This window comes from Bacillus sp. LQ01, from assembly GCF_057624735.1.
The window spans coordinates 400,704-858,141 of the sequence record NZ_JBYEZL010000002.1; the positions used below are offsets into that span (position 1 = coordinate 400,704).

Here is a 457,438-nt window from a genome sequence, read left to right on the forward strand (position 1 = left end):
GAGCGGAATAACTTTCTGCATCATATTCAATATTTGAAGGAGAAAGGTTTTTCAAATTATGTACCTATATATCATGCGACGGATGGAAGTTATATTTTAAGTGACGGGACGTATAATTATTATTTAATGCCTTGGTTAGAACGTGCAGAAGGAAACGGTGAGGACAATGATCAATACCATAAAATGTTTCAGACACTTGGAACGTTGCATCAAAAAACTGTGAAGGAAGAAACGTATACGGAAGAAGATTTAGAAAAACATTATACAAGTATATCCGATCGTTGGGAAAATGATGGTGAGATGTTAGAAGAGTTTCTCGTAGAATCTGAATCAAAATGGTATATGTCCCCGTTTGAATTGCAATATTGTACGTACTATCATCATGTAATGAGAGCGCGTGAATTTGCAACGAAGCAATTAAATGAGTGGAACGATGCGATGAAAGAAAAAGAGAAAACGCGTATTACTTTTGTGCATGGTAATGTGTCACTTAATCATTTTTTATTTGACTATGAGCGGAATGGCTATTTTATTAGTTTAGAAAAATCGAAGTTTGCAACGCCTGTGCAAGATATAGTAGGTTTTTATTCACGGTCTTTAAACACATATCCAATCGCAAGAAGTGATCGGTTTGAATGGTTTCAAATGTATCAAAAAAATTTCCCTTTTACGAAAGAAGAGCAACTACTTATGTTTGCGTATATGACGTATCCATCGCAATTTATTCGGCAAATCCAGTCTTATAAGAAAAGAAGAGATAATCGCAACGAGGAAAATGAACTGCGCGGAGTAAAGAGTTTGCAACAATCGCATTGGCTCGTTAGCAATATAGAATATTTCCTGTCGCAATTACAAGCTGCCCAGCAAGGGAACGGATAAAGTAAAGGCATTCTCCGCTGATGATTAGCCTTCACCAATTGGGCGTTTACGGGCAGCAGGGCTCCCATCTAACTTTTTTGCTTCAGCTGAGTTTTGAGGTGGAGGTCTTACTGCCCGCAAATAGCGGGGGAAAGAAGATAAGTAGAGGATTCTACTTATCTTCTTTTTTTGCACGAAAAGCTGTAGTTTTAAATTTATCTTGACGAATAAGGTTTCGTTTTTTACACTATTGTATATAATAATTAACAATCATATAAATGCCTTGAAGGGGAAGAGTATAACATGAAACGTCTTCAGAGAGGAGAATCATTAGCTGAGAGATTCTCTAGATAGTTATGTTAGAAGGTAGCCCTGGAGCATCTTTTCTGAACGGAATAGTTCTTATTAGGAAAAGACGGATTTGTCCGTTATCAAATTAAGAGTATAAGCAAATTATGAATTTGTTTGTAAATAAAGGTGGTACCGCGATGTCCCTCGTCCTTTTTGGATGAGGGACATTTTTTATTTTAAGGAGGGAAAATAATGTCAAACACGGAAAAGAATTTACCAACTAAATATGATCATATGTCCGTTGAAGAAGGCCTTTATCAATGGTGGCTTGAAGGCAAATATTTTGAAGCAACAGGAGACGAGAAGAAACAACCGTATACAATTGTAATTCCACCTCCGAACGTAACTGGTAAGTTACACCTAGGTCATGCTTGGGATACAACTCTTCAAGATATTTTAACTCGTACGAAGCGTATGCAAGGATACGATGTACTATGGCTTCCAGGAATGGACCATGCTGGTATCGCAACACAAGCGAAAGTAGAAGGAAAACTTCGTGAAGAAGGTATTTCACGTTACGATCTTGGCCGTGAAAAATTCCTTGAAAAAGCTTGGGAGTGGAAAGAAGAGTACGCTTCTCACATTCGTCAACAATGGGGGAAAGTTGGTTTAGGACTAGACTATTCTCGTGAACGCTTCACATTAGACAAAGGTTTATCAGATGCGGTTAATAAAGTATTCGTTCAATTATACGAAAAAGGCTTAATTTACCGTGGTGAATATATCATCAACTGGGATCCAGCAACACGTACAGCTCTTTCTGATATTGAAGTAATTCATAAAGAAGTTCAAGGTGCATTCTATCATATGAACTATCCGTTAACAGATGGTTCTGGTCACATTCGTCTTGCGACAACTCGTCCAGAAACGATGCTTGGTGATACAGCAGTAGCAGTTCATCCAGAAGACGATCGTTACAAACATTTAATCGGAAAAACAGTTACACTTCCAATCGTAGGCCGTGAGATTCCGATTATTGCTGATGAGTACGTAGAAAAAGATTTCGGAACGGGCGTTGTAAAAATTACACCAGCTCATGACCCGAATGACTTTGAAGTAGGTAACCGTCATGACTTACCACGCATATTAGTAATGAACGAAGATGGAACAATGAACGAAAAAGCTGGTAAGTATAACGGTATGGATCGTTTCGAATGCCGTAAAGAATTAGTAAAAGACTTACAAGAAGCTGGCGTATTAGTAGAAATCGAGCCACATATGCATTCAGTAGGTCATAGTGAGCGTAGCGGTGCAGTTGTTGAGCCTTATTTATCAACACAGTGGTTCGTAAAAATGGCTCCACTTGCTGAAAAAGCAGTAGCGCTTCAACAAAAAGAAGAAGAAAAAGTAACGTTCGTACCAGAGCGTTTTGAAAACACATATTTACGTTGGATGGAAAATATTCATGACTGGTGTATTTCTCGTCAATTATGGTGGGGACACCGTATTCCAGCTTGGTACCATAAAGAAACTGGTGAAGTATACGTAGGTACAGAAGCACCAGCAGATATTGAAAACTGGAATCAAGATAACGACGTACTTGATACATGGTTCAGTTCAGCGTTATGGCCATTCTCAACACTTGGTTGGCCAAATGAAGATTCAGCAGATTTCAAACGTTACTATTCAACAGATGCACTAGTAACGGGTTATGATATCATCTTCTTCTGGGTATCTCGTATGATTTTCCAAGGTTTAGAGTTTACAGGAGAGCGTCCATTTAAAGATGTATTAATTCACGGTTTAGTTCGTGACGAGCAAGGTCGTAAGATGAGTAAATCTCTTGGTAACGGTATTGACCCAATGGATGTTATCGAGAAGTACGGTGCAGATGCAATGCGTTTCTTCTTATCAACAGGAAGTGCACCAGGTCAAGATTTACGTTTCAGCATGGAAAAAGTAGAATCCACTTGGAACTTCATTAATAAAATTTGGAACGCATCACGTTTCGTATTAATGAACATGGATGATATGAAGTATGAAGAAATCGATTTAACTGGTGAAAAATCAGTAGCAGATAAGTGGATCTTAACGCGCTTAAACGAAACAATCGAAAGCGTAACACGTAACATGGATAAATATGAGTTCGGTGAAGCTGGTCGTTCATTATACAACTTCATTTGGGACGATTTCTGTGATTGGTATATTGAAATGGCGAAACTTCCACTATACGGTGAAGATGAAGCAGCTAAGAAAACAACTCGTTCTATTTTAGCTTACGTATTAGATCAAACAATGCGTCTATTACACCCATTCATGCCATTCGTAACAGAGAAAATTTGGCAACATTTACCGCATGAAGGCGAGTCTATTACAGTAGCTGCGTGGCCAACAGTTCGCGAAGATTTACAAGATACGGAAGCTGCGGCAGAAATGCACCTTCTAGTTGATATCATTCGCTCTGTTCGTAACATCCGTGCAGAAGTAAATACGCCAATGAGCAAAAAAGTTCAAATGCAAATTAAAGCAAAAGATGAGGCTGTACTTGCTCAACTTACGAAAAACAGCTCTTACATTGAGCGTTTCTGTAACCCAAGCGAATTAACAATTCAAACAGACTTACAAGCGCCAGAAAAGGCAATGACTGCAATCGTATCAGGTGCAGAGTTATTCTTACCGTTAGCTGATCTTATCAATCTTGATGAAGAGAGAGCTCGTCTTGAGAAAGAACTTGAGAAGTTCGATAAAGAAGTAGAACGTGTACAGAAGAAACTTTCTAACCAAGGTTTCGTAGCGAAAGCTCCTGCAGCGGTTATTGAAGGAGAGCGTGCGAAAGAGCAAGATTACCTAGAAAAACGCGAAGCAGTTCGTCAACGTCTAGCAGATCTTGAAAAGTAAAAATGTTTTTAGAGACTCACTATATTGGTGAGTCTCTTTTCTTTGCGTATAATAGAACTATGAAAGTTGTCTATTGAAAGGGGAAAAACATACGTGATACATACATACGAAGAAGCGATAGGGTGGATCCATAGCCGATTGAAATTTGGAATTAAACCAGGATTAGAAAGAATGAGATGGATGTTAGAAGAACTTGGAAATCCAGAGCGTCATATAAAATGTGTTCATCTTGCTGGTACAAATGGAAAAGGTTCAACGTTAACATATATGCGTTACATGTTAGAAGGCGCGAAATATAAGGTAGGAACGTTTACCTCTCCTTACATCGAATCATTTAATGAACGCATTAGTGTGAATGGAACACCAATTGCAGACGAAGAGATTACTGAACTTGTAAAGATGGTAAAACCAGTCGTTGAAAAACTAGATGAAACGGATTTAGGGGAAGCGACAGAGTTTGAAATTATTACTGTTATGGCGATTTGCTATTTCGGTAAAGTCAATTTCTGTGATGTTGTTTTATTTGAAACAGGGCTTGGTGGACGTTTTGACTCTACCAATGTTATACACCCTGTCCTCACGATTATTACGAATATCGGTCACGATCATATGCATATTTTAGGAAATACACTAGGGGAAATTGCATATGAAAAGGCGGGGATTATTAAGTCTGGCGTGCCGGTAATTACTGGTGTACAAGATGAAGAAGCTTTGCAAGTCATTCAAAATGTTGCAAAGGAAAACCATGCAAACTTATACGAACTTAGCAAGCATTTTACAGCGTTACATAAACAGTCTAATGAAGATGGGGAACAGTTTGATTTTACTTGTCCTTTTTCCGCATTTGAAGATTTGCAAATCTCAATGAAAGGCATTCATCAAGTAGGAAATGCAGCGTTAGCACTTATGGCAGTAATGTATGTAAAAACATATTTATCATTTTTAATTGAGGAAGAGGAAATAAGAACGGGATTACTGGAAGCATATTGGATTGGGCGCTTTGAAAAGCTGCAAAGTAACCCGGATATTATTATAGATGGTGCTCATAATCCAGAAGGTATCGAAAGCCTTGTGAAAACAGTAGAAGCGCATTACAAAGATAAAAATGTAATAGTGTTATTTACTGCCCTTGGTGATAAACAATTACATAACATGGTAGGCCAATTAGAAACCATTGCAGATGAAATTATTTTTACAACATTCGCCTTTGATCGTGCTATTTCTGCTGACAAGCTTGCATCATATTCACAGAAAGAATCAAAATTAGTTTTTGAAAATTGGAAAGAGGCAATTGATACAAAAGTTGAAAAGATAGCAGAAAATGATGTTTTTATCATAACGGGTTCTCTTTATTTCATTTCTGAAGTACGAAAATATATTCGCGAGAAAAACTAGATAGTCTTTGCTATCTAGTTTTTTTGTTCTACAAATGAAGTCAAATGCATACATATAAGATAAATATATAGGGTTATTTGGCGAATTCCTCTGACAAATATCTCGTTTTTTTATGAAATGAATATGATATGATGCGGACAACGATAAGAGGTGAGGTGTGAGTGTATGGACAAGCAATCACGAACGATCTCAGTGAAAGTGAATGGAACAGAAGCGAAGTATGAGGAAAAAAAGAAAGATGAATTTGAATGGATGGTAGTAGAAAGTGAACGACCGAAAAATGTTGTTCCGTTTCAAAAAGCGAAATCAATGTCTGTGGAAAAATACCGAAAGAAGTGGAGTAATACATTAATTGTAATCGTTGCAACTGCAATCATTATCGGTACGGCGTTTGGAATGGGGATGCTTCATTTACTTACTGGACAAGGAACGACAGGAGGAAGTGAAGTGACAGCTTCAAGGCCGACTGGAAATGGAGAATCAAGGGTGGGTGGAACGGCAGAACAAACACCAGCACCGAAAGAAGAAAAACAAAAAGCACAGGCAGGAACGTCATTGGATCCGATGAAATTATTTTTTGTTCAAGGGGGGCTTTATTCTTCTGAAGAAAAGGGACAGGCAGCTCTTGAAGAATGGAAAGGCAATGGGGGCATTGGTGCTTTGAGACCGAGCGGTGATAAGTATGCAATAGTTGTTGGTATTGCTAGCGATGAACAGTCTATAAATCAATTAATGACTAAGTATAAAAATGATGGTGTCTCCGTTTTAAAAAAGAGCTGGGATATAACAGATAAAGCATTGCTGAAAGATGATAAAGAAGTAGGGACATTTTTAACAAAAGTGCAGCCATTATACACTCATTTAGCAAAATATGCTTCTAGCGTACAAGTTGGTGGAAAAAGCAGCCCAAAAGATATAGAAGCAATTGAAAAAGAATGGAAAAAGGTTGAAAAAGAAGGGGAAAGTATGAAACGAGAAGAAGCAAAGAAACTGTATATGTATACGTCGGTAGCTGTACAAACAGTAAAAGATGGGAAGATGGATAAGGAATCTTTGGCGAAATTAAATCAAGTTATTATTGATGGTTTACTCTCGTATGAAAAAATTGTTTCGTAGAAAGTGAAATGATAGGATAATAAAATGAGTAAGAAAGAAGTACATGTACTTCTTTCTTTTCTTTTGAATTTAGAGCAAAGTGCTTTCTCTATGATGGGAATATAATCGTATGCAATAAAGAAGTGTTATTTTAGTTAGAGAAATTAATATTTCTTTCATTTGTGGGCAAACTATTCCTTTGATACGATTAATATAAATTGTTCTGCTTCATGTGAGAAAGGAAGGAGAAAATATGAGAAAAATAATTTTAGCTTCAGGATCACCTCGGAGGAAGGAATTGCTTGAGTTAGCTAGTGTGCCATTTGAAATCGTTGTAAGTGAAGTAGAGGAAACAATTGGTGCATATTCATCGCCTTCTGATATTGTAATGTCGCTTGCCTTGCAAAAAGCATCAGCGGTGGCAGAAAATAATAGTGATCACATTGTGTTAGGTGCAGATACAATTGTTACATATGAGTCGCGTATTCTTGGTAAGCCTTCTAATGAGGATGAGGCGAAAGAGATGTTACAATTACTATCAGGGAAAACACATGAAGTGTATACAGGTGTTGCGATTATAGCAAAAGAAAAAACGGTTACTTTTTATGAGCGTACAGAAGTTACATTTTGGGAGTTAACAGAAGAGGAAATTGATACATACGTCGCGTCGAAAGAACCTCTTGATAAAGCCGGTAGTTATGGGATTCAAGGTAAAGGATCTATTTTCGTTCAAAATATTCAAGGGGACTACTATAGTGTAGTTGGCTTACCAATCGCACGCCTCGTTCGGGAATTAAAACAATTTGATATTGATGTAACCCATGCGTAAAATTGCATGGGGTTTTCTTTGAGAGAACAAATAAAGGGGTGGAGAGATGAACGGTATTCGTGATGTTGTAAGAGAAGAACAGCCACGGGAGCGTTTATTGTTAGAAGGTGCTGGAAGTTTATCAAATCGAGAGCTTCTCGCAGTGTTACTCAGAACAGGTTCTAAAGAAGAAACAGTTTTAAAGTTGTCAGATAAAATTTTACACCAATTTGATGGCTTACGTATGTTGAAAGATGCAACATTAGAGGAGCTAATTAGTATACATGGTATTGGGATTTCAAAGGCATCGCAACTTATGGCAGCCTTTGAACTAGGCAGAAGAATGGTACGTTTAGAATATCAAAATAGATATAGTATTCGAAGTCCAGAAGATTGTGCGAAATACATGATGGAAGAAATGCGTTTTTTACAACAAGAGCATTTTGTTTGTTTATATTTAAATACAAAAAATCAAGTTATACATAGGCAAACGATCTTTATTGGAAGTTTAAACACGTCAATTGTACACCCGAGGGAGGTTTTTAAAGAAGCCTTCCGTCGTGCAGCAGCCTCTATCATATGTCTTCATAACCATCCCTCAGGAGATCCCACGCCGAGCCGTGAAGATATTGAAGTAACAAAACGCTTAGTAGAATGCGGCCAGATTATCGGAATTGAAGTGCTTGATCATATTATAATAGGTGACCATAAATTCGTGAGTTTAAAGGAAAAAGGTCATATTTAAGACTATGCTTTTTACTTATTTTGTTTTATAATGTGATTTATGAGTTTTTTGTAGAAATTTATCTACAAAAAGGATAAAGATATAAAAAACGTACTGTTTTTATAATATAAATTAAGAAAAAATGAGTCCGTGAAAACAAGAAAGGAAGATAAATAATATGTTTGGATTTGGTGGATTTACTCGCGATCTTGGAATAGACTTAGGAACTGCGAACACGCTTGTATATGTAAAAGGAAAAGGTGTAGTTTTACGTGAACCTTCAGTAGTGGCGTTACAAACTGATACGAAACAAATCGTTGCTGTAGGTAGCGACGCAAAACAAATGATTGGTCGTACACCAGGGAACGTTGTGGCACTTCGCCCGATGAAAGACGGTGTAATTGCTGATTACGAAACAACTGCAACAATGATGAAATATTACATTCAACAAGCTCAAAAATCAAACGGTTTCTTCTCACGTAAGCCGTATGTAATGGTATGTGTACCATCTGGTATTACAGCTGTAGAAAGACGTGCAGTAATCGATGCGACTCGTCAAGCGGGTGCTCGTGATGCTTATCCTATCGAAGAGCCATTTGCAGCAGCGATTGGTGCAAACTTACCTGTTTGGGAACCAACTGGTAGTATGGTTGTTGATATCGGTGGTGGTACAACAGAAGTTGCAATTATTTCTCTAGGTGGTATTGTAACAAGCCAGTCAGTCCGTGTTGCTGGTGATGATATGGACGATTCAATCATTCAGTACATTAAGAAAAGCTATAACTTAATGATCGGTGAAAGAACAGCTGAAGCATTAAAATTAGAAATTGGTTCTGCAGGCGAGCCAGAAGGTATCGAGCCTATGGAAATTCGCGGTCGTGATTTAGTAAGTGGTTTACCAAAAACAGTACTAATTCAGCCAGAAGAAATTGCAGATGCATTAAAAGATACAGTAGATGCGATTGTAGAATCAGTTAAAAATACGTTAGAAAAAACTCCACCTGAATTAGCGGCTGATATTATGGACCGCGGTATCGTATTAACAGGTGGCGGGGCATTACTACGTAATTTAGATAAAGTAATTAGTGAAGAAACGAAAATGCCAGTTCTTGTTGCAGAAGATCCATTAGATTGCGTAGCAATTGGAACAGGTAAAGCATTAGACAATATCGATCTTTTCAAAACTGCTGCTCGATAATATTGCAAAATAAAAATCAGTGAAATTAAGAGGGTGTGAACGTGCCACAGTTTTTCTTAAACAAAAGATTAATTGTTTTGTTGGTTAGTATTATTCTTCTCGTGGCATTGATTGGAATCTCATTGAAAGAACGGAACAGTTTAACATGGCCAGAGCAGTTTGTTAAAGATACTGTCGGTGTTGTAGAACGTGTATTCCAAAAGCCAGCGAAATACGTAGCTGGATTCTTCGAAAATGTAGAGGATGTAAAGCGCACGTATGAAGAGAATAAAGAATTAAAAGCAAAATTAGATAATTATGCAGGTCTATCAGGGAAAGTAAAACAATTAGAAGATGATAACAAGAAGCTACAAGAGCTAACTGGTAAAAAAGAGTTAAATAGCGGGTATACTGAAATTCCAGCTACTGTTGTTTCTCGTAATCCAGATAAATGGTACGATTTAATTGGAATTGATAAAGGGGCACAGCAAGGAATTAAAAAAGATATGGCTGTAGTAACTTCACAAGGGTTAGTTGGAAGAGTGAAAAGTGTATCTCAGTTTACATCATCAGTAGAATTACTAAGTTCTATGAGCCGAACAAATCGTGTTTCTGCTATTGTACAAGGGCAAGAGAAAATCTTTGGATTGATTGAAGGTTATGACAAAGAAAAGCAATTACTTCTTTTCACAAAGATTGGCTCTGATGCACCGGTAGTGAAAGATCAACTAGTTGTAACATCTGGACTGGGTGATATTTTCCCGAAAGGTCTTGTAATTGGAAAAATCGTTGAAGTTCAGCCGGATGCATATGGCTTAACAAAAACAGCTTATGTAAAACCTGCCGCTGATTTAAATGACGTAGAGCATATTACGGTTGCTAAACGTGCAACACCTTCAGCGCCATTAGAATAGGAGGAGAAGAAGAGATGATGAAGATATTAAAAAGAGCAGCTCTTCCTCTTTTGCTCCTTTTTGTGTTTCTATTTGAAAATATGTTTGCTACTGTTGTTCCAACGGATGTGTTTTGGAAAGACAGCATAGCAGCACCGCATTTCTTTATAATCGTCTTATGTTTTATTACAGTGTATTATAGTCCGGTCCAAGGGATTTATTACGGACTATTATTTGGCTTCTTATTTGATACCGTATACACAGAACTTGTCGGGATATATATTTTTGCTTATCCGATTTTAGCTTATTTAGTATATAGTGTGATGAAAGTACTACAATTGAATTTATTTATTGTTGTTTCTATCATATTAGCTAGCATTGTAGCACTAGAGTATTATGTGTATGGATTCTTAACTTTATTAGGACGTACTCATATGCCAGCGTATGTCTTTTTCACAGATCGTCTCCTTTCTACTTTATTGTTAAATGCTATTTTCTTATTGATAGTTTGTTTCCCACTGAGACGATATATAGTGCGTCTTTCAAAAGCGATGGAAGAAAAAGAAAAAAGGATTTTCTAATTTTATGTCGAATTGAATCGGTGGGGTGAACTTTAGTGGAAGAAAAAAAGCAACAAAATGTAACGATAAAAGGGACAAAAGATGGGATAACGCTTCATTTAGATGATTGTTGTTCATTCTCAGAATTATTGGTGGAATTAGACGAAAAACTTTCTACACATTACTACGATGGTGATGGGCGCTCTTTAATTGAAGTGCATGTGAAAGTAGGAAATCGTTATTTAACAGAAGTCCAACAAGAAGAGATTCGTACGTTAATTCGTAATAAAAAGAATCTTGTTGTGGATTCAATTGAAAGTGATGTTATCACTAAAGCAGAAGCAATAGCTTGGAAAGAAGAAACAGAAATTGTCCCTATTTCCAAAATTGTTCGCTCTGGACAAGTTTTACATGTAAAAGGAAATTTGTTGTTAATTGGAGATGTTAATCCAGGCGGAACGGTTATCGCTGGGGGGAATATTTTTGTCGTAGGATCATTAAGAGGAATTGCACATGCTGGGTATTATGGGGATTCGGATGCTGTAATCGCTGCATCTGTTATGAACCCGATGCAACTTCGAATTAGTGATGTGGCAATGCGGGCTCCGGAAGAGAAAGAAGACGGAGCGGAGGCGGCAGAATGTGCGTATATTAATGAGAACAATCACATTGTTGTCGATCGCCTGCAACTTCTCACTCATCTTAGACCTAATTTAACAAAGTTAGAAAGGGGAATTGTATAGCTGTGGGAGAGGCAATAGTAATTACATCTGGAAAAGGCGGAGTAGGTAAAACTACTACATCTGCGAACATTGGTACGGCCCTAGCGTTATCTGGAAAGAAAGTGTGCTTAATTGACACAGATATCGGTCTTCGAAATTTAGACGTAGTAATGGGGCTGGAAAATCGTATTGTATTTGATCTTGTTGATGTCGTTGAAGGGCGTTGCCGTTTACCTCAGGCTCTTATTAAAGACAAACGTTTTGATGATCTTTATTTATTACCTGCAGCACAAACGAGTGATAAATCAGCGGTAACACCTGAACAAATGGATGAATTAATACAAGTATTACGTCAAGATTATGATTACATATTAATCGATTGTCCTGCGGGGATTGAGCAGGGATTTAAAAATGCGGTAGCTGGTGCGGATAAAGCAATCGTTGTTACGACTCCAGAAGTATCCTCAATGCGCGATGCGGATCGTATTATTGGGCTTTTAGAAAAAGAGGATATTGAACCACCGAAACTTGTTATTAACCGTGTACGTAGTCATATGCTTCATGAACAGGATATGTTAGATGTTGATGAAATTGTACGTACATTGTCAATCGAGCTTCTTGGTGTTGTCGAAGATGACGATGAAGTTATTCGAGCTACAAATACAGGTGAACCTGTGGCGTTGCAACCAAGCGGAAAAGCAGCGTTGGCTTATCGTAATATTGCAAGACGCTTGTTAGGTGAGAATGTACCATTACAAGCATTTGAACAAGAAAAGGTATCGGTATTTGCAAAGGTGAAAAACTTCTTTGGAATCCGTTAAGAGCACTTCGCACATATGCGAGGTGCTTTCTTTTTTCTTCACACGAATATCTTTCTTTCTTAGCTCATACATATGTACAAACTGTATACAACTGTTTCTAATGAAATTAGCTTAACGAAAGAAAGGAGACAGTATGAAGAATAGACGCGTAGAAGAAATTAAAAAGCGGATTGCAAAAAGGAAGGCCGAGCAAGAAAGGATGGAGGAAGAGCAGTATTTTAACGGAGGGAATTTCGATAGTGAAGCGGTATTTATTGAAGATGGAGAAAAGGAAATGCATCCTTTATTTCGAAAGGAAGTCTTTTTCTTCAAAGTTTTATTATCAGCAATATTAGTTCTTTCGGTTGCTATTTTATATAAGAATGCTCCTTCTTCATTCAATGGAGCTAAAGCTGTTACAGAAAAAGTGATGAAAGAGGAATTTCAGTTTGCTACTGTAGCGAAATGGTATGAAAAGCAATTTGGAAAACCGCTCGTATTCTATTCGCCGAACGAGAAAAAAGAAGGAAGTATTCAGCAAAAGGATTATGCAATTCCTGCTTCTGGAAAGGTAATGCAAGGGTTTCAAAAAAATGGCCAAGGTGTATTTGTCCAAACAGCTACAAATGCAAAAGTGGAGTCAGTAAATGAAGGGTTAGTTGTTTTTGCAGGCAAGAAAGAGGAACTTGGAAATACAGTTCAAATTCAACATGCAGATGGTACGGAGTCATGGTATGCAAACTTAAACGATATGTCAGTGAAATTATATGATTACGTTTCAAAGAAACAAAAAATTGGAACGGTGAGTAATGATACAAATGATAAAAATGGAAAGTTTTATTTCGCGATAAAAAAGAATGAAAAATTTATTGATCCGATCCAGGTGATATCATTTGATTAAATATAGGGACGTTTTAACGAAAATTTCCGTGCATCCATTATTTTGGGTTATTATTGTCATTGGTATTTTTACTGCGCGTTTTAAAGAGTTACTACTGTTATTTTGTATTGTTCTTATTCATGAACTTGGGCATGCTTTTGCAGCAGCACACTATAATTGGCGTATAAAAAGAATTCAACTTTTGCCGTTTGGTGGCGTGGCCGAGCTTGAGGAACATGGTAATAAGTCATTGAAAGAGGAACTTGTTGTCGTAATTGCAGGACCGATTCAACATGTTTGGATGATGCTGGTAGGTTATATGTTGTTCGAAGTCGGTTGGCTGAATACAGATTTATATTATTTCTTTATGTGGAATAATATAATTATTTTAGCATTTAATTTACTCCCTATTTGGCCGTTAGATGGCGGGAAAGTATTGTTTAATGTATTATCATATCGTTTCCCTTATTTACAAGCACATGAAAAGATGATGCAATTGTCATGTGTTTTTTTTGGTGTAATATTAGGATGGCAGTTACTCTGGAATAGTAACAATATTATGATGTGGATACTACTCATATTTTTAGCAGTGTCATTATATCAAGAGTGGAAACAAAGACGGTATGCATTTATGCGTTTTTTATTAGAACGTTATTATGGAAACAAAAGAGGAATCGAAAAGATTGCACCTATTGAAGTGCAAACGGAAGATCGTTTATATACGATCTTCACAAAATTTCGTAGAGGATATAAGCATTCTATTATCGTCCGTGGAAAATATAAAGAGCATTACACATTGGATGAAAATGAATTGCTCTATGCATATTTTACTGAAAAACGAACAACTTCATCAGTTGAAGAATTAATCGGTTAGTGTTGACGATAGCACTAACCTTTTATTATTGTAAAAGCAAAGAAGATTATAAAGTGAGGAAATAATTTTGAAAACGTTATATGTGAATTACGCTGGTTCGGAAAAGCGCGTTGCAATTGAAGAGAAGAAAAAAATTGTTGAGTTTTTATGGAAACGTAATGAAGAGCAAGAGATTGTTGGGCATATTTATGTTGGACGTGTCGTAAGAACAATTGCTGGAATGAATGCAGCTTTTGTAAACATCGGTTTAGAAAAACATGCTTACCTTTCATACGATGATGTACCATCTTCTTATCGTATACATGAAGGGCAAGCGATACTCGTACAAGTTGTGAAAGAGGCAATTGATACGAAAGGGCCTAAATTGACAGCGAATATAGAATTTACCGGGAAATATGTCGTTTATATGCCGTTTGATGAGATGCGCGCTGTTTCTCGAAAAATAAAAAATAATAAAAGAAGACAACAGTTACTCCAAATTGAAATAGAGGGAACGGGGGGATACATTTTCCGCTCTGCTTCTGAAAAAGGAGCAATTGAAGAAATACAAGCTGAAATGCAAGGGTTACAACAGTTGTATGAAGAGTTAAAAAGAAAAGAGGGCCAAGGAAAGGCGCCGTTATTACTTCATCGACCGGCGACCTTTTTAGATCGTGTATTTCAAGAGAATCCAATTGAAACCATTGAAAAAGTAGTTGTAGATACAAGAAGTATAGTAAAAGAATTAGAAGACAAAGTTGGAAAAGAAAAAGTATCTTTTTATAATGAAAAGTCTTCGATGTTTAACCATTTTGGAATAGAGCGTGAAATTGAGAAAGCACTCCAAAAAATTGTGTGGCTTTCAAATGGGGCTTATTTAATTGTAGAACAAATGGAGACGATGACTGTAATTGATGTGAATACGGGCAAGTTTACGGGAAAACAAAATTTACAAGATACAGTACTTCGCACAAATGAGATGGCAGCTGAAGAAATTGCACGCCAATTAAGACTTCGTGATATTGGTGGTATGATATTAATTGATTTTATTAATATGAAAAAAAGAGAAGATAAAGAAAATGTAAGAGAATGTCTCATAGCTGCTATGCAAGATGACCGCACATATACAAGGGTGCTCGGCTTTACGGAGCTAGGGATTTTGGAAATGACACGTAAACGTAAAAAGCATTCTTTACGGGACGTATTATTAAAAGAGTGTGTACCTTGCAAAGCGACGGGTTATGTGATGTCGCATGAAACAATTGCGTATGAGTTAGAGAGAGAACTGATCACATATGGCAATATAGAAGATGAAGCGGTATTAATCGCTGCGCCTAAAGAACTGCAAAAACAGTTTTTGCAAAAAGAATTACAAAAAAATATTCCATTTGAAATTTATTTCAAAGATGATAATATCGAAAAGTATGCTATCGTTCGTTTTGGAAGTAAAAAAGAAATTGTAGAGCGGAAAAAATAGTTAGCAGAACATTTATTGACAACCGTCTATGATTCATGATAACATCTTTATGTTATAGTTTATAGCACCTAAACGGCTATATGCTACAACCGCACAAGACAGGTTCCCTAAAGGCATTTATGTCTACCTCGTTTTTGGCGAGTCTTAGTAATTAAGAGGAGGTGCAAGTATGTACGCAATTATCGAAACAGGTGGAAAACAAATTAAAGTTGAAGCTGGTCAAGCAATCTACATTGAAAAATTAGATGTTGAAGCTGGTGAAACTGTTACTTTTGACAAAGTTCTTTTCGTTGGTGGCGAAAACGTTAAAGTTGGTAGCCCAGTTGTAGAAGGTGCAACAGTTACTGCGAAAGTTGAAAAACAAGGTCGCGCTAAGAAAATTATCGTTTTCAAATACAAAGCGAAAAAGAACAATCGTAAGAAACAAGGTCATCGTCAACCTTACACTAAGCTAGTTGTTGAAGCTATCAACGCTTAATTCTGGTTAACATGATTAAAATTACGATAAGTCGCACGAAATTAGGAAGTATCCAATCATTTAAAATGACTGGACATGCCGATTATGCGCCACATGGACAAGACCTTGTCTGTGCTGGAACTACAGCGGTTGTGTTTGGTTCTATAAATGCAGTGGAAGAACTTTGTAATGTGCAAGCAACTATTGAACTCGGAAGTGATGGCGGATTCTTAACGTATGAATTGCCTAATGATTTAGACGTTCATACCGCAGAAAAAGCACAAACGCTTTTAGAAGGATTAGTTGTTTCGCTTAAGACGATCGAACTTGATTACGGAAAGTATATCCGTTTAATAGAAAAAGTGCAGGAGGTGTAACGTATGTTAAGATTAGATCTTCAGTTTTTCGCATCTAAGAAAGGTGTAGGTAGTACAAAGAACGGTCGTGACTCTCAGTCAAAACGTCTTGGTGCTAAACGCGCAGATGGTCAAACGGTTACAGGTGGTTCAATTCTTTACCGTCAACGCGGTACAAAAATTTATCCAGGTGTTAACGTTGGTCGTGGTGGCGATGACACTTTATACGCGAAAGTTGACGGCGTAGTACGCTTTGAGCGTCTTGGTCGTGACCGCAAACAAGTGAGCGTATATCCTGTTGCTCAAGAAGCATAAGAACTCACGGAAAACTCTAACCTGAGTGCAGGTTAGAGTTTTTCTATATTAAGGGGTATCTAAATGAATGAAAAATGGACAATTATAGATGCATTGCGCCATTCAAGACATGATTGGCTCAATCGTATGCAGATGGTGAAAGGAAACCTTTCCCTTGGAAAAGTGGAAGAAATTCATAGTCTCATCGATCGTTTTGTCCAAGAAGCGAGACAAGAATCCAATCTGATGGGGCTATCAATGCCTTTATTTTCAGAATGGATTTTAACATATAATTGGAAACAGCAGCCGTGCTTATTGGAGTACGAAGTATTAGGGAAATTACATAACTTATCTCACTTAGATGAGACTGTATGTACATGGACGAATCAATTTTTCTCGATGCTTCAGCATAGTTTAGACGTATATGTTGAAAATTATGTTTGTATCACAATTGAATGTGACGCGGATAATGCTCGTTTCTTTTTTGATTTTCGTGGTAAGCTAACGAGTGTAGAAGAACTACAGAATTGGCTTGCGACCCAAAACAATAAATGGTATTCCATTTCTTATACAGTACGAGACGAAGAAGTCTCAGTTATATTACAACCAATTGAAAAAAGTGTGGTGAAATAATGTTTGTAGATCAGGTCAAGATATATGTAAAAGGCGGCGACGGTGGTAATGGTATGGTTGCGTATCGTCGTGAGAAGTATGTACCAAAAGGTGGCCCAGCAGGTGGCGACGGTGGTAAAGGTGCAGATGTTGTTTTCGTAGTTGAGGAAGGCTTACGTACATTAATGGACTTCCGCTACCAACGTCATTTCAAAGCTGATCGCGGTCAGCACGGAATGAGTAAAGGTCAGCACGGACGTAAGTCTGAAGATTTACTTGTAAAGGTTCCGCCAGGAACAGTAGTAAAAGATGAAAAAACTGGTCAAATTCTTGCCGATTTAGTAACGCATGGACAAACTGCTGTAATTGCAAAAGGTGGCCGCGGTGGCCGTGGTAACTCACGTTTCGCAACAGCTACGAACCCAGCGCCAGAAATCGCTGAGAACGGGGAACCAGGTCAAGAGCGTGATGTTATTCTAGAACTTAAAGTACTAGCAGACGTTGGACTTGTTGGATTCCCAAGTGTAGGTAAATCTACATTATTATCTGTTGTATCATCAGCGCGTCCGAAAATTGCAGAGTATCACTTCACGACAATCGTTCCGAACCTTGGTGTTGTTGAAACGGGTGATAACCGCAGCTTCGTTATGGCTGACCTTCCAGGACTAATTGAAGGCGCACATGCTGGCGTCGGACTTGGACACCAATTCTTACGTCATATTGAGCGTACACGTGTAATCGTGCATGTTATTGATATGTCTGGTTTAGAAGGCCGTGATCCATATGAAGATTACGTAACGATTAATAATGAATTAAAAGAATACAATCTTCGCTTAACTGAGCGTCCACAAGTTGTTGTTGCAAACAAAATGGATATGCCAGATGCAGAAGAAAACTTACAAGCATTTAAAGAGAAAGTGGGAGACGAAGTAAAAATCTTCCCAATCTCAGCTGTAACAAGACAAGGTGTTCGTGACTTACTGTTTGAAGTAGCGAACTTAATAGAAACAACACCAGAATTCCCAATACATGAAGTTGCGGATGAGTCTGATACAAGTGTAATGTACAAATTTGATACTGAAGGTGTTAAATTTGAAATTACACGTGAAAGTGATGGCACGTTTGTTATCTCTGGTTACGATATCGAGAAAACATTCAAGATGACAGACTTCTCACGTGATGAATCTGTACGTCGTTTCGCTCGTCAAATGCGCGGAATGGGTATTGATGAAGCGCTTCGTGCACGTGGTGCAAAAGACGGAGATATTGTAAAAATTCTTGAATATGAATTTGAATTTATCGATTAAGACTGCCGAAATACGGCAGTCTTTTTTTTATATCGTAAAAATTGGATTTATATAGGAAAAAATCCCCACTAATTAAATTTTCAATTTATAATAAAAAGGGGAGTGGTTTTAGAAGAATTTTTTTATGGGGAGAAAACGAACATGTATAAAATATTAATTGTAGAAGATGATGAGAAAATCGCGGGAATATTAGAAGAGCATTTAGAAAGGTATGGCTATCAATCATTTAGAGCAAGTGATTTACGTCAAATAAAAGATGAGTTTGTAAAAGTGAATCCTCATCTCGTGTTACTTGATATTAATTTACCGTACTTTGACGGTTTTTATTGGTGTCGTCAAATTCGTACTGTATCGAATGCACCAATTATTTTTGTTTCTGCAAGAACAGGAGAAATGGATCAAGTAATGGCGATTGAAAATGGCGGCGATGATTATATTACGAAGCCATTCCATTTAGATATCGTAATGGCAAAGGTGAAGAGTGCACTTCGCCGTGGTTACGGAGAGTATGCTTCTGCTGCTGAGAGTGATTGTTTAGGTGTAAATGGACTGTTGTTATTCCCGTCTCAGCATATTGTTGAGTGGCAAGGACAACAAACTGAACTGACAAAAAATGAGTTTTACTTATTAGAGTGTTTAATGAAACAGGTGAATCAATATGTAACGCGCGAAGAACTGTTAGAAGCTCTATGGGATGAAGTAGCATTTGTGGATGATAATACATTAACCGTAAATGTAAAACGTGTAAGGAAGAAACTAGAGGAGTTAGGCATTAAAAATGCAATTGTAACGAAACGTGGATATGGTTATGCGCTTTTTACGGAGTGGGGCGAAGGGCATGAAGGTTAAAAATTACCTTATGGACCGCTTTTCTTTAATTCTTTCTTATATTGTTAGCCTTTGTTTATTTGGGCTCGTTTTACAGCTGCAAAGTCTTTTAGAAAAGAAATCCATTGATTGGAGTACGTGGTTATATGGACTTTTATTAGGAACAGTTGTGTTTACTGTATACCTCATTTACGATTACCGAAAACGGAGTGTGTTTTTAAAGAGGATCGAAAAGTATGTTACTGATGGAAATACATTACATGACTCTTTACTTATTGATGAATCTTATACATCAGAGCAAGAAATGGTCGTTGAATCTTTTACGTTATTAAGACAGCAATATATGAATGAAGTTCATAAACAGCATGCGAAAGAGCAACAGCAAATGATATTTATGAACCAATGGATTCACCAAATGAAAACACCAGTATCTGTTATTGAATTATTGCTGCAAAAGTTTGGCAAAGAGCATCGTGAGGCAAGAGCAACAGTTGAAAGTATTCGTGAAGAAAATAACCGTATACTAAATGGTTTAGATTTAGCGTTACATATGGCAAGACTAGAGCAGTTTGCGAAAGATTATAAGATAGAAGTAGTAAATGTTATAGATGTCGTGCGAGGTATTATTAATGAAAATCGGAAATCCTTTATTCAATCGTCTGTATTTCCGAAAGTGATGTTTGAAGAAGATACTTGTATGGTTGCATCTGATAGAAAATGGCTGAGTATTGCTATAGGTCAAATTGTTGTAAACGCAATCAAGTATACAAAAATTTCAGCGGCAGAGAAAAAAGAAATTCAATTTCAAATTGAAGAGAAAAATCAAAAGGTGTTATTACATATTAAGGACAATGGAATTGGTATTCCAGAGCAAGACGTAAAGCGCATATTTGATCCATTTTTTACGGGAATAAATGGACGTAAAACGAGAGAAGCGACTGGGATGGGCTTATATATTACGAAGGAAATTTGCGATAATTTACATCATGGAATGTATGTCCAATCGGCTGAAGGAGAAGGGACAACATTCACGTTCCAATTTGCAAAAGATGAAGAATATCATACATTGATGAGAAAAATGACAAAACTGTAAGATAACAAAACGTTTTGTAAGGGAAATCACTCGTTTCTTTTTCTTATTTTTCTTATAGTAAATGTAAGAAGAAAACACGTAGGGGGATTAGAAATGAGTGTTCTTGAAGTAAAAGGATTAACGAAGGTGTACCAATCAAAAGGTTCAGTAGCGACGACTGCTTTAAACGATATAAATTTTAAAATAGAAGAAGGCGAATTTGTAGGGATTATGGGTCCTTCAGGAAGTGGGAAAACGACGCTTTTAAATTTATTAGCAACAATTGATAAGCAAACTTCAGGTCATGTGCTTGTAAATGGTGAAGAAATTAATCAAATGCGTGCTGCAAAATTAGCGGAGTTTCGCCGTACACATTTAGGGTTCATCTTCCAAGATTTTAATTTACTTGATACGTTATCCATTAAAGAAAACATTATTTTACCACTTGTAATGGCGAAGAAATCTGTAAATGAAATCGATGCGAAAGTACTAGAAATTGCGAAGTTTTTAAACATCGAAGAAATTTTAAATAAAAAAGTATACGAAGTATCTGGGGGACAACAACAACGTGCAGCAGCAGCGAGAGCAATCATTCATGAACCGACGTTAATTTTAGCAGATGAGCCAACTGGAAACTTAGACTCGAAGTCAGCAAAATCGCTAATGGGCGCTCTGCAAGATTTACACGAGCAAAAGAAAGTAACGATTGCAATGGTTACGCACGATCCAGTAGCGGCTAGTTATTGTGAACGTATCCTTTTCATACGCGATGGAGAAATTTTCTCGGAAATACATAAAGGAAGAACGAAACAAGCCTTTTTCCAAGAAATCCTGGACGTACTTGCGATGCTAGGAGGAGAATATCATGAACTTTCGCCAGCTCGCGCTTAATAACGTAAAAGGAAATTGGCGTAACTATAAAGCGTTTCTTATAAGTAGTTGTTTATCGATTGTCGTATTTTTCATGTATGCTTCTTTTATTTATCATCCAGATGTCGTAAGCGGTAATATTAGTATGAGAAAGATGATCACAAAAGGATTAGAATCGATGAATTATATTGTGGTCATCTTCTCGGCACTCTTTATTTTATATGCAAATTCAACGTTTTTACGAGCAAGAAAAAAAGAGTTTGGTCTACTAACATTAATAGGCGGAACGAAATCGCAGCTCGGCCGAATGATTATATTAGAGCAACTGATGTTAGGTAGTATTGCAATTGTAGTTGGTATTGGGGTTGGGATGCTTTGTTCAAAATTATTTTTCCAAGCGTTAAGCGTATTATTAAAAATAGATAAGACACTTCCACTTGTTTGGAATAGTAAAGCAGTTCTTATTACAGCTGGTGTATACTTTATTCTATTTTTAATCCTATCATTGTTTAGTGTTTGGACAGTAGGACGCTTGCAAATTATTGATTTATTAAGAGAGGCAAGAAAGCAAAAAGTAGAGCCGTTTGCATTTACATGGTTATGTGTAGTTGGTATAGGATGTATTATTGTTGCATATGTACTTAGCTTCCAAGTAACGTTTCTGAATTTCCTCATCCTCTTTTTACCGGTGGTAGGACTGACAATTGGCGGAACGTATTTACTATTTACACAAGGTAGTACAGTTGTATTAAAAGCATTACAAAAAAGAAAGCAATCTTTTTATACGTACCCAAATATGTTCGTCCTTAGCAACCTTATTTATAAAATGAAAGATAATGCTCGTTTTCTATTTGTAATTTCTATCATTACGGCGGTAGTATCTTCAGCGGTGGGTACACTGTACGTATATTTTGAAAATATGAGTGCGAAAACGGTAGAACTTACACCACATGCTATTTCATATGAGGAAAAGGGGTTAAATACGCATAACCTTATTAATGAAGAAAAGGTACAGGAGCTTGTGAAGAGACACGGGTTTGAAGATGCGCGAAAAGTAACATACGTTAAACTACCGGCAACACAGAAAATAACGTTGTTTAATAGTGAACATGAAGTACCGATGACGATTATTTCAGAAAAAGAATATAATGCAGAAGTGCGCAAACAAAAGAGAGAGCAACCTACAGAAGTTCATAATGCACCAGGTAGTGCAACGATGGTTATGGTTGATATGTCAAATGAGCTGATGAAGATAGATCGTACGAAACCGTATGAATTTATAATTGACGGACAAAAGCAGTCTGTTCAATTAAATAATCCAACGCAGTATTCTGTTTTTAATGATAGTGAATATCTCATTGTAAATGAACAAGATTTTGAGAAATATGCAAAACTCGTACCAGATGAAGAAAAGACGAAATATTACGGTTATTATATTGAGGATTGGAAAAGTACAGAAAATCTTGTATTAGATTTGAAAAATGAAATTGTACCAGAAAAGCAAGGGGAATTGAGAAATTCAGTGTTTGCGTATAAGGATATAAGAGAAGGTGGAGCAATTACAATGTTCATCGGTTTCTTCGTAGCGGTACTGTTCTTCTTCTTCGCTTGTAGTATGACATACTTTAAATGGTTTAACGATAAAGAACAAGATCGTATTCAATTTAAATCGTTAAAGAGAATTGGTATGACAGATAAAGAAATTCGCAAAATTGCGATTCGACAAATGGGAGTTATCTTCTTTATCCCAATTTTAATCGGTTCCATTCATAGTGGATTTGCTCTTCATACGTTAGGAAAAATGCTTTATATTAATTTGTGGAAATCAGGTGCGCTTGTAATTGGAGCATACATTTTAGCTTCTGCCATTTACTTTATGATCGCGCAAAGAGGATATTTAAAACACGTAAAAAGCTAGGGGAACCTCTAGCTTTTTGCCTATGTAGTAAGTTACAGGAGGACGATAGATGAACATTCGGCAACTAGCGCTGCAAAATATAAAAGGAAATTGGCGTAATTATAAAGTGTTTTTCTTAAGTAGTTGTTTTGCAATATTTGCTTCTTACGCATATATGTCTGTCATTGTGCATCCATATATGCAAGAGACGATGTGGTATCAAAACGTACGCTGGGGACTTATCATATGTAATGTTATAATCATTTCTTTTTTCGTCATATTTATTTTGTACTCTACTTCTATTTTCATAGAAGCACGTAAGAAAGAATTAGGGTTATATATGTTAATGGGAGCAACGAAGTCTAACGTAATAGGAGTGATTATGACCGAGCAAATTTTAATCGGGGTCTTCGCGAATATTTTCGGTATTGGGCTTGGTATGATATTTTTAAAGCTCTTTTTTATGGTATTTAGTATGTTACTGGGGCTTCCGAAAGAACTCCCTGTCATATTTGACGTAAGGGCGATTGGTGTAACATTTATTACATATATGGTCGTTTTTATTTTGTTATCTTTTATAAGTGCTTTACGTATATGGAATATAAAAATCATTCGGTTATTGAAAGAATTTCGAACAGATAAAAAAGAGAAGAAAACATCAAAGTGGCTCTGTTTATTCGGTTTTGCTTGTTTAGTGGGCGGGTATGCATTGGCGCTACAAGTGACGATGGCTACGATAGCGATATACTTTTTCCCTGTGTCTATACTTGTCTTTTTTGGAACGTACTTTTCTTTTACACATGGAGCTACCCAAGTGTTAGAAATAATAAAGAGAAATAAAAAGATTATGTATACATATCCTTATTTATTTATATTGAATCAATTGTCACATCGAATGAAGGAAAATGGTCGCTTTTTCTTTCTGATGTCTATGGCAACGACGTTTGTAGTTACAGCAACAGGTACGGTGTTCTTATATTTTTCTAGCATGCAAGATATGTGGCGAACTGGAGGGGTACACTCGTTTTCGTACATAGAAAAAGGTATTTCTACTCATGAAGTCTTTGAGGAAGGTGCGGTTGAAAAATTACTGCATCAATATGGGTATGACGATTTTCAATATATGAGTTTTGTTGGAGTGTATGCATCCTTTCAGTCTAGTAAAGGAGAAACAACAATAGTACCGCTTATAAAAGAAAGTGAATATAACCAAGAAGCAAGGAAACAAAAACAGAAAACGTATCGTCCTAAAAAAGGTACAGTGACACTTGTTTATTATAATAAATACAATAATTCGAATGTATATAATCAAAAAGAGATTGAATTGCAAGTAATGAATCAACCATATCAATTCGTATTTAACGGTCAGAAAGAAGGGGTTCAATTTAACCATCACCCTTCGTACATTAATGGTCTGTTCTTCGTTATGAATGATGAAGATTTTGATAGTATAGCAAATCAGGTTCCTGATTCTGAAAAAATGATATATAGAGGCTACACATTACCAAATATCGAAAAGACGAAGAAATTAAATGAAGATTTACGGAAACATATGAAACAAGATAATAATAATGCATTTCGAAGCAATATGGAGTTGTATGTAAATATGAAAGAAGGCGGCGATATTACTCTATTTGTAGGCTCATTTATTAGTATATTATTCTTTCTTACTTCATGTAGTATCGTTTATTTTAAATGGTTCCATAATATTGCATCGGACCGAAAGCAGTATGGTGCACTCTCTAAACTTGGAATGACGAAGGAAGAAGTATGGAAAATTTCTCGTTGGCAATTATGTATGCTATTTTTTGCGCCAATTATAGTAGGGAGTATGCATAGTGCAGTTGCGTTATATACGTTTCATAATACGCTTTTTATGGATGGATCATTAAGAAAAGTAGGTTTGTTCATTCTGTTTTATATCGCAGCATGTATCATTTATTTCTTCTTCGCTCAAAGAGAATATAAGAAACATTTAGACTAGCGAACGCTAGTCTTTTTTTAATATTCGAAATTTACATAGAAGAATATAAAAAAGTATGGTATAACAGTAAGAAAACGAAAAAGAGGGGAAAAGACGATGATTCGAGTAGGATATTTAGGACCAGAAGCAACATTTACAAATATGGCGGTGAGTCGTTTTTTTCCGGAAGCAGAGCATGTACCATATCGAACGATTCCAGATTGTATAGATGCAGCTGCAAATGAAAATGTAGACTTCGCAGTTGTACCGTTAGAAAATGCAATAGAAGGTTCAGTGAATATAACGGTTGATTACCTTGTACATGAGCAGCCGCTTTCCATTGTAGGAGAAATTACAGTACCAATTCAGCAGCATTTACTTGTACATCCGCAGTATGCAGAAGTATGGGATGAAGTATATGCAGTGCATTCTCATCCGCATGCCATTGCACAGTGCCATAAATTTTTAAATGAAGAATTAAAAGGAGTAACTGTTCGAGATATGACATCTACAAGTGCTGCTGCGCAATATGTGAAAGAACATCCTGAAGAGAAAATTGCCGCTATTGCAAATGAAGCGGCTGCAGAAAAATACGGATTAACAATTGTGAGACGTAGTATTCATACGCATAAAAATAATCACACACGTTTCTTGGTACTCCATAAGAAAAAGAAAGCAGTACTCCCGAATAACGGAGAGAATCGCGGAGAGAAAACGACGCTTATGATAACGTTACCTGCAGATTATGCAGGTGCCCTATATCAAGTGTTATCAGCTTTCGCATGGAGAAAATTAAACTTATCAAAAATCGAATCGCGTCCGATGAAAACAGGTCTTGGAAATTACTTTTTCTTAATCGATGTTGATAAAGCATACGATGACGTATTATTGCCAGGCGTAACGATGGAACTTGAAGCACTCGGTTTTTCTGTTACTGTGCTGGGGAGTTATTCTTCTTATTGGTTGTAGAGGGGAGCTGTTGTTAAAGTTGTTTGAAATGAAAAGCTGTTTCTCGGTTTGAGGCAGAGTAAGCTATCAATTCTATTGAAGTAAGTGATTAATTAAGCTAGCAAAATAAAGAAGCCGTCCTAAAAGATATTTAGGACGGCTTCTGTTAGGAATAGATAACTCTTTTGTCGGGTTTTTAGTACGCATCATTACAACTATTATAATAATAGGATTCATCATTGTTCGAATTACTGCAGCAAATACAATTCGTTTGTTGTATTAATAGATTGAGTGTAGATGGAGCTACAGTATCTGAGAAAGTAATACTCTCAACATCTTCTACTAAAAATGTTTTAATATCTCCTGGTGTTAAGGTAAATGTAAGTGGAGAGCGATGGTTTAATCTTGCGATTGTTAATCTAATCGTTGTTGCAAATGCAGGACTGAAACTAAATTTAATAAGTGTCTTATTATGATTTTTAGTGAAGTTTTCAAATACAGTTCGAGGAATTCCAGTTGTTATATCAAGATCTTGAGGGGTATTTCCCGTACCGAAAATAGTATAGTTCTGTATAAAACAGTTATTTGAATCTGAATTTGAAGAATTACATGGGCGATCATTTTTCTTATAATATTTTTTTCCATTTTTTAAGAAGTAATCCGCCATAATTAATCACTCCCTTCACATATAAGAATTAAAGGTTGTCCATATATAATATGAAATATATTTTTATATGTTTGGACGTGAAGGAAGAGAAAATAAAAAGAGTCCATCTGGTATGATGGACTCAATACTGTTTTACCTGGTGTGATTCTTTATTTTAACTTCGCAAGACGATCTTCTAACTGACCACGCCAAATATCAGCTAGTTCTGGAACAGCAAGAATTTTTTCAATGCCATCTTTATCTTTTCTATTATGAAAATAAATTTCGTTAGAGAACAAAACAGAAACATTGCTCGGTTGACGTTTTAGTAATGTAATTTTAGAATCTTTACGTACAGTACCTTCTTGAAGAACGCGGCATAGGTAGCCTGTAAATCCAGTTGCTACAATGCGTGGCAGTATGCCAGGGATGCCGAGGCGTTTTGAAATAGTGCTACAAGGAACGCGAGCTTGTGTCACTTGAATGATTGCTCCACCTAGTTGATATGTATCTCCGATGCAAACATCACGCTCTAACATATTTGTTACGGTAATGTTTTCGCCAAATGTGGAAGCTGGTAGCGTAGTTTGAAATTCCTCTTCCCATAGTGCGTAATGCTCGTGTGGGTATACACAAACAGCTCGATCAGGACCGCCGTGATGTTTTAAATCCGCTACGTCATCACCACGAAATCCGTCTTTTGAGAGAAAGGCCTCTTCTGTAGGATCTTTACATATACCTGTTATCATTTCTTTATCTTCGCCATATTTCATTTGTTTCGGTTTACCAGTACTAAAGTGAACGAGTTCAATTCCCATATTTGATCTCCTTTACGATTGATTACAATATTATAGCATTAAAAAAGCACAGAGAATGATAAAAACTCTGTGCCTTACATTAATAAACAAGAAATCCTGCTTTATCTAACGCCTCACAAGCAGCATCTAACTTCTCTTTAGAATCTGCTTCAATTGTATGTAAGTGAATACCGTCTGTTAGTTGCGATAGATAGGAAGCATTTGTGTTTTCGATTTTTTGTAAATATTGCTCTACATCAAAGCGATTGCTTACCATAATGGATGCTGTTAGGTCACCGTATACAGGATGCTCAACTTTTACGTCTTTAATCGTAACGCCGTGGTCAACAAGCATTGTAAGTTCTTGACGTACTTCTGCTGGTTTGTGCTGGCATACGATTACGCGTTCAAAAGCTTGTTGTTTCTCTTGTGGCTTTAAATATAAATAGCCTTGGGCAGTCGCAATAATTGGTTCGTTTCGTGCTTTAAGCAAGGAAATATCTTGCACGATAACTTGTCTACTTACGTTTGTCTTCTTCGATAGTTCATTCCCAGATAACGGCTCATTTGCAGCGAGAAGCCACTGAAGGATAAGCTGTCGTCTTTCTTCACCTAAAATCTTTTTTTGGTCATTTTGTTTCATTATGATTTAACACCTCTATAAAATTGATTTCCAATTGTGTGTAGTGCATGAATAGTAGTATCAATTTGATCTTTCGTTGTTTGTTGTCCGAAAGAGAAGCGGACATATTGTTTGGCCTCTTCATACGTTTTTCCAATTGCAAGCATAGTTTTCGAAGGTTCTTGTTTACCGACTTGGCAAGCACTTCCGGTGGAAATGGCGATACCATGGCGATTACATTCTAGCATAGTATATTGACCTTCTATTCCTTTTATTGTAACCCCAACAATATGTGGTAAACAAGAAGTAGAATGACCTTCTACTTCAATTTCTAGCGGAAGTGTTTGTATTTGCTCTAAAAAGTAGGATCGTAACTCTTTAAAACGTAAACTTTCTTCCCATTGGGTTTTTAATATATTTTCAGCAGCTGTTAAAAAAGATGCGATGCCGGGAACATTTACTGTGCCTGGGCGAAATCCTTTTTCGTGAGAAGTTCCTGGAAATACTTGCTCCCAGCGAGATTGCGGATTTATGTAGCAAGCGCCGACACCTTTTGGTCCGTATATTTTATGTGCTGAAACAGAAAGACTATCAATCCCCATCTCAAAAACATGGATAGGCAGTTTACCAAACGTTTGCACACAATCCGTATGAAATAAAACATTATATTTTTTTAAAAGTGCCCCGATTTCTGTAATGTTTTGAACGGTTCCGATTTCAGAGTTTCCATGCTGTATACTTGCTAGCACAGTATCTTCTGTAATAGCTGCCTCTAAATCTACTAAACAAATGAGTCCATTTTTATCAACAGGAATTTCAGTGATCGTATAGCCTTTTGATTTTAGAGATTGAAAATAACTTCGAATGGATGCATGTTCCATAGGTGTCGTAATAATATGCTTCTTAGTTCGGGGATTTAGAAGTGATTGGATCGCAAGATAGTTTGATTCCGATCCGCCACTTGTGAAAAATACTCCTTGTTCTTTTCCTCCAATCATTTCCGCAAATGTTTTTCGGCAAACTTGTAATAAAGAAGCAGCTGTTCCTCCAATATCATGTAAACTTTGTTCATTTCCGAAGTATTGCGACGCTGCTTTCATATATGTTTGTAACGCCTCCTCGCTCATAGGTGTAGTAGCTGCATAGTCAAGATATATCATCATGTAAGTTCCTCTCTCTAGTAAGAGTTACAGTTCTTTTACTTTTTAAATGGTAGTGAAAATAAGAATTATAAAAAAACTCTTGTCATTATTTTAAAACTATGTAAATATAGGTGTCAAGACAGTTGAAAAGTGTAAAGTAGGAGGCAACAATTATGCCAAGTGCAGATGTCTTAATTATTGGAAGTGGTGTTGCGGCACTTCGTGTTGCAAAAGAGATTTGTCACGAAAAGAATGTGATTATTATCACAAAGGAGACGAAACGTAATAATAATACACATTTAGCTCAAGGTGGAATTGCCGCAGCGGTAGCTACATATGACAATCCCAATGATCATTTTGAAGATACATTAGTAGCAGGGTGTCATTATAACAATGAAGAAGTGGTCCGTTATTTAGTCGAGGAAGGACCGAAAGAAATTAATAACCTTATTGAAAGAGGAATGAAATTTGATGGAGATGAAACAGGTCCTCATCTTGGAAAAGAAGGAGCCCATCGAAAACGTCGTATTTTACATGCAGGTGGCGATGCAACAGGAAAGAATTTATTAGAGCATCTTATTCAAGAAGTAGCTCCATACGTTACGGTAGTGGAACAGGAAATGGTGCTCGATTTTATTATAGAAAAAGATAAATGTGTTGGGGCTTTAACTCGCAACAATAAAGGAGAATTGAAACGTTACAATGCAGATTATACGGTGTTAGCTTCAGGCGGTATTGGCGGTTTATACACCTTTACTTCTAATGATGAGACGATTACAGGCGATGGACTTGCAATGGTGTACCGTGCAGGCGGAGAGCTTGTAGATTTAGAGTTTATACAATTTCATCCGACGATGTTATACGCGGGTGGGTGTTGTTCCGGCCTCGTGTCCGAAGCTGTTCGCGGAGAAGGAGCTGTCCTTATAAATGGAAAAGGGCAGCGTTTTATGATGGATATACATTCCGAACAGGATTTAGCACCTCGTGATGTAGTCGCACGGGCTATTCATGAACAGCTACTTGCGGGTGAAAAAGTGTACTTAAACATCGAAATGATTCAAAACTTTGAACAACGCTTTCCGACCGTGTCATCGATATGTAAAACAAATGGAGTCGATATAAATAAAAAACTTATTCCAATCGTGCCCGGTACTCATTTTCACATGGGCGGCGTGAAAACGAACTGTGATGGAGAGACGTCTATTCCGAACTTATACGCAGTCGGTGAAGTAGCTTGTAACGGGGTTCATGGTGCAAATAGATTAGCGAGTAATTCATTATTAGAAGGTCTTGTGTTTGGAAAAAGAATCGGACGACACATTTTATCTAGAGAGACAAAAGAAAAGGTGAACATGCTAGCCGAAAAGGAAGCAAAGTTTATCGTTCTGAATCATTTACCGACGAAAGAAGAAATACAAAAATGCATGATGAAATATGTTGGGATTGTGCGAACAGAGCAAAGTTTATCTTATGCGAAGAGATGGCTTAGTAAGTATGGTGTTCGAAATATGATATTACAACATGATGTTCTTACGAATGAAGAGATAACGCTTATTAATATGTTAACGGTTTGTGAGCTTATAGTTGTATCAGCCTTGCAAAGAGAAGAAAGTATTGGCGGGCATTACCGGAGTGATTATCCAGATAGAAATATAGGAAAGAAAGAGATTGTTCGAGTAAAGAGAAAACGACAACTTGTGTGATGAGGGGAAGAGAGGCTTTATGAACACGATAAAAGTTAAAGAAGCATTAAATCGATTTTTTTTAGAAGATATAGGGGAAAGAGATGTAACATCTCAGCTTATTTTTCCAGATAACTTGCTTTCGAAAGGAACGTTTCTTGCGAAGGATACAGGGGTCTTTGCAGGACGTTTAGTAATTGAATCAGGATTTAAATTAATTGATGAGAGAATTGAAGTAGAGCTTCATAAAAAAGATGGGGATCTTGTAGAAAAAGGCGAAATCATTGCAACAGTGCAAGGTCCAATTGCATCGTTATTAACAGCAGAGCGCGTTATATTAAATGTTATTCAGCGTATGAGCGGAATAGCGACGATGACGCGTAAAGCGGTTCTTGCTTTAGATAGCAGTCATACTCGCATTTGTGATACGCGAAAAACGATGCCAGGACTACGTATGTTTGATAAGTATGCAATCGTGTGCGGCGGTGGATTTAATCATCGCTTCGGTTTATATGATGGTGTCATGATTAAAGACAATCATATTGCTTTTGCTGGTTCTATTACAAAAGCTGTTACATCAGTGAAAGAAAAGTTAGGACATATGGTGAAAGTAGAAGTAGAAACAGAAACTGAGGAACAAGTGAGAGAGGCTGTTGCTGCTGGTGCGGATATTATTATGTTCGATAATCGTACGCCAGATGAAATCCGGGAGTTTTCAAAAATTGTACCAAGCGCTATCGTTACAGAAGCTTCAGGGGGCATCACAATTGAAGATTTATCAAAATACGGAAAAACAGGGGTAGATTATATTTCACTTGGAGCGTTAACACATTCAGTGAAAGCACTTGATATTAGTTTCAATATTGAAGAGTAAGGAAAGTGGCTTAGAGGGGGAGAAACGTATATGAGTATTTTAGAAAAAGTACAGCCAATTGAAACGATGTTACCAGAGGGTTATTACACAATGCCAACGGAAGATATGGAAAAGCGTGTTCGTGAAATTAAAGAGAAAATGGGGAAAATGTTATTTATTCCAGGGCATCATTATCAAAAAGATGAAGTGGTACAATTTTCAGATGCAGCAGGGGATTCACTTCAGCTTGCGCAAGTTGCAGCGAGCAATAAAGACGCAAAATACATTGTGTTTTGCGGGGTACACTTTATGGCGGAAACAGCAGATATGTTGACGACAGATGATCAAGTTGTCATCTTACCAGATATGCGTGCAGGTTGTTCGATGGCGGATATGGCAGATATTGAACAAACAGAAAGAGCATGGACAGAGCTCACTAAATTATTTGGAGATACGATGATTCCGTTAACATATGTGAACTCTACAGCTGCAATTAAAGCGTTTTGTGGTCGTAACGGAGGAGCAACAGTAACTTCTTCTAATGCAAAGCAAATGGTATCTTGGGCGTTTACTCAAAAAGAACGTCTCGTCTTTTTACCAGACCAACATTTAGGGAGAAATACAGCGTATGATCTAGGTATCCCGTTAGATAAAATGGCAGTATGGGACCCACACACAGATTCATTAGAGTACGATGGGGATATAGAAGAAATTCAAGTGATTTTATGGAAAGGACATTGTTCTGTTCATCAAAATTTTACAGTGAAGAATATTGAGAGTGTACGAAAAAATCATTCTAATATGAATATTATTGTACATCCAGAATGTTGCCATGAAGTTGTAGCTGCTTCAGATTATGCAGGCTCAACGAAATATATTATTGATATGATTGAATCAGCGCCATCTGGTAGCAAATGGGCGATTGGTACAGAAATGAATTTAGTAAATCGAATTATTAAGCAACATCCAGATAAAGAAATTGTTTCGCTTAATCCATTTATGTGTCCGTGCTTAACGATGAATCGAATTGATCTGCCTCACTTATTATGGACACTTGAAACGATAGAAAGAGGAGAAGAAATTAACGTTATTAGCGTAGACAAACAAGTAACGGCAGAAGCAGTTCTTGCATTAAATCGTATGTTAGAGCGTGTGTAAAGCAACGGTATTCCCGTTGCTTTTTTTCATACATATAATCATAACGAGAACGAAATGGGCATACATTGTTTTGAAGAAATCATTGTGGTTCTTTATGCTTATTCCACTTCGAATGATATTAAAAATCGAAGAAGTGATAAAAGTGAAAAGAAGTTAATGTTATTTAGAAAGAGTTACTTCATGAGATTTGTTATTTATAGATAAGTTATACAGGAGGGGGAAAATTTGAAAATTCATATCGTGCAAAAAGGGGATACCCTTTGGAAAATTGCGAAAAAGTACGGAGTGGATTTTGACACGTTGAAAAAAACAAATACACAACTTAGTAATCCAGATTTAATTATGCCAGGTATGAAAATTAAAGTGCCATCAAAGAGTGTTCACATGAAACAACAGGCTGGAGCAGGTTCAGCGCCTCCAAAGCAATACGTAAAAGAAGTGCAGCAAAAAGAATTTGCAGCAACACCAACTCCGCTTGGAATAGAAGATGAGGAAGAAGTTACGTATCAATCAGCACCAATTACACAGCAGCCAGCTATGCAACAAACACAAAAAGAAGTGCAAGTAAAACCGCAGAAAGAGATGCAGGTAAAGCCACAAAAAGAAGTGCAAGTAAAACCGCAGAAGGAGATGCAGGTAAAGCCGCAAAAAGAAGTACAGGTGAAACCACAGAAGGAGATGCAGGTAAAGCCGCAAAAAGAGGTGCAAAAAGAACAGCCAATTCAAAAAGAAAAACCAGTTGAAAAACCGTCTGTTATTCAAAAACCACCTGTGATAGAGAAACAAAAACCGGCGGAAAAAGAAAACACGAAGTTTTCGGTAAATGTATTGCCGCAGCCGCCACAACCACCAATAAAACCGAAAAAAGAATATAAAATTTCAGATGTAATAAAAAAAGGAAGCGAGTTAATTGCTCCTCAAATTAGTAAAATGAAACCTAACAATATCATTTCTCCGCAAACGAAAAAAAATAATATAATATCGCCGCAAGTGAAGAAAGAGAATGTAGGGAATATAGTATCGCCGCAAGTGAAAAAAGAAAATGTAGGGAATATAGTGTCGCCGCAAGTGAAGAAAGAGAATGTAGGGAATATAGTGTCACCGCAAGTGAAGAAAGAAAATATAGGAAATATAGTATCACCGCAAGTGAAAAAAGAAAATGTAGGGAATATAGTGTCACCACAAGTGAAGAAAGAGAATGTAGGGAATATAATATCGCCGCAAGTGAAGAAAGAGAATGTAGGAAATATAGTGTCACCACAAGTGAAGAAGGAAAACTTAGGGAATATAATATCGCCAAATGTATCGAAAGAAAATGTAGTTATTCCACAAGTCACACCGCCAAATATTCAAATGCCAAATATAATGCCAATTATGGATAACAATCAAATGCCGAATATAATGCCAATTATGGATAACAACCAACCACCGAATATAATGCCAATTATGGATAACAATCAAATGCCGAATATGATGCCAATTATGGAAAATAACCAACCACCGAATATAATGCCAATTATGGATAACAATCAAATGCCGAATATGATGCCAATTATGGATAACAACCAACCACCGAATATGATGCCAATCATGGATAATAACCAAATGCCGAATATGATGCCAATTATGGATAACAATCAAATGCCGAATATGATGCCAATCATGGATAACAATCAAATGCCGAATATGATGCCAATTATGGAAAATAACCAACCACCGAATATAATGCCAATTATGGATAACAATCAAATGCCGAATATGATGCCAATTATGGAAAATAACCAACCACCGAATATAATGCCAATTATGGATAACAATCAAATGCCGAATATGATGCCGATTATGGATAACAATCAACCACCAAATATGATGCCGTATCAACAGCCCATGATGCCGCCGAATCCGTATTATCAACAATCAAATCCATATCAAATGCCATATCAGCAAGGAGCGCCGTTTGGACCGCAACATACGTCTATGCCAAACCCGAATATAATGCCAATGGATAATAACATGCCGCCGCTTGTGCAGGGTGAGGAAGATTGTGGGTGCGGAGGAGAAAGTAGACTATATAGTCCACAACCAGGCGGTCCGCAATATGCGAATCCTTTATATTATCAACCAACTCAGTCTGCATATGCACCACAGCCAGGAACGATGTATTATCAACCAGATCCACCAAATGTATTTGGAGAGCCTGTTTCAGAAGAAGAGGACGAAGAAGAAGTTTAAAAAGGCGGGAGTATTCCCGCCTTTTTTGCATTCCTGTTAATTAAGAAAAGGCAGTTTTTTTATTAAGTGCTAGAAAATTCCCAGTGAAATATTAACAGTGTAAAAACCTTCTCTGTTACTCATCATAAGAGGGAGCTTTTCAGTAGAGAAGCTCATTCTAACAGAGGGGGTTTTTGTATTGAATACGAAAGTAAAAGTGATTGCTGCTTCTTTGTTAGTTACTAGTGCATTAGCTGCATGTGGTACACCAAAAAACAATGCAATGGATGGACGTAACTACAATTACGAGCGTACATCTTATAATGATACACACCAGTATCGTGATAATGTGACGCGTAATGATCGTTATACAGATTATGTAACATATAGAAATGGTCGTAACGATACAGGATACAATTATTACCGTGATGTAAATTATAATGGACAAATTGCTAATCCGCATCCAACTCGTAATATTACAATGAACAATTCATACATTAACAATGATGGTAAAACAGCTGAAAGAATAACAAATCGTGTGAAACGTATGAATAACGTAGACCGTGTGTCTACAGTTGTATATGGAAACGATGTAGCTATTGCGGTAAAACCTCGTAACACAGTGACAAATGAAACGGCGATGGCGAACGAAATTCGTCAAGCGGTTTCAAATGAAGTTGGAAACAGAAACGTATATGTTTCTGTAAGAAATGATATGTTTACTCGTGTCGATGCAATGAGTACGCGTCTACGTAACGGTACAGTTACAAACGATTTTAATCGTGACATAGTGAATATGTTCCGAGACATTCGTTACGGTTTAACTGGTACAGTGCGATAGCAAAACAAAAGAGGAAGGGATAGCCCTTCCTCTTTATTCATCGTTGTCTTGTAAACGACGTTTTTTAATAAAATAACTAACGGAATAAGAAACTAAAAAGCAGATGAAAAGAATACTACTTGTTAAAATAGCTTCAAATAGAGGTCTTTCTGGACTGAAAATAATATAAATAATAGCCATAACGATTCCTACAATAAGGGAGCGGAAGACAAGTTTATAATAAGGAGTTAACTTTATTTCCTTTTCGCCATCTTCTACATCGATTGAAACACTTAACTGTAAATAAGCAAGTAAAATACTTGTAAGCATAAATAATAGCCACAATGGAGATTTCGTAATTTGATCAATGCCTTCAGTGAATCCGATATAGCCTAAAATTCCAACTATGCCAATGTATTGAAAAAGAAAGACAATACGTATGTTTTTTAACCTTTGAAGAATGAGACGTTCATCCTTTATTTGTTTCATAATATCTATCTCCCGTTTATTATGATTTCGCTGTCACATTTATTGTAACATATATATTGCAATTATCAATTTATAATTTACATAGAATAATTTGGATAAAAGAGGAAATAAAATATTTTTATAAACATGTTGCACTTATACTTTATTAATGTTATATTAGCAAAGCGATGAGCTAATTTACGTAAGACGAGAGATATGCTTAAGTGCTAAACACGCGAATGTGGTCGCCTGGTCTCTCGCCGTAAACGCATCAAGACGCCTGCTTTGCAGGCGTCTTTCATTTTATATGAATGTAATGGGAAGAATGGAGGAATCCAATCTTCCTTTTTTGATTAGAATTAAAGTCAGAAAATAAAGTTATTTACAATTGTATATGAAAGAGTTACTATTTAATGGTAATATATTACATGTTTTTTAGACATAAAAGGTTGGGATGAATAGGATATGGAGAATTTTGAATGTAGAAATACAGAAGTTGTATTAGAGAAATTTCAGGTTGTAACACCTATATTTCAGGCGTTAGGAGATGAGAATCGCCAGCAAATTATTATGCTATTATTAGAAAGCAAACAGATGAATGTAACACAAATAACAGATGAAATGGGAATTTCTAGACCGGCTGTTTCGCATCATTTAAAAATTTTAAAACAAGCAGAACTAGTTGAAGCCGATCGAAATGGAAAAGAAATTTTTTATTCTATAGTGGCTGGAGAGTTTTTAAAACAGGTAAAAGATTTAATTCAAGCGATAGAGTCAAATTATTAATTTTTTTTGATTGATAAGTAAACAAGTTTAAACTTATAAACGTGTTTTGTGGAAAAGGGGTAATAAAAATGAATAGTATAAATCGAATGTACGTAATTATGTTACTTGTTCCGTTGTTTTGGGGTGGCTCTTTTGCGACAGCGGAGCATATTATTACGGAGATTCCACCAATTACTGCAGCAACAATTCGTTTTGGTTTAGCTGGTTTTATTTTAATAGGCATAGTTTTTATGAAATCTGAGTGGGATACAAGTTTGTTATTAAAGAATTGGAAAGGGCTGTTATTTGTATCGTTAACAGGTATTTTTGGCTACAATGTTTTTTTCTTCATGGGACTTAACTATACTTCCACTCTGAATGGCTCACTTATCATTGCTACAATGCCCGTTTTTGTAACATTGGGAGCAATATTGTTTTTTAAAGAGCCTTGGAGTATAAAAGTCGGAATAAGTTTAACTTTGTCCCTTGTCGGTGTAATAGTTGTTATTACGGGTGGTTCAATGCATATACTTATGTCTTTGGCATTTAATAAGGGAGATCTTTTATTTATAGCTGCTTTAACCTGTGGGGTTTTATATAGCTTAACAGGAAAAAAAGTTATGAGTGGTGTCTCCCCTTTGTTAACTACAATGAGTATGACGGTATTGGGTACTGTGTTTTTAGCAGGCCTTTCTCTATATGAAGATGGATGGGGAAAGGTTGTAACATTTTCTTTACAGGGATGGATAGAAATGTTGTATATGGTCATATGCGGGACATTAATTGGATATATCGTGTTTAATAAAGGAGTAGAAGAGCTAGGTGCAAGCAAAGCGAGTGTGTATTTAAATCTAACACCTATTGTAGCTACTGGTATATCAGTTGTCTTATATGGAGCAGCTGTTACGTGGCAACAAATAGTTGGAATGATAATTGTACTAATGGGGGTTTATATTGTAACAGTACAATCAAATAAAGATATAAAGAAGCTTTCGCATAATCAATGTGTTTCCAAATAGATAAAAGTAATTGAACACTATAATTCTTAATGATGGCATTCTATGAATTAGGGATAAAACCCCCATTTCCGGAAAAACTACTAATGAAAGTATGATCTTGCCTAAAAGAGGTGAACGGAAATGAAATGGATACTGATTGCGATGCAAGCTTTCGTTATGATGTTTTGTTTCGTTTATGAAACGAATGTGAAGGCGGAAGGGCCAGTACCAGAAGTGACGAAAAAAGAACCTGAGGTTACAATTTTATTAGAGCGTATGTATGTTGATGGCGAAGTAAGCGAAGAAATACTTACAGAAAAAGTGACGGATTTAGAAAAGTTTTTACAGCAGTATAAAGAATGGCAGCTCGTTGATCGTGATGATGTACAAATTGTATTGCAAAAGAAAGTTGATGATATTTCTCCGTTATTGAAAACGAGCGGGTATTTTGGTGTTTCAGAGGAAGGGATATTACAAATTTTCAAAGGTGTGCCAAAAAATGATAATGCGATCCATTCTTTCTTTCAAATTGATATGAAAAAGCTTGAGAGCTATGAACGTGCGAAATTGAAACGTGGCATTCGTATTAAATCAAAAGAAGGTTTTGTGAAGACGATTGAAAAAATGAAGCAATACGCAGTTCAAAGTAAGAAAAAAAGCAGCTCATGGTGAGCTGCTTTTTTTCTTATTTATTTTTAGCTAAAATTTCTTTTGCGATTTCATCAATTAGCATATCTTTTCCGATTGGATTGAATGCTTTCGTATTGAAGACTTCATTTGATACTTCATATACGTGATTATTTTTAACTGCTTTATTGTCTTTCCAAACGGCACTGTTTTTGTAGTCTTCGTAAACTTTATCAGCTTCGCCGCCGAAGTTTACAATAAACATTTGGTCAGGCTGGAATGCAACTAGACCTTCTAGTGATACTTGCGCCATCGTTTGTTTTAAATCCGTACCTTTTGTTGCTGGAAGTTTTAAGTCATTAAAGATGATGTCACCGTATCCGAAGCTACCGTATACACGGAAGTTTTGTGGTGTAACTGCAACGAACATAAAGTTCTCATCTTTTGTTTTCTCTTTAATTTTTTTAGATAAAGAGTCTGCTTTCTTATCGTAGTCTGCAATCCATTTGTCTGCTTTCTTCTCTTCGTCAAATAGCTTACCTACTTCTTTAAACTTACCACGCCAGTCTTCTAAGTTTGTTTCTAGAACAACTGTAGGTGCAACCTTTTCTAGTTGATCATAAATTTTTAATTGACGGTTGTTTAAAATAATTAAGTCTGGTTTTAAAGCAGTAACAGCTTCTAAATCAACTTTAGGTGCCCAGTACCAACCTACTGCTTTTACTCCATCTAACTTGTCTGTTAAGTGATTTTGGATTTTATCTTTATATGTATTTGCTGTACCAACAGGTTTATGTCCAAGAAGTAATAGTTCTTCTGTTGATCCAGATAAGTCAACAATTCTCTTTGGATTTACTGGAATTGTAGCTTCACCTTTAGCATGTTTTACAACTTTTGTTTTCGGTTGTTCTTTTGCTTTCGATTCTTCTTTTTGAGAAGAACAGCCAACGATAGAAAGAACAACAAGCATAATAGTAAATAAAATAAATAGCTTACGTTTCATCCTGATGTAACCCCTTTAATTAGTATTGATAATCATTATCGACTTCTGTATATTAAGGTGCTTTAACCTTTCTGTCAATGGAAAATAACAGAAGTTTCAAGTGGAGAACATTTGTTGGGGCAGTCTCGCTTTTCTATCATTAAATATGTTAAAATGGAATACATGATTTAAGAGGGAGAGATCGTATTTTGTTTGAATATGTTACAGGTTACGTGGAGTATGTAGGGCCGGAATATGTCGTAATTGATCATAATGGAATTGGTTATCAAATTTTCACACCAAATCCGTATGTATTTCAAAGAAGTAAGCAAGAAATCCGTGTCTATACATATCATTATGTGAGAGAAGATATTATGGCACTTTACGGTTTTAAAACACGTGAAGAGCGTTTATTATTTACAAAGTTGTTAGGCGTGTCTGGCATTGGGCCAAAAGGCGCTCTTGCAATTTTAGCTTCTGGTCAAACAGGACAGGTCGTTCAAGCGATTGAGCATGAAGATGAGAAGTTTTTAGTGAAATTCCCAGGCGTCGGAAAGAAAACAGCACGCCAAATGATTTTAGATTTAAAAGGAAAACTAGCAGATGTCGTACCAGATGCATTTGTTGATTTATTCTCAGACACAGAACGTTTTGATGAGAATAAAGGTTCATCAGCTGAGCTTGATGAGGCACTGGAAGCTCTGCGCGCACTTGGATACGCAGAACGCGAAGTTTCTCGTGTTGTACCAGAGTTATTAAAAGAAGCATTAACGACGGATCAGTATATTAAAAAGGCACTTAGTCTTTTACTAAATGGTAAGAGGTGAGTATAATGGACGAACGTCTCCTTTCAGGGGAATCTGCATATGAAGATGCGGATTTAGAATATTCATTACGGCCACAGACGCTCCGTCAGTATATTGGCCAAGATAAAGCGAAACATAATTTAGAAGTATTTATTGAAGCGGCGAAAATGCGTGAAGAAACGTTAGATCACGTGCTTTTATATGGACCACCAGGTCTTGGTAAAACGACGCTTGCGAATATTATTGCCAATGAGATGGGCGTTAATGTTAGAACAACTTCAGGTCCCGCAATTGAAAGACCAGGAGATTTAGCTGCTGTATTAACAGCGCTTCAGCCAGGTGATGTATTATTTATTGATGAAATTCATCGTTTGCATAGATCAATTGAAGAAGTATTGTATCCTGCGATGGAAGACTTTTGCCTTGATATTGTAATTGGAAAAGGGCCTTCAGCACGTTCTGTACGCCTAGATTTACCGCCATTTACATTAGTTGGAGCAACGACACGTGCTGGAGCATTATCGGCACCGCTTCGTGACCGCTTCGGTGTACTTTCAAGGTTAGAGTACTACACAGTAGATCAGCTTTCTGCGATTGTTGAACGTACAGCAGAAGTATTTGAAGTTGAAATCGATTCGTTAGCTGCATTAGAAATTGCAAGACGTGCTCGTGGTACACCTCGTATTGCGAATCGTCTTTTAAGACGTGTACGTGATTTCGCACAAGTTCGTGGTAATGGAACGGTTACGATGGAAATTACACAAATGGCATTAGAGCTACTGCAAGTAGATAAATTAGGTCTAGATCATATTGATCATAAATTACTGCTTGGTATTATTGAGAAATTCCGTGGCGGTCCAGTTGGATTAGAAACGGTTTCAGCAACAATTGGAGAAGAATCTCATACGATTGAAGATGTGTATGAGCCGTATTTATTACAAATTGGCTTTTTACAACGAACGCCGAGGGGCCGAATTGTAACGCCGCTTGCGTATGAACATTTCGGAATGGAGATACCAAAAGTATGACGGAGATGCCAAAGCTGCTTATTACAGCCGGGATCTTACTCATCGTTGTTGGATTAGCTTGGAAGTTCATTGGAAGGCTTCCAGGCGATATTTTTGTGAAAAAAGGAAACGTTACCTTTTATTTTCCTATCATTACATGTATTGTGTTAAGTATTGTATTATCTTTTATTATGTATATAATAAATCGATTTAAATAAGAAATAGGTGGATATAGCTATGGATATAAATCTGTTTGATTTTCATTTACCAGAAGAACTTATTGCACAAGTCCCGTTAGAAGAGCGTGAAACATCAAGATTAATGGTGTTAGACCGTGAAACAGGTGATATTGAGCATAAACATTTTACGGACATTCTTTCTTACTTACATGAGGGGGATTGCTTAGTTTTAAATGAAACGAAAGTTATGCCTGCTCGTTTGCACGGTGTGAAAGAAGATACAGGCGCGCACATTGAAGTACTTCTTTTAAAACAAGAAGAAGGTGATAAGTGGGAAACGCTTGTAAAGCCAGCGAAACGTGTAAAAGAAGGAACTGTTATCTCTTTTGGCGAAGGGAAATTAAAAGCAACTTGCACAGGAACTGCAGATCAAGGTGGACGTCAGCTTGAATTTTCATATGACGGCATCTTCTATGAAATTTTAGATGAACTTGGGGAAATGCCACTTCCTCCATATATTAAAGAGACGCTAGAAGATCGCGATCGCTATCAAACAGTATATGCGAAAGAAATCGGTTCAGCAGCAGCGCCGACTGCGGGACTTCACTTTACAGAAGAGTTACTTGAGAAGTTAAAGCAAAAAGGCGTTCAGTTAGCATTCATTACACTTCACGTAGGACTTGGAACATTTAGACCAGTTTCTGCAGACACGATTGAAGAACACCATATGCACGCAGAATATTATCATATGTCTGAAGAGACAGCGGCATTATTAAATCGTGTGAAAGAGAATGGTGGACGTATTATTACTGTAGGTACGACATCAACTCGTACGTTAGAAACAATTGCAACAGATCATGAAGGTAAGCTTTGCGCCGCTTCTGGATGGACAGATATTTTCATGTATCCGGGATATGAATTTAAAGCAATTGATGGTTTAATTACAAACTTCCATTTACCGAAATCAACATTAATTATGCTTGTAAGTGCATTTGCAAATAGAGATAATGTACTTCATGCTTATAATGAAGCAGTAAAAGAAAAATATCGTTTCTTTAGCTTCGGTGATGCAATGTTTGTTGCATCTCACGCTAAAATGAGAAACAAATAAAAGGAGTAAGTTATGACAGCAATTCGTTATGAATTTATTAAGACATGTAAACAAACGGGTGCCCGTTTAGGTCGTGTGCATACGCCGCACGGTTCATTTGATACACCAACATTTATGCCAGTTGGTACACTTGCAACAGTTAAGACAATGTCACCAGAAGAATTAAAAGCAATGGATTCTGGCATTATTTTAAGTAATACGTATCATTTATGGCTACGTCCAGGTCATGAAATTATTCGTGAAGCAGGCGGCTTGCATAAATTTATGAACTGGGATCGTGCAATCTTAACAGACTCTGGTGGTTTCCAAGTATTCAGTTTAAGTGACTTCCGTCGTATTGAAGAGGAAGGCGTTCACTTCCGCAATCACTTAAATGGAGATAAATTATTCTTATCACCAGAAAAAGCGATGGAAATCCAAAATGCATTAGGTTCAGATATTATGATGGCATTTGATGAGTGTCCACCATTCCCAGCTACTTTTGAATATATGAAGAAATCTGTAGAGCGTACGAGCCGCTGGGCAGAACGTTGCTTAAAAGCGCATGAACGTCCGCAAGATCAAGGTTTATTCGGTATTGTACAGGGGGGAGAGTACGAAGAGCTTCGTCGTCAAAGTGCGAAAGATCTTGTTTCAATGGACTTCCCTGGTTACGCTGTAGGTGGTTTATCTGTAGGCGAACCGAAAGATATTATGAACCGTGTACTTGAGTTTACAACACCACTTCTTCCAGATAATAAGCCTCGTTACTTAATGGGTGTAGGTTCTCCTGACTCGTTAATCGATGGCGCAATTCGTGGTATTGATATGTTTGACTGCGTACTTCCAACTCGTATCGCTCGAAATGGTACATGTATGACAAGTGAAGGTCGCCTCGTTGTAAAAAATGCGAAATTCGCAAGAGACTTCGGTCCGCTTGATCCAAACTGTGATTGCTACACATGTAAAAACTACTCTCGTGCGTACATTCGTCACTTAATGAAATGTGATGAAACGTTCGGAATTCGTTTAACGTCTTATCACAACCTTCATTTTCTGTTAAACTTAATGGAGCAGGTGAGACAAGCTATTCGTGAAGACCGTCTTGGCGATTTCCGCGAAGAGTTCTTTGAACAGTATGGCTTTAATAAACCGAATGCTAAAAACTTCTAATACATAATTTAAAAGGAGGAACAAAAGATGAATGCAGGTATGATGAATATCGTTATGATCGTTGCGATGTTTGCGATTTTCTATTTCTTATTAATTCGCCCGCAACAAAAACGTCAAAAAGCAGTTGCTCAAATGCAAAGTGAGTTAGCAAAAGGTGATGCTATCGTAACAATCGGTGGTTTACACGGTACAATCGAATCAGTAGATGAGACGAAAATTGTTATTAAATCTGGTGGTTCACACTTAACGTTCGATCGCAATGCGATTCGTGAAGTTGTGAAAAACTAATTTGGAAGGCCCTGCATGAAATATGCAGGGCCTTTTTTAGTTACTTTGCTTTGACATATTTACACCGAAAATACCACCGAGTGTACTCGCCCCCATTAATGCTAATTGATAAAGTAATTGTGAGTTCGATAAAGTTTGAGAAAAGCCTAAATAGTTAACTAGAAAAACGAGTATAGTGAACGTGAGACCTGTTGTGAGACCTACTAGCCAACCTTTTCCTTGAGCCTTTTTGCCGGCAGTAAATCCAGACATAAGCATAGATAAAAGAGCGAGTATAAAAATAGTAACGGTTAATGTCCCTTCGTTTATATTCGTAAACTTTAATAAAAGAGCCATAATCATACTAGTAATAGATGCGAGAATTAGTAGTGTAACAATACCGAAGCCAATTGCAGTTGATAATTTTTTCGTTCCATCCATTTATGCATTCCCCCTTTTTAATACAAGCATATTTTCCTTTTGTCTAAGTTAGACTAGTTTCTTTTTTATAGGGGAGTCTATACGTAAAAAAGGAGATGTAGAAATGGAATGGATATCAATAATTGGACGGACAATGCTTTTGTATATCATCATCTTAATTATTTTTCGTCTTATGGGTAAACGTGAGATAGGAGAGCTAAGTGTATTAGATTTAGTCGTATTTATTATGCTTGGAGAAATGGCTGTAGTGGCAATTGAAAATACCGATAAATCACTTTGGCATCAATTAGTTCCGATGACTTTTCTTATGTGCATCCAAATTATTTTGTCAGTCATTTCCCTAAAGTATCAACGCTTTCGGCATTTAATAGAAGGTGAGCCGGCTATTCTTGTAAACGCGGGAAAGATTGATGAAAAGAAGATGAGAAAGCAACGTTATAATATAGATGATTTAATGATGCAATTAAGGGAACAAGGAGTTGGAGATATTCGGGATGTAGAATATGCTATTTTGGAACCGTCTGGGAAGTTATCTGTCTTTCAAAAACAAAAAAATAAACAAGATACATTGCAGTTTACGCTTCCTCTTATTATTGATGGAGAAATTCAATCTAGTCATTTACAAATGATTGAACATACAGATGCATGGCTTATTGAGAAATTAAAAAACTTAGGTTATAACGATGTAACACAAATTTTATACTGTAGTTTTCAAAACGGAAAATTTTTTGTTGATGTAAAAGAAAATTAGAGACTTATTCTTTGAAAGAGTAAGAATGATTAGTGTAACTAATAATCAGTGGAGATTACCCCACTGATTAAAGTTTCACCTTATTTCAAAAATGAAAGTTTACGAATGATAGGGAGACGACTTAACTCTTCTTTTCGAATGAGTTTGAAAGTGAAGAGAAGTACGATATAAACAATTGTTGTTAAAGTGATTTCCCATAATGTTTGTATGCCAAGGGCATGAGAGAAAATAATATATTTATGAAGATAAAAACCGAAGGCGCCTGCGATACCGATGGCAAGTCCGCCGAAAATATAGTCTTTTGCGTAAATGGTAAATGTAATCTTTTTTAAAACAGTAGCGTAGTGAAGAAATGTTACTGTTACAATATTTGCTGCAATAGCGAGAGCAACCCCCATCATTTGAAATTCTGGCCTTGATGCTAGTACAAAAATAACGATTAATTTCACGATGGCTCCAATAAATGTATTCATCATTGCAGCTCTTGCTAAGTTTAAAGCTTGCAAAACAGAGGTAAGTGGACTTTGGAAATAATGAAATAAAAAGCAAGGCGCAAGAAGTTGAATGAATGCTGTTGCGCTGTCTGATCCATACATAAGAGTTAAAACAGGAGAAGCGAATACGTATAATATAACGACAGACCATCCGCCGGTAATTAATGAAATTCGAAGTGCTTGTTGTAAACGGTGCTCCACTAATTTATGTTGTCTTTTTGCCATTGCTTCACTAATAGAAGGGACGAGCGCTGTAGAGAGAGCGTATGTAATAAAGGCGGGTAGTGATAGAAGCGGGAATGCATAACCGTTTAATATACCGTATTGCTGGGTTGCAACAGAAGCAGCGACACCAGCGATTGCTAAGCTTTGCATAACGACAATAGGTTCAAAAAAATATGAAACGGAGCCGATTAAACGACTTCCTGTAGTTGGAAGGGCAATATCCATCAGAGAATAAAATGTCCCTTTGCTTTCCTTTACAGTAGTGAAAAATCCAGAGCGTATTGATAAATGTTTTTCTCGCTGAAATAACGTGAGTAAAAATAATAACGATGCAACTTCACCGAGAACAGCTGATAACATAGCGCCGGCTGCAGCGTATTCTATGCCGTAAGGTAAAAATAATTGAATGCATATAGCGATAATGGTAATGCGGACGACTTGTTCTAGAACTTGCGCATAAGCGCTAGGTTTCATGTTTTGTTTCCCTTGAAAATAACCACGCAAAACAGAAGAAACAGCAATAACAGGAACAACGGGCAAAATGGCCATTAATGGATAGTACGTTCTTTCGTCGGTTAATAATGTTTTTGCTAAAATAGGTGTGAGGAACATAATTCCGATTGTTAAAATGATACTAATAACGGATGTAACAGCTAGTGATACGGTTAATATTTTTTTAACTCTTTGTTTATCGTTCACAGCTTCCGCTTCTGCTACAAATTTTGCGATTGCGACAGGAAGACCAATTTGTGTCAATGTAATTGCTAAAATGAATGTAGGAACGGCCATCATATAAAGACCAACGCCTTCTTCTCCCAAAATACGTGCCATTACTATGCGGTTGATAAAGCCGAGTATTTTTGTAATAAAGCCGGCTATCATTAAAATAAATGCGCCTTTTAAAAAGCTTTGTCTCGTCATGTTCTTCTCCTACCTTCTCAAAATCAATGGAATGATTTACAATAATTTATATGCACGTACGAGACAAGAATGACAAGCATTTAAGAGAGTGAAATATGATAGTGCTCTTGAAAGTAGTTATTGCTGTCCATTAGAGCGGGAATAAAAGCGACTTTTCGTGCGAAATAAGAAGGAGATGTTATAGATGTTAGATAGAGAGGCTTTGGTAGAATCATACCGCGGACAGTTACAAGTCGTTTTAGAAAGTAAAGTAGAAGAGTTTCAAATGTTCGGCTACGACAGAGTGACAGATGATGACATTTGGAAGTTTCTTAAAGTGAAAAAGTGGAAGAAGATAGACAGCGATGTTAGATTGTATGAATTAGTTAATGACGTATTAACAGTAAGTGCTAATGAATATATGACATATTTAACTGTTGAAGCATATCAAGCGCCACTTTGGTCATTTGATGAATATGAAAATAAATAACCGACTGCAATTGGTTTGTTCTTCCTTTTGCAGTATAATGATAGGTATTGATAATCAGGAAATAATTATGTCTAAGATCATATATAAAGGAGGTAGTGAAGAGAGAAAACAAATAATGAAAGTGCAGGTATCGTGAAAACGTACCGGCACAGCTAGTGATGAGCTAGCAAAATTATAGAAAGGAAGTCTACTAACTAGACGTATGCACACGTGTAAAAGTGAATCGTAAGAGATTTATTTAAAGTGTTAGTAGCGGAAAGAGGGTACATATGGCAAAGCGTGGTACGAGAATTGCCGCCTTTTTCCTCATCGTTTTATTAATCGGTGGAGTAATTGGTGCGGCAGGAAAAGACATAGCAAAAGGAATTAGTCTAGGACTAGACCTTCGCGGTGGTTTTGAAATTCTGTATGAAGTAAAACCAGCCAAAAAAGGTGACAAAATCGATCGAGACGTACTTGTAAGTACAGTAGGTGCTCTTGAGAATCGTGTCAATGTTCTCGGTGTAAGTGAGCCGAACATTCAAATCGAAGGGCAAGATCGAATTCGTGTACAGCTTGCTGGTGTACAAGATCAGCAAAAAGCACGTGAAATGTTATCAACACAAGCGAAATTAACATTCCGTGATGTAGATGATAATCTTCTTATGGACGGAACGGATTTAAAAGGCGGCGGAGCGAAGCAAACATTTGATGAGCAAGGCCGTGCGAGCGTAGGTCTTACACTAAAGAGCGCTGAAAAATTCCGTGAAGTAACTGAAAAAATTTCAAAAATGCCACCACCAACGAATTTAATGGTAATTTGGCTTGATTTTGAAGAAGGAAAAGATTCGTACAAAGCAGAATCTGCAAAACCGAATCCGAAGTTCTTATCAGCAGCAACAGTAAACCAAGTATTTAACCAAGCTGAAGTATCTATCGTAGGTGGAAACTTCACAGTTGAAAGTGCGAAACAACTTTCATCTTTATTAAATGCAGGTGCACTTCCTGTTGATTTAAAAGAAATGTATTCAACATCTGTTGGAGCGAAATTTGGTCAACAAGCGTTAGAGCAAACGATTTTCGCTAGTGCGATTGGTATCGCTCTTATTTTCTTATTTATGCTTGTATTCTACCGTTTACCAGGACTTGTAGCGGTTATTATGTTAGGTTTATACATTTTCGTTACATTACTTGTCTTTAACTGGATGCATGCAGTTCTTACGTTGCCAGGTATTGCGGCGTTAGTGCTCGGAGTAGGTATCGCAGTTGATGCGAATATTATTACGTACGAGAGACTGAAAGAAGAGTTGAAAATTGGTAAGTCCATGATGTCGGCATTCCGCGCTGGTAATCATCGTTCATTAGCAACAATTCTAGATGCAAACGTTACAACTCTTGCAGCAGCTGGTGTGTTATTCGTTTATGGTAATAGCTCTGTAAAAGGATTCGCAACAAGTTTAATCGTAAGTATTTTAGTTGGTTTTATTACGAACGTCTTCGGTACTCGTTTCTTACTAGGTTTACTTGTAAAGAGCCGTTACTTTGATAAAAAACCAGGATATTTTGGTGTGAAACAAAAGGATATTATTCCATTAACAAAAGGGGTAGTACATCCGCCAACGAGATTTGATCGTATTAATTTCGTAAATATCGGTCATAAATTCCTTATCTTCTCGATTGTAGTTGTAATTGCGGGTGCAATTATCTTACCAATTTTCAAATTGAATCTTGGTATTGACTTTGCGAGTGGTACACGTATCGACTTGCAATCAAAACAAGCCGTTACTGTGTCTGATGTTCATAAAGATTTTAAAGAATTGAACATTGATGTGAAGGAAGAAAATATTGTACCGACTGGAGATGACAATAAAGGTTTCGCAGTTCGTACATTAGGTGTTTTATCAAAAGATGAAATTGCGAAAACAAAAACATTCTTCCACGATAAATATGGTACAGATCCAAACGTAAGTACAGTTTCACCGACAATTGGTAAAGAAATTGCACGAAATGCATTTATCGCAGTATTAATTGCTTCTGCGGTTATCATTTTATACGTAAGTATTCGTTTCCGATTTACGTATGCGTTATCTGCAGTGCTTGCATTATTACATGACGCATTCGTTATGATTGTTATGTTTAGTATTTTCCAACTAGAGGTAGACTTAACGTTTATCGCTGCAGTACTAACAATCATCGGTTATTCTATTAATGACTCGATTGTTACATTTGATAGAAACCGTGAATTATACAAACAGAAAAAACGAGTGCGCGATATAAAAGATCTAGAAGAAATCGTAAATGCAAGTATTCGCCAAACGCTTGGTCGCTCGATTAATACCGTATTAACAGTGTTATTCCCAGTAATTGCACTGCTTATCTTCGGTAGTGAGTCACTACGTAACTTCTCGTTTGCCTTACTTGTTGGATTAATTGTAGGTACGTACTCTTCTGTTTTCGTTGCCTCTCAAATTTGGTTAATGCTTGAAAACCGTCGTTTGAAAAAGGGAAAAAACAAGAAGAAGGTTGAGAAAGTAGAATCTGAACCGCAAGTATAGAAAAGATGATGTCTCTTTATGAGGCATCTCTTTTTTCGTTTGTGGATACAATAAGATAGCAACTTTTTAACAGAAAGAAGATGGAAGAAAGTGGTGGTGTTATCGCTGTTTTTGTTAAAATAAAAAGATAGGTTAAGAAAAGAAGGGATTTTAATTATGGAAAAAGATGAACGTTTTAAACAGGCCGAGTTTGGTGCTATTGTCGGGATCGTTGGTAATATTATATTAGCGATTGTAAAGGCAGTAATTGGTTATATTGGGAACAGTAAAGCGTTATTAGCGGATGCCGTGCATTCTGCATCAGATGTAATAGGTTCGCTAGCTGTACTTTTTGGACTGCGAGCGGCAAAGCAGCCACCTGATGAGGATCATCCGTATGGTCATGGTAAAGCGGAATCGATTTCAGCGATTATTGTTGCGGTATTATTATTTATTGTGGGACTTGAAATCGCGATTTCGTCTATAAAAGCTTTTTCGCAAGAACTAGAACCGCCGAAAGGAATTACGATATTTGCTGTTGTTCTTTCAATCGTCGTGAAAGAAGGAATGTTTCAATATAAATTCCGATTAGGGAAAAGAGTAAACAGTGATGCAATTATTGCAAATGCATATGAGCACCGTTCGGATGTATTTTCTTCAATTGCAGCTTTAATCGGTATTTGTGCAGCTATAATCGGTAGTAAGTTTGGTATAGACTGGCTCGTATATGCTGATCCGATTGCAGGATTAGTTGTTTCACTTCTTGTTGTAAAAATGGCATGGAGCATTGGAGCGGAAGCAATTCATGCAACGCTTGACCATGTTCTTCATGAGGAGGATGTTATTCCGCTTAGAGAGGCCGTTCTTCAAGTAGATGGTGTGAAAAAAATTGGTTCTTTATATGCACGGGAGCATGGTCATTATGTTATTGTCGATATTAAAGTGTCTGTAGATCCATACATTACCGTAGAAGAAGGACACCGTATTGGAAAACATGTGAAAGAAATACTTATGAAACAAGATAATGTACAAAATGTATTCGTACATATAAATCCGTATTCTCCAAATTAAACATCATTAACATTTTAGTATATAGATGTTGCATCGTAGTTTGCATTATATTGTCACCCCTTAATCTGTCTTGTATAATGAACAGGTTAAGGGGTGATTTCGTGTTACAACCGAAGACGCGTTGGAAAGAAAAAGAATATAATGACGAGCGAGTGAGTGAATTAGCAAGTAAATTACAGTTATCGCCACTTGTCGTTTCATTATTCCTCGGTAGAGGACTAGATACAGAAGATAAGATTTTAGATTTTTTAAATACAGAAAATCAAGAATTTCATGATCCATTTTTATTAGAAGGAATGGATAGAACGGTAGAACGTGTAAATAAGGCGATTCAAAATGGAGAGCAAATATTAATATTTGGTGATTACGATGCGGACGGAGTAAGTAGTACGACGGTTTTATATCTTGCTCTTCAAGAATTAGGTGCAGAAGTAGAATTTTACATTCCAAATCGTTTTACAGAAGGGTATGGACCGAACGAAGAAGCATTTCGTTGGGCGCATAGTGCAGGTTTCTCACTGATTATTACTGTCGACACTGGCATCGCAGCAGTACATGAAGCGAATGTAGCGAAAGAGCTTGGAATAGATCTAATTATTACAGATCACCATGAGCCACCGCCAGAATTGCCAGAAGCGCTTGCGATTATACATCCGAAATTAGAAGGTGGCGTATATCCGTTTCACTATTTAGCTGGTGTAGGTGTTGCGTTTAAAGTTGCGCATGCACTATTAGGCCGTGTACCAGAACATTTATTAGAGATTGCAGTAATCGGTACAGTAGCCGATTTAGTATCACTTCATGGTGAAAATAGGTTGCTAGTGAAACGCGGTTTAAAACATATGCGTATGACGAGAAATATTGGTTTGAAGGCATTGTTTAAAGTTGCTAACGTTTCGCAAAGTGAAATTACAGAAGAGAGTATTGGCTTCTCAATTGCACCTCGTATTAATGCGGTTGGGCGTTTAGAAGATGCTGCGCCGGCTGTACACCTTTTATTATCAGATGATCCAGAGGAAGCGAAAGAGTTGGCCGAAGAAATTGATGAGCTGAACAAACTGCGAAAAGATATTGTAAAGCAAATTACAGAAGAAGCTATCGCTGAAGTTGAAAATAACTTCCCGCCAGAAGAAAACAAAGTATTAGTACTTGCAAAAGAAGGCTGGAACCCAGGGGTAATTGGAATTGTTGCTTCTAAATTAGTTGAACGTTTTTATCGTCCGACGATTGTATTAAGCATCGATCCTATAAAAGAAACAGCAAAAGGCTCAGCACGTAGTATTGCAGGATTTGATTTGTTTGCAAACTTATCAGATTGTAGAGAGTTATTGCCACACTTCGGAGGGCATCCGATGGCAGCGGGAATGACGCTACATATGAATGATGTAGATGAATTACGTCGCCGATTAAATGAACAAGCAGATGCGATTTTAACAGAAGAAGATTTTATTCCAATTACAGCAGTTGATGTTTTTTGCAAAGTAGAGGATGTAACGCTAGCGGCAATTGAAGATATGCAAAAACTAGCCCCGTTTGGTATTGGAAATCCGAAACCACGTATTGCAGTAAAAGATGCAGAGTTAGAAAGCATTCGCGCAATCGGATCAGATGGTTCTCATTTAAAAATGGCTCTTCGTGATGGACAAGCAACACTGGATACAATTGGATTTGGTTTTGGTGCATATGCGAAAGAAATCTCTCCAGTTGCAAAAGTATCTGTAATAGGAGAAGCATCCATCAATGAATGGAATAATTTTAAGAAGCCACAACTAATGGTACAAGATATTGCTGTAGAGGCGTGGCAATTATTTGATTGGCGTAGTATGCGTAATGCAGAAGCAAATTTAGCAGAACTTCCGAAAGAAAAAATAACAATGGTGTATTTTTCTGAAGAGGTATTGAATAAATTTTCTTTAGAGAGCTATAAAGAAAAGCTCATGCATGCTTCAGAAGTAACGCATTTAGATGATCAATATATCGTGTTACTTGATTTACCAAAAGGAACCGATGAATTACGTGAGTTATTTAAGGCAGGATTCCCAGCGCGAATTTATACGCTATTTTATCAAGAGAATAACCACTTATTTAGTACAGTTCCGACGAGAGAACACTTTAAATGGTACTATTCTTTCTTAAGCCAAAAAACACCATTTTCTTTAAGACAATATGGAGAACAACTATGTCGTCATAAAGGTTGGTCAAAAGATACAGTAAATTTTATGACACAGGTGTTTTTTGAGTTAGAATTTGTTACAATAAAAGATGGCGTCATTTTTATGGCAGACAAAAAACAAAAGCGTGATTTAATTGAATCGAACACATATCGTGAGAAAATGAACCACTTACAATTAGAAAAAGAATTGGTTTATAGCACATATCAGCAACTATATACATGGTTTGAAACGATTCGTAATCATAAAGAAGTAGAACAGTTAGGGTAAAGGATTTGTATTTACAAACCTTTTAGATCTGAGGAGGATTCAGAAATATGGATTTCAAGCAACATATCGCAATTGTACCGGATTATCCGAAAGAAGGTATTGTGTTTAAAGACATTACACCTTTAATGAATGACGGTAAAGCATACAAAGCAGCAACAGATGCAATCGTTGAATACGCAAAAGAAAGAGATATCGATGTTGTAGTAGGACCAGAAGCTCGTGGTTTCATTATCGGTTGCCCAGTTTCTTATGCGTTAGAAGTAGGATTTGCGCCAGTTCGTAAATTAGGAAAATTACCACGTGAAGTAATTACAGTTGACTACGGTAAAGAATATGGTAAAGATGTTTTAACAATCCATAAAGATGCAATTAAGCCAGGTCAACGCGTATTAATTACAGATGACCTATTAGCTACAGGTGGAACTATTGAAGCGACAATTAAGCTAGTTGAAGAACTTGGCGGAGTTGTAGCAGGGATTGCATTCTTAGTAGAGCTTACTTACTTAGATGGTCGTAAAATGTTAGATGGTTACGATGTATTAGTATTAGAAAAATACTAATCACTATATAGGTAAAAATACGGTGATAAAAAGTACCCGTGAATCTCTTGGAGAGGAGCGGGTACTTTTGTATAATTGAACAAAAAATCATGGTGAAATGTCAGTAAAATCTTTTCCTTTTCACAATTCACAATCATTGGGTTATAATGATAGAATATAATTTATTCTATTAAATAAAGATAAAGTCAATTTTCAATAAAAGGTGATTCGATGGCAAATGAGCAGGTACTAACAGCTGAACAGGTACTCGAGAAAGCAAGTCAATATTTAGTGGATGAAGATATTGAGCTAGTAGCACGTGCCTATGAATATGCACGCGATGCGCATAGCGAACAATACAGAAAATCGGGTGAACCGTATATTATTCATCCAATTCAAGTTGCAGGTATTTTAGTTGATTTACACATGGATCCAGCTACGGTATCAGCAGGTTTCTTACATGATGTAGTGGAAGATACAGAGATTACGTTAGAAGATATTGAACGGGAATTTAACAAAGAAATTGCTATGCTTGTTGATGGTGTTACGAAGCTTGGGAAGATCAAATATAAATCTCACGAACAACAACAAGCAGAAAACCATCGCAAAATGTTTATTGCAATGGCTCAAGATATTCGAGTTATTTTAATTAAACTAGCTGATCGTCTTCATAACATGCGTACATTGAAACATTTGCCTCAAGAGAAGCAGCGTCGCATAGCGAATGAAACGCTAGAAATCTTTGCACCTTTAGCACATAGACTCGGAATTAGTACTATTAAATGGGAGCTAGAGGATACGTCACTTCGCTATTTAAATCCACAACAATATTATCGTATTGTAAATTTAATGAAGCGTAAACGTGCAGAACGTGAAGAATACTTAGACGAAGTAATGACTGGTATTCGTGAGAAATTAAAAGAAGTTGCAATTCAACCTGAGATCTCTGGAAGACCGAAACATATTTACAGTATTTATCGTAAAATGGCACTGCAAAATAAACAGTTCAATGAAATTTACGATTTATTAGCTGTACGTGTTGTTGTAAATAGTATCAAAGATTGTTATGCAGTGCTTGGAATTATTCATACGTGCTGGAAGCCGATGCCAGGTCGTTTTAAAGATTATATTGCAATGCCAAAAGCAAATCTATATCAATCTCTTCATACGACTGTAATTGGACCGAAAGGTGATCCACTTGAAGTGCAAATTCGTACGAAAGAAATGCACGAAATTGCAGAATTCGGGATCGCGGCACACTGGGCATACAAAGAAGGAAAAACAGCAGAAACAACAGGTACATTAGAGAAGAAACTCACGTGGTTCCGTCAAATATTAGAATGGCAAAATGAAGCTTCTAATGCAGAAGAATTTATGGAGTCATTAAAAATTGATTTATTCTCTGACATGGTATTCGTCTTTACACCGAAAGGCGATGTAATGGAATTACCACTTGGATCGGTTCCAATTGATTTCGCGTATCGTGTCCATTCGGAAATTGGGAATAAAACAATTGGTGCAAAAGTAAACGGGAAAATGGTAACGCTGGATTATAAATTAAAAACCGGCGATATCATTGAAATTTTAACGTCGAAACATTCATATGGCCCAAGTCAAGATTGGGTAAAACTTGCTCAAACATCTCATGCGAAAAATAAAATTCGTCAATTCTTTAAGAAACAACGTAGAGACGAAAATATTGAAAAAGGCCGTGAACTTGTTGAAAAGGAAGTACGTGGTCTAGAGTATGAGATGAAAGAAGTATTAGCGCCTGATAACTTAAAACGCGTCGCTGAGAAATTTAACTTTGCAAATGAAGAAGATATGTTTGCAGCAGTTGGATATAGCGGAATTACAGCTTCGCAAATTGTTACGCGACTAACGGACAAGTTCCGCAAGCAACGCGAAGAAGAAGAAATTGTTGAAGTTAAAGAAGTTCGTAAACCGATGAAAATTCGAAAATGGGATTCTGGTGTAAAGGTAAGCGGTGCTGATAATTTATTAATCCGTTTATCGAAATGCTGTAACCCAGTTCCGGGTGATGATATCGTTGGGTATATTACGAAAGGCCGAGGTGTATCGATTCACCGCCGTGATTGTGTAAATGTTCATACAGAAGAAGCGATAGAACGTTTATTAGAAGTTGAGTGGGAAGGTAGCCCTGAAAAAGAAATAGAGTATAACGTTGATATTGAAATTTCAGGTTACGATCGCCGCGGTTTATTAAATGAAGTACTGCAAGCTGTTACAGAGACGAAAACATACATTTCAGCTGTTTCTGGTAGAAGTGACCGTAATAAGATGGCAACAATTAATATGTCAATCTCGATTCGTAACTTACAACACTTGAAAAAAGTAGTAGAACGCATTAAACGCGTTCCAGAAATTTATGCAGTACGACGCATGATGCATTAATAGGGAGTGTAGAAAGATGAGAGTTGTTTTACAACGATCAAAGAAAGCGTCTGTCACAGTAGACGGTGAGATCGTAGGACAAATTCCGTTCGGTTTAACATTACTAGTTGGCATTACGCACGAAGATACAGAAAAAGATGCAACTTACATTGCGGAAAAAATTGCAAACTTACGTATTTTTGAAGATGAGAGCGGAAAGATGAATCATTCTGTACTTGATGTAGAAGGACAAGTTCTATCTATTTCGCAATTCACATTATACGGAGATTGCCGCAAGGGAAGACGTCCAAACTTTATGGATGCTGCGAAACCTGATTATGCAGAGCGTTTATACGATTTCTTTAATGAAGAAGTTCGTAAACAAGGATTACATGTGGAAACAGGGAAGTTCGGAGCAATGATGGATGTTTCTTTAATCAATGATGGTCCGGTGACCTTAATTGTAGAAAGTAAATAGTGTTGATAAAAAAGAGAGGGTTATATAATCCTCTCTTTTTTATACATTGTTGTATGTTTTGTTCATTTATTTGGAATTAATAGCAGTTTTGGTTATGTATAACTCTTTCATCAATATGGAACAATAAAAAGTAAAACATCCATATTGAATGTGAGGGATATACGTATGCGTATGAATGAAAAAGGGCATTCTGTTACAAATGGTGCAAATCAACTATTTAACGTGAATTTTCATGATTTTATTTCAAAAGAGCAAAACAATACTTCAATGGAGCTTGCTTCCGAGTTTGGGATTTCTCTTCAAGATGTAAAGCGTTTAAAGAAGCAGATTGAACGTTCTTAGAGCACTTGACAATCCTACTTAACAAACGTATAGTAATTTTATATTTACATATGAATATAACCGTTGATAGAGAAGAGTAAATGAGACACACATGGAAAGAGAAGGAATGTCTTAGGCTGAAAACATTTCTACATGATGACTGATTGAATGACACTCTAGAGGTTTCAACTTGAACGGCATATACGCTTAGTAGGGATGAACGCATATTTAAGCGTTATTAAAAAAGTGGAAGCATACGTGCTTCAATTAGGGTGGCACCACGGGTATAATACTCTCGTCCCTACTGTTCAAACAGTAGAGGCGGGAGTTTTTTTATTTTTATTAAGATTAAAACAATTTGAGGAGGAACTGAATATGTCTATTCAAATCCCACGCGGAACGCAAGATATTCTTCCAGGCACTGTTGAGTTATGGCAGTATATCGAAGGGCAAGCACGCGAAATTTGCCGTCGTTACAATTATAAAGAAATTCGTACACCAATTTTTGAGCACACTGAGCTATTTTTACGCGGTGTTGGTGATACGACAGATATCGTACAAAAAGAAATGTACTCATTCCAAGATCGTGGAGAGCGTAGCTTAACATTACGTCCAGAAGGTACTGCACCTGTTGTACGTTCTTACGTTGAAAATAAAATGTTTGGTGATGCAACACAACCAACGAAATTATACTATATCGGTCAAATGTTCCGTTATGAAAGACCACAAGCAGGTCGCTATCGTCAATTCGTACAATTCGGTATCGAAGCAATCGGCAGTAATGACCCTGCAATTGATGCAGAAGTAATTGCACTTGCTGTTGAATTTTACCGCGGCATGGGCTTAAAAAATATTAAAGTTGTATTAAACAGTTTAGGTGACGCAGCGAGCCGTCAAGCACACCGTGATGCATTAATCGCACACTTTGAGCCACGTATCGGCGAATTCTGTTCTGACTGTCAATCTCGCTTAGAAAAGAATCCACTTCGAATTTTAGACTGTAAGAAGGACCGTAACCATGAATTAATGGGAACAGCACCATCTATTACAGAATACTTAAACGAAGATTCAGCAATATACTACGACAAAGTTCAAGAACTATTAACGATGATGGATGTTCCGTTTGAAAAAGATCCGAACTTAGTGCGTGGTTTAGACTACTACCAACACACTGTTTTTGAAATTATGAGTGAGGCAGAAGGTTTCGGTGCGATCACTACATTAAGCGGTGGTGGCCGTTATAACGGACTTGTACAAGAAATCGGTGGACCAGAAATGCCAGGTATCGGTTTTGCAATGAGTATTGAACGTTTAATTATGGCGCTAAAAGCTGAAAACATTGAATTACCACTTGAACATAGCATTGATTGTTACGTTGTGGCGCTTGGCGAAAAAGCGAAAGACCATGCTGCAAAAGTTGCGTTCGATCTTCGTAAAGCTGGATTGTCAGTTGAAAAAGATTATTTAGATCGCAAAATGAAAGCACAATTTAAATCAGCAGATCGTCTAAAGGCGAAATTTGTAGCTGTATTAGGAGAAGATGAGCTAGATAAAGGCATCATTAACTTAAAAGATATGGCAACAGGTGAACAAGAAGAAGTAGCGTTAGATGTATTTGCTTCATACGTAGCAGAGAAATTAATATAGGGGGAACTTACAGTGGCTGAAAGAACACATGCATGTGGAAAAGTAACAGTAGAAGCTGTTGGACAAACAGTTCAATTAAAAGGTTGGGTACAAAAACGCCGTGACTTAGGTGGATTAATCTTTATCGATTTACGTGACCGTACAGGTATCGTACAAGTTGTATTTAACCCAGAAACATCAAAAGAAGCGTTAGAAGTAGCAGAAACAATTCGTAGCGAGTACGTATTACACGTAGAAGGTACAGTTGTTGAACGTGGTGAAGGCGCAATTAATGACAATATGGCAACTGGTCGTATTGAAGTACAAGCAACGAAAGTAAATGTACTAAATGCAGCGAAAACAACGCCAATCATCATTGCTGATGATACAGATGCATCAGAAGATGTGCGTTTAAAATATCGTTATTTAGACTTACGTCGCCCAGTAATGTTTAACACATTCAAAATGCGTCATGACGTAACGAAAACAATTCGTAACTTCTTAGACACAGAAGAGTTCTTAGAAGTAGAAACACCAATTTTAACGAAAAGCACGCCAGAAGGAGCTCGTGACTATTTAGTACCAAGTCGTGTGCATGATGGTGAATTCTATGCACTACCACAGTCACCACAGTTATTTAAACAGCTTCTTATGGTCGGCGGATTTGAGCGTTACTATCAAGTAGCACGTTGTTTCCGTGATGAAGATTTACGTGCGGATCGTCAACCGGAATTCACGCAAATCGATATCGAAGCTTCATTCTTAACACAAGATGAAATTTTAGATATGATGGAGCGTATGATGACGAAAGTTATGAAGGATGCAAAAGGTGTAGAAGTTAGTGCACCATTCCCTCGTATGAAATATGCTGATGCAATGGCTCGCTACGGTTCTGATAAGCCAGATACACGCTTTGAAATGGAACTAACAGACTTATCTGAGTTTGCAGCAGGTTGTGGCTTTAAAGTGTTTACAAGTGCTGTAGAAAGCGGCGGACAAGTAAAAGCAATCAATGCAAAAGGTGCTGCAAGTAAATATTCTCGTAAAGACATCGATGCATTAACTGAATTCGTGAAAGTATACGGTGCAAAAGGTTTAGCTTGGCTTAAAGTTGAAGAAGACGGTTTAAAAGGACCGATTGCAAAATTCTTCGGTGAAGAAGATGCAAATGTGTTAATGAGCACATTAGAGGCTACTGCTGGCGACTTATTACTATTCGTAGCAGATAAGAAGAGCGTTGTTGCAGATAGCTTAGGTGCACTTCGCTTACGTCTAGGTAAAGAGCTTGAGTTAATTGACGAAAGTAAATATAATTTCCTATGGGTAACGGATTGGCCACTTCTTGAGTACGATGAAGATGCAGATCGTTACTTCGCAGCTCACCACCCATTCACAATGCCATTCCGTGAAGACGTTGAGTTACTAGAAACAGCACCAGAAAAAGCACGTGCACAAGCATATGACCTTGTATTAAACGGTTATGAGCTTGGTGGTGGATCACTTCGTATTTACGAGCGTGACGTACAAGAAAAAATGTTCAAAGCACTTGGATTCTCACAAGAAGAAGCGCAAGAGCAATTCGGGTTCTTATTAGAAGCATTCGAATACGGTACACCACCACACGGCGGAATCGCATTAGGTTTAGATCGTCTTGTTATGTTACTTGCAGGCCGTACGAATCTTCGTGATACAATTGCATTCCCAAAAACAGCAAGCGCAAGCTGCTTATTAACAGAAGCTCCAAGCCCAGTTGCAGAAGCACAGCTTGAAGAGTTAAACTTAAAATTAAGCTTAAAAGAAGAGAAGTAAGAATAGGGTCTAGATGGTTATACTATAACCGTCTAGACTTTTTTTGAGAGGTTGTTTAAAAAGTCCGGTTTAGATAACTGTCGCATCTCATCGTTGCTTCGCCAGTCCGGTGCTCGAGTAGTATTTTTCTACACTGCGCTCCTCCTGGCTTCAGCGCCTCGATCTGCTTGGTTCTCTAAATCCTCCTTTTTAAACGTGTATTTAGGAAGAAATGAAATTCTGGTCTATGTTTTCATTTTCGAAATATGTATTTTTAGGAATTCTATAACTTTTTCTATACAAATAGTCGGAAAAACGCTAGAATACATGGTAGACCATTTTTGTAATAGGAGTGTAGAGCTGAATGTTACATCAATTTTCACGTAATGAATTAGCCTTCGGTAAAGAAGGACTTGAAATATTAAAAAATAGTACAGTCGGTATTTTAGGAATTGGCGGCGTAGGCTCTTTTGCAGCTGAAGCGTTAGCACGTTCTGGCGTTGGACGTCTTGTATTAGTTGATAAAGACGTTGTAGATATTACAAACGTAAACCGTCAAATTCACGCTTTAGTATCTACTGTAGGACGTTCAAAAGTAGAATTAATGAAAGAGCGTATCGCAGACATTAACCCAGAGTGTGAAGTAATTGGACTTGAAATGTTTTATACAGATGAAACATATGAAGAGTTCTTTAAGCACGGTTTGGATTTCGTAGTGGATGCATCTGATACGATTACGTTCAAAATTCATTTAATTAAACAATGTTTACGTCGTAAAATTAAAATTATCTCCAGTATGGGTGCAGCAAATAAAATGGACCCAACTCGTTTCCGTATTGCGGACATTTCTAAAACACACACAGATCCGATTGCGAAAGTAATTCGTACGAAGCTTCGTAAAGAGGGTATTAAAAAAGGTGTAAAAGTTGTCTTCTCTGACGAAAACCCAATCGTAATTCGTGAAGAAGTACGTAAAGAAATCGTACCAGACGAAAATGCAAAAATTCGTAAAGCGAAATTACCGCCTTCATCAAATGCATTCGTACCATCTGTGGCAGGCTTAATTATGGCAAGTCACGTTGTACGTGAACGTATTAAAAATGTAGAAGTGAAACGTGTAGGGCAAGAATAAAAGAAAAGCATATATCCATTTTGGATATATGCTTTTTTATATGTATTAAAGAAATATGGATATTTGCATTACTACTAGTTCAAATGTAAGTAACGCTAGTAAGTAATGATCATATTTATCTGATGTATAGGCGGACGTCTTTTTTAAACTGTTAATGGTGAAAAGAGCCAAAGTTAGGACGAGAACACCGAGTGTTATTTTGAAGACTATTAAAGAAATAGCAACCATCCCCCTTTAAAGGTATATGTTTATAATAACATTTTAGTAAAAAATATCTAATCCGTTTTAGGAGTTTCCTTGTATGACAAGGAGGAATGTTATTGTCAATCTTTGTCGTTAAATCGATATCCTTTATTGAATCGTTGATATATTGCAAGTTGTGATAGATATATTCGAAAAATCGTTGATATATTGCAAGTTACGATAGATATATTCGAAAAATCGTTGATATATTGCAAGTTACGATAGATATATTCGAAAAATCGTTGGGATAATTTCATTTACCGACATGTATATATATGATTTACCGAAAACAAACAAGGATGTCACTCAGTTAAAAAAGTGACATCCCTGTTTTTAATTCTCAGCAGAATAAATAATATCTAAATTCCCGTTTTGATCGGTTTTGAAAATCGGGGCAATTTGCTCTTCTTGCTCTTCGACTGAAACAAGTTTTCGAGCACGATCCATAATTCGAACAAGCATCGCGTAATCTTCTTCGATTGCTTGTTGTTTTTTTGTGAGTACCGCTAATTTCGTTTCAAGTTCATGATTCGTTTTTTGCAGAGAAGTGAGCTGAGCTTGTAATACATCATTTTCAGTTTGCAACTTTGCGAGTGAAGGGTTATTATGCTCCAAGTTTTGCAAAAATGAGATGACATTTTGCATCGTAAGTTCTTGTTTACTTGGCATAATATCTTCAGAAAACTCAGCATCGATTACGAGTTGTTTCGTTTTCGTGAACTGATTTTTTTCTATTTTAGCTTCAGAGCGCTTTAATTCTTTACGTTGTTTCTTCGCAAGCTGCACAGCATCTTCGTAATTCGGTCTTACTTCAGCATTCCATCTAAAGCCGCAAGCTGCTGAAGTCCGGTTCAACGTATCGCCGACTTCATCAAATGCTTTTATTTGTGTACTTCCGCTGCGAATATGTCGTAAAACAGTTTCTGCTAAAAGGAGATCATCTTCTTTTGTCCATGCATCTTGACGTGTTTTCATAAGCGAAGCCTCCATAATGGTGACGTTTTCGTTTATGTTACCCTTTATTTTTCGTCTTATTCGAAGTTTGTAATCTTTCATAAACAGTAGAAAGTGCTTGCTCAAATTTCCCTGTCGTTTTCGGTTTATAATATTGCTTGTTTTTTATTTTATCAGGTAAGTATTGTTGCCTTACCCAGCCGTTTGGATGGTCGTGTGGATATAAATATCCAATGCCTCTTCCAAGTGATTCTGCGCCTTTGTAATGACTATCTTTTAAATGGCTTGGAATGTCACCTGTTTGACCGTTGCGTAAATCGTGTAATGCAGCATCAAGTGCTTTATAAGCTGAATTTGATTTTGGTGATAAGCATAGCTCGATAACGGCATTTGCAAGTGGGATGCGTGCTTCTGGGAATCCAACTCGTTCAGCTGATTCAATTGCAGCTAGTGTACGTGGTCCAGCTTGTGGGCTAGCAAGTCCAATATCTTCATAAGCCATAATAAGAAGGCGTCTGCCAATACTTTGTAAATCACCTGCTTCAATAAGGCGTGCTAAATAATGGAGCGCTGCATTTACATCACTTCCGCGCACTGATTTTTGAAATGCTGATAATACGTCATAATGAGCATCGCCGCCTTTGTCGTGAACGAAGCTCTTCTTTTGTAAGCATTCTTCTGCAATCTTGAGTGTGATTTCAGCCGCTTGATCGTCTGTAGTAAAGCTAGATAATACAGCAAGCTCAAGTGCGTTATAAGCAGAACGCATATCACCACCAGAGGCGTTTGCAAAGTGATGTAGTGCTTCATCTGTTACCGTTACAGCATATTCTCCAAGGCCTTTTTCTTTATCTTCTAAAGCTCTTTTTAACCCAATTAAAATATCATCTTCTGTTAGTGCGTGTAATTCGAAAATTTGACACCTGCTTCGAATAGCGGAGTTTATTGCATGGAATGGATTACTTGTCGTTGCACCAATTAAAGTAAGAAGTCCGCTTTCTAAGTGAGGTAATAGAAAGTCTTGCTTTGCTTTATCTAGACGGTGAACTTCATCTAAAATTAAAACGAGGTGTCGATGCATCTTCGCTTCTTGTACGACAACTTCCATATCTTTTTTATTGTGAGTAACAGCATTCAATAGACGAAACGGGGTACCGGTACTTCCAGCAATTGCACTGGCAATGGATGTTTTTCCTGTACCTGGAGGACCGTATAAAATCATAGATTGAAAATGATTGGCTTGGACCATTCGCCATAAAATCTTTCCTTCACCAACTAAATGTTGTTGCCCAATAATTTCTTGAATATTTGTAGGGCGCATTCGATGTGCGAGTGGTTGTTTCATTTGGACCGTCTCCCTTAATATATAATCTCGTTCTATCGTATCATTTTTTTCTACGAAATTTGAAATAGGATGCTGTTTTATGGGAAAAATAAAGGGTAATATTTTCATTTTTCTTTCAATTGTAATAATTCCCGAGTTTTTCAATGTGATTTTATGTTATCATTTTGATACACAAGTTGAAATTTCTTATAATACTATATTATGCTATAATTTCATAGGATTTTAAATTGTGTTCTTTTTATAAATAAGATATAACCAATAGAAGTGAAAATTTGAAAAGAGGTGCAAAATAGATGAAAATTTCAACGAAAGGCCGCTATGGCTTAACAATTATGATTGATCTTGCAAAAAAGTTTGGTGAAGGTCCGATTTCATTAAAATCAATTGCGCAGGCACATGACTTATCGGAACATTACTTAGAGCAATTAATTTCACCACTTCGTAACGCGCGTCTAGTAAAGAGTACGCGGGGAGCATATGGCGGATATGTACTATCAGATCAGCCGGCTAACATTACAGCTGGAGATGTAATCCGTGTATTAGAGGGTCCGATTAGTGTTGTAGAAATGATAGAAGAAGAAGAACCAGCACAACGCCAATTATGGATGCGTGTTCGTGATGCGGTGCAAGAAGTGTTAGATAGTACAACGTTAGAAGATTTAGTACGTTATGAGGAAGAAAATCACGGGGGCTATATGTTTTACATTTAATTCCTTGTGAAACGATTTGGAAAGAAGGAGATTTAATGGAACGCATTTACTTAGATCATGCTGCGACATCTCCGACTCACCCAGAAGTGGTCGAAAAGATGATTCCATATATGACAGAAATATTCGGGAACCCGTCTAGTATTCACTTTTATGGACGTCAAACTCGTCACACAGTAGATGAGGCGAGAAGAGTGTGTGCACGTAGCATTCATGCGAATCCGAATGAAATTATATTTACGAGCGGTGGTACAGAAGCTGATAATTTAGCGCTTATCGGTGTAGCACGTGCGAACCGTCATAAAGGTAACCACATTATAACGACGCAAATTGAACATCATGCGATTTTGCATACGTGCGAATTGTTAGAGCGTGAAGGGTTTGAAGTGACATATTTACCTGTCGATGAAACAGGGCGCATTCAAGTTTCTGACATACAAAAGGCATTAACAGAAGAGACGATTCTTGTATCTGTTATGTTTGGGAATAATGAAGTAGGAACGATGCAACCGATTGTGGAAATAGGAAAGCTGTTAAAAGAGCATCAAGCGTATTTCCATACAGATGCGGTACAAGCTTACGGTTTAGTAGAAATTAATGTGAAAGAGTTTGGTATTGATTTATTATCAATTTCAGCTCATAAAATTAACGGGCCAAAAGGTGTAGGTTTCTTATACGCTGGTGCAAATGTGAAATTTGAACCGTTATTAATAGGCGGAGAGCAAGAAAGAAAACGCCGTGCTGGTACGGAAAATGTGCCTAGTATTGCTGGGCTTCAGTATGCAATTCTTATAGCTGAAAAAACTCGTGAGCAAAAAAATGCCCAATATGAAGAGTTTAAAGATATAATGGTATCTGTCTTCAAAAATGAAGGCATTACTTTCGAGGTAAACGGAAACTTAGAACATCGCTTACCGCATGTACTTAATGTAAGTTTTACAGGAATGAACATTGAACCGTTTCTTGTGAACTTAGACTTAGCTGGTATTGCAGTATCAAGTGGTTCTGCTTGTACAGCTGGTTCGATTGATCCATCACATGTATTAGTAGCGATGTTTGGAAAAGACTCCGATCAAATACGTTCATCCGTACGCTTTAGTTTTGGACTTGGAAATACGAAAGAGCAAATTGAAAAAGCGGCGTACGAAACAGTGAAAATCGTGAAGCGATTAACACAAAATTAGTATGGGAGGTGACATGATGAACAAACTACCTCACGAAACACGCGTTGTCATCGGAATGTCCGGTGGCGTCGATTCATCTGTAGCAGCACTTTTATTAAAAGAGCAAGGTTATGATGTAATCGGAATTTTTATGAAAAACTGGGATGATACAGATGAGAATGGTGTCTGCACAGCAACAGAAGATTACAATGATGTAATTGAAGTGTGTAACCAAATTGGTATTCCGTATTATGCAGTAAACTTTGAAAAACAATACTGGGATAAAGTATTTACGTACTTCTTAGATGAGTACCGAGCTGGTCGCACACCAAACCCAGATGTAATGTGTAATAAAGAAATTAAATTTAAAGCATTTTTAGAGCATGCAATTGCGCTTGGTGCGGATTATGTGGCAACAGGCCATTATGCACGCGTTGCTTATATGGACGGCGAATATAAAATGCTTCGCGGTGTTGATGACAATAAAGATCAAACATATTTCTTAAATCAATTAAGCCAAGAGCAATTATCAAAAACAATGTTCCCGTTAGGTGAATTAAAGAAACCGCAAATTCGTGAAATGGCGAAAGAAGCTGGCTTAGCGACAGCGGCGAAAAAAGATAGTACAGGTATTTGCTTCATTGGTGAGCGTAACTTTAAAGATTTCTTAAGTAACTACTTACCGGCACAACCAGGTGTAATGCAAACATTATCTGGTGAAGTGAAAGGGAAGCATGACGGTTTAATGTATTATACAATTGGACAACGTCATGGCCTTGGAATTGGTGGTAATGGTGATCCATGGTTTGCTGTTGGGAAAAATCTAAAAGAAAACATTTTATATGTTGATCAAGGATTCCATAACGAACTTCTATATGGTGATGAAGTTATTGCTACGAATGTAGGATGGGTAAGTAACAAAGAAAAAGAAACAGAATTTAAGTGCACGGCGAAATTCCGTTATCGTCAAGAAGACAATAAAGTAACGGTTCAAATCGTTGATGAAAATACAGTTCGTATTCTTTGTGATGAGCCAATTCGTGCAATTACACCAGGACAAGCAGTCGTTTTCTATGATGGAGATGAGTGCTTAGGCGGTGCTACAATTGATGAAGTATACCGTAGTGGTAAGAAATTGGATTATTTAGGATAAATGAGAAGCCTCTGCCGATTAGCGGTTAGAGGTTTCTTTTACATAAAGCGAATTTTCGTTCGCTTGGAAAATACATTCTTTGTTATAATTTGTTGTAGAGGTGAAGGACATGTCAAACAAACTTGAAACAGGTATTCAATATATGCAAGAAGGAAACTGGGAAGAAGCAGCTAAAAATTTTACAGAAGCAATCGAAGAAAATCCGAAAGATGCGCTTGGGTACATTAATTTTGCAAATTTATTAGACGTATTAGGTGATAGCGAGCGAGCGATTTTATTTTATAAACGTGCACTAGAGTTAGATGATAAATCTGCAGCAGCCTATTATGGTTTAGGAAATGTATATTATGGCCAAGAGCAATTTACTGAAGCGAAAGCTGTATTTGAACAAGCAATGCAAGCTGGATTACAATCAGCTGATGTAACATTTATGTTAGGTATCACACATGTACAGCTTGGAAATGATCGTCTTGCACTACCATTCTTACAAAGAGCAACAGAATTAGATGAAAACGATGTAGAAGCTGTATTCCAGTGCGGACTTTGCTTCGCGCGATTAGAACACGTTCAAGAGGCGAAACCTTATTTTGAAAAGGTATTAGAAATGGATGAGGAGCATGCAGATGCGTATTACAATTTAGGTGTTGCGTACGTATTTGAGGAAAATAATGAGAAGGCTCTCGCTTTATTTAAGAAAGCAACTGAAATTCAGCCAGATCACTTTTTAGCGGGTAATGGCGTTCGTTTATTAGAGCAAGAAGCTGAATAAGATAAAAATATAGTTTAATGGGTAGTTATCCCTCATCTAAAAAGGTGGGGGATGTACTGCTCATTAAAGTGAAAATACCGGAAAGGAGAGGAAAAATGGGAAATCAACATGCAATGGATTTGTTTGAGGAAGAGAAAAAGTTTATAAAAGCGCAAGTTCTTCATACCATTTTCCACAACGAAGAAAACCTCTATTCCGTTGTCAGTATGAAAGTCATTGAAACGAATGAAACGTATGACGAAAAGAAAGTAATGATAAACGGTCATTTTCCCCGCATGCATGAAGATGAAGTGTTTACATTGACAGGTCATTTTAAGGACCATCCAAAGTATGGAAAACAATATATGGTTGAAACATTTAAAAAAGAATTGCCGCAAACAAAAGCAGGTATGGTGCAATATTTAGCGAGTGATTTATTTAAAGGGATAGGAAAGCGTACAGCTGAAAAAATTGTGGACCATCTCGGAGAACATGCTATTTCTAAAATTATGGATGACCCTGAGGCATTAAATGGTGTCGTTAATAAACAAAAGGCTCAGGAAATATATGAGACAATTGTTGAACATCAAGGGCTAGAGAAAGTAATGAGCTTTTTAAATGGCTACGGTTTTGGAACGAAACTTTCTATTAAGATTTACCAGCAATATAAAGAGATGACATTAGAAGTGATTCGTAATAATCCGTATCAACTTATCGAAGAAGTGGACGGGATTGGTTTTGGAAGAGCGGATGATATAGGGCGTGCGTTAGGGATATCGGGTAATCATGACGACCGTGTACGCGCAGGATGTTTTTACACATTAGAGAATGTCTCATTACAACTTGGTCACGTTTATATGAGGAAAGATCAACTTGTAAGAGAAACGATGTCACTTTTAAACAATCAAGAAGGAAGAGTGACTGAGGAAGATATTATAGGTTGTATTGAAACGATGCAAAGTGAAGGGAAAGTCATCATAGAAGAAGAACGAGTGTATTTAGCAACGTTATTCTACTCTGAGAAAGGTGTTGTAAAGTCTATTCGCAGGCTTATGAATCAAGAAGAAACACCTTCATTTCCAGAAGCAGAAGTGTTAAAAACGTTAGGTGAAATTGAAGAACAACTGAACGTACAATATGCACCGTTTCAGCAAGAAGCAATTCAAACGGCACTTCATAAACCGATGATGTTATTGACAGGTGGACCAGGAACAGGGAAAACAACAGTTATTAAAGGGATTGTTGAAATGTATGCATCACTACACGGGTTATCGTTAAATCCGAATGAATACAGTGATGATAATCCATTTCCAATACTATTAACAGCTCCAACAGGAAGAGCAGCGAAGCGGATGAGTGAATCGACAGGACTTCCAGCTTGCACAATTCACCGTTTACTTGGTTGGACGCCAGAAGGATCTTTCCAGCGTAATGAAACGGATCCTGTCCAAGGTAAGCTCCTTATTATCGATGAATTTTCAATGGTTGATATTTGGCTTGCAAATCAGCTATTTAAGTCGTTGCCGACGAACATTCAAGTTATCGTTGTAGGTGACGAAGATCAGTTGCCATCTGTAGGACCTGGACAAGTATTAAAAGATTTATTAAATGCAGGCGCAGTTCCGACAGTGAAGCTTACTGAAATTTATCGTCAAGCGGAAGGCTCATCAGTGATTCAACTTGCCCATGCGATAAAAAATGGAACTCTACCACCAGATTTAGCACAAAATCAAAAAGATCGTTCATTTATCGGCTGTACAGGAGCTCAAATTGTTGAGGTTGTGAAAAAAGTTTGTGAAAATGCTAAAACAAAAGGCTTTAGCGCAAGAGATGTACAAGTATTAGCACCGATGTACCGCGGGCCTGCTGGTATTAATGTATTAAACGAAGCGCTGCAACAAGTATTTAATCCGAAGAGGGAAAAGAGTAAAGAAATTGCTTACGGTGATGTTGTGTACCGAAGAGGCGATAAAGTACTGCAACTCGTGAATCAGCCGGAGAGCCAAGTGTTTAATGGTGATATTGGAGAAATTGTTTCGGTGTTTTATGCGAAAGAAAACGTTGAGCAACAAGATATGATTATCGTTTCATTTGACGGAATTGAGGTAACGTATACGAAGCCCGATTTAAATCAAATTACGCATGCATATTGTTGTTCCATTCATAAATCACAAGGTAGTGAATTTCCGATTGTTATTATGCCAATCGTGAAAAGTTACAACCGTATGTTACGTCGTAATTTAATTTACACGGGCATTACAAGAAGTAAGAAGTTCCTTATTATTTGCGGAGAGGAAGCAGCTTTCCAATCTGGTGTAAATCGCCTTGATGATGCAATGCGTCAAACAACCTTAGCTAGTCGCTTGCAAGAATCACAAGAAGAAGTACAGATGGTCACAGTTAATGGCGAGGAAATGGACGTGGAAAACATTTCACCGTATGATTTCATGTAACAAGGTGAAATTATATAGTGAAACTTTCAAACGCATAGCGTTGAAAGGCTCCAGTAAAATGTATAAATGAATGCAGTTTGGACATAATGGCGAATAGAATCTGGGAGACTGTAAGGAGATGAAAGCCATATGTTTATTTGTCCAAATTGCAAAGGGAAAGACATTGGAAAAATAGGTGTCAACCAATTTTATTGCTGGAATTGTTATATCGAATTATCGGTTTCAAAGGGGAAAATCCATACGCATCAAGTTGAGGAAGATGGTTCACTAAGCTCTCTTGATGATTTATTTGATGAGAATGAAAGAACGATCGGATAACGAAAAGGGGGATTTACTTTGAATCTACGCAATTCATTAATCGCATTAGGTGTTGGAGCTGCAGCATATCAATATGCTCGTAAGCAAGATGTATTTTCAAAACGCAATATGAAAAAAGCACGTAAGATGATTAAGTCTTACTTATAATCATTTCGATAAAGTGAAAAACTCCCTTGTAGACAAGGGAGTTTTTTTATGCACCCATATGTAAATAAAAAAGTCCGATCTCTGAGAAAAGATAAGATAGACCGTAGCAGCCAACGCCAAGTATTCCATACTGCCATAATTGCTTCGCTTTTTCTTTACGTGAGGAATGAATAAAGAACCCCTTCCAAATACCGAACCCGATACAAATCCATTCAAGAATCATAAAAAGTGCTGATAATCCAAGCATAAACAAAACCATAATTAGCCCTCCTGATTATATTAATTCATGCTGTATTCTCAGGGGTGGTTGTCCTTGTTATGTTATTTATATGTACGTCTTTAAAAAACAGTATGGTCCGTATGAAAAGATTTTAAAAGTTTCGCACATAACCTACCCCATTTATTTTCAAAATAAAGGTGGAGGAGGTTTTTCATGTGAAGAATCTTAAAATCATTTGGATATATCGTTTAGGATTATTGTTACTTGTTTTTCTTTGTCTGCTCGTCTTTTTAAAAATTAAGCCGCTATGGGCACCGATTATTTTTGTATTTAAAGTAGCAATCACGCCGTTTCTTATCGCGTGTTTTATTGCGTATTTATTGCACCCTTTAATTGAAAAAATTCATAAGGAAGGGATGCCCCGTACACTTGCCATTTTGCTCATTTATATCCTTTTCTTTGGCGGAATTGGTTATGGGATTTATAAAGGAACACCAGTCGTTATTAAACAGTTACAAGAGATTAATGAACAATTTCCGCAGTTTACAAAAATGTACGATTCGTGGATGGATGGCGTTACAGAACAAACGGCGAATTTCCCTTCGTTCATTCATGAAAAGGTGAAACAACTTTTTGTGGGTGTGGAAACGAAGATTCAAGCGCTTTTAAATAAAGTGATGAGTACAGCTCGTGGTGTACTCGATTCATTGCTCATTATTTTCTTAATACCGTTCATTGTATTTTACATATTAAAAGATTATGGTGAGTTTTATCATATCTTTTGGAAACTAGTCCCAAGTAAATGGCGAGGTACGGGGCAAATGCTTGCGAAAGAAATTGATAAATCACTTGGAAGTTATATTCGAGGACAGTTATTTGTTTGTTTAGTATTAGGGGGAGTATCAGCTCTTTCCTTTTGGTTTATCGGTATGAAATATCCATTATTGCTTGGCATTATTATTGGGGTAACGGATATAATCCCGTACTTCGGTCCTATTTTAGGAGCAATCCCGACGTTAATGATTGCAGCAACAGTATCAACGAGTTTACTTATTAAGGCGGGGATTACAATTGCGATTTTGCAATTTGTGGAGAGTAACATTTTATCGCCTTACATCGTTGGTAAGTCACTTCGTATGCATCCCGTTATTATTATGCTTGCCTTACTAGTTGGGGGAGAGGTAGCTGGGATTGTAGGATTGCTAATATCGGTTCCGATTTTAGCAGTTATTCGCACTGTCATTGTTCATGTGAGACCGCTCTTGAAAAAAGAAGATGTGTAAGTATAGAAGCCCTCTATGTAAGAAATAGAGGGCTAATCATATATTTATTTAGAAAGCTGCTCGTGTATCTTTTGAACGAGGGAGCTCACATCATTTGTTTGAATATGTTTTATTTTTTTCCATTCGTTATCATACATAAATACAATTTGATTGTTGAAAAGCCGCTTTTGTTCTTTTAGATTAGAAATTTTTGCGAAAGAGTACTCTTCAAATATTGGATTCTTACTTACATCTGGCCCATAAAAGAATAGCCTTTTGTTCGTTAAAATTAGCATTCCTGGCCTTGCGACGGAACGATAAATAAATATGTCTAATGAACATGCTGCGTAAAATAATATCGTTTCGTCAGTCGCTAATATGTTTTTAGCTTTGCTAAGTAAGGTTGTCATTGTGATCGCTCCTTTATTTTATTAACAATAATTTAATTATAACAAAAAAAGTAATATTTAGAAATTTTTATAAATTATTCTTATAAGGAGATTCCGATTTATTAATAAATGCATACTATATGAAAAGGCTGTTAAGAATGAATAGTAGAATACTTATGATTAATAAGTAATTAATCCAATATAAATGATTATCTACATTGACAAACTTAAGAGAATTCTATTATATTTAGTCATATAATACATTAAATCAATGACGGAACAAGTACGTTACAGTCCATTTATAGAGAGAAGCTTCCATATGGCTGAAAGAAGCTTTAAATGAAGGGTAACAGAAAGCTAATCCTGAGAGCAGCTAATCACTGCCGTCTTGCCACGTTACGGCACCATGAGGTGATGAATTGATTGTTATTGTAATCAATTCATAATTAGGGTGGTATCGCGAGTTAACTCTCGTCCCTTTTATAGGGACGGGAGTTTTTTATATTTAAGGAGGAAAATACAATGAAACAACTAACAGGCGCACAAATTCGTCAAATGTTTTTAGACTTTTTCCAAGAAAAAGGACATGCAGTAGAACCTAGTGCATCACTAGTTCCGCATGAAGATCCATCTCTTCTATGGATTAATAGTGGTGTAGCTACATTAAAAAAATATTTTGATGGACGTGTAATCCCACAAAATCCACGTATTACAAATGCTCAAAAATCAATTCGTACAAACGATATTGAAAACGTAGGGAAAACAGCTCGTCACCATACATTCTTTGAAATGTTAGGAAATTTCTCAATTGGTGATTACTTCAAAGAAGAAGCAATTACATGGGCTTGGGAATTCTTAACGAGCGACAAATGGATCGGATTCGATAAAGAATTACTATCAGTTACAATCCATCCAGAAGATGAAGAAGCATTCACAATTTGGAATGAGAAAATGGGCGTTCCAAAAGAGCGTATTATTCGCTTAGAAGAAAACTTCTGGGATATTGGTGAAGGACCAAGTGGACCGAATACAGAGATTTTCTATGACCGCGGAGAAGCCTACGGTAATGACTTTAGTGACCCAGAATTATATCCAGGCGGAGAAAACGAGCGTTACTTAGAAGTATGGAACCTTGTATTCTCTCAATTTAACCATAATCCAGACGGTTCATATACACCACTTCCTAAGAAAAACATTGATACAGGGATGGGTCTAGAGCGTATGACATCTATCGTTCAAGATGTGCCTACAAACTTCGATACAGACCTATTCATGCCGATGATTGGTGCAACAGAAACAATTTCTGGTGAAAAATATCGTAATGGCGATTTAGAAAAAGATATGGCATTCAAAGTAATTGCTGACCATATCCGTACAGTAACATTCGCTGTTGGTGACGGTGCTCTTCCATCTAACGAAGGCCGTGGTTATGTATTACGTCGTTTATTACGCCGCGCTGTTCGTTATTCGAAGAAATTAAACATCAATCGTCCATTTATGTTTGAATTAGTACCGGTTGTTGGAGAAGTAATGAAAGACTTCTATCCAGAAGTACTTGAAAAGAAAGATTTCATTGCGAAAGTTGTGAAGAACGAAGAAGAGCGTTTCCACGAAACACTTCATGATGGTGAAGCAATTTTAGCTGAAGTAATTGCAAAAGCAAAAGAAGAAAAAACAACTGTTATTTCTGGAGTAGATGCGTTCCGTCTATATGACACATACGGTTTCCCAATTGAATTAACAGAAGAATATGCAGAAGAAGCTGGCATGACAGTTGATCATGAAGGCTTTGAAAATGAAATGGAAAAACAACGTGAGCGTGCACGTGCTGCTCGTCAAGACGTTGATTCTATGCAAGTTCAAGGTGGTGTCCTTGGAGAAATTAAAGTAGCGAGCGAATTCGTTGGTTACGGTACAGTTGCAACAGAAAGTAACGTTGTTGCACTTGTGAAAAATGGCGAATACACAGACAGCTTACAAGCTGGTGAAGAAGGACAGTTAATTCTTGATGTAACACCATTCTATGCTGAGAGCGGTGGACAAATTGCAGACCGTGGTTACCTTCTTGCTGATGGCGTGAAAGTTCTTGTAAAAGACGTACAAAAAGCACCAAACGGCCAAAACTTGCATAAAGTTGTTGTTGAAGAAGGAACATTAACGAAAGATGCGGCTGTAAAAGCTATTATCGATACGAAAAATCGTAGTAGCGTTGTAAAAAATCATACAGCAACTCATTTACTACACCAAGCATTAAAAGACGTACTTGGAACACACGTTAACCAAGCAGGTTCTCTTGTAACTTCTGAACGTCTACGCTTTGACTTCTCTCACTTCGGTCAAGTACAAGCTGACGAATTAGAAAAAATTGAGCGTATGGTAAACGAGAAAATTTGGGAAAGTATTGATGTTGAGATTTCTCAAAAAGCAATCGAAGAAGCGAAAGAAATGGGCGCAATGGCATTATTCGGTGAAAAGTACGGAGATGTTGTACGCGTTGTACAAGTTGGCGATTACAGCTTAGAGCTTTGTGGTGGTTGTCACGTTGAAAATACAGCTTCTATCGGTATTTTCAAAATCATTGCTGAGTCTGGTATCGGTGCAGGAACTCGTCGTATTGAAGCAGTAACTGGTAAGTCTGCATACGAATTAATGAACGATCAAGTAGGTTTATTAAAAGAAGCAGCAGGAAAAATGAAAACAAATCCGAAAGATATTTTAACAAGAGTTGATGGTCTATTTGCTGAAGTGAAACAACTGCAAAAAGAAAATGAATCTCTTGCTGCGAAATTAAGCAATATCGAAGCTGGAAACTTAACTGATTCTGTAATGACAGTTGATGGTGTGAATGTATTAGCAGCGAAAGTAAATGTTGCAGATATGAACAACTTACGTACGATGATGGATGACTTGAAAAATAAATTAGAGTCAGCAGTTGTTGTATTAGCGTCTGTTAATGACGATAAAGTAAACATCCTAGCAGGTGTAACGAAAGACTTAATTAGCCAAGGTTACCATGCTGGTAAACTTGTGAAAGAAGTAGCTTCTCGTTGCGGCGGTGGCGGTGGCGGCCGTCCTGATATGGCACAAGCAGGGGGTAAAAACCCAGCTCAAGTCGAAGAAGCTTTAGCATTTGTACAAGAGTACGTTAAATCTGTTTCAAAATAAAGAGATAGTAGTGTACAATGGTAGGGAGAGGAGAAGTTCTTCTCCCTATACTTACTATATAAGTGAGGTGCTTGAAATGGACGGTTTTGATAAAACAATGAAGTTTAGCATTCAAGATGAAAAACAGAGTGTCCATGTAAATGATGTACTTTTAACTGTGTATGATGCACTTCAAGAAAAAGGCTATAATCCGATTAACCAAATCGTCGGTTATTTATTAAGTGGAGACCCAGCATACATACCTCGCCATAAAGATGCACGTAGCATCATTCGCAAGCTTGAACGTGATGAGTTAATTGAAGAGCTTGTGAAGTCTTACTTGAAACATCATCGTGAGGAGTAGTTTATGCGGATATTAGGTTTAGATGTAGGTACAAAAACAGTCGGAGTTGCAATTAGCGACGAAATGGGCTGGACAGCACAAGGATTAGAAACAATTAAGATTAACGAAGAACGAGGTCACTTTGGTTTTGATCGTATTTCTGAGTTAGTAAAGCAGTACAATGTGGACAAGATAGTAGTAGGTTTACCTAAAAATATGAATGGTACAATTGGCCCGCGTGGTGAAGCGTGCCAACAATTTGCAGAAAACCTACGAGAGCTGTTACAATTAGACGTTGTAATGTGGGACGAGCGTTTGTCAACAATGGCAGCGGAACGTCTGCTCATTTCAGCCGATGTAAGCCGTAAGAAGCGAAAGCAAGTAATCGATAAGATGGCTGCAGTCGTAATCTTACAAGGATTTTTAGATAGAAAATAAGAGGTGACCAAAATGGAAGAACGTCAAATTACAATTGTAGACGAAAAAGGTAACGAACATTTATGTGAAATTATTTTCACTTTTGATGCTGACAAATTTGGTAAAAAATCATACGTAATCTTCTCTCCAATCGGTGAAGTAGATGAAGATGGAGACCCAATTTATGATGCAATGGCTTATGAGCAAAATGAAGAAGAGGGCGGAGTTTTACTTCCAATCGAATCTGAAGAAGAGTGGGAAATGGTACAAGAAACGTTTAACACTATTGCTGATGAGCAAGAAGCTGAATAATAAGTACTGAAAAGATGGACGATATACAGTCCATCTTTTTTTGTATTTATATGTAAAATGAAAGATTTTTTGTCGAAACTGTGTAAGTCTTTGTAGTATAATGAGACGGATTGTAGAAAAATAAAGTGTCAATTAAAAAAGATAAGTAAATTTTTAGCGTTTTTACATCGTGCTGTATAGAAAGGTGTACATACGGTCTACAATTAAGTAAGGAGGAAATGTTTTGATAGAGAATCAAGTGAAAAAGAAGCGTAGACGCATCTTTTTATTTTCGATTATTGCACTGCTTTTAGTTTGTGGTTCAGTCTATGCGTATATTTCATCCGCATTAGGACCAGTTGATAGCGGGAATAAAAAAGAGATTGAAGTAGAAATTCCGAAAGGATCATCTACAAGTAAAATTGGAGAAATTTTAGAAGAAAAAGGCGCTGTAAAAAACGGTACAGTTTTTAGTTTTTATACAAAGGCTAAATCGAAAAGTTTACAAGCAGGTACATATTTATTAAATCCTTCAATGAATGCTGAAGATGTGATTGAACAAATGTCATCTGGCAACGTGCATCGTCCAGCTCTTTATAAAGTGACGATTAAAGAAGGGGCGCAAGTAACTGAAATTGCAGAAACGATTGCGACAGAACTAAAGTGGAATAAAGATGATGTTACGCGTCAATTAAACGATAAAGCATTTATTCAAAAAATGCAGCAAAAGTATCCGAAGTTATTAACGGATAAAATCTTTGATAGCAATATTAAATACCCATTAGAAGGTTATTTATATCCTGCAACGTATTCGTTTTATAAGAAAGATACGACGTTAGAAGAAATTGTAATTCCAATGCTTGAGAAAACAAATGCAATCATTGTTCAAAATGAGGCGAAAATGAAAGCGAAGAATTGGGATGTTCATCAGCTTTTAACATTATCTTCACTTATTGAAGAAGAGGCAACTGGTTTTACAGATCGTCAAAAGATCTCTAGTGTCTTTTATAATCGTTTAGCAAAAGGTATGCCGCTTCAAACGGATCCAACGGTATTATATGCACTTGGAAAGCATAAACAACGTGTATTATACGAAGATTTAAAGGTCAACTCACCGTACAATACGTATGTTGTAAAAGGATTACCGGTAGGGCCGATCGCAAACTCTGGTAAACATTCAGTAGAAGCTGCGTTAGAACCTGCGCAAACAGATTATTATTATTTCTTAGCTGCACCAAGTGGTGAAGTGTACTATGCGAAAACATTAGAAGAGCATAATGCATTAAAGCAAAAATACATTACGAAAAAATAGTGAAATGGGGAGGGATAGCGAAAAAAGTCGCACATCCCTCTTTTTTGTGGTAAAATATATCGGGTTAAAAACTGGCAGAAGAATCGTTTTTAATATCAAAACGGGACGTACAAGCTAAGGATAAAGCTGGCTTGTATTTTTATTGCATTCTATGTGTGAAAAGACGTCATAGAGGCACTTCTCCATGTAAATAAGGAGGACCATTTATGGAGGATGCAGTTAACGAGTACCTATTATCATTTATTGATCCGAAAGATAAATTAATTCTTGAAATGGAAGAATATGCAACAGAAAATCATGTGCCGATTATGGATCGACTTGGAATGGAATTTATGCTGCAATTTTTACGTTTAATTGGACCGAAAAGCATTTTAGAACTTGGAACAGCAATCGGTTATTCTAGTATTCGTATGATGCAAGCTATTCCAAATTCACGTATTGTGACAGTTGAGCGCAATCGTGAGCGATATGAAAAAGCACTTGAATATATAGAACGTTCCCCAGTAACAGATCGTATTTCAGTTATTTACGGTGATGCGTTAGAGACAGGTGAACAAGTAAAAGAACACGGGACATTTGACGTTATTTTTATTGATGCAGCAAAAGGACAGTATCGTCGCTTTTTTGACTTATATGAACCGTTATTAAATCCTGGTGGCGTAATTATTTCAGATAATGTTATGTACCACGGTCTTGTAACGACAAAAGAGAAAATTGAAAACAGACGTACACGTGGTTTAATCCGTCGTATTAAGACGTACAATGAGTGGCTTATGAACCATGAAGGATATGATACAACGATTTTCCCAATTGGTGATGGAGTAGCTGTTAGTAAAAAGAGAGGGTGACCAAGGTATGAAGAAACCTGAATTGTTAGTAACGCCAAGAGCGGTGGCGGATATCGAACAACTTGCGAAAGCAGGAGCAGATGCGGTAATGATCGGTGAGCAAAAGTTTGGTTTACGTTTAGCAGGGGAGTTTTCACGTGAAGATGTAAAACAAGCTGTGAAGATTGCACATGAAAATGGTGTGAAAGTATACGTAGCCATGAACGCTATGTTCCACAACGATAAAGTAGAAGAATTAACAGATTACGTTTCATTTTTAAACGAAGTAAATGTAGATGCAATTGTTTTCGGAGATCCAGCGGTATTAATGGCTGTTCGTGAAGTAGCACCAAATATGCAGTTGCACTGGAATACAGAAACGACAGCAACAAACTGGTTCACTTGTAATTACTGGGGACAAAGAGGATCAAAGCGTGCTGTATTAGCTCGTGAGCTTAGCTTAGATGAAATTGTTGATTTAAAAGAAAATGCTGAAGTGGAACTGGAAGTACAAATTCACGGTATGACTTGTATGTTCCAATCGAAGCGTTCATTAGTAGGAAACTACTTTGAGTATCAAGGACGTAATCTTGACATTGAAAAGAAAAAATATGAAGAGAATATGTTCTTATATGACCCAGAGCGTAACAATAAATATCCAATTTATGAAGATGAAAATGGTACTCACATTATGAGTCCGAACGACATTTGTTTCATCGATGAATTAGAGGAACTAATCGATGCTGAAGTTGATAGCTTAAAAATCGACGGTGTACTAAAAAGCTCTGAATACATTATTGAAGTAACGAAGAAATATCGTCAAGCGATTGATTTATGCGTAGAAGATCGTGATGCATATTATGACGTGAAAGATGATCTATATAAAGAAATAGAAGAAATGCAACCAGTAAATCGTCCGTTAGATACAGGATTCTTCTTTAAAGAAACGGTTTACTAAACGAGGAGGGTGTAGGAAATGACTGTACAAGAAATTTCACGAGTGATCGATGGCAAACGTGTTATTGTGAAGAAACCTGAACTGTTAATCCCTGCGGGTAACTTAGAAAAATTAAAAGTAGCTATCCATTACGGGGCAGATGCTGTATATTTAGGTGGACAAGAATTTGGTCTTCGTTCGAATGCAGGTAACTTTACGCTAGAAGAAATGGCAGAAGGCGTTGAGTTTGCAAAGAAGTATGGAGCAAAAATATACGTAACAACAAATATCTTTGCACATAATGAAAATATGGACGGGCTAGAGGAATATTTAAAAGGGATTGAAAAAGCTGGCGTAACGGGAATTATCGTTGCTGATCCGCTTATCATTGAGACTTGTAAACGCGTAGCGCCTTCTGTTGAGGTGCATTTAAGCACACAGCAATCACTATCCAACTGGAAAGCAGCACAGTATTGGAAAGAAGAAGGTTTACATCGTCTTGTATTAGCTCGTGAAGCAAGCTATGAAGAAATGAAAGAAATTAAAGAAAAAGTGGATATTGAAATTGAAGCGTTCGTCCATGGTGCAATGTGTATCGCATATTCAGGAAGATGTACATTAAGTAACCATATGACAGCGCGTGATTCTAATCGTGGTGGTTGTTGCCAATCTTGCCGCTGGGATTATGATTTAGTTCAAACAGTATCACAACATAAAGATGCAAAAGAGCTTCCTCTATTCCAAGAAGGAGATGCTCACTTTGCGATGAGTCCAAAAGATTTAAATTTAATTTTATCAATTCCAAAAATGATTGAAATCGGAATCGATAGCTTAAAGGTAGAAGGACGTATGAAATCAATCCATTACGTAGCGACTGTAGCAACTGTATATCGTAAAGTAATTGATGCGTATTGTGCGGATCCAGACAACTTTGAGTTTAAACAAGAATGGTTAGATGAGCTTGATAAATGTGCAAATCGTGATACAGCTCCTGCATTCTTTGAAGGGGTTCCAGGACATCAAGAGCAAATGTTTGGAAATCATAGTAAGAAAACAACGTATGATTTTGCTGGTTTAGTGTTAGATTATAATGAAGAAACGGGCATCGTAACGATTGAGCAACGTAATCATTTCAAACCAGGACATGAAGTGGAGTTCTTTGGACCAGAAATAGAAAACTTTACGCAAACGGTGGAGAAAATTTGGGATGAGGATGGAAACGAATTAGATGCAGCGAGACATCCGTTGCAAATCGTGAAATTCAAAGTGGATCAACGAGTGTATGTGAATAATATGATGCGCAAAAGCATACTTCAATAAGAAAGAGTGATAGTCGAATGGGGACGAATAAGCCTGTTGTAATTGGAATTGCTGGTGGTTCGGGATCAGGTAAAACGAGTGTAACGAAAGCGATTTTTGACCATTTTAAAGGTCATTCTATTTTAATCTTAGAGCAAGATTATTATTACAAAGATCAAAGCCATTTACCAATGGAAGAGCGTTTAAAAACAAATTATGATCATCCGCTTGCGTTTGATAATGATCTGTTAATTGAACATTTGCAGCAGTTGCTTGCATATGAGCAAATTGATAAGCCTGTATATGACTATACATTGCATACGCGTTCAGAAGAAATTATTCCGGTTGAGCCGAAAGATGTAATTATTTTAGAAGGAATTCTTATTTTAGAAGACCCACGTCTTTGCGAGTTAATGGACATTAAATTATTCGTTGATACGGATGCTGACCTTCGTATTCTGCGCCGCATGCAACGTGATATTAAAGAGCGCGGTCGTACGATGGATTCAGTTATTGATCAGTACGTAAATGTTGTACGTCCAATGCACAATCAATTTATTGAGCCTTCTAAGAAATTTGCGGATATTATTATCCCTGAAGGTGGACAAAACCACGTTGCAATTGATATTATGGTGACAAAAATTGCAACAATTCTTGAACAAAAAGTAAATTTGTAATAGCATAGTAAAAGATATACGGTAGGAAGGGATTTTTTCCCTTCTTATCGAATACAATGAAACATGCAACCTCATCTATATATAGGTGAGGGCATATTTATATCAACTTTCCATACATATCTTCTTTATATAAAGAAGAATTGGAAATACGGGGTTGTATGTGACAACTCCGCTAGTGCAAGGGTACTAGAAACCTCCGCTAACAATGGAAGCGGAGGAGTTTTCATATGGAACTCCTCTTTTTTTCAGGGGATTGGTATATAAAAGGAGTGGAAAATATGTCAACAGAAAAAACATACCCTATGACGCAAGAGGGTAAGCAAAAACTAGAGAACGAACTTGAGCAATTAAAAACAGTAAGACGTAAAGAAGTAGTAGAACGTATTAAAATCGCACGTAGCTTCGGGGATCTTTCTGAGAACTCTGAGTACGATGCAGCGAAAGATGAGCAAGCGTTCGTAGAAGGACGTATTACACAATTAGAAAATATGATTCGTAACGCAGTTATCATTAAAGATACTGGCGAAGTATCTACTGTTGTTACATTAGGTAAAACAGTAACATTTAAAGAATTACCAAACGGAGATGAAGAAGCGTATACAATTGTAGGTAGCGCGGAAGCTGATCCATTCGAAGGAAGAATTTCTAACGATTCTCCAATCGCAAAAAGCTTATTAGGTAAGCAAATTGGTGAGAAAGTAACAATCCAAACACCAGGCGGAGAAATGCAAGTAGAGATTGTCTCTGTAAAATAAAAAAAGATTCTCCTATCGGGAGAATCTTTTTTTTCTGTAGAATGAAAAAAATTGTGTAAACCTTAGAGTGATTCGACAAAAAATGTCAAAAAAACACTTTAAGCTTTGATATCATAATTAGAGACCATAGGTTTTAAAAGGGAAAAGGGGCTAATTATGAAACATAAAATCTTTACAGGATTGGTTTGTAGTATCTCCATATTAGGACTTGCTGCATGCGGAACGAATGAAGAAACTACATCATCAAAGGGAGAAAAAGTGAAGCAAGAAGAAAAAAAGGATATTAAAGCAACTGAGAGTTCAAAAGCCTTAGAAAATCCACAAGATAAAAAGGAATTTAATGATTTTGATGTAGCGTATCAATTAGCAATTGTCATGAAAATATTTCAAGATGTAACGATTAAGTATGATTACGCAATTGGGAATCCAGATTATTTATTGCGAGATTCGATGGATCAAAAAACAATAGATGATATGAAGAATATGTTACAAGAACAGGCGAAGAATAATGATAAAATTTTAAAAGATGAAGTGAATCAAGCATATACATATTTAAAACAATCGAAAGTAAGTAATAAAGATGATATTCAAAAAATAATAGATGCACAAAATAATTATTTACATATTGTAGATAAGATGATTACTTGTATTGATTCTGTAACAGTTGAGAATGCAAAAGAAAAAAGAAATGAAATGGATAATCTTAGTAAGGATTATTTAAAAATAGCGGCTAATGTAACAACCACTGTAATTGAAGTTGCTAAAAACACTGGAGTGAATGAAACTGAATTTAGATCGCTTCTTATGAAATTTTTAGAGAAGCCAAAGAAACAATAATAGCCTTATATAATATCTGTTTTTGTTTTGGAGATTGTATAAATAAAATAGTACCTCGTCTAAACTACAATAGACGAGGTGTTTTTTATGAAAATAAAACGGAGAATTACAATTGTTTTAATTTGTTTTATGAGCGTTATGTTTGTATTGCTTTGTCGTTTAATCCAAATTCAAATTATAGATACAGAATCATTTACTGATCGCAAAATAAATTTAATTGAAAAAAGTGTTACGCAACGCACACAATCCATTACAGTAGACGATGGACGTGGGCAGTTTATAGATCGTAATGGTAAAAAAATAGGTGAGGAAAAATATCCTGTTTTAATTATTTTTCCATTTTTACAAATAAAAAATGACATGTTAGAGAAAATCGCGCATATCATTGGTGTGTCGAGACAAGAGATTAGAAGACAAATGAAAAATAATAAAAATGCATTTACACTACAAGGAGAAACTGCTCCATTTCGAGTGACACGAGAGCAGATGGAGAAGGTAAATGAATTACATGTATTAGGTATTGTAGCAGCTGAAGTGCGATTAAAACAAACTGGAGAGATAAATCATTTAATTGGTGATGTAGGGGAGAACGAAAGGGAGTTTCAAAAGCGATATGGAGAATTGAAAAGAATCTCAAAACAAACGCCGATAGGTATTTCAGGATTACAGCAATCATTTGATGAATTTCTATTGACTGATGGAGAGGCAAAAGTATTATATCAAGTAGATCGGCAAGGAGAACCAATTTTCGGAAAGCAAGCGAAATACACTTCACCAGGAAATCCATTTTATCCAGTTAGGATTCAAACTACTTTACATAAAGAGTTGCAGCAAAAAGCAGAAGAAGTGATTGAAGCGAACGAAATAAAGAAGGGGGGACTAGTATTACTTGATGTAAAGACAAATGAAATATTAGCGATGGCTAGTAAGCCGTCTTTACAAGTAAGGGATGAGAATTTATATAAAACTACACTTGAAAATCAAATGTTAACGCCACATTTTCCAGGCTCTGTTTTTAAAACAGTAGTTGCAGCTGCAGTCATTGATCAAAAAGTAAATTTGTTTAATCGGACATTTAACTGTAATAAAGATTTATATGGTGAAAACGACCCGCAAGTTAGGATGGGTACACTTAACTTTAAAGAGAGCTTTGCTAGGAGCTGTAACAGGACATTTTCCGAGTTAGGTAACGAGCTATTACAAAAGGATAAGACGGTGCTAGAAACATACGTAGCAGCTTTAGGAGCAAATGAAAAGGTTGGATGGAAAGGTTCTGTATTTCATACACCTCATTTTGAGCAAATGCCAGAAGAAAAGGGTACTACTATTTGGGGGAATGAAGAAAATAAAAATAGTAAAAAAGCGGTAGAACAAACAGCAATTGGACAGAAAGATGTACGTATATCACCTCTAGCAATTGCAAATATGATGGCGACGATTGCAAGGAATGGAGAAAAGATGGAAGTGAAAGCAGTTGAAAAAATAGTATATAAAAATGGAGCGGATTTTTTTACATTTGAGAGCCATACGTTAAATGGAAAACAGCTTTCGTATGAAACAGTGAAAACATTACAAGAGTTATTAAGAGGCGTTGTAACAAGGGAGAAAGGAACAGGAACGGCATTCCGTTCGTTGCCACTAAGTGTCGCTGGAAAATCCGGGACAGCGCAAACAGGGAAAGGGACGAGGGTGAATCGCTGGTTTGCAGGTTATTTTCCGTATGAGAATCCAAGATATGCTTTAGTTGTTGTTGATCTAGAGACTGATAGCAAAGTGAATAAAGTTACACCTATTTTTAAAGATATGGTAGGAGCAATCTATCAATTGGAGAATGAAAAGTAATCTTGCAATTTATAGTGAAATGTCTTCATTTCATGAAAATATCATTGTAAATGTTCAACCTTTCTAGATTTAATGTTACAATAGCAATTAGGAAAAACTGCATGGAGGTTTGGAGAATGGCAGGAGGATCAAGATTCCAACAGAAACAACAAAAACGTCGTCAAAACGGTGTTTTAAATATTGCAATCGCTATTGTATTACTATTAGTAGCTATTGTAGCATATCAATTGTTCGTTCCTAGTACGAAAGAGCAAGCATCTTCTACTGATAAGAAAGTCTCTCAACAAACAACAAAGAATGAGAAAGCTGGAAAATCAGAAGATAAAGAATCTGCTAAGAAAAAAGAAAAAGAACAAGAGCAAGCAGAAGCTAAGAAAAAAGCTGAAGAAGAGAAGCTAAAGGCTGAAGAAGAACAGAAAAAAGCTGAAGAAGAAGCGAAAGCTAACGAGAAAGTATCAGCTGAGAAAACTGTATCTAAGGCAAAAGAGGCGTATACAAAACCTTCTTGGAAAGCTGTAGGAACAGAACAAGGTTCATCACCAGCGATGACGTTTAAACAGGGTTCATCAGATTGGAATGAGATGCAAAGTGCAATTGCTGCAGGTGTTGAAGTACCGAAAGAGCAATTAGTATTCCATTTTGTTGGAAGAGACAAAACTGGAAAGAGCAAAGCTTATGGTGATGTTCAAGATAAGCAAAGTGGGAAAAGATATTATGTAAATATTGATTGGGTAGACAATGAGGGCTGGAAACCAGTACTTGTTCAAACTCTAAACTAAAAAAGAGAGGCTCCTTAGGAGCTTCTCTTTTTTGTTAACGCAATTTCTTTAATTTAAAATGAACAACCGTGCTATAATACGGTCTTTTGCTTTCAGGATCCATAACCATTTGATGTGAGATGTGATGAACTTCAAGCATAAGTGCTTTATTATTATCAATTTGTTCACTAATTTTTCGTTCTAAAGAAGCTAAGTCTCCCGCTTCAAAAAACTCTACTTTATCTTCTAACATTTCAAAGGTAAATGACATGAAGACGGCCCCTCTCCTATGTAATCAACTATAGTGTAACAAAGAAAAGAAGGAAATACCATGTACATTTCAATTGACATTTTTAGAAAGAGGGAATATCATACTGATAAAACCGATAAGAAAAAGGGGAATTTTTATGGGTACAGAATTTAATGGTTTATTTGATGAGTGGGCTCATACGTACGACTCATTTGTACAAGGCGAAGATATACAATATAAAGAAGTTTTCGCCCATTATGAGGACATTCTAGAGGATGTAGTTAACAAGTCATTTGGTAATGTATTAGAATTTGGTGTCGGTACAGGTAATTTAACAAATAAATTATTACTTGCTGGCCGCACAGTTTACGGTATAGAACCGTCGCGTGAAATGCGCATGATTGCAAAAGAGAAATTGCCAAAAGAATTTTCAATTACAGACGGTGATTTTCTTTCGTTTGAAGTTCCAAATTCAATTGATACCATTGTAAGCACCTATGCATTTCATCATTTAACAGATGATGAAAAAAATGTAGCGATTGCGAAGTATAGTCAATTGCTAAACAAAGGTGGTAAAATAGTGTTTGCTGATACGATATTTGCAGATCAAGATGCATATGATAAAACTGTTGAAACAGCAAAACAAAGAGGTTTCCACCAGTTAGCAAACGATTTGCAAACGGAATACTATACACGTATTCCAGTTATGCAGACTATTTTTGAAAACAATGGCTTCCATGTAACGTTCACGAGATTAAATCATTTCGTTTGGGTAATGGAGGCAACTAAGCAATAGAAAGAGGGATTAGATTGAGAATTGCTGTAATTGGAGCAATGGAAGAAGAAGTACGTATTTTACGTGACAAATTAGAACAAGCAGAGACAGAAACGGTTGCAGGTTGTGAATTTACGAAAGGGCTATTAGCAGGGCATGAAGTAATCTTGTTAAAGTCTGGTATTGGTAAAGTAAACGCAGCGATGTCAACGACAATTTTATTAGAAAAATATAAGCCTGAAAAAGTAATTAATACTGGTTCAGCTGGTGGATTCCATCATTCTCTAAACGTTGGTGATGTAGTTATTTCCACTGAAGTTCGTCACCATGACGTAGATGTAACAGCATTTAACTATGAATATGGTCAAGTACCAGGAATGCCGCCTGGATTTAAAGCTGATGAGGCGTTAGTTGCATTAGCTGAGAAATGTATGCAGGCTGAAGAAAATATTCAAGTTGTAAAAGGTATGATTGCAACAGGTGATTCATTTATGAGTGATCCGAACCGCGTTGCAGCCATCCGTGATAAATTTGAAAATCTTTATGCGGTAGAAATGGAAGCAGCAGCTGTTGCACAAGTATGCCACCAATATGAAATTCCGTTTGTTATCATTCGCGCACTTTCTGATATTGCTGGTAAAGAATCAAATGTTTCATTTGATCAGTTTTTAGATCAAGCAGCTCTTCATTCTACAAACTTTATCGTAAAAGTGTTAGAAGAGTTAAAGTAATGTAACAAAAAGGCAACTGTCTCATATAAAGAAAATACATACAGTTGCCTTTTCTTTATTGGCAAACAAGGGGGAGAACACGATGAATGTATATCGTGGAGTTCATGAGTTAATTGGTCATACACCAATTGTAGAAATTACTCGTTTTTCACTTCCGAAAGGAGTCCGTTTATTTGCAAAGCTTGAATTTTATAACCCAGGCGGAAGCGTTAAGGATCGTTTAGGAAGAGAATTAATCGAAGATGCGCTAGAAAAAGGGCTTGTGACCCAGGGTGGAACAATTATTGAACCGACTGCTGGGAATACTGGTATTGGACTGGCACTTGCAGCATTAGAACATGATTTACGTGTTATTGTTTGTGTACCAGAGAAATTTAGTATTGAAAAACAAGAATTAATGAAAGCACTAGGTGCAACGGTCGTGCATACACCGACTGAGCAAGGAATGACCGGTGCAATTGCTAAAGCAAAAGAGTTAGTAAATGAACTACCGAATTCATACTCTCCAAGTCAGTTCGCAAATGAGGCAAATCCTCGTGCATATTTTAAAACACTAGGACCTGAACTGTGGGACGCATTGAATGGAGAGATTAACATATTTGTTGCTGGAGCAGGAACTGGCGGTACGTTTATGGGGACTGCATCTTATTTGAAAGAAAAAAATATAGATATTAAAACAGTTATCGTAGAGCCAGAAGGATCTATTTTAAATGGTGGTAAGGCTGGTTCACATGAGACCGAAGGAATTGGACTGGAATTTATCCCGCCATTTTTGAAGACATCTTATTTTGATGAAATTCATACGATTTCTGATCGAAATGCATTTTTACGAGTGAAAGAATTAGCGCAAAAAGAAGGACTTCTCGTTGGGAGCTCTTCAGGAGCAGCATTTCATGCGAGCTTACTGGAGGCAGAGAAGGCAGCACCAGGTACAAATATTGTAACGATTTTTCCTGATAGTAGTGAGCGCTATTTAAGTAAAGACATATACAAAGGATGGGAATAAAAAATGAGAGCAAAGACAAAGTTAATTCATGGTATTCGCATAGGAGAACCTTCAACTGGATCTGTAAACGTACCGATTTATCAAACAAGTACGTACAAACAAGAAGCAGTTGGTAAGCATCAAGGATATGAATATTCACGTACAGGTAACCCAACACGTGCAGCTTTAGAAGAAATGATTGCTGTATTAGAAAATGGGCATGCTGGATTTGCATTTGGTTCAGGAATGGCTGCTATTACAGCGACAATTATGTTGTTCTCAAAAGGTGACCACGTTATTTTAACAGATGATGTTTATGGCGGAACATACCGCGTTATTACGAAAGTATTAAACCGTTTCGGTATTGAGCATACATTTGTAGATACAACAAACTTAGAGGAAGTTGAAGAAGCGATTCGTCCAAATACGAAAGCAATTTATGTGGAAACACCAACGAACCCACTACTAAAAATTACTGATATTAAGAAAATATCTACTCTTGCTAAAGAGAAAGACCTATTAACAATTATTGATAACACATTCATGACGCCATATTGGCAGTCGCCGATTTCTTTAGGAGCAGATATTGTGCTTCATAGTGCAACGAAATATTTAGGAGGTCATAGTGATGTAGTTGCAGGTTTAGTAGTTGTAAATAGCCCACAACTAGCAGAAGATCTTCACTTTGTACAAAACTCAACAGGAGGTATTCTTGGGCCACAAGATAGCTTCTTACTACTTCGCGGTTTAAAAACATTAGGAATTCGTATGGAAGAACATGAAACGAATTCACGTGCTATTGCTGAGTTCTTAAATAATCATCCAAAAGTAAATAAAGTATATTACCCAGGTCTTGAATCACATCAAAATCACGAATTAGCAACAGAACAAGCAAACGGGTTTGGTGCTATTATCTCATTTGATGTAGATAGTGAAGAAACATTAAATAAAGTACTTGAGAAACTACAATACTTTACACTTGCTGAAAGCTTAGGAGCGGTAGAAAGTTTAATTTCTATTCCATCTCAAATGACACATGCATCAATCCCAGCTGATCGCCGCAAAGAATTAGGAATTACAGATACATTAATTCGTATTTCTGTCGGTATTGAAGATGGTGAAGATTTAATTGAAGATTTAGCACAAGCGCTAGCATAATAAAAAATGCACTGCTCTATATTAGCAGTGCGTTTTTTTATTACGTCTTTTTGTGAAACATTTCACAAAATAGACATACACAAACGAAATGATTTCATGTATATTGAATTCAGGAAACGTTACTCACGAACAAACTTGTGAAACTTTTCACAAACAATGAAATTCATGTAGGAAAGCATCTCTATTTTTTTGTGTTAATTGGGACTTATTTTGACCTACAGGGACATATAAGGACCGTAATAGTAGAATAGGAGGAAATTCACATGGTAGTCAAAGAGAAAGTTGTAAATGAAATGCAGGAAGTAAAAAAGATGATTGATACGCTAGTAAATAATGGTCAACAAGCTTTACAAGCATTAGAAAGTTTTACACAAGAGGAAATTGACAACATTGTTCATGAAATGGCATTAGCAGGTGTTGATCAACATATGCCGCTAGCAAAATTGGCAGTTGAAGAAACTGGCCGTGGTGTATATGAAGACAAATGCATTAAAAATATTTTTGCCACTGAATATATTTGGCATAGTATAAAGCAAGATAAAACGGTAGGGATTATTCACGAAGATCCTCATGAAGAAATAATAGAAATCGCGGAACCTGTCGGTGTAGTAGCTGGAGTAACACCAGTAACGAATCCAACGTCGACAACAATGTTTAAAGCGTTAATTGCGATAAAAACAAGAAATCCAATTATTTTCGCATTTCATCCTTCCGCACAAAAATGTTCTGTGGCAGCAGCGAAAACCGTATATGATGCAGCGATGAAAGCTGGTGCACCAAAACACTGTATTCAATGGATTGAAAGACCGTCTGTTGAAGCGACGAAACAATTGATGAACCATGATGGTGTAGCACTCGTTCTAGCAACTGGAGGCGCTGGTATGGTGAAATCAGCTTACTCTACTGGAAAACCAGCGTTAGGCGTTGGTCCTGGTAATGTACCGTGTTATATAGAAAAATCAGCACATGTAAAACGAGCTGTTAATGATTTAATTTTATCAAAAACATTTGATAACGGTATGATTTGTGCATCGGAACAAGCAATCATTGTCGATAAAGAAATTTATGATGATGTTAAAACAGAAATGATTGAAAACAGTTGTTACTTTGTAACAGAAGAAGAAAGAAAAAAATTAGAAAAGCTCGTTATAAATGAAAATACATGTGCAGTAAATAGTGATATTGTAGGGAAATCCGCACAGTATATTGCCGATTTAGTTGGGATCACTGTTCCTGGACATACAAAAATGCTTGTAGCTGAAATTCAAGGTATCGGAGCAGCATATCCGTTATCCCGTGAGAAACTGAGTCCAGTATTAGCTTGTGTGAAGGCAAATTCATTAGAAGAAGGATTTACATATTGCGAAGAAATGTTGAACCTCGGTGGTTTAGGACATTCAGCAGTTATCCATTCTACAAATAAAGATGTGCAAAAGCAATTTGGGTTACGTATGAAAGCTTGCCGTCTCATTGTAAATGCACCTTCATCACAAGGTGGAATAGGGGATATATATAATGGATTTATTCCATCACTTACACTTGGTTGTGGTTCATACGGAAAGAATTCAGTTTCCCAAAATGTAACAGCGACTCATTTATTAAATATAAAAAGGCTGGCAAATAGAAAAAAGAATATGCAGTGGTTCAAACTGCCACCAAAAATTTATTTTGAAAAACATGCTACAGCTTATTTAGCAAATATGCCTAACATTTCACGTGCATTTATTGTAACGGACCCCGGAATGGTTGAACATGGCTATGTCGATACAGTCGCGCACTATTTAAACAAGAATGCAAATGATGTGAAAGTTGAAGTTTTCTTTGAGGTCGAACCAGATCCATCAGATGAAACTGTTTTCAAAGGTGCGGAAATGATGAAAAGCTTTAAGCCAGATGTAATTATCGCACTTGGTGGTGGTTCAGCTATGGATGCAGCAAAAGGAATGTGGTTATTCTATGAGCATCCAGAAACGACATTCTATGGTATTAAACAGAAATTTTTAGATATAAGAAAACGTACATGTAAATATCCGGAATTAGGAAATAAGGCGCAGTTTGTTGCGATTCCAACGACATCAGGAACGGGATCAGAAGTGACACCATTTGCGGTTATTACAGATAAGAAAAATAATATAAAGTATCCGCTCGCAGATTATGAATTAACACCAGATGTAGCAATTGTTGATCCACAATTTGTAATGACAGTACCACCACATGTAACAGCAGATACTGGTATGGATGTTTTAACACATGCAATTGAGGCGTATGTGTCTGTTATGGCAAATGACTATACAGATGGATTAGCATTAAAAGCTATTGATCTCGTATTCAAATATTTACCGAGAGCATATAAAGATGGAAATGATGAAGAAGCAAGAGAAAAAATGCATAACGCTTCTGCAATTGCAGGGATGGCATTTGCAAATGCTTTCCTCGGTATTAATCACAGCTTAGCACATAAGATTGGACCAGAATTCCATATTCCGCACGGACGCGCAAATGCCATTCTAATGCCGCACGTAGTCCGCTATAATGCTATTAAGCCAAGAAAACACGCATTGTTCCCAAAATATGAGCACTTTGTGGCAGATGAAAGATATGCACATATAGCGAGAATGCTCGGGCTTCCAGCAAGTTCGGCAGCAGAAGGGGTGGAATCACTCGTCCGAGCAATTATTGAGCTTGGAAAAAGCTTAAATATTAATATGAGTATTGCGGGACAAGGAGTCGATAAAGAGCAATTTGAAGAGGTTGTTGGAGTATTAGCAGAAAGAGCTTTTGAAGATCAATGTACAACTGCTAATCCAAAGTTACCGCTTATTTCAGAGCTGAAAGAAATTTATATGGAAGCATATAAAGGTGAATAATGATAAAAAAAGAGCCGCAGTAAAAGCGGCTCTTTTTTTATTGGAAAACATCTCCCAGAATGGCTGTATTTACTGGTCTTTCAGTTTCATAGAATATGATACAGTGAAATGGAGGAGTGAGAATATAATGAAAGAATTAAAAGGAAAAATAGAAGATTATACTCGGTTTGGACAAATGCTTCTCGCTGTAAGTACATTGTTAATGGTTGGCTTATTGATTCCGAGTGGAGCAAAAGAGACAATCCAATTTTTTGTTATGATGGGGAGCATCGTTATATTTTTAAGCTTATCGTTCTTTTTCTTTCAGCGTGTGAAAGTGATGCGTGACCAGCTAGAGGAAAATGAATGTGAATAATATTGTTAACTAGAGCGCAGCGAAAAGAAAAAATCTTTTTGTCGCGCTTTTTGTTTTTTTGTAGGAAAATATATGCGTTTCGTGTTGACAATGATAATCCTTATCAATTAAAGTAGAATAGTAGTTAATGATTATCATTATCAATTAGAGGTGAAGGAATGAAAAAATCTATTACGCTATTTACAGCGATTTTATCTATTTTTTTCTTGTTAATAGGTTGCAGTGCCAAAGAGGACGAAAAAGCGTCTGCAATCAAAACAGAAAAAGGAAAAGAGAAAATCGAAATTACCGACCTATCAGGAAGAAAGGTAACATTCGATAAAGTGCCAGAAAGTTTTGCAACATTAAGTATGGGGGACATGGATATTATTGATGTTTTAGGTGGAAAAATAGTAGGTCGCCCGGATACGAAATTAACTCTTCCAGATGAGCTAAAGAAAGCACAAGTAATTGGGAATGCACATCAACCGAATTTTGAGCAAATTGCTAGTTTAAAGCCCGATGTACTTGTTGCTAACAATGGATTCCAAAAGAATGTGCCAACGGTTGAAGGACAAGGAACGCAAGTTATCATTTCTTCTGCGAATTCTGTACAAGATATTCAAAAAAATATTGAATTATATGGAACGGTAATGAAGAAAGAAGATAAAGCAAAAGAAATTAATCAAAAAATGAATGATCAAATGAAGAAATATGAGAAAAAGAGCGATGTGAAAGCATTGCTAGTGTATGGCGCACCAGGAACTTATTTAGCGGCATTACCAACATCTTTATCAGGTGATATTTTAGAAAAAACAGGCGGAAAAAATATTGCTTCTGATTTTCCAGAAACGAAAGAATATCCGCAATATGCACAGCTAAGTGTAGAACGTATTATTGAGGCGAATCCAGATGTGATTTATTTAATTACACACGGAGATCCAAAAAGTGTGAAAAAAGCATTCGAAGGCGAAATGATGAAAAATGAAGCGTGGAAAAATTTAGAGGCAGTAAAACAAAACCGCGTAGTTATTTTGCCACCTGATTTATTTGGATCTAATCCTGGTACAAAAGTTACAGAAGCAATGGACTTTATGTATAAAAGTATACAAGATGTAAGGAAATGATACTATGGAAAGTAGTGAAGTAGTAAGAGAAAAGGAACATCCTTTTGCGAAAAAAAGATGGATAATAGCAGTTACTTTAGTTGTATTAACAATCCTAGGTCTCTTTTACGGTCTTTTCGCAGGAAGTTTATCCTTTTCTGTACGAGATATTCTAACGGGTATACAAGATGAAGGTTCGACAGTTCATCGAATTGTATGGGATCTTCGCATACCGAGAGTGCTCATTGGGTTTATAGTAGGAACATGTTTAGCTGCATCTGGTACACTGCTACAAGGAGTTATGAGAAACCCTCTTGCAGATCCTGGTATTATCGGAGTTTCATCTGGGGCAGGCCTTGTAGCAATTGTCATCATGATTTTATTCCCACAGCATCTAGCTTTTTTACCACTAGGGGCGTTTTTAGGATCTTTCATAACAGCGATGGTTATTTATGCTTTATCATGGCAAAAAGGGGCACCACCTTCAAAAATCGTCTTAGTAGGGGTGTCGATCAATGCATTAATTGGTGCAGCAACGTCAGCATTAATGTTATTACATAGTGACAAAGTACAATCGGTGTTACCGTGGCTAGCGGGTGGTATTGGTGGTGTAAGTTGGGCACATTTAAATATGATTATTTATTATGCAATATTCGCCATTATATTAGCTTTCTTTGGTATTAAGCATATTCGAGTGTTAATGCTTGGAGATGAAATGGCAAAGTTATTAGGACATAACGTGGAAAAAAGTCGGTTTTATTTAATCGTAGTAAGTACATTATTAGCTGGAATTGCAGTAAGTGTGTCTGGTCTTATTGGATTTGTCGGTCTTGTCGTACCACATATGCTACGTTTATTAGTTGGAAATGATTATAGATATTTGCTACCTTTATCATGCCTTGGCGGCGGGGTATTACTTGTTTTTGCGGATGCAATAGCTCGAAGTTGGTTTGACCCAATCGAATTGCCTGTTGGTATTTTACTGTCCTTCTTAGGTGGTCCGTTCTTCTTATATTTAATTCATAGAGGAGGAAAACAAAGTGATTTCCGTTAACAAAGTGTTTTACGCACACTCTGAAAGATTTCAAATGCAAAATATGAATGTACATATTAAGGCTGGAGAAATCGTTAGTTTAATTGGTCCGAATGGATCGGGAAAATCTACTTTGCTTCGTTTAATAGCAAGGCTACTGAAACAAAGCGAAGGGGACATCATTTTAGATGGGAAAAATATTCATATGATGAAGAGTGCTGATGTAGCGAAGCAATTAGCAATGTTACCACAAATGCATGATCATCAATTAGATTTAACAGTGAAAGAACTAATTGAGTTCGGAAGAGGTCCACATAAATCATGGAGTAGCCACTTAAATAAAGAAGATGAAGAAATTGTTGATTGGGCATTGTCTGTTACAAATCTTGAAGGGTATGAATATCGTCTTTTACATTCTTTATCAGGAGGGGAACGGCAACGTGCTTGGATTGCGATGACGCTAGCGCAACGTACAAATGTCTTATTATTGGATGAACCAACAACCTTTTTAGATATCGTTCACCAGTTGGAAGTAATGGAACTTGTGAAACGATTAAATGAGGAGTTTGGAATGACAATTATAATGGTTTTACATGACATTAACCAAGCTGCTCAATATAGCGATCGTTTACTTGTATTAAAGCGAGGAAAAATTCAGTATGATGGTATACCAGAAGAAGTACTATGCCATGAAATGTTTCAACATGTATTTGGCATAGATGTAGATATTTTTCAGGGAAGTGACAAGCCTTTTTTTACACCGAAACGAATTTCTAAAAGGGGAGAAGAGCGATGCAAACAGAAGAGCGTATTACCATTGAATTAGTAAGAGAATTTGTTATGGCAGCTCACGGGGATTTAGAGAAAGTACAAGAGCTATTGGTTGAATCACCAAGCTTACTTCACGCCTCTTATAATTGGGGTGGATCAGATTGGGAAAGTGCGTTAGGCGCATCGGCACATGTAGGTCGTAAAGATATTGCTCTTTATTTACTAGAAAAGGGTGCTCGGATGGATATTTTTGCAGCAGCTATGCTTGGTGAATTAGAAGTTGTACAAGCTATTTTAGTAGCTCAACCAGAAGCATTGCGCGCATCTGGTCCTCATGGTATTTCTCTTCTTCAACATGCACGAATGGGTGGAGAGAAATCTAAGCGTGTATATGATTATTTAGCAATACTATCTTAATGAACGAAGGAAGTTCTTATGTGCGGTAAACTTTTCACTTGAAACAATTGGAAAGTTTACCGCCCGTTAGAACGGGATAAGTATCTAGTATATTTGAAAATCCTACACCCCCCTCAATTGTAGTTTTCTTTATGCTAGTTATGATATGGATGCAGTGGACAATATTTGTCTACTGCTTTTTTTGTTTCTATAAGATTGAATATTCTGTGTTATGTGGTTGATTCATTTATAATAAATGGTAACACTTATTGTGCATACAAAATATGATTGTGAAATTAAGAAGAAATTAGTAGAAAGGAGTGAAGGAATGTTTCATACAGACCGTTTACAAATTCGTAAATATACAATGGATGATTTACAGTTCTACGCTTCACTATGGGGAAACGAAAAAGTAATGCGCTATATTGGAAATGGGAATTTAAAAACATATATGCAATGTAAAAAAAGTTTGGAAGAGTGGGTAATTCCTAGCTATAAAAACGGCCTCGGTTTATTTGTATTAATTGAAAAGGAAACGGGGATACGGATTGGTCATGCAGGATTAGTAAAGCAGCAGATAGATGGAAAAGAGGAAATTGAAATTGGTTATTGGTTATTACCTCAGTATTGGGGAAAAGGCTATGCGAGAGAAGCAGCGGCAGCATTTCGAGACTATGGCTTCCAAGCGTTACGAATGAATAAATTGATTTCTCTTATTAATCCGGACCACCCCGCCTCAATCTTTGTTGCTAGAAAAACGGGGCTTAGTTATGAGAAAACAACTTCATTTCATGGGATGGATGTTCTCGTTTATTCCATTAGGCGCGTTGGATGAAAAAAGGTTAATTGCATTTTTTGAAGAATGGTATATAAAAATAAAGGGGGGATTACATGTACATTTATCATAATGGACTTATTATTCGTGAGGGGACGAATGGTGTACCTGCATATGCAATTAAGACTTTATTCGAAGATGCCGGTTGGAGCAATGATAATATCCCTTCTTGGCAAATTGAAAAATTCACGATAGCATTTGAAAATTCAACATGGGCATTCACAATTTGGGATGAAGAAGAGATGATTGCCATGGTTAGAGTCATTTCTGATGGAATCATGGTCGCGAACATAGTAAATTTAGTTGTGAAATGTGAATATAGAGGGAAGGGATTAGGTAAGAAACTTGTCGCTCTTTGTTTGCAAAAGCTACCACATGGTGACTGGTTTGCACATACTTCTGCGAACAATTTTGATTTTTATAGAAGCTGTGGATTTGAAGTTAGAGAGCTATCGAGAAATGGAACATGTGCGTATTATGGATATCAAGTCGCGAAAAGAGATGGTCACCGATAAATGAATGAAAAGTAAAAGTTTAGCGAGGTAATTTTGAGGATTTGATAATAGAGAATGGATTGAGGCACATTTTATGATAAAATAAAAGAAAATTCTGTTTATTATTAGGGGGATAAAAATGAGTATAAAAGTTGGGGATGTATTTAAATATGAAAGAAGATTTACTGAGGAAGAGGTGTTTGAATTTGCAAATATTACCGGAGATAAAGGTAGACACCATGTGGAATATGATGAAAATGGAAGATTAATGGTCCATGGTTTATTGACTGCTAGCATTGGAACGAAAGTAGGCGAAGAATTACATTACATAGCAAGAGAATTAGTAAGTGAGTTTATTAGACCAGTTTTCACAGGAGATACAATCACTTGTGAATTAACTTTAACAAATGTTGAGCAAATGGAAGGCTATAAAAAAGTTTCAATCGAGTCAGTTTATCGCAATCAACACGAAAAGACTGTACTAGTGGGGACAAGTTATGGAATTATAAGGGGATAAAAAAGAAGCCTGTTTAGCAGGCTTCTTTTTTATTATTTAGTAAACACGTTTTCGATTTTCCGCATAACTAGAGATGAGTAGTAATGCAGTTTCTTCTCCTATATTACGAACAATATGAGGAACGCATGCATTCCATGAGAAAGAATCACCTTCTTCTACAATTGCAATATCTTCACCGTGCTGAACTTCTAGTTTTCCGCGTAATACAAGGTGACATTCTTCCCCTTCATGGGCATTTGGTGAGTTTTCTTTCGGGAATCCAGTAGGGATTTCTACTAAAGATAGGCGAAGGCCCCCTTGCTCCGCAACATGTTCAATTCTTTGCTCATCTTTGCCGTATACACTGTATTTCCGTTCTTCTTTTTTGACAATTTTTAATCGATCTTTTTGCTCTAACAATAAATAGGGAAGGGGAACGTTTAAAAAATTGGAGATCGTTTCTAAAGTTGAGATAGATGGTGATGTTTTATTATTTTCAACCTGACTCATAAATCCTTTAGAAAGACCTGTTCCCTCACAAATTTGTGCGATTGTTATGCCCCTACGTTGACGAATTTCACGTATTGCAGAACCAATATTCATAAAATCAAGCTCCTTTTTGTAAACAACTATTTGTATCATAGCAAAAAAAATATATTTTTTCCCAGTGAAAATGAATTGACGAATAAAAAAAATTAGTGTATGTTTTGTAATGTAAATAAAAGTTTTGTATAAGAAAACTATAAAGGAGAGAAAGAAATGAATCAACATATTGGTAACTTAATTATTCGTATCGTGTTAGGGGTAACATTCTTCATGCACGGTTTAACAAAATTCCAATCAGGAATTGACAATATTGCAGGGTGGTTTACAAGCATTGGTTTACCAGGAGGACTTGCATACGGTGTAGCAACATTTGAATTAGTTGGAGGCCTATTATTAATTCTAGGTTTAGGTGTAAGATATATTGGATTATTATTTGCACTTGTTATGGTTGGAGCAATCGTAAAAGTGAAATGGTCAGCTGGTTTATTGGGAGATGGAAAAAATCCTGGTTTCGAATTAGAACTTGCATTATTAGCAATGGGTGCATACTTATTTGTTGCAAAAGCTGATGGTTTTGTAGATAATTTCTTAAAAGAAAAAATGTCAAAGAAGAACTAATTTAAATGGGGGGCTAACAAGATGAGTTTTCAACTTCATCCCGATACAACACTGGATGTTGTTCATTTATACGTATCTAATGTAAAGAAATCACTAGAGTTTTATACGGAAGTACTAAGTATGAAGGTACTAAAAGAAGAAAAAGCAGTCGTTACATTTGGGAATGAAAATGATGAACCACTTCTTATCATTGAAGAAAAGAAAGAAGCTTTTCCGAAGCAAAGAGGAAGAACAGGGTTATATCATTACGCAATTTTATTACCAAGTAGGCAGGATTTAGCGAATGTTCTTCGTCATCTTGTAGAAATGGTATATCCACTACATGGCGGGGCCGATCATTACTTTAGTGAAGCTCTTTATTTAGCTGATCCAGATGGAAACGGGATTGAAATTTATCATGATCGACAAAAAGAAGTTTGGCGTGATGAGAATGGAGAGCTCCCATTTGTTAGTAACCCGTTAGCTGGTGAAGAATTATTGCAGCAAGGAAGTACATGGAGTGGATTTCCAGCTGGTACTGTGATGGGGCATATTCATTTCCATGTAGCTGATTTAGAGGAAGCGAAACGTTTCTATGTTGATGGTCTTGGTTTTGAAGTAACAATCCCAGCTCGTAATGGAGCGTTGTTCGTATCAGCAGGTGGCTATCATCACCATATCGGTTTAAATACATGGCAAGGTGAAGGGGTACCACCGCAAATGCCAGGTTCTGTTGGTTTAAAATATTTCACAATTGTATTAGCGGATGAAAAACAAAAAGAGCAAGTATGTGAAAGCTTAAAAAATATTGGTAAGATTGCTACGTACAAAGATGGAATATTACAAGTCGAGGATCCATTTGGACATTGTATCCATTTCCAAATAAAAGGAGAAGCCTAAAAAGGCTTCTCTTTTTTATTTTCTTATAATTGCATTTTCGTTTTGTAAAAATAGTTCATCAAATTGTTTTGCAAGCTCAAAATCTAGTTTCGTTAAACCTTTTGCATTCCAAGATGACAAAGTAATAATAACTGCTTTATACTGGATAAGGATAAATGGATGGTGATTATGTTCTTCTGATAGTTTGGCGGCTTCAGAGACAAATTCGACTCCTTTTAAGTAGTCGGAAAACATATATTTTCGTTCAATCCATTTCTCATCTTTTACCATCCATTTATCTACCTTCAATAATTCCTCGTGAACTTCTTCTTCAGTTAATCTTAGCATCATTTTTCACATCCTTTATTGGAAGTAACGCAAGACCATTGTTAATAAGGCGTGTTACAGCTTCGTCAGTTGTGAAAGTAGAAAGTTGATGTAGTAATGCTGCAGATGTTTCATGCCCTTTGTTATGCTCTAAAAGTAACTCTAATACTTCAAGGCGCAGCAACCATTCTTTCGCATAAAATTTATTTAATACTTCTTGGATTGCTACTAATTGATCGATATGCGCGTCGTGTAAAATCCCCTCACTTCGAATATCTCGAACTGTTTGATACATACGCTCGAGTTCATTCAGTACAAGCGGAGCAGGAATTTCTTGAACTTCTTCATCCATTGGGAAAAATGCTGCTGCATCTGCGGCACCTGGGAATACTGAAGTGATTTGTGAGCCAACAGCCATATCAAATGCGCCCCATGAAGCATCAAATAAAACGCGGGCGTTATAAGTAACTGTGCAATCGATAAAGGAAATAAGAGCAATTTTCTTATCATTTTTCACAATATCTGTTACTGTTCCTTTTACATGAATACCACTTGCAAAAGTAAACTCAGCGATAGTTCCAATTTTAATTCCTAATGATTGTAGTTGTTCGTCTGTACAATTTTCTAATGCAATATTTTCAGTAAGTAATCCAATCGGTGTTCCAAATCCGTCACTGTGTACAGAAGTAGAATGATTCGCTAACTGTTTATTATGAAGCGCTAATGCCGTTGGCGAATTTGTTCGCATGTAAATTAATTCACCTGCATCGTTTTCAATTGTCTCGCTAAATGTACCTGTAATTTGTAATCCACTATTTAGCTCAGCTGTTGCATAGTTCTCAGAGCGAATTGCTTTTTCTAAACCTTCTTTTCCACCTGTTTTAAAGGCCATTGTTTTAGAAAATGTTTCAAGCGCATCTGTTAATTCTTCAAAGGATTCACAAACAAATAGTTGTGGTTGCATTTTTGTTACGTCATAAGTTGTCCCTGTACATGCTTCGATAGAAAATGGAACCTTTTCTACAGCGTCTGTTAAGCAATGTTTGCTTTCGCCAACAGAAGAAAGGAGACCAGCACCATATATCTTTGGATCATCTATATTTCCGATCAATCCATATTCTACTGTCCACCAGAAAAGACGTGAAATTTGTTCAGCTTCCGATAAACCAGAAACTAACTTTTGTTTTTCAATTACAGCATTTTCAGCAGCCTTAACTTCATCAGGAGTAGAAGTAGGGCTTTCTTTTACTATCGTTAATGTACGAACAGCTTCAAATGCATCATGTTCTTCTTTTGTAGAGAAAGCTTTTGCACCAATTTGCCCAAAACGTTTCACATATTTTGCATATGTAGGATCAAGTAAAATCGGTGCGTGTCCTGCGGCTTCATGTACGATATCTGGAGCTGGTGTGTACTCGATATTTTCTACTTTCCGGATATCTGTTGCAATCGGTAGTAATCCGTGTCCTTGAAAATCGAAGAATGCTACGCCAGGAATAAGTCCGTCAATTGTTACAGCGCCCCAGCCGCTTGGTGCCAAACACTCATTCATTTCTTCTACTTTTGGAATTGCATCTATATTAATACCAGATGATTGTAGTCCGTTCACATAGGCTGGATGAGCAACGTCTTTTAAGAAGCTATGATTTTGTCTCATAATGTAACGCCACACAGCGTGATTCACCGGTGTGTATTGATCATAATGTTGTGTGGATACAAATGGTTTTAAATGCGATGGAATTTCTGTTTTCTTTGTCATTTAGACATCCTCCTTTTTTTCAATAAAATTGAATATCGATTTCGTATAGCTTGTATCACCCCCTTTCATTTTTTGTAAGCGCTTATAAAATTTTATCATAAGATTCGGAATTATTTAACATATGTTTCTGTGATAAATAGAAAAAGCCCCTATCGGAAAATCCGATAGGGGCGAAAGCATCGCGGTACCACCCTATTTGTAAGTGAAAATATACTTACATCTCAATTAATGATAACGGAAAAATTCCGTCTTTTCCTTCATGCATAAAAGCACTACGAAAAAGAAGCTCCAGAATTGTAATTCATACTTATATATGTGCTAATTTCCACCGACCATTAGCTCTCTGTAACAGGGATATAAGATACTACTGCGATTCTTTCAACGCGTATATATGAAATTGTGTAAGAGGATGGATGCAAAAAAGTCCCTATCGGAAAATCCGATAGGGACGATAAAAATCGCGGTACCACCCTATTTGTAAACAACTAATTGTTTACCACTCACTTTACGATAACGGAAAGATCCGTCTTTCTCTTCATGCATAAAAAGCATTACGGGAAAGAAGCTCCAGAATTGTAATTCACGCTTGTATATGTACTGATTCGCACCAACCATCAGTTCTCTGGGACAGTGATATAAGTCGCTACTAGCATTCCTTCAAAGCTGATATATAATTCGTTAAACTAAACTATGTTTTGTATTATAAAACTATATTAAAAAAATTGTCAACAAAAATTTTTTATCCCGTGTTAATGAGCAGTAAAATTCCTACCTCAAAATTCGGTGGGAGAATAACTGCCCGTAACCCCCGATTGGTGAAGGCTAATAATCAGTGGGGATGAACAAAATCTCTACTGATTAAGGCTTCACTTTATTTCACTTCTAAATTAACAGTTAAATTAGAGGTATTGCCAGCTGCATCAGTTGCTACAATGTGAATAGTATTTTTTTCTTCGTGTAATTGAGTGCGATCGAAATAAATGTCATAGCTTTTCTCCCAAGGGTTCAGGAATGCCTGTTCCCATACACCATTTCCGTTAATTTCATATTGCATTCTCACTGGAATACCAGGTGCTTTTTTTAGCTCAGCATGATAAGACTGAGCATTACTATTTTGTAAATCTGGAGCATGCTGAATATTACTTTGAGCAGCGAGAGGTGCATGTTGCAATTCTACAATTACTGATATTTCTTTTGTTGTTTTCGTTTCAACATTTTGAGCAATTTTATGTTCTCCCCACTGTTCAATCGTTGTTTTTAATTGTGGACTAAATTGCTTCTCCTTTTGTAGTGATTCAGCATGAGCGCTTAAAGCTCCAAAACTAGAAAAGACAAGCGCCATGCTTAATAGTGTAGAAGTAGTTTTTTTCATTGATACTCCCCCTAATAAAAAGTGCCAATATTCAGAAATGAAATCTTACATTTTAGTTATAACTTATAAATATAAATGTTGGCTAAACTATACTTTCGACATAATTCATACCAATCCTCTATGAATTGAAAATTTCTTGGGGAATTTTTTCTGATTATGTCGAATCGATATTTTTCACATATTGTAGGAAGAAAGTGAGGAATGCTATGAGGGAAATGGAGTGATGGTATGAAAAGGCTAATAGTAAGTGGTAGTGTAGTGTTGTTTATGTTTTTGTGTTCTATCACTATTACTAGCGCAGAAAATAATAGTGTGAAAGTTGCTTTTATTCGTCATCATAACCTTTGGATTAAAGTTGAGGGGAAAGAAAAACAACTTACAAAAGGAGAGAACATAACAGGGCCAAAGTGGTCACATGATGGAGAATGGCTGGCATATGTAAAAGGGAAGAAACAAAATATTCTTGAGTTATATCGGCTGAAAGATGGAAAGAAAGTTACGCCGTTTCACTCAGAAGCATCGAATTATCAATGGTCACCAACAGAAAATATAATTGCATTTATATTTACAGGTACATTAAATACATTTGATGTAGAAAAAAAGAATGCAGATTTTGAAAATGTATCGGCTGGTGTAGGGGATTATGCATGGTACCCCGATGGAAAGAACTTTCTTGTATCCTCTGAAGCGCACTTACTTCCAACAGGATGGACAGGGGCTCAGCTATATGAAGTGCAAAAAGATGCACATATGAATCCTCACAAAATGAAGCATTTGTATGCATTGCCAAATGAACATGATGATTTCCTAGCCCTAGTAGCAAGTGGCTTTAAGTGGTCACCAGATCAAAAGTGGATTTCATTTTTAGCAGTACCGACAGCTTCATGGTCAGCTGATAGTAATACGCTTTGCTTAGTTCGTGCAGATGGCAGTCGGTTTGAAAAAGTAGATCAAATGTTACTAAACGCACAATGGTTTCAATGGGCACCATCAAAAAATATATTAGCTTATATTGAAGGGAGCGGAAGAGTTGCATTAGAAAATAAGCATTTAAAAGTAAAGGAATTGCCAGCACTTCAGCAGAACATATTTACGCCGAAAGGATATGTTGATTGGGATTTTGTATGGAAGAACGATAGAGTAATTATCGTTTCACGAGCAAAGGAGGCAGGGATAGAAACTCCACCAGAAAAAAGGCCACTACCATCTTTGTATGAGGTCGATAGTACAAGTAATGCACAGCATCAAATCACAAAGAAAAAGAACAAGCAAGGGGATTACCACCCGATCTTCATGAAGAAGAGTAATCAATTAATTTGGATACGTTCAGACCGTAAGAAAGCGGATGTATGGCTTGCTCATAAAGATGGGAAACAGGAAAAGAAGTGGATTGAAAATATAGATGTACCAGCGTGGTATTATGAGAAATGGAATTGGGAAAATGTCATCTCGGTGAAATAACAATAAAAAACTGCCTAAAAGATCATTTTAGGCAGTTTTTTATTGTTATTTATGCGTTTTATTTGGCTTTTTTTTCGCTGGGTTTCCGTTCCCTTGGCGCTTTCTATTTTGTTCATCTTTTGCTTGTTTTTCATGTAGTGTATCTAAAAATTCATTCGAGTTACTCATTTTTCTATCGCTCCTTTCATTTCGTCCTAATTACTATAACCATTTAGGAGGATAATCATGAGTTAGAAGTTAGGCACTTAATTTTCTTCGATAATGTAAGTAAAATATTCCATACATAACAAATAGCATGAGTAAAACTTGTAACTCTACATTTTCCTTTAAAATAGCTGCGATAGGGTCTGGTAAGTACGGTGATTTATCGTTTGTGCTTAAACCTAACCATTTATTTAAGAGGCTAATGGTACAAAACATAAAAACACCGGACCAGCTTGCCGTAATTGCTTTTTGTTTAATTTTTGTTTCACGTTCATCATCTGTAATCCAGGGATTAGCAGTTTGATCACTACTAAAGAAGCCGTTTATATATCCCCATACAATCATTCCAATAAAGACAATTATCCATTTCATATATGTAATTCTCCTTTCGGTGTAAAAAGTATTTTACATGTAATGTTGTAATATTTTACAAATGTTAGTGTCAAATGTTTTTTACATATCGGTTTTTATACAGCAGGAATAAAGAATGCAATAGGGAAGAAATATGTGTGAGGATTTTATAGTAAGAGGAGGCTGAATATGAAAATCGTTTTTGTTCGGCATGGTGAAGGTGAACATACAACGGATTTACCAGAAAGTCGTTTTAACTAGATCAGATTTTTTGAAAGAAACGGGCATATATGAAATGGATTTATCCCATAAAATTCTGATTGATAAGGGCTGATTATAGGATGGGGGTTGTATGTTGAATATTGCATTAGTAGTTGGTTTTAATTCGGATTTAGAAGCGCAATCAATTCGAGCATCTCTTGAATATTTTGGTGCAAGGGTTGTGACATATTGGATTGGTAGACCGAAAGATTTTGTGGAAGTTCTTTCTGGAAAGAACTTATTTAACAATATTAATTATATTATTTTTTGCTTTCATGGTGAAGAAGGGAAGTTTGTCATAGAAGAGTTAGGCGAAGAAGTATATGAACAAGATGAACCGAGAGGGTATTTTGGTACAGAAGAAATTTATAAATATGCAAAATTGCATAATACACATATTGTAAATAGCGGGTGTACGTTAGGGGAGCAAAATCTAGCAAAATCTTTTTTACATAGTGGTGCGAAATCATATATTGGATCGATTGATTACGTAGATGGAAATGCAGCACTTATGTTTACTATACGCTTATTTTATGGGGTTATTAACCATGGGAAAACGTTAGAAGAAGCGTTTCAAGAAGCGAGTTTAATTGATGAGGAGACACATACATTTCGATTCTATAATTAGTGTGAAACACGTTTATTCTATATTCGAATAAACGTGTTTCACATTTAACTCACATTTTTTTTACATTTTTTCAATGAAAATGGTTATCACTTGTGGTATGATATGTTCAAGTTTTTACAGGTAATAAAAGTTACTATATAAACGTTAGTTTTTAATGTTTCATACGCATGTCACAGATTATTCATAATTAACGTTTGAAAAATAAGTAACTAATGTTATTATATTATCTGTAACTAACTTAATTACAACTTTAGGAGGAAGATATGGTTATTCAATTTTTAAGAGAAAACAAAGCAGTTTCTTTTGCATTAGCAGTAATTCGAGTATATCTTGGTTACACATGGTTAATGGCTGGAATCGGTAAACTACAAGGAAAAGGATTCGATGCAACAGGTTATTTGCAAGGGGCAATTGAAAAATCTAAAGGTGCACAACCGGCTGTTCAATCTTGGTGGGCATCATTCTTACAAGAATTTGCAATTCCAAATGTAGATTTGTTTAATACACTTGTAACATGGGGAGAAATTTTAGTCGGAATTGGTTTAATTGTAGGCTGTTTAACAAAAACAGCGGTCTTTTTTGGTCTTGTAATGAACTTTTCCTATATGTTTAGTGGGTCAATTGGTGTGAACCCTGAGATGGTTATCTTATCTATGTTTGTTCTTGTTTCCGGTATGAACGCTGGGAAATTTGGAATGGATGGCTTCGTTATCCCGAAAGTATTAGGATCAAAAACTCCAAAACGCCAAAAGCAAGCTGCTTAATATATGAAAACGGGTATCTCATTTTGAGATACCCGTTTATGTTATTTTTCAACTTTAATCGGATTGTTCTTAAAGAAATCTTTTACATACCCGACAAATTCTTGTGGTTCTTGGCGAAATGGTGCATGATAACCTTTTTCAATAATATGTAAAGTGCTATTTTTTAAGAATTGATGATACGTTTCTCCTTCTTTCCAGGAAACGCTACTATCATTTCTGCCCCATATAATTAAAGTTGGCTGTTTTATTTCATTTGCATTAATTTTAAGACGTCTAGGCCATAATTTCATTTTATTATAATGCTCTTCATCATTACGTTTGAATTTCACTTTGCTTTCATCATAATCTGTAATAGAAGAAACGGCATTTAAATCAGTCGACAATTGTGGTTTTGGTGAGCCTTGTTTATTAACGAATGTATGAGGGCCACCTGTAGCATCAGTTAAAATAAGGTGAGTAACTGCTTCAGGATATAAATATGTTAAATTTAGAGAAATTTCTCCCCCCATGGAATGCCCCAGTATTGCGAATGAATCATACCCTAGTTTTTTCATTAATTTATAATACAAATTTGCATGAGTTGGAAAAGAATAATAAAAATCCATTGGCTTAGATGAGCGCCCGAATCCTAAAGCATCTACAGAAATAATTGTATGATCTTTTGCTAAATCGGAGTAAATCTTTTGAAAACCATCTGATGACCCTCCAAAGCCATGAATCATAAGTAAAGGTGGTTTTTCATTACCAATCTTTTTAAAGTAAATGGTTTGACCATCTATTTCTACCATTTTTTCCTCGGTAGCTAGTTTCGCTGTAATTGTATTTTTAACTTGTTTTACTTGTTCTACTGGCTTTTCTGCTGCACTACATCCTACTAATAGTGTAAGAGTAAGACAACCTACCATAAAATAGCTAAATCGCTTCAATTAGGTGTCTCCTTTCTAACATAACGCTGTATCTATCATAGCAAATAGCATATTACGATTTCCAGGAAGTTGGCTACCATTTTTTATCATAAGAGGTGAAAGGAGCGTTTCTTGGAAATTTTCTGTTTGAAGAAATTGACGAAATGTAAATTGTGAGTGTGGAACATCAATTCGTACTATACCATTCCAACATTCACATATCTTTTTTAATAATTGGATAGCATCTTCTTCTTGCTTGGCGATAAGTGGATTGATACATAATATATTGCCCTTTTGTATGCATAATGAAAAAGCTTCTATACAGTTATTTCTTTCAATTTTAAAAGAGTGTACGGCCCTTGGTAATAGCAAAGAGTAAAGTAGAGAACGATTCATACCAGTTGCAATTTGATCCAGAGAAGTAACAGATATAAGGTCTTCTTCTTGTACTTGTTGTAAGTGAGAAGGGTACGTCTTAATAGTTTGCTTTTCAAAACGATGAATCGTTGTTGCTGTTTGAAATCCGCATGATGTGTATAGAGGTTCGCCAGCTTTTGTCGCAATAAGTGCAATGGGTTGTTTTGGATGAATTTGTTCCAAGCAATGATTTAGCAACATGCGCCCTATTCCGCGTCCTTGAAAATTAGGGTGAACGATTAACATACCAATGGAAGCGAAGTTACTTGTAAAGGGAAATACTCCTCCAGTCGCAATGAGTTTGTTTTCATGAATGTAACCTACAAGTGTGCCGATAGAAAGATACATTTCGAATTGTTTTTTCATAAAAATTTCATCGTGTAACCATCCAACAGATTTGCAAAGATTAAGTAATTCAAAAATAAAAGATTCATTTAGCTTTACTATTTTCATAAAGGCTCACCGCATTTCTATTTATTTTCATAAACATAGAGTCAAAATGTAAAAAAAGAGATTTACGTTAAATGAAATCCAACTTGTTTATATTTAAATTGTAAAGGGCGGAATGATTGATACAAAAAGACAAACTTATACAAATTATAACTGATATTTACATAAGTTAACAAAAAATTTACATACAGCTAATTTTCTCTTAATAGTCTTCCATTAAATTTGATAGTGGGAAATGAATAACCTAATTAGGGGGACAAGACAGTGAAAAAGTTTGTGAAAAAAGCATGGCCATTTGCAGTTGTGGCATCATTAGCAGTTACTTCGGTAGCAACATGGAATTTTACTCGTTCTAGTGAGGTTAATGCAGATGAGAACGGAAGCAATGCAAAGATTAAAAATGTTATCGTATTAATTGGGGATGGTATGGGTCCTTCATATATGACGGCTCACCGTTATATGAAAGATAATCCAAAAACCTTTGAAATGGAATCTACAGAATTTGATAAGCATCTTGTAGGAACACAAAAAACATACCCAGAAGATGAACATGAAAATATTACAGACTCTGCATCGGCAGCAACAGCTATGTCAGCAGGAATTAAAACATATAATGCTGCAATTGCAGTTGATAATGATAAAGCGGAAGTGAAAACAGTTCTTGAGCAAGCGAAAGAAAAAGGGAAATCAACGGGACTCGTTGCAACTTCTGAAATTACACATGCAACACCAGCTGCTTTCGGTGCGCATGACATTAGCCGTAAAAATATGGATGCAATTGCAAATGATTATTTTGATGAGAAAATTAAAGGGAAGCATAAGGTAGATGTTATGCTTGGCGGCGGCGTAAAGAACTTTGTTAGAAAAGATCGTAATCTTACAGAAGAGTTTAAGAAATCTGGTTATAGCTATGTAACGGATCGAGATCAATTGTTAAATGATAAAAATGATCAAATTCTTGGTTTATTTGCACCAGGTGGATTAGATAAAATGATTGACCGCAATGAGAAAACACCTTCATTAGAAGAAATGACTAATGCAGCAATTGAGCGTTTGAACAAAAATAAAAATGGTTTCTTCTTAATGGTGGAAGGAAGTCAAATCGACTGGGCTGGACATGATAATGATATTGTTGGTGCAATGAGTGAAATGGAAGACTTCGAAAAAGCTTTCAAAGCAGCGATTGAGTTTGCGAAAAAAGATAAAAATACGTTAGTTGTTGCAACGGCAGATCACGCTACTGGTGGCTTATCTTTAGGTGCCAATGGCGAGTATAACTTTAAAGTAGATCCAATTAAAGCTGCAAAACGCACACCAGACTTTATGGCAAATGAGATTGCAAAAGGTGCAAATGTAGAAGAAACATTGAAAAAGTATATTGATTTACAATTAACTCCAGAAGAAATTCAAGCTGTAAATGATATAGCTCCGTCAAAAGATGTAACAAAGATTGATAATGCAATTGAAGATATTTTCAATAAGCGCTCGGTTACAGGCTGGACAACAGGTGGACATACAGGGGAAGATGTGAACGTGTATGCATTTGGTCCAGGTAAATACTTGTTCTCTGGCGTTCAAGAGAATACAAATATAGCGAAACGTGTCTTTGATATTGTTGGCGGTGGTGATCCGAATAAAGGAAGACGCTAATTAAGAGCGAAAGTGAGGCGAACTGCCTCGCTTTTCTTTTTAGGAGTTGGAAATATGAAAAAAATATTTGCGAAATTAAGATTCCTTCTAGCATTTGTAGTATTACTAGTTGGATGTCAACAAGAAGAGAATAATGTAGCACAAAAATCTACTACTAAAAAAACTGAGGAAAAGGTACAAATAACAAAAGAAGAAGAGAAATCTATTCAAGATATTATTCATACATTTGTGCGAACGACCAATGAAAAAAATCTTGCAGAACATATGGAGTTATTTTCAAAGAAGATGCCTAGTGCTGAAGACTTAAAAACACAAAAAGAAGCCGCATTTCAAAAGGGAAATAAGAAAATTGAATTGGAACATATAGATATGAATGTTAGTAAAGTAGGGTATGTTATTGTTGAAACGAAAGAAAAGGAAGTAGACGACAGTATTACTCTTCAAAAGAAAGTACAGTATGCCCTTGGAAAAGAAGAGGGTAAATGGAAGATTGAAGAGGTTCGAACAATAGAGAAAAAATAACGTGAAACTTTAATAAGTGTGGAGTCGTACTTCCCAAAAATGATAGAAAAAAGGTTCTCATTGGCGAGAACCTTTTTTTATAGTGGTAGCATAATTTGATTTGAACATGCCTCAATATCATCAATATCTTGACGAATTGTGGCCATTTTATTATCCAGATCTTCAGCTTTCATTGCTGCATCATGTAGTTCATCTTTTAAATACTCCGGTATTTTTCCTTCATATTTATAATAAAGTTTGTGTTCTAAACTTGCCCAAAAGTCCATTGCCAGTGTACGTAACTGAATTTCTGCAAATACATCTTTTGTACCAGAATTTAGTGATAAAGGGTATTTAATGATCATGTGTAAACTTTTATATCCGTTTCGTTTTGGGTTAGCGATATAATCTTTTACTTCTATGACTTCCATATCTTCGCGTTTTTGAATGACTTCTTTCAAATGATAGATATCTTCTACGAAGCAACATGTAATACGAATACCAATAATATCTTGTAAATGTGTTTGAGCATTTTCAACTGTTGGTAATAAGCTTTTGCGCTCTAGTTTTTTAATAATACTTTCAGGTTGTTTTAGTCTTGTTTTTATATGTTCAAACGGGTTGTAATCCTCTAGAAATTGAGCTTCCCGGTTCATAATTTCAAATTTAGTTTTTAACTCTTCTAAAGCAAATGTATATGGTAATACAAAAGCTTTCCAGTAGTTAACTGTTGATTGATTATATTCCATTTATATACACACCTTTTCCTATTTGCAAGTGAGGTCGTTATTATACTAAATACCAAATCATATAAGCGCAAGCAGCAAATGATGAGATCATAAAGCGATATTTAGTTTTCATACTTTCAACTCCTTTCGAGTAAGATTTTATATAAATAAACGTGATTGTTAATAAGTTCACTATGTACAGTTTCTATAGTAATAGATTCGTGTGAATTTCGTATGAACTAATTGTTTCAGCTTTTTGTCTTTTTTGCTGTTAATCATAATTATTATTCGGATTTAAAGTGTTTTTATTTGATTTATCTATTTGTATAAATTAATGTATATTTAAATTTACAGTTATCGAGGAGGATATATGGTGAACTTTGAAGAATTAGCAATTGCTAGACGTTCTGCAATGAAATTTATACAAGGTATAGAAATCCCTGATGAGGATTTTAAAAAAATATTTGAGTTAACTAAGCTTTCTCCATCTTGCTATAATTTGCAGCACACACATTATGTTGTAATTCGTGATCAAGAGCGAAAAGAAAGATTAAAAGAATTAGCTTTCGGTCAATATAAAGTATCGAGTGCATCAGCGGTAGTGCTCGTTTGTGGTGATAAAAAAGCATACCAAAATGTTGAAAATATTTACTTCGGTATGAAAGTTTTAAAAATGATTGATGAATGTGAATATGAAGATACAATTAGGCAAACGAAAGGTTTATATGAAGGAAAAGGAGAGCGTTTCATGGAGGATGAAGCGATTAGAAATGCTTCGTTAAGCGCGATGACTTTTATGTACGCAGCTAAATATTATGGCTATGATACATGTCCAATGATTGGTTTCGATGAAAAAGCAGTACAAAGTGAATTAAATATGCCGGAGCATATAGTACCTGTTTTAATGATTACGATAGGAAAAAGTGATACGACTAAAACTCGCCTACGAGGATATCGAAAGCCGATTAGTGAGTTTGTTACATACGAATCGTTTTAATAAAGTGAAACTTTTAATCAGTGGGGGTCTTACTGCCCGTTAATGCGGGAGAAAATTTATTTAACTATAAAAACAAGGGGATTCTAAATGGAATCTTCTTGTTTTTGCAATTGACAAATGGAATGAAGTTTTATAATATATAAATCGTAATCATTACGTTTTAGTTGCGATTTTTGAAAGAAAGGAGAATTAAATATGCGTGTAAATATTACATTAGCTTGTACGGAGTGCGGTGATCGTAATTACATTTCTAAAAAAAATAAACGAAACAATCCAGAACGCATCGAATTAAAAAAATATTGTCCACGATTAAAGCGAGTAACGTTACATCGTGAAACGAAGTAGAAGACTAGAGATATCTCTAGTCTTTTTTTATAGTTCTTTGGTTTTGTTTGTTATAATTACCTTAAATTGTAATAAAGGGAGCGGTATGATGAATCAAAAAGATAAAGAAAGAAAAGAGCAAGTGGCTCATATTATTAATATTCCAGATGAATATAGTCTTGTTGTAGATGATCAAGAAGGGGTTGATGACCCGTATCATCTATTATGGTGGGAGCATAAAGGGGATCAGGAGAGAACGATACAAATTACATTGAATAGACATACTGGTAATTTAATTGAATTTAGGATAGATGATGAAAATCCTTTTTCAAGTGGCAAGGAAGCGATAGAGGAGAAGAAGGCAAGAGAGATTGCAAATGCGTTCTTGAAAAAATATACAAAAGAAGGATATGAATTCTATACATATGTAACGGTTAAGGACGACAGGCGCGGTTGGAAAGAAGTAAATTATATGCAAGAAGTGAATAGCTATCCATTGCCGAATACAGGGTGCGTTGTGCGAGTGCACTCTTCAGGTAATGTTGTGCATTTTCATTACAATGGACAAAAAGCTATAGAGAAAAAACCGTTATGGCCAAGTGAAATTGTTGAGGAGAATATCGTTTTAGAAAATTTGAAAGCTAGACAAGATATGAGACTTGTATTTATAGATTTAACATACTCTTCATGTGAGTATGAAAACGGGGAAGAAGTAAAAGGGTACCATCTTGTATATGAACCAGAGCCTAGTCATGCGTTTATTGATGCAAGTACAGGTAAAGATTTATTTGGACCAGATCATTATAAATTGCCTTCGGCTGTAGCTGTTGAAAAATCGAAAAAAGGTAACGAACGAGGTGAAGTATTCGAATTATTTGACTGGAATAAAGAAGGTTTTACAAAAGTAGATGAGACAGAAAATGATGATGAAATAAGGATGAAATTTGTTCCGAAAGAGGAATTACAAAAACAGAAAGAAGAAAAGAATCCATATTTAATGAATGAATTCTTTAAAAAGCATTTACCGATGTTGAAATATAATAATTTAGTTAGCGTTACAATTGATAAATTAACCAATGAATTAACTGGTTTTATAAAACTGACAGATGATAAAGAAGTAAAGCAAATACTGTCTAGAGAGGAATGTTTACAAAGAGCACTTCAATTTTTAGAACGAGTTATTCCAGATATCACACAATATCTGCGTCTTTGGGAGGAACGTGAAGAAGCAGAAGATGGGATTGAAAGATTTATCTTTTCTGTATATATAAATGATATTCCGGCAGAGTATAACCAATTTATGATTAACATCAATGCAGAAAATGGTGCTGTTATGCACTACTCGGGGGAGTCTAGCAACTTTATAAAAGAATTGCTCACATATGAAATAACACCAAAAGTAACTAAAGAAAAAGCGTTAGAAATATACAGAGAGGCTATCCGAGTTAAATTAGAATGGTTTTTAGATCATGATGCAGAGGAAACGAAATACAAACTACTTTACAAACAAACGACAGATGAAAAACATAAAGAACCTTTTAATTGTAGGCGGGAAATTCGTTATATTGATGCCCAAGCGGGGAGAAAGATTTGGAGTAAGTAAAATAAAAGAGTTATTTTTCAAAGAAAATAACTCTTTTTATTTTTATACTTTGCCTGTTCGTTTTTCAAAAGTAAATGTGATAGGAAGATTGGAATAAGAACTATCACTTTTAAATATTACTTTCCATTCTTTAGTATGGGCTTTAATTTCAAAATTAAGAAGATTCATCGCTCTACGTTTATCTATTTCTAAAAACATATTATGAATCTCTGGTTCTTGCTGTAAATTAAGAGCCTTTAGTGTGACTGTAAATGTGAAAAAATTCTGTCCTTCATATACTATTTTTGATATTTTTGTTTTTTGTTTATTTAACAGCACATAAAAACGGTCTGATGGAGTTAATTGTACAGAGTCATCAGTAATTTCATTTTCGCTATTATGAAGTTCAACTAAGTAAGATGTACTATGGGAAGAATCTTTTTTGCTTGTAATCTGTAATTCAGTAGGAATCATCGGTATTTCATAAAAATCATTTCTTATTATGTTGTTGTAATCCTCTGAAAATTTACGAACTTCTTTTGGAAAAGAGTCATCTTGTGTACTTAAAAAAGTTTTGTTTTGCTTTGGAATTTTTTTACTAAAATTTAATGTTTCTTTAAAGTAATAATTGGATCCAGTTAAAAATAAACAACTACAGATTAATAAAAAAATTCGATACGGATTTTGAAAGTGAAAGAATAATAGTATACATGTAATAATTCCAATTACATAGAAAATAAAGATAAGTAGTTCTAGTTTTGAGTGAAAGGAGAAACCATAGTTATGAAAAAATTTTATTCCAGTTATAATTTGAGCTCCAAAAAATAAAGAAATTCCAAATTGAAAAAATAATAAATCAGGCCCTCTTTTAATAACAAAAGTAATGAACGAAATGAAAAGTAAAAATACCCCTAAATAAATTGTTACATTTAATAATCGTTCTAATGTAATCATGAATAGTGTCCCCTTTAATAGCATATTCATATATAAATAACAATTTTATTTAATTATAATATAACGATAAAATATTTTAAATGTTAGAAGTGTTGAGTTTTATAAATAAACTGTACAGACACAAACAACCTCACGCCCACATACACATAATAAAGACCACTATTTTGGCGGAGGTGAAAGGTTTGAGTCTATTCGCCGCAATTGGATATATGGTTCGAGAAGTGTTTGTCTTTGTTTCTTATGTGAAGAACAATGCGTTCCCGCAGCCGTTATCATCAGATGATGAGAGAAAGTACTTAGAGTTAATGGAGCAAGGTGATGCTCAAGCGAGAAATCTTTTAATTGAACATAATTTACGGCTTGTAGCTCATATCGTTAAAAAATTTGAGAACACAGGAGAAGATGCAGAAGATTTAATTTCAATTGGTACAATCGGGCTCATTAAAGCGATCGAGAGCTATTCTGCAGGAAAGGGAACGAAGCTTGCGACGTATGCAGCACGCTGTATTGAAAATGAAATTTTGATGCATTTACGTGTACTAAAGAAAACGAAAAAAGATGTTTCACTTCATGATCCGATCGGGCAAGATAAAGAGGGCAATGAAATATCGCTTATTGATATATTAAAATCAGAGTCTGAAGATGTAATTGATATGATTCAGCTTAGTATGGAGTTAGAAAAAATTAAAGAGTATATCGATATTTTAGACGAAAGAGAAAAAGAAGTGATTGTGAAACGTTTTGGACTTGGGCTAGATAAGGAGAAAACACAGCGGGAAATCGCTAAGGCGCTTGGTATTTCTAGAAGCTACGTATCACGGATTGAAAAGCGTGCTTTAATGAAAATGTTCCACGAGTTTGTAAGGGCAGAGAAAGAGAAAAAAGCGAAAGAGTAAAGTGTATTAGAAGCAGCCATATTTAAAATGGGCTGCTTTTTTTATTGTAAATAAGAAAAGAAAACGCGTTATGCTAAGAAGAAATACACGTTCACTGTTGAAAATGACGGATTCTATCTGTAATATTAGAAGGTGCTAAATAATTTAAGAATAATACCATACTTAGTTTTCTGTATATATAATAAGGCTGCTTTATATGATATGTGGGAATAAGAACCAATTTTACATATGATATAGAAAGAAAAGAAGGGAAAACTAAAGTTATAGACTGATTAGGGGGTTTCGCAATTTGCGACGTACATTATATCGACTTATGATAGAACTTACAAATGGTCGCTTTACTTCTTATATATTACGTAAATTTGCACAATCTCGTTTGAGCTCTATCATTATTCCATCGTACGCGAAAGTTTTTCAAATTAATCAAGATGAGATGGAAAAGGGTTTGAAGGAATATAGAACATTGCATGAATTATTTACGCGTAAGCTAAAAGAAGGAAAGCGTAGTATTGATACAGATGCATCGAGTATCGTTAGTCCTGTTGATGGTGTTTTTGCAGATCATGGTCCTATTGAGGATACAAAAACATTTGATATTAAAGGAAAGCGCTATTCAATCGTGGATATGCTAGGTAATGAAGAACGTGCAACGCGATATGCAGGCGGTACATATATGGTAATTTATTTGAGTCCAAGTCATTATCATCGCATTCATAGTCCGCTTTCTGGTTCTGTGACTGAAAGATTTGTACTCGGTAGAAAATCATATCCGGTAAATGCAGCTGGTATGGAATACGGGAAAGAACCACTGTCAAAAAATTATCGTTCTGTTACAGAAGTAAGCAGTGATGGCGAGCATATGGCTCTTGTAAAAGTAGGTGCTATGTTTGTTAATAGTATTGAGCTTTTGCATGAGAGAGACACTGTTCAAAAAGGTGAAGAAATGGCATACTTTACATTTGGTTCAACAGTTGTGTTATTGTTTGAAAAAGATATGATAGAAGTAGTGCAGGAATTAAAGAGTGGACAAGAGCTTCGTCTTGGTGAAAAAATAGCTACTCGCTTAGCTCATAAATAAAGAAAAGCTTTTATAACCGTAAGTAAGAGTTATGGGCAAAGATACTTAATGATGAAATCCCCTAGATGGGAGTACTTGTTTATTCGAGAGCCATCGTAGGATGGCTCTTTTTACAGGGCATCTAATAATTTATCCTTTAACTGTTTGATTGGTAAGGGCTGATTAAACTTTCACTTTATATGTAATCAAGATGATTTGACAAGCTTGTCCTCTAATGAGCGTCTAATGATTTCTTGTTTTATAAGTAAAATGAAGTCGGGATTTAATTTTAGTTCTTTTGCTTTATAATAAGACTCAGTGAGTAACTCAGTGGATAACTGTTCCATATGTTTTGTTTTCAAGGTGAGTCACCTCCTAATAATATAAGGATTGATTCGTTGATGCATTTAATGTACCAAAAAAATATGACAGTCACAAACGAGTGGTTATCCACATACCTAGGTGGATAAAGTGTGTATAGTTTGTTAGTAAATTCCAAATTAACTGCAAAATTAATGTGGAAAATGTGTACAATTTTATCCACAGGTTATATATCGAAAAATGTTGTCGAAAAATTTTATGAAAAATCCTCAAAGAGGTGAAAGAAATTGAAACTATTTTTACCAAATGAATATGTGAAAAATGTATATCATGTTCAACCAGAAGATTTAAAAAAACGTGGGATTAAAGGCGTTATTACTGACTTAGATAACACTTTAATTGAATGGGATCGTCCCAATGCAACGCCGCAACTTGAAAAATGGTTCTTGGAAATGAAAGAGCAAGGCATTCAAGTAACGGTCGTTTCAAATAATAATGAGCAACGTGTGAAAGATTTTGCTGATCCATTAGGTATTCCATTTATTCATAGTGCACGTAAACCATTTGTTCGCGCATTTAAGCGTGCGATACAAGAGATGCGTTTGCAGCCAGATGAAGTTGTAGTAATTGGAGATCAGTTACTGACTGACGTGCTTGGTGGAAACCGAGTAGGCCTTCATACAATTTTAGTTGTACCGGTAGCACAAACGGACGGATTAGTAACGCGCTTTAATCGAAAAATTGAACGAAGAATTATGAAAAATATGAAGAAAAAAGGTTTAATTAACTGGGAGGAATAAAGTTTGACTGAAACAATTAAATGTATTGGTTGCGGTGTAGAAATTCAAACAGAAAATAAAAACGAAGTGGGGTATGCTCCTGCCTCATCTTTAGAGAAAGAACAAGTCATTTGTCAACGTTGTTTTCGCTTGAAGCATTACAATGAAATTCAAGATGTATCGTTAACAGATGATGACTTCCTACGCATTTTAAATGGAATTGGAAAATCAGATGCATTAGTAGTCAAAATTGTAGATATTTTTGATTTTAATGGTAGCTGGTTACCTGGCTTACATCGTTTCGTAGGGAATAATAAAGTATTACTTGTTGGAAATAAAGCTGATTTAATTCCAAAGTCAGTAAAACATGATAAAGTAAAACATTGGATGCGCTATAGTGCAAAGCAGCTAGGATTAAAACCAGAAGATGTCTTTTTAATTAGTGCAGCGAAGGGACAAGGAATTGCTGAACTAGCAGATGCTATTGAGTATTATCGCGGCGGCAAAGATGTTTATGTTGTTGGATGTACGAATGTAGGAAAATCGACATTTATTAATCGTATGATTAAAGAATTTAGTGATGAGACTGAAAATGTAATTACAACATCTCATTTCCCAGGAACAACACTGGATTTAATTGATATTCCATTGGACGAAGAGTCTTCTTTATATGATACGCCAGGTATTATTAACCACCACCAAATGGCTCATTATGTTGGAAAGCAAAGCTTAAAGCTTATTACACCAACAAAAGAAATTAAGCCGATGGTATTCCAATTAAATGAAGAACAAACGTTATTCTTTAGTGGATTGGCACGTTTTGATTATGTAAGTGGTGGTCGTCGTGCATTTACTTGTCACTTCTCGAATCGCTTAACAATCCATCGTACAAAGCTTGAGAAAGCAGATGAATTATATAAAAATCATGCCGGGGATTTATTAAGCCCACCAACGCCAGAAGAATTAGCAAATATGCCTGAGCTAGTGAAATACGAATTTAATATTCGTGAACCTAAAACGGATGTTGTATTCTCTGGATTAGGATGGGTTACTGTGAACGAACCAGGAGCAAAAATTGTTGCACACGTACCAAAAGGAGTAAGTGTTTCACTACGTAAATCTTTAATTTAATATGGAGAGGGATTTATGAAACAATTATATGGTGTAATCGGAAATCCAATTGGACATTCATTATCACCCGTTATGCATAACGATGCATTTGAACACTTGAATATGGATGCCCATTATCATGCGTTCCTTGTTGAAGAGGAATTGCTAGGGGAAGCAGTAAGAGGTTTAAAAGCATTAGGTATTTCAGGATTTAATGTAACAACTCCGCACAAGGTTGCTATTATGGAGTATTTGGATGAGATTGACCCATTGGCAAGGAAAATCGGTGCAGTAAATACAGTGGTTCATAAGGATGGAAGATTAATTGGCTATAACACAGACGGGATTGGTTTTGTTCGAGCGCTGCAGTCAATTAGTAATGAACCACTTCAAGGGAAACGTATTTTGTTACTTGGTTCAGGTGGTGCTAGCCGAGCTATTTATTTTTCTCTTGCTGATGTAGGTGTAAAAGAGATTGATGTAGCCAATCGTACAGTAAATAAGGCGAAGGAACTTATTGCTGCACGTACGGCCGATGTTAATTCTGTTGCTTTGTCGTTAGAAAAAGCGACAGAAGAACAAGGAAATTATGATATTATCATTCAGACGACAACGATAGGTATGCATCCGCACGTAGAATATACGCCATTACAAATTTGTTCGTTAAAAAAAGGAACGATTGTATCAGATATAATTTATAATCCATTTGAAACGAAAATTTTATGTGAGGCAAAAGAGCAAGGTGCAATCATTCAAAATGGTATTGATATGTTTGTTTATCAAGGAGCACTTGCATTTGAAATGTGGACAGGACGCACCCCAAATATCGAGAGAATGAAACAATTAGTTATAGAAAAGCTTGGAGGCTAACATATATGTTAACAGGAAAACAAAAAAGATTTTTACGTGCACAAGCACATCATTTAACACCAATTTTTCAAGTAGGAAAAGGCGGAGTAAATGAAAATATGATTAAACAAATTGCAGATACTTTAGAAGCTCGTGAGTTATTTAAAGTAAGTGTATTACAAAACTGTGAATTTGATCGCCGTGAGGTTGCGGAAGAACTTGCAAAAGGTGCACGTGCTGAAATCGTTCAAGTAATTGGAAGCACAATCGTTTTATACAAAGAATCAAGAGAAAATAAACAAATTAAGCTTCCTCGATAAAAAGATTAGCATGGGCTATTTTTATCGCTGATGCGTAATGATGTAGAGAGCGAAACCAATTGAACTTTTATTAATAGCAACTCTCTTCATTTCTAACCGAGGAGAGTTGCTGTATATAAAAGGAAGGGGCGTTTCTTTTGAGGAAAATTGGCATCATTGGCGGTACATTTGATCCGCCTCACTATGGACATTTGCTAATTGCAAATGAAGTATATCACGCTTTGAACTTGGAAGAAGTATGGTTCTTGCCAAACCAGATTCCCCCACATAAACAAGGGCGGAATATTACAAGTGTAGAAAGTCGTTTACATATGTTAGAGCTCGCGACTGAGGCAGAAGAACACTTTTCTATTTGTTTAGAAGAGCTAAGTAGGAAGGGCCCATCTTATACGTATGACACTATGTTACAATTGACGAAGAAGTATCCGGATGTGCAGTTTCACTTTATTATTGGTGGGGATATGGTTGAATATTTACCGAAGTGGTATAACATTGAAGCTTTACTTAATCTTGTAACGTTTGTTGGAGTTGCAAGACCTGGGTATACATTGCATACACCATATAAGATTACTACAGTGGAAATTCCGGAATTTGCAGTTTCTTCATCCTTATTACGTGAGAGATATAAAGAGAAGAAAACGTGTAAATATTTACTTCCTGAAAAAGTACAGGTATATATCGAGAGGAATGGGTTGTATGAATCGTGAGAATGCACTGCATATTGTCAAACAACAAATGCATGAAAAACGTTATATACACACAATTGGTGTAATGGAGACAGCGATTGAGCTTGCTAAGTTATACGGTGTGGACGAGAAAAAAGCAGAGATGGCAGCTATATTCCATGATTATGCGAAATGTAGAGCAATTTCAGAAATGGAAGAGATTATTAAACGTGAAGATTTGCCGAAAGATTTACTTTGCTATAACAAAGAGTTATGGCATGCACCTGTTGGGGCATACTTAGTAGAAAAAGAAGTAGGCATTACGGATTCTGAAATTTTGCAAGCTATTACATATCATACAAGTGGTCATGAGAATATGACGATGTTAGATAAAGTGATTTATGTAGCTGATTACATTGAACCTGGGCGAAAGTTTCCAGGAGTGGAAGAGGCTCGTAAACTCGCATATACGGATATAAATCAAGCCCTATTATTTGCGTTAAAGAGAACAATTCAATTTTTAATGGAAAAAGATCAGACGATTTATCCATTAACATTCCAAACATACAATGCAGTTATCAAGGAGGAAATGAGTAAATGAACGATAAAGAATTATTAGTATTAGCGGCAAAAGCAGCTGATGATAAGAGAGCAGAAGATATGGTTGTCCTAAATATGCAAGGTATTTCACCAATTGCAGATTATTTCATTATTTGTCACGGAAATTCAGATAAACAAGTGCAAGCAATTGCACGTGAAATTAAATCAAAAGCACATGAGTTCCAAATCGACGTACAACGTATGGAAGGGTTTGACGAAGCACGTTGGGTATTAGTTGATCTTGGAGATGTAGTTGCTCATGTATTCCATAAAGATGAGCGTAATCACTATAATTTAGAGCGTCTATGGGGCGATGTGCCACGTGAAGATATTACAGAAGAGTTAGGCCAATGAAATACGAACAATTTGCATTGTTGTACGACGAACTAATGAATGATGTCCCTTATGATAAATGGGTGGAATTTACAGAGGGAAGTTTACAGCAGGCAGGTATGAAAGAGGCAAAAATTCTTGATGTAGCATGCGGTACAGGTAATGTAACCCTGCCGCTTGTGCAAAAGGGTTACGATTTAATAGGTGTCGATCTTTCAGAAGAAATGTTAACAGTCGCTCAGCAAAAACTAGGCGGAGAAGGGCATTTTATTCCTTTTTACCAACAAGATATGCGCGAGCTTGATGTTCCGGGTGAGTTTGACTGTGTAACGATTTTTTGTGATTCATTAAATTATGTATTGCAAGAAGATGGAGTACAAGAAACATTTAGAAGAGTATTTCACCATTTACGTCAAGATGGTTTGTTTTTATTTGATGTACACTCTTTATATAAAATACATCATGTATTTCAAAATGAAACGTATACAGTGAATGGAGAAGAAATATCTCTTATTTGGAATTGCTTCCCTGGTGAAGAATCAAATAGTGTAGAGCATGATTTAACATTCTTTGTTCAAGATCCAGAAGAAGATGTGTACCATCGGTTTGACGAATGTCACGTGCAACGTGCATATCAAGTGGAAGAGTTAACGAAATGGCTTGAAGAAGCAGGTTTTACAGTGCTTCGTGTAACAGGTGATTTTGAGCGACTTGAAGTTACAGAACAAACAGAGCGTATTTTCTTCATGGCGAAGAAAAACGGATAAAAACAAAAGCAACCGAGAAGGTTGCTTTTGTTTTATAAAGAAGATGTATTTTTAGTTCTAGCATAATCTAAAGATCGTATGCGTAAAGTGTGGGAATAGTAGTTGAAGTGAAAATGTATTGTAAAAAAGTAAGTATTTATAAAAAGGATTTGGAATGAAAATGACGTATTTATTATGTGTGTTTATTGAATTGCTGATCAACGCATTCTAAATCTTCATCAAATTTTTCATGTGTTCGCTCGATTAACTTATGGAACATATCTCCAACGTGTTCTTCTAAAACCCGAATGCCTTCCCCAGTAACGCCGCCTTTCACGCAAACCTTTTCTTGTAAGGTAGGTAATGTGAAGATTTCTTTTTCAAGTAATTTCCCCATCCCCACGACCATTTCACTTACTAAAGTAGTAGCCTCTTCGTGTGTAATATTTGTTTTATCTACCGCAGCGTTAATGAAGCATTGTAGTAAATAACTAAAGAAAGCAGGACCGCAACTTGCTATATCAGATGAAACGCGCGTTATATCTTCTTTTATTACAAGAGGTGTAGAAATGTTTTTGAATAGACGAAGTAGTTTTTGTTGCCATTCTTCAGAGCAATTATCTCCAAATGTAAATAGTGAGGCGCCAGAGAGAGCGCGATTTGTGATACTTGGAATGATACGCGCGACGTGGCAAGGTACGAGAGTCTCTAATTGTGATGGAGATATTGGACTTGTAATAGAAACTAAGCACGTTTCATCAGAAAAATGTTCAGCGTATTTTTTTAGGATAGGGTATATATCTATCGGCTTAACACAAATAAAAATAAGTTGTGATTGTTCGATTACTTCCGGGATTGTTTTTGCTATCTGAACAGAAGGGTATTTTTCTTTTATATGATATGCTTTTGCGGGCGTCCGATTAATGATTGTAAGGCAAGAAGGTTTGACAGCACGGGTTTCTAAAAATGCATCGATTAGTATATTTCCCATGTTTCCTGTCCCTATAATTCCTATGTTCAAAGTTTCATCCCTCCTTCGTAACAGCTTTCTCCTAAACAATATGAATGATGTTATAAATTTATGATTAGAGGTGTAAAATGATGTGGGATTTTCCGAAAAAGTGGTTAGGTTTAGTAGCTATTATTGGAACTTTACTTTTTCTTGTTTTTTGGAAAACGAATCAGAATGTAGAACGAACGCCTATTACAATGAATGTACAAGAGAAGGAGATAGAAAAAAAGGGTAAACCGAAAATATCGGATACAAAGGAACAGAAAAGAACAATTATAATTGATGTGAAAGGAGCGGTTAGTAAAGAAGGGGTATATGAAATGAAGGAAGGAGATCGCGTAAAGGATGCGGTTCAAAAGGCTGGTGGTTTTTTATCAGAAGTAGATATGAAAAAAGTAAATTTAGCACAAATTGTACAAGATCAAATGCTTCTTTATATACCGAGTAAAAATGAGTCAGAACAAGGGGTGCTTACTTCTTCTAAGGAAGATGGCAAGATTCGAATAAATACAGCGGCGAAAGAACAACTAGAAAAAATTACAGGGATTGGCTCTCGAAAAGCAGAAAGTATTTTGAAATATCGAGAAGAACATGGTCCGTTTCAGAAAATAGAAGATTTATTAGAGATTGATGGGATTGGTGCGAAGTCTCTTGAAAAGATAAAAGGTCAAATTATTATTCCGTAAAAGATTGACGAAGTTTTTCTTCTTTCGCTACACTACAAGTAGACAAAAAAGTAGGTGAAAAATATGGAACGAATTTCATGGGATCAATATTTTATGACGCAAAGCCATCTACTATCTTTGCGTAGTACATGTACAAGGCTTGCGGTAGGAGCGACAATCGTTCGCGATAAACGAATTATTGCTGGTGGGTATAATGGTTCAATTAAAGGTGGCGTACATTGTATAGATGATGGTTGTTACGTAATCGATAATCATTGTGTTCGGACAATTCATGCCGAAATGAATGCTTTATTACAATGTGCCAAGTTTGGTGCGAAAACAGAGGAAGCAGAAATTTACGTTACGCATTTTCCTTGTTTACAATGTTGTAAGGCAATTATTCAAAGTGGTATTACAGCGGTTTATTATGCGCAGGATTATAAAAATCATCCATACGCCATAGAGTTATTTGAACAAGCGAACGTAACAGTGAAGCACGTTCCGCTAGAATATGATATTGCTGCATTAGAGGAGCAAAAACGTTATACAGAGTTGAAAGAATTATTTGCGTCTTTAGAAAAAGATAATTTATCAATGGAAGAATTACAGCATGTATTCACGAAAGCAAAAATGATGCTATAAGGAGTGAGTATAAGTTGCAGGAACAATGGGGGTATGTTGCAATCTCATTTATAATAGGGATTGCAATTGCCTTTTCCTCGTCACTTTTATTGATAGTTTTTTGCCTCTTTTTAAATGTTTTCTTCTGTTTATATCGCACTTCGCGTAAAACCTTCATTTTTTGTATTGTAGCGTGCTTTAATAGCGCCATATACACTTCCTATGTTCAAACGTGGAATAAGCCTCTAGGGGAGTCCTATGGAGTTACAAGAGGGGTTATACAAAATACACCGCTTGTTAATGGGGATCGCCTATCTTTTCAATTTGAAGATCAGAATAAAAATATAGTGCAGTTAAGTTATAGAATCAAATCAGTCTTGGAAAAGAAAAAAATGCAACAATTATACGCAGGGATATCATGTGTATTCGAGGGTGAGAGGAAAGAACCGGAAACAGCTCGGAATTTTCATGGTTTTAATTACCGTGATTATTTATACAAACAACATATTCATTTCACATTTGAGGCTACATATATTTCTGAATGCTATAAAACATCACTGTCGCTCACGCAATGGATTCTTCTTTTGAGGCAACAAGTAATCTCGAAAGTTACAGAAATGTTTCCAGAGCAATCAGGTGCTTTTATGAATGCATTACTATTTGGTGATAGACAACAAATGACGTTTGAAGTGGAAGAGCAATATCAACAATTTGGTCTTGTACATTTGTTAGCAATTTCAGGTTCGCACATTGTACTGTTAATGGTGATAGTATATTTTATTTTGCTAAGAAGCGGTGTGACAAGGGAGGTAGCAACAATTTGCCTTATCGTTTGTATTCCTTTGTATATGGTTTTAGCAGGGGCGTCACCCTCTGTTATAAGAGCTTCTATAACAGGAGTTTTGATGTTAATTGCTTTTATGTGCTCGATTCGTTTATCTAGTTTAGATGCTTTAAGTGTAACAGCTATATGCATGCTTATATATGACCCTTATCTTGTTTTTAATATTGGATTTCAGTTTTCTTTTGTAGGTAGCTTCGCTTTACTTTTGTCTGCTCCGTTATTGTTAGAGAGTAGCAACGGAGTAATCCGAAATTCTATTTATATTTCTATCATTTCACAGCTCGTTAGTACTCCGATTTTGTTATACCACTTTGGTTATTTTTCTCCATATAGCATTCTCCTCAATCTCTTATACGTTCCGTTTTTATCTATCATTGTATTACCATGTAGCATTATTATTTTACTGTGTATGCCAATTGTCCCGTTTCTCGCAAAAGGATTTGCCGATGTATTATCAATAGGCTTGAGTATGTCTAATGATTTTCTAAGTTATTGTGAAAGTTTACCATTTACCCAGCTTATCTTCGGGGAAACGCCCTTCAATCTTGTAGCTGTATATTGCGCCAGTATTGTCAGCATATTGATGGTTTGGGAACGGAGAGCGCCGAAAAAAATAGTTTGTATAGTTGCGAGTGTATTTCTTTTTATTAGCACATGTCATTATACATATCCATATTTTAGAGGCGGCGGAAGTGTAACATTTATTGATGTTGGACAAGGTGATGCAATATTAATTCGCCTTCCGTATGATAAAGGGATTTATCTTATTGATACAGGTGGAACGCTTCGTGTGAATAAGGAAGAATGGCAACAAAAAAAGCATGAATTTTCTGTTGGAAATGATGTTTTAATACCCTTTTTACAAAAAGAAGGTATTAAAACAATTGATAAATTAATCGTAACGCATGGAGATGCAGATCATATAGGTGCCGCGCAAGAATTATTATCATATATACCTGTAAAAGAAGTGGTATTTGGCCGAAAGGGAAAAGATGCAGTATTAGAAAAAGTAGTAAAGAAACAGGCATTAGAAAAGGAAATGAAAATAACTGAAGTGGGGGAAGGGGAGAGTTGGAGTGTAAATGAAGCGGAATTTTTCGTTTTAGCTCCAAAAGGAAAAGAAAAAAGCGAAAATAACGCTTCAATTGTAATATGGGCAAAATTTGGAGGGTTGAAGTGGCTATTTACAGGCGATTTGGAAGAAGAAGGGGAAAAGATTTTAGTAGAGGCATATCCAGATTTACAAGTGGATGTTTTAAAAGTTGCTCATCATGGGAGTAATACGTCATCTATAGAGCCTTTTTTGAACGTCATACAGCCTCGTGTAGCGATTATATCTGTTGGTAAGCAGAATAGGTATGGACACCCGCATAAAGAAGTGATAGAGCGTTTTGAGAAGATGGGGAGTGCGATATGGCGCACGGACAAGCAAGGTGCTATTTCCTATGTTTTTAAAGGGGAAAATGGAACCTTTAAAAGTAAAATCACATATGATAAAACACATAATAGATGAAAAAGAGAAGACTGCCATGAAGTGGCAGTCTTTAAGAACCGATAAATTTAATAACAGTTGCAATGATGAAAAGTGTTGCGAAAAAACCAAATGAGACGATAAATCCTACCCCTGAATCAATAGCGTCATTGCGTTTACTTTGAACGTTTTGTTCAAAATCATTCATTTAGAATCCCTCCCCAACATTCCACTTTAGTATAAAATATTGTCAGAAAAAAATCTACAATTTCCATATGAAGAGAAAACGAGCTTTTTTGTTACTTGTAAATCATGAAGTAATGTGAGTTTTTCGTTTCCAAGCATGTTAACAGTTGGCACTTATACTCAAATTTTTATTGTGAATAATAAAGGGAAGGTGATTACCGCACACCAATAAGAAACCCGGGGCTTATTGCGTGGCGTTTAATATAAATAAAGGGACGGGTTATAAAGCCTGTTCCTTTGTACTTGTAAAACAAAAGCTAGGGCATTAGTATAAATATATATTGCCAAGTTAGGGAGTAGGAAAAAGTATGAGTGATATACATAAAAAAATTAAAAAGAAACAGTTTGCTCCGTTATATTTAATATATGGAACGGAAGCTTTTTTTATAAATGAAACGATAAAGCTTATTACGACAGAAGCACTTGAAGAAGAAGATCGAGAGTTTAATGTTGTGACATACGATTTAGAAGAAGCGTATTTAGAAGATGTGGTTGAGGATGCGCGTACGCTTCCTTTCTTCGGAGAACGGAAAGTACTGTTAATAAAATCACCGCTATTTTTGACTTCGCAAAAAGAAAAGTTAGAGCAAAATATAAAAATTTTAGAAGAATACATTGGTGAACCTTCTCCATTTTCTATTCTTGTTTTTGTTGCGCCTTACGAAAAACTTGATGAGCGAAAAAAAATTACAAAACTATTAAAGAAAACAGCAGATGTAGTAGAAGCGAATGCGATGCAAGTACAGGATGTTCAGAAGTGGATTGTTGCTCGTGCAGATGAAGTGCATGTGCATATTGATAACGCGGCTGTTAGTTTGTTGCTAGAGCTTGTGGGAAGTAATGTAACGATGTTGGCGAAGGAAATGGACAAGTTAACGTTATACGTTGGTATGGGTGGAGAGATTACGACGAAACTTGTTGCAGAGCTTGTGCCAAAATCAGTTGAGCAAAATGTATTTGCTTTGACAGAAAAAGTGGTGAAAAAAGATATTGCAGGTGCAATGCAAATTTTGGATGGATTATTTACGCAGCAGGAAGAGCCGATTAAATTGCTTGCGTTATTAGTGAGTCAATTCCGCTTGTTGTATCAAGTGAAAGAGCTACAGCAACGTGGTTATGGACAAAATCAAATTGCGTCTCATATTGGTGTACATCCGTATCGTGTAAAGTTAGCAATGAATCAAACGAAGTTTTTTTCTTTTGAAGAGTTAAAAAAAGTGATTATAGAATTAGCGGAAGCTGATTATAGTATGAAGACGGGAAAGATGGATAAGAAGCTTGTGCTCGAATTTTTCTTAATGCGATTAAATCATATGTGATGACACAAAAAAGTTCATGCACTTAGTGCATGAACTTTTTTGTATATAAAAAAACGATCCAAATGGATCGTTTTTTAAACGCCTTACGCGTTTACTTGTTTCGCTAAGCGAGATTTTTGACGAGCTGCAGCGTTTTGGTGGATAAGACCTTTACGAGCTGCTTTGTCAAGTTTTTTAGAAGCAGTTTTGAAAGCTTCTTTAGCATTTTCAAGATCGTTATTAGTAACTAAAGCTTCTACAGTTTTAACAGCAGAACGCATGTCAGACTTGATAGAAGCGTTATGTGCACGACGCTCTTCGCTAAGTTTAGCGCGTTTGATAGCAGATTTGATGTTTGCCATACTTTTCACCTCCCTGGTGCAATCGAATGACTCGATTCTTACATAGAACAAGTGATATTCTATCAAACGGTGAAGAGAATTGCAATAGTATATCCATGAAATTTCACGTAAAGGAAAGAATGACCTTATATAACTTTGGGAAATCTAACGATATTTACTATGAATTACGGAGGAGATACGATGAAAGAACCATTAGATTTAAGTAAATATAGCATTAGAACTGACCTTGCTGTAGAAGCTCATCAAATGTTGCAAGAAAGCCAAGAAGAACAAAAAGGGATACAGGGAGTTATTGTAAAAGAGAGAGAAGAAGAAGGTACTATAATTACAAAAGTAACGATTGATGAAGCTGCCTCTGAAGCGATGGGGAAAAAACCTGGAAATTATTTAACACTTGAAGTACAAGGGATACGTCAGCAAGATACAGAACTTCAACAAAAAGTGGAGCGTATTTTTGCAAAAGAATTTTCTTGTTTCTTAGAAGAGGTTGGAGTTACAAAAGAAGCAAGCTGTTTAATTGTAGGTCTTGGGAATTGGAATGTAACACCAGATGCTCTTGGACCGATAGTTGTAGAAAATGTATTAGTAACGAGACATTTGTTTCAATTGCAGCCTGAAAGTGTAGAAGAAGGATTTAGGCCTGTTAGTGCAATTCGGCCGGGGGTAATGGGGATTACAGGAATCGAAACGAGCGATGTTATTTATGGAATTATTGAGAAGACGAACCCGGACTTTGTAATTGCAATTGATGCATTAGCTGCTCGTTCTATTGAACGAGTAAATAGCACGATACAAATTTCTGATACTGGAATCCATCCTGGATCAGGGGTTGGGAATAAACGTAAAGAACTAAGTAAAGACACATTAGGTATCCCTGTTATCGCAATTGGTGTTCCGACTGTGGTCGATGCTGTTTCGATTACAAGTGATACGATTGATTTTATTTTGAAACATTTTGGTCGAGAGATGAAAGAAGGAAATAAACCTTCACGATCTTTGTTACCAGCGGGATTTTCATTTGGAGAAAAGAAAAAATTAACAGAAGAAGATATGCCGGATGAAAAGAGCAGAAATATGTTTTTAGGTGCTGTTGGTACGTTGGAAGAAGAAGAAAAAAGAAGGCTGATTTATGAAGTGCTATCTCCTCTTGGTCATAATTTAATGGTAACCCCAAAAGAAGTAGATACTTTTATTGAGGATATGGCGAATGTAATAGCGAGTGGTTTAAATGCAGCGCTACATCATCAAATTGATCAAGATAATACGGGAGCATATACACATTGAGGGGAACAGATGATTATGGTTTGAGTCGCTTTGCGCTTTTGTGTATATGTAGTGTAGCTTTATGTTTACTTATGATGATAGCAGGAGTGGCACTTGCTAATCATGGTTTGAAAAGTATGAAAGGCTATCAGCAATTGTCATATGAACAAATAGCTCATATGACAGGGACAGAAAGTACAGGTGCTGAATCAGAAATTTTGGGTAGCTCGTTTTCGGCCTCAGAAAAACAACAGCAATTAGAACGTTTAAGAAGTTTTAATGTTGTAGAAGGAATTGGGATGGCGGTAGCAAGTGTAGCTTATGAAATGACGAAGTTCGGGACGGATATAGTTGTTGGGAAAATAAAAGGAATTTTTAGCTAAGAGTAACATGGGAGGCGGTTGTTTTACTGATTTGTAGGACAGCCGTTTTAAAATTTGAAAAGGGTTTGTCTCTTATGGTTTATTCGCATAAGATATAGATAGAATGATTTGTATCGTAAGCAGCACGAGTTTTCATTGAATCTTTGTTGCTCTATTGATATAATCAGTGCTAGTGTATATTGGCGAGACTATTAGGAGTTGAGAACATAGATGAATAAAGAAGAAAGAGCAAAAAGACAGTCCAAAATTCGTAATTTCTCTATTATTGCTCATATTGACCACGGAAAATCAACGTTAGCAGACCGTATTTTAGAGAAAACAAACGCGTTAACACAACGCGAAATGAAAGCTCAGTTGCTTGACTCTATGGATTTAGAGCGTGAGCGTGGTATTACAATCAAATTAAACGCAGTACAATTAAACTATAAAGCAAAAGATGGTGAAGAGTATATTCTTCATTTAATTGATACACCAGGACATGTCGACTTTACGTACGAAGTATCTCGTAGTTTAGCGGCTTGTGAAGGCGCGATTCTTGTAGTAGATGCAGCGCAAGGTATTGAAGCGCAAACGTTAGCAAACGTATACTTAGCGCTTGATAACAATTTAGAAATTTTACCAGTTATTAATAAAATCGACTTACCAAGTGCGGATCCAGAACGTGTACGTCAAGAGGTAGAAGATGTAATTGGTTTAGATGCATCAGAAGCGGTACTTGCTTCTGCGAAAGCTGGAATTGGTATTGAAGAAATTTTAGAACAAATTGTTGAAAAAGTACCAGCTCCGTCGGGTGATTCAGAAGAGCCATTACAATGTATGATTTTCGACTCTTTATATGATCCGTACCGCGGTGTAATTGCTTATATCCGTGTTGTAAATGGAACAGTAAAAGTTGGCGATAAAGTACGTATGATGGCAACGGGTAAAGAATTTGAAGTAACAGAAGTAGGTGTATTTACACCGAAAACTACGCAACGTGACGAGTTAACAGTAGGTGATGTAGGTTTCTTAGCAGCATCGATTAAAAATGTTGGTGACACACGTGTTGGTGATACGATTACACATGCGAAACGTCCAGCTGCAGAGCCGTTAGCAGGTTACCGTAAGTTAAATCCGATGGTATTCTGTGGTCTGTATCCAATTGACTCTGCTCGTTATAACGATTTACGTGATGCATTAGAAAAATTAGAGTTAAACGATTCTGCTCTTGAGTTTGAACCAGAAACATCTCAAGCGCTAGGATTTGGTTTCCGTTGTGGTTTCTTAGGGCTTCTTCACATGGAAATCATTCAAGAACGTATTGAACGTGAATTTAAGATTGACTTAATTACAACAGCGCCAAGCGTTATTTATAAAGTTTATTTAACTAACGGTGAAGATGTTATTGTTGATAACCCATCTAATATGCCAGATCCACAGTCTATCGATCGTGTAGAAGAGCCGTTTGTGAAGGCTTCAATTATGGTTCCGAATGACTATGTTGGAGCTGTAATGGAGATTTGCCAAGGTAAACGTGGAACGTTTATTGATATGCAATATTTAGATGAAACGCGTGTTACATTAACATATGAAATCCCGTTATCAGAAATCGTATATGACTTCTTCGATCAATTGAAATCAAATACGAAAGGGTATGCATCATTTGACTACGAGTTAATTGGCTATAAACCATCTAAACTTGTGAAAATGGATATTCTTTTAAATAATGAACAAGTGGATGCTTTATCATTTATCGTACACCGTGATTCAGCGTATGACCGTGGTAAAGTAATCGTAGAGAAATTAAAAGAATTAATTCCGAGACAACAATTTGAAGTGCCAATTCAGGCGACTATCGGAAATAAAGTTGTAGCACGTTCTACAATTAAAGCGATGCGTAAAAACGTACTTGCAAAATGTTACGGCGGTGACATTTCTCGTAAGCGTAAACTTCTTGATAAGCAAAAAGAAGGTAAAAAACGTATGAAGTCTGTTGGTTCTGTAGAAGTACCGCAAGAGGCATTTATGGCTGTACTGAAAATGGATGACAACTAATATTTGAAATAAAAAAGAAGTCGTTTGTGCGGCTTCTTTTTTCTGTATAATTACTTTTTAGACATCTGAGCAGCTCTCATTTACAATAATGAGAGAGCTTTTTAGTTCATATAGAGTTAGGAGATTGTTAATGTCCGAAAATATTCGAAAAGATATTCAAGATAAAATACAAAATGGTAATTTTAATTGTGAAAAGGAATTGACGCTTTCTATTATTAGTGGAAAGTGGAAAGTTGTGATACTGTGGCATCTTGGTGTGGAAGGACCACATCGTTTCAGTGAATTACAACGGTTATTCCCAAGCATTTCTCATAAAGTTTTGTCGAACCAATTAAAAGAGTTAATGGAAGATGGAATTGTTGATCGGACAGTATATCCCGAAATTCCTCCTCGCGTTGAGTATTATATGACGGAACTAGGCATGTCACTTTTACCGATCGTTGAAATGATGTATGATTGGGGAAAAATGCGAATGGAACAAATTCGTAATACGTTAGAGAAGTAGAGAACCCTCCGGAGTGCGGAGGTTTTCTTTTTAGAAAGGTAGGAGTTATATTTGGTACAAGCTGCATATATTCATATTCCGTTTTGTCAGCACATTTGTCACTATTGTGATTTTAATAAAGTGTTTATTGAACGCCAACCGGTTGATCAATATTTAGATTATTTAGAGAAGGAAATAATAAATACGGTTCAAAAAGTTCCGTTTGATAGTATAAAAACGATTTTTGTGGGCGGGGGAACTCCGACAGCGTTAAATATGGAACAGACAAAAAAATTACTCGAGATTATTAATCGTCATTTGCGTCCGTTCGCCCAAAATTGTGAATTAACATTTGAAGCGAATCCAGGAGATCTGCCGAAAGAGAAGTTGAATGTACTGCTAGAAGGTGGAGTGAATCGAATTAGTTTTGGTGTGCAAACGTTCCGTGATGAACTGCTTGAGAAAATCGGGCGCAAGCATACGAGGGAAGATGCATTCCTCGCGATTCGAGAAGCACAGGAAGTAGGATTTAAAAATATTAATGTAGATATTATTTATGCTTTGCCAGGACAGACGATAGAAGATGTAAAAGAAACATTAGATATTGCTTTTACGCTTGGTGTACAACATTTCTCTGCATATTCATTAATTGTGGAACCTAAAACAGTGTTTTATAACTTAATGAACAAAGGGAAATTGCGTCTTCCGGGTGAAGACCATGAAGCGAAAATGTATGAAATAGTAATGGATGAAATGGAGAAACACGGTTATAACCAGTATGAAATTAGTAATTTCTCAAAAGGTGACAATAAAAGTAGACATAATCTCACATACTGGAATAATGAAGAGTATTATGGATTTGGAGCTGGAGCTCATAGTTATGTGAACGGGGAACGTATTCAAAATGTAGGTCCGCTGAAGCAATATTTTAATAAAATTGATGAAACAGGATTTCCGTATTTAGATGTTCACAAAGTGACGGAGAAAGAAAGAATGGAAGAAGAGCTGTTCTTAGGGCTTCGAAAAACAAAAGGTGTTTCTAAAACGGCGTTCCGCAATAAATTTAATGTAGAGATGGATCAAGTTTTCGCGAAGCAGTTACAAAGCAACCAAGAGCAGGGATTGCTTGAAGAGGAAGATGGACATGTGCGTTTAACGCGAAAAGGAAAATTATTAGGGAATGAAGTATTCCAATCATTTTTGATTGACTAATTAAATGTTCCATAGGCGTGAAAAAGTTTCATTATTTCGTGACGTTTCCGTTGACAATTGAATGTCAATTTTGGTAAGTTATTAATAGATTTAGCACTCAAAGACAAAGAGTGCTAACAGAGGTGATGATGAGATGCTTACGGAACGTCAGCTCTTAATTTTACAAACAATTATTGATGACTTTATTGGATCAGCGCAGCCCGTTGGGTCTAGAACGTTGGCTAAAAAAGATGAAATTACATTTAGTTCAGCTACTATTCGAAATGAAATGGCGGACTTAGAAGAATTAGGTTTTATTGAAAAAACGCACAGTTCTTCTGGACGTGTTCCTTCTGAGAAAGGCTACCGATTTTATGTAGACCATCTTTTAGCACCGCAAAACTTACCGAACGCTGAAATTGTACAAATTAAAGATTTATTTGCTGAAAGAATTTTTGAAGCGGAAAAAATTGCACAACAATCTGCTCAAATTTTATCAGAACTTACGAATTATACGGCCATTGTTCTTGGACCGAAGTTAAGTACAAATAAACTTAAAAATGTACAAATTGTGCCGCTTGATCGTCAAACTGCTGTCGCTATTATTGTAACCGATACAGGGCATGTACAAAGTAAAACGATTACCGTTCCGGAATCTGTTGATTTATCAGATTTAGAAAAAATGGTTAATATTTTAAATGAAAAGCTATCTGGCGTACCGATGGAAGAACTTCATAATAAAATCTTTAAGGAGATTGTTACAGTTTTACGTGGGTATGTTCATAATTACGATAGTGCAATAAAAATGTTGGATGGTACATTTCAAGTTCCGTTATCGGAAAAGATATACTTTGGAGGAAAAGCAAATATGCTTTCGCAGCCAGAGTTCCATGACATTCAAAAGGTTAGATCTTTACTTACCATGATTGATAATGAAGCCGAATTTTATGACATTTTGCGTCATAAACAAGTCGGGATTCAAGTGAAAATTGGTAGGGAAAACTCTTCGACGGCTATGGAGGATTGTAGTTTAATTTCTGCAACATATTCAATCGGCGAAGAGCAACTTGGAACAATTGCTATTTTAGGTCCTACGAGAATGCAATATTCTCGTGTAATTAGTTTGTTACAGTTATTTACGAGACAATTTACTGATGGACTTAAAAAGTAAATGAGAGTAATACATTCGCTCAAGTGATGAAATTTTCATTACTGTGTGTAATATATAATGCTTAGGTAATCATGCTATGCATGATACCTAATACCTTTTAAGGAGGTGAATATTGTGGAAGAGCGTAACGAACAAGTGGTAGAAGAAGTAAAAGAAGCGCAAGTTGAAGAAGCTGTCACGCCAGAAAACAGTGAAGAAACTGTAGAAGAAAAAAGTGAGGCTGCTCTTTTACAAGAAAAAGTAGATGAGCTACAAGCGAAACTAACGGAAACGGAAGGTCGCACATTACGTCTACAAGCTGATTTTGAAAATTATAAGCGCCGTGTCCAAATGGATAAACAGGCTGCTGAAAAATATAGAGCACAAAGTCTAGTTTCAGACATCTTGCCAGCTCTTGATAATTTTGAAAGAGCAATGCAAGTGGAAGCGACTGATGAGCAAACGAAATCCTTGTTACAAGGTATGGAAATGGTGCATCGTCAATTGTTAGAAGCGCTGACTAAAGAAGGTGTGGAAGTGATTGAAGCTGTTGGTAAACAGTTTGATCCTAATGAACACCAAGCTATTATGCAAGTGGAAGATAGTGAATTTGAATCAAACGCGGTTGTGGAAGAATTCCAAAAAGGTTATAAACTAAAAGACCGTGTGATTCGCCCATCAATGGTAAAAGTAAATCAATAATTTACATAAAACTAGGAGGATTCGCCATGAGTAAAATTATCGGTATTGACTTAGGTACAACAAACTCTTGTGTAGCTGTTATGGAAGGTGGAGAACCAAAGGTTATCCCAAATCCAGAAGGAAACCGTACAACACCTTCTGTTGTAGCTTTCAAAAATGAAGAACGTCAAGTTGGGGAAGTTGCAAAGCGCCAAGCAATTACAAACCCAAATACAATCATGTCTGTTAAACGTCATATGGGTACAGACTACAAAGTAGAAGTTGAAGGTAAAGATTATACACCTCAAGAAATTTCTGCAATCATTTTACAAAACTTAAAAGCTTCTGCTGAAGCATACTTAGGTGAAACAGTAACGAAAGCTGTTATTACAGTACCTGCATACTTCAACGATGCAGAGCGTCAAGCAACGAAAGATGCTGGTCGTATCGCTGGTTTAGAAGTTGAGCGTATTATTAACGAGCCAACAGCAGCAGCACTTGCTTACGGTTTAGAAAAACAAGACGAAGAACAAAAAATCTTAGTATATGACTTAGGTGGCGGTACATTTGACGTATCTATCCTTGAGTTAGCAGACGGCACATTCGAAGTTATTTCAACTGCTGGTGACAACCGTCTTGGTGGCGATGACTTTGACCAAGTTATCATCGATCATTTAGTAGCTGAGTTCAAAAAAGAAAATAACATTGATTTAAGCCAAGATAAAATGGCGCTTCAACGCTTGAAAGATGCAGCTGAAAAAGCGAAAAAAGATCTTTCTGGTGTAACACAAACTCAAATTTCATTACCATTCATTAGTGCTGGAGCTGCTGGTCCATTACACTTAGAATTAACGTTAACAAGAGCGAAATTCGAAGAGCTTTCAGCAGGTCTTGTTGAAAGAACATTAGAGCCAACTCGTCGTGCATTAAAAGACGCTGGTTTTGCTCCAAGCGAATTAGATAAAGTTATTCTTGTTGGTGGATCTACTCGTATCCCAGCTGTACAAGAAGCTATTAAACGTGAAACTGGTAAAGAGCCATATAAAGGTGTAAACCCTGATGAAGTTGTAGCATTAGGTGCTGCAGTTCAAGGTGGCGTACTTACTGGTGATGTAGAAGGCGTTCTATTATTAGACGTAACTCCACTTTCTTTAGGTATTGAAACTATGGGTGGCGTGTTCACGAAATTAATCGAGCGTAACACTACAATTCCAACAAGTAAGTCACAAGTATTCTCGACAGCTGCTGATAATCAACCAGCAGTAGACATTCACGTATTACAAGGTGAGCGTCCAATGTCAGCTGACAACAAAACGTTAGGTCGTTTCCAATTAACTGACCTTCCACCAGCACCACGTGGTATTCCACAAATCGAAGTAACATTCGATATTGATGCGAACGGTATCGTTAACGTACGTGCGAAAGACTTAGGAACAAGCAAAGAGCAAGCTATTACAATCCAATCTTCTTCAGGTCTTTCTGATGAAGAAGTAGAACGTATGGTACAAGAAGCGGAAGCAAATGCTGACGCTGACCAAAAACGTAAGGAAGAAGTAGAACTTCGTAACGAAGCTGACCAACTTGTATTCCAAACAGACAAAGTTGTAAAAGATTTAGAAGGTAAAGTAGATGCAGCTGAAGTTGCAAAAGCAACAGAAGCGAAAGAAGCATTACAAGCTGCAATTGAGAAAAACGAGCTTGAAGAAATTCGTGCGAAAAAAGATGCTTTACAAGAAATCGTACAACAATTAACTGTTAAATTATACGAGCAGGCTCAAGCAGCTGCCGGTCAAGCAGAAGGTGCGCAAGGTGCACAAGACGCTGGCGCAAAGAAAGACAATGTAGTTGACGCTGAGTTTGAAGAAGTAAAAGAAGACAAGTAATTCAACTGTAAACATAATAAGTAAGATGACAAAAAGTCAAAGTCAAGCGTGCCTTGACTTTGGCTTTTTTCACGAATGAGAAGCGATGTGTGAGGATCTTAAGTTTTTCGCTTTGCATACTGTAAGTGAGGAAACTTTGTTGCAAAGCACTTTCTTTCGGTGTTAAAATTACGTTTATGTGAAAGATTCGGGGGTTGTAAATTTATGAGTAAACGAGACTATTATGAGGTCCTTGGACTTAGCAAGGGCGCTTCAACAGATGAAATTAAAAAAGCGTATCGTCGTTTGGCTAAAAAATACCATCCAGACGTAAGCAAAGAAGAAAATGCAATTGAAAAGTTTAAAGAAGTACAAGAAGCATACGAAGTGTTAAGTGATGATCAAAAGCGTGCACAGTACGATCAATTTGGTCATGCTGGTGCAAATCAAGGATTCGGTGGATTTGGCGGCGGAGGAGACTTCGGCGGTGGCTTCGGTTTTGAAGATATATTTAGTTCTTTCTTTGGCGGTGGCGGCGGCAGACGTCGTGATCCAAATGCTCCGCGCCAAGGTGCTGACTTACAATATCAAGTCACTTTAGATTTTGAAGAAGCTATTTTTGGTAAGGAATTAAATGTGGAAATTCCAGTAGAAGATCCATGTGATACTTGTAAAGGTAGTGGAGCAAAACCAGGAACTTCAAAAGAAACATGTAAACATTGTTCAGGCTCTGGTCAAGTGAGTGTAGAACAAAACACACCGTTTGGTCGTATCGTAAACCGTCAAGCTTGTGGTCATTGTTCAGGAACTGGACAAATTATTAAAGAAAAATGTACGACATGTCACGGTTCAGGTAAAGTTCGTAAACGTAAAAAAATCAATGTTAAAATTCCAGCGGGTATCGATAATGGTCAACAAATTCGTGTGTCTGGAAAAGGTGAAGCCGGCGTAAATGGCGGACCAGCAGGAGACTTATATGTTGTCGTTCATGTAAGAAATCATGAATTCTTCGAGCGTGAAGGAGATCACATTATTTGCGAAATGCCATTAACATTTGCGCAAATGGCGCTTGGTGATGAAGTGGAAGTTCCTACTGTTCATGGTAAAGTGAAGCTGAAAATTCCAGCAGGAACACAAACTGGAACAGAATTCCGCTTAAAAGGAAAAGGTGCTCCGAACGTACGTGGATACGGCCAAGGAGATCAATATGTAGTCGTTCGTGTTGTTGTACCGACGAAATTGACTTCGCAGCAAAAAGATTTATTACGTGAATTTGCAGGACAAGAAGAGCAGGATGATAGTTTATTCGGAAAGCTTAAACGTGCTTTCAAAGGGGAATAATGGAAATAAAAAATGGAGTTGGTAAATTGTGAAATGGTCAGAAATTAGTATTCATACAACAGAAGAAGCAGTAGAAGCTGTCTCTCATATTTTACATGAAGCTGGTGCTAGTGGAGTTGCGATTGAGGATCCAGCGGAGTTAACGAAAGAGCGCGAGCAACAATATGGTGAAATTTATGCATTGAACCCAGATGAATATCCGGCGGAAGGTGTATTAATAAAAGCGTATTTCCCGCAAACGGATTCTTTACATGAAACGATTGCAGGTGTAAAATCATCTATTGATGTGCTTCCATCTTACGACATCGAAATTGGTACTGGAAATATTACCGTTAACGAAGTCAATGAAGAAGATTGGGCTACTGCTTGGAAAAAATATTACCATCCAGTACAAATTTCTGATACATTCACAATCGTACCGACTTGGGAAGAATATACACCATCTTCTCCTGATGAAAAAATCATTGAATTAGACCCGGGTATGGCGTTTGGTACAGGAACTCATCCAACAACAACGATGTGTATCCGTGCTTTAGAAAAAACAGTACAGCCAGGTGACACTATTATTGATGTAGGAACAGGTTCTGGTGTACTTAGTATTGCGGCTGCAAAATTAGGTGCGTCTTCTGTTCAAGCATATGATTTAGATCCGGTTGCGGTTGAAAGTGCAGAAATGAATGTACGTTTAAATAAAACAGATGATATCGTGTCTGTTGGACAAAATAGTCTTTTAGAAGGCATTGAAGGTCCTGTTGATTTAATCGTAGCTAACTTATTAGCAGAAATTATTCTATTATTCCCTGAAGATGCAGCAAGAGTTGTGAAGTCAGGTGGATTATTTATTACATCGGGCATTATTGCTGCGAAGGAAAAAGTAATTTCTGAGGCGTTAGAACAAGCTGGATTTACAATTGAAGAAGTGTTACGAATGGAAGATTGGGTAGCAATTATTGCACGAAATGCGTAATATAGATTTTAGTCTATAATGAAAAGGGGAGTCTCTCACTATAAGGTGAGAGACTTGCCGTTTGTTATATGAAAAATGATAACGTTTCGTTCTTTTCGTAAGTGTTGACTTACGAAAGGAACGAAACTCTACTAAGGTGATTATATGCAACGTTATTTTGTAGAAGAGAAATATGTAAATGAGACAAGTATTCGCATTGTAGGTGATGACGTACATCATATCGCAAGAGTGATGCGTATGTCAGCTGGTGATCATATTTATTGCTGTGTAAACGGAAAAACAGCAGTATGTTCAATTGATGAAATTACCAGTGAATTTATTAATACGGCTATTGTAGAATGGGTAGAGGCGTCAAGTGAACTTCCTGTTTTCGTGACGATTGCAAGTGGACTGCCAAAAGGAGACAAGCTAGAGTTAATTTTTCAAAAAGGAACTGAGCTTGGGGCAGCTGCATTCTTACCATTTCAAGCATCTCGCTCTATCGTAAAATGGGATGCGAAAAAAGCTGATAAAAAAGTTGAGCGTTTAAGAAAAATTGTGAAAGAAGCTGCGGAACAATCACATAGAAGTGAAATTCCAGAAGTACATGCTCCGGCATCATTTAAGCAATTGCTTTCAATGAGTGGTGAGTATGATGTTTGTCTTGTTGCTTACGAAGAGGAAGCAAAACAAGGTGAGAAATCTAATTTTGCGAAAGCTTTAACGACAATGAAACCAGGTCAAAAGCTATTGATTGTATTTGGCCCAGAAGGCGGTTTAGCTGAGGAAGAGATTACAGCGCTTCGTGAACATAAATTTGTACCATGTAGTTTAGGACCAAGAATTTTAAGAACAGAAACGGCGCCGTTATACGCGTTAAGTGCTGCTTCGTATCATTTTGAATTGATGGGGTGATGATCAATGTCAACTGTTGCGTTCCATACGTTAGGTTGTAAAGTAAACCACTATGAAACAGAAGCCATTTGGCAATTGTTTAAACAAGGTGGTTATGAAAGAACAGAATATGAAAAGAAAGCTGATGTATATGTTATTAACACATGTACAGTAACGAATACTGGGGACAAAAAAAGCCGTCAAGTAATCAGACGTGCTGTGCGTCAAAATCCAGATGCAGTTATTTGCGTAACGGGATGTTATGCACAAACATCTCCAGCTGAAATTATGGCGATTCCGGGTGTAGATATTGTAGTTGGTACACAGGATCGTGAAAAGATGTTAGGTTACATCGAAGAATTCCGTAAAGAGCGTCAACCAATTAATGCTGTCCGTAATATTATGAAAACACGTGTGTACGAAGAACTTGATGTACCTTATTTCACGGATCGTACACGTGCGTCTTTAAAAATACAAGAGGGTTGCAATAACTTCTGTACATTCTGTATCATTCCTTGGGCGCGTGGTTTAATGCGTTCTCGTGATGGAAAAGAAGTTATTAAACAAGCACAACAATTAGTGGATGCAGGCTATAAAGAAATCGTATTAACGGGTATTCATACAGGTGGATACGGCGAAGACATAAAAGATTATAACTTAGCTGGATTACTTCGTGATATGGAAGCGGAAGTAGGCGGATTAAAACGTCTTCGTATTTCTTCTATTGAAGCGAGTCAAATTTCAGATGAAGTAATTGAAGTGTTAGATAAATCTGAAGTAGTTGTACGCCACTTGCATATTCCGTTGCAATCTGGTTCTAATACTGTATTAAAACGTATGCGTCGTAAATATACGATGGAGTTCTTCCAAGAGCGTTTAGATCGTTTGAAAGAAGCGTTACCAGGCCTTGCGATTACATCTGACGTAATCGTTGGTTTCCCAGGTGAAACAGAAGAAGAATTCATGGAAACATACAATTTCATTAAAGAGAACCGCTTCTCTGAGTTACATGTGTTCCCTTACTCAAAACGTACAGGAACACCTGCAGCACGCATGGAAGATCAAGTTCCTGAAGATGTGAAGAATGATCGTGTTCATCGTTTAATTGAGCTATCTAATCAATTAGCGAAAGAATATGCATCAGCGTTTGAAGGTGAAGTGCTTGAAATCATTCCAGAAGAGCAATTTAAAGACGGCGACCGTGAAGGGTTATATGTAGGGTATACAGATAACTACTTGAAAATTGTATTTGAAGGATCAGAAGAATTAATTGGTAAGCTAGTGAAAGTGAAAATTACGAAAGCGGGTTATCCATATAACGAAGCGCAATTTGTTCGTGTTCTTGAAGATGATGTAAAAAAAGAATCAGCTAGCGCATAAAAAGAGCGTGCAACCGGAAACGGTTTGCATGCTTTCTTTATTTGAAGCGGTTAAGTACTATAAGGTGGGGAGGCGTTTCATGCATCCCTGTATGAAAAAAGATGAAATGATAAAAATATAGTTGTCTTCATCAGTAAAGGATACTAGCTATTTGCATAACTTTTGAAAAGGAAATGCTTCTATTCTTCTTTTATTCTGCCAAATAGTTGACCTGAAGTGATAAAATGTATTATAATCGTAAAAGACATGCTGAAGAAGTGTTTCTTTTTGCATGCTGAAGTTAGTATGTAAGTGTGATGTTTCGGAGGGAGGGAAAGAGAATGTCAAAAACAGTCGTTCGTAAAAACGAGTCTTTGGAGGATGCACTTCGCCGTTTTAAAAGATCGGTTTCTAAAACTGGTACACTTGCTGAAGCAAGAAAGCGCGAGTTTTATGAAAAACCAAGTGTAAAACGTAAGAAGAAATCTGAAGCGGCAAGAAAGCGTAAATTCTAAGAGAGGGTGTAAGTTATGAGTCTTCTCGGTCGTTTAAACGATGATATGAAACAAGCGATGAAGAATAAACAAAAAGAAAAATTAACCGTTATTCGTATGGTTAAGGCTGCTTTACAAAATGAAGGTATTAAACTGCAACATACTCTTACTGAAGAAGAGGAAATAACAGTTTTAGCTCGTGAAGTAAAACAGTATAAGGACTCCCTCCTTGAATTTAAAAAAGCTGGTCGTGAAGACCTTGTTAATAAACTGCAAAGTGAAATTCAGATTTTAAGCGCATATTTGCCAGAGCAATTAACTGAAGAAGAACTAGTTGATGTAATCAAGCAAGTTATTTCTGAAGTTGGTGCGACTTCTAAAGCAGATATGGGTAAGGTGATGACTGCTGTTATGCCGAAAGTAAAAGGTAAAACAGACGGATCACTTGTGAATAAGCTGGTTATCCAGCTATTAGCGTAAAAAAACGTCTCATTTCGTATGAGACGTTTTTTTATTGTTCTTATTAAGGAGAAACGCTATATTGCTTAAAAAGGGTTTCTATAAGTGATAGAAACCCCTCTAGTTAAAGTTTCAATTTATTATTTCCTTGTATAATTCCGATTCTACACCTATTCTTACTTCCTTGACTAAAACTTCTTTCGCAAATAAAAGCTAAGTACCGAACCTTCTGAAAATCAGATTGAAGTTTTATAGCTTGCTCTTCAGCATAATCCTCAAAGGTAACGAAAGAGATTCTAACTATTTTAGATTTTGCATCAGTTGCATAAAATGGCCGGATATTACTGTCGATAATTTGTTTTATAACATTCGAAATTTCTTGACTAAAGCCAATTTACTTTCGTATTTCCTCATTTATTAATTCATTTTTTAATGAACCCTAATATTTTTTGAAATTCATATAACAACCATCTATAAAATATTCTTACTTACAACGTAACATTCAGAGTGGAGAAATTTTCTTTTTTTTGATTTTATCCCTCATTAACGGGCAGCCCGATTGGTGAGGGGGGATTAAAGTTTCACTTTATCTCATTTGTCCAATAAATGACAACTACTTATTCTATGGTCAGTATGTCACATCCAGAACGAATTGTAACAGTTTTTTTCAAGTTTCTAACTTCTCGCTAGGCTCAATTTCTTAATGTAACTTGTACTGATATCCTGTAGGGGCGCATATTCTTGTATTAATACTTCTATTATTAAAGGTAACATCCTCTGATCCATCATTGTCCTGACAAATATGATTTCATATAGCGACTGTTTTAATTAACATGATATGAACTCTTACAGAATATAGTTATGTTAGTGAAGACGTTATAACACGATAGGCACTTGTGAAGAAATACATATATATGGGATGAGAGGGGGTCTTTCGAGATGAAGAAATTAGAACAAATGAAAAATTGGTTGACAAAACAAGTAGACCTACCAGTGGATGTATTAATGGATCTACCTCGGATTACTCTTGTTGGGCAAATACATATTTATATAGAAAATCATCGGGGGTTATTAGTGTTTTCAGATAAAGAAGTGCGATTACTTTTAAAACACGGTCAATTATTAATTAAAGGACAATCCTTTGTTATTAAAACGATTCTTCCAGAAGAGCTTTTGCTCGAAGGGATAATTGAGCAAGTAACATTTTTAGAAAATGAAAAAAAAGGTGATTGAAGTGAAACTTCCATTTGTGAAGTTTTTCTTCTTTATCCTGTAAAAGTTCCGTTGATAGAGACTGATTACAGTTTTACTCGGTTTCATTTTAGTACGAGCTATTTTAATGTTTCAAATAAAAAGTAGTATATCTACTTTTAGAAAGGTAGTGAAGGTGGTAAATGAAAAATAAATGGTTTATAAAGTGGCTTGGATATGTAAAAGTGCGAATTGAAGGTAGAGGAGCGGAACGGTTTGTTAATGAATGTGTACGGAGGAATTTATTAGTTTGGGATGTTAAAAAGATAGCTGATGAAACGTTAGTTTTTTGTATGTTGTTACGCGATGTGAAAAAAATAAAACCAATTTATAGAAAAAATGAATGTAAATTATATTTTATTGGACGTTATGGTTTTCCTTTTTGGAATAAGCGTTTAATTAAAAATAGTGGATTTTTAATTGGTTTTTTAATTTTCTTTTTTGGTGTAATTGCAATGTCAAATATGGTTTGGAAAATTGAAATTACAGGAGCAAAACCTGAAACGGAATATATATTGATGAAAGAATTGGATAAAATGGGTATTAAAAAAGGGAAACTACAATTTCAAATGCCGAATGTAGAAGATGTACAACGCCATTTGACAGATAATATTAATGCCATTACTTGGGCGGGACTAGAAGTAAGAGGAACGACGTATCATTTTAAAATTGTTGAAAAAAACGAACCGAAGAAAGAAAAGGAACAAAGGCCGCAAAATTTAGTAGCAAAAAAAGAAGCGATTATTACAAAGACGTTCGTAGAAGTTGGAAAGCCGGTTGTACTGAAAAATGATCATGTAGAAAAAGGGCAAATTCTCGTATCAGGAATATATGGTAATGAGGAAAGTCCGACGATTGTTTCAGCGAAAGGTATTGTGTATGGAGAAACGTGGTATACATCTAAGGTGGATGTCCCGTTAAAGACGCAATTCCAAGTGTATACTGGTAATGTATACAATGAACATTTTCTTAAATTTGGGGATACGAAAATAAAAATATGGGGATTTCAGCATGATAAGTATAAACGCTCTCGTACTGAAAGTGTAAAGCATGATGTGAAATTATTTGGTTTTACACTGCCGATTGCATATGAAAAAGATGTTGTGAGAGAAGAGGAAGAAGCGAATCGAGAATATACAGAAAAGCAAGCGCTGAAAGTAGCGAAAGAGATGGCCGAAAAAGAACTAAAGAAAAAATTGGATGAACATGCTATGATTGTAAGTGATAAGATTTTGAGTAAAGAGGTTGAGGCGGGTCAACTAAAGGTCACATTGCATTATACTGTGGTTGAAAATATTGCAGAGCCACAACCAATATCCGAATCCGATATTCAAGGAGACTGAGTAATGGCAGAACAATTAGTAGAAATGAACCAACAATTGGAAAATACTAACGAAGCAATCGCTCTTTTTGGAGTCAATGATGCACATTTAAAAGTAATTGAACGAGAACTGAATGTATCGATCGTAACTAGAGGAGAAACTGTTCATGTATCTGGGGCAGTTGAAACGGTGACACTCGTAGAAAAAATCTTACAGCAATTACTTGTTGTAATTCGTAAAAGTATATCAATTTCAGAGAGAGATGTTGCGTATGCAATTCAGCTTGCACAACAAGGGAAAATTGCTCAATTTGAAGAGTTATATGAAGAAGAAATTTTCAAGACTGCAAAAGGTAAATCCATTCGTGTAAAAACAATGGGGCAAAGACGATATATTCATGCGATGAAGAAGAATGATATTGTCTTTGGGATAGGGCCTGCAGGAACTGGAAAAACATACTTAGCTGTAGTAATGGCTGTGAGGGCTTTAAAACAAGGGTATGTAAAGAAAATTATTTTAACAAGACCTGCTGTAGAAGCTGGAGAAAATTTAGGTTTTTTACCAGGGGATTTGAAAGAGAAGGTAGATCCATACTTACGCCCATTATATGATGCCTTACATGATATTCTTGGACAAGAATATACGCAGCGTATGATGGAGCGAGGAGTAATTGAAATCGCGCCGCTTGCTTATATGAGGGGGCGTACGCTTGATGATTCATTTGTTATTTTAGATGAGGCTCAAAATACAACGGGTGCTCAAATAAAAATGTTTTTAACAAGATTAGGTTTTAGTTCTAAAATGGTTATTACAGGGGACCCTTCACAAGTAGACTTGCCAAAAGGGGTAAAATCAGGGCTATCTATAGCTGCTAATATTTTATCTGGTGTATCAGGTCTGTCATTTATTACATTAGAACAAACGGACGTTGTGAGACATCCATTGGTGCAACGTATTATTGAGGCATATGATAAAATGGAATGATCCTATTTGTCAGGATCATTTCTTTTTGTATGATAAGGTTGGCGAACGTCATATTTTTTACTATCATGAAAGATAAGGAAAATAAACTATAGGTACTAGTGTATAAAATGTTGCCTCAAAGTATCGTTTGGTAGAAGAAATGAAAGCTATAAATAGTTTCACTTTATTTCTGGAGAGGAGAAGGTATTGAAATCATGTCAAGATCTCAAGAAATTTCTAAGTGGTTTCGTAATTTACAACATTCGAAAAAACTAAGTTGGATTTCTTACGTTGTATTAGGAGCAGTGCTGTTTTTTGCGCTTATGAATAATGTAAAACCAGAGCAATTAGATGTTAATATGTATTCTATTGCGAAAAAGACAATCCATTCTCCTATAAAAATTGAAGATAAAGTTACAACGGATAAAAAGAAAAAAGAAGCCGCTACAAAAGTTGAAGATCAATATACATATAAAAGTGAGTATAAACAAAACAAAGTTGATATTGTGAATGACGTCTTTGCTAAAGTGGATGAAGTGGTGCAAGAGATTAAAGCTGTTGGACCGGATGATCAAAAAAAGATGACTGATGCTGAGAAAGTGGAGAAGTTAAAAAAGAAACTACCCGCTGACTTAACGAAAGAATTATCTGATTCAAACTTACTAAGTTTGATTAATGCAGATTCGAGCCAATTAGTATTAGCGAAAGATGCTGCGGTCACAGCGATTAATAGTATCATGACTGAGCATATTAAAATGGACGAATTGAAAGATGCGAAAGAACGATATGTAAGTGAGATGAATAGTGTTAATGTTGATAATGGTTTAAAAGAGTCAATTAAGGCGCTAGGAAGATATGCAATTTCAGCAAACTATTTTTATGACCCGATCTTAACGAAAGAGAAGAGAAAAGCAGAGGAAGATTTAGTTCCACCTGTTTATATTCTTCAAGGACAAGTTCTTGTTAGAGAAGGTGAAACAATTTCAAGTGATGTGTATAATCAGTTGAAATTAGTTGGTTTGTTAGAAAAAGGGAACGGCTTTCAACCTTATGTTGGATTAGCGGTACTCATTGGTGTGTTACTATACTTTATGCATAAACAATTTGAATTATTTTTAAAGAGAAAAAGAGAAGATAGACCGTATGTTTTAGCGTATATTACAATTTTGTCTATCACAATCGTCTTAATGAAAATCATTAGTTTGTTTCAAAAACTTGAATACGCGGGGATTGCATATGTTGTCCCAGTTGCGATGGGAACAATACTTGTAAAACTAATGATTGGTGATCGATTTGTCTTTTTAACGAGTATGATTTTTTCTGTATGCGGAAGTATTATGTTTAATGAAGGAGTAACGAGTACATTAAATTATAGTGTAGGGATTTACGTATTGTTAAGTTCATTATCGGTTAGTATTTTCTTGCGAGAAAAAAATCGTCGTACAATGATTTTACAAGCTGGTATACTCGTTTCTGTATTAAATGTAGTCGTATTGGCGGCGCTCTTATTATTACGTAATGGGAATTTTTCGCCTCTTGAAATTGGTACGCAATTATTAATGGCTTCACTTTCAGGGATTATATCATCCGTTTTGGCTATGGGGATTTTACCATATTTAGAAAGTGGACTTGGAATCGTATCAAGCATGAAGCTTATGGAACTATCAAGTCCAAATCATCCGCTTTTACGCAGAATTTTGTTAGAAGCGCCAGGGACATATCATCATAGTGTAATGGTAGCGAATCTTTCTGAGGCTGCTTGTGAAGCAGTCGGGGCAAATGGTGTATTAGCGCGTGTAGGGGCATATTATCATGATGTAGGAAAAACAGTACAACCGCAATTTTTTATTGAAAACCAAATGGGAATTGAAAACCCGCATGATAAATTAGATCCTGTAACGAGTAAAGATATTATAATTGCTCACGTAACGGATGGAGTAAGAATGCTCGAAGAATATCATATTCCACAAGAAATTATTGATATCGCTGGGCAACATCACGGTACAACGTTACTGAAATATTTTTATTATAAAGCTATTAAAGAAGATAAAGAAAAATATACAGAAGAGATGTTCCGTTATCCAGGTTCAAAAGCAACTTCGAAAGAATCGGCAATTGTTGGTATTGCTGATAGTGTAGAAGCTGCGGTACGTTCTATGAATCACCCAACGCCAGAACAAATTAATAATTTGGTGCAAAGTATTATTAAAGATCGACTACAAGACGGTCAATTTAGTGAATGTGATTTGACGTTTAAGGAACTACAAATCGTTGGAAAAACGTTGTGTGAAACGTTAAATGGTATTTTCCATTCGCGTATTACATATCCGGAACTTCCGGAAGAAAAGGAGAAAGAATGAGTTTGTTAATTGATTTTATTGATGAAACAGAAGAAGTAAAAGAAGCGTATATGAGTTTAATTCGTGAAGTGTTAGAAAAAGCAGCTCAAATGGAAAATATCGAGGATGGTGCGGAGGTATCGGTGACATTTGTAGATAATGAGCGCATTAGAGAAATTAATCGTGATTACCGAGATAAAGATCAACCTACAGATGTAATATCCTTTGCGATGGAAGAAATGGGAGAAGGAGAAATGGAGATTGTTGGTGCAGAGATGCCACGCATGTTAGGTGATCTTATTATCTCTATTCCAAGGGCGAAAGAGCAAGCTGAAGAGTACGGACATTCTTTCGATCGTGAACTTGGATTTTTGGCATTACATGGCTTTTTACATTTACTTGGTTATGATCACATGACAGAAGAAGATGAAAAAGAAATGTTCGGAAGACAAAAAGAAATTTTAGAAGCTTTTGGATTAGGACGATGAAAAAAGGAAAACTTATAGATAGTTTTGGATATGCTATAGCTGGTATATTCTTTTGTTTTCGTCATGAGCGAAATATGAAAATCCATTATTTAGCCGCAGTCATTGTTATATGCTGCGGCTTTTATTTCCATATTACGAGAACAGAGTGGATGATATTACTTATTGTAATAGGGAGTGTAATGAGTTTAGAAATGGTAAATACGGCTGTGGAAAAAACAGTAGATTTAGCGACTGCCGATATTCATCCATTTGCAAAAATTGCAAAGGATGTTGCGGCAGGAGCGGTTTTATTGTTTGCAATTATAGCTGTTATAATTGGTGCTATTATCTTTTTACCGTATATGGTATAGTTGCATTCCGAAGCTTTTATTAAGCTTTGGAAGTGCCGTAAGGGGCTTTAATGAGAGAGTGTACCTCTTCATAGCTGTGAACAGGAAGGATGCGGGAATATGAATAGTAAACAATTAATTCTAGAAGCAATCGAAGCGCGTAAACAAGCGTACGTACCATATTCTAAATTTCAAGTAGGTGCAGCACTATTAACGCGCGATGGAAAAGTATATCGTGGATGTAATGTTGAGAATGCATCATATGGCTTATGTAATTGTGCTGAAAGAACAGCTTTATTTAAGGCGGTTTCTGAAGGAGATAAAGAATTTGTAGCCATTGCGGTTGTAGCAGATACAAAGCGCCCAGTACCTCCTTGTGGAGCATGTCGACAAGTTATGGTAGAATTATGTAAACAGGATACGAAAGTATACTTAACAAATTTACATGGTGACGTTCAAGAGACGACAGTCGGAGAGTTGTTACCAGGAGCATTTTTAGCGGAGGATTTACATGAATAGAAAAGGTTATAAATCAGGTTTTGTCTCTATTATTGGCAGACCGAATGTTGGGAAATCTACATTTTTAAATCGTATTATCGGCCAGAAAATTGCTATTATGAGTGATAAGCCACAAACGACTCGTAATAAAATTCAAGGTGTATATACAGAAAATGATGCACAAGTTATTTTCATTGATACACCAGGAATACATAAACCTAAACATAAACTAGGCGACTTCATGGTGAAGATGGCGCAAACGACATTAAAAGAAGTTGATATCGTTCTGTTTATGGTTAATGCTGTCGAAGGCTTTGGTCGTGGTGAAGAATTCATCATCGAGAAGTTAAAAGAAACAAAACAACCAGTATTTTTAGTAATTAATAAAATTGACCAACTTCATCCAGAGCAATTACTAGAGTTAATTGATCAATATCGTAAACTACATGAGTTTGCAGAGATTGTACCAATTTCTGCGTTAGACGGTAATAATGTGGACGCTTTAATTGGAACAATTAAAAAGTATTTACCAGAAGGACCACAATACTATCCAGATAATCAAGTAACGGATCATCCGGAGAGATTTATTATTGCAGAGCTTATTCGTGAGAAAGTACTACATTTAACACGTGAAGAAGTGCCGCATTCTGTGGCTGTTGTTATCGATGCGATTCAAAAGCGTGAGGGCGGGGCAGTTTATATAAATGCAACGATTGTTGTTGAACGTGCATCACAAAAAGGAATCATCATCGGAAAACAAGGGAAAATGTTAAAAGAAGTTGGTAAGCGAGCTCGTTTTGATATTGAAGCGCTACTTGGTTCTAAAGTATTTTTAGAAGTATGGGTAAAAGTGCAAAAAGATTGGCGTAATAAAATGTCTCAGCTTCGTGACCTAGGTTTCCGCGAGGATGAGTACTAAAATAGAGTCAAGCTGTAATCAGTGGATGGTTGGTTCATCCACTGATTATTGGTTTTTATGAACTTTGATAAATTAGGAAAAATTTTTCTCACATGAAAATGGACAAAATGGGTCAATTTAATAACAACAAAGGAAATTGGTTTATAGGCTACGCTTATTGAGAAAGGTGGATTCTTATGCTAGATTTTACCTGGAAGTTTTTCTCCAAAACAGGAAGCATTGAAACGTACTTGCTTTTGAAAGAAATGGAAAAAGACGTAAACGATGAGATGGATCAACATGAAGAGGAGCTAGCGCATCTAGACTCTCCAATTTCTTGACCCGTTTTGTTCAAACCTTGGATGGTGACGAACATGTTTCAAAAAGTTGAGGGCATCGTTATCCGTACGACAGATTACGGAGAAACGAACAAGATTGTTACAATATTCTCAAGAGAACTTGGTAAGGTAAGTGCAATGGCAAGAGGGGCAAAAAAACCGAAAAGCCGATTAGCATCTGTGTCGCAATTAATGACACATGGCCAGTTTCTTATTCAAATGGGATCTGGGCTTGGAACATTGCAACAAGGCGAGATTATTTCAACTATGAAAGAAATTCGCGAGGATATATTTTTAACTGCTTATGCATCATTTATTGTTGAATTAACTGATAAAGCAACAGAAGATAAAAAACATAATCCGTATTTATTTGAAATGTTATATCAAACGTTGCATTATATGTGTGAGGGTGTTGATCCAGAAGTATTATCATTAATTTATCAAACGAAAATGCTTCCGGTATTAGGGATGCGCCCGTACTTTGATACATGTGCGATTTGTCATCAAGAAACAGACTTTGTCGCCTTCTCCGTTAGGGAAGGCGGTTTTCTGTGCTCACGTCATGCAGAGCAAGACCCGTATCGTATACCGGTAGGAGAAGCTGTTCATAAATTATTACGTCTTTTCTTCCATTTCGATTTACATAGGCTCGGAAATGTATCGGTAAAGGATAGCACAAAAAAACAAATGCGTTTAGTATTGAATACATATTATGATGAATATTGCGGAATTTATTTGAAATCAAGACGTTTTTTAGAACAACTTGATAAGTTTCAAATATAATTTTGGGCCGTATACGGTCCTTTTTACATACTTTCTTTTTCGAATAGCATATTTAGTATATAATATTTAAGAGATAGTATAACTTTTTTCGTTGTGCATTAAAGGTGGTGATTATCATAGAGCTGAATAAACGGCAAGAACATATCATTCAGATTGTAAAAGATCACGGTCCTATTACAGGGGAATCAATTGCAGCGCAATTGGGTCTAACACGTGCGACGCTAAGACCAGACTTAGCAATTTTAACGATGGCTGGTTATTTAGAAGCACGTCCACGCGTAGGTTATTTTTATACGGGTAAAACTGGGGGGCAGCTATTATCTGAAGCTGTTAAGAAAATTAAAGTACAAGATTATCAATCTAGACCGGTTGTAATTGATAAAAATGTTTCCGTATACGATGCAATTTGTACGATGTTTTTAGAGGACGTTGGTACATTGTTCGTTGTAGATCAGATGACTCTATTAGTTGGTGTTGTGTCTCGTAAAGATTTATTAAGAGCGAGCTTAGGAAAGCAGGATTTAACCTCTCTTCCGGTTAATATTATCATGACAAGGATGCCAAACATTGCGATGTGTCGTAGAGAGGATTCTTTATATGATATTGCGATGGAATTAATAGAAAGACAGATTGATGCAATGCCAGTTGTAAAAGATACGAAACAAGGTTTAGAAGTGATTGGGCGAATTACAAAAACAAATATTACACGTGCGTTTGTAAATTTAGTAAATAACGAATAAGTGTAATTTGTTTAAAGTGAGGTAATGTAATGGATAATAAAATCGTATATGTCGTATCTGACTCTGTAGGGGAAACGGCTGATTTGGTTGTTCGAGCAGCAATGGGGCAATTCCCGTTTGCTCCTGATATTAGACGTGTACCGTATGTAGAAGATACAGGGACATTAAAAGAAGTGATTTCGATTGCTAAGAGTAATCAAGCACTTATATGTTTTACGTTAGTTAAGCCTGATATGCGCAAATATTTAGTAACAGAGGCTGCAAAAGAAGGGGTAGAGGCATACGATATTATCGGCCCTCTTATTGATCAAATTGAAGAAATTACGGGGCAAGTGCCGAGATATGAGCCAGGCGTTGTCCGTAGGTTAGATGAAGAATACTTTAAAAAGATTGAAGCGATTGAGTTTGCTGTGAAGTATGATGACGGCAGAGATGCACGAGGTATTTTAAAAGCGGATATCGTGTTGATTGGTGTTTCGCGTACATCAAAAACACCACTTTCCCAATATTTAGCTCATAATAAACGCTTGAAAGTTGCGAATGTACCACTCGTGCCAGAAGTTGACCCACCTGAAGAACTATATCAAGTGGCAAAAGAAAAATGTTTCGGTTTGAAAATTACGCCAGATAAGTTAAATCATATTCGAAAAGAACGATTAAAATCACTTGGATTAAGTGATGGAGCAACATATGCAAATATTAATCGTATTCAAGAAGAAATTGATCACTTTGAGGAAGTAATTAGTAAAATAAATTGTCAAGTAATCGATGTATCGAATAAAGCAATTGAAGAAACAGCAAATATTATTGTGAATGCAGTGCAAAACCAAAAAATGTTTTAGCACATTTACCAAAGGTGAATGTGCTTTTTTCGCTCGTGTGAAATATGGTACCTATGGATTTTGTAATAGATTGTAGTGTAATGGTTATACTTATACTCCTTTGTCTTTTAGTATATTCAAGGTGTGAGTTTGTCATCCTGAAATGTAAGATGAAAAAATAAAGGGATATGTAGCGTAGTTGAAGAAAATATATTATAATAAAAAATTGTGATAAAAACCTATATTTTACGTTTAGACTTTAATTTTTCAGAATAAACTAGGGATAGGATTTACGAAAAAGACATGTAATTACGTTAAATCGACAAAATCTATACAAGAAAACGCACATTATGGAAGGATTCACAGAAGGGATGTAGAATACAGAAATATGCAAAGCATTGACAACATATTAGTTGGTGTAGATGTATATCCCGTGAAGGCTGAAATTGTGCAAGTTGGAGCGGAATTTCATGTCAGAATTTTGTTTGTCGCATCATATGCTCATCCTTTAAGGAAATAGCAAGGCAATTGGATCTTTGTAGATACTGAACAAAATGGAGTTGATCGTTATATGGATCAACATGAAAAAGTTACAAATCTCAAGATCAAACAGTATATGTAGCTTGCTACTCTTCTTATAAAAAGGTGTGTATGTATTGTTTCTAAGAGATACATTTGTAACAGATGAGCAAATGTATACAATTTTATATAGCAAGTATGTATATGCGATTTATGCAGATAAAGGACCTATAGGAAAGGTTCAAAATCGTTTATACAATGTAATCGGCAACACTTTCTAACAAGTTTAGAAAAATATTGTCGAATTATAAAGGAATTTTTTAATTTATATCGAATACAAAATACGACACGGAGATGGAGTTATGGGGAACAGAATTCCCGAAGAAGTTGTTGAACAGATTCGGACATCATCCGATATTGTAGAAGTCATTGGTGAATACGTTCAACTTAGAAAACAGGGGCGTAACTATTTCGGCCTTTGTCCATTTCATGGTGAGAATTCTCCTTCATTCTCTGTTTCATCTGATAAGCAAATTTTTCATTGCTTCGGATGTGGAGAAGGTGGAAATGTATTTTCCTTTCTAATGAAAATGGAAGGACTGGCTTTTACCGAGGCTGTTCAAAAGCTAGGCGAAAGAAATGGAATTGCGGTTGCAGAGTATACATCAGGGCAAGGACAACAAGAAGACATATCTGATGACACTGTCATCATGCAACAAGCTCATGAATTATTGAAAAAGTATTATCATCATTTATTAGTAAATACGGAAGAGGGAAATGAAGCACTTTCATATTTATTAAACCGTGGTATTACGAAAGAGATGATTGAGAAGTTTGAAATTGGTTATGCATCACCTGCTTGGGATGCAGCGACGAAAATTTTACAAAAAAGAGGTTTATCGCTGTCTAGTATGGAACAAGCTGGCCTTCTAATAAGAAGTGAGAAGGATGGTAGTCATTATGATCGCTTCCGTGGAAGAGTTATGTTCCCGATCTATACGTTACAAGGTAAGGTGATAGCGTTTAGTGGAAGGGCGTTAGGAGATGACACTCCGAAATATTTAAATAGCCCTGAAACACCGATTTTTCACAAAAGTAAATTGTTGTATAACTTCCACCAAGCAAGACCGTTTATTAGAAAGCGTGGGCAAGTGGTTCTTTTCGAAGGATATGCCGATGTACTAGCTGCGGTAAAAAGTGGTGTGGAAGAAGCTGTTGCGACAATGGGAACAGCTTTAACTGAAGAACAAGCAAAACTTCTGCGACGTAACGTTGAAACTGTTGTTCTTTGCTATGATGGTGATAAAGCAGGGCGAGAAGCGACGATGAAAGCAGGGCAATTATTGCTAAAAGTTGGTTGCCAAGTGAAAGTCACATCCTTGCCAGATAAGCTTGATCCTGATGAATATGTGCAACAATATGGGACTACTGCTTTTGAAAATCTTGTGAAATCAAGTGTGAGTTTTGTTGGTTTTAAAATAAATTATTTGCGTTTAGGGAAAAATTTGCAAGATGAGTCTGGCAAAGAAGAATATGTGAAGAGTGTTTTAAAAGAGTTATCGTTGTTACAAGATGCGATGCAGGCAGAGTCATATTTGAAGTCATTATCGCAAGAATTTTCGTATTCAATGGAAACACTTTTGAACCAATTGCACCAATATCGCAAAGAACAAAAGGTACAGCAAAAACAAATAAAGCAGGTTGCTAAACCGTCTCAAGTCGTTCAAACAAAACCGAAGTTAACAGGTTTTGAAAGAGCGGAAAGAGAAATTATTTACCATATGTTGCAAAGTGCAGAAGTAGCTGTTCGTATGGAATCCCATATAGAAGATTTTCATACAGAAGAACATAAAGGGATTTTATATGAACTATACGCATATTATGAAAAGGGAAATGAACCTTCAGTTGGAACATTTTTAAGTTGGCTCTCTGATGAAAAGTTGAAAAATATTATCACTGATATTTCGACGGATGAATTTATTAATCCAGAATACACAGAAGAAGTGTTGCAAGGCCATTTGGAGACGCTTAGACGGCATCAGGAAAAACTTGAAAAGATGGAAATTATCTTTAAAGTGAAACAAATGGAAAAAACAGATCCTGTAGAGGCTGCTAAATATTATGTAGCATATTTACAAAATCAAAAAGCGAGAAAATAGCTTTTTTGATAAAGTTTTAGTATAATGAATGTTTGTATCTCGCGTAAGGAGGGGAACAGATGGCTGACAAACCAGCTCGTTCTAAACAAATTGAAACTGAAATGACCCTTGAGCAAGTGAAAGAACAACTCACTGAGCTCGGAAAAAAACGTGGCGTTCTTACATATGAAGAGATTGCAGAACGCATGAATGGATTTGAAATTGAATCCGATCAAATGGATGAATACTATGAATATTTAGGTGAACAAGGCATTGATTTAGTTGGTGATAATGACAACGAAGAAGGCCCTAATAATCGCCAAATTACAAAAACAGAAGAAGAGTTTGACCTCAATGATTTAAGTGTACCACCTGGGGTTAAAATCAACGATCCTGTTCGTATGTATTTAAAAGAAATTGGTCGTGTAGACTTACTATCTGCAGAAGAAGAAATTCGACTTGCAACGCGTATTGAAGAAGGCGATGAAGAAGCGAAACGTCGTCTTGCAGAAGCAAACTTACGTCTTGTAGTAAGTATTGCAAAGCGCTATGTAGGCCGTGGTATGCTTTTCTTAGACTTAATTCAAGAAGGTAATATGGGTCTAATTAAAGCTGTTGAAAAGTTCGATTATCGTAAAGGTTTCAAATTTAGTACGTATGCAACTTGGTGGATTCGCCAAGCTATTACACGTGCCATTGCAGACCAAGCGCGAACAATTCGTATTCCAGTTCATATGGTTGAAACGATTAATAAGTTAATTCGTGTACAACGTCAATTATTACAAGATTTAGGTCGCGAACCATCTCCTGAAGAGATTGGTGAGGAAATGGATCTTGCTCCAGAAAAAGTACGTGAAATCTTAAAAATTGCACAGGAGCCAGTTTCTCTTGAAACACCAATTGGTGAAGAAGATGACTCCCATTTAGGTGACTTTATTGAAGACCAAGAAGCAACATCGCCTGCGGACCATGCAGCCTATGAATTGCTAAAAGAACAATTAGAAGATGTGTTAGATACACTAACAGATCGTGAAGAAAATGTTCTACGTCTTCGTTTCGGTTTAGATGATGGACGAACTCGTACGCTTGAAGAAGTTGGGAAAGTATTCGGCGTAACGAGAGAGCGTATTCGTCAAATTGAAGCAAAAGCACTTCGCAAATTAAGACATCCAAGCCGTAGTAAGCGTCTTAAGGATTTCTTAGAATAGGTTATTTTTTAAGTTTACTTCACTTTTGTGAAGTAAACTTTTTTATTTTGTTAATTTTTGTTAAAATTTAGCTATGGGCAACGATTACAATTTCTTGTAATTTATTTTACAGAATTGTCTTTTGATTTGCAAATGCTCATTTTTCGATTTTTCGATTAATTTTGTTTATTATATACAAAAATATATGTAGAAAAGCGAAAAATATGATGAGAAACGTTAATAATTATCGAAATAATAAGCGATATGACAATAAAAAACAATAAACTGAATTTATGGAATATTTTTAACAAGTAGTAGTTTGCTCTTTTCTGATAGAGCGTTTTCAAGTACAATATAAATGACTGAATCATCTAACTATTTAGGGGTATAGAGGGGGGAGAAGAGATATGAAACGTAATCCGCTGATTCCGTTCGCTCTTATTGCAGCATTGGGTATTATCGTTATGTTTGTATTTTCATTTCAGGGGCTAAATAAATCTAAAGAGTTAGCTGATGCAAAAAATGGCGGGAAGCCAGCACAAACGGCATCAAAACCAGAAGATATTGTGAAGCAAAGCTGTACGAGCTGCCATGGTGATCAGTTACAAGGGGCAGTTGGACCTAACTTACAAAAAATTGGTGGGAAACTTTCAAAGGATGAAATTAAAGAAATTCTTTCGAAAGGAAAAGGCAATATGCCTGCCAATATAGTTCCAGCTGATCAAGCCGCTAAAGTAGCTGATTGGTTATCGAAGAAAAAATAAAGTTCCGTATGACAAGCCTTTTGCTTATGCAAAGGGCTTGTTTTTCTATATTTTCTAAAATACGATGAATGATAGAGCGGTGAATTGTTGTTATGGGCTTGCAACAACTACTATAAATTCATTATCATGGAGACAGACTGACAAGAGAAGGAGTAATGGAAATACATGAATGAAGTAAAGCTTTCAAAACGATTAGAAGAAGTTGTACGTGAAATACCAGTAGGATCTACAGTTGCTGATATTGGATCGGATCATGCGTATTTACCGTGTTATACAATTATAAATAATATTGCTACAAAAGCAGTTGCAGGAGAGGTTGTAGATGGACCATTTCGCTCTGCGCAAGCAACTGTAGCTGAAAGTGGTTTACAAGATAAAGTAGATGTGCGTAAAGGGAATGGATTAGCTGTTATCGCACCAGGAGAAGTAGATGTAATTACGGTTGCCGGAATGGGCGGAGCGTTAATTCGTGACATTTTAGAAAGTGGTAAAGAAAAATTAGAAGGTGTAACACGTTTAATTTTACAGCCTAATATTGCAGCGCATCATATTCGTGAATGGTTTATTGAGAATGGTTGGGAGCTTATCCATGAAAAAATCGTAAAAGAAGATGGGAAAATTTATGAAATTTTAGTAGGGGAGCGCGGAAATGTTGTAGCGCCTTACTCTGAAAATAAACAAGCTGAATTGTTTATGGGACCATTTTTAATAACAGAAAAAAGTGAAGCCTTCGTTGAAAAATGGGAAGGAGAATTAAAAAACTTCCAAAATATTTTAAAACAGTTAGAACGTGCGGCTGATTCTGAAGAAACAAAAGCGAAGCGTGGGGAAGTAGAAGCGAAAATGAAAATGATAGGGGAGGTTTTATCATGAGTAAAATTCCAAACGGCCATGAAATTATTTCTTTATTTGAAAGTATGTATCCGAAGCATTTGGCAATGGAAGGAGATAAGATTGGTCTGCAGATTGGAGCGCTTAATAAACCCGTGCAGCACGTATTGATTGCGCTAGATGTAACGGAAGAAGTTGTGGATGAAGCAATTCAATTAGGGGCAAATGTCATTATTGCTCATCATCCTTTAATTTTTAACCCGTTAAAAGCGATTCATACAGATAAGGTGTATGGGAAAATTATTGAAAAGTGTATTAAAAATGATATTGCAATCTATGCAGCGCATACAAATGTGGATGTTGCTAAGGGCGGGGTAAACGATTTACTTGCTGAGGCGTTAGGATTGCAAAATACAGAAGTTTTGGCACCGACATATGCAGAAGAAATGAAAAAAGTTGTTGTGTTTGTGCCAGTCACTCATGCAGAAGAAGTAAGGAAAGCATTAGGAGACGCAGGTGCTGGTCATATCGGCAATTATAGCCACTGTACGTTTAGTAGCGAGGGTACAGGCACATTTGTACCTCAAGAGGGGACAAATCCTTATATCGGGGAAACTGGACAGTTAGAACGTGTAGAAGAAGTGCGAATCGAAACGATTATTCCAGCTTCCTTACAGCGGAAAGTGATTAAAGCAATGGTAACGGCGCACCCTTATGAAGAAGTAGCGTACGATGTGTATCCGCTTGATAATAAAGGTGAAACGTTAGGCCTAGGAAAAATAGGATACTTACAAGAAGAAATGACGCTTGGCCAATTTGCAGAACATGTGAAACAATCATTAGACGTGAAGGGCGCAAGAGTTGTCGGTAAGTTAGATGATAAAGTGCGTAAAGTAGCTGTACTTGGTGGAGATGGTAATAAATATATAAACCAAGCGAAATTTAAAGGAGCAGATGTATATGTAACTGGTGACATGTACTATCATGTTGCTCATGATGCGATGATGCTCGGTTTAAATATAGTTGACCCGGGACATAATGTTGAAAAAGTAATGAAACAAGGTGTGCAAAAGCAATTACAAGAAAAAGTGGATGCAAAGAAACTCAATGTACACATTCATGCTTCGCAGTTACATACAGATCCATTTATATTTGTATAAGAAAAATAAAAACCGTTGCTCATGTAAGCAACGGTTTTTATTATTGTTCTTTTTTCACTTTCACGCGAGGTAATATTTTTTGTAACGGTACTTTTCGAACTCTTTCCCATGTAGCGGGATTCATTGGGTCATATTGCTCTAAGAAAGCGATAACTTCTTTCGTAATTGGCGTTGGAGTAGAAGCACCTGCTGTAACAGCTACGTTTTCTACACCTTGTAGCCACTCTAATTGAATTTCGCTTACATCAGCAACTCGATATGCTTTTGTACCCGCGATTTCTTGTGATACTTGTGCTAAGCGATTTGAATTGTTACTTTTCGGATCACCAACAACAATTGTTAAGTCTGCAACATCAGCTTGTTTAGCGACAGCTTCTTGGCGAACTTGAGTAGCTAAACAAATTTCTTTATGGAATTCTGCTGTTGGGAATTTTTTTTGAATGTCCTCCATTAAATGTTGAACATCCCATTGACTCATCGTTGTTTGATTTGTTACTAAAATTTTATCTGTTGGGATTTCTAATGTTTTTAAATCATCGGCTCTTTCGATAAGGTGAACGATGTCAGGTGCAATACCAACTGCGCCTTCTGGCTCTGGATGATTTTTTTTACCGATATAAATGACATGATACCCTTCCGCTTTCTTAGCTTCGATAAGGTCATGCGTCTTGGTAACATCTGGGCAAGTGGCATCGATTGTTGTTAAACCTTTTTCTTTTGCGCGTTGTTTAACTTCTGGAGAAACACCGTGTGCTGTGAAAATAACAGTACCAGAATCAATTTTATCTAAAATTTCTAAGCGACTTGGACCGTCTAATGTGATGATTCCATCTTCTTCAAAAGCGTCTGTAACATGTTTATTGTGAACAATCATACCTAAAATATAAATGGGTCTCGGCAATGATTTATCTAATGCAGCATTACGTGCAATTACCATTGCATCGACAACACCGTAGCAATAACCACGAGGGGAAATTTTAACAATTTTCATATGAGTAATCCTCTCCTTCTAAACAAGGGATACTTTTGTGCATAGTCTTTTACATTATAAAGGAGGAGTGGATAGAAAACAAAGGATTGTTACACATATAGTTTTGGTTTTGTTGCTGTTTGTTGAACTGGTTCTTTCGGTAACTCTTTTTCTATTACAGGTTCAATCACTATTTTCTTTCGTTTTCGTTTCTTTTTTTGAGGTGCAGGAGGCGGACTTTCTACCTCAACTGGCTCTGTTACATTTTCCGTTTGATTTTCTTCCGTACTTTTTCCAGAGGTGAGGATTTTAACAATGCTTGGTAGACTACGCATAATAGGACCATACTGTTCGACGACAGGACCTACAGATTGAACGACTTGGGATACTTTTTCGATGTTGTTTATCATATTAGTGGGATTTGAAATTAAGTTCGAAAAGAAACTGCCGATGCCACTGCTTGCTGTTGCCGCAGCTGTAGTTGCGCCGCCGCGCGTTTCATTTGATTCATACATTTGAGGCGGTATCATTTGCTCAGGGTGTTGCTGCATGTATGGTTGATATTGTGGATGTTGCTGCTGATATTGTTGGTGGTATTGCTGCTGATATTGCTGTTGATATTGTGGCGGTGGTGGTTGCTGATGCATCATCGGTTGCCCCTCCATTTGTCGGTAAGGTGGAACCATTTGCATAAAAGGCTCGGTTGGATCGTGTTTTTTAAAAAGCTTAGCAAGAAAACCTTTCTTTTTTTGTGCCATTGGTGGTAGTTGTGGAATTGGATATGGTGTATAAGGTTGTTGCCCTGGATTCGGATACATTTGCCTTGTAGGGGATTTCGGAAACATGTGAGAAATCCTCCTTTCTTCAGTTAGGTATATACACATACAATATGCAATAAAAGGGAAGAAGGTTAGTTTTTGAAGTGAAAACCTAAACTAAAGATGGATTTTACTTGTAGATTTCGATATAATGTAGACTTGACTGATTTGTGCGCGCAGTAGAAATTTTAGAAAGAAGGTGTAACTTATGACACAACAAACTTTTACACAGTATGATTTTAAACCATTTTTAATAGATGCAGTTCGTGAACTACGCTTTACAGAGCCGACAGGAATTCAGCAGAAAATTTTCCCGGTCGTGAAAAAAGGTGTAAGTGTAATTGGACAATCCCAAACAGGTTCTGGGAAAACACATGCATACTTACTTCCTACATTAAACAGAATTAATGCAAGTCGTGAAGAAGTACAACTTGTTATTACAGCGCCTACTCGTGAGTTAGCACAACAAATTTACGAAGAAATCGTGAAATTAACAAAGTTTTGTGCGGAAGACCAAATGATTACAGCACGTTGTTTAATTGGTGGAACTGATAAACAACGCTCAATTGAAAAGTTGAAAAAACAACCTCATATCGTAGTTGGAACACCAGGACGTATTAAAGATTTAGTAGAAGAGCAAGCATTATTTGTTCATAAAGCAAATACGATTATTGTCGATGAAGCAGACTTAATGCTTGATATGGGATTCATTCATGATGTAGATAAAATTGCAGCACGCATGCCTAAAAACTTGCAAATGTTAGTTTTCTCTGCAACAATTCCTCAAAAACTAAAACCGTTTCTGAAGAAGTATATGGAGAATCCAGAGCATATTCATATCAATCCAAAACAAGTTGCAGCTGGAAACATTGAACACTATTTAGTGCCTTCTAAACATCGTAATAAAATTGATTTAGTGCATAAAATGCTACTTCAATTTAAACCGTATTTAGCAGTTGTTTTCACGAATACGAAAAAGATGGCAGACCAAGTTGCTGATGGATTAATGGAACGCGGCTTAAAAGTTGGACGAATTCACGGGGATTTATCACCACGTGATCGTAAAAAAATGATGAAACAAATTCGTGACCTTGAATTCCAATATATTGTTGCGACTGATTTAGCAGCACGTGGTATTGATATTGAAGGGATTAGCCATGTTATTAACTATGAGCTACCATCAGATTTAGATTTCTTCGTTCACCGCGTTGGAAGAACAGCACGTGCGGGGCATTCTGGTATTGCAGTGACGATATATGATCCAGCAAACGAAGAAGCGTTAGATAGTTTAGAAAAACAACGTCATATTGAGTTCAAGCATGTAGATTTACGCGGAGATGAGTGGGCCGATTTAGGTGAGCGTCGTCGTCGTAAGAGCCGTAAAAAACCAAATGACGAACTTGATGTTATGGCAACGAAAGTTATTAAAAAACCGAAAAAAGTAAAACCAAACTATAAACGTAAACTTGCAACAGAACGTGACAAAGTGAAGAAAAAATATGGCAATAAAAAAAGATAAGGGGTTTCCCTTATCTTTTTTTTATCCCGCTATTTGTGGGAGGTGTAATCAATATGGATAGAAAAGTATTGATTAAAGTTTCACTTAATCCAGCTAATTTAAATGAAAAGTATAGTCTGTATAAATAGTCATATAAATTTGTGTAGTGCATCTTTTGTGAACAAACAATTCACTACATATTTCTACAAATTATGCTATCATTATATCTATTGTATATTGAAGAGGTGATTGTATGTTAAAGATTGGATCTCATGTTTCCATGAGTGGTAAGAAAATGTTATTAGCAGCAAGTGAAGAGGCTGTTTCATACGGTGCAACAACGTTTATGATTTATACAGGTGCACCGCAAAATACACGAAGAAAACCAATTGAAGAATTGAACATAGAAGCAGGAAGAAAACATATGGAGCTGAACGGAATTGAGGAAATTATCGTCCATGCGCCGTATATTATTAATGTTGGGAATACGACGAAGCCAGAAACATTCCAATTAGGCGTAGACTTTCTTCGCATGGAAATTGAAAGAACATCGGCATTAGGTGTAGCGAAACAAATTGTTCTTCACCCAGGAGCGCACGTTGGTGCTGGAGCGGATGCTGGTATTCAACAAATTATTAAAGGGCTTAATGAAGTATTAACGCCAGAACAGACGGTTAACATTGCGTTAGAGACGATGGCAGGAAAGGGAACAGAATGCGGTCGTAGCTTTGAAGAAATTGCAAAAATTATTGATGGTGTAAAATATAATGAAAAGCTATCTGTATGCTTTGATACATGTCATACGCACGATGCAGGATATGATATTGTAAATGACTTTGACGGCGTATTAAACGAATTTGATAAGATCGTTGGTATAGATCGTTTACAAGTACTTCATATTAATGATAGTAAAAATATACGCGGAGCAGGAAAAGACCGTCATGAAAACATTGGATTTGGTCACATTGGGTATAAAGCATTGCATCACATTGTACATCATCCACAGTTAATGCATGTACCAAAAATTCTTGAAACACCGTATGTAGGGGAAGATAAAAAAGATAAGAAGCCGCCATACAAATTGGAAATCGAAATGCTGAAAAACGGCACTTTTGATGAAGGGCTTCTTGAAAAAATTAAAGCGCAATAAGGAGGGGGAAATCCCCTCCTTATTTTAGTAGTTGCTGAAATAATGTATTTACTTGTTGGGCAGTGGCAGGGGAAGTTACTTTTGCGATTTGTTTTAAGAGCTCTAGTCGCTCGTTGTTATCGTAAATATTAATATTTTTACCCTTCATAAGTAAAACGATTTGATCAGCTTGTGCGGCTGTAATGGGAACTTCATATTCTTTGCTATATTTTAATAACTCTTTTGTAGAAATATGATTTAATTTTTTATTAACAATTTGTTTAATGAGGTTCATCTTATTATCCTCCTTCACGCGTTCTTCTATCGAAATATATGAGCATATAGCTTGTACATATTCGTATGGAGTTTCTTTTTTCATGAGGAAAAGAAGCGTATGTTATAATATAAGGACAAAACTACAGAAAAAGAGTAAAGGGAGGACTTATGGAGCAAAAGCAACATCGAAAAGAAAGTGTTATTCATCTCATTTATCGTTTAGTTATGATTATTTTTGGAGCAGCATGCGCGGCGGTAGCAATTGAACTATTTTTAATGCCAAATAAAATTATTGATGGTGGAATTATTGGTATTTCTCTTATATTAGATTATCTTACTCCTAACATTTGGTGGTTAAGTTTTTCTACTTTAGTCGTTGTTCTCAATATCCCATTTATGTATTCCGGTTATAAGCAAATTGGAAAAACATTTATGTTATCTTCGACATTTGGTATTGTAGCATTAGCTTTCATTGAGTCAACGTTACATGCGGTACCACCATTTACAACAGAACCTATTTTAGCGACAGTGTTTGGTGGTCTTATTTTAGGTCTTGGTGTAGGACTTGTAATTCGTCATGGTGGATCGCTAGATGGAACTGAAATTATGGGGATTTTATTAACGAAGAAATTACCGTTCTCTGTTGGTGAATTCGTAATGTTTGTGAACTTATTTATTTTTGCATGGGCAGCATTTGTGTTTGGTGTGGAACAAGCGATGTATTCTGTTATGACGTACTATATCGCATTTAAAACGATCGATACAGTAATTCAAGGGCTAGATGAAACGAAGGCGGTTTTAATTGTATCTGATCAATATGAGGAAGTATCAAACGCGATTTTGCATCGTCTTGGCCGTGGAACTACAAAGCTTGTAGCGAAAGGTGGTTACACGGATAAAGAAAAAGAAGTTATTTATGCAGTTGTAACGCGTCTAGAAGTGACGAAGTTAAAATCAATTGTGCATGAAATTGATGAAAATGCGTTTGTTACGATTATGAGCACGCAAGAGACAAATGGTGGTAAGTTTAAATCGGCTATTCACTAAAAAGTTTATAGGAATATTTTTCGAAAGCAGAGAATTTTTCTCTGCTTTTTGTTATAATAGTAAGGTTTCTTGAAAAAATAGATATATTTTAGGCAGATTGGTTTACAACTATAATAAGCTGTACTATAATTCAAATAGATATAAATCGGAATCATTCTGAATTAAAATAGGTGAGATGCTATGAATAATATATTAGAAATTGAAGGTTTAACATTCCGATACGAAGATCGGAATGTGTTAGAAAATATTAATTTGCAAGTTCCGAAGGGAGCTTTTTTAGGTTTAGTGGGACCGAATGGTTCAGGTAAATCAACTTTACTTAAGTGTTTATTAGGTGTTTTAAAGCCAAAAGAAGGAAGCATTCGCGTGTTTGGCGTTGATAGTAAGAAGTTTAAGGAATGGAACAAAGTTGGTTATGTATCCCAAAAGGCAAATAGTTTCAATTCTGGTTTTCCAGCAACTGTTTCTGAAGTTGTGTCAATGGGACTTGTTTCGAAAAAAGGGCTTTTTCGCTTTTTCACAAAAGAGGATAAGAAAAAGGTAGAAAAAGCAATTGCTGATGTAGGGATGAGTGAGTTTCAAGGTCGTAACATTGGAGAGCTTTCTGGTGGACAGCAACAGCGTGTATTTATTGCTCGTGCGCTCGTTAGTGATCCTGAATTGCTTATTTTGGACGAGCCTACTGTTGGAATCGATGTGAAAAATGTGGAAAGTTTTTACGAAATATTAGAGGATTTAAACAAAAGGCTCGGGATCACATTAATTCTTGTTACTCATGATATGGGAGCTGTTACTGAAAAAGTAACACATGTTGCATGCCTAAACCAACATCTACATTTCCATGGAAATGTAGAGAAGTTCCGAGAGTTAGAAGATGCAGAAATGTCCGTCTTATATGGACATCATGTTCATCGTTTAGAACACGAACATGAGCATCACGGGAGGATATAATGATACAAGATTTTTTACAATATGACTTTTTACGTAATTCTTTATACGCAGGTATTTTAATTGGACTTGTTGCACCGCTAATTGGTGTGTTTGTTGTTATTCGTCGTTTATCTCTTATTGCGGATGCATTAAGTCACGTGACGTTATCGGGTATTGCAGCAAGTTTATTACTTGAAAAAACCATTTTTACAGGTGGGTTTTTAAACCCCTTATATATGGGGATGATTTTCTCGATTGGTGGAGCGCTACTAATCGAAAAGTTACGAACTGTATATAAGCACTATCAAGAATTAGCAATTCCAATTATCCTTTCGGCAGGTATGGGGGTTGGAGTTATTTTCATTTCACTTGCAAATGGATTTAACACAGACTTATTTAGTTATTTATTTGGTAGTGTCAGTGCTGTAACAAGTACAGATTTAATTATTATTGGGATTGTAGCAATTGTTGTTGTTGCGACAATTATTTTATTATATAAAGAGCTGTTTCTATTATCATTTGATGAGGAATACGCAGTATCAACTGGTTTAAGAGCGAAATGGATTCACTTTATTTTCATTATATTAGTTGCTCTTGTCATTGCAGTATCAATGCGTGTAGTGGGGGTTCTTCTTGTATCATCATTAATGACGTTACCAGTTGCAGCAAGTATTCGTATTGCTAAAGGATTTAAACAAACAATTTTCTTTTCCATTTTATTTGGTGAAATTGCAGTAATTGGTGGAATGTTTGCTTCGTATCAACTTGATCTAGCGCCAGGTGGTACAATTGTTATGATAGCAGTTCTTATTTTAATCGGTGCGATTTTATGGAAGAAGAAAAAAACTGCATAAAGTAGGGATAGGTATGAATCTAACAGAAGCTTTACGCCTAATGAAAGAAAAAGGATACAAACATACTGGAAAAAGAGAAGAGATGCTCAGATTATTTGCAGCACATAATCGTTATTTAACTGCGAAAGACGTTTTAGAGCATATGAAGGACGATTATCCGGGGCTTAGTTTTGATACGATTTATCGTAACTTAACAGTTTTTGCTGAGATTGGTGTTTTAGAACAAACGGAATTAAATGGTGAAAAACATTTTCGTTTTACTTGTTCTATTATGGAACATCATCATCATTTTATTTGTTTGGATTGTGGGGGAACGAAAGAGATTACTTCCTGCCCAATGGATTTTATGAATAAAGATTTTACCGGTTATGAAGTAACGGGTCATAAGTTTGAAATATATGGTCGTTGTCCAAAATGTGCAAAGTAAAAGCTCGTCGGTTAAACTGACGAGCTTTTTTACGTAGAAAAGAAGGTTGCTCACAAATATTGTGGCAACCTTCTTTTTATTGTTCTTGTGTCTCTTTTTCTTTTTCTCGTTCAGCAGCCATTTCAGCAGCAATTACGTCGATTTCTTTTTTCAGTTCTTCTACCATTGTTTCTTCTGGTACTTTACGAACGACTTGCCCTTTACGGAATAATAATCCCTCTCCACGTGCACCGGCAATACCGATATCAGCTTCACGAGCTTCACCAGGGCCATTTACAGCGCAACCAAGTACTGCAACTTTAATTGGTACTTGAAGTGTAGAGATGTATTCTTCCACTTCGTTAGCGATGCTAATTAAATCAATTTCAATACGACCACAAGTTGGACAAGAGATAAGTGTTGCTGCGTTAGACGCAAGACCGAATGATTTTAATAGTTCACGAGCAACTTTTACTTCTTCAACTGGATCAGCACTTAATGAAATACGTAGTGTATTTCCGATGCCTTTATTTAAGATTGCTCCAAGACCAGCAGCACTTTTTACAGTTCCGGCAAACAATGTTCCAGATTCTGTAATACCTAAATGTAATGGATAATCAAAAGCACGAGCAGCTTTCTCGTATGCTTCAATTGCTAAGTTAACATCAGAGGCTTTCATAGATACGATAATATCGTGGAAATCTAGGTCCTCTAAAATTTTAATATGATGTAGCGCGCTCTCAACCATACCATCTGCAGTTGGGTACCCATACTTTTCTAAAATATGACGCTCTAATGAACCAGCGTTTACACCAATACGGATTGGAATACCGCGCTCTTTTGCTGCATTTACAACAGCTTCTACTTTATGGCGACGACCAATGTTACCTGGATTGATACGTACTTTATCAATGCCGCCTTCAATTGCTTTTAAAGCAAGGCGATAATCAAAATGAATATCAGCAACAAGTGGAATGTTGATTTGTTTTTTTATATCAGCAATAGCATCTGCTGCGCGTTCATCTGGAACGGCAACGCGGACGACTTGACAGCCGGCTTCTTCTAAACGCTTAATTTCAGCAACTGTTGCTTCAACATCATGTGTTTTTGTTGTTGTCATACTTTGTATAATTAATTCATTATTACCGCCGATTGTTAAATTACCGACTTTAACTGGACGTGTTTTTGTACGATGAGTCATTTCATTCACGAATAGATCGCTCTCCTTATAAAAGAAGTTTCTTATTTAGTCCCTCATATCAATGATAGTATACGTGATATAGGGCTATAGAAACCGAAGTACTCGGTTTCACTTTTACTATTGTATCAGCGCCTTTATGTAATTGACAAGGATTAAGTGATAGCTTATTGATATAAGGGGAATTTATAAGACTTTCCAATTTGTATTTTTGTAGCAGATGTACTTTTGTTTAATTGTTTAAAGTCGTCAATGACTTTTTCTATGGAAGGAATTTTTTTCTTGCTAATTTGTTCTGTAATAGAAAGAACTGTCTCACCAGTTTTTACTTCAATTGTTTTATAAGATACATCCGTTTCTTTTTCTGTTTTGTTCTCTTTATTCTGCTGACTGTCTGTGTTTTCTTTTTTAATCGTTTGAGCAGCAGTTGTTTTTTTATATGAACTTAACATCGGTAAAGTACCGATTTTTATATCGTAATAAAATATATAACCGAGAACAAGCACGAATAGGAATATACCTAATCTCTTCATATTCTTCACTCCTTTGCTAGGAATATATGCTTGTCCAAAAAAAAAATGCCTATTTAGGCATTTTTTTTCGTTCTTATTTTTCTTTCGGTTTTGGAACTTCTTTAATCGTTAAGTACAGAACAATTAAAACAACTGCGATATAGATGAATGTTGATCCAGGTACGACAATCTTACATGCATCCATAATCATAAAGAAGATTGTTGGGATTGTGTAGCTGTATGCAGTTAGTGTCCAAACTTGTTTATAGGATAGTTTACGTTGACCGCTCATAGCAGAACCGATGAACGCAAGTAAAGTCACACCTACAAAAGTGATGAATAATTGGAATAGGTACACTAAGAATCCAATAACAAATAATAAAATTGGATAAATATTATCGAATAAAGAAATAAATTCTTGTAGATCTTTTTTCTCAAGAGATGCACCTAACAAATCGTTATAAGAATACGTTTGTATTTGACCATTTCCCATAGAGACTACTTTATCTTTTAAAACAAATAAACCTGTTTTATTTTGATATTTTTCTAGGTCTGTTGAATTTGGATCAAATACGAAAAGTGCATTTCCTTCTTCTTTTTCAATAGGTTGATCAATATCGGCTTTTAGTTCGCCATTTTCAATTTTAAAATCAGGTAAATCTTTATCGATGACTTGATTTACCATGCTTACACCATCTTGGATAAAACTACCGTACAAAAAAGTTCTTGGAATAGTAGTAATTAAGCAAAGTAGCATAATATACAAAATGGTTTTACCGATTTTTTGAAAACGGAATAGCGCCATATCTTTAGGCGAGTATATGCTTTTTACGAATTGGGTAAATATGGACATAGATTCACTTCCTTTATGTATGTATAAAATCATTGTAACGTAGTAATCTAGAGAATCTCAAGATATATTATATTTACATATAGTGGAGATAACTAAATTTCTTTTATTAACTTTCTTCTTTTAAATAAGAAAAATACAATTGACACTTTTCTTTTCTATATGGTAAATTTATCTTACATTTCTTAAAGAGCATATCCGATAGGAATTCCTTTATTTGATATGTTGTTACATACATAATTGTGGACCCTTAGCTCAGCTGGTTAGAGCAGACGGCTCATAACCGTCCGGTCGTAGGTTCGAGTCCTACAGGGTCCATATCCATTTCACATGTTTATTATGTTAGCAGGAAGCTTCCTTGTAGAAGGAAGCTTTTTTTACGGAATATATGAGCATTTTAATTGAAAAGAAGTGGGAATTTTGCTACTTTAATGATAGCAAGACAATGTGATTTATTTGTTTGCACCCTATGGCAATTAGGGTAGAATGAAGTTGTATGTCACTTAAGTGGCAATACATAAACTGGGAGGAATATAACAATGGCAAAACACGAATTACCAAATTTACCTTATGCGTATGATGCTTTAGAGCCTCACTTTGACAAAGAAACAATGAACATCCATCATACAAAACATCACAACACGTACATTACAAACTTAAACGCTGCTTTAGAAGGTCATGCAGAATTAGCTGACAAAAGCGTAGAAGAATTAGTTGCAAACTTAAACGAAGTACCAGAAGGAATCCGTACAGCAGTACGTAACAATGGTGGCGGACATGCTAACCATACATTCTTCTGGACAATCCTATCTCCAAATGGCGGAGGACAACCTGTAGGTGAACTTGCAACTGCAATTGAAGCAAAATTCGGTAGCTTCGATGCATTCAAAGAAGAATTCGCAAAAGCTGGCGCAACTCGCTTCGGTTCTGGTTGGGCTTGGTTAGTAGTAAACAATGGTGAGTTAGAAGTAACAAGCACTCCAAACCAAGATTCTCCTTTAACTGAAGGTAAAACGCCAGTTATCGGTTTAGATGTTTGGGAGCATGCTTACTACTTAAACTACCAAAACCGTCGTCCAGACTACATCGGTGCATTCTGGAACGTTGTAGATTGGAACGCTGCTGAAAAACGTTACCAAGAAGCAAAATAATTGTAACAAATATAGAATAAGCTAGGGGAGAGCCCCTAGCTTTTTTCTATGCTTTCCTTTTACATAATTGGGCTTGTCTTTGGAAGACTAGAACATGAAGTAAAGGAGAGTTGTGTATGAAATGGAAACATATAATTGGTGACGTTGAAGTGAATCGGGATTTAGTGTTATTGCTCCTTATAGGAGGTTTATACACGCTCGCAATTTCTTTATCGAATACGTTTGTAAATATTTATTTATGGAAACAAACACAAAATTATGTGAATCTTGGCTTGTATAATTTAGCCAGCGTGGTATTACAGCCTCTCACATTTCTTGTAGGGGGGAAATTAGCGAAACGTATCGATCGCTCGATTTTATTACGAATAGGGGTAGGAACGCTCGCAATTTTTTTTATCGTTGTCTTAGTAGCAGGGAAAAGTGCTTCTCAGTATATTCTATTAATGGGGGCTCTTTTAGGAGTAGGATACGGTTTTTACTGGTTGGCTTTTAACTTATTGACATTTGAAATTACAGAACCAGAAACAAGAGATTTCTTTAATGGGTTTCTTGGACTTCTTACATCCTTCTCTGGGATGATTGGACCAATAGCAGCAGGATACACAATTTCACGTATGGAGAAATGGAGTGGCTATACTGTTATATTCTTTCTTTCATTAGTTCTATTTGCAATTGCTGTCGTCTTAAGCTTCTTTTTATCTAAAAGAGAATGTGAAGGGCGTTATGAAATCGTGCAAGTATTGAAAGAACGACGGATTGATAAAAATTGGGGAAAGATTACACGAGCTCATTTTTTCCAAGGATTGAGAGAAGGAACGTTTATTTTTGTCATTTCAGTATATGTTTATTTAGCAACTAATAGTGAGTTCGCATTAGGGAAATACAGTTTAGTGAACTCTGCTGTATCCTTTGTATGTTATTACTTAGTTGCTCGTATGTTAAAGAAGGAGTGGCGAAAAAAAGCAATTTTACTTGGAGGCATTATTTTATATGCTGTCGTCTTTTTAGTTATTTTCAATGTTACATACACGAAATTACTTATTTATGCGGCATGTATTGCAATTGCATATCCTATTTTACTTGTTCCGTACGGATCAATGACATATGACGTAATTGGTAGAGCAAAAAATGCGAGAGAATGGCGTGTGGAATATGTCGTTGTTCGGGAGCTGTGGTTAAACGCCGGAAGAATCTGTTCCATTTTAAGTTTTTTATGTGCTGTACTATTCTTTCCACCTGAAAAAAGTTTACCTTACTTATTATGTATTTTAGGTGCTGGACATTTTCTTATTTATTTTGCAGTTAAAAATGTCAAATATGATGAGGGAAATGCGAGTAAAACAAGTGTTGTAACGCAAGGGAACGCGCAAAACCAAACTGAACCAGAAGGTTAACTTCTCGTTTGTTTTATGCTAGAATAGAAAAAGATGTAAGACAGCAGTGAGGACACCTGTATGAGGGTGTCCCTTTCACATTACATAGCTGTTGGTAGAGGGGGTTTGTATGAGCAAGAAGCAGAAGCAAAATAAGAAAAAGACCCACGTTCCTTTTCGATTAAACGTGTTGTTTTTCTGCGTGTTTTTAATGTTCTCCGCGGTTATTGTAAGGCTCGGATATGTACAAATTGTTCGCGGTGAAGAATATAAGAATGAAGTGGAGAAGAAAGAAAACTCAACGATAAGTAATCCTGTACCGCGTGGGAAAATATTTGACCGTTATGGGCGACCTGTAGTAGATAATGCAGCCATTCGTACTATTACATTTACAAAAATGAAGGGATCAACTGCAGAGGATCGCTTAGAAACAGCGAAAAAGCTAGCAGATTTGATTGAAGTACCGACAGATAAATTAACAGATCGCGATAAAAAAGATTATTGGCTTGCTATGCATAAAGAGGAAGCTAAAGAAAAAATTACGAATAAAGATCGTCAAGAGTTTAAAGATAAAAAAATTGATGATAAAGAATTAGACGAGCGTCAGCGAAGTCGTGTAACAGAAGAAGAGATTAATCAATTATCCGCCAAAGATCTAGAAATACTAGCGATTAAGAGTAAGATGGACGGCGGATATGCAATGACACCTCAGGTTATTAAAAAGGATGCTACAGAAAAGGAATATTCGATTATTAGTGAAAACCTAGCAGCATTACCAGGTGTAGATACGAATGTTGATTGGGAGCGAAAATATACGTACGATGATTTATTCCGAAGTGTACTTGGTGGGGTGTCGACATCTGATGAAGGCTTACCGAGAGAAAGACTAGATTACTATCTTGTTCGTGATTACAATCGAAATGACCGAGTAGGAAAAAGTTATCTTGAACAACAGTATGAAGATAGCCTGCATGGTACGAAAGCAGAAGTTAGAAATGTTACAGATAAAAACGGTAATATTTTAGAAACGATTAATGTATCAAAAGGACAAAGTGGTAATGACCTGAACTTAACAATTGATATGGAATTACAAAAGCGCGTGGAAGATATTCTTGCGAAGAATTTAATGAGGTTTAAAGGAAGTGAACCTCTTTTAGATCGCGCATTTGTTGTAATGATGAACCCAAAAAATGGTGAAGTTTTATCTATGGCGGGGAAACAATTAGTTAACGAAGATGGTCAAACGAAAGTAAATGACTTTGCATTAGGTACCATGACAAGTTCTTATCCGATGGGGTCAACTGTAAAAGGTGCAACAGTACTTACTGGATATCAAACTGGTGCGATTCAACCAGGGGCAGTACAATTGGATGAACCAATTAAATTAAAAGGTACACCTACGAAGTCGTCTTGGAAAACGATGGGATACATTAATGACCTTACAGCTTTAAAAATGTCTTCTAACGTTTATATGTTTAAAACAGCGATGAATATCGCCGGTGTTCCATATGTGAGAGGTGGTACGTTAGATATACCTCAAAAAGCATTTGATACGATGCGTTATTATTTCGGACAGTTTGGACTTGGTGTAAAAACAGGAATTGATTTACCGAATGAATCTGCTGGTCAGATGGGTAAGAGTAGTCAACCAGGTTTCTTACTAGATTTATCAATTGGACAGTATGATACGTATACACCGCTTCAATTAGCGCAATATATTTCGACGATTGCCAATGGTGGATATCGTATGCAACCACAAGTTGTAAAAGAAATTCGTCAACCGGCAGTGAAACCAGATGAAGTTGGGAAAGTTGTTCAATCTATGGAACCGAAAGTATTAAATCGTATTGATATGCCAGAATCCCAAATTAAACGTGTTCAAGAAGGATTTAGACAAGTGTATAATGATTCAGGTGGTACAGCTACAAAGTACTTTACAGGTGCAAAATATAAAGCTGCTGGGAAAACTGGTACAGCTCAAACTGTGTATGGTGGAGATAAAGAGATTGGTAGAAATGCAAAAGGTGAACGTGTGGAAACATATAACTTAACATTAGTAGGTTATGCGCCACTTGAAGATCCAGAAGTAGCATTCTCTGTTGTCGTTCCATGGGTACATGATGATAAGACTGGTATTAATGGATATATTGGTCGTGAAATTATGGACGCTTACTTTGATTTGAAAAACAAAGAAGTAAATGGTGAAGCTCCAAAAGATGATAAAGACAATAAAAACAAAGATCAAGATGATGAATAAAAAAGTTGTAAAAAAGCACACTATATGAAAAGATAGTGTGCTTTTTTTTATGGTTTATGCATATCGTGTAATAAATGTGGACAAGTATACAACATTTAAAAAACGCGGCCCTATAAATGATACTTGTATATGGTGGGATAGGGGATAAATATTTTATAGGGAAATCATCAGAGGAAATGAATAGCTACTACTGAATTAAAATTGTATCGTATGTTGATTTTTGTGGAACTTTACAAAACTTTTACAAACAATTAAAACCGAATTAATAGTTTAGCAGTATTCTTATATCTGTAATCCTGTTATTTCCGGTTACTTCTAGGAGGAAGAACACGTGAAATGGATGCGTACACCGATTAAGATTTTCGTATTATCAATATGGTTCCTCTGTTTTGAAATGTCTACTGCATTTGCTTTAAATGATACGGGAGAAGTGAGAGTTGATGGATCCTCAACGGTTTTTCCTATTATAGAAGCAGTAGCGGAGGAATATACAAAGGTGCATCCAGACGTGAAAATTTCCATCAGTATTTCTGGAACTGGGGGAGGATTTAATCGTTTCAGTAAAGGAGAAGTAGATATAAATAATGCTTCGAGAGTAATGAAACAAGTCGAGAAAAATGAAATGAAGAAAAACTCTATTCAGTTCACACCTTTTGAGGTTGCTAACGACGGTCTTACGATTGTTGTGAATCGCCATAATACATGGGTAGACGATATGTCAGTAGACGAGTTACGACTACTTTGGAGTGAAGATGGAAGAGAGAAGCGATGGTCACAAATTCATTCAACATGGCCACGTGAACAAGTGAAGTTTTATGCACCAGGCGTAGACTCTGGTACGTATGATTATTTTCAAAATGTCATCTTACAAAATCATCGCATTGTAAAAAAAGTCTCTTTGTCTGAAGATGATCAAGTTATTATGCAAGGGGTAATGAATGATAAACATGCCATTGCTTTTGTAGGATATGCTTATTATATGGCTAATCGAGATAAGGTGAAAGCAATAAAAGTAAATGGTGTATTTCCGACGAAAGAGACCATTCAATCAGGTAAGTATAAGCCGTTATCTAGGCCGCTACTTGCTTATGTGAATAATGCATCTATCCGAAATAAAATGAATGTAGCAAACTATGTTGAGTTTATGATTCAGCATGTCGGTAACCTCGCTGAAGAGGTCGGGTATGTAAAATTACGAAAAGAAAAATACAATGAACAGCTGCGTATGTTAACAGAAATAAAAAGGTAATGTCAGGGTGGAAAGGGGTTTTCATCTTTGGCTCATAATGACAAAAGTCAAATTACATTTTCTGTACAACATTTGATTGAAAGAAATACAAAACAAAGAAAAAAAACGCAGCGAATCAATCGAATAGTGCCTTTATTACTAAAAATAATTGCTAGCGTTTCTATTGTGACGACACTTGGAATTGTTTTTACGCTCTCTAATGAAACAATCATGTTTTTTCAAAAAATATCATTATACTCCTTTTTGACGGAGAAAGAATGGTTACCATTTTTTGAAGACCCTAAATTCGGTATATTACCACTCATATGTGGAACGTTCCTTGTAACAGCAATCGCTATGTTTGTAGCAATTCCTATCGGTTTAGCGTGTGCCGTATTTTTAAGCGAATATGCTTCAAATAGTGCACGGAAAATATTAAAGCCGATGTTAGAGCTATTAGCAGGTATCCCGACAATTGTATATGGTTTTTTTGCATTAACAATTGTTACGCCGCTTTTACAAAGGATTATACCAGATTTGCAGTTTTTTAATGCGATTAGTCCAGGAATCGTTATCGGATTTATGATGATGCCTACAGTTGCATCTCTATCTGAAGACGCGATGAGAGCTGTGGCGAAAGGGACGAAAGAAGCTTCATTAGCACTCGGAGCGACGCGGTTTGAAATGGTAAAACAAGTGGTGTTTCCGTCCGCTTTTACAGGGATTATGGCAGCGATTATATTAGCGGCTTCTCGTGCAATTGGTGAAACGATGATTGTTGTAATTGCAGCAGGATCCACACCAAATGTATCGCTTGATCCGACACATTCAATTCAAACGTTAACAGCCTATATTGTGCAAGTAAGTTTAGGTGATGCTCCGCATGGAACGATTACGTATTACAGCATGTATGCTGTAGGTGCAACGTTATTTTTGTTTACCTTTATTATGAACATCATTTCGCAGTCTATTATGCGCCGTTTTAGGAGGATGACATAATATGCGAATGTTGAATCATAAAAAAATACAAAAAAACATGGCATCACGCTTTTTAAAAGATCGAATTTACAAATTGTTATTTTATATAGCAATTTTATTTTCAATCGTAATTTTGTTTTTGTTACTGTTTCAAATTGTTGAAAAAGGTATAAGTTATCTTTCAATAGATTTCTTTACAAATTTCGCTTCACGTAATCCGAAAGAAGCTGGTATTGCTGCAGCTTTGTCAGGGACAATATTATTTATGAGTATTGTTATACCTGTTTCTTTTATATTTGGAGTTGGAACAGCACTTTATTTAGAGCAATATGCGAAGGAATCTCTATTTAAAAAAATAATAGAGATTAATAATCAAACGTTAGCAGGAGTACCATCCGTTGTATTTGGATTGCTTGGTTTAACTATTTTTGTATATGCTCTTCATTTAGGAGAGAGTATAGTTGCAGCAGCGCTGACGATGAGTTTACTCGTTTTACCAACAGTTGTTGTGGCGAGTCAAGAAGCAATTCGATCAGTACCAAGTGTATTATTAGAGGGTTCTTACGGATTAGGTGCTACGAAGTGGCAAACGATGTATCAAATTGTATTGCCATATGCTTTCCCAGGGATTATAACGGGCTGTACGTTAGCGATATCAAGAGCAATTGGAGAAGCTGCACCACTATTAGTTATTGGGGCACTTGCGTTTGCAAATTATGTTCCATTTAGTATGTTTGATAGATTTACAGTTCTACCAATTCAAATTTTTAATTGGATGAGTAGGCCACAAGAAGAATTTCAGTATGTAGCAGCAGCTGGGATGATTGTTTTGTTAGGTTTGTTGCTATTTATCAATATATTTGTTTTATGGTTACGAAATCGAAAATAAGTTGGAAATGGATGAAAGGGGAATTCAAATGGTAGCAACAGTAGTAAATGTACAGGTGAAAAACGAAGAGAAAATCGAGACTGCGCCAAAGAAGGTAGTATTTGATACGAAAAACTTAAATTTATGGTATGGGGAAGACCATGCTTTAAAAGATATTAATTTAAGTATTCATGAGAATGAAGTTACAGCCATTATCGGTCCAAGTGGCTGTGGTAAATCAACTTACTTAAAAACATTAAATCGCATGGTAGAATTAGTACCGATCGTTCGAACTACAGGTGTAATTGAGTATAGAGAACGCAATATATTTGATAAATCATATCCAGTTGAAGAATTAAGAACGCATGTAGGAATGGTGTTCCAAAAGCCAAATCCATTTCCAAAATCTATTTATGAGAATGTAGCATATGGTCCAAAAATCCATGGTATTCGTGACAAAAAGACATTAGATGAAATTGTTGAAAAAAGTTTACGTGGAGCAGCGATTTGGGATGAGTTAAAAGATCGTTTGTACGATAATGCATACGGTTTATCTGGTGGACAGCAACAGCGTCTATGCATCGCACGCTGCTTAGCTATTGAGCCAGACGTTATTTTAATGGATGAGCCAACATCGGCATTAGACCCAATTTCAACATTAAAAGTAGAAGAATTAATTCAAGAGCTAAAGAAAGATTTTAGTATTGTTATCGTAACGCATAATATGCAACAAGCAGCGCGTATTTCAGACAAAACAGCTTTCTTCTTAAGCGGGGAAGTTGTGGAGTATACAGATACAAACAAATTATTTACGACTCCTTCAGATAAGCGTACAGAAGATTATATTACAGGTCGCTTTGGTTGATATCGTTTCAAAGCTAAGAGCAAGTGCCCTCTTAACAGAGGGCATTTCTTATTTTATCTTACTGTTAATAGAGAACTAATACTTCTCCTTATCTTAAGGTTTATTACAAGCGCAAGAGGCTATGTAGGAGATTTACCCCGCTATTTGCGGGCAGTAAGACCCCCACCTTAAAATTTAGCGAAAGCAAAGAAGTTAGGGAGGGGATCTTGCTGCCTATCAAATCCCGATTGATGAGGGTTGATTAAAGTTTCACTTTTATATAATGGCACATAATATTGAGGGGGAAGAAAAATGGTAAGAGAACAGTTTCAAGGTGATTTAAAAGCGTTACAGCAAAAGGTGATCGAGCTTGGAGAATTAGCAAATGCGGCTTTATTGATGGCTATGGAAGGTCTGCATACAAGGGATGTAGAGAAAGCGTTAGAGGTCATTGATGGTGATTACCGCATGGATAATTTAGAAGAGGAAATAAACGATCTTGCGCTTATGCTCATTACGAAGCAGCAACCTGTAGCAAGTGACTTAAGAAGGATTTTTATTTCAATTAAAACAGCGACAGATTTAGAGCGTATTGCAGATCATGCTGTTAATATTGCAAAGGCTACAATTCGTCTTGGGGAAAAAGAAGTGGCTGTTAGTTTGCACAACCTGGATGAAATGTTTGCGGTTGCAAATGAGATGTTGCATTTAGCGTTAGAAGCATATGAACAAGAAAATTTAACTTTTGCGAAACAAATTGCTGAAATGGATGATTCCGTTGATGAAATATATGGAAAAGCAATTCGTGAGTTTATATCGTCGGTTCCGGAACAACCAGAAGCAATTACGCAAATTACACAATTATCATTTGTCGCGAGATATATTGAGCGTGTAGCAGATCATATTACAAATATTGCTGAAAATGTCTTTTATTTAGTAAAAGGAAAGCATTATTTATTGAATGAGTAGGAATAAAAGCAGGTGATGAGAAATCACCTGCTTTTTTTAGTCAAAACATGACAAAAAAAGCTCGTTGTTTCCTTTAGTTTATGATGATAAGATGTATCATAATGTAATGGAAAAATTAGTATATATGTTTGTCGTTAATAAGTATTATTTACCAATTTATAGTAAGCGCTTTCTTGTTGTTTGAAACATACGTTTTTATAGGTGAGAAATTTAATTATATGGTCTTCTAAATGAGGATTTGTTTAACTAATCAAGTTTATGCTGCTAGTTCATGTGGGATAGGGAATATACATATGGTATATGGAGTTACTGAACATTATATAAGTGGAGGCTGAAGTATATGAAGGGGGTTATTTTAGCTGGAGGAAAAGGAAGACGCCTTAGACCATTAACATGCAATACTCCAAAGCCGATGTTACCATTATTAGAAAAACCAGTTTTAGAATATAATATTGAGTTATTACGTCAGCATGGTATTCGTGAAATTGCAATTACTGTTCAATATATGAGTACGACCATTAAGCAATATTTTGGTGACGGTAGTAAATGGGGAGTTAACTTGTATTATTTTGAAGACTCTCCTCCGCTTGGCACAGCAGGGAGTATTAAACAAGCAGAACAATTTTTAGATGAAACATTTGTTGTGATAAGCGGGGATGCATTAACTGACTTTCAATTATCAGAAGGAATTAGGTTTCATGAACAAAAGAAAAGAATGGTAACAATGTTTGTGAAAGAAGTAGAAAATCCACTCTCATTTGGATTGGTTGTAATGAATAAAAACCAGGAGGTTACACGATATATAGAAAAGCCGGGCTGGAATGAGGTAGTATCTAATGTTGTGAATACAGGCATATATATTATGGAGCCAGAAATCTTTTCTTACATACCGCCTAGGCAATTTTTTGATTTCAGTCATGATGTGTTTCCATTATTGGCAAACAAAAATTTGTTATTCGCATATTTGTCAGAAGGTTATTGGTTAGATATCGGCACATTTAATCAATATCGACAAGCACAATTTGATTTGTTAACGAAAAAGTTACAAGTACCTATTCCTTATACAGAAGTATTACCTATGGTATGGATGGGGGAAGGGGTGACGATTGGTAAAGGGACGAAAATTCATGGCCCCTCTTTTATTGGAGAAGGAGCAAAGATTGGTACAGGAGCTGTAATTGAGCCATATTCTATTATTGGGAAAAATAGTATCGTTTCAAGTTATTCTCATCTTCAAAAAAGTATTGTTTTTGCGAATGCCCACATTGGGAAGTATTGTGAACTATTAGAAACGACAATAGGAGAGCGTACAATAGTTGAAGATGATGTTACACTGTTTCAAAAAAGTGTTGTAGCGGATCACTGTCATATCGGGAGAAGTACGGTAATTAAGCAAAAAGGAAAACTATGGCCTTATAAGGCGATTGATAGTCATTCGATAGTAGGAGCGGCTGGTATTCAAGAGAGTGAAATGAGTGCAGGGTGGTTACAAAAAAGCCGCATTGTAGGAAGAGGGAATGTTGAAATTACTCCCCAGTTTATCGTGAAGATTGCGATGGCGTATGGTTCTCTTTTTGAAAAAGGAGAAAGTATATTAATTGGAAGTCAAGAAAATATAGAAACAACCTCTTATAAAAATTTATTTTTACATGCTATTCATGGTATAGGGATTCATACGATGGAATGTAAAGAAATGAACGAGTCACTTTTTCAATATAGTGTTCATCATTTGCAATGTGCAGGTGGTGTTTTCATTCAAGTGGAGAATGAGAATGAGATTGTTATAAAGTTATACGGTCAAGCTGGCATGCCGTTAACGTATAAGCAGCAAAAAGAGATAGAACAAATATATATGTCCGAATTGTTTTATTACGTGCAGGAGAAAGAAATGGGGCGTAATAAGCTCGTTCATGTTTCTATGAATGAGTATATAGAAGTTATATTGGAGCATATTGATATCGAGAAAATACAGATGCAGAAGTTTCATCTTCTTATTAATAAGAGAAATGATACGTTGCAACATTTACTTATGCTCTTTCTGCAAAGACTTGGTTGTACAGTTACATGGATTTATGCAAGCGAACAAAAAGATCATGTGAAAGCTTTGATGAAATCAAGTAAAGCGAATATGGCTCTTATGTTTTCGGAGAAAGGAAATCATTTCGAGTTATACGATAAACATAGTAATATTTACCAAGGTACAGATTTTGAAGAGGTAGATATTCCAGATTTCTTGCTCGAATCGACAGGAAATATTTACCCAATGTCTTTGAAGTTAGGAGAATGTTATCTTCTATTTTATACGCAGGATGAAAGAAAATCGTTTCAAGTGAGGTGGAAGCGAGATATTTTATATCGGATTGGAAAATTATTCGAGCTAATAGCATTGCAAGGAAAAACGTTTCTCAGCATAGTAGAGCAATCACCTCCGCTCTATTTACTTTATGATGAAGTGGTATGTTCATGGAATGAAAAAGGGGAAATTATGAGGAAATTATTGGATGATATAGAAAGGAAGGGAGAAGGGATATTTGAAGGAGTGCAGTTCAAATATACTGAAAAAGAGTGGTCTTATATCGTTTCTGACATAAAACAACCAAAATTTTTGGTGTATTCACATGCTAGAAACCCAGTAATAGCAAGGGAAAATATGAAAAATCTTATAGAAAAAATTAGACAATATCAAAAGGTGTAGAATTTTTATTTTAAAAGTGGTATTATAGTATAGTCTGATTTAAGTTATTAGTACTGGAGGGAAATAAGAATGCGTGTGAATATTACTCTAGCATGTACAGAATGCGGAGATCGTAACTATATCTCAAAGAAAAATAAACGTAACAACGCTGAGCGTATCGAGCTTAAAAAGTATTGCAAGCGTGACAAGAAGTCTACGTTACACCGTGAAACAAAGTAAGCAGTAGGAATATTTTCCTACTGTTTCTTTTTTTATTCGATTCCTATGTTAAAAGTGATACACTATCAGCATAGAGTAAAGTGTCACTGTAAGGGGGAGAATGTGTGAAAGCAGAGAAAGTACGTTTGCGTAAACAAATAATAGAACACATGAATTCTTTATCAGAAGAACAGTATACAACTTTATCAGAACAGATTGCATTTTCGTTGTATGCGCAAAAAGAGTGGGTTGAAGCTAAAACAATTGGAATTACTCTTTCAATGGAAAATGAAGTGAATACATATCCTATTATCGAAAAAGCTTGGGAAGAAGGAAAGAAAGTTGTAGTTCCTAAGTGTAATAAAGGAACAAGAACGATGTCCTTCCGGCAAATTAATAATTTTGATCAATTAGAAACGGTGTATATGAATTTACGTGAACCGATTCCCGGGCTTACGGAAGAAGTGAATATGGATGAAATTGATCTTCAAATTGTCCCAGGCGTAGCTTATACAGAACGAGGAGAGCGAATTGGGTACGGCGGTGGCTATTATGATCGTTATCTCGTGCATTATAAAGGGAAAACGCTGTCATTAGCGTATGATTTTCAAATGGTAAAACACATTCCGGTAGAGCCATTTGATAAAAACATAGAAAAAATTATTACAGAAAAAGGAACACTGCTTACAAATAAGCTTGTATAGACAAATAAAAATTGACGAGACTTTTTCTTCTTGATTATAATAAAATATGTGAACGTTTTCTTATTATAATTTTTTATAGTAAGTGAGCATAGAGGGTGATGAAATGGTATCTATTTATGATATTCAGCAATTGCTAAAGAAATTTGGTACGATTATTTATACGGGAGATCGAATTGCAGATTTACAATTAATGCAAGATGAATTGCGTGAATTAAATCAATCACAGCTAATCGATCCACAAGACTATCAAACAGCTTTATTTTTATTGAAGCAAGAAATTCAAAAAGAGCTAAATAAGAATTAGATAAAGGTAGGTAAGCAACATGGAAGAGAAATGGTTAGTTGGTGTTGACCTTGGTGGTACAACGATTAAATTAGCATTTATTAATGTGTACGGTGAAATTTTACATAAGTGGGAAATCCCTACGAATACAGGTGAGCAAGGAAAACATATTACACTTGATGTTGCGAAAGCAATTGATAAAAAGCTAGAAGAATTAGGCGAATTGAAGAGCAAGTTAATTGGTATTGGTATGGGAGCTCCTGGTCCTGTACATGTGGCGTCTGGAATGATTTATGAAGCGGTTAATTTAGGATGGAAAAACTATCCGCTAAAAGATTTATTAGAAGTAGAAACAGGATTACCTGTTGTTATTGATAATGATGCAAACTTAGCAGCGCTTGGTGAAATGTGGAAAGGTGCTGGTGAAGGTGCAAAAGATTTAATCTGTATGACACTTGGTACGGGCGTTGGTGGTGGTGTAATCGCCAATGGTGAGATTGTACACGGCGTGAGTGGTGCTGCTGGTGAGATTGGACATATTACAGTCGTTACAGAAAATGCTTTCCCATGTAATTGCGGGAAGTCTGGTTGCTTAGAAACAGTAGCATCTGCGACAGGTATTGTACGTGTTGCTATGCAAAAAATACAAGAGACTAATAAAGAGAGCATGTTGCGTTCTATGTTAGCTGAAGAAGGACGTATTACATCAAAAGATGTCTTTGAAGCACTTGGACAAGGTGATGAATTAGCAGGTGAAGTAGTAGAAAAAGTAGCCTCTTATTTAGGATTAGCTGTAGCGAACCTTTCTAGTACATTGAACCCAGAGAAAATTGTTATTGGTGGAGGCGTGTCTAAAGCTGGAGATGCGCTATTAGAACCAATTCAACGCTATTTCGAGCAATACGCTTTCTCACGTGCTGTAAAGAGCACGAAGTTAGCTATTGCAACACTTGGTAATGATGCAGGTGTTATCGGAGGAGCTTGGCTTGTAAAAAAGCACAAATACGAAGCGAAGATGATATAAGTTGTGAAATATGAAAAGAGGAAGGGGGAACCCTTCCTCTTTTTGTGTGAAATCTCGATGAAGAATAAAGTGTAAACGAATTAAGCTGCTGGTGGATACCCGTTATATAGAACAGTCATGATCGTAAACCATCCGAAAACGAGTACAGTTGCAATTGCAAAGCCGCTCGCGAAAAAGTTTTTTTCACGAAGTGTTCTAAGCGTAGCAAATACAGCTAACAGAGTGACAAGTGTAAAAATAATAACAAGGCCCATACAATATCCTCCTCTGTCTACCCATTTCTTATTATGAGTTTTTGGAATATTTACTCTTTTATATTGTACATGTTTTAAAAATGATTGTCGAGATAGCATCCTTTCTTTTCCTCAGAGAAAGAAATGTTGTATCATTAAAAGTAAGTTTAATAACTGGAGGAGATTTTCATATGAAATGGATACAAATGCCGTTAGGCCCATTACAAACAAATGCTTATATTTTAATGAACGATCAAAAAGAGTGCATTATCTTTGACCCTGGTCATGAAGGTGAAAAGCTCGTTACATATTTACAAGAAGAACAATTAAAACCATTAGCTGTTTTATTAACACATGCTCACTTTGATCATATCGGTGCTGTTGATGCGGTAAGAGACACTTTTCATATTCCTGTGTACGTACATAAAGAAGAAGCAGATTGGTTAGGAGATGCAACTGTAAACGGCTCTCAAATTTTTATGATGAACCGCAGTATTACAGCAAAACCAGCGGATCATATTATTGATGCAGAAGGTACATTAACAATTGGATCATTTAATTTTGAAATTTTTGAGACACCAGGACATTCTCCAGGAAGTATTTCTTATTATAGTAAAGAGGCGAATGCTGTATTCTCAGGAGATGTATTGTTCCAAATGAGCATTGGAAGAACAGATTTACCTGGTGGAAGTTTCGCTGAATTAATTGGAAGTATTGAAGAGAAATTATTTGTATTACCAGATGAAACAGCGGTTTTATGTGGACATGGTCCAGAAACAAGCATTGGCTTTGAAAAAGAAAATAATCCGTTTTTACAATAAGGAGTCATTATGGGAATGGAGCTCATTTTAAGAGAATGGATGGGGAAAGAAAAGGATTATTCAATTTCATATAGTACGTATATGAACCTTGTATTGTATACAGAAGGTCATGGATATTATATGAAAGAACGTGAAAAGATTGGAAGACAAGGGGATTTTTTTACAAGTAGCAACGTATCCTCTGTGTTTGCAAAAACTTTTGCTAAACTTTTTATTCGTCTTGTTGAAAATGGTGAAGTTGCTCCGAATATTTGTGAAATTGGCGGAGGAACAGGGAAGTTTGCCTATGATGTTTTACAAGAATGGAAGCAATTATCTCCAAAAACCTTTATTGATTTAAACTATTCAATGATTGAAGTGAGCCCTTTTCATAGAAAATTACAGCAGGAGCACCTTGGCTCATTTTCTAATGTATCGTACTATACCTCCTATAGTGAAATGGGAGATTCTTTCGAGGGAATTCTTTTTTCGAATGAGTTGTTTGATGCATTTCCTGTTGAAATAATTGAGAAAAGAAATGGTATGTTGTATGAAGTACGTATTACATATACAGAGGAAGGAAACCTTTCAGAAGTATGTAGGCCGTTAGATAAAAGAATTGGTCGCTATTTATTGAAATATAATATTTATATTGCTGAAGGGCAACGTTTTGAAGTACCAATTGTGATGGAGGAGTATATAAAAGAAATTGCGAAATGGTTTCAAAAAGGTATATGTATTACAGTTGATTACGGATACACAAAAGAAGAATGGATGCATCCAGCACACCGTGAAGGAAGTTTGCGAGGGTATTATCAGCATAAGCTAATACGTAACCCACTAGCGCATCCAGGTGAAATGGATCTTACTACTCATATTCATTGGGACGAGCTAAAGGAGATGTTTAGTATGCAAGGAATGAGTGCAGTATGGCATAAGAAACAATCTGAGTTCTTGTTAGCTGCAGGGATATTAGAACAGCTTACGAGCCATCAAGATATGAATCCTTTTTCTGAAACGCAAAAACAAAATCGAGCCGTTCGTTCTATGATTTTGAATGGAGGAGTAGGGAGTGCATTTGATGTTGTTATACATACAAAAGATATGCAACATTTACATTTGGATCGATATGTAACAATATAAAAAACAAGACACAGTATATACTGTGTCTTGTTTTTTAATACGACTTATGTAGTATTATATATTTCCTCTCATGATATATATTTATATTAAAGATATGAGATGAAAAATATAGAATACGTTCTTTTTCTTCGATTATTAGTCCCTAACCTAATAATACGCGAACGAGTTGAATGATTGTTTCATTCTCTACTTTGTAATAAATTTCCAATCCTTTTCTTTCACTAGAAACGATTTTAGCGCTTTTTAATTTTGCTAAATGCTGTGAAATTGTAGATTGTGGCATGTTTAAGCCAGTATACATTGTAGAAACGTTGCTTGGACCGCGCTCGATTAATCCTTTTACGATACATAAACGAACAGGATGAGCTAGCACTTTTAATAATTCTGCATTACTTTCATATAGTTCTAATTCTTTTTGAAAGGTTTCTAACATGTTCTTTTCCACCTCCGTGTGAGCTATTATACCATACTATACATACCAAAAATTTAAAGAAAAGAAAATAGTTGTTGCAGAAAAAAAGTCCTAAAGTAAAGAAATTGTAAGAAAAGAGACCCTGATGTAAATAAAATAGGTAAATTAGCATGTTTTTGTAAAATGACATTTTTGGGTGAAAATTTCGATGCGTTTTAAAAATTGAAAGATATAGATATATTTGTAACACAATTTTATCATGATTTTCTTATTCTTTCAAATGAATATACGAAATTTTTAAAATAATATGACAAAGGAATTATAATGATATATATAGAATATAAAACAGGTTAAAAGAAAAGAAGCTGAATGTAATTCGCTTCTTTATGGTGATAATGAAATATTTGCTTACGGCTGATAAATCTTAGGATGATCAAGTCATTAGTCATTTATTCTAAAATTCATCTTTTAGCAACGTTAAAAACCTGTGATTCCATATGTTCTCATAAAAATCAATTGTCTCTTTTGCGGACATAAAAGGATTATTCAACGTAGAGGTTGTTTTCTGTACCATAAAGTTTTCGTATCCTAGTCCGTGGGCAAACTTAATCGTAGCATCCATACAGTACTCTGTTTGGGCGCCACAAAATTCAATGCAATTTACAGATAATTGATCTAAAATTTCTTTTAAGTTTGTTTTATAAAATGAATTTGCATGTGTTTTTCTTACAAAAAAATCTTGTTCTTGAACATCTAGATCGGTATGAATAGCCCAAAGTTCTTTCTCGGGTACTAAATCATCATCACAATGTTGAACAAAAAGGATTGGTTTATTTAATTTTCTGTATGAATAAATTCTTTTATTTACTTTTGTTAGTAAGTTCTGTAAATCAAATAAATGCTCCTCGCTATAACATACGCCATTTTGTAAATCGATAACGATTAAAATATCTGAACAAATATCCATTATTTTCACCCCTTTTTATTTCTTAATATATCAATTAATCCATTATTTAGAAATAGATGATATACTTTTATTTTTTTATGGACTATAAGAAAAGAAGAAATTCAAATGAATATAACTAAAACGCAGAAAAAGAAGATATGAAAACCTAATCTCATATCTTCTTTTTCTCTATGCATTTACAGGTTCTTCTACATAAGAAAGGGCATTTTCAAAATCGGATATTAAATCGTTAACATTTTCAAGACCGACTGATAACCGAAGTAATGAATTAGAGATTCCTCTTTCATCACGAGCTTCTTGCGACAGTGCTGCATGTGACATTTTTGCTGGATAAGAAAGAATTGACTCTACAGCTCCTAAACTAACTGCAAAAACAGGTAATTTTACTTTTGATAAAAATTGGCGGAGTGCATCTTCTGACTGCAAAGTAAACGATAAGACCGCTCCAGCTGATGTTGCTTGAGATTGTTGAATATCAAATCCGAGATGTGTTTGTAATCCCGGATAATAGACATTTTGTACTTTAGCGTGCTCTTGTAAATAATGTGCGATTTTATTGGCATTTTTAGCTGAATGCTCGAGGCGTACGTGCAATGTTTTTAGACCGCGAAGTACGAGAGAACAATCTTGAGGTCCTAAAATAGCACCGAATGCATTTTGTAAAAATCCAAGCTTTTGAGCGAGTTCTGCATCTTTTACTACTGCTAATCCGGCAGTAACATCACTATGACCAGCAATAAATTTTGTAGCACTATGAAGAACGACATCAGCTCCAAGTTCAAGTGGTTTTTGGAATAGTGGTGTCAAAAATGTATTATCAACAAAAGTAAGAGCGCCAATAGATTTTGCGAGTTTAGAAACCTCGCGAATATCTGTCACTTTTAAAAGTGGGTTAGAAGGTGTTTCTACATAAAAGAGCTTTGTATTTGGTTTCATGTTTTGTTTTATTTCTTCTAAATTGGTCATATCAACAAATGTATGTGAAACACCGTAACGGGAGAGTACCTCAGTTATCACTCGGTAAGTGCCTCCGTACACATCTTCTGAAATGAGTACGTGATCACCTTGTGAAAGAAGGAGGAATGCAGTGGAAATCGCTGCAATGCCTGATGCAAAGGCGAATCCTTTTGTTCCGCCTTCTAATAAAGCAACGATATCTTCAAGAGCTTCACGAGTTGGATTTCCTGACCTGCTATAGTCATATTTTCCGAACGTATCTACATCAAACTGGTGAAAAGTTGATGTGTTATAAATAGGAACGTTCACAGCGCCTGTTTGCGAGTCATGTTTATATTGGTTGTGTAGTAAGAGTGTATCTATAGAATAGCTCATATTCTTACACCTTCTTTTACGAGTTTAATGGCTTGCTTTAAGTCTTGAATTAAATCGTTACTATTTTCAATGCCAACTGAGAATCGAAGAAGACGATTGCATACGCCGTTTGCTGTTCTAATTTCTTCAGGAATATCAGCATGTGTTTGCGTTGCTGGATAAGTCATTAAACTTTCTACACCACCAAGACTTTCGGCAAATGTAATTAAGGATAAAGATTGTAAGAATGGATTAATCCAAGCTTCATCTTTAAGGCGGAATGAAATCATGCCGCCTCTTCCTGGATAAAATACATCTGTCACCCCGTCTTCATCATTTAAATACGCAACAACTGCTTTCGCATTTTCTTCATGTTGTCTCATGCGAAGCGCTAACGTTTTCATACCGCGAATTAATAACCATGAGTCAAATGGGCTTAAAACTGCACCTGATGCATTATGATAATGAGCGATTTCCTCGCAAAGTTCCTTTCCTTTTGCAACGACAAGCCCGCTTAGTACATCGTTATGTCCCCCTAAATATTTCGTTGCGCTATGAAGTACAATGTCAGCACCTTCTGTTAATGGTTGCTGTATATAAGGTGTGTAGAATGTGTTGTCTACAATAAGAAGTAGTCCGTGCCTTTTCGCTACAGTTGCGACAGCAGCAATATCAGTAACTTGCATTAATGGATTAGTTGGAGTTTCTATGAAAATAGCCTTCGTTTCAGTTGTGATAGCTTGCTCAATTTGTTTAATAGACTGTGTATTTACGTATCTACATCGAACATTCCACTTTTTTTCATGCTCAGAAAATAATCGATACGTTCCCCCGTATAAATCTTCAGATACAATAAGTTCGTCTCCAGAGCGGAATAGAGAAAGGACGAGGAGAACAGCCGCCATCCCTGAACTACAGGCATAACCTTTTTCGCCATATTCTAAGTCTGCGATCGCCTGTTCTAAAAGACCGCGAGTTGGATTGCCAGTTCGTGAATAGTCAAAGCCAGTAGATTTACCAATTCCTTCGTGGCGATAAGCGGTTGAGAAATAAACTGGTGGATTAACCGTTCCAGTTGTAGTTTCACTACGATTTCCGATTTGTGCTAGTTTTGTTTCGATTGTTGACATGTGAAAATTCCTCCTTTTTAAATTGAAACATTAAGTGAATATAAAATAAAAAAAGCCTTCTAAGAAGAAGGCTTTCGGTTTGAATAGAGTCTTCTTCTCATCTGTCAAATCTTTCACAATTTGCTGGAATTAGCACCTTATTAACAAAATGTTAATGGTTGCTGAGGCGTCACAGGGCCAGTCCCTCTACCTCTCTAGATAAGAATGTTCGTATGAAATTTTTATTATGTTTTTAACTTTACAATAAAAGATAATTGAATTGCAACTTTATTTTAAATAATTTTTATTTTTCCGCAAGTGTCATTGACTTTTAATTTTGTGCATGCTAAATTTATTAAAAAATTAACAAACATTGTTAAAAGGGGAACGCATTTCCTTTTAGCTACATAAATAAAATAATAAAGACAACTCTTATTGAGAGCGGTGGAGGGAAAGGCCCTGTGAAACCCGGCAACCTTCAAACGAAATGTTTGAAACGGTGCTAATACCTGCAAAACGAATGTTTTGCATAATAAGAGGAGGAACAATTATGTCCCCCTCTTCAAAGTGAAGAGGGGGTTTTTATATTGATAGAAATGAGGGAGATTCGTGAAATTACTAGATTTATTATCAAAAGGAATTGTAATAGGTGATGGTGCGGTTGGAACGTTATTGCATTCACATGGTTTGCAAAGTAGCTTTGAAGAATTGAACGTATCTGATCCAGATCTAATTATATCCATTCATAAACAATATGTAGCTGCTGGAGCAGATGTAATTCAAACGAATACGTATGGAGCAAATGAGGCGAAATTACGTATGTATGGTTTAGAAAATCAAGTTACAAAAATTAATAGAGCGGCAGTGAAATTGGCGAAAGCATCTGTGACAGATAAAAATGCAATTTTAGGAACAATTGGTGGTATGAAACATATCGGAGCTGTTACAACGACTGATATGGAAAGGGAGTTTATGTTACTTGAACAGGCGGGGTCTTTACTAGAAGAACAGGTTGATGGATTACTATTAGAAACTTTTTATGATGAATTTGAATTACTTCATGCTGTTAAAGTGTTGCGTAAGCAAACGAATATTCCGATTGTTGCGCAATTAGCGTTACATGAAGCAGGTACGACTCAAAATGGAAATGATGTCAATGAAATATTAAAGCAGTTTATAGATTACGGTGCAAATGTTGTTGGATTGAATTGTCAACTGGGGCCGCTTCATATGACGGAAGCTTTCAAAATGATATCGATTCCGCAAAATGGCTATTTATCAGCATACCCAAATGCAGGTCTCCCGAATTATGTAGAGGGACGTTACGTATATGAGGGAAGTCCAGCTTATTTTGAAGCAATGACACCGAAATTTATTGAGCAAGGTATTCGGTTATTGGGTGGCTGTTGTGGTACGACTCCAGAACATATTCAAAGTATGAAGCGCGCTGTTGCGAATATTACCCCTGTAATAGAAAAAGAAACGATTCAAAGGCCAAAAGTCGTTCATACGCATGAGGAACGTTCGAAGGCTCACGTCACTCTAGCAGAGAAAGCAAAAAAACAAACGACAGTTGTAGTGGAATTAGATCCACCGAAAACGTTAGATACACAGCGTTTTTTTGAAGGAGCAAGAGCGTTAAAAAGAGCGGGAGCAGATGCTATTACTCTAGCAGATAATTCATTAGCATCGCCTCGTGTCTCTAATATGGCGATGGGTGCGTTATTAACGAAGCATGATATCCCAGTATTGACGCATTTAACGTGTAGAGATCATAACGTCATTGGACTACAATCTCATTTGTTAGGTTTATCGGCGTTAGGGATGGAAGAAGTGTTAGCTTTAACTGGTGATCCAGCGCGCGTTGGTGATTTTCCCGGTGCCACTTCTGTATATGATTTATCCTCTATTGAGCTTATTAAAATGATTAAAGAAATGAACGATGGACGTTCAATTTTAGGGAAATCAATTGGACCGGCGACAAGGTTTTCTGTAGGCGGCGCATTTAATCCTCACGTGAGGCACTTAAAAGCAGCAGTTAAGCGAATGGAACGAAAAATAGATGCTGGAGCGGAGTATTTTTTAACTCAGCCAATTTACGATATCAAGTTAATTGAAGAAGTGTATGAAGCGACAAAGCATTTGGAACAACCTATTTTTATTGGAATTATGCCGTTAGTAAGTAAGCGGAATGCAGATTTTCTTCATTTTGAGGTGCCGGGTATTACTCTTCCTGAAGAAATAAGAGAGAGAATGGATGGACATGAAACGAAAGAGGCAGCAATTGAGGAAGGGATTCGCATTTCACAAGAATTGGTCGACGCAGCGATGAAATATTTTAATGGTATTTATCTTATTACACCATTTTTAAAGTATGAAATTACAGAACATCTTGTTAAATATGTAAGAGAAAAGCAAGAAGTGAAAGAAGGTATTAATTGATGAAGTGTATAGAAGAAAAATTGAAAAATAGCATTTTAATATTAGATGGTGCAATGGGGACAATGATTCAGCAAGAGGATTTAACTGCTGAAGATTTCGGAGGAGAAGAGTACGAGGGCTGTAATGAATATTTAGTGGAAACAAGACCAGACGTTATTTTAAAGATTCATAAAGCTTATATTGAAGCTGGAGCGGATATTATTGAAACAAATACATTTGGGGCAACGAATATTGTACTAAGTGATTATGAGCTGTCTCATTTAGATGAAGAACTAAATGAAAAGGCAGCACTTTTGGCGAAGCAAGCTGTTAAAGAAAGCGGGAATGAAGTATATGTTGCGGGAGCGATGGGACCAACAACGAAAGCAATTAGTGTTACTGGTGGTGTGACTTTTGAAGAATTGATTGAGGCTTATACAAGGCAGGCACGAGGATTATTAAAAGGAGAAGTTGATGTATTACTCGTTGAGACGAGTCAAGATATGCGTAACGTGAAAGCAGCTTATATTGGAATTCAAGCTGCTTTTGAAGAACTGAAAAAAACGGTTCCTATTATGATTTCAGGTACGATTGAGCCAATGGGAACGACTCTGGCTGGGCAAACAATTGAAGCTTTTTATTTATCAGTAGAACATATGAAACCATTATCTGTTGGGTTAAACTGTGCGACTGGTCCGGAGTTTATGAGGGACCATATTCGTTCACTATCTGATTTATCGGAGTGTTACATTTCTTGTTATCCAAATGCAGGTCTTCCTGATGAAGATGGACATTATCATGAATCTCCATCTTCTCTTGCTGAAAAGGTGAAGCGATTTGCTGAAGAAGGGTGGGTTAATATTATTGGTGGTTGTTGTGGCACGACACCAGAACATATAAAAGCAATGAAATCCGCGCTAGCATCTCTTAAGCCTCGTGACCATCATGAGAGAGAAGGACATGGAATTAGTGGATTAGAAGCACTGCAATATGATGAGTCTATGAGACCGTTATTTGTAGGTGAAAGAACGAATGTTATTGGGTCACGTAAATTTAAACGATTAGTAGCAGAAGGGAAATTTGAAGAGGCTGCTGAAGTGGCAAGAGCGCAAGTGAAGAAAAATGCTCATATTATTGATATTTGTATGGCAGATCCTGATCGCGATGAAATAGAAGATATGGAAAACTTCTTAGCAGAAGTTACGAAAGTTTTAAAAGTACCGATTATGATTGATTCAACAGATGAAAATGTGATGGAGCGAGCTCTTACTTATATTCAAGGAAAAGCTGTTATTAATTCAATTAATTTAGAAGATGGAGAAGAACGATTTAAAAAAGTGACACCGCTTCTTCAGAAGTATGGTGCTGCTATAGTTGTAGGAACAATTGATGAAGACGGTATGGCGGTTAGTGCGGAGCGAAAGATAGAAATTGCGAAAAGAAGCTATGAATTACTTACAAAGAAGTATGGGATACGCCCGTCAGATATTATTTTTGATGCACTTGTGTTTCCGGTAGGGACAGGTGATGAAGAATATATTGGTTCAGCAGCAGCGACTATAGAAGGAATTCGCCTTATTAAAGAAGCGTTACCAGAGTGTTTAACGATTTTAGGGGTAAGTAACATATCATTTGGTTTACCACCGGCTGGACGTGAGGTATTAAATTCAGTCTTTTTATATCATGCTACGAAAGCAGGGTTAGATTACGCGATTGTGAATACGGAAAAATTAGAACGCTATGCGTCGATTCCAGAGGAAGAAAAACGCCTTGCAGATGCACTACTGTTTGAAACGACGAAAGAGACGTTAGAAGAATTTACAAACTTTTACCGAGTTGCTAAAAAGAAAGATATCGTTGTGCAAGAAACGTTAACGCTTGATGAAAGACTAGCAAATTATATTGTAGAAGGTACGAAACAAGGATTACACGAGGATTTAAGTCTTGCGCTTGAAGAAGGAAGAAAACCTCTTGATATTATTAACGGTCCGCTTATGAAAGGGATGGATGAGGTAGGACGACTATTTAATAATAATGAACTTATTGTTGCTGAAGTATTGCAAAGTGCTGAAAGTATGAAAGCTGCTGTAAGCTATTTAGAGCCACATATGGAATCTAGTGATAGTGCGAAAAAAGGGAAAGTATTATTAGCAACTGTAAAAGGTGACGTGCATGATATTGGGAAAAATCTCGTTGAAATTATTTTAGCAAATAACGGATATGAGATTATTAATTTAGGAATTAATGTACGTTCGGATCGAATTGTTCAAGAAGTACAAGAAAAGAAGCCGGATATTATAGGGCTTTCCGGTTTATTAGTAAAATCAGCGCAACAAATGGTAACGACTGCTGAAGATTTAAAAGCGGCAAATATTGATGTTCCCATTGTTGTAGGTGGTGCAGCGTTAACGAGAAAGTTTACAGATAATCGGATTTCACCATCATATAAAGGGCTCGTTTGTTATGCGAGTGATGCGATGACGGGGCTCGATATTATTAATAAGCTTCAAAAAGAAGAAGAGCGTGAGAAGATGAAACAGGATAAAAAAGAACGTCATCTTCATATCGTAAAAAAAGAGGAGAAGAAAGTAGAAATTCCAGCAGTAATTGAGCCATTACCGAAGGCTGAAGTTATCGTGCCTGATTCAACAAAACGAATTGTATTACGCGATATTCCGGCCCTTCATCTCGCTCCATTTTTAAATAGACAAATGCTACTTGGGCATCACCTTGGATTAAAAGGAAATGTGAAGAAGCTTTTGAAAGAGGGAGATAAGAGAGCACATGAATTAAATGATTTAATAGATGAATTATTGCAGGAAGGACAATCTTGGTTAAAGCCGAAAGCAGTGTATCAATTTTTCCCAGCGCAAAGCGACGGACAAAACATTGTAATATATGATCCAGAAGATCATACGCGTGTTATAGAGCGTTTCACATTCCCTAGACAAGGAAAGGCTCCCTATCGTACTTTAGGTGATTATTTGCGCCCAATAGGAGATGAGATGGACTATGTTGCTTTCTTATCTGTTACGGTTGGGGAAGGAGTTCGGGACATTGCTGAAGAGTGGAAGGCGAAAGGTGATTACTTACGTAGTCATGCCATTCAATCGTTAGCGCTTGAATTAGCGGAAGGACTTGCTGAAAAAACACATATGCTCATTCGTGACCGCTGGGGCATTCCGGACTCACCTGAACTGACGATGGAAGAACGTTTCCGTACGAAATATAGAGGAATACGAGTGTCATTTGGTTATCCGGCGTGTCCAGAACTTGCAGATCAAGAAAAGCTATTTCGCTTAATTCATCCAGAGGAAATAGGTATTTCATTAACAGAAGGATTCATGATGGAGCCAGAAGCGTCCGTAACGGCTATGGTATTTTCTCACCCTGAGGCAAGATATTTTAGTGTATTATAGTCTAGAAGGGGGAGACGTATGAAGAAAATAGTCTTTACAGGTGGCGGTTCGGCAGGACATGTAACACCTAATTTAGCCATTATCCCATATTTACAGGAAGACAACTGGGATATCTCTTATATTGGTTCTCATCAAGGTATTGAGAAAACGATTATAGAAAAGGAAGGCATTCCCTACTATAGTATTTCGAGTGGAAAGCTACGTCGTTATTTTGATTTGAAAAATATAAAAGATCCTTTTCTTGTAATGAAGGGTGTTATGGATGCGTATGTAAGGATTCGAAAACTAAAACCAGATGTAATTTTTTCAAAAGGCGGTTTCGTATCTGTACCAGTCGTAATTGGAGGATGGCTAAATAGAGTACCAGTTTTATTACATGAATCTGATATGACACCAGGACTAGCAAATAAAATTGCGCTTCGTTTTGCTTCGAAAATATTTGTTACATTTGAAGAAGCAGCGAAACATTTACCGAAAGAAAAAGTAATATATACGGGATCTCCTGTACGTGAAGAAGTGCTGAAGGGAAATCGTGAAAAAGGTTTAGCGTTTTTAGGTTTTTCACGTAAAAAGCCAGTTATTACGATTATGGGAGGCAGCTTGGGCGCGAAAAAAATTAATGATACGGCTCGAGAAGCATTACCAGAACTTCTTAAAAAATATCAAATTGTTCACCTTTGCGGAAAAGGTAACCTTGATGAAAGTTTACAAAATAAAGAAGGATATAGACAATTTGAATATGTACATGGAGAACTGCCAGATATATTAGCGGTAACAGATTTTGTTATTTCACGCGCGGGCTCCAACGCAATTTTTGAATTTTTAACATTACAAAAGCCGATGGTTTTAATTCCATTATCGAAATTTGCAAGCCGTGGAGATCAAATATTAAATGCAGAGTCCTTTGAAAGGCAAGGGTATGCCTCCGTATTATATGAAGAAGATGTAACTGTAAAATCTCTTATAAAGTATGTCGAAGAATTGAATCAAAATAATGAGAAGTATAAAACAGCACTAAAAAAATATAATGGAAAAGAAGCAATTAAAACAATCATTCAAAATATTTCAGAGGCATGATGAAACAATCATGCCTCTTTTAGTAGGGTGAAAGATTCCAAGAATTGATATTTTTATGTTACAATAAAGTGAAACTTTAATCAGTTGGGTTCATCCCACATCTAACTTCTTTACTGTTACTAAATTTTGAGGAGGTAGTCTTACTGCCCTCAAATAGCGGGATAACAAATGGGTTAATAGGGAAATTCCAATTAATGAGGCGTGAAAATACGAATGGATTAGGAGTGACTGTGTTGGAGCTAAGTCTCTATGAAAATACTGCACTTATTATATGCTTTGTGTTGTACGTTGGTAGTGTTATTGTTTATATTTCAAGGAAATTTTCGCAAGAAAGAGAGCTTGAAAAGTCAGAGATAACAGCTGAACTAGAAATGTTAGCTGATGAAAGTTATAAAAAACAAAAAATAAAAGAAGACCATGAAGCATCCCATCATTTAAACGCAAATAAGTTTTAAAGATGGGGATTTTTTTTGAAATTGTTCTTTATTATAGCTATAACAAATAACGCTAAAAAGGAGTTTCCCCATACACAATGAAGGAGTGTATATAAATGAATTTTTATATCGCCTCAGGTTTCCAAAATAAACATCTTGTACATTCCGTAGCAAATGAACTGAAACATGCAGGATGGCACCATACATATGATTGGACCAAAAATGAAAGAGCAGCGAATGAAGAACAATTAAGAGAAATTGGTCAGGCAGAACGAAATGCTGTAAAAGAAGCGGATGTATTTTTACTTATATTAGATGGCGGAAACGGGAGCCATACAGAGTTTGGAATGGCGATTGCACTAGAGAAAACGATATATGTATATCATGCAGGAAACCCGCTCCAAACAACGTTCTATCACTTGCCAGAAATAAATATTTTTGAAGGAGATGTAGCTGAGTTTGCATCTTTTGTTATGAATCATGTGAAATAATAGTAACTACCTAAAAGGTTATAAAAGTGATCTTTTGGGTACAGTGATGATAAGAAACGTATATAAAGGAGTACATAATATGAAATTAGAAAATGGATGGGAAACGAGCTTTTTAGAAGTCGTACAAAATAGTGAATTTAAGAAAGAGGCACTTCTTAGTCAATTGCTTTGTCAGGATAGTGAAGAAGTAGAAGAGCTTGTGGATGATTACGGCTACGAAGAACTTGTTGAACGTGAACATGATGATGAGTTAGCTGAAATCTTAGGAGAAGAACTTTTTAGTGAGATAGAACGCCAAGTATTCTTATCTTCAAACCCAGAAGAAAAACTTATTTCATTCGTCAATGGATTAGGTTTTCATGTGCTAGATTGGATCGTTCTTCTTGAAACAGAATTTGGCATTGATAGTGCAAACTTTACATCAGATGCTGTGAAGGTGTTAGAAAAGCGTTTCAGACAGTTTCCATACATAGAGGACAAGACAATTTTTGATATGACATTTGGAGAATCGATGGATGTATTAGAATCTGTTACAGGATTACAACTAAAGGAAAAGATGAACGTATAATGAAAAAAGAACGTGATTGGATCACGTTCTTTTTTTACATAATAATAATTTTATCATCTAGTTTTGTCTGCCCGGTAAGAAGTGCGTTTAAATATTCCACTTTTCTTATACAAGCTTGTATATGTCTTTCAATCTCTTGTAACTCTGCTTGGTGATGCGTTTCAATTGGATGAATTTGTACGTTGAATTTTTCAAATTGACTACTATATGTTATTTCTGCATAGCCGCTCATAATATCGGTTTCGTTATGAAATAAAAATTGCTTCGTTTTGTCACAGAATGATACATCCTGAAAGCCATATACTTTTAATGCTTCAATTACTTTTTTAATCATTTTTGTATTCATTTTTTAACCCTCTTTACGAAGTTCTACTTATATATTATAACATAAAAAAATACATAGAAAGCGCTTCCAAGTGTATTTTATTATAAACTTTACGTTTCAATCACAAAAATGAAACAAAGAAAAAATAATTGTAAAGAAGGAAGGACTCTTTTATTGTTTCGTCATATATATAGAGAAATAGTGCAATGAAAGGAAATTTTCCGAGGTGGAGATCGTATTTCCAATTTGAGCGCAGTAAAAGAGGTGAGAATTTTGAACTTTGATATTGTAGGACAAAAAGCATATATAAAAGATGGACCGCATCGGAACCGAATTGGAATTGTAAAGAAAAACGAGACAAAATTAGCATCGCAGTTTGCTATTGTAATTGGAGAACAAATCATTGATGTAGAGCTAAAGGATATCGTGTTAGTTGGAGTAGACGTAGGACAATTTCATAAATGGTGCGAACAAAATGGTTATTTGTGAAAAGGACGGGCTGTGAGATAATGAAATATATTTGAGGAAAGAGGATATGTTATCATATTCTCTTTTTCTATGTTTCAGGAGGCGAAAATGAAATATAAAGAACAGGAGTTTACGTTGGAGTTAAAAGAGAACATTCAATGTATGGAGAAGGAAATAGAGCGAATATCACTTAAACTGCATAAAGAGTATGCGCATTTATACATAGAAAAACACATGGAATTAGATATGGGATTTGCAAGAGAAAAAGAGAATCCCTTTGAGGTGGGTTATTATTCATCAGTTGCCATAGCTATATTAGATGAAGAAAAAGAGATGATTGAATTTCACTATATTCCAATTTGGAAATGCGAAAGAATCTTTTTAGGAATGTCAATTCAATCAAACATTTTTGGGAGTAAGAAAGTAGGGGAACTTGTTGATGAATCTTGTTATGAGATTGAGGAGGAGTTAAAAGAGCAACTAGAAGAATACTTGGAGTAAGAATTCTCAAGATAAAATCTATAAAGAGGGAACGGAATAAAAAAGACGCTAACAATTGTATGTTAGCGTCTTTTTTTCATTATGAAGCAATTTCACCAGTTTTTGTATCATCTTGATTGTACGTATCTTGATCTAATTCACCAAGCCATTTACTTGAAATAAGACCTGCTGTCATAGAACCACTTACGTTAAGAGCTGTACGCCCCATATCGATTAATGGCTCAACCGAGATAACTAGAGCAACAATACCGATTGGTAAGTTCATTGTAGATAGTACGATTAAAGCTGCGAATGTTGCGCCGCCACCAACTCCGGCAACACCGAATGAGCTAATAGCGATAACAGCGATTAAAGTTAAAATAAATTGTGGTTGTAATGGATCAATTCCTACAGTTGGAGCGACCATCATTGCAAGCATTGCTGGATAAATACCTGCGCAACCGTTTTGTCCGATAGATACCCCAAATGAAGCTGCGAAGTTTGCAATTCCTTCGGAAATACCAAGCTTTTCTTTTTGAGCTTCAATATTTAATGGCATCGCACCAGCACTAGAGCGAGATGTGAATGCAAAAGTTAGTACAGGGAACACTTTTTTCAAATATTGAATTGGATTTAAACCAGACAATGCAATTAATAATAAGTGAATGATAAACATTACGATAAGTGCTACGTAAGAGGCTAACACGAAGTTACCAAGTTTTAAAATAGCATTTATATCGCTACCAGCAACTGTTTTTGCCATAAGAGCTAATACGCCGTATGGAGTAAGGCGTAAAATTAATGTTACCATACGCATTACGATTGCATATACAGCATCAAGCATTTTCTTAAATAGTTCTGCTTGTTCTGGATATTTTCGTTTTACACCTATAAAGGCAATGCCGATAAAGGCTGCAAATATTACGACAGAAATTGTTGATGTTGGACGAGCGCCTGTTAAATCAAGAAACGGATTTGTAGGCAATAGCTCTAATAATTTATCTGGAATTGTTGTCTTTTCAATAGAAGTAAATCTTTCTTCAACTAGTTTCAGACGAGCAGATTCTGCATCACCTTGTTGCAAGCCTGCTGCAGATACATCAAATCCTGCACTTGCAGCGATACCGACAGCTGCAGCGATTCCTGTAGTAAGAATTAAAATTCCGATAATAAGACCACTGATTTTACCAAGGTTTTTCGTTAACTGTAATTTTGTAAAGGCTGAAATAATAGATACTAAAATAAGTGGCATAACGATCATTTGAAGTAATTTCACATAACCGTTACCGATTAAGCCAAACCAAGTATTTGATTCAATAATTATTTTAGAAGTTGGTTCATAAATAAATTGTAATATAAGACCGAATATAATTCCGACTCCTAAAGCAGTAAATACACGTTTATTAAAAGATACATGCTTACGTTGCATATAATATAATACGCCAACTAAAATGAGCATGACTGCAACGTTAATTCCGACAAGCAGTGTATTCATGTTGATTCCCCCTAATTCCAATCTGTTATATAGAATATAAGGCAATAAAACCTATAAGTCAACTAGGAAATTCCGGAATTAAAAAAAGATGGCAAAATGCCATCTTTTAATGTCCAGCCCCAGGGACAAGTAAAAACGTCGTGTAGTATGTAAATCCTATGAAGAAAACAGTTAAATATGCCCCAAATACGTATATATACATACGCTCTGTTAATTTTAAATAGCTTAAAAGTACGAAGAAACCTGTTTGTCCTAAAAATAGTAGTGCGGTCTGTTGCATATCCCCTACGTAAAACATAACCGAGAAAATTCCAGTCCAAAAGCCGAGAACGCGAAACATGCGCTCCATGCCATCTCCCTCCTTTTCTGAAAAAAGTAAACCTCACCTCATTATAGTTTATTTTTCTTACTATTGTAAATATTCATTCATATAAAAAGAAGCCAATTATTATTGGCTTCTTTTTATATGAGAAATTAAATTGTTAGTTTATAATTACAAGATTTACATCCATCTAATAGACTATCATTTCGAGTTAATTCCATGTTAGGGAATAGGATTTCAAAAATTCCTTTCATCATATCTCCGTGCATGTTACAAATTTCAGTTGGATGATGAACAGCAACTTCTTTAAATGGACAATTGTGTACATCATAGAAAATTTTTGTTCCATCTGCACTTAATTCAAATGCAGGTGATAAGCCAGCTGTTGAGAAAGCTTCTTTTGCAATTTGAACTTTTTGTTCCACTGTTAAAGCATCTTCACTCACATTTAAACGTTGCATATGTTGTTGCATTAATTCAGCTCCGAATTGTTTTCCTGTTTCGTATAGCGCTTTCTCACCAGCAGCGCCAAGGCTAAGTAAAGAATTAAATGCGATTCTTGCTAACAATTGATAATCACGGAATGGAAATTGTAATTGGATAACATCTTCAGATAAGACATACAATCTGCTCGGTCGTCCGCCTTTTCCAGTTTTCTTCGTTTCCGATTTTAGCATATGAACATCTTCTAATTTAGATAAATGTAAACGCGCTACGTTTGGATGAATGTCAAACTCATCTGCAATTTCTTGTACCGTTACGTAACTATGTTTTTGCGAAATATATTTATAAATGTAATAACGAGTTGGGTCAGATAATACACCTGTAATTTTTAAAGCTTGTTCCATGAGGATCTCCACCTTTATCACTTTATCCAAGATAATAACATTATAATACAGATAAACATGAGTATAGGTAATTTCAGACAATAATTCGGAAATTGTTCATAATTTCACAAACATATTTTTCCTTTTTCCTCTATTGAAAATAAAAAAGTCCAAATTTTTATTGCGAATGTTTTCATGCTATATACATAGTGAGGAGGGAAAAGTGATGAATGGGATTGAAATTTTCGCGAATACAATTTTAAAAGAAGCGTGTAGGGTACAAGCGTCAGATTTACATATTGTGCCCCGGCAGAAGGATGTAGCGGTGCAACTACGTATAGGAAAAGATTTAATGACGAGCCAGTGTATTGAAAAGGAGTTTGGAGAAAAACTTGTCTCACATTTCAAATTTTTAGCATCTATGGACATAGGAGAGAAACGGAAGCCACAGAATGGTTCGCTGTATTTGCAAATTGATGGACAAGAAGTGTATTTACGCCTTTCAACACTTCCAACAGTATATCAAGAAAGTCTCGTTATTCGCCTTCATTTACAAGCATCTGTTCAGCCCTTATCACATCTTTCGTTATTTCCAAGTACGGCAGCAAAACTACTCTCGTTTTTACGCTATTCACAGGGGCTACTCGTGTTTACTGGACCGACTGGATCTGGGAAGACGACGACAATGTATGCATTATTAGAAGTAATTAGAAAAAAGAAAACACGTCGCATCATTACACTTGAAGATCCGGTTGAAAAAAGAAGTGACGATGTATTACAAATTCAAATAAATGAAAAAGCGGGTCTCACATATGAAACAGGATTAAAGGCTATTTTACGTCATGATCCAGATATTATTTTAGTCGGTGAAATCCGGGATGAGGAAACAGCAAAAATAGCTATAAGGGCAAGTTTGACAGGACATTTAGTAATGACAACGCTGCATACGAATGATGCGAAAGGAGCAATCATTCGTTTCATGGATTATGGTATAACGAGGCAAGAGATTGAACAGTCTTTATTGGCTGTAGCTGCACAGCGACTTGTCGAATTGAAGTGTCCGTTTTGCAGAGGAAAGTGCTCAACTTTATGTAAATCAATGAGGCAAGTAAGGCAAGCAAGCATTTATGAGCTACTATATGGACATGAGTTAAAACAAGCACTTAAAGAAGCAGATGGAGAATGTGTTACTTACAAACATGAGACTTTAGAATCGTCAATACGAAAAGGATATGCTTTAGGTTTTTTAGAAGAAGATGTTTATGTTTAAGAAAACTTGGAGTTTAAGTGATCAAGTAGTATTGTTGAAACGTTTAGGAGAATTATTAGAAAAAGGCTACTCTCTTTTACAAGCATTAGAATTTTTACAGTTTCAATTACCTGTAGAAAAGAAAGTACAATTGCAGCGCATGATTGAGGGGTTAAAAGATGGGAAAAGTCTACACGATTCTTTTCATCAGTTAAAGTTTCATCAGGACATGTTAAGTTATCTATTTTATGCCGAGCAACATGGTGATATTTCTTTTGCTTTGCAACAAGGAAGTGCACTTCTTTATAAGAAAGATAAGTATAGGAAAGACATGATGAAAATAATGCAGTATCCTATGTTCTTGATGTTTTTTCTACTAATCATGCTTTTTATTTTTAACCTCATTTTATTACCTCAGGTTGAAATGGTTTATAGTTCGTTCGGTTCTAATACACCACTACTTACAGAACAAATTTTAAGTGCAATAAAACTGCTACCATACATTATTTTAACCGCTATTTTAACTGTTATTATTGGATGTAGTTTATACATGTTGTATTTTAGGAAACTGCCACATATTAGACAGGTAAAAATCATGCTTCGTATTCCTCTCATCAAAACATTTCTTATTTTAAAGCATTCACATTATTTTGCTACTCAGTTGAGTGGTTTATTAAATGGTGGACTATCAGTATGCGAAGCTTTAACAATAATGATGGAGCAAAGATATCATCCGTTCTTTCAATATGAAGCGAATCGGATTGAAAGACAATTAATTGGAGGAGAACAGTTACAATCTATCATTGCTAAAAGTGGGTATTACGAGAAAGAACTTTCTTATGTTATTACGCATGGACAAGCAAATGGCAATTTAGGGATTGAATTAGGTGACTATAGCGATCTTATTATGGAAAAGATGGAACGAAAAATTAAACATATGTTAGTTATCATTCAGCCTATTTTATTTACATGTATTGGAGGAATCGTTGTCCTTATGTATTTAGCGATGATTATGCCGATGTTTCAAATGATGAATTCTATTTAGGGGGCATTTGTATGCAGAATGAGGAAGGATTTACTCTGTTAGAGATGCTATTAGTAATGGTTGTCATAACCATATTATTACTATTAATTATTCCAAATGTAGTTACACAGCGTTCATCGGTCCAAGGAAAAGGGTGTGCAGCTTACGTGAAATCTATAGAAGCGCAAATACAAGTATATCAATTACAACATAATAAAATTCCATCGTTAAAAGAACTGGCAGATGAAAAGTATATTACAACTGATAAGTGTCCGAATGGCGAATCTATTCATATATCAGATGATGGCACAGTATCAATTAGGGCATTGTGAAACAACAAGGGTTTACTTTTTTAGAAATGTTACTCGTTTTATTTGTTATTTCTGTATTAAGTATAGTTACGTATTTTAGTGTTCATTCCTTATACGAGCGACAAAAAGTTGAACAATTTTTGAGACAGTTTTCAAATGATATTTTGTATATGCAGCAATTAGCGATAAACCATCAAAAGCACTACACATTACGTTGGCATAAAGATAGAAATATGTATGCTATAAAAGAGTCAGGTACAAAGTATTATATCGTCAAGCGAGAGTATGAAGAAGATATACAAATTGATTTGCATACGTTTCCAAATCCGATGACATATAACCCAAGTGGAAATATTAATAGAGGTGGTACGATTATAATTTCGTATAGAAATTATAAATATGAAATTGTATTTCAGCTTGGAAGAGGGAGATTTACGTATCGTGAAATGTCAAAAAGGATCCATAATGGCTGAAATGATTGTATCGTTAAGTGTTTTAATGATGGCTGTATCGTTACTACTACCGCAAACAGTATTAGTTATGCAAGAAAGAAAAAATATACAAATTCGTTATAAGGCAACTGGATTATTAAAAAAAGAAGCAGCTATATATATGTATGGAAATGAAGAAAAGCGAATAATAGAAAAGAATATAAATGGAATTGGGTATTACACATATTGGGGAGGCAATGAAGTTTGTACCATGTGGAAAGATGTGAAAGACAGAATGATGGAACAATGCTTTTATGTAGGAGAAAAAATAAATTAGAATTTGGTTTTTCATTAATAGAAATGATTGTATGTCTGTTTCTATTATCAATATTTTTTTTGCTCTTTCCCCGCCTACATTTCATTGAAATGGAAAATAAACAGTCGAAAGGGTTAAATGATTGGGAGTGGGATGTGTATTTAGGGCAAATGCAATTGGAGTTTCGTGAAGTATCATCTGGAGAACAGCTAGCATTTGAAAATGGAGAAAGTATTTTACAATTCCGATCGCGTAATGGGAGTGAAGTATCGTATGAAAAAGAGAATAGTCGTCTTATAAGAAAGGTAGATAGGCGCGGGAGGGAAGTTGTTTTACAAAATATTGGAACGGTTTCTTACAAACTAACACCTCATGTACTCATTATAAATGTGAAAGATACTAGTGGGAAAATATATGAAGGTGTAGTTATGCGATATAGCGAAATAGGAATAAACGTATGAGAAAGCAAAAGGGATTTACAATGCCTGGAACGATTATCTTTCTTATTTTATTAACTTCTTTTTTTATATACGAAACAAATATGTTGTTTACAGATAAAAATTTTTATATAGGAATAGAACAAAAATTTTTATTGGATGAATTACTTAACCGATCTATTACAGATATAAAAAAAGACTTACAGCAAAAAGAAAAAGAAGGTACGTTTTTCTTTCAGTATGAAAAGGGAGAAGCGAGTGGAAATTATGTCTTTGAAAATGATTTAATTCTCGTTGCTTTGCAGTGTACACTCAAACAGGAAGCTTTCTATACGGTGAGTTTTCGGTATAGAAAAAAGGATGGGAAAATAGTCGATTGGATAGAAGGATAATATGTAAAATATATATATAGATAAACCAGGATTTCCTATTGTAAATTGAATTGATTTTTTAGAAGAAATGGACAAATATAATGATCAAAAGTTTAAATTTTCTCAAAAAAGAGAAAGGTAGAAAGAATATGATATATTCATGCTATCCAATCATTATTTTTAGGGAGAATAGGGAAATGACAAACAACAATCAAATAGGTGAAAATAAGGAACAAACTATTTTTGATCATAAAGGAAATACGATTATGACAGAAGATAGAGAAATACACATTATTTCAAAATTCGAAGAACCTCTTATTGTCGTATTAGCAAATGTACTAAGTGATGAAGAGTGTGATGAATTGATTGAAATGTCTAAAAATAAAATGGAGCGTTCTAAAATTGGTTCATCACGTGATGTAAATGATATTCGAACAAGTAGCGGTGCATTTTTGGAAGACAATGAACTTACTTCAAAGATTGAAAAACGAATTTCATCTATCATGAATGTTCCGGTGGCGCACGGAGAAGGATTGCACATTTTAAATTATGAAGTGGATCAACAATATAAAGCACACTATGATTATTTTGCGGAACATAGTAGATCAGCTGCTAACAATCGTATTAGTACGCTTGTAATGTATTTAAATGATGTAGAAGAAGGCGGAGAAACGTACTTCCCAAAATTAAATCTTTCTGTACACCCTAGAAAGGGAATGGCAGTATACTTTGAGTATTTTTATCAAGATCAATCACTAAACGAGCTTACGTTACACGGAGGGGCACCTGTAACGAAAGGCGAGAAATGGATTGCAACGCAGTGGGTGAGAAGAGGTACTTATAAGTAAAAGCGAGTGTTACGTTTTGTTCTTTATAGTATAAGAACAAAACGTTTTTTTATTAAACAAAGTAGCATCTTTCGTTATAATAACAATTAATAAATGACGATTGAGAGGACAAGAAATGAAATCTATATACATAACCGGCTACATGGGAGCAGGGAAAACAACAATTGGAAAAGCGTTAAGTAAAGAACTTCAAATGGATGTTGTAGATACTGATCAAAAAATCGAAGAGAAGCAAGAGAAGGCAATTCGAAAAATTTTTGCCGAAGAAGGCGAAATGGCTTTTCGGGAATATGAAAGCGAAATGTTACGTGCGCTACCAGTCCATAATGTTATTATTACAACTGGTGGGGGAATTATTGAACGAGCGGAAAATCGCAAGTGGATGAAAGAGAACGGAACTGTCGTGTATTTATATTGTGATCCGCATGTAATTGCAGAAAGGCTTCGTGAAGATACGACACGTCCACTATTTCAAAAGAAAGATATAGATGCATTCGTAAAGAAATTTGAATCACGCCGAGCTTATTATGAAGAGGCTCATATTCATATCGATACGACAAATAAGTCTGTAAAGCAAATTATGAATGAATTAAAGGAAAAGATTAATGTATAAAAAAGTGGACATACTAATCAAGTAGAGGTGATGATAATATGTCTACTAATGATTATGTTCGCTTTGTGACGCAGCAGTTTGTGTCGTATATGGATGCTCCAAAAGAAGATCGAAAACAAAAGAAAGAACAACGCCGTGCTGAAAAAGAGCCATTTATGAATAAGTGGTTTGGTGTTATGCCGCTGAGTGCTGCTTTGTTTTACCGAAATGTAAAAAGTAAAAGAAAAAAATCAAGTTAAATTTTAGTCATATGTTTAGCAAACCAAAAATCCCCTAGTGTCGTATTACACTAGGGAATTTTTATTTACTGCACGGATTCTTGTTCTTCCGTAACGGCATGTATTTTATTGTTCACCCATACGAACCCTATTCCGATACAAATAGAAATGCCCCAGCCGACAGCGGTCATAATCGCTCTCATTTCACCATAGCCATCTACACCAAAAACAGAGATGAAATAAATTTTTAAAAAGCTTTTTAATATAAATTGCAGCCCGAAAAATAGCGTTAAATATTGCAGTGCTGGATATATACGACTATCACGATAAAGCTCACGACTTTTATCGCGATCATGGCCTTGCAGTGCGGCAATATCCGCAGCGAAATATAACATAAGTGGTTTCTTTATAAAAATTGTACATATGACGATAATACCGAGTACGATGTGATAATATGCATCATTCCACAACATTCGTTCAGCTGACCCAGATAATAAATCTACCGTGGTATTAGAAATGAGTGTAATTAAAATAAAGAACCCTGTCACGTTAAACTGTTTTTCTTTTTTAAAGGTATACAGTGTATAAATAATCCCCGGAACAGAGGAAAGTAACATCGCGTAATAAGGATCGATATAAGGTTTTGCAAATTTCCAAATGAGGAATGGGATTACGAGATAAAAGACAAGATCTAATATAGCTTTTTTATTTTGATTCATACAAAGCCTCCTTAAGTCATACATATATTTTATAATATAATTTCTGAAAATTGTATAAGGTTTAATGGGAAAAGAAAAAATATATCAATTTTCGAGGGGGGAGTAAATTGAAAAAAATTGCCCCTAGCGTAGTAAGTTTTTTTAGTATATAATAAAGGAAACGCTTTCATTTTTAATTTGTTCACAAAATGGACGGAAAATCACATATTTACTATCGATATGTTGCTTTATAATGAAACTAATTAAATATACATGCATACAATATTGTGAAATAAATAACATAAATAATCTATATAAATGTAAACGTTATCAAAATAGAGAGGTGGAGACAATGAGTAAATTTTTCTTCAATCATAATCCAGCAACAGTAGAGGATGGAAGGCTTGTTAAATATGCTGAAATTATTTATGGAGAAGGTGGCCGTTCTGTATTAGAAAATTTAATGGTGAAGGCATCTATCAGATTGCGTGATCGTTATCCGAATAAATCTGACGAGCAGATCTCGAACCTAGTAAATAAAGGCATCCATGATATGTTTCAAAAATATGTGAGCGAGTAAGAGTGGCCAATGGCTGCTCTTATTTTTTTGTATAAGGATTGTAACTCTAGCTGAAAATAAACATGTATTCTGAAAAACGTAAAAAGGAGTGGGAAAGATGAGCAATGGAATTGGACGTTCGAAAGAAAATCTTCCAACTGATGCAAATCATGTGAGCGCGAAGGATCGTGCGTATCAAAAACGCATGGCAAAGCAAAAACAACAAGAGCGTAATGAGGATAGAGAATAACTCGAAATAAAGCTCCTTCTAAAGCAGAAGGAGCTTTATTTTGATAGAAAATGATTCGCGGTAACATAAAAGAGTCCACCGTTAATAATTTGCACTGTAATACGTGGTTCATACTGTTCTTGCAGAGCTTGTTTTTCAATTTCATAGCTCTCAGGAAGTTCGTCACTTTCTTCATAAAAACGGTTTAAAAGGTCTAAATCATGATTCCAACGCACTCTTGCTTCTTTTGCCCACGTATGGTCATCTTCTGCAATTATATTTTTTAAAGCGTCTTCTATGCGTTGTAAACCACTTTGAGGTTTAATGATGGGCGAGAGCGTAAAACAAAAATCAGGTATTTTTGGTGTAAGTTTAATGTTTGTTAATGTTTCATGAAAGTTTGCCATCATTGTTCCAGAAATGAGATGAATACCAATCGAGTGAAGGATGTCTTTTTTTCGATCACATTGATAGGAAACTTTTATATTAATACCGAGCCAAGGGTGGAGCGGTGTATGTGTTGCCCCATTATGTCTTACATCCTCATATAAACGTATGTATGAGCCTAATTCTTTTGTCGTTTGGAAAATTTGATGTAGACGTGGTGAACCGTAGTGAATAAGCTCACCATCATTTTCTTCATTTTCTGGATTTGTAATAAGAGTAAGGCGCATCGGATTCGGTACGCCTCCTGTTTTCTCAAGATAGTGCCAATAAAAAGGGCGATTCATTAATAATTTATCCATCTCAATTGTTAACTGTACATCTAATAAATGAGGAGAACGTTCTAAAATTTCACAGTTATTCGCCTCAAAGAAATTGTATAAGTAATTATGAATTTCATGTTGCTGCATAGCCTTGCACCTCAGCTTCATTTCGTTTCGCAAAGTCGATAATAGATGTTAAGTTTTCCATCTTAATTCTAATTTCACCTTCGCTTTTTGATTGCGCGAAAATTTCTTGAATGTGCGCGTCGATGTTTTTCATATTAATTCTCGTTAAAATTTCATCGAGTTCACCGATAACACGCTCGAATAAGTTGATTTTTTCATATAACAGTTTCAGAATATGTTCTTCAACAGTATGCTTTGTAGCTAAGTTATAAATATGAACATCATTTTTTTGACCGAGACGGTGAATACGTCCGATTCTTTGCTCAAGACGCATTGGATTCCATGGCAAATCATAATTGATCATATGGCTACAAAACTGTAAGTTAATCCCTTCACCACCAGCTTCAGTTGCAATTAATACTTGTGCGTGGTTTTGGAAAAGCTCCTTCATCCAATCTTTCTTCCCGCGTTTAAACCCGCCGCGGAATGGAACGGAAGAAATACCGTGTTGTTGTAAAAACCATTGTAAGTACATTTGTGACGCTCGATATTCTGTGAAGATAACGACTTTATCGTCAATTTCTTTTATAAGCTCAAGAGCTTTATTTGCTTTTGAGTTGAAAGGAATATGATTAATTTTGTCCATTAGCACATCGATATGTGGATCTTTTATATAATGTTCGTTTTCTTTCTGTCTTTTTTCTACATGCTTTTTCAATGAATAGTAAACAGCCTCACGACTACTACACGCTTCCCGTTTTAAAGTTAACGATGAGAAAGCAGATGTGAAGGCGTCTTGTCCTCGCCAATTTTCGATATCATTATATAGAGCTTGTTCTTGTTCATTAAACTCAACAAAAATTGTACGTACATGTCTCTTCGGCCAATCGATACCGGTATTATGTCGTCTATTTCGCACCATTACTTTATTAATGAGAGCTTTTAAGTCTTCATCTGATTCGGCTGAGCGATTTTTGGAAGCGTAATATTCTTCAAAGTTGGATTGATTGCCTAAATGTCCTGGCTTTAATAAAGAAACAAGGTTAAAAATTTCATCAATCTTATTTTGAACAGGAGTAGCGGTTAGTAATAAACAAAACTTCTTTTTTAATCGTTGTGCAAATTCATAGTTTTTTGTTTTATTATTTTTCAGTTTATGTGCTTCATCGATAATAATAAGGTCATATTCCAAGTTCAACACGATATCGCGATGTGGTGAACGTTTCGCAGTATCAATTGATGATACGATTACGTCAGCTTGTTCCCATGAGTAGCTTTTCTTTTGTGCTACAGCGGGAATGAAAAACTTTGTATTCAGTTCGTATGCCCATTGTGATACGAGAGAAGCTGGGACAAGTATAAGTACCTTTTTCACAAGCCCGCGGACCATATATTCTTTCAAAATAAGTCCAGCTTCGATTGTTTTTCCAAGGCCTACTTCATCTGCTAGAATCGCTTTACCGTTCATTTGTTCAATCACATTTTGAGCGACTTCTAATTGATGCGGAAGCGGTGTGAAATGGGATAAATGTTTCGGTGCTTGTAGTCCATCAAAAGTAGGAACAAGTAACGATTTTTCTGTTTCATAAGCTAAGTGATATAAATCCCAGTTTGTCCAAGGACCATCTTCGTCAATTCTATTTAAAAAATTGTTTTGCCATGTCCGATCTACGGAAATATCGACATTCATTACAACTCTCCCACCTTTTATAAACTAAAGTAATTATTTTTTAATGTATGATGATTTGCCTTAAAAGAAGGCATAATTATCGTTATTAAAGGCTATATGATAGACAATAATAAAGTATTAAATCTCAAAAGCTGTATTTATTGTGTTTTAACATAAAAAATTCTAAATTATTTTTTATGCTAGAATATTGATGAAATATAGCGAATGATGTTAGGATAATGGTGTGAAATGTGTGGAATCTTTCGTATTTTATCCAAGAAAGTGATTTTTTATTTACGCTTTCATAAAAAAATATAATGAGATTCCGTATATCCTATCTTTTCAGAATGAAAATGTTTAGAAAAGGGAAGCAACTTTTATTGATTTGTCAAAGCATAAGGGGGAGAGAGCATGATTACATTACAACGTACACCGTTATTTGATGTATACGCGAAGTATGGTGGAAAAACAATCGACTTCGGTGGTTGGGAATTACCAGTTCAATTTTCAAGCATTAAAGAAGAACACGAAGCTGTACGTACAGCTGCAGGTTTGTTCGATGTGTCTCATATGGGAGAAGTTGAAGTAAAAGGTGTAGATAGTTTAGCATTTTTACAACGTGTTGTTACAAATGACGTATCTACCTTAAAGGTAGGGGGCGCACAATATACAGCTATGTGCTACGAAAATGGTGGTACAGTAGATGATTTATTAATCTACAAACGTGGTGAAGAAGACTATTTATTAGTAATCAATGCATCAAATATCGAGAAAGATTACGAATGGTTAGCAAGTCATGTAATTGGCGATGCGACAGTAGTCAATGTTTCTAGTGAAGTTGCACAGCTTGCAATTCAAGGACCAAAAGCAGAAGGCATTTTACAAAAAGTTGTGTCAGAAGATTTGAAAGAAATTAAGTTCTTTAAATTTAAAAACGATATTCTTGTAGATGGAATTCCAGCACTTGTATCTCGTACAGGTTACACAGGTGAAGATGGATTCGAAATTTACTGTAAGAGTGAAGATGCTGCAAAACTTTGGGAGAAACTTCTTGAAGTTGGAGCAGAAGAGGGCTTAAAAGCATGTGGTTTAGGTGCTCGTGATACACTTCGATTCGAAGCAACATTACCACTTTATGGACAAGAATTATCAAAAGATATTACACCGATTGAGGCTGGAATTGGCTTTGCGGTAAAAACAAATAAAGAAGCAGACTTCTTTGGAAAAGCAACGTTAAAAGAGCAAAAAGAAAACGGTGCGCCTCGTAAATTAGTCGGCATCGAAGTAATCGAACGTGGAATTCCTCGTACGCATTACCCTGTATTTATTGGTGAAGAAAAAATTGGGGAAGTAACGAGTGGTACACAATCTCCAACGTTAAAGAAAAGCATTGGTTTAGCACTAATTGATGTAAAATACGCAGCAGTTGATACAGAAGTAGAAATTGAAATTCGTAATAAACGCGTCAAAGCAGTAGTTGTTCCAACACCATTTTACAAACGTTCAAAGTAACGGGGAGAGGGGTAGATTTCATGTTGCATCGTTATCTTCCAATGACAGAAGAAGACAAAAAAGAAATGTTACAAACGATCGGCGTTCAAACGATCGATGAATTATTCTCTGATATTCCAGAGAGTGTTCGTTTTAAAGGGGATTTAAAAATTAAAGAAGCAAAATCAGAGCCAGAGCTTTTAAAAGAGCTATCTCAAATGGCTAGTAAAAATGCTAACTTAAAAGAATACGCTTCTTTCTTAGGAGCAGGCGTATACGATCATTATGCTCCAGTAATTGTAGATCATGTTATTTCTCGCTCAGAATTTTATACAGCTTACACACCATACCAACCGGAAATTTCACAAGGGGAATTACAAGCAATCTTTGAATTCCAAACAATGATTTGTGAATTAACAGGAATGGATGTAGCAAACTCTTCTATGTATGACGGGGGTACAGCTTTAGCTGAAGCGGCAATGTTAGCAGCTGGTCATACTCGCAAAAAGAAAATTCTTGTATCTAGCGCGGTTCATCCAGAATCAAGAGCAGTACTTGAAACGTATGCAAAAGGACAAAATCTTGAAGTTGTTGAAATTAATCATAAAGATGGTGTAACAGATTTAGACGTATTACAAAGTGAAGTAGATGATACAGTTGCTTGTGTAATCGTTCAATATCCAAACTTCTTCGGACAAGTTGAAAAATTAGCTGATATTGAAAAAATCGTTCATCAACAAAAATCATTATTTATCGTTTCTTCAAATCCATTATCATTAGGCGCATTAACACCACCAGGGAAATTTGGTGCTGATATTGTAATCGGTGATGCACAACCATTCGGTATTCCAACGCAGTTTGGTGGACCGCACTGTGGTTACTTTGCAACAACGAAAGCATTTATGCGTAAAATTCCAGGACGTCTTGTTGGACAAACTGTAGACTCAGATGGTAAACGTGGATTTGTATTAACGTTACAAGCACGTGAACAGCATATTCGTCGTGATAAAGCGACATCTAACATTTGTTCAAACCAAGCGTTAAATGCATTAGCAGCTTCTGTTGCAATGACGGCACTTGGCAAACAAGGTGTGAAAGAAATGGCACGTCAAAACATTTCTAAAGCACAATATGCAAAACGTCAATTTGAAGCGAAAGGCTTCACTGTAACATTTGCTGGACCATTCTTCAATGAGTTTGTTGTAGATTGCAAGCGTCCAGTGAAAGAAGTAAACGATGCATTATTACAAAAGAATATTATCGGCGGTTACGACCTAGGCCGTGATTATAAAGAGCATGAAAACCATATGCTTGTAGCAGTAACTGAGCTTCGTACAAAAGAGGAAATTGACACACTTGTAAACGAAATGGGGGCTATCCAATGAAGAACCAAGACCAAGCACTTATCTTTGAAGTGAGTAAAGAAGGACGCATAGGATATAGCTTACCCAAATTAGATGTAGAAGAAGTGAAACTAGAAGATGTGTTTGAGAGCGATTATATTCGAGTAGAAGATGCAGAGCTACCAGAAGTATCTGAACTTGATATTATGCGCCACTATACAGCACTTTCAAACCGTAACCACGGTGTGGATTCTGGATTCTATCCACTTGGATCTTGTACGATGAAATATAATCCGAAAATTAATGAGAGTGTAGCTCGTTTCGCAGGATTTGCAAATATTCATCCGTTGCAAGATGAAAAGACAGTACAAGGTGCAATGGAATTAATGTACGACTTACAAGAGCATTTAATTGAAATTACAGGTATGGATACTGTTACTTTACAACCAGCAGCTGGTGCACACGGAGAATGGACAGGTTTAATGTTAATTCGTGCATACCATGAAGCGAATGGTGACTTTAACCGTACGAAAGTAATTGTGCCTGACTCTGCTCACGGAACGAACCCAGCATCTGCAACTGTAGCTGGTTTTGAAACAATTACAGTAAAATCAAATGAAAATGGCCTTGTTGACTTAGAAGACTTAAAACGTGTTGTAAACGAAGAAACAGCAGCACTTATGTTAACAAATCCTAATACATTAGGTCTATTCGAAGAAAATATTTTAGAAATGGCAGAAATCGTCCATAATGCAGGCGGTAAATTATACTATGATGGTGCAAACTTAAATGCGGTATTAAGCCAAGCACGCCCAGGAGATATGGGATTTGACGTTGTGCATTTAAACCTTCATAAAACATTTACAGGTCCTCACGGCGGTGGTGGCCCAGGTTCTGGTCCAGTAGGTGTGAAAGCTGATTTAATTCCGTACTTACCAAAACCGATTTTAGAGAAAACGGAAAATGGTTATCACTTCAACTACGACCGTCCAGAAGCAATTGGTCGTGTGAAACCATTCTATGGTAACTTCGGAATTAACGTTCGTGCATACACGTATATTCGCTCTATGGGTCCAGATGGATTGCGTGCAGTAACTGAGTATGCGGTATTAAATGCGAACTATATGATGAGAAGATTAGCGCCATTCTACGATCTTCCATTCGATAGACATTGTAAACATGAATTTGTATTATCAGGTCGTCGTCAAAAGAAACTTGGTGTACGTACATTAGATATTGCAAAACGTCTGCTTGATTTCGGTTATCATCCACCAACAATTTACTTCCCATTAAATGTGGAAGAATGTATTATGATTGAGCCGACAGAAACAGAATCAAAAGAAACATTAGATGGTTTCATTGATAAGATGATTCAAATCGCTAAAGAAGTAGAAGAAAATCCAGAAGTTGTACAAGAAGCACCGCATACGACAGTCATTAAACGTTTAGACGAAACGATGGCTGCACGTAAACCAGTTTTACGTTATGCGAAGCCAGCTCCTGTACAAGTTTGATTAAAATAACAAAGGAAGAACTCGCTGAGGCGGGTTCTTTTTTTGTATGGATAATTTGTCCCGCATTAACGGACAGTAAACTCTCAACTCAAAACTTAGCTGGTGCAAAGAAGACAGGTGGGAGATAAACTGTCCGTAAATGCCCGATTGGTTCAACTAATAATCAGTGGGGATGAACAAAAATCCCCACTGATTAAAGTTTCACTTTATGCAGAAATAGTGAAGAAAATGTTAAAAAAATATGTTTTTTGTTTCCTAATGGTGTAAAGGTGTAGTTTTATAGGTAGTTTTGTTGAAAAAGTCGGTTTGATAAAAGTATTTATTTTTGTTAGAATTTTATTGAAATTAAGAAGATGTGATGAGGCAAAGATTACTCATTTTTATGTATATGTGAAAAAACGAACAAGACGGGGGTGAAAGTGTGGGATATCGATGTTATAGAATGGTATACCATTTAGAAAATGGAGAAACAATTAAAGATGTAAAAGAATTTTGCTATCGAGACCAGGGAAAAGTGTTAGAAAGAGTAGCAAATCGTGTAATGGATAATAGAGAAGTGACGGCGATTGATAAACAAGGAACAATCATTTCAATAGCATGTGAGGACATTGTAAAGGTAGAACTTGATTACATAACAGAAAGTTAACCTTGAGTCATATCGAATTATTCGATAAAATAAACTGTTGAATGGTGAAGTGAGAAGAGAGGAGTTTATCATGGGTAGTACAAGACACTTTTATATGTTTATCTTAGCGTTTGTTCTTGTTGTGGCATTAACGATTTACTTAATTGTTGACAGCAGCTGGTACAATACAGTTCATCCGGCATTCCTTCTGTTTATGTATATAGGAATTGCAGTAGTAAGTTTCGGAATGAGAGACGAGATGTTAGATCGCTTTGAAAAGTGATACATATACGAAAGACCAACAGGAAAATGTTGGTCTTTTTTTCTTGCCAAAAATAGGATGCTGTGTATATACTGTATATATAAGATATACACAGTATATACACACACTGGAGGAAAACATGAATATTATTATTTCGAATTCTTCCCAAGACCCTATTTATGTGCAAATAAGAAAACAATTAAGCCAGCTTATTTTAAATGGCGGTTTAAAGGGTGGAGATCAATTACCGTCTATTCGTAGCTTAGCGAAGGAATTACAAATTAGTGTCATTACAACGAAGCGTGCATACGAGGAGCTTGAAAAAGAAGGATATATAGAAACTGTTGCTGGGAAGGGGACTTATGTTTCACGTAAAAATAATGAACTATTAAAAGAACAAAGGCTTCGCCTATTGGAAAGTAAAGCGGAAGAGATTGTGAATGAAAGTAAAGCGTTGCAGCTTTCACTTGAAGAATTACAGCAGATGATTGCGTTTTTATATAAGGGGGAATGAGAGAGATGTTAGAGTTAAAAAATGTTTGTAAAAGTTATGAAGGTTTCGCAGTGAAAAATATAAGTTTTACGTTACCACGCGGATATATTATGGGGTTTGTCGGACCGAATGGGGCCGGGAAAAGTACGAAAATCAAAATGATTATGAATTTAATTAAAAAAGATAACGGAGATATAAAAATTTTTGGCAAGGACAATAAGAAAGCTGAAAAGGAAATAAAACAAAATATCGGCTTTGTATATGATGAAAATCATTATTACGAAGATTTAACGTGTGAACAAATGAAGCGTATTATTGCACCGTTATATAAAAAGTGGGACGAAGAGCAGTATCAATCGTATATGCATAGATTGCAAGTTCCAAAGTATAAAAAAATTAAAGAATTATCAAAAGGAATGAAAATGAAATTTGCGATTGCCATCGCACTTTCGCACCACGCAGAGTTTATTATTATGGACGAACCGACAGCAGGGTTAGATCCAGTTGTTCGAAGTGAATTACTTGATATGTTGCAAGAAATTGTAATGGAAGATGAAGTATCCGTATTATTCTCAACGCACATTACAACAGATTTAGAGCGCATTGCAGATTATGTTACGTTCATCAATGATGGAGAAATTATATTTACTGGTGAAAAAGAAGACTTAATGGAGAACTACGTAATCGTAAAAGGAAGTAATGATTTATTAGACCAAGAAGGAAAAGAACTATTTGTTGGATTACGAAAAAATAAATTTGGTTTCGAAGGTTTAGCGAAGGATAAACAAGGAATTATCGATTGGTTTGGAAATGAGGTTGTACTAGAAAAGCCTACATTAGATGACATTATCGTTTACACTGCGAAAGGGAGAGGTGCCTATGCGTCAGCTTGTATATAAAGATTTGTTCTTTTTTCGGGTAATGTGGTTAGTGAATTTTGTTATGCCTCTTTTGTTTTTTATGTTAGAGCCAAGTGGTGAATTTTTATTTCCGATGAGTTGTCTATTTATAACCCTCTCCTCCGTTATGACGTTAACCTTTATGGATGAAAGAAATAAAAGTGACATTATTATAAATAGTTTACCAGTAAGTCGGAAGGATATCATTATTGCTAGATATATTTCCTGTGCAATATTTATTGTCGGTGCCATGGCTTCAACTATGATAATTGTATTCCTTTTAAGAGGTATTGCTGTTATTGATGATATTGGTGTATACCATCCTAATTTTTATATTGAAATTCCATGGTATGTAGTGGTAAGTGGAGTGATTTATTCTGTAGTATTTGTGGCGACATTTTTTCCTAGTTATTATGGTACAAAATCAAAGGGCATGAGAAGTATAGTATCAGCCGCAGCAATGGGGATTGGTGTACTTCTTTGGATATTTATTAGTGATGGGCTGAATGAAACAACATCTTCATTCAGTGAGTGGATTATGAATCCAGTACATATTGGTGTATTTACAGTTGGAGGAATGATATTAGCTAGTGCCTATATCGCTTCTATGTTTCTTACAATTAAAATTTATAAAACGCGTGATTTATAGAGAGGGGAATTCATATGCAACAGTTGATTTTGAAGGAGTTTTTTTTACAGAAGAAGATGTTTCCTTTCTATTTTTTAATCCCTATTTTATCTATTTTTAAGAATTCCGTCGAACCAATGGGGATTGCAATAGGATTATTTATAACATGTAGTACGATTATATATATTTCAAGCACATTATTTATTATGGCTGGTTTGAGTGTAACTTTTATAGTCGTAATATTAGGAAATATTTTATTGGACAGGGATATAGTCATGCCTGGATATGCAGTGTTTTCAGCGATAGTAGCAACTTTGATTTATTGTGTAGTAACGATACCGACTAATTACATTGGGGGATATAAAGTTATTACAGTCTTGAATTTGATTATGCTGTTTCCTTTAATGGGTATGATTGGTCTTATGTGCAATATTTTTGGTGATAAAACAATTATGTTAAAAGTACTTCACTCTCAAGAGGCTACACTAGCAATGGGTGTTCTTAGTATTGGAGTATTAGTGAGTATATTCATATCAATGTTCCTCTCAATGAAAATGTTTCAGCAGGCAGAGTTATAGAAGGGACATTTTCATATTAGGAGGTGCAATACATGATCAAGCAACTAATTTTAAAAGATTTCATTATTCAATGGAAATTTTTAATTTGGTACATACTGTATCCTGTTTTCTTTTATATGGCCTTAACAGATACGGAAAATCTGTTCATAATTATGTCAGTAATTATTACAATTGGGGCAACAGTAAAAACGTTTGAAGCAGATAGTAAAAATAAGAGTGAAGTTATAGTAAATAGTTTACCAATATTGAGAAAACAAATTGTATTTGCAAAATATATAGTAGCAATTATTATTCTTTTTATAAGTGTAATGGTCGGTTGTTTTACGATGGGAATGAAGAATGGGGTTAACCTATTTGAATTTATTGAAACGACAATGGTTGCTAGTATTAGCTTTATTTTAGTGTATTTAAGCTTTGTTTTACCGATATCGTTTTGGTTGGCCTATAAAAAAACTATTTTTATTGCGATTTTTATACTAATAGCACCTATGGCCGTTTCTTCTATTTTCTTTGGAATCAACCTAGAACAAATTCAACTATATAACAGCTTGTTATTCATTAGTTCAATATGCATGTTCATAATATCTATCTTTGTTTCAGTAAAAATATATGAAAAAAGAGAATTTTAAAAGGTGCCTTAAAAAAGGCACCTTCTTCAATAACGACAATACGAGAGCAGTAGTTTATAAAAAGAAACGCTATTTGGTACATCTTTTGGAGTATGTAATATAAAGCTGAAAACGATAACGAGAATAAGAAAGAGGAAAAATAAAAATAGAATTTGCTTATGTATAGAATTTTGCATATTATCCACTCCTTTTTTAGTTAGTATGTCCAAAAGAAAGGAGTGTATGAAAAATTTTAGGAGGGGAGAATGATGAACAAAAGAAAATGGTTATATAGAATAGGGGTATTTTTATTTTCAATCGGTCTCATATTAGCAAATTTTTATTCTAATATACCACCACTATTTCCAAGTTTACATAAAGGGGTTGGTATAAGTATTGCCATAATTGGTCTGTTTTGTCTTATCACATGTAACTTTTACAGAAAGTCTGAATGAATATAAAAAAGGACAGTTATTCTTTTTCAGAAATACTGTCCTTTTTAAATAACTTATTCCATAGTTTGGTGATACTCCATATAATGACGATTGCAATGGAGGCGATAATGGACCAAACAATCGATATAATTTCAAGTGTCATGTTAGGAAGGAATGTGAGAATGGATAATACTTTATGAAACAATGATTCTATTATATGAAAACTTATTTGTAATAGAATGACGATACAAAGTGTGATCCATGCTAATATTTTCTTTCCTTGTTCTTTCCACATGACATTCACCTCACGTTAGCTTAATAGTTTTAAGCCAACAGCGCCGCATAAAATGCAGCTTAAGAAAGCAAGACGACGCCAATCCGCTGATTCTCGGAAAATAAGGATGCCTAGAAGTGCGCTTCCGGCAGTTCCAATTCCAGTCCAAATCGCGTAAGCAGTTCCCATCGGTAATGTGTTCATCGCAAGAGATAAGAAGAAGAAGCTTACGCCGAAGTTAGCGATTAAAATAACTTTTGGTGCCCAGCCTTTCTTTTCAGTGGCTACTTTCATAAAGAGTACACCAATAATTTCACAAATACCAGCTAGAATTAAAAATACCCAAGCCATTTTATGCAGCCTCCTTCGCTTCTTTTTCTTCTGTTACTCGTTTTAAACCAATTACTCCGAAGAAGATTAAACCGATTAATAAAACTTTTACGATAGAGAAAGGTTCTCCGAAAATGAAAATCTCAGTAAGAACGATTCCACCAGCTCCGATTCCTGTAAAGACTGCGTATACAGTGCCGACAGGTAAATCTTTATAAGCTCTAAATAATAAGACGAAACTAATTGTAATTAATAGAGCAACACCAGCCCATTCAAGTGGTGCCTCTGCTTTTTTTAGTCCAATCACCCAAAAGATTTCAATAATACCAGCGATGATTACATAAATCCATGCCATATGTCATTTCTCCTTCCTACCAGTCGTTAGGTAAAGGGCTTAAAAACGACGCATTGCAAAGGGCAATCCGTCAGTTTGAAAGTCCGCGCCAAAATACTTTCCAAGAAGCGTCTAAACGTGTCTCAAAACGATTTAAACCTGCGTATAATAGTTCAACCATAAGACCGTCGAGTAAGCATAGAAAAGCCTCTAAGGCGTCTTTTACTTCAATGTTATGCAGCTCATCTTGTTCGCTTGCTCTTTTAAATACAGGGAATAAAAGTTTTCCGACGTTTTCAATGTGTACATTTGCTTTATTAATAATTTGTTCGCGAAATGCATCAGGCGGAAAATAAGAAGTTCGTAACCAAAACATTGATTCTTCACTTTCACCAAATCGTTTTGCATACCCTTTTAATAATTTTAAAAGCAATTCTTCAGTGGACGAATTGGAAAAGCTTTCGATATCGCCTGTGAAGCTCTGCAAATCTTTTTGAAGAGCAGATTCTAAGCATATGAAATATAGCTCTTCTTTTCCTTTAAAGTGTGCGTAAATCGATGGTTTTTTAATCCCAACTTCTTGAGCAATATTTGCCAATGAAGTTCCTTCATAGCCGTAGCGTGCGAAATGAGAAAGTGCTACAGCTTTAATGCGGTTTGCTGTCATTTTCATCCCCTACCTACCGTTCGTTAGGTTCATTATATGAGATGGGAAATATAAAGTCAATAGGTGAAGAGCTGAGAAAGAGCGTTATAGGTAACGCTCTTTTTAGACAGTCTCTCGCTCAATTAAATGGAATGAAAGTTCTTTTGCACTGCCGACAATTTGCTCGCTTTGGATCTGCTTATGGAATAAAGAAAAAGCATGTGAGCCCATTGCGAGACCGGGATGTTCAATTGTGGAAATTTCTAATGCCTTTGAAATTTCATGATTATCAAATCCAAGGATAGCAAGGTCTTCAGGTACTCGAATACCATGTTTTCGAGCCTCTGTTAATAAACCAGCTGCAACTTGATCGTTCGCTGTGAAAATAGCAGTTGGACGATTTGTCATATTTAAAATACGATGGAGTATTTGTGCTCCGTCCTGCATTGTATAGCATTGGTGGAAAATCCATTCAGGATGCAACGTTTTCCCTTCGTTACGAAGTGTATCGGCGAACGCTTTTTCGCGCTCCATGGAATTTACACTTGTTTTTCTTGCTAAACAAATTCCGATTTTTTCATGGCCTCTACTTAGTAAATAGGCAGTACCGAGACGGAAACCTTCATAATGATCTACGTAGATGGATGAAATGAGGGGATGCTTCATTTTTTCACATGAAATAATAGGGGCAAATTTTGCAAAAGGTTCGATTTGTTCCCAAGAGCTCGTTCGGGAGCAAATAATCATCCCATCAAATTGTTTCATTTTCATCATTTCAAGAACACGAATTTCTTCAATGCTATCGTAATTCGTTTGACATAAATTAATGTGATATCCGGCAGCTAACGCTTCGTTTCCGATTCCTTCAATAATCGTACTGAAGTAGGGGAGGTTAATGAAAGGAAGCATAACGCCAATTGTATATGTTTTCCCTCTTATTAAATGGACAGCATTTATATTTTTTGCGTAGTTTAATTCTTCAACAGCATCTAGAACACGCTTACGCTTTTCTTCTTTTACGTAAGGGTGATTATTCAGGACACGAGAAACAGTTGATATCGATACACCAGCAGTTTTAGCAATTTGTTTTATATTGGCCATATGTATCACCTCTTTCCCTTATTATAAAGGGAAAATAATAAGAAAGAAAAAATCTTGACCTGAAAAGCTTTTCACAAACTATGGTATTAATAAGACTTCTTTTTATTCGCGTAACCTTTTCACTTGGGCGTAAGAATGATAGGGGTCTTTTTTGTTTGCAAAAAGTGTTGTCAAAATGTGTGAGAATAACGTGGAAAGTTTTCAAAGGTGGAGTTTGGTGACAAAGCGAATATGAAGAGAATATCAACGCTTCGTTCGTTAAGAGAGCGGTATGAAAGGGCGGAAACAAATTGAAAAAAAGAATCATTTGTTTCGTGTTTTCTAGTTTCATGCTTAGTTCGTGTTCGTTTCAGCAAACGATGCAAGAAGAAAAACACTTTGTGGGAACAACAGGAGGAGCTATGGATCGTGTTACGGATCCTATTCCGCTAAAGGAACTTCCAAAATATTTTCCGGTGAAGTTTAAAGTTCCAACGTTTTTACCGTACGACATTACAAGTGATGTGAAGGGGGAAGTAAGAACGCTTGGGAAAAAGAACACTGTCTTAACGATTAAATATAAACAGAAGGAGTCAGGTAGAAATGAGTATATTGAGTTAAATGTCGCGAACTTTCCCTATAGTTTTCCGGATCTTGTGGAAGAGAAGCGATTTCAAGAACAAATGAAACTGAATAATGGAACGTCTGCTTATTTTAAAAATAAAGATGATTATGAACGTGGTGACGAATTTGCTACGCTTATATGGAAAGAGAAAGGAATTGAATATCAACTGCTGTATCGGAATGTAGAAGAGAACGATGAAAAGGTAATCAAGCAGAATTTATTATACATTGCGAATAAGATGAAATGAAAAAACTAGCTGATTTATTCAGCTAGTTTTTTGTATGTTATTATTTCTTTTTAATTTTGCCTGTCCAAGATTTAAATCCACCTTGTAATTGGTAGAAATCTTTGTAGCCTTGTTTTTTTAAGTATTGCGCTGCACGACCTGTACGGAATCCGCTTTGGCAATATAAGTAAACAGGTTGATCTTGACGAAGTTCTTTATGGCGAAGGCGAATTTGTGATAACGGAATGTTACGTGCACCTAAAATATGCCCTGCGTTATATTCATCTGCTTCACGAATATCGATAAGCTGTGCTTTACGGTAGCCAGCGCGAAATTCTTCTTCTGTAAGAGTTTTAATTAATTTTTTCTGATAGAAGTACATCCATACAGTGTAGCCGATAAATGCTACGATTACGGCTAATAAAATAATCCAAGTTGTTGACACGATTCTATCGCTCCCTTTTTTCTTATCCTACTTTCAATATTATAATGCCCATATGTATTTATGCAACAGATTCATTTGCATATAAGAAGAAATTTCGTATTCTTTCACAAATTTTGTCGAATTTGGTAGACTAGAGAATGTGAAAAATAATTGGTTATATGAGGTGCAGGATGGGAAAAGAAAAATGGTGTTATATTAACTCTGGTCAATGTTCACCGGCATTTAATATGGCGTTAGATGAATGTTTATTAAATTGGCAAAGTGACAAGAAAATGCCACCAACAATTCGTTTTTATGAATGGGAAGTACCAACATTAACAGTTGGATATTTTCAACGTGTTGAAAAAGATATTAATATGGATGTAGTTAACGAAAAGAAATATGGATTCGTTCGTCGTCAAACAGGCGGCAGGGGTGTACTACATGACAAAGAGTTAACGTATAGTGTTATTGTGTCTGAAGATCATCCGAACATGCCGAAAACAGTTACAGAAGCGTATCGTGTTATTTCGCAAGGTTTATTAGATGGTTTTAAGGCATTAGGGTTAGAAGCCTATTATGCAGTTCCAAAAACAGAAGCAGATCGTGAAAATTTAAAAAATCCACGTTCAGGCGTATGTTTTGATGCACCATCTTGGTATGAAATTGTAGTGGAAGGACGAAAAATTGCTGGTAGTGCTCAAACACGTCAAAAAGGTGTTATTTTACAGCATGGATCGATTCCATTAGAAATTGATTTAGATCAACTATATGATCTATTTTTATTCCCAAATGAACGTGTGAAGGAACGTATGAAGAGTATGTTCTCTTCTAAAGCAGTAGCAATTAATGAATTAACAGACCGTACATTTACGATAGAGCAGTTAATTAAAGCGTTTGAAGTTGGCTTTGAAAAAGGATTAGATGTAGAACTTGTTCCATATGAATTAACAGAAGAACAGTTACATGAAGTTCAAACGTTAGCGAAAGAAAAGTATGAAAGTAATGAGTGGAATTATAAAAAATAAGAGATGGCGATAGCCACCTCTTATTTTTTTATAGTAAATTAAGTACTTTTTCTACTTTGATTCCTTTATCTTGTAAAGAACGAAGGCGACTTACAACGTCCATAATTTCTTTGTCAAATGTAACGCTAATACCTTGGCTTTGTAGTTCTTCTTTTAAGCTTTCAATAGAATCATCTATGTCGATGCCAAGCTCGTAATCTTGACAAACTTCAATTGTCTTTTTCACGAGTTTAACATAATTTTCTTGTAGTTTTGAATTTGTTTCAGTCAAAGCAGGCTGCTTCGGTTTTGCAGGAGCAACCGGTGCTGTCTCTTGCTTTGTAACTGGAGTAGGGACTGCTTTTTTCACAGGCGCTGGAGTAACTAGTTCTACAGCTGCTTCTACGCTTACTGGCTTCGGTGTCGGTACCGGAGTAGGCTTAGGTGCCATAGCAGGTGTTTCCACACGCGTAACAGGCTTAGGAGCAGGTGTAATTGCTTTTGGAGCTTCTACAACTACTTCTTTTTTCGGTGCTGCTTCTACCTGTGTTTCTTCTTGCTCGGCAGCTTCTTTATTTTCTTTACTCCACATAACGCGTTCAATTTCTAGAGAAACATTGTTTTTGTTCATCGCTGTTAATGTAACTTTACCAACTTCAGCGTTTCCAGTGAAATCAACAATTTTATAAATAACACTCTTGTTCCAATCCACGTTTCCGCTCAAAAATAATTCTTCGTTACATTTCGGCGTTAAGCCCTCGATTTTAATTTCTGCGTTTACACCGTTTTCACTATATACCATAATTAGCGAAGCATTTACATCTTCGTCTGCTAACATTAGTTCACGTACCATTTTGCCGGTGCGTACTTGCGTTTTCTTCTTAACTGACATCTAATTTCTCCTCTCAAAAATTCAGTAATAATAAAAAAATCGTATAACGAAAAATAATTGCTCACGAAGATTTATGATACCGATAATAAAAGCATCACGTCAACAATTAACTTTAATTATTTTGCATTTTTCTTATTTTCTTTATGAAATTTTTCAATTTGTAAAATTAGACAGAAGAAAAAACAGCCTTTTGAAGGGCTGTTAAAAATTTGATTTTTTGTATAGTAGTTTATATAAAATAAAAAATAAGATTGCGATTAAGGCGTTTTGCCAAAAAGTTAGATGGTAAATGAAATAAGGTTGTTTTCTGAAATAAATATTTACGAATATAGCTGAACAAAATGGAGTAGCAAAAGCGAACCCGAATAGAATTCGTTTTTTCCAATTTATCTTTTTATTAAAAGAATAACGCTTTAATAAATATAAAATAAGCAGTATTCCTAGTACAATTAATGAAATAGACAAAGTAGTTCCAGGGATGCTAAAAGGTGGACTTATTATATCGGTATCTTTTTCAAACAGGAAAATGAAAAGAGAAGCAAGGGTATCCATTCCAAATTGTATAGCAAGGAGTAAACTAATAACAAAACCAATTAAAGAAGTTTTTTCTAGTTTTGTTTGGGCGGGTAAAGCAGCTATAAGTTCATCGCAGTAAGATTGTAAATCATTTCCGAAAATGTCATAAGCATTTTTATTTTCAGCTTGTGCTTCGATAAGGTGGTCTAATATTTCTAACAAAAGTTCTTCCACTTGATGTTCGGGTACATTAGATAACCGAAGATATACTAACATATCACCATAAGCAATTTCGTTTTCGGAAGTTAGAAGCTCACGTTTTTTATTATTCAATTCAATCATGTCTTGTGCATTCATCCCTATCACTCCCCCTGTAATAAGTTATTTACCGTAGTAGAAACCATTCCCCAGCTTTTTTTAAATTCTTCAAGTTGTTCTAGCCCTTTATCGGTTACGTGATAATATTTTCGCTTTGGACCGAGTGAGGAAGCTTTTAATGTTCCTTCAATCAATTTTTCTTTTTGCATACGTAACAATAATGGATATATGCTTCCTTCGCTTACAAATGTAAATCCGTGTTTATTTAATTTTGTACTCAGTTCATATCCGTACACTTCTTCTTGTGAAATGATGTATAGGATGCACCCTTCGAGCACGCCTTTTAACATTTGGCTGTGCATGATTTCACCACCTTTTATTCAGGTAACTTGCGTTGCAAGGTAGCTGGTATCCAAATTATAACATTCAGTAACTTGCAACGCAAGTTACTGGGGTGGAAAACTTTAATGTCCCCCATACTAACGAGAGGGCGAAAAGCATATGAGACCATTTATGCCAAAGCTCGTTTACTTTGAACGAAAGGCACTTGAATATCCACTTGGTTTTATAGTTGCGCCAATTTAAATGCATGAAGAATGGGAAGAAGGAACCGTAAACTATTTGAGCGACAAAGATATGACGATACCAAATTTAACGTTTGAATTGATTCAGCATCGTTTTCCAAAACCATCGGAAAATATGTATATAAAAAGGATGATGCAGCAGTATTGGAAGAAACGATAAGAGGTTATATAAATGAGTTTTTTCCTAATGCAGAAATACAATATTTTACTTAAGGGGGGTCTGCATGCAAATACAGATTCTTTTTTGTTTTATATATTTAGGCTCGTTTTCAACTTGTCACGTTATTCTTTCTGGTGTATCATTTTATTGATTGCTTCGTACGGAATAAGCAAAATGAACTTGGATGGAGGAAACCGATGCCTACCCCTAGTATGGAAGATTATATTGAACAAATTTATTTGTTGATTGATGAAAAGGGTTACGCCCGCGTATCTGATATTGCTGAAGCGCTTAGTGTACATCCATCCTCTGTAACAAAAATGGTGCAAAAATTAGACAAAGATGAATATCTAATTTATGAAAAATATAGAGGGCTTGTATTAACAACAAAAGGTAAAAAAATCGGAGAACGTCTCGTATATCGTCATGACTTGCTAGAGCAATTTATGCGTATTATCGGTGTGGATGAAAGTAAAATTTACAATGATGTAGAAGGAATTGAACATCATTTAAGTTGGGAAGCAATTGATCGCATTGGTGATTTAGTGGAATACTTTGAACAAGATGCAGTCCGAGTGGAAACACTTCGTGGTGTTCAAAGAGCAAATGAAGAGAAAAGTAATTAAGGGGAACGTATGGCGTTTCCTTTTTTATTTCAATTCGAAAAGGATGGGAGAATTATGAAAGCAATTATTTTTGATTTTGATGGATTAATTGTGGACACAGAAACGATATGGTTTCACTCTTTCAGAGATGCTGTTCGTGAATACGGCGGGGAACTACCTTTAGAGGAATTTGCGAAATGCATTGGAACAACAGATGAGGTACTTTATACATATTTAAATGATCAATTAAAAGAGAAGTTTAACAAAAGTGCATTAAAAGAAAAAGTGGCAACTTTACATAAAGAGAAAATGAGAATACCAGAAGCTCGTGACGGGGTAAAAGAATATTTAGAAGAAGCGAAAGAAATGGGATTAAAAATCGCACTAGCTTCTAGTTCTTCTAGAGAATGGGTTATTCATTTTTTAGAAGAGCTACAAATTCGAGAATATTTTGAAGTAATTAAAACGAGAGAAGATGTTGAGAAGGTAAAACCAGATCCAGCTCTTTATCGAGTTGCAATAGAAGAATTAGGAATTAAGCCGTCTGAAGCTGTTGTATTTGAAGATTCATTAAATGGATTGAGAGCAGCAGTTGCAGCGGGATTAACGTGCGTTGTGGTACCTAATGATGTGACACGGAATTTACCATTTGAAAATCATCATCTTCGAATTGAAAGTATGAGAGAGAAAAGTTTAAAAGAAGTGCTTCAAAGTATAAAAAAAGACCGTATTTCCTAAAAGGAAGCACGGTCTTTCTTTTTGCTTTTTTTGCCTTCAATGACAGTTAAATGAGACTGTTTTCTTTTTCGTTTCAAAGTGGAAGAATTCCCTTTTTTACTTTTGTCATTAGAAGTATTTGACTTAAAGAAAGAATTGCCTAGGGGTGCTACATTTTGTTTCCCATGTTTGCGGTTCGATTGTTTTGCCGCACGCTTATATGAGCTTTGTGAATTTGCAGAACCACTGGAATTTGTAAACATCTTGTATAGCAAGTAAAAGATACCAACAACAAGTAACATGTACCCGATATTTCTTAATACACCCATGGGATTTGTAATAACAGATGAAACAAGGCCGAATATTGCCAATCCGATAATAAGCACAAATATAGCGAAAGTAAACGAACGACCGTTCATAAGGGACACCTCCTAAAAACGTATATTAAAATTAGTATATTAACGATGAGGAAAGGAGTTGAACACCATTTTTAAATAATTATTGTTTGTTCTCTAAACGTAATAATTCTTCAAACGATGCAATTGCTACTTCCACTTGATCATCTGTTGGTTCTTTCGTTGTTAATAGTTGTAGCCATAATCCAGGATATCCAAGTACGCGTAATACAGGAATATCTCGTAATCGATTTGTAAATTGTAATACTTCAAAAGAAATACCAAGTACAACTGGAATTAATAAAATTCGGTTTATAACTCGTGCCCAAAGAGGATCTGTAGGGACTAGGAAATAAACGAACATTCCAATAATGACTGTAAATATAATAAAGCTACTGCCACATCTATAATGGAGACGAGTTTGCTTTTGAACGTTTTCTACAGTCAGAGGAAGGTTATTCTCGTAAGCATTGATTACCTTATGCTCTGCACCGTGATACTGAAATACCCGCTTAATAAGTGGGGTTAAAGAAATAAAGTATATATAGCTCAATAATAGCATGAGCTTAATGACACTTTCGACAATGATTTGCCCAGTATGAGACGGGAAAATCGGTCTTGTTAATTCAGCTAATAGTGCAGGAACTGCTGTGAAAATGACTTTACCGAATATAAAAGATAAAACGCCAACAGCTGCAACTCCTAATACCATCGTTAATTTTGATTGTTCTTCTTTTTTATTTGCAATTTGTTCATCATCTTCTGGGTGGACGTCAAATCGTTCTGAAGCGAAGTTTAAATGCTTTGCTCCATTCGCACTTGCATCCACAATAGCGGCAATCCCTCGTAAAAATGGAATTTTTTTTAGGGTAGATAGTACTTTATTACGAACGCGTGGTAATCGATAAAATTCAATCGATTTATCTTTACGACGAACCGCTGTAACAGTATATTCTCTACCGCCAAACATAACTCCTTCTATGACCGCTTGCCCGCCATATATTTGTTTTGACTCTTCTGCCATGTTAACACCAACCTGTATTTGTTTCTCTCTTATGTAGAAAAAGAGGCAATTGTCATACTGGGTTCTGTCGTTTTGAAATAAGACAATCACCGAGTTTCCTTTATTTTATCGGCAAATACAAGTAGATGACAAGGGAAAATGTTATGAGAGTCGGACATTTCTTATTCTTTTTATAGACAAATTTCGCAGGATTTAAACATGCTTCAAAATAGTTTCGGGCATACTATTGAGCGGAGGTGTCGATGTGAGTCAAGAACAATTAGGAACAAGGAATTTTGTGCAGATTGGTTTGTTTGGTGGAATCTTTTGGGGCGGGGTATGGTATTTCCTTCATATATTTTCATTCACGGAGGCGGGCCCGAATTATTTCCTTTTACCATTTGCGTTTGGAAGTTGGAAAGAGGGTGTATGGGGCAATGTGTTCGGAATAGTGTGTATGGGACTTCTTTCAATTTTGATTGCCTTTTTGTATAAAGCATTTTTTGCAAAGTTTGAAGGGATTATAGCGGGAATTATTTATGGGCTATTTTGGTGGGCACTACTGTTTTTGGGGATGGGTTTAATGGCTCCTGTTATTAAAAGTGCGCTCCATTTACCAAAAGAGACAATTGTGACGACAATATGTATTTTTATATTGTATGGTGTGTTTATAGCATATTCTGTTTCTTACGCAGTAAATAGCAATAAAGCAGAACAAGAAGGGTAAGAGAAGACGAACTATTCAAATAAGTAACTCCTATGTTAAAATATTGTATAGATATTTAATATTAAGGAGTTTTAAGAATATGAAAAAGTTACTCCTCGTAAACGGTCCTAACCTAAATCGCCTCGGTGTTCGTGAGGTAAATGTATATGGAAAGGGCACGCTAACGACACTTGAAGCAGATATGAAGCAAGAAGCAGAAACAATGGGAGTGGAGTTAGAATGTTTCCAATCGAATCATGAAGGTGCCATTATCGACATTATTCATGAAGCGGAAGATATATATGAAGGGATCATTTTAAATCCGGGAGCATTTACGCATTATAGCTATGCGATTCGTGATGCCATTGCGAGCATTTCGATTCCTGTTATTGAAGTACATATTTCTAACATTCATCAGCGTGAATCGTTCCGTCATGAATCTGTGACGGCAGCTGTTTGTGCAGGTCAAATTGTAGGATTTGGTTTTTATGGCTATAAGTTAGCGTTATTTGCATTAATGGAGAAATTGAGGGAGGCATAAAGTAATGGAGAAAATTGAAAGATTACGAAGTGCATTTGATGAGGCTGGTATTGACGGTATTTTGTTAACAAATGAACATAGTCGTAGATATATGGCTAACTTCACAGGAACAGCAGGCGTTGTTCTTATTTCAAAAGATCGTGCTCAATTTATTACAGATTTCCGTTACGTCGAGCAGGCAAGTAAACAAGCGGTTGGATATGAGGTTGTACAGCACGCAGGATTGATCATTGATGAAGTGGCAAAGCAAGTGAAAGAGCTTGGAATTCAAAAGCTTGGTTTTGAGCAAGATACTCTTACATATAGTTCTTATTCAGTGCATAAGGAAGCGATTGATGCTGAATTTATCCCGACTTCTGGACTTGTAGAAAAGTTACGCTTGATAAAGACTGATTCAGAGATTAAGATATTAAAGGAAGCTGCACAGATTGCAGATGCTGCCTTTGAGCATATTCTATCATTCATTCGCCCGGGAGTATCTGAAATTGAAGTGTCAAATGAACTTGAATTTTTCATGAGAAAACAAGGAGCAACATCTTCTTCGTTTGATATTATCGTTGCTTCAGGTCTTCGTTCGGCATTACCGCACGGCGTGGCATCTGAAAAAGTGATAGAAACAGGAGATTTCGTTACATTAGACTTCGGCGCTTATTACAAAGGATATTGCTCTGATATTACTCGTACGATTGCAGTCGGTGAACCATCTGATAAATTAAAAGAAATTTATAATATCGTTTTAGAAGCACAACTACGTGGTGTGAACGGTATTAAAGCTGGTTTAACAGGTCGCGAGGCTGATGCGCTAACGCGTGACTACATAACGGAAAAAGGATATGGTGAATACTTTGGACACTCTACTGGTCATGGAATAGGTCTTGAAATCCATGAAGCACCAGGTTTAGCGTTCCGTTCTCATACAGTACTTGAACCAGGTATGGCTGTAACAGTAGAACCAGGTATTTATATTCCAGGTATTGGCGGCGTACGTATTGAAGATGATATCATTGTGACAAGTGAAGGTAATGAAGTAATTACGAAATCACCAAAAGAACTTATTATTTTGTAATACACAGGAGGATTTTTTTACATGATTTCAGTAAACGATTTTCGTACAGGTTTAACAATTTCAGTGGACAATGCCCTTTGGCAAGTACTTGATTTCCAACACGTAAAGCCAGGTAAAGGTGCTGCATTCGTTCGTTCTAAACTACGTAATCTTCGCACAGGTTCTGTTCAAGAGAAAACATTCCGTGCAGGTGAGAAAGTAGAAAAAGCACACATCGAAAACCGTCGTATGCAATACTTATACGCAAGCGGTGAGGCTCACGTATTTATGGATAACGGAACTTATGAGCAAATCGAACTTGGTGAAAAACAAATCGAGCGCGAGCTTAAATTCCTAAAAGAAAACATGGAAGTAGCAATCATGACTTACCAAGGCGAAGTACTTGGTGTTGAACTTCCAAACACAGTTGAATTACAAGTTACAGAAACAGAGCCTGGTATTAAAGGTGATACTGCTTCTAACGTAACAAAACCAGCTACATTAGAAACTGGTCTTGTTGTACAAGTACCAATCTTCATTAACGAAGGCGAAATGCTTATCATCAACACTGGTGAAGGTAAATACGTTTCTCGTGCATAGTAGAAAAGCACTCGTGATAATTCACGAGTGCTTTTTTTATAGGAAATAGGGTAGATAGTAAATAGCTGTTATTATAAAACTGACTAAAACAAGTGAAAGAGTACCCATAATAGATGGAGTCAAAACAATTTGAAATGGTTTTATTTCGCCAGTCTCAACGCCAGTTAATGTTTTACTTATTGCGTGATCTGTAATGTTATTTCTATGGTTACTCATAATAATTAACCACATAATTGCAAATATTGCTAAACTACCAAGGAAAAAGGTCTCTATAAATGACCAACCGACCAATAATGAAAAAAGATAAATAAGAGCTAATTCTACTACAACGGTTAAACTAACTTTCAATGCCTTCATATTTTTCCCCCTCATTCTGTAATTTCAACCAGTTTAAAAAATTTTCACGTGACACGACATGCAGAGAGCAAGGTGACTTTACTTCTTTCTCTAGTGCAGCGTGTTCGTCTGGAAACTTGTTTTCCACATGCAATGAAATATAAGGTAGTTTTTCTTGTGCTTTTAAAGAGCGGATATTATTCGTTTTAGCACCAGCAAATACGTAGGAAAGTTGTAAGTCTAAAAAGGCGATTTTAAAGATTTCTTTTTTAGCAGCCTCGTTATAGCCTTTTCCCCAGTACGGATAGCCGAGCCAACTACCAATGTGAGATTGCTTTTTCTCATTATTAATATGTTTAAGTGTGGTGAGGCCAATTATTTCATTTTCTTCATTCACAATCATTCTCGATAAGGATTTCTTTTGACGCTCTTCGTCTATTGCGAAAAGAAGAAATGTTTTCGTGTCTTCGATGTTTTCTACCGTTATCCCCAATGCATTTTTTATATGTGGATCACTTGATAGCTCGAAAATCACATTTGTATAGCATAAATCTAGTGGTAATAAAGTGACGTGCTGCATGGTTTAAACCTCTTTTAAACTAAATATACCATAATATACCATGAAATAATATGAATATTCAGATTGTAATTCGGAATTTAGAGAAAAATTATGTTTTTACTTCTGAAATAGACAACCTCTGCATATGGTTGTACAAATATATTCTTTTTTAGAATACGAAGTTAGTAACTGTTACGGGAGAAGGTGGAAGAATGAAACAGTGGCTAGCGGCAATGGAAACATCCGTGCTTGTTATGGGGGCACTTCGATTATTTTCAGGTAGTGCGGAGATATTTGCTGCTTTGCTTATGCTTTATGTGAATGATGCGAAGAAAGCGTTGTTTATAAATGGTATGTTGGCGTTTGTTGGACCTACCGTATTAATTTTAACAATGACAATTGGGATAGCGAGTGTAGCAAGTGAAATTTCTTTCTTGAAGCTCTTTTTTCTAGCGCTTGGAATTTGCTGTATTTTTATCGCATTACTGAAATAGTAAGTCGAGTATAGTGGGGAGAAGCCGATGAAAGAGGTATTAGAAGTTTTACCAAAAACGATGAAGTACTTAATTGAAGAATGTAAGCAATACGATGCTTTAGAGGAAATTCGTGTTCGAATTGGAAGGCCGCTAGAGTGTATTGCACACGGAAAGGTGTTTTTTTATGACTATATCACTACTGCAGAGGATGCTATTTACTTATTGAATAAGTTAAGTCAATTCTCAATTTATACGATGGAAGAGGAATTAAAACGTGGGTATGTGACGCTTCGCGGGGGGCATAGAATCGGGTTAGCAGGAAAAGTTATTACAGAAAAAAGCGCAGTGAAAATGATTCGTGATGTCTCTTCCTTTAATATTCGTATTGCTCGTCAAAAAATAGGGATTGCTGAACCGCTTTTGCCATATTTGTATGAAAAAAGGTGGTTAAACACGATGGTAATTGGCCCTCCCCAAACGGGTAAAACGACACTTTTAAGAGATGTAGCACGTTGCATGAGTCAAGGGGTAAGTGCTTCGGAAATTCCTTCCTGCAAAGTGGGGATCGTTGATGAACGGTCAGAAATTGCTGGTTGTGTGAAAGGGATCCCGCAATATGATTTTGGTACCCGAGTCGATGTGTTAGACGCATGTCCAAAGGCAGAAGGAATGATGATGATGATTCGTTCTATGAGTCCTGATATTTTGATCGTAGATGAAATTGGCCGTAAAGAAGATAGTGAAGCAATTATGGAGGCAGTGCATGCAGGTGTCCAGCTTTTTATAAGCGCACACGGATTTTCCTATGAGGATGTTGTGAGACGTCCATCGCTCAAGGCAGTGCTAGAGCTTGGTATATTTGATAGGTTTGTGGAGTTGTCAAAAGCGAGGGGTCCAGGAACGGTTATGCAGGTGAAAGATAAATATGGAAAACCAGTGTTATCAAATAGAAAGGCTGAGGGCGTATGGTGAAAATATTTGGTGCAGTGTTAATCGTTGCGGTCAGCACCTTTTTCGGGTTTTCGTATGCTAAAAGATACAGTGAGAGACCGAGGCAACTTAGGTTATTAAAATCAGCACTTCAATCATTAGAGGCAGAAATTATGTATGGACACACACCTTTATCTGAGGCTGCCGAGCGATTAGTTAAACAAATGCCAAAGCCATTAAATTGGATATTTCAAAGTTTCGCTAAAAAACTAGAAAGTGGAGAACAAACAGTAAGGGAAGCTTGGATAGATAGTTTGAAAGAGAATTGGAAGTTGACGGCTTTTCAACAAACCGAGTATGAAATACTGCAGCAATTTGGTGAAACGCTCGGGCAACATGATCGTGAATCACAACAAAAACATATTCGCTTATGTATTACACATTTGGAGAGAGAAGAAGAGGAAGCGAAAGCTTTACAACTGCAATACGAAAAAATGATTAAGAGCTTAGGGGTACTAGCAGGGCTACTTATTGTAATTTTACTGCTATAGGGGGGAGAAAGGCGATGTCCATTGATGTTGGATTAATATTTCAAATCGCCGGAATCGGCATTGTTTTAGCTTTCATTCATACTGTACTAAAAGAATTGAAGCGTGAGGATATTGCAAATTGGGTTATCCTTGTCGGTTTTGTCGTCATTTTATTTCATGTTGCATTTTTAATTAATACGCTATTCGACAAGATTAAAAGTGTCTTTCTCTTCCAGTAAAGGAGGCGGTTCGAATCGAAATTATACAAATTGTCGGATTAGGCCTCGTTGCTACGTTTTTAGCTGCTGTTTTGAACCAGCATAAATCTAGTATTACATCTTTATTTATTGTGTTCGTAGGTAGCGTGATGTTTCTTATTTTAATCGATCAAATTCATTCTATTTTACAAATGATTGAGAGAGTAGCGAGTGAAGCGAAAGTTAGCAACGTCTACGTGGAAACGTTACTAAAAATTATTGGAATTGCTTATATTGCCGAGTTTGGAGCTCAAATTACAAAAGATGCTGGTCAAGGTGCCATCGCTTCGAAAATTGAACTTGCTGGGAAAATCTTAATTCTCGTTATGGCAATTCCTATTTTGACGGTTGTAATTGAAACTATTCTCGGATTTTTACCGACGGGATAAGGGGGAGTGAATGTTGAGGAGGTTTGGAGCTAAGCTGCTATTTGCTTGCTTCCTTTTCTTTTCTTTACCGGTTGTTGTACAAGCTTCTCCTGTAGAAACAAACGTCGTTGATCAACAATTGGATAAGCTCGGAATTGAAGATGTGAAGCAATTTTGGGACGGGCTTGTTACAAAATATGGTGGCTATTTGCCAGAGAGTCAAAAAGGGAGTTTTATGGAGTTTGTAAAGGGAGAAAAAGAATTCTCTCTAAAAGAGTGGATGATAGGGTTATTAAAATATTTATTTCATGAGCTTGCAGCTAATGGAAAACTGCTTGGCACACTCATTATGCTCACAATCTTTAGTGCATTGTTGCAATCACTGCAATCCGCTTTTTCAAAAAGTAGTGTAAGTAAAATTGCTGATGCTGTTGTATATATGGTACTTATTATTTTTGCTTTAAATAGTTTTTATGTCGTTATGACATATGCAAGAGAAACGATACAAACAATGGTAGATTTCATATTAGCGCTATTGCCAATTTTATTGGCGCTTATAGCGACTGGTGGCGGGGTTGTATCTGTATCTTTCTTTCATCCGATTATCATTTTCTTAATGAATACAAGCGGGCTTCTTATGAATTATATCGTTCTACCGCTTTTATTACTGGCAACGATATTAAGTATTGTAAGTACAATGAGTGATCAATATAAAGTTACAAAATTGTCCAAGCTTCTGCAAAACGTTAGCGTTGGGATTATCGGTATCTTCTTAACGATTTTTTTAGGGGTATTATCTGTACAAGGAACAGCGACAGCCGTTGCTGATGGCATAGCTGTGAAAACTGCTAAATTTGTAACAGGAAACTTCATTCCAGTAGTTGGAAGGATGTTTACGGAAGCGGCAGATACTGTTATTAGCGCATCAGGATTATTGAAAAACACAGTCGGAATTATTGGGCTCGTCATTTTATGCTTAATTGTTGCTTTTCCTGCGATTCAAATTTTCTGTATTGCATTTATTTATAAATTCGCAGCAGCAGTATTACAACCGGTTGGCGGCGGAGCAATTATTCAATGTTTAGACATTATTGGAAGAAGCATCATTTACGTATTTGCTTGCTTAGCTATCGTATCATTTATGTTCTTTTTAAGTATTACAATTATTATTGCTGCGGGGAATATTACACTTATGATGCGGTAGGAGGTGAAGAGTATGCAATTTGTTACAGAGTGGATCAGAAATATTATCGTTTTTTTGCTCTTAGCGACAATGCTTCATCTTATTCTTCCAAATTCGAATTTGCAAAAATACGTTAAATTTGTTGTAAGTCTTTTGTTAGTCGTATTAATTTTAACACCCCTTTTTAAACTATTGCAGACAGATGTAAATGAAGTAATTGCAAATTTTAATGAAGAAAAGTACGTAGCAGAAGGATCTGTAAAAAATTCAATAGATTCGAAGAAAAAAGAAATACAAGCTCTAACACGTGCATATAGTTTAGAAGAGATGGCTACCAAAATGAAAAAAGAAGTAGGAAAAGAGTTTGAGAAAAAGTATGGTATGGCTGTCTCTGAAATACAAATAGTCGCAGCAGAAAATATAGAAGAAGTAAAGTCAGCGAAAGATATTCAATCTGTTGTTGTGACGTTGAAAGAAAAAGAACGTAGTAAAAATGATGCAATCGAAACAGTAAAGCCAATTGAAATTAACACGAAAGAGCCTCCAAAAAAAGTGGAAGAAACGAATGGAGAAATGAAAGATTTCTTTTCAAGCAGGTGGCAACTAGAGGGTAAACAAATCCAAGTTCAAATGGAAGGGAGGACAGGTAGAGTAAATGGACAATAAAGATAAAAATTCGAAGTTCTCATTTTTTCGAAACTTATTGAATGGGGATCAAAAAGAAAGCAACGAGAAGGGTAAAAAGGTAACACCTAAGTTTTTACTTGTCCTACTCATACTTGGAATTTTGCTTATGTTTTCTAGTAGTCTCTTTTCAAGTAAAAAAGAAGAAGTACCTGTATTTAAAGAACAAAAAACTCAAAACCAAGAAAAAGACGTACCAACTTTCGGACAAAAAAGTAATGATAGTATGTCAAATGTAGAAAAATATGAAAAAGCGTATGAACAAGAATTAAAAACTGCTTTAGAAGAAATAGCAGGAGTAAAAGACGTAACGATTAAAGTGAATTTAGATTCATCTGAAGAAAAAATTTTAGAAAAAAATACAGTGAAACGCTCACAAACAACAGGTGAAACAGATAAAACAGGCGGTAAGAGAGAAGTAGAGGACGAGTCTCTTGATGAAAAGACTGTCATTATACGTGAAGGGGATAAAGAAACTCCTGTTGTTTTACGAACAGAGAAGCCGAAAGTACGTGGTGTTCTTGTCGTAGCAAAGGGAGTGGATAATATACAAGTTAAAGCAATGGTAAAAGAAGCTGTGATAAGGCTGCTAGATGTACCGGCCCATCGCGTTTCAGTTTCACCGAAAAATTGATAGGGAGGAAATAAAGTGTTAAAAAAACAAACAGTTTGGTTATTAACGATGTTAAGTTTAGTTGTTGTACTATCTGTGTATTACGTGACAACTCCTGACAAAATGAATACAGCATCGCCAGCAACAGGTGAAAAGATTGGACAAGAAAAACAAGGTACTGATAAAGCAGTAACAAACGAAGCGCCTAAAGAAACTCCGAAAAAAGAAAATACAAGCAAAGAAACAATAAATAAAGAAACAGACAAAAAAGAAAATGCAAAAAAAGAAACAAGTAAAAAAGAGGGCAATGTATCAGTTCAATCAAGTGATGAGAATTTCACAGCTTTACGTATGCAAATGGAAGATCAGCGTAGTGAACAAAAAGCAAAATTACAAGAAGTGATGAGTTCAACAAAAGCTTCAGCAACAGAAAAGAATAAAGCGAAAGAAAATTTTGATGCCATTACGACAATGGAAACGAAGCAAGAATTACTTGAGACAGTAATTAAATCTCAAGGAGGATATCCAGATGCTCTTGTAAGAGCTGATGGTACTGATATTAGAGTAACGGTTAAAGCGGCAAAACATTCACAGAAAGAAGCAAATAAAATTATTCAACTTGTAAGAAGTGAAGGCGGATCAAAAGATGTAGGTGTGAAATTTGATCCACCAGCGAAATAAGTGAAACCTTAATCCGTAGGGATTTCCCTACGGATTATTATCTTTTACTAAGCAAAGGGTATGCAAATAGTAAAATAGAGTATGTAAGTAAACGTGTGTATAGAAAAAAGCTATCATTTTCGATAGCTTTTTTCTATTTCGTCTTTGTAATTATTTTTACTATGTTCAACTCGGAATGGAGAAACACGTTGTGAGTAAAAGATTAATGGTTCATGGTACTGATGATTACTTTTTCCGGATTTGACGTGGATGCAAAGAACGCATGCCCAAACGATTACGGCAGGTAAAAAGAGAATGAGCCATATCATATTTCCACACCTCGACACAATATATTTTCTACACTTTGAACATACTATTCTTATATGAAGGAATGATGAATGGCGTGTAAACAAAAAAATAATATTTGGTAAAAATATGTTGTTGACTATAGATGTGGTGAAGAGTGGAGAGGGGATGGCATGTTTGCTGTGTAACGTTTTGAAAAAGTAGTGAATGTTTTTTAAGAAGTGGTCTTGCCAATTTCGTGTGAAACTTGGTATTATTACTAGGTATTAAATTTTTATTGGAATAATATTTTTACAGGAGTTTCGATTTATTATAAAGAAATATAAATTGGAATGTTTAAAAAATTTATCGTAAGATGGAAATAGTAAATATTTCTATTAGTTAATGAAATATATTTTCTAATAGAATACATCGTATTTTTACAGTCAATCTAGTTTTCGTGACGAGAATCTGTAAAAACGGGACAAACAAGAGTATGGGAGTGGATTTTACATGTTTAAAATTCAAGAAGTTCGCGAATTAATTAAATTAATTGATAGCTCTAATATTGATGAATTTGAATACAAAAAAGACGGTACAACAATCAAAATGAAAAAGCGTGGTAATGAAGTTGTTGCTGTGCAAGCACCTGCAGCAAAACAAGCTATGCAACCAGTAGCGCCTGTTGAAGTTGAAACGAAAGTAGCAGCAGCACAAGCAGAAGCGCCAAAACAAGAAGAGAAGAAGGCTGTTCAAAATGAAAACCTACATAAAATCACATCACCGATGGTAGGTACATTCTATTCTTCTTCTTCGCCTGATACACCTCCATATGTAAGTGTTGGGGATAGAGTATCGAAAGATTCTATCGTATGTATTGTCGAGGCTATGAAGTTATTTAACGAAATTGATGCTGATGTAGAGGGCGAAATTGTTGAAATTCTTGTTAATAACGGACAGCTTGTTGAGTATGGACAACCGCTATTTCTTGTAAAAGCGTAATAAGGGAGTCTTTGTGATGATAAAAAAAGTATTAATAGCCAATCGTGGGGAAATTGCTGTACGAATTATTCGTGCTTGTAAAGAAATGGATATTGAAACAGTTGCAATTTATTCAGAAGCAGATAAAGAGTCACTTCACGTACAGATTGCAGACGAGGCGTATTGTGTAGGACCAACGATTTCGAAAGAAAGCTATTTAAATTTGACAAACATTATTAGCGTTGCGAAGTTAACAGGCTGCGATGCTATTCATCCGGGATACGGATTTTTAGCAGAGAATGCAGATTTCGCAGAGTTATGCCGTGAATGTAACTTGATTTTTATCGGTCCAAGTCCAGAAGCTATTTCAAAGATGGGCACAAAAGACGTTGCTCGTGATACAATGAAAGAAGCAGGGGTTCCGATTGTACCAGGTTCACAAGGGATTATTAAAAATACCGAAGAAGCGATCGAGCTTGCTGATCAAATTGGATATCCAGTTATTATTAAAGCGACTGCAGGTGGCGGTGGAAAAGGTATTCGTGTTGCACGCCATGAAGAAGAGCTTGTAAAAGGAATTCAAATTACACAGCAAGAAGCTAGTACCGCTTTTGGGAACCCTGGTGTATACTTAGAAAAGTACGTTGAAGATTTCCGCCATGTTGAGATTCAAATAATGGCAGATACACACGGAAATGCCATTCATTTAGGAGAGCGTGATTGTACAATTCAGCGCCGTTTGCAAAAACTATTAGAAGAAAGTCCATCACCTGCACTTGATGAAGATATTCGCAAGCAGATGGGTGAAGCGGCAGTTAAAGCGGCGGTAGCGGTTGATTATACAGGTGCTGGTACGGTTGAGTTTATTTATGAATATAAAACGAAAACCTTTTATTTCATGGAGATGAATACGAGAATTCAGGTTGAGCATCCGGTTACTGAAATGGTAACGGGAATGGACTTAATTAAAGAGCAAATTCTTGTTGCTTCAGGAGAAAAGTTATCGTTACAGCAAGAAGAAGTACAATTTAATGGTTGGGCAATTGAATGTCGAATTAATGCGGAAAACCCTGCCAAAAAATTTATGCCATCCCCAGGTAAAGTAGAAATGTACTTACCACCAGGAGGATTTGGTATTCGCGTCGATTCAGCTGTATATCCGGGATATTCAATCCCACCTTTCTATGATTCGATGGTTGCTAAATTAATTGTTCACGGAAAAACACGTGAAGAGGCAATTGCAAAAATGAAGCGCGCACTTAGTGAATTTGTCATTGAAGGCGTACATACAACAATCCCGTTCCATTTGCAATTGCTAGATCATCCTGATTTTGTAAAAGGTGAGTTTAATACGAAATTTTTGGAAGAGCATGAACTTGTGACGCAGTGATACATTAAAGGAGGTTTTTTTCATGGCTGAACATATGTTAGATATGGGTCAAGATACAACTCTTGGTAAAGTAGAAATTGCACCAGAAGTAATTGAAGTAATTGCAGGTATTGCAGCTGCTGAAGTAGAAGGTGTAGCGGCAATGCGCGGTAATTTTGCTACAGATGTTGTTGAGAAGTTAGGTAAGAAAAATCATGGTAAAGGTGTAAAGGTTGAATTAGCAAACGAAGATATTATCGTTGACCTTTATGTTGTAATGTATTTTGGTGTAGCAATTCCAGTTGTTGCACAAAAGATTCAAGACAATATTCGCCAAGCACTCTTTACAATGACAGGACTTGAGCCAAAAGAAGTGAATGTTCACATCGTTGGCGTAACATTCGAAACACAAAAAACAGAAATCGAACCAGTGTAAGAATGAAAAGGTGCCTAGTAACATAGGCATCTTTTTTATCGTTTCATTTCTTCACAAATTACAACCCTCTAATTATTATACTATTTCAAAAAATAAGAAATAAACAAGAAAATGTGTCGTTTTTCCAAAAAACGTACATTGTGATAAGATATGGAACTTGAAGTTAATCTTTTTATTATTTTTCAGCCTTGTAACCCGTGTGTGAAACGATAAATTGTGTTATTATCATTGTATTATAAGGTTGGAAAATCAATGAAAACTGTAAGAGTAAGTGAATTGACGGCTTATAAATTATAATAATATAACAAAGTATAAGGAAAGACTTGAAGCATAAAGGAGAGTTACAATGAAACGTAGGACGGCTAGAGAAAGAGCAATGCAAGCATTATACCAAATGGATATTACAGGTGAATTAGAACCGAAAGTAGCAGTGGAAAACACGCTGGATGAAGGCGAAGAAACAAATGAGTTTCTAGAGTCACTTGTAGTAGGTTTTGTAGAAAATAAAGAAGCAATCGATGAAGCGATTCGTCAAAACTTAAAAAAGTGGAAGCTTGAGCGTATTAGTATTGTTGATCGCAGTATTTTACGTGTAGCTGTGTATGAAATGAAGTACATGGAAGAAATTCCACACAACGTAACAATTAACGAAGCAATTGAAATTGCAAAAACATTTGGGGATGAGGAATCTCGTCGTTTTATTAACGGCGTTTTATCTAATATAAAAGATACACTGTAAATTCTTTAAGGGGGAATCTTAAAATGGTAGCAGTAATCATCAAAGGAAATGAAGTTGCGGAGAAAAAACGAGCACAATTAACAGAAGAAGTTGTGAAGTTGAAAGAGCAAGGTATTGTACCAGGATTAGCAGTTATTTTAGTTGGAGAAGATCCAGCATCTCGTTCTTATGTGAAAGGAAAAGAAAAAGGCTGTGAACAAGTAGGGATTTACTCAGAGCTAATTGAACTTCCTGAAACAATTACTGAGGAACGTTTGCTTGCTGAAATCGATCGCTTAAATGGCGATGACCGTATTAATGGCATATTAGTGCAATTACCTTTACCAAAACATATTGAAGAAAAAGCTATCATTGAAAGAATTTCACCAGAAAAGGATGTAGACGGATTTCACCCAATCAGCGTGGGACGTATGATGACGGGACAAGATACATTCCTTCCATGTACACCGCATGGTATTGTAGAATTAGTAAAAGAAACAAATCTTGATATTTCTGGAAAACATGTAGTAGTAATTGGAAGAAGTAATATTGTCGGTAAACCAGTGGGACAATTGTTTTTAAATGAAAATGCCACTGTAACATATTGTCATTCTAAGACGCAAAATATGAAAGAGTTATCGAAGTTAGCTGATATTTTAATCGTAGCTGTTGGACGACCTAAAATGATAACAGCGGATTATATTAAAGAAGGAGCGGTTGTAATTGACGTTGGTGTTAACCGTTTAGAAACAGGAAAACTTTGTGGTGATGTTGACTTTGACAACGTGTTAGATGTTGCGGGTTACATTACACCTGTGCCAAAGGGTGTTGGTCCAATGACAATCACAATGCTTCTTCATAATACTGTTGAATCTGCCAAACGTGCAGGTGTCGTTTGTAAATAATTTGAGTCGGCTATGAGGAGAGAGAAATGGAGAAGCAATATTTAACCGTTACAGCGTTAACACGCTATATAAAAACAAAAATAGAATATGATCCGCATTTGCAGTCTGTTTGGTTAAAAGGTGAAATTTCCAACTTTAAAAATCATAGCCGTGGCCACATGTATTTTACATTGAAAGATGAAAATGCAAGAATCGCAGCGGTTATGTTTGCGGGCCATAATCGTAATATTAAATTCAAACCTGAAAATGGGATGAAGGTACTCGTGAAAGGGAAAATCTCTGTTTACGAGGCGAGTGGTTCTTATCAAATTTATATTCAAGACATGCAGCCTGACGGAGTCGGGAATTTACATTTAGCGTACGAACAGTTAAAAGTTCGTTTAGAAGAAGAAGGGCTTTTTTCTCAAGTTTATAAAAAAGCGATTCCTCCTTACGCTAAAACAATAGGTGTGATTACGTCGCCAACAGGAGCAGCGATTCGTGATATTATAACAACGATTAAACGTCGTTATCCAATTGGGAATGTTATTGTATTTCCGGTACTTGTACAAGGGGAGTCAGCGGCTCCCTCGATTGTACAAGCGATTCGTACAGCGAATGAAATGGGAGAGATAGATGTACTAATCGTTGGTCGTGGTGGAGGTTCTATTGAGGAATTATGGGCTTTCAATGAGGAAATGGTTGCAAGAGCAATCTTTAAGAGTGAAATTCCTATTATTTCGGCAGTAGGCCATGAAACGGATTTTACAATCGCAGATTTTGTTGCAGATTTACGCGCGCCAACACCGACTGCAGCAGCTGAGCTGGCAGCACCTAACATTATAGAGTTACAAGAAAAGGTATTACAAAGAACTCTGAGATTGCAAAGAGCAATGAGAGAGTTAGTACATAAAAAAGAAGAAAAACTACAAGTGTTGCAAAAATCGTATGCGTTCCGTTATCCAAGACAAGTATATGAGCAAAAGGAAGAGCAATTAGATAGAGCGCTAGAACAGCTTGTTTTAGCGAAAGAGCGCTATATTGATAAAAAGGTGAATCAGTTAAAGCAACTTTCATTTTATTTAGAGAAGCACCACCCATCTCAAAAAATTATGCAAACGAAGGTAGCTGTTGAAACGTTGCAAAAGCAATTACAACGTGAAATGCAAACGTTACTTCAAACGAAAGAATTTGCCTTTGTAAGAGCTGCTCAAAAACTTGAAGCGTTAAGTCCGCTTAAAGTAATGATGAGAGGGTACGGGCTTGTATATGATGAAGAGAAGCAAGTGTTAAAAAGTGTGAAAGATGTAAGCCTTGGAGATGCTGTTTCAGTTCAATTACAAGATGGAATACTAGATTGTAGCGTATCAGGCATAGAGGAGCGTGAATTGAATAATGGAAAATAAATTAAGCTTTGAAGAGGCAATTTCGCAACTTGAGCATCTTGTTTCTAAGCTAGAACAAGGTGACGTACCTTTAGAAGAAGCGATTTCTTATTTTAAAGAAGGTATGGAATTATCTAAGCTTTGTGATGAGAAGCTGAAGAATGTACAAGAACAAATGGCAGTTATTCTTGGGGAAGATGGAGAGCTTGAACCGTTTACTGCTTTAGGAGATGAAGCATAGTGACGATTGCTTTTGATACTTTTTTGAAAGAAAGTAAAACTTTCGTAGAAGAAAAACTTGTAAGCTATGCAAATGAATTACAATGTCCAAATGTACTTCGTGAAGCGATGGCATATTCTTTGGAAGCGGGTGGAAAACGTCTCCGCCCGTTACTTTTGTTTGCAACATTACAAGCGTTTGGGAAAGAAAGAAATCTTGGAGTAGGTGCAGCTTGTGCTCTTGAAATGATTCATACATATTCATTAGTTCATGATGATTTACCTTGTATGGATGATGATGATTTAAGAAGAGGAAAGCCCACAAATCACAAAGTATTTGGTGAAGCGATGGCAGTTTTAGCAGGAGATGGCTTATTGACGTATGCTTTTCAAGTTATTATGGCATATGAGCAAAAAGAAATTTCTGCCGAAAAAAAAGTAAGACTTGTACTTGAACTTGCAAAAGCAGCAGGACCAGAAGGAATGGTTGGCGGACAAGTGGCAGATATGGAAGCTGAAGGGAAACGCCTTACGATTGATGAATTGGAGTACATCCATAAACATAAGACCGGAAAACTGCTTGAATTTGCTGTACTTGCGGGTGCGATACTTTCTGATGCGACAGAAGAGCAAGAAGAAAAGTTGCTTACGTTTGCCAAATATATCGGTCTAGCTTTCCAAATTCGAGATGATATTTTAGATGTCGAAGGAACTGAAGAAGAGATTGGAAAACCGATTGGTAGCGATCTTTCTAATGAAAAGAGCACATATACAACGTTGTTTACTGTAGATAGAGCAAAGGATATTTTAGAAGAAACAATTGCAGAAGCAAAAGGTGCGATTAGTTCCTTGCAATTACAAGATGAATATTTACTATCTATTTGTGATTTGATTGCAAAACGTAATAACTAATATAACAGCGTTTTCATTTGTTGAGTCATTCATCATTTTATGATATAAATGTAGGAAAAGGTTTTTCTTTTCTTGTTATTGGCAAAAATATATGTAGATTACATTGCCGTTATCACTTCGTGTTAGCGGCTATTTTTTTCATCGCCTAAAGAAATATGGTTTATAATAGGATTAGGGCGCAATAGACTGGTTAATAGCGGGACAAGACGAAAAATAGAAAAGAGAATTTCTTGTTTTGTGTAAATGTTTTTTATAATATTTGACATGTTGACAGATTATGAAATGAAAGTGAGTGATCCATGTGGATCTAACGCAAATTCAAAACCCTAGTTTTTTGAAAGATATGTCTATCAGTGAACTAGAGGGATTGAGTGAGGATATTCGTAAGTTTTTAATTGAAGAGCTCTCTCAAACAGGTGGACATATTGCACCTAATTTAGGTGTAGTAGAACTCACAATTGCTCTGCACAAATTATTTGATAGCCCGCAAGATAAATTTTTATGGGATGTAGGACATCAATCCTATGTACATAAAATTTTAACTGGACGTGCGAAAGAGTTTGGTACATTAAGGCAATATCAAGGTCTATGTGGTTTCCCGAAACGTTGCGAGAGTGAGCACGATGTATGGGAAACTGGTCATAGCTCGACTTCGTTATCGGCTGCAATGGGAATGGCTCTGGCACGTGATTTAAAGAAAACGAAAGAATATGTTATACCAATTATTGGAGATGGTGCTTTAACAGGCGGAATGGCTTTAGAGGCATTGAACCATATTGGACATGAAAAAACAGACATGATTGTTATTTTGAATGATAATGAAATGTCAATTGCACCAAACGTTGGTGCGCTTCATAATGTGCTCGGTCGTTTACGTACCGCAGGAAAATATCACTGGGTAAAAGATGAATTAGAGTATATATTAAAGAAAATCCCAGCAGTTGGCGGGAAAGTGGCTGCGACAGCAGAGAAAATAAAAGATAGTCTTAAATATTTACTAGTATCTGGTGTCTTTTTCGAAGAGTTAGGCTTTACATATTTAGGTCCAGTCGATGGGCATGATTATGAAAAGTTATTCGAAACGTTGCAATATGCAAAGAAAACAAAAGGCCCAGTGCTTGTTCACGTTATTACGAAAAAAGGAAAAGGTTATAAACCGGCTGAGAGTGACGTTATTGGAACTTGGCATGGAACAGGACCTTATAAAATTGAATCAGGTGACTTCGTTAAGCCGAAAGAAGTTGCACCAGCATGGAGTGCTGTCGTTAGTGAAACAGTACTTAAGCTAGCGAGAGCGGATGAGCGTATCGTAGCAATTACACCTGCAATGCCTGTTGGATCAAAACTTGAGAAATTCCAAAAAGAATTCCCAGATCGTATGATTGATGTAGGTATTGCAGAACAGCATGCTACAACAATGGCAGCAGGTATGGCAACGCAAGGAATGAAGCCATTCTTAGCGATTTATTCAACATTTTTACAAAGAGCATATGACCAAGTTGTTCATGATATATGCCGCCAAAATTTAAATGTTTTCATCGGAATAGATCGCTCGGGATTAGTAGGAGCAGATGGTGAAACGCATCAAGGCGTATTTGATATCTCATTCTTACGTCACTTGCCGAATATGGTGCTTATGATGCCGAAAGATGAAAATGAAGGGCAACATTTAGTTTATACGGCGATGCAATATGAAGATGGACCAATCGCATTGCGTTATGCTCGCGGTAATGGACTTGGCGTTCATATGGATAAAGAATTAAAGGCGATTCCAATCGGTACGTGGGAGACGTTAAAAGAGGGGACACAAGCAGCTATTTTAACGTTTGGTACGACAATACCAATGGCAATGGAAGCAGCTGAGCGTCTTGAAAAAGCTGGGGTTTCAGTGAAAGTAGTGAATGCTCGCTTTATTAAACCAATGGATGAAGCATATTTACATGATCTTCTAGGAAAGAATATACCGATTTTAACGATTGAAGAAGCTTGTTTAATCGGTGGTTTTGGAACAGGAGTAGTTGAATTTGCATCTGAAAATGGTTACCATAGTGCATTAGTTGAACGAATGGGTATTCCAGACCGCTTCATAGAGCACGGAAGTGTAACAAAATTATTAGAAGAAATTGGTTTAACGACAGATGCTGTTGTAGACCGTATTCATACAATGATTCCATCAAAACAAAAAAGGGCGTAACAAATGAGCGTAAAAAAAGAAAGAGTAGATGTACTATTAGTAGAGCGAGGACTTATAGAAACGCGTGAGAAAGCAAAGCGCGCCATTATGGCCGGACTCGTATATGCAAATGAGATGAGACTTGATAAGCCAGGAGAGAAAATCTCGCAAGACACTGAGATTACGGTGAAGGGACAAGTTATGCCGTATGTAAGTCGTGGTGGTTATAAACTTGAAAAGGCATTAGAGACATTTCATCTTGATTTACAAGATAAAGTTATGATAGATATTGGTTCATCAACTGGTGGCTTTACAGATTGCGCGCTTCAAAATGGAGCGAAATTATCTTATGCATTAGATGTAGGATACAATCAACTAGCGTGGAAATTACGTCAAGATGAGCGTGTTGTTGTAATGGAACGAACAAACTTCCGTTACGTGACACCAGCAGACTTAGAACGTGGTTTACCTCAATTTGCAAGTATTGATGTTTCATTTATATCATTAAAGCTTATACTGCCAGTTTTAAAAACAATGCTTATGCCTAACGGAGATGTAGCAGCGTTAATTAAACCGCAGTTTGAAGCTGGAAGAGAGCAAGTTGGGAAAAAAGGTATCGTTCGTGATAGAAAAGTACATGAAGCTGTTGTAGAAATGATTGTCGAGTTTGCTTTAAAAGAAGGCTATGATGTGGAAGGTTTAACATTCTCACCAATTACGGGTGGGGATGGTAATATTGAATTTTTAATTCATCTGAAATGGCATGGTGAACGTGAGAATGGCGAAAATCATTCTCCGATTTCTATAGAGCAAGTTGTTACAGAAGCGCATGACGTTCTAAAACAAAAAGGGAAAGGGGAATAACATATGTTGTTCCTCTTTTTGCTGTAATTGTATAATGATTGTAAAAACAATTGTGTACAAGAAACGAATTATAAGTTAACATAAATAAGTGAAGTATACCAATGTTTAAACTATGGTAAGAGATAGTGTGAGGTGCAAATGTATGAATAAAGGTCAGCGCCATATTAAAATCAGGGAAATTATTGCAAACAAAGAAATTGAAACACAAGATGAATTAGTTGATATTTTACGTAATGAGGGATTTAATGTAACGCAAGCAACAGTATCGCGCGATATTAAAGAACTGCACTTAGTGAAGGTGCCATTACATGATGGGCGCTATAAATATAGCTTGCCAGCAGATCAACGATTTAACCCGTTACAAAAATTAAAACGAAATCTAGTGGATTCATTTGTAAAATTAGACACGGCAGGACATATGCTTGTGCTAAAAACATTGCCTGGTAACGCTCATTCACTTGGAGCACTTATTGATCATTTAGAGTGGGATGAGATCATCGGAACCATCTGTGGTGATGATACTTGCTTAATTATTTGCCGTACACCTGACGATACAGGTGTTGTCTCTGATCGTTTCTTAAATATGTTGTAACAAAAAATCTTGTTTGCTTTCCATCGTAAAGTGGAAAGTGAACAAGATATTTTTATTGGTTAAAAATATGAATTTTCAATTGTAATATAATATTTTGTTTGCATAAAGTTAAAAAATAGATGGATTGACCCGTAAAACAAATGTTTGGTACAATGAAGCGGGTTAGAAGAGTATATACATACAAATATATAGCATGATTATTTGAATGAAGAACTGAGAAAATCCTTTAGTAAGGGATTATTTTATAACGAGGTGAATGGGGCATTGTTATCGGAATTATCGATTAGAAACTTTGCTATTATTGAAGCATTAAATATTTCTTTTCAAAAAGGTTTAACGGTTTTAAGCGGTGAAACAGGGGCCGGAAAATCGATTATTATTGATGCAATTAGTTTACTTGTAGGTGGCCGTGGGTCAGCAGAATTTGTTCGATATGGAACAGAAAAGGCTGAGATTGAAGGGCTATTTTATGTTGAAGATGAGAAGCATCCATGTATTGAAAAGGCAGAAGAGTTAGATATAGAAATAGAAGATGGTATGATTATTTTAAAGCGTGATATTGCTGCGAACGGGAAGAGTGTATGTCGTGTAAATGGGAAGCTTGTTACACTTAGCATATTAAAAGAAATTGGGAAAACACTTGTTGATATTCATGGACAGCACGAAACGCAAGATTTAATGAATGAAGAACGACATCTGTTTATGCTTGATCACTTTGATGGGGATCGAATCGTTAAACAATTAGACATATATCAAAACGTATACGCTGACTATGAAAAATTAAAAAAACAATTGAAATCGTTAAGTGAAAATGAGCAACAAATGGCACATCGCTTAGATTTAATTCAATTTCAGCACGAGGAAATTCGCAAGGCGGATTTAAAGATGGATGAAGAAAATGAATTAACTGAGGAACGATTGCAAATTTCTAATTTTGAAAAGATTTATAAAGCGTTAGGTGATGCATATCGTTCTTTAAGTGCCGACGGACAAGGATTAGATAATGTAAGAAGTGCAATGGGGCAAATGGAAAGTATTACACATTTAGATGAAGTGTATCAAGAGAATCATGATTCAATTGCAAATAGCTATTACTTATTAGAAGAGGTTGCCTATCAACTGAGGGAAAAGCTCGATATGATGGAATATGATCCAAATCGTTTAGATGAAATTGAAACACGTTTGAATGAAATTCGTATGCTAAAGAGAAAATATGGAAATAATGTAGAAGAGATTTTAGCGTATGCTGATAAAATTGAACAGGAAATTTTTACGATTGAAAATAAAGACGTTCATATTGAAACGACGAAGAAACAGTTGAAGGAATTAGAAAGTGTTATTATGAAAGAAGCAACGTTGTTAAGTAATATGCGTCATGAGCTTGCAGAACACCTTACAAATGCAATTCATCAGGAATTAAAAGAATTATATATGGAAAAAACGAAATTTGAAGTGAGAATTATGAAGAGAGAAGGAAATGCAGAAGAGCCCCTTGTGGAAGGTGCGCCGGTAAGACTTACGGCGGATGGTTACGATCATGTGGAATTTTATATTTCAACGAACCCAGGAGAGCCGCTAAAACCACTTTCAAAGGTTGCTTCTGGCGGAGAGTTATCTCGTATCATTTTAGCTTTAAAAAGCATTTTTTCTAAGCATCAAGGGGTTGCATCTGTTATTTTTGATGAAGTGGATACGGGTGTAAGTGGCCGGGTCGCACAGGCTATTGCGGAAAAAATTTATCGAGTATCAGTAAACTCGCAAGTACTTTGTATTACGCACTTACCTCAAGTAGCTTCAATGGCGGATTCACATTTATTTATTCGAAAACAAGTAGCGAATGATCGGACAATTACATCAGTTACTGTTTTAACTATGGAGGATAAAGTAACAGAAATAGCTCGAATGATTTCTGGTGTGGAAATCACAGATTTAACGACAGAGCATGCGAAAGAATTACTTACGCAAGCGCATCATTTTAAACAGACAGCAGAGGCTATCCAGTAATGGATAGCTTTTTTTCTCAAATGACGATTTCTTAATTCTTCCGGTTATAAATAAAGCACTGCAAGGAGAGATTAAAAAGTGAAGCCAAGAGGCTGAATGTGGGGTAGGAGCGAGGAGAGTGAACAAGTTGAAATTAGAAAAATTTCGAAAAATAATAGGTCTTTGTCTCCTTGTTTCTTTAGTTTTTATTGGATGTTTTAAACCGCTTCGAACGTTTATTTCATCACCGAAACAACTTGTTGTTTTTGAAGGGCAACAATCAGAAATATCATCATTACCAGTTTTCAAAGCTTCATCCACAAATCGTCATGTATTTACAGTGAGTTCGAATGAACAAAAACAAGGACTTATGGTAAATTCTCATCAAAATGGTGAAGCTGATATGGTATTTCAGCTTGCTGGTTTTCCAGTGAAAAAAGTAAATGTGAAAGTGTTAAAAAATTTTAAAGTGATTCCAGGTGGACAATCAATTGGTGTGAAATTAAATACAAAAGGTGTACTTGTTGTAGGCCATCATTTAATTCAAACTGAAAAAGGTAAAATATCTCCTGGTGAAACAGCAGGTGTACAAATTGGAGATATGATTACTGAAATTAATGGTAAAACAATTGAAAGAATGAGTGATGTAGCACCGTTTATTCATAATAGTGGAGAAACAGGTGAACCGCTTAATCTTGTATTGTTAAGAGATGGAAAATATATTCGTACGAAGCTAACTCCACAAAAAGACAACGGTGAATCGTCTTATCGAATTGGCTTGTATATCCGTGATTCGGCAGCTGGAATTGGAACGATGACATTTGTTCATCCAGATTCTATGAAATATGGGGCACTTGGTCATGTTATTTCTGATAATGATACGAAAAAGCCGATTCAAGTCGAAGATGGACAAATTATGCGCTCGACAGTTACATCAATTGAAAGAGGTAGTCATGGGAATCCAGGGGAGAAATTAGCAAGATTCTCACCAGACCGTGAAGTGATTGGCAATATTACAATTAATAGTCCATATGGTATTTTTGGAAAATTAAATACGAATATGAAAAACGGTATAATGGATAAAGCAATGCCTATCGCATTATCTCATCAAGTAAAAGAAGGACCGGCAAAAATATTAACAGTTATTGATCAAGATAAAGTAGAAGCGTTTGATATTGAAGTTGTTAGTACAGTGCAGCAAAAATTCCCAGCCACAAAGGGTATGGTAATAAAAGTAACAGATAAACGTCTATTAGCGAAAACGGGCGGTATCGTACAAGGAATGAGCGGAAGTCCAATTGTACAAAATGGAAAAGTAATTGGTGCTGTTACACATGTATTTGTAAATGATCCAACATCAGGATATGGTGTTCATATTGAATGGATGTTACATCAAGCTGGAATTAATATTTATGATCAAGAGAAAAAAGCGAGCTAATATATATTATTAGCTCGCTTTTTCTGTTGAAAAATTCGTTGAAATTTTGTAAAAGCTCCGCAAGAGGTGTTTTTTGTTGTAAAATAAAAGGAAAGGGTTGAACGTTTCGTTGTATTTCTATGATGGAATGTGTTGCGAAAGGGAATAAATGAACGATAAACATATTTTTTTGTGATTTTATCGGAAAGTAAGAAACTTTAAAAGGGAATTTTCACACAATTGTCGAACAATTCATGTAGCCTAGAAGGATACACATGTCGGAGAATCGATTCGGTAAGGGAGGAAAAGCTGTGGAGAAAATTAAAGTATGTCTTGTGGATGATAATAAAGAACTAGTATCAATGTTAGAGAGCTATGTAGCCGCTCAAGATGATATGGAAGTAATCGGTACTGCTTATAATGGTCAAGAGTGTTTAAACTTATTAACAGATAAGCAACCTGATGTACTCGTTTTAGACATTATTATGCCACACTTAGATGGTTTAGCTGTATTGGAGAAAATGCGACATATTGAAAGGTTAAAACAGCCTAGCGTAATTATGTTGACAGCATTTGGCCAAGAAGATGTGACGAAAAAAGCAGTTGACTTAGGTGCCTCATATTTCATATTAAAACCATTTGATATGGAGAATTTAACGAGTCATATTCGTCAAGTGAGTGGTAAAGCAAACACTATGATTAAGCGTCCACTACCATCATTCCGATCAGCCACAACAGTAGATGGAAAACCGAAAAACTTAGATGCGAGTATTACGAGTATCATTCATGAAATTGGTGTACCCGCTCATATTAAAGGATATATGTATTTACGAGAAGCAATCTCCATGGTATACAATGATATCGAATTATTAGGATCGATTACGAAAGTATTGTATCCAGATATCGCAAAGAAATATAATACAACAGCAAGCCGTGTGGAGCGCGCAATTCGTCACGCAATTGAAGTAGCTTGGAGCCGTGGGAATATTGATTCTATTTCGTCCTTATTCGGTTATACAGTATCCATGTCAAAAGCAAAACCTACGAATTCTGAGTTTATCGCAATGGTTGCGGATAAGCTGAGACTTGAACATAAAGCTAGTTGAGAGTAAAAGTAGTAAGGGATTTAAGCTTTAGTAAAGCTTAATAATTCTTGAAATTGATACTCGATATCAAATTTAAAACCAATGAACTTTTTATTTAAAGACCAATGAATGTTATAATTCGTTGGTCTTTTTATTTTGTTGAGAAAAAGAGATTATTTGATAGTATGGAAAATAAAACCTATTTTTAGTAATATTACATGTAAGTGAGTTTTTTATAAGGTAATAAAATAGATATAGATAGGGAGAAGGGGAATGGAAAATAAAATTTCAACTTGGCTAGGAATAGTAGCAGCTATGGGAGTTCTTGCTATTGCAGTTACATTTGGAATGTTAGAACTTGCAGATAATCCCGTAGATAAAGAAGTGAGTGCTCAAATAGATAAAAAAGAAGACCAAACAATAGTAGGTAGAGAGGTAGATGGGGTCTTTGTTGATGTGTATGTTACTGAAAATTCTACTGAAAGCGAAGTCATTACAGCGATGCATCGCATGACTCATCAAAAAGTGGTGGCAGAACGAAAATCGGGCTCTATCCCAATGATTCAAAGTAATACTAAAAAATTAAAAGAAATTATAAATAAGAGTAGCTTTGCGAAGAAAAATGAACTTTTAGCAATTGCTGATAGATGGGCGAAAAAAGATTTTAGTAAAATTGTAGAAGATCACAATTATTTCTCAGATGCTCAAGAAGATAGCGTTTGTAAAGCAACTAGAGCAATGGATGCGTTAGAAGAGCAACATTATATTTTAACTACATTCGGGGAGGAAAAAGCGAAAGAACTATACGAATCAGGGGATGCTCCGCACGTTCAATAAAAACAATATAAAGGGCTTCTAGTTTTTTTATGATCGTGTTTTTAGGACGCAATGGGGACTTATAAATAAATGGTCTGCTTTCTTTATGACGTGTAACAAAAAAGAAAAGATGTGATTCATTATTAAATGATGAAGGAACGGCTAAATCACATCGTAGTACATCTGTTAAAGGATTTTAGTAGGAAAGGCATCCGTGATATAATAGAAAATAATAAAAAGTCCTGCAAAACAGGACTGTATTATTCTTCGTCTTTATTTTGTTTTTCTAATTCAACTAGTTTTTGAATTAAAATGTGCTGCGGCATATGCATGAGTTGTTCAAGTGGAACACCTAGTGCTTTTGATAAGCGGACTGCAGTATCTGGAGAGATTTGTAATGGTCTCATAGAAGTACCTCCTTTTTCGTATAGTATAGCATAAGATTGGGGGAGTGAGGATGACTCTTATATTTGCACATCGTGGTGCGGCTGGAACGTACCCAGAAAATACAATGATTTCATTTGAAGCAGCTGAGTCTTTTAGAGCGGATGGAATTGAACTTGATGTTCAATTAACGAAAGATGGAAAAGTTGTCGTCATTCACGATGAAACGGTGGACCGGACAACAAATGGAAAAGGTGCGGTTCGGAATTATGTATATGAGGACTTATGCAAGTTAGATGCAAGTTATAAATTTGGTGATAAAGTAGGTTTTTGTAAAATACCACTTTTAGAAGAGGTATTAGAATGGCTTGAACAAACGAGTTTGCTACTTAATATTGAACTTAAAAATAATAAAATTCCATACAGAGGTTTAGAGGAAGAAGTTATAACGCTTGTACGGAAATTTAGTCTAGAGGATCGTGTTATATTTTCTTCGTTTAATCACTACAGTATGAAACGGTGCCATATGATGGCTCCTGATATTCAAACAGCAATTTTATATCGCGAAGGTTTGCATAGTCCGTGGGCATACGCGAAAAAAATGGGGGCTACAGCAGTACATCCGAATTATCGTTATCTTCAAGATGCTATTGCCGAACTAACGATGGAAAGTGGTGTAGAAGTTCGCCCTTATACAATTAATGAAGAAACGCTTATGCGTAAATATTTTGATATGAATATATCGGCGATTATTACTGATTACCCTGAAACGGCAAGAACGTTATTGCCAATAAAAAAATGAGACCGCGTGTAACGGTCTCATTTTTTTATTTATAAATAGTGGGGTATTCCTATCTTCTAAAGCGAGCTTGTACTTTATTTCGTTTGCGATCTCGGTGCAAGACGAAGCCACCAAAGATATAAAACCCGAGCGCGAAGCAGAGAGCGCCGATTAAAAATTGTAACCACAGTATAGAAATTGGTGGAAATAGAATCCCGAATACAGTATCTCTCATTAACTTTATACCAAACACAGCTAATGAAATAGGGATGAGTGCTAATAGTAGAGCAACGTAACGCTGCATGCATAACGCTCCTTTTCAGATTATTTCGTATATTTTAATGATGTTATACGGAAAGGGGGTTTGTCAAGAGGGTGCTGAACGAGTAAGATAAGGGTGTGAAAAAATTTGCAGAGTTACTTCGAGAGGAAGTGTAATATATGAAACAAAAAGTATTAATTGTTGGTGCAGGTGAAGGCGGGAGCGCGCTGCTGAATCTGTTACAAAGTTCGAATATATTTCAAATTATAGGGATTATTGATATAAATCCGTTGGCAAAAGGACTACAAATTGCTAAGGAATACGGGATTGCAATTGGAGAAAGTGTAACTCCATTTCTTTCTATGCATATCGATGTAATATTTGATATGACAGGTGAAGATGATGTACATAAAGTTTTATTAGAAAAAAAGAAAAAAGACACTCTTCTTATACCAGGTGATATCGCAAAAATTGTTACAGGATTAGCGCATGAGAAGGAAGGGCTAATTGGGCGGTTAGAGGAACAGACGCAACAAGGAGAATTAATTTTAAATTCTACACATGACGGCATGATTGTAATTGATCGAGAGGGACAAGTTCGTCTTTTTAATAAAAGTGCAGAGCGTATTATCGGATATAAAAAAGAAGAGGCGATAGGAAAGTATATTTTAGAAGTCATTCCAACTAGTAAATTACTTCGCATTATACGTACGAAACAAATAGAAGTAAATTATGAACTGACATTAGAGAATGGAAAGAAAATTATTACAACGCGTATTCCAATATTAAAAGAAGGAGGAGAGGTACAAGGGGCATTTGCAATTTTTAAAGATATAACAGAAGTTGTAGATCTTGCGGAAGAAGTTACAGACTTAAAAGAAATTCAAACACTATTAGAGGCAATTATTAACTCATCTGAAGAAGCGATTTCGGTTGTGGATGAAAAAGGAAGAGGTTTAGTCATTAACCCAGCATATACGAAATTAACGGGTTTAACAGAAGAAGATATTATTGGGAAGCCTGCTACAACTGATATTGTAGAAGGCGAAAGTATGCATATGAAAGTACTTCGAACGCGTCGTGCGGTGCGCGGAATACATATGAAGATTGGGCAAAAAAAGCGAGATGTAATTGTAAACGTAGCACCAGTTATTGTGGATGGAATATTGAAAGGAAGCGTCGGTGTTATCCGTGACGTGTCGGAAATTCAAAAATTAACAAATGAATTGAATAGAGCAAGGCAAATTATTCGTACATTAGAAGCAAAATATTCATTTGATGATATTGTCGGAAATTCAGATGAAACAACGGCAGCTATCGAACAGGCGAAGCTAGGAGCGAATACACCAGCAACAGTACTGTTACGCGGGGAATCTGGGACTGGTAAAGAATTGTTTGCACATGCAATCCATAATGGAAGTAATCGAAAATACAATAAGTTCGTCCGTGTAAACTGTGCGGCCATTTCGGAGACGTTGTTAGAAAGTGAATTATTTGGTTATGAGGAAGGGGCGTTTTCTGGAGCGAAAAGAGGCGGGAAACGTGGGTTCTTTGAGGAAGCGAATAACGGTAGTATTTTTTTAGATGAAATAGGGGAGTTGTCTGCAAATACACAAGCGAAACTCCTTCGTGTATTGCAGGAAAAAGAAATTGTAAAAGTTGGTGGAACGAAAGCGATACCTATTAATGTTCGAGTAATTGCAGCGACACATGTGAATTTAGAAAAGGCTATTCTAGAAGGGAAGTTTAGGGAGGATTTATATTATCGATTAAATAAAATTCCAATTCAAATTCCATCTCTTCGTCAACGTAAAGGAGATATACCGACAATTGCGGACAGATTGATTCAAAAAATTAATCAAGATTACGGTCGTAATGTAGAAGGGCTCACTGATTCAGCCGTTTTATATTTACAATCATACGAATGGCCAGGAAATGTGAGGGAACTTGAAAATATTTTGGGGAGAGCTATTATCTTTATGAATTATAACGAGACCTATATTGATGTACACCATTTACCGCCATTACATAACGAAGAGCAGGTGGAGTCAAAGCAATCTCATTTATTACCTGAATTAGAAGAAAAGCCACTTGAACATTTAGTGACAGAGTTTGAAGGGAATATTATTTATGAATATTTGGAGAGATTTGATGGGAATAAAACACAAACTGCAAAAGCGTTAGGAATTTCCGTTCGAAATTTATATTACAAGCTAGAAAAGTATGACCATGCAAAAAATAGCATGCAATAAATTGCGTACTGTGCAATTTATTGCATGGTATACAAAAAGCGACAAAATAAGACAGAATCTTTCGTTATTTTCCAAAGTATTGATTTTACTGCATTTTGAATGCGTTTTCATTATTGGTAAGACCACTTTTAAAAGTTGGCACGGTATTTGCTTTATAAATAGACGAGGGACGACGGAAAGGGTTGATTACAAAATATGAAGTTAGAATACTTAATTGATCAAGCAGCAGGAAAGCCTAAAAAAACTGTGGCTGTAGCAGTAGCTGAAGATCATGAAGTAATTGAAGCTGTAGCGAAAGCAATTAAATTACAGCTAGCTCAATTTCGTCTATATGGAAATCAAGAAAAAATAATGGGGATGCTACAAGAACATGGTTTACAAACTTCAGAACATGTTGAAGTGATTGCAGCAATGTCTAGTGCTGAAGCTGCAGAACTTTCTGTTAAAGCTGTGAGAAATGGTGAAGCAGATGTGCTTATGAAGGGGAACATCCCAACAGCGAATATTTTGAAGGCTGTGTTAAACAAAGAGTGGGGCCTACGTAAAGGTAGCGTACTTTCACATGTAGCAGCATTTGAAGTTCAAAATTACGACCGTCTTATTTTCGTTACAGATGCAGCGATGAACATCGCACCTGACGTAACACAAAAAGCTGCTATTATACAAAATACTGTAGAAGTTGCCCAGGCAATAGGAATCGACTTGCCCAAAGTGGCACCAATCGCAGCAGTAGAAGTTGTGAATCCAGCGATGCAGGCGACAATTGATGCAGCGATGTTAACACAAATGAATCGCCGCGGACAAATTAAAGATTGTATCGTTGATGGACCACTTGCTTTAGATAATGCAGTATCACAAATTGCAGCAGAGCATAAAGGCATAGTAAGTGATGTAGCAGGTAAGGCAGATATTTTACTCGTCCCAACGATTGAAGCTGGAAATGTGCTATATAAATCACTCGTATACTTTGCGGATGCAAAAGTAGGAGCAATGATTGCTGGCGCAAAAGCACCGATTGTTTTAACATCTCGTGCTGATTCAGCAGAAACAAAAGTATATTCATTAGCATTGGCAGTTGCGACTGCTTCAAAATAAACCAAAAAGGGTAAAACATTAGGGGGAAACGACAATGACATTAGAAATCTTCGAATACTTAGAAAAATATGATTATGAGCAAGTAGTATTTTGTCAAGATAAAGAATCTGGTTTAAAAGCAATTATTGCAATTCATGATACAACACTTGGACCGGCTCTTGGTGGAACAAGAATGTGGACATATGATTCTGAAGAAGCGGCGATTGAAGATGCATTGCGTCTTGCAAAAGGGATGACATACAAAAACGCAGCAGCTGGTTTAAACTTAGGTGGTGCGAAAACAGTAATTATCGGTGATCCTCGTAAAGATAAGAGCGAAGCAATGTTCCGTGCACTAGGACGTTATATCCAAGGACTAAACGGACGTTACATTACAGCTGAAGATGTTGGTACAACAGTAGATGATATGGATATTATCCATGAAGAAACTGACTTTGTAACAGGTATCTCACCATCATTCGGTTCTTCTGGTAACCCATCTCCAGTAACTGCATACGGTGTTTACCGTGGTATGAAAGCAGCTGCAAAAGAAGCTTTCGGTACTGACAATTTAGAAGGAAAAGTAATTGCTGTTCAAGGCGTTGGTAACGTAGCATATCACCTATGCAAACATTTACACGCTGAAGGAGCAAAATTAATCGTTACAGATATTAATAAAGAAGCTGTACAACGTGCTGTAGAAGAATTCGGTGCATCAGCAGTTGAACCAAATGAAATTTACGGTGTTGAATGCGATATTTACGCACCATGTGCATTAGGCGCAACAGTTAATGATGAAACTATTCCACAACTTAAAGCAAAAGTAATCGCAGGTTCTGCAAATAACCAATTAAAAGAAAATCGTCACGGTGACATCATTCATGAAATGGGTATTGTATACGCACCAGATTATGTAATTAATGCAGGTGGCGTAATTAACGTAGCAGACGAATTATATGGATACAATAGAGAACGTGCACTAAAACGTGTTGAGTCTATTTATGACACAATTGCAAAAGTAATCGAAATTTCAAAACGCGATGGCATAGCAACTTATGTAGCGGCAGATCGTCTAGCTGAAGAGCGCATTGCAAGCTTGAAAAATTCTCGTAGCACTTACTTACGCAACGGTCACGATATTATTAGCCGTCGCTAATCATTCATATATAACTTTTACAAAAGGCGTGGTTACCTCTTATGAGGTTTCCACTTCCTTTTGAATTTATTAGTGGAGGTAGCAACATTGTCTGTAAATCGAATTCTTGTTATTAACCCAGGTAGTACATCCACAAAAATTGGTGTTTTTGATAATGAAAGACCCGTTTTAGAAGAAACGATTCGTCATGACGTAGAACAGATTGGGAAATACAAGCGAATTATCGACCAATATGAGTTTCGAAAAGAAACGATTTTAGAAGTTCTACATTCTCATGGTATTAACATTTCAAAATTAAACGCTGTTTGTGGACGTGGTGGATTACTTCGTCCAATCGAAGGCGGTACGTATACAGTAAACGATACGATGTTAGAAGATTTAAAAAATGGGTTTAGCGGTCATCACGCTTCAAACCTTGGAGGCATTTTAGCATATGAAATTGCTTCTGGATTAAACATTCCTGCATTTATTGTGGATCCTGTCGTTGTAGATGAGATGGAGCCAGTTGCTCGTATAAGTGGTATTGCTGGTATGGAACGTAAAAGTATCTTCCATGCATTAAATCAAAAAGCAGTTGCTCGTAAAGTAGCCGAACAGTTAAACCACAAATATGAGGATTTAAATTTATTAGTTACACATATGGGCGGTGGTATTACAGTTGGTGCTCATAAAAAAGGAAGAGTAATCGATGTGAATAACGGTTTAAACGGAGAAGGACCATTTAGTCCAGAGCGTGCTGGTACAGTACCAGTAGGGCAACTAGTAGAAATGTGTTTCTCTGGTGAGTATTACCGAGATGAAATGATTAAAAAGCTTGTCGGACAAGGTGGACTTGTAAGTTTAATCGGTACAAATGATGCGATTAAAGTAGAGAAAATGGTTGAAAAAGGTGATCCTGAAGCAACTCTTATTTATAAAGCAATGGCATATCAAGTTGCAAAAGAGATTGGCGGAGCTAGCGCTGTACTTCACGGGAAAATCGATGCAATCGTATTAACTGGTGGACTGGCATACAGTAAAATTCTTGTCGATGAAATAAAAGAGCGAGTGGACTGGATTGCAGATGTTATCGTACATCCAGGCGAAGATGAGTTAGAAGCGTTAGCAGAAGGAGCACTTCGTGTATTACGTGAAGAAGAAGCTCCAAAAGAATATGTTGTACGTGAAAAAGAAACGGTAGCTAGGGGTTGAGATAATGGCAAAAGAATATGATTTAGTCATCGTTGGCGGCGGTACTGGTGGATATGTTGCTGCAATTCGTGCATCACAACTAGGGTTAAAAACTGCACTAGTCGAAAAAGAAAATCTTGGTGGTACTTGTTTACACAAAGGATGTATCCCTAGTAAAGCTCTTTTACGTAGTGCGGAAGTATATGCAACTGCTAAAAAAAGCGAAGAGTTCGGAGTTATTGCAAGCAATGTAGAACTAAACTTTGCGAAAGTACAAGAGCGTAAAGAGAAGATTGTAACGCAGCTTCATAAAGGCGTTCAACACTTAATGAAACAAGGTAAAATTGATGTGTTTGAAGGTATTGGCCGTATTCTTGGCCCATCTATTTTCTCTCCGATGCCAGGGACAATTTCAGTTGAACTTGCAAGTGGAGAAGAGAATGAAATGTTAATTCCAAAAAATGTACTTATTGCAACAGGTTCTCGTCCAAATTCATTACCAGGTTTAGAATTAGACGGAGAGTACGTAATGTCTTCAGATCATGCCCTAAAAATGGAAACGCTTCCTAGTTCGATTATTATCGTTGGTGGCGGTGTAATCGGTATTGAGTGGGCATCTATGCTTGCTGACTTCGGTGTAGAAGTTACAGTATTAGAGTATGCAAAAACAATATTACCACTAGAAGATCAAGACGTTTCAAAAGAAATGCAACGTCTATTCAAGAAAAAAGGTATTAAAGTGGTAACTGGTGCAAAAGTATTACCAGAAACATTGGTAAAAGATAATGGAGTAACAATCCAAGCTGAACACAACGGTGAAAATAAAGAATTTAAAGCAGAAAAAATGCTTGTATCTGTAGGAAGACAAGCGAATACGCAAAATATTGGCTTAGAGAACACAGATATCGTTGTGGAAAAAGGATACATTCAAACAAATGAGTTTTATCAAACGAAAGAATCGCATATTTACGCAATTGGAGATGTAATCGGTGGCCTGCAACTTGCTCACGTTGCTTCTCATGAAGGAATTGCTGCAGTAGAACATATTGCAGGGAAAGAAGTTACACCAATTGATTACTCTATGGTATCAAAATGCGTATATAGCAGTCCAGAAGTTGCTTCTGTCGGTTTAACAGAACAAGAAGCAAAAGAAAAAGGCTATAGGTTAAAAGTAGGTAAGTTCTCATTCCGCGCAATCGGAAAAGCACTTGTATACGGAGAATCAGATGGTTTCGTAAAACTTGTAGTTGATGAAGAGACAAATGACATTCTTGGTGTTCATATGATTGGACCACATGTAACAGATATGATTTCTGAAGCGGGTCTTGCAAGAGTACTTGATGCAACACCTTGGGAAGTAGCACATACAATTCATCCGCATCCATCATTATCTGAGGCGATTGGTGAAGCAGCACTTGCTGTAGATGGAAGAGCGTTACACGCATAAAAATGTGGATTTAGGAGGTTATGAAAAATGGCAGAAGTAAAAGAAAAGCGCCATGAAGAGCTTGGCTTAAGTGATGAGCAAGTATTAGAAATGTTCCGTACGATGTTACTTGCACGTAAAATTGACGAACGTATGTGGTTATTAAACCGCGCTGGTAAAATTCCATTCGTAATTTCTTGTCAAGGACAAGAGGCTGCACAAGTTGGAGCGGCGTTCGCTCTTGATAGAGAGAAAGATTATGCATTACCATACTACCGTGATATGGGTGTTGTACTAGCATTTGGTATGACAGCTAAAGAGCTTATGTTGTCTGCTTTTGCGAAAGCTGGAGATCCAAACTCTGGTGGTCGTCAAATGCCTGGTCACTTCGGTCAAAAGAAAAATCGTATTGTTACAGGTTCATCTCCAGTAACAACACAAGTACCACATGCAGTTGGTATTGCACTAGCTGGAAAAATGGAGAAGAAAGATTTAGTAACGTTCGTTACATTTGGAGAAGGCTCTTCAAACCAAGGTGACTTCCATGAAGGGGCAAACTTTGCTGGTGTACACAAACTACCTGTTATTTTTATGTGTGAAAATAACAAATATGCAATCTCTATTCCAGTTGAAAAACAATTAGCATGTAAAAACGTATCAGATCGTGCGATTGGTTACGGTATGCCTGGATATACAATAGACGGAAACGATCCACTTGCAGTATATAAAGCTGTAAAAGAAGCAGCAGATCGCGGTCGTCGTGGTGAAGGACCAACTTTAATTGAAACAGTATCATATCGTTTAACAGCACATTCTAGTGACGATGATGATCGTGTTTATCGTGATAAAGAAGAAGTAGAAGAAGCAAAGAAAAAAGATTCAATTATAACATTCGCAGCTTATTTAAAAGAAGCTGGTGTGTTAACTGAGGAATCCGAAAAACAAATGTTAGACGAAATTATGCATATCGTAAATGAAGCAACAGAATATGCAGAAAATGCTCCGTATGCAGCACCTGAAGATGCATTGAAGCACGTATACGCAGAATAGGGGGGAACGTTTCATGGCTGTAATGTCTTATATTGATGCTATTACATTAGCAATGCGCGAAGAAATGGAACGCGATGAGAAAGTATTCGTTTTAGGAGAAGATGTTGGTAAAAAAGGTGGCGTGTTTAAAGCGACACACGGTTTGTATGATCAATTTGGTGAAGATCGTGCGCTTGATGCACCGCTTGCAGAATCTGCAATTGCTGGGGTAGCAATTGGTGCAGCAATGTATGGTATGCGTCCAATCGCTGAAATGCAGTTTGCTGATTTCATCATGCCAGCAGTAAACCAAATTGTTTCTGAGGCGGCAAAAATTCGTTATCGTTCTAATAATGATTGGACTTGTCCAGTTACAATCCGTGCACCATTTGGCGGGGGGGTTCACGGTGCATTGTATCATTCACAATCTGTAGAAGCGATGTTTGCAAACCAACCAGGTTTAAAAATCGTTATCCCTTCTACACCATATGATGCAAAAGGCTTATTAAAAGCAGCCATTCGTGATGAAGATCCAGTATTATTCTTCGAACATAAACGTGCATATCGTTTAATTAAAGGTGAAGTACCAGAGGATGACTACGTATTACCAATCGGAAAAGCAGATGTAAAACGTGAAGGTGATGATATTACAGTTATCACGTACGGATTATGTGTTCATTTTGCTCTTCAAGCGGCTGAAAAGTTAGCACAAGATGGCATCTCTGCACACATTCTTGATTTACGTACTGTATATCCATTAGATAAAGAAGCAATCATTGAAGCAGCTTCTAAAACAGGTAAAGTTCTTCTTGTAACAGAAGACAATAAAGAAGGAAGCATTATGAGTGAAGTGGCAGCAATTATCGCTGAAAACTGTCTATTTGATTTAGATGCGCCAATCGCACGTCTTGCAGGTCCAGACGTTCCAGCAATGCCATATGCACCAACAATGGAAAAATTCTTTATGGTAAATCCAGATAAAGTTGAAAAAGCAATGCGTGAACTTGCGGAATTTTAATCGGGGGGACTATACATGGCTGTAGAAAATATTACAATGCCTCAGCTCGGGGAGAGCGTTACAGAGGGCACAATTAGTAAATGGCTCGTTAATGTTGGCGATCACGTAAATAAGTATGATCCGCTTGCAGAAGTAATGACTGATAAAGTAAATGCTGAAGTACCATCTTCTTTCACGGGTGTTGTGAAAGAGTTAATCGCTGGTGAAGGTGATACGTTAGCTGTAGGTGAAGTAGTTTGTGTTATTCAAGTAGAAGGCGCAGATGAAGTAGCAGCAACAGCTGTTGAGGAAAAAACTAAAGAAGAATCAAAGGCAGAAGTAGCTACGTCTGAAAAAGCACCGAAAGTAAAACAACCAACTGATGGAAAACCACGTTTTTCACCAGCTGTGTTAAAGCTTGCGGGTGAGCATAACGTTGATTTAGATCTAGTAGAAGGTACGGGAGCAAACGGCCGTATCACTCGTAAAGATATTTTAAAGCTAGTGGAATCTGGAAATATCCCACAAGCAGGTGCGGCGAAGAAAGAGGAAGCTGTAGCGGCAGTAGTAGAAGCTCGCCCAGAAGCACCAAAAGCAGCACCAGTAGCGCAAAAAGTAGAAGCTGCGAAACCAGTTTCTGTACCTACAATGCCTGGAGATATCGAAATTCCAGTAACAGGTGTGCGTAAAGCAATCGCAGCAAACATGTTACGTAGTAAACACGAAGCACCACATGCTTGGATGATGATTGAAGTAGATGTGACAAACCTTGTGTCATACCGTAACTCAATTAAAGGTGACTTTAAGAAGCGTGAAGGCTTTAACTTAACGTTCTTTGCTTTCTTCGTAAAAGCAGTAGCACAAGCGTTAAAAGAGTATCCTCAAATTAATTCAATGTGGGCTGGCGATAAAATTGTTCAGAAGAAAGATATTAACCTTTCTATCGCTGTTGCAACAGAGGAAGAACTATTTGTACCAGTAATTAAGCAAGCGGACGAGAAAACAATTAAAGGTATCGCTCGTGAAATTACAGAACTTGCAGGAAAAGTACGTACGAAATCGTTAAAAGCAGACGAAATGCAAGGTGGAACATTTACAATTAATAACACAGGATCATTCGGTTCTGTTCAATCTATGGGTATTATTAATTACCCACAAGCGGCTATTTTACAAGTTGAATCAATTGTAAAACGCCCAGTAATTATGGATAACGGTATGTTCGGTGCTCGTGATATGGTTAACTTATGTTTATCACTTGATCACCGAGTACTTGATGGTTTAATTTGTGGTAAGTTCTTAGGACGTGTTAAAGAAATTTTAGAAAACATGTCAGAAAATAATACATCTGTATATTAATAAAAAGCTCGCTTATGCGAGCTTTTTATTATCTTATTTCTTCATCTACATCCTACTATATGTATAAATATCTTTCCCAGTAATCTTACAATAAACGATTATGTATTAGGAATTTACGAAAATACATTGCTGATATATGGTATATGGATATAAAATAAGAAAAGAATAATTTTTTTGGCAAATCTTACTGATGAAACTGTAGTATAATATATTGTATTGTATGAAAAAGAGAGTTATTCTATATAAGTGTTTTATAGATAATGTGTAATCAGTCGTCAAAACATGAAGAATGTTGACTCCTGGTTTTTTATTTTTGCCGTAACAATGTTTCAGGAGGATGTCATGAAAAGAAGTACCGAGTTTCTAAAAAGTTTAGATGTAAAATTAATTTTAATTTTGTGTGCACTATGTGTGACGAGTATAGCTGCTATATATAGCAGTCAGCAAACGGGACAGTATGGAGCTGCAAACTTTGCTATGAAACAAGGTGTTAACTACATAATTGGGGTTGTATTGTTACTTCTTGTTGCAAGCATCGACTTAGATCAATTGCAAAAATTATCTTGGCCGCTTTATATTGCTGGATTTGCTTCACTTATTCTTTTGAAAGTATTACCACCATCAGGTTTTACACCTGAAAAATTAGGTGCAAAAAGATGGTTTGTTTTCCCAGTATTTGGGCAAATTCAGCCGTCTGAGTTTTTCAAAATTGCATTGCTACTTGTAGTAGCGAGTATAGCAGTGAAACATAATGCACAGTATATGGCAAGGACATTCCAAACAGATTTAAAGCTAGTAGGTAAAATTATGCTAGTGTCACTTCCACCTATGGCGGTTGTATATAGTCAACCTGATACAGGTATGGTGTTCTTATATGCTGCTGCTATTGCATGTATTTTATTTATGTCAGGTATTCAAAAGAAATTGATAGCATTATGTACAGTTATTCCGTTGACCATATTATCTGCTTTAATATTTATTTTCTTTAAGTATCAAGACTTTTTCTATAATAATTTAGTTACTTTACTAAAGCCTCACCAACAGTCGCGTATTGTAGGTTGGTTAAATCCATTTGAAAATGCAGATCAAGGTTATCAAACACAGCAATCGATTTTAGCTGTAGGTAGTGGAGGAATGGAAGGTAAAGGGTTTGGGGGAGGAAGCGTCTATATTCCAGAGAAGCATACTGACTTTATTTTCGCTACAATTGCCGAAGAAGGTGGATTTATCGTAGCAGCCTTAGTTGTCTTCTTGTTCCTATTACTACTATATCGAACAATTATTATTGGTTATTCCGCTGATAATTTATTTGGTACATTATTATGCGCTGGATCAATCGGTATATTAACAGTTCAAATATTCCAAAACATTGGTATGATCGTTGGATTAATGCCTGTAAAAGGTATTGCATTACCTTTCTTATCGTATGGGGGAAGTTCCTTATTCTCAAATATGATTATGATGGGGCTCATATTATCGGTACGGAAAACTTATAAAAAATATATGTTTTCAGTTAAGTAAAAAAAGCTGGTTCGTTTTTAAACGAACCAGCTTTTTTACATATATGCTCATAAACGTTGCAAACTAAAACAGGATAGCAGTTTGAGACGGGTAAGGAGTGCAAAGTGATGCATATGCATATTTTTGAAGGAGCACGACATCTTTCTAATAGTGAATGGGTTATTCGGGCTATTATAGCATACATATTTTTAATATTAGTTGCGAAAGCGATGGGGCAAAGGTCTATCGCACAACTTCGTTTTTTAGATGTTGTATTAGTGTTATTGCTTGGTGGAAATATTTCTAACGCATTGTCTGATGAAAAAGTAGGGTTACTGGGATCGATGATTACAACGTTCATACTTGTTGTACTTCATATTATAAGCTCAGTTTTAATGCTGAAATGGGATAGATGGAGACGTTTTTTAGAGCCTGCACCTATTATTCTTATACACAATGGTTCCATTAATTTTAGCAATTTGAAAAAGGCGAGAATTACCTTGGAATATTTGTTTTCGGAACTTCGTATGCGAAATGTGAGCGATATTCAAACGATTAAATTAGCATTATGGGAAGCAAACGGTGTCGTTTCTATATTTCGGTATCCAGAATATGAAGCAGTTTCGCGGCTTGATCTTAAAGTGGCGGGAAAAAAATCTCCAGTTTCTTTTGTATTAGTAAAGGATGGGAGGATACAGAAAGATGTTCTTGCATTATTAGGAAAAACAGAAGCGTGGGCGAGAGAATTTCTAGAGGAGAGTACAGAAGTCGAATCTATTATGTTAGCTACAGTAGATGAATCACATAAAATAAATATTTTGTTAAAAAAATGAAAAATATACGCATTTTGTCGTTTCGTACATATGATACAATAGTGTGGACAACGAAAAAGGAGGCGATACGGTGGGATATGTAGAAGAATTACGAAAAATAGTTGGTCATCGCCCTTTAATTTTAGTTGGTGCTGTTGTACTCGTTATAAATGAAAATGGATATGTTTTATTGCAGCAGCGGACAGAGCCGTACGGAAAATGGGGGCTACCTGGCGGGCTAATGGAGCTTAGTGAATCACCAGAAGAAACAGCTTATCGTGAAGTATATGAAGAGACAGGAATAAAAGTGAAGAACTTGCGACTAATCAATGTATTTTCTGGAGCGAACTACTTTACAAAATTAGAAAACGGTGATGAATTTCAATCTGTAACAACCGCCTATTATACGGATGAATACGAAGGGGATTTTGTTATGAATAAAGAAGAAGCAGTTCAGCTTAAATTCTTTTCAGTAACAGAACTACCTGACTATATTGTAGGATCGCATAAAAAAATGATTGCTGAATATATGAAGATTATGGAAAAAAAGATATAATAATAGTGAAAGAAATACAAAAACACAGCTCTGGTTGGTAGTCCAGACGCATGATTTCATGTCAGTAACCTTCCCCTCCGGGATGTCCCGTATTTCTAATCTTTTAAAGGAGGGGCTGTCAATGGATTTGACAGTATATCACGATGGCCAATTTTTTGTTGGAATCATTACATGTAAAGAAAAAGGGAAATTGTATGGGGCGAGGTATATTTTTGGGGCGGAACCGTCAGATGAAGAAGTGTTTATGTTTGTGAATGGTTCACTTTTAGAGCATTTTCAGCACTTTGCAAAATGTGGTGTAGAAGTTAAAGAAAAACAGCGTCCTAAAAACATAAAGCGTATCATACGACAAGCAGCAAAAGAAATAAATATTAAACGTTTTACTAAGGCGCAAGAGGCGATTAGTTTATCTTATGAATTGCATAAACAAGAAAAGAAACTGCAGTCTAAAGAGAAGCGAGAAGCTGAAAAAGAAAGAAGACGTTTAATGAAAGTACAAAAAGCAAAGCAAAAACATCGTGGTCATTAAAGAAAAGGTGTTAGAGCAAGAGCTCTAACACCTTTTCTATACTTAAATACAAGTAAACTTACTTGTATTTCATAAACATTAACTGGTAAGATACAAATAGGTAGTTTTAGAGGAGGGAAAAGAGTGATTAATTTTAACTTTTTTATGAATGATGTTGTCCGCCAAGCGCGTGAAGAGATTGTCTCTGCTGGATATACAGAATTGACGACGCCGGAAGCGGTAGAAGAAGCGTTTAAAAGAAATGGAACAACACTTGTAATGGTAAACTCTGTATGTGGTTGTGCAGGTGGTATTGCTCGTCCTGCTGCTGCGCATTCCGTACATTATGATAAACGTCCTAACCACCTTGTAACGGTGTTTGCAGGTCAAGATAAAGAAGCGACAGCAAGAGCGCGTGAATATTTCGAAGGGTACCCACCTTCTTCTCCATCATTTGCTTTATTAAAAGATGGAAAAATTGTAACGATGGTAGAGCGTCATGAAATTGAAGGTCATGAACCGATGCAAGTTATTGCGAAACTACAATCATATTTCGAAGAGAATTGTGAAGAACTATAAAAAATAAGAGAAAAGGCGGCACGTCCACAATCAAGTGGATGTGCCGCCTTTTTTATTTATTATTAAAATTTCTGAGATATGCATAGTTATGTTGTTTTATGCATCATTTTATACATAACAAACAGCGTTTATATTGTTTCGTTATTTATTTTTATTTTATATATTGCATAAAAATAAAAGTGCTGATACAATACAAACATCGAATAAATATTCTATTAAACTTTTAAATATACATTATTAGGGGGAAGAAAGATGAAGAAGTTAGTATCAATATCGTTTGCACTTATTTTAATTGTAAGTATATTCAGCGCTTGTAGTAATGAGGAATCGAAAGAAACAAAAGGAAATAAAAAAGTACTCGTAATGGGAACTTCAGCAGATTATAAACCTTATGAATATGTAGATGCGTCAAAGAGCGATGAAATTATTGGCTTTGATGTTGATGTTGCTAAATATATCGGAAAAGAACTTGGGTATGAAGTGAAAGTGAAAGATATGGATTTTGGTGGTTTATTAGCATCTCTTAGTTCAGGAAAAGTTGATTTCGTAATGGCAGGTATGACGCCAACTGCAGAGCGTAAAAATAATGTTGATTTTACAGATATTTATTTTGTTGCGAAAAATATGGTCGTTTCTAAAAAGGATTCTAACATTAAATCTGTAGAGGATTTAAAAGGGAAAAAAGTAGGGGTACAAACAGGGTCTATTCAAGAAGAGAAAGCTTCAGAATTTAAAAAACAAGTAGATTTCCAAGTTGAGGGACGTGACCGTATACCAGAAATCGTACAAGAAATTAAAGCTGGTCGTTTTGACGCTGCAATTATAGAAGATACAGTTGCTAAAAATTATTTAGAGAAAATGAAAGATTTACAAGGAATTGAAATTAAAGAAGCACCAGAAGAAGTTGGAGCAGCAATTGCCCTTCCGAAAAACAGTGATAAAACAGCTGAATTTAATAAAGTAATTAAAAAAATGCAAGAAAATGGAGAAATGGATAAATTAGTGAAGAAATGGTTTGGCAGCGGAAAATAAGCTGCCTTTCACTTTTCTGTGAGGGGAATGAAAAGAATGAACTTAGATTTTTCGGCGATTACGCCTTCGATACCATATATACTAAAAGGTTTAGAAGTTACTTTGAAAATTGTAGCAGTATCAGCTTTAGCAGGATTTATTTTAGGAACGCTATTAGCACTTTGTAAAATTGCTAGAATACGAGCATTAAATATAGCAGCAGATTTTTATACATCAATTTTTCGTGGTACACCCCTTGTATTGCAATTAATGATTATTTATTTCGGCGTCCCACAAATAATTGGTTATGAAATACCAGCATTCTTAGCTGCTGTACTTGCATTTAGCTTGAATTCAGGTGCATACATGTCAGAAGTAATTCGTGCTGGTATTCAAGCGGTTGATAAAGGACAAACAGAAGCAGCAATGGCTTTAGGGATACCGTACGGAAAAATGATGAGAAATATTATTTTCCCTCAAGCATTAAAAAATATATTACCAGCGCTTGTGAACGAATTTGCGACACTTACGAAAGAATCGGCTGTAGTAACAGTAATAGGCGCGACTGATTTAATGCGTCGTGCTTACATTGTAGGCGGTGAGACATTTAAATATCTTGAACCATTACTTTTTGTTGGACTGATTTATTATATGTTAGTCATTATTCTTACATTAGTCGGGAAGGCAATTGAAGGGAGAATGAAGAAAAGTGATTAAAATTGAAAACCTTCATAAATCATTTGGTAAAAACGAAGTATTAAAAGGAATTACAACAACAATTGAAAAAGGGGAAGTAGTCGCAATTATAGGGCCTTCTGGATCAGGAAAATCAACATTTTTACGTTGTATGAATATGTTAGAAGCACCAACGGATGGTCACATTTGGATTGGGACGGAAGAAGTAACGAATCCGAAAACGAATGTTATGCATGTTCGTGAAAATGTCGGTATGGTATTTCAACATTTTCACTTATTTCCTCATATGACTGTATTAGAAAATATTACGTATGCTCCTATCAATGTAAAAGGGGTAACGAAGCAAGAAGCTGAAAAGAAAGCTGAGAAACTTTTAGAAAAGGTTGGATTAGTAGATAAAAAAGATACGTATCCAAATCGTCTTTCGGGAGGACAAAAGCAACGTGTAGCAATTGCAAGAGCGTTAGCGATGGAACCGGAAGTTATGTTATTTGATGAACCGACATCGGCGCTAGATCCAGAGATGGTGAAAGAAGTGTTAGAAGTTATGAAATCGTTAGTTACGACAGGAATGACGATGGCTATCGTTACACATGAAATGGGCTTTGCAAAAGAAGTGGCAGATCGTGTTCTTTTCTTGGACGGAGGAAAGCTTGTAGAAGATAGTGCGCCAGAAGAATTTTTTGCAGCGCCGAAAAGTGAACGTGCGCAACAATTTTTACAAAAAATATTGTAATATGAAAAGGTTATGTGAATAATAAGTAGAAAAGGATGACATTGTGTCATCCTTTTTTTATACTAGCTGTAAATACGTTTATACATATAGGAGTAATGATATGTTTAAAATTGGATATCGTACAGTAAAAACAGCAATAGGGACAGGTGCGGCAGTTTTTATTGCTCAGTTATTAGGGTTAGAATTTTATAGTTCAGCAGGCATTTTAGTTATTTTATGTGTACAAAATACGAAGCGCAAATCACTTCAAGTGTCGTTACATCGTTTTCTAGCGTGTGTATTATCAATGGCATTCGCGTTTTGTATTTTTGAAACGATTGGCTATACACCACTTGCAATTAGCATATTGTTACTTACATTTATTCCGACTGCAGTAATGCTTAAAATTCAAGAAGGTATTGTCACGAGTTCAGTTATTGTTATGCATCTATATTCATTGAAGCAAATTACATGGCTTATAGTTGGAAATGAAATTGCTATATTAACGATAGGGATTAGCGTGGCGTTATTAGTAAATATGTATATGCCGAGTAGTGAAAATAAGCTAAAAGAGTATCAGGATAAAATAGAGAATAATTTTAAAACGATTTTGTTTGAAATGGTTGTGTATTTACGAAATCGAGAAAGTAGTTGGAGTGGAGCAGAACTCATTGAAACCGAGAATATGTTAAATGAAGCAAGAGATTTATCGTTTAAAAAACTTGAGAATGCATTTATGCGAGAAGATGATTATTACTATCGTTATTTTAATATGCGTATGCAACAATTCGAAATTTTAGAGCGAATGATACCACTAGCAGCTTCTTTATCGTGGACATATGAACAAGCTGACATGATTGCAGATGTTGTTGAAAACATTGGTAATGCTATTAGCCCTGAGAGTACTGGCGTTATTTCCTTAAGGCAGCTTCAAGAAATGAGGGAATTATTTAGAGACATGCCATTGCCAGCTACACGCGAAGAATTTGAGATACGTGCGAAACTTGTTCAACTTGTGTATGAAATGGAACAATATTTACTCATTAAAAGTCGCTTTAAGGGAAAGGATAATATAAAAGAACTTATATAGAAGGTAGGAATTATCTATGCCGTATCTTCTCTCTATCATATTATGTCTTTCTTTATCGCCGATTTGGCCTCTTGGGGATAATCCACGTGCCGGAGATCCTTTTATTATTGTAAATAAAGCAACGAATAAATTAGCTTACATTGACGATGGAAAGATTCAAAAGATTTTTCCAGTAGCGACAGGGAAAACGAATGAATTAACTCCAGAAGGAAATTTTGATGTTGTAATGAAAGCAAAGGATCCGTATTACATTGCGAAGGATATTCCAGGTGGATCGCCAAAAAATCCACTTGGGTCAAGGTGGATTGGATTTAATGCAAGAGGAACTGATGGAAGTAAATATGGAATACATGGAACAAACCAACCGAGTTCAATTGGAAAGTATATTTCACAAGGGTGTATAAGAATGAAGAAAAACGATGTGGAATATTTGTTTGATCGCATTCCAATTGGAACGAAAGTATGGATTGTGAAATCGAAAAAATCATTTCAGCAATTGGCAAAAGAAAAAGGAGCCGTTGCATATGAAAAAGCCAACGAAAAGGTTGGCTTTTTCTATTATAATAAGTTGTCTTGACATGTGTACATAACCGTGCGTTAATGAGAGTATAGAAAGATAAAATTAGATAAAGGGGTTGCTCATATGTACTTGAATCCAAAACTTTCGTATATGCAGTTTTTTATGGGATTTCTATTTGTTATTACATTCATATTGGCAACTTTTAATATATGTTCTTATCTTGTAGCGATTGTATGTATGGCATTACTTAATCTCACTTTTGTTATTGGGGCATTTCAGCAGAAACAATATACAAGTTTTGTAATAGCGCTTGTAATGTCATTTTCCTTTAGTATTGTAGCGATTGTGTTTTATATAAAATAAACCATCTCGATGTCGAGATGGTTTATTTTGTTATGTGTAAAAAGTAAAAAAAGGACGAACACATCGCCCTTTTTACCAAAACATACTCGCGCCAGCAAGTAATGTTGTTACAAGCATAGAAATTAGCATCACATAAACCATAACTTTTTGAGCTTTTTTATGCATCGTTATACCTCCTTGCAAATCAGTACAATTTCATTGTAACGAGAAATGAAATTATGGACAAGGGGAGAGTGAGGACAAAATTCGGGAGGGGATTGCAAAATATAACAGGAAATTTGAGAGTGTGTAGAGAATATAGTAAAAGGGTATATTGTTAATTTTTAGTTGGGCAAGCTGAAGAATGGAGATACGATGATGAAAATATACGAAACAGATCGTTTATACTTAAGGGAAATTGATGAGTCGTATGCTGAAACAGTTCTTCAATATTACGACAGAAATCGTGAATTTTTAAAAGCTTGGGAAGAGTATAGACCGGATGATTTTTTTACGCTAGATTATCAAAAGAAAAAGTTGCAAAAGGATAGAAAAGAGTTCGAAGAAGGGAAAATCATCAGACTATGGATTTTTAAAAAGGGTGATGATACGAAAATAATTGGGTGTATTTCATTTAATTTAATCGTTCGTGGCATTTATCAATCTTGTGTACTCAGTTATAAATTAGATAAAGCAGAGTTAAACAAAGGGTATACGACAGAAGCGCTTAGAAAAGCAATTCAAGTTGCTTTTGGGGAATTTCAGTTACATCGTATAGAAGCTCCGATTATGCCTCGTAATTTAGCATCTATACAAGTAGTAACGAAGATAGGTTTTCAATATGAAGGCGTATCTAGGAAGATGTTAATGGTAAATGGCGTGTGGGAAGATCATATGCGCTGGGTATTGTTAAATGAGTAATAGAAAGCAGATGGTTATCTAGACATGTAAACCATCTGTTTTTTGTCTTGTATTTCGAAACTTTTGCGAAATTCTGTTATAATTAATAGTGTTACATACATAATGGTAGTGCAGGAGGCGCAGTCTTATGATTAATCAAGAACGTTTAGTAAATGAATTTATGGAATTAGTACAAGTAGATTCTGAAACGAAATTTGAAGCAGAAATCTGCAAAGTATTAACGAAGAAATTTACAGATTTAGGTGTAGAAGTATTTGAAGATGACACAATGGCTGTAACTGGTCATGGTGCAGGTAACTTAATTTGTACTTTACCAGCAACAAAAGATGGTGTTGATACAATTTACTTTACTTCTCATATGGATACAGTAGTTCCTGGTAATGGAATTAAGCCTTCTATTAAAGATGGATATATCGTATCAGATGGTACAACAATTTTAGGTGCGGATGATAAAGCTGGATTAGCATCAATGTTCGAAGCAATCCGTGTTTTAAAAGAGAAAAATATCCCTCATGGTAAAATTGAATTTATTATTACAGTCGGAGAAGAATCAGGTCTTGTTGGTGCAAAAGCATTAGACCGTGAGCGTATTACAGCGAAATATGGCTACGCATTAGATAGCGATGGAAAAGTTGGTGAAATCGTTGTTGCAGCTCCAACACAAGCGAAAGTGAACGCAATTATTCGCGGGAAAACAGCTCACGCTGGTGTAGCGCCGGAGAAAGGTGTATCTGCAATTACTATCGCAGCGAAAGCAATTGCGAAGATGCCACTTGGTCGCATTGACTCTGAAACGACTGCAAATATTGGACGTTTTGAAGGTGGTACACAAACGAATATCGTTTGCGATCATGTACAAATCTTTGCAGAAGCTCGTTCTTTAATCAATGAGAAAATGGAAGCACAAGTTGCGAAAATGAAAGAAGCATTTGAAACAACTGCAAAAGAAATGGGCGGGCATGCAGACGTTGAAGTAAACGTTATGTACCCAGGATTTAAATTTGCTGATGGTGATCATGTTGTAGAAGTTGCAAAACGTGCAGCTGAAAAAATTGGTCGTACACCTTCTCTTCACCAAAGTGGTGGCGGAAGTGATGCAAACGTAATTGCAGGACATGGTATCCCAACAGTTAACTTAGCAGTTGGTTATGAAGAAATTCATACAACAAACGAGAAGATTCCTGTTGAAGAATTAGCAAAAACAGCAGAATTAGTTGTTGCAATTATTGAAGAAGTAGCGAAGTAATGGAATAGAAAAAGCGTGTAAATCAATTGTGATTTACACGCTTTTTATTTTGATTCGATTGCTTTGACAAGACGTATAAGCCAATATAAGAAAACCTATGGAAGTATATACGTTGTTGCTACATGTACTAGACGAAGGAATAATCCTAACGTATTCATATTGAAAATCGGAAGTAGTAAATAATTAATTGCAATGATTAATATAACTACAAGGAATGTATAATTGAGTTTATCCCGCTATTTGCCGGACAGTAAGCCCCCCCCACCTCAAAATTCAGCGAAAGTAAAGAATTTAGGTGAGGGCTGATTAAAGTTTCACTTTATTAGTTGATCTCATCATAATCAGACCCTTTCACATATATATCCTCTTTATATCGATTATAAAAAAGAACAAGTAATTATTATAACTATTGTGCAAAATTTGATATAATGAAAGAACGAACGTTCTGATTAGGGAGTGAGTACTATGCGAGAAATGTATCCGAAAAATGGTCGTGTTATTTTACATGTAGATATGAATTGCTTTTTCGCATCTGTTGAAATTGCTCATGATCCATCATTACAAGGAAAGCCATTAGCGGTTGCTGGAAATGAAAAAGAGAGAAAAGGAATTATTATAACATGTAGTTATGAGGCGAGAGAATACGGAATACGTACGACGATGCCCCTTTGGGAAGCGAAAAGGTTATGCCCGCAATTAGTTGTAAGGCGTCCTAATTTCACATTATATCGCGAAGCTTCATTTCAAATGTTTCAAGTCCTTTCCCGTTTTACAGAAAAGATACAACCAGTCTCAATAGATGAAGGATATTTAGATATTACAGATTGCTACGCACTTGGTTCGCCTCTTGAAATAGCAAAGATGATTCAACAAGCACTATTAACAGAGTTGCAGCTTCCGTGTAGTATCGGAATTGCTCCAAATCTTTTCCTAGCAAAAACAGCTTCTGATATGAAAAAACCTCTCGGTATTACCGTACTTCGAAAACGTGATATTCCAGAAATGATTTGGTCACTTCCAGTTGAAGCAATGCATGGGATTGGAGAAAAAACAGCTGAAAAATTAAATGAAATTCATATACATACAATTGAACAGTTAGCGAAGGGAGACGAGCATATCATTCGCGCTAAAATTGGGAAGCACGGTATTGATTTGCAAAAGCGTGCAAAAGGTACGGATGATAGGGAAGTGGATCCGAGTCAAATGGGCCAACATAAAAGTGTCGGTAACTCGATGACTTTTTCAAAGGATATGGATGAAGAGAAAGAATTGCTTGATATGTTAGAACGTTTATCAAAATCAGTGAGTAAAAGATTACAAAAGCGAACCCTTGTCAGCTATAATATTCAAATTATGATTAAATACCATGATAGGCGAACAGTAACACGGAGTAAGCAATTGAAAAATGCAATTTGGGAAGAACGCGATATTTTTCAAGCAGCATCCCGTTTATGGAAGCAACATTGGGATGGTGATTCCGTTCGTTTACTAGGTGTTACAGCTACTGAAATAGAGTGGAAGACAGAATCGGTGAAACAATTAGATTTGTTTTCATTTGAAGAGGATGCGAAAAAAGAGCCACTACTTGCTGTCATTGATCAAATTAATGATAAGTATGGAACACCGATTTTACAACGAGGTAGTCAACTACTACGTAAGCAAGAGAAGTCGTTTCAACAAAAGTTAGAAAATAAGTTTATGTAGAAGGTGTCATGAAGTAGTAAAATCATGACACCTTTCCTATTTAACTCGCTTCTAAATTTAAAGAAGTCTTCCATCCAGCTCCAGTAACGCCAGACTCTAATAGCATTCTACTTACTATTTTTTCAATTAAGATAGCCGCATTTGTCTTGCAATGTAATGTAGCCTGTATACAAACTTTTTGATTAGAATCTACATCTTCACTATACAATTCTTTTAAACGGAGCCCTTCTGTACTTACCATATGCATAAGTAAAAAACGAATATGTGCTGCATGTTCTTCTGAACAAGTAAGGGAAAGTAAGTAGTTCGTTTGTTCTGGTGATTCTTCTTTTGATTTTTTATTCATAAAAAGAGCAATTGGGCGAAGAAGTATATTTGCTAGTAACACGCCGGCTGCACCTAATATAGCTGCAACGAGGAAACCGGCGCCTGTAAGAGTACCGACAGCAGCTGCACACCATAAAGTAGCTGCCGTATTTAGCCCTCTAATACTAAAACCATCGCGGATAATAACGCCACCCCCTAAAAAGCCAATGCCACTAACGACTTGAGCAGCAATGCGGGATGGGCTAGCATCATGATCAAGCATGACGGATAATAAAACAAATATACAGGCACCAAGTGATACGAGAGCATTTGTCCGTAACCCAGCCATTCGGTGTCTCCATTGTCTTTCCATTCCAATGCAAGCTCCTACAATAATTGCGATAACTAATCTGAATACAATGTCGTACCATACCATCATGGTCACCTCCATATATAAATATGTGTTATGTTTTTTAGAATGAGCGGGGAATACCCACTCATTCTTATTTTTACAACCAGCTATGAAACTTTTTAATATAAAGCTTTTTTAGGAACTGTGTTAAAAAAGCGTAGCCTAATAGTATTCCTACTAACCAAGGGAAGTAGTTAAGTGGCAATGCTTGCAAACCAACGGCTGCACCAAGTGGTGAGAATGGAATATAAATCCCGATTGCCATAATAAGAGCGGTTAATAAAACGACTGGTGTTGATGCAGTGCTTTGAATAAATGGAATCTTTTGTGTTCTTATCATGTGAACAATTAAAGTTTGTGTTAACAATCCAACGACAAACCAACCGGACTGGAATAATGATTGCTCGCTCGGTGTATTTGCACCAAATACATTCCACATGACTACGTATGTGATAATATCAAATACGGAACTAATTGGGCCGATACAAATAATGAAGCTTCGTAAGTTTGCAGTATCCCATTTTCGTGGTTTTTCTAGAAACTCTTTATCCATTTTGTCCCATGGAATAGAAAGTTGTGAAATATCATAAAGTAAGTTTTGAATTAAAAGATGAATGGCAAGCATCGGTAAAAAAGGAATGAAAGCACTTGCTACTAACACGCTAAACACATTACCGAAGTTAGAGCTAGCTGTCATCTTAATATATTTTAAAATATTTCCGAATGTAGTACGTCCTTCTAAAATACCTGCTTCTAATATAGTTAAACTTTTTTCGAGTAGAATAATATCGGAAGCTTCTTTCGCAATATCAGTAGCAGTATTAACAGATATTCCGACATCAGCTTCACGTAATGCTACAGCATCGTTAATGCCGTCTCCCATGTAACCTACAGTGTGTCCATTTCCTTGTAATGCGTGTATAATACGAGATTTTTGCATTGGATTAAGCTTCGCAAATACAGTCGTTTCTTCAGCAAGTTTTGCTAATGCTTTATCTGGTAAAGAATCAATCTCGTAACCGAGGATTGGTTCGCCGATATCTAATCCAACTTCTTTACAAACCTTTCTTGTAACAATTTCGTTATCGCCAGTTAAAATTTTCACTTGTACACCATGTTTTTGTAATGCTTGAATTGCAGCTGCTGCAGATGGTTTCGGTGGATCTAAAAAGCCGATATATCCACTGAGAATCATATCAGTTTCGTCTTTTACTGCGTACTCTGTATCATTTATTCTTCTATCTTTTTTATAAGCCACAGCAATAACCCGCATACCTTCACTATTTAATGTCTCACTTAGTTTTTTGACATTTGAACGTATTTCCTCGGTGAGTGGAACGACTTTTTCATCCACTTCGGTGTAGTTACAAATTGATAAAATTTCTTCTACGGCACCTTTACAAACCATTGTATGTTCACCTGAAATATCCTTTACGATAACTGACATACGCCGGCGGGCGAAATCGAATGGAATTTCATCTAGCTTTTGAAAAGCTGATGGATTAAATTTATTGTTTTCCTCTGTATGCTTAATAACAGCTTTATCTATTAAATTTTTCAATCCAGTTTGATAGAAACTATTTAAATAGGCAAATTGCAAGACGCGATTGCATTCATTTCCCTTGGGATCTAAGTGACGAACAAGGACCACTTTATCTTCTGTTAAAGTTCCGGTTTTATCTGTACAAAGAATGTTCATAGCACCTAAGTTTTGAATAGAATTTAGCTGTTTTACAATTACTTTTTGTTTAGACATGTTAACGGCACCTTTAGCTAAATTAGCAGTTACAATCATTGGTAACATTTCAGGTGTAAGGCCAACAGCAACGGCAATAGCGAAGAAGAAAGCTTCTTGCCAATCTCCTTTTGTGAATCCATTAATGAGAAGGACGATAGGTGCCATAATAAGCATGAATGTAATTAAGAGCCAGCTTACTTTGTTTACACCTTTATCAAAGCTTGTTTCTACACGCTTTCCAATTACCTTATTTGCTAAAGAGCCGAAATACGTATCGGTACTTGTTGAGATGACAACAGCTTTTGCGCTACCACTTACAATATTTGTTCCCATGAAACAAAGGTTTTCCATATCGAGTGGATTGTAATTTTTTTTCATGTTTTTCGGTAAGATATGCTTATTTTCTGTATGGTAGCAGTGTTCGTATTTTTCTACAGGAAGTGCTTCCCCTGTCAAAGAAGATTGATTAACAAATAAATCTTTAGCGGATACAACACGCACATCAGCTGGAACGATATCACCAGCTGAAAGGGAAATAATATCGCCAGGTACAAGTTCCTCAATTGGAATTTCTGTTGTGTAATTTCGGTTTAAATTCTTTACATTTTTTGTTTCATGTACAAATCCATTTATTCTAAATACGCTCGCAGTTGTTCGAACCATAGCTTTTAACTTATCGGCAGCTTTTTGAGAACGAAATTCTTGGGAAAACCGAATCGTTGCACTAAGTAGGACCATTACAGATACGACAATCGTTCCTTGCATATCATCTGTGAAAAAGGAGAGTGCTCCAAGAGCTAATAAAACGAAAATAAATGGATTTTTAAATGCCAATAGAAATTGAATGTACCACGGCGCCATTTTATTATGAGCTATTTCATTCGGACCATATAAAGAAAGTCTACGAGACGCTTCTTGTTTAGATAATCCATCTTGTGTTGTTTCTAAAAGTTTTAACGCAGAGCTTACATCTTGTGTTGCAACCTCCACTAATAATTCGTTATTTGTTTTCATGCTATCTTGCTCATAAGCATGCTTTGTTTCTTGTCTTTGTAAATTAAACATCGGTAGTTCCTCCTCTGTCATGAAGGAGGAAACAATCTGTTACCTAACTATTTGAAATGGTGAGGAACAGTTTCTTTCCTACCTACATGATGAAATATGAATGTAAAACGTATGGGTATCTGGGCCGAATCATCAATTGCCAACTGTTCCTCACCTCCGTACAATTTAGTAGTTTCTGAATATGCTATGTTTGTTTCATAGTAAGGTGCATATAGACGTAAAAAGACCTTTACTCAAAACGAGTAAAGGTCTGAATTCGCAGTTAAAAGAGTCCACAACAAAGACTGTTAGTAGACATAAATAAAAACAGTTTTTGTGTATGACAAAATACATGCACCTCTCCCTCGTTGAGTTTTAGCACTGTATAGCATAGGTACTGAAACCAGCTACGTTAAAAAAGGCCTTCATTCCGACCTTTCCTGTTGACCCATTGGCGTCTCTCGACATTTTTGGGCAGCAGCGTTTCTCTATACAGGAGCCTCACCTAACAGAGACCATATTCAATTACATGTTGAATGTTAGCACTGTAAAATCGTAGTGTCAATATCTTTTTTATCTGTGTTTTTAAAATATTAAACAGATTTATAATAGATATGTGGGATGAAATGCATGATATTGATTATGAATAATATGGAAAAAATATTTTTATAAAAGGGGAATTTGTAATGGGACCACAAAATTTTATTATAAATATTGAGAATCAAAAATGGTTGTTTAATGAGCATGAAGATTTATGTTCTCATGGAGAAATATATTTAAATGTGGCTGGAACGATTATTACGCAGACAGGTATGGATGAGGAATGGGGAATAAGTGAATCAGCTTTAGCTTTGTTACGAACTTTAGATAAAGAATATATTTGTGATATTGAAAATGAAGCGGGGCTTATTTTGCACGGATGTGGCACTATGCTCATGTTAGGATGCCCAATTTCAATTCATTGGACTATAAACCATATAGGTGAAAACGTGATTTTAAAGGACTTTGTCAAAGTTATTTCTACTAATCAAAAGGCTATCTACTATGAAGGACTTCATATAGAATTGAATGAAAATGAATATAGAAAACAAATTGCTTCTTTTGCACTACAAGCAAAAGAATTATTTAATAAATCAAGTGAAAAGATAATTTCAAATGAGTTTGAGCGAAGTATGTATACCGACTTTTGGACGGAATATGATCATTTGTTAAATAAGTATAAATAAAAAAGCACTGTAACCAGTGCTTTTTTATTATAGATTACGAGATTGTAGGGTTTTCAAAAATAACAATCTCTGAACTGTTTGTAGTTGAAACACGTTGGGCGTAATATGTTAAAGCTGAAGAAATATATGCTGGTAACGTATCATTTGTATGTGATGTTGTATATTCATGGATTAATTCCTTTAAAGTTGTCCATTCTAATTGTGCTGGGTGATCAGACACGAAAGAACTTACCCAGCGATCAAATGAAGATGAAAAATCAGTTTGTAAACGAAATACTTCTTTCATAATAAAACGCTCCCTTAAAATGTAGTATAATCATTTTACCATAAAACACGAACGATGGCTAAATTTTTTAAGTATAACGTTCGTGTTATATAGTTGTCTAGATGATTGGTTATGTAAATTCAATTTGCCATTTGAAATAACATTCCGTAAGATGAGAGATAGAGTATATTTAGAGCTGGAGGAAAGAAAGTGGAATTTGTATTTTTAGGAACTGGTGCAGGTGTTCCTTCAAAAGGAAGGAACGTTTCAGCAATTGCTTTACAATTGTTAGAAGAACGAGGACAAACTTGGTTATTTGATTGTGGCGAGGCCACGCAACATCAAATATTACATACATCTGTACGTCCGCGCCGCATTGAAAAAATATTTATTACGCATTTACATGGCGATCATATTTTTGGATTGCCTGGTTTATTAGGTAGCCGTTCATTTCAAGGAGGAACTACGCCTTTAACGGTGTATGGACCGAAAGGAATTAAACAATTTATTGAAGTGGCATTATCGGTAAGTACGACACATGTGAAATATCCACTTGAAGTTGTGGAGATAACAGAAGAAGGTACCGTATTTGAAGATAATGAATTTTATGTAGAAACGAAAAGATTGTCACACGGTATAGAATGTTTTGGGTATCGTATTGTAGAGAAAGATATACAAGGTGCTCTTTTAGTTGATAAGTTGCTTGAGATGGGTGTGAAACCAGGTCCAATCTTTAAACGTTTAAAAGATGGTGAAGCAGTTGAATTAGAGGATGGCACGATATTAAATGGAAATGAGTTTATCGGCCCACCTCAAAAAGGAAGAATTATTACTATCTTAGGTGATACGCGATATTGCGAAGCGAGTAGGGAGCTTGCGCAAGATGCAGATGTACTTGTCCATGAAGCGACTTTCGCAGCAGAAGATGAGCAACAAGCGTATGATTATTTTCATTCTACATCTAAGCAAGCTGCGAGCATTGCACTTCAGGCAAATGCGAAGCGACTAATATTAACTCACATTAGTTCTCGCTATCAAGGAGATACATATAAGGAATTATTGAAAGAGGCTAGAGAGTTGTTTTCTAATACAGAAATAGCGACGGATTTGAAATCATTCCCAGTAGAAAAATGATAATTTTATAAAAAATGGTAACGGCGGGTTACCATTTTTTTATGTCTAAAAAAATTTAAAAATAAAACTGTTATTATTTTATACTTATACTTGGATGATACAGAAAATTAGGATGGTTTGAATATAAAGGATAAAAATACGAAATAATGATTATTTAGAAAAACTGTTATATAAGTCAGATGACATACAAGTGATACAAATAGCAGAAATGGACTTTTATTCAGAACTTTTAAAATTCAACAAAAGTAAGCGTTTTATAAAAAACAAGCTATAATGAGGGCAGATTATAATTTATGATAAGTCACATGTATTTTAGTCATTATCGTAACAAGTGAAGTTGACTAAATCATGAGAGAGTAACACGAGAATTATAATAGGAAAGATATTACTATTATTTGTCATAAGTCTTTTTCACTTTTTAGCTAAACGATATGATTAGCGAGTGTATCTATTGCAAGTTCCTTAGTTGAAGCTTTTTATTAATAAGGTGGTGGAGATTTAATTGGTATACCACTCTTTAAAAGAGTTCAGAACATCAGCAGGTAGTCTAGGTGGAATAGCGGGTGCAAATTTAGTTGCATTAGCAATGGTTATATCACTTGTTTATGCTATGCTTGCAATGGCTTCTGTGTTAAACTTTGGATTGCTACCAGACTTTATTGTGGATTATCTTGTATCATTTTTAAATGAAAATAATGCTAAGATTCTTATGTATTATGATAACTGGTATTATTTCAGGTTATATTGGATTACTTTTATTCAAAAACTATCCAATTCGTATAGCAGAACAAATTCGTGGTACAACTGGAAAAGCGACAGATGTAGCAGCTTAATAGAATAGTAGAATAAATTTTTTTCATAGAGGTTTAGGGGGAGTTATGATGAAGTATCGCTCAGTATTTGATATTATCGGTCCAGTTATGATTGGACCATCAAGTTCACATACAGCAGGCGCGGCAAGAATGGGGCAAGTTGCTCGCCAGCTGTTTCGTCATGAACCAGAAAGAGTAAGCATTTCGTTATATGGATCATTTGCAAAGACGTATCGAGGGCATGGTACGGATGTAGCACTAATCGGTGGAATATTAGGATTTGAAACAGATGACTTACGTATTCCAGAGGCGCTAGAAATAGCAAAAGAGCGCGAAATTGAAGTGGAATTCATTGAAGAAGATGCCAATGCACCTCATCCAAATACAGCGAGAATTCGTTTGTATAAAGGTGAAGATGAAATTGAAGTTGTTGCTTGCTCAATTGGTGGCGGTAAAATTGAAGTTGTAGAATTAAACGGATTCGATCTTCAATTATCAGGCACGAGCCCAGCACTACTTATTGTAAATAACGATCGCTTTGGTGCTATTGCAGCGGTAGCTTCAATCCTTGCGAAACATGAGATTAACATTAGTACGATGAGTGTATCTCGTAAAGAAAAAGGAAGAAGAGCGCTTATGGTCATCGAAACAGATGAATTATTAGCAGATGAAGTAATTGAAGAAATAAAAGCGCAACAAAATATTTGTCAAGTAACTATTATGGAATAATTGCAGGGGGGACACACCATGTTTCGGAACGCAGCGGAACTAGTGGCGCAAGCTAAAGAACAAAATGTAAAAATCGCAGAAATTATGATTCAATGTGAAATGGAAACAAGAAGTATTTCACGTGAAGAAGTAATTGCTGGTATGGAAAAGAACTTAGTAGTGATGGAGCAAGCAGTAGAACGTGGTATTCGCGGCGTGAAATCACCAACTGGTTTAACTGGTGGAGATGCTGTAAAAGTTCAAGCGTATATGAAGAGTGGAAAAGGCTTATCTGGAGATACGATTTTGGATGCAGTAAGCAAAGCTGTTGCAACAAATGAAGTAAACGCAGCGATGGGAATTATTTGTGCAACACCAACAGCAGGGTCTGCTGGAACAGTGCCAGGTGTACTATTTGCACTAAGAGAAAAATTGCAGCCTACACGTGAAGAAATGATTGAATTCTTATTTACAGCAGGAGCTTTCGGTATGGTTGTTGCGAATAACGCTTGTATTTCTGGTGCGGCAGGAGGATGCCAAGCTGAAGTTGGTTCAGCAAGTGGAATGGCGGCTGCAGCTGCAGTTGAGATGGCTGGTGGAACACAAGATCAAGCAGCTACAGCGATGGCAATTTCATTAAAGAACATGCTTGGTTTAGTGTGTGATCCTGTTGCAGGACTTGTAGAAGTACCTTGTGTAAAACGTAATGCAGCAGGAGCTGCAAATGCGATGATCTCAGCAGATTTAGCATTAGCTGGTGTAACGAGTACAATTCCATGTGATGAAGTAATTGAGGCAATGTTTAGAATCGGACAAACGATGCCAGTAGCACTTCGTGAAACAGCAGAAGGTGGACTTGCAGCAACGCCGACTGGTCGTCGCCTGCAAGAAGAGATTTTTGGGAAGAACAATAACTAAGTGTAATTATAGAAAAAGGAGCTCAAATAAACTTGAGCTCCTTTTTCTATTTTTCTTTTGTTAGTTGTTCTAATGTTTTTCCAAGATTATGTGATCGTTTCGTTGCCTGTGTAATACAAGAAACAAGTGCTTGTTGAAATTTATGTTCTTGTAATACTTCAATACCTGCCTCAGTAGTTCCACCAGGAGAAGTAATTTCCTTTCGCAAAATAGAAGGGTGTTTGTCACTTGCTTTTAACATTTCAGCAGCACCAATCATCGTTTGAAGAATAAGTGATTTTGCAACATCTTCTTTTAAACCAATTTTTGTTGCAGCTTCTTCCATAGCTTCCACTACGTAATAAATATAAGCAGGTCCACTTCCGGATAATGCAGTGACAGCATGCATATCTTCTTCCTCTACAACAGAGACGAGACCAATCGTTTCAAATAAAGATGTTGCAGTGTGAATATGTTCCGCTGTTGCATGTTTTGAAGGGGAGATAGCGGTAGCTGATTTTAAAATGGCTGCGGATGTATTTGGCATTGCACGAATAATTGGAACGTCTTTTTGAAGTAGTTTTCTAATTGAGTGAGTAGAAACACCTGCTAGTAATGAAATAATAAGCACGTTATTATTTATGTATTCTTTAAAAGGGGTAAGCGCCTCTGCAACATCCTTTGGTTTCATTGCTAGAAAAAGAATATTTGCATCAGTAAGTAATTCTTTTTTATTATGAGTACCTTTGACACCGTATTTTTTATGTAGCTCTTGTAATCTTGTCTCGTTAGAACGATTACTTACAGTAATTTGTTCACCTTTAACGACATTTGCATGTAACAAGCCACCAATAATAGCTTCGGCAATAGAGCCTGCACCGAGAAAGGAAATGTTTTGAATAGACATGATGTTCCTCCTTTAATTTTGGTTAGAAATTCTTATAAATGTACATACATTCGTTTTTTTATAGGAAACACCTCTTTTTATCTGAAAATAATGACAAATATATATAGAAGTTGTAAACTGAAGAAGTATTCATTTTTGAACCGGAAAGAGACAGGGGGGCTAAGCATGACGGCGATTCACCGAATGGAGATTCCTGTACCATTTGCAGTGGAAACTGTGAATGTGTTTTTAGTTGAGGGGGAGACATTAACATTAATTGATACAGGGACGAATACAGAAGAGGCAAGGAATGCGTTAGAAAGTCAATTAGGTGCATTAGGACATACGATAGAAGATATTGAAACAGTAGTCATTACGCATCATCATGCAGATCATTGTGGACTTTTAAATATATTTTCTGAGAAGACGAATATTATTGGACATCCTTGGAATGAGCCTTGGATCACACAAAATCCAGAATTTTTAAAGCGGTATCATGAATTTTTTAGAGAGACGGCCTTACAGTTTGGTGTGCCAGCAGCATTTTTGAAAGACGAGTCGTTATTGACGACGAGGACACTTAAATATTCTTGTAATAGATCGTTAACGCATACTGTGAGAGAAGGAGATCGTATTGATTCTTTGCCTGGATTTATAGTACTTGAAACACCAGGTCATGCTTCTACTCATATTTCTTTATATAGAGAATCTGATGGAATATTAATTGGTGGAGATGCTCTCATCAGTCATATTTCTTCGAATCCAATACTAGAACCACCATATGAAGGGCAAACAGAACGGGCACGCCCATTACTACAATATAATCAAACATTACAGCGTTTAAGCGAAATGAATATTTCACGCATTTTATCAGGGCATGGGGAAGATGTTCTAAATGTGAAACAACTTATTGAAACGAGATTACAAAAGCAAGAAACACGTGCTTTTAAAGTGCTTGAGTTATTAAAGGAAAAACCAATGACAGCATTTGAAGTATGTGTAAAACTATTTCCGGTATTATATAAAGAACAATTACCACTTACTATTTCAGAAACGGTTGGACAATTGGACTATTTAGCATATAATCAACAAGTGATGATTGATGAATCATCGCAACAATTGATTTATTATGCAAAGTAGGTGACAGCAATGACAGGACGTTTACAAAATAAAGTAATCGTCATTACAGGTGCTTCTAGTGGGATTGGTGAGCAAGTTGCAATGCAAGTTGCAGCACAGGGAGCGACTCCCGTATTAATGGCTCGAACAGAAGAGAAACTACAAGCGTTAGTAGACAAAATTAAAGAAACTTATAATACGCCTTGCTATTATTATGTATTAGATGTAAGTGAAGAGATGGAAGTACAGTCTGTTTTTTCAAAGGTATTACAAGAAGTGGGACGTATTGATATATTAGTAAACAATGCGGGATTTGGTATTTTTAAAACGTTTGAAGATGCGTCAATGGATGAAGTGAAAGATATGTTCCAAGTAAATGTATTTGGATTAGTAGCATGTACGAAAGTGGTACTACCTTATATGGTAAACAAGAACGAAGGACATATTATTAATATTGCTTCCCTTGCCGGAAAAATTGCAACTCCGAAATCAAGTGCGTATGCAGCAACGAAACATGCTGTATTAGGATTTACGAATAGTTTACGCATGGAATTAGCGAATACAGATATTTATGTTACAGCAATTAATCCAGGTCCGATAGATACAAACTTTTTTGAAATAGCGGATCAATCTGGTACCTATGTAAAGAATATGGGACGTTACATGTTAAAACCAACATACGTAGCAGAACAAATCGTAAAGTCGATGCACACGAAAAAACGTGAAGTAAACTTACCGAAGTGGATGGGAATTGGCCCGAAACTTTATGCTTTATTTCCAGGTTTATTTGAACGTGTAGCAGGTAAATCATTAAGTAAAAAATAGGAGATTTCCACATGGAAATCTCCTATTTTTTATTGTTTTCCAGTCACATAATCATAAACAATATCCTCAATCTCCTCGTATAAATCAATTTCAATATTTGAATGAGTTACCGTTTGAATATGTTTCACTAGCATTTCCTGATCTTCTTTTGATATTGGACTGCATTGATATTGCTGAAAACTTTTTATAATCATTTTCTCAATTAATTTTTCGTTCATATTTTTTCCCGCCTGTATGTACGTATGTATTGTTTTATTGTACTTGAAGTGAAATAAAAAAACTACCATGCACTATTTTTGTATAAAAATTCGGTTGTGTGTAATATTTTTCTAGTAAAATTAAGTTTTTTTACTTTTAAAAATTTATAAATATTTAATTGACTCTATAAATATACAATATTATAATCATACTTAATTTAAAGAATCGATTTGAGGAGGAACTTATGAAAGTCGCAATTATTGGAGCCACTGGATATGGGGGCATTGAGTTAATTCGTTTATTAGAACAACATCCATATTTTTCTATAGCATCTCTTCATTCTTTTTCACAAGTTGGTGAGTGTATAACAAATGTATATCCGCATCTTCGAAATGTCCTCGTTCATACGTTACAAGAAATTGATGTGGAGACAATAGGGAAAGAAGCAGAAATCGTATTTCTAGCAACACCAGCAGGAGTATCGGCGGAGTTAACTCCCAAGTTATTAGCAGAAGGTTTAAAAGTAATTGACCTATCTGGAGACTTTCGTATGATAGATCCTTCGTCATATGAACTGTGGTATAAAAGGCCAGCAGCGAAAGAAGAAATTCTTAGAAAAGCAGTGTATGGGTTAAGTGAATGGAAAAGGACTGAGATTCAAAAGGCAAATTTAATTGCAAACCCAGGATGTTTTGCTACAGCCACATTGCTAGCGATAGCACCGTTAGTACGTAGTAGCAGGATTGAAGAAGATTCGATTATTATTGACGCGAAATCAGGGGTATCAGGAGCAGGTAAAACACCAACAACAATGACTCATTTTCCTGAGCTATACGATAACTTACACATCTATAAAGTAAACCAGCATCAGCACGTTCCAGAGATTGAGCAAATGCTTACAGAATGGAATAGTGAATTACAGCCAATTACATTTAGCACACATTTAATACCGATATCACGAGGAATCATGATTACACTTTATGCAAAAGTAAAACAAAAGATGGAAATAAAGCAACTTCAAAAATTGTATGAAGAAACGTATGAACAATCGCCTTTCATCCGAATTTGTACGCAAGGGAAATTTCCAAGTCCAAAAGAAGTGAGAGGCTCAAATTATTGTGATATTGGCATAGCTTACGATGAAAGAACAGAAAGAGTTACGGTCGTTTCTGTTATAGACAATATGATGAAAGGCGCGGCTGGGCAAGCGATTCAAAATGCAAACATAATAGCGGGACTAGAAGAGACAACAGGTTTACAACATATGCCGCTTTATCTATAAGGGGGACATGATGATTAAAGTAGCGTCTATTACAAAATTAGAAAATGGTTCAATTGTAACGCCGAAAGGCTTTTCGGCAATTGGTACTGCAAATGGTCTGAAAAAGGAGAAAAAGGATTTAGGGGCAATCGTTTGTGACGTACCAGCATCATGTGCCGCTGTGTATACAACGAATCAAATACAAGCAGCCCCTTTGCAAGTAACGAAGGATAGTATAACGGCAGAAGGGAAGTTACAAGCAATTATCGTTAATAGTGGAAATGCAAATGCTTGTACTGGAATGAAAGGATTACAAGACGCATACGAGATGCGCACATTAGGGGCGGAACATTTTGGATTGAAAGAAAATTACGTTGCAGTAGCTTCAACAGGTGTAATTGGTGTTCCGCTGCCGATGGATATAATCCGAAAGGGAGTTGCAACTCTTATACCGACGAAGGAAGAAAGTGAAGCATATTCTTTTTCTGAAGCAATTTTAACGACGGATCTCATAACGAAAGAAACTTGCTATGAAATGATTATTGATGGGAAGAAAGTGACGATTGCGGGTGTTGCAAAAGGTTCAGGGATGATTCATCCGAATATGGCAACGATGCTTAGTTTTATTACGACAGATGCTCATATAGAGCATGACGTATTGCAAACGGCATTATCCCAAATTACGAATCATACATTTAATCAAATTACGGTAGATGGAGATACTTCTACGAATGATATGGTCATCGTTATGGCAAGTGGATTATCAGAAACAAGGCCGATAAATATGGAACATACAGATTGGGAAACTTTCGTATGTGCTTTACAGAAGGTATGTGAAGATTTAGCAAAAAAAATTGCGCAAGATGGTGAAGGCGCTACGAAGTTAATAGAAGTAAATGTGCTAGGAGCTCAAACGAATGAAGAGGCAAAAAAAATTGCAAAGCAAATAGTCGGTTCGAGTCTTGTGAAAACAGCAATACATGGTGAAGACCCAAACTGGGGACGAATTATTAGCAGTATTGGACAAAGTGAAGTAGCTATTAGTCCGAATACAATTGACATTACTCTTCAATCTATATTGGTATTAAAAAATAGTGAGCCTCAAACATTTTCTGAAGAAGAAATGAAAGAGAGATTACAAGAAGATGAAATAGTCATTAATGTGTACTTACACTTAGGAGAAGAGACAGGATCAGCTTGGGGCTGTGACTTAAGCTATGAATATGTGAAAATAAACGCTTGTTATCGTACATAAGGAGAGAGAAGATGAGCGAATATATTGTAGTGAAATGCGGCGGTAGTATGTTGAATCAATTAAAAGCTGTGTTTTTTGAATGTATAAAGAAATTGCAACAGAAGTATAAAGTAGTGATTGTTCATGGTGGTGGGCCAGAAATTGATGCCAAATTAAAAGATTGTAACATCAACGTAGAAAAAAGAGATGGATTACGCGTAACACCAAAAGAAGTTATGGATGTTGTTCAAATGGTGCTATGCGGAAGTACGAATAAAAAACTCGTAATGAATTTACAAAAGCATAATTTACTTGCGGTAGGTTGTTCAGGATGTGACGGCAATTTACTTCAAGTTCAACCTGTCAGTGAAGAGATAGGATATGTGGGGGAAGTAAGTTATGTAGAAACAGCCTTATTAAAAGGATTAATGAATATGGAGTATATTCCTGTTATTGCTCCAATCGGGGTAAATGGTAATGAAGTTTATAACATAAATGCGGACAATGCTGCAGCTGGGATTGCGGCTGCGTTAGGGGCAAAAGAGCTTATTTTTATTACGGATGTAGATGGAATATTACATGAAGGGAATTTGGTAAAGGAAACGGATGAATCTGAAATTGCTACTTTTATAGAAACAGGTGTTATTACAGGTGGGATGATTCCGAAAGTACAGGCGGCACTAGCATCATTAAAAATGGGAGTGCAAAAGATAAGTATTGTGAATGGTACAAAAGATTTTACTGAGGTTACGGGAGAGTGTATTGGAACGACGGTAACGAAAGGTGTGAGTATTGCATGACGAGTCATCTTTTTCAAACGTATGGCAGAAGAACTATTGAGTTTGTAAAGGGAACTGGAACGAAAGTTATTGATAATAACGGTAAGGAATATTTAGATTTCACATCAGGAATTGGCGTATGTAATTTAGGACATTGTCACCCTACTGTTCTCAAAGGTGTACAAGAGCAACTTTATGATATATGGCATATATCTAACCTGTTTACAAACAGCTTGCAAGAAGAAGTTGCGTCATTATTAACAGAAAATAGAGAATTAGATTATGTGTTTTTCTGTAATAGTGGGGCAGAGGCAAATGAAGCGGCTTTAAAGTTAGCACGTAAGCATACTGGAAAATCTCTCGTCGTAACATGCCAGCAGTCTTTTCACGGTAGAACATTTGGAACGATGAGTGCAACGGGCCAAGATAAGGTAAAAGAAGGATTTGGTCCATTACTTCCATCTTTTTTACATATCCCTTTTAACGATATTAAAGCATTAGAGGAAGTAATGAATGAAGAAGTTGCGGCGGTAATGGTAGAAGTTGTTCAAGGAGAGGGAGGAGTAATACCTGCTGATCTATCTTTTTTGAAAGAGATTGAAACATTATGTAATAAGTTCGGTTCCTTATTTATTATAGACGAAGTACAAACGGGGATAGGAAGAACTGGAACACTATTCGCTTATGAACAAGTGGGAATAGAGCCTGATATCGTTACTGTTGCAAAGGCGCTTGGGAATGGGATTCCTGTAGGAGCGATGATTGGCCGGAAAGAGCTCGGAGCGTCGTTTACTGCAGGATCACACGGTTCAACTTTTGGCGGGAATTACATCGCGATGGCTGCAGCGAAAGAAGTATTGCAAGTAAGTGAAAAACCATCGTTTTTAAAAGAAGTACAAGAAAAAGGCGAGTACGTATTAGAGAAGTTGCAAGAGGAATTACAGCATGTCGAATGTATTCAAAATATACGTGGTAAGGGGCTTATGATTGGGATTGAGTGTAAGCATGAAGTTGCAAGTTTTATAGAACAACTAGAAAACGAAGGACTTCTCGTATTACAAGCAGGTCCTAATGTGATAAGACTATTACCGCCACTCATTGTCACGAATGAAGAGTTAGAACAGGCAGTATATATAATAAAAAAAGTAGTTTGTACAAAAAACGTATCAATCATATAAGGGGGAAGTTTCATGTCAACTGTACAAGTACCGAAATTAAATACGAAAGATCTTTTAACACTAGAAGAATTAACGAAAGAAGAAATTATTTCTTTAATTGAGTTCGCTATATATTTAAAAAAGAATAAGCAAGAGCCTTTATTACAAGGCAAAATATTAGGGCTTATTTTTGATAAGCATTCAACTCGTACTCGTGTATCTTTTGAAGCAGGAATGGTACAGCTCGGGGGACATGGTATGTTTTTAAGTGGGAAAGAGATGCAAATGGGAAGAGGAGAAAGCGTTTCAGATACTGCGAAAGTATTATCGCAGTATATTGACGGGATCATGATACGTACATTCTCACACGCGGATGTAGAAGAGCTTGCAAAAGAATCGAGTATTCCTGTTATTAACGGTTTAACGGATGATCATCATCCTTGTCAAGCATTGGCAGACCTTATGACGATATACGAAGAAACAAATACATTTAAAGGAATAAAATTGGCTTACGTAGGTGACGGAAATAATGTATGTCATTCATTGTTGCTAGCGAGTGCAAAAGTCGGAATGCATATGACTGTGGCAACGCCTGTAGGGTATGAACCGAATGAAGAGATTGTAAAAAAAGCGTTAGCAATTGCCAAGGAAACAGGAGCTGAAATTGAAGTTTTGCATGATCCTGAATTAGCGGTGAATGAAGCAGATTTCATTTATACTGACGTTTGGATGAGCATGGGGCAAGAGGGCGAAGAAGAGAAGTATACTTTATTTCAACCTTACCAAATCAATAACGAACTTGTTAAGCGTGCGAAGCAAACATATCGTTTCTTACACTGTTTACCTGCCCATCGTGAAGAAGAAGTAACAGGAGAAATTATAGATGGACCGCAGTCTATCGTCTTTGAGCAAGCTGGTAATCGATTGCATGCTCAAAAAGCGTTATTAGTGAGTTTATTTAAAAATGTAGAAGAGCCTTCCTAAAAGGGAGGTTTTTTTATATTAAAATGTCGGATGTATATTTGGTTAACCATTTCGATATCATTTATAATAAAAGAGAAAACTAAATTTGTTTTTCAGAGTGTGTAAGGACATACTACATATAAAAATATAGTTAAAGAGATGATGAGGGTGAAAACAACTAAGAAAACATATTCGTTTTTCCAGCGGATGTGGAGAATATTAAAGTTTCAATATTATAAGTTGCTTCGATCGCCAGAAGGCGCAAAGAAAGTATCGTTAGGGTTTGCTATAGGATTCGGCTTAGAAATGTTAGTCATTTATACGGCATCGCTCGTATATGTAATATTTTATCCAATCGTCAGGTTAGCAAAGGGATCTTTTCCTGCGGCAGTTATTGGCAATATTATTGGGAAAATATCGTTTCTCCCAGTATTTTTATTTCCGCTTGCGTATGCGCTAGGAAAAATGATTTATCCATTTCATGTACAGAAAATTCATCATGAACCATTTACGATATCGGACTTGTTTTCAAGTCACATTTTTACGATATTAAAGAGCTTATTACAAAGTGAAGTGTATGTATTAATTGGAATGACGATTTTAGGAGTTGTGTTTGGTCTCATTTCATATTTCGTTGTGCATTATTTATACGAAAAGAACCGTAAGTTACGTTTGAAGAAAAGGAAGAAACGAGTGAGAGAACCACTTGTACAATTATAAACAATGTCACATTCATTTTCTCCTTTGAATATGTTTAAGAAAAAGGAGGAGAGGATAATGTATTATTATTACGTGCCTCAAGTATATCCATATGTAAATTATTATCCGGTTTATGATACGAGTAGACAATACGAATTATATCGGCAACAACAATTACAGCAATTATCACAAATACCACAATTACCAACACAACAGCCTACACAGGAAAAAAAACCATATTTAACAACATGGCCATATTCCAATGTATACTATGGTAATTATTACGAATCATAAAGCTGCTTCTATTTAGAAGCAGCTTTATACGTTTGTTTTCAAAATTAAATTTTGAATGGTTTGAAGAGAATGAATGAGCTTTTCGCGCTCTTCCTCAGATAATGTTTGGAAATTTTCTTTTAGTTTGTCTAAAATGAATTGCTGATACTGATTTACTAATAATTTCCCTTCAGCTGTTAGAGAAATTAAAATGACCCGTCGATCTTTTTCGCTATAATGACGCTCTATTAGTTCTTCTTGAATAAGTTTGTTTAATAGAGGTGTCATGTTAGGCCGTGAAATCGCTAGCCGCTTGCCGATTTCGGAAACTGCTAATGTGCCGTTTTCATGCAAAAGCAGTAATACTTGTGTATGTGATGGCGGCATATGTCTTTGAGAAGAAAATTCTCCAGGAAGCATAAATTTGCGATAAAAAAGAGGCACTAGCGAAAGAAGATGATCAACAATACGTTCCCACTCGCGTGATTCCATATAAAGGCCCCCTTCCACTATCATTGTAACAAAAAAGACATGTTATAAAAATAGAATTGTTTCATGGTCGCTTTAATATTTGTAGGATAACACTTGCTTTGTAAATGTGTTGGCAATAATTGCATAGCCGTTATCATTTGGGTGTACTTGGTCAAATAATAACTCTTTTTTATCATTCGATATTAATTTGCGAATTGGTAAAACGATAGATGGTTGATTTGCTTTGGAAATGGAATAAACAGATTCATTCCAGCCATCTAAAAACATATCTGCATAACTTGCGATGGAGTCATCGAGTTGTAACGGGTTATAGAGTTCTGAGAGAATGAGTAAAGCGTCCGGATTTTGATCTCGAACTGTCTTTACAATACTTTTTATATCCGCTTCAAAATGGGCTTTTTCTTTATTTAACATTTTTATACCATCTATAACACCAACATCACGATTTAAACGAAATAAATTATTTCCTCCAATATTAATTGTAATTATATTTGCTGCTCTAATTTTTTCCTTTACATCTTCTGATTGAACTTTTTTAGCGAGACGATCTGTTGTAAGACCGTTTACCCCAAGGTTTTCTACTGTAATTGGTTTATGAATTTGTGCTTCTATTTGCTTAGAAGCTAATTCAGCAAATCCACCTTGTGTCGATCCATATCCTTTAGCGAGTGAATCACCTAATACAAGATGATAAAAAGATTCGTTTGTTTGCTTATCAATCCAATTTGGGGCAGATGTTTTTTCTGTTTTTTCTTCAGATTCATTTTGTTTTGTCTCGTCGTTCTTTTCAAAATAAGAATAAGAAATGATCAGAAGGAGGAGACAAACAATTGTTAAGATGACTTTTTTCATAAATTCATCCTCCTTGTAATTGGTAATTGTATCATATTCAGCAGTATTAGCAATGTAAGGGCATATTATATGTTTATGAAAAGTTTATAATAACTTTACAGAAAATTTGTTGAAGTTTGTCAAAAAATATTGACGATAGGAAAGAACTTTATATATGATAATGTCAGATAAGGTGAAACTTTAATGAGTGGGAGCTTTATTTCCTATTAATTAATAGTCTTCATCAATCGGGCGTTTAAGGGGACTACTCGTTAGCGCAGGGTGAAATGAAAATTGTGTCTCTAATGGAAGAAAAAAGGTATGTGGTTAGAGACAGATAGGGATTCATTTCATTATTTCTGGTAATTGTATAAGGGGGATTTTTTGTGAAAAAGTCAAAAAAAATGCTAGCTGGAGCAACTCTTGCGATTGGTGTTATAGCACCGCAAGTAATGCCAACAACAGCTCATGCAGATGAGAACACTGGGGAGAGTACAGTTAACTTACGAATTCTAGAAACATCAGATATTCACGTTAACTTAATGAATTACGATTATTATCAAACGAAAACAGATAATAAAGTAGGTCTCGTGCAAACTGCAACACTCGTTAATAAAGCACGTGAAGAAGCGAAAAACTCTGTCCTATTTGATGATGGAGATGCATTACAAGGGACACCGCTTGGAGATTATGTAGCAAATAAAATAAAAGATCCGAAGAATCCTGTGGATCCTAGTTATACACATCCATTATATCGTGTAATGAATTTAATGAAGTATGACGTCATCTCTCTTGGGAATCATGAATTTAACTACGGCTTAGACTATTTAAACAAAGTAATTAGTAAAACGGAATTCCCGGTTATTAACTCGAATGTTTATAAAGATGATCATGATAATAATGAAGCGAACGATGAAAATTATTTTAAACCATATCATATTTTAGAGAAAGAAGTAGTGGATGAAGCAGGCCAAAAACAAATAGTAAAAATTGGTGTAATAGGATTTGTCCCACCTCAAGTTATGAACTGGGATAAGGCAAATTTAGAAGGAAAAGTAAAAGCGAAAGATATTGTCAAAACAGCGAATAAATTAGTACCGAAACTGAAAAATGAGGAACATGCAGATATTGTCGTTGCACTAGCGCATTCAGGTGTTGATAAGAGTGGATACAACGAAGGAATGGAAAATGCATCATATCATTTAGCAACACAAGTTCCTGGCGTAGATGCAGTATTAATGGGACATTCACATACTGAAGTGAAGGATGTATTTAATGGTGTTCCAGTTGTAATGCCTGGTGTTTTTGGTAGTAACTTAGGTATTATTGATATGCAATTGAAAAAGGTAAACGGAAAATGGGAAGTACAAAAAGATCAATCTAAGCCACAACTTCGCCCGATTGCTAATAGTAAAGGTACCCCATTAGTAGAATCTGATCAAAAATTAGTTAATGAAATTAAAGATGAGCATCAAGCGACAATCGACTATGTAAATACACCTGTAGGTGAAACGAAAGCACCAATTAATAGTTATTTTTCATTAGTACAAGATGATCCTTCCGTACAAATTGTGACAAATGCGCAAAAATGGTATGTAGAACAAGAACTTAAAAAAACAGAGTACGAAAAGATTAAAGATATTCCGGTTTTATCTGCAGGCGCACCATTTAAAGCAGGTGGCCGAAACGGTGCTACATATTATACGGATATTCCAGCTGGAACGTTAGCAATTAAAAACGTTGCAGATTTATACGTGTATCCAAATACGTTATATGCTGTAAAAGTAAATGGGGCACAAGTGAAAGAATGGCTTGAAATGTCTGCAGGTCAGTTTAATACAATTGATCCAAAGAAAACAGAAGAACAGCCATTAGTAAATATAGGCTATCCTACATATAACTTCGATATTTTAGATGGCTTAAAATACGAAATTGATGTAACACAACCGGCGAAATACGATAAAGATGGAAAAGTTGTAAATGCAAATACGAATCGTATTGTAAATATGACATATGAAGGTAAGCCAGTAGCTGATGATCAAGAGTTCATCGTCGCTACAAATAACTATCGTGGAAGTAGTCAAACGTTCCCAGGTGTAAGTAAAGGGGAGGTTGTATACCAATCACAAGATGAAACACGTCAAATCATTGTGAAGTATATGCAAAAAATAAAAAATATTGATCCAGCAGCTGATCAAAATTGGACGTTTAAACCGATTGTTGCAGATAAATTACATACAACATTTGATTCTTCACCAAATGCACAAAAGTATATAAAGAAAGATGGGAACATATCATATGTTGGACCATCTGAAAATGAATTTGCTAAATATGCAATTGATATAACGAAGAAAAATGATGATAAAGAAACTGGTGAAGGAAATCCAACGACACCGCCAACAGGTGGGGGAGAAAATCCAACAACACCGCCAACAGGTAATGGAGAAAACCCAACACCACCAACAGAAGAAGGTAATAATGGTAATGAACCAAAACAAGATGGAAACAATACTGGATCTGGACAAACTACAACAGATGATCAAAATACAAAAGAAACAACAACAACTGTAAGTGAAAATAAAGAAGCTGAAAAAGATGAACGTGATTTACCGAAAACAGGTGCAAGTATTGCTTCTACAATTGGAGCGGGTCTTGCGTTTGTTGGAGCGGGATTACTTATGTTATTTAGAAGAAAGAAAGCGAATAGATAGTCGAGAAATATAAAAAGGATTACCGATTTGGTAATCCTTTTTATTATATTATGAAACTGGTACTGCTTTTTCTTTTTTCCATGAAAGGCCGAATCCAGTAAAGCCGACGATAATGGTTACGACTGGACATGCTAAACAGAAGATTGCGTATGGCAGGTAATCGAATGTTGGAACGCTAAGAACGTTTGTTAAGAATACGCCACTTACACCCCATGGTACGAGTGGATTAATTACTGTACCAGCATCTTCTAATACTCGTGATAAATTACGACGTTCTAAACCGACTTCATCGTATTTATTAGCAAATGCTTGTCCTGTTAAAACGATGGATAAGTACTGCTCACCGAGTAAGAAGTTTACACCAATTGCAGTTGAAGCAGTAGAAATAATTAAGCGTGTACTAGTTTTTACGAAGCTAGAGATAATATTCATCAGCTGCGCTATAATACCCATTCCTTGTAATAATCCTCCCATACAAAGAGCTAGGAAAATAAGAGCAATTGACATCATCATACTTTGCAGGCCACCGCGAGATAATAAGCTATCAATATCTTTGATACCAGTTTTAGAAACGTAACCGTCTTGCATAATTTTTATTAAATCAGCTAAAGAAGTGCTAGGTTTAAAAATAAAGAGAATAATAATCCCTACCACAATTCCTGCAAGTAATGTTGGAACTGCGGGTACCTTTTTAAATGCGAATAGGAACAGTAATAAAATAGGAATCAGTGTAACGATAGAAATCGTTGCATTTTTTTCTAATGTGTTAATAAATGCTGAGAAATCAACGTTTCCACCAGATCCGCTTCCTAAAATGAAAAATGCGATAAAAGCAATAATGAAAGCTGGCACTGTTGTCCAAAGCATGTTACGAATATGTTCAAATAAATCTACACCCGTTACAGCAGGCGCTAAGTTTGTTGTATCAGATAAAGGAGACATTTTATCTCCGAAGAATGCCCCAGAAATAATTGCCCCAGCAATAAGAGCTGGATCGTATCCAAGGGCAGTACCCATTCCCATAAAGGCAAGTCCTACAGTTGCAGCAGTTGTAAATGCACTACCGATACTCGTTCCAACAATTGCACAAACAACAAAAACAGTTGGAACGAAAATTTTTGGAGATACAAGTTGGAAGCCGTATACCATTAAAGTTGGAATAGTTCCAGCTGCGATCCAAATGCTAATTAATACGCCTACAAGTAAGAAAATAAATATAGATGGAATACCAGCTGAAATACTACTTATCATTCCTTTTTCCATAGTAGACCAATCAATTTTTTTCATAAATCCAAACGCTAATAAAAGAACGATGCCAAATAAAATCGGGATGTGTGGTGAAACTTCTAATTTGATAACACTAAAGCCAATGCAGAAAAAGATAAAAATTGTTAAAAGAACAGACTCAATTTTTGAAACCATTGTTTTCCCCTCCTAAGTAATATGAAATAGCTCTTTTTTATATAAAATTCGCCAATATTGTATATTTCCTTCTAAAATTTAGAATTTTGTGACAAATTACCGGTAATTGTTTGTTCTTCTATATGATACGGAAATGATTGGATAAAAAAACGTCCCTGCATATAATTATGCAGGGACGAAGAAATCGCGGTACCACCCTAGCTTGTGAAATGAATGTATCACAAAATAAAGGGTCATATGATATGCGCTTATAAAATAAAAAACGCCCCTGCAATATATGCAGGGACGAAAAATTCGCGGTACCACCCTAAATTGTGAAACAGTGTCGTTTCACCACTCTTTAGACATAACGGTCTATAACCGTCTTTTACTACTCCTCACGTTTCGTAAAAGAAGCTCCAGGGGGTAATTCATAATTCGCTCTGTACTGGTTCGCACCGACCACCAGCTCTCTGAAATCAGAAATCGAAATACTACTAAATCCTATCAACGCCGATTCATATGATGTTAGTTAAATTTTTATCATATTTTCATCTTACATGTCAATAAAAATATTAAATGTTTTTTTAGGGAAATAAAGGATAATTGTTTTTAATGCTGTAAAAATGTACGTTATAATGAATTTGAAAGGGGGAGGAAAGAGTGAAGAAAAAAATAATTCTTTTTACCACTTTATTAGTTATTGGAGGAAGTGCTGGAATTTACACAGCTTTTGCGGCTGAATCAGAGCAACTGAAACAAAAGCAAATACAACAATCAGAAGTGAAGAAAGTAAAAGAAATAGAAGAGAAGAAATCAATGGAAAAAGCAGCAGAGAAACTAGGAGTTTCTACAGAGGGAAAAACAAAAGAAGAGGTTACGAAAGAAGTAAATACCGCTAGGTTTGAGAAGCGTCATGATTTATTAATTGAGCACGCTAAGCAACTTGGAATTGATACAGAGGGGAAAAAAGATGAAGAAATTATTTTAGAAATTGGAAAGATACAGCATGGAAAGTAGAACAACTTATCGTATGATAAGTTGTTCTTTTTTAAGAACGATTTGATTTTAAAATAATTGACAGTCATTCAGATTTAATGTTAACTATATTTATAAACGAGTTAACATTAGGGGTGACAATTGTGACAATAAATAGTAAAACGATTGAAAAATCATCTTATACATATGAAGAATTAGCAGAGAAAAATAAAGCTTACGTATGGCACCCATTTACACAAATGAAAGATTATTTAGAAGAAGATCCTGTCATTATTGAACGTGGAGAGGGAAGAAAGCTATACGATGTAAATGGTAATGAATATTGGGATGGTGTTTCATCTATATGGTTAAATGTTCACGGACATCAAGTACCGGAATTAGATGAAGCAATTCGTGAGCAATTAAATAAAATTGCTCATTCTACTATGTTAGGACTTGCTAACGTTCCATCTATTTTATTAGCAGAAAAAATTATTGAGGTTGTACCAGATGGATTGAAGAAGGTATTCTATTCTGATTCAGGTTCTACCGCTGTTGAAATTGCAATTAAGATGGCTTTCCAATATTGGCAGCATAAAGGGAAACGAAAGAAACAAAGATTCGTTACATTAAAAGAAGCATATCACGGTGATACAATTGGAGCTGTTTCGGTAGGAGCAATAGACTTGTTTCACCAAGTGTATAGTTCGCTCTTATTTGATGCGATTAAAATGCCGTATCCATATACATATCGTTCTCCTTACGGAAATAATAAGGAGGAAATTGTAAAAAGCCATTTAGAAGAAATGGAAGAATTGTTGAAAGAAAAGCATGAAGAAGTAGCTGCCATCATTGTAGAGCCATTAATGCAAGGTGCTGGCGGGATGATTACAATGCCAAAAGGATATTTAAAAGGACTGCGCGATTTATGTACTAAGTACAATGTATTATTTATTACAGATGAGGTAGCGACTGGATTTGGGCGTACAGGGAAAATGTTTGCGTGTGAACATGAAAATGTGACGCCAGACATTTTAACTGCTGGGAAAGGTTTAACAGGTGGATATTTACCAATTGCAGTTACGGTAACGACAGATGAAATATATAATGCCTTTTTAGGAGAATATGAAGAACAAAAAACATTTTTCCATGGACATAGCTACACAGGCAATCCGTTAGGGTGTGCCGTAGCAATCGCAAATCTAGAACTATATGAAAAAACAAATTTAATAGAAGAAGTGGCACGTAAAACGGATTATGTGGCAGCGCAATTAGAAAAGCTCTTTGCGTATAAACATGTAGGTGATATTCGTCAGTGCGGATTAATGGTTGGTATTGAGCTTGTGAAGAATAAGGAAACGAAAGAAGCGTTTGACTGGACAGAAAGAGTCGGTGTTCAAGTATGTAAACGCGCAAGAGAGCTGGGTATGATTTTACGACCGCTAGGTAACACGATTGTATTTATGCCACCACTTGCTTCTACTTTTGAAGAGATTGATGATATGTTACGCATTTTATATAAGGCAATCTCGGATGTTACGGAGGGAGAATAATGAGTGGTTTTTTCATAACAGCAACTGATACTGAAGTTGGAAAAACAGTAGTTGCAGGTGCTATAGCAGGTGTATTTAGACAATTAGGATATAACGTAGGGGTGTATAAACCGTTGCAAAGTGGGCATGTTGCATCAAACCCTGAGGGAGATGCGGCAAGGTTAAAAGCATTATCAGGTGTGCCGACACAAGAAAATGAAATTTGCCCTTATTCTATTGAAGAACCACTTGCTCCGAGACTTGCCATGAAAAGAGCTGGAAGAGTAGTAAAGTTAAAAGAAATTACTGATTACTATAATGAACTATTAAAAGAGTTTAATAGCTTATTTGTAGAAGGAGCAGGTGGGCTTGCTGTCCCATATACAGAAGATGCTTTAGTAATTGATTTTGCAAAAGAATTACAGTTGCCTCTTATTGTAGTAGCTCGTCCTATATTAGGAACAGTAAATCATACAGTGTTAACGATTGCTTACGCAAAGGCGCATGGCTTAACCGTAGCGGGTGTCATTTTATCAGGTTGCAAAGAATGTGAAATGGAAAGAGTGCAAGAAAATAAAGAGATGATTGAAGAGCTGAGCGGGGTACCAGTTTTAGGATTATTACCATTCTTTGAAGGTGAGTTTACGAAAGAAGAAGTCTTAGAATCTGCAAAAGAACATATTATGATTTCAAAATTAGAGGAGTTTATCCAAAATGAATCAAACGTGGCGTGCGCACCTTCAATGTAAATTACAACAATTACATGAGCAAGGGCAGTATCGTGATTTGCATGTAACAGAGAAGGCAGAAGAGACTTGGCTTATTCGAGATAAAAAAAGGATGTTAAATTTAGCGTCAAATAATTATTTAGGGTTAGCTGGAGATGAAAGGTTAAAAGAAGCTGCTATTGCCTGTACAAAAAGATATGGAACTGGAGCGACTGCCTCTCGTCTCGTTGTAGGAAATCATCCATTATATGAAGAGGTTGAGAGAAGCATATGTGACTGGAAAGGTACTGAAAGAGCTTTAATTGTAAATAGTGGGTATACGGCAAATATAGGTGCCATATCTTCTTTGGCCTCTCGGCACGATATTGTTTTTAGTGATAAGTTAAATCACGCAAGTATTGTTGATGGAATCATATTAAGCGGGGCAGAGCATAAAAGGTATCGTCATAATGATTTGGATCATTTAGAGAAGCTGTTGAAAATGGCTTCGCCTGAAAACAGAAAATTAATCGTAACAGATACCGTTTTTAGTATGGATGGTGATACTGCGTATTTGAGAGATTTAGTACAGCTGAAAGAGAAGTACGGGGCAATCATTATAGTCGATGAAGCACATGCGAGTGGAATATATGGAATCGGCGGAGCTGGGTTATCTCATATAGAAAAAAATCTTGCTCAAAAAATTGATATACATATGGGGACGTTTAGCAAGGCTTTAGGGTGTTATGGTGCGTATTTGACAGGTGATGAAATTTATATAGAGTATTTACAAAATATGATGAGAAGCTTTATTTTTACTACAGCTTTACCACCAAGTACGTTAGGAGCAGTGCAAAAAGCAATTGAAATTGTAAAAGAAGATAATGAAAGAAGAGAGAACCTTATAGCAAACGGAGAATACTTCAGAACTAAATTAAGGGATGCTGGTTTTGATATTGGGAATAGTTCAACTCATATTGTACCGATTGTAGTCGGTTCAAATGAACATGCTTTACGATTTAGTAAAAGGTTGCAAGAGGCAGGGATTGCGGCCATTGCAATTCGTCCGCCAACTGTGCCGGTTCATAGTTCTCGAATTCGCTTTGCAGTTACATCGCAACATACAATAGCTGATTTAAAATGGGCTATTGACCGAATTATTCACATTGCGAAAGAAGAGGAGATTTTCGTATGAACGAGCTAAAGATTATTTTTATCCCCGGATGGGGAATGGAAGAGAATATTTGGGATTTAGTACTTCCGTATTTTAAAGGATATCCTGTTCAATGCGTAGATTGGCGTAATGTGAAAGAACGAAGTGAATTTGCGGAACGAATTATAGATGTAGCGCATAACGACAACGTAATTTTAGTTGGATGGTCACTAGGAGCGTTAGCAGCAGTTGAAGCTTATAAAAAGATTCAGGCAAAAGGCATCGTATTAATTGGTGGGACTGCTAAATTTACAAATACGAGCGACTATAGTAATGGATGGAATGCTTTGCATGTAGAACGGCTGAAAAGGAATTTGGTGAGAAGGAAAGAAGATACGCTCAAGCGGTTTTATGAAAATATGTTTACGAAAGATGAGCTAAAAGAGAACAAAAATTTTGAAGACATTGTAGACCATTTTAAAGGTGATTCTATTCAGTCTTTACAACTAGGTTTGGATTATTTAATAGAAACAGATATGAGAGAAGAACTAAAAGAAATTAAAGTACCTATACTACTTATCCACGGAGAACAGGATGTAATATGCCCATTGTCTGCGGCACGTAGTATGACGGAGAATAGCAGCAGCGAGCTGAAAGTAGTAAGTGAAGCAGGGCATGCATTATGTGTAACGAATTTTGAATATTGCGCAAATGAGATAATTCAATTTGTAGAGGGGATACGACATGATCAACAAAACGTTACTACAAAAACGGTTTAATGGGGCAGCCGTATCTTACGATCGATATGCAAATGTACAAAAAAAGATGGCACATTCATTACTTTCAATCTTAAAGGAACGATATAGTGAAACGGCATCAATACGTATTTTAGAACTGGGATGCGGGACGGGGTATGTAACAGAACAATTATCAAAGTTATTTCCGAAAGCACATATTACAGCAGTTGATTTTGCTGAAAGTATGATTGCGATTGCGCAAACTAGACAAAATGTAAAAAATGTAACGTTTCACTGTGAAGATATTGAGCAATTACGATTAGAAGAATCATATGATGTCATTATTTCAAATGCTACATTTCAATGGTTAAATAATTTACAACAAGTGTTAAGAAATTTATTTCAACATTTGTCTATAGATGGGATATTACTCTTTTCAACGTTTGGACATGAAACATTTCAAGAATTGCATGCTTCGTTCCAACGTGCGAAAGAAGAAAGAAATATAAAAAATGAAATATCGATTGGTCAACGTTTTTATTCAAAAGATCAGTTGCTTCATATATGTAAGATAGAAACAGGGGATGTGCATGTTTCTGAAACATGTTACATAGAGAGTTTTACAGAAGTTAAGGAGTTTCTGCATTCTATTCGAAAAGTAGGAGCAACTAATAGCAATGAAGGATCATATTGTCAAAGTCCCTCACTCTTTCGTGCGATGCTACGCATATACGAAAGAGACTTCACGGGAAATGAAGGGATAATGGCAACGTATCATGCTTTATTTATACATATAACAAAAGAGGGGAAGAGATGAAATGAAACAAGTACAAACAAAAAGGGATTGGAAAAAACTTGCATACGACGTAGTGGAAGAAAAAATGATTACGAAAGAAGATGCAATAGCGATATTAGAAGCTGATGATACAGAAGTTTTAGAAATTATGAATGCAGCTTACATTATTCGCCATCATCACTTTGGTAAGAAAGTAAAATTGAATATGATTATTAATACGAAATCTGGATTATGTCCTGAAGATTGTGGATATTGCTCACAGTCTATTATTTCAGAAGCACCGATTGATAAATATGCATGGTTAACGCAGGAGAAGATTGTAGAAGGGGCACATGAAGCAATACGCCGTAAAGCAGGTACATATTGTATTGTAGCGTCTGGTCGTCGTCCGACGGATAAAGAGGTAAATCACGTAATTGGAGCAGTTAAGGAAATTTGTGAAACGACAGACTTGAAGATTTGTTGTTGTTTAGGTTTCTTAAATGAAGATCAAGCAGGACGTTTAGCGGAAGCAGGCGTGCACCGTTATAACCACAACTTAAATACACATGCAAATAATTACGATAGTATTTGTTCAACTCATACGTATGATGATCGTGTTGATACAGTTCAAAAAGCAAAACAAGCTGGTATTTCACCATGCTCTGGAGCGATTTTTGGCATGGGAGAAACAATTGAAGAGCGTGCTGAAATTGCATTTGAATTACAACGTATAGATGCAGATTCTATCCCTTGTAATTTCCTTGTTGCTGTAAAGGGGACACCTCTTGAAGGGCAAAAAGAGTTAACGCCAGTAGAATGTTTAAAAGTACTTGCAATGATGCGTTTTGTAAACCCAACAAAAGAAATTCGTATTTCAGGAGGACGTGAAATCAATTTACGTTCTGTACAGCCAATCGGTTTATTTGCAGCAAATTCTATTTTTGTCGGGGACTACTTAACGACAGCTGGACAAGAGCCGACTGCGGACTGGGGTATGATTGCAGATTTAGGATTTGAGATTGAAGAATGTGCATTATAAGATAGATGAAAAAGCAAACTTGTAAAAGAGTTTGCTTTTTTGTAAATAAAATGTAATAAATAGTTGTGAACGCTTGATACTATTGGTTTTTGAGCGAAAAAAAGAATTTTTGTGGACGAATTTTCCAAGCCCTAGTTGTACATAGTAAATATGTAATTTATATTGGGTTGGAGGATTTTACATGTACAAATACATATTAGCGATTATGACTTGTTTAATTTTAATAAAAGCAATAAGTTCTGATCCAGTTAAGGCTGCCGAAAATCCTGAACAAAAAGAGATGCAACAAAGAATCGAACAACACTTTCGAACGAAAGCTGAACATTTTGGATTGAAAACGGAAGGAAAAGATTTAAAGGAAGTTAGAAAAGAAATTACTATTATAGAAGAAGCGAAAAAAAGAGAGAATGTATGGAGAACAGCACAAGCTCTTCATATAAAAACAGAAGGAAAAACGATGAATGAATTAATAAAAGATGTACAAAAAAAGGTGAAAAAATAAAAAGAGGCCGCAGCCTCTTTTTTTATGCCCATTGTTTTGATAAGTGAGCCATTTCAATTGCAGCAACAGCTGATTCATATCCTTTATTACCAGCTTTCGTACCTGCGCGTTCAATCGCTTGTTCAATTGTTTCTGTCGTTAATACGCCGAAAATAACTGGGATGTCCATTTGTAGTGATAAAGACGCAACACCTTTTGCTACTTCATTACAAACGTAATCGTAGTGAGTTGTAGCACCTCGGATTACAGTACCTAGTGTAATAACAGCATCATACTTTCCGCTACTAGCCATCTTTTTAGCGATTAAAGGAATTTCAAATGCACCAGGAACCCAAGCAACATCAATATCATTTTCTTCTACACCGTGACGCTTTAATCCGTCTAAAGCGCCGCCAAGTAACTTACTTGTAATAAATTCGTTAAAACGTCCAACAACAACTCCAACTTTTAATCCTGTACCAACTAAATGACCTTCGAATACCATAATAAATCTCTCCTTTAATTATAAGTTTAGTAAGTGTCCTAATTTATTTACTTTCGTTTGTAAATACGATTTATTCTCTTCTTTTGCCGGCATTTGCAACGGTACACGCTCGACTACTTCTAAATCGTAACCTTGTAAGCCAGCAATTTTTCTTGGGTTATTCGTTAATAATCGTAAGCTTTGTAAACCTAAATCTTTTAATATTTGAGCACCGATACCGTAATCACGAAGATCAGCAGGGAAGCCGAGTTTTTCATTTGCTTCTACAGTATCGAATCCTTCTTCTTGTAATTTATAAGCGCGAAGCTTATTAAGAAGCCCAATGCCTCTTCCTTCTTGTCTCATATAAAGAAGAACACCTTTTCCTTCACGCTCAATTTGAGCAAGTGCTGCATGGAGTTGTGGTCCGCAATCGCAGCGATGTGAACCGAATACATCTCCTGTTAAGCATTCAGAATGAACACGTACAAGTACCGGTTCACCTGTTGAAATATCACCTTTTACAAGTGCGATATGTTCTTTCGTATCTAATGAGTTAGAATAGCCAATTGCGTGGAAAGTACCGAAATCTGTAGGTAATGTAATTTCCACTTCTCTCGTCACAAGTGTTTCATGATGGCGGCGATAAGCAATTAAATCTTCTATTGTAATCATTTTTATATCAAATTGTTTTGCACATTCTATTAAATCAGGTACACGTGCCATCGTGCCGTCCTCATTTATAATCTCGCAAATAACTCCAGCTGGTTCGGCACCGCATAGCTTTGCTAAATCAACAGCAGCTTCTGTATGACCTGCACGACGCAGGACACCGCCTTCTTTCGCAATTAATGGAAAGATATGTCCAGGCCGATTAAAATCAGTGCTTTTTGATGCAGGGTTTAACAATTCTTGTATCGTAGTTGCACGTTCGTGAGCACTAATCCCTGTTGTTGTAGAGACATGGTCAATGCTCACTGTAAACGCAGTATGATGTGAATCTGTATTATGAGATACCATTGGTTCTAATTGTAGACGTTCTGCGTACCCTGCTGTAATCGGTACACAAACGAGACCACGGCCATGTGTAATCATAAAATTAATTGTTTCTGGTGTAATGTACTCTGCTAAAGCAATAAAATCGCCTTCATTTTCTCGGTTTTCATCATCACATACGATAACGACTTTACCTTGTTTTAAATCTTCTAGAGCTTCTTCAATACGATGAAACATTGTGCTTCCCCCTTATAGAAATCCGTTTTCTTGTAAAAAGCTTTCAGTCATTGAACCTACTCGTTTTGTAGGTTTAGTAATAAAGCGTTCGATATATTTACCAATCATGTCACACTCAATGTTTACGATATCTCCGGCATTTTTTTCTCCAATGACAGACTCGCTTACTGTGTGCGGGATGAGTGAAATCGTTATGGAAGATTCGTCTATATCAAATATCGTTAAACTCGTTCCATCAACAGCAATGGACCCTTTCTGCAAACAATAGCGCAGCAGTTCATCAGAAATTGCTATTTTGTAATAGACGGCATTGTAATGTTGTTTTTTATTTAAAATTGTTCCGATGCCATCAATATGTCCTGAAACGAAATGTCCACCGAATCGTCCATTTGCAGCCATTGCTCGCTCTAAATTTACTTTAGAGTGCGGTTTAAGCATGCGAAGTGATGTCGACTGCATCGTTTCAGGCATTGCATCAACTGTAAATGAAGTAGTTGTAAAGCTTGTTACAGTTAAGCAAATACCGTTAACCGCGATACTATCGCCTAAGTGAACATCCGATAAAATTTTCTTTGCATGAATCGTTAATTTCATCGCTTCTCCGCTTTGTTGCATGTTTGCTATCGTTCCTAATTCTTCTACAATTCCTGTAAACATTCCGTCACCTCGTTTCGGGCATTCGCAACGATTTTTATATCATCACCAATTTGTTTCATCTCTTGAATTTTCAAGGAAAGCGCATCTTGTAATTTTGAAAAACCATTTCCTCCAAATAAAGTAGGAGCATCTTTCCCACCAATTAATTTCGGGCTTATATAGGTTACAATTTCATTAAAATTGTTTGTTTTTAAGAAACTTGCATGAATCGATTGGCCACCTTCAACGAATAGAGAAAGAATTTGTTTCTCTCCAAGAAAGGAAAGAAGGTCCGCGATTTCTATATACTTCGTTTCCATTTGGAATATAGTTATATTTTTAGATTCATAAGAAGATATTTTCTCTTTCTTTACATCCTTACCGACAATAATCCATGTTGGTGCTAAACCATCTGTTATAACATGAGAAGATGGTGGCGTTCGTAAATGGGGATCTAAAACAACGCGAATAGGATGTTTCCCACCATTTGGAATTCTTGTTGTTAAATGAGGATTATCAGCTATAACTGTATTCACTCCAACAAGAATTGCATCATGTGTATGGCGATATTGGTGAACATCAGCACGTGCTTCTTCACCTGTAATCCACTTACTTTCACCAGTTACAGTTGCTGTCTTTCCATCTAAGCTCATCGCTGTTTTGATTGTTACAAAAGGGCGTTTCGTTTTCATGTAGTGAAAAAAGTAGCGATTTAATAAAACTGCTTCTGCTTCAAGAACACCGGTAGTTACTTCAATTCTAGCTTCTTCTAATCTTCTTTTTCCGTTACCAGAAACGAGCGGATTACAATCGAGAGTAGCAATTACAACACGCTTAACTCCTTTTTCGATGAGCAATTCACAACAAGGTGGTGTTTTTCCAAAGTGGCTACACGGTTCCAGTGTTACATAAACGGTAGCGTCTTTGGCGTTTTGACCAGCCATTTGAAGGGCATAAACTTCTGCGTGTTCTTCACCAGCTCGTAAATGAGCCCCCATACCAACGATGTTTCCATCTTTTACAACAACAGCACCAACCATAGGATTTGGACTTGTTTGTCCTGATGTCCCTTCTGCTAACTGCAGGGCAATCCTCATATATTCTTGATCTGTCATTTTCTTCACCTCTCCTAAAAAAATCAAAAAACCCCAAGGATTTAATATCCTTGGGGTTTGGGAGACGTGATTTCTAGAAATATAGTTTGAATACGAAAGCATAGGAAAGAAACCTAACGATAATTGATATTTCTGCATAAGGAAAAAACCTAGCAAAATATCGAATTTTTAAACGCTAGTTGTCTCTTTTTATTTCAGTATAAAAAATAAGTATAGAAAATTAAACATATATAAAGAATCAAAATGAATCTTTAAAAATATGCATACTGAAATAAAAGTGTATTCACTATATAAAAAACTAGAAACATATCCTTCTCCCATCCAGACTATACTGTCGGCCCTAGAGTTTCACTAGATCCACCGTTTTCGAGTTGAAAACGGGTCACGGACTTAGAAGTTTTCACTTCATCACCGCCGGTTGGGAATTTCACCCGACCCCGAAGGATGCTGTTTGCTCAAATTATAGCACAAAAAAAATAAAAGGCTAGTAAAAAATATTCGAATGTGAAGAATTGTGTGAAAATATATGCAGGCTGGAATGGAAATAAAAGTATTAGAAATGTTGTAAAGAGAAGGGGTATAACGGAGTTGCTAAAAAGAAAAAACATGCACAAAAAAATGTGCATGTCACATGTAAAATTATTCTGCCTCTGGTGCTCTAACAACAGACTCGAATTTACCTTTATGCGAAGCGTCGCAATAAGGCATATTTTTTGATAAACCACACCGGCATAAAGAAAATGCCGGTTTTGCTGGGAATACATTCCCTTGTGAGTCGACTAATTCCACGTCCCCTGTAACGCGAAAAGAGCCATTATCATTTACTTTAATTTGTACTTTTGCCAACGTTATCCCTCCTTCCCAAACGCTTAATTTCATCATATAATCAAGGGAGGTGCTTGGCAATATAAAGTGAAACTTTAATTAGTGGGGGAGGCATCCCCACTAATTATTAGTTGAACCAATCGGGCTTTTAGGGGCAGTAAAACTCCCACCTAACTTCTTTGTTTCAGCCGAATTTTGAGGTGGGAGTTTTACTGCCCGCAAATAGCGGAGAAAAAAGAGCACTTTGTTTGAGAAAGAAGAGAGTGTTATAATAGTTTTCATAACTGACTAGAGTAAGGTGACGAGAGATGGATAAACAATTACATACATTACGAAACATTGCAAATGAGCGCACGTGGGCATCATTTTTGAATGATAATCATCCATATAGTTTGTTACATTGGTCCATTGCAGGTGTAGGGCAAGAGGCAAAGGATGTTTGGTTACTTCAAGATGAAGTAACATTTCAAACGACAGAATTCCCAACGTTAGATGATGCAATGCAATGGATTTCTGAAAATATGGAACAAGTTACAGACGTTTTAGCGCAATAAAAAACAGGCTTATGCAAGCCTGTTTTTTGTTTCTTTCACATATGTGTTTAAAAATTGATCGACGGCTGCTTCGTACTCTTCTTTATTTTCGTTATAAGAGCAAGCGTGTGCACCGTGTTCTGCAATATAAAGCTGCTTATTATTTTCTTTCGCTTCATATAACGCTTTTGTCATATCAGCTAAAATATAGTCGTCATCTTTACTATGAATAAAGAGAACGGGATTGTTAATGTTTTTTATACAGTCGATTGGTGAAACTTCACGAATTGTATAACCGTCACGAACTTTCAAAAATGCGTTTGCTAAAGGTAATAAAGGCCATTTTGGTAAATGGAATTCAACCTTTAAACGGTGCTGTAATTGTCCGTGAAAATCAGAGAAAGGACAATCTGCAATATAGAAATCAGCACCATCTTCTACAAGTCCTGCGTATTGAAGAAGTGTTGCAGCTCCCATAGATTCACCATGAATACCAAGTGTAATATTGGTGCCAAAACGGTTTTTTAGCCAGTCAACTACGGATTTTAAATCATGTTTTTCATAGTATCCATAGCTTGTTGTTTTTCCGCCAGTTTTACCATGACGACGATGATCGTAAATGAGGACGTTATATCCTCTTTTTAAGAATAAGTTTGCATATTTTACAGAGTTTATTTTATTTACAGTTACACCGTGGCAAAAAACCATAAACTTATTGGTGGAATGACCAGCAGGAATGTAATATCCGTGAAGGTCGTATCCAAATTGTGAAGGGATATGAATTTCTTCTTTATGAAGAGCATCAAAATCTTCTATACGAAAATGTTTTTTCGTTTCTCTTTCGAGTACTTCTTCCTCTGTTTTTTTCTTTAAGTACATCACTTTATTTGTAAAGAAAATCCCAAGGGCAGTTATTGCACCTAGTATAGTAAACAATGCTGCAAAAAAACGTTTCATACTTTACCTCATCCTCCAAATACCGTTACATGTGATACACTTATATTGTATCACAATGATATAAAAGGGGAGAAATAGGAAATGCTGCATATACAAAAAATTACGCCAGCGATGAAAGAAACAATCCGAATGTTCATGTGTGAGAACTGGGGAAGTTCATTGATGGTTTCACGTGGTAAGGGACATCAGTTAGAAGAGTTGCCAGGATTTGTTGCGCTCTCAGATGACAGAATAATCGGAATTATAACGTATGAAGTGACCAGAAATATGTGCGAAATTGTATCGCTAGATAGCTTTGAAGAAAGAAAAGGAATAGGGACGAAACTTGTGGATTGTGTATTACAAGTTGCAGAAGAAGAACGGTGCAGACAGGTTTGGCTTATTACAACTAATGATAATATGAATGCGTTACGATTTTACCAAAAACGTAATTTTGTAATGACTAATTTATATGTGAATGCGGTAGAGGAGGCACGAAAAATAAAGAAAGAAATTCCACGTATTGGATATGATAATATCCCAATTTTACATGAAATTCAGTTGGAGTATCGTTTAGTGAAATGATGTAACAATTTTCAGAAATATGAGTTATTAATCTTGACGGATAGTTTAATTTAGGTTACCGTAAAATTGTAATCTATTACCATATTAAGGGGTGACGATGTGGCAACTATACGTGATGTTGCAAAATTGGCAGGTGTTTCAGTCGCAACCGTTTCACGAGTTATTAATGAAAAAGGATACGTTCATGAGGACACAGTAAAACAAGTAAAGGAAGCAATTGAAGAATTACGTTATAGGCCAAACAGTGCAGCGAAGCCACTATTTAAAGAGGATTCAACGATAATTGCATTACTTGTAGATAATTTATGTAACCAATCAAACATCACTTTGCTACATTGTATTGAGGAAATAGCATATAAAGAAGGTTATCAAATCATTATTTGTAATATAGAGAATAAAGATAGATACATACATATGCTGAAGCAAAATAACATTGCAGGTGTTATTTTGACAAGAGCAGTTTTTAAAAGTGTAGGAAAAATTCCATTTCCGTTTGTTGTGATCGATGAGCAACAATCACATGGAAATTATTATGAAAGTGGACAGAGAGCTGTTTCTTTATTAAAAGAGAAAGGGTGTCACTTTCTTGCATATTTCGGTGAGGGAGAAGAAAGTGAAGAAATGGAAGATCATATAGCAGGGTTTTTAGACGCTGTTTGGGATGAAGGAATCTCTTATCGAGAAGAATGTGTACAAGGGTATACAAATAAACAATTTATTACATTATTGCAAAACAATCCGTATGTAGATGGAATTGTAGCCTCAAGTGATCAGATTGCTATTGAGTTAATTCGGTCAGCGAGATTTCTAAATATACATATACCAGATAAATTAAAAATTGTTGGACCGAATGGGAGTATAGAGTGTGAATGGATAGGTTCATCACTACCGACAATTGAAAACTATGTCAGAGATAATGGAAAAGTAGCTTTTCAACAATTAAAAGGAAAAATAAAAAAGTAAAAGGTGCGTTTTATACGCACCTTTTTATAATGTAATTGCGGCAATAAAGCCAAATATAAGTAACGGTATATTGTAATGTAGAAAAGTGGGTACACATGTATCCCATATATGATGGTGCTGACCATCAGCATTTAAACCGGATGTTGGTCCAAGGGTACTATCCGATGCTGGAGATCCTGCGTCACCTAGTGCTCCGGCTGTACCGATAATTGCAATTGTGGCCATTGGACTAAATCCAAGCTGAATGCAAAGAGGTACAAAAATGGTTGTTAAGATAGGGATGGTTGAAAAGGATGAACCAATTCCCATCGTAACGAGAAGTCCAATAACGAGCATAAGAAATGCAGCGAGTGGTTTGTTATTTCCGATTATATGTGCACTCGTTTGCACCAGAGATTCAACATGTCCTGTTTTTCGAAGAACAGCGCCGAATCCAGCGGCAGCAATCATAACAAAGCCAATGAAGGACATCATACGCATTCCGCTTGTTAATATCGCATCTGCTTCTTTAAGTGGTAGACTGCCACTAACTGATAAGACGATAATACCTGCTAAAGCACCGAAAATCATTGATTCGGTTGTTAATTGAACAGTTAATGTAGCAATAATAGATAATAACCCGAAAGTAATGCTACGTTTTGTATAGGGAACGATTTCATTTTCGGTAGTATGAATTTGTTCTGTTTCATACGTACGAGGTTTTCGGTACGTAATGAATACCGCTACACATAATCCAATAATCATACCGATTGCTGGAATAGTCATTGCTTTTGGAATAAGTGCGACATCAAATGTAAGACCGCTTTGCGCAGCGTTGGTTTGCAATACGTCATGATAAATTTTTCCGAACCCTGCAGGGATCCACATATAAGGAGTAATCAATCCAAATGTAATAATACATGTGACAAGTCTGCGATCCACTTTCAGCTCAGTTAATACTTTTAAAAGTGCTGGAATTAAGATGGGGATGAAAGCAATGTGAACAGGAATCACATTTTGTGAGAAACAAGCCATCATTAAAATAATGAATAAAATAAGTACCTTAGAATAAACTTGTTTTTTCGTGTCTTGTTCATTGCCAATCCATTTTAATGCAGTTTGAATCATAGCATCTGGAAGTCCTGTTTTGGAAAGGGAAATAGCGAAACCACCAAGCATTGCATAACTTAAAGCGATTGGAGCACTGTTTCCAAGACCAGTTGTAAAAGTGTTAATCGTTTCTGAAATACCGAGTCCGCCGATAAGTCCGCCTGTTAAAGCTCCAACAATGATGGCGACAATGACCTGGACACGTAACAAACTAAGCAATAGCATAATTGCTACTGCGACGAGTACAGCGTTCATAATAAATGTAATCTCCCTAAATTTTTATTCTGTTAAGACAAGTACATATGAAACATTTTGCTATGTTTATACATACTTGCGACATATTATTATAAAATGTTTTCTATGAAATGTAAAAGAGCCTTTTGTTACTAATGCTGAAAAGCTAGCTCTTGTTTAATTGATTGCAAAGAATTGGCGAATAATTCTGGTTCTTCTAGATCAGGAGAATGTGCTGAGTTTGGGAACCAAATCATCTTTTTTATAGGCGCTTCAATAATATCGCAATATTCCTGAACGAGTGCATAAGGAGTTTGATAATCATAGCGACCAGAACAAAAATAAACTGGAATAGATAAACTTGAGATAGAAGAAAAGAAATCGATTGTCAGCATTTCTTCCCATAAAACGCCAGATTTTAAATTTCCTGCGAGAAACTTGAACCAATCTAATAGCGTGTACTCAGGAGAAAAGAAACCTTTTCGTATGAAAGAAAAGGAAGATCCATTTTGGATTGCGCCTCCGAATGTGCCAAGCCACTTTCTTTGAATAATGAGACGTCTCGTATCTAAAAATGGTGGCTTTCCTAATTTTAAAAGGGAAGCTAATGCTTTTTTATGATTATGTTTTTTTGCAGAACGAATTAAATGTTGATATAGCAATTCTTCATTTTGTTTCATATGTACAATTTGCCCAATACCGATGTAAGCCTCAATATACTTTGGATATTGATGTGCTATGTTAAGCCCAATGATACTTCCCCAAGAATGACCAGCGAGAAATAGTTTTTGTTTGTTGAACCTTTTAAGTACATATTGAATCACTTCTTTTGCATCGGAAACGAATTGTTCGATTGTGAAATTTGCTCCGAAATCTTTCATTGAAAAGGATTTACCAGCCCCGCGCTGATCCCAATTAATAACAATAAATTGCTTCTCTAATTCTTTTTGAAAATGGCGAATAAATCCGATTTGTGCCATCCCAGGTCCGCCGTGACAGCATAATAAAATAGGTTGCTCTACGTTTTGTCCACGCATAAGGAGAGTTTGTTTTCGATTATTAATCATAACGCTTTCTATCGTAGCGATACTGTTAGGAATGAGTTGTTTGTTTTCATTATAGAACTGAGGGGTGTAGCTACGAAAAAGCATATTGAAAACCTCCTTTTGTGAAATCGTATGAATCGCACAGGCTATTCATTTTGCATATACTGTTAGAAAATCATTGTAACATACCATACTAGTGTCATTTCAACACGGGAGGAGGGAAATTGTGACGATTGGAGAAATTATAGATGGTTTAAATAGACGTGAACCCATCGCTATTATAGCAAAACGTCTTGAAATAAGCCCGTATACATTATCGAAGAAATTAAGATTGATTGGATACGAATATGATGGAGAGCAGAAGAAACGTATTTTTGTAGGAGATGGAGAAGAACCACGTCACTTACAACTCCAAGAAGCGACCGCCCTTCAATATGAGAAAACAGATTATCAATTGTTAATTTATGAGCAATTACAAAGCATTTATGAATTATTAAGAAAAAGAGAAGAAGTAATTGTACCAATTATGAGTAAAAGTACAGAGAAGAAGAGACGAACCTTTTCTATTAATACAGAAATATTATCACAATTGGACCTTATATCAGAATCGAAAGGAATTCAAAAATCTAAACTTGTAGAAGAGGCGTTGCACCAATTTTTACAGCAATATGAAGTTGACAAAACATCACATTTTGATAACTAAAGAAAAGGATACTATGTTCATTGGAAGAACGAGTATCCTTTTTATGATGTATATTACGTATAAAATAGAGGATCAGTATAAATCCTTTATGGCGTGAAAAATGAAATTTATTATTAGAGAAACACTTAATTTACTTTTTGAATTCTTCCATCAATAACTGGCTGAATTGGTTCTTTTAATTGTTTTACGTAATCGACTAACGCTTCAAAGTCGTTTGGACCAGTTTCTGCATTTTTACCATTTTTAAATGATACGAATCCGTCACCGCCAGAAGCTAAGAAGGCATTTGCAACTACGCTATACATTTTAGATGGAGATAATTCTTCTCCGTTTGTTAAACGTATATTTGTAACTTTTTCACCGTTTGGTTTATTTGCATCCCACGTATATTGAATACCTGAAATTTGAAGCATTCTTGTTGTTCCTTTTTGCCATTGCTGATTTAAAATATCGCGAATGTCTTGACCTGTTAAATCTACTTTAATTAATTGATTTCCAAAAGGTTGAATGCCGTATAACTCACCCCACGTAATATCACCAGCATCTAAGTCATTACGAATGCCACCAGGATTCATGAGGGCGATTTGAGTTTGCATCGTTTGACGCTGAGCATCGGCAACTAAATTTCCAAGAGTGGACTCACCAGCATCATTTTGTTTACGGTCGATAGGTGCTGTAGATTTTCCGACTACTTCATTTACAAGTGGTGCAATTTTTTCTTTATATTGATCTAGTTTTTTCTTTACTTGTTTATCAGGTTCTACACCTTCATGATACGTTGTAACAACTTCAGCTTTTTTCTTTACAATATCCTTTGTTTTACGATCAATTGTTACATCCACGTCTGAGAAAGCCGTTCCGTATGAATTTGCTTGGACAATTAGTTTATTATTTACTGTACCATTTACATACGTATGACTATGTCCACCGAAAATAACATCAACTTCTGGGTCTGTTTCATTTGCAATTCGAGTAAGATCGCCATTTGTTACCCCAGACTCATCGGTTGTTCCACCGACATGAGCAAGAACGACGATAGATTTAACGCCGAGACGTTTTAATTGTTGTGTTGATTTATTAATTGCTTCTACTTCATCAGTAATTTGTACATTGTTAAGCATCGTAGGCATAACGACATTTGGTGTATCAGTTGTAACAACCCCAATGAATCCTACAGGAACACCATCTACCATTTTTACAGTAAACGGTGGTAAAAATAAGCGGCCAGTTGATTTGTTGTAGAAGTTAGCAGCTACATAGGGGAAGTTAGCCCCTTTGAAATTCCCTGTTTTTTCATGATATCCACCGTAAATGAGGCGTTGCATTTCATCAATACCTTCATCAAATTCATGGTTTCCGATTGTACCGACATCAAATTTTAAGTCATTTAAAAATTCAATTGTCGGTTCATCTTGTAATAATGCTGAAACTGGTGGACTAGCTCCGACGATATCACCAGCATGTACGAGAAGTGTATTAGGGTTTTGTTTTTTACGTTCTTTTAAATAAGTAGCTAAGTAATCAGCGCCACCAGCTTCTTTATTATTGATTTTTTTAACAGTATCTAGTTGTCCATGGAAATCATTAATACCAAGCATTTGTACGTCTATGTAGCGGTTTTGTTCAGTTGGATTCTGAGATGGGGGAGCGGCAAATACGCTTGAAAAAGTAATGGTGCTTAAAACAGCAACGGCAGGAATAATTTTTTTCCACATAATATAATTCTCCTTTTTTTATAATCTGACATCATACGACATAATTTTAATAGATTCATAGGATTATAGCTACATAAAAAATTAGTCTTTTCGAAAAATTAACATATTTACAAAAAGTGAATAATAGAGTGAAGACCTTTTTTTATTGTCGATTTCATCGTGTATCTACTATAATGGAGAAAAAAGTAAAAGGTGAGTAGCATGAAGAAAAAGAAACAAAGACAAATACAAAGACAATCACAAGTGAATCAACCGAAGAAAGAAATACTTACATTAGGCGATCAATTAAATGATTCACTCATGCAACAATTAAAGAGTAAGAAGAAAGAGTTGCAAGTGAGGGAAGAGGAAAAAGAGGCAGCTGAACTGGAAAGAAAGCGCCAAGAACAAAAAGAACGTGAAAAGAATAAATCATTTGAAGAACTGCTAAGTGAAAGTAACCTTACTTGGAAAGACTTTAAATAATAAAAAATGATCAGTGGTATTTCACTGATCATTTTTTGACGAGCTTGTAAGAAAAGGGGAGTTAGAATGAGAAAAATTGTCGTTGTTCCACATGAAAACCATTGGAGTGAAAAATTTCAAATGGAGGCTGAAAGATTAAAGTCAGCGATGCCAGAAACGGTAAAAATTCATCATATTGGAAGTACGTCAGTGCCTGGACTAGCAGCTAAACCTATTATTGATATGATCATGGAAGTAGAAAATATCGAAAGAGTAGATGGGTGGAATGAACGATTTATAGAGCTTGGTTACATCGTAAAAGGGGAAAATGGTATTTCAAGACGCCGATATTTTATTCATGGAACTGAAGAAAAACGTTCGTATCATTTACACGTGTTTGAAAAAGGAAATCCAGAGATTGTAAGGCATTTAGCGTTTCGTGATTATATGATGGCTCATTGTGAAGAAGCAGAGGCATATGCAACCTTAAAGAGAGAATTAGCCGAAAAGTATACATATGATGGCACGTTATATACGGAAGGGAAAAATGAGTTTGTGCGCAATGTGGATGAAAAAGCGAAAGAATGGAGAGAAAATAACTTAAATGAATGAGTTCACGTTATTTTTTAGCTATATAAAAGTGTTATGTAAACTGTACGTATGTTTTGACTTTTGGGATGAATCTTGTTGAAATAAAGTTGTGGCTTATAAAAAATGTAACAATGAAAGGGAGACGACTGTGCATATTCCAACAACTACACTTCATAATGGCGTGAAAATGCCGATGATTGGTCTAGGCGTATATAAAGCGAAAGAAGGAGACGAAGTAAAGCAAGCAGTAAAAACAGCGTTAGAAGTTGGATACCGTTCGATTGATACAGCAACTGTATATGAAAATGAAAGCGGTGTCGGAGAGGCGATACGTGAATCAGGAATTCCAAGAGAAGATATATTTATAACAACAAAAGTATGGAACGACGATCAAGGATATGAGGAGACACTCGAGGCGTTTGAAAAGAGTTTAAAAAAATTACAAATGGACTATGTAGATTTATATTTAATACATTGGCCGGTAAGAGGGAAGTATGTTGATACGTACCGAGCTTTGGAGAAATTGTATGAAGAAGGTAAAGTGCGCGCGATTGGTGTTTCTAATTTTCATAAACATCATTTAGAACTATTATTACCAAATTGCAAAGTGAAGCCGATGGTAAACCAAGTGGAACTTCATCCGATGTTGACGCAATTTGAGTTGCGCAATTATTGTCAAGATGAGCAAATTCAAATGGAAGCATGGAGTCCGTTAATGAGGGGCGGAGAAGTATTCCAGCATCCAATCATTCAGGCTATTGCTAACAAATATGAAAAAACACCTGCACAAGTTATATTAAGGTGGGATATTCAAAGCGGAATTGTTACAATTCCTAAATCTGTTACACCATCTCGTATTGAAGAAAACTTTACTATTTTTGATTTTGCACTAACTGAAGAAGAGATACGTCAAATTAACACGTTGAATCGTGATTTACATGTAGGAACGAATCCTGATAAATATGATACGTTATAAAAAAGACTGTCTCCTAATACTGGAGACAGTCTTCTGTTTATCGGTAATTCGATATTTTTAACGATGCAAAGCATATGTGTCATATTTAACAATCTTTTGAAGTTGTATATATTCTTCTTTCGTTAAAGGTAACTGTTGGCTAGCTCGTATATTTTCCTGTAATTGTTGAAGCGAGCTTGCACCAGGTATAACAGCTGCAACAGTCTTATTATGTAAGCAATATTGAATAGCTGTTCCTGTTAAAGAGCGTTCTCCAATCGTTTCTTTTACACTCGCTAGAGTTGTATGTAATTCATCGTAAGAATAAGAGAGATAATCCTTTTCCTTTACTCTTTCTATTTTTATTGCATTGTTGTCAGTTAAAATTCCTTTTGCAAGTGGCCCGCGGGCAATGACGCTAATTTGGTGTTCATTCAGAAGGGGAAACCATTCTTCTGGACGACGATTTAAAAGGCTATATTCCATTAGTACACTAACGATGTTTGAGCGTTTTGCATACTCACGAACGACATTTGGGCGTATAGAAGAAATACCATAATGGCGAATAATACCTTCCTTTTTCAATTCTTCAAAAGCTTCAATTGTTTCATCTATTGGATCTTCAATCGTTCCCCCATGAAGTTGGTAAAGATCAATATAATCAGTTTGAAGTCTACGTAAACTTTCCTTTACTTCAGTTTTTATGTAAGCTTTAGAAGGATCCCAAGACCAGCCATTTTTTTCTTCTGTCCAACGATTTCCAACTTTCGTTGTAAGAACAATTTGGTCTCTTCTTCCCTTCAAGGCTTTTCCAACAAATTCTTCATTTAATCCGTAATCATATAAATCTGCTGTATCAAAAAAATTAATTCCTAAATCGATTGCTTCATCGATAATATGCATAGCTTCTGTTTCAGATGTACCGAGAGACATACAGCCAAGGCCCATTTCTGTAACAAACAAATCTGAGTTTCCTAATTGACGTTTTTTCATAGGTCAACCTCCTTACCTTTATTGTACGAGAGGGAAAAGAGGTTGACAAACGTTTACTTTTCGCTGCGCATTAACTGCCCGTAAAAGCATGATTAATGTTTCACTTTATTTGCTGTAATCCACTCTTGTACAGTTGTATACTCTTTGCTATATTGCTTTAGCTTATGGCGAATTTGCCATGCTTTTCCGACTAAAGTGACGCGATTTGGTAAAATATAAACTTTCATTTCTATCACGCTCCTTTCAATGTGGTAAAATGTATGAGGAAAGAATAGGAAATAGAACAGGGAGATGAAGTAGTATGAGTAATCTTGCAGAGAGAACAGTAAAAACTGAGCCGATTTTTGATGGTAGAGTTATAAAAGTTCGTGTTGATGATGTAGTATTACCAAATGGAGCAATGAGTAAACGTGAAATTGTAAATCACCCTGGTGCAGTTGCTATTATTGCTATTACTGATGAGGGGAAAATTGTGCTTGTTGAGCAGTATCGTAAAGCGCTTGAAAAGGCGATTATAGAAATTCCGGCTGGTAAGTTAGAACCTGGTGAAAAACCTGAGGTAACAGCAGTTCGTGAATTAGAAGAGGAAACAGGATATGTATGTGAAAATATGGAGCTCATTACTTCTTTCTATACATCTCCAGGATTCGCAGATGAAATTTTATATGTATATAAAGCGACAGGTTTGACAAAAAAAGAAAATAAAGCTGAGTTAGATGAAGATGAGTTTGTGGAATTAATGGAAGTATCGTTAGAAGAAGCGATTACTCTTATGAAAGATCTTCGTATTCATGATGCGAAGACGATGTTTGCAGTACAATATTTACAACTACAAAAATAAACACTCGCCAAAGGCGAGTGTTTTTTAATTGATTTTTGCATATACACGTGCATCACGTAAGCTACCATCTGGTGCTAGGAAATCATTTTCCATTGTACCTTCTAGAATGAATTCTAGACGTTCTGCTAAGCTACATGCATTTATATTTGTTGCATCAGTACGAATTTCAATTCTTCTAGCGCCTAGTTTATCAAAGGCGAACTGAATTGCACCTTTAACAGCTTCGGTCATATAGCCTTGTTTTGTATAGGCACTATGTAGCCAGAAGTGAAGTGAAAACTTTGGAATATCCCAGTTTTCAGGCTTTAGTGTAATTGCTCCGATGAATGTACCAGATACTTTACCGTATAAGTGAAAATCAAGTGTTTCACGAAGTAAAAACTGTCCGTGAGCTTCGCGAACAATTTCTTCAGCACTCTCTTCTGTTTCAGCGTTAATTGGTATCCACGGTACTAAGTCTTCTAGAGAAGCTTGGATTGCTTCATATACTTCTGCACCATCACCTGGAAATGGTTTACGAACTTGCAAGCGTTCAGTTTGAAATAATGTTGGAAAATCTAATAATAATGGTTTCAAGAGAAATCCCTCCTATTCTCTACTTTTTAGTTTAGCAAAGTAGAGCGGAATTTCAATGTTAATTCGTCATACTTTTTTCTTTCTTTCATACATTTTTAATAAGAGTGTGAACGGAGGGAAGAAAAATGTGGCGAAAAAATTGGCAAGACCGTGTAATGTCTCACATACAGGAAAACTCTTCATTATATATATTTAACGCCGTTTTATTATTGATGGGAGTAATATTCGGAGCTATTCTGGTGAATAGTTTACAAATCAATCAAAAACAAGATTTATCATTTTATTTACAACGTTTTTTTGGACAAGTCTCTAAAGGAGAATTTGCCATTGCGGGCGAAATGTTTCGAGAAAGTTACTTTTCGCAATTAAAATACATCGGATTTATTTGGATTTTAGGGATTTCAATTATTGGATTACCACTTATTTTTATTTTATTATTTGTAAAAGGAGTTGTCGTTGGATTTACAGTTGGTTTTTTAGTAAGTCAGCATGGATGGAATGGACTATTATTAGCATTTGTATCTGTTTTGCCACAAAATTTAATTATCATTCCAGTCTTTCTCGTTATGACAACTATTGCTGCAAGTTTTTCTTTACGGATGATTAGGCATCAATTTATTAGAAAAATAACCGAGCCACTATTACCATTATTAATCCGTTATACATGCTTCTTTCTCGTAATTGGAGTGGTGTTAGCACTTGCTTCTAGTGTGGAGGCTTACGCATCACCAGTTTTAATGAAAGAAGTCGTTGAGGCTATTAATAAAAAATAAATACTTTTTGAGAATAATTATCAATTTGTTTTTATTGTTTTTTTCTTTTGACAGAAGCCCTTCTTCTGATATAATGGTGTAAGAGTGGCGAGGAGGGAGTAGTACCGAATGGAAGAAAGAATTGAACGAATTAAGAAGCAATTACATGCAGCGAGCTACAAATTAACACCGCAACGTGAAGCAACAGTTCGTGTGCTGCTAGAAAATGAAGAAGATCATTTAAGCGCAGAAGATGTTTACCTCCTTGTAAAAGAAAAGTCGCCAGAGATCGGATTAGCAACCGTCTATCGAACTTTAGAACTATTATCTGAGTTAAAAGTTGTCGATAAGATTAACTTCGGAGACGGTGTTTCACGCTATGACTTACGCCAAGAAGGTGCGCAGCGTTTCCACCATCATTTGATTTGTACACAATGTGGTGCTGTACAAGAAATACAAGAAGATTTACTTGGTGAAGTGGAAAGGAAAGTAGAACGAGACTGGAGCTTTAAGGTGAAAGATCATCGTTTAACATTCCATGGGATTTGTAAAAATTGTCAAGAAAATGAAACGGATGAAAAATAACCTTTTCCTATTTATCTAGGAAGAGGTTTTTTATTTGAATAAGGTATAAATTGGTGAAAGCTTGGCATATGTTGTAATAACTTATATTTTGGAGGAATTTACAATGCGCCGAGCTTTAAAATTAACTTTTGATGGAATAAAAGTATTTTTATTATTTACAAGTTGTACGATTTTGTTTTATTTCGCTATACTATGGATAAATGAAGAATATGAAAGCTATCATCGTTATGAAAAACCTAAAGAAGAGACTGTAGAAAAAGTATCAGGGAATGAAGAACCGGCAAAGGATGCTTTCGTAAATAGAATGATGTTTTTCTATGAAAATGGGGAGTAGTGTAGAGTGGAAGATCAATTAAAAGATTTTATTCATTATATGGTTGTCGAAAAAGGATTAGCAAAGAATACAGTAGTATCTTATGAACGGGATTTAAAAAGCTACGTAAAGTATTTGCAAAATGTGGAACAGACGAAAACTTTTCATGAAGTGACCCGTTTACATATTGTTAATTTTTTGCAGTATTTAAAAGAGAACGGAAAATCTTCGAAAACATTAGCGCGTCATATCGCATCAATTCGTTCGTTCCACCAATTTTTACTTCGTGAACGAGCGGTAGAACACGATCCATCCGTACATATTGAAACGCCACAAGGGGAACGGAAATTACCAAAAGTATTATCAGTTGATGAAGTAGAGGCGTTACTTCAAACACCAAAAATGACAAGTGCTTTTGGGATTCGTGATAAGGCGATGCTAGAGTTACTGTATGCGACAGGACTTCGTGTTTCAGAATTGATTGCACTCAATTTAGAAGATGTACATTTAACGATGGGATTTGTTCGTTGCATAGGGAAAGGGAATAAAGAAAGAATTATTCCACTAGGAAGTTTAGCAACGGAAGCGATTCAAAAGTATATTGAAAAAGGAAGAAGAGAATTAATGGGGAAAAAAGTAGTAGATGCACTCTTTTTAAACCATCATGGTAATCGTTTATCAAGACAAGGATTTTGGAAAATATTAAAACGATTAGCGAAAGAAGCAAATATTGAAAAAGAGCTTACACCTCATACGTTGCGTCACTCGTTTGCTACGCACTTATTAGAAAATGGAGCAGATTTACGTGCTGTACAAGAAATGCTTGGACATGCAGATATTTCAACGACTCAAATCTATACGCACGTTTCAAAAACTAGATTAAAAGATGTATATAAACAGTTTCATCCGAGAGCATAGTTACTATGCTCTTTTTTCATAGATTAAGAGGGGAAGACCGCTTCACAGAAACTTCACAAACATTTCGTATATTGTTTTCAGCAGAAGACTGGAATATTACAATGTATTTCCTCTATACTAAATAAAGTATAAAGGAGGAAATGATGATGAAAAAACTGATTATAACTTTATTTATCGCGATGCTAGCGTTGGCTGGCTGTAATACAAACAAAGAAGAACCGAAAAAAGAACAGAAACTTGAAGCTGTAAAAGTAGCAGTACAAACAAATCCGAAAGAAATTAAACCAGGTGAAAAAACAGAAGTACAAGCACTTGTTACACAAGGGAAAGAAAAAGTAACGGATGCCGATGATGTAAAGTTTGAAATTTGGAAAGATGGCGACGAAAAACACGAGATGTTAGATGGTAAGCATAAAGGAAAAGGTGTTTATGCAGTAGAGAAAACATTCGAAACGGATGGAGTATACCATATTATCGCTCACACAAATGCACGTGAAATGCACGTTATGCCAGAAGTAAAAGTTGCTGTAGGAAATGCGAAAGTAGAAGATGCAAAAAAAGAAAATAGTGATCACAGTGCAGGACATGGAGATCATAAAAGTGACACAATGATCCATCTTATGGCTGGAGACATAAAGGCAAATGCTGAATCTACAATGAAAGTTCATTTAAAGCAAAAAGAAGAAGCATTAACTGGTGCTGAAGTACAACTAGAGATTTGGAAAGATGGTGTTGAAAAACACGAATTTATTCCAGCGAAAGAAGGAAATAAAGGAGAGTATGAAACGAAACATACTTTCAAAGAGAACGGTGCTTACAAAGTGAAAGTACATGTAAGAAAAGGCGAATTGCATGAACATAAAGAAGAAACAATAGAAGTAAAATAAAAAGTAGCTCTTTAGAGCTACTTTTTATTTTTAATATGAAGAAATAAATCATAAAAAAATTAGCACTTCGTTGCAGAATGGATTACAATAGAAGTGTGAAGAAAATAAGAAATTCTACGAAAATGTATTAAAAAGAAAGCGTAAACATGTTATGATATCAGTATCAGATGTCTGACATCTGACTTAGAAAAAACTAGAAATGTTTTTGAATCGTTTCAAGTAAACGAAATAGGTTAGAAAATGATTTAAAGAAGTACTGTTTGACAATGAGAATTCTTTTTGATAACAGTTTCACTTTATAGCGTTTTGAACATACTACAAGAAGTAGAACTGAACTTATAGGAGGTCGCAGTTATGAATAAATATAAACGTATATTCCTAGTCGTAATGGACTCTGTGGGAATCGGTGAAGCACCAGATGCTGAGCAATTTGGTGATTTAGGATCTGACACAATTGGTCACATTGCTGAACATATGAATGGGTTACAAATGCCTAACATGGTGAAATTAGGTCTTGGTAACATTCGAGAAATGAAAGGTATCTCTAAAGTAGAGAAACCACTTGGATATTACACAAAAATGCAAGAGAAATCTACTGGTAAAGATACAATGACAGGTCACTGGGAAATCATGGGCCTTTACATTGATACACCATTCCAAGTGTTCCCGGAAGGATTCCCGAAAGAATTACTTGATGAATTAGAAGAAAAAACAGGCCGTAAAATTATCGGTAATAAGCCAGCTTCAGGAACTGAGATTCTTGATGAACTTGGTCAAGAGCAAATGGAAACAGGCTCTTTAATCGTTTATACTTCTGCTGATAGCGTATTGCAAATTGCAGCACACGAAGAAGTAGTGCCACTTGATGAGTTATATAAAATCTGTAAAATTGCACGTGAATTAACATTAGATGAGAAATACATGGTAGGTCGTGTTATTGCTCGTCCATTCGTTGGTGAACCTGGAAACTTTACACGTACACCAAACCGTCATGACTATGCATTAAAACCATTCGGCCGTACAGTAATGAATGAATTAAAAGATAGTGACTACGATGTAATTGCTATCGGTAAAATCTCTGATATTTATGATGGCGAAGGGGTAACGGAATCACTTCGTACGAAGTCTAACATGGATGGAATGGATAAGCTTGTAGATACATTAAATATGGACTTTACAGGTCTTAGCTTCTTAAACTTAGTTGACTTTGATGCATTATTCGGCCACCGCCGTGATCCACAAGGATACGGAGAAGCTCTGCAAGAATATGATGCACGTCTTCCAGAAGTATTCGCAAAACTAAAAGAAGATGATTTATTATTAATTACAGCAGACCACGGTAATGATCCAATTCACCCTGGTACTGACCATACACGTGAATATGTACCATTATTAGCATATAGCCCAAGCATGAAAGAAGGCGGACAAGAGTTACCACTTCGTCAAACATTTGCTGATATTGGTGCAACAGTAGCAGAAAACTTCGGTGTGAAAATGCCAGAATACGGAACAAGCTTCTTAAACGAGCTAAAGAAATAGGGGGATAAACAAATGAATCGTGAACTTATTACAAAATCAGCTTCATACTTAAAGGAGAAATTTCAAGAGACACCACAAGTAGGACTAATCCTTGGATCAGGACTAGGTGTATTAGCAGACGAAATTGAGAACGCAGTAACAGTACCTTACAGTGAAATCCCTGAGTTCCCAGTATCAACTGTAGAAGGCCATGCAGGTCAACTAGTATTCGGTACACTTCAAGGTGTAACAGTAGTAGCAATGCAAGGACGTTTCCACTTCTATGAAGGATACGACATGCAAAAAGTAACATTCCCAGTTCGTGTTATGAAAGAACTAGGTGTAGAAACAGTTGTTGTAACAAACGCAGCTGGTGGTGTAAATACATCATTTGAGCCAGGCGATCTTATGTTAATTTCAGACCACATTAACTTCATGGGTACGAATCCATTAATCGGACCAAATGATTCTGAAATGGGCGTACGTTTCCCTGATATGTCTACGTCATATACGGTAGAACTTCGCGAAATGGCGAAACAAGTTGCAGCAGACTTAAATATTAAAGTACAAGAAGGTGTATACGTAGGAATGACAGGTCCTGTATATGAAACACCTGCTGAAATTCGTATGCTTCGTACACTTGGCGGAGATGCAGTTGGTATGTCAACAGTACCTGAAGTAATTGTAGCGCGTCATGCTGGTATGAAAGTGTTAGGTATTTCTTGTATTTCAAATATGGCAGCTGGTATTTTAGATCAACCACTTCACCACGATGAAGTAATTGAAACGACAGAACGTGTTAAAGCTAACTTCTTAGCATTAGTAAAAGCAATCGTAAAACAAATGAAGGGGTGACTTCACAATGAGAATGGTGGACCTAATTGCAAAAAAACGTGACGGACATGCATTAACGACAGAAGAAATTAACTTTATTGTTGAAGGATATACGAATGGTGATATTCCTGATTATCAAGTAAGTTCACTTGCAATGGCAATTTTCTTCCAAGATATGAACGATCAAGAGCGTGCCGATTTAACGATGGCAATGGTAAATAGCGGTGATACAATCGACTTATCAGCTATTGAAGGTGTAAAAGTAGATAAGCATTCAACAGGTGGTGTTGGTGATACAACGACACTTGTATTAGGTCCATTAGTAGCCGCTTTAGATGTACCAGTAGCGAAAATGTCTGGACGCGGTTTAGGACATACTGGTGGTACAATTGATAAATTAGAAGCAGTTCCAGGATTCCATGTGGAAATTGAAAACGATGAATTCATGCGTCTTGTAAATGAAAACAAAATCGCTGTTATCGGTCAAAGTGGTAACTTAACACCTGCTGATAAAAAGCTATATGCACTTCGTGATGTGACAGCAACAGTAAACTCAATTCCGCTTATTGCAAGTTCGATTATGAGTAAAAAAATTGCTGCTGGTGCAGATGCAATTGTTCTTGATGTAAAAACTGGAGCAGGTGCATTTATGAAAACGGATGAAGATGCAAAACGTTTAGCAGAAGCAATGGTACGCATCGGTAATAACGTTGGTCGTAACACGATGGCAGTTATTTCTGATATGAGTCAACCACTCGGTGAAGCTATCGGTAACGCATTAGAAGTTCAAGAAGCAATTGATACATTACAAGGTAAAGGGCCGAAAGATTTAGAAGAACTATGTTTAACACTTGGAAGTCAAATGGTGTACCTTGCTGGACAAGCTTCATCTTTAGAAGATGCACGTGAAAAGCTAATTGAAGTAATGAACAACGGAAAAGCGCTAGAATCATTTAAAACGTTCTTATCAGCGCAAGGCGGCGACGCATCTGTTGTTGATAACCCTTCTAAATTGCCACAAGCACAATTTAAAATTGAAGTGGAAGCGAAAGAAGACGGATATGTATCAGAAATCGTTGCAGACGAAATCGGAACAGCAGCAATGCTTTTAGGAGCAGGACGTGCAACGAAAGAGTCTGAAATTGATTTAGCAGTTGGTCTAATGCTGCGCAAAAAAGTAGGCGATAGCGTGAAGCAAGGTGAATCTCTCGTTACAATTTACGCAAACCGCGAAAATGTTGAAGATGTAAAAGCGAAAATTTATGAGAACATGAAGATCTCTAAAGAACACGTAGATGCACCAACTTTAGTACACGGTATCGTAACGAAGTAATAAAAAAAAGCTGAGGAGATTTCTCCTTGGCTTTTTTTACTATTTTTTGTTTATAATAATAATGGGTGAAATTATGATTAGAATTTGTGCAGTAACAAAAACAGATGAAGTATTATATGATGTTTCTCTAGAAGAAACAAAGAAAGACCATATTGTATGGTATTGGCTAGATTTATATAAGCCAACGAAAGAAGAGTATACATATATTCTGCAAGACCATTTTAAGTTCCATCCCCTTGCAATTGAAGACTGTATAGAATATGTACAGAGGCCAAAAGTTGATTTTTATGATGGATATAACTTTTTAGTACTTCATGCATTTGGGGAAGATGGACTAGAACCGCACGAAATCGATTTATTTATTAGTGATCGTTATATTGTTTCTTTCCACTTTTCTCATAACAATGCAATCGAAAGAGTATGGAAAACACTTGGAGAAAAGAAGCGTATTAAAAATAGTCCTTTACACGTAGCTCATACAATTATCGACCAAATTGTAGATGACTATTTTGCGCCTGTATATTACATTGAGGATCATTTAAATGCAATTGATGATAATTTAACGGGGGAGACAGCAGGAAGTGTATTAGAAGAGGTATTTGATATACGTACAGATTTATCAAAGCTAAGGCGTACAATCATTCCGATGCGTGATTTATTATATCGTATTTTAAATTCGACTCGTTTTTACGGTATAAGCGATCATGAAATTTACTTTAAAGATATACATGATCATTTGCTTAAACTAACAGAAATGATTGAGGCAAGCCGAGAGTTAACAGCAGATATTCGGGATAGTTATTTTTCATTAAACTCACATCATATGAATAACATTATGAAAACATTAACTGTATTCTCGACTATTTTCATGCCATTAACATTTATTGCGGGAGTATATGGAATGAACTTTACGCATATGCCAGAGCTTGGTGGACAATATAGTTATTTTATTTGTCTACTTATCATGGCACTAATTGGCGGCGGAATGATGGCCTGGTTTTATAAAAAAGGATGGTTTAAGTAAAAAAACACCGAGGATTTCCTCGGTGTTTTTTTTAACCAATAGCATGTAATACAAACATAGCTAAGAATAAGCATGTAATGATATACATAGATGGTGCGACTTCTTTACGCTTTCCAAGAGCAACTTTTAAGATAGGGTAAGCAATAAATCCGAACGCAATGCCATCAGCGATACTATATGTGAGCGGGATCATAACGATAATTAAGAATGCTGGAAATCCTTCTGAAAAGTCATTCAGAGGAATTTGTTGAATGCTTGTAATCATCAGACCGCCAATAATAATTAAGATTGGTGCAATGGCACTATCAGGAATTAATTTGACAAATGGAAGAGCAAACAGTGATGCAAAGAATAGCAACCCAGTAACGATAGACGTCAGACCTGTCTTACCACCTGCAGTAATACCTGCGGCACTTTCTACTGTTGAAACGGTAGGACTTGTGCCAAATAGACCACATGTCATTGCTGAAATTGCATTGGCTTGGTAAGCACGTGGGAATTTACGATCATCTTCTAATAAACCGTGCAGAAGTCCCATGTTCTCAAAGATAAGCACCATGCTTAAAGAGAATGTTGCAATCCAAAATGGTAAGGAAGAAAGTTTCCCAAATGACATAGCTCCAAACACATCACCGTAATTAGCGAATGAGAATGAACTACTTCCCACTTGACTCGTATCCACAAGACCAAATAGCCAGGCGATACCAGTTCCTATTGCAATCGTCCATAAAAAGTTTCCACGTACGTTACGAATAAATAATACAAGTGCAATGATAAGAGTAAGTAATGTCGCAAGAACGACAGGATTACTTAATTTCCCCATTGCCACAGCAGTATTTGGGTTCGAAACGACTAAACCACCTTTTTGCAACCCGATAAACGCTAAAAATAATCCGATGCCGACAGTAATCGCTTCCTTTAATGACTTTGGAATTGATACTGATAGCACGCGAGCGATTGGTGTAAAAGCGGCAATTGCAAAAATAATACCAGAGATAAAGACAGCAGCCAATGCTTCTTGCCAAGTTAGTCCAAGCGTATGCACAGCTGTGTACGTGAAGAATGCATTTACACCCATACCCGGGACAAGAATAGCAGGTGCATTTGCCCAAAATGCCATGAGTAGACATCCGACAAATGAACTAAAAACAGTTGCTAAAATTCCAGCTTCAAGAGGAATGCCAGCATCTGATAAGATTGACGCATTTACAATCATAATATATACGATTGTGAAAAATGACGTAACTCCAGCTAATACTTCTTGTTTTGGTGATGTTTCGTGTAAACCTAATTTAAATGTTCTTTCAAGTATTCCTTTCATGTTAAACCTTCTTTTTCATATCCCTCTCCCACCCGTGATATCTCTTATGTAAGAGCTCACCGTTCTTTATTATATCAGAACATCATGTTTTTACAACAAGTAAAATGATAACGTTTACTTGTAAAGAGAATTCGTTATAAATACGTAAAAATAGCCCGTATGGATGAAATGATTTCTAATTCACCCGATTGAATGGGAGGGGCTGCTTGCGCATGTAAAGTAGCATAAGACGTAACCTCCCGTGGTAATTGGGCAGATTCTTCAACGAATGAGAGGGGAACAGGATTAATATTTAAATTATATGTACTCGCAATAGCACGAGCTTTTTCTACTGCTTGGTGCAGAGCTTGAATGAGAGCTTGCTCATAATATTTATTTGGATGAGATACTCGGAAACGTAAACCTTTTGCTACATTTGCGCCATTTGAAACGGCTATATCATATACTTCCCCAGCTTTTTGTACATTTAAAACGGTAATTTCATACAAATGCTCCACGCGGTATCCTTGTAGCAATGCTTTATCATTTACATATTCGTATTGAGGAGTAATTGTATAAGAAATTGTTTCTATATCTTTATCGGCAATACCAAGCTGTTTAAGTGCATCCAGCAATTGTTTGGATTGCACTGCATTTTCTTCTTGAGCCTGTTTTACATTTTTATCATCTGTTCGAATGCCAAGCGTTAATATAACAACATTCGGTTTTGCTTTGACAACGCCTTCGCCTTGTACAGTAATAGTAGCTTCTTTACCAGTATTAGCTGTGCGTACGTTGTGTAAATAAGGATTCATTCCACCCTGCATTTTCCATCACCATCCTTTTTATATGTATATGTGTGAACAAAAAAGAAATTTATATGAAAAAAGTTACATAAATGAGAATGTTGAGGAAAGAAAGCATGTACAACATAGGTATTTATAGATTATAATATGTGTAAATATGATAAAAAAGGGACGAGGCTATTGAACGAAAAAAGAGAAACACTGATTTTAGATTTATCTGCATCATTTCGAAAAATGATACGTTTATTACAAAATGATATTAATACACGTTTTGCAGAACATATGCCATATAATGAATTTTCTGTATTACGTGCGTTATTTTTAAAGAGTCCACAGATGGCTTCGCAAATTGCGAGTGAAGTAAACGTAACCTCCAGTCATATTACAGCTGTTACAGATCGTCTCGTACGAAAAGGATTAGTAGAAAGAAAACGTTCTAATTCAGATCGTCGAATCGTGTATTTAGAAATTACAGAGCACGGAAGAGAAGTAACTGAAAAACTTGAAGCTGTGCGTAAAGAATATTATAAAGAGAGATTTAAAGGTTGGAGCGACCAAGAAATAGAAATGGTCTTAGAACTATTTGGCCGCGTATTATAATAAATGAGGATAGGAAGCGAAAGCATTCCTATCCTTTTTCTTTTGAATAAAAATATTTTGAAACTCCGATACTTTAATTAAAAGATCGGAGGAAAGATTATGAAATATATTGCTGCACTTACCATTTTATTTGGTGGTTTTTTCTATTTTCAAACATTTACGTACGCAGATACGCCTATCCAAGTGGTACGAAAAGAAGTGAAGTACATTGAAACCGATAATACAGTCTTATATTCGAAATTATGGGTTCGTTCTATGCAAAACGCAGTATTATTCCACCATAGCGATAATATTCGTAATCAGGACACATTACGTAATGTAACAAGTTCATCGCTTGTTAAAGCGAAACAACTATCTTTTCAGAAAGCAGCACTCTATATACCGAGACTATCGCAATACGTATCAAAAATAGGAAAAGAAAATATTCAAGTGTACTACATTGCGATTCACTATAATGTGAAAAAAGAAAATGCATATCAATTAGATGGCATGAACTATTTTCTACAAGTATTTGTGAAAGAGCGTGGGGAATGGAAAATTGCTGAAAGTGTAGTTGCACCGACAGAGCAAATTGTGCAAAATGGTGATGGATTTGGGATGAAAGAAGAGATGGTGTATGGGGATAGGAGAGAGAATGTGAAATAACCTCCTTTAAAAGGAGGTTATTTCACACGCCAAGAAAATTTGAATTTTAATAAGCGAGATAATAGTAGGTAGACTATCGTACTGGTCCCTATAAAACCAATATAATAATTTACGATAGAATGACTTCCGCCCGCTGCCATTCCTCCAAACATTCCAATAAAGGTTACACAACATATCATACATAGTGTTTTAAGCTTCGGATATAATAGAAAGTTTCCGTTTTGTTCATTAGGTGATCTTGTATATAAGTACATTCCTAAAGGTAATAGAATAAGTATATTTACGATTGGACCGATAAGTTTTGTTGCTGAAGGAATATACGTAAAATTAGGTTCATCATGACGTACGCCTTGTTGATCAGTATAAGCACGTTGAGGATCGTAATTAAAATTAATATTGAATCCGCGAACTGGCGCTAAAATACTCACTTTTTCTATTACTGAACCGTAACGATCTACATTTTCCTCCGTATAGATGGGATGATTGGAAATAAGTCCAACCGTATGAATAGAAATAGCCCCGGCAATTAGAGTCGGCAAAATAAAAGGGAATCCAAGTATAGCAACACTGAAAAATCCTTGTGAAATCATATTACCAGCAATTGTTCCTATGCATAATGCAAGTGTATATATAGCAATTAAGATAATAACCATGTATAAGAAGTAAGTATGAAATGGTGAAAATATTTGATACTTATTATGAAAGGTTGTCTTTTTCATAATAGCAAAAAGTCCCCAATTTAGTATAACGATAGCTACAATATTACACACACCAAAAAGCCATTTCGTTATGAAGAGATGTGTTCGTTTAAATGGCATAGACCATAAAATGTCACTTGATTGATTTTGACGTTCCCATCCAATAAGAATACAGGCTAATATAATAAGGAGTCCTCCTTGAACCATAATAGCATCGGGAAGTGAAAGTTGATAATTATATCGGTATATATATTTCCATTCATTATGTTCATGAAAATATTTTAATTGCTCGGCAGCTGCTAAATAGTATTTATATGATAGTACATAAAAACTTACTAACCAAAATAGCCAAACAATATATTTACTTTGTTTGTAGGTATGCACCCATAATGCTTTTTGAAACATAGGATCTCTCCTTTAAAAAACTTTATAGTTTGTAAGACGTGATAATATAAAATAAGTGACGATTCCAAATAAAAAGAATCCAACATAGTAACTAAATAATAAATCAAAACGTTTTAACATTTGCCCACCTATTAATGCAAAATAAAAGGTAGTACCCCACATCCAGAGTGAGTTGTATTTTGGAAAAAGGAAAATTTTCTTATTATGTTCATTAGGTGATCGTGCATAAAGAAACATACCAATTAGTAAGCTGGAAATAGTATAGAAGATAGGAACAAGTATTACTTTTGCAGAGTAGTAACTATGAAAAGTGGGTCCCCTTTGTATTACTTTTCCATGATCTTCATCTGATTGGACAGTAGGGTGGTAATTATAACTAATTGAAAAGTCTAATATAGCGCTTGAAATGTTGGTCTTTTTATTGAATTTATAAATGTTTTCGAAATTCGTATAACTTTTATTCCCCTGTATTGCCTCAGCGTGAGCTGTAAAGAAAAGGAGTAAGAGTGAAAAGATTCCCATTCCCATTATGCAAAAAGTAATGCTGAAGATGCTTTGTGAAATAATACTGCCAGTAAATGTACCTATACATAAAGAGACAGTATAGATAGCGATATATGTGAAAATTGCGTACAGGAAATATCGGTGAAATGGTTCGAAAGATTGATATTCAAAGTGAATCGTAGATTTATAAATAAAATACATAAGACCCCAATTGATTAGAAATGATAGTACAATGAAAAATCCACCGAAAACCCATTTCGATAAGAACATATCACGTCTTTTAAATGGAAATGTCATAAGTGGATCTCCATTTTGATTACTTCGCTCCCAGCCAATTAATATACAGGATAGGATAATTGTAATAATACCTAACCAAAAGCTATTAGAAGAATAAAAAGAATAATGATAGTATAACTTTTCTTCACCTATTTTTTCTGGATGGAGAAAGAGAGACTGTTGAGTTTCTGCTTCTTGATAGTATTCGAAAGATAAAAAATAAAGTGAACTGAAGAGAAAAAGTAACGCAGCATATTTCCCACGCTTCCAATTCCACATCCACAACGCTTTATGAAACATACCCATCCTCCTCCAGTGTCGTAACGAAGACATCTTCAAGTGACATTGTTAATTCTTCAATAAGTATAGGTTGCTCTTTGTAAAACTTCTCCAGTGTTGTAGCCACATTTCCTTCGATTAAGATTGTATATACTTTTCCTGTTTGATTTAATATTTTAATATTGCTTAAGTTTTCTAGTTTTTGAGGTAATGAACGTTCATAAGCAACTTGTATTTTAGCAAATCGTGATTTTGCATCGTCTAGTGATGTAATAGACGAGATAGTATGGCCTTTTAATATAATAATTGTATCTGCAATTTGTTCTACTTCATCTAAATGGTGGGTGGAGATGAAAATGGTAATCTCTTTTTCTGCAACTTCTCCAACGAGAAACTGTAAAATTTTCCTTTTCACGATAGGATCAAGTCCATTTGTCGGTTCATCTAAAATGATATATTCTGCCTTTGTAGAAACGGCTAAAATGATGGCGAGCAGTGCTTTCATTCCTTTTGAATAACTACGAATTCGTTTATTTGGTAAGTTGAAATGTTCTAGTAGTTCATAGAAATATGGTTCATCAAATGCTGTATAAACTGATTTATAAAACTTCACGATTTCTTTTACTGTATAACCGTTCAGCATGTTAGTAGAATCCGGAACATATACGATTTTTTGTTTCGTTTCAGGATTTTTATGGATGTCGATATCCTCATATGTAACAGTTCCCTCGTCTGGGTCTAAAATACCGACCATCGTTCGCAATAAAGTTGTTTTCCCCGCACCGTTTCTTCCGAGTAATCCGATGATACTCCCTCTTTGCAATGTGAAAGAAACATCGTCTAAAATTGTTTGATTATCAATTGTTTTCTTCAAGTTTGTCACTTTCAACATCCGTATTCCCTCCAATCTCTTTATAGTATGAATCTATCCAATCATGAATTTTATCTTTCGTAATACCAAGATAAGAGGCTTCTAATAGTAATTGATGAAATTGCTTTTCAACCATAGCGATTTTCCTTTCGTCTAATGTTGGGGTAATCGATTGGGATACAAATGTTCCTTTTCCTCGTAACGTTTCAATAATTCCTTGTCGCTCTAACTCTTGATACGCTTTACTCACTGTATTTGGATTTATAACGAGTAAAGAAGCGAGTTCGCGTACAGAAGGAAGTTTATCACTTGGAGCCAACATGTTTTTCAATACGAGTTCTTTTATATTTTGAACAATTTGTTCCCATATCGGAGTGTTGCTTCTTGGGTCAAGTTGAATATGCAAGAGCAATGTCTCCTTCCTCATATGTATTAAGTGTACTACTGTGTGTAATACACTTAATACAATATAGGGGACGAATGTATTTGTCAACTGAAAATGTTAGAAAAATTTGGTATTAAAAAAAGGTAAATTGGAAAAAATAGGTCTGATATAGAATGGAGGGTTAGTCATGAAGCGAGTTTTTGGAATACTTGTTTGTTTCATGTTATTGCTTTCTGGAACTTCAGTGAGTTTCGCACAATCTGAGAAAACGAAGCAGGAGAAAACAGAAGAAACAACGCCGAAGTTAGCGGAACAAGCGTCGTCAGCAATCGTAATTGAGCAAGATACAGGTAAAGTTTTATTTGATAAAAACCCAAATGAAAAATTACCACCTGCTAGTATGACAAAGATTATGACAATGCTTTTAATTATGGAACAAGTTGAAAAAGGAAAACTAAAACTGACCGATAAAGTTAGAGCGAGCGAACATGCAGCTTCAATGGGTGGATCGCAAATCTTTTTAGAACCTGGGGAAGAGATGACTGTAAATGAGATGTTAAAGGGTATTGCAATTGCATCTGGAAATGACGCATCTGTTGCAGTAGCCGAGCATATCGCAGGTTCAGAAGAAGGATTTGTAGATATGATGAACAAAAAGGCGAAAGATCTAGGGCTGAAAAATACACATTTTCAAAACCCAACAGGTCTTCCGGCCAAAGACCATTATTCGACAGCAAATGATATGGCTATAATGGCGAGAGAATTGATGAAGTATCCACTTATTCGTAAATACACAGGTAAGTACGAAGATTATTTACGTGAAGATACGGATAAAAAGTTTTGGCTCGTTAATACGAATAAGCTAGTACGTTTTTATCCTGGCGTAGATGGAGTAAAAACAGGTTTTACGACAGAAGCGAAATATTGTTTAACAGCATCGGCTGAAAAAAATGGCATGCGTATCATTTCAGTTGTCATGGGAGCACCAACATCAAAAGAACGGAACAACCAAGTGACGAAGCTTCTTGACTACGCATTTGGTCAATATATGACAAAGAAATTGTATACGAGTGGCGAAAAAATTAAGACAGTTCAAGTAGGGAAAGGGAAAAAAGAAAAAGTAGATTTAGTTGCATCAGATAATGTTTCTCTTCTTATGAAGAAGGGCGAGAATATGGACAAGGTAAAACAAGAAGTAATTGCTGAAAAGAAAGTAAAAGCACCGATTAAAAAAGGTGACGCGCTTGGTACACTTGTTATTAAAAAAGATAAAGATGTTTTATTAAAACAAACAATTGTAGCAAAAGAAGATGTTGCTGCAGCGAGCTGGTGGGAGTTATTTAAAAGAAGCTTTGGGATGTTTTCAACATCAAAATAGCGGCAAATATTTTGCCGCTTTTCTATTCGTATGTAAGTGAATAATGCTGAAAGGTTTCACTTTATGACGAAATAGTTCTTCTTTTGTCAGCAGGAAGGATTCTTATTTTGTATCACGAAAATCTTTATGTATGTGAATAAGTAAAGTTTGAGCATAAGGAGGAAATCGTGTGAGTCTTTCCATGCAATTAGAAGTAAAACGTGACGTCCTATGTGTGAGACTAGAGGGTGAATTAGATCATCATACGGCTGAAGAGTTGCGAACGAAAGTAACAGATATGATTGAGACACATGGTGTTCATCATATTGTTTTGAGCCTAGAGAACTTATCTTTTATGGATAGTTCTGGTCTAGGTGTTATATTAGGCCGATATAAACACGTAAAGGGATTAGGTGGAGAAATGGTTGTTTGTGCAATTTCACCGCCTGTTAAGCGTTTATTTGAAATGTCGGGCTTATTCAAAATCGTTCGCTTAGAAGAAAGTGAAGCGCACGCGCTCGCGACGTTGGGGGTGGCATAGATGAGAAATGAAATGAACCTTCAATTTTCAGCATTAAGTCAAAATGAATCGTTCGCTCGCGTTACAGTAGCGGCTTTCATTGCACAACTAGATCCAACGATGGAAGAATTAACGGAGATTAAAACAGTTGTGTCAGAAGCGGTTACAAATGCAATTATTCATGGATACGAAGGAAATGCAGAAGGTATTGTTTATATTTCTGTAATTTTGGAAGAAGCAATGGTGAAACTCACGATTCGAGATGAAGGGATTGGAATCTTTAACTTAGATGAAGCGAGACAACCCCTTTTTACAACTAAACCTGAATTAGAGCGTTCCGGAATGGGATTTACTATCATGGAAAATTTTATGGATGAAGTAGAAGTTATTTCAAACGAATCTTTCGGGACAACAATCCATTTGACAAAATACTTATCAAATAGTAACGCTCTATGCAATTAAGGAGAATAGCCTATGGACATAGAGGTCAAAAATGAGAAGAAGAAACCTCAGTTAAAGGACCACGAGCTAAAAGCGTTAATTCAAAAAAGTCAAGATGGAGATCAACAAGCGAGAGATACAATCGTTCAAAGTAATATGCGCCTCGTTTGGTCGGTTGTACAGCGGTTTCTTAATCGAGGATACGAACCAGACGACCTATTTCAAATTGGATGTATTGGGCTCTTGAAATCGGTAGATAAATTTGATTTATCTTTCGACGTGAAATTTTCAACATATGCAGTTCCAATGATTATTGGTGAAATACAACGTTTCTTACGTGATGATGGATCAGTGAAAGTTAGTAGGTCTTTAAAAGAAACAGGAAACAAAATTCGAAAGATGAGAGATGAGCTTTCGAAAGAATTCGGAAGGGCTCCAACGATTAATGAAGTGGCAGAGGCACTAGAACTAACGCCAGAGGAAGTTGTTCTAGCACAAGAAGCGAGCCGGGCCCCTTCGTCTATACATGAAACTGTATATGAAAACGATGGAGATCCAATCACTATTTTAGATCAAATTGCAGATCAATCTGAAACAAAATGGTTCGATAAAATTGCTTTAAAAGAAGCGATTAGAGAACTAGATGAACGAGAGCGCTTAATTGTATACTTGCGTTACTATAAAGATCAAACACAGTCAGAAGTAGCAGAGCGCATAGGCATTTCGCAAGTACAAGTTTCAAGACTTGAAAAGAAAATATTAAAACAGATGAAAGATCGAATAGACGAATAATTGTCTATTCGATTTTTTTATGCCGTTAATAGGAGAGAGATGTAAATTTTCGCAAAAATTAACAGAATTTATTGATAATTTAGTCAATTTAAAATATAATCCAAGTATGAACTTGTCATAAAGGGGGAAGGAAACATGGAAACGAGGCAACAATGGGGAACGAGAGCTGGATTTATTTTTGCAGCGGTCGGATCTGCCGTTGGATTAGGAAACATATGGCGTTTTCCTTATACAGCGTATGAAAATGGAGGAGGAGCATTCTTTTTACCGTACTTATTTGCATTATTAACGACTGGTATTTCATTGTTAGCGTTTGAGTTTGCCCTTGGTCATCGTCATCGTGGTTCAGCACCACTTACATTTTTCCGTATTAGCCCGCGGGCCGAATTTATTGGATGGTGGCAAATGTGCGTAACATTTATCGTTTCAACATATTATGCAGTGATTATTGCTTGGTCTATATCGTATACATACTTTGCAATTACTGGAGCATGGGGAAAAGACACGCAATCATTTTTATTTAAAGAGTACTTACATGTTGCAGATAAGCCAGGGCAATTTGGAGGACTTGTACCGGAAGTATTAATTCCATTAGCTCTCGTTTGGATTATTGTGCTTGGCGTTGCATTTAAAGGAGTTAAAAAAGGAATCGAAGTTGTTAACCGTATATTTATTCCTTTATTAGTTGTTATGTTCCTTATTATCGTCGTTCGTGCAGTGACGATGGAAGGTGCTATGCAAGGACTAGATGCATTCTTTAAACCAGATTGGAGTCGTATTTTTGATGGGAAAGTATGGCTTGCTGCTTATGGTCAAATATTCTTTAGTTTATCTTTAGCATTTGGAATTATGATTACGTATTCTAGTTATTTACCGAAAAACTCGGATACAACAAATAATGCCTTTATTACTGGATTTGCAAACTCAGGATTTGAATTATTAGCAGGTATTGGGGTCTTTGCAGCTCTTGGATTTATGGCGAATAATATGGGAGTACCGGTTGATAAAGTAGCAAGTGCTGGCGTTGGGCTTGCGTTCGTAGTATTTCCGCAAATTATTAATGAATTACCGATGTCACCGTTGTTTGGTGTATTATTTTTCTTATCGTTAACGGTTGCTGGAATCACATCACTTATTTCACTCGCGGAAGTATGTTTTGCCGCTGTATCTGAAAAATTCAGTTTAAGTCGGGAAAAAACCATTGGAATTATGGGAACCCTTCTCGTGTTAGTTTCTCTTGTATTTGCAACACGTGGTGGGCTTATGTTCTTAGATGTTGTCGACTATTTCGCTAATAATTTCGGATTAATTACAATTGCACTTGCGGAAGTAGTGACGATAGGGCTCATTTTACGTCGTTTACCAGTTTATCAAAATCATGCAAACTTTGTATCTGATATTAAATTAGGAACGTTTTGGAGAGTAAGTTTACTCGTTATTACTCCGCTTATGTTAGGGTATATGCTAATTGATGGTACAATCCAAAACATTAAAAAGAATTATGGAGATTATCCGACTGAGTTTGTTGTAACGTATGGTTGGTCGATAGCAGCAGCCTTCCTTATCGTTGCGCTAATTATTAGTCTAAAGAAATGGAATGCACAAATACATTCGGATTCTGCCAAGCTTGAAAAAGAATGGAAAGATCGAGGTGTTTCATAATGAGTGAATCAGCAATTATGATGATGGTTATTGGAATAGTAGTCATTTGGGGAGGGCTTGCATTAAGTATTGCAAACTTATTTAAGAAAAAGGCATAAGTAAAAAACATCTGTACCGAAATGGTGCAGATGTTTTTTTATGAAAAAATTGTATTAGAAAAAAATTCAATAACCATACTACAACTACGAGGAAGAGTGAAGGGGTGAATGAAAGTTGGAACAAACGATTTATATTAAAATGCGCAATCGTTTAAAAGTTTCTCCTACTTATGAAGTAAAGCTGGGCGATGTTGCTCAACTTGCCGGAGATTCTTCCGTAGTTGAGTTGTTACAAAATGAGATAGTTTACAAAATAACAGCGCATGATAAGACGCATGTTGTAATTGATGTTATGAAAGTAATTGAGATTATTCAACAGAAAGCATCTCATCTACAAATTAATTTACTCGGTTCTGGACAAACTCTTGTTGAAATTATATACGAAAAAAAGAAGACACACCCAATTTTTTTCGGGCTTGTATGGCTGTTACTTTTCATTGGAGCGGCCCTTGCGATCATTTATTTCCATGAAGATGTAAGTATGCAACAAGTACATCAACGGTTATATTACATGATTACTGGAGAATTTAATGCGCAACCACTTTTATTTCAAATTCCTTATTCTTTAGGTCTTGGCTTAGGGATGGTTTTATTCTTTAATCATGTATTTCAAAAGCGAATTAATGAAGAGCCGAGTCCGCTAGAAGTTGAGATGTTTCAATACCAACAGTCACTTGATCAGTATGTAATCGTTAATGAAAACAAGGATAATATGAAACAACTTACCGATGATTGAGTCTGGATTTGTTATTTTAATTGGTTTAGCTGGAGGGATTGCGGTAGGTAGCGGATATGTCGCATTTTTAGCTGTACTTGGTATAATCCCCCGTTTAGCCCAATTAACGAGAAGTGGAAAGCATATTCAATATTTTGAGTGGGCAGTCATTGCAGGTACTTTAACAGGGGCTTGGTGCAGTTTGAAAAACATTACATTTCAAACGTCGCAATATTGGCTCGTTATATTAGGGATATTTTGTGGCACGTTCATTGGAATGCTTGCTGCGGCATTAACAGAGGTGTTAAATGTTCTGCCTATTTTAGCGAAACGAGTAGGGGTAGAGGGGAAGATTATTGTTTTACTCGTTGCTCTTGTACTTGGGAAAGTAATAGGATCGTTGTTTCACTGGATTTATTTCGTAAAGTAGGAGGCAGTATATAAATGACAAGTCAGAAATTGAAGGATGATTACATAAATAAAGTGAAGGAGTATCATCCAAAGCCAAACTATTTACTAAATTGTATCAAAGCATTTCTTGTAGGTGGACTCATTTGCACAGTTGGAGAAGTATTGATGAAATTTTATATACATTATTTTCACTTCAGTGAACAAGAGGCAGGAAACCCAACTGTTGCAACCCTTGTTTTATTATCCGCGATTTTAACAGGGTGTGGTGTATATGATAAAATCGGTCAATTTGCTGGAGCAGGATCAGCGGTACCGGTAACAGGATTTGCAAATTCTATGGCGAGCGCTGCCTTAGAACATAAGAGCGAAGGGGTTGTTCTAGGGATTGCTACAAATATGTTTAAACTGGCAGGAAGTGTGATTGTATTTGGGGTTGTTGGTGCATATATCATTGGGTTAATAAGGTATACCTTTAAAATTTTTATGTCTTAAAGGAGGGGCTAGTATGAGGTTGACCGGAAAACAAACGTGGGTATTTCAAAATGATATATATGTGAATGCAACGGGTACTGCTGTCGGTCCGAAAGAAGCTGAGGGCCCTCTTGGGAAAAAATTTGATATTTCATATGATGACTTGCATTGTGGAGAAGAAAATTGGGAGCTCGCCGAACGAAGATTAATGTCAGACTCAATTCAACAAGCAGTGCAAAAAGGGAATATAAAAACATCGCAAATTGATTTCTTTTTAGCGGGAGATTTATTAAATCAAACAGTGACAGCAAATTATGTTGCGCGTAAGTGGGGCATTCCTTTTTTAGGAATGTTTAGCGCTTGTGCAACGTCTATGGAGACTTTAGCAGTTGGCTCAGCTTTTATAGACGGTGGATTTGCAAATCGTGTCTTAGCTACAGTAAGCAGTCATAATGCAACGGCTGAAAGACAATTTCGCTATCCAACAGAGTACGGTGGGCAAAAACCAGGGACAGCAAATTCAACTGTGACTGGTGCAGGATCTATATTAATTAGCAATGAAAAAAGTGCAATTAAAATTACGTCAGCTACAATCGGAAAAGTGCAAGATTTAGGAATTACAAATCCTTTGGATATGGGGGCAGCGATGGCTCCAGCAGCAGCTCATACAATTCAACAACATTTTGAAGATTTAAGAAGAAGTGCCGATGATTATGATTTGATTGTTACGGGTGATTTATCAGCTGTTGGGACGCCGATTGCGAAACAACTTTTACTTGAGGAAGGTTATGATCTTGGGCATATATACAATGATTGTGGATTGATGATTTATGAATCAAGTCAAGAAGAAGTGTTTGCAGGTGGTAGTGGTTGCGCTTGTTCAGCAGTTGTTACGTATGGCCATTTATTACACGAGATGCAAAAAGGGAATTTACAACGAATTTTTGTCGTTGCGACTGGTGCATTATTAAGCCCGATGATGATGCAACAGAAGGAAACGATTCCAACAATTGCACATGGTGTCGTATTTGAGAGAGTTAAAGGAGAGTGAATTGTGGATTTTATATATGCATTTCTTGTAGGTGGAGCTATTTGTTTAATTGGGCAACTATTGTTAGATTTCGTAAAGTTAACACCAGCTCATTTAATGGCAACTTTTGTAGTCATCGGAGCAATTTTAGATGGATTTGGATTGTACGATAAACTAATAAAATTTGCAGGTGCTGGAGCGACAGTCCCTATTACAAGTTTTGGACATTCACTATTGCACGGAGCAATGCATGCAGCAGAAAAACATGGATATTTAGGAATTGGTATTGGCATGTTTAGTTTAACGTCTGCGGGCATTTCCGCAGCGATATTGTTTTCATTTTTTATAGCACTTATATGTAAACCGAAAGGATAAATCAAATGAGACGAAGGGTTGTTTTGGTCACAGATGGAGATGAATATGCAAAGCGGACAATTGAGCTTTTAACGAAGGAATTTGGGGGAAGGTGTATTTCAGCATCACAAAGTAATCCAACCAAATTGACAGGGAAAAAAGTTGTTGAGCTTATTATGCAAACGCCATATGACCCTGTATTTGTCATGTTTGATGACAGTGGATTTATTGGAGAAGGATCTGGTGAAAAGGCATTAAAATATGTGGCTACCCATAAACAAATTGATGTGCTCGGTATTTTAGCAGTAGCGTCTAATACGCATCATTGGGAATGGGCACGTGTAGATGTAAGTGTAGATCGGAACGGGAATTTAACCGAATACGGTGTTGATAAATTTGGACTTCCAGATGGTGAAATTGGCAGGATTAGCGGAGATACAATATATTGTTTAGACGATTTAAATGTTCCTGTCATTGTTGGAGTCGGTGACATTGGTAAGATGTGTGGAAATGATGAATGGGAGAGGGGATCACCTATTACGAAGAAAGCAATTCAATTAATTTTGGAAAGGAGTGGTTTTTATGACGAAGCCTAAAAAAGTGGATATCCCTATATCAACTTTCATAAGTGACAATGAAAATTATTTAAAGCAGACAGTTGGACTAGGCGTTACATACGATGTCGGCATTCGTAAATTTCAAATTTTGAATAAAGAAATTGGTGTGTTATTTGTAAACGGACTTTGTGATACAAATTATATTATCCCTATTTTAGAAGAAGCGGTGGATACAAATGAGATAAGGGATGTAGAAGAAGATACAGTGAAGCTTTTAGAGAATCGCTTAATCCATCAACAAGTAAGTAAAGTGAAAACGATGGATGAGGTAATGCTCCAAGTATTATCAGGACTGATCGTGATATTTGTGGAAGGTGAAACGGAAGCGTTCGCGATCGATGTTCGTAGTTATCCAGGGCGAACACCGACAGAACCGGATACCGAAAAGGTAGTACGAGGTGCGAGGGATGGATTTGTTGAAAATATCGTTGTAAATACAGCGTTAATTCGTAGGAGAATTCGAGATCCACGTCTTCGAAATGAAATGGTTCGAGTAGGAGATAGATCGCAAACGGATATTTGTATTACATACGTTCAAGATGTTGCAAATCCAGATTTAGTAAAGATTATAAAACAAGAATTAAATAACATCGATGTAGATGGAATTACGATGGCGGATAAAACAGTAGAAGAATTTGTTGTAAAGCAAAGCTATAACCCATTCCCACTTATTCGATATACAGAAAGGCCAGATGTAGCAGCAAATCATCTACTAGAAGGACATGTGTTAGTACTTGTTGACACATCGCCAAGTGCTATGATTACACCGACAACATATTTTCATCATTTACAGCACGCGGAAGAGTTTAGACAAAATCCAGCTGTCGGTACATTTTTACGCTGGGTGCGCTTTTTAGGTGTTATATTCTCGTTATTTTTATTACCATTTTGGTTAGTGTTTGTATTTGATCCAACTCTTTTGCCAGCAAATCTTGCTTTTATTGGACCGACTAAGATGACGCATTTACCAATTTTATTACAGGTGTTAATGGCAGAGGTCGGACTTGAGTTTTTAAGGATGGCAGCCATTCATACTCCAACGCCGTTATCGTCTGCAGCAGGGTTGATTTCCGCTATATTAATTGGTCAAATTGCAATTGATGTAGGTTTGTTTGTGCCAGAAGTAATTTTGTATGTAGCAGTTTCGATGGTTGGTGCATATGCAACACCGAGTTATGAACTAGGATTAGGGAATAAGGTTGGGAAATTGTTTGTTATTATTTTAACAGGTCTCTTCCATGAGATGGGATTTGTAATTGGTATGACGATATTAATTTTATTTTTAACGTCTATAAAAAGTTTACAAACACCTTATTTATGGCCGTTTTTACCATTTGATTGGGGCGCGTTAACAAAAATTTTACTCCGTCCAACGATGTCTAGTTTAAAAGTACGACCAAGTATTGTAAGACCTCAAAATGTAAAAAGACAAAAATAAACGGGATTATACACCCGTTTATTTTTTTTAGCAAAAATTTATTATTTTTTAACAAAAATCAAACATTTTTTGTGTACACTTAGAGTAGATATTGTGTATGAAAGGGGAAGAGGACATGATTAAATTATTTGTAAGTGATTTAGATGACACGCTCGTTTACGATGTGAATCATATGCAAAAAGAAGATGAACGTGCGCTGTGTTGGTTAGCTGAGAAAGGGACAAATATTTGTTTTGCCTCTGGCCGCTTTACACACAGAATTGATGAAGTTGTAAAAAGGTTTGCATTCCCATATTACACAACTGGCTTAAATGGAGCGACAATGTTACTTCCAGATGGAAATTTATTTCATGAATCGAGTTTTGAAAATGTGGTTGCCCAGGAAATATATCGATATATACATAAAAAAGGACTAGCGGATATTGTTTGTGCAAATGAGCAGCGATATACAAAAAGGAAGAATGAACATCACCATAATTTTGAAGCATATATGGGCGTGCATATCGCTGAAATTGAAGCGTTAGAAGAAGAGTTTGGTAAGACTGTACACCCTGCAAAATTGTTTGTTTTTGGAGAAGAAGAGAAAATTGTGACGTTAGATCAAGAGCTACGAGATACGTTTCAAGGCGAAGCGGAAGTTTTTATATCAGGTAAACGCTATGTTGATATTATGCCAAGAGGCGTGAGTAAGGGGAGTGCTCTAAAGCGACTAATGGATTATTTGCAAATTGAAGCAAATGAAGTTGCTTGTATTGGAGATTCTTTCAATGATATTTCTATGTTTGAAGTAACCCCGCATTCATTTACTCTTCATCATGCCCATCCATATGTAAAGGAGAAAGCAAATCATATAGTGCGTTCGGTTGAAGAGGCTGTTATGAAATTACCGTTACTTGTATAAAAAAGAAGCCCGTCATTGGCGGGCTTCTTTTTTACTTGAATAAAGATTTAACAAAATCAATGATACTTGAGAAGAAATCTTTCACTTTATCTAGAAAACTTTGCCCTTCTTCAGATCCTAAAAAGGCAGAAACATGTTCTTTTGCTTTGTTTAATTGACTACCAACTTGATTCCAATCGATATTAAGATTCTTCATTTTATCAAATAACGATACTAAGTTATCTAACTGTTCATCTGTTAATGTAATGCCGAGTTGGTCAGCAATTTTTTTAATTAATGAACGTAAATCTTCTGTTGTTTTTGGCTGTTCTTTTGCAATTTCTTCTTTAATTTTTGCAACAAGTTGAACTGCTTTTTCTTCACCAATTTTATCACCAAGCTGGGCTGTTTGTACCATTTCTTCATTCGCTACTTTTTTAACTTCTTCAGGAATTTGTTTATTGGACGCAGTTTCGTATGCTTTCATTAATCCAGTTAAAGCTGCAGTTCCTGAAACTTTAAAAGGTGCAGTAATTTGAATTTCTGCATCTTTTACACCTGCTGTAATCAAAGCGTTAGTGTACATTGCATCTGTTACCCAGTTAATGTTCTTTGATCGTACAATAAGACCAGATCCTGGCTTTGTGTATGTAATCATAGAAGAAGAAATTGCTCTCGTACCAATTTGTGCTTTTGGAACAATGCCTTCTAGAAATTTATGTTCTTCCGCATTAGATACAGTGATAATTGTAGCATCTTTTGGTGCTTTCATTTCTTTTAACAGATCTTGTTTTTGTTGTTCGGATAAGTTCTCTCCTAATGTAACAATTGATTCTCCCTCGATGATGTCTGCAAATGAAGCTGTTGGCATCATAAATACCGTTACAGCTAATAGCAGAGCTAATAATTTCGTTTTCACGAAAAATCGCTCCCTTTCTCTTTCTAAAATTTTCGGGCAACAAAGTTATTATAGTATATATTTCTTATTTGTCACCTAGCTTTTTCCACATTTCAAAAAAGAAGTATCTAGATTGTCGGATTCTTTTTGTTTCTAGTCATGAATGTGGTAATATAGTGCTGAGATAATTGAAAGGAGACATATACGCATGAAAACTTTAGGATACATATTAATGGAAAACGGTGAAAAAATCGACTTGGAATTTTTCCCAGAAGAAGCACCGAAAACAGTAGAAAACTTTAAAAAATTAGCAGAGCAAGGATTTTATGATGGTGTGACATTCCACCGTGTTATTCCTGGCTTCGTAAGCCAAGGTGGAGACCCAACAGGTACAGGTGCAGGTGGCCCAGGTTACTCTATTCCATGTGAAACTGATGGAAACCCTCATAGACACCTTGTAGGATCACTTTCTATGGCTCACGCTGGCCGTAACACAGGCGGTAGCCAATTCTTTATCGTTCATGAGCCACAACCGCATTTAGATGGTGTTCATACTGTATTTGGTAAAGCAACAAGCGGTATTGAAACAGTATTAAAAATGCGTCAAGGCGATGTAATGAAAGAAGTTAAAGTTTGGGAAGAATAAGGTAAGGAAAAAGAGAGCTTTTGCTCTCTTTTTTATTTTTAATGAGATTGAGTACTTCTTCTACAGCTCATCATACAAGTAGTATTGTTGCTAAAATATATTGCTTGTGAGAACAAAACTTTAACCAATTACATAGAATACATTACATTATATGTTTCAATAAATATTTTTTGTTATATTAATTTTGCTAGAATTGTGCTGCTTTAGGGTAACTATAAATGAAGTGCTGTTGAATGATATGTTTCTTTCCATTCCATATAAAATTTTCTTTTTTTAACTCTATTTATTAAAGGAATAGTGCTGAAACATAGATTTGACTTTCTTCTTTTCGCTTTGTATGATTATCAAGTTGTTTTAGACTCTTCTCACTCTGTTGAAAATATTGTAAAATGAATGTGATATGAAAAGAGTGATTGAGGGGATTACTAGTTTGTAACTTTTGTAAGAAGGGATAAGGGTTATGTTAATTCGTTTTAAAAAAAGTTATGAAAAAATTGCAATGGGGCTTCTTTCGTTTATGCCAACTGAAAAAGATGTGAAAACATTACAATTGACAATGAAAGAATATGAAGCAAAAGATGATTGGCAATTGTATTTGTGGAAAGAAAATGAAGATTTTGTTGGAATAATGGGGATTGTAAAAAAAGAGAATCAAGTATTAGAAATTCAGCATTTGAGTGTGAACCCGTCTCACCGTCATGTGGGGATTGGGACGAAGATGGTTCAAGAGTTAAAGAGTAAATTTCTTGAGTTTACAATTTGCGGAAATGAGCAAACGGCAAGTTTTTGCGAAAAATGTAAAGGGCTAGAACAAAATATACATTCGTGAAAGCAGAGATAAGTAGTTTATTATCTCTGCTTTCTTTTTTGTAATTGTTCGTTTCGTTCAGTAATGACCTCTGTGCGATCACGCATAGTGTGCTTGTTTATAATATATTCACCTGGGATAGCATTCAAGTCTTTCCAAGAGAGGTTTTGTTTTTGACATAACTCTATGCACTGCTTCTCTAACGATGGATCTGATAAGGGTAAAAATAAAGGTAAAAAACGTTCTTTTTTATGGATAGATTGCAATCTTTCATTGAGCAAGGAAAGAAGTTGTACTTGATTAATTCCTAAACGTTGTAAAGGCACACCGCTTTTTTCTAAAATTGTGATTGCGCTTTTCATCATTTTTGTGGAACCATTCCAATTAGCACGTCTTTGGTGGTATAAAGAAACTGCGATTTGAATGAGACCAACTAAGTAATAATCACGATTACCTCTTGGTTTTGTTTTCCAATACTCTTCTAGTATTTCGTGGCATTCAAAATAGTCATAATCTCCATGGAAATGAATTAAAAATTGTATGTATTCGGTAGGATACATGTTTTCTCGCTCCTATCTAACGGTTATACATATAAGTGTATCATAGAAATATGAACAATAAACGACTAGGAGGTTTCCCCCTAGCCGTTATTGTTCATATTAGCAGAAGCAAGCTGCTCCTACAATAATTAGTAAAATAAACAGTACAACAAGTAATGCGAACCCACCGCTAAAACCACAATCAACGTGACCCATAGTTTTTTGACCTCCTACATTGTTCTTACTACACTGTTATCATATGAAGTGGTGGGCATGATGACATAGGCATCGGTCTATTTTTAATTAAATTTCTTAAAAAGGTTGGATAGAACATGAGTATGCTCTATACTTATGTTGTTATAGAAAAAATGTGGTGGGATGCTTTGTGCAATATAATTTTAAAGTAGAGGCTTTTGAAGGGCCGTTAGATCTATTGTTACATTTAATACATCGTTATGAAATTGATATATATAATATTCCTGTAGCAGATATTACAGAGCAATATTTATCTTATGTGCATACGATGAAAGAACTTCAATTAGATGTTGCAAGTGAGTATTTAGTAATGGCTGCAACGTTATTACAAATTAAAAGTAAGATGTTGTTGCCGAAACACGAAGAAGATGTACTTGATAACGGTGATGATTTTATAGATGATCCTCGTCAAGAATTGATGGAGAGGTTAATTGAATATAAGAAATATAAGCAAGTTGCTACTGAGTTAAAAGAAAGAGAACAAGAAAGAGCACAGCTATATACACGTCCACCAATTGACTTTACATCGTTGCAACAAGAAGAGGAGACAAGCTTACCTCTTGATGTTACGTTATATGATATGCTAGCAGCATTTCAAAAATTAATGCGCCGTAAAAAGGCAAAAAAACCTGTAACAACACGTATTACTCGTCAAGAAATACCAATTGAACAGCGAATGACTGATATTTTAAAGCAGTTAAAAATAAAGGGTGGTCGCCAAAGCTTTTACGATTTGTTTGTTGATGATGAACGTGAAATAATGGTTGTAACATTTTTAGCAGTTCTGGAACTTATGAAAAATCAACAAATCATAATTGAGCAAGAACATAATTTTGATGAAATTTTCGTATCAAGCTCTAATAAATCTGCATAGAGCAAGTATGTGAAAATGGGATACAAACATTTTATCTCATGCTATGTTTTAATGTATCGTTTGGAACAAGAGAAAAAATATTGAACCGAACGCATTAATTGTGATTCGGTTTTTTGATGTGTATTTTTATGGGAAAATAGAAGGAAGGAGCTCGTGAAATGGATAGGAAAGAACAAAAGTCAATTATTGAAGGCCTTTTATTTGTTTCTGGTGATGAAGGGATTTATCCAGAACAAATAGCAAAAGTTCTTGAAATTGAAATGAATGAAGTAATTAATATTTTAGAAGAAATGCAACAAGAATGTGAAGGTGCAAACCGTGGTTTGCAAATTGTACAGTATGCAAAAGTATATCGTTTTGCTACAAAGAAAGAACATGCTTCATATTATCAAAAATTAATAGATACACCAACAGCTGCTTCACTCTCACAAGCTGCCCTCGAAACTTTAGCGATTGTTGCATATCGCCAACCAATCACAAGGACTGAAATGGAAGAGATTAGAGGAGTTAAAACCGATAAGGCGTTACAAACGTTGGTTTCACATTTACTTATAAAAGAAATGGGAAGAGCAGAAGGACCAGGGCGTCCTATTTTATACGGAACAACAAAAGAATTTTTGGACACATTTGGATTGAAAACATTAGATGATTTACCACTGCTTTCTGAAGAGAATGAACAAATGAATGAAGCAGATTTATTCTTCGGTTCCTTACAAGAGATATCGAAATAAAAGCTTAGCATTTTGCTAAGCTTTTTTTGTATATCAATTATTTACAGTGCCATACTAAATGAAAAAAGGAGACGAGTTATGAGAGGTATGCGGATTATTTTATTATTAGTTTCTGTTTTATTATGTTTTTCTTTAAATAGCGCATCAGCTAAAAGGTATATGATGTCCATTCATACTACGTCTCCTTTACATATGCATCGGCAACATCTTAGTAAAATGAAAGTGAGCTTTTTAAAAGTGGGGCAAGGTGACGCAACACTTATTATAATGCCAAATGGACAAACAATGTTAATTGATGGAGGACCTTATGAAGCAGGAGAGGTTATTATTCAGAAATTAATTGAGAAAGGGATTAATCATTTAGATGTAATTGTCAGTACGCATCCCGATATGGATCACATAGGGGGGTTAATTCCAATTGTAGAGCAAATGCCGGTATCGCTTATATTAGATAGCGGAAAAACATATAGTTCTCTTACTTATCATACGTATCGGAATAATATTAAAAAAAGAGGGATACCTTTCGTTTCAGTAAAGGAAGGACAATATATACCGCTGGATCCACATGTTTCTATACAAGTATTAAACAACGGGAAATCAAAAGATGAAAATAATGAATCCTCAATTGTTTTAAAGGTGCGATATGGAAAAGCGGATTTTTTATTAATGGGTGACGCGGATGTACGGACAGAACATGAAATATTAAAACAATTTGATGTCCATGCAGATGTGTTAAAAGTGGGGCATCACGGCTCATATACTTCAACAAGTGAAACGTTTATAAAAAAAGTGGAACCGCAGTTTGCTATTTTGTCGTACGGGAGTAGTAATCCGTATGGACATCCTCACCAAAGTGTAGTGAAACGCTTAAAAAGGCACGGTATAATGGTATATAGAACGAATAAACGTACAGTAGAAATGGAAACAGATGGTGAACATATTATGTTAGAGTCTAGCGGGTTAATGCCATTATTGAAGTGATTTCTAGATTAGGGGGCGATACTGTCCCTTTTTGGAAAAATGAATAATATATATTATAATTATAAGAGACGTAAGAAATTTCCTTTTCTGTTGAATAAAAAGGAAATTTCATTAGAATGTATAGACAACTACTCGTGCGTATATTAAGATGGAACTAGGCGAATAAGGTAATAATAACAAGTAGGTAATTCATGGGAAAGGATCGATGAAAATGAAAACGCAAATTGTCATCAATGCCAAAATTTACACAGGTCAAGAAATAGTGGAAAACGGATTTATTCGTTACGCAGAAACCATTAAAGAAATTGGTTTGATGGCTCAATATGTACCACAAGAAAATGAAACTGTTTTTGATGCTACAGGGAAGATTGTAATTCCAGGTATGATCGATGTTCATATTCATGGTGGATACGATATTGATGCGATGGATGCAAATAGCGATGGGTTAGTAACTCTAGGTAAAGAAATGTTAAAAGAAGGGGTTACAACTTACTTCCCAACAACAATGACACAAGCTCCAGAGGCAATTGAAGCAGCGTTAACTGCTGCAAAAGAAGCAAAAGAAAAAGGAGCGCATTTCGAATATATTCACTTAGAAGGACCTTATGTTTCAAAGAAACGTGCAGGTGCACAACCACTTGAACATATCGTTCCTGCAAATATTGAGCAATTTAAACAATGGCAAGAAGCAAGTGGGAATTTAATTAAATTAGTAACATATGCACCAGAAGAAGAGGGAGCGTTAGAGTTTGAACAATATCTTGCTGAAACTGGTGCAGTTGGCACAATGGGGCATACAGATGCAATTGATGCGCAACTAAAAAATAGAAAGATTACACATGCGACACATTTATACAATCAAATGCGTGGATTACATCACCGTGAACCAGGAGTTGTTGGTCATGTGTTATTAAATCCAGATGTGATGGTTGAAGTAATTACAGATGGCATTCATATTCACCCTGATATGGTGAAATTAGCATATAAGTTAAAAGGACCAAAAAAAGTAAGTGTTATCACTGACGCAATGCGTGCAAAAGGTCTTGAAGATGGATTATATGAGCTTGGCGGACAGCCAGTACATGTAAAAGATGGTAGTGCCCGATTAGAAGATGGAACGTTAGCTGGTAGTATTTTAAAAATGGATCAAGCTTTCCGAAATGTAATTGAATTTACAGGTTGTTCAATCGAAGATGCAGTACTGATGACATCAGTTAACCAAGCAGAAGAGTTTGGATTAAATAATAAAGGTGCATTAGCGGTAGGAAAAGATGCAGACTTTGTTGTGATGAATGAAGATTTACATGTATATGATACGGTTCGTTTAGGAATTCATATGAAGGAAGGGAAGTAATTAAATGAATATTCTTGTTGTAAAAACTCCAGAAGAACTAGCAGAAGCAGGTTATAAATTAATTGAAGAAGTTGTAAAAACAAAAGAAAATCCAACGTTAGGAATGGCTACAGGAAGCTCTCCATTAGGTATTTATGCAGAAATGCGAAAAAATAAACTTGATACAAGCCGTGTAACCACTGTAAACTTAGATGAGTACGTAAATTTACCACATGAAGATAAAAACAGCTATCACTATTTCATGCAAGAACAGTTGTTTGATCATCTTCCATTTAAACAAACTTATGTACCAAACGGGATGGCAAGTGATTTAGAGGAAGAGTGCAAACGTTACGAGAGCATTCTAGCTGCTAACCCAGTTGACCTACAGATTCTTGGAATCGGTGAAAACGGTCACATCGGATTTAATGAGCCAGGAACACCGTTTAATTCTCCAACAAACATTGTTGAATTAACAGAATCTACACGCCAAGCAAACCTTCGCTTCTTCGAAAAAGAAGAAGATGTGCCAACTCATGCGATTACAATGGGAATTGGAAGCATTATGAAAGCGAAACAAGTTCTACTTGTTGCTATGGGTTCTAAAAAGGCAGAAGCTGTTAAAGAATTATTGCAAGGTGAATATAGTGAAGAGTGTCCGGCTACAGTTTTACAACGTCATCCGAATGTAACCGTAATCGCTGATCAAGAAGCTCTATCTTTATGCAGTGAGGCGATTGCTGATGAACATCGACAAGTATTCACCATTTCCGATCTATTATCAGATTCAAGAGTGGGTGAAACAGCTAATTGAGGACGGCGAATGGAAGCCGGGAGATAAAATCCCATCTGAGAATGAACTTTGTGATAAGTTCGAAGTGAGTAGAATGACAATCAGACAGGCGATTAATAATTTAGTGGAACAGGGCTATTTATATCGGAAGCGTGGAATTGGAACATTTGTCCAACTTCCGAAAGTGGAACAAAAATTGCAAGGAATGACGGGATTCACAGAAGACATGATTTCTCGTGGGATGAACCCAAGTAGTCAATTACTTAGTTTCCGCCTAGTTCCAGCTACTGCGAAAATAGCAGACCGGTTGAGAATACAGGAGGGGGAATCGGTTTATGAAGTGAGGCGTATTCGCTTAGCTGATGATGAACCGATTGCTTTTGAGACGACATATTTGTCGCCAGCTCTTGTAAAAGATATTAACGAAGAGATATTGCAACAATCTTTATATGAACATTTAGAGAAAAAACTGGGCTTTAAACTTGTTAGCGCTACTCAGTCAATTGAAGCTTCCGTTGCGACGGAAAATGAAGCTGAACATCTGCATATTCCTAAAAAGGCGCCTGTACTTGTAATGCGTCAATGGTCATATTCAGAAGGTGAGGTACCGCTAGAGTACGTGAAATGTATTTATCGTGGAGATCGTTATAAATTTATTACGAATATCGCACGTAACAAATAGTATATTTCAGTTTGTGAAGTACAGTGGAATTGAAAATGGTTAACATGTAAAGAAATAAAAATACGACTCATCCTTATAAGGAATGAGTCGTATTTTTATTATGAGCAATTACGTGGTTAACAGCATCTTTGACGTGATTTACTACATAGTGAGCGTGATTTTTTACTGCATCATCTGCTTGTGACATAGCAAAACTGTGAGGAGTTAAAGAAAACATAGGAATATCATTGTAAGAATCCCCTATACAAGCAATTTCCTCAGGTTTTATTTGAAACTCATTTAATAAAACAGAAATGGCAGAGCCTTTACTAACATTCGGTGGCATTACATCTAAACATTGTTCTGCTGAGATGAAAGTACTAACTTTCCCGTGGAATTTTTCATCAATTTTTTTCTGAAGGAGTTGTAAGCTCTCCTTTGTTCCACCGACAGAAATTTTATTTGGGAAAATCGTATCATCAATCTTCTGTAGTAAGTTTGGTTCTTCAACAGAAGTCATAGTTACTTGTTGTTCAAGTTCTTGAATAAAAGGTGTTTTCTCTTCAATGTAATAATTATGCTCATCACTTACATAACGGAAATAAGGATCTTCATTCGTCATAGCTAACAAATCGGGAAGTATGCTGGAATCAAAAGTTGCAGATAATAGTTGTTTATTTTCATGTGTATATACAAAAACACCATTTACACTAATGCGATGAAAATTTGTATTTACAGCTTTCATTAAGTCTGCAATTTCATTATCAAGTCTTCCGGAAGCGAAGCAAAGAATAACATTTTGTTCGGCAAGGCTGCGTAGTGCCGCAACATCTTGTTCATCAATAAGACCTCCGTGTTGCATCATTGTACCATCGATATCACTTACAAACATTTTAATCATGCTGTTATCTCCTTTCTATGTACAGTTGCTCTTACATTATACGCATCATATATAAACATGTCTAAAAAATGAATTTTTATTAAATGGCAGATGTTTTACATTGACGACAAAGAAGAATATTCTGTAACATGAAAGTAGGCTATTTAAGTACGAGGGTGGTGTTATATGAATAATTATCTAGAAATTAAAAAAGTTTTAAATAATAATGTCATCATTGCTAGCCATCCTGAACACGAGGAAGTAGTAGTGATTGGAAAAGGAATTGGATTTGGGAAAAAAGCAAAAGATGTATTGGAGCAAGAACAAATCGAAAAAATGTTTGTCTTAAAAAATGAACGTGATCGTGAACAATATAAATTATTAGTGCCGCATATTAGTGAAAAATTAATTGAATTGATGAACGATATTATGCTGTACATTCAAGAAAAAGCGAAATCTCCACTAAATGAACATATTCATATTGCGTTAACGGATCATATTTCATTTGCGATTAAAAGGTTAAAACAAGGACTTACAATTGATAACCCTTTTTTAGTTGAAACAAAAATGCTCTATCCAGAGGAATATGAAATTGCGGAAGGTGTTGTACAACTTTTAAATTCTCGTTTGCAAATTACATTGCCAGAAGGAGAAATTGGTTTTATTGCACTTCACATTTACAGTTCGCTTACAAATTCTGATTTATCTTCAGTTAATCAAAACTCCCGTCTCATTGCACAACTTGTATCTTTAATTGAGACAAACTTACAAATTATATTAGACCAAGAGAGCATTCATTATTTACGCCTTATTCGTCATCTTCAATATGCTATTGAGAGGGTGAAAAAAGGAGAAAAAGTAGAAGAATCGCAAAGTTTTGCTGATTTATTAAAGGCGGAGTATCCAGTTTGCTATAACTTGGCTTGGAAGCTAGTTAAGGTCATGCAAAAAGAGTTGCAACTACCTGTATATGAAGCTGAAAGTATTTATTTAACGATGCACTTGCAACGCTTAGTGAAGGCAGAGCATGTGTAAAAAGTCATATATTTTTGTCTAAAATGAAAACGTTAAAAAAAATGATTGAATCGCTTACAATAGTTATGTATAATAACTATTGCAAAGTTATACAAATTTCGACAAACACATTAAGGTGAGTAACGAAAACGTTTGCCTTAATTATAGTGAACTTATACGTAAACCTATTTTTGACACGTGTTACTGATTCGATCAGGCATGAGTGGAGAAAAGTAAGGAATGTAAGCTAGAGAAAGGGATATACTACCCTTTGTATAGCTATCGTTCTATCTTTTTTTCCTCATGTCTTTTTGGCGTTTGTCGGAAGGTATCAATATAGATAAGAGAGGAAGGGTTTCCATGTTTAAGAAGATCTTTGGTGTTCTTCAAAAAGTCGGAAAAGCGTTAATGCTTCCAGTAGCGATTTTACCGGCGGCAGGTATTTTACTTGGATTTGGTAATGCATTTCAAAATCCACAGTTAACAAATGTTATTCCTGCTTTAAAAGCAGATTGGTTCGTAATGGTTGCAAAAATTATGGAACAATCTGGTGATATTATTTTCGCTAACCTTGCATTATTATTCGCAGTTGGGGTAGCAATTGGTTTAGCTGGTGGAGACGGAGTAGCTGGTTTAGCAGCATTCGTCGGCTACTTAATTATGAACAAAACGATGAGTGTGTTCTTAGAAGTAGATAAGCTAGTGAAAGTAACAAGTTCTGGAGCAGACCCAGTAAAAATTGGATTTGCAGATCCAGCGTATGCAAACGTATTAGGTATTCCAACGCTACAAACAGGAGTATTTGGTGGTATTATCGTCGGTATAGTAGCGGCATATTGCTATAATAAATACTTCAACATTGAATTACCATCATACTTAGGTTTCTTTGCAGGTAAGCGCTTCGTACCGATCGCAACTGCAACATTTTCTTTAATAGTAGGTATTATCATGTGCTTCATTTGGCCATACATTCAAGGTGGCTTAAACACGTTCTCACATCAAATGATTGATGCAAATAGAACAATCGCAGCATTTATATTCGGTTTAATTGAACGTTCATTAATTCCATTTGGATTACATCACATTTTCTATTCACCGTTCTGGTTCGAATTCGGTCAGTATACAAATGCAGCTGGCGAATTAATCCGTGGTGACCAAAAAATCTTTATGGCACAGTTAAAAGACGGTGTAGAATTAACAGCAGGTACATTTACAACTGGTAAGTATCCGTTCATGATGTTTGGTCTTCCAGCAGCAGCTTTAGCAATGTACCATGAAGCACGTCCAGAAAATAAAAAATTAGCAGCAGGTATTTTAGGTTCTGCAGCATTAACATCTTTCTTAACAGGTATTACAGAGCCACTTGAATTTTCATTCTTATTCGTAGCGCCAGTATTATTCGGAATTCACGCTGTATTTGCTGGTCTATCATTTATGACAATGCAAATTTTAGGTGTTAAAATTGGTATGACATTCTCTGGTGGTTTAATTGACTTCCTATTATTCGGTGTATTACCAGGCCGTACAGCATGGTGGTGGGTAATTATTGTTGGTCTTGTACTAGCAGTTATTTACTACTTCGGATTCCGCTTTGCAATTCGCAAATGGAATCTAAAAACACCTGGTCGTGAAGTGGCAAATGCAAATGACGGCGCAGGAAAAGCAGAAGCAGGCGAACTTCCTCGTGAAGTATTAGTAGCACTTGGTGGTAAAGAAAACATTGCTTCTTTAGATGCTTGTATTACTCGTTTACGTGTTCAAGTTAACGAACAAAAGAATGTAAACAAAGACCGCTTAAAAGAACTTGGAGCAGCTGGTGTACTTGAAGTTGGAAATAACATTCAAGCTATTTTCGGGCCGAAATCTGACACATTAAAATCACAAATTCATGATATTATGTCAGGTCGTACACCTCATGTTGAAAAAGAAGAACCTGTAAAAGTGGAAGAAACTCCTCAAAAAGTTGATGAAAATGAAACAATTGTATCACCAATCGAAGGAAAAATCTTACCAATTACAGAAGTACCTGACCAAGTATTCTCAGGAAAAATGATGGGAGACGGATTTGCAATTGAACCAACTGAAGGAACAGTAGTTTCTCCAGTGAACGGTGAGATTGTCAATGTATTCCCTACAAAACATGCGATTGGCATTCAATCTGAAGGCGGAAAAGAAATTTTAATCCACTTCGGTATTGATACTGTAAAATTAAATGGTGAAGGTTTTGAAGCGCTTGTAGCACAAGGTGACAAGGTGAAACAAGGCCAACCATTATTAAAAGTAGATCTTGCATTTGTAAAAGAAAATGCACCATCTATCATTACACCAATTGTCTTTACAAACTTACAACAAGGGCAACAAGTCGAATTGAAAAAAGATGGAAATGTTAAGAAGGGCGAAACCGCTATTATTGACATTCAGTAGGAATTTGACGCAAAATGTTTATAATTATAATAGGCGATGTGGTTGACCGAACATCGCCTATTATATACAATAGATGGTGTAGTACTCACGTCTATACAACTAAAAAATACTGTAATTTAAAGGAGATAAATTATCATGGAAAAAATCTTTAAAGTAACTAGCGACTCAGGAATTCATGCTCGTCCAGCAACTCTACTTGTAAACACTGCAAGCAAATTCGGTTCTGACATTAACTTAGAGTATAACGGAAAGAACGTTAACTTAAAATCAATCATGGGCGTTATGTCTTTAGGCATTCAACAAAACGCAGAAATTAAAATCACTGCAAATGGTGATGATGCAGCTCAAGCACTAGCAGCTATCGAAGAAACTATGAAAAACGAAGGATTAGGAGAATAATGACTCTTAACATTCAAGGGATCGCTGCATCAAGTGGGATTGCTATTGCAAAGGCTTTCAGACTTGAAAATCCTGAATTTAACATCGAAAAGAAATCAATTACAAACGAAGCTGCAGAAATTGCACGCTTAGACGCTGCGCTTGAGAAAGCAAAAACTGAATTAGAAGCTATTAAGGACCACGCATTTGCTGAGCTAGGTGCTGACAAAGCTGCGATCTTTGAAGCACATTTATTAGTGTTAAATGATCCAGAACTAGTAAACCCAGTAAAAGATAAAGTAAATAGCGAAAAAGTAAATGCTGAATTTGCAATGGATGAAGTTGCATCAATGTTTATTTCTATGTTTGAAAACATGGATAACGAATATATGAAAGAACGTGCTGCGGACATTCGTGACGTAACAAAACGCGTTCTTGCACATTTACTAGGAATTAACTTCTCAAATCCTGGTACAATTTCTGAAGAAGTAATCATCATTGCTGAAGATTTAACACCATCTGATACAGCTCAGTTAAACCGTAAGTATGCAAAAGGTTTCACTACTGATATCGGTGGACGTACATCTCACTCTGCAATTATGGCTCGTTCTATGGAAATTCCAGCTGTTGTTGGTACGAAAGTTGTTATGGAGAAAATCCAAAACGGCGATATCGTTATCATTGACGGTTTAGATGGAGAAGTAATCGTAAACCCATCAGAAGAAACTCTTCGTTCGTTTGAAGAAAAGAAAGCGAAATTTGAAGAGCAAAAAGCTGAATGGGCTAAATTAAAAGACCAAGCTACTGTAACAAGTGACGGACATCACGTTGAGCTTGTTGCAAATATCGGAACACCAAATGATGTACAAGGTATTATCGATAATGGCGGAGAAGGCGTTGGCTTATACCGTACAGAATTCTTATACATGGGCCGTGACAATCTTCCAACAGAAGAAGAGCAGTTCGAAGCGTATAAAGCAGTTCTTGAAGGTGTAAAAGAAGGTCAACCAGTCGTTGTTCGTACACTTGACATCGGTGGAGATAAAGAGCTTCCATACTTACATTTACCAAAAGAAATGAACCCATTCTTAGGATACCGTGCAATTCGCTTATGTCTTGATGAGCAAGATGTGTTCCGTACACAACTTCGTGCATTACTTCGTGCTAGCGTATACGGTAACTTAAAAATTATGTTCCCAATGATTGCAACTCTTGATGAGTTCCGTCAAGCGAAAGCGATTTTATTAGAAGAGAAAGCGAAACTTGTAGAAGCGGGTACAACTGTTTCTGATTCTATTGAAGTTGGTATGATGGTTGAAATCCCAGCTTCAGCAGTATTAGCAGATCAATTCGCGAAAGAAGTTGACTTCTTCTCTATCGGAACAAATGATTTAATCCAATACACAATGGCTGCAGACCGTATGAACGAACAAGTATCTTACTTATACCAACCATATAACCCATCTATTTTACGTCTTGTAAAAATGGTTATCGATGCTGCTCATAAAGAAGGCAAATGGGCTGGTATGTGTGGTGAGATGGCGGGCGATTCACTTGCTATCCCATTATTATTAGGATTAGGTTTAGATGAGTTCAGTATGAGTGCAACATCTATTCTTCCTGCAAGAACACAGCTAAGCAAGTTGTCAAAAGCAGAAATGGAAACATTAGCAGAAAAAGCATTAATGATGTCAACTGCTGAAGAAGTTGTTGAACTAGTTAAAAGCATATAATCAATAAAAAAACCTGAGCCGATTTGAAATCGGTCTCAGGTTTTTTCTATGAGAAAAGTAAATCTTATTTGCTTACTATCGAGGATAAGAAACAGAATTAGATAGCGATTGCAACGATATCAGTTGGGCATACACGTAAAATACCAGTAAAAGTATTTCGATTTTGATTGTTCTTATCGTCTTTATTGTTATCTTTGTTATCTTTGTTATTACGAGCTAAAGCAGAGAAAAGAGCAACACCGTTAGCGAAACCTTCAAAAATTACATTATTGAAAGTGCCATTACCTCTAATGCTTAAAAGAGAAAGCTCTGTTCCAACTGAAATGCTAGCAAGTACGTTACATACAGCTGGTTGTTGTGGTCTAACTACTTCTCTCTCTTTCTCGCGATGTTCGCGATGGTCACACTCTCTTTCACGATGATGACAGTCTCTAAAGTTATCACAGCATCCAAATGATCCAAACATAATCCTCATCACCCCCTTCACACTTATAATCTATGTAAGTTCGGTAGTTAGTGACTGGACAGAGAGTGGAATTTTTTCTAGGGGATTTTCTCATTTTAAATGACTAGCTGGGTGTTTAGTATGGAATGATGTTTAAAATAGGGGGAATATAACAAAAAAATGTAAAAACCACCGAAATAAATGAAATGGGTAGCCTTTACACTTTTTTACTTTTATATAAAACGATGATATATACAGGAAGAGCTAGGAGTAGTGGCACAATGGATCGCGCAGTATGTTTTTCTGATTCTAATTGGAATGCTTCTTCTTTTGGAAATTGTAAAATGGAGATGTTTGCGGCATCACCAATAAAATATAGAAGCAGTACAGTTACTATGTAACATAAAAGTGCGATAAAGCTTCCGTATGAACTCAATGAAAATCCCTCTCTTGTTATCTATTTGTTATCATTGTATCACAATTGTAACAAAAATACACGGGTATATTTCAACACCTTAACAAAATTCGACACGAAACGTCACGTTTATTTATGAGGAGGGAATAGAATATACTTTCCCATAAGTATAAATGTCGAATGATTTGTAGTAATATTACAAAAGTATGACAGGAAATAAAAAAACGAAGGCAACGTAGTTACCTTCGTTTTTTATTATTTTGCCCACTCACTCACTTGCTCTACGCTCATGCGAGGTGCAGGGTGGCCTTTTAAAGTTGATTCACCAATTGTAATAAGCATAATTGGAACGTAACGAGATGAAACGTTAAATTCGTCGGTCAGTGCTTGTGGATTGAAGCCACCAATAGCACAAGTATCCCAACCAGTTGCTTTAGCTGCAAGCATAAGTTGCATTGCTGCTAAAGATGCATTTGAAAAGGCAGCATCTCTTGGGAATTGTTCACGAGCATATGCAGATTCAATATTTTTAGCTAAGCGTTCTTTTGCTTCTTCTTTCATAAATCCTTGTTCTACAATTGGACCATATACCGGCTCAACATTTTTATAAGCTTCTAAATCGCCTAAAATAGCGACTACTGCAGAAGCATCAAGAATTTGTTGTTGGTTATAAGCTATTGGGTGTAATCGTTTTTGTACATCTTCACCTTGAAAAACAAGGAATTTCCAGTGTTGTAAGTTCCAAGCGGAAGGTGCTTGTGCTGCGGCTTTTAAAATCTCATGTAATTCTGTAGATGAGATTTCTTTATTTGGGTTGAATGCACGTGTAGATGTGCGTTCATATAGAACATCAAAAAAGTTGTCGTTTGTCATTGTATATCCTCCAAATTGTATATCGAATTATTTTCAAAAAAATAATATACACTACTTACATTTTGTAAGTTATCGAATTTAAGAATATAATATCTTTATTTTAATTGTCAAGTTTTAAAATTTAGCTAGGGCATTCATACAAACGATACAATTCCTACAATCATACACTAAAAAAGGAATTTATAGAGTGAAAAGCGAAGATAACATTCTCAATTAGCTTGTTAATATGTATCTCTCACAAATTAAAGTTTATTGGAGACCAGTCTTTTAAAAAAGTTTGTGAGGAATTCAGTAGAACAAGATATATGAAGTGAGTGAAGACTAGTGATGAACATACTACATTTTTTATTAGAGAATACGGTTTTCCAAAATGTGTTACAAGATCTGCAGTTAAATGTCCTTTATATAGAAAATGGATGTAAGCATCAACAAACGGTAGAAAATATCCATCCAAAATGTATGTTTATAGCAAATAGTTTTGAAGAGGGCGAACTATTATTTCAAAGAACGAAACCACACATTATCATTACGTATGTAACAGATTATTCTCAAATAAAATATATAAAGAATATGTATACTCCGCACAGTACATTCATTGTCATTTGGGATCAACAAATAACAAAAGAATTCACAGATGTACTTGCATTAGGAATACGTAATATTGTAATAGCTCCTGTAACTCCGCAAGCAGTGTTAGAGGAAGTGAATAAGAGTTTGTATCAACTTTCTTTAGTAAGGCAAGTTAGTTTGCAGCAGGAATTGCTTCAAACGATGTTTGATTTTCAAAATGATCTATTATTTATAGTAGAAGATGATGAAATAGTTGATTGTAATACAAATTTTTTAGCTTTTTTCGGATATGAAAATTTGTTTGCCTATCGTGAGCAACATTTAGTATTTGCTGAACATTTTATTAGAGAAAATGGATACTACTCGACGACGCATGATATAACATGGCTAGACGATACTTTATCTAGTGGTAGAAGAATTAAGATGTTAAATTATGAAGGGGCAGTATCTACTTTTCTATTACGTGCGACACCATTGCCAGAAGATTTATCAAGATTTATTGTAAAGTGCACGGAAATTACAGAATTAGATGAAATCTATCAAGAACAAGAAAGACTTGCTATGATAGATTCATTGACAGAGATTTATAATCGTTTAAAGTTTCAACAAATACTAGAGGTAGAATGGGAAAAGGTAATACGTAGTGATGAGAAAATAGCAATCATTTTATTTGATATAGATAATTTTAAAACAGTTAATGACACATATGGTCATGATTTTGGCGATTTAGCATTAATACAACTTGCAGAGCTTATGAAATCTAAAGTGGAGCAGCAACATGTATTTGCAAGATGGGGAGGAGAAGAATTCATTATATTAGTGACAAATACAGTAGAAAAGGAAGCATTTCAAGTTGCGGAGTCATTACGATTCTTTATTGAAACAAAGCAATTTACTGGAATTTCGAAGTTAACAGCTAGCTTTGGAGTTGCGTTATATGAACAAGGAACTACAAGAGAAGAATTAATGCAACGAGCGGACATTGCATTATATGAAGCGAAAAAAAATGGAAAGAATCAAGTATGTGTGTATAGAAAAGAAAAAATGTAATTTTTCGCAACAAATTGTTGCGATTTTTTTTTATTGTTTGATAATAGAATAGGGGGGATAATTTTTAGCGAAGGAATTATGGAGGATCAATATGATAAAAAAAGTAATGGTGATGGCTTCACTGTCTGCTATAGTTGGCGGCGGAGTATACTATTTTCTTGTTAGCCCCAATATAAAGGAAAACACTGTATTAACAACTAAAGTGAATCCTACTATTGAATCGGAAGTACAAGGGAATATAGAAGAAAAAGAAGAGCAACAAATTGATTATGCTAGCATATCTCAAAAATTAGATCAATATTTAGTCGGAAAGCAATTTAATGGAACAGTTTTGGTAACAGATAAAGAGCATGTTATATTGAATAAAGGATATGGGTATGCTGATGTTCAAAATAAAATAGAAAATACGCCTCAAACAAAATATCGTATCGGTTCTATTACGAAAACAGTTGTTGCCACATCTATTTTACAGTTGCAAGAACAAGGTAAATTGAATATTCAAGATAATGTAAATAAATATATTCCTTCATTTCCGGAGAATAAAAATATTACGCTATATCATTTATTAACGCATACCTCTGGTTTACCTGAACATGCGAAAGGAAATGTGAATGCTGCTTCCCGTTTACAGTTAATTAATTGGATTGGACGTCAAAATTTAGAATTTCCTGCAGGAACAGGTTGGAGATATACAGATTATAATTATATGGTTCTTGCTTATATAATAGAACATATCTCCAAAAAACCTTTAGGAGATTACATAAAAGAAAACATATTTATAAAAGCAGATATGCATGAATCCGGTATGGGAAATATGGTACCTGGAGATAAAAATTTTGCAAAGGGTTATGTGAAAAAAGATAAAGAGCTTGTACCAGCGCAGAAGTTAGGCATGGATTGGCTATATGGTTGTGGTGAGATGTATACGACAGTTGGAGATATGAAGAAGTTAGACGAAGCAATTATAAATGGAAAACTTCTTTCTGAACAAAGTATACAAGCAATGTTTTCGCCTTCAGCAGAACGGAAATATGCATTTAGTTTATATATATATCCAGATTATTTTCATAATCATGGTGTGTTATCTGGTTGGAACACTTTCAATAATTTTAATAAAGAAAAAGGAATTTTTGTTATGTTATTTTCAAATGTGAAAAATAGTATGGATGATGACTTTAATAAAGAGTTCCGAAAGATGGTAAATGATTTATTAGAACAAAGGGGATGAGAAAATGGAACATAAAACTGTATCAATAGGTTTCATTGGTATTGGCGTAATGGGAAAAAGTATGGTTTATCACTTAATGCAAGATGGTCATAAAGTATATGTATATAATAGAACGAAAGCAAAAACAGATTCTTTAGTGCAAGCTGGTGCAAATTGGTGTAATACGCCAAAAGAGTTAGTGAAGCAAGTTGATATTGTAATGACAATGGTTGGATATCCACATGATGTAGAAGAAGTGTATTTTGGTATAGAAGGAATTATAGAACATGCAAAAGAAGGTACGATAGCAATTGACTTTACGACATCTACACCTACTTTAGCAAAACGTATTAATGAAGTTGCAAAAAGCAAAAAAATATATACGTTAGATGCACCTGTCTCAGGAGGAGATGTTGGCGCGAAAGAAGCAAAACTCGCAATTATGGTAGGTGGAGAGAAAGAAATATATGATAGATGCTTACCTTTACTTGAAAAGTTAGGAACAAACATTCAATTACAAGGACCAGCTGGGAGTGGACAACATACAAAAATGTGCAATCAAATTGCCATTGCTTCCAATATGATTGGAGTATGTGAAGCTGTTGCTTACGCGAAGAAGGCTGGACTGAATCCAGATAAAGTGTTAGAGAGTATTTCAACAGGAGCAGCAGGTAGCTGGTCATTAAGTAATTTAGCTCCTCGAATGTTAAAAGGAGACTTTGAGCCAGGATTTTATGTAAAGCATTTTATGAAAGATATGAAAATTGCTTTAGAGGAAGCAGAAAAATTACAATTACCAGTCCCAGGCTTAAGTTTGGCGAAAGAATTGTATGAAGAGTTAATTAAGGATGGCGAAGAAAATAGTGGAACACAAGTATTATATAAAAAATATATAAGGGGGTAAACGAGGTGGACCTTCAAAAGTTTGATGAGATGATTGATACTGTACAGCGAGCTACTTGTATGCAAATTAATGAAAGACAAAAAGAAGCTTTTAAACAAAAATATGATTTTGAACCAGAATTTGAATATGGAAGAGATGAGAAGGGGCATTATGTAATTCGAACCTCAAAAAAGATGTTAGAAGAAATGGAGTTTTATTTAGCATTGAAATATGATCGTGATGGAGTGGATCTTTATATGCAAGCTGAGATTGACGGCATATTTTATGTATCTATTAGCTATGGTGAAGATGCCCTACATCTACAAGAATTGTTTCAATTTCTAGAAGAAAATAAATAAAAGTCCTCAAATGAGGACTTTTATTTATTTAGTCATCTTTAATTTTTATAATTATAAGTTAGAAGCCCGGCGGCATCGTTCAACCGGGAACGGGATAATTTGTGCGATGTGATTAGGGCCAAATTGTTTTGTACGAGCATGGCGTATTATATAAAAAGCACACAGAATTGAAACAGGAATAGCGCCGAATAAACCAAATAATAAAGCGCTTACACAAGATGCGACAAATCCTAAAACACCAATTTCTAACTCTTCCATAATAGCTCCTAAAATAACAGGAAATGCTCCGCATGTAACTCCAAGTATAAGTGCGATAAGTAAGCTCATGATTATCCCCCTCTGTTTGCGATATTATTTTCCTTCTTAGTTAATTGTAGTATATCACATATAAAACAGAATTTTCAGAAAAAATTCAATAAATGTTCAACAAATGTTCGAAAAATGCACTTGAAAAATCAGGGTGTTAAATTTGTGATGAAATAGTACTTTCAAGTAAATAAAAAATCAGGCTTATTTCAAAATGAAATAAGCCTGTTCCATAGGAGGATGTATATATGTAGAGTGAATAAAAGTTTGGAAAAGGGGGTCCAAGTCCTTTTATTCAACTAACTACCTTAATAGATTGGAACCCAGCCTTCAGTTGTCACAAAAATACGAATAGCTACAACTTGGCGATCATCTTGCAAGGTAAAATAATGTCTTGCATTTTCAGGAACAGATATTAAATCGCCTGGCTCAAGTTCAACATCAAAGAATTTCCCATCTTTACCTTCAATAGCGAAAATGCCATGACCACTGACGATAAAGCGAACTTCGTCATCTGTATGATGGTGTTCCTTTTGGAAATTAATTAATAATTCGTCAAGGTTAGGGGTGCTATTTGAAAGTGAAATTACATCATGTGCTTTATAACCACGGCGTGCTGAAACATCAGCGATTTCTTTTGAAAACACAGCTAATATTTCAGCTTTGTTTTCATCTGTTAACGAATAATTTTCATTTAAATGAGTAGGAAGTTTAGAAATATTCCATTTCTCATATAAAACGCCTTCCTCTTGTAGAAATTTAGATACTTCCACTTCATTTTCAATACGAGTATTTACTTCATGAATACGAATTTGCGCCATTAGAAACGCCTCCTTGAATTGATAATAGTTTTATATGAAATTGGAATAAAAACTCATAAGCTTCTAATCTCTTCTTTGCATCAAAGCTATCTCGGCCCCATACAGTAATACCGTGGTTACGGATTAATACTGCACCCGAATCTCCTTGTATATGCTTTCGGAAGTTTTCTCCAAGCGTTGGGATATGGGCATGGTTTTCAATAATAGGAATTTGAATTGTTGCACCTTCTTCCCAAATATCGAGTGCTTTAATAATTTCTTGATTTTGAAGGGTGACTGCATCACTATATAAATTTGTGATGACATTATTATCAGTTGTATGAACATGAAGTACGCACCCGGCATTCGTATTGTTATAAATGTGTGTATGCAATATTGTTTCTGCTGAAGGGCGTAATTCAGTCTCTAAAACGGGAACTCCTACATGATCTACTAATAGAAAATCATCTGGAGTGGTTTTTGTTTTATCTTTACCGCTTGCTGTAATAAGAAAAGTAAGTGGTTCATGGCTAACCTTTATAGAAATATTACCACTTGTTGCTGGAAACCAATTTCGTGTTGTTAACTCTTTTTTTAACTCGCTTAAGTCATACCATTGACGAAAAAGTTGTTTCATGCCTTCACCTCCAACAAAAGTTTTAATTCAGCTTGCACATCTTGAAATGTTTCAAACGGTGTATAAGCAATATGATTTTCTTCACACTTTGTAATAAGAAAATCGCGAGCGAATACTTTATCAGCTTGTTTCGCGGCTTGTAAATCAGTAATAGAATCTCCAATTACAATATGAAAGTCATTTGTATCACTTAATTTACGGATTAATGATGATTTACATAATCCGCAATGATTTTGACAATGATCATCACAAGAATGAGGCCATTTAACTGTAATAAACTCTGCTGAAAAGTCTGTTTCATTACAATAAATTTGCTCTTTTGGAATGATTCCTTGTAAGAGTGGATAGACGAAGAAATCCATTCCACCTGATATCACGTAAAAAGAAATGTTATTTTCCTTTACGAATTGTATAAACTCATGAAAACCACTACGGATTTCAGCAGTTTCTATTAAAAATTGAATAATATCATCGTGCAGATTAGTAGGTATTAATTGAAATAATCGAGAAACACCTTCTTGGATGGATAGTTCTTGTGATAAAATTTTATTCTTTACTTCTTCGGCTTCTGGTGGTGCGAATTTTTCCATAATGGACATAATGTTATCATTATTTGTAATCGTGCCATCGAAATCACAAAATACTTGAATACTCATAATTTCACCTCATAAGAGGGATTTCCCCATATTTGTAGTGCACTATGCAAATTTATGTCGTCTACTTCATGGAGTGGTTTATTTTGCAAAGTAGCATCAATTGCAGTACGGAAAGCTTTACCGCCGCCTTGCGCTCCATTTGGATGTCCGTGTATCCCGCCGCCAGCATTAATAACAACATCTTTACCGAAATCTCGTACAATAAAGGGAACGAAACCAGGATGAATACCAGCAGACGGAACAGAAAAGCTCTTCTTGAAAAATGCATCGTCTTCAGTTAAATATTTTGAGATAGCAAGAGCCTCCTCTTTTTCTAGCGCAACACTTCCGTATGGAGATGGGAATAATGAAAAGTCAGCCCCAGCATAACGTAGTAGCTTTCCAAGTAATAATGGTGATGAAACTCCATATAACTTGGATGCTGAATAAGCACCACTTACAGCAGGATGTGCCATAATAGGAACTGGGATTTCATCATCTTCTGCAAGTGATTGTAGTACATCTAGTCCGTAAGCAAATACGTTAAATAATAGAATATCAGCTCCAGCTTGCACTGCACGTTTAGCATTTTCTTTTAAATCAAAAGTTCGTCCTGTTAAATTTAAGGCATATAACGTTTTATGACCGTATGTTTCGTAGACAGATTGTAAAACTTCTTTTCCAGATACAATGCGTTTCGTAAGTGGTGTTAATGCATTTTCAAATAATATTTCATCATCTTTTACTATATCTACACCACCAATTGCTTGATCGCGTAATTGCGTTTTTAAATACCCAATGTTTCGTCCAATCATTCCTTTAAAAATACTCATTAAAAGGGGACGATCATGCACTTGTAAAAGATTTCGAATACCATCTATCCCGAATTTTGGACCAGGAAAATGTTTTTTTAACTCGTCTGAAAAAGTTAAGTCAATTAGTTTTACTTCGCCATCAAGTGATAGCTTTCCAAATGTAGTCGTTAAAATCGCTGGTAAATCTGGACTGAAGTTTAATAGCGGATATTCGATTTTAATAATTCCGCGTTTTACTTTTTTACGTAAATACGAATTGGTATATTCATGTTCAGCTAATTCCTCAACATGAATGACGTTGCCTTTATGCTGCTTTAATTGTTCTTGCAATAAGTGTGGCAAATGAGTCCAAGAGCCAATTGTTAAACCGAGTGCAATTTGCTCAGCTTTTTTTTCTAAGTTATGTGAATCATCATGGATTAAATACGTCGCTATAATTCCGCTCATTGTTATAACCTCCTAGTTAAATAAAAAAACCTCTCAGCTAAGGAGAGGTTTTTTTACAACCAGCTCCTTATCTGTCAGCGTAATGCTGCGAGAATTAGCACCGTGTCTACAATTGTAGATCGGTTGCCGGGTTTCGTCGGGCTCGTCCCTCCACCTGCTCTTGATAAGAAGTATTTAGAAATGTTTAAATTTTTAAGATAACTGAATTTTGTCAGATATTTTTCGTGTTGTCAATTACTTTTTGAAAAAATTTAATTTATCAATTCGATTAATGGCTTCTCGTAATCTATCTTCTGCATGCAAGAGACCAACACGGACATACCCTTCCCCATGCTTACCAAATCCAACACCAGGAGCAACTGCGACATGTGCTTTTTCTAGTAAAATATCAGAAAATTGCTCAGAGGTATATCCTTTTGGAACGGGAAGCCATGCAAAGAATGATCCTTTTGGAATGTCTACATTCCAACCAATTGAGTGACAGGCTGAAATAAGAGCGTTTCTTCGAGATTCGTAACTATTTACAAGGTCTATTACGCAAGACTGTGAACTTAATAGCGCTTCTCGAGCAGCATCTTGAACTGCACCGAATATACTAACATACATATGATCTTGTAATAGGTTAATTGTTTCAATCACACTTTCATTCCCTACAGCAAAAGCGATGCGCCAGCCAGCCATATTGAAAGTTTTTGATAATGTGTAAATTTCAATTCCTATATCTTTCGCACCATCTGCTTGCAAGAAACTAACAGGTTTTTGACCATCAAATCCGATAGCGCCATAAGCAAAATCGTGAACAACTAATATATTATGTTTATTAGCAAAGTGAATGGTTGCATCAAAAAAATCTTTTGATGCAGTAGCACCGGTAGGATTATTTGGATAGTTTAAAAACATTAATTTTGCACGCTCTGCAATAGAGTCATCAATGTTCGTATAATCTGGTAAAAAGTTATTTTCTGCAATAAGCGGCATTGTTTCAAAGTGTGCTTTTGCTAAAGCAACTCCGGATAAATAATCTGGATAACCTGGATCCGGAACGAGAATCGTATCACCAGGATTTGTAAAACAAATCGGTAATTCTACTAGTCCAGCCTTCCCGCCAAACAAAATAGCAACTTCAGTTTTTGGGTTTAATTCGACGCCGTATTCACGTTTATAGAATGTAGCCACGGCTTCCTTTAAGCTTTCATGTCCGCGAAATGGCGGATATTTATGATGAATGGTCTTTTCGGCAGCATCTTGTAAAGCTTTTACGATATGCTGCGGTGTTGGTTGATCTGGATTACCTTGACCTAGATTAATAACATCGTGACCAGCTGCAACGACTTTGTTAACTTTTGCAACAAGTGAAGCGAAAAATTGTGTTGGCAATGATGTTACTATCTCAGAAGGTTGAAATAATTTCATACTTTCCACCTCTTTTGAAAGTTGTTACAATTCTAGTGACAAATGATATAATCTTTCCAGTATTTTGTAAAGAAAAAAATAAGAATGGGGCTGAAAAAATGAAAGTCGCATGTATTCAAATGGATATTGTTTTTGGAGATGTAGAAAAAAATATTGAGAATGCTAAAAATAAAATAAGCGAAGCTATGAAGGAAAGGCCAGATGTTATCGTCTTACCAGAACTATGGACAACAGGATATGATTTAACGAGACTTTCTGAAATTGCAGATAGGGATGGAGTGGAAACGAAAGAAAAGTTAATAGAATGGGCGAAGCAATATGATATACATATTGTTGGTGGTTCTATAGCAAAGCAAACAGAGCAAGGCGTTACAAATACGATGTATGTTGTAAATAATGAAGGACAGCTAGTCAACGAATATAGTAAAGTACATTTATTTCAGCTTATGGATGAACATAAATATTTAATAGCCGGTAATGGTACGGGCGAATTTAAGCTAGATGATGTCGAATGCGCTGGAACAATTTGTTATGATATTCGTTTTCCAGAGTGGATGCGTGTCCATACTGCTAAAGGGGCAAAAGTATTATTTGTTGTAGCAGAATGGCCATTAGTTCGTTTAGCACATTGGCGTTTGCTATTGCAAGCAAGAGCAGTTGAAAATCAGTGTTATGTTGTTGCGTGTAATAGAGCAGGAAAGGATCCAAATAATGTATTTGCGGGTCATTCTTTAATTGTGGACCCTTGGGGTGAAGTTGTAGTAGAGGCGAATGAAGAGGAATCAATTTTATTTGGAGAGCTTGAATTCGAGAAAATTAAAGAAGTACGTAAAGGAATTCCGGTTTTTGCGGATCGCCGTCCAGAATTATACAAATAAAATGTTGACAAGTGATTTTTATTCTTGGTATAGTCTTCAACATAAAGTTAAAAATTCAAAAAATTATACAACTCTTATCAAGAGCAGGTGGAGGGATTTGGCCCGATGAAGCCCAGCAACCGACCGTAATACCATTGTGAAATGGGGCGTTTATTACGCCAAAAGGCACGGTGCTAATTCCAGCAGAAAGTAAAACTTTCTGGCAGATAAGAGGGGAGAAGATAAACTTCAAACCTCTTTCTTAGTGGAAAGAGGTTTTTCTATGTTAGAAAAACCTCTGAATTTAAAAAGGGGGAGAAGACGATGGGATATTATTCATTAACAGAAATAACAGCTGTACAATATGCGAAAGATCATGGCTATTTTGAAGCGAAGGCAAATGTCGTTTGTCATGAAATTGGAGACGGAAACTTAAATTACGTGTTCAAATTAGATGATGGAGAGAAATCCATTATAATAAAACAAGCACTGCCTTATGCGAAAGTAGTTGGTGAAAGCTGGCCATTGTCTATAAAAAGAGCAACGATTGAAAGCAAGGCATTACAAATTTTTGCGCAGTATGTACCGGATTATGTTCCAGTAGTGTACAGTCATGATGAAGAGTTAGCGATAACGGTAATAGAAGACTTATCAAGACTAACAATTACAAGAAAAGGATTAATAGACGGAGAAGAATATCCGCTTTTATCCCAGCATATCGGCCGTTTTCTAGCACATGTTTTATTTTATACTTCAGATTTTGGTTTACAGTCAGAAGAGAAGAGGGTACTAGAAGGTACCTTTGTAAATCCGGACCTTTGTAAAATTACAGAGGATTTAGTGTTTACAGATCCGTTTGGACATTATGATACAAATGATTATGAGCCAGATTTACAGCTCGTGGTTGATGAACTTTGGAGTGATAAAACTTTAAAACTAAAAGTAGCACAATATAAATATAAGTTCTTAACAAGAAAAGAAACTCTTATTCATGGTGATTTACATACTGGTAGTATTTTTTCGTCACCTTCTGAAACGAAAGTGATTGATCCAGAATTTGCGACATATGGCCCATTTGGATTTGACATAGGTCAATTTATTGCAAATCTATTATTAAATGCTTTATCTAGAGAAGAAGAAAAAAGAAGTGTACTATTTTTCCATATAGAAAAGACGTGGAGTTATTTTGTAGAAACTTTTACAAAGTTATGGATTGGAGAAGGTGTAGAAGCATATACGAAAGAAAAACAATGGTTACCAATTATTTTGCAAAATATCTTTACTGATGCAGTTGGATTTGCCGGATGTGAACTGATTCGTAGAACAATTGGTTTAGCTCATGTAGCAGATTTAGATGAAATAGAAAATAAAGAAACAAGAATTCAAGCTAAGAAACAAGCGCTATCCTTAGGTAAAGAACTAATAAAATATGAATCTAAAAGTGCTGATCTTCAACTGTTTCGAATATTATTTCAACAGACAGTTTCAGGGGGCGTAAAAGCGTGAGTACAATTGTTACTGTTCCGAGATCTGTAAGCTGGAAAGGTGATGCAATTGCGGTATTAAATCAAACGAAATTGCCGCATAGCACAGAATACAAAACATTGACGACTATTGAAGAGGTTTGGAAAAGCATCGTAATGTTAGAAGTACGAGGAGCGCCTGCAATTGGAATTGTAGCTGCATTTGGCTTGGCGCTTGCATCAAAAAAATATAACACTGTACATATTGAAGAATTTCAAAAGAAGTTTAATAGAGATTGTAATTATTTAGGAACGTCACGCCCGACAGCAGTAAATTTATTTTGGGCAATTGATCGTATGAGAGAATCTATTCGAGAGATTACTACAATAAAAGAAGCACAAAAAACATTAGAAGAAGAAGCGCTTCGCATTCAGCAGGAAGATGAAGAGGTGTGCCGAAATATTGGGGAATATGCGTTAACATGTTTTAAAGATGGCGATAATATTTTAACAATCTGTAACGCTGGAAGTATCGCAACTGCCAGATATGGAACTGCATTAGCTCCCTTTTATATTGGAAAAGAGAAAGGTGTGCGTTTACATGCATATGCGTGTGAAACGAGACCAGTTTTACAAGGTGGTCGCTTAACGACCTGGGAATTGAAGCAAGCAAATATTGATGTGACCCTTATTACAGATAATACTGCAGCTCATGCTATTCAAACGAAAGAAATAAATGCAATTATTGTAGGGGCGGATCGAATTGTCGCAAATGGAGATACGGCAAATAAAATAGGGACAATGAATTTAGCTATTTTAGCAAAGCACTTTAATATCCCATTTTACGTTGCTGCTCCACTGTCAACATTTGATGTTACGAAAGAAACTGGAGCTGAAATTATTATTGAAGAAAGAGATGAAACAGAAGTTACGAAAATCTTTGGAAAACAAGTAGCACCAATTGGAACGGATGTTTATAATCCAGCATTTGACATAACGCCGAATGAATTAATTACAGGAATTATTACTGAGAAAGGTATTATACGCGGGGACTATAAACGAGAAATTGCATCATTATTTGAAAAACAAGCTAATACATAATAGCTTGTTTTTTTATGCCTAAATGCAGTGTTTTCTCTTACTTATATAATGAAAGGAGGGGAAGAGGATGGAAGAGTGGATCAAGATGATAGGTAATGTAGGGTTTCCGATTGTTGTAACATTATATTTACTCCACCGTATTGAAAGTAAACTAGAGGGGGTAATTGTTGCAATTGAGAAGCTCCCGCGGCAATTACTAAAGTACGAAGATCCTCGGGAATAAAAATAAAGTTTGCTCTTCTTGAGCAAACTTTATTTTTATTGAGCGGTATAACCACCATCTATAACAACAGCTTGTCCCGTTATACCTTTAGCTTTTTCACTCGCTAAAAACATCGCATAATCAGCGATTTCTTGTACTTGTAATAAGCGCTTTTGTGGGACGAGTGGATAAATAACATCTTCTAAAACATTTTCAAGTGGTACATTTCGTGTAGTAGCTAAGTCTTGTAGTTGATTACGTACAAGAGGGGTATCGACATAACCAGGGCAAAGGGCATTAACAGTAATACCATGCGTAGCACCTTCTAAAGCAGCAACTTTTGTTAATCCAATTACGCCATGTTTTGCACTATTGTAGGCAACTTTTCCAGCAAATCCGACAAGGCCGTTAATAGAAGCGACATTAATAATACGACCATATTTTTGTTGTTTCATAATCGGAAAGGCATGCTTAATTGCGATAAACGGAGCAATTTGCATAATTTGAATTAGTAGCTCGAACTTTTCAGTTGGAAAGTCTTCAATGGGTGAAACGTGTTGCATTCCTGCGTTGTTAATTAATATATGTAATGAACCGAAATGATCAACTGTTTGAGAAATTGCTGCTGTAATTTCCTCTTCAGATGTAACGTCACATTTTAAACCGATAGCTTGAAAACCTTCATTTTGTAATTGTTCAGCAGCTTCTTTTGCACGTTCTTCAAGTCGATCGGTAATCACAACTTTTGCACCTTCTTTTGCAAAAGCCTTTCCCATTTCATAACCAATACCACTTGCAGCACCTGTTAAAAAGACAACTCGATTTGTAACCATGATGAAAAACATCCCTTCATAATAAAGTTTTCATAGTGCTCTATTTAGAGAAGCTATAATGAAATTCCTGCAAACATTTGGAAAAAAATATCGTTAGGAGGATTTAAATTATGTCGACAAGTCAAATGCTGAAAGGGATTTTAGAAGGATGCTTACTTGCTATTATTTCTGAAGGCGAAATATACGGTTATGAAATGAGTGAAAAGCTAGCGAAGTATGGTTTTACAATGGCGAGTGAGGGAAGTATTTATCCGTTATTAATACGAATGCAAAAAGAAGGACTAATAACAAGCGTAATGAAGGAATCTCCATCTGGTCCAAAGAGAAAATATTATACATTAGCAGAAAAAGGCGAGGAAGCACTTGGTGAATTTATGGATCGCTGGGAAGCGATGCAAAGTAGTGTAGAGCGTCTACTTGAAGGGAAGGGGAGAAAAAAATAATGCTATCAAGTGAAGCGCGAAAGTTTTTGTTAGATATGAGATTATTTTTGACGGCAAAGAGTGTAAAAGAAAGTGATATTGAAAACTTTTTAGAAGATGCAGAGTTGCATTTAATAGAAGCTGAGAGTGAGGGGAAGAGTGTAGAAGATATTTTCGGAAGCTCACCGAAAGAATATGCAAATGAACTTGTAAAAGTGATGGAAAGGGATAGACAGGAAACGTGGAAGCAAATTGGTTTTACAGTAATGAATATCGTATCGTTTTGGATTATTGCTTCTATCTTAATAGTGAACCATGGAATGTTACAGATTTCACTTATTCAGTGTATCGGTTATAGTTTTTCATTTATTTTAGTTGTTATAGGTCCTAATTTTCTACTTCGCAAAATGACTTTTGTAACAAGTTTTTCAAAAACGTGGTTTTCTATGTGGTTTTTAGTAATGATAGCGCCAATGTGTTTAATGGGAGTCATTATGGTACTAGATGTGATATATCCTACAAAAATGTTTATATTCAATCAAATGCAAAGTTATTTATTGGCTGGTGGTATTTTTATCATTACAGTAGCGGTAAATATGTATTTTGATGGATGGTTTAAAAACTTATATTTAATTATTCCACTTTCGATTATGTTACTATTTAAAACATTTACATCAGAAGATCTCGTGCCAATGTTATTTCAAATTATATGTTTATACGGAAGTTTGTTTATTTTAATCTTCCTTGAAATTATGATGAAGACGAATAGAAGAGAAATGGTTAAATAAGGGAGGGGTTATAATGAAGATTTCTAAAGAAGGTGAAAAGTTTTTAATCGATACGAAAGTATATTTAATAACAAAAGGGATTAAAGAAGAAGATGTGGACGCTTTTCTAGAAGATGCAGAGCTTCATTTAATAGAAGGTGAAAAAAAGGGAAAGACAGTAAGTGACATATTTGGTGACTCACCAAAAGAGTATGCGGAAGAATTAGCGAAAGAGATGGAGAAGGATAAAAGCGGGAGCATAAAAAGTATTTTAGGGATGATTATTGGTATTGGTGGATATTGGTTACTGACAAATATTTTATTTGGAAGCCCCGATCAACAATTTACGTTAACAAATGTACAGTTAATTGGTTATCCTATCGTTTTAATCATTACGATTATTGGAACGATTGTTGCATTTAGAATGTCTTCTTTTAAAAGTAAATTAGTAGAATTTGGAATGATTTATGTAATAGTAATGGTTCCTATTTTATTATTGGTGTTATTGATGTTTATGAATAAATGGTATGGGACACCTGTATTGCAATTGGCGACAATGCAAACATATATATTAGCAGCAATTATCTTTTTATTACTTCTTATTGGTGAAGTATATGTTCTTGGCTGGATGGGTGTTTTTGTACTAATTGTTCCTCTTATGATTATGTTCTTATTTAAAGACTTAGAAGAAAGTAATGTATTTTGGGGAATTACAAAGGTCTTACTTATGTATGGAAGTATATATGGATTAATGAAATGGTCTTTAAAAATTGAAGAAAGAAAAAGTATGAACTAGAAATTCAATAAAAAGCGGCTGCTCTGGATATACCAAAAATTATTTCCAAAGAAATATTATATAGGGATTTTTAGAGGGATTACATTTACATTTAGTTGTCTATTTTTATTTCTAGCAGCCGGGATTTGTTTTGTTGATTGGAATAAGTTGTTTTAAACAGTAACATGAGGGTTACTGTTTTTTTCTTTGTAATAAAGAGCTTTGTAAAGAGAGCGCTTTTTGTTCTGCTGTTAATAAGGAATGAATATGAACGTTTTCTGGACGAGGGACTATCGGATACATAAGATTTGTTGGAGAAGGGTGGTGCTCCGAGCCGGTTGGAGAATGAGGATCTGCATGAGTAAGTTTTCCATGAATACGTCTTGTAAATAAAATATGACCGATTTCGTGAGCGAGCGTATATATATTTTTCATAGGGGCAGCCGAATTTGTTAAAACGATATAGCCAGTAAGTTGCTGTTGTTTTGCTAAAGAATAAGCGCAGGCAATTACTGCTGTTTCTTTGAAATAATCACTGCCAATATAACAAATATAAAGGTCGCATTCAGGAGCTTCATTTACACATGTTTGGAAAAAGGATGCCAACTTTTCTTGACTTTGAATGGAATTTTTATAACTGATTTCACGGTCAAAAAAACGGAAAAGTTCATTTAATACAATTACTTCTTGAATTTGAAATGTAATGGGGTGCCAAATTGATTCTGCAACAGCTAAATCTTTTGCGATGCGGTCATCAGAAATATCGGCGCCGGGAGTAATGCAAATACATATATTGACGTATGGATCCATAAGGAACACCTCAAATAAAAAAAAGTTCTTCCTATAATATATGTGGGGAAAAGATGTCATGTATGGATAAACGCCTTCTTTATTGAATATATAGATGACAAGTCGAAAAAATTTCATAGTTCTATAACATGGTATGGTCGTCTTTTTGATATAGTAAAGGAAAGGGGGAGAATATATGTATACATTAAAAATCGTTTCAGACAGAGAAGCACTTTATCAATTTGCGAGTTATGTAAGAGTTGTACAAGGGGTTGAAGATGTATATGTAGAGGTGGGAGAACCTTTATATGAACATCCTTTAATGAAGTTTTATGTACATATTAAGCTGAAAGAAACATATGAGCAGCATAAAGCGTTACAGGAAATAGCAAGATTAGTAGAATTGGGTCGTTTTACATATGTCCATTATCGTAATGATGAAATTGAGGAAGCTTTTGAAGCTGTAAAATATGAAAGTTTTAAGAAATAAAGATGAAAAAACGGAGGCGAAAGCTTCCTTTTTTTCTTTAAAATTACATGAACAAAAAGAGAGAAATTTTGTTATGATAAGGGAGGTTAGGGAAAGGGGAATTTACATATGGGGTATATTGAAGAGTTACGAAAAGTCGTTGGTACAAGACCGCTTATTCTCGTAGGATCAGCAATCATTATATTAAATGATAAACAAGAAGTATTGCTTCAATATCGTTCAGATACATATGATTGGGGTGTACCTGGCGGGGCGATGGAACTGGGTGAAACGACAGAAGAAACGGCACGTAGAGAGTTATTTGAGGAAACGGGGTTAACTGCAAAAATAATGCAATTTCTTGGTGTTCTATCAGGAAAAGAAGTATATTTCCGTTATCCGAATGGCGATGAAATTTTCAATGTCATTCATCTGTATCAGGCACATCATGTGAGCGGGGAATTAAAGCTCGATCATGAAGGGTTGAAACTTCAATATTTTCCAGTAGATAAGTTGCCAAAATTGAATGAAACGACAGAGAAAATTTTGCAAAAGTTTTTATATGCACTGACAGAATAGAAGGTTAATTCCTTCTATTTTTATTATATTAAATATTTTGATTTTTTAGTATGTTTATAGTATGATAGTTATAGATATACATCTTATGGAATTTCACCTAAAAACTTACTAGGGTACATAAGAGAGGGGCAAGTACAAAATGCATAATGTTGTTATTACAGCTGCAGTTCGTTCGCCAATTGGAACTTTTGGAGGAGCGCTAAAAAATGTAACGCCAGTAGAATTAGCTGTTCCTGTACTTCAGGAAGCTGTAAAACGAGGCGGGGTAGAACCACATGAAGTTGATGAAGTAATTTTAGGTCATTGTATTCAAAGAACTGATGAAGCAAATACAGCGAGAACAGCTGCATTAGCGGCAGGATTTCCTGACACAGTTACGGGATATACAATCCAACGTCAATGTTCTTCAGGTATGCAAGCAATTATGTCAGCTGCAATGCAAATCCAATTAGGTGTAAGTGATGTTGTTGTTGCAGGTGGAGTAGAAGCGATGAGTTCGAGCCCTTATGCATTGAAACAGCACCGCTGGGGACAACGTCTACAGCACGGAGAAATTCGTGATACGGTGTGGGAAGTGTTAGAAGATCCGATTCACCATATTATGATGGGTGAAACAGCGGAAAATTTAGTTGAACAATATGAAATTACAAGAGAGGAACAAGATGAAGTTGCTCTTCGCAGTCATACATTGGCACTGAAGGCAATCGAGTCTGGACACTTTGACGATCAAATTGTTCCTATTACAATAAAAGAACGTAGAAAAGAAGTAGTATTTTCGAAGGATGAGCATCCACGTGCAGATATTACAGCGGAAAAATTAGCAGGGTTAAAACCAGCATTCCGTAAAGATGGGTCTGTAACTGCAGGTAATGCATCTGGCCTGAATGACGGAAGTGCAGTTCTAGTATTAATGAGCGAAGAAAAAGCGAAAGAAAAAGGCTTACAACCGTTAGCTAGAATTGTTGGATATTCAGTAGCTGGAGTAGACCCGAAAATTATGGGTATTGGACCAGCACCAGCAATTCGTAAAGGTTTAGAAAAAGTAGATTGGTCATTGGAAGATGCAGATTTACTTGAAATTAATGAAGCTTTCGCGGCTCAATATTTAGCTGTAGAGAAAGAGTTAGGCTTAGACCGTGAAAAAGTGAACGTAAACGGTAGTGGCGTAGGACTTGGGCATCCAATTGGTTGTACAGGGGCTCGTATTACAGTAAGTTTAATTCACGAATTAAAAAGACGTGGGTTAGAAAAAGGAATTGCCTCTTTATGCGTCGGTGGCGGTATCGGGGTTGCCTTATTTATAGAAGCACTATAAAAAAGAAGCAGCTATTGCTGCTTCTTTTTTTACGACTCAAATAGATGATGAAATAATCGATTACGATTTTCAAAGAAAAGTTTCGTCGTTTGGTAATGCTCAGTTTCTTCTAATGTGGATTCGTGAATCCCTTCTTGTGTTAAAGAATATATAGTGGATTCAGGGTAGGCCATTAAAACAGGAGAATGCGTCGCAATAACAAATTGTGAACCTTGTTCCACTAGCTCATGCATTCGAATAAGCATGGAAAGTTGTCTCATTGGTGATAAAGCTGCCTCAGGCTCATCTAAAATGTATAAACCTTGTCCTGAAAAACGGTTCATAAATAAGGAAAAGAATGATTCGCCGTGAGATTGTTCGTGTAGTGAAACGCCGCCGTAAGATTTTATAGCATCTATTTCATCAATATAAGAAGCAACGTTATAAAATGATTCAGCGCGAAGAAAGAAACCGTCGTTTGGTGTATTGAAACTTTTGGAAATTCGAAGGTATTCATGTAAAGATGAATGTGAATCGTTAGTGCTAAAGCGGAAATTCTTCGTTCCACCTTCTGCATTAAAGCCTAACGCAATTGCAATTCCTTCAAGTAATGTTGATTTACCCGTTCCATTTTCTCCAATAATGAATGTTACATTTGGATGAAAAACTAGTGATTGTAATGTTCGGATAGCAGGTAAGCAGTAAGGATATGCGGAAAAACTAGGGATATTTTCTTTTTTTAATGTAACATTTTGTAAAAAGGGTACGTCAATCAATATATAAACCTCAATTCATAACGGATTTTGATTCTAAAAAGGCGGCAAATACAAGTGTTAATGACACCTGAATTCCTTCCTTATTTTCTGAATATTTTATGTGGATTATATCATTTAAACTATCATATTCCAATGTGAAAATAAATATTGCATGAAGATCCATTCTCTCGTTATGATATATGGTATTCTATTGAAAATGTGAGAAGGAGTTAAAGTATGCCGTTTACATTTGCACATCCAGCAGCAGTTCTTCCTTTTGCGAAAAAGCATTCTAAACATATTTCAGTAACGGCTCTTATATTAGGTAGTATGGCGCCTGACTTTGAATATTTTTTACACTTTAGACCGTATGGTGTTATTGGCCATAAATGGCTCGGGTTCTTATATTTAAATTTACCGCTTGTATTTCTACTCGCATACATATATCACTACATTTTAAAAAAGCCGTTTATAACGCATTTACCTAAACCGTTTGCTGGTTATTATTCATATGCAATAGATGAGAGGTGGGGGCTACATACCTGGAAAGAATTCTTTGTATTTTGCTATTCTGCATTATTCGGTATGCTCACGCATGTTGTTTGGGATGCATTCACTCATAAGACAGGCTATTTCGTTATGAAAATACCATTATTACAAAGAGAATGGTACGGTATCTCTGTTTATAAATATATGCAACATGGAAGTACATGTATTGGTGTTCTACTATTAGTATACGTTTTATGGAAGTATAGAAATGAAATGGGTAAAGATCTTATTTTAGCTTCGGAAAAAAGAAAGTATTGGGTTTCAGTAATTGTTGTAGCAACTATTATATTTATCGTGCACGCGTTCCTAGATCCCTATTTTCATATTTTCCAAATTGGAGGTATAATAGTATCTGGACTGACAAGTTCATTTTGTGGACTTGTCATTGTTTCTATAGTTTACAAAGCCAGGGACTAATTTTATATTCATGAATGATAGCGTTAGGAGAAATGAAATGATGAAAGCATGGAAAAGTATTTTTGTTTTATGTAGTTTTCTTCTTATGTTAAGTGGTTGCTTCCATCAAGAAGAAAAGAAAGCTGAACCGAAGAAGAAAGAATCTATTCCTGAAACAAAAGAATATGGTGGGCGTGAGCTGAAAAAAGTAGGACAAAAAGTGAAAGAAACAGGATGGGGTACTTTTAAGTTAGAGCAGATGCATTCTGTGAATCAAACATTTGAAGTAGCGCCAATGAAAATTCACGTACAAGATGTGAAAGTAATTTCTTTATCACAGATGAGTGAAAAGGCAAAAAAAACATTGAAAGTATACACGGCACTAACCCCTGAAGAAGTAAAACGGAGATTAGGGGATAAAGTAAGCCAAGAAGATGCAGAATTATATGCATCGCTAAGTGGAACAGAGATTAGTAATACAATTCGTTACGTTGAGATTACATATAAAGTGGAGAATACCGGAAATAAAAATATGCAATTTTTCTCTATGAATGATGTTATGATTAATGGTAAGCAACATTTTAAAGTAGCCACTCAAAACTTTTTATATGACGAAGATACGTTAGTTGGTACAAAAAATGTATCAAGAGAAGACTATAAGCCTGGTGAAACAAGAGATGGTATTATTGGTTTAATACTTGACGATGGAAAAGACAAGGTAAAGGATATTCAGTTTACAACTGATGATTTACTTGCAGGAGATTCAGAAACACAAGATGTTGTAAAAGAGCCACAAACGTTTAACATCTCACTAAAATAATGTAAGGCAAAACAGTCAGCATTCAAATATTATGCTGACTGTTTTTTTATTTCTTTTATGTATGAATCTACATTTTGAAAAGGCACCTTAATTTTAAACGCATCTTTTTGTTCATTAAATTGCTTTTCATTGTAGGGACCGAAACGTTTATTGTGCTTTACGTCAATAATCCAATAATGTTCACTTTTTTTATTTGCAATTGCTGCGTCAGGGTTATTCGGATCTGATTTTTTCTCGGTTTGTTTTGCAATAATGTATTTATCATCCCAAGCAATGTCTGTAATTTTTGCAGGGATGTATTGTGTGGCATATACAGCATCTTGCGAGGGGAAAAGTTCAAATGCATTTCCAGAAGTACGTATGAGTTCGTATTCATCGTTAACCGTATAAGTTAAGTGACCTGTGTTTCCTGCACAACCAGTTAATAGGAAGGCGACGAATAGGATTATCCATTTTTTCAATATGGGAACCTCCTTTATAATGCTATTGTAACAAATTGTACAAGAAAAGTAAGAGAAAGGCTAGTTTACAATGTTTTTTAGAAGTGGTACGATGAGACGGGTAAAGAAGGATATGAAGGAGTCGACATAAAATGAAGTTAAAGATGCATCGTCCAGCGCTTGTAATGAATCGCATAGGTGCTTCCCTAATTGACATGTTTTTAATCTCGGTTATGTATGGTGTAGTAGTAGCTATTATGACCGGAAACTATAGTGCTATGTTTAAGCGCTTTAATATAAGCTTAGGTGATTTTAGATATGATTTCGCAGTAGTTTTTATATTAATGGCGATATATTTTATTGTGTTACCCTTTATTTGGAACGGTGTTACACTTGGAAAAAAGGTAACGAGAATAAAATTAATTTCATTGAAGAGTGAAAAGCTAACGTTGCAAACATTAATTATAAGATTTTTTGTAGTGTTATTACCGAACGTATTGCTATTAGGAATTCCATTAATATGTAATATATATATGATGTTGTTCCGCAAAGATAATTGTGGTTTTCAGGATTTAATTACAAAAACGAAAGTAATAAGTCTTGTATAATGAAAAAAAGACCTTTTTATATATAAAAGGGTCTTTTTGATTTTATAAGTATATGGGGAATGTTTACAGTAAGGAAAAGCTAAAATGTGTTAATTCTATTTATAATAGATTGAAAATTAAGAAAATGATATAATGATTAAAAATAATATCTTTATTCCGCCATATTGGGGCTGATTAAAATTTCACTTTATATAATAAGGGGGAGATTAAAATGACTGGAGGTAGTGTAATCTTTTGGGGGATTTTAATTTTCATCGGTTTAGTTTTCGATCAGCGTAATAATAAGAAAAAAGAAGGATAAAAAGTAAACGTTTACAAGTAAAATAGCAATTTTTCTTGCTTGCAGATTAATCTTATAAAGGAGTATACTGAATGACGGTAAGACTTATAGAAGGGGTAATGAAAATGAAGCTTGCAGGAAAAGTTGCTATCGTAACTGGCGGTGGCATCGGTATTGGACGTAATACAGCTCTTTTGTTGGCTAAACAAGGCGCAAAAGTTATTGTGACGGACATTGATCAAGAGAGTGGACAAGCAACAGTGGAGGAAATTATGAATCTAGGCGGAGAGGCACTTTTTGTATCCTATGATATGGGAAAGCAAGGAGATTGGCAACGCGTTATTAGCATTACTTTGAATGCATTCAGTCGCATTGATATGCTTTTTCAAAATGCAGGTTTATATAAAATAGATTCTATTTTTTCTCGCCAACAAGAGAACGATTCCAATGTACTTTGTATTAATGACGTTTGGATAGAGATAAAACAATTAACGTCATCTTTTATGAAACAGCAAGAAGAAGTGGTGCTTAGTGATTTACCGATTTTCGGTATTATTAGCACAAAAGGACAATCATTTCATACAGTAGAAGCCCTAGTATAATAATAAAAACCGCCCTCAATATATGTGGACGGTTTTTTTGTATGTGTATAGTAAAGATAAATTTTTTAGCGAATACGTTGTTCAGTTTGGTTATCAAAGAAATGTGCTTTATTCATATCAAATGCTAATTTAATTTGATCACCAGGTGAAAATGTATGTCTTGCATCTACACGTGCTGCAAAATCTTGATTTCCAAGTTTCATATATAAAATGGATTCAGCACCTAATAATTCAGCGACTTCAATTTTTGTTGTGAAGGCAGTAGATTGCGAAGCTTCTAAAAATAGTAGTTCATCATGAATGTCCTCTGGGCGAATACCTAAAACAATTTCCTTATTTACATAGCCTTGTTCACGTAGCATCTTCATTTTTCCTTCAGATACTTTAATTTTTATAGTATTGTCTATAACGAAATCGGTTTCAGTCAATTTACCACGGAAGAAATTCATCGCTGGTGAGCCGATAAATCCACCCACGAAAATGTTTTCTGGCGTTTCGTATACTTCTTTTGGAGTTCCAATTTGTTGGATTTTTCCATCCTTCATAACGACAAGACGCGAAGCCATAGTCATTGCTTCTGTTTGGTCATGTGTTACATAAATTGTTGTTGTTCCAAGGCGATGATGTAGCTTAGAAATTTCTGAGCGCATTGCAACACGGAGTTTAGCATCTAAGTTTGATAATGGTTCATCCATTAAGAAAACTTTTGCATCTCGAACGATTGCTCTACCTAACGCAACACGTTGGCGCTGTCCACCTGATAATGCTTTCGGTTTTCTATCTAAATATTGTTCAAGTCCTAAAATTTTTGCTGCATCTTTCACACGACGATCGATTTCATCTTTTGGTATTTTTCGAAGTTTTAATCCAAATGCCATATTATCATATACACTCATATGTGGATAAAGAGCGTAGTTTTGGAATACCATAGCGATATCTCGATCTTTTGGAGGAACATCATTCATTAGTTTACCATCAATTGAAAACTCGCCTTTTGAAATATCTTCAAGTCCAGCTACCATTCGTAATGTTGTAGATTTTCCGCATCCAGAAGGACCGACAAATACAATAAATTCTTTATCTTGAATGTGTAAATTAAAATCAGTTACAGCTGTTACGTTATTATCATATATTTTATAAATGTTTTCTAATTTAAGTTCTGCCATGGTATTTCCCCCTAGAAATAAATTATGCAAACGTTTTCTTTGAGTTCATTATAAACGAATAGATTCAAAAAATAAATAAAAAAATAAAACGTTTTCATTTATTGGAGATTTATTAGTGGTTTTCATATGTTTTCTTAGAAAAAGAACAATAAAAATTGTAAGCGCTATTTTAAATTGAGATAGAATCTGTTATCATTCATTAATGAAAACGTTTGCGCCTTAAAAAAGAGAAAAATGAATGATGAATGAAATGGGGTAGCATAATGGAAAAACAATGGTGGAAAGAAAGTGTAGTATATCAAATTTATCCTCGTAGCTTTATGGATAGTAATGGTGATGGTATAGGAGATCTTCAAGGGATTATTTCAAAGCTAGATTACTTAAAAGAGTTAGGGATTGATGTGATTTGGTTATCACCAGTCTATGAATCTCCAAATGATGATAATGGTTATGATATAAGCGATTATTGTAAAATTATGAACGAGTTCGGAACAATGGAAGATTGGGATGAGCTATTACATGAAATGCATGAACGTAATATGAAACTTATGATGGACTTAGTTGTTAATCATACTTCGGATGAACATAATTGGTTTATTGAATCACGTAAATCAAAAGATAATAAATATAGAGATTACTATATATGGCGCCCTGGAAAAGAAGGGAAAGAACCGAACAACTGGGGAGCTGCTTTTAGTGGATCTGCATGGCAGTATGATGAAATGACGGATGAATATTATTTACATCTGTTTTCTAAAAAACAGCCAGATTTAAATTGGGATAATGAAAAGGTAAGACAAGATGTTTATGAAATGATGAAGTTTTGGTTAGAAAAAGGAATTGATGGCTTCCGTATGGATGTTATTAATTTTATTTCTAAAGAAGAGGGATTACCAGCTGTTGAAACAGAAGAAGAGGGGTATGTTTCAGGTCATAAGCATTTTATGAACGGTCCAAACATTCATAAATATTTACATGAAATGAATGAGGAAGTATTATCGCATTATGATATTATGACGGTTGGTGAAATGCCTGGTGTAACGACAGAAGAAGCGAAATTGTATACTGGAGAAGAACGAAAAGAGTTGCAAATGGTATTCCAATTTGAACATATGGATTTAGATTCAGGAGAAGGTGGAAAGTGGGATGTAAAACCATGCTCACTTCTTACTTTAAAAGAGAATTTAACAAAGTGGCAAAAAGCATTAGAGCATACCGGATGGAATAGCCTTTATTGGAATAATCATGATCAGCCTCGCGTTGTATCTCGTTTTGGTAATGATGGAATGTATCGCATTGAATCAGCAAAAATGTTAGCGACAGTTCTTCATATGATGAAAGGAACGCCATATATTTATCAAGGAGAGGAAATTGGAATGACGAACGTTCGATTCCAATCAATTGATGAATATCGAGATATTGAAACGTTAAATATGTATAAAGAAAAAGTGATAGACCATGGTGAAGATATAGAAAAAGTAATGGAATCTATTTATATAAAGGGTCGTGATAATGCTAGAACTCCGATGCAGTGGAATGATCAGAATCACGCTGGATTTACAAAAGGTGAACCTTGGATTACTGTAAATCCTAACTATAAAGAGATTAATGTGAAACAAGCAATCCAAGATGAAGGTTCAATTTTTTATTACTATAAGAAATTAATTGAACTACGCAAAAATAATGAAATAGTTGTGTATGGATCATATGATTTAATATTAGATAATGACCCTTCTATTTTTGCTTATGTAAGAACATATGGAGATGAAAAACTACTTGTCATTGCAAACTTTACTGCGGATGAAAGTGTATTTGAAATGCCTAAGGATATTAGTTATAGTGAATCAGAGTTATTTATACACAATTACGATGTAGAAATCGGATCAATAGATAACATTCCATTACGTCCGTATGAAGCGATAGTGTTCAAATTGAAATAAGAAAAAGCCTTATGCCATTTCGAACTTGGCATAAGGCTTTTTTGGATTACCATTTTAATATGGAGAATCCATATGGAGGAAGTGTAACTTGTAATACACTTGCTTCCGCTGAAAATTCTTCGTTTGTATAAATGTTAATTATTTTCTTACCAGTAACATGAAGAGGGAGTGAAACTGTAACTTCACTATTAGTAGGGTTTAAAACGAAAAAGATAGTTTCATCCTCATATGTTTTCGTATAAGAAATATAATTATGTTCATCATTTGCTTCGATGAATTGAAAAGTACCATGTCCTCCAAATGCTTTATGTTGTTTACGTAATAAAATCAATGTTTGTATATGGGTAAATAATGCATGATCTTGTTCTTTAGTATCCCAAATCATACATTTACGGCAATCAGGGTCCATGCCGCCATCCATACCAATTTCATCCCCGTAATAAATACAAGGAGAGCCGATGAAAGAAAGATGGAATACATAGAGCAATTTCAACTTATTTTTATCTCCGTTGCATGTTGTTAAAATTCTTGGAGTATCATGGCTGTCTAATAAATGAAATGCTGCTTCATTTACATTCATAGAGTAGGAATGTAGAGATTCTGTAATTTGCTTCATGAATTCACTTGCTTTAATGGAATCGTTAGCAAAGTAAGAAAGTAGAGCATTTGTAACAGGATAGCTCATGACAGCATCAAATTGATCGCCTTGTAGCCACGGAAGGGCATCGTGCCAAATTTCTCCCAAAATATATACTTCAGGATTTAGTGTCTTTATTTCAGTTCGGAATTCTCTCCAAAAGTTGTGATCGACTTCATTGGCGACATCAAGGCGCCAGCCATCTATATTGAATTCTCGTACCCAATAACGTCCTACTTCAAGTAAGTATTCTTTTACATCTGGATGAGCTGTATTTAATTTAGGCATATACGGTGTAAAGGCGAAAGTATCATAATTTGGAAGTGGTTCGGTTATAATCGGAAATTCATGAATGTGGAACCACTCTTTATATGCGGACTTCTCACCATTCTCTAGTACGTCTTGAAATTTCTCGAAAAAGTATCCACTATGATTAAACACAGCATCGAGCATTACTTTTATACCGTGCTTATGACATTCTTCAACGAGCTCTTTAAAAGTTTCTTTCGTCCCAAATTGTGGGTCAATTTCCATATAGTCAATTGTGTCATATTTATGGTTTGAATGAGCTTTGAAAATAGGTGTGAAATATATTCCGGAAATGCCAAACTTAACAAGGTAATCAAGGTTTTGAATAACACCAGAAAAATCTCCGCCGAAAAAATTAGTTGGAGTTGGATTCGCACTTCCCCAAGGAAGGGTGTTTTCTGGATTCAGCGTACTATCGCCATTAGCGAATCGCTCAGGGAAAATCTGATACCAAATGGTGTCTTTAATCCAAGATGGTGCTTTGAATACATCATCTGCATGAATAAATGGAAAACAGAAAAAGTTACCAACATCATCATTTGGAATGCTAGAAAAGAATCCTCGCTCTGCATAAATAAGAGTGTCTGTTTCAGATTTTAATTCAAACCCATAACGTAAGCGCTTAAATTTTGGTTCAATTGCAATGGACCAATAATCAAATAATGCAGTAGAACCCGTTTTTTTCATGGGTGTACTTGCTGATATCCATTTCCCGTCTTTCCATTCGTAAGGATCACCGTAAATAAGATCGGCGCTTTGAATATCATCTCTCTTAGTACGTACTCGGATGTGAATTGTTTGTTCATCATAAGCGTATGCATAATTATCTTTCGGCCTATGATAAATGGCTTCTTTAAACATATAGAAAATCCCCCTTCAATATCTCTATACATAGTATTCCCTTAAGTGTAATAATAAAGCCTGTATTGCAAACGATTGCCTTTCTCGTAGCTTTAATATTGCTTATAAGAGTAGTATTCATTTTATATAAAGTCAATGTATAAAGAGTATAATGACATAATTTTTAAATTAATATTTGCAAAATGAATAAAAGAATGTATAATGATAGACAAATAGCGCAAACGTTTTCATAGATTGAGATATTGTTTGCGCTTCAATTAAACTATTAAATGCAAACGTTTTCAGTTACTGAGGTACATAGACAATTTAGGGAGGTTTTTGGGATGAAGAAAGCATTATCATTATTAACGGTTTCAGCATTATCTATTGGTATGTTATCTGCATGTGGACCGAAAGATTCAGGGAAAAAAGAGGAAAGTAAAGCGAAAAAAGACTATGATCTTCTTGTTTGGGAAGATGATAAAAAAGGTGTTGGTTTAGAACCAGCAGTGAAAAGCTTTGAGGAAAAATATAAAGTAAAAGTAAAAGTTGTTGAAATGCAAATGACAGATCAAGTGAAGAAGTTACGCCTTGATGGGCCAGCGGGGACTGGACCAGATGTTGTAACATTGCCACACGATCAAATCGGAAATGCAGTAACAGAAGGTTTACTTTCTGAAGTGAAAGCAGATGATGCTGTAAAGAGTAAATTTACTAATTCATCAATAGAAGCACAGACATATAATGGGAAATTATATGGTTTACCAAAAGCAATTGAGACACCAGTCTTTATTTACAATAAAAAACTAATGCCAAAAGCGCCAGAAACGATGGACGAGCTGTTTAACTTCTCAAAAGAATTTACGAAAGATGGCAAGTACGGATTTTTAGCATTAGGAGATAACTTCTACTTTGCTAATGCATTCATGGCAGGTATGGGCGGTTATGTATTTGGTGAAAAAGATGGAAAGCCAAATGCAAGTGATGTTGGATTAAATAATAGTGGAGCAGTACAAGGTGCTGAATATCTTCAAAAATGGTACAAGGAAAAATTATTCCCAAAAGGTATTATCGGTGAATCAGGTGGGCCTGCTGCTGATGGACTATTCAATGAAGGAAAAGCAGCTTCTATCATGAATGGCCCATGGGCGTTCCAAGCAATGGAAAAGAACGGGATTGATTATGGCGTTGCTCCAATGCCGAAATTACCAAATGGTCAACCAATGAAAACGTTTGTTGGGGTTAAAGGATGGCATGTAACAAGTTTCTCTAAACAAAATGATTTAGCTACAAAATTCACTGAGTGGGTAACAAATGAAGAAAACGCAAAAATTCGATTTGAGAAAACAAAAGAAATTCCTCCAGTAAAATCAGTAATGGAAGATCCAATTATTAAAGATAACGAAGCTGCAAAAGCAGTTGCAACGCAATCTGAAAATGGAATTCCAATGCCAAACATTCCAGAAATGCAAGAAGTTTGGAAACCAGCTGGAGATGCGCTTCAATTAGTTGTTACAGATAAAGAGCCACCAAAAGCGGCGCTTGATAGTGCAGTGAAACAAATTAAAGGTAATATTGAGGCAAATCATAACAAGAAAAAATAAGGTGAAATTCGTGCCTCTAATATGAGAGGCACGAATTCTCTCCCTTCCATGTAGGAAGAAAAAAGGGGGAAGGAACATGCAAACATCTATGGAACCAGCAAATGGGTTAAACCATTCAAAGCATAGGAAAATGGCAACCATGTTATCAATCATTCCAGGCGTGGGCCAAATGTATAATAAACAATTTGTAAAAGGTCTTATTTTTCTAGTATTAACAGGTTCTTTTATTGTAGCCTTTGCTGATTTATTAAATATGGGATTATGGGGTATTGTAACGCTTGGTACAGAAGTTCCACGTGACCATTCTGTCTTTCTATTAGTAGAAGGAATCTTGGCCCTTATCGTTATCGCTTTTGGGCTAGGCATATATGCATTTAACTTATATGATGCATACCAAAATGGAAAGAAACGTGATAGCGGAACACCGTTAAATTCTGTAAAAGAGCAATATCGTAATTTGTTAGATCAAGGTTTTCCTTATTTAATGGTTTCACCAGGTTTTCTACTACTTATCTTTGTGGTCGTATTTCCAATCATCTTCGTAATTTTAATTGGATTTACAAACTATGATTTATATCATTCTCCTCCAGCTAAATTAGTAGATTGGGTGGGCTTTAAAAACTTTATTGATATTTTCACTTTACCGATGTGGAGAGAGACATTTGTAAGTGTATTCTCTTGGACTGTCATTTGGACATTCGTTGCAACAACATTACAAGTTGCACTTGGTATTTTCTTAGCGATTATCGTAAATCAGCCTGGTATTAAAGGAAAGGCGATTATTCGAACAATCTTCATTTTACCGTGGGCGGTTCCAGCATTCGTATCTATTCTTGTTTTCTCTGGTATGTTTAATGAAACATTCGGAGCGATTAACAATCAAGTATTAGCTTTATTCGGAATTGAAAAGATTGCTTGGATGACAGATCCATTTTGGGCGAAGATTGCTTTAATTATGATTCAAACGTGGCTTGGGTTCCCGTTTATCTTTGCGATGACAACAGGTATACTGCAATCGATTCCGGGAGAATTATATGAAGCGGCTACAGTAGATGGAGCGACAGCTTGGCAACAGTTTCGTAAAATTACATTGCCACTTGTGTTATATGCAACAGCACCAATATTAATTACGCAATATACGTTTAACTTTAATAACTTTAGTATCATCTATCTATTTAATGGTGGAGGTCCTGCTGTAGCTGGACAAGACGCAGGTGGAACGGATATTTTAATTTCATGGATTTATAAGTTAACGATGACTTCAGCGCAGTACGGAAAAGCAGCAGCTCTTACAATGATATTATCGTTAATTGTTATTACAGTTGCGTTATGGCAATTTAAGAGAACAAAATCATTCCAAGAAGAGGATATGATGTAAATGAATATTAAAAGACAGAAGATGTTACGTCTCTCATTAAGTTATTTAGTTATTTTCGTAATGTGTGCCATCATTTTCTATCCGTTATTATGGATTATTGGCTCATCGTTTAATCCAGGTGATAGTTTATCTGGATCAAGTATTATTCCACAAAATGCAACGTTAGATCATTATCGTAAGTTATTAGATCTAGAGAATAGTAATTACTTACTATGGTATAAAAACACATTAAAAGTAAGTGTTTTAACGATGATTTTCTCAGTGTTAGCAATTAGTTTTACCGCTTATGCATTTTCGAGATATCGTTTTGTTGGAAGAAAAAATGGTTTATTAACATTTTTAATTCTGCAAATGATTCCAAACTTTGCAGCGTTAATTGCTTTATACGTATTAGCTCAATTAACAGGATTAATTGATACACACCTTGCATTAATTTTAATTTATGTAGGCGGGGCTATTCCGATGAATACATGGCTTATGAAAGGGTATTTTGATACGATTCCGAAAGAACTGGATGAATCAGCTCGAATGGATGGAGCAGGACATTTTCGTATTTTTTGGCAAATCATTATGCCACTTGCAAAGCCAATCGTAGCGGTTGTAGCGTTATTTACTTTCATTGGTCCATTTACAGATTTCATTTTAGCGAGTATTATTTTGCGAACACCAGAAAATTATACTTTAGCAGTTGGATTATATGAAATGGTTGCGAAGAAATTCGGTAATGAATTTACAACGTTTGCAGCGGGTTCTGTGTTAATTGCGATCCCAATTTCAATTTTATTCCTATCACTACAAAAATACTTTATTTCTGGTTTAACAGCTGGAGGTACAAAAGGATGAAAAATGGGACATTACGTCCCATTTTTCTTTTCATCTCCCTATAAATAAGTTTATAGGGAGATGAAAAGAGATTTGACATCACATGTGAAAAGAAGTGAAATAAATAGTATATTATAGTATAGGAAAAAATAGCTATATCCCTTACAATACATGAAGAGGGAGAATAGGATTAGTTTTGCAAGATATAAGAAATGAAAGTTTATGACTTGCAATGAGTGCGAGATAAAATATATGAAAAATGGCAGAGAAATGAGAGGAGGGGGATTTTTATGACAGTTACAATTAAAGATGTGGCGAAGCAAGCGAATGTTGCACCATCAACAGTTTCTCGTGTAATTGCTGATAATCCAAGTATAAGTGAAAAGACAAAGCGCCGTGTTAGGAAAGTGATGAGTGAATTAGGGTATCATCCCAATTTAAATGCGAGAAATCTTGCGAACCAAACGACGAAAACACTTGGTCTTGTTATGCCAAGTTCTGCAAGTAAAGCTTTTCAAAATCCATTTTTCCCAGAAGTTATAAGAGGGATTAGTTCATTTGCACACGTAGAAGGTTATGCGCTTTACATGTCGACAGGTGAAACGGAAGAAGAAATTTTTAATGGTGTCGTAAAGATGGTACAGGGACGCCAAATTGGTGGCATTATTCTTTTATATTCAAGGGAGAATGATCGGATTATTCAATATTTACATGAACAAAATTTCCCGTTTGTTTTAATAGGAAAACCATATGATCGAAAAGATGAAATTACATATGTAGATAATGACAATTATACAGCTGCAAGAGAAGTGGCAGAATATTTAATTTCATTAGGGCATAAGCAAATCGCGTTCATTGGTGGTGGATCAGATTTACTTGTAACGAGAGATCGTTTAGCTGGTATGAGTGATGCCTTGAAATTAGCAGACATTGTATTACCAAAAGAATATATTTTACATTTTGATTTTTCGAGGGAAAGTGGTCAACAAGCTGTTGAGGAATTAATGGGACTGCAGCAACCGCCAACGGCAATTATGGCAACGGATGACTTAATTGGACTTGGTGTGTTAAGTGCTCTTTCTAAAAAAGGATTCGTTGTACCGAAAGATGTTTCTATTGTAAGCTTTAATAATGCTTTATTATCAGAAATTGCGAGCCCTCCACTTTCGACAGTTGATGTGAATATTTATCAGCTAGGATATGAGGCAGCAAAAGCTTTAGTTGATAAAGTAGAGAATGCAGAATCCACTGCAAAGTGTATCATTATTCCTCATAAATTACTAAAACGTCAAACTTGTGATCATTATGCATAAAAAAGCTAAGAGTTTAACTCTTAGCTTTTTTCATTAGAAAGGCTTCTAATCGGTCGCAGCCTTCTTTTAAAGTTTCGATACTATACGCATAGGACAAGCGAAGGTAGCCTTCACCGTATTCAGAGAATGCTGTTCCAGGAACTACAGCTAGTCCCGCTTCTTTGACAAGATCAAGTGCAAAATCAAATGATGAAGATGTCAAATGACCAACATATGGGAATAAGTAAAATGCACCTGTTGGCTTTTCAACTGTTAATCCCATTTGAGTGAGTCTATTATATACGTAATCACGGCGTTTTTTATATTGGTGGCGCATCATTTTTGGTGCGTCTTTAGCTGCTGTTAATGCTTCAATTGCAGCGTATTGAGCGATTGAAGTAGCACACGTTACATTGTATTGATGAACTTTTAATATGTGTCCTGCTAAATAACTTGGTGCAAATAAAAGTCCAACACGCCAGCCAGTCATAGAATGTGATTTAGATAAACCGTTAATGACAATTGTTTTTTCACGCATTTCTGGGAAATGAGCGATAGTTGTATGCTTTTGTTCATATACAAGCTCGCTATAAATTTCATCTGAAAGGACGAAAATATTTTTATCTTTTAAAACATCTACAATATCTTTTAGCTCTTCTGTTGATAAAGTTACACCGGTTGGGTTAGAAGGATACGGTAGTACGATACATCTTGTTTTTTCTGTAATAGCATTTTTAAGCGCTTCAGCTGTTAAACGAAATCCAGTTTCACGAACATCTACAAAAATAGGCGTTGCACCGCATAATCGAATAATAGGTTCGTAGCCTGGATAAATAGGAGCAGGTAAAATTACTTCTGTTCCTGGCTCTAAAATCGTTCGGAATGCAACATCAATTGCTTCGCTAGCACCGATTGTAACGATGGTTTCGTTTTCAGGTGAATAATGTAAATCGTAGTTATCTTTTACGAAGTTACAAGCTGCCTTACGTAATTCTAGTAAACCAGCGTTATGTGTATAGCTTGTATAGTTTTCTGTAATAGCCCGTTTAGCCGCTTCTTTCACGAGAGAAGGTGTAGGGAAATCGGGTTGTCCAATTGTTAAAGAAATCAAATTATCATAGTTTTGAATCATGTTAGAGAACTGACGGATTCCAGAAATTTGGATGTCCTTCACTCTAGGGTTAATGAATTGTTCCATTGTATCTCCCTTTCTTCCGTTTGAAAATTAAGTTCATTTTATCATATTTTCTATGATTACGCTTTGTATATGTTATTTAGAAAGAGAGAGAAAAGAGAAAAAAAGCCGCTATAAGCGACTTTTTAATATCCGTATTCCCAATCTATTTCATCTTCATTCCAGAGTACAGAGGATACCTTGCCAAGGTGAACGACTGATTCGTTTACAGCACATGTGCAGTTTTCATCTCCCGCTTTATGCTGTAACTCTTCATATACTGATTTTTCAACATTTTCTAGAACAACCAAATTTTCTTCTTTTAAAACAAGCGTAGTACCCGCCATATTTATCTTCCTCCTACTAAAGTAATGATCACTTATTTGTAAACATAGATAGTATGGATTATATGCTGTATTTTGCTATAATTGTCCGTCTAAAAAAGTATTTTTATATTTTCTTTGTAATCCGTATTCATTGTATACTGCACGAAGGAAATTTGGTACAGGGTTTACAATCATTTCGAAAATCTGTAACAATTATTATGAGTTGTTAACAAAGAATTAACAAATATGTTAAGAAAAATCAAAATTTTAAAACAAATACACCTATAAAATGATATAATCATATCAAAATACATATAGGGGATGAGAGGTTATGGAGCTTATCCGTGATTTATTGATTCAAATTGCCATCATAATTTTGCCACTATTTTTATATGAAGCGATTCGTTTAAATCGCTATCAAGAAATGCCTCCGAAGCCAAATCGTTACTTTATTATGTTTTTATCTAGCGTTACGCTCGTTCTCTCCATGACATACTCTATTTGTTTTGGCAATGTGTGTGGGTATAACTTTCACCCCATTCCAATTGTCAGTGGTTTTTTATATGGTGGGATTGTTGGTTTAATCCCAGCGGTTATTTTTGTTGCATATGAATGGTTACTAAAGGGAATGAGCTTTCTTCCAGTTTTAGAAGTAATATTTCTATTGATAGTTCCGCTATTTTTATCAAAGAAATGGTCTCTTTTTTCAAGGGATAAGAAATTAATTTTAGCATTTATGATTTCATCATTTTATGTGCTTGTTTCTTTAGTATTAGGCATGATTAATGTTCTTTTGGAAACAGGATTTACACCGTATATTTCGCAAATATATAGCGGATTTATATTTGCCTCGCTTATCATGGTCATGACAATGGTATTTCAGGTGTATTTAACTGAATATTTAAATGAAAATGCATTGCTACGTACAGAGATGCAAAAATCAGAAAAGCTTAATATTGTAAGTGAGTTAGCAGCAAGTGTGGCACATGAAGTTCGAAATCCACTAACTGTTGTTCGTGGATTTATCCAATTGCTAGAAAGTACGGAAGATGTGAAGAATAAGGATTATATGCGTCTTGTATTAGCTGAATTGGATCGGGCGGAACAAATTATTTCAGATTACTTAAATTTAGCAAGGCCGCAAATTGAGAAAAAAGAACACATTTGTTTATCAGCCCAATTAATAGAAATGACCACTCTTATGTCGTCATTTGCAGCGATGCAAGGTGTATATTTACAAGTTGAAATTTCAGAAAGTCTTTATACGATTGGTGATAAGACAAAATTGAAGCAAGCTATTATGAATGTTGTTAAAAATGGTATTGAAGCAATTCAAGGAAATAAAGGATATTTAAAAGTAACAGCTATTCAAAAAGATGAAACAATCATAATAAGAGTTAAAGATAGTGGTGTTGGTATGACGAAAGAACAGTTAGCAAGGCTTGGGCAACCATATTATTCTTTAAAAGAAAAAGGGACAGGATTAGGACTTATGGTAACATTTAGTATTTTACAAGCGCATAATGGTACATTGGAATATAAGAGTGAAAGTGGAAAAGGCACTGAAGCAATTATTATATTACCAGCTGTACAAAATAAGGAATAAAAGTTACCGATGAAAGGTAACTTTTTATTTTATATTGTTTATTCATTTGTTTTTTCTTGTTTTGCTCGGCTAAATAAACTTTTAAATGATTGAAAGAAGCTTTGCTCTTTTGAGGCAGCAACCATTCTTTTTGTTTCTTGAATTTCTCGAATAACTTGCATAAGCTGTGCATCACGGTTACTGTCTTTGTTATAAATTTGACTAACAAGTTTATTCATTTTTTCTTCCTGTTTGGATTCTCGTTTATACATATGATTCATTAATAAGTCCATCTTTTCTTTTTGCAGTGCATCTGTTTGAGCGGCGTGATCGACTAACTCTTGAAGCATTTTTTCTTGAGAGCCTTCTTTTACATAAACTTGTTGCATCAATTCGTCTAGTTTCTCATCCTTTAAACGATTTTGTGTAATTAGAGTAGAATTTTGATGAATAATTGCTTCATTTAATTGAGCTAGCATTTCAAGTTTTAACATGAACTCCTCAAAGTTACGCCCATCTTCTTTTTCTTTCGTTTGTATCTCTTGCTTATCTTGTATAACTGGTACAGGTGGGGCCTCTTTTTCTTTTAAAATAATCGGTATCGTTTCTGAAATATCTTCTTGTAATGTAGCAGCTCTTTCGTGTATAGATTTCAATAGTTTTAAATCATCAAGTTTATAAATACGAGCATCAGCTGTTTTGGAAATCATATAACCATGTTCCTCTAACAGCTGACTATATTTGCGAACTATATGTTTTGGGATGCCTGTTTTATTCGTGACATCTTTCGTTTTATAGGTAGCTTCCATCATATTTCCTCCCCAAAAAGTATCGTATATATCATTTCAATCTTTTATGAGGACTTCCTTTGAAAAAGAATGTCGGAAGGCTATTAGTTTTCTACAGCATTAGTGAAAAAATGAAAATTTTTGGCGGAATGGCAAGGAATAACTAAAATAATGTCTGAAAACATATACAGGAGAAGTTTGTTATAATAACGGAGGAAAAGAAACTGGTAGAAACATGGAGGTATACATGAAGCAATTAAAAGGTATTATCATTTCAATTATCGCAATTCTGTCTATTTTAGTAGCAGTTTATGAAGTACTTGTGCCAGAGGAAACAAGTGTAAAGAAAACGAATACGTATGATCAAGTGTTAGAATTTCCGAAAGAACGTTATCCAGAGACAGGAAAACATATTACGGATGCTATAAAAGAAGGGCATTCAGAAGTTTGTACAATCGATCGTGGTGGTGCTGCAGATAGAAGGAAATTGTCGTTAGCACCATATCCATCAAAAAAAGGGTATGATCGTGATGAATGGCCAATGGCGATGTGCAAGGAAGGCGGAAAAGGAGCACATATTGAATATATAAGTCCGGCGGATAACCGCGGAGCAGGCTCTTGGGTAGGGAATAAGTTAGATAAATACCCAGATGGTACGCGAGTAAAATTTGAAGTGAAGTAGTAGTTGTATATTTCATAATGAAGGAGAAGGGGAACTATGGAGTTAACGATTTCTTATTCGCAATTAATGTTGATGAACTATGACGGTGAGCAGCCTTATGTAGATTGGACTGATGAAGATTTTGAAAGAGGTTATGCTAAGGCAGATGGAACTGTTATTTTTGAAGCACTTTCTGATTATACTTGTGAAGTGAAAGTGACCCCAGGGAAACATATTGAAAAAGAAGAAGTAGTTAGAACGATTACGGTTCCTTTTACAGTTGAAAATGAAAGTATCGTTATAACGAGTATTCTTTCTAATAAATTTCAAATACCTATTCCAAATGGTGAGTATACAGTTGTATTACAAGCAATTCCTCTTGAAGAGCCAACGGATGATGAATTATATAAAATACAATATGAATTCTTTTTTGAAAGTAAAGAATAAAAAATGGGTTATCCTGAGAAAAGGATAACCCATTTTTGTTATGCGTTTGTTTTTAAAAGGGAACGAGCATCTTTCGCTGCTTGCACCATATGTTCTAAAGCTGGAATAACTTCTTCTGTTCTTCTCGTTTTTAAACCACAATCGGGATTAATCCAGAAATATTTAGGATCACATACTTCTAAAGATTGTTCTACGATTTTATACATTTCATCTTTACTCGGTACACGTGGGCTATGAATATCATATACACCTAGGCCAATGCCTTTTTCATATGTTGTATGTTTTAATGTATCAATAAATTCTCCGTGACTTCTTGATGTTTCGATAGAAATTACATCTGCATCTAATGCGCGAATCGCGTCAACAATATCTTCGAAGTTACTGTAACACATATGAGTATGAATTTGTGTTTCATTTGCTACAGAAGAAGTTGCTAAAAGGAAGGATTGTACTGCCCATGTAATATAAGCATCCCAATCTTTTTCTTTTAGTGGCATTCCTTCACGAAGTGCGGGCTCATCGACTTGGATTACTCTAATTCCAGAAGATTCAAGTAGTTCAATTTCGTGACGAAGAGCTAGTGCAATTTGATACGAAACTTCTTTTCTTGGAATATCATTTCGAACGAAGGACCAATTTAAAATTGTAACAGGTCCGGTTAACATTCCTTTTACAACTTTCTCTGTTAAGCTTTGTGCATAAACTGTTTCCTTAATAGTCATGCCGTTAATAAAGGCTACATCACCATAAATAACAGGTGGTTTTACGCAGCGGGAACCGTATGATTGTACCCAACCGTTTTTAGTGAATGAGAAACCAGCAAGGCGCTCACCAAAATATTCGACCATGTCAGTTCTTTCAAATTCACCATGTACAAGTACATCAAGCCCAATTTCTTCTTGGTAACGAATCCATTTTTCTGTCTCTTTTTCAATAAATTGTTCATATTGGTCATTTGAAATAACACCGTTACGCCATTCTTTTCGCGTTTGACGAACTTCAGTTGTTTGCGGGAAGCTACCAATAGTCGTTGTTGGTAATAGCGGTAACTCTAGAGCAACTTGTTGTAATTCGTATCGTTTTTCAAATGGAAGAGGACGTGAAAAATCTTCTTCTTTTAGTGCTGTTCGTGCTGCTTTGACATCTTCTCGGTTACGTGCAGCAGATGAACGAATTGTATGATGTACGTTTCGATATGTTTCCAGCTCATTACTAATGCTTTCTGTACCTTGAGTGAGAGCGGAATGAATAAGAACTAACTCTTCTAATTTTTGATTTGCAAATGCTAACGCATCAAACAGCTCAGTCGATAAGTGAGTTTCTTCTGTTTTATCGATTGGTGTATGCAATAAGCTACAAGAAGGCTGAACGATGATATCTTTCGTTTGGACTTGTTTTTGTAACGTTGTAAATAACTCAAGAACTTCATCAAGGTCAGCTCTCCAAATGTTACGGCCATCTATACAACCGACAGCTAAAGTTTTATCAGCTGGGAATCCATATTTTGAAATAGCATTTAGATTACCTTCTTTACCATGAATGAAATCTAATCCAATACCGGATACCGGGAATGTAATAATTTCTTCATAGTTTTCTTCTACGCTATCAAAATATGTTTGTAAAAGAAGAGTCGCATTTGGAACTTCTTTACGAATAGCTTCATAAATTTCTTTTGCTTGTTGAACTTCTTTTTTAGTTAAAGAAGCGAAAATCGGTTCATCAACTTGAATGGCTTGTGCCCCAGCTGCATGTAGTTCTGAAAGCAGTTGTACGTAAGGTGCAACTAACTGTTTTAAAATGTTAGGAAATTGTTCTTGTGTATAGCCTTTAGCTAATTTTAAGAAAGTATATGGTCCTAAAATAACAGGCTTTCCATCTACTCCTAATTCTTGTTTTGCCTCTTCGTATAAGCGAAGTGGGCGATTATCTTTTAAAGAGATTTGTAATCCCTCTTCATATTCAGGAACGATATAGTGATAGTTTGTGTTAAACCATTTTGTCATTTCGGAAGCTACGTGATCTTTAGAGCCACGCGCCATTGCGAAATATACATCAAGGTAAGATGTAAACTCAGAAAAACGTGATGGAATAAATCCTAGCATATAGGCAGTATCCAAAACGTGATCATAATATGTAAAGTCGCCAATTGGAATGAGTTCAATCCCTTTTTCTTGCTGTACTTTTACGTGTTGAAGGCGAATTTCTTTCATTGTTGTTAAAAATTGTTCTTCATCGATTTTATTGGACCAAAAAGCTTCCAATGTTTTTTTCCACTCTCGTTGTAGTCCGATACGTGGATAACCTAAGTTACTTGTTTGAATTGCCATTTTAAATTCCTCCCTAATTGAAAGTAAGCATTTCCGTTTACTAGGAAATACCTATAACAAAAAGTACAAAGACATAGAAAATAAGCCTTCCTTTTTGTTTTAACACCTCATCATCATCCGTGAATCTATCAGTGTTGTTAAAACAGGCAGGTCTCCTGACTTATGCTTCATATAATTTCTTTCACCTTCCCGTTTTCACAGTGGCACCAAAAAGAAATCTCAGCATTTACAGTGGCGGGACCGTGTTGGAGTTTCACCAAGCTTCCCTTTTAAACACGAAACGAAACTTTCGTGTACCTATTTTCCTTTTGAAAGGAATTTAACAAGCGATATGATATTGAAACAAATTCTAACACAATTTTTGGAATTTTGTCTACTGTTTTGAAATAAGAAAATTCAAAAGTTTTTATTTCTTATTATTATGACTTTTCATCCTGGATTAACTAATAATATTACAGTATAAAAAGAGAAATTGAGCTATGAAAGAAGTAGGGATGTCTTCTTTCATAGCTCAATTTTCATCTATAGCAACTTCTGAAAGTCGGCCTGCTATAGCATCTTTAAGGAGGGTGTTTAGCCATTGTAATTCAACTGTAATATGCTCAATTACACTTTGCAAAATATATAGTTGTGCACGTGGAACCTTTCCTTTATTACAATCATATATCGTTTGCATAGTATGTAAATATTGAAGAGTATCGTTTTTCTTTTTTTCTAAAATAGGAACTAATTCGTGATCATTGCTAAAGTGAGCGAAAGATAAGGCTGAATAAATAGGTTTATATATTTGGTTTTTGGCTTCGAATTGTTTTAATAGTAAAGTATGGAATAGTTTTTTGCCTTCTTCTGTTATATGAAAAATCGTTTTGTCAGGTCGATTTGTGTCTCTAATTACATTTGTAATATGAATTGCGCCTTGCTTTTCTAATTGCTCGAAGGCGTAATAAAGTGATCCTTTAGCATATTTAATGTAACAATCCATTTGTCGTTCTTTCATAATATGCTGCACTTCATATGGATGTTTATCTCCTTCGAGTAGCAAGCCGAGAATGACTAATTTCATGCTCATGCTGTCTCAACTCCTGTATATAAAAACTTTATCCAGTAAGATCCCCACCCAAAAATTCAGCGGAAGCAAAGAAGTTAGGTGGGGATTAACTGCCCGTAAAAGCCCGATTGGTGAGGGCTAATAATCAGTGGGGGATGAACACACCCCCCCACTGATTAAAGTTTCACTTTATACATATTATAAACGGCATATCCTTTTTCATAAAGGAATATGCCGCTTCTTTTTTATATTAACTAACTTGCTTTTGTTTTTCTTTCTTTTTAGGGCCTGTAAAGAGGCGTTCATTTCCCATAAGTAAAATACAAATAATACTTAGTACAGCCGGGATGAGTGCCCAGAAGAATGTATTCGCAATAGATGTAGCGAGAGCTTCTTTAATACCCGCTAATATTTCAGCAGGAATTTTTGCGGTAGCGCCTGGTGATAATAAGAAACTTGTGTCTCCGCCTTTTGGAGCTAATTTTGCTAGTTCAGGGGGAAATACAGAGTTTAGTTTATCTGTAAAAATATGATTTTGAATTGTACCGAAAATCGTTACACCAAGAGTCATACCGAGTGATCGGAAGAATGAGTTTGTTGATGTCGCCGAACCACGGTCCCGCATTTCCAACTTGTGAATAGAAGACATACTTAATACTGAGAATGAGAAACCAACACCAAGCCCAGCGAGAATCATAAATAGTGTTACGAGTAAACGAGGTGTGTCCATTGTTAAAGTACTTAATAAATAAATACCAAGAACGAAGAAGACACCAGATACCATCATAATGTTACGATAGCTTGTTCGAGAAGCTAATTGTCCTCCTGTTTGACTTCCAATTACAGAACCAACCATCATTGGTGTTAAAATTAATCCAGCATTAGAGGCGGAACCTCCAAGAACGCCTTGAATGAAGATTGGAATATAAACTGTACAGATAATAAAAGCGGCACCATAGAAAAAGGCAACTCCTTGGCTAGCTGCGAATAAAGGTTTTTTAAATAGATGGAACGAAATAATAGGCTCGGTTGCTTTTCGTTCTACAAAGAAGAAAATAATAAGCGTAATAAATACTGTTGTAAATAAGCCAATAATTACAGTGGAATTCCAGGCATATTCCTTACCACCAAGTTCTAATGCGAACATTAAGCAAACGATACTTATGACAAGTGTAATAGCACCAGCCCAATCAATTTTTTGTTTTCTAAATTCTAGAGACTCACTGTAGTATTTAGTAATGAAGAAAAAGGAGATAAGTCCTAATGGAATATTAATATAGAAGACCCAATGCCAACTTATATAGTCAGTAATATAAGCACCTAATAAAGGACCGAATACACTAGATGTCCCAAAAACAGCACCGAATAGTCCTGTCATCTTCCCGCGTTTTTCTGGTGGGAAGATATCATACATAATTGTGAAGGCGATAGGCATAAGGGCACCACCACCGATACCTTGAATAGCTCTATAAATACTTAATTGCTCAATACTTGAAGCTGTTCCGCAAAGAGCAGAACCGAATAAGAAAAGAATGAGGCCACCAATATAAAAACGTTTCCGCCCGTACATATCAGAAAGTTTCCCGAAGATAGGCATCCCTGCCATTGTTGCTACCATATAAGCTGATGTGACCCAAACAAACTTATCAAATCCTCCTAGGTCTCCAACGATTGTTGCCATTGCGGTTGCAACGATTGTATTATCCATTGCGGCCATTAATATACCAAGCAGTAAACCAGCAACAACAAATTTTGTCTTGTTGGCGTCTTTTTTTAATGGTTGAGTTTCCAAATATAACCCTCCTTTAGAAATAAGTAAACTATATTAAGTTTTGAGTGCAGTGGATAAAAAATTTTAAATGTATAGTTGATTTTAATTCCTTTTCCATAAGTGCACTGATATGCCATAAAGAATATTATAGTCAAATTTGACTATAAGGCAAACTTTTTCTTCCGTCAAAATATTCTTTCGTATGAGTAGAGAACGAGTGAGCCATACTGAATATTGCTATAAAGGAAATGAAGTAAATTGTAAAAAAATTTCATAAAGAACACCTTCTGTTAATAGATGAAAAATGGTTTTTTCTTCATATTGTCGAATAGGATAAAAGGAAGAGAAATATTAAACATTGCTTGTAGCAAGCTTTAGTGATTTGGGGAATTCATTGTGTGTATGTTACATCTGAAATGAGGTGAATATATATTATGAAAATATGGGGACGAATTTCGGATACAGGAAAGTATTCAATACCGCTACAACCAGTATTGTGGATTGACGGATCGAAAAAGGAAAACGAATTTCCTCAAGTAGCCGTTACATTACAAATTGGTAGTATGTATACAGAACAGTTTTCGTATGAATTGACCTACGATGTAAACGACATACTTATTATGCGAATTGAAGTGGAAAATAAAGGGGTAGAAATGATTTCGAGAGTTGTTGTAAGTCATATGATTCGAGATTACTTTGCTTATATTCCTAATTCTTTAAAAGTTGATAAGGGGATAAGTGAGTTTTTATTCCAGCTTGTTAGATGGCGAATTGATGATTTGTTACCGAATGAGAAGGTGGAACTACGTTGTAAAATAAAAGCTAATAAAGATAAAGCTCTTAAACAAACATTCTTTCAGGCTACATATACATTTCAAGATAAAGAGATATCATATGGCCCACTGCAAACAAATGAAGTTGTTGTGCGTCAATGATAAAAAGGAACCTGTACAAAAGGTTCCTTTTTTAGTGAAGGTTGTGTTTTTTGAGTATTTTCTTTTGCTCTATTCCTTTTTTTCCTACATAGTTATTTTTGTAGCCAAAGTATAGAATAAATAAAAATGAAACAACATTAACAATAGCGTCGATTTGATCGTTTGTAATAAAGTGTATGCCGAAAGAGGTAAATAATAATTTTAATGATAATAGAAAACCAGCTAGTAAACGCATAGCATCTGATAGATTCTCTTTTTGTAGCATATAGATTACTCCTTTCTATAAAAGTTATATTATATATATATATGAAATAGAGTAGAAAAGGTATACAAGCTTAAGCAGAAATGTACATTGCATATGTACATTTTTTATTTTGTAGAAAAACATTATTGATATAGAAACATATATTGGTATAAAAGGGGGAAAAGTATGAAACATAAAGGGAAAATTAGTGGATTATTGCTTGGCAATACTGTGGCAGTTACAGAATGGATTGCACTTCAGGATGTAATTGCAAAACTGGATTCACGATCATTTTATACCGTCTTTATTATTTATATATTGCAAATGATACTAAGTTATTATTTTGGACATTGGTACGATAAAAGAGCGAACGAGCGTATGGGTATGGAAGTAGGAGGAATGGCAAGCAATGATTTTGTTGTTGATTTTTTTGGGAAAGTAGCTGCTTTATCTGAAAGAGATTCTCGTAATATTACAGTGTACATTCTTTCTGTAAAAGAATGGGAAGGATTAAAAGACACGTTGCAAGAAAAAAAGTTGGGAGTATTAGTACAAAAATTAGAGAGTACCATTGTAAAGACAATTCGGAAGGGCGATGTTGTTACAAAGTGGGATGAAAATAAGTACGTTATTGTAGCAATTGATAATGGTCATGAAACATCAACAATAACAAAACGATTAATGAAAAATATTGAAAGTGAAATAGAAGGTGATTTACTCAGTGTCACTCTTTTATTTGGAGCAGCTAGCTATCCAGTAGAAGGAAAAACGTTTGAAGAACTGTTGAGAAAGTCGCAAAATCAATTGTACCAGTATAGAAATTTGCAAGAAAATGAGTGAAGCTTTGATTTGAAGATATATGATAGGAAGATGTTTTATTTGTAACATTTTTTTGACTTTTATTACAAAAAAACGCCACGTTTGTAATAAAAGTCTTTAAAAATATATGAAATAAGCATATAATTATGATGGTAGTGTCAATGCAATTTGCACAGTGTGTTTTATTTTAAAAGTGTAGAGGAAAGCAAGCTCTACACTTTTCCTTTTTAGGAAATGAAAAGAATATTTGTAAGTTGTTGCGAGATATCGATTGTACTGTGTAAAATGAACAAAGAGATTAATTGATAGAAAGCTGGAAAGGGAATGATAGACGTGAGAGCGGAGCGATCACCTTTTATCAGGTGAACTATTATAGTCTTATTAAGACTGAGGTGAAATTCCGTGGACATTAAAGTAATACATAGTGTAAACAGGCCTTAAAAAACACGAAGTAGTATACTTAAAGATGGATATGGAATTGCTAAATAATTCAAAAAGAATAATGTAATATCAAGTAATAATTTGTACAAACAATATTAATGATCTTCGTAAAAAAGATGCGAGTGTATAGAACAATTACATATTTTATAACTTTTTTATATTACACGATGGTCGTTTATAAGTAGGAGGAAGAGATGTTGAAATATAGTAAATTAGCAATTGTAACTGCATTATCAATGATTTTATTAGCCGGTTGTTTCGGTCCGAAACCAGAAGAAGAATTATATGTAGCGTTTGAAAACGCTGCTAAACAAGAAAAAACAATGTTTGAAGATGCAAAAAAACTTGAGACTTTAGAGAAAGAAGGACAAGAATTATATAACCAGATTGTTCAAGAAGGAAAAGATAATAATCAAACTGTTAAAGAAAAACTGAATCAAGCAGTGAAAAATACAACTGAACGAGAAAAAGTGCTTGCAAAAGAAAAAGAAGTTTTAAATAAAGCGCAAGAAGAAGTGAAGTCAGCTGATAAGTATGTGAAGAAAATTGAAGATAAGAAATTGAAAGATCAAGCTGATAAAGTGAAAAGCACGTATGAGAAACGACACGATTCATTTAATAAAATGTATGACAGCTATGACAAATCTTTAAAACAAGAAAAAGAGTTATATACAATGTTACAAGATAAAGGTACTAAATTAAAAGATATTAGTGAAAAAGTAAAAGTAGTAAATCAATCTTATAAGGATATTGAGTCAGAAAAAGATAAATTTAATGAATTCACAAAGTCTTATAATACAGAAAAAGTAGCTTTTTATAAACAAGCAAATATTAAAATTAAAGAAGAGAAAAAATAAAACAGTTTGGCCTACACTTGGCCAAACTGTTTTATTTTTTTGTATAAGTACGACTATACCATGGAACAGGTTCACTTAATTTTTTTTCTTGTTTTAATGCTTCAGGACCAATATAATCTTGAATTGTTTTTTTTGCCACTGTTAAAGATAAGGTTGTTTTCGGATTTCGATAGGAGGATTCAAGATGACCAAGATGCGGTAGAATTCGAAAATCTTCTTTCGTAGGAGGGATGTGGAAAAAATAATCGCCTAAACGTATAAGGACATCAGATTGTTGTTGGCTAAAACGTGGGTTTCTAGAAAAATGTAATCCTTCTTTAATTGCTTTTTTTTCAGCAATCAAACGTTCTAAAGCTGTCTTTTTTAACCAGTATAAATATTTAGGATTAGTAGCTGCTTTAGCATGACGATTCACAACGAAAATAGATTGAGCTAGTCGATTAATAGAATGTTGGTTTTGTAATTGAGATTGTGGTTGTGAAGGTTTCATATTGAATCTCCTTTCAATTTTTCATTATTATACCATAAATAAAATAGGTATTTATTATACGCAAAAAGTGATTGTATATATTTTCAATATTAAAGCAATATTGTTACAAAAAACAACTATTTTGTATAATAGTAATAGAATATGTTTTTGAAATTTGATAATGAAAGAGTGAGAAGTTTGAAAGAAATATTAAAACAACAGTATGCCATTATAGATATTGGATCTAATACAATGCGTTTAGTTATTTATGAAAAGCAAAATGGAGGTTTTTATAAAGAGATTGAAAATACGAAAGTTGTTGCTAGGTTAAGGAATTACTTAATTGATGGTGTGTTGAATGAAGAGGGAATAGAAGTATTATTACAGACATTATTTCAATTTCAAGAAAGTACAAGATTCCATCAGTTGCATCATGTACTTTGTGTTGCAACAGCAACAATTAGACAGTCGGAGAATCAAGAGGAAATTAAAAAGCTTGTTGAAGGACAAACGGACTTTACTCTTAGAGTATTATCAGAGTATGAGGAAGCGCGTTACGGATACTTGGCGGTTATGAATTCTACATCGTTTTCAGAAGGAATAACGGTAGATATCGGCGGGGGAAGTACAGAAGTTACATACTTTAGAAATAGAGAGATTTTAGAGTACCATAGTTTTCCATTTGGGGCACTTTCTTTAAAGCAACAATTTATTAAAGGGGATATTCCTACTAAAGATGAGTTAGAGGGAATGCAACAGTATTTAGAGTTTCAATTTCGAACGTTACCATGGTTAATCAATAAGAAATTGCCTCTTATTGCAATTGGTGGTAGTGCTAGGAACTTAGTGAAAATCCATCAAAATTTAATATGCTATCCTATAGCAGGATTACATTTATACAAGATGAAAGAAGAAGATATTGAAAGTGTAAAAGATGAATTGGAAAAATTGTCGTACATAGAACTTCAGAAATTGGAAGGATTGGCAAAAGATCGAGCAGATACGATTATTCCAGCGGTTGAAGTATTTCATACACTTGTTAATGTTATAGAGGCACCGGCATTTGTATTAAGTAGAAAAGGGTTAAGAGAAGGTGTTTTCTATGAAGAGTTGACAAAAGATTTGGGGATTTCATATTATCCGAACGTAGTTGAAGAAAGTCTGCATTTACTATCACATGAATACGAAATGGACATGGAATTTGTTATTCAGCTTATTAAACATGGAAGACTAATTTGCAAACAACTTGAGGAAATAGGGCTTATTTCTATGTCAGTAAAAGACTGGGAAGTGTTCCATCAAGCAGCGAAAGTATTTAATATAGGCAAATATATAGACGAAGAAGCAAGTCGTTTACATACGTTTTATTTATTAGCGAATAAGACAATTGATGGCATGATGCATAAAGATCGAGTAAGGCTAGCGCTTATTGCATCGTATAAATCAAAAATGTTATTTAAACAACATTTATCTCCATTTGAAGGTTGGTTTGATAAAAGCGAACAAAAAAAAATCCGCCTGTTAGGAGCTGTTTTACAATTTTCAGCTACTTTAAATGTAAGGCAACGATCGCTTATTGATACCATATCTATAACAGAAAACGAAGAAGGATTAACATTTAAAGCTTTATGTGAACAATCGGCATTAGCGGAAAAAGTGCAGGCTGAAAAACAAAAAAAACAGTTAGAAAGAGTGTTAAAAACGAATATTAACTTGTTATTCGAACTAAAACATTAGGTTGTACGGATGTCTTTACAAAAAAATTACACTTTATAATATTGTAATTTGCTAAAATAAAAGTAACTAAATTATAGTGAAAAAGTTTCAAGGGGAAGTGTGAAGAGAATGGAATTATTGAAGGGGAATGCAGTAAATTTAAATGATACAGCTTATTACAATAATCGAGAGTTAAGTTGGTTAGCATTTAATGAACGTGTCTTACAAGAAGCGCAAGATGCAAATAATCCACTTTTGGAAAGATTGAAATTTATTAGTATTTTTAGTTCGAATTTAGATGAATTTTTTATGGTACGTGTAGCGGGATTAAAGGATCAAGTGAGTGCTGGATTTAATCAGCCAGAAAATAAAGCTGGCTTAACACCAAAAAAGCAATTAAATAAAATTGCGATAAAAGCCCATGCACTAATGACAGTACAATATGATACATTTAAAAATTATGTATTACCAGCGCTTGAGTTAGAGGGAATTGAACGTTTAACATTCAATGATTTGACGAAAGAGCAGCGAGAATTTATAGAAGAGTATTTTGATGAGCAAATTTTTCCGGTGTTAACTCCTGTAGCTATTGATGCATATCGCCCATTTCCAATGTTATTAAACAAAAGTTTGAATTTGGCTACTCTTTTATATGATGAGAAGCAAGCGGAAGAGGAAAACAGGACGAAGTTAGGAATTGTGCAAGTTCCTTCATTACTTGAGCGCTTCATAATTTTACCGAGCGAAGGGCAAAAGCATAAATTTATTTTATTAGAAGACGTAATTAGTAGCTTTACTCATAAATTATTTACGGGATATACAGTATCATCTGTTACTCGTTTCCGTATTACACGCAATGCAGATTTAACGATTCATGAAGAAGGTGCGAGAGATTTATTAAAGGTAATTGAAAAAGAATTAAAAAAGCGTAAGTGGGGGGCTGCTGTTCGTTTAGAAGTTGGGAAAGAACACATTGATGAAAGAGTACTAGCGTTATTATATGAGGTTCTGGAAGTAAAAGATGAAGATGTATATATAATGGATGGTCCATTAGATTTAACATGTTTGTTTTCTTTATATAAAAAACTAGCTCCTTTATATGAACATCTTGTATATCCGGCTCTTATTCCGCAACCACCTCAAGATTTAGGTGATGAAGAAGATGTATTTGAAAAAGCAATTGAGCATGATATTTTATTACATCATCCTTTTGAATCATTTCAGCCGGTAGTTGATTTTGTCCGTGATGCGGCGGACGATCCGAATGTACTTGCGATTAAACAAACGTTATATCGTGTAAGTGGTGATTCACCGATTATTCAGGCGTTAAAGATAGCGGCTGAAAAGGGAAAACAAGTGACAGTATTAGTTGAATTAAAGGCAAGATTTGATGAAGAAAACAATGTTCATTGGGCTAAAGAATTGGAACAGGCAGGCTGTCATGTTATTTACGGTGTAAGTCACTTGAAAACACATAGTAAAATTACATTAGTTGTAAGAAGAAAAAACGGAAAAATCGAAAGGTTCGTACATCTCGGAACTGGAAACTATAATGATGCAACAGCGAAGTTATATACTGATTTTGGATATATTACATCAAGAAAAGACTTTGGGGTTGATGCAACCAATTTCTTTAATTATTTAAGTGGTTATACAACAAAGCCACATTTTCATCATTTATCGGTTGCTCCATTTGATATAAGAGAGCAATTTATAGATTTAATAGATGAAGAAATCCGTTATCATAGGCAATATGGAAATGGATATATTATCGCTAAGATGAATTCATTAACAGATAAACCATTAATTAAAAAAATGTACGAAGCATCACAAGCTGGAGTAAAGGTAGAGCTCATTGTTCGAGGGACATGTTGTTTAAGACCTGGCATTCCAAATGTAAGTGAAAATATTCGTGTAGTTAGTGTTGTTGGAAGATACTTAGAGCATAGCCGTATTTATTATTTCCATCATAATGGGGAGGAGAAAATATATTTATCTTCAGCTGATTTGATGACGCGAAATATGGAGAAGCGAGTGGAAATATCTTTCCCGATATTAGATATTGAAATGAAGGCACGAATTAAGGCGATTTTACAGCTTACATTAGCTGATAATGTGAAAACACGTGAACAAAATAAAGATGGTGATTACTATTATGTTATTAATAGTAGTACAGAAGAAATTGATAGCCAAGTGAAGTTGTTTAAGATGGCATATCAAAATACAGACGCTGAATAATGAAAAAAGTAAAAACCTCTTATGTCAATAAGAGGTTTTTACTTTTTTCTACTCATATGCTCCAAAAATGGAAGGATGAGTAGAAACAATAGTTTTATTATAAGCGTGTAATGAGATGGCTCGTTGAGAGAATAATATTTGAAAGAATCGTTATTTTAACTTAGTAATAGTATGGTTGCTGACATGGTCCACCGTAACAAGGATAAGGTGCTGGCGGCGGGAAAGGTGGTGGATAAGGTGGATAAAATGGTCTAGGGCCGAAAGCTAATGCTCCGCCGAGCAATCCACCAGCAATTCCAGCTAGAAAGGGAACGCCAAAAAACGGGAAGAAGCGTGAGTCGCCTACTGGACCAATAGGTGCTGAACGGACTGGAATTGGTTGATAATATGGATACATGAACATACCTCCTTTATTGGACTCACTTTTATCATATGGTAAACAAAACGTGGATGAGCGCGTACAAGAAAGGATATGTAAGAAAATAGGCGAATTATTACGAATGTTGGAGTGTGAAAATTGTGATTTCAGGTTTTGACATAAAGCGAAATGGGACACGTGTTCTTCCCAGGCCTCGATTGACATAGAGAGTTAAATCCTGAATTGTATAGAAGCCTTCAATATAGTCTTTGGCGAGTGAAGGTGTAATAATAGCTCCTAAAAAAGGAATTTGTACTTGTCCGCCGTGACTATGACCAGAAAGTTGCAAGTTGATTGGATATTTAGAAACTTTGGGCGCGATATCTGGTTCGTGAACAAGAACAATGTTATAAGTACTTTGCCGTGCATGCTCTAATGTTTTCTCTATTTTTGGTTTGCCTAATAGTATATCATCGAGACCGAAAATAGAAATTTCACTATTATCCATTAGATGAATTCTTTTTTCACTATTGAGCAATAGCTCAAATCCTGATTCACGCATGATGTGCTCATAGTATTCAGTTCCATATCCACCGTGATCATGGTTACCATAAATAGCGAATTTACCAAAGGGGGCTTGTATATTTTTTAAAATGGATGCAACGAAAGGAGTGTCAGTATACGTTTGATAATTATCAATGAGATCTCCGGTAAAAAGGACAATATCTGGATTTACAGCATTAATTTTAGAAACAACTTTAGATAAATGTTGAAGCGAGAAATAGTATCCGAGATGTAAATCGCTGAATTGAAGAATTTTCATACCATGAAAACTTTTTGGGATGAGTTGTGATTTTAATGTGTGCTGTGTAAAAGAAATGAAATGGGGCTCTATATATTTAGCATAGTAGTATCCGATGCTACTGGTTATAAATGAATAGAGACAAGTACGCATACCAATTTTTAAAAAATTTCTTCTTGTAATGTGCTTCATAAAAATATGAGTATACCTCAATGTTTTCATTCCATTTATAGGCTACTCAAATCTCCTTTCAGTTTATTTAAAATATACTTTACATAATAAAAAGTAGTATAGATTACGAAAAAAAATGAATAAAAAGAAAGTTCTTTACGCTAAAATATCAGAAAAGTTTAAAAATATAAAGATTTCTATTAAATAAAGTGATAAAATGAATGTGTATTCATTTTTTGGAGGGGATGTATGTGAAAGAAAAGGTAGTTATTATAACAGGTGGATCGAGTGGAATGGGAAAAGGAATGGCGACTCGTTTTGCAAAAGAAGGGGCACGAGTTGTTATTACAGGACGTACAAAGGAAAAACTAGAGGAAACAAAGTTGGAAATTGAACAATTTCCAGGGCAAGTATTACCTGTACAAATGGATGTAAGAAATACGGATGACATTCAGAAAATGATTGAACAGATTGATGAGAAGTTTGGTAGAATTGATGTTTTAATAAATAATGCAGCTGGAAACTTTATTTGTCCAGCAGAAGATTTATCTGTGAATGGCTGGAATTCAGTCATTAATATTGTATTAAACGGTACGTTTTACTGTAGTCATGCTGTCGGAAAATATTGGATTGAAAAAGGTATAAAAGGGAATATCATTAACATGGTAGCAACATATGCATGGGATGCTGGTCCAGGAGTTATTCATTCGGCTGCAGCGAAGGCAGGAGTATTAGCGATGACGAAGACGCTCGCTGTTGAGTGGGGACGTAAATATGGAATACGAGTTAACGCTATCGCGCCAGGACCAATTGAACGTACGGGCGGTGCTGATAAATTATGGATTTCAGAAGAAATGGCTAAACGTACGATACAAAGTGTTCCGCTTGGAAGGCTGGGTACGCCAGAAGAAATCGCTGGTCTAGCTTATTATTTATGTTCAGATGAAGCTGCGTACATAAATGGAACTTGCATGACAATGGATGGAGGACAACATTTACATCAATATCCATTTTAAAAGGGATAAAAAAATGAATATTTGATTCATTTTTTTATGGCTAAATGTGACGGAATTGTGACATATGAAAGAAAAGTGTTTACAAGAGGTCATATATACGTTATATTTAAGACCTCTTTTTTCTTCATAGTAGAATTGCTAATTCCCCTTAGCATTTTACCCCTCTAATCCCTTCAGGAAAACTGAAGGGATTTTTTATTATTTTTCCGTAAATATCATGTTATAATTTTTGAAAAGTAAAGGGAGGGAAGCACGTTGATAGATGCATTAGATGTAATGAGTAACTTGGATAAAGTCCTTCCTTATTATCAAGCTATTTTTAGTGCTGATGAGCATACTGTAATTGGATACGAAGTAGTAGGACGTATTCAAACAGAAGAGGGCATACAAAGTTTAGCTTCTTTCTTTCACGATGATTCGATTCCAAGTGAATTTCAACTGGAAGCGGATAATATTATAGTAGAAAAAGCTTTAAATCGTTATTTAGAAAGCGATCAAAAATTATTATTATTTATACATCGGAATGCTAATGTATTAATGAATGATGATGATGAAAGCTTGCTTCAACTTTTATTGAGGTATGAAGAACAAGGTTTAAATTTAAAACAAATTGTTTTAGAGATTACAGAACATGAATGTAAAGAAGATATAGAGCAATTTAATCATTTGCTTATGTATTATCGTACATATGGTATTCAAATTTCGATTAATAAAGTCGGAACGGGCACAAGTAATTTAGAGCGTATTAGCGTGTTAGCACCTGATATTTTAAAAGTAGATTTAACGAACTTAAGGCAAACAGCACTTTTACAATCTTATCAAGATATTTTATATTCTTTATCATTACTTGCTAGAAGAATTGGTGCAACTTTGTTATATGAAGAAATAGATGCTTTTTATCAACTGCAATATGCTTGGAAGAACGGCGGAAGATATTATCAAGGTAATTATTTGAAAGAATGTTTACCTGATTTTATTGAAACGAATGTTTTGAAAGAGCGACTAGGTAATGAATGTCATCAGTTTATTCAGCATGAAAAGAAGAAGTTACAAAAAATTTATAATTTAACAGAGATGTTACGCGATCGCATTGGCGATGTTTTATCAAAACAAAAAAAGAATGAAGATATAAATGATTGGTTATTACAATTTAGTCAAAGTGTATCACAGTGTAGTTTTCGTATATTTATTTGTAATGAAGATGGTTTCCAACAATCAGGAAATGTTATGAAAAAAGATGGAGAATGGATTGTGATGCCGGATTATTATATGAAGAACTGGAGTTGGCGCCCGTATTTTCTCGAGAATATCATGAAAATGCGTTTTGAGAATAAGGCGAGGCTTTCAGATTTATATGCAGATATTGAAACGGGAGAAATGGTACGAACATTTTCTTTCCCGATTGATGATGACAACTTTTTATTTATAGATTTATCTTATGAATATTTATATGAAGAAGATGTTTTATTTTAATGCACGAAGAGATTCGTGCATTTTTTGTTTGTTTTTATCATAAATTGGTAATAGTGAAAATGGTGATGAAAATGCTGTCTATCGTTGTAAAGATTTTACGAACGAAATCTGTCCTGTCTTTGCATAATCATTGTTACAATGAATACTACAAAGACAAGTTCTTTTAAAAGGAAGGTGAAAAAATGAGGAAATATGGAATATGGCTTGTTCTATTTGTATGTGTTGCCTTTCTAGTTGGTTATAGTGTTACGACTGTTTTAGGAAAAGAGGAAGTGGAAGTCGATCGGAAAGAAGTATTTACAACGATACAAAAAGGCTATGAAACCCAGTTTTCAATTCGTGGGAAGCATTTGCCGATGAATAAGATGATAGAGACGTTATCACCGTATTTTACAGATAATTTCCTTCAAGTATTTACAGATGAAAATAGCAGAAGTGATAAACAAAGTGGTGAATATTTACTTCCGGCAAAAGAAGCACCGTTTTCTTTTAATTCAGAAACGAAAATGTCGTATGATGAAGAACATAAAAATTTATATGTATATGAGCGGACAAAAAGTGGACAGTATCAAATTGTAACATTGAAAAGGGATCAAGATAAATGGAAGCTAGCAGGATATCATGAAAGTCAGGAACTTTTAACTGAAATAAAAAGGTTGCAACAATTATAAAGTGAAACTTTTAATCAGTGGGAGGGATTACTCTTCCATCTAACTTCTTTGCTGTAGCTAAATTTGGGGTAGGAGTTTTACTACCCACAAATAGCGGGATAAGAATAGGAATAGGTATTTACCTATTCCTATTCTATATTGAGTAGTTGTTGTAACTTTTCAATTTGAAACCCTGCAACTACTTCGCCATCAATTACGACTGTTGGAGTTGAATAAGAATCATAGTCGTATAAAAGACGATTGCGAGCAGCAGCGTCTTTTTTTACGTCAAATTCTTCATATGCAACGTTATTATGCTTCAAAAATTCTTTCACAATAACACAGGGCGGACAATCGGGTTGTGTATAAACCTCAATTTTTTTCATTGTTATTCCTCCTTTTTTCTGTTTTTTATTATATTCTTCCAGTATAAAAACCGCAATAAAGAAGGGGAAATATGTTCTTTCTGTTTTTTCCTTCGCATTTCGACAAATTTTTAGTTGAGTTTCTGGCCAATAACCTTTATCCTAGAGTGTGGAACATTTTTTCTGTTATGACGGATAGAATGAGTATAGCTGTAAAACCTATTGGTAGGAAGATCAGAGAAAGGAGAGATTTCATGTCTCTACTCCAAGGAATTTTAACTCGACTTGTTAGTCTACAAGAACAAGCTGAAAGCGGTGAAGTAGCACAACGCTATTTTGAAGTGAACGGTGAGCGCAAATGTAGCGTGAAATTTTTCGATAAAAGTGAAATGTATGAGTTAGAAGTGTATCAACAAGGTGAAAAACCTCAAGTGTATCAATTCGATAATATCGACATGGTTGCAATTGAGATTTACGATATCATTTCTTGATACATATAAAAAAGGTACTGCCATGTGGCAGTACCTTTTTTAGTTCTATTACTTTCTAGTGGAATGTATAGAAGTTTTTTATTTTTCCTACAATGGTATTAAAATGAAATTTTAATCCGTGCAAGTTTGCTTATCCATGTGGAAAATGAGTCCCGTCAACCGGGTGAATATGTGAAGCTAAACTTCTCACAATCGCTGGGTTCTGCAAATAGCGGGAGAAATATAACTAGGAGGTTATCGTATGGAACGTTTACCAGTTGTGATTTGTCCTAATTGTCAAAGTTCTGCTGAGATTATTCATGTATTAACGGCTCAATCTAATCAAAATGTAATTTATACGTGCCAAGTTTGTCACTTTGTAATTCGAAATATTGAAACGAATAAAGGATAGGAAGTTATAATTTTAGTTTTTGTCCCATACAATGAGAATACGAAAAGTCTGTCTAATTGAAAGGACGTGACTCTGTGGACGGTGCACATAAATTTTACAATGTTTCAGAGAGACATTTAAATTTTGATATGGTCTTTAACCGTATTTGTAGTTTCATTGAAAAGGATCCGCGAAATTTATATCGATTATCCATTGGGACAGACTCACAAGCGCATCAAAAGGATACGAGGTTTATTACAGCAATCCATATTCATCGTGTTGGAAAAGGTGCCTGGGGCTGTTTACACCATAGATCAGTAAAAGATAAGCCGGCAACCTTACGTGAGAAAATATATTTAGAAACGCAGTTTAGTCAAGAAATCGCATGTCTATTTACGCCTACTCATATACAAACAATATGGGAGTTATTGCATCCTTATGCTCAAGATGGTGCTGGATTCATAATGGAAATTCATTTAGACATTGGGAATGATGGTTTAACAAAAGAATTTATTTTAGATATGACAGAAAAAATTCGAGCGATGGGATTAACTGCAAAAATTAAGCCAGATGCTTATGCGGCGTTTAGCTATGCAAATCGATATACGAAATGATTTTTTTGTATGTATACGATTGCTATATATCTTTTAATAAAAACTGAATATTACATCTATTAAATAGGTTGAATTTTTTATATAATAAGAGTAACGATGCGAGTGTAAGGAGAGGGGTATATGCAAAGGGAAGTTGTTTTAACGAAGGAAGAAGAAAGTTTACTACTAGATATTTTATTTCAGCAAAATTACGCAAGTGAAATTTTAGCTGTGGAACTTACAGATATTGAGAATGGTTTGAAACAGACAGATGTGATGCAATATAAAAAAATCACAAGGTTATTTTACAGATTAAAAAATAAAGGGTATTAAGCGCTACCGGAATGGTAGTCTTTTTTTTGTGCTGTATGCTAAAATAGCTGTGTGATTGTATTTTTATTGAAATAAATTTAGGACAAAATAATAATATGAAAACGCTGTCATAAAATGTGAATAGAGTTGTGAACATAAGCAGGAAAAAGGGAAAATGGGGGATGTAATATGATTAGTATTCCGAAAGACGAATTTCAACAAATTCTTGTGAAGGATTTAATGATTTCATCGGAAAAAGTAGCTCATGTCCAAATTGGAAATAGTTTAGAACATGCTTTACTCGTTCTTGTGAAATCTGGATATTCGGCGATACCTGTCTTAGATCCAATGTATAAACTACATGGTTTGATTAGTACTGCCATGATATTAGATGGTATGTTAGGATTAGAACGTATTGAGTTTGAAAGACTCGATGATATGAAAGTAGAGCAGGTGATGAAAGAAGATATACCTGTTCTTAAATTAGACGATTCATTTGCAAAAGCTTTAGAAATGACAATTGATCATCCTTTTATTTGCGCTGTTAATGAAGAAGGCTATTTTGAGGGGATTTTAACACGTCGGGCTATTTTAAAATTGTTGAATAAGAAAGTAAGGCAACATAATCGATAACGTAAGAAAAGTGACTTCATAGAAACGAAGAAGTCACTTTTTTTTCGTGCATATCACTTGTGTATGTATTATATTTAAAAAGACATAAAACATAAGGAAAGTTTGCGCTGGACAATTGTATTTTCTGAATGAAAGCATTCGGGTAAATTAAGGATGAAAAGCTTATTGAAATAAGGTGTATGGAAGCTAAGGAAAGAGGGAGAAAGTTGCAAATTGATGATTTTCAAATGATGGTTGTGTTAGCTCAGGAATCAAATATGAGAAAAGCGGCGGAACGTTTATTTGTTTCCCAACCTGCGCTGAGTCAACGATTACAATCTATGGAGAAACAATGGGGAATGAAGTTTTTTATTCGCTCACAAAAAGGATTGACAATTACACCTGAAGGGGAAAAAGTTGCAAATTATGCTAAAGAAATGTTGCAAAGGGAAGAAGATATAAAAAGTGAGCTAGCTGTTTTCAGAACGGAAACTCATGGAACGTTAAAAATAGCTGTTGCATCAGTTATTGGTCAATATTGGCTCCCTCCTGTTTTGAAAAAGTTTGTGCATAAATATCCTTCTGTCAAGATATCGCTGTTTACTGGATGGAGTAGTGAAGTGCAAAAGCAGTTTTATGAAGGAGACGTTCATGTTGCTATACTGAGGGGAACACAAGAATATAAAGGTCAGAAGCAACAATTATTTGAAGATGAACTGTATTTAGTTGATAAAGAAATAAAAGATATTTCGATGTTAAAAGAAACAAATAGGCCGTTCATTCAATTTAAAAGTGATTCGACTTATTATGGACAAATACAAAATTGGTGGTATGGTTTATTTTCTAATCCGCCTAAGCGAACGATTGTAGTTGACCAAATTGAAACATGTAAACAACTTGTTTTAAATGGTATAGGTTATGCCCTTTTACCTTCTACTGTTTTAAAGGAAGTACAGGAAAATATGTATAAAACACCTGTTCAACTGACGAGAGAAACATGGTTGTTAACAAGTGACTCGGCAAGGCAGTTGAAGCAAGTACAAGCATTTTTAGAAATTATAGAAGAAATTCAAAGGGAAAAATAAGATTATTATCTTGCTACTCGCTCTTTCGTTTGGTAGAGTAACATTATAAATGGATTTAGGAGGCAACAAGAATGAAAATGATGGACGCTAACGAAATTATTTCGTTTATTCAAAAAAGTGAAAAGAAAACTCCTGTAAAGGTATACATAAAAGGGGATTTAAAAGAAGTAACATTCCCTGAAACAGTACAAGCATTTGTGAATAAAAAGTCAGGTGTATTATTCGGAGAATGGTCTGAAATTAAGACAATTCTTGATGAGAATAATAAGCACATCGTTGACTACGTTGTAGAAAACGATCGTCGTAATTCTGCAATCCCGATGCTTGATTTAAAAGGTATTAAAGCTCGCATCGAGCCAGGTGCTATTATTCGTGACCATGTTGAAATTGGTGACAACGCTGTAATTATGATGAATGCAACAATTAACATTGGTGCTGTAATTGGTGAAGGTTCTATGATCGACATGAACGCAGTACTTGGTGGACGTGCAACAGTCGGTAAAAACTGTCACGTAGGTGCAGGTGCTGTACTTGCAGGTGTTATTGAGCCACCTTCTGCAAAACCAGTTATCGTTGAAGATGATGTAGTAATCGGTGCAAACGTGGTTGTTTTAGAGGGTGTTACAGTAGGGAAAGGTGCAGTCGTAGCAGCAGGAGCTGTTGTAACAGAAGATGTGCCTCCATACACAGTTGTTGCAGGTACTCCAGCACGTGTAATTAAAGAAATTGATGAGAAGACAAAAGCAAAAACAGAAATTAAACAAGAGCTTCGTCAATTAAACCCAGAGAAATAAAAAGTAAAAAAAGCGTAAGAGCGTAAATGGGCTCTTACGCTTTTTATAGATAGAGGTGCAAAAATGACAGTAAGCAAATTTATCCAAATTCGTAGAGATTTACATAGAATTCCAGAAATCGGATTTAAGGAATGGAAAACACAACAGTATATTTTAGATTATATAGGAACACTTTCTCATGAATTTGTGGAAGTGAAGACATGGAAAACGGGTGTAATCGTTAAAGTAAATGGAAAAAATCCCGAAAAAATAATAGGTTATCGTGCAGATATAGACGGTTTACCAATTACAGAGGAAACTGGATACGAGTTTGCTTCTATTCATGAAGGAATGATGCATGCATGTGGCCATGATGTACATACAACAATCGGTTTAGGCCTTCTAACGAAAGCTGTGAGCGAAAGAATAGATGATGACCTTGTATTTCTATTCCAGCCAGCAGAAGAAGGACCAGGCGGTGCTCTTCCTATGTTAGAAAGTGAAGAGTTAAAAGAATGGAAACCAAATATAATTCTTGGTCTTCATATTGCACCAGAATACGCTGTGGGGACAATTGCAACGAAAGAAGGACTGTTATTTGCCAATACTTCAGAATTATATATTGATTTAAAAGGGAAAGGTGGCCATGCTGCCTATCCGCATACTGCAAATGACATGATTGTTGCAGCGAGTCACCTTGTTACACAGCTTCAATCCGTTATTAGTCGCAATGTAAATCCTCTTGATAGTGCAGTAATTACAATCGGGAAAATTACAGGTGGTACGGTTCAAAATATTATTGCAGAAAAATCTCGTTTAGAAGGAACGATTCGAACATTATCAGTGGAATCAATGAAGCGTGTGAAAAGCAGAATTGAGTCAATTGTTACAGGTATCGAAGCTTCTTTCCAGTGTGAGGCGATTATAGATTACGGAGCAATGTATCATCAAGTATATAACCATGAAGAGTTAACAAGAGAGTTTATGGAATTTGTACATAAACAAACTGATATGAATGTTATTACATGTACTGAGGCAATGACGGGTGAAGATTTTGGTTATATGCTTCGAGAAATCCCTGGATTTATGTTTTGGCTTGGAGTAAATTCAGAATATGGTTTACATCATGCAAAATTAAAACCAGACGAAGAAGTGATTGAAAAGGCAATCACATTTTTAAGCCAATATGTAAAGTGGAAAGGGAATAGAAAATAAAACTTCCGCTCTCTTGAAGGTTCCAAATAACTTTTTGTTCTGAGGTGTAAGTAACGCTCGTATAGATTGATTTTAGACATTTACATACAAATGGAAGAATTAAAGTTAATTGTACTGTTTTAATAATGAGCAGGGGGTTTAGCCACTGCTCATTATTAATTATTTGACTAACTTATATATGTTTACTTTTAGTATGAAAAGTGTGTAAAATCAATGTGAAACATAGAAAAAAGGGTGGGGAATTACGTGCAAATTAGCAGTGCGATTTTATGTTTCGTCTTATATGCGTATGTTATTATTGCGGCGGTTTATTTTGGGATAAGTTTTTATGCCTATCGTCTAGTAGATAATAATGAATATGACGAAACATACAAATGGGTGAAGAGATATTTATCACCTGTACTAGAAATTATGAATGGGTTTGTGCTCTTTTTATTTATTGGATTAATTGCTTTCTCAACGAGTTTAGTAGGGAATAAAACTACGTTATTTGTATTGGGTATCATTATTTTTATGTTGTTAGGAATAAGGATTGGTAATACGGTCTTTTGGAATGAAAGAAAAGTAGATGGTTGGACGGGAATGTTAATTCCGTGCATGTTAGCTGCAATCGTGACAAATATAGAGCATGAATATTATCAATTACATTTTTGGCTTATTATCGTTTTAACAATTCTTTCTGTTTTGTATATAAGCACAGTAGTACTAACATATATTGCACATGAAAAAGGAGATGTTAAAGGCACTCGTTTCTTTAGAGGACGGGCATTATTTTGGAGTGTGCCGACGATGGCAGTTATCGCGCTTATTGCGATATTAGTAAATGGATATCAATTTTCTAATTGGCAACTATTTTTAGAAAATTGGTGGATCTTTATCTTTTCGTTTATTGCTTTTTTAGGTGCAACGCATTATTTATTCCATCAACATCATTACATATGGGCGTTGTTATTTGCATTCACACAGCTTCTATTTGCCTTTTTTGGTCAAGAAACATTATTATTCGTTTTTGAAACATTTAGTTCTTTTGGAAATATATTTGTATTTGCTATGCTACTTGTTGGTATCGCTTTTTACTTGCAACAATATTTTTATATACAAAAACAAAAATAAGAGCTAATCATAGTTTTTGTGACGCATATAAAGTGTGTTACACTGAAAATAAATAGTACTTGAAGTTATTGGAGGAATTCTTGTGGGTGAGAAAGAAAAAGAATTTGCTGTCATTGGACTTGGTCGCTTTGGTGGAAGTATTTGTCGAGAACTAGCTCAATTAGGTATGGAAGTAATGGCAATCGATTCAGATGAGGATAAAATTAATGAATTTGCAAATATAGCTTCGCATGCTGTAATTGCAGATTCAACAGATGAGATGGTATTAAAAAGCCTTGGTATTCGAAATTTTGATCACGTAGTCGTTGCTATTGGAGATAATTTAAATTCAAGTATTTTAACGACTTTGATTTTGAAAGAGTTGGGTGTAAAAAATATTACTGTAAAAGCTCAAAATGATTATCATGAAAAAGTGTTAAGTAAAATAGGTGCAGATCATATTGTGCATCCAGAACGTGATATGGGAAAAAGGATTGCTAATAATATTGCATCAAGCAATGTGCTAGACTACCTTGAGCTTTCAGATGAGCATAGTATTGTAGAGATTATTGCGAATAAAAAAATTGATGGGCACTCTTTAATTGAATTAGATATTCGTGCGAAGTTTGGATTGAATATTGTAGCAATTAAACGAGGCAAAGAAGTTATCGTATCCCCTCGAGCTACGGAGAATATTCAAGCAGGAGATATATTAATTGTCATTGGTCATGACGATGAAGTGGATCGATTTAAACACTTTTTAAGATAAGAGAAAAGAAAAGGACAATGCCTTCATGGCATTGTCCTTTTTCTTATATTTCCATAATGATTGGTAAAATCATTGGACGACGTTTCGTTTTCTCATATAGGAATGGGGCTAATGTGTCTGTAATTTCATTTTTAATTTCAGACCATTGTGTTGTTTTACGCTCCATTACTTTTTCTAAATGAGTTGTAATTAATGTTTGTGCATCATTGATTAAATCGCTGCTTTCACGCATGTAAACGAAACCGCGTGAGATGATATCAGGTCCTGCTGCAACTTTAAATTCTTTCATATCAATGCTTACAACTACAATTACAAGTCCTTCTTCAGAAAGGATACGACGATCGCGTAATACGATATTGCCAATATCTCCAATACCGTTTCCATCAATGTAGACCGAACCAGATGGGATTTTTCCAGCTACGCTAGCTTCATCCGAACGTAAAGCAAGAACATCGCCATTATCCATAATGAAGCAATTTTCTTCAGGGATGCCACAATCATTTGCTATGTTCATGTGCATACGCTGCATACGATATTCACCATGAATTGGCATGAAGTACTTCGGTTTAATTAGACGTAACATTAACTTTTGTTCTTCTTGTCCACCGTGTCCACTTGTATGGATATTTGAAAGTTTCCCGTGAATTACATCAGCGCCAGCGCGGTACAACATGTTAATTGTACGACTTACGCTAATTGTATTTCCTGGAATTGGTGAAGAAGAGAAAACAACTGTATCTCCAGGAATAATTTGAATTTGGCGGTGTGTACCATTTGCAATACGTGAAAGTGCTGCCATCGGTTCACCTTGACTACCTGTACATAAAATAACAACTTTATTAGCTGGTAAGCGGTTTAGTTGAGATGCATCTATGAATGTATCTTTCGGGCAACGAATATAACCAAGGTTTTGTCCAATTTCAATCGCTGCTTCCATACTTCGACCAAACACAGCTACTTTACGGTTGTTTTCAACAGCAGCTTCAACAACTTGTTGTAAGCGGTGGATATTTGATGCAAAGGTTGCGAATATAATCCGTCCTTCTACTTTACGGAAAATGTCTTGAATGCTATCACCAACGCGACGCTCAGACATAGTAAAGTTTGGAACTTCACTGTTCGTACTATCAGATAATAGACATAGTACGCCATCTTTACCGATTTCAGCCATTTTTGTTAAATCAGCTGGTTCACCAACTGGTGTGAAGTCAAATTTGAAGTCACCTGTATGAACAACTTGACCTTGAGGTGTTTTCACAACAACGCCGTACGAATCTGGAATACTGTGAGTTGTACGGAAGAAGGATACAGACGTTTTTTTGAATTTAATAACGTCATCTTCTTGAATCTCGTAAAGTTTTGCTTTACGAAGTAAGCCGTGTTCTTCTAATTTGTTTTTGATGAGTGCAATTGCTAATTTTCCGCCGTAAATCGGAATGTTCACTTGACGTAATAGGTAAGGGATTCCGCCGATATGATCTTCGTGACCATGTGTAATGAATAACCCTTTAATTTTATCTTCGTTTCGCACAAAATAAGTGTAGTCTGGTATTACATAATCGATCCCGAGAAGTTCGTCCTCTGGAAATTTAATTCCAGCATCAATTATAATAATTTCATCTTGAAATTGAACAGCGTATGTATTTTTACCGATTTCACCAAGCCCACCGAGAGCAAATACAGCAACTTGGTCGTTTTTTAGAAATTTCATATCGCTATACGATTTCCGCTAATGTTAAATCAGCGTTTTCTTTTTCATATTCAAGATGAGCGCCAGTAACAGACTGAACAAACTCGATATTATATGCGAACTTATTTAACTTTGTACGAACATCCTTTTCAGACGTAGCCTCTAAATATAAAACTTTTGTATTTTCACGTACTGGAACCTCAGTTAATTTTTCTTGATAAAATACTTTAAAAATCATTTGGAAAACCTCTCCTTGTCTATGTTTTGCATTATCTGTTACTTATTATAAAGCAAACAGTCACGATTTTCATGTTTTTTCGAATGAGAATGAAGAAAAAGCCCGAAATGGGCACAATTTAAGCGATTGTCTTTTTACGGACTAGACCGTTTAAATAACGCTTGAGCTTTTTCTTCAGCTTCTTCAGCATGATTACTCCTTCCTTTCCTTATTTTAAACATGCCTATTACTAGTGAAAACTCTATCTCTGATATAAGAGATAGGACAAAAGTGAATGGTGAATCTTGTCCTTTCCCATACAGTGAAAGTTATTCTATAGTAACGATCAGTAGCCGTTAGTTATAGGTATAGTATGAGGAAGAATGGAAAAGAAAATTCATCCGAACAAGTATCTACATGTTTTACTAATATATATATGCAAAGTTTACAAATAAGGTCAGAAAGGGAACGCTTTCTTCACAGATGTTTAATATGTTATACTTTTTTTTAGAATTTGAAAAGTGATATTCAAAATAGGAATATAGAGTCCCAGAAAGGATTTTGACAAATGAATGATAAAATTGTCTTTTTTGATATTGATGGAACATTATTAGATCATGATAAAAAAATTCCGCAATCTACACGAGATGCAGTAAAACAGTTACAAGAAAAAGGTGTACATGTAGCAATTGCGACAGGGCGCGCGCCATTTATGTTCGAAGATATTCGCAGGGAACTTAATATACATAATTATGTTAGTTTTAATGGACAATATGTTGTCTTTGAAGATGAGGTAATATTTAATAATCCGTTACATCCAGATGCTTTACATAGGTTTACTCAGTTTGCAAAACAAGAAGGATATCCACTTGTATATCTTGACCATCAAGATATGAGAGCATCAGTGGAATATCATGATTATGTGAAAGAAGGCTTTGGAAGCTTAAACTTTGAGCATCCAGCATATGAGCCTAATTTTTATGAGGAACGTAATATTTATCAAACACTACTTTTTTGTGAAGTAAATGAAGAGGAAAAGTTTATTAATCATTATCCAGATTTTCATTTTATTCGTTGGCATGCATATTCAATGGATATCATTCCGAATGGTGGTTCTAAGGCAAAAGGAATTGAGAAATACATTGAAAAGTTAGGTTTTAATCGTGATCAAGTGTATGCATTTGGAGATGGCTTAAATGATTTAGAAATGATCGAAGCCGTTGGCACAGGTATTGTGATGGGAAATGGCCATGAAGACTTGAAAAAACTTGCAAATCATGTGACAAAGGATGTTAATGAAGACGGTATATATCATGGACTAAAGTGGGCTGGATTGCTATAAGTGAATATGGAACCCATTTCATAATAAAAAGGCGGAAGATTAACTTCCGCCTTTTTATTATTATCGCTCTAGAGGTTTGGAATCATTAGGAGCGGCAAAAGGATTTTCTTTATTGATATGGTCATAGAACATAACGCCATTTAAATGATCAATCTCGTGTTGGAATACGATTGCTGGTAAACCTTTTAAACGTAATTTTACTTCTTCTCCGTTAATAGAAGTTGCTTTTACTGTAATTCTTGTATAACGAGGAACATAACCAGGTACTTCGCGGTCTACAGACAGACAGCCTTCACCACCCTGTAAATATGTACGTTCAACAGAATGGCTAATGATTTTTGGATTGAATAATGCATGGCTATATAATGTACCATCCGCATCGGTTACATGAACTGCAATCATTTTTTTTGAAACACCGATTTGCGGAGCCGCTAATCCGATTCCAGGGCGTAAACTATATTTTTCAGCCATTTCAGGATCTTGGCTATTTATTACGAATTCAATCATTTCTTTTAAGGTAGTTGTATCTTCTTCGCTTGCCGGTAATGACACCTCTTCTGCAACGTTGCGCAAAATAGGATCTCCTTCGCGAATAACATCTTTCATTGTAAGCATATGTAATCTCTCCTTTCCTCTTTAGTCTACCAAAGGAGATGGAAAAAGTCATCGGCAAGAAAGGGAAGGCATTTTGGAAATTGTTCTATTATAGAGTAGTTATGTATGTGATAAAAAGAAAAAGACGGCAAAGCCGTCTTTTTCTTTCCATAGTTGTTTCGTTTTACATTAGCGAATGCAAGCAGCACCAACGATAATTAAAAGAATAAACAACACAACGATTAAGGCGAAGCCGCGTCCAGACCCGCCACAAGAACCGCCATAACCGTAGGAAGGATATGAACAAGTTGGATAGCAATATGAGTATCCGTACATGAGATGACCTCCTTTATCATTTCCCGCTAATACTGCGGTTACTATAATGTATGGAAGAGAGGGTAGAAATGTATAGGTATTTACCTAAAAAAGGAAGAGTAGTTTGTATATTTTTGTTACGAAGAGAGAAAAACTAAAGAGAATTAAATCGTTTACATATTATTCTAAGAGAAAAAATAAGTGAAAAAGGGAATAATATAACAGTAGGTCAATGCTTACTAATACAGATGTAAAAAATAAAAACACGTTTGTGTAGTAGAAACCTGCATATTATTTATAAAAAAACGTATTCAAAGTAATTGACATCGTAATTAGAATAGTTGTAAACTAAAAAACGTGATCAAGATTGTATTAATATGTTTCTGAAAAAACATTAGTACAGATTGTTAGGTACACAAAATTATTCTCAACCGACATACAAACATGTTGGTTTACATCGTTGCGCTTTTTAAACTGGAAAATAGCCAGTGAAAGCGTTTCAGAATATGGTTCAAGAGAGGAAGAGGTGAACGGAATGGGTACTAAAACAAAAAAGACCCTATTTAATGTTGATGAGCAAATGAAAGCTATCGCAGCTCAATTTGAAACATTACAAATTTTAAATGAAAACGGTGAAGTTGTGAATGAAGCAGCTATGCCTGAATTATCTGATGATCAATTAAAAGAATTAATGCGTCGTATGGTGTATACTCGCGTATTAGATCAACGTTCTATTTCTTTAAACCGTCAAGGACGTTTAGGTTTCTACGCACCTACAGCTGGACAAGAAGCTTCTCAATTAGCAAGTCATTTCGCACTTGAAGCAGAAGACTTCATCTTACCAGGATACCGTGATGTACCACAATTAGTATGGCACGGATTACCATTATACCAAGCATTCTTATTCTCTCGTGGACACTTCATGGGTAACCAAATGCCTGAGAATGTAAATGCATTAGCTCCACAGATTATTATCGGTGCGCAAATCATCCAAACTGCTGGTGTTGCGTTAGGTATGAAACTACGTGGTAAAAAATCTGTTGCAATTACTTACACTGGTGACGGTGGTGCTTCACAAGGTGACTTCTACGAAGGTATGAACTTTGCAGGTGCATTCAAAGCTCCAGCAATCTTCGTTGTTCAAAACAACCGTTATGCAATCTCTACTCCAGTAGAAAAGCAATCTGCAGCTAAAACTGTAGCACAAAAAGCAGTAGCAGCAGGTATTTACGGAATTCAAGTAGACGGTATGGATCCATTAGCTGTATACGCAGCAACTGCTTTTGCTCGTGAGCGCGCAGTAAATGGCGAAGGCCCTACTTTAATCGAGACTTTAACATTCCGTTACGGTCCACATACAATGGCTGGTGATGACCCAACTCGTTACCGTACAAAAGATATCGAAAACGAATGGGAACAAAAAGACCCAATCGTACGCTTCCGTAAGTTCTTAGAAGCTAAAGGCCTATGGTCTCAAGAAGTTGAAGAGACAGTAATCGAAGAAGCAAAAGAAGATATCAAACAAGCAATTGCTAAGGCTGACCAAGCTCCAAAACAAAAAGTAACTGATTTAATGGAAATCATGTACGAAAAAATGCCTTACAACTTAGCTGAACAATATGAAATCTACAAAGAAAAGGAGTCGAAGTAAGCCATGGCTCAAATGACAATGATTCAAGCAATCACTGATGCTTTACGCGTTGAAATGAAAAATGACCCTAACGTACTTGTATTTGGTGAAGACGTTGGTGTAAACGGCGGTGTATTCCGTGCTACTGAAGGTTTACAAGCTGAATTTGGTGAAGATCGTGTAATGGATACTCCACTTGCAGAGTCTGGTATTGGTGGACTTGCAGTTGGTCTTGCACTTGAAGGATTCCGTCCAGTTCCAGAGATCCAATTCTTCGGTTTCGTTTATGAAGTAATGGATTCAATTTCTGGTCAATTAGCTCGTATGCGTTACCGTTCTGGTGGACGTTGGACTGCTCCAGTAACAGTTCGTTCTCCATTCGGTGGTGGTGTTCATACTCCTGAACTACATGCTGATAGCTTAGAAGGATTAGTGGCTCAACAACCTGGTCTAAAAGTTGTTATTCCATCTACTCCATACGATGCTAAAGGTCTTTTAATCTCTGCGATTCGTGACAACGATCCAGTTATCTACTTAGAGCATATGAAATTGTACCGTTCATTCCGTCAAGAGGTACCAGAAGGTGATTACACAATTGATTTAGGTAAAGCTGATATCAAACGTGAAGGTACAGATGTATCTGTTATCGCTTACGGTGCTATGGTTCACGCTGCATTAAAAGCTGCTGAAGAACTTGAAAAAGAAGGTATCTCTTTAGAGGTTGTTGACTTACGTACAGTTCAACCATTAGATATCGAAACAATCATCGCTTCTGTTGAAAAAACAGGTCGCGTAGTTGTAGTTCAAGAAGCTCAAAAACAAGCTGGTATTGCAGCTAACGTTGTAGCGGAAATTAACGACCGTGCAATCTTAAACTTAGAAGCTCCAGTTGTACGTGTTGCAGCTGCTGATACAGTATTCCCATTCTCTCAAGCAGAGAGCGTATGGTTACCAAACCACAAAGATATTGTTGAAGCTGTAAACAAAGTAATGAACTTCTAATTTTTAGCTTTTCATGTGCAAAAGAAATCAGCACATGCTGGTTTCTTTTGTACATATTCCATAATAATGAAATGAATCAGGGGGCTGAATTCCGTGGCATTTGAATTTAAACTACCAGATATCGGTGAAGGTATCCACGAAGGTGAAATCGTAAAATGGTTTATTAAACCAGGCGATGAAGTAAACGAAGACGATGTACTTCTTGAAGTACAAAATGATAAAGCAGTAGTAGAAATCCCTTCTCCTGTTAAAGGTAAAGTACTTGAAGTACTTGTAGAAGAAGGAACAGTTGCAATCGTAGGAGATACATTAATTAAATTTGATGCTCCTGGATACGAAAACCTTAAATTTAAAGGTGACGATCATGATGAAGCTCCAAAAGCTGAAGAAGCAGCAGTAGAAGCTCCAGCAGCGGAAGCTACTCCAGCAGCAACTGCAGAAGTAGTAAATGAGCGCGTAATTGCTATGCCATCTGTTCGTAAATACGCTCGTGAAAAAGGTGTAGACATTCATAAAGTAGCTGGTACTGGTAAGAATGGCCGTATCGTAAAAGCTGACATCGATGCATTTGCAAATGGTGGACAAACTGTAGCAGCAACTGAGGCTCCAGCAGCAGTAGAAGCTACTCCAGCAGCAGCGAAAGAAGAAGCACCAAAAGCACAACCAATCCCAGCTGGTGAATATCCAGAAACTCGTGAGAAAATGAGTGGTATCCGTAAAGCGATTGCGAAAGCAATGGTTAACTCTAAACACACAGCTCCTCACGTAACATTAATGGACGAAGTAGATGTAACAGAACTTGTTGCTCACCGTAAGAAGTTCAAAGCAGTAGCAGCTGACAAAGGTATTAAATTAACTTACCTTCCGTACGTTGTTAAAGCTTTAACATCTGCATTACGTGAATACCCAATGTTAAACACTTCTTTAGACGATGCATCTCAAGAAGTAGTTCATAAACATTACTTCAACATCGGTATCGCAGCTGATACAGACAAAGGTCTATTAGTACCAGTTGTTAAAGATACAGATCGTAAGTCTATCTTCACAATCTCTAACGAGATCAATGATCTTGCTGGTAAAGCACGTGAAGGTCGTCTAGCTCCAGCTGAAATGAAAGGTGCTTCTTGCACAATTACAAACATTGGTTCTGCAGGTGGACAATGGTTCACTCCAGTTATCAACCACCCAGAAGTAGCAATCCTTGGTATCGGCCGTATCGCTGAAAAACCAGTTGTGAAAAACGGTGAGATCGTTGCAGCTCCAGTATTAGCATTATCTCTAAGCTTTGACCATCGTTTAATTGACGGTGCAACTGCTCAAAAAGCGTTAAACCAAATTAAACGTCTATTGAATGACCCACAATTATTAGTAATGGAGGCGTAATAACAATGGTAGTAGGAGATTTCCCAATTGAATTAGATACAGTCGTTGTTGGTGCAGGTCCTGGTGGATACGTTGCGGCAATTCGTGCAGCACAATTAGGTCAAAAGGTAGCAATCATTGAAAAAGCTAACCTTGGTGGCGTATGCTTAAACGTTGGATGTATTCCTTCAAAAGCGTTAATCAATGCAGGTCATCGTTATGAGAATGCAATGCATTCTGATGACATGGGTATTACTGCAGAAAACGTAAAAGTTGACTTTACAAAAGTTCAAGAATGGAAAAACGGCGTAGTTAAGAAATTAACTGGCGGTGTTGAAGGCCTTCTTAAAGGTAACAAAGTTGAAATCATTCGCGGTGAAGCTTACTTCGTAGATGCTAATACATTACGCGTTATGACTGAAGATGCAGCTCAAACTTATACGTTTAAAAATGCTGTTCTTGCAACTGGTTCTACACCAATCGAAATTCCAGGATTCAAATACTCTAAACGTGTTATCAACTCTACAGGTGCTTTAAGCTTACCTGAAATTCCTAAAAAACTTGTTGTAATCGGCGGCGGTTACATCGGTATGGAATTAGGTACTGCATATGCTAACTTCGGTACAGAAGTTACTGTAGTAGAAGCTGGCGACGAAATCTTAGCTGGTTTCGAAAAAGCTATGAGCTCTGTTGTTAAACGTGCTCTACAGAAAAAAGGTAACGTAAATATCCATACAAAAGCTATGGCTAAAGGCGTTGAAGAAACAGAAACTGGCGTAAAAGTTAGCTTTGAAGTTAAAGGTGAAATCCAAACTGTAGAAGCAGATTACGTATTAGTAACTGTAGGTCGTCGTCCAAACACTCAAGAAATCGGTCTTGAGCAAGTTGGAGTTAAAATGACTGACCGCGGCATCATCGAAATCGATGAGCAATGTCGTACAAATGTACCAAACATCTATGCAATCGGTGATATCGTTCCTGGACCACCATTAGCTCACAAAGCTTCTTACGAAGGTAAAGTAGCTGTAGAAGCAATTAGTGGCCATGCATCAGCTATCGATTACATCGGAATTCCTGCAGTATGCTTCACTGATCCAGAACTAGCATCTGTTGGTTACACTAAAAAACAAGCTGAAGAAGCTGGAATGACTGTAACTGTATCTAAGTTCCCATTCGCTGCTAACGGTCGTGCATTATCATTAAACAGCACTGACGGTTTCCTACAACTTGTAACACGTAAAGAAGATGGCCTTCTTGTAGGTGCTCAAGTTGCAGGTGCAGGTGCTTCTGATATTATTTCTGAGATTGGTTTAGCTATCGAAGCTGGAATGACAGCTGAAGATATCGCTCAAACAATCCATGCTCACCCAACATTAGGTGAAATCACAATGGAAGCAGCTGAAGTTGCTCTTGGAATGCCAATTCACATTGTAAAATAATTCAAGTAATGTAAATAGCCCTTCTCTTATTGTAAGAGAGGGGCTATTTTTATTTTCATCAAATGACTTGCAAGGTCTTTAAACGTACTTGTCGAATGAATATATAATACTTTAACAAATGATTCAGGCTTAACTTACTTCGAAGGTAATATATATCATCCTATAATATGTAATTGATTCAAACTTACCCCCATATATTAATAAAATAGAGCATGTCAAAGGAGAAGGTTCCATGAAAATATTACATGTTATATTTTATCATTTACTACTATGGAGTGGCTTTTCCACTGTATTAACATTATCGAATGGTGATAAGTTTCATTATAAAGTTATTCTTTTTTTCGTATTTCTATATTTAGCCTATGTAATAGCATATTTTGTATTGCACGTAAGAAAGCAAGCTTTATTTCTTACATGTTCGAATTGTATATTATTTTTAATCATATTATCTATTTTTTAAATTAGCGTTTATAAAAATACATTGTTCTTCCATTAAATAATTGTAACTCTCCTTCTAATTTCTTCGCTAAAAAACGGCAAAATTCATTTGCTTTCCCTTTGTCACCAAATGTTGCATTAGGTGGTAAAGAAACTTGGATGAAAGATTGTTCATTTTCTATACCAACACCAATATAAATTGAGTCATACCGGTCGTGAGTGGATTGAAGTTTTAATGTTGTTGTAGATGTATCTAAAATTTCATAAGGAAAAGCGGTATTTGTATACGTGTAATTAATTTGGGCACCAGTTTTAGAAGTAACTGTTTTATAATAATGAAAAAGTTGTTTTATATCATCTATTGAAACTGATTGTTGGTTGGATTTCGGTACAAGCGTAATAAAGGCGTGTTGCATATAAGTTCCCCCTAGCTTAGTAGAATACTATCATTCTACATCCTACTGAATTTTTTGACAATTAAAAGGAGTATTACATGTTTTGTTTAATATACTATTAATGAAACGTGATGTAGAAAGGTGGAAACCAATGTTTGAAAAATTGTATGATGAGCATGAAAGTGTGAAGGTACGATTTTTAGGGTTTATGACACATGATACACGTTATGATTTTGGTGTTATTTATACAAATATGTTTTTTGGAAAGCCGCTCATTGTTTGTATGCAAACAGGAAGATCTACTTTACTCGGACGAGATGATGTAGAGAATGTTCAATATATACAGGAGATTTTTAAATTAGGATCAGAAGAGGAAGCAAAGGAGTTAGCTCAGTTTTTCAAATTTCTAGTTCCGTCAACTTCTTTACATGCGGAATATGAAGAATAATTAATGTGAAACAGTCGTACTTATAAATATGGCTGTTTTTTTATTTTAATATCGCATACTAATTTAAATTAAAAATATTTAATGTGTTATACTAAAAACCTATTGACGTAAAAAGTATAACATATTAAAATGAAGACAGAAAGTTAAGCGGTTACAAAAAGTTTTTGGGATTATAAACTTAGGGGGAAATGAAAAATGGGAACAATCGTATGTCAAGATTGTGAAGGTACAATTGCACACTTCGAAGATGAGAAAGTAACGGTACTTTACGGGAAATGTGGATCTTGCGGATGTGATCACACAGAGCATACAAAAGCCCAATAATTGATAGGAAATGGACAGCTAAAAGTTTTTAGGACCATAAACTTAGGGGGAAATGAAAATGGGAACAATCGTATGCCAAGTATGTGAAGGAACAATCGGACATTTTGAAGATGAGAAAACGACGGTACTTTACGGAAAATGTGGAACAAATTGTGACTGTGCTAGAAAAGATAATGCGAAAGCTTAATGATAAATAAATAGATTACTATTAAAACTCAGGGGGAAATGAAAATGGGAACAATCGTATGCCAAGTATGTGAAGGAACAATTGGACATTTTGAAGATGAAAAATCAACAGTACTATACGGGAAATGTGGATCTCATTGCGAATGTGACCATAAAGAACATACAAAAGCTTAATAATAAGAAAAAGCGCCTACATGTGTAGGCGCTTTTTTAATAAATTGTAGTTGTATGACCAACTGTTGCAACGATTGCATCATCTCTAATTGGAATAAAGCTTATGGATGTCTGTGGTGTACTAGAAGAAGCATATTGGCTCATTATACGGCTATCGATACGGGTAATAGTATCGGTCAAGAAAGCTGAAATAAAAGCGTAAGGGACTCTTCGTTCATTTAATGAATAAATAATTTCTTCTTTTGTTTTTACACCCACGCCATGTCCGTAAAAAAAGAAATTTCCTAAATAGATTGTGTTTTCTCCTTGCCACTCAATCGTAGCTGGATTCACTTGTGGGTTTTTAAAGTAAACGAGGTCACCTGGAACAAGATCGCCACCGTTTTTTGTTATGAGCCTTAGATCTTGATCGTAGTCCCATGTATAAAGTAAAAGATTTGCAAATAGACGATTGAAAGTTTCTTCCTCATACAATGATAGTAAAGCTTTATAAAAAATAATGATCATAGCGGTTGCGCATTCAGTTCCATATAGTTTTCCATTTTTAAAAATATCTTGTATGGCAATAGAAGATGGTATGTTTGGAAGAAGCTCGAATCCTCCAAGGGATGTTCTTTTCCAATACTGGGGGTTGCAAAAGGATTGTTGAAATGTGCGAAACTGAAATCCACTTTGAAAAAGCTCTAGTGCAGAGATAATAATATTAACTCGTAAATTGAGATCAAAGCTGAGTTCATCAGCTGTTCGGAAGGAATAAACTTCTTGATTTCCTGCCATTATTGATAAAATTTGTTGTTTCTCTGCTGCAAATGGCTCATATTCATTTGTAATATAAGGATGTACAATAGAACGGCCTATTACAATCATAATAGTATCCCCACCTATACGTTACATTCTTAAGTATCGTATGAAGAAAAGGAAAAAAGGTGAAAAAAAAGCCTATCAACTGATAGGCTTGTACTCTTTAATAACACGTAATGTTTGTAATGTCATATCTTCAGGACCTTGTACAGGTAAACCTGCTTCTAAGTTTTTCCGAATATACTCTAAGTTTTCTTGTGTAATAATTTCCCCCGGAGTAAAGATTGGAATCCCTGGCGGATAAACCATAACAAAATCAGCTATAATACGACCCGCTGCATTTTCAAATGGGATGACTTCTGTTTCCGAATAAAAAGCATCTCGAGGAGAAAGTGCTAGCACTGGAATTTCTGGAATCTCTACTTGTACTTGAACACCTTTATCTGCCCTATTTCTAAATGTTGCTGCTAAATCGTGTAAAGCTGCAATAAGTGTATTTGTATCACTTTCTGTATCTCCCAAAGTGATAAGACATAGTATGTTGTATAGATCTGAGAGTTCTACTTCAATGTTATATTGCTCTCTAAGCCATACTTCAGCTTGGTGGCCGGTAATACCTAAATCTTTTACAGATACAATTATCTTTGTAGGATCATAGTTAAAGGTAGCATCTGTACCTAACATTTCTTTTCCAGGACAGTAAAGATGCTCAATAGAATTTATAGCATCACGAACATGCTCAGCTAATTGTATTGTTTGTTCTATGAGTGCTGTTCCTTCTGTAGCAAGACGTTTTCTCGCAACATCAAGGGATGCTAACAAGATGTAAGAAGTTGATGTAGTTGTAAGCATACTAATAATAGATTGGACATGCTTTACATTCACTAAGCCTTCTTTCACATTAAGAATAGAACTTTGAGTTAAAGAGCCTCCTAATTTGTGAACACTTGTTGCTGCCATATCCGCACCAGCTTGCATCGCTGACATAGGTAATTCATCGTGAAAATGAATATGAACACCATGAGCCTCGTCGACTAGTACAGGGATGTCATAAGAATGTGCTAATTGTACAATCTGTTCTAAGTCTGCAGCAAACCCAAAGTACGTTGGGTTAATAACAAGTAAGCCCTTTGCATCTGAGTGCTCTTCAAGTGCTTTTTTGACAGATTGAATTGTGATTCCATGAGAAATACCGAGCTTCGGATCGATTTCAGGATGCATGAAAATCGGTTTTGCACCTGAGAAAATAATAGCTGACATTACTGATTTATGCACGTTTCGTGGTACTAGGATTTTGTCACCAGGACCGCAAACGCTCATCACCATTGTCATAATAGCGCCACTTGTACCTTGAATAGAAAAGAAAGTATGATCTGCACCGAATGCAGCGGCTGCTAAATCCTGTGCTTCTTTAATCATACCTTTTGGATGATGTAAATCATCGAGTGGCGCAATATTAATTAAATCAATTGCTAATGCATTATGCCCAATAAATTCGCGAAATGTAGGATCCATGCCCTGTCCTTTTTTATGACCAGGAATATGGAATTGAATTGGATTTCGCTTACTGTGCTCAACTAAAGCGGTAAACAATGGTGTTTCGTATTGGGACAATCTATACACCCCTTCTTCTTCATAATATTTAGTGTAATTTGTTTTATATAATCCTGCTCTAAAAAAGTGTAGCCTTTTTTAGAATAAGGCTTGTTTTTCTGCCATTCAAAAAATCGTTTTTGAGATGGTAGCTTCACTTTATTTTCTATAAAACAAAAGCATTATATCACCAATAATTATAGATGTATAGAAAAAAATGTTTTTAAGGTGAGTATGTTTAATAGTTAGCCTCAACTAATGCATAGAGGAAGACAATTCCATTAAAATGAATAAATAGTGTATAATGCAGAGTGGCTATAATGAAGAATAAAATATTCTCTTTAAGATAGCATAATGAAACAAGAAGAAATGATAAATGAGGTGCGAAATGGAATATCAATATCCGTTAGATTATGATTGGTCAAATGAGGAAATGGTTACAATTGTTAAGTTTTATGAAGCGATTGAGAAAGCTTATGAAAAAGGGATTATAAGAGAAGAGTTAATGGGTTTATATCGTCGTTTTAAAGAGATTGTTCCATCGAAAGCAGAAGAAAAGAAAATTGATAAAGAATTTCAAGAAGTAAGTGGATACTCTATATATCGTGCTATTCAAAGGGCAAAAGAAGTCGAAGAACAAAAGCTCGTAAAAATGTAAAAAATATTTTGAAAAATAAAAACTGAAGTGATATAATGTGATAACAACTAAAAACGGACAATATAAATTGTCCGTTTTCTACTATCGATTACACAGTGCATATAAAGGAAGGAGTGATTGCATCGTAGATTCAATCTTAGCAAGGAATTGTTCGTTGGTCATTGCTGAAAACTCCTCTGGTGATATATGAATACCAACTAATAATTCTGCTTTTTTTACAGTAGCTAATCGTTCAATCATCTTTTGTAAGTCTTCGGTTTCAAGTGTTTTATGTAATTTCACACTTGGTTTAGTATGGTCAATGGACCAAACGAAGTCATTTGGAATATTTGTTTTTAAATCATTTAAATGTTCTAAGAAGGCATGAGCCGTCTCAACTTTTTGTGGACACTCATAGATTAAACCAAAGTATATGAAGGCATGAGTACCCCATAAGCCGATTTGGAAATGCGGTAGCATTTTATATCCTCGTTTATTTGTTGAAAAAGCAACCCAAGTATCGTTTGGTGGATTGACTTTGCGGCGTGCGTGTTTTGCAACATGATAAAAAAAGTTCTCATCAGTTTGTTTGGATAAGTATTCTGCAAATTGTTCCCCTAAAGCTTCTAGCTTAGGATGAATGTTCGTTTTAATTGCACTCATTCGTTCTTCGAGACCATCAACTGTAAAGACATCAAAATCAGTTGACTTGAATGTTTGTATTGTCATGATTGTTCCTCCAACTCCTATTTTGCTTTTATTTTAGCATAGCTTGTACTATTCATAAAAAAAACAGCACAAAAAAATTTAAATAAAAAAATATAATTTTGTTGCATAGATGATTTATCCAACATAGTATAGTATAAAACAAAAAATCAGAAAATTGAATTAATTCTAGTCCGAGGGCAGACGAATATTGGGAGGAGGCAAATAATATGAGACAGGTGATTAATGCGTTAAAGAGAACAGATGCTGAAAAGAGAATACCGGTGCTACGTTTGGAGCTAGATTATGAATTAGCAACTTTATATGATGCGATGATGGAAGATGACAAACAGAAAAAAGAAGAGTGTGTACAAAAGTTAGAAGTGTTAAGACTTGAAATGATTCGTTTAGAAGCGTAATAATAGTATATGTATAAAAAATTAGTTGGTGCGAACCTTATAAAGGGTTCGTTTTTTCTGTGAACAGTATAGATCGGAGTGTTTAAACATGCAAGAAGTATGGAAAGACATTGATGCACACGCCAAACGGTGGATTCGGGATGCAGGAGAGCATTTAATGGCATCAATGAAAAAAGCACTTATTATAGAAACAAAATCAAATGCAGCTGACTTAGTTACAAATATGGACCGAGAGATAGAACAGTTTTTAATTGGGAAAATTAAAGAAACATTCCCGAATCATAATATTTTAGGAGAAGAGGGTTATGGAGACGAGATAACGTCTTCTGACGGGGTTGTTTGGTTAATTGATCCAATTGACGGCACGATGAACTTTGTTCATCAAAAAAGAAATTTTGCGATTTCAATTGGGATTTATGAGAACGGTATCGGAAAGATTGGACTTATATATGATCCAGTGCATGATGAACTATATCATGCAGTCAAGGGATATGGAGCTTTTTGTAATGATATATCAATTCCTACACTGAAAAAAGGAACTGTAGAGCAAGGTATTGTAGCTTTAAATGCGATATGGCTTACAGATAATCCATTGCTTAATATGGAAAGTATGATGGCACTTGTTAAGAAAGCAAGAGGCACAAGATCATATGGCTGTGCAGCGTTAGAGATGGTATACGTTGCAACAGGAAGAATAGATGCATATGTAACGCCGAGATTATCACCATGGGATTTTGGCGGAGGAAAGATAATTGTAGAAGAAGTTGGAGGTAAGGTGACGACATTCTCTGGAGCGCCACTTTCTATCATAGAGAAGAGCAGTGTGTTAGTTGCAAAACCAGGAGTGTATGAAGAAGTGTTATCGTTTATATGAGAGCAACAAAAAAAGTAAGAGGCTGTGTATAAGCTTCTTACTTTTTAGCGTTATTGTGATTTGCGCATTTTTCTTTTTGTTACAAAACCGTATCCAACTGTAACAAATGTGCCGATAATGCAAATAATAATACCGATTGGACTATTTTCAGCAATCATAATGCCGATACCGATTAAGAAAATAACACCGATAATTGCAGTTAATAAAAAGCGATATTGAATGTGTTCCATTTCTTCACCCTCCAATCTCATTTTACTTTCACAAAAGTAAGAATACAACTATATTTTCATTCTTGCTTTTATTTTAATTGCTATTGTATCCCCTTCGCTCTTATAATAGAGAAGGATTAAAAAGACATTAGGAGTTGGACATGTTGAAAAAACGACAAGATTTACGTAATATAGCAATTATTGCCCACGTTGACCATGGTAAAACAACACTTGTTGACCAGTTATTACGTCAAGCGGGGACTTTCCGTGCGAACGAACACGTTGAAGAACGCGCAATGGATTCAAATGATCTAGAAAGAGAACGCGGTATTACAATTTTAGCGAAAAATACAGCGATTCACTATGAAGATAAAAGAATTAACATTTTAGATACACCTGGTCACGCTGACTTCGGTGGAGAAGTAGAACGTATCATGAAAATGGTTGATGGTGTTTTACTTGTTGTTGATGCATATGAAGGTTGTATGCCACAAACACGATTTGTTTTAAAGAAAGCTCTTGAGCAAAACTTAACTCCAATCGTAGTTGTAAACAAAATTGACCGTGACTTCGCTCGTCCAGATGAAGTAGTTGATGAAGTAATCGACTTATTCATTGAGCTTGGTGCAAACGAAGATCAATTAGAGTTCCCAGTTGTATTTGCATCAGCAATGAACGGAACAGCAAGCTTAGATTCAAACCCAGCAAATCAAGAAGAGAATATGAAATCATTATTCGATACAATTATCGAACATATTCCAGCACCAATTGATAACAGCGAAGAGCCACTTCAATTCCAAGTAGCACTTCTTGATTACAACGACTACGTTGGACGTATTGGAGTTGGTCGCGTATTCCGCGGTACAATGAAGGTTGGACAACAAGTTGCTTTAATGAAAGTAGACGGAAGTGTGAAGCAATTCCGCGTAACGAAATTATTCGGTTACATGGGATTAAAACGTCAAGAAATTGAAGAAGCAAAAGCAGGGGACTTAGTAGCCGTTTCTGGTATGGAAGACATTAACGTAGGTGAAACAGTATGTCCAGTTGAACATCAAGATGCGTTACCATTATTACGTATTGATGAGCCAACACTACAAATGACGTTCCTTGTAAATAACAGCCCATTTGCAGGTCGTGAAGGTAAATACATTACATCTCGTAAAATTGAAGAGCGTCTTCGTTCACAATTAGAAACAGATGTAAGTTTACGTGTAGATAATACAGATTCTCCTGATGCGTGGATCGTATCTGGACGTGGGGAACTACATTTATCTATCTTAATTGAAAACATGCGTCGTGAAGGTTATGAATTACAAGTATCTAAGCCAGAAGTAATCATTAAAGAAGTTGATGGCGTAAGATGTGAGCCTGTAGAGCGTGTACAAATCGATGTACCTGAAGAATACACTGGTTCTATTATGGAATCTATGGGTGCACGTAAAGGTGAAATGTTAGATATGGTGAATAACGGAAACGGTCAAGTTCGCCTTACTTTCATGGTTCCAGCACGTGGTTTAATTGGTTACACAACAGAATTCTTAACATTAACTCGTGGTTACGGTATTTTAAACCATACATTCGATTGCTACCAACCAGTACACGCTGGACAAGTTGGTGGACGTCGTCAAGGTGTTCTAGTTTCACTTGAAACAGGAAAAGCATCACAATACGGTATTATGCAAGTTGAAGACCGTGGTGTAATCTTCGTTGAACCAGGTACAGAAGTATATGCTGGTATGATTGTAGGAGAACACACTCGTGAGAATGACTTAACAGTTAACGTTGTGAAAATGAAACAACAAACTAACATTCGTTCTGCGACGAAAGATCAAACTTCAACAATGAAGAAACCACGCCTAATGACTTTAGAAGAATCATTAGAGTACTTAAACGATGACGAGTTCTGTGAAGTAACTCCAGAATCAATTCGTCTACGTAAAAAGATTCTTGATAAGAGTGAGCGCGAAAGAGCTGCTAAGAAAAAGAAATCTGTCGAAGCGTAAAAATAAAAAAACAACGCCCTTTATAAAGGGCGTTGTTTTTTTATTTTGTTTATTTTTTAGAATATTTACTCATTTTTGTGGACAGTATTTTTTTTGCGAGTTACTCTTGTATTAAGTGTATAAAGAAAATTGCATTTTACTGCTAGGGGGGAAGAGTGTGTTAGAAAGGATGTCTTTTTTTGCAAAATTGTGTAAGGTAGATGAAAATCCAGAGTTAGGAATGTGGTTACTTTATGGGACGATTATTATATTAAGTGCTCTCGTTTATAATTTAGGGTTTGCTAGAAAGTTGTCTGTACTAAAAAATATTGTGATATACATATCATTAGCAATTGGATGCACAGTATTAACCTTTTTTGCTGTGTTTTTACCTGTTGGAGAAGGACTTGTTGTAGCGGCAATTGTACTTGGAATTTATAGATTGCGTTTGCGTCAAGCGAAACAACAAAAAGCAGGATAAGGAAGGGGAGTTTTCATGCGTTCAGTACAAGATGCACTATATAATTGGTTAACAATTAAAACAGTTGCGGAAGCACGCCCAGATGATAGTGCTGCAAAAGAAACATATTTGTTATTTCAAAATATGATATATGAAGAACATAAATTAAGAAATGTGGAAGTCGAAAAGAACGAGGAAATGTATTTAATTACATATGAAATGAATGGAGAACGGAAATCTGCAAGGTTTCCGTTAGAAGCCATTGATTGTTTTTTGGATCAGATGAATCGTGAACCAGAAAAATATAAATAAGTCCTTATCTATATGAGTAAGGACTTATTTACATTTTACCAATCATCTTCGATTTTTTTATCACGATATAATCGGAAATTACCACTTGCATGACGTTCCATTGTACGCTCTGCAATTCGTTCCGAACATTCCATGCACATATATGTATGAATAGGGCGATTACGCAGTTTTTTTGCCATAGGATTTTCATCATCTAACATATCTTTTTTATCACAAATCATACATTTGACTCTCATTTCGTCACCTCAATACGAATTCTATCAGTATAAGTATATCATGGAAGTATAATGTTTTTGAATAATAGTGGGAAAAAATAATATTTTCGCAATTCAAAAAATAAGTTATGATAAGGATATACCAAGTATGTTTGGAGGTGAAAATATGGCGAATGTAGTAGAGCCTACCTTAACAGAGGATTTAGTACAAACGTTGCGTAAAGAGTGTATTGTTATGATAGCAACGACAGATTTCGAAAAGCAAGTTCCTAACGTAAGTGCTATTTCTTGGGTGTATGCAGTGAGTAAAACTAGTATTCGATTTGCAGTAGATCAACGTTCACGTATTGTGGAAAATATACGGCATAATACAGGTGTGGTATTGACTATAATGGCGAATGAATCCGTATTTTCTATAAGTGGTGCAGGTGAAATTTTGACAGATAGAATGGAAGGTATTTCTCTAAAATTAACTGTAATAGAAGTAAATGTGCAAGAAGTGCGTGATGTTATGTTTTATGGAGCGAAACTTGCAATTGAACCAACATATGAAAAA

506 protein-coding genes, 1 tRNA gene, 3 pseudogenes, 7 riboswitches and 7 other annotated features (2 of these 524 only partly in view) are annotated in these 457,438 nt (G+C 35.8%); of the genes and pseudogenes, 381 read left to right on the plus strand and 129 right to left on the minus strand.

The annotated features are described in order from the left end of the window. The 25 genes from ysxE to pheA form a co-directional block, all read left to right on the plus strand. On the plus strand, positions 1-879 hold the 3' portion of the coding sequence (gene ysxE, locus AC22L0_RS14440) for a spore coat protein YsxE (protein WP_000350658.1). 147 nt of this gene lie to the left of the window's left edge; only the last 879 of its 1,026 coding nucleotides appear in the window; its start codon lies beyond the left edge, outside the window; the stop codon is at positions 877-879. A 253-nt stretch (positions 880-1,132) separates the two neighbouring features. Then, positions 1,133-1,364: a binding site (T-box leader), on the plus strand. A 37-nt stretch (positions 1,365-1,401) separates the two neighbouring features. Further along, complete coding sequence (locus AC22L0_RS14445; RefSeq protein ID WP_000072250.1) at positions 1,402-4,047, plus strand: valine--tRNA ligase; 2,646 nt, start codon at positions 1,402-1,404, stop codon at positions 4,045-4,047. A 93-nt stretch (positions 4,048-4,140) separates the two neighbouring features. Beyond that, positions 4,141-5,442, plus strand: coding sequence for a bifunctional folylpolyglutamate synthase/dihydrofolate synthase (locus tag AC22L0_RS14450; protein WP_000582067.1), 1,302 nt, complete (start codon positions 4,141-4,143; stop codon positions 5,440-5,442). A 165-nt stretch (positions 5,443-5,607) separates the two neighbouring features. After that, positions 5,608-6,558, plus strand: a complete 951-nt coding sequence (locus AC22L0_RS14455) for a hypothetical protein (RefSeq protein WP_000361014.1) — start codon at positions 5,608-5,610, stop codon at positions 6,556-6,558. Positions 6,559-6,790: 232 nt separating this feature from the next. Beyond that, complete coding sequence (locus AC22L0_RS14460) at positions 6,791-7,366, plus strand: Maf family protein (RefSeq protein WP_001226291.1); 576 nt, start codon at positions 6,791-6,793, stop codon at positions 7,364-7,366. Between the two features lie 46 nt (positions 7,367-7,412). Continuing rightward, a complete protein-coding gene (gene radC, locus AC22L0_RS14465) occupies positions 7,413-8,090 on the plus strand; it encodes a DNA repair protein RadC (protein WP_001013391.1) in 678 nt (225 codons plus the stop codon). 157 nt (positions 8,091-8,247) lie between these two features. Next, positions 8,248-9,267 carry a cell shape-determining protein MreB gene (gene mreB, locus AC22L0_RS14470; protein ID WP_000466736.1) on the plus strand — a complete coding sequence of 340 codons (1,020 nt, stop codon included), beginning with the start codon at positions 8,248-8,250 and terminating at the stop codon, positions 9,265-9,267. Between the two features lie 41 nt (positions 9,268-9,308). Next, positions 9,309-10,160 carry a rod shape-determining protein MreC gene (gene mreC, locus AC22L0_RS14475; protein WP_001135490.1) on the plus strand — a complete coding sequence of 284 codons (852 nt, stop codon included), beginning with the start codon at positions 9,309-9,311 and terminating at the stop codon, positions 10,158-10,160. Between the two features lie 14 nt (positions 10,161-10,174). Beyond that, a complete protein-coding gene (mreD, locus tag AC22L0_RS14480; protein WP_065703119.1) occupies positions 10,175-10,720 on the plus strand; it encodes a rod shape-determining protein MreD in 546 nt (181 codons plus the stop codon). A 35-nt stretch (positions 10,721-10,755) separates the two neighbouring features. Further along, positions 10,756-11,442: a septum site-determining protein MinC gene (gene minC / locus AC22L0_RS14485; protein WP_000391525.1), complete on the plus strand. Its 687-nt coding sequence runs from the start codon at positions 10,756-10,758 to the stop codon at positions 11,440-11,442. Positions 11,443-11,444: 2 nt separating this feature from the next. Further along, entirely contained in the window at positions 11,445-12,242 is a 798-nt protein-coding gene (gene minD / locus AC22L0_RS14490; RefSeq protein ID WP_000503309.1) for a septum site-determining protein MinD, read from the plus strand. 133 nt (positions 12,243-12,375) lie between these two features. After that, the gene (spoIVFA, locus tag AC22L0_RS14495) at positions 12,376-13,122 is read left to right on the plus strand and encodes a stage IV sporulation protein SpoIVFA (RefSeq protein WP_000797471.1); all 747 of its coding nucleotides are present in this window, start codon (positions 12,376-12,378) and stop codon (positions 13,120-13,122) included. Continuing rightward, positions 13,115-13,975 carry a stage IV sporulation intramembrane metalloprotease SpoIVFB gene (gene spoIVFB / locus AC22L0_RS14500; RefSeq protein ID WP_000599055.1) on the plus strand — a complete coding sequence of 287 codons (861 nt, stop codon included), beginning with the start codon at positions 13,115-13,117 and terminating at the stop codon, positions 13,973-13,975. The genes spoIVFA and spoIVFB overlap by 8 nt, the downstream gene beginning before the upstream one ends. A 67-nt stretch (positions 13,976-14,042) precedes the next feature. Continuing rightward, the gene (locus tag AC22L0_RS14505) at positions 14,043-15,431 is read left to right on the plus strand and encodes an Rne/Rng family ribonuclease (RefSeq protein WP_087967274.1); all 1,389 of its coding nucleotides are present in this window, start codon (positions 14,043-14,045) and stop codon (positions 15,429-15,431) included. Between the two features lie 77 nt (positions 15,432-15,508). Beyond that, positions 15,509-15,586, plus strand: a sequence feature (ribosomal protein L21 leader region). A gap of 14 nt (positions 15,587-15,600) precedes the next feature. Further along, positions 15,601-15,909: a 50S ribosomal protein L21 gene (gene rplU, locus AC22L0_RS14510; RefSeq protein WP_000270907.1), complete on the plus strand. Its 309-nt coding sequence runs from the start codon at positions 15,601-15,603 to the stop codon at positions 15,907-15,909. An 11-nt stretch (positions 15,910-15,920) separates the two neighbouring features. After that, positions 15,921-16,265, plus strand: coding sequence for a ribosomal-processing cysteine protease Prp (locus tag AC22L0_RS14515; protein ID WP_002001054.1), 345 nt, complete (start codon positions 15,921-15,923; stop codon positions 16,263-16,265). A 3-nt stretch (positions 16,266-16,268) separates the two neighbouring features. Next, entirely contained in the window at positions 16,269-16,559 is a 291-nt protein-coding gene (gene rpmA, locus AC22L0_RS14520; RefSeq protein WP_000944958.1) for a 50S ribosomal protein L27, read from the plus strand. 63 nt (positions 16,560-16,622) lie between these two features. After that, the gene (locus AC22L0_RS14525) at positions 16,623-17,171 is read left to right on the plus strand and encodes a sporulation initiation phosphotransferase B (RefSeq protein ID WP_001003584.1); all 549 of its coding nucleotides are present in this window, start codon (positions 16,623-16,625) and stop codon (positions 17,169-17,171) included. Further along, complete coding sequence (obgE, locus tag AC22L0_RS14530) at positions 17,171-18,457, plus strand: GTPase ObgE (RefSeq protein WP_000497128.1); 1,287 nt, start codon at positions 17,171-17,173, stop codon at positions 18,455-18,457. Before AC22L0_RS14525 ends, obgE begins: the two co-directional genes overlap by 1 nt. 141 nt (positions 18,458-18,598) lie before the next feature. Further along, entirely contained in the window at positions 18,599-19,306 is a 708-nt protein-coding gene (locus AC22L0_RS14535; RefSeq protein ID WP_001986640.1) for a response regulator transcription factor, read from the plus strand. Further along, positions 19,296-20,378, plus strand: coding sequence for a HAMP domain-containing histidine kinase (locus tag AC22L0_RS14540; RefSeq protein WP_000865398.1), 1,083 nt, complete (start codon positions 19,296-19,298; stop codon positions 20,376-20,378). The genes AC22L0_RS14535 and AC22L0_RS14540 overlap by 11 nt, the downstream gene beginning before the upstream one ends. 93 nt (positions 20,379-20,471) lie before the next feature. After that, complete coding sequence (locus tag AC22L0_RS14545) at positions 20,472-21,248, plus strand: ABC transporter ATP-binding protein (RefSeq protein WP_000114529.1); 777 nt, start codon at positions 20,472-20,474, stop codon at positions 21,246-21,248. Continuing rightward, entirely contained in the window at positions 21,223-23,145 is a 1,923-nt protein-coding gene (locus AC22L0_RS14550; RefSeq protein ID WP_065703128.1) for an ABC transporter permease, read from the plus strand. The genes AC22L0_RS14545 and AC22L0_RS14550 overlap by 26 nt, the downstream gene beginning before the upstream one ends. 49 nt (positions 23,146-23,194) lie before the next feature. Further along, complete coding sequence (locus tag AC22L0_RS14555; RefSeq protein ID WP_487272299.1) at positions 23,195-25,108, plus strand: ABC transporter permease; 1,914 nt, start codon at positions 23,195-23,197, stop codon at positions 25,106-25,108. A gap of 96 nt (positions 25,109-25,204) precedes the next feature. Further along, positions 25,205-26,056, plus strand: a complete 852-nt coding sequence (pheA, locus tag AC22L0_RS14560) for a prephenate dehydratase (RefSeq protein ID WP_000621701.1) — start codon at positions 25,205-25,207, stop codon at positions 26,054-26,056. A 175-nt stretch (positions 26,057-26,231) separates the two neighbouring features. Here pheA and AC22L0_RS14565 read toward each other — a convergent pair whose 3' ends face one another. The 4 genes from AC22L0_RS14565 to AC22L0_RS14580 all read right to left on the minus strand — a co-directional run bounded on the left by AC22L0_RS14565 (position 26,232) and on the right by AC22L0_RS14580 (position 29,263). Next, positions 26,232-26,702, minus strand: coding sequence for a hypothetical protein (locus AC22L0_RS14565; protein WP_000796370.1), 471 nt, complete (start codon positions 26,700-26,702; stop codon positions 26,232-26,234). 149 nt (positions 26,703-26,851) lie between these two features. Beyond that, positions 26,852-27,499, minus strand: coding sequence for an MOSC domain-containing protein (locus AC22L0_RS14570; RefSeq protein ID WP_087967276.1), 648 nt, complete (start codon positions 27,497-27,499; stop codon positions 26,852-26,854). 79 nt (positions 27,500-27,578) lie between these two features. After that, complete coding sequence (locus AC22L0_RS14575; RefSeq protein ID WP_000812240.1) at positions 27,579-28,121, minus strand: transcription repressor NadR; 543 nt, start codon at positions 28,119-28,121, stop codon at positions 27,579-27,581. Next, positions 28,121-29,263: an IscS subfamily cysteine desulfurase gene (locus AC22L0_RS14580; RefSeq protein ID WP_000973761.1), complete on the minus strand. Its 1,143-nt coding sequence runs from the start codon at positions 29,261-29,263 to the stop codon at positions 28,121-28,123. Before AC22L0_RS14580 ends, AC22L0_RS14575 begins: the two co-directional genes overlap by 1 nt. A 152-nt stretch (positions 29,264-29,415) precedes the next feature. Here AC22L0_RS14580 and nadB point away from each other — a divergent pair, with 152 nt between their 5' ends. The 5 genes and pseudogenes from nadB to AC22L0_RS14605 all read left to right on the plus strand — a co-directional run bounded on the left by nadB (position 29,416) and on the right by AC22L0_RS14605 (position 35,987). Next, positions 29,416-30,945, plus strand: a complete 1,530-nt coding sequence (gene nadB / locus AC22L0_RS14585) for an L-aspartate oxidase (RefSeq protein WP_087967278.1) — start codon at positions 29,416-29,418, stop codon at positions 30,943-30,945. 19 nt (positions 30,946-30,964) lie between these two features. Beyond that, positions 30,965-31,798, plus strand: coding sequence for a carboxylating nicotinate-nucleotide diphosphorylase (gene nadC, locus AC22L0_RS14590; RefSeq protein ID WP_087967280.1), 834 nt, complete (start codon positions 30,965-30,967; stop codon positions 31,796-31,798). 30 nt (positions 31,799-31,828) lie between these two features. Beyond that, complete coding sequence (gene nadA, locus AC22L0_RS14595; RefSeq protein WP_087967282.1) at positions 31,829-32,935, plus strand: quinolinate synthase NadA; 1,107 nt, start codon at positions 31,829-31,831, stop codon at positions 32,933-32,935. A gap of 225 nt (positions 32,936-33,160) precedes the next feature. Beyond that, positions 33,161-33,317 (plus strand): annotated as a pseudogene (safA, locus tag AC22L0_RS14600) (SafA/ExsA family spore coat assembly protein); the annotation flags it as partial. Between the two features lie 2,028 nt (positions 33,318-35,345). Continuing rightward, positions 35,346-35,987: a YhcN/YlaJ family sporulation lipoprotein gene (locus AC22L0_RS14605; RefSeq protein ID WP_001093544.1), complete on the plus strand. Its 642-nt coding sequence runs from the start codon at positions 35,346-35,348 to the stop codon at positions 35,985-35,987. A gap of 33 nt (positions 35,988-36,020) precedes the next feature. On the opposite strand, the gene AC22L0_RS14610 is transcribed toward AC22L0_RS14605, so the two are convergent. Next, entirely contained in the window at positions 36,021-36,455 is a 435-nt protein-coding gene (locus AC22L0_RS14610; protein WP_487272300.1) for a branched-chain amino acid ABC transporter substrate-binding protein, read from the minus strand. A 444-nt stretch (positions 36,456-36,899) separates the two neighbouring features. Here AC22L0_RS14610 and AC22L0_RS14615 point away from each other — a divergent pair, with 444 nt between their 5' ends. The 3 genes from AC22L0_RS14615 (at position 36,900) to AC22L0_RS14625 (ending at position 38,869) form a co-directional block, all read left to right on the plus strand. Next, a complete protein-coding gene (locus AC22L0_RS14615; protein ID WP_000426922.1) occupies positions 36,900-37,220 on the plus strand; it encodes an ArsR/SmtB family transcription factor in 321 nt (106 codons plus the stop codon). A gap of 68 nt (positions 37,221-37,288) precedes the next feature. Next, on the plus strand, positions 37,289-38,218 hold the full coding sequence (locus AC22L0_RS14620) for a DMT family transporter (protein WP_048567727.1): 930 nt from the start codon (positions 37,289-37,291) through the stop codon (positions 38,216-38,218). A gap of 120 nt (positions 38,219-38,338) precedes the next feature. After that, a complete protein-coding gene (locus AC22L0_RS14625) occupies positions 38,339-38,869 on the plus strand; it encodes a BofC C-terminal domain-containing protein (protein WP_000871174.1) in 531 nt (176 codons plus the stop codon). Positions 38,870-38,882: 13 nt separating this feature from the next. On the opposite strand, the gene AC22L0_RS14630 is transcribed toward AC22L0_RS14625, so the two are convergent. Next, complete coding sequence (locus AC22L0_RS14630; RefSeq protein ID WP_000823606.1) at positions 38,883-39,827, minus strand: iron-hydroxamate ABC transporter substrate-binding protein; 945 nt, start codon at positions 39,825-39,827, stop codon at positions 38,883-38,885. A 188-nt stretch (positions 39,828-40,015) separates the two neighbouring features. On the opposite strand from AC22L0_RS14630, the gene ruvA reads away from it, so the two are divergent. From ruvA to yajC, 6 genes are read left to right on the plus strand one after another with little or no spacing between them, the layout of a single operon-like run. Continuing rightward, entirely contained in the window at positions 40,016-40,633 is a 618-nt protein-coding gene (ruvA, locus tag AC22L0_RS14635; RefSeq protein WP_000464513.1) for a Holliday junction DNA helicase RuvA, read from the plus strand. Positions 40,634-40,638: 5 nt separating this feature from the next. Further along, complete coding sequence (gene ruvB, locus AC22L0_RS14640; RefSeq protein WP_000344449.1) at positions 40,639-41,640, plus strand: Holliday junction branch migration DNA helicase RuvB; 1,002 nt, start codon at positions 40,639-40,641, stop codon at positions 41,638-41,640. Continuing rightward, positions 41,637-41,837, plus strand: coding sequence for a DUF2905 domain-containing protein (locus tag AC22L0_RS14645; protein ID WP_000138162.1), 201 nt, complete (start codon positions 41,637-41,639; stop codon positions 41,835-41,837). Before ruvB ends, AC22L0_RS14645 begins: the two co-directional genes overlap by 4 nt. Before the next feature lie 19 nt (positions 41,838-41,856). Beyond that, positions 41,857-42,909, plus strand: a complete 1,053-nt coding sequence (gene queA / locus AC22L0_RS14650; RefSeq protein ID WP_000354034.1) for a tRNA preQ1(34) S-adenosylmethionine ribosyltransferase-isomerase QueA — start codon at positions 41,857-41,859, stop codon at positions 42,907-42,909. Between the two features lie 12 nt (positions 42,910-42,921). After that, entirely contained in the window at positions 42,922-44,061 is a 1,140-nt protein-coding gene (gene tgt / locus AC22L0_RS14655) for a tRNA guanosine(34) transglycosylase Tgt (RefSeq protein ID WP_000125365.1), read from the plus strand. Between the two features lie 27 nt (positions 44,062-44,088). Further along, the gene (yajC, locus tag AC22L0_RS14660) at positions 44,089-44,349 is read left to right on the plus strand and encodes a preprotein translocase subunit YajC (protein WP_000991115.1); all 261 of its coding nucleotides are present in this window, start codon (positions 44,089-44,091) and stop codon (positions 44,347-44,349) included. A gap of 36 nt (positions 44,350-44,385) precedes the next feature. Here the strand turns inward: yajC and AC22L0_RS14665 are convergent, their stop codons facing one another. Then, a complete protein-coding gene (locus AC22L0_RS14665; protein WP_000349150.1) occupies positions 44,386-44,769 on the minus strand; it encodes a TIGR04086 family membrane protein in 384 nt (127 codons plus the stop codon). A gap of 103 nt (positions 44,770-44,872) precedes the next feature. Here AC22L0_RS14665 and AC22L0_RS14670 point away from each other — a divergent pair, with 103 nt between their 5' ends. Next, the gene (locus AC22L0_RS14670; protein WP_000454818.1) at positions 44,873-45,520 is read left to right on the plus strand and encodes a DUF421 domain-containing protein; all 648 of its coding nucleotides are present in this window, start codon (positions 44,873-44,875) and stop codon (positions 45,518-45,520) included. 80 nt (positions 45,521-45,600) lie between these two features. Here the strand turns inward: AC22L0_RS14670 and spoVB are convergent, their stop codons facing one another. Beyond that, positions 45,601-47,160 (minus strand): stage V sporulation protein B, encoded by a 1,560-nt coding sequence (gene spoVB, locus AC22L0_RS14675; protein ID WP_000198300.1) that lies wholly within the window; start codon positions 47,158-47,160, stop codon positions 45,601-45,603. Positions 47,161-47,344: 184 nt separating this feature from the next. Between spoVB and AC22L0_RS14680 the strand changes: the two genes are divergently transcribed. The 11 genes from AC22L0_RS14680 (at position 47,345) to AC22L0_RS14730 (ending at position 61,932) form a co-directional block, all read left to right on the plus strand. Continuing rightward, positions 47,345-47,629: a post-transcriptional regulator gene (locus tag AC22L0_RS14680; RefSeq protein WP_000886978.1), complete on the plus strand. Its 285-nt coding sequence runs from the start codon at positions 47,345-47,347 to the stop codon at positions 47,627-47,629. 269 nt (positions 47,630-47,898) lie between these two features. Beyond that, positions 47,899-50,163 carry a protein translocase subunit SecDF gene (secDF, locus tag AC22L0_RS14685; protein WP_001119066.1) on the plus strand — a complete coding sequence of 755 codons (2,265 nt, stop codon included), beginning with the start codon at positions 47,899-47,901 and terminating at the stop codon, positions 50,161-50,163. A 156-nt stretch (positions 50,164-50,319) separates the two neighbouring features. Next, positions 50,320-51,213 (plus strand): cation diffusion facilitator family transporter, encoded by an 894-nt coding sequence (locus tag AC22L0_RS14690; protein WP_087967288.1) that lies wholly within the window; start codon positions 50,320-50,322, stop codon positions 51,211-51,213. Positions 51,214-51,314: 101 nt separating this feature from the next. Next, the gene (gene recJ, locus AC22L0_RS14695) at positions 51,315-53,654 is read left to right on the plus strand and encodes a single-stranded-DNA-specific exonuclease RecJ (protein WP_000941238.1); all 2,340 of its coding nucleotides are present in this window, start codon (positions 51,315-51,317) and stop codon (positions 53,652-53,654) included. A gap of 47 nt (positions 53,655-53,701) precedes the next feature. Further along, entirely contained in the window at positions 53,702-54,214 is a 513-nt protein-coding gene (locus tag AC22L0_RS14700; RefSeq protein ID WP_000346215.1) for an adenine phosphoribosyltransferase, read from the plus strand. A 210-nt stretch (positions 54,215-54,424) separates the two neighbouring features. Then, positions 54,425-56,608, plus strand: coding sequence for a GTP diphosphokinase (gene relA, locus AC22L0_RS14705; protein ID WP_001262811.1), 2,184 nt, complete (start codon positions 54,425-54,427; stop codon positions 56,606-56,608). Between the two features lie 16 nt (positions 56,609-56,624). Further along, complete coding sequence (locus AC22L0_RS14710) at positions 56,625-57,065, plus strand: D-tyrosyl-tRNA(Tyr) deacylase (protein ID WP_001266965.1); 441 nt, start codon at positions 56,625-56,627, stop codon at positions 57,063-57,065. Positions 57,066-57,230: 165 nt separating this feature from the next. After that, a complete protein-coding gene (locus AC22L0_RS14715; RefSeq protein ID WP_001242605.1) occupies positions 57,231-57,407 on the plus strand; it encodes a hypothetical protein in 177 nt (58 codons plus the stop codon). A 54-nt stretch (positions 57,408-57,461) separates the two neighbouring features. Continuing rightward, positions 57,462-57,692, plus strand: a binding site (T-box leader). 69 nt (positions 57,693-57,761) lie between these two features. After that, entirely contained in the window at positions 57,762-59,033 is a 1,272-nt protein-coding gene (gene hisS, locus AC22L0_RS14720; RefSeq protein ID WP_000027081.1) for a histidine--tRNA ligase, read from the plus strand. A 12-nt stretch (positions 59,034-59,045) separates the two neighbouring features. Continuing rightward, positions 59,046-60,821, plus strand: coding sequence for an aspartate--tRNA ligase (gene aspS / locus AC22L0_RS14725; RefSeq protein ID WP_000840899.1), 1,776 nt, complete (start codon positions 59,046-59,048; stop codon positions 60,819-60,821). Between the two features lie 343 nt (positions 60,822-61,164). Beyond that, positions 61,165-61,932: a tRNA threonylcarbamoyladenosine dehydratase gene (locus AC22L0_RS14730; protein ID WP_000903177.1), complete on the plus strand. Its 768-nt coding sequence runs from the start codon at positions 61,165-61,167 to the stop codon at positions 61,930-61,932. Between the two features lie 576 nt (positions 61,933-62,508). Here the strand turns inward: AC22L0_RS14730 and AC22L0_RS14735 are convergent. After that, a complete protein-coding gene (locus AC22L0_RS14735; protein ID WP_087967292.1) occupies positions 62,509-63,150 on the minus strand; it encodes an RsfA family transcriptional regulator in 642 nt (213 codons plus the stop codon). 37 nt (positions 63,151-63,187) lie between these two features. Further along, positions 63,188-64,474 carry a replication-associated recombination protein A gene (locus tag AC22L0_RS14740; RefSeq protein WP_087967293.1) on the minus strand — a complete coding sequence of 429 codons (1,287 nt, stop codon included), beginning with the start codon at positions 64,472-64,474 and terminating at the stop codon, positions 63,188-63,190. A 293-nt stretch (positions 64,475-64,767) separates the two neighbouring features. Here AC22L0_RS14740 and cymR point away from each other — a divergent pair, with 293 nt between their 5' ends. From cymR to AC22L0_RS14775, 7 genes are all read left to right on the plus strand, one after another. Next, positions 64,768-65,184, plus strand: coding sequence for a cysteine metabolism transcriptional regulator CymR (gene cymR / locus AC22L0_RS14745; RefSeq protein WP_000704116.1), 417 nt, complete (start codon positions 64,768-64,770; stop codon positions 65,182-65,184). A gap of 35 nt (positions 65,185-65,219) precedes the next feature. Next, the gene (locus tag AC22L0_RS14750) at positions 65,220-66,365 is read left to right on the plus strand and encodes a cysteine desulfurase family protein (protein ID WP_000439893.1); all 1,146 of its coding nucleotides are present in this window, start codon (positions 65,220-65,222) and stop codon (positions 66,363-66,365) included. Between the two features lie 16 nt (positions 66,366-66,381). After that, positions 66,382-67,497 carry a tRNA 2-thiouridine(34) synthase MnmA gene (mnmA, locus tag AC22L0_RS14755; RefSeq protein WP_001038010.1) on the plus strand — a complete coding sequence of 372 codons (1,116 nt, stop codon included), beginning with the start codon at positions 66,382-66,384 and terminating at the stop codon, positions 67,495-67,497. A 109-nt stretch (positions 67,498-67,606) separates the two neighbouring features. Continuing rightward, positions 67,607-68,266 carry a tetratricopeptide repeat protein gene (locus tag AC22L0_RS14760; protein WP_000066409.1) on the plus strand — a complete coding sequence of 220 codons (660 nt, stop codon included), beginning with the start codon at positions 67,607-67,609 and terminating at the stop codon, positions 68,264-68,266. Between the two features lie 95 nt (positions 68,267-68,361). After that, positions 68,362-70,698: an SF1B family DNA helicase RecD2 gene (gene recD2 / locus AC22L0_RS14765; RefSeq protein ID WP_087967295.1), complete on the plus strand. Its 2,337-nt coding sequence runs from the start codon at positions 68,362-68,364 to the stop codon at positions 70,696-70,698. A 129-nt stretch (positions 70,699-70,827) separates the two neighbouring features. Then, positions 70,828-71,016, plus strand: a complete 189-nt coding sequence (locus AC22L0_RS14770) for a hypothetical protein (protein WP_000469281.1) — start codon at positions 70,828-70,830, stop codon at positions 71,014-71,016. Positions 71,017-71,034: 18 nt separating this feature from the next. Then, positions 71,035-71,163 (plus strand): YrzQ family protein, encoded by a 129-nt coding sequence (locus tag AC22L0_RS14775; protein ID WP_001053553.1) that lies wholly within the window; start codon positions 71,035-71,037, stop codon positions 71,161-71,163. Between the two features lie 46 nt (positions 71,164-71,209). On the opposite strand, the gene AC22L0_RS14780 is transcribed toward AC22L0_RS14775, so the two are convergent. Continuing rightward, complete coding sequence (locus AC22L0_RS14780; protein WP_000242535.1) at positions 71,210-71,422, minus strand: hypothetical protein; 213 nt, start codon at positions 71,420-71,422, stop codon at positions 71,210-71,212. A 176-nt stretch (positions 71,423-71,598) separates the two neighbouring features. Between AC22L0_RS14780 and AC22L0_RS14785 the strand changes: the two genes are divergently transcribed. After that, positions 71,599-72,666 carry an AI-2E family transporter gene (locus AC22L0_RS14785; RefSeq protein WP_000793128.1) on the plus strand — a complete coding sequence of 356 codons (1,068 nt, stop codon included), beginning with the start codon at positions 71,599-71,601 and terminating at the stop codon, positions 72,664-72,666. Between the two features lie 44 nt (positions 72,667-72,710). On the opposite strand, the gene AC22L0_RS14790 is transcribed toward AC22L0_RS14785, so the two are convergent. Continuing rightward, on the minus strand, positions 72,711-73,055 hold the full coding sequence (locus AC22L0_RS14790) for a PH domain-containing protein (RefSeq protein WP_000209584.1): 345 nt from the start codon (positions 73,053-73,055) through the stop codon (positions 72,711-72,713). A 241-nt stretch (positions 73,056-73,296) separates the two neighbouring features. Beyond that, positions 73,297-73,516: a binding site (T-box leader), on the plus strand. Positions 73,517-73,556: 40 nt separating this feature from the next. On the opposite strand from AC22L0_RS14790, the gene alaS reads away from it, so the two are divergent. From alaS to AC22L0_RS14855, 13 genes are all read left to right on the plus strand, one after another. Beyond that, a complete protein-coding gene (gene alaS, locus AC22L0_RS14795; protein WP_487272301.1) occupies positions 73,557-76,199 on the plus strand; it encodes an alanine--tRNA ligase in 2,643 nt (880 codons plus the stop codon). Positions 76,200-76,275: 76 nt separating this feature from the next. Further along, positions 76,276-76,542, plus strand: a complete 267-nt coding sequence (locus AC22L0_RS14800; protein ID WP_000348590.1) for an IreB family regulatory phosphoprotein — start codon at positions 76,276-76,278, stop codon at positions 76,540-76,542. A 3-nt stretch (positions 76,543-76,545) separates the two neighbouring features. Next, entirely contained in the window at positions 76,546-76,959 is a 414-nt protein-coding gene (gene ruvX, locus AC22L0_RS14805) for a Holliday junction resolvase RuvX (RefSeq protein WP_001221192.1), read from the plus strand. Positions 76,960-76,971: 12 nt separating this feature from the next. Further along, complete coding sequence (locus AC22L0_RS14810; protein WP_000392730.1) at positions 76,972-77,250, plus strand: DUF1292 domain-containing protein; 279 nt, start codon at positions 76,972-76,974, stop codon at positions 77,248-77,250. Between the two features lie 223 nt (positions 77,251-77,473). Beyond that, positions 77,474-78,541 carry an endolytic transglycosylase MltG gene (mltG, locus tag AC22L0_RS14815; protein ID WP_000572137.1) on the plus strand — a complete coding sequence of 356 codons (1,068 nt, stop codon included), beginning with the start codon at positions 77,474-77,476 and terminating at the stop codon, positions 78,539-78,541. Positions 78,542-78,747: 206 nt separating this feature from the next. Next, positions 78,748-79,389: an O-methyltransferase gene (locus AC22L0_RS14820; RefSeq protein ID WP_000389102.1), complete on the plus strand. Its 642-nt coding sequence runs from the start codon at positions 78,748-78,750 to the stop codon at positions 79,387-79,389. 7 nt (positions 79,390-79,396) lie between these two features. Further along, positions 79,397-80,326: a peptidase U32 family protein gene (locus AC22L0_RS14825; protein WP_000742807.1), complete on the plus strand. Its 930-nt coding sequence runs from the start codon at positions 79,397-79,399 to the stop codon at positions 80,324-80,326. A gap of 18 nt (positions 80,327-80,344) precedes the next feature. Next, the gene (locus AC22L0_RS14830) at positions 80,345-81,625 is read left to right on the plus strand and encodes a peptidase U32 family protein (protein ID WP_000217974.1); all 1,281 of its coding nucleotides are present in this window, start codon (positions 80,345-80,347) and stop codon (positions 81,623-81,625) included. A gap of 17 nt (positions 81,626-81,642) precedes the next feature. Then, on the plus strand, positions 81,643-82,281 hold the full coding sequence (gene udk, locus AC22L0_RS14835) for a uridine kinase (protein ID WP_000537078.1): 639 nt from the start codon (positions 81,643-81,645) through the stop codon (positions 82,279-82,281). A gap of 278 nt (positions 82,282-82,559) precedes the next feature. After that, positions 82,560-83,036: a transcription elongation factor GreA gene (greA, locus tag AC22L0_RS14840; protein ID WP_000102591.1), complete on the plus strand. Its 477-nt coding sequence runs from the start codon at positions 82,560-82,562 to the stop codon at positions 83,034-83,036. 156 nt (positions 83,037-83,192) lie between these two features. Beyond that, positions 83,193-83,873 carry a hypothetical protein gene (locus tag AC22L0_RS14845; protein WP_000680878.1) on the plus strand — a complete coding sequence of 227 codons (681 nt, stop codon included), beginning with the start codon at positions 83,193-83,195 and terminating at the stop codon, positions 83,871-83,873. 87 nt (positions 83,874-83,960) lie between these two features. Continuing rightward, positions 83,961-85,715, plus strand: a complete 1,755-nt coding sequence (locus tag AC22L0_RS14850) for a peptidoglycan D,D-transpeptidase FtsI family protein (RefSeq protein WP_000695155.1) — start codon at positions 83,961-83,963, stop codon at positions 85,713-85,715. A 116-nt stretch (positions 85,716-85,831) separates the two neighbouring features. Next, complete coding sequence (locus tag AC22L0_RS14855) at positions 85,832-86,494, plus strand: YrrS family protein (protein WP_000897099.1); 663 nt, start codon at positions 85,832-85,834, stop codon at positions 86,492-86,494. Between the two features lie 34 nt (positions 86,495-86,528). Here AC22L0_RS14855 and AC22L0_RS14860 read toward each other — a convergent pair whose 3' ends face one another. Continuing rightward, on the minus strand, positions 86,529-86,744 hold the full coding sequence (locus AC22L0_RS14860; RefSeq protein WP_097864788.1) for a YrzA family protein: 216 nt from the start codon (positions 86,742-86,744) through the stop codon (positions 86,529-86,531). 136 nt (positions 86,745-86,880) lie between these two features. Here AC22L0_RS14860 and AC22L0_RS14865 point away from each other — a divergent pair, with 136 nt between their 5' ends. The 13 genes from AC22L0_RS14865 (at position 86,881) to AC22L0_RS14925 (ending at position 98,725) form a co-directional block, all read left to right on the plus strand. Continuing rightward, positions 86,881-87,519 (plus strand): class I SAM-dependent methyltransferase, encoded by a 639-nt coding sequence (locus tag AC22L0_RS14865; protein ID WP_000536315.1) that lies wholly within the window; start codon positions 86,881-86,883, stop codon positions 87,517-87,519. A gap of 14 nt (positions 87,520-87,533) precedes the next feature. Beyond that, complete coding sequence (gene mtnN, locus AC22L0_RS14870) at positions 87,534-88,229, plus strand: 5'-methylthioadenosine/S-adenosylhomocysteine nucleosidase (protein WP_001217024.1); 696 nt, start codon at positions 87,534-87,536, stop codon at positions 88,227-88,229. Positions 88,230-88,311: 82 nt separating this feature from the next. Next, positions 88,312-89,235 (plus strand): O-acetylserine dependent cystathionine beta-synthase, encoded by a 924-nt coding sequence (locus AC22L0_RS14875; RefSeq protein WP_001103881.1) that lies wholly within the window; start codon positions 88,312-88,314, stop codon positions 89,233-89,235. A 3-nt stretch (positions 89,236-89,238) separates the two neighbouring features. Continuing rightward, positions 89,239-90,372, plus strand: coding sequence for a bifunctional cystathionine gamma-lyase/homocysteine desulfhydrase (locus AC22L0_RS14880; RefSeq protein WP_001201908.1), 1,134 nt, complete (start codon positions 89,239-89,241; stop codon positions 90,370-90,372). 263 nt (positions 90,373-90,635) lie between these two features. Beyond that, the gene (gene adhE, locus AC22L0_RS14885; protein WP_000260500.1) at positions 90,636-93,239 is read left to right on the plus strand and encodes a bifunctional acetaldehyde-CoA/alcohol dehydrogenase; all 2,604 of its coding nucleotides are present in this window, start codon (positions 90,636-90,638) and stop codon (positions 93,237-93,239) included. Positions 93,240-93,366: 127 nt separating this feature from the next. Beyond that, positions 93,367-93,594 carry a YrhC family protein gene (locus AC22L0_RS14890; protein ID WP_000661265.1) on the plus strand — a complete coding sequence of 76 codons (228 nt, stop codon included), beginning with the start codon at positions 93,367-93,369 and terminating at the stop codon, positions 93,592-93,594. 158 nt (positions 93,595-93,752) lie between these two features. Beyond that, a complete protein-coding gene (locus AC22L0_RS14895) occupies positions 93,753-94,700 on the plus strand; it encodes an ABC transporter substrate-binding protein (RefSeq protein ID WP_087967297.1) in 948 nt (315 codons plus the stop codon). Positions 94,701-94,704: 4 nt separating this feature from the next. Beyond that, on the plus strand, positions 94,705-95,733 hold the full coding sequence (locus tag AC22L0_RS14900; RefSeq protein ID WP_000445963.1) for a FecCD family ABC transporter permease: 1,029 nt from the start codon (positions 94,705-94,707) through the stop codon (positions 95,731-95,733). Continuing rightward, positions 95,720-96,538 (plus strand): ABC transporter ATP-binding protein, encoded by an 819-nt coding sequence (locus AC22L0_RS14905; RefSeq protein WP_000626525.1) that lies wholly within the window; start codon positions 95,720-95,722, stop codon positions 96,536-96,538. Before AC22L0_RS14900 ends, AC22L0_RS14905 begins: the two co-directional genes overlap by 14 nt. After that, positions 96,505-96,900 (plus strand): ankyrin repeat domain-containing protein, encoded by a 396-nt coding sequence (locus AC22L0_RS14910; RefSeq protein ID WP_001192763.1) that lies wholly within the window; start codon positions 96,505-96,507, stop codon positions 96,898-96,900. The genes AC22L0_RS14905 and AC22L0_RS14910 overlap by 34 nt, the downstream gene beginning before the upstream one ends. Before the next feature lie 235 nt (positions 96,901-97,135). Further along, positions 97,136-97,714: a GNAT family N-acetyltransferase gene (locus AC22L0_RS14915; RefSeq protein ID WP_000258037.1), complete on the plus strand. Its 579-nt coding sequence runs from the start codon at positions 97,136-97,138 to the stop codon at positions 97,712-97,714. 56 nt (positions 97,715-97,770) lie between these two features. Continuing rightward, a complete protein-coding gene (locus AC22L0_RS14920; protein ID WP_000276114.1) occupies positions 97,771-98,229 on the plus strand; it encodes a GNAT family N-acetyltransferase in 459 nt (152 codons plus the stop codon). A gap of 118 nt (positions 98,230-98,347) precedes the next feature. Continuing rightward, positions 98,348-98,725, plus strand: coding sequence for a hotdog family protein (locus tag AC22L0_RS14925; RefSeq protein WP_000025015.1), 378 nt, complete (start codon positions 98,348-98,350; stop codon positions 98,723-98,725). Positions 98,726-98,761: 36 nt separating this feature from the next. Here AC22L0_RS14925 and AC22L0_RS14930 read toward each other — a convergent pair whose 3' ends face one another. After that, a complete protein-coding gene (locus tag AC22L0_RS14930) occupies positions 98,762-99,307 on the minus strand; it encodes a helix-turn-helix domain-containing protein (protein ID WP_001020693.1) in 546 nt (181 codons plus the stop codon). Positions 99,308-99,463: 156 nt separating this feature from the next. Between AC22L0_RS14930 and AC22L0_RS14935 the strand changes: the two genes are divergently transcribed. Both AC22L0_RS14935 and AC22L0_RS14940 read left to right on the plus strand, forming a co-directional pair. After that, positions 99,464-99,868 (plus strand): DoxX family protein, encoded by a 405-nt coding sequence (locus AC22L0_RS14935; protein ID WP_001071553.1) that lies wholly within the window; start codon positions 99,464-99,466, stop codon positions 99,866-99,868. A gap of 21 nt (positions 99,869-99,889) precedes the next feature. Further along, positions 99,890-100,747, plus strand: a complete 858-nt coding sequence (locus AC22L0_RS14940; RefSeq protein WP_000009844.1) for a VOC family protein — start codon at positions 99,890-99,892, stop codon at positions 100,745-100,747. Positions 100,748-100,762: 15 nt separating this feature from the next. Here AC22L0_RS14940 and AC22L0_RS14945 read toward each other — a convergent pair whose 3' ends face one another. The 3 genes from AC22L0_RS14945 to AC22L0_RS14955 all read right to left on the minus strand — a co-directional run bounded on the left by AC22L0_RS14945 (position 100,763) and on the right by AC22L0_RS14955 (position 104,184). After that, positions 100,763-101,077, minus strand: coding sequence for a 4a-hydroxytetrahydrobiopterin dehydratase (locus tag AC22L0_RS14945; protein WP_000979538.1), 315 nt, complete (start codon positions 101,075-101,077; stop codon positions 100,763-100,765). Then, positions 101,058-102,812 (minus strand): aromatic amino acid hydroxylase, encoded by a 1,755-nt coding sequence (locus tag AC22L0_RS14950; protein ID WP_000163184.1) that lies wholly within the window; start codon positions 102,810-102,812, stop codon positions 101,058-101,060. Before AC22L0_RS14950 ends, AC22L0_RS14945 begins: the two co-directional genes overlap by 20 nt. Positions 102,813-102,975: 163 nt before the next feature. Then, positions 102,976-103,203 (minus strand) — a binding site (T-box leader). A gap of 50 nt (positions 103,204-103,253) precedes the next feature. Next, positions 103,254-103,482: a binding site (T-box leader), on the minus strand. 201 nt (positions 103,483-103,683) lie between these two features. After that, positions 103,684-104,184: a hypothetical protein gene (locus AC22L0_RS14955; RefSeq protein WP_000754150.1), complete on the minus strand. Its 501-nt coding sequence runs from the start codon at positions 104,182-104,184 to the stop codon at positions 103,684-103,686. Between the two features lie 228 nt (positions 104,185-104,412). Here AC22L0_RS14955 and AC22L0_RS14960 point away from each other — a divergent pair, with 228 nt between their 5' ends. Beyond that, positions 104,413-105,645 carry a TolB family protein gene (locus AC22L0_RS14960; RefSeq protein WP_000825724.1) on the plus strand — a complete coding sequence of 411 codons (1,233 nt, stop codon included), beginning with the start codon at positions 104,413-104,415 and terminating at the stop codon, positions 105,643-105,645. A 45-nt stretch (positions 105,646-105,690) separates the two neighbouring features. On the opposite strand, the gene AC22L0_RS14965 is transcribed toward AC22L0_RS14960, so the two are convergent. Both AC22L0_RS14965 and AC22L0_RS14970 read right to left on the minus strand, forming a co-directional pair. Further along, on the minus strand, positions 105,691-105,813 hold the full coding sequence (locus tag AC22L0_RS14965; RefSeq protein ID WP_000071866.1) for a DUF4023 domain-containing protein: 123 nt from the start codon (positions 105,811-105,813) through the stop codon (positions 105,691-105,693). A gap of 69 nt (positions 105,814-105,882) precedes the next feature. After that, entirely contained in the window at positions 105,883-106,221 is a 339-nt protein-coding gene (locus AC22L0_RS14970; protein ID WP_000871153.1) for a hypothetical protein, read from the minus strand. Between the two features lie 331 nt (positions 106,222-106,552). On the opposite strand from AC22L0_RS14970, the gene AC22L0_RS14975 reads away from it, so the two are divergent. Both AC22L0_RS14975 and AC22L0_RS14980 read left to right on the plus strand, forming a co-directional pair. After that, positions 106,553-107,089: a hypothetical protein gene (locus tag AC22L0_RS14975; protein WP_000931927.1), complete on the plus strand. Its 537-nt coding sequence runs from the start codon at positions 106,553-106,555 to the stop codon at positions 107,087-107,089. Between the two features lie 263 nt (positions 107,090-107,352). Then, positions 107,353-107,853 carry a DoxX family protein gene (locus AC22L0_RS14980; RefSeq protein WP_000236592.1) on the plus strand — a complete coding sequence of 167 codons (501 nt, stop codon included), beginning with the start codon at positions 107,353-107,355 and terminating at the stop codon, positions 107,851-107,853. Between the two features lie 41 nt (positions 107,854-107,894). Here the strand turns inward: AC22L0_RS14980 and AC22L0_RS14985 are convergent, their stop codons facing one another. Continuing rightward, positions 107,895-108,779: an alpha/beta fold hydrolase gene (locus AC22L0_RS14985; RefSeq protein ID WP_000819810.1), complete on the minus strand. Its 885-nt coding sequence runs from the start codon at positions 108,777-108,779 to the stop codon at positions 107,895-107,897. 15 nt (positions 108,780-108,794) lie between these two features. Continuing rightward, positions 108,795-109,628 (minus strand): GNAT family N-acetyltransferase, encoded by an 834-nt coding sequence (locus tag AC22L0_RS14990; protein WP_000706696.1) that lies wholly within the window; start codon positions 109,626-109,628, stop codon positions 108,795-108,797. A gap of 261 nt (positions 109,629-109,889) precedes the next feature. On the opposite strand from AC22L0_RS14990, the gene AC22L0_RS14995 reads away from it, so the two are divergent. Together AC22L0_RS14995 and AC22L0_RS15000 are read left to right on the plus strand one after the other, a co-directional pair. Further along, positions 109,890-111,275: an alkaline phosphatase gene (locus AC22L0_RS14995; protein WP_000714912.1), complete on the plus strand. Its 1,386-nt coding sequence runs from the start codon at positions 109,890-109,892 to the stop codon at positions 111,273-111,275. 54 nt (positions 111,276-111,329) lie between these two features. Beyond that, on the plus strand, positions 111,330-111,797 hold the full coding sequence (locus AC22L0_RS15000) for a hypothetical protein (RefSeq protein ID WP_000717903.1): 468 nt from the start codon (positions 111,330-111,332) through the stop codon (positions 111,795-111,797). 77 nt (positions 111,798-111,874) lie between these two features. On the opposite strand, the gene AC22L0_RS15005 is transcribed toward AC22L0_RS15000, so the two are convergent. Beyond that, a complete protein-coding gene (locus tag AC22L0_RS15005; protein ID WP_000456230.1) occupies positions 111,875-112,525 on the minus strand; it encodes a GTP pyrophosphokinase in 651 nt (216 codons plus the stop codon). 349 nt (positions 112,526-112,874) lie between these two features. Here AC22L0_RS15005 and AC22L0_RS15010 point away from each other — a divergent pair, with 349 nt between their 5' ends. The 3 genes from AC22L0_RS15010 (at position 112,875) to AC22L0_RS15020 (ending at position 115,428) form a co-directional block, all read left to right on the plus strand. Next, positions 112,875-113,501, plus strand: coding sequence for a nitroreductase family protein (locus AC22L0_RS15010; protein WP_135238150.1), 627 nt, complete (start codon positions 112,875-112,877; stop codon positions 113,499-113,501). A 195-nt stretch (positions 113,502-113,696) separates the two neighbouring features. Then, on the plus strand, positions 113,697-113,846 hold the full coding sequence (gene rpmG / locus AC22L0_RS15015) for a 50S ribosomal protein L33 (RefSeq protein ID WP_001265617.1): 150 nt from the start codon (positions 113,697-113,699) through the stop codon (positions 113,844-113,846). Between the two features lie 88 nt (positions 113,847-113,934). Then, positions 113,935-115,428, plus strand: coding sequence for a YcdB/YcdC domain-containing protein (locus AC22L0_RS15020; RefSeq protein ID WP_087967299.1), 1,494 nt, complete (start codon positions 113,935-113,937; stop codon positions 115,426-115,428). Positions 115,429-115,470: 42 nt separating this feature from the next. On the opposite strand, the gene AC22L0_RS15025 is transcribed toward AC22L0_RS15020, so the two are convergent. Further along, a complete protein-coding gene (locus AC22L0_RS15025; protein ID WP_003285365.1) occupies positions 115,471-116,391 on the minus strand; it encodes a hypothetical protein in 921 nt (306 codons plus the stop codon). A gap of 152 nt (positions 116,392-116,543) precedes the next feature. Between AC22L0_RS15025 and sigK the strand changes: the two genes are divergently transcribed. Both sigK and AC22L0_RS15035 read left to right on the plus strand, forming a co-directional pair. After that, on the plus strand, positions 116,544-117,257 hold the full coding sequence (gene sigK / locus AC22L0_RS15030) for an RNA polymerase sporulation sigma factor SigK (RefSeq protein WP_000051382.1): 714 nt from the start codon (positions 116,544-116,546) through the stop codon (positions 117,255-117,257). 289 nt (positions 117,258-117,546) lie between these two features. Further along, positions 117,547-118,335: a phosphatidylserine decarboxylase gene (locus AC22L0_RS15035; RefSeq protein ID WP_001255000.1), complete on the plus strand. Its 789-nt coding sequence runs from the start codon at positions 117,547-117,549 to the stop codon at positions 118,333-118,335. A gap of 185 nt (positions 118,336-118,520) precedes the next feature. Here AC22L0_RS15035 and sda read toward each other — a convergent pair whose 3' ends face one another. Then, positions 118,521-118,676 (minus strand): sporulation histidine kinase inhibitor Sda, encoded by a 156-nt coding sequence (gene sda, locus AC22L0_RS15040; RefSeq protein WP_000850094.1) that lies wholly within the window; start codon positions 118,674-118,676, stop codon positions 118,521-118,523. A 246-nt stretch (positions 118,677-118,922) separates the two neighbouring features. On the opposite strand from sda, the gene AC22L0_RS15045 reads away from it, so the two are divergent. The 8 genes from AC22L0_RS15045 (at position 118,923) to AC22L0_RS15080 (ending at position 124,058) form a co-directional block, all read left to right on the plus strand. Continuing rightward, positions 118,923-119,435: a YqeG family HAD IIIA-type phosphatase gene (locus AC22L0_RS15045; protein ID WP_000765314.1), complete on the plus strand. Its 513-nt coding sequence runs from the start codon at positions 118,923-118,925 to the stop codon at positions 119,433-119,435. Positions 119,436-119,438: 3 nt separating this feature from the next. After that, positions 119,439-120,545 (plus strand): ribosome biogenesis GTPase YqeH, encoded by a 1,107-nt coding sequence (gene yqeH / locus AC22L0_RS15050; protein ID WP_000140799.1) that lies wholly within the window; start codon positions 119,439-119,441, stop codon positions 120,543-120,545. Positions 120,546-120,560: 15 nt separating this feature from the next. Then, on the plus strand, positions 120,561-121,394 hold the full coding sequence (gene aroE / locus AC22L0_RS15055) for a shikimate dehydrogenase (RefSeq protein ID WP_086410385.1): 834 nt from the start codon (positions 120,561-120,563) through the stop codon (positions 121,392-121,394). Positions 121,395-121,399: 5 nt separating this feature from the next. Beyond that, positions 121,400-121,693, plus strand: a complete 294-nt coding sequence (gene yhbY, locus AC22L0_RS15060; protein WP_000955224.1) for a ribosome assembly RNA-binding protein YhbY — start codon at positions 121,400-121,402, stop codon at positions 121,691-121,693. A gap of 137 nt (positions 121,694-121,830) precedes the next feature. Beyond that, a complete protein-coding gene (nadD, locus tag AC22L0_RS15065; RefSeq protein ID WP_001226048.1) occupies positions 121,831-122,400 on the plus strand; it encodes a nicotinate-nucleotide adenylyltransferase in 570 nt (189 codons plus the stop codon). Next, the gene (gene yqeK, locus AC22L0_RS15070; protein WP_001078477.1) at positions 122,390-122,959 is read left to right on the plus strand and encodes a bis(5'-nucleosyl)-tetraphosphatase (symmetrical) YqeK; all 570 of its coding nucleotides are present in this window, start codon (positions 122,390-122,392) and stop codon (positions 122,957-122,959) included. The genes nadD and yqeK overlap by 11 nt, the downstream gene beginning before the upstream one ends. After that, positions 122,956-123,312, plus strand: coding sequence for a ribosome silencing factor (gene rsfS, locus AC22L0_RS15075; protein ID WP_000998193.1), 357 nt, complete (start codon positions 122,956-122,958; stop codon positions 123,310-123,312). Before yqeK ends, rsfS begins: the two co-directional genes overlap by 4 nt. Beyond that, entirely contained in the window at positions 123,309-124,058 is a 750-nt protein-coding gene (locus AC22L0_RS15080) for a class I SAM-dependent methyltransferase (protein WP_000873080.1), read from the plus strand. The genes rsfS and AC22L0_RS15080 overlap by 4 nt, the downstream gene beginning before the upstream one ends. Before the next feature lie 172 nt (positions 124,059-124,230). Here the strand turns inward: AC22L0_RS15080 and comER are convergent, their stop codons facing one another. Next, a complete protein-coding gene (gene comER, locus AC22L0_RS15085; RefSeq protein ID WP_001020560.1) occupies positions 124,231-125,058 on the minus strand; it encodes a late competence protein ComER in 828 nt (275 codons plus the stop codon). Positions 125,059-125,135: 77 nt separating this feature from the next. On the opposite strand from comER, the gene AC22L0_RS15090 reads away from it, so the two are divergent. The 3 genes from AC22L0_RS15090 to AC22L0_RS15100 all read left to right on the plus strand — a co-directional run bounded on the left by AC22L0_RS15090 (position 125,136) and on the right by AC22L0_RS15100 (position 128,692). Next, positions 125,136-125,735, plus strand: coding sequence for a helix-hairpin-helix domain-containing protein (locus AC22L0_RS15090; RefSeq protein ID WP_000989929.1), 600 nt, complete (start codon positions 125,136-125,138; stop codon positions 125,733-125,735). A 63-nt stretch (positions 125,736-125,798) separates the two neighbouring features. Further along, positions 125,799-126,356, plus strand: coding sequence for a ComE operon protein 2 (locus AC22L0_RS15095; RefSeq protein WP_000439773.1), 558 nt, complete (start codon positions 125,799-125,801; stop codon positions 126,354-126,356). Between the two features lie 14 nt (positions 126,357-126,370). Beyond that, positions 126,371-128,692 (plus strand): DNA internalization-related competence protein ComEC/Rec2, encoded by a 2,322-nt coding sequence (locus tag AC22L0_RS15100; protein ID WP_087967301.1) that lies wholly within the window; start codon positions 126,371-126,373, stop codon positions 128,690-128,692. Positions 128,693-128,723: 31 nt separating this feature from the next. Here the strand turns inward: AC22L0_RS15100 and AC22L0_RS15105 are convergent, their stop codons facing one another. After that, the gene (locus tag AC22L0_RS15105) at positions 128,724-128,858 is read right to left on the minus strand and encodes a YqzM family protein (RefSeq protein WP_000997609.1); all 135 of its coding nucleotides are present in this window, start codon (positions 128,856-128,858) and stop codon (positions 128,724-128,726) included. Positions 128,859-129,204: 346 nt separating this feature from the next. Between AC22L0_RS15105 and holA the strand changes: the two genes are divergently transcribed. Next, the gene (gene holA / locus AC22L0_RS15110) at positions 129,205-130,215 is read left to right on the plus strand and encodes a DNA polymerase III subunit delta (protein ID WP_001279908.1); all 1,011 of its coding nucleotides are present in this window, start codon (positions 129,205-129,207) and stop codon (positions 130,213-130,215) included. A gap of 83 nt (positions 130,216-130,298) precedes the next feature. Here the strand turns inward: holA and rpsT are convergent, their stop codons facing one another. After that, the gene (gene rpsT / locus AC22L0_RS15115) at positions 130,299-130,556 is read right to left on the minus strand and encodes a 30S ribosomal protein S20 (RefSeq protein WP_001274011.1); all 258 of its coding nucleotides are present in this window, start codon (positions 130,554-130,556) and stop codon (positions 130,299-130,301) included. Between the two features lie 180 nt (positions 130,557-130,736). On the opposite strand from rpsT, the gene gpr reads away from it, so the two are divergent. The 33 genes from gpr (at position 130,737) to AC22L0_RS15280 (ending at position 162,466) form a co-directional block, all read left to right on the plus strand. Further along, positions 130,737-131,840 carry a GPR endopeptidase gene (gene gpr / locus AC22L0_RS15120; RefSeq protein WP_000662616.1) on the plus strand — a complete coding sequence of 368 codons (1,104 nt, stop codon included), beginning with the start codon at positions 130,737-130,739 and terminating at the stop codon, positions 131,838-131,840. Further along, positions 131,837-132,202 carry a YqxA family protein gene (locus tag AC22L0_RS15125; protein WP_001215034.1) on the plus strand — a complete coding sequence of 122 codons (366 nt, stop codon included), beginning with the start codon at positions 131,837-131,839 and terminating at the stop codon, positions 132,200-132,202. The genes gpr and AC22L0_RS15125 overlap by 4 nt, the downstream gene beginning before the upstream one ends. Before the next feature lie 210 nt (positions 132,203-132,412). After that, positions 132,413-134,236: an elongation factor 4 gene (gene lepA, locus AC22L0_RS15130; RefSeq protein WP_001030951.1), complete on the plus strand. Its 1,824-nt coding sequence runs from the start codon at positions 132,413-132,415 to the stop codon at positions 134,234-134,236. A gap of 130 nt (positions 134,237-134,366) precedes the next feature. Further along, positions 134,367-134,741: a winged helix-turn-helix transcriptional regulator gene (locus tag AC22L0_RS15135; protein ID WP_001293539.1), complete on the plus strand. Its 375-nt coding sequence runs from the start codon at positions 134,367-134,369 to the stop codon at positions 134,739-134,741. Positions 134,742-134,792: 51 nt separating this feature from the next. Beyond that, a complete protein-coding gene (gene hemW, locus AC22L0_RS15140; RefSeq protein ID WP_487272311.1) occupies positions 134,793-135,932 on the plus strand; it encodes a radical SAM family heme chaperone HemW in 1,140 nt (379 codons plus the stop codon). Positions 135,933-136,065: 133 nt separating this feature from the next. Further along, positions 136,066-137,082, plus strand: coding sequence for a heat-inducible transcriptional repressor HrcA (gene hrcA / locus AC22L0_RS15145; protein WP_000954941.1), 1,017 nt, complete (start codon positions 136,066-136,068; stop codon positions 137,080-137,082). A 114-nt stretch (positions 137,083-137,196) separates the two neighbouring features. Next, positions 137,197-137,763 (plus strand): nucleotide exchange factor GrpE, encoded by a 567-nt coding sequence (gene grpE / locus AC22L0_RS15150; RefSeq protein ID WP_000392711.1) that lies wholly within the window; start codon positions 137,197-137,199, stop codon positions 137,761-137,763. Between the two features lie 26 nt (positions 137,764-137,789). After that, entirely contained in the window at positions 137,790-139,625 is a 1,836-nt protein-coding gene (gene dnaK / locus AC22L0_RS15155) for a chaperone protein DnaK (protein WP_000034700.1), read from the plus strand. Between the two features lie 204 nt (positions 139,626-139,829). Next, complete coding sequence (dnaJ, locus tag AC22L0_RS15160; RefSeq protein ID WP_000043947.1) at positions 139,830-140,945, plus strand: molecular chaperone DnaJ; 1,116 nt, start codon at positions 139,830-139,832, stop codon at positions 140,943-140,945. Positions 140,946-140,973: 28 nt separating this feature from the next. Beyond that, on the plus strand, positions 140,974-141,912 hold the full coding sequence (gene prmA, locus AC22L0_RS15165) for a 50S ribosomal protein L11 methyltransferase (protein WP_000872103.1): 939 nt from the start codon (positions 140,974-140,976) through the stop codon (positions 141,910-141,912). A gap of 144 nt (positions 141,913-142,056) precedes the next feature. Beyond that, positions 142,057-142,806: a 16S rRNA (uracil(1498)-N(3))-methyltransferase gene (locus tag AC22L0_RS15170; RefSeq protein WP_001190159.1), complete on the plus strand. Its 750-nt coding sequence runs from the start codon at positions 142,057-142,059 to the stop codon at positions 142,804-142,806. Between the two features lie 6 nt (positions 142,807-142,812). Next, positions 142,813-144,165 (plus strand): tRNA (N(6)-L-threonylcarbamoyladenosine(37)-C(2))-methylthiotransferase MtaB, encoded by a 1,353-nt coding sequence (gene mtaB / locus AC22L0_RS15175; protein ID WP_000108679.1) that lies wholly within the window; start codon positions 142,813-142,815, stop codon positions 144,163-144,165. A 320-nt stretch (positions 144,166-144,485) separates the two neighbouring features. Further along, the gene (gene rpsU / locus AC22L0_RS15180; protein WP_000048061.1) at positions 144,486-144,659 is read left to right on the plus strand and encodes a 30S ribosomal protein S21; all 174 of its coding nucleotides are present in this window, start codon (positions 144,486-144,488) and stop codon (positions 144,657-144,659) included. Positions 144,660-144,674: 15 nt separating this feature from the next. Further along, complete coding sequence (locus AC22L0_RS15185) at positions 144,675-145,118, plus strand: GatB/YqeY domain-containing protein (protein WP_000054562.1); 444 nt, start codon at positions 144,675-144,677, stop codon at positions 145,116-145,118. A gap of 918 nt (positions 145,119-146,036) precedes the next feature. After that, positions 146,037-146,330 carry a sporulation protein YqfC gene (gene yqfC / locus AC22L0_RS15190; RefSeq protein WP_000732269.1) on the plus strand — a complete coding sequence of 98 codons (294 nt, stop codon included), beginning with the start codon at positions 146,037-146,039 and terminating at the stop codon, positions 146,328-146,330. A gap of 161 nt (positions 146,331-146,491) precedes the next feature. Then, entirely contained in the window at positions 146,492-147,691 is a 1,200-nt protein-coding gene (gene yqfD, locus AC22L0_RS15195; RefSeq protein WP_000792499.1) for a sporulation protein YqfD, read from the plus strand. Between the two features lie 3 nt (positions 147,692-147,694). Then, the gene (locus tag AC22L0_RS15200; protein ID WP_000840520.1) at positions 147,695-148,654 is read left to right on the plus strand and encodes a PhoH family protein; all 960 of its coding nucleotides are present in this window, start codon (positions 147,695-147,697) and stop codon (positions 148,652-148,654) included. 194 nt (positions 148,655-148,848) lie between these two features. Further along, positions 148,849-150,993: an HD family phosphohydrolase gene (locus tag AC22L0_RS15205; protein ID WP_000091514.1), complete on the plus strand. Its 2,145-nt coding sequence runs from the start codon at positions 148,849-148,851 to the stop codon at positions 150,991-150,993. Next, complete coding sequence (ybeY, locus tag AC22L0_RS15210; RefSeq protein WP_000054679.1) at positions 150,990-151,460, plus strand: rRNA maturation RNase YbeY; 471 nt, start codon at positions 150,990-150,992, stop codon at positions 151,458-151,460. The genes AC22L0_RS15205 and ybeY overlap by 4 nt, the downstream gene beginning before the upstream one ends. After that, positions 151,457-151,810 carry a diacylglycerol kinase family protein gene (locus AC22L0_RS15215; RefSeq protein WP_000715469.1) on the plus strand — a complete coding sequence of 118 codons (354 nt, stop codon included), beginning with the start codon at positions 151,457-151,459 and terminating at the stop codon, positions 151,808-151,810. The genes ybeY and AC22L0_RS15215 overlap by 4 nt, the downstream gene beginning before the upstream one ends. A 99-nt stretch (positions 151,811-151,909) precedes the next feature. Then, a complete protein-coding gene (locus tag AC22L0_RS15220; RefSeq protein ID WP_001086282.1) occupies positions 151,910-152,308 on the plus strand; it encodes a cytidine deaminase in 399 nt (132 codons plus the stop codon). Then, positions 152,301-153,206 carry a GTPase Era gene (gene era, locus AC22L0_RS15225; protein WP_001080229.1) on the plus strand — a complete coding sequence of 302 codons (906 nt, stop codon included), beginning with the start codon at positions 152,301-152,303 and terminating at the stop codon, positions 153,204-153,206. The genes AC22L0_RS15220 and era overlap by 8 nt, the downstream gene beginning before the upstream one ends. 176 nt (positions 153,207-153,382) lie before the next feature. Further along, positions 153,383-153,526, plus strand: coding sequence for a YqzL family protein (locus AC22L0_RS15230; protein WP_000883924.1), 144 nt, complete (start codon positions 153,383-153,385; stop codon positions 153,524-153,526). Between the two features lie 33 nt (positions 153,527-153,559). Continuing rightward, positions 153,560-154,306 carry a DNA repair protein RecO gene (recO, locus tag AC22L0_RS15235; RefSeq protein WP_000487013.1) on the plus strand — a complete coding sequence of 249 codons (747 nt, stop codon included), beginning with the start codon at positions 153,560-153,562 and terminating at the stop codon, positions 154,304-154,306. Between the two features lie 107 nt (positions 154,307-154,413). Beyond that, on the plus strand, positions 154,414-155,046 hold the full coding sequence (gene ccpN / locus AC22L0_RS15240) for a transcriptional regulator CcpN (RefSeq protein WP_000583756.1): 633 nt from the start codon (positions 154,414-154,416) through the stop codon (positions 155,044-155,046). Between the two features lie 29 nt (positions 155,047-155,075). Next, positions 155,076-155,888, plus strand: a complete 813-nt coding sequence (locus AC22L0_RS15245) for a pyruvate, water dikinase regulatory protein (protein WP_000368936.1) — start codon at positions 155,076-155,078, stop codon at positions 155,886-155,888. A gap of 367 nt (positions 155,889-156,255) precedes the next feature. Next, positions 156,256-156,387 (plus strand): hypothetical protein, encoded by a 132-nt coding sequence (locus AC22L0_RS15250; protein ID WP_087967304.1) that lies wholly within the window; start codon positions 156,256-156,258, stop codon positions 156,385-156,387. 136 nt (positions 156,388-156,523) lie between these two features. Then, complete coding sequence (locus tag AC22L0_RS15255) at positions 156,524-156,667, plus strand: hypothetical protein (protein ID WP_000479733.1); 144 nt, start codon at positions 156,524-156,526, stop codon at positions 156,665-156,667. An 81-nt stretch (positions 156,668-156,748) separates the two neighbouring features. Then, positions 156,749-158,545 (plus strand): DNA primase, encoded by a 1,797-nt coding sequence (dnaG, locus tag AC22L0_RS15260; protein WP_000528221.1) that lies wholly within the window; start codon positions 156,749-156,751, stop codon positions 158,543-158,545. 59 nt (positions 158,546-158,604) lie between these two features. After that, positions 158,605-159,732, plus strand: a complete 1,128-nt coding sequence (gene rpoD, locus AC22L0_RS15265) for an RNA polymerase sigma factor RpoD (RefSeq protein WP_000764066.1) — start codon at positions 158,605-158,607, stop codon at positions 159,730-159,732. 386 nt (positions 159,733-160,118) lie between these two features. Then, positions 160,119-160,475, plus strand: coding sequence for a cytochrome c550 (gene cccA, locus AC22L0_RS15270; protein ID WP_000828141.1), 357 nt, complete (start codon positions 160,119-160,121; stop codon positions 160,473-160,475). Between the two features lie 165 nt (positions 160,476-160,640). Continuing rightward, complete coding sequence (locus AC22L0_RS15275; protein WP_001006545.1) at positions 160,641-161,348, plus strand: tRNA (adenine(22)-N(1))-methyltransferase; 708 nt, start codon at positions 160,641-160,643, stop codon at positions 161,346-161,348. Next, entirely contained in the window at positions 161,345-162,466 is a 1,122-nt protein-coding gene (locus AC22L0_RS15280; protein WP_000036233.1) for a Nif3-like dinuclear metal center hexameric protein, read from the plus strand. The genes AC22L0_RS15275 and AC22L0_RS15280 overlap by 4 nt, the downstream gene beginning before the upstream one ends. Positions 162,467-162,506: 40 nt before the next feature. On the opposite strand, the gene AC22L0_RS15285 is transcribed toward AC22L0_RS15280, so the two are convergent. Further along, positions 162,507-163,457 carry a 4-hydroxy-3-methylbut-2-enyl diphosphate reductase gene (locus tag AC22L0_RS15285; protein ID WP_000706659.1) on the minus strand — a complete coding sequence of 317 codons (951 nt, stop codon included), beginning with the start codon at positions 163,455-163,457 and terminating at the stop codon, positions 162,507-162,509. A gap of 89 nt (positions 163,458-163,546) precedes the next feature. Next, positions 163,547-164,281 (minus strand): VrrA/YqfQ family protein, encoded by a 735-nt coding sequence (vrrA, locus tag AC22L0_RS15290; RefSeq protein WP_000484170.1) that lies wholly within the window; start codon positions 164,279-164,281, stop codon positions 163,547-163,549. Positions 164,282-164,462: 181 nt separating this feature from the next. Here vrrA and AC22L0_RS15295 point away from each other — a divergent pair, with 181 nt between their 5' ends. Together AC22L0_RS15295 and AC22L0_RS15300 are read left to right on the plus strand one after the other, a co-directional pair. Then, complete coding sequence (locus tag AC22L0_RS15295; RefSeq protein WP_000194015.1) at positions 164,463-165,773, plus strand: DEAD/DEAH box helicase; 1,311 nt, start codon at positions 164,463-164,465, stop codon at positions 165,771-165,773. Positions 165,774-166,005: 232 nt separating this feature from the next. Further along, entirely contained in the window at positions 166,006-166,902 is an 897-nt protein-coding gene (locus tag AC22L0_RS15300) for a deoxyribonuclease IV (RefSeq protein WP_000912456.1), read from the plus strand. 19 nt (positions 166,903-166,921) lie between these two features. On the opposite strand, the gene AC22L0_RS15305 is transcribed toward AC22L0_RS15300, so the two are convergent. Then, complete coding sequence (locus tag AC22L0_RS15305; RefSeq protein WP_001048954.1) at positions 166,922-167,176, minus strand: DUF2624 domain-containing protein; 255 nt, start codon at positions 167,174-167,176, stop codon at positions 166,922-166,924. A gap of 149 nt (positions 167,177-167,325) precedes the next feature. On the opposite strand from AC22L0_RS15305, the gene AC22L0_RS15310 reads away from it, so the two are divergent. The 4 genes from AC22L0_RS15310 (at position 167,326) to AC22L0_RS15325 (ending at position 170,415) form a co-directional block, all read left to right on the plus strand. Continuing rightward, positions 167,326-168,204: a YitT family protein gene (locus AC22L0_RS15310; protein WP_000435963.1), complete on the plus strand. Its 879-nt coding sequence runs from the start codon at positions 167,326-167,328 to the stop codon at positions 168,202-168,204. A 180-nt stretch (positions 168,205-168,384) separates the two neighbouring features. Then, positions 168,385-169,155, plus strand: a complete 771-nt coding sequence (locus AC22L0_RS15315; RefSeq protein WP_001059662.1) for a metal ABC transporter ATP-binding protein — start codon at positions 168,385-168,387, stop codon at positions 169,153-169,155. Further along, entirely contained in the window at positions 169,155-169,988 is an 834-nt protein-coding gene (locus AC22L0_RS15320) for a metal ABC transporter permease (RefSeq protein WP_000613815.1), read from the plus strand. Before AC22L0_RS15315 ends, AC22L0_RS15320 begins: the two co-directional genes overlap by 1 nt. A 13-nt stretch (positions 169,989-170,001) precedes the next feature. After that, a complete protein-coding gene (locus AC22L0_RS15325) occupies positions 170,002-170,415 on the plus strand; it encodes a Fur family transcriptional regulator (RefSeq protein WP_001054516.1) in 414 nt (137 codons plus the stop codon). Between the two features lie 76 nt (positions 170,416-170,491). Here the strand turns inward: AC22L0_RS15325 and ispG are convergent, their stop codons facing one another. The 3 genes from ispG to yqgB all read right to left on the minus strand — a co-directional run bounded on the left by ispG (position 170,492) and on the right by yqgB (position 172,957). Beyond that, on the minus strand, positions 170,492-171,595 hold the full coding sequence (gene ispG, locus AC22L0_RS15330) for a flavodoxin-dependent (E)-4-hydroxy-3-methylbut-2-enyl-diphosphate synthase (RefSeq protein ID WP_153577907.1): 1,104 nt from the start codon (positions 171,593-171,595) through the stop codon (positions 170,492-170,494). A gap of 164 nt (positions 171,596-171,759) precedes the next feature. After that, positions 171,760-172,125 carry a protein YqfZ gene (gene yqfZ, locus AC22L0_RS15335; RefSeq protein WP_087967306.1) on the minus strand — a complete coding sequence of 122 codons (366 nt, stop codon included), beginning with the start codon at positions 172,123-172,125 and terminating at the stop codon, positions 171,760-171,762. Between the two features lie 73 nt (positions 172,126-172,198). Beyond that, positions 172,199-172,957, minus strand: coding sequence for a protein YqgB (yqgB, locus tag AC22L0_RS15340; RefSeq protein WP_000021899.1), 759 nt, complete (start codon positions 172,955-172,957; stop codon positions 172,199-172,201). 241 nt (positions 172,958-173,198) lie between these two features. Between yqgB and AC22L0_RS15345 the strand changes: the two genes are divergently transcribed. From AC22L0_RS15345 to glcK, 14 genes are all read left to right on the plus strand, one after another. Then, a tRNA-Ile gene (locus AC22L0_RS15345) sits at positions 173,199-173,272 on the plus strand. 221 nt (positions 173,273-173,493) lie between these two features. Then, positions 173,494-174,105 carry a superoxide dismutase [Mn] gene (gene sodA, locus AC22L0_RS15350; protein ID WP_001052035.1) on the plus strand — a complete coding sequence of 204 codons (612 nt, stop codon included), beginning with the start codon at positions 173,494-173,496 and terminating at the stop codon, positions 174,103-174,105. A gap of 116 nt (positions 174,106-174,221) precedes the next feature. Beyond that, on the plus strand, positions 174,222-175,499 hold the full coding sequence (locus AC22L0_RS15355; RefSeq protein WP_000871386.1) for an MFS transporter: 1,278 nt from the start codon (positions 174,222-174,224) through the stop codon (positions 175,497-175,499). Positions 175,500-175,608: 109 nt separating this feature from the next. Next, a complete protein-coding gene (locus AC22L0_RS15360) occupies positions 175,609-177,735 on the plus strand; it encodes a peptidoglycan D,D-transpeptidase FtsI family protein (RefSeq protein ID WP_000038982.1) in 2,127 nt (708 codons plus the stop codon). Positions 177,736-178,066: 331 nt separating this feature from the next. Then, positions 178,067-178,984, plus strand: coding sequence for a PstS family phosphate ABC transporter substrate-binding protein (locus AC22L0_RS15365; RefSeq protein WP_000871823.1), 918 nt, complete (start codon positions 178,067-178,069; stop codon positions 178,982-178,984). Positions 178,985-179,011: 27 nt separating this feature from the next. Beyond that, entirely contained in the window at positions 179,012-179,962 is a 951-nt protein-coding gene (pstC, locus tag AC22L0_RS15370) for a phosphate ABC transporter permease subunit PstC (RefSeq protein WP_000940914.1), read from the plus strand. 1 nt (position 179,963) lies between these two features. Next, positions 179,964-180,830 (plus strand): phosphate ABC transporter permease PstA, encoded by an 867-nt coding sequence (gene pstA, locus AC22L0_RS15375; protein WP_001242557.1) that lies wholly within the window; start codon positions 179,964-179,966, stop codon positions 180,828-180,830. A gap of 28 nt (positions 180,831-180,858) precedes the next feature. Further along, a complete protein-coding gene (gene pstB / locus AC22L0_RS15380; RefSeq protein WP_087967308.1) occupies positions 180,859-181,674 on the plus strand; it encodes a phosphate ABC transporter ATP-binding protein in 816 nt (271 codons plus the stop codon). 291 nt (positions 181,675-181,965) lie between these two features. Further along, a complete protein-coding gene (gene phoU / locus AC22L0_RS15385) occupies positions 181,966-182,622 on the plus strand; it encodes a phosphate signaling complex protein PhoU (RefSeq protein WP_000251243.1) in 657 nt (218 codons plus the stop codon). 340 nt (positions 182,623-182,962) lie between these two features. Beyond that, complete coding sequence (locus AC22L0_RS15390; RefSeq protein WP_000679343.1) at positions 182,963-185,317, plus strand: sugar phosphate nucleotidyltransferase; 2,355 nt, start codon at positions 182,963-182,965, stop codon at positions 185,315-185,317. Positions 185,318-185,386: 69 nt separating this feature from the next. Next, a complete protein-coding gene (gene rpmG / locus AC22L0_RS15395; RefSeq protein ID WP_001265616.1) occupies positions 185,387-185,536 on the plus strand; it encodes a 50S ribosomal protein L33 in 150 nt (49 codons plus the stop codon). A 104-nt stretch (positions 185,537-185,640) separates the two neighbouring features. Then, positions 185,641-186,219 (plus strand): 5-formyltetrahydrofolate cyclo-ligase, encoded by a 579-nt coding sequence (locus tag AC22L0_RS15400; protein WP_000642751.1) that lies wholly within the window; start codon positions 185,641-185,643, stop codon positions 186,217-186,219. A 103-nt stretch (positions 186,220-186,322) separates the two neighbouring features. After that, positions 186,323-186,523: a YqgQ family protein gene (locus AC22L0_RS15405; protein ID WP_000253699.1), complete on the plus strand. Its 201-nt coding sequence runs from the start codon at positions 186,323-186,325 to the stop codon at positions 186,521-186,523. Between the two features lie 19 nt (positions 186,524-186,542). Continuing rightward, positions 186,543-187,526, plus strand: coding sequence for a glucokinase (gene glcK / locus AC22L0_RS15410; RefSeq protein ID WP_000391701.1), 984 nt, complete (start codon positions 186,543-186,545; stop codon positions 187,524-187,526). Positions 187,527-187,606: 80 nt separating this feature from the next. Here glcK and AC22L0_RS15415 read toward each other — a convergent pair whose 3' ends face one another. Continuing rightward, the gene (locus AC22L0_RS15415; protein ID WP_000524852.1) at positions 187,607-187,780 is read right to left on the minus strand and encodes a DUF2759 domain-containing protein; all 174 of its coding nucleotides are present in this window, start codon (positions 187,778-187,780) and stop codon (positions 187,607-187,609) included. Positions 187,781-187,950: 170 nt separating this feature from the next. Between AC22L0_RS15415 and AC22L0_RS15420 the strand changes: the two genes are divergently transcribed. Together AC22L0_RS15420 and AC22L0_RS15425 are read left to right on the plus strand one after the other, a co-directional pair. Continuing rightward, positions 187,951-188,580 carry an MBL fold metallo-hydrolase gene (locus AC22L0_RS15420; protein ID WP_000871233.1) on the plus strand — a complete coding sequence of 210 codons (630 nt, stop codon included), beginning with the start codon at positions 187,951-187,953 and terminating at the stop codon, positions 188,578-188,580. 9 nt (positions 188,581-188,589) lie between these two features. Next, complete coding sequence (locus AC22L0_RS15425; protein WP_061654478.1) at positions 188,590-189,702, plus strand: class I SAM-dependent methyltransferase; 1,113 nt, start codon at positions 188,590-188,592, stop codon at positions 189,700-189,702. Between the two features lie 142 nt (positions 189,703-189,844). Here the strand turns inward: AC22L0_RS15425 and AC22L0_RS15430 are convergent, their stop codons facing one another. The 4 genes from AC22L0_RS15430 to metI form a co-directional block, all read right to left on the minus strand. Further along, positions 189,845-190,135 carry an ArsR/SmtB family transcription factor gene (locus tag AC22L0_RS15430; protein WP_000894377.1) on the minus strand — a complete coding sequence of 97 codons (291 nt, stop codon included), beginning with the start codon at positions 190,133-190,135 and terminating at the stop codon, positions 189,845-189,847. 433 nt (positions 190,136-190,568) lie between these two features. Continuing rightward, positions 190,569-191,081, minus strand: a complete 513-nt coding sequence (locus tag AC22L0_RS15435) for a cysteine hydrolase family protein (RefSeq protein WP_000350341.1) — start codon at positions 191,079-191,081, stop codon at positions 190,569-190,571. A 168-nt stretch (positions 191,082-191,249) separates the two neighbouring features. Further along, positions 191,250-192,413 carry a cystathionine beta-lyase gene (gene metC, locus AC22L0_RS15440; protein ID WP_087967312.1) on the minus strand — a complete coding sequence of 388 codons (1,164 nt, stop codon included), beginning with the start codon at positions 192,411-192,413 and terminating at the stop codon, positions 191,250-191,252. Next, on the minus strand, positions 192,410-193,522 hold the full coding sequence (gene metI, locus AC22L0_RS15445) for a cystathionine gamma-synthase/O-acetylhomoserine thiolyase (protein WP_061654477.1): 1,113 nt from the start codon (positions 193,520-193,522) through the stop codon (positions 192,410-192,412). Before metI ends, metC begins: the two co-directional genes overlap by 4 nt. 94 nt (positions 193,523-193,616) lie before the next feature. Next, positions 193,617-193,727: riboswitch (SAM riboswitch) on the minus strand. A 203-nt stretch (positions 193,728-193,930) separates the two neighbouring features. Further along, positions 193,931-194,040: riboswitch (SAM riboswitch) on the plus strand. A 70-nt stretch (positions 194,041-194,110) separates the two neighbouring features. Between metI and AC22L0_RS15450 the strand changes: the two genes are divergently transcribed. From AC22L0_RS15450 to AC22L0_RS15475, 6 genes are all read left to right on the plus strand, one after another. Then, entirely contained in the window at positions 194,111-195,943 is a 1,833-nt protein-coding gene (locus AC22L0_RS15450) for a bifunctional homocysteine S-methyltransferase/methylenetetrahydrofolate reductase (RefSeq protein ID WP_087967314.1), read from the plus strand. Further along, a complete protein-coding gene (gene metH, locus AC22L0_RS15455; RefSeq protein WP_097856094.1) occupies positions 195,943-199,341 on the plus strand; it encodes a methionine synthase in 3,399 nt (1,132 codons plus the stop codon). Before AC22L0_RS15450 ends, metH begins: the two co-directional genes overlap by 1 nt. Positions 199,342-199,359: 18 nt before the next feature. Then, positions 199,360-200,418, plus strand: a complete 1,059-nt coding sequence (gene murG, locus AC22L0_RS15460) for an undecaprenyldiphospho-muramoylpentapeptide beta-N-acetylglucosaminyltransferase (protein ID WP_000724777.1) — start codon at positions 199,360-199,362, stop codon at positions 200,416-200,418. A 194-nt stretch (positions 200,419-200,612) separates the two neighbouring features. After that, on the plus strand, positions 200,613-200,873 hold the full coding sequence (locus tag AC22L0_RS15465; protein ID WP_001250699.1) for a DUF3966 domain-containing protein: 261 nt from the start codon (positions 200,613-200,615) through the stop codon (positions 200,871-200,873). A 95-nt stretch (positions 200,874-200,968) separates the two neighbouring features. Next, on the plus strand, positions 200,969-201,343 hold the full coding sequence (locus tag AC22L0_RS15470; protein WP_001012333.1) for a nucleoside 2-deoxyribosyltransferase: 375 nt from the start codon (positions 200,969-200,971) through the stop codon (positions 201,341-201,343). A gap of 79 nt (positions 201,344-201,422) precedes the next feature. Then, positions 201,423-201,911, plus strand: coding sequence for a hypothetical protein (locus AC22L0_RS15475; RefSeq protein ID WP_000764261.1), 489 nt, complete (start codon positions 201,423-201,425; stop codon positions 201,909-201,911). Positions 201,912-201,945: 34 nt separating this feature from the next. Here the strand turns inward: AC22L0_RS15475 and AC22L0_RS15480 are convergent, their stop codons facing one another. Then, positions 201,946-202,257 (minus strand): hypothetical protein, encoded by a 312-nt coding sequence (locus tag AC22L0_RS15480; protein ID WP_001093237.1) that lies wholly within the window; start codon positions 202,255-202,257, stop codon positions 201,946-201,948. Positions 202,258-202,509: 252 nt separating this feature from the next. On the opposite strand from AC22L0_RS15480, the gene AC22L0_RS15485 reads away from it, so the two are divergent. Continuing rightward, positions 202,510-202,725, plus strand: a complete 216-nt coding sequence (locus AC22L0_RS15485) for a DUF3912 family protein (protein WP_001008326.1) — start codon at positions 202,510-202,512, stop codon at positions 202,723-202,725. A gap of 87 nt (positions 202,726-202,812) precedes the next feature. Next, the gene (locus AC22L0_RS15490; RefSeq protein ID WP_000875390.1) at positions 202,813-203,205 is read left to right on the plus strand and encodes a hypothetical protein; all 393 of its coding nucleotides are present in this window, start codon (positions 202,813-202,815) and stop codon (positions 203,203-203,205) included. 79 nt (positions 203,206-203,284) lie between these two features. On the opposite strand, the gene AC22L0_RS15495 is transcribed toward AC22L0_RS15490, so the two are convergent. The 3 genes from AC22L0_RS15495 to AC22L0_RS15505 all read right to left on the minus strand — a co-directional run bounded on the left by AC22L0_RS15495 (position 203,285) and on the right by AC22L0_RS15505 (position 205,849). Continuing rightward, positions 203,285-204,679, minus strand: coding sequence for an L-cystine transporter (locus AC22L0_RS15495; RefSeq protein WP_001094330.1), 1,395 nt, complete (start codon positions 204,677-204,679; stop codon positions 203,285-203,287). Between the two features lie 106 nt (positions 204,680-204,785). After that, entirely contained in the window at positions 204,786-205,028 is a 243-nt protein-coding gene (locus AC22L0_RS15500; protein WP_000440721.1) for a DUF2626 domain-containing protein, read from the minus strand. 125 nt (positions 205,029-205,153) lie between these two features. After that, entirely contained in the window at positions 205,154-205,849 is a 696-nt protein-coding gene (locus AC22L0_RS15505) for a helix-turn-helix transcriptional regulator (protein ID WP_000434125.1), read from the minus strand. 205 nt (positions 205,850-206,054) lie between these two features. Between AC22L0_RS15505 and comGA the strand changes: the two genes are divergently transcribed. The 10 genes from comGA (at position 206,055) to AC22L0_RS15555 (ending at position 211,667) form a co-directional block, all read left to right on the plus strand. Beyond that, on the plus strand, positions 206,055-207,098 hold the full coding sequence (gene comGA / locus AC22L0_RS15510; RefSeq protein ID WP_001013185.1) for a competence type IV pilus ATPase ComGA: 1,044 nt from the start codon (positions 206,055-206,057) through the stop codon (positions 207,096-207,098). Beyond that, positions 207,091-208,122 (plus strand): competence type IV pilus assembly protein ComGB, encoded by a 1,032-nt coding sequence (gene comGB / locus AC22L0_RS15515; protein WP_000475184.1) that lies wholly within the window; start codon positions 207,091-207,093, stop codon positions 208,120-208,122. The genes comGA and comGB overlap by 8 nt, the downstream gene beginning before the upstream one ends. An 11-nt stretch (positions 208,123-208,133) precedes the next feature. After that, positions 208,134-208,433, plus strand: coding sequence for a competence type IV pilus major pilin ComGC (comGC, locus tag AC22L0_RS15520; protein WP_001178686.1), 300 nt, complete (start codon positions 208,134-208,136; stop codon positions 208,431-208,433). Continuing rightward, on the plus strand, positions 208,430-208,885 hold the full coding sequence (gene comGD, locus AC22L0_RS15525; protein WP_000813142.1) for a competence type IV pilus minor pilin ComGD: 456 nt from the start codon (positions 208,430-208,432) through the stop codon (positions 208,883-208,885). Before comGC ends, comGD begins: the two co-directional genes overlap by 4 nt. Further along, complete coding sequence (locus AC22L0_RS15530) at positions 208,878-209,180, plus strand: hypothetical protein (RefSeq protein WP_000829471.1); 303 nt, start codon at positions 208,878-208,880, stop codon at positions 209,178-209,180. The genes comGD and AC22L0_RS15530 overlap by 8 nt, the downstream gene beginning before the upstream one ends. Beyond that, a complete protein-coding gene (gene comGF / locus AC22L0_RS15535) occupies positions 209,150-209,620 on the plus strand; it encodes a competence type IV pilus minor pilin ComGF (protein ID WP_000923098.1) in 471 nt (156 codons plus the stop codon). The genes AC22L0_RS15530 and comGF overlap by 31 nt, the downstream gene beginning before the upstream one ends. Further along, positions 209,617-209,988, plus strand: coding sequence for a competence type IV pilus minor pilin ComGG (gene comGG, locus AC22L0_RS15540; protein ID WP_001231273.1), 372 nt, complete (start codon positions 209,617-209,619; stop codon positions 209,986-209,988). Before comGF ends, comGG begins: the two co-directional genes overlap by 4 nt. Positions 209,989-210,164: 176 nt before the next feature. Continuing rightward, positions 210,165-210,815, plus strand: coding sequence for a 2OG-Fe(II) oxygenase (locus tag AC22L0_RS15545; protein ID WP_000183860.1), 651 nt, complete (start codon positions 210,165-210,167; stop codon positions 210,813-210,815). A gap of 115 nt (positions 210,816-210,930) precedes the next feature. Continuing rightward, complete coding sequence (locus tag AC22L0_RS15550) at positions 210,931-211,428, plus strand: shikimate kinase (protein ID WP_000836650.1); 498 nt, start codon at positions 210,931-210,933, stop codon at positions 211,426-211,428. A 38-nt stretch (positions 211,429-211,466) separates the two neighbouring features. Next, on the plus strand, positions 211,467-211,667 hold the full coding sequence (locus AC22L0_RS15555; protein WP_000106083.1) for a YqzE family protein: 201 nt from the start codon (positions 211,467-211,469) through the stop codon (positions 211,665-211,667). Between the two features lie 65 nt (positions 211,668-211,732). On the opposite strand, the gene AC22L0_RS15560 is transcribed toward AC22L0_RS15555, so the two are convergent. Both AC22L0_RS15560 and AC22L0_RS15565 read right to left on the minus strand, forming a co-directional pair. Continuing rightward, the gene (locus AC22L0_RS15560) at positions 211,733-212,365 is read right to left on the minus strand and encodes a VC0807 family protein (protein ID WP_001073111.1); all 633 of its coding nucleotides are present in this window, start codon (positions 212,363-212,365) and stop codon (positions 211,733-211,735) included. A 141-nt stretch (positions 212,366-212,506) separates the two neighbouring features. Next, the gene (locus tag AC22L0_RS15565; protein ID WP_001987222.1) at positions 212,507-212,623 is read right to left on the minus strand and encodes a hypothetical protein; all 117 of its coding nucleotides are present in this window, start codon (positions 212,621-212,623) and stop codon (positions 212,507-212,509) included. Positions 212,624-212,696: 73 nt separating this feature from the next. Here AC22L0_RS15565 and AC22L0_RS15570 point away from each other — a divergent pair, with 73 nt between their 5' ends. Together AC22L0_RS15570 and AC22L0_RS15575 are read left to right on the plus strand one after the other, a co-directional pair. Then, positions 212,697-212,924 (plus strand): hypothetical protein, encoded by a 228-nt coding sequence (locus AC22L0_RS15570; protein ID WP_000032702.1) that lies wholly within the window; start codon positions 212,697-212,699, stop codon positions 212,922-212,924. 97 nt (positions 212,925-213,021) lie between these two features. After that, positions 213,022-213,153, plus strand: coding sequence for a hypothetical protein (locus AC22L0_RS15575; RefSeq protein ID WP_000064668.1), 132 nt, complete (start codon positions 213,022-213,024; stop codon positions 213,151-213,153). Positions 213,154-213,188: 35 nt separating this feature from the next. Here the strand turns inward: AC22L0_RS15575 and AC22L0_RS15580 are convergent, their stop codons facing one another. Beyond that, a complete protein-coding gene (locus tag AC22L0_RS15580; RefSeq protein WP_001183964.1) occupies positions 213,189-213,986 on the minus strand; it encodes a YqhG family protein in 798 nt (265 codons plus the stop codon). Beyond that, the gene (locus AC22L0_RS15585) at positions 213,973-215,655 is read right to left on the minus strand and encodes a DEAD/DEAH box helicase (protein WP_001100037.1); all 1,683 of its coding nucleotides are present in this window, start codon (positions 215,653-215,655) and stop codon (positions 213,973-213,975) included. The genes AC22L0_RS15580 and AC22L0_RS15585 overlap by 14 nt, the downstream gene beginning before the upstream one ends. A 390-nt stretch (positions 215,656-216,045) precedes the next feature. Between AC22L0_RS15585 and gcvT the strand changes: the two genes are divergently transcribed. The 11 genes from gcvT to AC22L0_RS15640 all read left to right on the plus strand — a co-directional run bounded on the left by gcvT (position 216,046) and on the right by AC22L0_RS15640 (position 224,530). Then, positions 216,046-217,146, plus strand: coding sequence for a glycine cleavage system aminomethyltransferase GcvT (gene gcvT / locus AC22L0_RS15590; RefSeq protein ID WP_000631769.1), 1,101 nt, complete (start codon positions 216,046-216,048; stop codon positions 217,144-217,146). 20 nt (positions 217,147-217,166) lie between these two features. Continuing rightward, a complete protein-coding gene (gene gcvPA, locus AC22L0_RS15595) occupies positions 217,167-218,510 on the plus strand; it encodes an aminomethyl-transferring glycine dehydrogenase subunit 1 (RefSeq protein WP_000903240.1) in 1,344 nt (447 codons plus the stop codon). Further along, on the plus strand, positions 218,507-219,982 hold the full coding sequence (gene gcvPB / locus AC22L0_RS15600; RefSeq protein ID WP_000795702.1) for an aminomethyl-transferring glycine dehydrogenase subunit 2: 1,476 nt from the start codon (positions 218,507-218,509) through the stop codon (positions 219,980-219,982). Before gcvPA ends, gcvPB begins: the two co-directional genes overlap by 4 nt. Positions 219,983-220,424: 442 nt before the next feature. Further along, complete coding sequence (locus AC22L0_RS15605) at positions 220,425-220,628, plus strand: DUF3929 family protein (protein ID WP_000262496.1); 204 nt, start codon at positions 220,425-220,427, stop codon at positions 220,626-220,628. 70 nt (positions 220,629-220,698) lie between these two features. Beyond that, the gene (locus tag AC22L0_RS15610) at positions 220,699-220,890 is read left to right on the plus strand and encodes a hypothetical protein (RefSeq protein ID WP_000535933.1); all 192 of its coding nucleotides are present in this window, start codon (positions 220,699-220,701) and stop codon (positions 220,888-220,890) included. Positions 220,891-221,008: 118 nt separating this feature from the next. After that, complete coding sequence (locus AC22L0_RS15615) at positions 221,009-221,383, plus strand: GntR family transcriptional regulator (RefSeq protein ID WP_001021353.1); 375 nt, start codon at positions 221,009-221,011, stop codon at positions 221,381-221,383. Positions 221,384-221,388: 5 nt separating this feature from the next. Continuing rightward, the gene (locus AC22L0_RS15620) at positions 221,389-222,261 is read left to right on the plus strand and encodes an ABC transporter ATP-binding protein (protein WP_487272322.1); all 873 of its coding nucleotides are present in this window, start codon (positions 221,389-221,391) and stop codon (positions 222,259-222,261) included. Further along, on the plus strand, positions 222,242-222,910 hold the full coding sequence (locus tag AC22L0_RS15625) for an ABC-2 transporter permease (RefSeq protein WP_001249563.1): 669 nt from the start codon (positions 222,242-222,244) through the stop codon (positions 222,908-222,910). Before AC22L0_RS15620 ends, AC22L0_RS15625 begins: the two co-directional genes overlap by 20 nt. A gap of 14 nt (positions 222,911-222,924) precedes the next feature. Continuing rightward, a complete protein-coding gene (locus AC22L0_RS15630; protein ID WP_087967319.1) occupies positions 222,925-223,467 on the plus strand; it encodes an ABC-2 transporter permease in 543 nt (180 codons plus the stop codon). Positions 223,468-223,499: 32 nt separating this feature from the next. Next, a complete protein-coding gene (locus tag AC22L0_RS15635) occupies positions 223,500-224,096 on the plus strand; it encodes an ABC-2 transporter permease (protein WP_070756949.1) in 597 nt (198 codons plus the stop codon). A gap of 245 nt (positions 224,097-224,341) precedes the next feature. Beyond that, positions 224,342-224,530 (plus strand): hypothetical protein, encoded by a 189-nt coding sequence (locus AC22L0_RS15640; protein WP_033685729.1) that lies wholly within the window; start codon positions 224,342-224,344, stop codon positions 224,528-224,530. A gap of 16 nt (positions 224,531-224,546) precedes the next feature. Here the strand turns inward: AC22L0_RS15640 and AC22L0_RS15645 are convergent, their stop codons facing one another. The 5 genes from AC22L0_RS15645 to AC22L0_RS15665 form a co-directional block, all read right to left on the minus strand. Next, positions 224,547-224,804, minus strand: coding sequence for a DUF3975 family protein (locus tag AC22L0_RS15645; RefSeq protein ID WP_000265428.1), 258 nt, complete (start codon positions 224,802-224,804; stop codon positions 224,547-224,549). Positions 224,805-224,819: 15 nt separating this feature from the next. After that, a complete protein-coding gene (locus AC22L0_RS15650; protein WP_000312623.1) occupies positions 224,820-225,134 on the minus strand; it encodes a DMT family transporter in 315 nt (104 codons plus the stop codon). Between the two features lies 1 nt (position 225,135). After that, positions 225,136-225,468, minus strand: coding sequence for a DMT family transporter (locus AC22L0_RS15655; protein ID WP_000312339.1), 333 nt, complete (start codon positions 225,466-225,468; stop codon positions 225,136-225,138). Between the two features lie 70 nt (positions 225,469-225,538). Beyond that, a complete protein-coding gene (locus AC22L0_RS15660; RefSeq protein ID WP_002005730.1) occupies positions 225,539-226,120 on the minus strand; it encodes a TetR/AcrR family transcriptional regulator in 582 nt (193 codons plus the stop codon). Positions 226,121-226,216: 96 nt separating this feature from the next. Next, the gene (locus AC22L0_RS15665; RefSeq protein ID WP_001273983.1) at positions 226,217-227,194 is read right to left on the minus strand and encodes a LacI family DNA-binding transcriptional regulator; all 978 of its coding nucleotides are present in this window, start codon (positions 227,192-227,194) and stop codon (positions 226,217-226,219) included. A 314-nt stretch (positions 227,195-227,508) separates the two neighbouring features. Here AC22L0_RS15665 and AC22L0_RS15670 point away from each other — a divergent pair, with 314 nt between their 5' ends. Continuing rightward, positions 227,509-228,045: a hypothetical protein gene (locus tag AC22L0_RS15670; RefSeq protein WP_025966335.1), complete on the plus strand. Its 537-nt coding sequence runs from the start codon at positions 227,509-227,511 to the stop codon at positions 228,043-228,045. Positions 228,046-228,085: 40 nt separating this feature from the next. On the opposite strand, the gene AC22L0_RS15675 is transcribed toward AC22L0_RS15670, so the two are convergent. Then, positions 228,086-228,469, minus strand: coding sequence for a rhodanese-like domain-containing protein (locus AC22L0_RS15675; RefSeq protein ID WP_000108653.1), 384 nt, complete (start codon positions 228,467-228,469; stop codon positions 228,086-228,088). 170 nt (positions 228,470-228,639) lie between these two features. Between AC22L0_RS15675 and AC22L0_RS15680 the strand changes: the two genes are divergently transcribed. After that, positions 228,640-229,476, plus strand: a complete 837-nt coding sequence (locus AC22L0_RS15680; protein WP_087967321.1) for a lipoate--protein ligase family protein — start codon at positions 228,640-228,642, stop codon at positions 229,474-229,476. Positions 229,477-229,504: 28 nt separating this feature from the next. Here AC22L0_RS15680 and AC22L0_RS15685 read toward each other — a convergent pair whose 3' ends face one another. The 3 genes from AC22L0_RS15685 to AC22L0_RS15695 form a co-directional block, all read right to left on the minus strand. Further along, a complete protein-coding gene (locus tag AC22L0_RS15685; protein WP_000111900.1) occupies positions 229,505-230,347 on the minus strand; it encodes a hypothetical protein in 843 nt (280 codons plus the stop codon). Between the two features lie 201 nt (positions 230,348-230,548). Further along, entirely contained in the window at positions 230,549-231,220 is a 672-nt protein-coding gene (locus tag AC22L0_RS15690; protein WP_000993589.1) for a DUF1129 domain-containing protein, read from the minus strand. Positions 231,221-231,225: 5 nt separating this feature from the next. Then, on the minus strand, positions 231,226-231,543 hold the full coding sequence (locus AC22L0_RS15695; RefSeq protein ID WP_000556081.1) for a PadR family transcriptional regulator: 318 nt from the start codon (positions 231,541-231,543) through the stop codon (positions 231,226-231,228). Positions 231,544-231,733: 190 nt separating this feature from the next. On the opposite strand from AC22L0_RS15695, the pseudogene AC22L0_RS15700 reads away from it, so the two are divergent. From AC22L0_RS15700 to AC22L0_RS15710, 3 genes and pseudogenes are all read left to right on the plus strand, one after another. Then, positions 231,734-231,978: pseudogene (locus AC22L0_RS15700) on the plus strand (spore photoproduct lyase family protein); the annotation flags it as partial. Between the two features lie 144 nt (positions 231,979-232,122). Then, complete coding sequence (gene mntR, locus AC22L0_RS15705) at positions 232,123-232,551, plus strand: transcriptional regulator MntR (RefSeq protein ID WP_001143083.1); 429 nt, start codon at positions 232,123-232,125, stop codon at positions 232,549-232,551. A 54-nt stretch (positions 232,552-232,605) separates the two neighbouring features. Further along, complete coding sequence (locus AC22L0_RS15710) at positions 232,606-233,268, plus strand: HAD family hydrolase (RefSeq protein ID WP_025966333.1); 663 nt, start codon at positions 232,606-232,608, stop codon at positions 233,266-233,268. Here AC22L0_RS15710 and AC22L0_RS15715 read toward each other — a convergent pair. After that, entirely contained in the window at positions 233,265-233,666 is a 402-nt protein-coding gene (locus tag AC22L0_RS15715) for an SA1362 family protein (RefSeq protein WP_001014463.1), read from the minus strand. The genes AC22L0_RS15710 and AC22L0_RS15715 overlap by 4 nt on opposite strands. Before the next feature lie 79 nt (positions 233,667-233,745). Continuing rightward, the gene (locus tag AC22L0_RS15720) at positions 233,746-234,666 is read right to left on the minus strand and encodes a DUF1385 domain-containing protein (RefSeq protein ID WP_000807121.1); all 921 of its coding nucleotides are present in this window, start codon (positions 234,664-234,666) and stop codon (positions 233,746-233,748) included. Positions 234,667-234,910: 244 nt separating this feature from the next. Here AC22L0_RS15720 and AC22L0_RS15725 point away from each other — a divergent pair, with 244 nt between their 5' ends. The 4 genes from AC22L0_RS15725 (at position 234,911) to efp (ending at position 237,537) form a co-directional block, all read left to right on the plus strand. Next, on the plus strand, positions 234,911-235,372 hold the full coding sequence (locus tag AC22L0_RS15725; RefSeq protein WP_000076893.1) for a YqhR family membrane protein: 462 nt from the start codon (positions 234,911-234,913) through the stop codon (positions 235,370-235,372). A 79-nt stretch (positions 235,373-235,451) separates the two neighbouring features. Next, the gene (aroQ, locus tag AC22L0_RS15730) at positions 235,452-235,892 is read left to right on the plus strand and encodes a type II 3-dehydroquinate dehydratase (RefSeq protein ID WP_000735147.1); all 441 of its coding nucleotides are present in this window, start codon (positions 235,452-235,454) and stop codon (positions 235,890-235,892) included. Positions 235,893-235,896: 4 nt separating this feature from the next. Then, positions 235,897-236,958, plus strand: coding sequence for a Xaa-Pro dipeptidase (gene pepQ, locus AC22L0_RS15735; RefSeq protein WP_000411041.1), 1,062 nt, complete (start codon positions 235,897-235,899; stop codon positions 236,956-236,958). A 21-nt stretch (positions 236,959-236,979) separates the two neighbouring features. Beyond that, positions 236,980-237,537, plus strand: a complete 558-nt coding sequence (efp, locus tag AC22L0_RS15740; RefSeq protein WP_000626516.1) for an elongation factor P — start codon at positions 236,980-236,982, stop codon at positions 237,535-237,537. Between the two features lie 36 nt (positions 237,538-237,573). Here efp and AC22L0_RS15745 read toward each other — a convergent pair whose 3' ends face one another. Both AC22L0_RS15745 and AC22L0_RS15750 read right to left on the minus strand, forming a co-directional pair. After that, complete coding sequence (locus AC22L0_RS15745) at positions 237,574-237,894, minus strand: hypothetical protein (protein WP_000645695.1); 321 nt, start codon at positions 237,892-237,894, stop codon at positions 237,574-237,576. Further along, positions 237,875-238,453 (minus strand): GNAT family N-acetyltransferase, encoded by a 579-nt coding sequence (locus tag AC22L0_RS15750; RefSeq protein ID WP_001164984.1) that lies wholly within the window; start codon positions 238,451-238,453, stop codon positions 237,875-237,877. Before AC22L0_RS15750 ends, AC22L0_RS15745 begins: the two co-directional genes overlap by 20 nt. Positions 238,454-238,644: 191 nt before the next feature. Here AC22L0_RS15750 and AC22L0_RS15755 point away from each other — a divergent pair, with 191 nt between their 5' ends. Genes AC22L0_RS15755 through AC22L0_RS15795 form a run of 9 tightly spaced genes read left to right on the plus strand, consistent with a single transcriptional unit; the run spans position 238,645 to position 244,154 of the window. Next, a complete protein-coding gene (locus tag AC22L0_RS15755) occupies positions 238,645-238,926 on the plus strand; it encodes a YqhV family protein (protein WP_000816050.1) in 282 nt (93 codons plus the stop codon). A gap of 27 nt (positions 238,927-238,953) precedes the next feature. Beyond that, positions 238,954-239,880, plus strand: coding sequence for a stage III sporulation protein AA (gene spoIIIAA, locus AC22L0_RS15760; protein ID WP_000665905.1), 927 nt, complete (start codon positions 238,954-238,956; stop codon positions 239,878-239,880). After that, positions 239,874-240,389: a stage III sporulation protein SpoIIIAB gene (gene spoIIIAB, locus AC22L0_RS15765; RefSeq protein ID WP_000238702.1), complete on the plus strand. Its 516-nt coding sequence runs from the start codon at positions 239,874-239,876 to the stop codon at positions 240,387-240,389. The genes spoIIIAA and spoIIIAB overlap by 7 nt, the downstream gene beginning before the upstream one ends. A 14-nt stretch (positions 240,390-240,403) precedes the next feature. Further along, positions 240,404-240,607, plus strand: coding sequence for a stage III sporulation protein AC (gene spoIIIAC / locus AC22L0_RS15770; RefSeq protein ID WP_000020914.1), 204 nt, complete (start codon positions 240,404-240,406; stop codon positions 240,605-240,607). A 23-nt stretch (positions 240,608-240,630) separates the two neighbouring features. Further along, positions 240,631-241,014: a stage III sporulation protein AD gene (gene spoIIIAD, locus AC22L0_RS15775; RefSeq protein ID WP_077393170.1), complete on the plus strand. Its 384-nt coding sequence runs from the start codon at positions 240,631-240,633 to the stop codon at positions 241,012-241,014. Positions 241,015-241,024: 10 nt separating this feature from the next. Then, positions 241,025-242,197, plus strand: a complete 1,173-nt coding sequence (gene spoIIIAE, locus AC22L0_RS15780; protein ID WP_000946110.1) for a stage III sporulation protein AE — start codon at positions 241,025-241,027, stop codon at positions 242,195-242,197. Positions 242,198-242,209: 12 nt separating this feature from the next. Then, positions 242,210-242,842 carry a stage III sporulation protein AF gene (gene spoIIIAF / locus AC22L0_RS15785; protein ID WP_001161032.1) on the plus strand — a complete coding sequence of 211 codons (633 nt, stop codon included), beginning with the start codon at positions 242,210-242,212 and terminating at the stop codon, positions 242,840-242,842. Beyond that, complete coding sequence (gene spoIIIAG, locus AC22L0_RS15790) at positions 242,832-243,494, plus strand: stage III sporulation protein AG (RefSeq protein WP_000368890.1); 663 nt, start codon at positions 242,832-242,834, stop codon at positions 243,492-243,494. The genes spoIIIAF and spoIIIAG overlap by 11 nt, the downstream gene beginning before the upstream one ends. 15 nt (positions 243,495-243,509) lie before the next feature. Then, positions 243,510-244,154: a SpoIIIAH-like family protein gene (locus AC22L0_RS15795; RefSeq protein ID WP_000914705.1), complete on the plus strand. Its 645-nt coding sequence runs from the start codon at positions 243,510-243,512 to the stop codon at positions 244,152-244,154. A 113-nt stretch (positions 244,155-244,267) separates the two neighbouring features. On the opposite strand, the gene AC22L0_RS15800 is transcribed toward AC22L0_RS15795, so the two are convergent. Beyond that, complete coding sequence (locus AC22L0_RS15800; RefSeq protein WP_002000935.1) at positions 244,268-244,462, minus strand: hypothetical protein; 195 nt, start codon at positions 244,460-244,462, stop codon at positions 244,268-244,270. A 469-nt stretch (positions 244,463-244,931) separates the two neighbouring features. Between AC22L0_RS15800 and accB the strand changes: the two genes are divergently transcribed. From accB to AC22L0_RS15875, 15 genes are all read left to right on the plus strand, one after another. Further along, on the plus strand, positions 244,932-245,420 hold the full coding sequence (gene accB, locus AC22L0_RS15805) for an acetyl-CoA carboxylase biotin carboxyl carrier protein (RefSeq protein WP_000472859.1): 489 nt from the start codon (positions 244,932-244,934) through the stop codon (positions 245,418-245,420). Positions 245,421-245,436: 16 nt separating this feature from the next. Next, positions 245,437-246,789 (plus strand): acetyl-CoA carboxylase biotin carboxylase subunit, encoded by a 1,353-nt coding sequence (gene accC, locus AC22L0_RS15810; RefSeq protein ID WP_000592869.1) that lies wholly within the window; start codon positions 245,437-245,439, stop codon positions 246,787-246,789. 22 nt (positions 246,790-246,811) lie between these two features. After that, positions 246,812-247,204 carry an Asp23/Gls24 family envelope stress response protein gene (locus AC22L0_RS15815; RefSeq protein WP_000807630.1) on the plus strand — a complete coding sequence of 131 codons (393 nt, stop codon included), beginning with the start codon at positions 246,812-246,814 and terminating at the stop codon, positions 247,202-247,204. A gap of 346 nt (positions 247,205-247,550) precedes the next feature. Beyond that, entirely contained in the window at positions 247,551-247,943 is a 393-nt protein-coding gene (gene nusB / locus AC22L0_RS15820; RefSeq protein WP_000830247.1) for a N utilization substance protein NusB, read from the plus strand. A 23-nt stretch (positions 247,944-247,966) separates the two neighbouring features. Further along, positions 247,967-248,827, plus strand: a complete 861-nt coding sequence (folD, locus tag AC22L0_RS15825; protein WP_000226732.1) for a bifunctional methylenetetrahydrofolate dehydrogenase/methenyltetrahydrofolate cyclohydrolase FolD — start codon at positions 247,967-247,969, stop codon at positions 248,825-248,827. A 26-nt stretch (positions 248,828-248,853) separates the two neighbouring features. After that, positions 248,854-250,212, plus strand: a complete 1,359-nt coding sequence (xseA, locus tag AC22L0_RS15830) for an exodeoxyribonuclease VII large subunit (protein ID WP_000415249.1) — start codon at positions 248,854-248,856, stop codon at positions 250,210-250,212. Further along, a complete protein-coding gene (xseB, locus tag AC22L0_RS15835) occupies positions 250,202-250,432 on the plus strand; it encodes an exodeoxyribonuclease VII small subunit (protein ID WP_000428423.1) in 231 nt (76 codons plus the stop codon). The genes xseA and xseB overlap by 11 nt, the downstream gene beginning before the upstream one ends. Beyond that, positions 250,432-251,322 carry a (2E,6E)-farnesyl diphosphate synthase gene (ispA, locus tag AC22L0_RS15840; RefSeq protein ID WP_000150374.1) on the plus strand — a complete coding sequence of 297 codons (891 nt, stop codon included), beginning with the start codon at positions 250,432-250,434 and terminating at the stop codon, positions 251,320-251,322. The genes xseB and ispA overlap by 1 nt, the downstream gene beginning before the upstream one ends. 301 nt (positions 251,323-251,623) lie before the next feature. Next, a complete protein-coding gene (gene dxs / locus AC22L0_RS15845) occupies positions 251,624-253,516 on the plus strand; it encodes a 1-deoxy-D-xylulose-5-phosphate synthase (RefSeq protein WP_000366454.1) in 1,893 nt (630 codons plus the stop codon). A 3-nt stretch (positions 253,517-253,519) separates the two neighbouring features. Further along, positions 253,520-254,359, plus strand: a complete 840-nt coding sequence (locus AC22L0_RS15850) for a TlyA family RNA methyltransferase (RefSeq protein ID WP_000111874.1) — start codon at positions 253,520-253,522, stop codon at positions 254,357-254,359. Between the two features lie 142 nt (positions 254,360-254,501). Next, complete coding sequence (gene argR / locus AC22L0_RS15855) at positions 254,502-254,951, plus strand: arginine repressor ArgR (RefSeq protein ID WP_001032580.1); 450 nt, start codon at positions 254,502-254,504, stop codon at positions 254,949-254,951. A 264-nt stretch (positions 254,952-255,215) separates the two neighbouring features. After that, entirely contained in the window at positions 255,216-256,955 is a 1,740-nt protein-coding gene (recN, locus tag AC22L0_RS15860) for a DNA repair protein RecN (protein WP_000947765.1), read from the plus strand. A gap of 118 nt (positions 256,956-257,073) precedes the next feature. Continuing rightward, on the plus strand, positions 257,074-258,372 hold the full coding sequence (spoIVB, locus tag AC22L0_RS15865; protein ID WP_087967324.1) for a SpoIVB peptidase: 1,299 nt from the start codon (positions 257,074-257,076) through the stop codon (positions 258,370-258,372). A 290-nt stretch (positions 258,373-258,662) separates the two neighbouring features. Further along, positions 258,663-259,457 carry a sporulation transcription factor Spo0A gene (gene spo0A / locus AC22L0_RS15870; RefSeq protein WP_021727703.1) on the plus strand — a complete coding sequence of 265 codons (795 nt, stop codon included), beginning with the start codon at positions 258,663-258,665 and terminating at the stop codon, positions 259,455-259,457. Positions 259,458-259,709: 252 nt separating this feature from the next. After that, positions 259,710-260,273, plus strand: coding sequence for a PRK06770 family protein (locus tag AC22L0_RS15875; protein WP_000428232.1), 564 nt, complete (start codon positions 259,710-259,712; stop codon positions 260,271-260,273). Between the two features lie 239 nt (positions 260,274-260,512). Here AC22L0_RS15875 and AC22L0_RS15880 read toward each other — a convergent pair whose 3' ends face one another. Beyond that, on the minus strand, positions 260,513-260,659 hold the full coding sequence (locus AC22L0_RS15880; RefSeq protein WP_001247671.1) for a YycC family protein: 147 nt from the start codon (positions 260,657-260,659) through the stop codon (positions 260,513-260,515). A 50-nt stretch (positions 260,660-260,709) separates the two neighbouring features. Here AC22L0_RS15880 and AC22L0_RS15885 point away from each other — a divergent pair, with 50 nt between their 5' ends. After that, complete coding sequence (locus AC22L0_RS15885) at positions 260,710-261,438, plus strand: glycerophosphodiester phosphodiesterase (RefSeq protein ID WP_000172580.1); 729 nt, start codon at positions 260,710-260,712, stop codon at positions 261,436-261,438. A 49-nt stretch (positions 261,439-261,487) separates the two neighbouring features. On the opposite strand, the gene AC22L0_RS15890 is transcribed toward AC22L0_RS15885, so the two are convergent. After that, positions 261,488-261,721, minus strand: coding sequence for a DUF2627 domain-containing protein (locus AC22L0_RS15890; RefSeq protein WP_001190210.1), 234 nt, complete (start codon positions 261,719-261,721; stop codon positions 261,488-261,490). A gap of 137 nt (positions 261,722-261,858) precedes the next feature. Between AC22L0_RS15890 and AC22L0_RS15895 the strand changes: the two genes are divergently transcribed. From AC22L0_RS15895 to AC22L0_RS15985, 19 genes are all read left to right on the plus strand, one after another. Continuing rightward, the gene (locus AC22L0_RS15895) at positions 261,859-263,931 is read left to right on the plus strand and encodes a sigma-54 interaction domain-containing protein (protein ID WP_000810974.1); all 2,073 of its coding nucleotides are present in this window, start codon (positions 261,859-261,861) and stop codon (positions 263,929-263,931) included. 195 nt (positions 263,932-264,126) lie between these two features. Further along, a complete protein-coding gene (gene yqiS / locus AC22L0_RS15900; RefSeq protein WP_000764670.1) occupies positions 264,127-265,026 on the plus strand; it encodes a phosphate butyryltransferase in 900 nt (299 codons plus the stop codon). 34 nt (positions 265,027-265,060) lie between these two features. Further along, positions 265,061-266,161: a leucine dehydrogenase gene (locus AC22L0_RS15905; RefSeq protein WP_000171357.1), complete on the plus strand. Its 1,101-nt coding sequence runs from the start codon at positions 265,061-265,063 to the stop codon at positions 266,159-266,161. An 87-nt stretch (positions 266,162-266,248) separates the two neighbouring features. Next, positions 266,249-267,352, plus strand: coding sequence for a butyrate kinase (gene buk / locus AC22L0_RS15910; RefSeq protein ID WP_487272333.1), 1,104 nt, complete (start codon positions 266,249-266,251; stop codon positions 267,350-267,352). A 4-nt stretch (positions 267,353-267,356) separates the two neighbouring features. Next, positions 267,357-268,778 (plus strand): dihydrolipoyl dehydrogenase, encoded by a 1,422-nt coding sequence (gene lpdA, locus AC22L0_RS15915; RefSeq protein WP_087967326.1) that lies wholly within the window; start codon positions 267,357-267,359, stop codon positions 268,776-268,778. Positions 268,779-268,805: 27 nt separating this feature from the next. Further along, positions 268,806-269,807, plus strand: coding sequence for a 3-methyl-2-oxobutanoate dehydrogenase subunit alpha (bfmBAA, locus tag AC22L0_RS15920; protein WP_000852551.1), 1,002 nt, complete (start codon positions 268,806-268,808; stop codon positions 269,805-269,807). Between the two features lie 13 nt (positions 269,808-269,820). Then, positions 269,821-270,804: a 3-methyl-2-oxobutanoate dehydrogenase subunit beta gene (bfmBAB, locus tag AC22L0_RS15925; RefSeq protein WP_000290071.1), complete on the plus strand. Its 984-nt coding sequence runs from the start codon at positions 269,821-269,823 to the stop codon at positions 270,802-270,804. Positions 270,805-270,819: 15 nt separating this feature from the next. After that, positions 270,820-272,139 carry a dihydrolipoamide acetyltransferase family protein gene (locus AC22L0_RS15930; protein ID WP_000257681.1) on the plus strand — a complete coding sequence of 440 codons (1,320 nt, stop codon included), beginning with the start codon at positions 270,820-270,822 and terminating at the stop codon, positions 272,137-272,139. Between the two features lie 342 nt (positions 272,140-272,481). Beyond that, positions 272,482-273,660 (plus strand): FtsW/RodA/SpoVE family cell cycle protein, encoded by a 1,179-nt coding sequence (locus AC22L0_RS15935; protein WP_000831181.1) that lies wholly within the window; start codon positions 272,482-272,484, stop codon positions 273,658-273,660. Between the two features lie 107 nt (positions 273,661-273,767). After that, positions 273,768-274,472, plus strand: coding sequence for a DUF421 domain-containing protein (locus AC22L0_RS15940; protein ID WP_000550964.1), 705 nt, complete (start codon positions 273,768-273,770; stop codon positions 274,470-274,472). 70 nt (positions 274,473-274,542) lie between these two features. Continuing rightward, positions 274,543-275,007 (plus strand): NUDIX hydrolase, encoded by a 465-nt coding sequence (locus AC22L0_RS15945; protein WP_000542555.1) that lies wholly within the window; start codon positions 274,543-274,545, stop codon positions 275,005-275,007. A 121-nt stretch (positions 275,008-275,128) separates the two neighbouring features. Beyond that, the gene (locus AC22L0_RS15950; RefSeq protein WP_087967328.1) at positions 275,129-275,536 is read left to right on the plus strand and encodes a YjdF family protein; all 408 of its coding nucleotides are present in this window, start codon (positions 275,129-275,131) and stop codon (positions 275,534-275,536) included. Between the two features lie 144 nt (positions 275,537-275,680). Then, positions 275,681-276,094, plus strand: coding sequence for a BrxA/BrxB family bacilliredoxin (locus AC22L0_RS15955; RefSeq protein ID WP_001979317.1), 414 nt, complete (start codon positions 275,681-275,683; stop codon positions 276,092-276,094). 252 nt (positions 276,095-276,346) lie between these two features. Next, positions 276,347-277,126 carry a transporter substrate-binding domain-containing protein gene (locus tag AC22L0_RS15960; RefSeq protein WP_000737665.1) on the plus strand — a complete coding sequence of 260 codons (780 nt, stop codon included), beginning with the start codon at positions 276,347-276,349 and terminating at the stop codon, positions 277,124-277,126. A gap of 36 nt (positions 277,127-277,162) precedes the next feature. Continuing rightward, positions 277,163-277,822, plus strand: coding sequence for an amino acid ABC transporter permease (locus tag AC22L0_RS15965; RefSeq protein WP_001046915.1), 660 nt, complete (start codon positions 277,163-277,165; stop codon positions 277,820-277,822). Beyond that, entirely contained in the window at positions 277,815-278,537 is a 723-nt protein-coding gene (locus tag AC22L0_RS15970; RefSeq protein ID WP_000590202.1) for an amino acid ABC transporter ATP-binding protein, read from the plus strand. Before AC22L0_RS15965 ends, AC22L0_RS15970 begins: the two co-directional genes overlap by 8 nt. A 100-nt stretch (positions 278,538-278,637) precedes the next feature. Then, on the plus strand, positions 278,638-279,606 hold the full coding sequence (locus tag AC22L0_RS15975; protein ID WP_000472665.1) for an aromatic acid exporter family protein: 969 nt from the start codon (positions 278,638-278,640) through the stop codon (positions 279,604-279,606). Between the two features lie 16 nt (positions 279,607-279,622). Then, positions 279,623-280,183 carry a L,D-transpeptidase gene (locus tag AC22L0_RS15980; RefSeq protein ID WP_001146562.1) on the plus strand — a complete coding sequence of 187 codons (561 nt, stop codon included), beginning with the start codon at positions 279,623-279,625 and terminating at the stop codon, positions 280,181-280,183. A 66-nt stretch (positions 280,184-280,249) separates the two neighbouring features. Then, positions 280,250-280,489 carry a DUF3894 domain-containing protein gene (locus AC22L0_RS15985; RefSeq protein ID WP_000281167.1) on the plus strand — a complete coding sequence of 80 codons (240 nt, stop codon included), beginning with the start codon at positions 280,250-280,252 and terminating at the stop codon, positions 280,487-280,489. 72 nt (positions 280,490-280,561) lie between these two features. Here AC22L0_RS15985 and prli42 read toward each other — a convergent pair whose 3' ends face one another. After that, positions 280,562-280,654 (minus strand): stressosome-associated protein Prli42, encoded by a 93-nt coding sequence (prli42, locus tag AC22L0_RS15990; RefSeq protein ID WP_000549040.1) that lies wholly within the window; start codon positions 280,652-280,654, stop codon positions 280,562-280,564. A 189-nt stretch (positions 280,655-280,843) separates the two neighbouring features. Here prli42 and AC22L0_RS15995 point away from each other — a divergent pair, with 189 nt between their 5' ends. From AC22L0_RS15995 to AC22L0_RS16005, 3 genes are all read left to right on the plus strand, one after another. Then, the gene (locus AC22L0_RS15995) at positions 280,844-281,389 is read left to right on the plus strand and encodes a GNAT family N-acetyltransferase (protein ID WP_001987197.1); all 546 of its coding nucleotides are present in this window, start codon (positions 280,844-280,846) and stop codon (positions 281,387-281,389) included. Between the two features lie 127 nt (positions 281,390-281,516). Beyond that, positions 281,517-282,635, plus strand: coding sequence for a tripeptidase T (locus tag AC22L0_RS16000; protein ID WP_000609803.1), 1,119 nt, complete (start codon positions 281,517-281,519; stop codon positions 282,633-282,635). 465 nt (positions 282,636-283,100) lie between these two features. Then, positions 283,101-284,339 (plus strand): DNA polymerase IV, encoded by a 1,239-nt coding sequence (locus AC22L0_RS16005; protein WP_087967330.1) that lies wholly within the window; start codon positions 283,101-283,103, stop codon positions 284,337-284,339. Positions 284,340-284,379: 40 nt separating this feature from the next. Here the strand turns inward: AC22L0_RS16005 and AC22L0_RS16010 are convergent, their stop codons facing one another. Next, positions 284,380-285,081 (minus strand): MgtC/SapB family protein, encoded by a 702-nt coding sequence (locus tag AC22L0_RS16010; RefSeq protein WP_487272337.1) that lies wholly within the window; start codon positions 285,079-285,081, stop codon positions 284,380-284,382. A gap of 73 nt (positions 285,082-285,154) precedes the next feature. Next, positions 285,155-287,860 (minus strand): magnesium-translocating P-type ATPase, encoded by a 2,706-nt coding sequence (gene mgtA, locus AC22L0_RS16015; RefSeq protein ID WP_000482691.1) that lies wholly within the window; start codon positions 287,858-287,860, stop codon positions 285,155-285,157. A 331-nt stretch (positions 287,861-288,191) separates the two neighbouring features. Beyond that, a riboswitch (M-box (ykoK) riboswitch) is annotated at positions 288,192-288,359 on the minus strand. A gap of 166 nt (positions 288,360-288,525) precedes the next feature. Here mgtA and AC22L0_RS16020 point away from each other — a divergent pair. Continuing rightward, entirely contained in the window at positions 288,526-289,065 is a 540-nt protein-coding gene (locus tag AC22L0_RS16020; RefSeq protein ID WP_000529164.1) for a hypothetical protein, read from the plus strand. Between the two features lie 34 nt (positions 289,066-289,099). On the opposite strand, the gene AC22L0_RS16025 is transcribed toward AC22L0_RS16020, so the two are convergent. Further along, positions 289,100-289,351: a DUF3932 family protein gene (locus tag AC22L0_RS16025; protein WP_000665709.1), complete on the minus strand. Its 252-nt coding sequence runs from the start codon at positions 289,349-289,351 to the stop codon at positions 289,100-289,102. 189 nt (positions 289,352-289,540) lie between these two features. Between AC22L0_RS16025 and rnz the strand changes: the two genes are divergently transcribed. The 3 genes from rnz (at position 289,541) to sdaAA (ending at position 292,902) form a co-directional block, all read left to right on the plus strand. Then, entirely contained in the window at positions 289,541-290,464 is a 924-nt protein-coding gene (gene rnz, locus AC22L0_RS16030) for a ribonuclease Z (RefSeq protein WP_000397453.1), read from the plus strand. 881 nt (positions 290,465-291,345) lie between these two features. Next, entirely contained in the window at positions 291,346-292,005 is a 660-nt protein-coding gene (gene sdaAB / locus AC22L0_RS16035; protein ID WP_000877445.1) for an L-serine ammonia-lyase, iron-sulfur-dependent subunit beta, read from the plus strand. Between the two features lie 18 nt (positions 292,006-292,023). Next, a complete protein-coding gene (gene sdaAA, locus AC22L0_RS16040; RefSeq protein ID WP_000489461.1) occupies positions 292,024-292,902 on the plus strand; it encodes an L-serine ammonia-lyase, iron-sulfur-dependent, subunit alpha in 879 nt (292 codons plus the stop codon). Positions 292,903-292,948: 46 nt separating this feature from the next. On the opposite strand, the gene proI is transcribed toward sdaAA, so the two are convergent. Continuing rightward, positions 292,949-293,788, minus strand: a complete 840-nt coding sequence (gene proI / locus AC22L0_RS16045; RefSeq protein WP_000027253.1) for a pyrroline-5-carboxylate reductase ProI — start codon at positions 293,786-293,788, stop codon at positions 292,949-292,951. A gap of 165 nt (positions 293,789-293,953) precedes the next feature. On the opposite strand from proI, the gene AC22L0_RS16050 reads away from it, so the two are divergent. Together AC22L0_RS16050 and AC22L0_RS16055 are read left to right on the plus strand one after the other, a co-directional pair. Next, entirely contained in the window at positions 293,954-294,907 is a 954-nt protein-coding gene (locus AC22L0_RS16050; protein ID WP_000125118.1) for an MBL fold metallo-hydrolase, read from the plus strand. 9 nt (positions 294,908-294,916) lie between these two features. After that, a complete protein-coding gene (locus AC22L0_RS16055; RefSeq protein ID WP_000147793.1) occupies positions 294,917-295,711 on the plus strand; it encodes an SDR family NAD(P)-dependent oxidoreductase in 795 nt (264 codons plus the stop codon). A gap of 29 nt (positions 295,712-295,740) precedes the next feature. On the opposite strand, the gene AC22L0_RS16060 is transcribed toward AC22L0_RS16055, so the two are convergent. Next, a complete protein-coding gene (locus AC22L0_RS16060) occupies positions 295,741-295,929 on the minus strand; it encodes a YqzH family protein (protein ID WP_001003222.1) in 189 nt (62 codons plus the stop codon). A 224-nt stretch (positions 295,930-296,153) separates the two neighbouring features. Between AC22L0_RS16060 and argC the strand changes: the two genes are divergently transcribed. The 7 genes from argC to AC22L0_RS16095 all read left to right on the plus strand — a co-directional run bounded on the left by argC (position 296,154) and on the right by AC22L0_RS16095 (position 302,296). Continuing rightward, the gene (argC, locus tag AC22L0_RS16065) at positions 296,154-297,191 is read left to right on the plus strand and encodes an N-acetyl-gamma-glutamyl-phosphate reductase (protein WP_000861251.1); all 1,038 of its coding nucleotides are present in this window, start codon (positions 296,154-296,156) and stop codon (positions 297,189-297,191) included. Between the two features lie 10 nt (positions 297,192-297,201). Then, positions 297,202-298,425: a bifunctional glutamate N-acetyltransferase/amino-acid acetyltransferase ArgJ gene (gene argJ, locus AC22L0_RS16070; protein ID WP_000598389.1), complete on the plus strand. Its 1,224-nt coding sequence runs from the start codon at positions 297,202-297,204 to the stop codon at positions 298,423-298,425. An 11-nt stretch (positions 298,426-298,436) separates the two neighbouring features. Continuing rightward, positions 298,437-299,204 carry an acetylglutamate kinase gene (argB, locus tag AC22L0_RS16075; protein ID WP_000006080.1) on the plus strand — a complete coding sequence of 256 codons (768 nt, stop codon included), beginning with the start codon at positions 298,437-298,439 and terminating at the stop codon, positions 299,202-299,204. Further along, complete coding sequence (gene argD / locus AC22L0_RS16080; protein ID WP_087967334.1) at positions 299,201-300,361, plus strand: acetylornithine transaminase; 1,161 nt, start codon at positions 299,201-299,203, stop codon at positions 300,359-300,361. Before argB ends, argD begins: the two co-directional genes overlap by 4 nt. Positions 300,362-300,373: 12 nt before the next feature. Next, positions 300,374-301,324, plus strand: a complete 951-nt coding sequence (gene argF, locus AC22L0_RS16085; RefSeq protein ID WP_087967336.1) for an ornithine carbamoyltransferase — start codon at positions 300,374-300,376, stop codon at positions 301,322-301,324. A 138-nt stretch (positions 301,325-301,462) separates the two neighbouring features. Next, complete coding sequence (locus tag AC22L0_RS16090; protein WP_002005691.1) at positions 301,463-302,023, plus strand: DUF2062 domain-containing protein; 561 nt, start codon at positions 301,463-301,465, stop codon at positions 302,021-302,023. Between the two features lie 57 nt (positions 302,024-302,080). Beyond that, on the plus strand, positions 302,081-302,296 hold the full coding sequence (locus AC22L0_RS16095) for a hypothetical protein (RefSeq protein ID WP_000291957.1): 216 nt from the start codon (positions 302,081-302,083) through the stop codon (positions 302,294-302,296). Between the two features lie 24 nt (positions 302,297-302,320). Here the strand turns inward: AC22L0_RS16095 and AC22L0_RS16100 are convergent, their stop codons facing one another. Then, entirely contained in the window at positions 302,321-302,767 is a 447-nt protein-coding gene (locus AC22L0_RS16100; RefSeq protein WP_000445819.1) for a MarR family winged helix-turn-helix transcriptional regulator, read from the minus strand. A gap of 72 nt (positions 302,768-302,839) precedes the next feature. After that, positions 302,840-303,619, minus strand: a complete 780-nt coding sequence (locus tag AC22L0_RS16105) for a GDSL-type esterase/lipase family protein (RefSeq protein WP_000755850.1) — start codon at positions 303,617-303,619, stop codon at positions 302,840-302,842. Between the two features lie 365 nt (positions 303,620-303,984). Between AC22L0_RS16105 and cpdB the strand changes: the two genes are divergently transcribed. Continuing rightward, positions 303,985-306,309, plus strand: a complete 2,325-nt coding sequence (cpdB, locus tag AC22L0_RS16110; protein WP_087967338.1) for a bifunctional 2',3'-cyclic-nucleotide 2'-phosphodiesterase/3'-nucleotidase — start codon at positions 303,985-303,987, stop codon at positions 306,307-306,309. Between the two features lie 48 nt (positions 306,310-306,357). On the opposite strand, the gene nhaC is transcribed toward cpdB, so the two are convergent. Beyond that, on the minus strand, positions 306,358-307,731 hold the full coding sequence (gene nhaC / locus AC22L0_RS16115) for a Na+/H+ antiporter NhaC (RefSeq protein WP_000253716.1): 1,374 nt from the start codon (positions 307,729-307,731) through the stop codon (positions 306,358-306,360). A gap of 278 nt (positions 307,732-308,009) precedes the next feature. Continuing rightward, positions 308,010-308,230, minus strand: a binding site (T-box leader). Between the two features lie 143 nt (positions 308,231-308,373). Here nhaC and AC22L0_RS16120 point away from each other — a divergent pair. From AC22L0_RS16120 to AC22L0_RS16155, 8 genes are all read left to right on the plus strand, one after another. Further along, a complete protein-coding gene (locus tag AC22L0_RS16120) occupies positions 308,374-308,730 on the plus strand; it encodes a hypothetical protein (protein ID WP_000726902.1) in 357 nt (118 codons plus the stop codon). Positions 308,731-308,807: 77 nt separating this feature from the next. Then, positions 308,808-310,241, plus strand: coding sequence for an adenosylmethionine--8-amino-7-oxononanoate transaminase (bioA, locus tag AC22L0_RS16125; protein ID WP_002062238.1), 1,434 nt, complete (start codon positions 308,808-308,810; stop codon positions 310,239-310,241). Further along, positions 310,241-310,969 carry a dethiobiotin synthase gene (gene bioD / locus AC22L0_RS16130; RefSeq protein ID WP_087967340.1) on the plus strand — a complete coding sequence of 243 codons (729 nt, stop codon included), beginning with the start codon at positions 310,241-310,243 and terminating at the stop codon, positions 310,967-310,969. The genes bioA and bioD overlap by 1 nt, the downstream gene beginning before the upstream one ends. Then, positions 310,935-312,122, plus strand: coding sequence for an 8-amino-7-oxononanoate synthase (gene bioF, locus AC22L0_RS16135; protein ID WP_001077287.1), 1,188 nt, complete (start codon positions 310,935-310,937; stop codon positions 312,120-312,122). The genes bioD and bioF overlap by 35 nt, the downstream gene beginning before the upstream one ends. Then, positions 312,119-312,859, plus strand: a complete 741-nt coding sequence (locus tag AC22L0_RS16140) for an alpha/beta fold hydrolase (protein ID WP_087967342.1) — start codon at positions 312,119-312,121, stop codon at positions 312,857-312,859. Before bioF ends, AC22L0_RS16140 begins: the two co-directional genes overlap by 4 nt. Then, the gene (gene bioC, locus AC22L0_RS16145) at positions 312,825-313,634 is read left to right on the plus strand and encodes a malonyl-ACP O-methyltransferase BioC (RefSeq protein WP_000608906.1); all 810 of its coding nucleotides are present in this window, start codon (positions 312,825-312,827) and stop codon (positions 313,632-313,634) included. The genes AC22L0_RS16140 and bioC overlap by 35 nt, the downstream gene beginning before the upstream one ends. 1 nt (position 313,635) lies before the next feature. After that, complete coding sequence (gene bioB / locus AC22L0_RS16150; RefSeq protein WP_087967346.1) at positions 313,636-314,634, plus strand: biotin synthase; 999 nt, start codon at positions 313,636-313,638, stop codon at positions 314,632-314,634. A gap of 181 nt (positions 314,635-314,815) precedes the next feature. Next, positions 314,816-315,136: a hypothetical protein gene (locus tag AC22L0_RS16155; RefSeq protein ID WP_000280032.1), complete on the plus strand. Its 321-nt coding sequence runs from the start codon at positions 314,816-314,818 to the stop codon at positions 315,134-315,136. Positions 315,137-315,158: 22 nt separating this feature from the next. Here the strand turns inward: AC22L0_RS16155 and ribH are convergent, their stop codons facing one another. The 5 genes from ribH to AC22L0_RS16180 all read right to left on the minus strand — a co-directional run bounded on the left by ribH (position 315,159) and on the right by AC22L0_RS16180 (position 319,429). Next, the gene (ribH, locus tag AC22L0_RS16160) at positions 315,159-315,620 is read right to left on the minus strand and encodes a 6,7-dimethyl-8-ribityllumazine synthase (protein WP_000230895.1); all 462 of its coding nucleotides are present in this window, start codon (positions 315,618-315,620) and stop codon (positions 315,159-315,161) included. 18 nt (positions 315,621-315,638) lie between these two features. Beyond that, the gene (gene ribBA / locus AC22L0_RS16165) at positions 315,639-316,832 is read right to left on the minus strand and encodes a bifunctional 3,4-dihydroxy-2-butanone 4-phosphate synthase/GTP cyclohydrolase II (RefSeq protein ID WP_087967348.1); all 1,194 of its coding nucleotides are present in this window, start codon (positions 316,830-316,832) and stop codon (positions 315,639-315,641) included. 12 nt (positions 316,833-316,844) lie between these two features. Further along, a complete protein-coding gene (gene ribE / locus AC22L0_RS16170) occupies positions 316,845-317,489 on the minus strand; it encodes a riboflavin synthase subunit alpha (protein ID WP_000493910.1) in 645 nt (214 codons plus the stop codon). Further along, a complete protein-coding gene (gene ribD / locus AC22L0_RS16175) occupies positions 317,471-318,583 on the minus strand; it encodes a bifunctional diaminohydroxyphosphoribosylaminopyrimidine deaminase/5-amino-6-(5-phosphoribosylamino)uracil reductase RibD (RefSeq protein ID WP_487272345.1) in 1,113 nt (370 codons plus the stop codon). The genes ribE and ribD overlap by 19 nt, the downstream gene beginning before the upstream one ends. 305 nt (positions 318,584-318,888) lie before the next feature. After that, a riboswitch (FMN riboswitch) is annotated at positions 318,889-319,032 on the minus strand. Between the two features lie 190 nt (positions 319,033-319,222). Then, positions 319,223-319,429 (minus strand): CDGSH iron-sulfur domain-containing protein, encoded by a 207-nt coding sequence (locus AC22L0_RS16180; RefSeq protein WP_001151582.1) that lies wholly within the window; start codon positions 319,427-319,429, stop codon positions 319,223-319,225. A 287-nt stretch (positions 319,430-319,716) separates the two neighbouring features. On the opposite strand from AC22L0_RS16180, the gene AC22L0_RS16185 reads away from it, so the two are divergent. Beyond that, positions 319,717-319,962: a DUF2552 family protein gene (locus AC22L0_RS16185; protein WP_000360793.1), complete on the plus strand. Its 246-nt coding sequence runs from the start codon at positions 319,717-319,719 to the stop codon at positions 319,960-319,962. Between the two features lie 9 nt (positions 319,963-319,971). On the opposite strand, the gene AC22L0_RS16190 is transcribed toward AC22L0_RS16185, so the two are convergent. Beyond that, on the minus strand, positions 319,972-320,898 hold the full coding sequence (locus tag AC22L0_RS16190; RefSeq protein ID WP_000819234.1) for an alpha/beta hydrolase: 927 nt from the start codon (positions 320,896-320,898) through the stop codon (positions 319,972-319,974). A gap of 81 nt (positions 320,899-320,979) precedes the next feature. Between AC22L0_RS16190 and AC22L0_RS16195 the strand changes: the two genes are divergently transcribed. Continuing rightward, on the plus strand, positions 320,980-321,462 hold the full coding sequence (locus tag AC22L0_RS16195; RefSeq protein WP_000902438.1) for a GNAT family N-acetyltransferase: 483 nt from the start codon (positions 320,980-320,982) through the stop codon (positions 321,460-321,462). A 99-nt stretch (positions 321,463-321,561) separates the two neighbouring features. Continuing rightward, positions 321,562-322,425, plus strand: a complete 864-nt coding sequence (locus AC22L0_RS16200) for a LacI family DNA-binding transcriptional regulator (protein WP_048567765.1) — start codon at positions 321,562-321,564, stop codon at positions 322,423-322,425. Between the two features lie 24 nt (positions 322,426-322,449). On the opposite strand, the gene AC22L0_RS16205 is transcribed toward AC22L0_RS16200, so the two are convergent. After that, positions 322,450-323,769, minus strand: coding sequence for a Na+/H+ antiporter family protein (locus tag AC22L0_RS16205; RefSeq protein WP_000994819.1), 1,320 nt, complete (start codon positions 323,767-323,769; stop codon positions 322,450-322,452). A gap of 131 nt (positions 323,770-323,900) precedes the next feature. After that, the gene (locus AC22L0_RS16210) at positions 323,901-324,899 is read right to left on the minus strand and encodes an alpha/beta fold hydrolase (protein WP_000898975.1); all 999 of its coding nucleotides are present in this window, start codon (positions 324,897-324,899) and stop codon (positions 323,901-323,903) included. A 121-nt stretch (positions 324,900-325,020) separates the two neighbouring features. On the opposite strand from AC22L0_RS16210, the gene AC22L0_RS16215 reads away from it, so the two are divergent. Then, positions 325,021-325,497 carry a ribbon-helix-helix domain-containing protein gene (locus AC22L0_RS16215; protein WP_000151926.1) on the plus strand — a complete coding sequence of 159 codons (477 nt, stop codon included), beginning with the start codon at positions 325,021-325,023 and terminating at the stop codon, positions 325,495-325,497. A 125-nt stretch (positions 325,498-325,622) separates the two neighbouring features. On the opposite strand, the gene AC22L0_RS16220 is transcribed toward AC22L0_RS16215, so the two are convergent. Further along, entirely contained in the window at positions 325,623-327,212 is a 1,590-nt protein-coding gene (locus AC22L0_RS16220) for a bifunctional metallophosphatase/5'-nucleotidase (RefSeq protein WP_000265560.1), read from the minus strand. Positions 327,213-327,413: 201 nt separating this feature from the next. On the opposite strand from AC22L0_RS16220, the gene AC22L0_RS16225 reads away from it, so the two are divergent. The 3 genes from AC22L0_RS16225 (at position 327,414) to AC22L0_RS16235 (ending at position 329,223) form a co-directional block, all read left to right on the plus strand. Next, a complete protein-coding gene (locus AC22L0_RS16225; protein ID WP_000727546.1) occupies positions 327,414-327,677 on the plus strand; it encodes a YqkE family protein in 264 nt (87 codons plus the stop codon). 66 nt (positions 327,678-327,743) lie between these two features. Next, a complete protein-coding gene (locus AC22L0_RS16230) occupies positions 327,744-328,268 on the plus strand; it encodes a GrpB family protein (RefSeq protein WP_001227183.1) in 525 nt (174 codons plus the stop codon). A gap of 127 nt (positions 328,269-328,395) precedes the next feature. Next, the gene (locus AC22L0_RS16235; protein WP_000547991.1) at positions 328,396-329,223 is read left to right on the plus strand and encodes an aldo/keto reductase; all 828 of its coding nucleotides are present in this window, start codon (positions 328,396-328,398) and stop codon (positions 329,221-329,223) included. A 57-nt stretch (positions 329,224-329,280) separates the two neighbouring features. On the opposite strand, the gene AC22L0_RS16240 is transcribed toward AC22L0_RS16235, so the two are convergent. Continuing rightward, entirely contained in the window at positions 329,281-330,195 is a 915-nt protein-coding gene (locus tag AC22L0_RS16240) for an aldo/keto reductase (protein ID WP_000747211.1), read from the minus strand. Positions 330,196-330,287: 92 nt separating this feature from the next. Beyond that, the gene (gene mciZ, locus AC22L0_RS16245; RefSeq protein WP_000870302.1) at positions 330,288-330,422 is read right to left on the minus strand and encodes a Z-ring formation inhibitor MciZ; all 135 of its coding nucleotides are present in this window, start codon (positions 330,420-330,422) and stop codon (positions 330,288-330,290) included. A 74-nt stretch (positions 330,423-330,496) separates the two neighbouring features. On the opposite strand from mciZ, the gene AC22L0_RS16250 reads away from it, so the two are divergent. Then, complete coding sequence (locus AC22L0_RS16250) at positions 330,497-331,036, plus strand: NUDIX hydrolase (protein WP_000067041.1); 540 nt, start codon at positions 330,497-330,499, stop codon at positions 331,034-331,036. A 24-nt stretch (positions 331,037-331,060) separates the two neighbouring features. Here AC22L0_RS16250 and AC22L0_RS16255 read toward each other — a convergent pair whose 3' ends face one another. Next, positions 331,061-331,612, minus strand: coding sequence for a GNAT family N-acetyltransferase (locus AC22L0_RS16255; RefSeq protein ID WP_087967352.1), 552 nt, complete (start codon positions 331,610-331,612; stop codon positions 331,061-331,063). A 155-nt stretch (positions 331,613-331,767) separates the two neighbouring features. On the opposite strand from AC22L0_RS16255, the gene spoIIM reads away from it, so the two are divergent. From spoIIM to corA, 9 genes are all read left to right on the plus strand, one after another. Then, complete coding sequence (gene spoIIM / locus AC22L0_RS16260; RefSeq protein WP_013142149.1) at positions 331,768-332,385, plus strand: stage II sporulation protein M; 618 nt, start codon at positions 331,768-331,770, stop codon at positions 332,383-332,385. 108 nt (positions 332,386-332,493) lie between these two features. Next, positions 332,494-332,949: a ferric iron uptake transcriptional regulator gene (gene fur / locus AC22L0_RS16265; RefSeq protein ID WP_000392657.1), complete on the plus strand. Its 456-nt coding sequence runs from the start codon at positions 332,494-332,496 to the stop codon at positions 332,947-332,949. Positions 332,950-333,052: 103 nt separating this feature from the next. Continuing rightward, positions 333,053-333,283 carry a YqzK family protein gene (locus tag AC22L0_RS16270; protein ID WP_001250432.1) on the plus strand — a complete coding sequence of 77 codons (231 nt, stop codon included), beginning with the start codon at positions 333,053-333,055 and terminating at the stop codon, positions 333,281-333,283. 6 nt (positions 333,284-333,289) lie between these two features. Next, a complete protein-coding gene (gene xerD, locus AC22L0_RS16275; protein WP_000390088.1) occupies positions 333,290-334,180 on the plus strand; it encodes a site-specific tyrosine recombinase XerD in 891 nt (296 codons plus the stop codon). Positions 334,181-334,326: 146 nt separating this feature from the next. Further along, the gene (locus tag AC22L0_RS16280; protein ID WP_000733456.1) at positions 334,327-335,067 is read left to right on the plus strand and encodes a FixH family protein; all 741 of its coding nucleotides are present in this window, start codon (positions 334,327-334,329) and stop codon (positions 335,065-335,067) included. Between the two features lie 354 nt (positions 335,068-335,421). After that, on the plus strand, positions 335,422-336,606 hold the full coding sequence (gene deoB, locus AC22L0_RS16285) for a phosphopentomutase (protein ID WP_001046079.1): 1,185 nt from the start codon (positions 335,422-335,424) through the stop codon (positions 336,604-336,606). A 12-nt stretch (positions 336,607-336,618) separates the two neighbouring features. After that, complete coding sequence (locus AC22L0_RS16290; RefSeq protein WP_001078446.1) at positions 336,619-337,440, plus strand: purine-nucleoside phosphorylase; 822 nt, start codon at positions 336,619-336,621, stop codon at positions 337,438-337,440. Between the two features lie 7 nt (positions 337,441-337,447). Then, positions 337,448-338,752 carry a pyrimidine-nucleoside phosphorylase gene (locus AC22L0_RS16295; protein ID WP_001243073.1) on the plus strand — a complete coding sequence of 435 codons (1,305 nt, stop codon included), beginning with the start codon at positions 337,448-337,450 and terminating at the stop codon, positions 338,750-338,752. Positions 338,753-338,813: 61 nt separating this feature from the next. Then, positions 338,814-339,776: a magnesium/cobalt transporter CorA gene (gene corA, locus AC22L0_RS16300; protein WP_002005674.1), complete on the plus strand. Its 963-nt coding sequence runs from the start codon at positions 338,814-338,816 to the stop codon at positions 339,774-339,776. Positions 339,777-339,807: 31 nt separating this feature from the next. On the opposite strand, the gene AC22L0_RS16305 is transcribed toward corA, so the two are convergent. Then, positions 339,808-341,097: an NCS2 family permease gene (locus AC22L0_RS16305; protein ID WP_000676242.1), complete on the minus strand. Its 1,290-nt coding sequence runs from the start codon at positions 341,095-341,097 to the stop codon at positions 339,808-339,810. Between the two features lie 134 nt (positions 341,098-341,231). Further along, positions 341,232-341,903, minus strand: coding sequence for an SIMPL domain-containing protein (locus AC22L0_RS16310; protein ID WP_001161448.1), 672 nt, complete (start codon positions 341,901-341,903; stop codon positions 341,232-341,234). 159 nt (positions 341,904-342,062) lie between these two features. On the opposite strand from AC22L0_RS16310, the gene AC22L0_RS16315 reads away from it, so the two are divergent. Both AC22L0_RS16315 and AC22L0_RS16320 read left to right on the plus strand, forming a co-directional pair. Further along, entirely contained in the window at positions 342,063-342,482 is a 420-nt protein-coding gene (locus AC22L0_RS16315) for a MarR family winged helix-turn-helix transcriptional regulator (protein ID WP_001003305.1), read from the plus strand. A gap of 99 nt (positions 342,483-342,581) precedes the next feature. Then, positions 342,582-343,127, plus strand: a complete 546-nt coding sequence (locus tag AC22L0_RS16320) for a hypothetical protein (protein ID WP_000873785.1) — start codon at positions 342,582-342,584, stop codon at positions 343,125-343,127. A gap of 17 nt (positions 343,128-343,144) precedes the next feature. Here the strand turns inward: AC22L0_RS16320 and AC22L0_RS16325 are convergent, their stop codons facing one another. The 4 genes from AC22L0_RS16325 to AC22L0_RS16340 are packed head-to-tail and all read right to left on the minus strand — an operon-like array spanning position 343,145 to position 346,566. Next, positions 343,145-344,230: an acetoin ABC transporter permease gene (locus AC22L0_RS16325; protein ID WP_087967354.1), complete on the minus strand. Its 1,086-nt coding sequence runs from the start codon at positions 344,228-344,230 to the stop codon at positions 343,145-343,147. A 12-nt stretch (positions 344,231-344,242) separates the two neighbouring features. Next, positions 344,243-345,310: an ABC transporter permease gene (locus AC22L0_RS16330; RefSeq protein ID WP_140160747.1), complete on the minus strand. Its 1,068-nt coding sequence runs from the start codon at positions 345,308-345,310 to the stop codon at positions 344,243-344,245. Next, positions 345,300-346,181 carry an ABC transporter ATP-binding protein gene (locus AC22L0_RS16335; RefSeq protein WP_087967358.1) on the minus strand — a complete coding sequence of 294 codons (882 nt, stop codon included), beginning with the start codon at positions 346,179-346,181 and terminating at the stop codon, positions 345,300-345,302. The genes AC22L0_RS16330 and AC22L0_RS16335 overlap by 11 nt, the downstream gene beginning before the upstream one ends. Beyond that, positions 346,147-346,566 carry a GntR family transcriptional regulator gene (locus tag AC22L0_RS16340; protein ID WP_000548027.1) on the minus strand — a complete coding sequence of 140 codons (420 nt, stop codon included), beginning with the start codon at positions 346,564-346,566 and terminating at the stop codon, positions 346,147-346,149. The genes AC22L0_RS16335 and AC22L0_RS16340 overlap by 35 nt, the downstream gene beginning before the upstream one ends. Positions 346,567-346,732: 166 nt before the next feature. On the opposite strand from AC22L0_RS16340, the gene dacF reads away from it, so the two are divergent. The 14 genes from dacF to AC22L0_RS16410 all read left to right on the plus strand — a co-directional run bounded on the left by dacF (position 346,733) and on the right by AC22L0_RS16410 (position 357,352). Further along, complete coding sequence (dacF, locus tag AC22L0_RS16345; RefSeq protein WP_087967360.1) at positions 346,733-347,923, plus strand: serine-type D-Ala-D-Ala carboxypeptidase DacF; 1,191 nt, start codon at positions 346,733-346,735, stop codon at positions 347,921-347,923. Positions 347,924-348,092: 169 nt separating this feature from the next. Continuing rightward, positions 348,093-348,443 carry an anti-sigma F factor antagonist gene (spoIIAA, locus tag AC22L0_RS16350; RefSeq protein ID WP_000059135.1) on the plus strand — a complete coding sequence of 117 codons (351 nt, stop codon included), beginning with the start codon at positions 348,093-348,095 and terminating at the stop codon, positions 348,441-348,443. Further along, positions 348,444-348,884 carry an anti-sigma F factor gene (spoIIAB, locus tag AC22L0_RS16355; protein WP_001243398.1) on the plus strand — a complete coding sequence of 147 codons (441 nt, stop codon included), beginning with the start codon at positions 348,444-348,446 and terminating at the stop codon, positions 348,882-348,884. A 12-nt stretch (positions 348,885-348,896) separates the two neighbouring features. After that, positions 348,897-349,655 (plus strand): RNA polymerase sporulation sigma factor SigF, encoded by a 759-nt coding sequence (gene sigF, locus AC22L0_RS16360; RefSeq protein ID WP_000350729.1) that lies wholly within the window; start codon positions 348,897-348,899, stop codon positions 349,653-349,655. A 135-nt stretch (positions 349,656-349,790) separates the two neighbouring features. Continuing rightward, positions 349,791-351,317 carry a sodium-dependent transporter gene (locus AC22L0_RS16365; RefSeq protein ID WP_000450089.1) on the plus strand — a complete coding sequence of 509 codons (1,527 nt, stop codon included), beginning with the start codon at positions 349,791-349,793 and terminating at the stop codon, positions 351,315-351,317. Further along, complete coding sequence (locus tag AC22L0_RS16370; protein WP_087967362.1) at positions 351,317-351,415, plus strand: methionine/alanine import family NSS transporter small subunit; 99 nt, start codon at positions 351,317-351,319, stop codon at positions 351,413-351,415. Before AC22L0_RS16365 ends, AC22L0_RS16370 begins: the two co-directional genes overlap by 1 nt. A 115-nt stretch (positions 351,416-351,530) precedes the next feature. Next, a complete protein-coding gene (locus tag AC22L0_RS16375) occupies positions 351,531-352,151 on the plus strand; it encodes a stage V sporulation protein AA (protein ID WP_000438366.1) in 621 nt (206 codons plus the stop codon). Then, positions 352,144-352,560: a stage V sporulation protein SpoVAB gene (gene spoVAB, locus AC22L0_RS16380; RefSeq protein WP_000572936.1), complete on the plus strand. Its 417-nt coding sequence runs from the start codon at positions 352,144-352,146 to the stop codon at positions 352,558-352,560. Before AC22L0_RS16375 ends, spoVAB begins: the two co-directional genes overlap by 8 nt. Positions 352,561-352,574: 14 nt before the next feature. Next, entirely contained in the window at positions 352,575-353,033 is a 459-nt protein-coding gene (gene spoVAC / locus AC22L0_RS16385) for a stage V sporulation protein AC (protein WP_000203810.1), read from the plus strand. Between the two features lie 13 nt (positions 353,034-353,046). Then, positions 353,047-354,063 carry a stage V sporulation protein AD gene (spoVAD, locus tag AC22L0_RS16390; protein ID WP_001241163.1) on the plus strand — a complete coding sequence of 339 codons (1,017 nt, stop codon included), beginning with the start codon at positions 353,047-353,049 and terminating at the stop codon, positions 354,061-354,063. A 3-nt stretch (positions 354,064-354,066) separates the two neighbouring features. Beyond that, positions 354,067-354,417: a stage V sporulation protein AE gene (spoVAE, locus tag AC22L0_RS16395; RefSeq protein WP_000345904.1), complete on the plus strand. Its 351-nt coding sequence runs from the start codon at positions 354,067-354,069 to the stop codon at positions 354,415-354,417. A gap of 5 nt (positions 354,418-354,422) precedes the next feature. Beyond that, positions 354,423-354,992 (plus strand): stage V sporulation protein SpoVABEA, encoded by a 570-nt coding sequence (gene spoVAEA / locus AC22L0_RS16400; protein WP_001254415.1) that lies wholly within the window; start codon positions 354,423-354,425, stop codon positions 354,990-354,992. Beyond that, positions 354,979-356,451 carry a spore germination protein SpoVAF gene (gene spoVAF / locus AC22L0_RS16405; RefSeq protein WP_000165596.1) on the plus strand — a complete coding sequence of 491 codons (1,473 nt, stop codon included), beginning with the start codon at positions 354,979-354,981 and terminating at the stop codon, positions 356,449-356,451. Before spoVAEA ends, spoVAF begins: the two co-directional genes overlap by 14 nt. Before the next feature lie 97 nt (positions 356,452-356,548). Then, positions 356,549-357,352, plus strand: a complete 804-nt coding sequence (locus AC22L0_RS16410; protein WP_002062280.1) for a Cof-type HAD-IIB family hydrolase — start codon at positions 356,549-356,551, stop codon at positions 357,350-357,352. Positions 357,353-357,383: 31 nt separating this feature from the next. Here AC22L0_RS16410 and AC22L0_RS16415 read toward each other — a convergent pair whose 3' ends face one another. Next, positions 357,384-358,250 carry a DUF1002 domain-containing protein gene (locus tag AC22L0_RS16415; RefSeq protein WP_000850515.1) on the minus strand — a complete coding sequence of 289 codons (867 nt, stop codon included), beginning with the start codon at positions 358,248-358,250 and terminating at the stop codon, positions 357,384-357,386. A gap of 187 nt (positions 358,251-358,437) precedes the next feature. Between AC22L0_RS16415 and AC22L0_RS16420 the strand changes: the two genes are divergently transcribed. Further along, positions 358,438-358,875: a peptidylprolyl isomerase gene (locus AC22L0_RS16420; RefSeq protein WP_000853782.1), complete on the plus strand. Its 438-nt coding sequence runs from the start codon at positions 358,438-358,440 to the stop codon at positions 358,873-358,875. Between the two features lie 460 nt (positions 358,876-359,335). Beyond that, the gene (gene ribT / locus AC22L0_RS16425; protein ID WP_000908401.1) at positions 359,336-359,704 is read left to right on the plus strand and encodes a GNAT family N-acetyltransferase RibT; all 369 of its coding nucleotides are present in this window, start codon (positions 359,336-359,338) and stop codon (positions 359,702-359,704) included. 20 nt (positions 359,705-359,724) lie between these two features. On the opposite strand, the gene AC22L0_RS16430 is transcribed toward ribT, so the two are convergent. Together AC22L0_RS16430 and AC22L0_RS16435 are read right to left on the minus strand one after the other, a co-directional pair. After that, a complete protein-coding gene (locus AC22L0_RS16430; protein WP_000283606.1) occupies positions 359,725-360,243 on the minus strand; it encodes a DUF309 domain-containing protein in 519 nt (172 codons plus the stop codon). A 99-nt stretch (positions 360,244-360,342) separates the two neighbouring features. Continuing rightward, positions 360,343-360,438 carry a YjcZ family sporulation protein gene (locus tag AC22L0_RS16435; protein WP_000510194.1) on the minus strand — a complete coding sequence of 32 codons (96 nt, stop codon included), beginning with the start codon at positions 360,436-360,438 and terminating at the stop codon, positions 360,343-360,345. A gap of 169 nt (positions 360,439-360,607) precedes the next feature. Between AC22L0_RS16435 and AC22L0_RS16440 the strand changes: the two genes are divergently transcribed. From AC22L0_RS16440 to phnF, 6 genes are all read left to right on the plus strand, one after another. After that, entirely contained in the window at positions 360,608-361,351 is a 744-nt protein-coding gene (locus AC22L0_RS16440) for a segregation/condensation protein A (protein ID WP_001199753.1), read from the plus strand. Positions 361,352-361,509: 158 nt separating this feature from the next. Then, a complete protein-coding gene (gene scpB / locus AC22L0_RS16445; protein WP_000375170.1) occupies positions 361,510-362,082 on the plus strand; it encodes a segregation/condensation protein ScpB in 573 nt (190 codons plus the stop codon). A gap of 78 nt (positions 362,083-362,160) precedes the next feature. Then, positions 362,161-363,063 carry a ComEC/Rec2 family competence protein gene (locus AC22L0_RS16450; RefSeq protein ID WP_001214829.1) on the plus strand — a complete coding sequence of 301 codons (903 nt, stop codon included), beginning with the start codon at positions 362,161-362,163 and terminating at the stop codon, positions 363,061-363,063. Positions 363,064-363,274: 211 nt separating this feature from the next. Next, positions 363,275-364,417 carry an N-acetylglucosamine-6-phosphate deacetylase gene (gene nagA / locus AC22L0_RS16455; RefSeq protein WP_087967484.1) on the plus strand — a complete coding sequence of 381 codons (1,143 nt, stop codon included), beginning with the start codon at positions 363,275-363,277 and terminating at the stop codon, positions 364,415-364,417. A gap of 4 nt (positions 364,418-364,421) precedes the next feature. Further along, positions 364,422-365,210 carry a glucosamine-6-phosphate deaminase gene (gene nagB, locus AC22L0_RS16460; RefSeq protein WP_001024210.1) on the plus strand — a complete coding sequence of 263 codons (789 nt, stop codon included), beginning with the start codon at positions 364,422-364,424 and terminating at the stop codon, positions 365,208-365,210. After that, positions 365,140-365,871: a phosphonate metabolism transcriptional regulator PhnF gene (gene phnF / locus AC22L0_RS16465; protein ID WP_021727649.1), complete on the plus strand. Its 732-nt coding sequence runs from the start codon at positions 365,140-365,142 to the stop codon at positions 365,869-365,871. Before nagB ends, phnF begins: the two co-directional genes overlap by 71 nt. Positions 365,872-365,944: 73 nt before the next feature. On the opposite strand, the gene AC22L0_RS16470 is transcribed toward phnF, so the two are convergent. Next, a complete protein-coding gene (locus AC22L0_RS16470) occupies positions 365,945-366,751 on the minus strand; it encodes a Cof-type HAD-IIB family hydrolase (protein ID WP_000594244.1) in 807 nt (268 codons plus the stop codon). Positions 366,752-366,916: 165 nt separating this feature from the next. Between AC22L0_RS16470 and glcT the strand changes: the two genes are divergently transcribed. The 4 genes from glcT (at position 366,917) to ptsP (ending at position 372,279) form a co-directional block, all read left to right on the plus strand. Then, entirely contained in the window at positions 366,917-367,765 is an 849-nt protein-coding gene (gene glcT, locus AC22L0_RS16475) for a glucose PTS transporter transcription antiterminator GlcT (RefSeq protein ID WP_087967364.1), read from the plus strand. A 339-nt stretch (positions 367,766-368,104) separates the two neighbouring features. After that, the gene (gene ptsG, locus AC22L0_RS16480; protein ID WP_000473174.1) at positions 368,105-370,168 is read left to right on the plus strand and encodes a PTS glucose transporter subunit IIABC; all 2,064 of its coding nucleotides are present in this window, start codon (positions 368,105-368,107) and stop codon (positions 370,166-370,168) included. 135 nt (positions 370,169-370,303) lie between these two features. After that, the gene (gene ptsH, locus AC22L0_RS16485) at positions 370,304-370,567 is read left to right on the plus strand and encodes a phosphocarrier protein HPr (protein WP_000411080.1); all 264 of its coding nucleotides are present in this window, start codon (positions 370,304-370,306) and stop codon (positions 370,565-370,567) included. Continuing rightward, a complete protein-coding gene (gene ptsP / locus AC22L0_RS16490) occupies positions 370,567-372,279 on the plus strand; it encodes a phosphoenolpyruvate--protein phosphotransferase (RefSeq protein WP_000174207.1) in 1,713 nt (570 codons plus the stop codon). Before ptsH ends, ptsP begins: the two co-directional genes overlap by 1 nt. Positions 372,280-372,376: 97 nt before the next feature. On the opposite strand, the gene AC22L0_RS16495 is transcribed toward ptsP, so the two are convergent. The 3 genes from AC22L0_RS16495 to AC22L0_RS16505 all read right to left on the minus strand — a co-directional run bounded on the left by AC22L0_RS16495 (position 372,377) and on the right by AC22L0_RS16505 (position 374,012). Next, the gene (locus tag AC22L0_RS16495) at positions 372,377-372,745 is read right to left on the minus strand and encodes a DUF3915 domain-containing protein (protein WP_000468039.1); all 369 of its coding nucleotides are present in this window, start codon (positions 372,743-372,745) and stop codon (positions 372,377-372,379) included. Positions 372,746-372,941: 196 nt separating this feature from the next. Then, a complete protein-coding gene (locus AC22L0_RS16500; RefSeq protein WP_000100485.1) occupies positions 372,942-373,160 on the minus strand; it encodes a hypothetical protein in 219 nt (72 codons plus the stop codon). A gap of 234 nt (positions 373,161-373,394) precedes the next feature. Then, positions 373,395-374,012, minus strand: coding sequence for a nitroreductase family protein (locus tag AC22L0_RS16505; protein ID WP_000180372.1), 618 nt, complete (start codon positions 374,010-374,012; stop codon positions 373,395-373,397). Positions 374,013-374,339: 327 nt separating this feature from the next. Here AC22L0_RS16505 and AC22L0_RS16510 point away from each other — a divergent pair, with 327 nt between their 5' ends. From AC22L0_RS16510 to AC22L0_RS16525, 4 genes are all read left to right on the plus strand, one after another. After that, positions 374,340-375,632 carry a GGDEF domain-containing protein gene (locus AC22L0_RS16510; RefSeq protein WP_001023189.1) on the plus strand — a complete coding sequence of 431 codons (1,293 nt, stop codon included), beginning with the start codon at positions 374,340-374,342 and terminating at the stop codon, positions 375,630-375,632. A gap of 91 nt (positions 375,633-375,723) precedes the next feature. Further along, a complete protein-coding gene (locus tag AC22L0_RS16515; protein ID WP_116291427.1) occupies positions 375,724-376,860 on the plus strand; it encodes a serine hydrolase in 1,137 nt (378 codons plus the stop codon). 4 nt (positions 376,861-376,864) lie between these two features. Then, on the plus strand, positions 376,865-377,743 hold the full coding sequence (locus tag AC22L0_RS16520; protein WP_000400473.1) for an NAD(P)-dependent oxidoreductase: 879 nt from the start codon (positions 376,865-376,867) through the stop codon (positions 377,741-377,743). A gap of 5 nt (positions 377,744-377,748) precedes the next feature. Then, on the plus strand, positions 377,749-378,081 hold the full coding sequence (locus AC22L0_RS16525) for a DUF3909 family protein (RefSeq protein ID WP_000365624.1): 333 nt from the start codon (positions 377,749-377,751) through the stop codon (positions 378,079-378,081). Positions 378,082-378,132: 51 nt separating this feature from the next. Here AC22L0_RS16525 and AC22L0_RS16530 read toward each other — a convergent pair whose 3' ends face one another. The 6 genes from AC22L0_RS16530 to AC22L0_RS16555 form a co-directional block, all read right to left on the minus strand. Then, positions 378,133-378,408: a hypothetical protein gene (locus AC22L0_RS16530; protein WP_000054659.1), complete on the minus strand. Its 276-nt coding sequence runs from the start codon at positions 378,406-378,408 to the stop codon at positions 378,133-378,135. Positions 378,409-378,695: 287 nt separating this feature from the next. Then, on the minus strand, positions 378,696-379,208 hold the full coding sequence (locus AC22L0_RS16535; RefSeq protein WP_000057317.1) for a 1,2-dihydroxy-3-keto-5-methylthiopentene dioxygenase: 513 nt from the start codon (positions 379,206-379,208) through the stop codon (positions 378,696-378,698). After that, positions 379,186-379,824, minus strand: coding sequence for a methylthioribulose 1-phosphate dehydratase (locus AC22L0_RS16540; RefSeq protein ID WP_000811347.1), 639 nt, complete (start codon positions 379,822-379,824; stop codon positions 379,186-379,188). Before AC22L0_RS16540 ends, AC22L0_RS16535 begins: the two co-directional genes overlap by 23 nt. Then, a complete protein-coding gene (locus AC22L0_RS16545) occupies positions 379,821-380,480 on the minus strand; it encodes a 2-hydroxy-3-keto-5-methylthiopentenyl-1-phosphate phosphatase (RefSeq protein ID WP_000027467.1) in 660 nt (219 codons plus the stop codon). Before AC22L0_RS16545 ends, AC22L0_RS16540 begins: the two co-directional genes overlap by 4 nt. After that, a complete protein-coding gene (gene mtnW / locus AC22L0_RS16550) occupies positions 380,477-381,721 on the minus strand; it encodes a 2,3-diketo-5-methylthiopentyl-1-phosphate enolase (protein WP_000014192.1) in 1,245 nt (414 codons plus the stop codon). The genes AC22L0_RS16545 and mtnW overlap by 4 nt, the downstream gene beginning before the upstream one ends. A 64-nt stretch (positions 381,722-381,785) precedes the next feature. Then, positions 381,786-381,891: riboswitch (SAM riboswitch) on the minus strand. Between the two features lie 64 nt (positions 381,892-381,955). Continuing rightward, a complete protein-coding gene (locus AC22L0_RS16555) occupies positions 381,956-383,134 on the minus strand; it encodes a pyridoxal phosphate-dependent aminotransferase (RefSeq protein ID WP_000765513.1) in 1,179 nt (392 codons plus the stop codon). Between the two features lie 14 nt (positions 383,135-383,148). Between AC22L0_RS16555 and AC22L0_RS16560 the strand changes: the two genes are divergently transcribed. The 4 genes from AC22L0_RS16560 (at position 383,149) to AC22L0_RS16575 (ending at position 386,778) form a co-directional block, all read left to right on the plus strand. Then, positions 383,149-384,012, plus strand: coding sequence for a carbon-nitrogen family hydrolase (locus AC22L0_RS16560; RefSeq protein ID WP_000869881.1), 864 nt, complete (start codon positions 383,149-383,151; stop codon positions 384,010-384,012). A gap of 71 nt (positions 384,013-384,083) precedes the next feature. Then, a riboswitch (SAM riboswitch) is annotated at positions 384,084-384,225 on the plus strand. A gap of 90 nt (positions 384,226-384,315) precedes the next feature. Further along, a complete protein-coding gene (mtnK, locus tag AC22L0_RS16565; protein ID WP_087967366.1) occupies positions 384,316-385,497 on the plus strand; it encodes an S-methyl-5-thioribose kinase in 1,182 nt (393 codons plus the stop codon). Beyond that, the gene (gene mtnA, locus AC22L0_RS16570; protein WP_000104612.1) at positions 385,494-386,555 is read left to right on the plus strand and encodes an S-methyl-5-thioribose-1-phosphate isomerase; all 1,062 of its coding nucleotides are present in this window, start codon (positions 385,494-385,496) and stop codon (positions 386,553-386,555) included. Before mtnK ends, mtnA begins: the two co-directional genes overlap by 4 nt. Positions 386,556-386,622: 67 nt before the next feature. After that, positions 386,623-386,778: a YvrJ family protein gene (locus AC22L0_RS16575; RefSeq protein WP_000393337.1), complete on the plus strand. Its 156-nt coding sequence runs from the start codon at positions 386,623-386,625 to the stop codon at positions 386,776-386,778. Between the two features lie 35 nt (positions 386,779-386,813). Here AC22L0_RS16575 and AC22L0_RS16580 read toward each other — a convergent pair whose 3' ends face one another. Further along, positions 386,814-387,590, minus strand: a complete 777-nt coding sequence (locus AC22L0_RS16580; RefSeq protein ID WP_087967368.1) for a 3-hydroxybutyrate dehydrogenase — start codon at positions 387,588-387,590, stop codon at positions 386,814-386,816. A gap of 110 nt (positions 387,591-387,700) precedes the next feature. Between AC22L0_RS16580 and AC22L0_RS16585 the strand changes: the two genes are divergently transcribed. From AC22L0_RS16585 to AC22L0_RS16600, 4 genes and pseudogenes are all read left to right on the plus strand, one after another. After that, complete coding sequence (locus AC22L0_RS16585) at positions 387,701-388,033, plus strand: PadR family transcriptional regulator (protein ID WP_087967370.1); 333 nt, start codon at positions 387,701-387,703, stop codon at positions 388,031-388,033. After that, positions 388,033-388,800: a DUF1129 domain-containing protein gene (locus tag AC22L0_RS16590; protein WP_087967372.1), complete on the plus strand. Its 768-nt coding sequence runs from the start codon at positions 388,033-388,035 to the stop codon at positions 388,798-388,800. Before AC22L0_RS16585 ends, AC22L0_RS16590 begins: the two co-directional genes overlap by 1 nt. Positions 388,801-388,813: 13 nt before the next feature. Beyond that, positions 388,814-389,575, plus strand: a complete 762-nt coding sequence (locus AC22L0_RS16595; protein WP_087967374.1) for a DUF1129 domain-containing protein — start codon at positions 388,814-388,816, stop codon at positions 389,573-389,575. Between the two features lie 12 nt (positions 389,576-389,587). Further along, a pseudogene (locus tag AC22L0_RS16600) lies at positions 389,588-389,731 on the plus strand (DNA-binding protein); the annotation flags it as partial. A gap of 15 nt (positions 389,732-389,746) precedes the next feature. Here the strand turns inward: AC22L0_RS16600 and AC22L0_RS16605 are convergent. Continuing rightward, positions 389,747-390,364: an ImmA/IrrE family metallo-endopeptidase gene (locus tag AC22L0_RS16605; protein WP_000371605.1), complete on the minus strand. Its 618-nt coding sequence runs from the start codon at positions 390,362-390,364 to the stop codon at positions 389,747-389,749. A gap of 175 nt (positions 390,365-390,539) precedes the next feature. Here AC22L0_RS16605 and AC22L0_RS16610 point away from each other — a divergent pair, with 175 nt between their 5' ends. The 3 genes from AC22L0_RS16610 (at position 390,540) to AC22L0_RS16620 (ending at position 392,706) form a co-directional block, all read left to right on the plus strand. Next, positions 390,540-390,833, plus strand: a complete 294-nt coding sequence (locus AC22L0_RS16610; RefSeq protein WP_000288330.1) for a DUF3928 family protein — start codon at positions 390,540-390,542, stop codon at positions 390,831-390,833. A 108-nt stretch (positions 390,834-390,941) separates the two neighbouring features. Further along, entirely contained in the window at positions 390,942-391,391 is a 450-nt protein-coding gene (locus tag AC22L0_RS16615; protein ID WP_002005651.1) for an NUDIX hydrolase, read from the plus strand. 139 nt (positions 391,392-391,530) lie between these two features. Then, the gene (locus AC22L0_RS16620; protein WP_000552075.1) at positions 391,531-392,706 is read left to right on the plus strand and encodes an acetyl-CoA C-acetyltransferase; all 1,176 of its coding nucleotides are present in this window, start codon (positions 391,531-391,533) and stop codon (positions 392,704-392,706) included. 29 nt (positions 392,707-392,735) lie between these two features. On the opposite strand, the gene AC22L0_RS16625 is transcribed toward AC22L0_RS16620, so the two are convergent. Further along, a complete protein-coding gene (locus tag AC22L0_RS16625) occupies positions 392,736-393,461 on the minus strand; it encodes an AAA family ATPase (protein ID WP_487272353.1) in 726 nt (241 codons plus the stop codon). Between the two features lie 216 nt (positions 393,462-393,677). Here AC22L0_RS16625 and AC22L0_RS16630 point away from each other — a divergent pair, with 216 nt between their 5' ends. Then, positions 393,678-394,406: a DUF4184 family protein gene (locus AC22L0_RS16630; protein WP_001116847.1), complete on the plus strand. Its 729-nt coding sequence runs from the start codon at positions 393,678-393,680 to the stop codon at positions 394,404-394,406. A gap of 37 nt (positions 394,407-394,443) precedes the next feature. Then, positions 394,444-395,205, plus strand: coding sequence for a hypothetical protein (locus AC22L0_RS16635; protein WP_000973895.1), 762 nt, complete (start codon positions 394,444-394,446; stop codon positions 395,203-395,205). 29 nt (positions 395,206-395,234) lie between these two features. On the opposite strand, the gene AC22L0_RS16640 is transcribed toward AC22L0_RS16635, so the two are convergent. Then, the gene (locus AC22L0_RS16640) at positions 395,235-395,666 is read right to left on the minus strand and encodes a DUF3997 domain-containing protein (protein WP_487272356.1); all 432 of its coding nucleotides are present in this window, start codon (positions 395,664-395,666) and stop codon (positions 395,235-395,237) included. A gap of 131 nt (positions 395,667-395,797) precedes the next feature. Between AC22L0_RS16640 and AC22L0_RS16645 the strand changes: the two genes are divergently transcribed. From AC22L0_RS16645 to AC22L0_RS16655, 3 genes are all read left to right on the plus strand, one after another. Continuing rightward, positions 395,798-396,253, plus strand: a complete 456-nt coding sequence (locus tag AC22L0_RS16645; protein WP_000769098.1) for an RDD family protein — start codon at positions 395,798-395,800, stop codon at positions 396,251-396,253. A gap of 211 nt (positions 396,254-396,464) precedes the next feature. Further along, complete coding sequence (locus AC22L0_RS16650) at positions 396,465-396,554, plus strand: hypothetical protein (RefSeq protein ID WP_000145650.1); 90 nt, start codon at positions 396,465-396,467, stop codon at positions 396,552-396,554. Between the two features lie 71 nt (positions 396,555-396,625). Then, positions 396,626-397,135 (plus strand): SDR family NAD(P)-dependent oxidoreductase, encoded by a 510-nt coding sequence (locus AC22L0_RS16655; RefSeq protein ID WP_000218410.1) that lies wholly within the window; start codon positions 396,626-396,628, stop codon positions 397,133-397,135. A 65-nt stretch (positions 397,136-397,200) separates the two neighbouring features. On the opposite strand, the gene AC22L0_RS16660 is transcribed toward AC22L0_RS16655, so the two are convergent. Beyond that, the gene (locus AC22L0_RS16660; protein ID WP_000818931.1) at positions 397,201-398,301 is read right to left on the minus strand and encodes an ABC transporter ATP-binding protein; all 1,101 of its coding nucleotides are present in this window, start codon (positions 398,299-398,301) and stop codon (positions 397,201-397,203) included. A gap of 263 nt (positions 398,302-398,564) precedes the next feature. Here AC22L0_RS16660 and malL point away from each other — a divergent pair, with 263 nt between their 5' ends. After that, positions 398,565-400,241: an oligo-1,6-glucosidase gene (gene malL, locus AC22L0_RS16665; RefSeq protein WP_000415178.1), complete on the plus strand. Its 1,677-nt coding sequence runs from the start codon at positions 398,565-398,567 to the stop codon at positions 400,239-400,241. Positions 400,242-400,287: 46 nt separating this feature from the next. On the opposite strand, the gene AC22L0_RS16670 is transcribed toward malL, so the two are convergent. Next, positions 400,288-402,048, minus strand: a complete 1,761-nt coding sequence (locus AC22L0_RS16670; protein WP_087967376.1) for an alpha-glycosidase — start codon at positions 402,046-402,048, stop codon at positions 400,288-400,290. A gap of 323 nt (positions 402,049-402,371) precedes the next feature. Between AC22L0_RS16670 and AC22L0_RS16675 the strand changes: the two genes are divergently transcribed. The 4 genes from AC22L0_RS16675 (at position 402,372) to malR (ending at position 407,144) form a co-directional block, all read left to right on the plus strand. Further along, positions 402,372-403,631, plus strand: coding sequence for an extracellular solute-binding protein (locus tag AC22L0_RS16675; RefSeq protein ID WP_087967378.1), 1,260 nt, complete (start codon positions 402,372-402,374; stop codon positions 403,629-403,631). 76 nt (positions 403,632-403,707) lie between these two features. Further along, positions 403,708-405,009 carry a maltosaccharide ABC transporter permease MalC gene (malC, locus tag AC22L0_RS16680; RefSeq protein ID WP_001194996.1) on the plus strand — a complete coding sequence of 434 codons (1,302 nt, stop codon included), beginning with the start codon at positions 403,708-403,710 and terminating at the stop codon, positions 405,007-405,009. Beyond that, positions 405,010-405,852: a maltosaccharide ABC transporter permease MalD gene (malD, locus tag AC22L0_RS16685; RefSeq protein WP_001022608.1), complete on the plus strand. Its 843-nt coding sequence runs from the start codon at positions 405,010-405,012 to the stop codon at positions 405,850-405,852. A gap of 269 nt (positions 405,853-406,121) precedes the next feature. Further along, the gene (gene malR / locus AC22L0_RS16690) at positions 406,122-407,144 is read left to right on the plus strand and encodes a maltose operon transcriptional repressor MalR (RefSeq protein ID WP_000219053.1); all 1,023 of its coding nucleotides are present in this window, start codon (positions 406,122-406,124) and stop codon (positions 407,142-407,144) included. Between the two features lie 13 nt (positions 407,145-407,157). On the opposite strand, the gene AC22L0_RS16695 is transcribed toward malR, so the two are convergent. Together AC22L0_RS16695 and AC22L0_RS16700 are read right to left on the minus strand one after the other, a co-directional pair. Continuing rightward, on the minus strand, positions 407,158-408,321 hold the full coding sequence (locus AC22L0_RS16695) for an aminotransferase A (protein ID WP_087967380.1): 1,164 nt from the start codon (positions 408,319-408,321) through the stop codon (positions 407,158-407,160). A 122-nt stretch (positions 408,322-408,443) separates the two neighbouring features. Continuing rightward, positions 408,444-408,644: a hypothetical protein gene (locus AC22L0_RS16700; protein WP_000929277.1), complete on the minus strand. Its 201-nt coding sequence runs from the start codon at positions 408,642-408,644 to the stop codon at positions 408,444-408,446. A gap of 310 nt (positions 408,645-408,954) precedes the next feature. Here AC22L0_RS16700 and kinB point away from each other — a divergent pair, with 310 nt between their 5' ends. Then, entirely contained in the window at positions 408,955-410,229 is a 1,275-nt protein-coding gene (kinB, locus tag AC22L0_RS16705; protein ID WP_000420369.1) for a sporulation sensor histidine kinase KinB, read from the plus strand. Positions 410,230-410,267: 38 nt separating this feature from the next. Here the strand turns inward: kinB and AC22L0_RS16710 are convergent, their stop codons facing one another. Further along, on the minus strand, positions 410,268-411,017 hold the full coding sequence (locus AC22L0_RS16710) for a DUF3967 domain-containing protein (RefSeq protein WP_000388471.1): 750 nt from the start codon (positions 411,015-411,017) through the stop codon (positions 410,268-410,270). 226 nt (positions 411,018-411,243) lie between these two features. Between AC22L0_RS16710 and nucA the strand changes: the two genes are divergently transcribed. Together nucA and comJ are read left to right on the plus strand one after the other, a co-directional pair. Continuing rightward, positions 411,244-411,678 carry a DNA-entry nuclease gene (nucA, locus tag AC22L0_RS16715; RefSeq protein WP_000811494.1) on the plus strand — a complete coding sequence of 145 codons (435 nt, stop codon included), beginning with the start codon at positions 411,244-411,246 and terminating at the stop codon, positions 411,676-411,678. A 36-nt stretch (positions 411,679-411,714) separates the two neighbouring features. Continuing rightward, entirely contained in the window at positions 411,715-412,104 is a 390-nt protein-coding gene (gene comJ / locus AC22L0_RS16720; RefSeq protein WP_000424030.1) for a competence protein ComJ, read from the plus strand. Positions 412,105-412,142: 38 nt separating this feature from the next. Here comJ and metE read toward each other — a convergent pair whose 3' ends face one another. The 3 genes from metE to AC22L0_RS16735 form a co-directional block, all read right to left on the minus strand. Next, the gene (metE, locus tag AC22L0_RS16725; RefSeq protein ID WP_001007604.1) at positions 412,143-414,431 is read right to left on the minus strand and encodes a 5-methyltetrahydropteroyltriglutamate--homocysteine S-methyltransferase; all 2,289 of its coding nucleotides are present in this window, start codon (positions 414,429-414,431) and stop codon (positions 412,143-412,145) included. A gap of 128 nt (positions 414,432-414,559) precedes the next feature. Next, a riboswitch (cobalamin riboswitch) is annotated at positions 414,560-414,747 on the minus strand. 195 nt (positions 414,748-414,942) lie between these two features. Then, a complete protein-coding gene (locus AC22L0_RS16730; protein ID WP_000062063.1) occupies positions 414,943-415,500 on the minus strand; it encodes a PadR family transcriptional regulator in 558 nt (185 codons plus the stop codon). Positions 415,501-415,729: 229 nt separating this feature from the next. Beyond that, positions 415,730-417,271, minus strand: a complete 1,542-nt coding sequence (locus AC22L0_RS16735) for an MDR family MFS transporter (protein WP_000449898.1) — start codon at positions 417,269-417,271, stop codon at positions 415,730-415,732. 413 nt (positions 417,272-417,684) lie between these two features. On the opposite strand from AC22L0_RS16735, the gene AC22L0_RS16740 reads away from it, so the two are divergent. After that, entirely contained in the window at positions 417,685-418,185 is a 501-nt protein-coding gene (locus AC22L0_RS16740) for a hypothetical protein (RefSeq protein ID WP_000708120.1), read from the plus strand. A gap of 31 nt (positions 418,186-418,216) precedes the next feature. Here the strand turns inward: AC22L0_RS16740 and AC22L0_RS16745 are convergent, their stop codons facing one another. Beyond that, entirely contained in the window at positions 418,217-418,450 is a 234-nt protein-coding gene (locus AC22L0_RS16745) for an SPP1 phage holin family protein (protein ID WP_000939446.1), read from the minus strand. A gap of 165 nt (positions 418,451-418,615) precedes the next feature. Here AC22L0_RS16745 and AC22L0_RS16750 point away from each other — a divergent pair, with 165 nt between their 5' ends. Both AC22L0_RS16750 and AC22L0_RS16755 read left to right on the plus strand, forming a co-directional pair. Beyond that, complete coding sequence (locus AC22L0_RS16750; RefSeq protein WP_000680811.1) at positions 418,616-419,269, plus strand: diguanylate cyclase domain-containing protein; 654 nt, start codon at positions 418,616-418,618, stop codon at positions 419,267-419,269. A 614-nt stretch (positions 419,270-419,883) separates the two neighbouring features. Beyond that, positions 419,884-420,546, plus strand: a complete 663-nt coding sequence (locus AC22L0_RS16755) for a YkyA family protein (RefSeq protein ID WP_000922482.1) — start codon at positions 419,884-419,886, stop codon at positions 420,544-420,546. Between the two features lie 31 nt (positions 420,547-420,577). Here the strand turns inward: AC22L0_RS16755 and AC22L0_RS16760 are convergent, their stop codons facing one another. After that, positions 420,578-421,036 carry a YkyB family protein gene (locus AC22L0_RS16760; RefSeq protein ID WP_000804862.1) on the minus strand — a complete coding sequence of 153 codons (459 nt, stop codon included), beginning with the start codon at positions 421,034-421,036 and terminating at the stop codon, positions 420,578-420,580. 141 nt (positions 421,037-421,177) lie between these two features. On the opposite strand from AC22L0_RS16760, the gene AC22L0_RS16765 reads away from it, so the two are divergent. Both AC22L0_RS16765 and AC22L0_RS16770 read left to right on the plus strand, forming a co-directional pair. Continuing rightward, complete coding sequence (locus AC22L0_RS16765; RefSeq protein WP_050552234.1) at positions 421,178-422,752, plus strand: Ppx/GppA family phosphatase; 1,575 nt, start codon at positions 421,178-421,180, stop codon at positions 422,750-422,752. A gap of 108 nt (positions 422,753-422,860) precedes the next feature. After that, positions 422,861-424,969, plus strand: coding sequence for a polyphosphate kinase (locus tag AC22L0_RS16770; RefSeq protein WP_000421677.1), 2,109 nt, complete (start codon positions 422,861-422,863; stop codon positions 424,967-424,969). Positions 424,970-425,129: 160 nt separating this feature from the next. On the opposite strand, the gene AC22L0_RS16775 is transcribed toward AC22L0_RS16770, so the two are convergent. Both AC22L0_RS16775 and AC22L0_RS16780 read right to left on the minus strand, forming a co-directional pair. After that, positions 425,130-425,366 carry a hypothetical protein gene (locus AC22L0_RS16775; protein WP_000283738.1) on the minus strand — a complete coding sequence of 79 codons (237 nt, stop codon included), beginning with the start codon at positions 425,364-425,366 and terminating at the stop codon, positions 425,130-425,132. A 97-nt stretch (positions 425,367-425,463) separates the two neighbouring features. Next, on the minus strand, positions 425,464-426,321 hold the full coding sequence (locus tag AC22L0_RS16780) for a metallophosphoesterase (protein WP_033667426.1): 858 nt from the start codon (positions 426,319-426,321) through the stop codon (positions 425,464-425,466). Between the two features lie 230 nt (positions 426,322-426,551). Between AC22L0_RS16780 and fadH the strand changes: the two genes are divergently transcribed. From fadH to AC22L0_RS16795, 3 genes are all read left to right on the plus strand, one after another. Then, positions 426,552-427,316, plus strand: coding sequence for a 2,4-dienoyl-CoA reductase (gene fadH / locus AC22L0_RS16785; protein ID WP_000660913.1), 765 nt, complete (start codon positions 426,552-426,554; stop codon positions 427,314-427,316). Between the two features lie 255 nt (positions 427,317-427,571). Further along, positions 427,572-428,789: an EAL domain-containing protein gene (locus tag AC22L0_RS16790; RefSeq protein WP_000564306.1), complete on the plus strand. Its 1,218-nt coding sequence runs from the start codon at positions 427,572-427,574 to the stop codon at positions 428,787-428,789. 182 nt (positions 428,790-428,971) lie between these two features. After that, entirely contained in the window at positions 428,972-429,460 is a 489-nt protein-coding gene (locus tag AC22L0_RS16795) for a DUF3993 domain-containing protein (protein ID WP_001233804.1), read from the plus strand. Positions 429,461-429,588: 128 nt separating this feature from the next. On the opposite strand, the gene AC22L0_RS16800 is transcribed toward AC22L0_RS16795, so the two are convergent. After that, positions 429,589-429,825, minus strand: coding sequence for a glutaredoxin family protein (locus AC22L0_RS16800; RefSeq protein WP_000717875.1), 237 nt, complete (start codon positions 429,823-429,825; stop codon positions 429,589-429,591). A gap of 233 nt (positions 429,826-430,058) precedes the next feature. On the opposite strand from AC22L0_RS16800, the gene AC22L0_RS16805 reads away from it, so the two are divergent. The 10 genes from AC22L0_RS16805 (at position 430,059) to AC22L0_RS16850 (ending at position 437,116) form a co-directional block, all read left to right on the plus strand. Continuing rightward, positions 430,059-430,295, plus strand: a complete 237-nt coding sequence (locus AC22L0_RS16805) for a YkuJ family protein (protein WP_000055151.1) — start codon at positions 430,059-430,061, stop codon at positions 430,293-430,295. A 241-nt stretch (positions 430,296-430,536) separates the two neighbouring features. Beyond that, complete coding sequence (locus tag AC22L0_RS16810; RefSeq protein ID WP_000440540.1) at positions 430,537-430,686, plus strand: hypothetical protein; 150 nt, start codon at positions 430,537-430,539, stop codon at positions 430,684-430,686. A 74-nt stretch (positions 430,687-430,760) separates the two neighbouring features. Further along, entirely contained in the window at positions 430,761-431,279 is a 519-nt protein-coding gene (locus AC22L0_RS16815) for a ribonuclease H-like YkuK family protein (protein ID WP_000348489.1), read from the plus strand. Positions 431,280-431,399: 120 nt separating this feature from the next. Continuing rightward, positions 431,400-431,591, plus strand: coding sequence for an antirepressor AbbA (gene abbA, locus AC22L0_RS16820; RefSeq protein ID WP_001188692.1), 192 nt, complete (start codon positions 431,400-431,402; stop codon positions 431,589-431,591). A gap of 168 nt (positions 431,592-431,759) precedes the next feature. Continuing rightward, a complete protein-coding gene (gene cbpB, locus AC22L0_RS16825) occupies positions 431,760-432,203 on the plus strand; it encodes a cyclic-di-AMP-binding protein CbpB (RefSeq protein ID WP_000623579.1) in 444 nt (147 codons plus the stop codon). Between the two features lie 179 nt (positions 432,204-432,382). Next, on the plus strand, positions 432,383-433,267 hold the full coding sequence (gene ccpC, locus AC22L0_RS16830) for a transcriptional regulator CcpC (RefSeq protein ID WP_001987174.1): 885 nt from the start codon (positions 432,383-432,385) through the stop codon (positions 433,265-433,267). A gap of 71 nt (positions 433,268-433,338) precedes the next feature. Further along, positions 433,339-434,061: a 2,3,4,5-tetrahydropyridine-2,6-dicarboxylate N-acetyltransferase gene (gene dapD / locus AC22L0_RS16835; RefSeq protein WP_000783241.1), complete on the plus strand. Its 723-nt coding sequence runs from the start codon at positions 433,339-433,341 to the stop codon at positions 434,059-434,061. 63 nt (positions 434,062-434,124) lie between these two features. Continuing rightward, positions 434,125-435,255, plus strand: a complete 1,131-nt coding sequence (locus AC22L0_RS16840; RefSeq protein ID WP_087967385.1) for an N-acetyldiaminopimelate deacetylase — start codon at positions 434,125-434,127, stop codon at positions 435,253-435,255. Positions 435,256-435,501: 246 nt separating this feature from the next. Beyond that, on the plus strand, positions 435,502-436,368 hold the full coding sequence (locus AC22L0_RS16845; RefSeq protein WP_001167321.1) for a cytochrome c oxidase assembly protein: 867 nt from the start codon (positions 435,502-435,504) through the stop codon (positions 436,366-436,368). A gap of 82 nt (positions 436,369-436,450) precedes the next feature. After that, entirely contained in the window at positions 436,451-437,116 is a 666-nt protein-coding gene (locus tag AC22L0_RS16850; RefSeq protein ID WP_000504032.1) for a potassium channel family protein, read from the plus strand. Positions 437,117-437,159: 43 nt separating this feature from the next. Here the strand turns inward: AC22L0_RS16850 and rnjA are convergent, their stop codons facing one another. Together rnjA and AC22L0_RS16860 are read right to left on the minus strand one after the other, a co-directional pair. Next, positions 437,160-438,827, minus strand: a complete 1,668-nt coding sequence (rnjA, locus tag AC22L0_RS16855; protein WP_000670377.1) for a ribonuclease J1 — start codon at positions 438,825-438,827, stop codon at positions 437,160-437,162. 4 nt (positions 438,828-438,831) lie between these two features. Beyond that, complete coding sequence (locus AC22L0_RS16860) at positions 438,832-439,044, minus strand: DNA-dependent RNA polymerase subunit epsilon (protein ID WP_000576435.1); 213 nt, start codon at positions 439,042-439,044, stop codon at positions 438,832-438,834. A gap of 547 nt (positions 439,045-439,591) precedes the next feature. Here AC22L0_RS16860 and AC22L0_RS16865 point away from each other — a divergent pair. Beyond that, positions 439,592-440,365 carry a Cof-type HAD-IIB family hydrolase gene (locus AC22L0_RS16865; protein ID WP_000998279.1) on the plus strand — a complete coding sequence of 258 codons (774 nt, stop codon included), beginning with the start codon at positions 439,592-439,594 and terminating at the stop codon, positions 440,363-440,365. Positions 440,366-440,425: 60 nt separating this feature from the next. Here the strand turns inward: AC22L0_RS16865 and def are convergent, their stop codons facing one another. Together def and AC22L0_RS16875 are read right to left on the minus strand one after the other, a co-directional pair. Continuing rightward, positions 440,426-440,980: a peptide deformylase gene (gene def / locus AC22L0_RS16870; RefSeq protein WP_000957049.1), complete on the minus strand. Its 555-nt coding sequence runs from the start codon at positions 440,978-440,980 to the stop codon at positions 440,426-440,428. Positions 440,981-441,148: 168 nt separating this feature from the next. Continuing rightward, the gene (locus AC22L0_RS16875) at positions 441,149-441,295 is read right to left on the minus strand and encodes a YjcZ family sporulation protein (protein WP_000274562.1); all 147 of its coding nucleotides are present in this window, start codon (positions 441,293-441,295) and stop codon (positions 441,149-441,151) included. Between the two features lie 514 nt (positions 441,296-441,809). Here AC22L0_RS16875 and pdhA point away from each other — a divergent pair. The 5 genes from pdhA to AC22L0_RS16900 all read left to right on the plus strand — a co-directional run bounded on the left by pdhA (position 441,810) and on the right by AC22L0_RS16900 (position 447,167). Continuing rightward, the gene (gene pdhA, locus AC22L0_RS16880) at positions 441,810-442,925 is read left to right on the plus strand and encodes a pyruvate dehydrogenase E1 component subunit alpha (protein ID WP_000536895.1); all 1,116 of its coding nucleotides are present in this window, start codon (positions 441,810-441,812) and stop codon (positions 442,923-442,925) included. Positions 442,926-442,928: 3 nt separating this feature from the next. Then, positions 442,929-443,906 (plus strand): pyruvate dehydrogenase complex E1 component subunit beta, encoded by a 978-nt coding sequence (gene pdhB, locus AC22L0_RS16885; RefSeq protein ID WP_000068168.1) that lies wholly within the window; start codon positions 442,929-442,931, stop codon positions 443,904-443,906. 93 nt (positions 443,907-443,999) lie between these two features. Continuing rightward, positions 444,000-445,289, plus strand: a complete 1,290-nt coding sequence (gene pdhC, locus AC22L0_RS16890; protein WP_000863419.1) for a pyruvate dehydrogenase complex dihydrolipoyllysine-residue acetyltransferase — start codon at positions 444,000-444,002, stop codon at positions 445,287-445,289. Positions 445,290-445,294: 5 nt separating this feature from the next. Then, positions 445,295-446,707 (plus strand): dihydrolipoyl dehydrogenase, encoded by a 1,413-nt coding sequence (lpdA, locus tag AC22L0_RS16895; RefSeq protein WP_000260104.1) that lies wholly within the window; start codon positions 445,295-445,297, stop codon positions 446,705-446,707. Positions 446,708-446,939: 232 nt separating this feature from the next. After that, on the plus strand, positions 446,940-447,167 hold the full coding sequence (locus tag AC22L0_RS16900) for a hypothetical protein (protein WP_000697469.1): 228 nt from the start codon (positions 446,940-446,942) through the stop codon (positions 447,165-447,167). 1 nt (position 447,168) lies between these two features. Here AC22L0_RS16900 and AC22L0_RS16905 read toward each other — a convergent pair whose 3' ends face one another. Continuing rightward, a complete protein-coding gene (locus tag AC22L0_RS16905) occupies positions 447,169-447,561 on the minus strand; it encodes a DUF1885 family protein (protein ID WP_001163302.1) in 393 nt (130 codons plus the stop codon). Between the two features lie 130 nt (positions 447,562-447,691). Here AC22L0_RS16905 and AC22L0_RS16910 point away from each other — a divergent pair, with 130 nt between their 5' ends. The 4 genes from AC22L0_RS16910 to AC22L0_RS16925 all read left to right on the plus strand — a co-directional run bounded on the left by AC22L0_RS16910 (position 447,692) and on the right by AC22L0_RS16925 (position 448,672). Next, positions 447,692-447,988 carry a DUF3055 domain-containing protein gene (locus tag AC22L0_RS16910; RefSeq protein ID WP_000462038.1) on the plus strand — a complete coding sequence of 99 codons (297 nt, stop codon included), beginning with the start codon at positions 447,692-447,694 and terminating at the stop codon, positions 447,986-447,988. 195 nt (positions 447,989-448,183) lie between these two features. After that, a complete protein-coding gene (locus AC22L0_RS16915; RefSeq protein WP_000536778.1) occupies positions 448,184-448,312 on the plus strand; it encodes a GapA-binding peptide SR1P in 129 nt (42 codons plus the stop codon). A gap of 58 nt (positions 448,313-448,370) precedes the next feature. Continuing rightward, a complete protein-coding gene (locus tag AC22L0_RS16920) occupies positions 448,371-448,499 on the plus strand; it encodes a GapA-binding peptide SR1P (RefSeq protein WP_000536803.1) in 129 nt (42 codons plus the stop codon). Between the two features lie 44 nt (positions 448,500-448,543). Beyond that, complete coding sequence (locus AC22L0_RS16925) at positions 448,544-448,672, plus strand: GapA-binding peptide SR1P (protein WP_000536796.1); 129 nt, start codon at positions 448,544-448,546, stop codon at positions 448,670-448,672. A gap of 36 nt (positions 448,673-448,708) precedes the next feature. Here AC22L0_RS16925 and AC22L0_RS16930 read toward each other — a convergent pair whose 3' ends face one another. Beyond that, entirely contained in the window at positions 448,709-449,539 is an 831-nt protein-coding gene (locus AC22L0_RS16930; protein WP_000635342.1) for a protein-glutamine gamma-glutamyltransferase, read from the minus strand. 75 nt (positions 449,540-449,614) lie between these two features. Then, entirely contained in the window at positions 449,615-451,087 is a 1,473-nt protein-coding gene (gene speA, locus AC22L0_RS16935; RefSeq protein ID WP_000084898.1) for an arginine decarboxylase, read from the minus strand. Positions 451,088-451,454: 367 nt separating this feature from the next. Here speA and AC22L0_RS16940 point away from each other — a divergent pair, with 367 nt between their 5' ends. After that, positions 451,455-451,724, plus strand: coding sequence for a UPF0223 family protein (locus AC22L0_RS16940; protein WP_000456552.1), 270 nt, complete (start codon positions 451,455-451,457; stop codon positions 451,722-451,724). 81 nt (positions 451,725-451,805) lie between these two features. On the opposite strand, the gene AC22L0_RS16945 is transcribed toward AC22L0_RS16940, so the two are convergent. Next, complete coding sequence (locus AC22L0_RS16945) at positions 451,806-452,432, minus strand: YktB family protein (protein WP_000155317.1); 627 nt, start codon at positions 452,430-452,432, stop codon at positions 451,806-451,808. A gap of 206 nt (positions 452,433-452,638) precedes the next feature. Here AC22L0_RS16945 and AC22L0_RS16950 point away from each other — a divergent pair, with 206 nt between their 5' ends. Together AC22L0_RS16950 and AC22L0_RS16955 are read left to right on the plus strand one after the other, a co-directional pair. After that, entirely contained in the window at positions 452,639-452,827 is a 189-nt protein-coding gene (locus AC22L0_RS16950) for a hypothetical protein (RefSeq protein WP_001250164.1), read from the plus strand. Between the two features lie 88 nt (positions 452,828-452,915). Then, complete coding sequence (locus AC22L0_RS16955; protein ID WP_001158705.1) at positions 452,916-453,701, plus strand: inositol monophosphatase family protein; 786 nt, start codon at positions 452,916-452,918, stop codon at positions 453,699-453,701. A 50-nt stretch (positions 453,702-453,751) separates the two neighbouring features. Here the strand turns inward: AC22L0_RS16955 and AC22L0_RS16960 are convergent, their stop codons facing one another. Continuing rightward, positions 453,752-453,931 carry a DUF5325 family protein gene (locus AC22L0_RS16960; RefSeq protein WP_000400127.1) on the minus strand — a complete coding sequence of 60 codons (180 nt, stop codon included), beginning with the start codon at positions 453,929-453,931 and terminating at the stop codon, positions 453,752-453,754. 140 nt (positions 453,932-454,071) lie between these two features. Here AC22L0_RS16960 and typA point away from each other — a divergent pair, with 140 nt between their 5' ends. The 3 genes from typA to AC22L0_RS16975 all read left to right on the plus strand — a co-directional run bounded on the left by typA (position 454,072) and on the right by AC22L0_RS16975 (position 456,667). Continuing rightward, positions 454,072-455,916 (plus strand): translational GTPase TypA, encoded by a 1,845-nt coding sequence (gene typA, locus AC22L0_RS16965; RefSeq protein WP_000914762.1) that lies wholly within the window; start codon positions 454,072-454,074, stop codon positions 455,914-455,916. A gap of 157 nt (positions 455,917-456,073) precedes the next feature. Continuing rightward, on the plus strand, positions 456,074-456,376 hold the full coding sequence (locus tag AC22L0_RS16970) for a YlaH-like family protein (RefSeq protein WP_000893662.1): 303 nt from the start codon (positions 456,074-456,076) through the stop codon (positions 456,374-456,376). Positions 456,377-456,391: 15 nt separating this feature from the next. Next, positions 456,392-456,667 (plus strand): hypothetical protein, encoded by a 276-nt coding sequence (locus AC22L0_RS16975; RefSeq protein WP_001258147.1) that lies wholly within the window; start codon positions 456,392-456,394, stop codon positions 456,665-456,667. A gap of 35 nt (positions 456,668-456,702) precedes the next feature. Here the strand turns inward: AC22L0_RS16975 and AC22L0_RS16980 are convergent, their stop codons facing one another. Next, positions 456,703-456,903, minus strand: a complete 201-nt coding sequence (locus AC22L0_RS16980) for a YlaI family protein (RefSeq protein WP_002082250.1) — start codon at positions 456,901-456,903, stop codon at positions 456,703-456,705. Positions 456,904-457,048: 145 nt separating this feature from the next. Between AC22L0_RS16980 and AC22L0_RS16985 the strand changes: the two genes are divergently transcribed. Beyond that, positions 457,049-457,438: the 5' portion of a pyridoxamine 5'-phosphate oxidase family protein gene (locus AC22L0_RS16985; RefSeq protein WP_000024597.1), read on the plus strand. The gene runs 66 nt beyond the window's last position; only the first 390 of its 456 coding nucleotides appear in the window; it begins with the start codon at positions 457,049-457,051; the stop codon falls past the right edge of the window.

What these genes read in the sequence shown, in the direction of transcription:
- AC22L0_RS16140 (WP_087967342.1), top strand. Translation starts at nt 312,119, where the DNA reads ATGAACGAGCTAAAGATTATTTTTATCCCCGGATGGGGAATGGAAGAG.
- AC22L0_RS16915 (WP_000536778.1), top strand. Translation starts at nt 448,184, where the DNA reads ATGGGAACAATCGTATGTCAAGATTGTGAAGGTACAATTGCACACTTC.
- argC (WP_000861251.1), top strand. Translation starts at nt 296,154, where the DNA reads ATGAAAGTCGCAATTATTGGAGCCACTGGATATGGGGGCATTGAGTTA.
- rsfS (WP_000998193.1), top strand. Translation starts at nt 122,956, where the DNA reads ATGAACGATAAAGAATTATTAGTATTAGCGGCAAAAGCAGCTGATGAT.
- AC22L0_RS16325 (WP_087967354.1), bottom strand. Translation starts at nt 344,230, where the DNA reads ATGTTTCAAAAAGCATTATGGGTGCATACCTACAAACAAAGTAAATAT.
- AC22L0_RS15090 (WP_000989929.1), top strand. Translation starts at nt 125,136, where the DNA reads ATGATGTGGGATTTTCCGAAAAAGTGGTTAGGTTTAGTAGCTATTATT.
- comGA (WP_001013185.1), top strand. Translation starts at nt 206,055, where the DNA reads ATGAATGGGATTGAAATTTTCGCGAATACAATTTTAAAAGAAGCGTGT.
- AC22L0_RS14970 (WP_000871153.1), bottom strand. Translation starts at nt 106,221, where the DNA reads ATGAAATGGATAATTGTCTTTATTGGAATGATTGTATGGGGATATATA.
- AC22L0_RS15105 (WP_000997609.1), bottom strand. Translation starts at nt 128,858, where the DNA reads ATGAATGATTTTGAACAAAACGTTCAAAGTAAACGCAATGACGCTATT.
- AC22L0_RS15360 (WP_000038982.1), top strand. Translation starts at nt 175,609, where the DNA reads ATGAGCAAGAAGCAGAAGCAAAATAAGAAAAAGACCCACGTTCCTTTT.
- pdhA (WP_000536895.1), top strand. Translation starts at nt 441,810, where the DNA reads ATGGGTACTAAAACAAAAAAGACCCTATTTAATGTTGATGAGCAAATG.
- AC22L0_RS15680 (WP_087967321.1), top strand. Translation starts at nt 228,640, where the DNA reads ATGGGAAAAGAAAAATGGTGTTATATTAACTCTGGTCAATGTTCACCG.
- ptsP (WP_000174207.1), top strand. Translation starts at nt 370,567, where the DNA reads ATGACTCTTAACATTCAAGGGATCGCTGCATCAAGTGGGATTGCTATT.
- rpoD (WP_000764066.1), top strand. Translation starts at nt 158,605, where the DNA reads ATGGCTGACAAACCAGCTCGTTCTAAACAAATTGAAACTGAAATGACC.
- recO (WP_000487013.1), top strand. Translation starts at nt 153,560, where the DNA reads ATGTTTCAAAAAGTTGAGGGCATCGTTATCCGTACGACAGATTACGGA.
- AC22L0_RS16950 (WP_001250164.1), top strand. Translation starts at nt 452,639, where the DNA reads ATGAGACAGGTGATTAATGCGTTAAAGAGAACAGATGCTGAAAAGAGA.
- AC22L0_RS15000 (WP_000717903.1), top strand. Translation starts at nt 111,330, where the DNA reads ATGAAAAAAATATTTGCGAAATTAAGATTCCTTCTAGCATTTGTAGTA.
- AC22L0_RS15205 (WP_000091514.1), top strand. Translation starts at nt 148,849, where the DNA reads ATGTCAAGATCTCAAGAAATTTCTAAGTGGTTTCGTAATTTACAACAT.
- AC22L0_RS14915 (WP_000258037.1), top strand. Translation starts at nt 97,136, where the DNA reads ATGGTAACACTTATTGTGCATACAAAATATGATTGTGAAATTAAGAAG.
- AC22L0_RS16545 (WP_000027467.1), bottom strand. Translation starts at nt 380,480, where the DNA reads ATGAGTATTCAAGTATTTTGTGATTTCGATGGCACGATTACAAATAAT.
- AC22L0_RS16610 (WP_000288330.1), top strand. Translation starts at nt 390,540, where the DNA reads ATGTATACATTAAAAATCGTTTCAGACAGAGAAGCACTTTATCAATTT.
- AC22L0_RS15465 (WP_001250699.1), top strand. Translation starts at nt 200,613, where the DNA reads ATGAGGCGTGAAAATACGAATGGATTAGGAGTGACTGTGTTGGAGCTA.
- AC22L0_RS14610 (WP_487272300.1), bottom strand. Translation starts at nt 36,455, where the DNA reads ATGAAACAAATAAAGGATGAACGTCTCATTCTTCAAAGGTTAAAAAAC.
- AC22L0_RS16335 (WP_087967358.1), bottom strand. Translation starts at nt 346,181, where the DNA reads ATGTTGAAAGTGACAAACTTGAAGAAAACAATTGATAATCAAACAATT.
- AC22L0_RS15005 (WP_000456230.1), bottom strand. Translation starts at nt 112,525, where the DNA reads ATGGAATATAATCAATCAACAGTTAACTACTGGAAAGCTTTTGTATTA.
- spoVAB (WP_000572936.1), top strand. Translation starts at nt 352,144, where the DNA reads ATGATTGAGTCTGGATTTGTTATTTTAATTGGTTTAGCTGGAGGGATT.
- rpmG (WP_001265617.1), top strand. Translation starts at nt 113,697, where the DNA reads ATGCGTGTAAATATTACATTAGCTTGTACGGAGTGCGGTGATCGTAAT.
- AC22L0_RS16740 (WP_000708120.1), top strand. Translation starts at nt 417,685, where the DNA reads ATGAAAATATGGGGACGAATTTCGGATACAGGAAAGTATTCAATACCG.
- AC22L0_RS16765 (WP_050552234.1), top strand. Translation starts at nt 421,178, where the DNA reads ATGTTTTTGAAATTTGATAATGAAAGAGTGAGAAGTTTGAAAGAAATA.
- argD (WP_087967334.1), top strand. Translation starts at nt 299,201, where the DNA reads ATGACGAGTCATCTTTTTCAAACGTATGGCAGAAGAACTATTGAGTTT.
- AC22L0_RS15980 (WP_001146562.1), top strand. Translation starts at nt 279,623, where the DNA reads ATGCCGTATCTTCTCTCTATCATATTATGTCTTTCTTTATCGCCGATT.
- AC22L0_RS16370 (WP_087967362.1), top strand. Translation starts at nt 351,317, where the DNA reads ATGAGTGAATCAGCAATTATGATGATGGTTATTGGAATAGTAGTCATT.
- AC22L0_RS16155 (WP_000280032.1), top strand. Translation starts at nt 314,816, where the DNA reads ATGTACAAATACATATTAGCGATTATGACTTGTTTAATTTTAATAAAA.
- folD (WP_000226732.1), top strand. Translation starts at nt 247,967, where the DNA reads ATGGTAGCAGTAATCATCAAAGGAAATGAAGTTGCGGAGAAAAAACGA.
- AC22L0_RS16060 (WP_001003222.1), bottom strand. Translation starts at nt 295,929, where the DNA reads ATGAACGAAAAATTAATTGAGAAAATGATTATAAAAAGTTTTCAGCAA.
- AC22L0_RS16450 (WP_001214829.1), top strand. Translation starts at nt 362,161, where the DNA reads ATGAGAGGTATGCGGATTATTTTATTATTAGTTTCTGTTTTATTATGT.
- spoVAF (WP_000165596.1), top strand. Translation starts at nt 354,979, where the DNA reads ATGACGAAGCCTAAAAAAGTGGATATCCCTATATCAACTTTCATAAGT.
- AC22L0_RS16940 (WP_000456552.1), top strand. Translation starts at nt 451,455, where the DNA reads ATGGAATATCAATATCCGTTAGATTATGATTGGTCAAATGAGGAAATG.
- AC22L0_RS16635 (WP_000973895.1), top strand. Translation starts at nt 394,444, where the DNA reads ATGATGAAAGCATGGAAAAGTATTTTTGTTTTATGTAGTTTTCTTCTT.
- gpr (WP_000662616.1), top strand. Translation starts at nt 130,737, where the DNA reads ATGAAAGAACCATTAGATTTAAGTAAATATAGCATTAGAACTGACCTT.
- AC22L0_RS14820 (WP_000389102.1), top strand. Translation starts at nt 78,748, where the DNA reads ATGGAGGATGCAGTTAACGAGTACCTATTATCATTTATTGATCCGAAA.
- ybeY (WP_000054679.1), top strand. Translation starts at nt 150,990, where the DNA reads ATGAGTTTGTTAATTGATTTTATTGATGAAACAGAAGAAGTAAAAGAA.
- ccpC (WP_001987174.1), top strand. Translation starts at nt 432,383, where the DNA reads ATGGAAGCTAAGGAAAGAGGGAGAAAGTTGCAAATTGATGATTTTCAA.
- spoIIIAC (WP_000020914.1), top strand. Translation starts at nt 240,404, where the DNA reads ATGTCCATTGATGTTGGATTAATATTTCAAATCGCCGGAATCGGCATT.
- AC22L0_RS16230 (WP_001227183.1), top strand. Translation starts at nt 327,744, where the DNA reads ATGAGAAAAATTGTCGTTGTTCCACATGAAAACCATTGGAGTGAAAAA.
- AC22L0_RS16710 (WP_000388471.1), bottom strand. Translation starts at nt 411,017, where the DNA reads ATGGAAGCTACCTATAAAACGAAAGATGTCACGAATAAAACAGGCATC.
- AC22L0_RS16225 (WP_000727546.1), top strand. Translation starts at nt 327,414, where the DNA reads ATGAAGAAAAAGAAACAAAGACAAATACAAAGACAATCACAAGTGAAT.
- AC22L0_RS15405 (WP_000253699.1), top strand. Translation starts at nt 186,323, where the DNA reads ATGGTATCTATTTATGATATTCAGCAATTGCTAAAGAAATTTGGTACG.
- metC (WP_087967312.1), bottom strand. Translation starts at nt 192,413, where the DNA reads ATGAGCTATTCTATAGATACACTCTTACTACACAACCAATATAAACAT.
- rpsT (WP_001274011.1), bottom strand. Translation starts at nt 130,556, where the DNA reads ATGGCAAACATCAAATCTGCTATCAAACGCGCTAAACTTAGCGAAGAG.
- AC22L0_RS15490 (WP_000875390.1), top strand. Translation starts at nt 202,813, where the DNA reads ATGAAATATAAAGAACAGGAGTTTACGTTGGAGTTAAAAGAGAACATT.
- AC22L0_RS16980 (WP_002082250.1), bottom strand. Translation starts at nt 456,903, where the DNA reads ATGAGAGTCAAATGTATGATTTGTGATAAAAAAGATATGTTAGATGAT.
- metH (WP_097856094.1), top strand. Translation starts at nt 195,943, where the DNA reads ATGAAGTGTATAGAAGAAAAATTGAAAAATAGCATTTTAATATTAGAT.
- AC22L0_RS15885 (WP_000172580.1), top strand. Translation starts at nt 260,710, where the DNA reads ATGACTCTTATATTTGCACATCGTGGTGCGGCTGGAACGTACCCAGAA.
- alaS (WP_487272301.1), top strand. Translation starts at nt 73,557, where the DNA reads ATGAAACAACTAACAGGCGCACAAATTCGTCAAATGTTTTTAGACTTT.
- AC22L0_RS16330 (WP_140160747.1), bottom strand. Translation starts at nt 345,310, where the DNA reads ATGTTTCATAAAGCGTTGTGGATGTGGAATTGGAAGCGTGGGAAATAT.
- AC22L0_RS14790 (WP_000209584.1), bottom strand. Translation starts at nt 73,055, where the DNA reads ATGACAACCTTACTTAGCAAAGCTAAAAACATATTAGCGACTGACGAA.
- AC22L0_RS15505 (WP_000434125.1), bottom strand. Translation starts at nt 205,849, where the DNA reads ATGGAACAAGCTTTAAAAATTACAGGTGTATTATCTGACCCAACTCGT.
- comJ (WP_000424030.1), top strand. Translation starts at nt 411,715, where the DNA reads ATGGAGTTAACGATTTCTTATTCGCAATTAATGTTGATGAACTATGAC.
- AC22L0_RS14525 (WP_001003584.1), top strand. Translation starts at nt 16,623, where the DNA reads ATGAATGAAAAATGGACAATTATAGATGCATTGCGCCATTCAAGACAT.
- AC22L0_RS16005 (WP_087967330.1), top strand. Translation starts at nt 283,101, where the DNA reads ATGCGAGAAATGTATCCGAAAAATGGTCGTGTTATTTTACATGTAGAT.
- AC22L0_RS15745 (WP_000645695.1), bottom strand. Translation starts at nt 237,894, where the DNA reads ATGAAGGCATTGAAAGTTAGTTTAACCGTTGTAGTAGAATTAGCTCTT.
- comGF (WP_000923098.1), top strand. Translation starts at nt 209,150, where the DNA reads ATGCTTTTATGTAGGAGAAAAAATAAATTAGAATTTGGTTTTTCATTA.
- spoIIIAF (WP_001161032.1), top strand. Translation starts at nt 242,210, where the DNA reads ATGCAATTTGTTACAGAGTGGATCAGAAATATTATCGTTTTTTTGCTC.
- AC22L0_RS15430 (WP_000894377.1), bottom strand. Translation starts at nt 190,135, where the DNA reads ATGTTAGAAACCTTTCAAAAAGAATTAGAACTATATGAAAGTAATGCA.
- vrrA (WP_000484170.1), bottom strand. Translation starts at nt 164,281, where the DNA reads ATGTTTCCGAAATCCCCTACAAGGCAAATGTATCCGAATCCAGGGCAA.
- AC22L0_RS15390 (WP_000679343.1), top strand. Translation starts at nt 182,963, where the DNA reads ATGAAGGGGGTTATTTTAGCTGGAGGAAAAGGAAGACGCCTTAGACCA.
- AC22L0_RS14845 (WP_000680878.1), top strand. Translation starts at nt 83,193, where the DNA reads ATGAAACATAAAATCTTTACAGGATTGGTTTGTAGTATCTCCATATTA.
- AC22L0_RS16955 (WP_001158705.1), top strand. Translation starts at nt 452,916, where the DNA reads ATGCAAGAAGTATGGAAAGACATTGATGCACACGCCAAACGGTGGATT.
- AC22L0_RS16095 (WP_000291957.1), top strand. Translation starts at nt 302,081, where the DNA reads ATGTATTATTATTACGTGCCTCAAGTATATCCATATGTAAATTATTAT.
- dnaK (WP_000034700.1), top strand. Translation starts at nt 137,790, where the DNA reads ATGAGTAAAATTATCGGTATTGACTTAGGTACAACAAACTCTTGTGTA.
- sdaAB (WP_000877445.1), top strand. Translation starts at nt 291,346, where the DNA reads ATGAAGTATCGCTCAGTATTTGATATTATCGGTCCAGTTATGATTGGA.
- AC22L0_RS16800 (WP_000717875.1), bottom strand. Translation starts at nt 429,825, where the DNA reads ATGAAAAAAATTGAGGTTTATACACAACCCGATTGTCCGCCCTGTGTT.
- AC22L0_RS14855 (WP_000897099.1), top strand. Translation starts at nt 85,832, where the DNA reads ATGGCAGGAGGATCAAGATTCCAACAGAAACAACAAAAACGTCGTCAA.
- AC22L0_RS15755 (WP_000816050.1), top strand. Translation starts at nt 238,645, where the DNA reads ATGAAACAGTGGCTAGCGGCAATGGAAACATCCGTGCTTGTTATGGGG.
- yqiS (WP_000764670.1), top strand. Translation starts at nt 264,127, where the DNA reads ATGAAGTTAGAATACTTAATTGATCAAGCAGCAGGAAAGCCTAAAAAA.
- AC22L0_RS14860 (WP_097864788.1), bottom strand. Translation starts at nt 86,744, where the DNA reads ATGTCATTTACCTTTGAAATGTTAGAAGATAAAGTAGAGTTTTTTGAA.
- ptsG (WP_000473174.1), top strand. Translation starts at nt 368,105, where the DNA reads ATGTTTAAGAAGATCTTTGGTGTTCTTCAAAAAGTCGGAAAAGCGTTA.
- AC22L0_RS16310 (WP_001161448.1), bottom strand. Translation starts at nt 341,903, where the DNA reads ATGCAGGGTGGAATGAATCCTTATTTACACAACGTACGCACAGCTAAT.
- argF (WP_087967336.1), top strand. Translation starts at nt 300,374, where the DNA reads ATGTCAACTGTACAAGTACCGAAATTAAATACGAAAGATCTTTTAACA.
- malR (WP_000219053.1), top strand. Translation starts at nt 406,122, where the DNA reads ATGACAGTTACAATTAAAGATGTGGCGAAGCAAGCGAATGTTGCACCA.
- rpsU (WP_000048061.1), top strand. Translation starts at nt 144,486, where the DNA reads ATGTCAAAAACAGTCGTTCGTAAAAACGAGTCTTTGGAGGATGCACTT.
- spoVB (WP_000198300.1), bottom strand. Translation starts at nt 47,160, where the DNA reads ATGACGAGACAAAGCTTTTTAAAAGGCGCATTTATTTTAATGATAGCC.
- AC22L0_RS16615 (WP_002005651.1), top strand. Translation starts at nt 390,942, where the DNA reads ATGGGGTATATTGAAGAGTTACGAAAAGTCGTTGGTACAAGACCGCTT.
- AC22L0_RS15715 (WP_001014463.1), bottom strand. Translation starts at nt 233,666, where the DNA reads ATGAACGGTCGTTCGTTTACTTTCGCTATATTTGTGCTTATTATCGGA.
- aroE (WP_086410385.1), top strand. Translation starts at nt 120,561, where the DNA reads ATGAAACAATTATATGGTGTAATCGGAAATCCAATTGGACATTCATTA.
- AC22L0_RS15025 (WP_003285365.1), bottom strand. Translation starts at nt 116,391, where the DNA reads ATGAATATGCTATTAAAGGGGACACTATTCATGATTACATTAGAACGA.
- murG (WP_000724777.1), top strand. Translation starts at nt 199,360, where the DNA reads ATGAAGAAAATAGTCTTTACAGGTGGCGGTTCGGCAGGACATGTAACA.
- lepA (WP_001030951.1), top strand. Translation starts at nt 132,413, where the DNA reads ATGAATAAAGAAGAAAGAGCAAAAAGACAGTCCAAAATTCGTAATTTC.
- AC22L0_RS16580 (WP_087967368.1), bottom strand. Translation starts at nt 387,590, where the DNA reads ATGGTTACAAATCGAGTTGTCTTTTTAACAGGTGCTGCAAGTGGTATT.
- AC22L0_RS16590 (WP_087967372.1), top strand. Translation starts at nt 388,033, where the DNA reads ATGCTATCAAGTGAAGCGCGAAAGTTTTTGTTAGATATGAGATTATTT.
- queA (WP_000354034.1), top strand. Translation starts at nt 41,857, where the DNA reads ATGGATATAAATCTGTTTGATTTTCATTTACCAGAAGAACTTATTGCA.
- spoIVFA (WP_000797471.1), top strand. Translation starts at nt 12,376, where the DNA reads ATGAAGAATAGACGCGTAGAAGAAATTAAAAAGCGGATTGCAAAAAGG.
- AC22L0_RS15640 (WP_033685729.1), top strand. Translation starts at nt 224,342, where the DNA reads ATGATGAACAAAAGAAAATGGTTATATAGAATAGGGGTATTTTTATTT.
- AC22L0_RS15570 (WP_000032702.1), top strand. Translation starts at nt 212,697, where the DNA reads ATGAGTAAATTTTTCTTCAATCATAATCCAGCAACAGTAGAGGATGGA.
- AC22L0_RS16250 (WP_000067041.1), top strand. Translation starts at nt 330,497, where the DNA reads ATGAGTAATCTTGCAGAGAGAACAGTAAAAACTGAGCCGATTTTTGAT.
- AC22L0_RS16925 (WP_000536796.1), top strand. Translation starts at nt 448,544, where the DNA reads ATGGGAACAATCGTATGCCAAGTATGTGAAGGAACAATTGGACATTTT.
- AC22L0_RS15275 (WP_001006545.1), top strand. Translation starts at nt 160,641, where the DNA reads ATGAATGAAGTAAAGCTTTCAAAACGATTAGAAGAAGTTGTACGTGAA.
- AC22L0_RS14920 (WP_000276114.1), top strand. Translation starts at nt 97,771, where the DNA reads ATGTACATTTATCATAATGGACTTATTATTCGTGAGGGGACGAATGGT.
- AC22L0_RS15960 (WP_000737665.1), top strand. Translation starts at nt 276,347, where the DNA reads ATGAAGAAGTTAGTATCAATATCGTTTGCACTTATTTTAATTGTAAGT.
- AC22L0_RS14850 (WP_000695155.1), top strand. Translation starts at nt 83,961, where the DNA reads ATGAAAATAAAACGGAGAATTACAATTGTTTTAATTTGTTTTATGAGC.
- AC22L0_RS15940 (WP_000550964.1), top strand. Translation starts at nt 273,768, where the DNA reads ATGCATATGCATATTTTTGAAGGAGCACGACATCTTTCTAATAGTGAA.
- AC22L0_RS15325 (WP_001054516.1), top strand. Translation starts at nt 170,002, where the DNA reads ATGAATCTAACAGAAGCTTTACGCCTAATGAAAGAAAAAGGATACAAA.
- cymR (WP_000704116.1), top strand. Translation starts at nt 64,768, where the DNA reads ATGAAAATTTCAACGAAAGGCCGCTATGGCTTAACAATTATGATTGAT.
- gcvPB (WP_000795702.1), top strand. Translation starts at nt 218,507, where the DNA reads ATGAAGAACCAAGACCAAGCACTTATCTTTGAAGTGAGTAAAGAAGGA.
- AC22L0_RS16960 (WP_000400127.1), bottom strand. Translation starts at nt 453,931, where the DNA reads ATGGAACACATTCAATATCGCTTTTTATTAACTGCAATTATCGGTGTT.
- AC22L0_RS16805 (WP_000055151.1), top strand. Translation starts at nt 430,059, where the DNA reads ATGTCTCTACTCCAAGGAATTTTAACTCGACTTGTTAGTCTACAAGAA.
- mgtA (WP_000482691.1), bottom strand. Translation starts at nt 287,860, where the DNA reads ATGTTTAATTTACAAAGACAAGAAACAAAGCATGCTTATGAGCAAGAT.
- AC22L0_RS16900 (WP_000697469.1), top strand. Translation starts at nt 446,940, where the DNA reads ATGAAAATATTACATGTTATATTTTATCATTTACTACTATGGAGTGGC.
- spoVAC (WP_000203810.1), top strand. Translation starts at nt 352,575, where the DNA reads ATGACAAGTCAGAAATTGAAGGATGATTACATAAATAAAGTGAAGGAG.
- AC22L0_RS14800 (WP_000348590.1), top strand. Translation starts at nt 76,276, where the DNA reads ATGGACGGTTTTGATAAAACAATGAAGTTTAGCATTCAAGATGAAAAA.
- tgt (WP_000125365.1), top strand. Translation starts at nt 42,922, where the DNA reads ATGACAGCAATTCGTTATGAATTTATTAAGACATGTAAACAAACGGGT.
- ribBA (WP_087967348.1), bottom strand. Translation starts at nt 316,832, where the DNA reads ATGTTTCATCGTATTGAAGAAGCTCTAGAAGATTTAAAACAAGGTAAA.
- comGG (WP_001231273.1), top strand. Translation starts at nt 209,617, where the DNA reads ATGAGAAAGCAAAAGGGATTTACAATGCCTGGAACGATTATCTTTCTT.
- AC22L0_RS15955 (WP_001979317.1), top strand. Translation starts at nt 275,681, where the DNA reads ATGAATGATGTTGTCCGCCAAGCGCGTGAAGAGATTGTCTCTGCTGGA.
- AC22L0_RS14880 (WP_001201908.1), top strand. Translation starts at nt 89,239, where the DNA reads ATGAGAGCAAAGACAAAGTTAATTCATGGTATTCGCATAGGAGAACCT.
- AC22L0_RS16100 (WP_000445819.1), bottom strand. Translation starts at nt 302,767, where the DNA reads ATGGAATCACGCGAGTGGGAACGTATTGTTGATCATCTTCTTTCGCTA.
- AC22L0_RS14940 (WP_000009844.1), top strand. Translation starts at nt 99,890, where the DNA reads ATGAGTTTTCAACTTCATCCCGATACAACACTGGATGTTGTTCATTTA.
- AC22L0_RS16810 (WP_000440540.1), top strand. Translation starts at nt 430,537, where the DNA reads ATGGAACGTTTACCAGTTGTGATTTGTCCTAATTGTCAAAGTTCTGCT.
- secDF (WP_001119066.1), top strand. Translation starts at nt 47,899, where the DNA reads ATGGCAAAGCGTGGTACGAGAATTGCCGCCTTTTTCCTCATCGTTTTA.
- AC22L0_RS16435 (WP_000510194.1), bottom strand. Translation starts at nt 360,438, where the DNA reads ATGGGTCACGTTGATTGTGGTTTTAGCGGTGGGTTCGCATTACTTGTT.
- AC22L0_RS15355 (WP_000871386.1), top strand. Translation starts at nt 174,222, where the DNA reads ATGAAATGGAAACATATAATTGGTGACGTTGAAGTGAATCGGGATTTA.
- AC22L0_RS14715 (WP_001242605.1), top strand. Translation starts at nt 57,231, where the DNA reads ATGCGTATGAATGAAAAAGGGCATTCTGTTACAAATGGTGCAAATCAA.
- AC22L0_RS16670 (WP_087967376.1), bottom strand. Translation starts at nt 402,048, where the DNA reads ATGTTTAAAGAAGCCATTTATCATAGGCCGAAAGATAATTATGCATAC.
- AC22L0_RS16655 (WP_000218410.1), top strand. Translation starts at nt 396,626, where the DNA reads ATGACGGTAAGACTTATAGAAGGGGTAATGAAAATGAAGCTTGCAGGA.
- AC22L0_RS16930 (WP_000635342.1), bottom strand. Translation starts at nt 449,539, where the DNA reads ATGATTGTAATAGGCCGTTCTATTGTACATCCTTATATTACAAATGAA.
- AC22L0_RS14925 (WP_000025015.1), top strand. Translation starts at nt 98,348, where the DNA reads ATGAGTATAAAAGTTGGGGATGTATTTAAATATGAAAGAAGATTTACT.
- AC22L0_RS14670 (WP_000454818.1), top strand. Translation starts at nt 44,873, where the DNA reads ATGGAATGGATATCAATAATTGGACGGACAATGCTTTTGTATATCATC.
- AC22L0_RS16505 (WP_000180372.1), bottom strand. Translation starts at nt 374,012, where the DNA reads ATGACAAACGACAACTTTTTTGATGTTCTATATGAACGCACATCTACA.
- udk (WP_000537078.1), top strand. Translation starts at nt 81,643, where the DNA reads ATGGGGACGAATAAGCCTGTTGTAATTGGAATTGCTGGTGGTTCGGGA.
- sodA (WP_001052035.1), top strand. Translation starts at nt 173,494, where the DNA reads ATGGCAAAACACGAATTACCAAATTTACCTTATGCGTATGATGCTTTA.
- spoVAEA (WP_001254415.1), top strand. Translation starts at nt 354,423, where the DNA reads ATGAGACGAAGGGTTGTTTTGGTCACAGATGGAGATGAATATGCAAAG.
- lpdA (WP_087967326.1), top strand. Translation starts at nt 267,357, where the DNA reads ATGGCAAAAGAATATGATTTAGTCATCGTTGGCGGCGGTACTGGTGGA.
- yqfZ (WP_087967306.1), bottom strand. Translation starts at nt 172,125, where the DNA reads ATGAAGAGATTAGGTATATTCCTATTCGTGCTTGTTCTCGGTTATATA.
- ruvB (WP_000344449.1), top strand. Translation starts at nt 40,639, where the DNA reads ATGGACGAACGTCTCCTTTCAGGGGAATCTGCATATGAAGATGCGGAT.
- AC22L0_RS15435 (WP_000350341.1), bottom strand. Translation starts at nt 191,081, where the DNA reads ATGGATATTTGTTCAGATATTTTAATCGTTATCGATTTACAAAATGGC.
- AC22L0_RS15750 (WP_001164984.1), bottom strand. Translation starts at nt 238,453, where the DNA reads ATGCAGCACGTCACTTTATTACCACTAGATTTATGCTATACAAATGTG.
- AC22L0_RS15530 (WP_000829471.1), top strand. Translation starts at nt 208,878, where the DNA reads ATGGCTGAAATGATTGTATCGTTAAGTGTTTTAATGATGGCTGTATCG.
- AC22L0_RS14895 (WP_087967297.1), top strand. Translation starts at nt 93,753, where the DNA reads ATGAAAAAATCTATTACGCTATTTACAGCGATTTTATCTATTTTTTTC.
- AC22L0_RS16305 (WP_000676242.1), bottom strand. Translation starts at nt 341,097, where the DNA reads ATGAAAGGAATACTTGAAAGAACATTTAAATTAGGTTTACACGAAACA.
- spoIIM (WP_013142149.1), top strand. Translation starts at nt 331,768, where the DNA reads ATGTCTCACATACAGGAAAACTCTTCATTATATATATTTAACGCCGTT.
- AC22L0_RS15080 (WP_000873080.1), top strand. Translation starts at nt 123,309, where the DNA reads ATGAAATACGAACAATTTGCATTGTTGTACGACGAACTAATGAATGAT.
- rpmA (WP_000944958.1), top strand. Translation starts at nt 16,269, where the DNA reads ATGTTAAGATTAGATCTTCAGTTTTTCGCATCTAAGAAAGGTGTAGGT.
- AC22L0_RS14975 (WP_000931927.1), top strand. Translation starts at nt 106,553, where the DNA reads ATGTTGAATATTGCATTAGTAGTTGGTTTTAATTCGGATTTAGAAGCG.
- AC22L0_RS16320 (WP_000873785.1), top strand. Translation starts at nt 342,582, where the DNA reads ATGAAATATATTGCTGCACTTACCATTTTATTTGGTGGTTTTTTCTAT.
- AC22L0_RS15415 (WP_000524852.1), bottom strand. Translation starts at nt 187,780, where the DNA reads ATGGGCCTTGTTATTATTTTTACACTTGTCACTCTGTTAGCTGTATTT.
- AC22L0_RS16055 (WP_000147793.1), top strand. Translation starts at nt 294,917, where the DNA reads ATGACAGGACGTTTACAAAATAAAGTAATCGTCATTACAGGTGCTTCT.
- cbpB (WP_000623579.1), top strand. Translation starts at nt 431,760, where the DNA reads ATGATTAGTATTCCGAAAGACGAATTTCAACAAATTCTTGTGAAGGAT.
- metE (WP_001007604.1), bottom strand. Translation starts at nt 414,431, where the DNA reads ATGGCAATTCAAACAAGTAACTTAGGTTATCCACGTATCGGACTACAA.
- AC22L0_RS16780 (WP_033667426.1), bottom strand. Translation starts at nt 426,321, where the DNA reads ATGAAGCACATTACAAGAAGAAATTTTTTAAAAATTGGTATGCGTACT.
- AC22L0_RS14645 (WP_000138162.1), top strand. Translation starts at nt 41,637, where the DNA reads ATGACGGAGATGCCAAAGCTGCTTATTACAGCCGGGATCTTACTCATC.
- AC22L0_RS14910 (WP_001192763.1), top strand. Translation starts at nt 96,505, where the DNA reads ATGCAAACAGAAGAGCGTATTACCATTGAATTAGTAAGAGAATTTGTT.
- AC22L0_RS14950 (WP_000163184.1), bottom strand. Translation starts at nt 102,812, where the DNA reads ATGACAAAGAAAACAGAAATTCCATCGCATTTAAAACCATTTGTATCC.
- bioD (WP_087967340.1), top strand. Translation starts at nt 310,241, where the DNA reads ATGAGTGGTTTTTTCATAACAGCAACTGATACTGAAGTTGGAAAAACA.
- AC22L0_RS16105 (WP_000755850.1), bottom strand. Translation starts at nt 303,619, where the DNA reads ATGAAAAAAGTCATCTTAACAATTGTTTGTCTCCTCCTTCTGATCATT.
- AC22L0_RS16000 (WP_000609803.1), top strand. Translation starts at nt 281,517, where the DNA reads ATGATTAATCAAGAACGTTTAGTAAATGAATTTATGGAATTAGTACAA.
- gcvPA (WP_000903240.1), top strand. Translation starts at nt 217,167, where the DNA reads ATGTTGCATCGTTATCTTCCAATGACAGAAGAAGACAAAAAAGAAATG.
- yqeK (WP_001078477.1), top strand. Translation starts at nt 122,390, where the DNA reads ATGAATCGTGAGAATGCACTGCATATTGTCAAACAACAAATGCATGAA.
- AC22L0_RS16535 (WP_000057317.1), bottom strand. Translation starts at nt 379,208, where the DNA reads ATGGCGCAAATTCGTATTCATGAAGTAAATACTCGTATTGAAAATGAA.
- bioC (WP_000608906.1), top strand. Translation starts at nt 312,825, where the DNA reads ATGATCAACAAAACGTTACTACAAAAACGGTTTAATGGGGCAGCCGTA.
- spoIIIAB (WP_000238702.1), top strand. Translation starts at nt 239,874, where the DNA reads ATGGTGAAAATATTTGGTGCAGTGTTAATCGTTGCGGTCAGCACCTTT.
- lpdA (WP_000260104.1), top strand. Translation starts at nt 445,295, where the DNA reads ATGGTAGTAGGAGATTTCCCAATTGAATTAGATACAGTCGTTGTTGGT.
- pstA (WP_001242557.1), top strand. Translation starts at nt 179,964, where the DNA reads ATGCGAATGTTGAATCATAAAAAAATACAAAAAAACATGGCATCACGC.
- AC22L0_RS14680 (WP_000886978.1), top strand. Translation starts at nt 47,345, where the DNA reads ATGTTAGATAGAGAGGCTTTGGTAGAATCATACCGCGGACAGTTACAA.
- gcvT (WP_000631769.1), top strand. Translation starts at nt 216,046, where the DNA reads ATGATTACATTACAACGTACACCGTTATTTGATGTATACGCGAAGTAT.
- AC22L0_RS14625 (WP_000871174.1), top strand. Translation starts at nt 38,339, where the DNA reads ATGAAATGGATACTGATTGCGATGCAAGCTTTCGTTATGATGTTTTGT.
- AC22L0_RS15010 (WP_135238150.1), top strand. Translation starts at nt 112,875, where the DNA reads ATGGTGAACTTTGAAGAATTAGCAATTGCTAGACGTTCTGCAATGAAA.
- AC22L0_RS14935 (WP_001071553.1), top strand. Translation starts at nt 99,464, where the DNA reads ATGAATCAACATATTGGTAACTTAATTATTCGTATCGTGTTAGGGGTA.
- AC22L0_RS16050 (WP_000125118.1), top strand. Translation starts at nt 293,954, where the DNA reads ATGACGGCGATTCACCGAATGGAGATTCCTGTACCATTTGCAGTGGAA.
- AC22L0_RS14930 (WP_001020693.1), bottom strand. Translation starts at nt 99,307, where the DNA reads ATGAATATTGGTTCTGCAATACGTGAAATTCGTCAACGTAGGGGCATA.
- hisS (WP_000027081.1), top strand. Translation starts at nt 57,762, where the DNA reads ATGTCTATTCAAATCCCACGCGGAACGCAAGATATTCTTCCAGGCACT.
- metI (WP_061654477.1), bottom strand. Translation starts at nt 193,522, where the DNA reads ATGTCAACAATCGAAACAAAACTAGCACAAATCGGAAATCGTAGTGAA.
- hrcA (WP_000954941.1), top strand. Translation starts at nt 136,066, where the DNA reads ATGCTTACGGAACGTCAGCTCTTAATTTTACAAACAATTATTGATGAC.
- AC22L0_RS15300 (WP_000912456.1), top strand. Translation starts at nt 166,006, where the DNA reads ATGTTAAAGATTGGATCTCATGTTTCCATGAGTGGTAAGAAAATGTTA.
- AC22L0_RS16365 (WP_000450089.1), top strand. Translation starts at nt 349,791, where the DNA reads ATGGAAACGAGGCAACAATGGGGAACGAGAGCTGGATTTATTTTTGCA.
- AC22L0_RS15315 (WP_001059662.1), top strand. Translation starts at nt 168,385, where the DNA reads ATGAATAATATATTAGAAATTGAAGGTTTAACATTCCGATACGAAGAT.
- AC22L0_RS15480 (WP_001093237.1), bottom strand. Translation starts at nt 202,257, where the DNA reads ATGAATACAAAAATGATTAAAAAAGTAATTGAAGCATTAAAAGTATAT.
- AC22L0_RS16470 (WP_000594244.1), bottom strand. Translation starts at nt 366,751, where the DNA reads ATGATTAAAATGTTTGTAAGTGATATCGATGGTACAATGATGCAACAC.
- AC22L0_RS14575 (WP_000812240.1), bottom strand. Translation starts at nt 28,121, where the DNA reads ATGAAACAAAATGACCAAAAAAAGATTTTAGGTGAAGAAAGACGACAG.
- AC22L0_RS16530 (WP_000054659.1), bottom strand. Translation starts at nt 378,408, where the DNA reads ATGAGCTTACTTATCGCACTTATACTTGGAGTTACATGCGGAGCATTT.
- nagB (WP_001024210.1), top strand. Translation starts at nt 364,422, where the DNA reads ATGAATATTCTTGTTGTAAAAACTCCAGAAGAACTAGCAGAAGCAGGT.
- AC22L0_RS16210 (WP_000898975.1), bottom strand. Translation starts at nt 324,899, where the DNA reads ATGCTTTTTCGTAGCTACACCCCTCAGTTCTATAATGAAAACAAACAA.
- AC22L0_RS15655 (WP_000312339.1), bottom strand. Translation starts at nt 225,468, where the DNA reads ATGGCATGGATTTATGTAATCATCGCTGGTATTATTGAAATCTTTTGG.
- AC22L0_RS15635 (WP_070756949.1), top strand. Translation starts at nt 223,500, where the DNA reads ATGATCAAGCAACTAATTTTAAAAGATTTCATTATTCAATGGAAATTT.
- spoIIIAG (WP_000368890.1), top strand. Translation starts at nt 242,832, where the DNA reads ATGGACAATAAAGATAAAAATTCGAAGTTCTCATTTTTTCGAAACTTA.
- glcT (WP_087967364.1), top strand. Translation starts at nt 366,917, where the DNA reads ATGAATAATTATCTAGAAATTAAAAAAGTTTTAAATAATAATGTCATC.
- bioA (WP_002062238.1), top strand. Translation starts at nt 308,808, where the DNA reads ATGTTAACTATATTTATAAACGAGTTAACATTAGGGGTGACAATTGTG.
- AC22L0_RS14945 (WP_000979538.1), bottom strand. Translation starts at nt 101,077, where the DNA reads ATGATGCTAAGATTAACTGAAGAAGAAGTTCACGAGGAATTATTGAAG.
- mntR (WP_001143083.1), top strand. Translation starts at nt 232,123, where the DNA reads ATGCCTACCCCTAGTATGGAAGATTATATTGAACAAATTTATTTGTTG.
- AC22L0_RS14550 (WP_065703128.1), top strand. Translation starts at nt 21,223, where the DNA reads ATGAACTTTCGCCAGCTCGCGCTTAATAACGTAAAAGGAAATTGGCGT.
- dacF (WP_087967360.1), top strand. Translation starts at nt 346,733, where the DNA reads ATGAAGCGAGTTTTTGGAATACTTGTTTGTTTCATGTTATTGCTTTCT.
- AC22L0_RS15245 (WP_000368936.1), top strand. Translation starts at nt 155,076, where the DNA reads ATGGATAATAAAATCGTATATGTCGTATCTGACTCTGTAGGGGAAACG.
- pepQ (WP_000411041.1), top strand. Translation starts at nt 235,897, where the DNA reads ATGGAGAAAATTGAAAGATTACGAAGTGCATTTGATGAGGCTGGTATT.
- AC22L0_RS15215 (WP_000715469.1), top strand. Translation starts at nt 151,457, where the DNA reads ATGAAAAAAGGAAAACTTATAGATAGTTTTGGATATGCTATAGCTGGT.
- AC22L0_RS15815 (WP_000807630.1), top strand. Translation starts at nt 246,812, where the DNA reads ATGGCTGAACATATGTTAGATATGGGTCAAGATACAACTCTTGGTAAA.
- bfmBAB (WP_000290071.1), top strand. Translation starts at nt 269,821, where the DNA reads ATGGCTGTAATGTCTTATATTGATGCTATTACATTAGCAATGCGCGAA.
- AC22L0_RS14565 (WP_000796370.1), bottom strand. Translation starts at nt 26,702, where the DNA reads ATGGCGGATTACTTCTTAAAAAATGGAAAAAAATATTATAAGAAAAAT.
- ribH (WP_000230895.1), bottom strand. Translation starts at nt 315,620, where the DNA reads ATGGTATTCGAAGGTCATTTAGTTGGTACAGGATTAAAAGTTGGAGTT.
- AC22L0_RS14955 (WP_000754150.1), bottom strand. Translation starts at nt 104,184, where the DNA reads ATGAAAAAAACTACTTCTACACTATTAAGCATGGCGCTTGTCTTTTCT.
- AC22L0_RS15880 (WP_001247671.1), bottom strand. Translation starts at nt 260,659, where the DNA reads ATGAGACCATTACAAATCTCTCCAGATACTGCAGTCCGCTTATCAAAA.
- AC22L0_RS15250 (WP_087967304.1), top strand. Translation starts at nt 156,256, where the DNA reads ATGCAAAGCATTGACAACATATTAGTTGGTGTAGATGTATATCCCGTG.
- dnaG (WP_000528221.1), top strand. Translation starts at nt 156,749, where the DNA reads ATGGGGAACAGAATTCCCGAAGAAGTTGTTGAACAGATTCGGACATCA.
- adhE (WP_000260500.1), top strand. Translation starts at nt 90,636, where the DNA reads ATGGTAGTCAAAGAGAAAGTTGTAAATGAAATGCAGGAAGTAAAAAAG.
- yajC (WP_000991115.1), top strand. Translation starts at nt 44,089, where the DNA reads ATGAATGCAGGTATGATGAATATCGTTATGATCGTTGCGATGTTTGCG.
- AC22L0_RS15135 (WP_001293539.1), top strand. Translation starts at nt 134,367, where the DNA reads ATGTCCGAAAATATTCGAAAAGATATTCAAGATAAAATACAAAATGGT.
- AC22L0_RS15710 (WP_025966333.1), top strand. Translation starts at nt 232,606, where the DNA reads ATGAAAGCAATTATTTTTGATTTTGATGGATTAATTGTGGACACAGAA.
- AC22L0_RS16675 (WP_087967378.1), top strand. Translation starts at nt 402,372, where the DNA reads ATGAAGAAAGCATTATCATTATTAACGGTTTCAGCATTATCTATTGGT.
- greA (WP_000102591.1), top strand. Translation starts at nt 82,560, where the DNA reads ATGTCAACAGAAAAAACATACCCTATGACGCAAGAGGGTAAGCAAAAA.
- AC22L0_RS16650 (WP_000145650.1), top strand. Translation starts at nt 396,465, where the DNA reads ATGACTGGAGGTAGTGTAATCTTTTGGGGGATTTTAATTTTCATCGGT.
- AC22L0_RS15660 (WP_002005730.1), bottom strand. Translation starts at nt 226,120, where the DNA reads ATGAAAATGACAGCAAACCGCATTAAAGCTGTAGCACTTTCTCATTTC.
- mtnK (WP_087967366.1), top strand. Translation starts at nt 384,316, where the DNA reads ATGGGATATTATTCATTAACAGAAATAACAGCTGTACAATATGCGAAA.
- malC (WP_001194996.1), top strand. Translation starts at nt 403,708, where the DNA reads ATGCAAACATCTATGGAACCAGCAAATGGGTTAAACCATTCAAAGCAT.
- AC22L0_RS15985 (WP_000281167.1), top strand. Translation starts at nt 280,250, where the DNA reads ATGTACTTGAATCCAAAACTTTCGTATATGCAGTTTTTTATGGGATTT.
- AC22L0_RS15975 (WP_000472665.1), top strand. Translation starts at nt 278,638, where the DNA reads ATGTTTAAAATTGGATATCGTACAGTAAAAACAGCAATAGGGACAGGT.
- AC22L0_RS15605 (WP_000262496.1), top strand. Translation starts at nt 220,425, where the DNA reads ATGGTATACCATTTAGAAAATGGAGAAACAATTAAAGATGTAAAAGAA.
- AC22L0_RS16025 (WP_000665709.1), bottom strand. Translation starts at nt 289,351, where the DNA reads ATGAAAGAAGTATTTCGTTTACAAACTGATTTTTCATCTTCATTTGAT.
- AC22L0_RS14615 (WP_000426922.1), top strand. Translation starts at nt 36,900, where the DNA reads ATGGAGAATTTTGAATGTAGAAATACAGAAGTTGTATTAGAGAAATTT.
- AC22L0_RS16695 (WP_087967380.1), bottom strand. Translation starts at nt 408,321, where the DNA reads ATGGAACAATTCATTAACCCTAGAGTGAAGGACATCCAAATTTCTGGA.
- ribE (WP_000493910.1), bottom strand. Translation starts at nt 317,489, where the DNA reads ATGTTTACAGGAATTGTAGAAGAATTAGGAACGATAGCAAACATGCAA.
- AC22L0_RS15720 (WP_000807121.1), bottom strand. Translation starts at nt 234,666, where the DNA reads ATGGCAGAAGAGTCAAAACAAATATATGGCGGGCAAGCGGTCATAGAA.
- AC22L0_RS16540 (WP_000811347.1), bottom strand. Translation starts at nt 379,824, where the DNA reads ATGAAACAACTTTTTCGTCAATGGTATGACTTAAGCGAGTTAAAAAAA.
- AC22L0_RS14750 (WP_000439893.1), top strand. Translation starts at nt 65,220, where the DNA reads ATGGAACGCATTTACTTAGATCATGCTGCGACATCTCCGACTCACCCA.
- AC22L0_RS15020 (WP_087967299.1), top strand. Translation starts at nt 113,935, where the DNA reads ATGAATCAAAAAGATAAAGAAAGAAAAGAGCAAGTGGCTCATATTATT.
- AC22L0_RS16920 (WP_000536803.1), top strand. Translation starts at nt 448,371, where the DNA reads ATGGGAACAATCGTATGCCAAGTATGTGAAGGAACAATCGGACATTTT.
- AC22L0_RS16280 (WP_000733456.1), top strand. Translation starts at nt 334,327, where the DNA reads ATGAAAAAACTGATTATAACTTTATTTATCGCGATGCTAGCGTTGGCT.
- nusB (WP_000830247.1), top strand. Translation starts at nt 247,551, where the DNA reads ATGAAACGTAGGACGGCTAGAGAAAGAGCAATGCAAGCATTATACCAA.
- def (WP_000957049.1), bottom strand. Translation starts at nt 440,980, where the DNA reads ATGCTTACAATGAAAGATGTTATTCGCGAAGGAGATCCTATTTTGCGC.
- malD (WP_001022608.1), top strand. Translation starts at nt 405,010, where the DNA reads ATGAATATTAAAAGACAGAAGATGTTACGTCTCTCATTAAGTTATTTA.
- typA (WP_000914762.1), top strand. Translation starts at nt 454,072, where the DNA reads ATGTTGAAAAAACGACAAGATTTACGTAATATAGCAATTATTGCCCAC.
- ptsH (WP_000411080.1), top strand. Translation starts at nt 370,304, where the DNA reads ATGGAAAAAATCTTTAAAGTAACTAGCGACTCAGGAATTCATGCTCGT.
- deoB (WP_001046079.1), top strand. Translation starts at nt 335,422, where the DNA reads ATGAATAAATATAAACGTATATTCCTAGTCGTAATGGACTCTGTGGGA.
- abbA (WP_001188692.1), top strand. Translation starts at nt 431,400, where the DNA reads ATGCAAAGGGAAGTTGTTTTAACGAAGGAAGAAGAAAGTTTACTACTA.
- AC22L0_RS16620 (WP_000552075.1), top strand. Translation starts at nt 391,531, where the DNA reads ATGCATAATGTTGTTATTACAGCTGCAGTTCGTTCGCCAATTGGAACT.
- mciZ (WP_000870302.1), bottom strand. Translation starts at nt 330,422, where the DNA reads ATGAAAGTTTATATTTTACCAAATCGCGTCACTTTAGTCGGAAAAGCA.
- AC22L0_RS14730 (WP_000903177.1), top strand. Translation starts at nt 61,165, where the DNA reads ATGTTACATCAATTTTCACGTAATGAATTAGCCTTCGGTAAAGAAGGA.
- sdaAA (WP_000489461.1), top strand. Translation starts at nt 292,024, where the DNA reads ATGTTTCGGAACGCAGCGGAACTAGTGGCGCAAGCTAAAGAACAAAAT.
- AC22L0_RS16945 (WP_000155317.1), bottom strand. Translation starts at nt 452,432, where the DNA reads ATGACAATACAAACATTCAAGTCAACTGATTTTGATGTCTTTACAGTT.
- AC22L0_RS15320 (WP_000613815.1), top strand. Translation starts at nt 169,155, where the DNA reads ATGATACAAGATTTTTTACAATATGACTTTTTACGTAATTCTTTATAC.
- AC22L0_RS15615 (WP_001021353.1), top strand. Translation starts at nt 221,009, where the DNA reads ATGAATATTATTATTTCGAATTCTTCCCAAGACCCTATTTATGTGCAA.
- AC22L0_RS16595 (WP_087967374.1), top strand. Translation starts at nt 388,814, where the DNA reads ATGAAGATTTCTAAAGAAGGTGAAAAGTTTTTAATCGATACGAAAGTA.
- dnaJ (WP_000043947.1), top strand. Translation starts at nt 139,830, where the DNA reads ATGAGTAAACGAGACTATTATGAGGTCCTTGGACTTAGCAAGGGCGCT.
- AC22L0_RS16840 (WP_087967385.1), top strand. Translation starts at nt 434,125, where the DNA reads ATGACAGTAAGCAAATTTATCCAAATTCGTAGAGATTTACATAGAATT.
- AC22L0_RS16290 (WP_001078446.1), top strand. Translation starts at nt 336,619, where the DNA reads ATGAATCGTGAACTTATTACAAAATCAGCTTCATACTTAAAGGAGAAA.
- radC (WP_001013391.1), top strand. Translation starts at nt 7,413, where the DNA reads ATGAACGGTATTCGTGATGTTGTAAGAGAAGAACAGCCACGGGAGCGT.
- pheA (WP_000621701.1), top strand. Translation starts at nt 25,205, where the DNA reads ATGATTCGAGTAGGATATTTAGGACCAGAAGCAACATTTACAAATATG.
- AC22L0_RS14965 (WP_000071866.1), bottom strand. Translation starts at nt 105,813, where the DNA reads ATGAGTAACTCGAATGAATTTTTAGATACACTACATGAAAAACAAGCA.
- AC22L0_RS15285 (WP_000706659.1), bottom strand. Translation starts at nt 163,457, where the DNA reads ATGAAAATTGTTAAAATTTCCCCTCGTGGTTATTGCTACGGTGTTGTC.
- nadC (WP_087967280.1), top strand. Translation starts at nt 30,965, where the DNA reads ATGAACACGATAAAAGTTAAAGAAGCATTAAATCGATTTTTTTTAGAA.
- AC22L0_RS16240 (WP_000747211.1), bottom strand. Translation starts at nt 330,195, where the DNA reads ATGAAAAAACGTCAATTAGGAAACTCAGATTTGTTTGTTACAGAAATG.
- AC22L0_RS16630 (WP_001116847.1), top strand. Translation starts at nt 393,678, where the DNA reads ATGCCGTTTACATTTGCACATCCAGCAGCAGTTCTTCCTTTTGCGAAA.
- rnjA (WP_000670377.1), bottom strand. Translation starts at nt 438,827, where the DNA reads ATGAAATTTCTAAAAAACGACCAAGTTGCTGTATTTGCTCTCGGTGGG.
- AC22L0_RS14545 (WP_000114529.1), top strand. Translation starts at nt 20,472, where the DNA reads ATGAGTGTTCTTGAAGTAAAAGGATTAACGAAGGTGTACCAATCAAAA.
- AC22L0_RS15850 (WP_000111874.1), top strand. Translation starts at nt 253,520, where the DNA reads ATGAGCGTAAAAAAAGAAAGAGTAGATGTACTATTAGTAGAGCGAGGA.
- AC22L0_RS16585 (WP_087967370.1), top strand. Translation starts at nt 387,701, where the DNA reads ATGTCGACAAGTCAAATGCTGAAAGGGATTTTAGAAGGATGCTTACTT.
- AC22L0_RS16270 (WP_001250432.1), top strand. Translation starts at nt 333,053, where the DNA reads ATGCGCCGAGCTTTAAAATTAACTTTTGATGGAATAAAAGTATTTTTA.
- AC22L0_RS14960 (WP_000825724.1), top strand. Translation starts at nt 104,413, where the DNA reads ATGAAAAGGCTAATAGTAAGTGGTAGTGTAGTGTTGTTTATGTTTTTG.
- nadA (WP_087967282.1), top strand. Translation starts at nt 31,829, where the DNA reads ATGAGTATTTTAGAAAAAGTACAGCCAATTGAAACGATGTTACCAGAG.
- nhaC (WP_000253716.1), bottom strand. Translation starts at nt 307,731, where the DNA reads ATGGTTTCAAAAATTGAGTCTGTTCTTTTAACAATTTTTATCTTTTTC.
- comGC (WP_001178686.1), top strand. Translation starts at nt 208,134, where the DNA reads ATGCAGAATGAGGAAGGATTTACTCTGTTAGAGATGCTATTAGTAATG.
- bfmBAA (WP_000852551.1), top strand. Translation starts at nt 268,806, where the DNA reads ATGGCAGAAGTAAAAGAAAAGCGCCATGAAGAGCTTGGCTTAAGTGAT.
- AC22L0_RS14900 (WP_000445963.1), top strand. Translation starts at nt 94,705, where the DNA reads ATGGAAAGTAGTGAAGTAGTAAGAGAAAAGGAACATCCTTTTGCGAAA.
- AC22L0_RS16430 (WP_000283606.1), bottom strand. Translation starts at nt 360,243, where the DNA reads ATGTATCCTACCGAATACATACAATTTTTAATTCATTTCCATGGAGAT.
- AC22L0_RS16410 (WP_002062280.1), top strand. Translation starts at nt 356,549, where the DNA reads ATGAAAGGGGAAGAGGACATGATTAAATTATTTGTAAGTGATTTAGAT.
- AC22L0_RS15585 (WP_001100037.1), bottom strand. Translation starts at nt 215,655, where the DNA reads ATGAATGTCGATATTTCCGTAGATCGGACATGGCAAAACAATTTTTTA.
- AC22L0_RS14630 (WP_000823606.1), bottom strand. Translation starts at nt 39,827, where the DNA reads ATGAAACGTAAGCTATTTATTTTATTTACTATTATGCTTGTTGTTCTT.
- AC22L0_RS15580 (WP_001183964.1), bottom strand. Translation starts at nt 213,986, where the DNA reads ATGCAGCAACATGAAATTCATAATTACTTATACAATTTCTTTGAGGCG.
- AC22L0_RS14445 (WP_000072250.1), top strand. Translation starts at nt 1,402, where the DNA reads ATGTCAAACACGGAAAAGAATTTACCAACTAAATATGATCATATGTCC.
- AC22L0_RS15475 (WP_000764261.1), top strand. Translation starts at nt 201,423, where the DNA reads ATGAAATTAGAAAATGGATGGGAAACGAGCTTTTTAGAAGTCGTACAA.
- AC22L0_RS14535 (WP_001986640.1), top strand. Translation starts at nt 18,599, where the DNA reads ATGTATAAAATATTAATTGTAGAAGATGATGAGAAAATCGCGGGAATA.
- recD2 (WP_087967295.1), top strand. Translation starts at nt 68,362, where the DNA reads ATGGGAAATCAACATGCAATGGATTTGTTTGAGGAAGAGAAAAAGTTT.
- scpB (WP_000375170.1), top strand. Translation starts at nt 361,510, where the DNA reads ATGGATAGGAAAGAACAAAAGTCAATTATTGAAGGCCTTTTATTTGTT.
- AC22L0_RS15280 (WP_000036233.1), top strand. Translation starts at nt 161,345, where the DNA reads ATGAGTAAAATTCCAAACGGCCATGAAATTATTTCTTTATTTGAAAGT.
- AC22L0_RS15995 (WP_001987197.1), top strand. Translation starts at nt 280,844, where the DNA reads ATGATGAAAATATACGAAACAGATCGTTTATACTTAAGGGAAATTGAT.
- AC22L0_RS15575 (WP_000064668.1), top strand. Translation starts at nt 213,022, where the DNA reads ATGAGCAATGGAATTGGACGTTCGAAAGAAAATCTTCCAACTGATGCA.
- AC22L0_RS16575 (WP_000393337.1), top strand. Translation starts at nt 386,623, where the DNA reads ATGGAAGAGTGGATCAAGATGATAGGTAATGTAGGGTTTCCGATTGTT.
- nagA (WP_087967484.1), top strand. Translation starts at nt 363,275, where the DNA reads ATGAAAACGCAAATTGTCATCAATGCCAAAATTTACACAGGTCAAGAA.
- AC22L0_RS15875 (WP_000428232.1), top strand. Translation starts at nt 259,710, where the DNA reads ATGGAAAATAAAATTTCAACTTGGCTAGGAATAGTAGCAGCTATGGGA.
- AC22L0_RS15295 (WP_000194015.1), top strand. Translation starts at nt 164,463, where the DNA reads ATGACACAACAAACTTTTACACAGTATGATTTTAAACCATTTTTAATA.
- AC22L0_RS16760 (WP_000804862.1), bottom strand. Translation starts at nt 421,036, where the DNA reads ATGAAACCTTCACAACCACAATCTCAATTACAAAACCAACATTCTATT.
- prli42 (WP_000549040.1), bottom strand. Translation starts at nt 280,654, where the DNA reads ATGCATAAAAAAGCTCAAAAAGTTATGGTTTATGTGATGCTAATTTCT.
- AC22L0_RS14540 (WP_000865398.1), top strand. Translation starts at nt 19,296, where the DNA reads ATGAAGGTTAAAAATTACCTTATGGACCGCTTTTCTTTAATTCTTTCT.
- AC22L0_RS16495 (WP_000468039.1), bottom strand. Translation starts at nt 372,745, where the DNA reads ATGTTTGGATCATTTGGATGCTGTGATAACTTTAGAGACTGTCATCAT.
- phnF (WP_021727649.1), top strand. Translation starts at nt 365,140, where the DNA reads ATGAACATCGACAAGTATTCACCATTTCCGATCTATTATCAGATTCAA.
- relA (WP_001262811.1), top strand. Translation starts at nt 54,425, where the DNA reads ATGGCAAATGAGCAGGTACTAACAGCTGAACAGGTACTCGAGAAAGCA.
- AC22L0_RS16775 (WP_000283738.1), bottom strand. Translation starts at nt 425,366, where the DNA reads ATGTATCCATATTATCAACCAATTCCAGTCCGTTCAGCACCTATTGGT.
- AC22L0_RS14580 (WP_000973761.1), bottom strand. Translation starts at nt 29,263, where the DNA reads ATGATGATATATCTTGACTATGCAGCTACTACACCTATGAGCGAGGAG.
- mtnW (WP_000014192.1), bottom strand. Translation starts at nt 381,721, where the DNA reads ATGAGCGGAATTATAGCGACGTATTTAATCCATGATGATTCACATAAC.
- AC22L0_RS15610 (WP_000535933.1), top strand. Translation starts at nt 220,699, where the DNA reads ATGGGTAGTACAAGACACTTTTATATGTTTATCTTAGCGTTTGTTCTT.
- rplU (WP_000270907.1), top strand. Translation starts at nt 15,601, where the DNA reads ATGTACGCAATTATCGAAACAGGTGGAAAACAAATTAAAGTTGAAGCT.
- AC22L0_RS16205 (WP_000994819.1), bottom strand. Translation starts at nt 323,769, where the DNA reads ATGAACGCTGTACTCGTCGCAGTAGCAATTATGCTATTGCTTAGTTTG.
- ruvX (WP_001221192.1), top strand. Translation starts at nt 76,546, where the DNA reads ATGCGGATATTAGGTTTAGATGTAGGTACAAAAACAGTCGGAGTTGCA.
- dapD (WP_000783241.1), top strand. Translation starts at nt 433,339, where the DNA reads ATGAAAATGATGGACGCTAACGAAATTATTTCGTTTATTCAAAAAAGT.
- AC22L0_RS14710 (WP_001266965.1), top strand. Translation starts at nt 56,625, where the DNA reads ATGAGAGTTGTTTTACAACGATCAAAGAAAGCGTCTGTCACAGTAGAC.
- AC22L0_RS14830 (WP_000217974.1), top strand. Translation starts at nt 80,345, where the DNA reads ATGACTGTACAAGAAATTTCACGAGTGATCGATGGCAAACGTGTTATT.
- AC22L0_RS15200 (WP_000840520.1), top strand. Translation starts at nt 147,695, where the DNA reads ATGGCAGAACAATTAGTAGAAATGAACCAACAATTGGAAAATACTAAC.
- AC22L0_RS16190 (WP_000819234.1), bottom strand. Translation starts at nt 320,898, where the DNA reads ATGAAACGTTTTTTTGCAGCATTGTTTACTATACTAGGTGCAATAACT.
- proI (WP_000027253.1), bottom strand. Translation starts at nt 293,788, where the DNA reads ATGTCTATTCAAAACATTTCCTTTCTCGGTGCAGGCTCTATTGCCGAA.
- AC22L0_RS14735 (WP_087967292.1), bottom strand. Translation starts at nt 63,150, where the DNA reads ATGAAAACACGTCAAGATGCATGGACAAAAGAAGATGATCTCCTTTTA.
- AC22L0_RS16645 (WP_000769098.1), top strand. Translation starts at nt 395,798, where the DNA reads ATGAAGTTAAAGATGCATCGTCCAGCGCTTGTAATGAATCGCATAGGT.
- AC22L0_RS16755 (WP_000922482.1), top strand. Translation starts at nt 419,884, where the DNA reads ATGTTGAAATATAGTAAATTAGCAATTGTAACTGCATTATCAATGATT.
- argJ (WP_000598389.1), top strand. Translation starts at nt 297,202, where the DNA reads ATGATTAAAGTAGCGTCTATTACAAAATTAGAAAATGGTTCAATTGTA.
- AC22L0_RS14760 (WP_000066409.1), top strand. Translation starts at nt 67,607, where the DNA reads ATGTCAAACAAACTTGAAACAGGTATTCAATATATGCAAGAAGGAAAC.
- AC22L0_RS16220 (WP_000265560.1), bottom strand. Translation starts at nt 327,212, where the DNA reads ATGTGGAAAAAAATTATTCCTGCCGTTGCTGTTTTAAGCACCATTACT.
- spoIIIAE (WP_000946110.1), top strand. Translation starts at nt 241,025, where the DNA reads ATGTTGAGGAGGTTTGGAGCTAAGCTGCTATTTGCTTGCTTCCTTTTC.
- AC22L0_RS15905 (WP_000171357.1), top strand. Translation starts at nt 265,061, where the DNA reads ATGACATTAGAAATCTTCGAATACTTAGAAAAATATGATTATGAGCAA.
- AC22L0_RS14810 (WP_000392730.1), top strand. Translation starts at nt 76,972, where the DNA reads ATGGAAGAACGTCAAATTACAATTGTAGACGAAAAAGGTAACGAACAT.
- mreD (WP_065703119.1), top strand. Translation starts at nt 10,175, where the DNA reads ATGATGAAGATATTAAAAAGAGCAGCTCTTCCTCTTTTGCTCCTTTTT.
- AC22L0_RS16905 (WP_001163302.1), bottom strand. Translation starts at nt 447,561, where the DNA reads ATGCAACACGCCTTTATTACGCTTGTACCGAAATCCAACCAACAATCA.
- spoIIIAA (WP_000665905.1), top strand. Translation starts at nt 238,954, where the DNA reads ATGAAAGAGGTATTAGAAGTTTTACCAAAAACGATGAAGTACTTAATT.
- argR (WP_001032580.1), top strand. Translation starts at nt 254,502, where the DNA reads ATGAATAAAGGTCAGCGCCATATTAAAATCAGGGAAATTATTGCAAAC.
- AC22L0_RS16865 (WP_000998279.1), top strand. Translation starts at nt 439,592, where the DNA reads ATGAATGATAAAATTGTCTTTTTTGATATTGATGGAACATTATTAGAT.
- AC22L0_RS14460 (WP_001226291.1), top strand. Translation starts at nt 6,791, where the DNA reads ATGAGAAAAATAATTTTAGCTTCAGGATCACCTCGGAGGAAGGAATTG.
- AC22L0_RS14865 (WP_000536315.1), top strand. Translation starts at nt 86,881, where the DNA reads ATGGGTACAGAATTTAATGGTTTATTTGATGAGTGGGCTCATACGTAC.
- bioF (WP_001077287.1), top strand. Translation starts at nt 310,935, where the DNA reads ATGAATCAAACGTGGCGTGCGCACCTTCAATGTAAATTACAACAATTA.
- holA (WP_001279908.1), top strand. Translation starts at nt 129,205, where the DNA reads ATGAGTGATATACATAAAAAAATTAAAAAGAAACAGTTTGCTCCGTTA.
- AC22L0_RS16750 (WP_000680811.1), top strand. Translation starts at nt 418,616, where the DNA reads ATGAAACATAAAGGGAAAATTAGTGGATTATTGCTTGGCAATACTGTG.
- phoU (WP_000251243.1), top strand. Translation starts at nt 181,966, where the DNA reads ATGGTAAGAGAACAGTTTCAAGGTGATTTAAAAGCGTTACAGCAAAAG.
- AC22L0_RS14770 (WP_000469281.1), top strand. Translation starts at nt 70,828, where the DNA reads ATGTTTATTTGTCCAAATTGCAAAGGGAAAGACATTGGAAAAATAGGT.
- AC22L0_RS15310 (WP_000435963.1), top strand. Translation starts at nt 167,326, where the DNA reads ATGGAGCAAAAGCAACATCGAAAAGAAAGTGTTATTCATCTCATTTAT.
- AC22L0_RS15800 (WP_002000935.1), bottom strand. Translation starts at nt 244,462, where the DNA reads ATGATATGGCTCATTCTCTTTTTACCTGCCGTAATCGTTTGGGCATGC.
- AC22L0_RS15170 (WP_001190159.1), top strand. Translation starts at nt 142,057, where the DNA reads ATGCAACGTTATTTTGTAGAAGAGAAATATGTAAATGAGACAAGTATT.
- kinB (WP_000420369.1), top strand. Translation starts at nt 408,955, where the DNA reads ATGGAGCTTATCCGTGATTTATTGATTCAAATTGCCATCATAATTTTG.
- AC22L0_RS15620 (WP_487272322.1), top strand. Translation starts at nt 221,389, where the DNA reads ATGTTAGAGTTAAAAAATGTTTGTAAAAGTTATGAAGGTTTCGCAGTG.
- AC22L0_RS16520 (WP_000400473.1), top strand. Translation starts at nt 376,865, where the DNA reads ATGGAACATAAAACTGTATCAATAGGTTTCATTGGTATTGGCGTAATG.
- AC22L0_RS14665 (WP_000349150.1), bottom strand. Translation starts at nt 44,769, where the DNA reads ATGGATGGAACGAAAAAATTATCAACTGCAATTGGCTTCGGTATTGTT.
- pdhB (WP_000068168.1), top strand. Translation starts at nt 442,929, where the DNA reads ATGGCTCAAATGACAATGATTCAAGCAATCACTGATGCTTTACGCGTT.
- ispG (WP_153577907.1), bottom strand. Translation starts at nt 171,595, where the DNA reads ATGACTCATCGTACAAAAACACGTCCAGTTAAAGTCGGTAATTTAACA.
- AC22L0_RS16195 (WP_000902438.1), top strand. Translation starts at nt 320,980, where the DNA reads ATGCTGCATATACAAAAAATTACGCCAGCGATGAAAGAAACAATCCGA.
- fur (WP_000392657.1), top strand. Translation starts at nt 332,494, where the DNA reads ATGGAAGAAAGAATTGAACGAATTAAGAAGCAATTACATGCAGCGAGC.
- AC22L0_RS16860 (WP_000576435.1), bottom strand. Translation starts at nt 439,044, where the DNA reads ATGATTTTTAAAGTATTTTATCAAGAAAAATTAACTGAGGTTCCAGTA.
- AC22L0_RS15685 (WP_000111900.1), bottom strand. Translation starts at nt 230,347, where the DNA reads ATGTCAGTTAAGAAGAAAACGCAAGTACGCACCGGCAAAATGGTACGT.
- rpmG (WP_001265616.1), top strand. Translation starts at nt 185,387, where the DNA reads ATGCGTGTGAATATTACTCTAGCATGTACAGAATGCGGAGATCGTAAC.
- AC22L0_RS15185 (WP_000054562.1), top strand. Translation starts at nt 144,675, where the DNA reads ATGAGTCTTCTCGGTCGTTTAAACGATGATATGAAACAAGCGATGAAG.
- AC22L0_RS16730 (WP_000062063.1), bottom strand. Translation starts at nt 415,500, where the DNA reads ATGAGCATGAAATTAGTCATTCTCGGCTTGCTACTCGAAGGAGATAAA.
- AC22L0_RS15555 (WP_000106083.1), top strand. Translation starts at nt 211,467, where the DNA reads ATGTCTACTAATGATTATGTTCGCTTTGTGACGCAGCAGTTTGTGTCG.
- AC22L0_RS15420 (WP_000871233.1), top strand. Translation starts at nt 187,951, where the DNA reads ATGAAATGGATACAAATGCCGTTAGGCCCATTACAAACAAATGCTTAT.
- AC22L0_RS16020 (WP_000529164.1), top strand. Translation starts at nt 288,526, where the DNA reads ATGGGACCACAAAATTTTATTATAAATATTGAGAATCAAAAATGGTTG.
- AC22L0_RS15895 (WP_000810974.1), top strand. Translation starts at nt 261,859, where the DNA reads ATGAAACAAAAAGTATTAATTGTTGGTGCAGGTGAAGGCGGGAGCGCG.
- AC22L0_RS15650 (WP_000312623.1), bottom strand. Translation starts at nt 225,134, where the DNA reads ATGGCTTGGGTATTTTTAATTCTAGCTGGTATTTGTGAAATTATTGGT.
- AC22L0_RS15625 (WP_001249563.1), top strand. Translation starts at nt 222,242, where the DNA reads ATGCGTCAGCTTGTATATAAAGATTTGTTCTTTTTTCGGGTAATGTGG.
- bioB (WP_087967346.1), top strand. Translation starts at nt 313,636, where the DNA reads ATGAAACAAGTACAAACAAAAAGGGATTGGAAAAAACTTGCATACGAC.
- nadB (WP_087967278.1), top strand. Translation starts at nt 29,416, where the DNA reads ATGCCAAGTGCAGATGTCTTAATTATTGGAAGTGGTGTTGCGGCACTT.
- AC22L0_RS15230 (WP_000883924.1), top strand. Translation starts at nt 153,383, where the DNA reads ATGCTAGATTTTACCTGGAAGTTTTTCTCCAAAACAGGAAGCATTGAA.
- AC22L0_RS14700 (WP_000346215.1), top strand. Translation starts at nt 53,702, where the DNA reads ATGGATTTCAAGCAACATATCGCAATTGTACCGGATTATCCGAAAGAA.
- AC22L0_RS14875 (WP_001103881.1), top strand. Translation starts at nt 88,312, where the DNA reads ATGAATGTATATCGTGGAGTTCATGAGTTAATTGGTCATACACCAATT.
- AC22L0_RS14690 (WP_087967288.1), top strand. Translation starts at nt 50,320, where the DNA reads ATGGAAAAAGATGAACGTTTTAAACAGGCCGAGTTTGGTGCTATTGTC.
- yqfD (WP_000792499.1), top strand. Translation starts at nt 146,492, where the DNA reads ATGAAAAATAAATGGTTTATAAAGTGGCTTGGATATGTAAAAGTGCGA.
- AC22L0_RS14740 (WP_087967293.1), bottom strand. Translation starts at nt 64,474, where the DNA reads ATGAAACAACCACTCGCACATCGAATGCGCCCTACAAATATTCAAGAA.
- AC22L0_RS16975 (WP_001258147.1), top strand. Translation starts at nt 456,392, where the DNA reads ATGCGTTCAGTACAAGATGCACTATATAATTGGTTAACAATTAAAACA.
- AC22L0_RS14890 (WP_000661265.1), top strand. Translation starts at nt 93,367, where the DNA reads ATGAAAGAATTAAAAGGAAAAATAGAAGATTATACTCGGTTTGGACAA.
- AC22L0_RS14555 (WP_487272299.1), top strand. Translation starts at nt 23,195, where the DNA reads ATGAACATTCGGCAACTAGCGCTGCAAAATATAAAAGGAAATTGGCGT.
- AC22L0_RS16295 (WP_001243073.1), top strand. Translation starts at nt 337,448, where the DNA reads ATGAGAATGGTGGACCTAATTGCAAAAAAACGTGACGGACATGCATTA.
- AC22L0_RS16700 (WP_000929277.1), bottom strand. Translation starts at nt 408,644, where the DNA reads ATGGCGGGTACTACGCTTGTTTTAAAAGAAGAAAATTTGGTTGTTCTA.
- spoVAD (WP_001241163.1), top strand. Translation starts at nt 353,047, where the DNA reads ATGAGGTTGACCGGAAAACAAACGTGGGTATTTCAAAATGATATATAT.
- AC22L0_RS15965 (WP_001046915.1), top strand. Translation starts at nt 277,163, where the DNA reads ATGAACTTAGATTTTTCGGCGATTACGCCTTCGATACCATATATACTA.
- AC22L0_RS15470 (WP_001012333.1), top strand. Translation starts at nt 200,969, where the DNA reads ATGAATTTTTATATCGCCTCAGGTTTCCAAAATAAACATCTTGTACAT.
- aroQ (WP_000735147.1), top strand. Translation starts at nt 235,452, where the DNA reads ATGAAAAAGTTACTCCTCGTAAACGGTCCTAACCTAAATCGCCTCGGT.
- AC22L0_RS14620 (WP_048567727.1), top strand. Translation starts at nt 37,289, where the DNA reads ATGAATAGTATAAATCGAATGTACGTAATTATGTTACTTGTTCCGTTG.
- mtaB (WP_000108679.1), top strand. Translation starts at nt 142,813, where the DNA reads ATGTCAACTGTTGCGTTCCATACGTTAGGTTGTAAAGTAAACCACTAT.
- sigF (WP_000350729.1), top strand. Translation starts at nt 348,897, where the DNA reads ATGGACATAGAGGTCAAAAATGAGAAGAAGAAACCTCAGTTAAAGGAC.
- AC22L0_RS16010 (WP_487272337.1), bottom strand. Translation starts at nt 285,081, where the DNA reads ATGGTATGGTACGACATTGTATTCAGATTAGTTATCGCAATTATTGTA.
- era (WP_001080229.1), top strand. Translation starts at nt 152,301, where the DNA reads ATGAATAGAAAAGGTTATAAATCAGGTTTTGTCTCTATTATTGGCAGA.
- accC (WP_000592869.1), top strand. Translation starts at nt 245,437, where the DNA reads ATGATAAAAAAAGTATTAATAGCCAATCGTGGGGAAATTGCTGTACGA.
- AC22L0_RS15630 (WP_087967319.1), top strand. Translation starts at nt 222,925, where the DNA reads ATGCAACAGTTGATTTTGAAGGAGTTTTTTTTACAGAAGAAGATGTTT.
- yqgB (WP_000021899.1), bottom strand. Translation starts at nt 172,957, where the DNA reads ATGTCCATATTTACCCAATTCGTAAAAAGCATATACTCGCCTAAAGAT.
- AC22L0_RS15645 (WP_000265428.1), bottom strand. Translation starts at nt 224,804, where the DNA reads ATGTGGAAAGAACAAGGAAAGAAAATATTAGCATGGATCACACTTTGT.
- AC22L0_RS16795 (WP_001233804.1), top strand. Translation starts at nt 428,972, where the DNA reads ATGAGGAAATATGGAATATGGCTTGTTCTATTTGTATGTGTTGCCTTT.
- argB (WP_000006080.1), top strand. Translation starts at nt 298,437, where the DNA reads ATGAGCGAATATATTGTAGTGAAATGCGGCGGTAGTATGTTGAATCAA.
- AC22L0_RS14980 (WP_000236592.1), top strand. Translation starts at nt 107,353, where the DNA reads ATGGTTATTCAATTTTTAAGAGAAAACAAAGCAGTTTCTTTTGCATTA.
- AC22L0_RS16875 (WP_000274562.1), bottom strand. Translation starts at nt 441,295, where the DNA reads ATGTACGGATACTCATATTGCTATCCAACTTGTTCATATCCTTCCTAC.
- AC22L0_RS16605 (WP_000371605.1), bottom strand. Translation starts at nt 390,364, where the DNA reads ATGGATCCATACGTCAATATATGTATTTGCATTACTCCCGGCGCCGAT.
- AC22L0_RS16555 (WP_000765513.1), bottom strand. Translation starts at nt 383,134, where the DNA reads ATGAAATTATTTCAACCTTCTGAGATAGTAACATCATTGCCAACACAA.
- pstB (WP_087967308.1), top strand. Translation starts at nt 180,859, where the DNA reads ATGGTAGCAACAGTAGTAAATGTACAGGTGAAAAACGAAGAGAAAATC.
- AC22L0_RS15305 (WP_001048954.1), bottom strand. Translation starts at nt 167,176, where the DNA reads ATGAACCTCATTAAACAAATTGTTAATAAAAAATTAAATCATATTTCT.
- malL (WP_000415178.1), top strand. Translation starts at nt 398,565, where the DNA reads ATGGAAAAACAATGGTGGAAAGAAAGTGTAGTATATCAAATTTATCCT.
- AC22L0_RS14455 (WP_000361014.1), top strand. Translation starts at nt 5,608, where the DNA reads ATGGACAAGCAATCACGAACGATCTCAGTGAAAGTGAATGGAACAGAA.
- AC22L0_RS14515 (WP_002001054.1), top strand. Translation starts at nt 15,921, where the DNA reads ATGATTAAAATTACGATAAGTCGCACGAAATTAGGAAGTATCCAATCA.
- obgE (WP_000497128.1), top strand. Translation starts at nt 17,171, where the DNA reads ATGTTTGTAGATCAGGTCAAGATATATGTAAAAGGCGGCGACGGTGGT.
- AC22L0_RS15950 (WP_087967328.1), top strand. Translation starts at nt 275,129, where the DNA reads ATGGATTTGACAGTATATCACGATGGCCAATTTTTTGTTGGAATCATT.
- AC22L0_RS15545 (WP_000183860.1), top strand. Translation starts at nt 210,165, where the DNA reads ATGACAAACAACAATCAAATAGGTGAAAATAAGGAACAAACTATTTTT.
- AC22L0_RS16745 (WP_000939446.1), bottom strand. Translation starts at nt 418,450, where the DNA reads ATGCTACAAAAAGAGAATCTATCAGATGCTATGCGTTTACTAGCTGGT.
- AC22L0_RS14780 (WP_000242535.1), bottom strand. Translation starts at nt 71,422, where the DNA reads ATGGTTTTGTTTATGCTTGGATTATCAGCACTTTTTATGATTCTTGAA.
- AC22L0_RS14825 (WP_000742807.1), top strand. Translation starts at nt 79,397, where the DNA reads ATGAAGAAACCTGAATTGTTAGTAACGCCAAGAGCGGTGGCGGATATC.
- AC22L0_RS15565 (WP_001987222.1), bottom strand. Translation starts at nt 212,623, where the DNA reads ATGCATGTATATTTAATTAGTTTCATTATAAAGCAACATATCGATAGT.
- AC22L0_RS16770 (WP_000421677.1), top strand. Translation starts at nt 422,861, where the DNA reads ATGGAATTATTGAAGGGGAATGCAGTAAATTTAAATGATACAGCTTAT.
- efp (WP_000626516.1), top strand. Translation starts at nt 236,980, where the DNA reads ATGATTTCAGTAAACGATTTTCGTACAGGTTTAACAATTTCAGTGGAC.
- AC22L0_RS16185 (WP_000360793.1), top strand. Translation starts at nt 319,717, where the DNA reads ATGGATAAACAATTACATACATTACGAAACATTGCAAATGAGCGCACG.
- ribT (WP_000908401.1), top strand. Translation starts at nt 359,336, where the DNA reads ATGTTAATTCGTTTTAAAAAAAGTTATGAAAAAATTGCAATGGGGCTT.
- AC22L0_RS15500 (WP_000440721.1), bottom strand. Translation starts at nt 205,028, where the DNA reads ATGGAGCGCATGTTTCGCGTTCTCGGCTTTTGGACTGGAATTTTCTCG.
- yhbY (WP_000955224.1), top strand. Translation starts at nt 121,400, where the DNA reads ATGTTAACAGGAAAACAAAAAAGATTTTTACGTGCACAAGCACATCAT.
- AC22L0_RS15665 (WP_001273983.1), bottom strand. Translation starts at nt 227,194, where the DNA reads ATGGCCAATATAAAACAAATTGCTAAAACTGCTGGTGTATCGATATCA.
- AC22L0_RS16910 (WP_000462038.1), top strand. Translation starts at nt 447,692, where the DNA reads ATGTTTGAAAAATTGTATGATGAGCATGAAAGTGTGAAGGTACGATTT.
- AC22L0_RS16660 (WP_000818931.1), bottom strand. Translation starts at nt 398,301, where the DNA reads ATGGCAGAACTTAAATTAGAAAACATTTATAAAATATATGATAATAAC.
- AC22L0_RS15220 (WP_001086282.1), top strand. Translation starts at nt 151,910, where the DNA reads ATGAATAGTAAACAATTAATTCTAGAAGCAATCGAAGCGCGTAAACAA.
- cccA (WP_000828141.1), top strand. Translation starts at nt 160,119, where the DNA reads ATGAAACGTAATCCGCTGATTCCGTTCGCTCTTATTGCAGCATTGGGT.
- xseB (WP_000428423.1), top strand. Translation starts at nt 250,202, where the DNA reads ATGGAAAATAAATTAAGCTTTGAAGAGGCAATTTCGCAACTTGAGCAT.
- AC22L0_RS15425 (WP_061654478.1), top strand. Translation starts at nt 188,590, where the DNA reads ATGGGAATGGAGCTCATTTTAAGAGAATGGATGGGGAAAGAAAAGGAT.
- AC22L0_RS16420 (WP_000853782.1), top strand. Translation starts at nt 358,438, where the DNA reads ATGAAAACTTTAGGATACATATTAATGGAAAACGGTGAAAAAATCGAC.
- comGB (WP_000475184.1), top strand. Translation starts at nt 207,091, where the DNA reads ATGTTTAAGAAAACTTGGAGTTTAAGTGATCAAGTAGTATTGTTGAAA.
- AC22L0_RS15695 (WP_000556081.1), bottom strand. Translation starts at nt 231,543, where the DNA reads ATGCACAGCCAAATGTTAAAAGGCGTGCTCGAAGGGTGCATCCTATAC.
- AC22L0_RS16090 (WP_002005691.1), top strand. Translation starts at nt 301,463, where the DNA reads ATGATGAGGGTGAAAACAACTAAGAAAACATATTCGTTTTTCCAGCGG.
- AC22L0_RS15095 (WP_000439773.1), top strand. Translation starts at nt 125,799, where the DNA reads ATGGAACGAATTTCATGGGATCAATATTTTATGACGCAAAGCCATCTA.
- AC22L0_RS16515 (WP_116291427.1), top strand. Translation starts at nt 375,724, where the DNA reads ATGATAAAAAAAGTAATGGTGATGGCTTCACTGTCTGCTATAGTTGGC.
- mnmA (WP_001038010.1), top strand. Translation starts at nt 66,382, where the DNA reads ATGAACAAACTACCTCACGAAACACGCGTTGTCATCGGAATGTCCGGT.
- glcK (WP_000391701.1), top strand. Translation starts at nt 186,543, where the DNA reads ATGGAAGAGAAATGGTTAGTTGGTGTTGACCTTGGTGGTACAACGATT.
- AC22L0_RS15550 (WP_000836650.1), top strand. Translation starts at nt 210,931, where the DNA reads ATGAAATCTATATACATAACCGGCTACATGGGAGCAGGGAAAACAACA.
- AC22L0_RS15935 (WP_000831181.1), top strand. Translation starts at nt 272,482, where the DNA reads ATGAAAAGAAGTACCGAGTTTCTAAAAAGTTTAGATGTAAAATTAATT.
- AC22L0_RS16510 (WP_001023189.1), top strand. Translation starts at nt 374,340, where the DNA reads ATGAACATACTACATTTTTTATTAGAGAATACGGTTTTCCAAAATGTG.
- AC22L0_RS15690 (WP_000993589.1), bottom strand. Translation starts at nt 231,220, where the DNA reads ATGAATGCACAAGACATGATTGAATTGAATAATAAAAAACGTGAGCTT.
- mreB (WP_000466736.1), top strand. Translation starts at nt 8,248, where the DNA reads ATGTTTGGATTTGGTGGATTTACTCGCGATCTTGGAATAGACTTAGGA.
- xseA (WP_000415249.1), top strand. Translation starts at nt 248,854, where the DNA reads ATGGAGAAGCAATATTTAACCGTTACAGCGTTAACACGCTATATAAAA.
- AC22L0_RS15495 (WP_001094330.1), bottom strand. Translation starts at nt 204,679, where the DNA reads ATGAATACACTGCTTGTCGGAATTAACGTTGCAGTCATGCTCATTTTA.
- accB (WP_000472859.1), top strand. Translation starts at nt 244,932, where the DNA reads ATGTTTAAAATTCAAGAAGTTCGCGAATTAATTAAATTAATTGATAGC.
- AC22L0_RS15560 (WP_001073111.1), bottom strand. Translation starts at nt 212,365, where the DNA reads ATGAATCAAAATAAAAAAGCTATATTAGATCTTGTCTTTTATCTCGTA.
- corA (WP_002005674.1), top strand. Translation starts at nt 338,814, where the DNA reads ATGGGTGAAATTATGATTAGAATTTGTGCAGTAACAAAAACAGATGAA.
- AC22L0_RS15930 (WP_000257681.1), top strand. Translation starts at nt 270,820, where the DNA reads ATGGCTGTAGAAAATATTACAATGCCTCAGCTCGGGGAGAGCGTTACA.
- nucA (WP_000811494.1), top strand. Translation starts at nt 411,244, where the DNA reads ATGAAGCAATTAAAAGGTATTATCATTTCAATTATCGCAATTCTGTCT.
- ribD (WP_487272345.1), bottom strand. Translation starts at nt 318,583, where the DNA reads ATGACAGATCAAGAATATATGAGGATTGCCCTGCAGTTAGCAGAAGGG.
- yqfC (WP_000732269.1), top strand. Translation starts at nt 146,037, where the DNA reads ATGAAGAAATTAGAACAAATGAAAAATTGGTTGACAAAACAAGTAGAC.
- spoIIAB (WP_001243398.1), top strand. Translation starts at nt 348,444, where the DNA reads ATGAGAAATGAAATGAACCTTCAATTTTCAGCATTAAGTCAAAATGAA.
- AC22L0_RS14990 (WP_000706696.1), bottom strand. Translation starts at nt 109,628, where the DNA reads ATGAAAATAGTAAAGCTAAATGAATCTTTTATTTTTGAATTACTTAAT.
- AC22L0_RS14570 (WP_087967276.1), bottom strand. Translation starts at nt 27,499, where the DNA reads ATGGGAATTGAACTCGTTCACTTTAGTACTGGTAAACCGAAACAAATG.
- AC22L0_RS15890 (WP_001190210.1), bottom strand. Translation starts at nt 261,721, where the DNA reads ATGCAGCGTTACGTTGCTCTACTATTAGCACTCATCCCTATTTCATTA.